The 442,319-nt window shown below is 64.7% G+C and carries 449 protein-coding genes, 10 tRNA genes and 8 pseudogenes (1 of these 467 only partly in view); 215 read left to right on the top strand and 252 right to left on the bottom strand.

Annotated elements, in window-relative coordinates; translation table 11 throughout:
- The 4 genes from npdG to LAQ58_RS13175 form a co-directional block, all read right to left on the bottom strand.
- Nucleotides 1-629: the 5' portion of an NADPH-dependent F420 reductase gene (npdG, locus tag LAQ58_RS13190; protein ID WP_224447912.1), read on the bottom strand. It extends 40 nt beyond the left edge of the window; 629 of the gene's 669 nt are visible here — the first part of the coding sequence; the start codon lies at nt 627-629; its stop codon lies beyond the left edge, outside the window.
- A 79-nt stretch (nt 630-708) separates the two neighbouring features.
- Complete coding sequence (locus tag LAQ58_RS13185) at nt 709-939, bottom strand: DUF7534 family protein (RefSeq protein ID WP_224447911.1); 231 nt, start codon at nt 937-939, stop codon at nt 709-711.
- Nucleotides 940-943: 4 nt separating this feature from the next.
- Complete coding sequence (locus tag LAQ58_RS13180) at nt 944-1,807, bottom strand: TIGR01548 family HAD-type hydrolase (RefSeq protein ID WP_224447910.1); 864 nt, start codon at nt 1,805-1,807, stop codon at nt 944-946.
- Nucleotides 1,808-1,925: 118 nt separating this feature from the next.
- Nucleotides 1,926-2,348: a UPF0146 family protein gene (locus LAQ58_RS13175; protein WP_224447909.1), complete on the bottom strand. Its 423-nt coding sequence runs from the start codon at nt 2,346-2,348 to the stop codon at nt 1,926-1,928.
- 39 nt (nt 2,349-2,387) lie between these two features.
- Here LAQ58_RS13175 and LAQ58_RS13170 point away from each other — a divergent pair, with 39 nt between their 5' ends.
- The gene (locus LAQ58_RS13170; RefSeq protein ID WP_224447908.1) at nt 2,388-2,909 is read left to right on the top strand and encodes an archaemetzincin family Zn-dependent metalloprotease; all 522 of its coding nucleotides are present in this window, start codon (nt 2,388-2,390) and stop codon (nt 2,907-2,909) included.
- Between the two features lie 41 nt (nt 2,910-2,950).
- Here LAQ58_RS13170 and LAQ58_RS13165 read toward each other — a convergent pair whose 3' ends face one another.
- The 4 genes from LAQ58_RS13165 to LAQ58_RS13150 form a co-directional block, all read right to left on the bottom strand.
- Nucleotides 2,951-3,412: a YbhB/YbcL family Raf kinase inhibitor-like protein gene (locus LAQ58_RS13165; RefSeq protein WP_224447907.1), complete on the bottom strand. Its 462-nt coding sequence runs from the start codon at nt 3,410-3,412 to the stop codon at nt 2,951-2,953.
- Nucleotides 3,413-3,527: 115 nt separating this feature from the next.
- Complete coding sequence (locus LAQ58_RS13160; RefSeq protein WP_224447906.1) at nt 3,528-4,523, bottom strand: DUF7972 family membrane protein; 996 nt, start codon at nt 4,521-4,523, stop codon at nt 3,528-3,530.
- 122 nt (nt 4,524-4,645) lie between these two features.
- Nucleotides 4,646-6,463: a ribosome biogenesis/translation initiation ATPase RLI gene (locus LAQ58_RS13155; protein ID WP_224447905.1), complete on the bottom strand. Its 1,818-nt coding sequence runs from the start codon at nt 6,461-6,463 to the stop codon at nt 4,646-4,648.
- Nucleotides 6,463-6,777 (bottom strand): EMC6-like membrane protein, encoded by a 315-nt coding sequence (locus tag LAQ58_RS13150; RefSeq protein ID WP_224447904.1) that lies wholly within the window; start codon nt 6,775-6,777, stop codon nt 6,463-6,465. Before LAQ58_RS13150 ends, LAQ58_RS13155 begins: the two co-directional genes overlap by 1 nt.
- A gap of 333 nt (nt 6,778-7,110) precedes the next feature.
- Here LAQ58_RS13150 and LAQ58_RS13145 point away from each other — a divergent pair, with 333 nt between their 5' ends.
- A complete protein-coding gene (locus tag LAQ58_RS13145; protein ID WP_058580594.1) occupies nt 7,111-7,392 on the top strand; it encodes a MarR family transcriptional regulator in 282 nt (93 codons plus the stop codon).
- A 144-nt stretch (nt 7,393-7,536) separates the two neighbouring features.
- On the opposite strand, the gene LAQ58_RS13140 is transcribed toward LAQ58_RS13145, so the two are convergent.
- Nucleotides 7,537-9,420 carry a PINc/VapC family ATPase gene (locus LAQ58_RS13140; RefSeq protein ID WP_224447903.1) on the bottom strand — a complete coding sequence of 628 codons (1,884 nt, stop codon included), beginning with the start codon at nt 9,418-9,420 and terminating at the stop codon, nt 7,537-7,539.
- 246 nt (nt 9,421-9,666) lie between these two features.
- On the opposite strand from LAQ58_RS13140, the gene LAQ58_RS13135 reads away from it, so the two are divergent.
- Nucleotides 9,667-10,488, top strand: coding sequence for a manganese catalase family protein (locus tag LAQ58_RS13135; RefSeq protein ID WP_224447902.1), 822 nt, complete (start codon nt 9,667-9,669; stop codon nt 10,486-10,488).
- A gap of 71 nt (nt 10,489-10,559) precedes the next feature.
- On the top strand, nt 10,560-10,766 hold the full coding sequence (locus LAQ58_RS13130; RefSeq protein WP_224447901.1) for a hypothetical protein: 207 nt from the start codon (nt 10,560-10,562) through the stop codon (nt 10,764-10,766).
- A gap of 8 nt (nt 10,767-10,774) precedes the next feature.
- Here the strand turns inward: LAQ58_RS13130 and LAQ58_RS13125 are convergent, their stop codons facing one another.
- The 3 genes from LAQ58_RS13125 to LAQ58_RS13115 all read right to left on the bottom strand — a co-directional run bounded on the left by LAQ58_RS13125 (nt 10,775) and on the right by LAQ58_RS13115 (nt 12,015).
- Entirely contained in the window at nt 10,775-11,344 is a 570-nt protein-coding gene (locus LAQ58_RS13125) for a DUF2243 domain-containing protein (protein ID WP_224447900.1), read from the bottom strand.
- 1 nt (nt 11,345) lies between these two features.
- Nucleotides 11,346-11,591, bottom strand: coding sequence for a hypothetical protein (locus tag LAQ58_RS13120; RefSeq protein WP_224447899.1), 246 nt, complete (start codon nt 11,589-11,591; stop codon nt 11,346-11,348).
- Nucleotides 11,592-11,685: 94 nt separating this feature from the next.
- Nucleotides 11,686-12,015 (bottom strand): hypothetical protein, encoded by a 330-nt coding sequence (locus LAQ58_RS13115; RefSeq protein WP_224447898.1) that lies wholly within the window; start codon nt 12,013-12,015, stop codon nt 11,686-11,688.
- Nucleotides 12,016-12,049: 34 nt separating this feature from the next.
- Between LAQ58_RS13115 and LAQ58_RS13110 the strand changes: the two genes are divergently transcribed.
- Nucleotides 12,050-13,159: a M20 family metallopeptidase gene (locus tag LAQ58_RS13110; protein ID WP_224447897.1), complete on the top strand. Its 1,110-nt coding sequence runs from the start codon at nt 12,050-12,052 to the stop codon at nt 13,157-13,159.
- A 24-nt stretch (nt 13,160-13,183) separates the two neighbouring features.
- On the opposite strand, the gene LAQ58_RS13105 is transcribed toward LAQ58_RS13110, so the two are convergent.
- Nucleotides 13,184-13,927, bottom strand: a complete 744-nt coding sequence (locus LAQ58_RS13105; RefSeq protein WP_224447896.1) for a DNA polymerase sliding clamp — start codon at nt 13,925-13,927, stop codon at nt 13,184-13,186.
- A 142-nt stretch (nt 13,928-14,069) separates the two neighbouring features.
- Between LAQ58_RS13105 and LAQ58_RS13100 the strand changes: the two genes are divergently transcribed.
- Nucleotides 14,070-15,596, top strand: coding sequence for a carboxypeptidase M32 (locus LAQ58_RS13100; RefSeq protein WP_224447895.1), 1,527 nt, complete (start codon nt 14,070-14,072; stop codon nt 15,594-15,596).
- A 445-nt stretch (nt 15,597-16,041) separates the two neighbouring features.
- On the top strand, nt 16,042-17,547 hold the full coding sequence (locus tag LAQ58_RS13095) for a carboxypeptidase M32 (protein ID WP_224447894.1): 1,506 nt from the start codon (nt 16,042-16,044) through the stop codon (nt 17,545-17,547).
- 139 nt (nt 17,548-17,686) lie between these two features.
- Here LAQ58_RS13095 and LAQ58_RS13090 read toward each other — a convergent pair whose 3' ends face one another.
- The gene (locus tag LAQ58_RS13090; RefSeq protein WP_224447893.1) at nt 17,687-17,983 is read right to left on the bottom strand and encodes a GYD domain-containing protein; all 297 of its coding nucleotides are present in this window, start codon (nt 17,981-17,983) and stop codon (nt 17,687-17,689) included.
- A 736-nt stretch (nt 17,984-18,719) separates the two neighbouring features.
- Nucleotides 18,720-19,328 carry a riboflavin synthase gene (locus LAQ58_RS13085; RefSeq protein WP_224447892.1) on the bottom strand — a complete coding sequence of 203 codons (609 nt, stop codon included), beginning with the start codon at nt 19,326-19,328 and terminating at the stop codon, nt 18,720-18,722.
- A gap of 125 nt (nt 19,329-19,453) precedes the next feature.
- Here LAQ58_RS13085 and LAQ58_RS13080 point away from each other — a divergent pair, with 125 nt between their 5' ends.
- Nucleotides 19,454-19,723 carry a DUF7533 family protein gene (locus LAQ58_RS13080; RefSeq protein WP_224447891.1) on the top strand — a complete coding sequence of 90 codons (270 nt, stop codon included), beginning with the start codon at nt 19,454-19,456 and terminating at the stop codon, nt 19,721-19,723.
- Here the strand turns inward: LAQ58_RS13080 and LAQ58_RS13075 are convergent.
- The 4 genes from LAQ58_RS13075 to LAQ58_RS13060 form a co-directional block, all read right to left on the bottom strand.
- Nucleotides 19,720-20,964: a M24 family metallopeptidase gene (locus tag LAQ58_RS13075; protein WP_224447890.1), complete on the bottom strand. Its 1,245-nt coding sequence runs from the start codon at nt 20,962-20,964 to the stop codon at nt 19,720-19,722. The two genes, LAQ58_RS13080 and LAQ58_RS13075, sit on opposite strands and share 4 nt — an antisense overlap.
- A 3-nt stretch (nt 20,965-20,967) precedes the next feature.
- The gene (locus LAQ58_RS13070; RefSeq protein WP_224447889.1) at nt 20,968-22,818 is read right to left on the bottom strand and encodes a UvrD-helicase domain-containing protein; all 1,851 of its coding nucleotides are present in this window, start codon (nt 22,816-22,818) and stop codon (nt 20,968-20,970) included.
- A gap of 266 nt (nt 22,819-23,084) precedes the next feature.
- A complete protein-coding gene (locus LAQ58_RS13065; protein WP_224447888.1) occupies nt 23,085-23,261 on the bottom strand; it encodes an HVO_0416 family zinc finger protein in 177 nt (58 codons plus the stop codon).
- A 103-nt stretch (nt 23,262-23,364) separates the two neighbouring features.
- On the bottom strand, nt 23,365-24,381 hold the full coding sequence (locus LAQ58_RS13060) for a PrsW family intramembrane metalloprotease (protein ID WP_224447887.1): 1,017 nt from the start codon (nt 24,379-24,381) through the stop codon (nt 23,365-23,367).
- A gap of 119 nt (nt 24,382-24,500) precedes the next feature.
- Between LAQ58_RS13060 and LAQ58_RS13055 the strand changes: the two genes are divergently transcribed.
- Complete coding sequence (locus tag LAQ58_RS13055; protein WP_224447886.1) at nt 24,501-24,872, top strand: DUF7532 family protein; 372 nt, start codon at nt 24,501-24,503, stop codon at nt 24,870-24,872.
- The gene (locus tag LAQ58_RS13050) at nt 24,869-26,263 is read left to right on the top strand and encodes a ribonuclease FAU-1 family protein (protein ID WP_224447885.1); all 1,395 of its coding nucleotides are present in this window, start codon (nt 24,869-24,871) and stop codon (nt 26,261-26,263) included. The genes LAQ58_RS13055 and LAQ58_RS13050 overlap by 4 nt, the downstream gene beginning before the upstream one ends.
- A 199-nt stretch (nt 26,264-26,462) precedes the next feature.
- On the opposite strand, the gene LAQ58_RS13045 is transcribed toward LAQ58_RS13050, so the two are convergent.
- Nucleotides 26,463-26,789, bottom strand: coding sequence for a NifU family protein (locus LAQ58_RS13045; protein WP_224447884.1), 327 nt, complete (start codon nt 26,787-26,789; stop codon nt 26,463-26,465).
- 131 nt (nt 26,790-26,920) lie between these two features.
- Between LAQ58_RS13045 and LAQ58_RS13040 the strand changes: the two genes are divergently transcribed.
- Nucleotides 26,921-28,000 (top strand): CNNM domain-containing protein, encoded by a 1,080-nt coding sequence (locus LAQ58_RS13040; protein WP_224447883.1) that lies wholly within the window; start codon nt 26,921-26,923, stop codon nt 27,998-28,000.
- 46 nt (nt 28,001-28,046) lie between these two features.
- On the opposite strand, the gene LAQ58_RS13035 is transcribed toward LAQ58_RS13040, so the two are convergent.
- The 4 genes from LAQ58_RS13035 to LAQ58_RS13020 form a co-directional block, all read right to left on the bottom strand.
- The gene (locus LAQ58_RS13035) at nt 28,047-29,543 is read right to left on the bottom strand and encodes an LVIVD repeat-containing protein (RefSeq protein ID WP_224447882.1); all 1,497 of its coding nucleotides are present in this window, start codon (nt 29,541-29,543) and stop codon (nt 28,047-28,049) included.
- Between the two features lie 170 nt (nt 29,544-29,713).
- Nucleotides 29,714-30,682: an ROK family protein gene (locus tag LAQ58_RS13030; RefSeq protein ID WP_224447881.1), complete on the bottom strand. Its 969-nt coding sequence runs from the start codon at nt 30,680-30,682 to the stop codon at nt 29,714-29,716.
- A gap of 136 nt (nt 30,683-30,818) precedes the next feature.
- A complete protein-coding gene (locus LAQ58_RS13025) occupies nt 30,819-31,511 on the bottom strand; it encodes a TIGR00266 family protein (protein WP_224447880.1) in 693 nt (230 codons plus the stop codon).
- Between the two features lie 87 nt (nt 31,512-31,598).
- Complete coding sequence (locus tag LAQ58_RS13020; protein WP_224447879.1) at nt 31,599-32,054, bottom strand: universal stress protein; 456 nt, start codon at nt 32,052-32,054, stop codon at nt 31,599-31,601.
- Between the two features lie 166 nt (nt 32,055-32,220).
- Here LAQ58_RS13020 and LAQ58_RS13015 point away from each other — a divergent pair, with 166 nt between their 5' ends.
- Nucleotides 32,221-32,958 carry an SDR family NAD(P)-dependent oxidoreductase gene (locus LAQ58_RS13015; RefSeq protein ID WP_224447878.1) on the top strand — a complete coding sequence of 246 codons (738 nt, stop codon included), beginning with the start codon at nt 32,221-32,223 and terminating at the stop codon, nt 32,956-32,958.
- A gap of 331 nt (nt 32,959-33,289) precedes the next feature.
- Here the strand turns inward: LAQ58_RS13015 and LAQ58_RS13010 are convergent, their stop codons facing one another.
- Both LAQ58_RS13010 and LAQ58_RS13005 read right to left on the bottom strand, forming a co-directional pair.
- Nucleotides 33,290-33,673, bottom strand: a complete 384-nt coding sequence (locus LAQ58_RS13010; RefSeq protein ID WP_224447877.1) for a DUF5611 family protein — start codon at nt 33,671-33,673, stop codon at nt 33,290-33,292.
- 127 nt (nt 33,674-33,800) lie between these two features.
- The gene (locus LAQ58_RS13005) at nt 33,801-34,670 is read right to left on the bottom strand and encodes a DUF7093 family protein (RefSeq protein ID WP_224447876.1); all 870 of its coding nucleotides are present in this window, start codon (nt 34,668-34,670) and stop codon (nt 33,801-33,803) included.
- Nucleotides 34,671-34,844: 174 nt separating this feature from the next.
- On the opposite strand from LAQ58_RS13005, the gene LAQ58_RS13000 reads away from it, so the two are divergent.
- Nucleotides 34,845-35,144: a DUF6432 family protein gene (locus LAQ58_RS13000; protein WP_224447875.1), complete on the top strand. Its 300-nt coding sequence runs from the start codon at nt 34,845-34,847 to the stop codon at nt 35,142-35,144.
- Nucleotides 35,145-35,308: 164 nt separating this feature from the next.
- Nucleotides 35,309-36,409: a CAF17-like 4Fe-4S cluster assembly/insertion protein YgfZ gene (gene ygfZ / locus LAQ58_RS12995; RefSeq protein ID WP_224447874.1), complete on the top strand. Its 1,101-nt coding sequence runs from the start codon at nt 35,309-35,311 to the stop codon at nt 36,407-36,409.
- A gap of 77 nt (nt 36,410-36,486) precedes the next feature.
- On the opposite strand, the gene LAQ58_RS12990 is transcribed toward ygfZ, so the two are convergent.
- The gene (locus tag LAQ58_RS12990) at nt 36,487-37,569 is read right to left on the bottom strand and encodes a geranylgeranyl reductase family protein (RefSeq protein ID WP_224447873.1); all 1,083 of its coding nucleotides are present in this window, start codon (nt 37,567-37,569) and stop codon (nt 36,487-36,489) included.
- 215 nt (nt 37,570-37,784) lie between these two features.
- Here LAQ58_RS12990 and LAQ58_RS12985 point away from each other — a divergent pair, with 215 nt between their 5' ends.
- A complete protein-coding gene (locus tag LAQ58_RS12985; RefSeq protein ID WP_224447872.1) occupies nt 37,785-39,518 on the top strand; it encodes a hypothetical protein in 1,734 nt (577 codons plus the stop codon).
- A 76-nt stretch (nt 39,519-39,594) separates the two neighbouring features.
- Here LAQ58_RS12985 and LAQ58_RS12980 read toward each other — a convergent pair whose 3' ends face one another.
- Both LAQ58_RS12980 and uvrA read right to left on the bottom strand, forming a co-directional pair.
- The gene (locus tag LAQ58_RS12980) at nt 39,595-40,587 is read right to left on the bottom strand and encodes a WD40/YVTN/BNR-like repeat-containing protein (RefSeq protein WP_224447871.1); all 993 of its coding nucleotides are present in this window, start codon (nt 40,585-40,587) and stop codon (nt 39,595-39,597) included.
- Nucleotides 40,588-40,813: 226 nt separating this feature from the next.
- Nucleotides 40,814-43,768: an excinuclease ABC subunit UvrA gene (gene uvrA, locus LAQ58_RS12975; protein ID WP_224447870.1), complete on the bottom strand. Its 2,955-nt coding sequence runs from the start codon at nt 43,766-43,768 to the stop codon at nt 40,814-40,816.
- 294 nt (nt 43,769-44,062) lie between these two features.
- Here uvrA and LAQ58_RS12970 point away from each other — a divergent pair, with 294 nt between their 5' ends.
- The gene (locus LAQ58_RS12970; RefSeq protein ID WP_224447869.1) at nt 44,063-45,067 is read left to right on the top strand and encodes a class I SAM-dependent methyltransferase; all 1,005 of its coding nucleotides are present in this window, start codon (nt 44,063-44,065) and stop codon (nt 45,065-45,067) included.
- Nucleotides 45,068-45,280: 213 nt separating this feature from the next.
- On the opposite strand, the gene LAQ58_RS12965 is transcribed toward LAQ58_RS12970, so the two are convergent.
- A complete protein-coding gene (locus LAQ58_RS12965; protein WP_224447868.1) occupies nt 45,281-45,631 on the bottom strand; it encodes a cell division protein SepF in 351 nt (116 codons plus the stop codon).
- A 217-nt stretch (nt 45,632-45,848) separates the two neighbouring features.
- On the opposite strand from LAQ58_RS12965, the gene LAQ58_RS12960 reads away from it, so the two are divergent.
- The 3 genes from LAQ58_RS12960 to LAQ58_RS12950 all read left to right on the top strand — a co-directional run bounded on the left by LAQ58_RS12960 (nt 45,849) and on the right by LAQ58_RS12950 (nt 48,498).
- Complete coding sequence (locus LAQ58_RS12960) at nt 45,849-46,334, top strand: hypothetical protein (protein WP_224447867.1); 486 nt, start codon at nt 45,849-45,851, stop codon at nt 46,332-46,334.
- Complete coding sequence (locus LAQ58_RS12955) at nt 46,334-47,665, top strand: glycosyltransferase family 2 protein (protein ID WP_224447866.1); 1,332 nt, start codon at nt 46,334-46,336, stop codon at nt 47,663-47,665. Before LAQ58_RS12960 ends, LAQ58_RS12955 begins: the two co-directional genes overlap by 1 nt.
- Before the next feature lie 113 nt (nt 47,666-47,778).
- Nucleotides 47,779-48,498 (top strand): DUF1028 domain-containing protein, encoded by a 720-nt coding sequence (locus tag LAQ58_RS12950; RefSeq protein WP_224447865.1) that lies wholly within the window; start codon nt 47,779-47,781, stop codon nt 48,496-48,498.
- A gap of 63 nt (nt 48,499-48,561) precedes the next feature.
- Here the strand turns inward: LAQ58_RS12950 and LAQ58_RS12945 are convergent, their stop codons facing one another.
- Nucleotides 48,562-49,041 carry a PUA domain-containing protein gene (locus tag LAQ58_RS12945; RefSeq protein ID WP_224447864.1) on the bottom strand — a complete coding sequence of 160 codons (480 nt, stop codon included), beginning with the start codon at nt 49,039-49,041 and terminating at the stop codon, nt 48,562-48,564.
- Nucleotides 49,042-49,234: 193 nt separating this feature from the next.
- Between LAQ58_RS12945 and LAQ58_RS12940 the strand changes: the two genes are divergently transcribed.
- The 5 genes from LAQ58_RS12940 to LAQ58_RS12920 all read left to right on the top strand — a co-directional run bounded on the left by LAQ58_RS12940 (nt 49,235) and on the right by LAQ58_RS12920 (nt 54,378).
- A complete protein-coding gene (locus LAQ58_RS12940; RefSeq protein ID WP_224447863.1) occupies nt 49,235-49,528 on the top strand; it encodes a DUF7562 family protein in 294 nt (97 codons plus the stop codon).
- Nucleotides 49,529-49,609: 81 nt separating this feature from the next.
- Nucleotides 49,610-50,932 (top strand): RNB domain-containing ribonuclease, encoded by a 1,323-nt coding sequence (locus LAQ58_RS12935; protein WP_224447862.1) that lies wholly within the window; start codon nt 49,610-49,612, stop codon nt 50,930-50,932.
- 127 nt (nt 50,933-51,059) lie between these two features.
- Entirely contained in the window at nt 51,060-52,394 is a 1,335-nt protein-coding gene (locus tag LAQ58_RS12930; RefSeq protein ID WP_224447861.1) for a COG1361 family protein, read from the top strand.
- A complete protein-coding gene (locus tag LAQ58_RS12925) occupies nt 52,391-53,245 on the top strand; it encodes an ABC transporter ATP-binding protein (RefSeq protein ID WP_224447860.1) in 855 nt (284 codons plus the stop codon). The genes LAQ58_RS12930 and LAQ58_RS12925 overlap by 4 nt, the downstream gene beginning before the upstream one ends.
- Entirely contained in the window at nt 53,242-54,378 is a 1,137-nt protein-coding gene (locus LAQ58_RS12920) for an ABC transporter permease (RefSeq protein WP_224447859.1), read from the top strand. The genes LAQ58_RS12925 and LAQ58_RS12920 overlap by 4 nt, the downstream gene beginning before the upstream one ends.
- A gap of 19 nt (nt 54,379-54,397) precedes the next feature.
- Here the strand turns inward: LAQ58_RS12920 and LAQ58_RS12915 are convergent, their stop codons facing one another.
- The gene (locus LAQ58_RS12915) at nt 54,398-54,586 is read right to left on the bottom strand and encodes a hypothetical protein (RefSeq protein ID WP_224447858.1); all 189 of its coding nucleotides are present in this window, start codon (nt 54,584-54,586) and stop codon (nt 54,398-54,400) included.
- 160 nt (nt 54,587-54,746) lie between these two features.
- On the opposite strand from LAQ58_RS12915, the gene LAQ58_RS12910 reads away from it, so the two are divergent.
- Both LAQ58_RS12910 and LAQ58_RS12905 read left to right on the top strand, forming a co-directional pair.
- Nucleotides 54,747-54,878 carry a transporter gene (locus tag LAQ58_RS12910; RefSeq protein WP_224447857.1) on the top strand — a complete coding sequence of 44 codons (132 nt, stop codon included), beginning with the start codon at nt 54,747-54,749 and terminating at the stop codon, nt 54,876-54,878.
- A 160-nt stretch (nt 54,879-55,038) separates the two neighbouring features.
- Nucleotides 55,039-55,455 (top strand): DUF7522 family protein, encoded by a 417-nt coding sequence (locus LAQ58_RS12905; RefSeq protein ID WP_224447856.1) that lies wholly within the window; start codon nt 55,039-55,041, stop codon nt 55,453-55,455.
- Between the two features lie 90 nt (nt 55,456-55,545).
- Here LAQ58_RS12905 and LAQ58_RS12900 read toward each other — a convergent pair whose 3' ends face one another.
- The gene (locus tag LAQ58_RS12900; RefSeq protein WP_224447855.1) at nt 55,546-55,875 is read right to left on the bottom strand and encodes a DUF5789 family protein; all 330 of its coding nucleotides are present in this window, start codon (nt 55,873-55,875) and stop codon (nt 55,546-55,548) included.
- A gap of 278 nt (nt 55,876-56,153) precedes the next feature.
- Here LAQ58_RS12900 and LAQ58_RS12895 point away from each other — a divergent pair, with 278 nt between their 5' ends.
- From LAQ58_RS12895 to LAQ58_RS12880, 4 genes are all read left to right on the top strand, one after another.
- Complete coding sequence (locus LAQ58_RS12895) at nt 56,154-56,348, top strand: cold-shock protein (protein WP_179169020.1); 195 nt, start codon at nt 56,154-56,156, stop codon at nt 56,346-56,348.
- 588 nt (nt 56,349-56,936) lie between these two features.
- Complete coding sequence (locus tag LAQ58_RS12890; RefSeq protein ID WP_224447854.1) at nt 56,937-57,284, top strand: DUF7344 domain-containing protein; 348 nt, start codon at nt 56,937-56,939, stop codon at nt 57,282-57,284.
- Complete coding sequence (locus tag LAQ58_RS12885; protein WP_224447853.1) at nt 57,281-57,652, top strand: HalOD1 output domain-containing protein; 372 nt, start codon at nt 57,281-57,283, stop codon at nt 57,650-57,652. Before LAQ58_RS12890 ends, LAQ58_RS12885 begins: the two co-directional genes overlap by 4 nt.
- 178 nt (nt 57,653-57,830) lie before the next feature.
- Nucleotides 57,831-60,227, top strand: coding sequence for a PAS domain-containing protein (locus tag LAQ58_RS12880; protein ID WP_224447852.1), 2,397 nt, complete (start codon nt 57,831-57,833; stop codon nt 60,225-60,227).
- Nucleotides 60,228-60,374: 147 nt separating this feature from the next.
- Here the strand turns inward: LAQ58_RS12880 and LAQ58_RS12875 are convergent.
- From LAQ58_RS12875 to LAQ58_RS12845, 7 genes are all read right to left on the bottom strand, one after another.
- Nucleotides 60,375-60,446, bottom strand: a tRNA-Ala gene (locus LAQ58_RS12875).
- A 69-nt stretch (nt 60,447-60,515) separates the two neighbouring features.
- Nucleotides 60,516-61,091 carry a rhomboid family intramembrane serine protease gene (locus tag LAQ58_RS12870; protein ID WP_224447851.1) on the bottom strand — a complete coding sequence of 192 codons (576 nt, stop codon included), beginning with the start codon at nt 61,089-61,091 and terminating at the stop codon, nt 60,516-60,518.
- A gap of 110 nt (nt 61,092-61,201) precedes the next feature.
- A complete protein-coding gene (rpsJ, locus tag LAQ58_RS12865; RefSeq protein WP_224332863.1) occupies nt 61,202-61,510 on the bottom strand; it encodes a 30S ribosomal protein S10 in 309 nt (102 codons plus the stop codon).
- A complete protein-coding gene (gene tuf / locus LAQ58_RS12860) occupies nt 61,511-62,779 on the bottom strand; it encodes a translation elongation factor EF-1 subunit alpha (protein ID WP_224447850.1) in 1,269 nt (422 codons plus the stop codon). It lies immediately after the preceding gene.
- Between the two features lie 140 nt (nt 62,780-62,919).
- On the bottom strand, nt 62,920-63,861 hold the full coding sequence (locus LAQ58_RS12855) for a homoserine dehydrogenase (protein WP_224447849.1): 942 nt from the start codon (nt 63,859-63,861) through the stop codon (nt 62,920-62,922).
- A complete protein-coding gene (locus tag LAQ58_RS12850; RefSeq protein WP_224447848.1) occupies nt 63,858-64,385 on the bottom strand; it encodes an amino acid-binding protein in 528 nt (175 codons plus the stop codon). Before LAQ58_RS12850 ends, LAQ58_RS12855 begins: the two co-directional genes overlap by 4 nt.
- A 322-nt stretch (nt 64,386-64,707) precedes the next feature.
- Nucleotides 64,708-66,888: an elongation factor EF-2 gene (locus LAQ58_RS12845; protein WP_224447847.1), complete on the bottom strand. Its 2,181-nt coding sequence runs from the start codon at nt 66,886-66,888 to the stop codon at nt 64,708-64,710.
- 223 nt (nt 66,889-67,111) lie between these two features.
- Here LAQ58_RS12845 and LAQ58_RS12840 point away from each other — a divergent pair, with 223 nt between their 5' ends.
- A complete protein-coding gene (locus LAQ58_RS12840; RefSeq protein ID WP_224447846.1) occupies nt 67,112-67,888 on the top strand; it encodes a DUF5781 family protein in 777 nt (258 codons plus the stop codon).
- A gap of 78 nt (nt 67,889-67,966) precedes the next feature.
- Here the strand turns inward: LAQ58_RS12840 and LAQ58_RS12835 are convergent, their stop codons facing one another.
- The 10 genes from LAQ58_RS12835 to LAQ58_RS12790 form a co-directional block, all read right to left on the bottom strand.
- Nucleotides 67,967-68,587 (bottom strand): 30S ribosomal protein S7, encoded by a 621-nt coding sequence (locus tag LAQ58_RS12835; protein WP_224447845.1) that lies wholly within the window; start codon nt 68,585-68,587, stop codon nt 67,967-67,969.
- Between the two features lies 1 nt (nt 68,588).
- Nucleotides 68,589-69,017: a 30S ribosomal protein S12 gene (locus LAQ58_RS12830; RefSeq protein WP_224332856.1), complete on the bottom strand. Its 429-nt coding sequence runs from the start codon at nt 69,015-69,017 to the stop codon at nt 68,589-68,591.
- Nucleotides 69,018-69,244: 227 nt separating this feature from the next.
- Entirely contained in the window at nt 69,245-70,114 is an 870-nt protein-coding gene (locus LAQ58_RS12825; protein ID WP_224447844.1) for a mechanosensitive ion channel family protein, read from the bottom strand.
- A 302-nt stretch (nt 70,115-70,416) separates the two neighbouring features.
- Complete coding sequence (locus tag LAQ58_RS12820) at nt 70,417-70,809, bottom strand: hypothetical protein (RefSeq protein ID WP_224447843.1); 393 nt, start codon at nt 70,807-70,809, stop codon at nt 70,417-70,419.
- Between the two features lie 136 nt (nt 70,810-70,945).
- Entirely contained in the window at nt 70,946-71,365 is a 420-nt protein-coding gene (locus tag LAQ58_RS12815; protein WP_224447842.1) for a NusA-like transcription termination signal-binding factor, read from the bottom strand.
- A gap of 6 nt (nt 71,366-71,371) precedes the next feature.
- Nucleotides 71,372-72,580 (bottom strand): DNA-directed RNA polymerase subunit A'', encoded by a 1,209-nt coding sequence (rpoA2, locus tag LAQ58_RS12810; RefSeq protein WP_224447841.1) that lies wholly within the window; start codon nt 72,578-72,580, stop codon nt 71,372-71,374.
- Nucleotides 72,573-75,503, bottom strand: a complete 2,931-nt coding sequence (locus tag LAQ58_RS12805; RefSeq protein ID WP_224447840.1) for a DNA-directed RNA polymerase subunit A' — start codon at nt 75,501-75,503, stop codon at nt 72,573-72,575. The genes rpoA2 and LAQ58_RS12805 overlap by 8 nt, the downstream gene beginning before the upstream one ends.
- Nucleotides 75,504-77,330 carry a DNA-directed RNA polymerase subunit B gene (gene rpoB, locus LAQ58_RS12800; protein WP_224447839.1) on the bottom strand — a complete coding sequence of 609 codons (1,827 nt, stop codon included), beginning with the start codon at nt 77,328-77,330 and terminating at the stop codon, nt 75,504-75,506. It abuts the gene before it with no gap.
- Between the two features lie 4 nt (nt 77,331-77,334).
- The gene (locus LAQ58_RS12795; RefSeq protein ID WP_224447838.1) at nt 77,335-78,900 is read right to left on the bottom strand and encodes a DNA-directed RNA polymerase subunit B''; all 1,566 of its coding nucleotides are present in this window, start codon (nt 78,898-78,900) and stop codon (nt 77,335-77,337) included.
- Nucleotides 78,897-79,124, bottom strand: a complete 228-nt coding sequence (locus LAQ58_RS12790) for a DNA-directed RNA polymerase subunit H (RefSeq protein ID WP_224447837.1) — start codon at nt 79,122-79,124, stop codon at nt 78,897-78,899. Before LAQ58_RS12790 ends, LAQ58_RS12795 begins: the two co-directional genes overlap by 4 nt.
- A gap of 254 nt (nt 79,125-79,378) precedes the next feature.
- On the opposite strand from LAQ58_RS12790, the gene LAQ58_RS12785 reads away from it, so the two are divergent.
- From LAQ58_RS12785 to LAQ58_RS12775, 3 genes and pseudogenes are all read left to right on the top strand, one after another.
- Nucleotides 79,379-79,451, top strand: a tRNA-Asp gene (locus LAQ58_RS12785).
- 173 nt (nt 79,452-79,624) lie between these two features.
- Nucleotides 79,625-79,993, top strand: a pseudogene (locus LAQ58_RS19120) (group I intron-associated PD-(D/E)XK endonuclease); the annotation flags it as partial.
- 81 nt (nt 79,994-80,074) lie between these two features.
- Nucleotides 80,075-80,147 (top strand) — tRNA-Asp (locus LAQ58_RS12775).
- Between the two features lie 203 nt (nt 80,148-80,350).
- Here the strand turns inward: LAQ58_RS12775 and LAQ58_RS12770 are convergent.
- From LAQ58_RS12770 to LAQ58_RS12755, 4 genes and pseudogenes are all read right to left on the bottom strand, one after another.
- On the bottom strand, nt 80,351-80,497 hold the full coding sequence (locus LAQ58_RS12770) for a hypothetical protein (protein WP_224447836.1): 147 nt from the start codon (nt 80,495-80,497) through the stop codon (nt 80,351-80,353).
- A 48-nt stretch (nt 80,498-80,545) separates the two neighbouring features.
- Nucleotides 80,546-80,911 (bottom strand): fluoride efflux transporter CrcB, encoded by a 366-nt coding sequence (gene crcB, locus LAQ58_RS12765; protein WP_224447835.1) that lies wholly within the window; start codon nt 80,909-80,911, stop codon nt 80,546-80,548.
- Entirely contained in the window at nt 80,908-81,297 is a 390-nt protein-coding gene (gene crcB / locus LAQ58_RS12760) for a fluoride efflux transporter CrcB (RefSeq protein WP_224447834.1), read from the bottom strand. Before crcB (LAQ58_RS12760) ends, crcB (LAQ58_RS12765) begins: the two co-directional genes overlap by 4 nt.
- Before the next feature lie 81 nt (nt 81,298-81,378).
- A pseudogene (locus tag LAQ58_RS12755) lies at nt 81,379-81,720 on the bottom strand (ATPase); the annotation flags it as partial.
- On the opposite strand from LAQ58_RS12755, the pseudogene LAQ58_RS12750 reads away from it, so the two are divergent.
- A pseudogene (locus LAQ58_RS12750) lies at nt 81,706-81,864 on the top strand (carboxypeptidase regulatory-like domain-containing protein); the annotation flags it as partial. The pseudogenes LAQ58_RS12755 and LAQ58_RS12750 sit on opposite strands and share 15 nt — an antisense overlap.
- Nucleotides 81,865-81,959: 95 nt before the next feature.
- Here the strand turns inward: LAQ58_RS12750 and LAQ58_RS12745 are convergent.
- The 4 genes from LAQ58_RS12745 to LAQ58_RS12730 all read right to left on the bottom strand — a co-directional run bounded on the left by LAQ58_RS12745 (nt 81,960) and on the right by LAQ58_RS12730 (nt 85,275).
- Nucleotides 81,960-82,712, bottom strand: coding sequence for a protein-L-isoaspartate O-methyltransferase family protein (locus LAQ58_RS12745; protein WP_224447833.1), 753 nt, complete (start codon nt 82,710-82,712; stop codon nt 81,960-81,962).
- A 21-nt stretch (nt 82,713-82,733) separates the two neighbouring features.
- A complete protein-coding gene (locus LAQ58_RS12740; protein WP_224447832.1) occupies nt 82,734-83,669 on the bottom strand; it encodes a class I SAM-dependent methyltransferase in 936 nt (311 codons plus the stop codon).
- An 83-nt stretch (nt 83,670-83,752) separates the two neighbouring features.
- On the bottom strand, nt 83,753-84,424 hold the full coding sequence (gene pcm, locus LAQ58_RS12735; protein ID WP_224447831.1) for a protein-L-isoaspartate O-methyltransferase: 672 nt from the start codon (nt 84,422-84,424) through the stop codon (nt 83,753-83,755).
- Nucleotides 84,425-84,627: 203 nt separating this feature from the next.
- Nucleotides 84,628-85,275 carry an HVO_0476 family zinc finger protein gene (locus LAQ58_RS12730; protein WP_224447830.1) on the bottom strand — a complete coding sequence of 216 codons (648 nt, stop codon included), beginning with the start codon at nt 85,273-85,275 and terminating at the stop codon, nt 84,628-84,630.
- A gap of 239 nt (nt 85,276-85,514) precedes the next feature.
- Here LAQ58_RS12730 and LAQ58_RS12725 point away from each other — a divergent pair, with 239 nt between their 5' ends.
- Nucleotides 85,515-85,949 carry a DUF7344 domain-containing protein gene (locus tag LAQ58_RS12725; protein ID WP_224447829.1) on the top strand — a complete coding sequence of 145 codons (435 nt, stop codon included), beginning with the start codon at nt 85,515-85,517 and terminating at the stop codon, nt 85,947-85,949.
- A gap of 110 nt (nt 85,950-86,059) precedes the next feature.
- Here LAQ58_RS12725 and LAQ58_RS12720 read toward each other — a convergent pair whose 3' ends face one another.
- Both LAQ58_RS12720 and LAQ58_RS12715 read right to left on the bottom strand, forming a co-directional pair.
- On the bottom strand, nt 86,060-86,398 hold the full coding sequence (locus LAQ58_RS12720) for a hypothetical protein (RefSeq protein ID WP_224447828.1): 339 nt from the start codon (nt 86,396-86,398) through the stop codon (nt 86,060-86,062).
- A gap of 247 nt (nt 86,399-86,645) precedes the next feature.
- Nucleotides 86,646-87,605, bottom strand: a complete 960-nt coding sequence (locus LAQ58_RS12715) for an aminopeptidase (RefSeq protein WP_224447827.1) — start codon at nt 87,603-87,605, stop codon at nt 86,646-86,648.
- A 213-nt stretch (nt 87,606-87,818) separates the two neighbouring features.
- Here LAQ58_RS12715 and LAQ58_RS12710 point away from each other — a divergent pair, with 213 nt between their 5' ends.
- Nucleotides 87,819-88,880: a type II glyceraldehyde-3-phosphate dehydrogenase gene (locus LAQ58_RS12710; RefSeq protein ID WP_224447826.1), complete on the top strand. Its 1,062-nt coding sequence runs from the start codon at nt 87,819-87,821 to the stop codon at nt 88,878-88,880.
- A gap of 35 nt (nt 88,881-88,915) precedes the next feature.
- Here LAQ58_RS12710 and LAQ58_RS12705 read toward each other — a convergent pair whose 3' ends face one another.
- Nucleotides 88,916-89,407, bottom strand: a complete 492-nt coding sequence (locus tag LAQ58_RS12705; RefSeq protein ID WP_224447825.1) for a metallophosphoesterase — start codon at nt 89,405-89,407, stop codon at nt 88,916-88,918.
- Nucleotides 89,408-89,504: 97 nt separating this feature from the next.
- On the opposite strand from LAQ58_RS12705, the gene LAQ58_RS12700 reads away from it, so the two are divergent.
- Nucleotides 89,505-89,738, top strand: coding sequence for a hypothetical protein (locus tag LAQ58_RS12700; RefSeq protein WP_224447824.1), 234 nt, complete (start codon nt 89,505-89,507; stop codon nt 89,736-89,738).
- 16 nt (nt 89,739-89,754) lie between these two features.
- On the opposite strand, the gene LAQ58_RS12695 is transcribed toward LAQ58_RS12700, so the two are convergent.
- Both LAQ58_RS12695 and gap read right to left on the bottom strand, forming a co-directional pair.
- Nucleotides 89,755-90,975: a phosphoglycerate kinase gene (locus tag LAQ58_RS12695; RefSeq protein WP_224447823.1), complete on the bottom strand. Its 1,221-nt coding sequence runs from the start codon at nt 90,973-90,975 to the stop codon at nt 89,755-89,757.
- Between the two features lie 144 nt (nt 90,976-91,119).
- Nucleotides 91,120-92,169: a type I glyceraldehyde-3-phosphate dehydrogenase gene (gap, locus tag LAQ58_RS12690; RefSeq protein ID WP_224447822.1), complete on the bottom strand. Its 1,050-nt coding sequence runs from the start codon at nt 92,167-92,169 to the stop codon at nt 91,120-91,122.
- Nucleotides 92,170-92,313: 144 nt separating this feature from the next.
- Here gap and LAQ58_RS12685 point away from each other — a divergent pair, with 144 nt between their 5' ends.
- Nucleotides 92,314-92,685: an Hsp20/alpha crystallin family protein gene (locus tag LAQ58_RS12685; protein WP_224447821.1), complete on the top strand. Its 372-nt coding sequence runs from the start codon at nt 92,314-92,316 to the stop codon at nt 92,683-92,685.
- An 88-nt stretch (nt 92,686-92,773) separates the two neighbouring features.
- Here the strand turns inward: LAQ58_RS12685 and LAQ58_RS12680 are convergent, their stop codons facing one another.
- Nucleotides 92,774-93,634, bottom strand: coding sequence for an ATP-grasp domain-containing protein (locus tag LAQ58_RS12680; RefSeq protein WP_224447820.1), 861 nt, complete (start codon nt 93,632-93,634; stop codon nt 92,774-92,776).
- Nucleotides 93,635-93,705: 71 nt separating this feature from the next.
- Complete coding sequence (locus LAQ58_RS12675) at nt 93,706-94,236, bottom strand: 50S ribosomal protein L16 (protein WP_224447819.1); 531 nt, start codon at nt 94,234-94,236, stop codon at nt 93,706-93,708.
- A gap of 255 nt (nt 94,237-94,491) precedes the next feature.
- On the opposite strand from LAQ58_RS12675, the gene LAQ58_RS12670 reads away from it, so the two are divergent.
- A complete protein-coding gene (locus tag LAQ58_RS12670; RefSeq protein WP_224447818.1) occupies nt 94,492-95,178 on the top strand; it encodes a type 1 glutamine amidotransferase in 687 nt (228 codons plus the stop codon).
- A 56-nt stretch (nt 95,179-95,234) separates the two neighbouring features.
- Here LAQ58_RS12670 and nucS read toward each other — a convergent pair whose 3' ends face one another.
- Both nucS and LAQ58_RS12660 read right to left on the bottom strand, forming a co-directional pair.
- Complete coding sequence (gene nucS, locus LAQ58_RS12665; RefSeq protein WP_224447817.1) at nt 95,235-96,053, bottom strand: endonuclease NucS; 819 nt, start codon at nt 96,051-96,053, stop codon at nt 95,235-95,237.
- A 142-nt stretch (nt 96,054-96,195) separates the two neighbouring features.
- Nucleotides 96,196-97,206, bottom strand: a complete 1,011-nt coding sequence (locus tag LAQ58_RS12660; protein WP_224447816.1) for a DUF7972 family membrane protein — start codon at nt 97,204-97,206, stop codon at nt 96,196-96,198.
- A 149-nt stretch (nt 97,207-97,355) separates the two neighbouring features.
- On the opposite strand from LAQ58_RS12660, the gene LAQ58_RS12655 reads away from it, so the two are divergent.
- Nucleotides 97,356-97,679, top strand: a complete 324-nt coding sequence (locus LAQ58_RS12655; RefSeq protein ID WP_224447815.1) for a hypothetical protein — start codon at nt 97,356-97,358, stop codon at nt 97,677-97,679.
- 147 nt (nt 97,680-97,826) lie between these two features.
- Here the strand turns inward: LAQ58_RS12655 and LAQ58_RS12650 are convergent, their stop codons facing one another.
- The 7 genes from LAQ58_RS12650 to LAQ58_RS12620 all read right to left on the bottom strand — a co-directional run bounded on the left by LAQ58_RS12650 (nt 97,827) and on the right by LAQ58_RS12620 (nt 102,766).
- The gene (locus tag LAQ58_RS12650) at nt 97,827-98,021 is read right to left on the bottom strand and encodes a cold-shock protein (RefSeq protein ID WP_117592850.1); all 195 of its coding nucleotides are present in this window, start codon (nt 98,019-98,021) and stop codon (nt 97,827-97,829) included.
- 170 nt (nt 98,022-98,191) lie between these two features.
- A complete protein-coding gene (locus tag LAQ58_RS12645; protein ID WP_224447814.1) occupies nt 98,192-98,689 on the bottom strand; it encodes an NUDIX hydrolase in 498 nt (165 codons plus the stop codon).
- Nucleotides 98,690-98,701: 12 nt separating this feature from the next.
- Complete coding sequence (locus LAQ58_RS12640) at nt 98,702-100,147, bottom strand: MATE family efflux transporter (protein ID WP_224447813.1); 1,446 nt, start codon at nt 100,145-100,147, stop codon at nt 98,702-98,704.
- 308 nt (nt 100,148-100,455) lie between these two features.
- Nucleotides 100,456-100,980: a GNAT family N-acetyltransferase gene (locus LAQ58_RS12635; protein WP_224447812.1), complete on the bottom strand. Its 525-nt coding sequence runs from the start codon at nt 100,978-100,980 to the stop codon at nt 100,456-100,458.
- 65 nt (nt 100,981-101,045) lie between these two features.
- Nucleotides 101,046-101,831 carry a hypothetical protein gene (locus LAQ58_RS12630; RefSeq protein WP_224447811.1) on the bottom strand — a complete coding sequence of 262 codons (786 nt, stop codon included), beginning with the start codon at nt 101,829-101,831 and terminating at the stop codon, nt 101,046-101,048.
- A 236-nt stretch (nt 101,832-102,067) separates the two neighbouring features.
- Nucleotides 102,068-102,141, bottom strand: a tRNA-Phe gene (locus LAQ58_RS12625).
- Nucleotides 102,142-102,208: 67 nt separating this feature from the next.
- Nucleotides 102,209-102,766 (bottom strand): hypothetical protein, encoded by a 558-nt coding sequence (locus tag LAQ58_RS12620; protein WP_224447810.1) that lies wholly within the window; start codon nt 102,764-102,766, stop codon nt 102,209-102,211.
- 567 nt (nt 102,767-103,333) lie between these two features.
- Between LAQ58_RS12620 and LAQ58_RS12615 the strand changes: the two genes are divergently transcribed.
- Nucleotides 103,334-104,341: a tyrosine-type recombinase/integrase gene (locus tag LAQ58_RS12615; protein WP_224447809.1), complete on the top strand. Its 1,008-nt coding sequence runs from the start codon at nt 103,334-103,336 to the stop codon at nt 104,339-104,341.
- Between the two features lie 111 nt (nt 104,342-104,452).
- Nucleotides 104,453-105,316, top strand: coding sequence for a hypothetical protein (locus tag LAQ58_RS12610; RefSeq protein WP_224447808.1), 864 nt, complete (start codon nt 104,453-104,455; stop codon nt 105,314-105,316).
- 45 nt (nt 105,317-105,361) lie between these two features.
- On the opposite strand, the gene LAQ58_RS12605 is transcribed toward LAQ58_RS12610, so the two are convergent.
- The gene (locus tag LAQ58_RS12605) at nt 105,362-106,300 is read right to left on the bottom strand and encodes a hypothetical protein (RefSeq protein WP_224447807.1); all 939 of its coding nucleotides are present in this window, start codon (nt 106,298-106,300) and stop codon (nt 105,362-105,364) included.
- A gap of 333 nt (nt 106,301-106,633) precedes the next feature.
- Here LAQ58_RS12605 and LAQ58_RS12600 point away from each other — a divergent pair, with 333 nt between their 5' ends.
- On the top strand, nt 106,634-107,428 hold the full coding sequence (locus LAQ58_RS12600; protein ID WP_224447806.1) for a hypothetical protein: 795 nt from the start codon (nt 106,634-106,636) through the stop codon (nt 107,426-107,428).
- A gap of 82 nt (nt 107,429-107,510) precedes the next feature.
- Here LAQ58_RS12600 and LAQ58_RS12595 read toward each other — a convergent pair whose 3' ends face one another.
- On the bottom strand, nt 107,511-108,203 hold the full coding sequence (locus LAQ58_RS12595; RefSeq protein WP_224447805.1) for a hypothetical protein: 693 nt from the start codon (nt 108,201-108,203) through the stop codon (nt 107,511-107,513).
- A 577-nt stretch (nt 108,204-108,780) separates the two neighbouring features.
- On the opposite strand from LAQ58_RS12595, the gene LAQ58_RS19115 reads away from it, so the two are divergent.
- The 3 genes from LAQ58_RS19115 (at nt 108,781) to LAQ58_RS12580 (ending at nt 111,448) form a co-directional block, all read left to right on the top strand.
- Nucleotides 108,781-109,245, top strand: a complete 465-nt coding sequence (locus LAQ58_RS19115) for a GIY-YIG nuclease family protein (protein ID WP_224447804.1) — start codon at nt 108,781-108,783, stop codon at nt 109,243-109,245.
- Between the two features lie 938 nt (nt 109,246-110,183).
- A complete protein-coding gene (locus LAQ58_RS12585; protein WP_224447803.1) occupies nt 110,184-110,636 on the top strand; it encodes a hypothetical protein in 453 nt (150 codons plus the stop codon).
- A 314-nt stretch (nt 110,637-110,950) separates the two neighbouring features.
- The gene (locus LAQ58_RS12580; RefSeq protein WP_224447802.1) at nt 110,951-111,448 is read left to right on the top strand and encodes an HNH endonuclease; all 498 of its coding nucleotides are present in this window, start codon (nt 110,951-110,953) and stop codon (nt 111,446-111,448) included.
- Between the two features lie 115 nt (nt 111,449-111,563).
- Here the strand turns inward: LAQ58_RS12580 and LAQ58_RS12575 are convergent, their stop codons facing one another.
- Together LAQ58_RS12575 and LAQ58_RS12570 are read right to left on the bottom strand one after the other, a co-directional pair.
- On the bottom strand, nt 111,564-112,367 hold the full coding sequence (locus LAQ58_RS12575) for an HNH endonuclease (protein WP_224447801.1): 804 nt from the start codon (nt 112,365-112,367) through the stop codon (nt 111,564-111,566).
- A gap of 382 nt (nt 112,368-112,749) precedes the next feature.
- A tRNA-Val gene (locus LAQ58_RS12570) sits at nt 112,750-112,823 on the bottom strand.
- Between the two features lie 92 nt (nt 112,824-112,915).
- On the opposite strand from LAQ58_RS12570, the pseudogene LAQ58_RS12565 reads away from it, so the two are divergent.
- A pseudogene (locus tag LAQ58_RS12565) lies at nt 112,916-113,407 on the top strand (DUF192 domain-containing protein); the annotation flags it as partial.
- Between the two features lie 133 nt (nt 113,408-113,540).
- Complete coding sequence (locus tag LAQ58_RS12560; RefSeq protein WP_224447800.1) at nt 113,541-115,481, top strand: ABC transporter ATP-binding protein; 1,941 nt, start codon at nt 113,541-113,543, stop codon at nt 115,479-115,481.
- 37 nt (nt 115,482-115,518) lie between these two features.
- On the opposite strand, the gene LAQ58_RS12555 is transcribed toward LAQ58_RS12560, so the two are convergent.
- The gene (locus tag LAQ58_RS12555; RefSeq protein WP_224447799.1) at nt 115,519-115,842 is read right to left on the bottom strand and encodes a DUF5789 family protein; all 324 of its coding nucleotides are present in this window, start codon (nt 115,840-115,842) and stop codon (nt 115,519-115,521) included.
- Between the two features lie 125 nt (nt 115,843-115,967).
- Here LAQ58_RS12555 and LAQ58_RS12550 point away from each other — a divergent pair, with 125 nt between their 5' ends.
- On the top strand, nt 115,968-116,708 hold the full coding sequence (locus LAQ58_RS12550) for a creatininase family protein (protein ID WP_224447798.1): 741 nt from the start codon (nt 115,968-115,970) through the stop codon (nt 116,706-116,708).
- Here LAQ58_RS12550 and LAQ58_RS12545 read toward each other — a convergent pair whose 3' ends face one another.
- Together LAQ58_RS12545 and LAQ58_RS12540 are read right to left on the bottom strand one after the other, a co-directional pair.
- A complete protein-coding gene (locus LAQ58_RS12545; protein WP_224447797.1) occupies nt 116,709-117,185 on the bottom strand; it encodes a DUF5790 family protein in 477 nt (158 codons plus the stop codon).
- Between the two features lie 144 nt (nt 117,186-117,329).
- Nucleotides 117,330-117,671, bottom strand: a complete 342-nt coding sequence (locus tag LAQ58_RS12540; RefSeq protein WP_224447796.1) for a dihydroneopterin aldolase family protein — start codon at nt 117,669-117,671, stop codon at nt 117,330-117,332.
- A 119-nt stretch (nt 117,672-117,790) separates the two neighbouring features.
- Here LAQ58_RS12540 and azf point away from each other — a divergent pair, with 119 nt between their 5' ends.
- Both azf and LAQ58_RS12530 read left to right on the top strand, forming a co-directional pair.
- Entirely contained in the window at nt 117,791-118,552 is a 762-nt protein-coding gene (gene azf / locus LAQ58_RS12535) for an NAD-dependent glucose-6-phosphate dehydrogenase Azf (RefSeq protein ID WP_224447795.1), read from the top strand.
- Nucleotides 118,553-118,693: 141 nt separating this feature from the next.
- The gene (locus LAQ58_RS12530) at nt 118,694-119,659 is read left to right on the top strand and encodes a TIGR03557 family F420-dependent LLM class oxidoreductase (RefSeq protein ID WP_224447794.1); all 966 of its coding nucleotides are present in this window, start codon (nt 118,694-118,696) and stop codon (nt 119,657-119,659) included.
- Between the two features lie 30 nt (nt 119,660-119,689).
- Here the strand turns inward: LAQ58_RS12530 and LAQ58_RS12525 are convergent, their stop codons facing one another.
- Nucleotides 119,690-119,995: a DUF7553 family protein gene (locus tag LAQ58_RS12525; RefSeq protein ID WP_224447793.1), complete on the bottom strand. Its 306-nt coding sequence runs from the start codon at nt 119,993-119,995 to the stop codon at nt 119,690-119,692.
- A gap of 67 nt (nt 119,996-120,062) precedes the next feature.
- On the opposite strand from LAQ58_RS12525, the gene LAQ58_RS12520 reads away from it, so the two are divergent.
- A complete protein-coding gene (locus tag LAQ58_RS12520; protein WP_224447792.1) occupies nt 120,063-120,968 on the top strand; it encodes a hypothetical protein in 906 nt (301 codons plus the stop codon).
- Nucleotides 120,969-121,038: 70 nt separating this feature from the next.
- Here the strand turns inward: LAQ58_RS12520 and LAQ58_RS12515 are convergent, their stop codons facing one another.
- Nucleotides 121,039-121,659: a DUF309 domain-containing protein gene (locus LAQ58_RS12515; protein ID WP_224447791.1), complete on the bottom strand. Its 621-nt coding sequence runs from the start codon at nt 121,657-121,659 to the stop codon at nt 121,039-121,041.
- A 414-nt stretch (nt 121,660-122,073) separates the two neighbouring features.
- On the opposite strand from LAQ58_RS12515, the gene LAQ58_RS12510 reads away from it, so the two are divergent.
- Nucleotides 122,074-123,030 carry a hypothetical protein gene (locus tag LAQ58_RS12510; protein WP_224447790.1) on the top strand — a complete coding sequence of 319 codons (957 nt, stop codon included), beginning with the start codon at nt 122,074-122,076 and terminating at the stop codon, nt 123,028-123,030.
- Nucleotides 123,031-123,268: 238 nt separating this feature from the next.
- Here LAQ58_RS12510 and LAQ58_RS12505 read toward each other — a convergent pair whose 3' ends face one another.
- Both LAQ58_RS12505 and LAQ58_RS12500 read right to left on the bottom strand, forming a co-directional pair.
- Nucleotides 123,269-124,282, bottom strand: coding sequence for a glycerophosphodiester phosphodiesterase family protein (locus LAQ58_RS12505; protein ID WP_224447789.1), 1,014 nt, complete (start codon nt 124,280-124,282; stop codon nt 123,269-123,271).
- A gap of 337 nt (nt 124,283-124,619) precedes the next feature.
- Nucleotides 124,620-124,692, bottom strand: a tRNA-Arg gene (locus LAQ58_RS12500).
- Nucleotides 124,693-125,060: 368 nt separating this feature from the next.
- Between LAQ58_RS12500 and LAQ58_RS12495 the strand changes: the two genes are divergently transcribed.
- The 4 genes from LAQ58_RS12495 (at nt 125,061) to LAQ58_RS12480 (ending at nt 128,916) form a co-directional block, all read left to right on the top strand.
- Nucleotides 125,061-125,576: a hypothetical protein gene (locus tag LAQ58_RS12495; protein ID WP_224447788.1), complete on the top strand. Its 516-nt coding sequence runs from the start codon at nt 125,061-125,063 to the stop codon at nt 125,574-125,576.
- Between the two features lie 272 nt (nt 125,577-125,848).
- Nucleotides 125,849-127,330 carry a single-stranded DNA binding protein gene (locus tag LAQ58_RS12490; protein ID WP_224447787.1) on the top strand — a complete coding sequence of 494 codons (1,482 nt, stop codon included), beginning with the start codon at nt 125,849-125,851 and terminating at the stop codon, nt 127,328-127,330.
- Nucleotides 127,331-127,468: 138 nt separating this feature from the next.
- The gene (locus LAQ58_RS12485; RefSeq protein ID WP_224447786.1) at nt 127,469-127,900 is read left to right on the top strand and encodes a histone; all 432 of its coding nucleotides are present in this window, start codon (nt 127,469-127,471) and stop codon (nt 127,898-127,900) included.
- Nucleotides 127,901-127,902: 2 nt separating this feature from the next.
- Complete coding sequence (locus LAQ58_RS12480) at nt 127,903-128,916, top strand: histone deacetylase family protein (RefSeq protein WP_224447785.1); 1,014 nt, start codon at nt 127,903-127,905, stop codon at nt 128,914-128,916.
- 44 nt (nt 128,917-128,960) lie between these two features.
- Here LAQ58_RS12480 and cca read toward each other — a convergent pair whose 3' ends face one another.
- Complete coding sequence (cca, locus tag LAQ58_RS12475) at nt 128,961-130,313, bottom strand: CCA tRNA nucleotidyltransferase (RefSeq protein WP_224447784.1); 1,353 nt, start codon at nt 130,311-130,313, stop codon at nt 128,961-128,963.
- Nucleotides 130,314-130,458: 145 nt separating this feature from the next.
- Between cca and LAQ58_RS12470 the strand changes: the two genes are divergently transcribed.
- The 3 genes from LAQ58_RS12470 (at nt 130,459) to LAQ58_RS12460 (ending at nt 132,193) form a co-directional block, all read left to right on the top strand.
- Nucleotides 130,459-130,531 (top strand) — tRNA-Asn (locus LAQ58_RS12470).
- Nucleotides 130,532-130,651: 120 nt separating this feature from the next.
- A tRNA-Ile gene (locus tag LAQ58_RS12465) sits at nt 130,652-130,726 on the top strand.
- 123 nt (nt 130,727-130,849) lie between these two features.
- Nucleotides 130,850-132,193 carry an FAD-dependent oxidoreductase gene (locus LAQ58_RS12460; protein WP_224447783.1) on the top strand — a complete coding sequence of 448 codons (1,344 nt, stop codon included), beginning with the start codon at nt 130,850-130,852 and terminating at the stop codon, nt 132,191-132,193.
- Nucleotides 132,194-132,275: 82 nt separating this feature from the next.
- Here LAQ58_RS12460 and LAQ58_RS12455 read toward each other — a convergent pair whose 3' ends face one another.
- Entirely contained in the window at nt 132,276-132,890 is a 615-nt protein-coding gene (locus LAQ58_RS12455) for a DUF6663 family protein (RefSeq protein WP_224447782.1), read from the bottom strand.
- A 140-nt stretch (nt 132,891-133,030) separates the two neighbouring features.
- Here LAQ58_RS12455 and LAQ58_RS12450 point away from each other — a divergent pair, with 140 nt between their 5' ends.
- Complete coding sequence (locus LAQ58_RS12450; protein WP_224447781.1) at nt 133,031-134,143, top strand: sensor histidine kinase; 1,113 nt, start codon at nt 133,031-133,033, stop codon at nt 134,141-134,143.
- Nucleotides 134,144-134,178: 35 nt separating this feature from the next.
- Here the strand turns inward: LAQ58_RS12450 and arcD are convergent, their stop codons facing one another.
- The 5 genes from arcD to mutL all read right to left on the bottom strand — a co-directional run bounded on the left by arcD (nt 134,179) and on the right by mutL (nt 142,173).
- Nucleotides 134,179-135,678 carry an arginine/ornithine antiporter ArcD gene (arcD, locus tag LAQ58_RS12445; protein ID WP_224447780.1) on the bottom strand — a complete coding sequence of 500 codons (1,500 nt, stop codon included), beginning with the start codon at nt 135,676-135,678 and terminating at the stop codon, nt 134,179-134,181.
- A gap of 146 nt (nt 135,679-135,824) precedes the next feature.
- Entirely contained in the window at nt 135,825-137,222 is a 1,398-nt protein-coding gene (locus tag LAQ58_RS12440; RefSeq protein ID WP_224447779.1) for a dihydrolipoyl dehydrogenase family protein, read from the bottom strand.
- Nucleotides 137,223-137,443: 221 nt separating this feature from the next.
- Nucleotides 137,444-138,628 carry a PGF-CTERM sorting domain-containing protein gene (locus LAQ58_RS12435; RefSeq protein ID WP_224447778.1) on the bottom strand — a complete coding sequence of 395 codons (1,185 nt, stop codon included), beginning with the start codon at nt 138,626-138,628 and terminating at the stop codon, nt 137,444-137,446.
- Nucleotides 138,629-138,766: 138 nt separating this feature from the next.
- Nucleotides 138,767-139,720 carry a bifunctional 2-dehydro-3-deoxygluconokinase/2-dehydro-3-deoxygalactonokinase gene (gene kdgK1, locus LAQ58_RS12430; RefSeq protein ID WP_224447777.1) on the bottom strand — a complete coding sequence of 318 codons (954 nt, stop codon included), beginning with the start codon at nt 139,718-139,720 and terminating at the stop codon, nt 138,767-138,769.
- A 119-nt stretch (nt 139,721-139,839) separates the two neighbouring features.
- Nucleotides 139,840-142,173 (bottom strand): DNA mismatch repair endonuclease MutL, encoded by a 2,334-nt coding sequence (mutL, locus tag LAQ58_RS12425; protein ID WP_425490658.1) that lies wholly within the window; start codon nt 142,171-142,173, stop codon nt 139,840-139,842.
- Nucleotides 142,174-142,429: 256 nt separating this feature from the next.
- On the opposite strand from mutL, the gene LAQ58_RS12420 reads away from it, so the two are divergent.
- The 6 genes from LAQ58_RS12420 (at nt 142,430) to LAQ58_RS12395 (ending at nt 147,321) form a co-directional block, all read left to right on the top strand.
- Nucleotides 142,430-142,954 (top strand): DUF6789 family protein, encoded by a 525-nt coding sequence (locus LAQ58_RS12420; protein WP_224447776.1) that lies wholly within the window; start codon nt 142,430-142,432, stop codon nt 142,952-142,954.
- A 182-nt stretch (nt 142,955-143,136) separates the two neighbouring features.
- Nucleotides 143,137-143,850: a cytochrome c oxidase subunit II gene (gene coxB / locus LAQ58_RS12415; RefSeq protein ID WP_224447775.1), complete on the top strand. Its 714-nt coding sequence runs from the start codon at nt 143,137-143,139 to the stop codon at nt 143,848-143,850.
- Nucleotides 143,851-143,873: 23 nt separating this feature from the next.
- A complete protein-coding gene (locus LAQ58_RS12410; protein WP_224447774.1) occupies nt 143,874-146,507 on the top strand; it encodes a cbb3-type cytochrome c oxidase subunit I in 2,634 nt (877 codons plus the stop codon).
- An 11-nt stretch (nt 146,508-146,518) separates the two neighbouring features.
- Entirely contained in the window at nt 146,519-146,779 is a 261-nt protein-coding gene (locus LAQ58_RS12405; protein WP_224447773.1) for a cytochrome C oxidase subunit IV family protein, read from the top strand.
- 19 nt (nt 146,780-146,798) lie between these two features.
- Nucleotides 146,799-147,044: a hypothetical protein gene (locus tag LAQ58_RS12400; RefSeq protein ID WP_224447772.1), complete on the top strand. Its 246-nt coding sequence runs from the start codon at nt 146,799-146,801 to the stop codon at nt 147,042-147,044.
- A gap of 37 nt (nt 147,045-147,081) precedes the next feature.
- On the top strand, nt 147,082-147,321 hold the full coding sequence (locus LAQ58_RS12395) for a hypothetical protein (RefSeq protein WP_224447771.1): 240 nt from the start codon (nt 147,082-147,084) through the stop codon (nt 147,319-147,321).
- A gap of 4 nt (nt 147,322-147,325) precedes the next feature.
- Here LAQ58_RS12395 and LAQ58_RS12390 read toward each other — a convergent pair whose 3' ends face one another.
- The 6 genes from LAQ58_RS12390 to mutS form a co-directional block, all read right to left on the bottom strand.
- Nucleotides 147,326-147,607 (bottom strand): DUF7410 domain-containing protein, encoded by a 282-nt coding sequence (locus tag LAQ58_RS12390; RefSeq protein ID WP_224447770.1) that lies wholly within the window; start codon nt 147,605-147,607, stop codon nt 147,326-147,328.
- 2 nt (nt 147,608-147,609) lie between these two features.
- Complete coding sequence (locus LAQ58_RS12385) at nt 147,610-148,992, bottom strand: hypothetical protein (protein ID WP_224447769.1); 1,383 nt, start codon at nt 148,990-148,992, stop codon at nt 147,610-147,612.
- A 52-nt stretch (nt 148,993-149,044) separates the two neighbouring features.
- On the bottom strand, nt 149,045-149,737 hold the full coding sequence (locus tag LAQ58_RS12380; RefSeq protein ID WP_224447768.1) for a DUF7546 family protein: 693 nt from the start codon (nt 149,735-149,737) through the stop codon (nt 149,045-149,047).
- A 10-nt stretch (nt 149,738-149,747) separates the two neighbouring features.
- Nucleotides 149,748-150,194 (bottom strand): hypothetical protein, encoded by a 447-nt coding sequence (locus tag LAQ58_RS12375; RefSeq protein ID WP_224447767.1) that lies wholly within the window; start codon nt 150,192-150,194, stop codon nt 149,748-149,750.
- Nucleotides 150,195-150,341: 147 nt separating this feature from the next.
- Complete coding sequence (locus LAQ58_RS12370) at nt 150,342-150,746, bottom strand: NUDIX hydrolase (RefSeq protein WP_224447766.1); 405 nt, start codon at nt 150,744-150,746, stop codon at nt 150,342-150,344.
- 135 nt (nt 150,747-150,881) lie between these two features.
- Nucleotides 150,882-153,584: a DNA mismatch repair protein MutS gene (gene mutS, locus LAQ58_RS12365; protein ID WP_224447765.1), complete on the bottom strand. Its 2,703-nt coding sequence runs from the start codon at nt 153,582-153,584 to the stop codon at nt 150,882-150,884.
- Between the two features lie 262 nt (nt 153,585-153,846).
- On the opposite strand from mutS, the gene LAQ58_RS12360 reads away from it, so the two are divergent.
- The 3 genes from LAQ58_RS12360 to LAQ58_RS12350 all read left to right on the top strand — a co-directional run bounded on the left by LAQ58_RS12360 (nt 153,847) and on the right by LAQ58_RS12350 (nt 156,981).
- Nucleotides 153,847-154,305, top strand: coding sequence for a DUF6789 family protein (locus LAQ58_RS12360; RefSeq protein WP_224447764.1), 459 nt, complete (start codon nt 153,847-153,849; stop codon nt 154,303-154,305).
- A gap of 155 nt (nt 154,306-154,460) precedes the next feature.
- Nucleotides 154,461-156,215, top strand: a complete 1,755-nt coding sequence (locus LAQ58_RS12355; protein ID WP_224447763.1) for a cbb3-type cytochrome c oxidase subunit I — start codon at nt 154,461-154,463, stop codon at nt 156,213-156,215.
- Nucleotides 156,216-156,324: 109 nt separating this feature from the next.
- Nucleotides 156,325-156,981 carry a DsbA family oxidoreductase gene (locus LAQ58_RS12350; RefSeq protein WP_224447762.1) on the top strand — a complete coding sequence of 219 codons (657 nt, stop codon included), beginning with the start codon at nt 156,325-156,327 and terminating at the stop codon, nt 156,979-156,981.
- A 9-nt stretch (nt 156,982-156,990) separates the two neighbouring features.
- Here the strand turns inward: LAQ58_RS12350 and LAQ58_RS12345 are convergent, their stop codons facing one another.
- Both LAQ58_RS12345 and LAQ58_RS12340 read right to left on the bottom strand, forming a co-directional pair.
- Complete coding sequence (locus tag LAQ58_RS12345) at nt 156,991-157,428, bottom strand: PaaI family thioesterase (protein ID WP_224447761.1); 438 nt, start codon at nt 157,426-157,428, stop codon at nt 156,991-156,993.
- 101 nt (nt 157,429-157,529) lie between these two features.
- Entirely contained in the window at nt 157,530-158,168 is a 639-nt protein-coding gene (locus tag LAQ58_RS12340; protein WP_224447760.1) for an MBL fold metallo-hydrolase, read from the bottom strand.
- Between the two features lie 179 nt (nt 158,169-158,347).
- On the opposite strand from LAQ58_RS12340, the gene LAQ58_RS12335 reads away from it, so the two are divergent.
- Both LAQ58_RS12335 and LAQ58_RS12330 read left to right on the top strand, forming a co-directional pair.
- The gene (locus LAQ58_RS12335) at nt 158,348-159,346 is read left to right on the top strand and encodes a calcium/sodium antiporter (protein ID WP_224447759.1); all 999 of its coding nucleotides are present in this window, start codon (nt 158,348-158,350) and stop codon (nt 159,344-159,346) included.
- A gap of 34 nt (nt 159,347-159,380) precedes the next feature.
- Nucleotides 159,381-160,310: a calcium/sodium antiporter gene (locus LAQ58_RS12330; protein WP_224447758.1), complete on the top strand. Its 930-nt coding sequence runs from the start codon at nt 159,381-159,383 to the stop codon at nt 160,308-160,310.
- Between the two features lie 18 nt (nt 160,311-160,328).
- Here LAQ58_RS12330 and ubaA read toward each other — a convergent pair whose 3' ends face one another.
- Entirely contained in the window at nt 160,329-161,144 is an 816-nt protein-coding gene (gene ubaA, locus LAQ58_RS12325) for an SAMP-activating enzyme E1 (protein WP_224447757.1), read from the bottom strand.
- 245 nt (nt 161,145-161,389) lie between these two features.
- On the opposite strand from ubaA, the gene LAQ58_RS12320 reads away from it, so the two are divergent.
- The 6 genes from LAQ58_RS12320 (at nt 161,390) to LAQ58_RS12295 (ending at nt 165,126) form a co-directional block, all read left to right on the top strand.
- Nucleotides 161,390-162,583, top strand: coding sequence for a YeeE/YedE family protein (locus tag LAQ58_RS12320; RefSeq protein WP_224447756.1), 1,194 nt, complete (start codon nt 161,390-161,392; stop codon nt 162,581-162,583).
- A 73-nt stretch (nt 162,584-162,656) separates the two neighbouring features.
- A complete protein-coding gene (locus LAQ58_RS12315) occupies nt 162,657-162,956 on the top strand; it encodes a sulfurtransferase TusA family protein (protein WP_224447755.1) in 300 nt (99 codons plus the stop codon).
- Nucleotides 162,953-163,258 (top strand): rhodanese-like domain-containing protein, encoded by a 306-nt coding sequence (locus LAQ58_RS12310; RefSeq protein WP_224447754.1) that lies wholly within the window; start codon nt 162,953-162,955, stop codon nt 163,256-163,258. Before LAQ58_RS12315 ends, LAQ58_RS12310 begins: the two co-directional genes overlap by 4 nt.
- A gap of 155 nt (nt 163,259-163,413) precedes the next feature.
- Nucleotides 163,414-163,875 (top strand): DoxX family protein, encoded by a 462-nt coding sequence (locus tag LAQ58_RS12305; RefSeq protein WP_224447753.1) that lies wholly within the window; start codon nt 163,414-163,416, stop codon nt 163,873-163,875.
- Nucleotides 163,876-164,009: 134 nt separating this feature from the next.
- Entirely contained in the window at nt 164,010-164,861 is an 852-nt protein-coding gene (locus LAQ58_RS12300) for a CPBP family intramembrane glutamic endopeptidase (protein ID WP_224447752.1), read from the top strand.
- 103 nt (nt 164,862-164,964) lie between these two features.
- A complete protein-coding gene (locus LAQ58_RS12295) occupies nt 164,965-165,126 on the top strand; it encodes a hypothetical protein (protein WP_224447751.1) in 162 nt (53 codons plus the stop codon).
- Between the two features lie 90 nt (nt 165,127-165,216).
- On the opposite strand, the gene LAQ58_RS12290 is transcribed toward LAQ58_RS12295, so the two are convergent.
- Nucleotides 165,217-165,807 (bottom strand): 50S ribosomal protein L15e, encoded by a 591-nt coding sequence (locus tag LAQ58_RS12290; RefSeq protein WP_224447750.1) that lies wholly within the window; start codon nt 165,805-165,807, stop codon nt 165,217-165,219.
- Between the two features lie 291 nt (nt 165,808-166,098).
- Between LAQ58_RS12290 and LAQ58_RS12285 the strand changes: the two genes are divergently transcribed.
- On the top strand, nt 166,099-166,920 hold the full coding sequence (locus LAQ58_RS12285) for an alpha/beta hydrolase (RefSeq protein WP_224447749.1): 822 nt from the start codon (nt 166,099-166,101) through the stop codon (nt 166,918-166,920).
- A 90-nt stretch (nt 166,921-167,010) separates the two neighbouring features.
- On the opposite strand, the gene LAQ58_RS12280 is transcribed toward LAQ58_RS12285, so the two are convergent.
- From LAQ58_RS12280 to LAQ58_RS12270, 3 genes are read right to left on the bottom strand one after another with little or no spacing between them, the layout of a single operon-like run.
- Nucleotides 167,011-168,036 (bottom strand): sugar ABC transporter permease, encoded by a 1,026-nt coding sequence (locus LAQ58_RS12280; RefSeq protein ID WP_425490713.1) that lies wholly within the window; start codon nt 168,034-168,036, stop codon nt 167,011-167,013.
- Nucleotides 168,037-168,089: 53 nt separating this feature from the next.
- Nucleotides 168,090-169,055, bottom strand: a complete 966-nt coding sequence (locus tag LAQ58_RS12275) for a carbohydrate ABC transporter permease (protein ID WP_224447747.1) — start codon at nt 169,053-169,055, stop codon at nt 168,090-168,092.
- Between the two features lie 8 nt (nt 169,056-169,063).
- A complete protein-coding gene (locus tag LAQ58_RS12270) occupies nt 169,064-170,356 on the bottom strand; it encodes an extracellular solute-binding protein (RefSeq protein ID WP_224447746.1) in 1,293 nt (430 codons plus the stop codon).
- A 245-nt stretch (nt 170,357-170,601) separates the two neighbouring features.
- Here LAQ58_RS12270 and LAQ58_RS12265 point away from each other — a divergent pair, with 245 nt between their 5' ends.
- A complete protein-coding gene (locus tag LAQ58_RS12265) occupies nt 170,602-171,729 on the top strand; it encodes an ABC transporter ATP-binding protein (protein ID WP_224447745.1) in 1,128 nt (375 codons plus the stop codon).
- Between the two features lie 81 nt (nt 171,730-171,810).
- On the opposite strand, the gene LAQ58_RS12260 is transcribed toward LAQ58_RS12265, so the two are convergent.
- A complete protein-coding gene (locus tag LAQ58_RS12260; protein ID WP_224447744.1) occupies nt 171,811-173,877 on the bottom strand; it encodes a DUF7997 domain-containing protein in 2,067 nt (688 codons plus the stop codon).
- Nucleotides 173,878-173,982: 105 nt separating this feature from the next.
- Here LAQ58_RS12260 and LAQ58_RS12255 point away from each other — a divergent pair, with 105 nt between their 5' ends.
- Together LAQ58_RS12255 and LAQ58_RS12250 are read left to right on the top strand one after the other, a co-directional pair.
- Nucleotides 173,983-176,130 (top strand): alpha-amylase family glycosyl hydrolase, encoded by a 2,148-nt coding sequence (locus LAQ58_RS12255; protein ID WP_224447743.1) that lies wholly within the window; start codon nt 173,983-173,985, stop codon nt 176,128-176,130.
- 125 nt (nt 176,131-176,255) lie between these two features.
- Nucleotides 176,256-177,332, top strand: a complete 1,077-nt coding sequence (locus LAQ58_RS12250; protein ID WP_224447742.1) for a TrmB family transcriptional regulator — start codon at nt 176,256-176,258, stop codon at nt 177,330-177,332.
- Nucleotides 177,333-177,433: 101 nt separating this feature from the next.
- On the opposite strand, the gene LAQ58_RS12245 is transcribed toward LAQ58_RS12250, so the two are convergent.
- The 7 genes from LAQ58_RS12245 to gvpA all read right to left on the bottom strand — a co-directional run bounded on the left by LAQ58_RS12245 (nt 177,434) and on the right by gvpA (nt 182,303).
- A complete protein-coding gene (locus tag LAQ58_RS12245) occupies nt 177,434-178,111 on the bottom strand; it encodes a LysE family translocator (protein ID WP_224447741.1) in 678 nt (225 codons plus the stop codon).
- Nucleotides 178,112-178,145: 34 nt separating this feature from the next.
- The gene (locus tag LAQ58_RS12240; RefSeq protein ID WP_224447740.1) at nt 178,146-178,721 is read right to left on the bottom strand and encodes an NAD(P)/FAD-dependent oxidoreductase; all 576 of its coding nucleotides are present in this window, start codon (nt 178,719-178,721) and stop codon (nt 178,146-178,148) included.
- A gap of 90 nt (nt 178,722-178,811) precedes the next feature.
- Nucleotides 178,812-179,483, bottom strand: coding sequence for a DedA family protein (locus tag LAQ58_RS12235; protein ID WP_224447739.1), 672 nt, complete (start codon nt 179,481-179,483; stop codon nt 178,812-178,814).
- Nucleotides 179,484-180,003: 520 nt separating this feature from the next.
- On the bottom strand, nt 180,004-180,918 hold the full coding sequence (locus LAQ58_RS12230) for a serine/threonine-protein kinase RIO2 (protein ID WP_224447738.1): 915 nt from the start codon (nt 180,916-180,918) through the stop codon (nt 180,004-180,006).
- Nucleotides 180,919-181,110: 192 nt separating this feature from the next.
- Nucleotides 181,111-181,380: a hypothetical protein gene (locus LAQ58_RS12225; protein ID WP_224447737.1), complete on the bottom strand. Its 270-nt coding sequence runs from the start codon at nt 181,378-181,380 to the stop codon at nt 181,111-181,113.
- Between the two features lie 4 nt (nt 181,381-181,384).
- A complete protein-coding gene (locus tag LAQ58_RS12220) occupies nt 181,385-181,975 on the bottom strand; it encodes a gas vesicle protein GvpO (protein ID WP_224447736.1) in 591 nt (196 codons plus the stop codon).
- A gap of 64 nt (nt 181,976-182,039) precedes the next feature.
- Nucleotides 182,040-182,303, bottom strand: a complete 264-nt coding sequence (gvpA, locus tag LAQ58_RS12215) for a gas vesicle protein GvpA (protein ID WP_224447735.1) — start codon at nt 182,301-182,303, stop codon at nt 182,040-182,042.
- A 193-nt stretch (nt 182,304-182,496) separates the two neighbouring features.
- On the opposite strand from gvpA, the gene LAQ58_RS12210 reads away from it, so the two are divergent.
- The 10 genes from LAQ58_RS12210 to LAQ58_RS12165 all read left to right on the top strand — a co-directional run bounded on the left by LAQ58_RS12210 (nt 182,497) and on the right by LAQ58_RS12165 (nt 188,409).
- Nucleotides 182,497-183,123 (top strand): GvpL/GvpF family gas vesicle protein, encoded by a 627-nt coding sequence (locus LAQ58_RS12210; RefSeq protein WP_224447734.1) that lies wholly within the window; start codon nt 182,497-182,499, stop codon nt 183,121-183,123.
- On the top strand, nt 183,123-183,380 hold the full coding sequence (gene gvpG / locus LAQ58_RS12205) for a gas vesicle protein GvpG (protein WP_224447733.1): 258 nt from the start codon (nt 183,123-183,125) through the stop codon (nt 183,378-183,380). The genes LAQ58_RS12210 and gvpG overlap by 1 nt, the downstream gene beginning before the upstream one ends.
- Nucleotides 183,377-183,913 (top strand): gas vesicle protein GvpH, encoded by a 537-nt coding sequence (gvpH, locus tag LAQ58_RS12200; protein WP_224447732.1) that lies wholly within the window; start codon nt 183,377-183,379, stop codon nt 183,911-183,913. The genes gvpG and gvpH overlap by 4 nt, the downstream gene beginning before the upstream one ends.
- Nucleotides 183,910-184,773 (top strand): hypothetical protein, encoded by an 864-nt coding sequence (locus tag LAQ58_RS12195; protein ID WP_224447731.1) that lies wholly within the window; start codon nt 183,910-183,912, stop codon nt 184,771-184,773. The genes gvpH and LAQ58_RS12195 overlap by 4 nt, the downstream gene beginning before the upstream one ends.
- The gene (gvpJ, locus tag LAQ58_RS12190) at nt 184,766-185,182 is read left to right on the top strand and encodes a gas vesicle protein GvpJ (protein WP_224447730.1); all 417 of its coding nucleotides are present in this window, start codon (nt 184,766-184,768) and stop codon (nt 185,180-185,182) included. The genes LAQ58_RS12195 and gvpJ overlap by 8 nt, the downstream gene beginning before the upstream one ends.
- A complete protein-coding gene (locus tag LAQ58_RS12185; RefSeq protein ID WP_224447729.1) occupies nt 185,169-185,480 on the top strand; it encodes a gas vesicle protein K in 312 nt (103 codons plus the stop codon). Before gvpJ ends, LAQ58_RS12185 begins: the two co-directional genes overlap by 14 nt.
- Nucleotides 185,477-186,418: a gas vesicle protein GvpL gene (gene gvpL, locus LAQ58_RS12180; protein WP_224447728.1), complete on the top strand. Its 942-nt coding sequence runs from the start codon at nt 185,477-185,479 to the stop codon at nt 186,416-186,418. The genes LAQ58_RS12185 and gvpL overlap by 4 nt, the downstream gene beginning before the upstream one ends.
- Nucleotides 186,415-186,723 carry a gas vesicle protein GvpM gene (gene gvpM, locus LAQ58_RS12175; RefSeq protein WP_224447727.1) on the top strand — a complete coding sequence of 103 codons (309 nt, stop codon included), beginning with the start codon at nt 186,415-186,417 and terminating at the stop codon, nt 186,721-186,723. Before gvpL ends, gvpM begins: the two co-directional genes overlap by 4 nt.
- A 103-nt stretch (nt 186,724-186,826) precedes the next feature.
- On the top strand, nt 186,827-187,492 hold the full coding sequence (locus tag LAQ58_RS12170; RefSeq protein WP_224447726.1) for a helix-turn-helix domain-containing protein: 666 nt from the start codon (nt 186,827-186,829) through the stop codon (nt 187,490-187,492).
- A gap of 98 nt (nt 187,493-187,590) precedes the next feature.
- On the top strand, nt 187,591-188,409 hold the full coding sequence (locus LAQ58_RS12165; RefSeq protein ID WP_224447725.1) for a lipoate--protein ligase family protein: 819 nt from the start codon (nt 187,591-187,593) through the stop codon (nt 188,407-188,409).
- A 13-nt stretch (nt 188,410-188,422) separates the two neighbouring features.
- Here LAQ58_RS12165 and LAQ58_RS12160 read toward each other — a convergent pair whose 3' ends face one another.
- A complete protein-coding gene (locus tag LAQ58_RS12160; RefSeq protein ID WP_224447724.1) occupies nt 188,423-188,929 on the bottom strand; it encodes a redoxin domain-containing protein in 507 nt (168 codons plus the stop codon).
- Between the two features lie 120 nt (nt 188,930-189,049).
- Here LAQ58_RS12160 and LAQ58_RS12155 point away from each other — a divergent pair, with 120 nt between their 5' ends.
- Both LAQ58_RS12155 and LAQ58_RS12150 read left to right on the top strand, forming a co-directional pair.
- Complete coding sequence (locus LAQ58_RS12155) at nt 189,050-189,880, top strand: deoxyribonuclease IV (protein WP_224447723.1); 831 nt, start codon at nt 189,050-189,052, stop codon at nt 189,878-189,880.
- Between the two features lie 71 nt (nt 189,881-189,951).
- Nucleotides 189,952-190,752, top strand: a complete 801-nt coding sequence (locus LAQ58_RS12150) for a class I SAM-dependent methyltransferase (protein ID WP_224447722.1) — start codon at nt 189,952-189,954, stop codon at nt 190,750-190,752.
- 20 nt (nt 190,753-190,772) lie between these two features.
- Here the strand turns inward: LAQ58_RS12150 and LAQ58_RS12145 are convergent, their stop codons facing one another.
- The 5 genes from LAQ58_RS12145 to LAQ58_RS12125 form a co-directional block, all read right to left on the bottom strand.
- A complete protein-coding gene (locus LAQ58_RS12145) occupies nt 190,773-190,985 on the bottom strand; it encodes a hypothetical protein (RefSeq protein WP_224447721.1) in 213 nt (70 codons plus the stop codon).
- Nucleotides 190,986-191,054: 69 nt separating this feature from the next.
- On the bottom strand, nt 191,055-191,705 hold the full coding sequence (locus LAQ58_RS12140; RefSeq protein WP_224447720.1) for a DUF7095 family protein: 651 nt from the start codon (nt 191,703-191,705) through the stop codon (nt 191,055-191,057).
- A gap of 52 nt (nt 191,706-191,757) precedes the next feature.
- Nucleotides 191,758-192,552, bottom strand: a complete 795-nt coding sequence (locus tag LAQ58_RS12135) for an NAD-dependent epimerase/dehydratase family protein (RefSeq protein WP_224447719.1) — start codon at nt 192,550-192,552, stop codon at nt 191,758-191,760.
- Nucleotides 192,553-192,621: 69 nt separating this feature from the next.
- Nucleotides 192,622-193,077 (bottom strand): DUF4442 domain-containing protein, encoded by a 456-nt coding sequence (locus LAQ58_RS12130; RefSeq protein ID WP_224447718.1) that lies wholly within the window; start codon nt 193,075-193,077, stop codon nt 192,622-192,624.
- Nucleotides 193,078-193,152: 75 nt separating this feature from the next.
- Nucleotides 193,153-194,946, bottom strand: a complete 1,794-nt coding sequence (locus tag LAQ58_RS12125; RefSeq protein ID WP_224447717.1) for a M3 family oligoendopeptidase — start codon at nt 194,944-194,946, stop codon at nt 193,153-193,155.
- A gap of 266 nt (nt 194,947-195,212) precedes the next feature.
- On the opposite strand from LAQ58_RS12125, the gene ncsA reads away from it, so the two are divergent.
- Entirely contained in the window at nt 195,213-196,184 is a 972-nt protein-coding gene (gene ncsA, locus LAQ58_RS12120; protein ID WP_224447716.1) for a tRNA 2-thiolation protein NcsA, read from the top strand.
- 117 nt (nt 196,185-196,301) lie between these two features.
- On the opposite strand, the gene ftsZ is transcribed toward ncsA, so the two are convergent.
- From ftsZ to LAQ58_RS12105, 3 genes are all read right to left on the bottom strand, one after another.
- Nucleotides 196,302-197,492, bottom strand: a complete 1,191-nt coding sequence (gene ftsZ / locus LAQ58_RS12115; RefSeq protein WP_224447715.1) for a cell division protein FtsZ — start codon at nt 197,490-197,492, stop codon at nt 196,302-196,304.
- A gap of 3 nt (nt 197,493-197,495) precedes the next feature.
- Nucleotides 197,496-197,684 carry a ribbon-helix-helix domain-containing protein gene (locus tag LAQ58_RS12110; RefSeq protein WP_224447714.1) on the bottom strand — a complete coding sequence of 63 codons (189 nt, stop codon included), beginning with the start codon at nt 197,682-197,684 and terminating at the stop codon, nt 197,496-197,498.
- Nucleotides 197,685-197,894: 210 nt separating this feature from the next.
- Nucleotides 197,895-198,410, bottom strand: coding sequence for a zinc-ribbon domain-containing protein (locus LAQ58_RS12105; protein WP_224447713.1), 516 nt, complete (start codon nt 198,408-198,410; stop codon nt 197,895-197,897).
- Between the two features lie 116 nt (nt 198,411-198,526).
- Here LAQ58_RS12105 and LAQ58_RS12100 point away from each other — a divergent pair.
- Nucleotides 198,527-198,600: transfer RNA gene (locus LAQ58_RS12100), tRNA-Tyr, on the top strand.
- Between the two features lie 64 nt (nt 198,601-198,664).
- On the opposite strand, the gene LAQ58_RS12095 is transcribed toward LAQ58_RS12100, so the two are convergent.
- Entirely contained in the window at nt 198,665-199,450 is a 786-nt protein-coding gene (locus tag LAQ58_RS12095; RefSeq protein ID WP_224447712.1) for a formate/nitrite transporter family protein, read from the bottom strand.
- Between the two features lie 171 nt (nt 199,451-199,621).
- Between LAQ58_RS12095 and LAQ58_RS12090 the strand changes: the two genes are divergently transcribed.
- The 4 genes from LAQ58_RS12090 (at nt 199,622) to LAQ58_RS12075 (ending at nt 203,563) form a co-directional block, all read left to right on the top strand.
- Nucleotides 199,622-200,611: an aldo/keto reductase gene (locus LAQ58_RS12090; protein WP_224447711.1), complete on the top strand. Its 990-nt coding sequence runs from the start codon at nt 199,622-199,624 to the stop codon at nt 200,609-200,611.
- Nucleotides 200,612-200,700: 89 nt separating this feature from the next.
- Nucleotides 200,701-201,723, top strand: coding sequence for a Gfo/Idh/MocA family protein (locus LAQ58_RS12085; protein ID WP_224447710.1), 1,023 nt, complete (start codon nt 200,701-200,703; stop codon nt 201,721-201,723).
- A gap of 133 nt (nt 201,724-201,856) precedes the next feature.
- Nucleotides 201,857-202,261, top strand: coding sequence for a DUF5789 family protein (locus tag LAQ58_RS12080; protein ID WP_224447709.1), 405 nt, complete (start codon nt 201,857-201,859; stop codon nt 202,259-202,261).
- Between the two features lie 120 nt (nt 202,262-202,381).
- Complete coding sequence (locus LAQ58_RS12075; protein WP_224447708.1) at nt 202,382-203,563, top strand: M24 family metallopeptidase; 1,182 nt, start codon at nt 202,382-202,384, stop codon at nt 203,561-203,563.
- 43 nt (nt 203,564-203,606) lie between these two features.
- Here LAQ58_RS12075 and LAQ58_RS12070 read toward each other — a convergent pair whose 3' ends face one another.
- On the bottom strand, nt 203,607-205,208 hold the full coding sequence (locus LAQ58_RS12070) for a right-handed parallel beta-helix repeat-containing protein (RefSeq protein ID WP_224447707.1): 1,602 nt from the start codon (nt 205,206-205,208) through the stop codon (nt 203,607-203,609).
- A gap of 179 nt (nt 205,209-205,387) precedes the next feature.
- On the opposite strand from LAQ58_RS12070, the gene LAQ58_RS12065 reads away from it, so the two are divergent.
- Genes LAQ58_RS12065 through LAQ58_RS12035 form a run of 7 tightly spaced genes read left to right on the top strand, consistent with a single transcriptional unit; the run spans nt 205,388 to nt 211,085 of the window.
- Entirely contained in the window at nt 205,388-206,023 is a 636-nt protein-coding gene (locus LAQ58_RS12065) for an HAD family hydrolase (protein ID WP_224447706.1), read from the top strand.
- Complete coding sequence (cbiB, locus tag LAQ58_RS12060; protein ID WP_224447705.1) at nt 206,023-206,976, top strand: adenosylcobinamide-phosphate synthase CbiB; 954 nt, start codon at nt 206,023-206,025, stop codon at nt 206,974-206,976. Before LAQ58_RS12065 ends, cbiB begins: the two co-directional genes overlap by 1 nt.
- Entirely contained in the window at nt 206,967-207,734 is a 768-nt protein-coding gene (cobS, locus tag LAQ58_RS12055) for an adenosylcobinamide-GDP ribazoletransferase (protein WP_224447704.1), read from the top strand. The genes cbiB and cobS overlap by 10 nt, the downstream gene beginning before the upstream one ends.
- Nucleotides 207,734-208,360, top strand: coding sequence for an NTP transferase domain-containing protein (locus LAQ58_RS12050; protein WP_224450169.1), 627 nt, complete (start codon nt 207,734-207,736; stop codon nt 208,358-208,360). The genes cobS and LAQ58_RS12050 overlap by 1 nt, the downstream gene beginning before the upstream one ends.
- Nucleotides 208,351-209,340 (top strand): nicotinate-nucleotide--dimethylbenzimidazole phosphoribosyltransferase, encoded by a 990-nt coding sequence (locus tag LAQ58_RS12045; protein WP_425490655.1) that lies wholly within the window; start codon nt 208,351-208,353, stop codon nt 209,338-209,340. Before LAQ58_RS12050 ends, LAQ58_RS12045 begins: the two co-directional genes overlap by 10 nt.
- The gene (locus tag LAQ58_RS12040) at nt 209,330-210,337 is read left to right on the top strand and encodes a threonine-phosphate decarboxylase (RefSeq protein WP_224450168.1); all 1,008 of its coding nucleotides are present in this window, start codon (nt 209,330-209,332) and stop codon (nt 210,335-210,337) included. Before LAQ58_RS12045 ends, LAQ58_RS12040 begins: the two co-directional genes overlap by 11 nt.
- A complete protein-coding gene (locus LAQ58_RS12035) occupies nt 210,330-211,085 on the top strand; it encodes an adenosylcobinamide amidohydrolase (RefSeq protein ID WP_224447703.1) in 756 nt (251 codons plus the stop codon). Before LAQ58_RS12040 ends, LAQ58_RS12035 begins: the two co-directional genes overlap by 8 nt.
- 106 nt (nt 211,086-211,191) lie before the next feature.
- Here LAQ58_RS12035 and LAQ58_RS12030 read toward each other — a convergent pair.
- Nucleotides 211,192-211,972 (bottom strand): annotated as a pseudogene (locus LAQ58_RS12030) (hypothetical protein).
- Nucleotides 211,973-212,076: 104 nt separating this feature from the next.
- Nucleotides 212,077-212,838, bottom strand: coding sequence for an SDR family NAD(P)-dependent oxidoreductase (locus LAQ58_RS12025; protein WP_224447702.1), 762 nt, complete (start codon nt 212,836-212,838; stop codon nt 212,077-212,079).
- Between the two features lie 234 nt (nt 212,839-213,072).
- Between LAQ58_RS12025 and LAQ58_RS12020 the strand changes: the two genes are divergently transcribed.
- From LAQ58_RS12020 to LAQ58_RS11995, 6 genes are all read left to right on the top strand, one after another.
- Entirely contained in the window at nt 213,073-214,152 is a 1,080-nt protein-coding gene (locus tag LAQ58_RS12020) for a metal ABC transporter substrate-binding protein (protein ID WP_224447701.1), read from the top strand.
- Nucleotides 214,134-214,928, top strand: a complete 795-nt coding sequence (locus LAQ58_RS12015; RefSeq protein ID WP_224447700.1) for a metal ABC transporter ATP-binding protein — start codon at nt 214,134-214,136, stop codon at nt 214,926-214,928. Before LAQ58_RS12020 ends, LAQ58_RS12015 begins: the two co-directional genes overlap by 19 nt.
- The gene (locus LAQ58_RS12010) at nt 214,925-215,935 is read left to right on the top strand and encodes a metal ABC transporter permease (RefSeq protein ID WP_224447699.1); all 1,011 of its coding nucleotides are present in this window, start codon (nt 214,925-214,927) and stop codon (nt 215,933-215,935) included. The genes LAQ58_RS12015 and LAQ58_RS12010 overlap by 4 nt, the downstream gene beginning before the upstream one ends.
- 100 nt (nt 215,936-216,035) lie before the next feature.
- A complete protein-coding gene (locus LAQ58_RS12005; protein WP_224447698.1) occupies nt 216,036-217,430 on the top strand; it encodes a cobyrinic acid a,c-diamide synthase in 1,395 nt (464 codons plus the stop codon).
- A 1-nt stretch (nt 217,431) separates the two neighbouring features.
- A complete protein-coding gene (locus tag LAQ58_RS12000) occupies nt 217,432-218,751 on the top strand; it encodes an amylo-alpha-1,6-glucosidase (protein WP_224447697.1) in 1,320 nt (439 codons plus the stop codon).
- Nucleotides 218,748-219,440, top strand: coding sequence for a cob(I)yrinic acid a,c-diamide adenosyltransferase (locus LAQ58_RS11995; RefSeq protein WP_224447696.1), 693 nt, complete (start codon nt 218,748-218,750; stop codon nt 219,438-219,440). Before LAQ58_RS12000 ends, LAQ58_RS11995 begins: the two co-directional genes overlap by 4 nt.
- A 36-nt stretch (nt 219,441-219,476) precedes the next feature.
- Here the strand turns inward: LAQ58_RS11995 and LAQ58_RS11990 are convergent, their stop codons facing one another.
- Entirely contained in the window at nt 219,477-220,181 is a 705-nt protein-coding gene (locus LAQ58_RS11990; protein WP_224447695.1) for a DUF7344 domain-containing protein, read from the bottom strand.
- Nucleotides 220,182-220,407: 226 nt separating this feature from the next.
- Between LAQ58_RS11990 and LAQ58_RS11985 the strand changes: the two genes are divergently transcribed.
- Nucleotides 220,408-221,997, top strand: a complete 1,590-nt coding sequence (locus tag LAQ58_RS11985) for a cobyric acid synthase (RefSeq protein ID WP_224447694.1) — start codon at nt 220,408-220,410, stop codon at nt 221,995-221,997.
- Between the two features lie 65 nt (nt 221,998-222,062).
- Here LAQ58_RS11985 and fdhF read toward each other — a convergent pair whose 3' ends face one another.
- From fdhF to LAQ58_RS11970, 3 genes are all read right to left on the bottom strand, one after another.
- Nucleotides 222,063-225,410 (bottom strand): formate dehydrogenase subunit alpha, encoded by a 3,348-nt coding sequence (gene fdhF / locus LAQ58_RS11980; protein WP_425490653.1) that lies wholly within the window; start codon nt 225,408-225,410, stop codon nt 222,063-222,065.
- A 1-nt stretch (nt 225,411) separates the two neighbouring features.
- The gene (locus LAQ58_RS11975; protein WP_224447693.1) at nt 225,412-226,953 is read right to left on the bottom strand and encodes an NADH-ubiquinone oxidoreductase-F iron-sulfur binding region domain-containing protein; all 1,542 of its coding nucleotides are present in this window, start codon (nt 226,951-226,953) and stop codon (nt 225,412-225,414) included.
- A gap of 71 nt (nt 226,954-227,024) precedes the next feature.
- On the bottom strand, nt 227,025-227,225 hold the full coding sequence (locus LAQ58_RS11970) for a hypothetical protein (protein WP_224450223.1): 201 nt from the start codon (nt 227,223-227,225) through the stop codon (nt 227,025-227,027).
- Between the two features lie 42 nt (nt 227,226-227,267).
- Between LAQ58_RS11970 and LAQ58_RS11965 the strand changes: the two are divergent.
- Together LAQ58_RS11965 and LAQ58_RS11960 are read left to right on the top strand one after the other, a co-directional pair.
- Nucleotides 227,268-227,754: pseudogene (locus LAQ58_RS11965) on the top strand (nucleotide-binding protein); the annotation flags it as partial.
- A pseudogene (locus tag LAQ58_RS11960) lies at nt 227,751-227,936 on the top strand (DUF8054 family protein); the annotation flags it as partial. The pseudogenes LAQ58_RS11965 and LAQ58_RS11960, both read left to right, overlap by 4 nt.
- 114 nt (nt 227,937-228,050) lie before the next feature.
- Here the strand turns inward: LAQ58_RS11960 and LAQ58_RS11955 are convergent.
- A complete protein-coding gene (locus LAQ58_RS11955) occupies nt 228,051-228,839 on the bottom strand; it encodes an HpcH/HpaI aldolase family protein (RefSeq protein ID WP_224447692.1) in 789 nt (262 codons plus the stop codon).
- A gap of 119 nt (nt 228,840-228,958) precedes the next feature.
- On the opposite strand from LAQ58_RS11955, the gene LAQ58_RS11950 reads away from it, so the two are divergent.
- The gene (locus tag LAQ58_RS11950) at nt 228,959-229,690 is read left to right on the top strand and encodes a DUF8116 family protein (protein WP_224447691.1); all 732 of its coding nucleotides are present in this window, start codon (nt 228,959-228,961) and stop codon (nt 229,688-229,690) included.
- 6 nt (nt 229,691-229,696) lie between these two features.
- On the opposite strand, the gene LAQ58_RS11945 is transcribed toward LAQ58_RS11950, so the two are convergent.
- Both LAQ58_RS11945 and LAQ58_RS11940 read right to left on the bottom strand, forming a co-directional pair.
- Nucleotides 229,697-230,698: a hypothetical protein gene (locus tag LAQ58_RS11945; RefSeq protein WP_224447690.1), complete on the bottom strand. Its 1,002-nt coding sequence runs from the start codon at nt 230,696-230,698 to the stop codon at nt 229,697-229,699.
- Nucleotides 230,699-230,961: 263 nt separating this feature from the next.
- Nucleotides 230,962-232,158 (bottom strand): hypothetical protein, encoded by a 1,197-nt coding sequence (locus tag LAQ58_RS11940; protein WP_224447689.1) that lies wholly within the window; start codon nt 232,156-232,158, stop codon nt 230,962-230,964.
- Between the two features lie 689 nt (nt 232,159-232,847).
- On the opposite strand from LAQ58_RS11940, the gene LAQ58_RS11935 reads away from it, so the two are divergent.
- On the top strand, nt 232,848-233,813 hold the full coding sequence (locus LAQ58_RS11935) for a hypothetical protein (protein ID WP_224447688.1): 966 nt from the start codon (nt 232,848-232,850) through the stop codon (nt 233,811-233,813).
- A 79-nt stretch (nt 233,814-233,892) separates the two neighbouring features.
- On the opposite strand, the gene aglM is transcribed toward LAQ58_RS11935, so the two are convergent.
- Entirely contained in the window at nt 233,893-235,185 is a 1,293-nt protein-coding gene (aglM, locus tag LAQ58_RS11930) for a UDP-glucose 6-dehydrogenase AglM (RefSeq protein ID WP_224447687.1), read from the bottom strand.
- A 161-nt stretch (nt 235,186-235,346) separates the two neighbouring features.
- Between aglM and aglF the strand changes: the two genes are divergently transcribed.
- A complete protein-coding gene (gene aglF, locus LAQ58_RS11925) occupies nt 235,347-236,120 on the top strand; it encodes a UTP--glucose-1-phosphate uridylyltransferase AglF (protein WP_224447686.1) in 774 nt (257 codons plus the stop codon).
- Nucleotides 236,121-238,277: 2,157 nt separating this feature from the next.
- Here the strand turns inward: aglF and LAQ58_RS11920 are convergent.
- The gene (locus LAQ58_RS11920; protein ID WP_224447685.1) at nt 238,278-239,312 is read right to left on the bottom strand and encodes a lipid II:glycine glycyltransferase FemX; all 1,035 of its coding nucleotides are present in this window, start codon (nt 239,310-239,312) and stop codon (nt 238,278-238,280) included.
- Nucleotides 239,313-239,577: 265 nt separating this feature from the next.
- On the opposite strand from LAQ58_RS11920, the gene LAQ58_RS11915 reads away from it, so the two are divergent.
- On the top strand, nt 239,578-240,651 hold the full coding sequence (locus tag LAQ58_RS11915; protein ID WP_224447684.1) for a glucosamine inositolphosphorylceramide transferase family protein: 1,074 nt from the start codon (nt 239,578-239,580) through the stop codon (nt 240,649-240,651).
- A 33-nt stretch (nt 240,652-240,684) separates the two neighbouring features.
- On the opposite strand, the gene LAQ58_RS11910 is transcribed toward LAQ58_RS11915, so the two are convergent.
- From LAQ58_RS11910 to LAQ58_RS11900, 3 genes are read right to left on the bottom strand one after another with little or no spacing between them, the layout of a single operon-like run.
- Nucleotides 240,685-241,692, bottom strand: a complete 1,008-nt coding sequence (locus LAQ58_RS11910; protein WP_224447683.1) for a GNAT family N-acetyltransferase — start codon at nt 241,690-241,692, stop codon at nt 240,685-240,687.
- A gap of 55 nt (nt 241,693-241,747) precedes the next feature.
- On the bottom strand, nt 241,748-241,966 hold the full coding sequence (locus LAQ58_RS11905; RefSeq protein WP_224447682.1) for a hypothetical protein: 219 nt from the start codon (nt 241,964-241,966) through the stop codon (nt 241,748-241,750).
- Between the two features lie 43 nt (nt 241,967-242,009).
- Nucleotides 242,010-243,545 carry a right-handed parallel beta-helix repeat-containing protein gene (locus LAQ58_RS11900; protein ID WP_224447681.1) on the bottom strand — a complete coding sequence of 512 codons (1,536 nt, stop codon included), beginning with the start codon at nt 243,543-243,545 and terminating at the stop codon, nt 242,010-242,012.
- Between the two features lie 247 nt (nt 243,546-243,792).
- Here LAQ58_RS11900 and LAQ58_RS11895 point away from each other — a divergent pair, with 247 nt between their 5' ends.
- Complete coding sequence (locus tag LAQ58_RS11895) at nt 243,793-244,833, top strand: class I SAM-dependent methyltransferase (RefSeq protein ID WP_224447680.1); 1,041 nt, start codon at nt 243,793-243,795, stop codon at nt 244,831-244,833.
- Nucleotides 244,830-245,774 carry an aminoglycoside phosphotransferase family protein gene (locus LAQ58_RS11890; RefSeq protein ID WP_224447679.1) on the top strand — a complete coding sequence of 315 codons (945 nt, stop codon included), beginning with the start codon at nt 244,830-244,832 and terminating at the stop codon, nt 245,772-245,774. Before LAQ58_RS11895 ends, LAQ58_RS11890 begins: the two co-directional genes overlap by 4 nt.
- 64 nt (nt 245,775-245,838) lie before the next feature.
- Here LAQ58_RS11890 and LAQ58_RS11885 read toward each other — a convergent pair whose 3' ends face one another.
- Complete coding sequence (locus LAQ58_RS11885; RefSeq protein ID WP_224447678.1) at nt 245,839-246,957, bottom strand: polysaccharide lyase; 1,119 nt, start codon at nt 246,955-246,957, stop codon at nt 245,839-245,841.
- A 432-nt stretch (nt 246,958-247,389) separates the two neighbouring features.
- Here LAQ58_RS11885 and LAQ58_RS11880 point away from each other — a divergent pair, with 432 nt between their 5' ends.
- Together LAQ58_RS11880 and LAQ58_RS11875 are read left to right on the top strand one after the other, a co-directional pair.
- Entirely contained in the window at nt 247,390-248,406 is a 1,017-nt protein-coding gene (locus tag LAQ58_RS11880; protein WP_224447677.1) for a DUF1616 domain-containing protein, read from the top strand.
- Nucleotides 248,403-248,672 carry a DUF8044 family membrane protein gene (locus LAQ58_RS11875; RefSeq protein WP_224447676.1) on the top strand — a complete coding sequence of 90 codons (270 nt, stop codon included), beginning with the start codon at nt 248,403-248,405 and terminating at the stop codon, nt 248,670-248,672. The genes LAQ58_RS11880 and LAQ58_RS11875 overlap by 4 nt, the downstream gene beginning before the upstream one ends.
- Nucleotides 248,673-248,685: 13 nt before the next feature.
- Here the strand turns inward: LAQ58_RS11875 and LAQ58_RS11870 are convergent, their stop codons facing one another.
- A complete protein-coding gene (locus LAQ58_RS11870) occupies nt 248,686-249,540 on the bottom strand; it encodes a DUF7982 domain-containing protein (RefSeq protein ID WP_224447675.1) in 855 nt (284 codons plus the stop codon).
- 434 nt (nt 249,541-249,974) lie between these two features.
- On the opposite strand from LAQ58_RS11870, the gene LAQ58_RS11865 reads away from it, so the two are divergent.
- Both LAQ58_RS11865 and LAQ58_RS11860 read left to right on the top strand, forming a co-directional pair.
- Nucleotides 249,975-251,081 (top strand): glycosyltransferase family 4 protein, encoded by a 1,107-nt coding sequence (locus LAQ58_RS11865; protein WP_224447674.1) that lies wholly within the window; start codon nt 249,975-249,977, stop codon nt 251,079-251,081.
- A gap of 67 nt (nt 251,082-251,148) precedes the next feature.
- The gene (locus tag LAQ58_RS11860) at nt 251,149-252,339 is read left to right on the top strand and encodes a glycosyltransferase family 4 protein (RefSeq protein WP_224447673.1); all 1,191 of its coding nucleotides are present in this window, start codon (nt 251,149-251,151) and stop codon (nt 252,337-252,339) included.
- Nucleotides 252,340-252,367: 28 nt separating this feature from the next.
- On the opposite strand, the gene LAQ58_RS11855 is transcribed toward LAQ58_RS11860, so the two are convergent.
- Nucleotides 252,368-253,534: a glycosyltransferase family 2 protein gene (locus tag LAQ58_RS11855; RefSeq protein ID WP_224447672.1), complete on the bottom strand. Its 1,167-nt coding sequence runs from the start codon at nt 253,532-253,534 to the stop codon at nt 252,368-252,370.
- Between the two features lie 123 nt (nt 253,535-253,657).
- On the opposite strand from LAQ58_RS11855, the gene LAQ58_RS11850 reads away from it, so the two are divergent.
- Entirely contained in the window at nt 253,658-254,605 is a 948-nt protein-coding gene (locus tag LAQ58_RS11850; protein WP_224447671.1) for a glycosyltransferase family 2 protein, read from the top strand.
- Nucleotides 254,606-254,909: 304 nt separating this feature from the next.
- Nucleotides 254,910-256,394, top strand: a complete 1,485-nt coding sequence (locus LAQ58_RS11845) for an oligosaccharide flippase family protein (RefSeq protein WP_224447670.1) — start codon at nt 254,910-254,912, stop codon at nt 256,392-256,394.
- Between the two features lie 187 nt (nt 256,395-256,581).
- Here the strand turns inward: LAQ58_RS11845 and LAQ58_RS11840 are convergent, their stop codons facing one another.
- The gene (locus tag LAQ58_RS11840) at nt 256,582-257,910 is read right to left on the bottom strand and encodes a glycosyltransferase family 2 protein (protein WP_224447669.1); all 1,329 of its coding nucleotides are present in this window, start codon (nt 257,908-257,910) and stop codon (nt 256,582-256,584) included.
- Nucleotides 257,911-258,378: 468 nt separating this feature from the next.
- Nucleotides 258,379-258,585 carry a DUF7261 family protein gene (locus LAQ58_RS11835; protein WP_224447668.1) on the bottom strand — a complete coding sequence of 69 codons (207 nt, stop codon included), beginning with the start codon at nt 258,583-258,585 and terminating at the stop codon, nt 258,379-258,381.
- Nucleotides 258,586-258,892: 307 nt separating this feature from the next.
- Between LAQ58_RS11835 and LAQ58_RS11830 the strand changes: the two genes are divergently transcribed.
- Together LAQ58_RS11830 and LAQ58_RS11825 are read left to right on the top strand one after the other, a co-directional pair.
- On the top strand, nt 258,893-260,113 hold the full coding sequence (locus LAQ58_RS11830) for a sulfatase-like hydrolase/transferase (RefSeq protein ID WP_224447667.1): 1,221 nt from the start codon (nt 258,893-258,895) through the stop codon (nt 260,111-260,113).
- A 297-nt stretch (nt 260,114-260,410) separates the two neighbouring features.
- Nucleotides 260,411-261,091: an acyltransferase gene (locus LAQ58_RS11825; RefSeq protein WP_224447666.1), complete on the top strand. Its 681-nt coding sequence runs from the start codon at nt 260,411-260,413 to the stop codon at nt 261,089-261,091.
- Between the two features lie 63 nt (nt 261,092-261,154).
- Here the strand turns inward: LAQ58_RS11825 and LAQ58_RS11820 are convergent, their stop codons facing one another.
- From LAQ58_RS11820 to LAQ58_RS11805, 4 genes are all read right to left on the bottom strand, one after another.
- Complete coding sequence (locus LAQ58_RS11820; protein ID WP_224447665.1) at nt 261,155-262,147, bottom strand: glycosyltransferase family 2 protein; 993 nt, start codon at nt 262,145-262,147, stop codon at nt 261,155-261,157.
- 120 nt (nt 262,148-262,267) lie between these two features.
- Complete coding sequence (locus LAQ58_RS11815) at nt 262,268-264,496, bottom strand: DUF2206 domain-containing protein (protein WP_224447664.1); 2,229 nt, start codon at nt 264,494-264,496, stop codon at nt 262,268-262,270.
- A gap of 202 nt (nt 264,497-264,698) precedes the next feature.
- On the bottom strand, nt 264,699-266,129 hold the full coding sequence (locus tag LAQ58_RS11810) for an oligosaccharide flippase family protein (RefSeq protein ID WP_224447663.1): 1,431 nt from the start codon (nt 266,127-266,129) through the stop codon (nt 264,699-264,701).
- A gap of 3 nt (nt 266,130-266,132) precedes the next feature.
- The gene (locus LAQ58_RS11805; protein ID WP_224447662.1) at nt 266,133-267,203 is read right to left on the bottom strand and encodes a carboxylate--amine ligase; all 1,071 of its coding nucleotides are present in this window, start codon (nt 267,201-267,203) and stop codon (nt 266,133-266,135) included.
- A 467-nt stretch (nt 267,204-267,670) separates the two neighbouring features.
- On the opposite strand from LAQ58_RS11805, the gene LAQ58_RS11800 reads away from it, so the two are divergent.
- Entirely contained in the window at nt 267,671-268,480 is an 810-nt protein-coding gene (locus LAQ58_RS11800) for an FkbM family methyltransferase (RefSeq protein ID WP_224447661.1), read from the top strand.
- Nucleotides 268,481-268,543: 63 nt separating this feature from the next.
- Here LAQ58_RS11800 and LAQ58_RS11795 read toward each other — a convergent pair whose 3' ends face one another.
- Complete coding sequence (locus LAQ58_RS11795) at nt 268,544-269,101, bottom strand: metal-dependent hydrolase (protein WP_224447660.1); 558 nt, start codon at nt 269,099-269,101, stop codon at nt 268,544-268,546.
- A gap of 533 nt (nt 269,102-269,634) precedes the next feature.
- Here LAQ58_RS11795 and LAQ58_RS11790 point away from each other — a divergent pair.
- Nucleotides 269,635-271,320: a glycoside hydrolase family 16 protein gene (locus LAQ58_RS11790; protein WP_224447659.1), complete on the top strand. Its 1,686-nt coding sequence runs from the start codon at nt 269,635-269,637 to the stop codon at nt 271,318-271,320.
- A gap of 70 nt (nt 271,321-271,390) precedes the next feature.
- On the opposite strand, the gene LAQ58_RS11785 is transcribed toward LAQ58_RS11790, so the two are convergent.
- The 7 genes from LAQ58_RS11785 to LAQ58_RS19110 form a co-directional block, all read right to left on the bottom strand.
- Entirely contained in the window at nt 271,391-272,203 is an 813-nt protein-coding gene (locus LAQ58_RS11785; protein WP_224447658.1) for a glycoside hydrolase family 16 protein, read from the bottom strand.
- A 31-nt stretch (nt 272,204-272,234) separates the two neighbouring features.
- The gene (locus tag LAQ58_RS11780; RefSeq protein ID WP_224447657.1) at nt 272,235-273,128 is read right to left on the bottom strand and encodes a glycosyltransferase family 2 protein; all 894 of its coding nucleotides are present in this window, start codon (nt 273,126-273,128) and stop codon (nt 272,235-272,237) included.
- Between the two features lie 44 nt (nt 273,129-273,172).
- The gene (locus LAQ58_RS11775; RefSeq protein ID WP_224447656.1) at nt 273,173-274,252 is read right to left on the bottom strand and encodes a GNAT family N-acetyltransferase; all 1,080 of its coding nucleotides are present in this window, start codon (nt 274,250-274,252) and stop codon (nt 273,173-273,175) included.
- Nucleotides 274,249-275,184, bottom strand: a complete 936-nt coding sequence (locus LAQ58_RS11770) for a polysaccharide deacetylase family protein (RefSeq protein ID WP_224447655.1) — start codon at nt 275,182-275,184, stop codon at nt 274,249-274,251. The genes LAQ58_RS11775 and LAQ58_RS11770 overlap by 4 nt, the downstream gene beginning before the upstream one ends.
- Before the next feature lie 185 nt (nt 275,185-275,369).
- On the bottom strand, nt 275,370-275,969 hold the full coding sequence (locus LAQ58_RS11765) for a DUF1616 domain-containing protein (protein WP_224447654.1): 600 nt from the start codon (nt 275,967-275,969) through the stop codon (nt 275,370-275,372).
- Nucleotides 275,966-277,243, bottom strand: coding sequence for a glycosyltransferase family 2 protein (locus LAQ58_RS11760; RefSeq protein WP_224447653.1), 1,278 nt, complete (start codon nt 277,241-277,243; stop codon nt 275,966-275,968). The genes LAQ58_RS11765 and LAQ58_RS11760 overlap by 4 nt, the downstream gene beginning before the upstream one ends.
- Before the next feature lie 441 nt (nt 277,244-277,684).
- On the bottom strand, nt 277,685-278,143 hold the full coding sequence (locus LAQ58_RS19110; protein WP_425490712.1) for a DUF7261 family protein: 459 nt from the start codon (nt 278,141-278,143) through the stop codon (nt 277,685-277,687).
- 229 nt (nt 278,144-278,372) lie between these two features.
- Between LAQ58_RS19110 and LAQ58_RS11750 the strand changes: the two genes are divergently transcribed.
- Nucleotides 278,373-278,639, top strand: coding sequence for a hypothetical protein (locus tag LAQ58_RS11750; RefSeq protein WP_224447651.1), 267 nt, complete (start codon nt 278,373-278,375; stop codon nt 278,637-278,639).
- A 69-nt stretch (nt 278,640-278,708) separates the two neighbouring features.
- Here LAQ58_RS11750 and LAQ58_RS11745 read toward each other — a convergent pair whose 3' ends face one another.
- Entirely contained in the window at nt 278,709-280,265 is a 1,557-nt protein-coding gene (locus LAQ58_RS11745) for a S1C family serine protease (RefSeq protein ID WP_224447650.1), read from the bottom strand.
- Nucleotides 280,266-280,471: 206 nt separating this feature from the next.
- Between LAQ58_RS11745 and LAQ58_RS11740 the strand changes: the two genes are divergently transcribed.
- Nucleotides 280,472-280,726 (top strand): hypothetical protein, encoded by a 255-nt coding sequence (locus LAQ58_RS11740; protein ID WP_224447649.1) that lies wholly within the window; start codon nt 280,472-280,474, stop codon nt 280,724-280,726.
- Nucleotides 280,727-280,752: 26 nt separating this feature from the next.
- Here LAQ58_RS11740 and LAQ58_RS11735 read toward each other — a convergent pair whose 3' ends face one another.
- A complete protein-coding gene (locus LAQ58_RS11735; protein ID WP_224447648.1) occupies nt 280,753-282,183 on the bottom strand; it encodes a S8 family peptidase in 1,431 nt (476 codons plus the stop codon).
- 317 nt (nt 282,184-282,500) lie between these two features.
- Here LAQ58_RS11735 and LAQ58_RS11730 point away from each other — a divergent pair, with 317 nt between their 5' ends.
- From LAQ58_RS11730 to LAQ58_RS11715, 4 genes are all read left to right on the top strand, one after another.
- Entirely contained in the window at nt 282,501-283,217 is a 717-nt protein-coding gene (locus LAQ58_RS11730; protein WP_224447647.1) for a YqjF family protein, read from the top strand.
- Nucleotides 283,218-283,421: 204 nt separating this feature from the next.
- A complete protein-coding gene (locus LAQ58_RS11725) occupies nt 283,422-284,861 on the top strand; it encodes a sulfatase (protein ID WP_224447646.1) in 1,440 nt (479 codons plus the stop codon).
- 2 nt (nt 284,862-284,863) lie between these two features.
- Nucleotides 284,864-285,289: a GtrA family protein gene (locus LAQ58_RS11720; protein ID WP_224447645.1), complete on the top strand. Its 426-nt coding sequence runs from the start codon at nt 284,864-284,866 to the stop codon at nt 285,287-285,289.
- 478 nt (nt 285,290-285,767) lie between these two features.
- On the top strand, nt 285,768-287,516 hold the full coding sequence (locus tag LAQ58_RS11715; RefSeq protein ID WP_224447644.1) for an ATP-dependent DNA ligase: 1,749 nt from the start codon (nt 285,768-285,770) through the stop codon (nt 287,514-287,516).
- Between the two features lie 12 nt (nt 287,517-287,528).
- On the opposite strand, the gene LAQ58_RS11710 is transcribed toward LAQ58_RS11715, so the two are convergent.
- Nucleotides 287,529-287,921 carry a zinc ribbon domain-containing protein gene (locus tag LAQ58_RS11710; RefSeq protein ID WP_224447643.1) on the bottom strand — a complete coding sequence of 131 codons (393 nt, stop codon included), beginning with the start codon at nt 287,919-287,921 and terminating at the stop codon, nt 287,529-287,531.
- Nucleotides 287,922-288,107: 186 nt separating this feature from the next.
- Here LAQ58_RS11710 and LAQ58_RS11705 point away from each other — a divergent pair, with 186 nt between their 5' ends.
- The 8 genes from LAQ58_RS11705 to LAQ58_RS11670 all read left to right on the top strand — a co-directional run bounded on the left by LAQ58_RS11705 (nt 288,108) and on the right by LAQ58_RS11670 (nt 294,521).
- Nucleotides 288,108-289,094, top strand: coding sequence for an MBL fold metallo-hydrolase RNA specificity domain-containing protein (locus LAQ58_RS11705; RefSeq protein ID WP_224447642.1), 987 nt, complete (start codon nt 288,108-288,110; stop codon nt 289,092-289,094).
- A 182-nt stretch (nt 289,095-289,276) separates the two neighbouring features.
- On the top strand, nt 289,277-289,465 hold the full coding sequence (locus tag LAQ58_RS11700; RefSeq protein ID WP_224447641.1) for a hypothetical protein: 189 nt from the start codon (nt 289,277-289,279) through the stop codon (nt 289,463-289,465).
- 78 nt (nt 289,466-289,543) lie between these two features.
- Nucleotides 289,544-290,005: an SHOCT domain-containing protein gene (locus LAQ58_RS11695; RefSeq protein ID WP_224447640.1), complete on the top strand. Its 462-nt coding sequence runs from the start codon at nt 289,544-289,546 to the stop codon at nt 290,003-290,005.
- Between the two features lie 138 nt (nt 290,006-290,143).
- Nucleotides 290,144-291,148: a metallophosphoesterase family protein gene (locus LAQ58_RS11690; RefSeq protein WP_224447639.1), complete on the top strand. Its 1,005-nt coding sequence runs from the start codon at nt 290,144-290,146 to the stop codon at nt 291,146-291,148.
- Between the two features lie 88 nt (nt 291,149-291,236).
- On the top strand, nt 291,237-292,208 hold the full coding sequence (locus LAQ58_RS11685; protein ID WP_224447638.1) for a DUF4129 domain-containing protein: 972 nt from the start codon (nt 291,237-291,239) through the stop codon (nt 292,206-292,208).
- Nucleotides 292,205-292,756: a DUF7269 family protein gene (locus LAQ58_RS11680; RefSeq protein ID WP_224447637.1), complete on the top strand. Its 552-nt coding sequence runs from the start codon at nt 292,205-292,207 to the stop codon at nt 292,754-292,756. The genes LAQ58_RS11685 and LAQ58_RS11680 overlap by 4 nt, the downstream gene beginning before the upstream one ends.
- Nucleotides 292,753-294,027: a DUF58 domain-containing protein gene (locus tag LAQ58_RS11675; protein ID WP_224447636.1), complete on the top strand. Its 1,275-nt coding sequence runs from the start codon at nt 292,753-292,755 to the stop codon at nt 294,025-294,027. The genes LAQ58_RS11680 and LAQ58_RS11675 overlap by 4 nt, the downstream gene beginning before the upstream one ends.
- On the top strand, nt 294,024-294,521 hold the full coding sequence (locus tag LAQ58_RS11670) for a DUF7519 family protein (protein ID WP_224447635.1): 498 nt from the start codon (nt 294,024-294,026) through the stop codon (nt 294,519-294,521). The genes LAQ58_RS11675 and LAQ58_RS11670 overlap by 4 nt, the downstream gene beginning before the upstream one ends.
- Nucleotides 294,522-294,554: 33 nt before the next feature.
- Here LAQ58_RS11670 and LAQ58_RS11665 read toward each other — a convergent pair whose 3' ends face one another.
- Complete coding sequence (locus LAQ58_RS11665; RefSeq protein ID WP_224447634.1) at nt 294,555-295,517, bottom strand: AAA family ATPase; 963 nt, start codon at nt 295,515-295,517, stop codon at nt 294,555-294,557.
- 126 nt (nt 295,518-295,643) lie between these two features.
- Between LAQ58_RS11665 and LAQ58_RS11660 the strand changes: the two genes are divergently transcribed.
- The 3 genes from LAQ58_RS11660 (at nt 295,644) to LAQ58_RS11650 (ending at nt 297,454) form a co-directional block, all read left to right on the top strand.
- Nucleotides 295,644-295,728, top strand: a tRNA-Ser gene (locus LAQ58_RS11660).
- A 121-nt stretch (nt 295,729-295,849) separates the two neighbouring features.
- Nucleotides 295,850-296,329, top strand: coding sequence for an SHOCT domain-containing protein (locus LAQ58_RS11655; protein WP_224447633.1), 480 nt, complete (start codon nt 295,850-295,852; stop codon nt 296,327-296,329).
- A 117-nt stretch (nt 296,330-296,446) separates the two neighbouring features.
- Entirely contained in the window at nt 296,447-297,454 is a 1,008-nt protein-coding gene (locus tag LAQ58_RS11650; protein ID WP_224447632.1) for an AI-2E family transporter, read from the top strand.
- Here LAQ58_RS11650 and LAQ58_RS11645 read toward each other — a convergent pair.
- The 5 genes from LAQ58_RS11645 to LAQ58_RS11625 all read right to left on the bottom strand — a co-directional run bounded on the left by LAQ58_RS11645 (nt 297,451) and on the right by LAQ58_RS11625 (nt 301,050).
- The gene (locus LAQ58_RS11645) at nt 297,451-297,765 is read right to left on the bottom strand and encodes a DUF8081 domain-containing protein (protein ID WP_224447631.1); all 315 of its coding nucleotides are present in this window, start codon (nt 297,763-297,765) and stop codon (nt 297,451-297,453) included. The two genes, LAQ58_RS11650 and LAQ58_RS11645, sit on opposite strands and share 4 nt — an antisense overlap.
- A 113-nt stretch (nt 297,766-297,878) precedes the next feature.
- On the bottom strand, nt 297,879-298,397 hold the full coding sequence (locus LAQ58_RS11640) for a hypothetical protein (protein WP_224447630.1): 519 nt from the start codon (nt 298,395-298,397) through the stop codon (nt 297,879-297,881).
- A 154-nt stretch (nt 298,398-298,551) separates the two neighbouring features.
- Nucleotides 298,552-300,036 (bottom strand): alpha-isopropylmalate synthase regulatory domain-containing protein, encoded by a 1,485-nt coding sequence (locus LAQ58_RS11635; protein WP_425490711.1) that lies wholly within the window; start codon nt 300,034-300,036, stop codon nt 298,552-298,554.
- A gap of 268 nt (nt 300,037-300,304) precedes the next feature.
- A complete protein-coding gene (locus LAQ58_RS11630) occupies nt 300,305-300,643 on the bottom strand; it encodes a DUF192 domain-containing protein (protein WP_224447628.1) in 339 nt (112 codons plus the stop codon).
- 53 nt (nt 300,644-300,696) lie between these two features.
- Nucleotides 300,697-301,050, bottom strand: a complete 354-nt coding sequence (locus tag LAQ58_RS11625) for a HalOD1 output domain-containing protein (protein WP_224447627.1) — start codon at nt 301,048-301,050, stop codon at nt 300,697-300,699.
- 237 nt (nt 301,051-301,287) lie between these two features.
- On the opposite strand from LAQ58_RS11625, the gene LAQ58_RS11620 reads away from it, so the two are divergent.
- The 4 genes from LAQ58_RS11620 to LAQ58_RS11605 all read left to right on the top strand — a co-directional run bounded on the left by LAQ58_RS11620 (nt 301,288) and on the right by LAQ58_RS11605 (nt 305,130).
- Complete coding sequence (locus LAQ58_RS11620) at nt 301,288-301,851, top strand: DUF7097 family protein (protein ID WP_224447626.1); 564 nt, start codon at nt 301,288-301,290, stop codon at nt 301,849-301,851.
- A 22-nt stretch (nt 301,852-301,873) separates the two neighbouring features.
- On the top strand, nt 301,874-302,314 hold the full coding sequence (locus tag LAQ58_RS11615) for a VOC family protein (RefSeq protein ID WP_224447625.1): 441 nt from the start codon (nt 301,874-301,876) through the stop codon (nt 302,312-302,314).
- 116 nt (nt 302,315-302,430) lie between these two features.
- A complete protein-coding gene (locus tag LAQ58_RS11610) occupies nt 302,431-302,982 on the top strand; it encodes a GMP synthase subunit A (RefSeq protein WP_224447624.1) in 552 nt (183 codons plus the stop codon).
- A gap of 138 nt (nt 302,983-303,120) precedes the next feature.
- On the top strand, nt 303,121-305,130 hold the full coding sequence (locus LAQ58_RS11605; RefSeq protein ID WP_224447623.1) for a DUF2070 family protein: 2,010 nt from the start codon (nt 303,121-303,123) through the stop codon (nt 305,128-305,130).
- A gap of 39 nt (nt 305,131-305,169) precedes the next feature.
- Here the strand turns inward: LAQ58_RS11605 and LAQ58_RS11600 are convergent, their stop codons facing one another.
- The 8 genes from LAQ58_RS11600 to LAQ58_RS11565 all read right to left on the bottom strand — a co-directional run bounded on the left by LAQ58_RS11600 (nt 305,170) and on the right by LAQ58_RS11565 (nt 308,796).
- Nucleotides 305,170-306,333 carry a carboxylate--amine ligase gene (locus LAQ58_RS11600; protein ID WP_224447622.1) on the bottom strand — a complete coding sequence of 388 codons (1,164 nt, stop codon included), beginning with the start codon at nt 306,331-306,333 and terminating at the stop codon, nt 305,170-305,172.
- Nucleotides 306,334-306,663: 330 nt separating this feature from the next.
- Nucleotides 306,664-306,873: an HVO_0649 family zinc finger protein gene (locus LAQ58_RS11595; protein WP_224447621.1), complete on the bottom strand. Its 210-nt coding sequence runs from the start codon at nt 306,871-306,873 to the stop codon at nt 306,664-306,666.
- A gap of 73 nt (nt 306,874-306,946) precedes the next feature.
- Complete coding sequence (locus LAQ58_RS11590; RefSeq protein ID WP_224447620.1) at nt 306,947-307,216, bottom strand: DUF3194 domain-containing protein; 270 nt, start codon at nt 307,214-307,216, stop codon at nt 306,947-306,949.
- The gene (locus LAQ58_RS11585; protein WP_224447619.1) at nt 307,217-307,612 is read right to left on the bottom strand and encodes a prefoldin subunit beta; all 396 of its coding nucleotides are present in this window, start codon (nt 307,610-307,612) and stop codon (nt 307,217-307,219) included.
- A 48-nt stretch (nt 307,613-307,660) separates the two neighbouring features.
- Nucleotides 307,661-308,041 carry a spore germination protein GerW family protein gene (locus LAQ58_RS11580; RefSeq protein WP_224447618.1) on the bottom strand — a complete coding sequence of 127 codons (381 nt, stop codon included), beginning with the start codon at nt 308,039-308,041 and terminating at the stop codon, nt 307,661-307,663.
- 91 nt (nt 308,042-308,132) lie between these two features.
- Nucleotides 308,133-308,372, bottom strand: coding sequence for a KEOPS complex subunit Pcc1 (locus tag LAQ58_RS11575; RefSeq protein WP_224447617.1), 240 nt, complete (start codon nt 308,370-308,372; stop codon nt 308,133-308,135).
- A gap of 10 nt (nt 308,373-308,382) precedes the next feature.
- Nucleotides 308,383-308,517 carry a DNA-directed RNA polymerase subunit P gene (locus tag LAQ58_RS11570; protein WP_224447616.1) on the bottom strand — a complete coding sequence of 45 codons (135 nt, stop codon included), beginning with the start codon at nt 308,515-308,517 and terminating at the stop codon, nt 308,383-308,385.
- A 12-nt stretch (nt 308,518-308,529) separates the two neighbouring features.
- Nucleotides 308,530-308,796: an eL43 family ribosomal protein gene (locus tag LAQ58_RS11565; protein WP_224447615.1), complete on the bottom strand. Its 267-nt coding sequence runs from the start codon at nt 308,794-308,796 to the stop codon at nt 308,530-308,532.
- Nucleotides 308,797-308,982: 186 nt separating this feature from the next.
- On the opposite strand from LAQ58_RS11565, the gene LAQ58_RS11560 reads away from it, so the two are divergent.
- Entirely contained in the window at nt 308,983-309,375 is a 393-nt protein-coding gene (locus LAQ58_RS11560; RefSeq protein ID WP_224447614.1) for a DUF7344 domain-containing protein, read from the top strand.
- A gap of 124 nt (nt 309,376-309,499) precedes the next feature.
- Complete coding sequence (locus LAQ58_RS11555; RefSeq protein ID WP_224447613.1) at nt 309,500-310,210, top strand: helix-turn-helix domain-containing protein; 711 nt, start codon at nt 309,500-309,502, stop codon at nt 310,208-310,210.
- Between the two features lie 59 nt (nt 310,211-310,269).
- Here LAQ58_RS11555 and LAQ58_RS11550 read toward each other — a convergent pair whose 3' ends face one another.
- From LAQ58_RS11550 to truD, 3 genes are all read right to left on the bottom strand, one after another.
- Entirely contained in the window at nt 310,270-310,998 is a 729-nt protein-coding gene (locus LAQ58_RS11550; RefSeq protein ID WP_224447612.1) for a DUF2103 domain-containing protein, read from the bottom strand.
- A 47-nt stretch (nt 310,999-311,045) separates the two neighbouring features.
- The gene (locus LAQ58_RS11545; RefSeq protein WP_224447611.1) at nt 311,046-311,744 is read right to left on the bottom strand and encodes a DUF4336 domain-containing protein; all 699 of its coding nucleotides are present in this window, start codon (nt 311,742-311,744) and stop codon (nt 311,046-311,048) included.
- Nucleotides 311,745-311,823: 79 nt separating this feature from the next.
- On the bottom strand, nt 311,824-313,185 hold the full coding sequence (gene truD / locus LAQ58_RS11540) for a tRNA pseudouridine(13) synthase TruD (protein WP_224447610.1): 1,362 nt from the start codon (nt 313,183-313,185) through the stop codon (nt 311,824-311,826).
- Between the two features lie 110 nt (nt 313,186-313,295).
- On the opposite strand from truD, the gene LAQ58_RS11535 reads away from it, so the two are divergent.
- Nucleotides 313,296-313,709 (top strand): DUF8048 family protein, encoded by a 414-nt coding sequence (locus LAQ58_RS11535; RefSeq protein WP_224447609.1) that lies wholly within the window; start codon nt 313,296-313,298, stop codon nt 313,707-313,709.
- Between the two features lies 1 nt (nt 313,710).
- On the opposite strand, the gene pth2 is transcribed toward LAQ58_RS11535, so the two are convergent.
- Both pth2 and LAQ58_RS11525 read right to left on the bottom strand, forming a co-directional pair.
- Entirely contained in the window at nt 313,711-314,049 is a 339-nt protein-coding gene (gene pth2 / locus LAQ58_RS11530; protein WP_224332597.1) for a peptidyl-tRNA hydrolase Pth2, read from the bottom strand.
- 67 nt (nt 314,050-314,116) lie between these two features.
- Nucleotides 314,117-315,316 carry an AI-2E family transporter gene (locus LAQ58_RS11525; RefSeq protein ID WP_224447608.1) on the bottom strand — a complete coding sequence of 400 codons (1,200 nt, stop codon included), beginning with the start codon at nt 315,314-315,316 and terminating at the stop codon, nt 314,117-314,119.
- Between the two features lie 194 nt (nt 315,317-315,510).
- On the opposite strand from LAQ58_RS11525, the gene LAQ58_RS11520 reads away from it, so the two are divergent.
- The 7 genes from LAQ58_RS11520 (at nt 315,511) to LAQ58_RS11490 (ending at nt 320,840) form a co-directional block, all read left to right on the top strand.
- Complete coding sequence (locus tag LAQ58_RS11520) at nt 315,511-316,218, top strand: Yip1 family protein (RefSeq protein WP_224447607.1); 708 nt, start codon at nt 315,511-315,513, stop codon at nt 316,216-316,218.
- Nucleotides 316,219-316,301: 83 nt separating this feature from the next.
- Nucleotides 316,302-316,883: a dCTP deaminase gene (gene dcd / locus LAQ58_RS11515; protein WP_224447606.1), complete on the top strand. Its 582-nt coding sequence runs from the start codon at nt 316,302-316,304 to the stop codon at nt 316,881-316,883.
- Nucleotides 316,880-317,779, top strand: coding sequence for a thiamine-phosphate synthase family protein (locus LAQ58_RS11510; protein ID WP_224447605.1), 900 nt, complete (start codon nt 316,880-316,882; stop codon nt 317,777-317,779). The genes dcd and LAQ58_RS11510 overlap by 4 nt, the downstream gene beginning before the upstream one ends.
- Nucleotides 317,779-318,471 (top strand): class I SAM-dependent methyltransferase, encoded by a 693-nt coding sequence (locus tag LAQ58_RS11505; protein ID WP_224447604.1) that lies wholly within the window; start codon nt 317,779-317,781, stop codon nt 318,469-318,471. Before LAQ58_RS11510 ends, LAQ58_RS11505 begins: the two co-directional genes overlap by 1 nt.
- Nucleotides 318,472-318,537: 66 nt before the next feature.
- Nucleotides 318,538-319,251 carry a phosphoribosyltransferase gene (locus LAQ58_RS11500; RefSeq protein WP_224447603.1) on the top strand — a complete coding sequence of 238 codons (714 nt, stop codon included), beginning with the start codon at nt 318,538-318,540 and terminating at the stop codon, nt 319,249-319,251.
- Nucleotides 319,252-319,323: 72 nt separating this feature from the next.
- On the top strand, nt 319,324-320,280 hold the full coding sequence (locus tag LAQ58_RS11495) for an AEC family transporter (protein WP_224447602.1): 957 nt from the start codon (nt 319,324-319,326) through the stop codon (nt 320,278-320,280).
- 86 nt (nt 320,281-320,366) lie between these two features.
- Complete coding sequence (locus LAQ58_RS11490) at nt 320,367-320,840, top strand: ester cyclase (RefSeq protein ID WP_224447601.1); 474 nt, start codon at nt 320,367-320,369, stop codon at nt 320,838-320,840.
- 29 nt (nt 320,841-320,869) lie between these two features.
- Here the strand turns inward: LAQ58_RS11490 and LAQ58_RS11485 are convergent, their stop codons facing one another.
- A complete protein-coding gene (locus LAQ58_RS11485; protein WP_224447600.1) occupies nt 320,870-321,688 on the bottom strand; it encodes a TrmB family transcriptional regulator in 819 nt (272 codons plus the stop codon).
- 575 nt (nt 321,689-322,263) lie between these two features.
- Here LAQ58_RS11485 and LAQ58_RS11480 point away from each other — a divergent pair.
- A complete protein-coding gene (locus LAQ58_RS11480; protein WP_425490650.1) occupies nt 322,264-322,593 on the top strand; it encodes a DUF7344 domain-containing protein in 330 nt (109 codons plus the stop codon).
- A gap of 56 nt (nt 322,594-322,649) precedes the next feature.
- Here the strand turns inward: LAQ58_RS11480 and LAQ58_RS11475 are convergent, their stop codons facing one another.
- Nucleotides 322,650-324,044 carry an MATE family efflux transporter gene (locus LAQ58_RS11475; RefSeq protein ID WP_224450166.1) on the bottom strand — a complete coding sequence of 465 codons (1,395 nt, stop codon included), beginning with the start codon at nt 324,042-324,044 and terminating at the stop codon, nt 322,650-322,652.
- 377 nt (nt 324,045-324,421) lie between these two features.
- Here LAQ58_RS11475 and LAQ58_RS11470 point away from each other — a divergent pair, with 377 nt between their 5' ends.
- The 4 genes from LAQ58_RS11470 to LAQ58_RS11455 all read left to right on the top strand — a co-directional run bounded on the left by LAQ58_RS11470 (nt 324,422) and on the right by LAQ58_RS11455 (nt 328,366).
- Nucleotides 324,422-325,552 carry a GNAT family N-acetyltransferase gene (locus tag LAQ58_RS11470; RefSeq protein ID WP_224447598.1) on the top strand — a complete coding sequence of 377 codons (1,131 nt, stop codon included), beginning with the start codon at nt 324,422-324,424 and terminating at the stop codon, nt 325,550-325,552.
- Nucleotides 325,553-325,761: 209 nt separating this feature from the next.
- On the top strand, nt 325,762-326,838 hold the full coding sequence (locus LAQ58_RS11465; RefSeq protein ID WP_224447597.1) for a GNAT family N-acetyltransferase: 1,077 nt from the start codon (nt 325,762-325,764) through the stop codon (nt 326,836-326,838).
- A gap of 91 nt (nt 326,839-326,929) precedes the next feature.
- The gene (gene mtnP, locus LAQ58_RS11460) at nt 326,930-327,790 is read left to right on the top strand and encodes an S-methyl-5'-thioadenosine phosphorylase (RefSeq protein ID WP_224447596.1); all 861 of its coding nucleotides are present in this window, start codon (nt 326,930-326,932) and stop codon (nt 327,788-327,790) included.
- Between the two features lie 165 nt (nt 327,791-327,955).
- Entirely contained in the window at nt 327,956-328,366 is a 411-nt protein-coding gene (locus LAQ58_RS11455; protein WP_224447595.1) for a DUF7344 domain-containing protein, read from the top strand.
- A gap of 66 nt (nt 328,367-328,432) precedes the next feature.
- Here the strand turns inward: LAQ58_RS11455 and LAQ58_RS11450 are convergent, their stop codons facing one another.
- Genes LAQ58_RS11450 through LAQ58_RS11435 form a run of 4 tightly spaced genes read right to left on the bottom strand, consistent with a single transcriptional unit; the run spans nt 328,433 to nt 333,453 of the window.
- Nucleotides 328,433-329,287 carry a segregation and condensation protein A gene (locus LAQ58_RS11450; protein WP_224447594.1) on the bottom strand — a complete coding sequence of 285 codons (855 nt, stop codon included), beginning with the start codon at nt 329,285-329,287 and terminating at the stop codon, nt 328,433-328,435.
- Nucleotides 329,280-332,957: a chromosome segregation protein SMC gene (gene smc, locus LAQ58_RS11445; RefSeq protein WP_224447593.1), complete on the bottom strand. Its 3,678-nt coding sequence runs from the start codon at nt 332,955-332,957 to the stop codon at nt 329,280-329,282. The genes LAQ58_RS11450 and smc overlap by 8 nt, the downstream gene beginning before the upstream one ends.
- 31 nt (nt 332,958-332,988) lie before the next feature.
- Nucleotides 332,989-333,261 (bottom strand): DUF7518 family protein, encoded by a 273-nt coding sequence (locus LAQ58_RS11440; protein ID WP_224447592.1) that lies wholly within the window; start codon nt 333,259-333,261, stop codon nt 332,989-332,991.
- Nucleotides 333,262-333,297: 36 nt separating this feature from the next.
- A complete protein-coding gene (locus tag LAQ58_RS11435; RefSeq protein ID WP_224447591.1) occupies nt 333,298-333,453 on the bottom strand; it encodes a hypothetical protein in 156 nt (51 codons plus the stop codon).
- A 115-nt stretch (nt 333,454-333,568) separates the two neighbouring features.
- On the opposite strand from LAQ58_RS11435, the gene gatB reads away from it, so the two are divergent.
- The 3 genes from gatB to LAQ58_RS11420 all read left to right on the top strand — a co-directional run bounded on the left by gatB (nt 333,569) and on the right by LAQ58_RS11420 (nt 336,861).
- Nucleotides 333,569-335,089 (top strand): Asp-tRNA(Asn)/Glu-tRNA(Gln) amidotransferase subunit GatB, encoded by a 1,521-nt coding sequence (gene gatB / locus LAQ58_RS11430; RefSeq protein WP_224447590.1) that lies wholly within the window; start codon nt 333,569-333,571, stop codon nt 335,087-335,089.
- Between the two features lie 310 nt (nt 335,090-335,399).
- A complete protein-coding gene (locus tag LAQ58_RS11425) occupies nt 335,400-336,482 on the top strand; it encodes a class I SAM-dependent methyltransferase (protein WP_224447589.1) in 1,083 nt (360 codons plus the stop codon).
- Between the two features lie 97 nt (nt 336,483-336,579).
- Nucleotides 336,580-336,861, top strand: a complete 282-nt coding sequence (locus LAQ58_RS11420) for a DUF1796 family putative cysteine peptidase (RefSeq protein WP_224447588.1) — start codon at nt 336,580-336,582, stop codon at nt 336,859-336,861.
- Nucleotides 336,862-336,866: 5 nt separating this feature from the next.
- Here LAQ58_RS11420 and LAQ58_RS11415 read toward each other — a convergent pair whose 3' ends face one another.
- Entirely contained in the window at nt 336,867-338,270 is a 1,404-nt protein-coding gene (locus tag LAQ58_RS11415) for an MATE family efflux transporter (RefSeq protein ID WP_224447587.1), read from the bottom strand.
- A 175-nt stretch (nt 338,271-338,445) separates the two neighbouring features.
- On the opposite strand from LAQ58_RS11415, the gene LAQ58_RS11410 reads away from it, so the two are divergent.
- Together LAQ58_RS11410 and LAQ58_RS11405 are read left to right on the top strand one after the other, a co-directional pair.
- Nucleotides 338,446-340,245, top strand: coding sequence for a S9 family peptidase (locus tag LAQ58_RS11410; RefSeq protein ID WP_224447586.1), 1,800 nt, complete (start codon nt 338,446-338,448; stop codon nt 340,243-340,245).
- Nucleotides 340,246-340,397: 152 nt separating this feature from the next.
- The gene (locus LAQ58_RS11405) at nt 340,398-342,914 is read left to right on the top strand and encodes a DNA topoisomerase I (protein WP_224447585.1); all 2,517 of its coding nucleotides are present in this window, start codon (nt 340,398-340,400) and stop codon (nt 342,912-342,914) included.
- A 141-nt stretch (nt 342,915-343,055) separates the two neighbouring features.
- Here the strand turns inward: LAQ58_RS11405 and LAQ58_RS19105 are convergent.
- Nucleotides 343,056-343,324, bottom strand: a pseudogene (locus LAQ58_RS19105) (restriction endonuclease); the annotation flags it as partial.
- Between the two features lie 139 nt (nt 343,325-343,463).
- On the opposite strand from LAQ58_RS19105, the gene LAQ58_RS11400 reads away from it, so the two are divergent.
- Nucleotides 343,464-344,174 carry a phosphoglycerol geranylgeranyltransferase gene (locus LAQ58_RS11400; RefSeq protein ID WP_224447584.1) on the top strand — a complete coding sequence of 237 codons (711 nt, stop codon included), beginning with the start codon at nt 343,464-343,466 and terminating at the stop codon, nt 344,172-344,174.
- A 60-nt stretch (nt 344,175-344,234) separates the two neighbouring features.
- On the opposite strand, the gene LAQ58_RS11395 is transcribed toward LAQ58_RS11400, so the two are convergent.
- From LAQ58_RS11395 to LAQ58_RS11385, 3 genes are all read right to left on the bottom strand, one after another.
- The gene (locus LAQ58_RS11395; protein WP_224447583.1) at nt 344,235-345,479 is read right to left on the bottom strand and encodes a cation:proton antiporter; all 1,245 of its coding nucleotides are present in this window, start codon (nt 345,477-345,479) and stop codon (nt 344,235-344,237) included.
- A complete protein-coding gene (locus LAQ58_RS11390; RefSeq protein WP_224447582.1) occupies nt 345,480-345,635 on the bottom strand; it encodes a hypothetical protein in 156 nt (51 codons plus the stop codon).
- A gap of 249 nt (nt 345,636-345,884) precedes the next feature.
- Nucleotides 345,885-346,355: an Lrp/AsnC family transcriptional regulator gene (locus LAQ58_RS11385; protein WP_224447581.1), complete on the bottom strand. Its 471-nt coding sequence runs from the start codon at nt 346,353-346,355 to the stop codon at nt 345,885-345,887.
- A 225-nt stretch (nt 346,356-346,580) separates the two neighbouring features.
- Here LAQ58_RS11385 and aspS point away from each other — a divergent pair, with 225 nt between their 5' ends.
- A complete protein-coding gene (aspS, locus tag LAQ58_RS11380) occupies nt 346,581-347,885 on the top strand; it encodes an aspartate--tRNA(Asn) ligase (RefSeq protein ID WP_224447580.1) in 1,305 nt (434 codons plus the stop codon).
- A gap of 170 nt (nt 347,886-348,055) precedes the next feature.
- Nucleotides 348,056-348,619 carry a hypothetical protein gene (locus tag LAQ58_RS11375; RefSeq protein WP_224447579.1) on the top strand — a complete coding sequence of 188 codons (564 nt, stop codon included), beginning with the start codon at nt 348,056-348,058 and terminating at the stop codon, nt 348,617-348,619.
- 271 nt (nt 348,620-348,890) lie between these two features.
- Here the strand turns inward: LAQ58_RS11375 and LAQ58_RS11370 are convergent, their stop codons facing one another.
- Nucleotides 348,891-349,133, bottom strand: coding sequence for a PRC-barrel domain containing protein (locus LAQ58_RS11370; RefSeq protein WP_224447578.1), 243 nt, complete (start codon nt 349,131-349,133; stop codon nt 348,891-348,893).
- Nucleotides 349,134-349,402: 269 nt separating this feature from the next.
- On the opposite strand from LAQ58_RS11370, the gene LAQ58_RS11365 reads away from it, so the two are divergent.
- From LAQ58_RS11365 to LAQ58_RS11355, 3 genes are all read left to right on the top strand, one after another.
- A complete protein-coding gene (locus LAQ58_RS11365; protein ID WP_224447577.1) occupies nt 349,403-350,293 on the top strand; it encodes a pantoate kinase in 891 nt (296 codons plus the stop codon).
- 34 nt (nt 350,294-350,327) lie between these two features.
- Nucleotides 350,328-351,065 (top strand): 4-phosphopantoate--beta-alanine ligase, encoded by a 738-nt coding sequence (locus tag LAQ58_RS11360; RefSeq protein WP_224447576.1) that lies wholly within the window; start codon nt 350,328-350,330, stop codon nt 351,063-351,065.
- Between the two features lie 121 nt (nt 351,066-351,186).
- On the top strand, nt 351,187-352,077 hold the full coding sequence (locus LAQ58_RS11355; RefSeq protein ID WP_224447575.1) for an NmrA family NAD(P)-binding protein: 891 nt from the start codon (nt 351,187-351,189) through the stop codon (nt 352,075-352,077).
- A gap of 10 nt (nt 352,078-352,087) precedes the next feature.
- Here the strand turns inward: LAQ58_RS11355 and LAQ58_RS11350 are convergent, their stop codons facing one another.
- From LAQ58_RS11350 to LAQ58_RS11335, 4 genes are all read right to left on the bottom strand, one after another.
- A complete protein-coding gene (locus tag LAQ58_RS11350) occupies nt 352,088-353,164 on the bottom strand; it encodes a molybdopterin-dependent oxidoreductase (protein WP_224447574.1) in 1,077 nt (358 codons plus the stop codon).
- Nucleotides 353,165-353,218: 54 nt separating this feature from the next.
- Nucleotides 353,219-354,151 (bottom strand): hypothetical protein, encoded by a 933-nt coding sequence (locus LAQ58_RS11345; protein ID WP_224447573.1) that lies wholly within the window; start codon nt 354,149-354,151, stop codon nt 353,219-353,221.
- A gap of 98 nt (nt 354,152-354,249) precedes the next feature.
- Nucleotides 354,250-355,230, bottom strand: coding sequence for a glutathione S-transferase family protein (locus tag LAQ58_RS11340; RefSeq protein ID WP_224447572.1), 981 nt, complete (start codon nt 355,228-355,230; stop codon nt 354,250-354,252).
- A gap of 299 nt (nt 355,231-355,529) precedes the next feature.
- Nucleotides 355,530-355,718: a hypothetical protein gene (locus tag LAQ58_RS11335; RefSeq protein WP_224447571.1), complete on the bottom strand. Its 189-nt coding sequence runs from the start codon at nt 355,716-355,718 to the stop codon at nt 355,530-355,532.
- Between the two features lie 526 nt (nt 355,719-356,244).
- Here LAQ58_RS11335 and LAQ58_RS11330 point away from each other — a divergent pair.
- On the top strand, nt 356,245-357,723 hold the full coding sequence (locus LAQ58_RS11330; RefSeq protein ID WP_224447570.1) for a hypothetical protein: 1,479 nt from the start codon (nt 356,245-356,247) through the stop codon (nt 357,721-357,723).
- Between the two features lie 47 nt (nt 357,724-357,770).
- Nucleotides 357,771-358,670 carry a PhzF family phenazine biosynthesis protein gene (locus tag LAQ58_RS11325; protein WP_224447569.1) on the top strand — a complete coding sequence of 300 codons (900 nt, stop codon included), beginning with the start codon at nt 357,771-357,773 and terminating at the stop codon, nt 358,668-358,670.
- A gap of 12 nt (nt 358,671-358,682) precedes the next feature.
- Here the strand turns inward: LAQ58_RS11325 and LAQ58_RS11320 are convergent, their stop codons facing one another.
- From LAQ58_RS11320 to LAQ58_RS11310, 3 genes are all read right to left on the bottom strand, one after another.
- On the bottom strand, nt 358,683-359,120 hold the full coding sequence (locus tag LAQ58_RS11320) for a DUF7575 domain-containing protein (protein ID WP_224447568.1): 438 nt from the start codon (nt 359,118-359,120) through the stop codon (nt 358,683-358,685).
- 171 nt (nt 359,121-359,291) lie between these two features.
- A complete protein-coding gene (locus LAQ58_RS11315) occupies nt 359,292-359,972 on the bottom strand; it encodes a type I 3-dehydroquinate dehydratase (RefSeq protein WP_224447567.1) in 681 nt (226 codons plus the stop codon).
- A gap of 46 nt (nt 359,973-360,018) precedes the next feature.
- Nucleotides 360,019-361,080, bottom strand: a complete 1,062-nt coding sequence (locus LAQ58_RS11310; RefSeq protein WP_224447566.1) for a DNA-methyltransferase — start codon at nt 361,078-361,080, stop codon at nt 360,019-360,021.
- Nucleotides 361,081-361,131: 51 nt separating this feature from the next.
- On the opposite strand from LAQ58_RS11310, the gene LAQ58_RS11305 reads away from it, so the two are divergent.
- On the top strand, nt 361,132-361,272 hold the full coding sequence (locus tag LAQ58_RS11305; protein ID WP_224447565.1) for a hypothetical protein: 141 nt from the start codon (nt 361,132-361,134) through the stop codon (nt 361,270-361,272).
- 30 nt (nt 361,273-361,302) lie between these two features.
- Here the strand turns inward: LAQ58_RS11305 and LAQ58_RS11300 are convergent, their stop codons facing one another.
- Nucleotides 361,303-362,268, bottom strand: coding sequence for a transcription initiation factor IIB (locus tag LAQ58_RS11300; protein ID WP_224447564.1), 966 nt, complete (start codon nt 362,266-362,268; stop codon nt 361,303-361,305).
- Nucleotides 362,269-362,496: 228 nt separating this feature from the next.
- Between LAQ58_RS11300 and LAQ58_RS11295 the strand changes: the two genes are divergently transcribed.
- Together LAQ58_RS11295 and LAQ58_RS11290 are read left to right on the top strand one after the other, a co-directional pair.
- Nucleotides 362,497-363,234: a cobalamin-binding protein gene (locus LAQ58_RS11295; RefSeq protein ID WP_224447563.1), complete on the top strand. Its 738-nt coding sequence runs from the start codon at nt 362,497-362,499 to the stop codon at nt 363,232-363,234.
- Nucleotides 363,235-363,311: 77 nt separating this feature from the next.
- Nucleotides 363,312-363,833 carry a DUF84 family protein gene (locus LAQ58_RS11290; RefSeq protein WP_224447562.1) on the top strand — a complete coding sequence of 174 codons (522 nt, stop codon included), beginning with the start codon at nt 363,312-363,314 and terminating at the stop codon, nt 363,831-363,833.
- A 58-nt stretch (nt 363,834-363,891) separates the two neighbouring features.
- On the opposite strand, the gene LAQ58_RS11285 is transcribed toward LAQ58_RS11290, so the two are convergent.
- Entirely contained in the window at nt 363,892-365,733 is a 1,842-nt protein-coding gene (locus tag LAQ58_RS11285) for a flippase-like domain-containing protein (protein ID WP_224447561.1), read from the bottom strand.
- Nucleotides 365,734-366,074: 341 nt separating this feature from the next.
- Between LAQ58_RS11285 and LAQ58_RS11280 the strand changes: the two genes are divergently transcribed.
- Nucleotides 366,075-366,308 carry a DUF7123 family protein gene (locus LAQ58_RS11280; RefSeq protein WP_224447560.1) on the top strand — a complete coding sequence of 78 codons (234 nt, stop codon included), beginning with the start codon at nt 366,075-366,077 and terminating at the stop codon, nt 366,306-366,308.
- A gap of 128 nt (nt 366,309-366,436) precedes the next feature.
- Here the strand turns inward: LAQ58_RS11280 and LAQ58_RS11275 are convergent, their stop codons facing one another.
- The 11 genes from LAQ58_RS11275 to ppsA form a co-directional block, all read right to left on the bottom strand.
- A complete protein-coding gene (locus tag LAQ58_RS11275; RefSeq protein ID WP_224447559.1) occupies nt 366,437-367,042 on the bottom strand; it encodes a winged helix-turn-helix transcriptional regulator in 606 nt (201 codons plus the stop codon).
- A 40-nt stretch (nt 367,043-367,082) separates the two neighbouring features.
- Complete coding sequence (locus LAQ58_RS11270; protein WP_224447558.1) at nt 367,083-368,336, bottom strand: SPFH domain-containing protein; 1,254 nt, start codon at nt 368,334-368,336, stop codon at nt 367,083-367,085.
- A gap of 102 nt (nt 368,337-368,438) precedes the next feature.
- Nucleotides 368,439-369,050 (bottom strand): NfeD family protein, encoded by a 612-nt coding sequence (locus tag LAQ58_RS11265; RefSeq protein WP_224447557.1) that lies wholly within the window; start codon nt 369,048-369,050, stop codon nt 368,439-368,441.
- 43 nt (nt 369,051-369,093) lie between these two features.
- Nucleotides 369,094-369,330 (bottom strand): DUF7312 domain-containing protein, encoded by a 237-nt coding sequence (locus tag LAQ58_RS11260; protein ID WP_224447556.1) that lies wholly within the window; start codon nt 369,328-369,330, stop codon nt 369,094-369,096.
- 75 nt (nt 369,331-369,405) lie between these two features.
- Nucleotides 369,406-371,160 (bottom strand): pyruvate kinase, encoded by a 1,755-nt coding sequence (pyk, locus tag LAQ58_RS11255; protein WP_224447555.1) that lies wholly within the window; start codon nt 371,158-371,160, stop codon nt 369,406-369,408.
- A 22-nt stretch (nt 371,161-371,182) separates the two neighbouring features.
- Nucleotides 371,183-371,452 (bottom strand): hypothetical protein, encoded by a 270-nt coding sequence (locus LAQ58_RS11250; protein WP_224447554.1) that lies wholly within the window; start codon nt 371,450-371,452, stop codon nt 371,183-371,185.
- Between the two features lie 217 nt (nt 371,453-371,669).
- Nucleotides 371,670-373,775: a methionine--tRNA ligase gene (gene metG, locus LAQ58_RS11245; RefSeq protein WP_224447553.1), complete on the bottom strand. Its 2,106-nt coding sequence runs from the start codon at nt 373,773-373,775 to the stop codon at nt 371,670-371,672.
- A gap of 343 nt (nt 373,776-374,118) precedes the next feature.
- Nucleotides 374,119-374,619: a YqaA family protein gene (locus LAQ58_RS11240; RefSeq protein ID WP_224450165.1), complete on the bottom strand. Its 501-nt coding sequence runs from the start codon at nt 374,617-374,619 to the stop codon at nt 374,119-374,121.
- 130 nt (nt 374,620-374,749) lie between these two features.
- Nucleotides 374,750-375,841 (bottom strand): tyrosine decarboxylase MfnA, encoded by a 1,092-nt coding sequence (gene mfnA / locus LAQ58_RS11235; RefSeq protein ID WP_224447552.1) that lies wholly within the window; start codon nt 375,839-375,841, stop codon nt 374,750-374,752.
- 157 nt (nt 375,842-375,998) lie between these two features.
- Complete coding sequence (locus tag LAQ58_RS11230; RefSeq protein ID WP_224447551.1) at nt 375,999-376,781, bottom strand: CPBP family intramembrane glutamic endopeptidase; 783 nt, start codon at nt 376,779-376,781, stop codon at nt 375,999-376,001.
- 89 nt (nt 376,782-376,870) lie between these two features.
- Nucleotides 376,871-379,189 (bottom strand): phosphoenolpyruvate synthase, encoded by a 2,319-nt coding sequence (gene ppsA / locus LAQ58_RS11225; RefSeq protein ID WP_224447550.1) that lies wholly within the window; start codon nt 379,187-379,189, stop codon nt 376,871-376,873.
- A gap of 204 nt (nt 379,190-379,393) precedes the next feature.
- Here ppsA and LAQ58_RS11220 point away from each other — a divergent pair, with 204 nt between their 5' ends.
- A complete protein-coding gene (locus LAQ58_RS11220) occupies nt 379,394-379,981 on the top strand; it encodes an arsinothricin resistance N-acetyltransferase ArsN1 family B (protein WP_224447549.1) in 588 nt (195 codons plus the stop codon).
- Between the two features lie 23 nt (nt 379,982-380,004).
- Here LAQ58_RS11220 and LAQ58_RS11215 read toward each other — a convergent pair whose 3' ends face one another.
- The 7 genes from LAQ58_RS11215 to trpC form a co-directional block, all read right to left on the bottom strand.
- A complete protein-coding gene (locus LAQ58_RS11215; protein ID WP_224447548.1) occupies nt 380,005-381,180 on the bottom strand; it encodes a 3-dehydroquinate synthase II in 1,176 nt (391 codons plus the stop codon).
- Between the two features lie 109 nt (nt 381,181-381,289).
- Complete coding sequence (locus LAQ58_RS11210; protein WP_224447547.1) at nt 381,290-381,985, bottom strand: DUF4013 domain-containing protein; 696 nt, start codon at nt 381,983-381,985, stop codon at nt 381,290-381,292.
- A gap of 84 nt (nt 381,986-382,069) precedes the next feature.
- Complete coding sequence (locus LAQ58_RS11205; protein WP_224447546.1) at nt 382,070-382,858, bottom strand: SDR family NAD(P)-dependent oxidoreductase; 789 nt, start codon at nt 382,856-382,858, stop codon at nt 382,070-382,072.
- 71 nt (nt 382,859-382,929) lie between these two features.
- Entirely contained in the window at nt 382,930-383,724 is a 795-nt protein-coding gene (locus LAQ58_RS11200; protein WP_224447545.1) for a 2-amino-3,7-dideoxy-D-threo-hept-6-ulosonate synthase, read from the bottom strand.
- 28 nt (nt 383,725-383,752) lie between these two features.
- A complete protein-coding gene (gene trpA / locus LAQ58_RS11195; RefSeq protein ID WP_224447544.1) occupies nt 383,753-384,595 on the bottom strand; it encodes a tryptophan synthase subunit alpha in 843 nt (280 codons plus the stop codon).
- The gene (gene trpB / locus LAQ58_RS11190; protein ID WP_224447543.1) at nt 384,592-385,836 is read right to left on the bottom strand and encodes a tryptophan synthase subunit beta; all 1,245 of its coding nucleotides are present in this window, start codon (nt 385,834-385,836) and stop codon (nt 384,592-384,594) included. The genes trpA and trpB overlap by 4 nt, the downstream gene beginning before the upstream one ends.
- A gap of 2 nt (nt 385,837-385,838) precedes the next feature.
- The gene (gene trpC, locus LAQ58_RS11185) at nt 385,839-386,603 is read right to left on the bottom strand and encodes an indole-3-glycerol phosphate synthase (protein ID WP_224450164.1); all 765 of its coding nucleotides are present in this window, start codon (nt 386,601-386,603) and stop codon (nt 385,839-385,841) included.
- Nucleotides 386,604-386,696: 93 nt separating this feature from the next.
- On the opposite strand from trpC, the gene LAQ58_RS11180 reads away from it, so the two are divergent.
- Nucleotides 386,697-387,149: an MGMT family protein gene (locus LAQ58_RS11180; protein ID WP_224447542.1), complete on the top strand. Its 453-nt coding sequence runs from the start codon at nt 386,697-386,699 to the stop codon at nt 387,147-387,149.
- Between the two features lie 2 nt (nt 387,150-387,151).
- Here LAQ58_RS11180 and LAQ58_RS11175 read toward each other — a convergent pair whose 3' ends face one another.
- The 4 genes from LAQ58_RS11175 to lonB all read right to left on the bottom strand — a co-directional run bounded on the left by LAQ58_RS11175 (nt 387,152) and on the right by lonB (nt 391,475).
- Nucleotides 387,152-387,913, bottom strand: a complete 762-nt coding sequence (locus LAQ58_RS11175; RefSeq protein ID WP_224447541.1) for a CPBP family intramembrane glutamic endopeptidase — start codon at nt 387,911-387,913, stop codon at nt 387,152-387,154.
- 149 nt (nt 387,914-388,062) lie between these two features.
- On the bottom strand, nt 388,063-388,437 hold the full coding sequence (locus LAQ58_RS11170) for a hypothetical protein (protein ID WP_224447540.1): 375 nt from the start codon (nt 388,435-388,437) through the stop codon (nt 388,063-388,065).
- Between the two features lie 27 nt (nt 388,438-388,464).
- Nucleotides 388,465-389,406: a CPBP family intramembrane glutamic endopeptidase gene (locus LAQ58_RS11165; RefSeq protein ID WP_224447539.1), complete on the bottom strand. Its 942-nt coding sequence runs from the start codon at nt 389,404-389,406 to the stop codon at nt 388,465-388,467.
- Between the two features lie 5 nt (nt 389,407-389,411).
- Nucleotides 389,412-391,475 (bottom strand): ATP-dependent protease LonB, encoded by a 2,064-nt coding sequence (lonB, locus tag LAQ58_RS11160; protein ID WP_224447538.1) that lies wholly within the window; start codon nt 391,473-391,475, stop codon nt 389,412-389,414.
- Nucleotides 391,476-391,642: 167 nt separating this feature from the next.
- On the opposite strand from lonB, the gene LAQ58_RS11155 reads away from it, so the two are divergent.
- The 3 genes from LAQ58_RS11155 to LAQ58_RS11145 are packed head-to-tail and all read left to right on the top strand — an operon-like array spanning nt 391,643 to nt 393,567.
- The gene (locus LAQ58_RS11155) at nt 391,643-392,176 is read left to right on the top strand and encodes a nicotinamide-nucleotide adenylyltransferase (RefSeq protein ID WP_224450163.1); all 534 of its coding nucleotides are present in this window, start codon (nt 391,643-391,645) and stop codon (nt 392,174-392,176) included.
- A gap of 1 nt (nt 392,177) precedes the next feature.
- The gene (locus LAQ58_RS11150) at nt 392,178-392,966 is read left to right on the top strand and encodes an SAM hydrolase/SAM-dependent halogenase family protein (protein ID WP_224447537.1); all 789 of its coding nucleotides are present in this window, start codon (nt 392,178-392,180) and stop codon (nt 392,964-392,966) included.
- Nucleotides 392,959-393,567: a trimeric intracellular cation channel family protein gene (locus LAQ58_RS11145; RefSeq protein WP_224447536.1), complete on the top strand. Its 609-nt coding sequence runs from the start codon at nt 392,959-392,961 to the stop codon at nt 393,565-393,567. Before LAQ58_RS11150 ends, LAQ58_RS11145 begins: the two co-directional genes overlap by 8 nt.
- Nucleotides 393,568-393,631: 64 nt before the next feature.
- Here LAQ58_RS11145 and LAQ58_RS11140 read toward each other — a convergent pair whose 3' ends face one another.
- The 3 genes from LAQ58_RS11140 to LAQ58_RS11130 form a co-directional block, all read right to left on the bottom strand.
- A complete protein-coding gene (locus LAQ58_RS11140) occupies nt 393,632-394,123 on the bottom strand; it encodes a cupin domain-containing protein (RefSeq protein ID WP_224447535.1) in 492 nt (163 codons plus the stop codon).
- 77 nt (nt 394,124-394,200) lie between these two features.
- On the bottom strand, nt 394,201-395,757 hold the full coding sequence (thsA, locus tag LAQ58_RS11135) for a thermosome subunit alpha (protein ID WP_224450162.1): 1,557 nt from the start codon (nt 395,755-395,757) through the stop codon (nt 394,201-394,203).
- 138 nt (nt 395,758-395,895) lie between these two features.
- On the bottom strand, nt 395,896-396,207 hold the full coding sequence (locus LAQ58_RS11130) for a HalOD1 output domain-containing protein (protein ID WP_224447534.1): 312 nt from the start codon (nt 396,205-396,207) through the stop codon (nt 395,896-395,898).
- Between the two features lie 193 nt (nt 396,208-396,400).
- On the opposite strand from LAQ58_RS11130, the gene LAQ58_RS11125 reads away from it, so the two are divergent.
- On the top strand, nt 396,401-397,228 hold the full coding sequence (locus tag LAQ58_RS11125; protein WP_224447533.1) for an amidohydrolase family protein: 828 nt from the start codon (nt 396,401-396,403) through the stop codon (nt 397,226-397,228).
- Between the two features lie 40 nt (nt 397,229-397,268).
- Here LAQ58_RS11125 and LAQ58_RS11120 read toward each other — a convergent pair whose 3' ends face one another.
- From LAQ58_RS11120 to LAQ58_RS11110, 3 genes are all read right to left on the bottom strand, one after another.
- Nucleotides 397,269-398,714 carry a sugar porter family MFS transporter gene (locus tag LAQ58_RS11120; RefSeq protein ID WP_224447532.1) on the bottom strand — a complete coding sequence of 482 codons (1,446 nt, stop codon included), beginning with the start codon at nt 398,712-398,714 and terminating at the stop codon, nt 397,269-397,271.
- A 240-nt stretch (nt 398,715-398,954) separates the two neighbouring features.
- Nucleotides 398,955-399,863, bottom strand: coding sequence for a glycosyltransferase family 2 protein (locus tag LAQ58_RS11115; RefSeq protein ID WP_224447531.1), 909 nt, complete (start codon nt 399,861-399,863; stop codon nt 398,955-398,957).
- Between the two features lie 292 nt (nt 399,864-400,155).
- Nucleotides 400,156-400,428: a MarR family transcriptional regulator gene (locus tag LAQ58_RS11110; protein ID WP_224447530.1), complete on the bottom strand. Its 273-nt coding sequence runs from the start codon at nt 400,426-400,428 to the stop codon at nt 400,156-400,158.
- 138 nt (nt 400,429-400,566) lie between these two features.
- Between LAQ58_RS11110 and LAQ58_RS11105 the strand changes: the two genes are divergently transcribed.
- Entirely contained in the window at nt 400,567-400,959 is a 393-nt protein-coding gene (locus tag LAQ58_RS11105) for a PPOX class F420-dependent oxidoreductase (protein ID WP_224447529.1), read from the top strand.
- Nucleotides 400,960-400,974: 15 nt separating this feature from the next.
- Here LAQ58_RS11105 and LAQ58_RS11100 read toward each other — a convergent pair whose 3' ends face one another.
- Nucleotides 400,975-401,136 carry a hypothetical protein gene (locus tag LAQ58_RS11100; protein WP_224447528.1) on the bottom strand — a complete coding sequence of 54 codons (162 nt, stop codon included), beginning with the start codon at nt 401,134-401,136 and terminating at the stop codon, nt 400,975-400,977.
- 98 nt (nt 401,137-401,234) lie between these two features.
- Here LAQ58_RS11100 and LAQ58_RS11095 point away from each other — a divergent pair, with 98 nt between their 5' ends.
- Nucleotides 401,235-401,942, top strand: a complete 708-nt coding sequence (locus LAQ58_RS11095) for a class I SAM-dependent methyltransferase (RefSeq protein WP_224447527.1) — start codon at nt 401,235-401,237, stop codon at nt 401,940-401,942.
- A 29-nt stretch (nt 401,943-401,971) separates the two neighbouring features.
- On the opposite strand, the gene LAQ58_RS11090 is transcribed toward LAQ58_RS11095, so the two are convergent.
- Together LAQ58_RS11090 and LAQ58_RS11085 are read right to left on the bottom strand one after the other, a co-directional pair.
- Complete coding sequence (locus LAQ58_RS11090; RefSeq protein WP_224447526.1) at nt 401,972-402,376, bottom strand: TRAM domain-containing protein; 405 nt, start codon at nt 402,374-402,376, stop codon at nt 401,972-401,974.
- Nucleotides 402,377-402,477: 101 nt separating this feature from the next.
- A complete protein-coding gene (locus LAQ58_RS11085; RefSeq protein ID WP_224447525.1) occupies nt 402,478-403,206 on the bottom strand; it encodes a YkgJ family cysteine cluster protein in 729 nt (242 codons plus the stop codon).
- A 103-nt stretch (nt 403,207-403,309) separates the two neighbouring features.
- Between LAQ58_RS11085 and LAQ58_RS11080 the strand changes: the two genes are divergently transcribed.
- Together LAQ58_RS11080 and LAQ58_RS11075 are read left to right on the top strand one after the other, a co-directional pair.
- Complete coding sequence (locus LAQ58_RS11080) at nt 403,310-404,806, top strand: sensor histidine kinase (protein WP_224447524.1); 1,497 nt, start codon at nt 403,310-403,312, stop codon at nt 404,804-404,806.
- Nucleotides 404,807-404,863: 57 nt separating this feature from the next.
- The gene (locus tag LAQ58_RS11075; protein WP_224447523.1) at nt 404,864-405,316 is read left to right on the top strand and encodes a response regulator; all 453 of its coding nucleotides are present in this window, start codon (nt 404,864-404,866) and stop codon (nt 405,314-405,316) included.
- A gap of 106 nt (nt 405,317-405,422) precedes the next feature.
- Here the strand turns inward: LAQ58_RS11075 and LAQ58_RS11070 are convergent, their stop codons facing one another.
- From LAQ58_RS11070 to LAQ58_RS11060, 3 genes are all read right to left on the bottom strand, one after another.
- Nucleotides 405,423-406,223 carry an MBL fold metallo-hydrolase gene (locus tag LAQ58_RS11070; protein ID WP_224447522.1) on the bottom strand — a complete coding sequence of 267 codons (801 nt, stop codon included), beginning with the start codon at nt 406,221-406,223 and terminating at the stop codon, nt 405,423-405,425.
- Nucleotides 406,223-407,944 (bottom strand): radical SAM protein, encoded by a 1,722-nt coding sequence (locus tag LAQ58_RS11065; RefSeq protein ID WP_224447521.1) that lies wholly within the window; start codon nt 407,942-407,944, stop codon nt 406,223-406,225. The genes LAQ58_RS11070 and LAQ58_RS11065 overlap by 1 nt, the downstream gene beginning before the upstream one ends.
- Before the next feature lie 107 nt (nt 407,945-408,051).
- Entirely contained in the window at nt 408,052-408,882 is an 831-nt protein-coding gene (locus LAQ58_RS11060) for a DUF429 domain-containing protein (RefSeq protein ID WP_224447520.1), read from the bottom strand.
- Nucleotides 408,883-409,044: 162 nt separating this feature from the next.
- On the opposite strand from LAQ58_RS11060, the gene LAQ58_RS11055 reads away from it, so the two are divergent.
- Together LAQ58_RS11055 and LAQ58_RS19100 are read left to right on the top strand one after the other, a co-directional pair.
- Nucleotides 409,045-409,203, top strand: coding sequence for a DUF7559 family protein (locus LAQ58_RS11055; RefSeq protein ID WP_224447519.1), 159 nt, complete (start codon nt 409,045-409,047; stop codon nt 409,201-409,203).
- Nucleotides 409,200-409,967: an Hsp20/alpha crystallin family protein gene (locus tag LAQ58_RS19100; RefSeq protein ID WP_425490649.1), complete on the top strand. Its 768-nt coding sequence runs from the start codon at nt 409,200-409,202 to the stop codon at nt 409,965-409,967. The genes LAQ58_RS11055 and LAQ58_RS19100 overlap by 4 nt, the downstream gene beginning before the upstream one ends.
- 24 nt (nt 409,968-409,991) lie before the next feature.
- Here the strand turns inward: LAQ58_RS19100 and LAQ58_RS11045 are convergent, their stop codons facing one another.
- Together LAQ58_RS11045 and LAQ58_RS11040 are read right to left on the bottom strand one after the other, a co-directional pair.
- A complete protein-coding gene (locus tag LAQ58_RS11045) occupies nt 409,992-411,158 on the bottom strand; it encodes an NAD(P)/FAD-dependent oxidoreductase (RefSeq protein ID WP_224447518.1) in 1,167 nt (388 codons plus the stop codon).
- 157 nt (nt 411,159-411,315) lie between these two features.
- Nucleotides 411,316-412,101, bottom strand: coding sequence for a DUF7388 family protein (locus LAQ58_RS11040; RefSeq protein ID WP_224447517.1), 786 nt, complete (start codon nt 412,099-412,101; stop codon nt 411,316-411,318).
- 230 nt (nt 412,102-412,331) lie between these two features.
- Between LAQ58_RS11040 and LAQ58_RS11035 the strand changes: the two genes are divergently transcribed.
- Complete coding sequence (locus LAQ58_RS11035) at nt 412,332-414,152, top strand: formate/nitrite transporter family protein (protein WP_224447516.1); 1,821 nt, start codon at nt 412,332-412,334, stop codon at nt 414,150-414,152.
- Nucleotides 414,153-414,267: 115 nt separating this feature from the next.
- Here LAQ58_RS11035 and LAQ58_RS11030 read toward each other — a convergent pair whose 3' ends face one another.
- The 3 genes from LAQ58_RS11030 to LAQ58_RS11020 are packed head-to-tail and all read right to left on the bottom strand — an operon-like array spanning nt 414,268 to nt 416,504.
- A complete protein-coding gene (locus LAQ58_RS11030; protein ID WP_224447515.1) occupies nt 414,268-414,867 on the bottom strand; it encodes an NUDIX hydrolase in 600 nt (199 codons plus the stop codon).
- A 24-nt stretch (nt 414,868-414,891) separates the two neighbouring features.
- Nucleotides 414,892-415,410: a DUF7109 family protein gene (locus tag LAQ58_RS11025; protein WP_224447514.1), complete on the bottom strand. Its 519-nt coding sequence runs from the start codon at nt 415,408-415,410 to the stop codon at nt 414,892-414,894.
- Nucleotides 415,407-416,504: a glycosyltransferase family protein gene (locus LAQ58_RS11020; protein ID WP_224447513.1), complete on the bottom strand. Its 1,098-nt coding sequence runs from the start codon at nt 416,502-416,504 to the stop codon at nt 415,407-415,409. Before LAQ58_RS11020 ends, LAQ58_RS11025 begins: the two co-directional genes overlap by 4 nt.
- Nucleotides 416,505-416,617: 113 nt before the next feature.
- Between LAQ58_RS11020 and LAQ58_RS11015 the strand changes: the two genes are divergently transcribed.
- On the top strand, nt 416,618-416,785 hold the full coding sequence (locus tag LAQ58_RS11015) for an HVO_0758 family zinc finger protein (RefSeq protein WP_224447512.1): 168 nt from the start codon (nt 416,618-416,620) through the stop codon (nt 416,783-416,785).
- Here LAQ58_RS11015 and LAQ58_RS11010 read toward each other — a convergent pair whose 3' ends face one another.
- The 6 genes from LAQ58_RS11010 to LAQ58_RS10990 form a co-directional block, all read right to left on the bottom strand.
- Nucleotides 416,786-417,874 carry an aldo/keto reductase gene (locus LAQ58_RS11010; protein WP_224447511.1) on the bottom strand — a complete coding sequence of 363 codons (1,089 nt, stop codon included), beginning with the start codon at nt 417,872-417,874 and terminating at the stop codon, nt 416,786-416,788.
- 31 nt (nt 417,875-417,905) lie between these two features.
- Nucleotides 417,906-419,078: a DHH family phosphoesterase gene (locus tag LAQ58_RS11005; protein WP_224447510.1), complete on the bottom strand. Its 1,173-nt coding sequence runs from the start codon at nt 419,076-419,078 to the stop codon at nt 417,906-417,908.
- Between the two features lie 87 nt (nt 419,079-419,165).
- Entirely contained in the window at nt 419,166-420,098 is a 933-nt protein-coding gene (locus LAQ58_RS11000; protein ID WP_224447509.1) for an SDR family oxidoreductase, read from the bottom strand.
- Nucleotides 420,098-420,529 carry a DUF5791 family protein gene (locus LAQ58_RS10995; protein ID WP_224447508.1) on the bottom strand — a complete coding sequence of 144 codons (432 nt, stop codon included), beginning with the start codon at nt 420,527-420,529 and terminating at the stop codon, nt 420,098-420,100. The genes LAQ58_RS11000 and LAQ58_RS10995 overlap by 1 nt, the downstream gene beginning before the upstream one ends.
- 138 nt (nt 420,530-420,667) lie before the next feature.
- Entirely contained in the window at nt 420,668-420,871 is a 204-nt protein-coding gene (locus tag LAQ58_RS19095; RefSeq protein WP_425490710.1) for a DUF7286 family protein, read from the bottom strand.
- Entirely contained in the window at nt 420,778-421,605 is an 828-nt protein-coding gene (locus LAQ58_RS10990; protein ID WP_224447507.1) for a DUF7286 family protein, read from the bottom strand. The genes LAQ58_RS19095 and LAQ58_RS10990 overlap by 94 nt, the downstream gene beginning before the upstream one ends.
- A gap of 171 nt (nt 421,606-421,776) precedes the next feature.
- On the opposite strand from LAQ58_RS10990, the gene LAQ58_RS10985 reads away from it, so the two are divergent.
- Nucleotides 421,777-422,856 (top strand): tubulin/FtsZ family protein, encoded by a 1,080-nt coding sequence (locus LAQ58_RS10985; protein WP_224447506.1) that lies wholly within the window; start codon nt 421,777-421,779, stop codon nt 422,854-422,856.
- A 325-nt stretch (nt 422,857-423,181) separates the two neighbouring features.
- Here LAQ58_RS10985 and LAQ58_RS10980 read toward each other — a convergent pair whose 3' ends face one another.
- Nucleotides 423,182-424,525: an alkaline phosphatase family protein gene (locus tag LAQ58_RS10980; protein ID WP_224447505.1), complete on the bottom strand. Its 1,344-nt coding sequence runs from the start codon at nt 424,523-424,525 to the stop codon at nt 423,182-423,184.
- 246 nt (nt 424,526-424,771) lie between these two features.
- Here LAQ58_RS10980 and LAQ58_RS10975 point away from each other — a divergent pair, with 246 nt between their 5' ends.
- The 3 genes from LAQ58_RS10975 to LAQ58_RS10965 are packed head-to-tail and all read left to right on the top strand — an operon-like array spanning nt 424,772 to nt 427,500.
- The gene (locus LAQ58_RS10975) at nt 424,772-425,209 is read left to right on the top strand and encodes a DUF5788 family protein (protein ID WP_224450161.1); all 438 of its coding nucleotides are present in this window, start codon (nt 424,772-424,774) and stop codon (nt 425,207-425,209) included.
- Between the two features lie 43 nt (nt 425,210-425,252).
- Nucleotides 425,253-427,001 (top strand): DNA polymerase/3'-5' exonuclease PolX, encoded by a 1,749-nt coding sequence (gene polX, locus LAQ58_RS10970; protein ID WP_224447504.1) that lies wholly within the window; start codon nt 425,253-425,255, stop codon nt 426,999-427,001.
- Nucleotide 427,002: 1 nt separating this feature from the next.
- Entirely contained in the window at nt 427,003-427,500 is a 498-nt protein-coding gene (locus LAQ58_RS10965; protein WP_224447503.1) for a Mut7-C RNAse domain-containing protein, read from the top strand.
- Nucleotides 427,501-427,513: 13 nt separating this feature from the next.
- On the opposite strand, the gene LAQ58_RS10960 is transcribed toward LAQ58_RS10965, so the two are convergent.
- The gene (locus tag LAQ58_RS10960) at nt 427,514-428,518 is read right to left on the bottom strand and encodes a cell division protein CdpA domain-containing protein (protein WP_224447502.1); all 1,005 of its coding nucleotides are present in this window, start codon (nt 428,516-428,518) and stop codon (nt 427,514-427,516) included.
- 230 nt (nt 428,519-428,748) lie between these two features.
- Between LAQ58_RS10960 and LAQ58_RS10955 the strand changes: the two genes are divergently transcribed.
- Together LAQ58_RS10955 and LAQ58_RS10950 are read left to right on the top strand one after the other, a co-directional pair.
- The gene (locus LAQ58_RS10955; protein WP_224447501.1) at nt 428,749-429,036 is read left to right on the top strand and encodes a DUF5789 family protein; all 288 of its coding nucleotides are present in this window, start codon (nt 428,749-428,751) and stop codon (nt 429,034-429,036) included.
- Nucleotides 429,037-429,081: 45 nt separating this feature from the next.
- Nucleotides 429,082-429,531, top strand: a complete 450-nt coding sequence (locus LAQ58_RS10950; protein ID WP_224447500.1) for a DUF302 domain-containing protein — start codon at nt 429,082-429,084, stop codon at nt 429,529-429,531.
- A gap of 5 nt (nt 429,532-429,536) precedes the next feature.
- Here the strand turns inward: LAQ58_RS10950 and LAQ58_RS10945 are convergent, their stop codons facing one another.
- From LAQ58_RS10945 to LAQ58_RS10935, 3 genes are all read right to left on the bottom strand, one after another.
- Nucleotides 429,537-429,743 carry a hypothetical protein gene (locus tag LAQ58_RS10945; RefSeq protein WP_317988536.1) on the bottom strand — a complete coding sequence of 69 codons (207 nt, stop codon included), beginning with the start codon at nt 429,741-429,743 and terminating at the stop codon, nt 429,537-429,539.
- 8 nt (nt 429,744-429,751) lie between these two features.
- Nucleotides 429,752-431,050: a DNA repair protein NreA gene (gene nreA, locus LAQ58_RS10940; RefSeq protein WP_224447499.1), complete on the bottom strand. Its 1,299-nt coding sequence runs from the start codon at nt 431,048-431,050 to the stop codon at nt 429,752-429,754.
- A 209-nt stretch (nt 431,051-431,259) separates the two neighbouring features.
- A complete protein-coding gene (locus LAQ58_RS10935) occupies nt 431,260-432,234 on the bottom strand; it encodes a transcription initiation factor IIB (protein ID WP_224447498.1) in 975 nt (324 codons plus the stop codon).
- Nucleotides 432,235-432,373: 139 nt separating this feature from the next.
- On the opposite strand from LAQ58_RS10935, the gene rnhA reads away from it, so the two are divergent.
- Nucleotides 432,374-432,967 carry a ribonuclease HI gene (gene rnhA, locus LAQ58_RS10930; RefSeq protein WP_224447497.1) on the top strand — a complete coding sequence of 198 codons (594 nt, stop codon included), beginning with the start codon at nt 432,374-432,376 and terminating at the stop codon, nt 432,965-432,967.
- Nucleotides 432,960-433,526 (top strand): DUF7108 family protein, encoded by a 567-nt coding sequence (locus LAQ58_RS10925; RefSeq protein WP_224447496.1) that lies wholly within the window; start codon nt 432,960-432,962, stop codon nt 433,524-433,526. Before rnhA ends, LAQ58_RS10925 begins: the two co-directional genes overlap by 8 nt.
- Here LAQ58_RS10925 and LAQ58_RS10920 read toward each other — a convergent pair.
- Nucleotides 433,507-433,863: a PadR family transcriptional regulator gene (locus LAQ58_RS10920; protein ID WP_224447495.1), complete on the bottom strand. Its 357-nt coding sequence runs from the start codon at nt 433,861-433,863 to the stop codon at nt 433,507-433,509. The two genes, LAQ58_RS10925 and LAQ58_RS10920, sit on opposite strands and share 20 nt — an antisense overlap.
- Nucleotides 433,864-434,181: 318 nt before the next feature.
- On the opposite strand from LAQ58_RS10920, the gene LAQ58_RS10915 reads away from it, so the two are divergent.
- From LAQ58_RS10915 to LAQ58_RS10900, 5 genes are all read left to right on the top strand, one after another.
- Nucleotides 434,182-434,715 (top strand): inorganic diphosphatase, encoded by a 534-nt coding sequence (locus LAQ58_RS10915; protein ID WP_224447494.1) that lies wholly within the window; start codon nt 434,182-434,184, stop codon nt 434,713-434,715.
- A 180-nt stretch (nt 434,716-434,895) separates the two neighbouring features.
- Nucleotides 434,896-435,027 (top strand): hypothetical protein, encoded by a 132-nt coding sequence (locus tag LAQ58_RS18940; RefSeq protein WP_255594779.1) that lies wholly within the window; start codon nt 434,896-434,898, stop codon nt 435,025-435,027.
- A gap of 130 nt (nt 435,028-435,157) precedes the next feature.
- Nucleotides 435,158-436,084, top strand: a complete 927-nt coding sequence (locus LAQ58_RS10910; RefSeq protein ID WP_224447493.1) for a rhomboid family intramembrane serine protease — start codon at nt 435,158-435,160, stop codon at nt 436,082-436,084.
- Between the two features lie 3 nt (nt 436,085-436,087).
- Nucleotides 436,088-436,858, top strand: coding sequence for an endonuclease V (locus tag LAQ58_RS10905; RefSeq protein WP_224447492.1), 771 nt, complete (start codon nt 436,088-436,090; stop codon nt 436,856-436,858).
- A 53-nt stretch (nt 436,859-436,911) separates the two neighbouring features.
- A complete protein-coding gene (locus LAQ58_RS10900) occupies nt 436,912-437,739 on the top strand; it encodes an SDR family oxidoreductase (protein ID WP_224447491.1) in 828 nt (275 codons plus the stop codon).
- Between the two features lie 25 nt (nt 437,740-437,764).
- On the opposite strand, the gene LAQ58_RS10895 is transcribed toward LAQ58_RS10900, so the two are convergent.
- The gene (locus LAQ58_RS10895; RefSeq protein ID WP_224447490.1) at nt 437,765-438,997 is read right to left on the bottom strand and encodes an ArsA family ATPase; all 1,233 of its coding nucleotides are present in this window, start codon (nt 438,995-438,997) and stop codon (nt 437,765-437,767) included.
- A gap of 82 nt (nt 438,998-439,079) precedes the next feature.
- The gene (locus LAQ58_RS10890) at nt 439,080-440,177 is read right to left on the bottom strand and encodes a pyridoxal phosphate-dependent aminotransferase (protein WP_224447489.1); all 1,098 of its coding nucleotides are present in this window, start codon (nt 440,175-440,177) and stop codon (nt 439,080-439,082) included.
- Nucleotides 440,178-440,296: 119 nt separating this feature from the next.
- Between LAQ58_RS10890 and LAQ58_RS10885 the strand changes: the two genes are divergently transcribed.
- Entirely contained in the window at nt 440,297-440,809 is a 513-nt protein-coding gene (locus LAQ58_RS10885) for a CinA family protein (RefSeq protein ID WP_224447488.1), read from the top strand.
- Between the two features lie 180 nt (nt 440,810-440,989).
- Nucleotides 440,990-441,478 (top strand): metal-dependent hydrolase, encoded by a 489-nt coding sequence (locus tag LAQ58_RS10880; protein WP_224447487.1) that lies wholly within the window; start codon nt 440,990-440,992, stop codon nt 441,476-441,478.
- A gap of 22 nt (nt 441,479-441,500) precedes the next feature.
- On the opposite strand, the gene LAQ58_RS10875 is transcribed toward LAQ58_RS10880, so the two are convergent.
- Nucleotides 441,501-442,235 carry a PHP-associated domain-containing protein gene (locus LAQ58_RS10875; protein WP_224450159.1) on the bottom strand — a complete coding sequence of 245 codons (735 nt, stop codon included), beginning with the start codon at nt 442,233-442,235 and terminating at the stop codon, nt 441,501-441,503.
- Between the last annotated feature and the right edge of the window lie 84 nt (nt 442,236-442,319).

The following is a 442,319-nucleotide window of genomic DNA, read 5'->3' as shown; positions in this document are numbered from 1 at the left end:
TTCATCGCGACGTTCACCAGAAGCGGCGTCACGCTCTCGACTTCCGCCGCGTTGGTGATGCTGCCCGCGTCGACGGCGCGCAGACCGTCGATCGCCTCGGTGAGCATCCGCACCGTCTCCTTCGCGTCCGGGTCGTCGCCGACGAGCAGCACGTCGACGCCGAGGTCGGCGTCCAAATCGGCAAGCCGTCCGGCCGCGAGGTTGTGGAACGCGCCGACGACCGGCACGCCGTTGGGCGCGCTGTCGGCGACCAACTGCGTCACGCTCCCGGCGCTCGGCGGGTGGTAGTGAAACCCGTCGTCGTCGCGTTTCATCCCCGTCGCCGGACTGACGAGCACGTCCCCGTCGTCGAGTTTGTCGGCGACCGCCTCGACGGTGTCTGCGACGTGGTACGGCGGCACCGCGAGGACGACGACATCGGCGCGGTCGGCGGCCATCTCGTTCGCGAACCCGTTTATCTTCACCTCGACGCCGCGGCTGTCGAGTTCCGTCTCGTACTCCTCGGCCTTCGTGCGCGCCCTTTCGGGGTCGCGAGAGCCGATGAGCACCTCGTGGGGTGTGTCGTACGCCCACCGAAGGGCCAGTCCTTCGCCGATGTCGCCGGTTCCGCCGAGTAACGCGATTCGCATGGTGGATGTGTGTCGGGCCGTTCCCTAAACGTTGCGCGAGCGGAGAGAACTGTCGAGAGTCGCCGAGCCCACCTCGAACTCACTCGTCGTCGGCCGACTTTTCGGTCTCCGGCGACCAGACGCCGAGGCGCTCCAACCCGCCGCGGTACGCCAACCAGAACGCGAGCGCCGGAATCGTCAGCAGCACCGCGGCGAACACCATCATCCGCGCCGTCGGGTCCGGTGGTATCACGAACGGGACGACGACGAGCGCCAGCGCATCCAGTGCCAGCATGGTGAGCAGAAACGCCCGGAAGCGCCGTCGGTTCATCGGTTCACTCCAGCAGTGCGGGCAGATCGTTCACGCTGTCGACGACGGCTGCCGCTCCGGTCGTCTCGTACTTCGCTCGTCCCTCCTCGCCGGTGAGACCGCCGGTCAACACGCCGACGCCACGGTACGTCCGCTCGGGGTCGCGTTCGGCGGCGTTCACCGCCGTCCGCACGTCGTCGAGTGTGTCACCGACGAACGTCACCGTTTCCGCCTCGAAGCGCTCGGCGAGCGTCATCAACGCCTTCGGATGCGGTTTCCCCTCCTCCCAGTCGTCCATCGTGAAGCGGTAGTTCTCGGGAACGTCGAGGCCGACTCTGTCGAGCGCGATCTCGGCCTCCGCTTCGGGTCTGCCGGTCAACACGCCGACGTCGAAACGTCCTGTGAGGGCTCTCACGGTCTCTTCGGCGAGGATGACCGGTTCGTCGTGGATGTAGCCCGTCGTCTCGAACGGCGGGTCGCCACCCTCGAACTCGCGGTAGAGGTCACTTCCGAGATACAGCGCCTGAAACACGTCTCGGAGGCGCTCTGGGTCCCACTTGTCGCGGACCCGCGCCTGCGAGATGCTCGGCATGTCGGCGACGACTGACTGCGCGGCGTCGAGACCGCCACCGCGTTCGGCGACGTGCGCCGCGAAATTGTCGGGCGCCATCTTCAGTCCCTCCCGCTGTGCGAGCACGTAGAGCGCGACGGCGTACGTCAACTCCCAGTCGTTGTTGAACCCGCCCGCGTCCTTGAACGCCTGGAGGTTCGCGACCGGAACCGTCCGCCCGTACACCCAGTCGACGGACTCGACGACGGCGCGGCGATAGGAGTCGGCGACGTCGACGAGCACTCCATCTACGTCGAGAACGACCGCGTCGGTCTGCATACGTTTCGTGCGAACCGGAGACCGCAAATGCGTTCCGGATAACCTCCCAACTCGCCGAGTTCTTCGAGTCGTCGGGAGTAGACTCGACGCGCCCTCTCTCGGCCGTTCTCGGGCGGTGCTACGACAGACCGCCCCTCACGTCGCTCTCGGCGACGTACAGCGTCTCGGCGTCAAGCGACTCCCGTCGAACCGGTACTGCGGGTTCGTCGAAGCCGAGCGTCGTGAACAGGCAGTCCGCGCCTACCGCACGCGCCACGTCGCGGAGCGGCCCGTGGAGGTCCGGCGGGGAGTTCAGCGCGTACAGCGCGTCGGCTTGGTAGTGTTCGCCCGGCGCCGCCGCCTCGCTGGCGGCGACGACGTCGTCTTGGACGAACTCAACGCTGTCCGGGACCGGAAACTCGTGGACGTCCGTCGCCGTGACGGCGCACCCCGCCGCCGCGAGACCCGCGGCCACGTCGGGGCGGCGGCCGACGCCGACTTCGACGAGCGAGTCGTACGCCGATAGTCGGGCGACGAGCGCCTCTTCTCTCCGGTCTTTCACGTCGGGAAGTTTATGGCAAGCCCCGTCTTAACCGCTTTCATGCTTGTCGACATCGTGCCCATCGGGGACGTGCCAGCGCAGGTCAAGCGCGAGGCCTCCGCCGCGTTGCGTTCGGTATACAGCTGCGACGTGACGGTCCACGACGAGCAGGGCATCCCCGAGGGCGCGTACGACCGCAGCCGAAATCAGTACCGGGCCGAGCAGTTCATCGAGCTGGCGAGTCGTGTCGGCAGCGGCGACAAGAACATCGGCGTAACGCCGATGGATCTCTACTACCGTCGGCGAAACTACGTCTTCGGTCTCGCGTACCTCAATGGCAACGGTTCGGTCATCTCGACGTACCGCCTGCAGACTTCCTCGGACGGCGGCATCTCGACGAAGCCGGCCTCCGAGGTGTTCGCCGACCGTGTTCGGAAAGAGGTCGTCCACGAAATTGGACACACGTTCGGTCTCGAACACTGCGACAACTCGAAGTGCGTGATGAGTTTCTCCCCGACCGTGCGGGAAGTCGACGTGAAAGAGGAGAACCTCTGCGGCACCTGTAGCCGGACGTTTGGTTGAACACGACGCGCCGCGGCCGCCCGACTATCTTCTCTCTCCACTCAGTTCGGTTCGTACGTTCCCAACAGCAACGCGCCTTCGAGCACGTGGCCATCCATCGCCGCGTCGAGTTCCCGCTGCGTCGCGCCCGCGACCAACGAGAGCTCCCGGTCGAGCGCCCACAGCCGGAACCGGTAGCGGTGCGGGCGGTCCGGCGGGTTCGGGCCGCCGTAGCCCAGTTCACCGTAGTCGTTCTTGCCCTCTATCGCGCCGTTGCGTGCGGGAGACCACGCCTCGGGAATCTCCGACACGTCCGGGTCGACGTTCCAGACTAGCCAGTGGTTCCACAGCTTTCCGGCGACTTGCTCGGCGTCGGGGTCGTCGACGACGAGCGTCAGTGACTTCGTCTCGTCGGGTACCCCTTCGACGCGCAACGGGGGGTTGACGTTTTCTCTCTCGTAGCCGTATTGTTCCGGTATCGCCCCGCCGTCGTCGAACGCCGGACTCGTGAGTTGAAGCGACATACCGGAGGTTGGCGGTGCTCGGACAACATCTTTGTCACTCGTTTTCACACATCGACAAATCGCGAGTACACCGCTGAATCGTGAATGCACGACGAATCGAGAGTGCACCGACGAGTCACGGGGTCTCGATTTGCTCCTCCGGGGGGACGAACGACCCGACGGAGACGGTGTACAGCGTGAGCGTCGCGACGCGGAGCAGATACGACACCAGGAGCGCCACCGGCGCGAACACGACAGCGGCGACGGCGCTCGACACCCACCGCAACGTCGGTGCGGTGAGCGTCGGCGACAGCGACGAGGGACTCTTGTACACCTGCGCGAAGCAGTAGACGACCAACAGCGCCGCGACGCCGAGGTAGATGAGTCGACGCGAGAGGCGTGCGAGGTCCTGCTGGATCGCGAGCGTCTTGAAGAACTGTCGCACGGTGGCGACCGCCTTCAGCAGTCCGAGGATATCGTCGAGTTGTTCGGCGGCGCCGTCGGAGAGACGTTCACCGTGGCGGTTCTCGAACTCCCGCGTCTGGTCGAGATACTGCGCGTACTCGCTGCCGAGACAGATGAGGAGCACGTCGACGGTGCTGTCGTCGGACCGCGCTTCCGTGAGGTGGTCGCCGTACTCGACGAGATTGGTGGTGTACTCCTCGAACTCGTCGGCCAGCTCCCCGTCCTCCCCGGCGAGTCGTTCCTGGAACGACCCCGCCTCTCGCTGCAGTGTCTCGCCGATGAATGCCAGAAACGGCCCCGGCTCGTTCGGACTGCCGGGTGAGTCGGCGATCTCCTCGACCGACCGGCGAAACTCGAGATTGCCGTCGAGTTGCTCGGAGAGACTCGACGGCGACCCAAACACCCGCGAGAGGATGAGCTGGTTGATGGAGAGCACCACCGTGATGAGCGTGAGCAGTCCCGAAAACGCGCCGCTGGCCATCAGCGTCGCGAGGTAACTCCCACTCGCGACGTGGAGCACGCCCGCCTCGGTGAGCAGGCGGACGACGGCGAACACCACGAGAACGACGACGAGCGTGATGACACGCCGACTTCCGGTGAGGTACAGCCACCTCTCGGCGACGTTCAACGAGCTTTCGTCTCCGCTGCCGCTTCCATCGTCACTCATCGCCATCTCATCCTGATTTCGAAGTGCAACGAGCAGTCGGATAAACCGTCCGGCGAAGAACTATGTCGGGTCGACGATGGCGTTTGTCGTCACTCGTGGCGTCGAAAGACCGGCCGCCTCCGTCAGGGCGCGTAGTAGTACTCGCCCTGTTTCTTCTGCTCGCGGTCCAACTGGCTGTCGGGTTTGTTGATGCGCGGACGTCCCGTTCGCTCGTCGCGGCGGAACGTGATTTCGAGGTCCGAGAGGAAGTCGTTCATCCCGGCGCGCATCTCCTGGGGCGTCGACGCGTGACCGTGCTGGGCGGGTTCGCCGTCGAACACCATCAGGCGGTCCGCCAGCAGGTCTATCATGTAGATGTCGTGGTCGATGACCAGCACCGTCGCGTCGTGGTTCTCGGCGTAGCGGCGGATGGCCGTCGTCGCCTGCACGCGCTGTTCGACGTCGAGGTGCGCCGACGGTTCGTCGAGCACGTAGAGGTCGGCGTCCTTCGACAGGCAGGCCGCGATGGCGACGCGCTGGCGCTCGCCGCCGGAGAGGTCGGTGAGGTTCTGCTCCATGATGCGGCCGAGTTGGAGCGGTTGCGCGACTTCGGTGTTCCAGTACGACGAGCCGAACTCGTCGGTAATAGAGGAGAGGAACACGTCGACGCGCATCGGCTGGTCGATCTCGATGTACTGCGGCTTGTAGGCGATGTCCAAGCGGTAGTCGAGCTCTCCCTCGTCGGGTTCGAGCTCTCCGGCGAACATCTTCGCCAGCGTCGACTTCCCGATACCGTTGGGACCGACGACGCCGAGCACCTCACCGTGGTGAATGGTGCCGCTGTCGACTTCGAGCGAGAACTCGCCCTCGCCGTACGACTTGGTCAGGTCGGGATACTCGACGAGCGGCGCGCTCTTGGCCGTTTCCCGCGGCGCGTGCTCCTCGAAGGTGATGTCGTTCGGCCGGATGCGCATGTTCTCGTTCGTGAGGTAGCCCTTCAGATACTCGTTGATGCCGTTCCGGACCGACTTCGGCGGCGTGACGACGCCGAACGCGCTCGGCTCACCGTAGGCGATGTGGAGCGTGTCCGTCAGCAAGTCGAGAATCGCCAGGTCGTGTTCGACGACGAGCATCGAGCGGTCGGCGTCGTCCTCGGCGAGTTCCTGAATCAGGCGGGCGGCTTTCACGCGCTGGCCGATGTCGAGGTACGGCGTGATCTCGTCGAGGAAGTAGAAGTCGGCGTCGCGCGCGAGCGTCGCCGCCAGCGCGACGCGCTGGAGTTCGCCCCCGGAGATGGAGTCGATGGACTGGTCCATCACTGGCGCGATGGAGAGTTCGTCAACGAGGTAGTCGAGTTGGCCGCGCTCGTCGGTGTGTTCGAGCAGGTCGCGGGTATTCCCGTCGAACTGCTTTGGAATCTGGTCAACGTACTGCGGCTTGCGGGCGACGGTGATGTCGCCCTCCATCAGGCGCTCGATGTAGTTCTGGAGCTCCGTTCCACGGTAGCGGTCGAGCACCGTCTCCCAGTCGGGTTCCGCGCCGTAGTCGCCGAGGTTCGGCGTTATCTCCTCGGCCAGAATCCGCACGGCGGTCGACTTCCCGATCCCGTTGGGGCCGAGGATACCCGTCACCTTGCCCGGGTCCGGGACCGGGAGGCCGTACAGCGCGAACGCGTTCTCGCCGTAGCGGTGAGTAGGGTCCTCGGTGAGTTCCTGCGGCAGGTTGATGATCTCGATCGCGTCGAACGGACATTTTTCGACGCAGATGCCGCAGGTCTCGCCGAGACAGATCTCCTCGGAGATGCGAATCTGGTCGGGGTCGCCCTCTTTGGTGTCCTCGCCGCGAACGGTGATGCACTCCTTGCCCGTCCGGTTCGGCGGGCAGTAGTTCGAGCACTCGTAGTTGCAGCGGTCGGGTTGACACCGGTCGAGGTCGACCACGGCGATGCTGTCGTCGGCCATTAGAACGTCACACCCGTACTCAGAAACACGGTGTAGCTGATGAACCAGAGCGCGAACGTCATGAACGCGACGTAGAGGTAATCTTTCGCACCGAACCCGTCCATGTCGACGCCGACGAGGCGCAACAGGGGGAACTGCACGAGAACGAACGCCCCGAACACGGCAAGCGAGAGCGTGCTCGCGGCGTCGTCGACGGTCGTCCCGACGACCATCGCGGAGACGAACGCCGCCCCGATGCCCGCGAGACACGAGAGCGTCGTGACAGTCACCCCCCGCATGTGGCCGGAGAGGCCGGTCGCTGTTTCGGTCGCCATACCCGAACGTGTGATATGAGGCGTCAAAAGCCGTTCGCTCTGGCTGGCGGCGCGGAATCCGTTCCCCCTCGTGATGAGTCCGCCCGTTCGCGTCGGATACGCCGCACCGCCTCGGCCGTCAGTCGGCGACCGTCCGCACTGACGCGACCGACGGTGAACGCGACGACCGACGGCTTCCGAACCCCGGTTTCACCGTCGAAACATCAGTTTCAGCCGCGACTACAGTTCGTAAACGTCGACCTTACCGACGCGATCTGGCGCCCCTCGTTGCACCGAGTTGACGCGTACCATTCCATGAACCTTTATGCTCGTGCACCGTTTCGATTCGTAACGATGGCTGGAACAGAACAGGAGAGTCTCGACGACCTCCCCCCAAGTGCGAAACTCGTTTTCAAAGTGCTCGAATACAACGGCCCTCTAACGCAGAAAGGCATCGTCCAGGAGTCGATGCTCTCCGCGCGGACCGTTCGCTACGCGCTCGAACGACTCGAAGGCATCGGCGTCGTCGACGAGGACGTCTACTTCGCCGACGCGCGCCAGAATCTCTACCAACTCACCGAGAAACCGAAGGCGGCTGTCGACGGCGGGTCGGAAGCCTGCACCGCAGAACAGTAATCGACGGACCGGGCTGAACGTCGATTTCTTCTCTCGTCCATTTTTCTCTGTCTCCCCAGCGACAGCGAGTGCGGAGTTGCGGTGTTTGCTACGCCGGTACGACGGTGGCTCGCGAGTGGTACGAGTGAGGCGTCGTAGTCTCCGTTATGCGGGGACTACAGTGATCTGCTCTTTGCGGTCGATGGCGTTCTCCAGTTCGTCGGCGATGGCGCTGCCGCGCGACACTTGGATGTCGCCGCCGCGGCCGACCGTCGCGGTGAACAGGTACTCGCCACCAGCGCGGACCTCGACCGTCTCGCCGACGTGGCCGTCCATCCGGACGACGATGTGTCGCGAGGTGATTTCGGGCGTCACCACCTCGCCCTCGGGTTCGCCGATCCGGCCGCCTGCGCCGCCGCTACCGTTTCCCGACGACCCTGCCGATCCTCCCGCCGACCCCATCTTCGGGTTCTCGTCGTGGGTTCGCACGTCGATGTCGATGCCGAGTCGCTCCTCGATGTCGGTGATACGGCCGCCGCCTTTCCCGATGACGTAGGAGATGTCGTCCTCCTCGACGTACACCGCCGCGCGGTTCTGGCCTTTGAGTTCGACGTCGACGTGACCACGGGCGATGGAGCGTATCTCGCGCTCTATCTCCTGTTTGGCGATTCGGCCGACGCTCGACTCGTTGCTGCCGCCGTCCTCGCCCAGCGGGACGGTGACGACCTGGCGGTTGAACGTGTATATCTCGAACTCGGGGCGACCGGTCTCGAAGTTTCGCACCTGAATGACGGGGCGCGCGAGGTCCTCGGCGGTGAGCCCCTCGGGCACTTTCACCTGCGTCGTCACGTCGTACACCGTGTGGACCTGCCCGGCTTCGATGTAGACGACGGTGTCGACGACCTGCGGAATCATGCCGAGTTCGACCCGGCCGATGAGGCGCTGGAGCGCGTCGATAGCGCGCGTCGCGTGGACGACGCCGACCATGCCGACGCCCGCCAGTCGCATGTCCGCGAACACCGAGAAGTCGTTCGTCTTCCGAACCTCGTCGTAGATGGTGTAGTCAGGGCGGACGAGCAGGAGCGAGTCGGCGGTCTTCTCCATCTGCCCGCCGAGGGCGGTGTACTGCGTAATCTCGGGACCGACCTGCAGGTCGCGCGGTTTCTCCATCGTCTTGACCGCGTAATCGTTGTTGTTGAGGAACTCCGCGACGGCCTGCGCGAACGTCGACTTCCCGGCACCCGGCGCTCCGGAGATGAGGACGCCGCGCTGGCGTTCGAGCAGGCGCTCTTTCAGTTCGTTGACGAACTCGTAATCTTCGAGGCTTGTCTTCGCGATGGGTCGCACCGCCGTGATCTCGATGCCGTCGGAGAAGGGCGGGCGGGCGACGGCGATGCGGTAGTTGCGGAACTGGACGATCTTCATCCCCGGTTCGGACAGTTCGATGAAGCCCTGGTTGCTGGAGCGGGCGCTCTGTTCGATGTCGTCGGCCCACTCTTTCATCTGCACCTCGTCGGAGACCTCGTCGGAGATGATCTCGTAGTGCATATCGCTGAGCGCGCCGCGCTTGGCCTTCGGCTTCGTCCCCGCCTTCAGGTGGACGCTCATCGTCTCGTCGTCGAAAAACTCCTCGATGGCGAGGCTCTCGCCGCCGCGGATGCGCGGTTCGACGTACTCGACTTCGATTCCTTTCGCGCGTCCGACCTCGGCTTGCACTACGTCGCTCGTTAGAAGCGTCGCGTCGTAGTCGTCGGCGAGGTCGCGGATGAGCGCGTCGACGTCGCCCTCGTGGGCGGCGTTCTGTTCGTCCCCCGAGGGGCGACGACCGACGAACTCGACCTCGATGACGCCCTCGTCGACGTACGTCGCGAGTTTCTGCAACTCTTCGAGACCCTCCCAGCCGCTGTCGTAGCCGGCGTTGGCCTGCGACTCCAGTTCGCCGACCACCGCCTCGGGGACAAGGACGGTCACGCCGTCGTACGCCCCGCTCTCTACTCGTTCGGACACGCGGCCGTCGATGACCGCGCTCGTGTCCGGGACGATGTTCATATCCACACTCCGTCCGGGAGCGTCATAAGAGTGTTTAAGCGGCAGGCGTCGCCGCATCGTCGCCTGCAGCGTTCGTTGTTTTTCGTCCAGTCGTCGCCCGCAGCGTTCGTCGCCCTCGTCGTTTTTCCGACGTGCAGCACGTCTTCGCCTCCGTACGGAGACCGCTCGCGTCCGGCGAATTTCAGGTCCAAACCGTGTTGAATGCACAAGCTACCGTTTGTTGTCACTGCTCGTGGCCCACACCGTGTGTTCTACCACGAGCCCGAACTCCAGTACGAAGTCGAAGTCGAAGAGCCGGACCCGTACTTCGCGAAGATGCTCCAGCAGGCAATCGGCGGCGCGGAGGGAGAGATGCGCGTCGCGCTGCAGTACATGTTTCAGGCGTTCGCCGTCCCCGCCGACAAACAGGAGTACCGAACGCTGCTGATGGAGACGGCCGCCGAAGAGTTGGGGCACATCGAGATGCTCGCGACGGCGGTGGCGAAGAACCTCGAAGGCGCGCCCGAGCACATGCGCGAGGAGGCGCGCGAGAACGACGCCGTCATCGACGCGATGATGAGCGGCGGTCAGCCCCGGCAGGCGCTCTCGGCGGGCCTGCACGCGATGCCGGTCGACAGTAACGGCGTTCCGTTCAATGGCGGCTACGTCGTCGCCTCCGGCAACCTTGCCGCCGACATGTACGCCAACGTGATGGCGGAGTCGACGGGCCGCCTGCTCGCGACGCGGCTGTACGAGATGACCGACGACCCGGGGATGAAGGACATGCTCGCGTACCTCATCGCCCGCGACACGATGCACCAGAACCAGTGGCACGCGGCGCTCGAGACGATGGAAGACCACATTCCGGTGCCGGCGAGCTTCCCGCAGGAGAAGGAGAACCAGGACGTGAACTACGACTTCATGTCCACGTTCCGTGAGCAGCGTGAGGACCCCGACCAGCGGTGGACGCAGGGGCAGTCGCCCGACGGGAAGGGCGAGTTCTCCTTCCGCTCGGAGCAACCCGGCGGCGGGATGCCCGACCTCGAGGAAGTCATCGACGAGATGTACAACAAGCCGAGCGGCGAATAGCGACGAGCGTTCGCCTGCGACGGACTCATTTTTCAGCAGTTTGATATCGTGTCGATTTGCAGACGTAGCCGATGGGTCCCCTCGAAGCAAACGGCTACAGATTTGGTATCGTCGTCATCGCATTCGGTATCTCTCGTCAACTGCTCGACTTAGGGGCGTATCGCGGAGAACTGATTGTGATTCTCGGCGCAACAATCGCCGTCTTCGCGATTCTCATCGACACGATAGCTGTCGTGAATTCGGGCGGTGGCAACCGACGACAGACGAACGCAGAGTAATCCGACGCTCACAATTGCCCGTCGCCCGGCGGCGTCCCATCCTCCTTGCGCTCCGCGCGAACAACGAGCAGGCCCGCGACCAGCAAGACGACGCTTCCGACGAGCCACAGGAGATCGAACACGTCCGGCTGAAGTCCCTGTGTCACGTGGTGCATCTCCAGAATATAGTGGTCGACGATGCCGTCGTAGAGGTTGAATATCGCCATCCCGACGACGACGGCCCCCGCGTACAGCCCGGCGGACCACGGCACCTCCGGCCGCTCGGCCGTCTTCCAGAGCATCCCGAAGCCGACGGCCATGATAGCCAGCATCAGAAGCGAGAACGCCCCATCCGCGAGGAGGTTCAACTGCAGCGCCTGCGGCGTCGTCGGCGGTACCCATCCCGAGATGAGGTGGTGCGTCCGCAGCACGAGATGAAAGATCAGCACGTCGACGAGACCCCCGAGACCGAAGCCGAGTACCGCCCCGGCGCGGAGCAGCGGTCGGTCGGTAGTCTCCTCGACGTTCGCCGCCGTTCGGGCGGGGCGTCCCGTCTCCTCGTGTCGCTCGAAGCGACCGGTGTCCTGCGACTCGGCCACGTCAGCCTTCCTCTGCGTCGTCCGGGTTCTCGTGTTCGGACTCCACCCACTCCTCGTCGGACGCCTCGTCGTCTTCGTTGTCTCCCTGCGCCTCCGACTCGTCCGAACTTTCGTCGCCATCGTCGTCGTCGCCGGCGTACTGGTTCTGGTCGTCTTCGCCGTACTGGGTGTCCTCCTCCCCGCCGTAGTCTCCCTGCGTCTCCTCCTCGTTGTCTCGGTTCTCGTCGGTATGGTCGTCGTCGCTCATGCCGTGGAAACGAACGACGAGGAGTCAGTTAGTGGCGATGCTGGTTCTTACAACGTGGGCGTCTCGACGACGGCACTCCCGTCAGTCGTCGGTCCTACTCACTCGTTCGACGCTCCGACTCGTTCCCCTCGCCTTCGCCGACTTCGTTCCCCTCGTTTTCGTCGTCCTCGCCGACGGACTCGCCGGGTTCGACCGCCGCGGCGTCGTGCGTCTCCGCGTCGGAGTCCATCATCGTCTGTTCGATGAGCGAGTCGCTGCGCTCCTCGCTCGGCGGGTCATCGATTTCGCCCGTCGTCTCCGCTCCTTCACAGTTCTCCCCCTCGTGTTCGTCCGGTTCGTTGTCGGGTTCGTTCTCGGTTCGGTGTCGTCTCCCATATCCGAACTCCCGTTTCGACGTGAATAGCCGCTTTGCCGTTACACACAACCCCTTATTACGTCGTCACCCGCTACCGCACGATATGGACGATACGGGCGGCACGGACGACGTAACGACGCTGACGCGGGAACTTGTCTCGATACCGAGCCACGAGGACGAAACCGCCGCGGGCGACGCCATCGAGGACTGGCTCCACGAACACACCGACGGAAACGTGACCCGCGACAGCGCGGGCAACGTAATCGCCCGCAAGGGACCGGGCGACGGAGACGGTCGCGACGACGCGCCCTCGCTGGCGCTCGTCGGCCACCACGACGTGGTCCCGCCCGCGCCGTCGCAACTCGACGGCGAAGAGTACGTCGTCAAGGAACGCGACGGCCGACTGTACGGCCGCGGGTCGGCCGACATGAAAGGTGCGGTGGCGGCGTCGATGCTCGCGTTCCGCGACGCCGATCCGAGTTGCGAACTCGTCTTCGCGAGTTTCGTCGGCGAGGAGATCGGCGGGACGGGTGCACGAGTGGCCATCGACGAGGGCTTCGCGCCCGACTACGCCATCGTCGCCGAGGGCTCAACGAACTACTCGAAACCGGGCGTCACTGACGTGGTGGTCGCACATAAGGGTCGCCGCGCGAGCACCCTCGTCGCCCGCGGGTCGGCGGCGCACGCCAGCGAGCCCGAGGCGGGCGAGAATGCCATCTACCGGGCGTCGGACGCCATCGATATCGTGCGGGAACTGGAGTTTCCCGAAGTCGAGGTGTTCGGCGAACAGCTACGAGGAACTGTCGCGGTCACCGGCATCGACGGCGGGACGGCGTGGAACGTCATCCCCGACGAGTGCGAGATTATCGTCGACGAGCGGACCGTGCCGGGCGTCCGCGCCGAACTGGAGCGCGTCGAGGAAATCGAGGGCATCACGTGGACCGTCGACCAGGACCTGCCGCCGATGGATTGCGACGACGAGACGTTCGCCGACTCCGTGTTGGAGGCGGCGAAAGACGCCCAAGACGGCGACCCCGAGTTGGTGACGAAACCGCACGCGACGGACGCCGGGTGGTTGGCGCAGGCCGGGACGACCTGCGTCGTCTGCGGCGCGTCCGAACCCGGCGAGGCGCACACGAAGACGGAGAGCGTCGGACTGGACGTGCTGGAGCGGTGTTATCGCATCTACCGGAACGCGGCGGAGTCGGTGTAGCGGTCGTACCGGGGTTAGAGACGGTCACCGACTCTGTATCCGTGGAGCCAAGAAGTACAGCGCTTTTCCCTCCCCGTCGGCGAACTCGTACCCGAGTCGCATCGGGAACTCCTCGCCGAGTTCGAGCGTCACCGCCGCGTCATCGGGAACGACGCGGTTCATCTCGGTGAGGTAGTCGAGCGAGAACAGCGAGTGGGCAGATGCAGGCTGGAAGTCGACGAGGTCGTCCGCGGGCAGTTCGTAGTGGACGCTGTCCACATCACCCTCCGCGTTCACGTACAGCTGTTCCTCGACTTCGTCGACGCCGACGGCGACGTGGTTCGAAACCATCTCCGCGGCATCTATCGCCCGCCCGAACTGCCGACCCTCGACGACGGCGCTGGCGGGCAACTCTATCGAGTCGAGGTCCGGTTCCTGCCGGATGGCGTCGGGGTCGACGAGCGCGAGGGTGTACTCCAGTCCGCCGATTCGAATCCGGAGTTGACGCGTCTCCGCGTCGAGTTCGAGGTGGACGAGTTGGCCCGTGTCGGCCATCTCGACCACGTCGTCGAGTCGGTCTACGTCGACGCCGACGACGCCGCCGTCGGCCTCGTAGGATTCGAATGCACCCGCTTCGAGCGAGAGTTCGACCACACCGACGGTCGCGGGGTCCATCGCCGAGATTCGGAGACCGTCCTCGTCGAGGCGAATCTTGCACTCGTCGACGAGCACGCCGACGGGGTCGAGCGTCTTCGAGAGCGCGTCGGCGCTCGCAACTGCCGTGAACATACGCGATCGTCTCAGACGAGAGTCATAAACGCGAGCCAGCCGGAGTGAAAGTGAAGGTGAACGGACAGTCGGACCCGGCGACGAACCGGTCCCGACGGCCGGAAACATCCGTTTAATTAGTATCGATTCGAAAGGGTAGACCATGGCAACCGAAGCCTCCACGGAGTCCGCGCCGGACGCGTACGGCGAACTCGTCCAGAAAGTCAAGCGAATTTCGAACGTCCAGAACGCGGCGGGCGTGCTCGGCTGGGACCAGCAGGTGATGATGCCCGACGAGGGGACGCCCGCGCGCTCCCAGCAGCTGTCGACGCTGTCGGCTATCAGCCACGAACTGCTCGTCGACGACGGCATCGGCGAACTGCTCGAGGAGTTGGAGGGCGAGGAGCTTTCGGACGAGCAGGCGGCCGTCGTCCGCGAAGTGCGCCGCGAGTACGAGCGTGCCGCGCGCGTGCCGACCGAACTCGTCCAGGAGATCTCGGAGACGTCCTCCGAGGCGCTGCCCGCGTGGAAGGAGGCGAAAGCCGAAAACGACTTTTCGAAGTTCGCGCCGCTGCTCGAACGCCACGTCGAACTCCAGCGCGAGTACGCCGAGCACGTCGACCCGGACAGAGACCCCTACGAGGTGCTGTTCGCGGAGTTCGAGCCGTACCTCCCGCTCGAACAGGCGGAGGAAATCCTCGACGAAGTTCGTGAAACGCTCGTCCCGATGATCGCGGAGATTCGCGAGTCCGAGACGGACCTCGCGACGGACGCCTTCGCCGGGACGTTCGACGAGGACGAGCAGATGGAGCTCTCGCGGAAGACGCTCGACACACTCGGCTACCCGTGGGAGCGCGGCCGCATCGACGTCGCGCCGCACCCGTTCTCCACCGGGACGACGTTCGACGCGCGCGTGACGACGCGCTTCGACGAGTCCGACCCGCTTGGTGCAGTGTTCTCGACTATCCACGAGTTCGGCCACGCGACGTACACCCACGGCCTGCCGGACGAGGCGTACGGCACGCCGCTGGGCGAGGCGCGCGACCTCTCGGTCCACGAGTCACAGTCGCGGCTGTGGGAGAACCACGTCGGCCGCTCGAAGGCGTTCTGGGAGCTGTTCCTGCCGACCTTCCAACAGCAGTTCCCGCAGTCCGACGACGTGACCGTCGAGGAGGCGTACGAGGCGGCGAACCAGGTGTACGAGGACAACCTGATCCGCGTCGAGGCGGACGAGCTCACCTACCACATGCACATCGTCATCCGCTTCGAGATCGAGCGGATGCTCATCTCGGGCGAACTCGACGTCGAGGACGTCCCTGAAGTGTGGAACGACAAGTACGAGGAGTACCTCGGCATCCGCCCCGAGACGGATTCGGAGGGCTGCCTGCAGGACATCCACTGGAGCCACGGCAACTTCGGCTACTTCCCGACGTACTCGCTCGGTAGCGTGATGGCCGCACAGCTGTTCGCGGCCGCTGAGGAGGAGATCGACGACCTAGAGGGGCAGATTCGCAGCGGCGAGTTCGACGACCTCCACGAGTGGCTCACCGAGAACGTCCACAGCCACGGACAGCGCTACGAGACGAACGACCTCGTCGTAGAGGCGACGGGCGAGGATTTCGTCGCCGACTACTTCCTCGACTACGTTACCGAGAAGTACGGCGAACTGTACGACCTCGATTCGGCGTAGGTCGTCTCAGTCGGCTGTTTTCTTTCGTCAGGTTCGGTTTTTCGTTGGTGAACTTGGATTCGGTGTAGCGACTACCGCACGGTTGCCGGGCGCACCGAGATACCTCATTCTCCCCAACCGACTCCTTCGCTCGCACTGTAGCGCTCGCTCAGTCACCCCTCGCACGTTTTTCGCGCCGATGAACCGGCGCTCCGACGCGCGCCAGAGGGCGGCTCTGTCCGCCTGACAAATGCGCGAGGGAGTCGGGCGCGTTTATGCGCCCGACGAGGCTGGGGAGGGCCGAGGCAGGCGGTGGCGGTGCGGTCATCTCATTTCGGCAGCAGTCGTCTGCCTCTCGACTAACCGAACGCGACAAAACGCCTCGCTACAGTCCTCATCCCTCTATTCGAAAAACGCGAACTGCCGGTGCCCGGACGTTCATACGCTCTCCGGACAACCACGGGATATGTCATCGACTCACGAGACGACGGCCGAGGCGTACGACGACCTCCTCGACCAGTACAGGCGCATCTCGAACGTCGACCACGCCTCTGGCTACCTCATGTGGGACCAGCACGTGATGATGCCGAAAGGCGGCGCGCCCGCCCGCGCCGAGCAGCAGTCCGCGCTCTCCGCGGTTCACCACGACCTCCTGACTAGCGACGACCTCACGGAAGCGCTCGGCGCGGTCGACGAATCAGAACTCGACGACGACGAACAGGCCGTCGTCTGCGAGGTGCGACGCCAACACGAGCGCGCCGCGAACGTGCCGAGCGACCTCGTCGAGGACCTCACAAAGGCGCAGGCGGAGGCGCACGAAGCGTGGCAAGAAGCGAAGGAGAACGACGACTTCGACGCGTTCGCGCCGCACCTCCAACGACTGCTGGACCTCCACCGCGAGCGCGCCGAGCACATCGACCCCGACCGCGACCCGTTCGAAGTGATGTTCGAGGACCGCGAACCGCACCTCCCGCTCTCCAAGGTGGAGGAGGTGTTCGACGACCTCCGCGAGACCCTGATTCCGCTCATCGAAAACGTCCGGAAGAACGGTGACGACCTCCCGACGCCCTTCACGAGCACGTACCCCGACGAAGCGCAGCAGGCACTCTCTGAGGCGGCGCTCGACGCCTTCGGCTACCCCGAGGAGCGCGGGCGACTCGACACCTCCGCGCACCCCTTCACCTTCGGCACGCAGTTCGACGCCCGCGTGACGACGCGCTACCACGACGACGACCCGCTCGACGCGCTGATGGCGACCATCCACGAGTTCGGCCACGCCTCCTACCAACTCGGCCTGCCCGACGAGCAGTACGCGACGCCGCTCGGCGAGTCGGTCAGCAGCGGCATCCACGAGTCCCAATCCCGGTACTGGGAGAATCACGTCGGCCGAACCCGTGCTTTCTGGAACTTTTTCCTGTCCGAGGTCAAATCCAACTTGCCCGACGCCGACGACGTAACTGCGGAAAGCGCCTACGCCGCCGCCAATCGCATCAAGCCGGACAATCTCATCCGGGTGGAGGCCGACGAAGCCACCTACCACCTGCATATCATACTCCGCTTCGAGATCGAGCGCCAGCTCGTCGCCGGAGAGATCGACGTGGAGGACGTGCCGCAGGTCTGGGGCGACACGTTCGAGGAGTACCTCGGCATCCGCCCCGACAGCGACGCGGAGGGCTGTCTGCAAGACATCCACTGGTCGAGTTGGTTTGCGTCGTTCCAGAACTATACGATTGGCAGTGTTTTCGCCGCGCAGTTGGACGCGACCATCCGCGAGGAGTTCGACGACGTCGACGGGATGATTCGCGAGGGCGAGTTCGAGCCGCTGTGGGACTGGCTCACCGAGAACGTTCACAGTCACGGGAAGCGCTACCCGACGGACGAACTGATTGTAGAGGCGACAGGCGAGCCGTTGACGGCGGAGTACTTCTCCGAGTACGTGACCGAGAAGTTCGAGGCGCTGTACGGGTTGTAGGTCGTTTACGTCGTTTTAGAGGCGTTGTTAAAATCCTCAGAATTTGATGGGTGTGGCGTGCTGAATAGAGAGGATGAATTCATCAATCCGAGAGAAATAGGAGTGTCTAATTGTGGACTACCCTGTGCAAGCGGCCGGTCTACTCAGGGAGATTGGCGATGACATCGCGATATTCGTCTTCTGTGAAGGCTTTGAGTGTCTCGGTTTCGCCAGCACCGCCCTTCCCGTATGTGAGTGCAAGGTGTGCGGCTGCTTGATCATCAGGTAGCTCAGCGATGTACACGAAGTCGTACTGTCCGAACGTCATGTAGAAGTCCTTGAATTCGCCGCCCAAGGATTCGGTTCTCTCTTTGAGTTTTTCGAGCCGATCGGGACTCTGATCGATGTTTTCTGTGCCTTTCTGAGTCAGGTTGAACAGCATGACAAAAGTTGGCATTGAAAGTCCTCCTATGTGGGCGTCTGAGCCGACATCACTCGTCTCCCGATGGTTCGACGGGCCAAGACGCACCTTGATACAGTAAGTCCGCCACTGCGATAGCAGTTTGCTACACTGTAGCAGACTATACGAAATTCGGTAGATACGCGCCCAGTATTCAGCACGGCCTCAACGGACTGTCAGAAAATGAGAATCTCGACAGAGCGGGTTTAGAGTTTGATTCGGTTTTCGTAGCCGTCTCTGGTCAGGTCGTGACGACACGGTAGCCAGACACACTGAGACAGCCACACCCTCCCCAGCCGACTCATTAGCTCGCGCTCCGCGCTTGCTCAGTCGTCCACCGGAGCGACTCTGTCGCTCCGAGCTACTGACAAACGCGGAGCGTTTGTCGTATCGCAGAAATCGTAGATATCTGCAGACTTCGGCCGCTTCGCTCCCGAAGACCTCGCGCATTCGTCGCGCTCACCGAGGAGCGCTCCGGCGCGCGCCACGGTGCGGCTCTGTCCGCGCCGTTCCCATGCGAGGTCTGCGCGAACGGTGTGAGCGCAGGCTCGGAAGGGGTTCCGCTCTTCCGGTGGAGTCGGGCGCGTTCATGCGCCCGACGAGGCTGGGAGGGCCGAGGTTGTTAGTGCGGTCATCTCGTTGTGACTCGGCAGTCGCCTTCGACTCGCTGGAACCAGTTGGTCGTACGAGAGGACTCCCCCCCATCCACATATCAACGCTACTCCGACCGATACTATTCCGGCTGATACCTCTCCAGCATGTTCTCGACGTACTTCGCCATCACGTCGACTTCGACGTGAACCGAGTTACCGACCGACTTCTCCGAGAGCGTCGTCAGTTCGTACGTCGTCGGGATAATCGCAACAGAAATCATCTCCGGCGTCCGCTCGGCCACGGTCAGGCTAATTCCGTCCAACGTAACCGACCCCTTCGAGACGACGTACTGGCCCATCCCCTCGGGCATCGCGAACTCGAAGCGCCAGTCGTCGCCTACCTGCTCTATCGCAGTCACCTCCGTCGTCGCGTCGACGTGACCCTGCACCACGTGGCCGTCGAAACGCCCATCCGCGGCGAGCGCGCGTTCGAGGTTCACAAGCTCGCCCGCCTCGACTTCTCCCAGATACGTCTTGTCGACCGTCTCCGCGGCGAGGAACACCGAGAACCACGCGTCCTCGCCCGCGTTCTCAAACTCCTCGACGGTGAGACAGACGCCGCTGACGCTGATGGACTGGCCGTGGTGTAAGTCGGAAAAGCCTGGCGCGCGGATGCGGAGGCGACGCCCGCCCTCGGCGTCTTCGACTGCCGTCACTTCGCCGGTTCGCTCGACGATTCCGGTGAACATAGCGCGGGATTGGCGGTAACGGCGTGAAAACGTTGTGTTCGCCCCCCGACCCTCGACCGAACGACGGGTGACGGGCGACGACCGACCCGGCGCGCTTTTGCCCGCGGACCGACACTCCGCGAGTAATGGCGCTCGGAATCTTGGACACGGTGGGACTGGCCGCGACGCTCGTTTTCGCCATCCCGGTGGCGGTGTACGGCGTCGAACAGCTCGCGAGCGGGGAGACGCTCTTCGGTGTCGCCCTCTTGGCCGTCGCCGCCGCGATGGTGCTCGTTCCGCGCTACGTCACGACGCCCGACGACATCCCCGGCAAAGCCGCCGAGAAGGCCGTCGGTACGGCGGTCAAGTCGCCCGAGAAGAGCGAGAAGAACGAGCAGCGCGAAAACCAGGATTAGCGTTTCCGAGGGACGATGTGTGTCGGATACTCGGCGAGAACGTCGTAGCCGTCCTCCGTCACCACGACCAGATCCTCGATTCGGACACCGCCCTGCGTCGAGTCGTAGACGCCCGGTTCCACCGTGACGACCATCCCCGCTTGCAACGCATCGTCCGCCCGCAGCGACGGCGCTTCGTGGAGGCTCATGCCGACGCCGTGGCCCGTCCCGTGGGTGAACCCGGGTTCGTTGCCGACCGAGAAGCCGTAGGCGGCGATTTCGGCGGCGGCCTCCTCGTGGACCGTACTCGCCGCGACTCCCGCGCCCGCGTTGAGTTCGTCGAACGCCGCCCGCTGCGCGGCTTCGACGGCGACGTACGCGCGGCGCTCCCACCCGCCGTCGCCGTCGACGACGAACGTCCGCGTCAGGTCGCCGTAGTAGCCGTGCGGCCCGCGCGGCGAGATGTCGAGAAGCACTGTCTCACCCGGCGCGATGTCGTCTATCCCGGTGAAGTGCAGGTCCGCGCACGACGGCCCCGCGCCGACGACGGTGTTGCCCGCGTCGCGGACGCCGTAACCAGCCAAGGTGGCGTTCACCTGTCGGCGCAGGCGTTCGGTCGACAGCGGCGCGCCCTCCCAGTACAGTTCGTCGCCCTCCGGCGTCGATTCCGCCAGAATCGTCTCCGCCCGCGCCATCCCGCGGGCCGTCGCCCGCTGGACGCGACGGAGGCAGTCTAACTCCTCGTCTGTCTTCACCGCTCGCCCGTCAGCGACGGCGCTCGTCGAACGCAGTTCGTAGCCCCCGCGTTCGAGGTAAACCGCGGCGTCGTGCGGAATCCCCTGTGGGACGAGCACGGTCCCGTCGCCGCCGAGCGCGTCGTCGAGCACGGTGCAGGCGCGCTCGCCCGCCGGGTCGCCGACGCCGGCCATCCGGACTTCGTCGCCGGGGAACTCGCGCTCCGCCTGTTCTTCGAAGAGGGCGGGCGCACAGAGCGTCGTGGTGGGCTCGTCGCCGTCTCCCGCGTCGCCGACGAAGACGAACGCGTAGTCACGGTCGGGTCCTGAGAATCGCGTGAGATAGCGCAAGTCGTCGTCGAAGCGGTCGCCGACGTGAACGAACGCCTCTGTACCGGTTTCGGCGAGCGCCGCTTCGAGAAACTCGTAGTCGGTACTCGGTTGGTCCGGCCACGATGCGGCGGGCGCGTCCTGTCCCGACGTTCGTGCGTCCGGTTCTCCCGACGCGGTTCTCGAATCGTCGGCCATCGCCTACGGTTCGGGTTCCGGCGCCGGCGGCTCCTGGGCCTTTTCCAGCAGCTCCTCGGCTGGTTCGTCGCGAATCTCGTTGTGTAGGAGGACGCTGATGGGGAGCGTCGGCGCACCGTCGACGAGGTTTTCGAGGAGCACGAGGCGCTCGCGCGCACGGCTCATCCCGACGTAGAACACGCGGCGCTCGTTGTTCGTCAGCACCGGGACGGGACTCGTCGTCTTCGTGAACTCCTCGACGCCCTCGACTTCGATGCTCTGCTGTTCGACGGTGGCGGCCATCTGCTCGACCACCTTCTCGGTGAGGTCGGTGGCGACGAACACGTGGTCGGCCTCGCGACCCTTCGCGGAGTGGATGGTGCCAATGCGGACGCGGTTGGGGTCCATCCCCTCGTACTTCCCGCCGAAGTACGCGTCGATGGACTTCCGCTGGAAACTCGTCACCTTCCGAACCATGTCGCTGGCGGAGGTCGAGTCGGGGAGGAACGGCGCGAAGTTCTTCACCTCGTCGAGCGGAATCTCGATTTCGGCGAGGTCGTCGACGTCGGCTTCCTCCTCGTAGTCGTCGATGAGGTCGTAGAGGTCGTCGCGGTCGTTCGACCCGAACGCCGACTCCTGGAGCATGTCGGCGAGGCGGCGCGCCTGCAGGCCGGTGATCGGCTCCTCGTTCTCGATTCGCTCGACGGCGCGGACGTACTGGGTGAGGCGGTCGGTCCACATCCGCTGGTCGGTGAGCACGCTGAACGGGATACCCTCCTTGATGAAGTCGTCGATGAACTGGAACATCTGGTAGCGCGCCCGGAACAGCAGCATGATGTCGCCGTCGTCCTGCTGGACAGTGTAGCGGACGTTGCGGACGAGGTTGAGCATCGACGGACTCTCGACGGCTTCGACGACGCCGCCCTCCTTTCTGGGTTTGAGGTCCTTCTCCTGGCGCTTGTCGATGTGGCGAATTTCCCGGTTGACGACGTTGAGGATGCGCGAGGGGAGGCGGTAGGAGTTCGGCAGCACCTCGTCCTCGTCGCGTTCGGCATCCAAGAGGAGATTGGGGTCCGCGCCCTGCCACGCATAGACGACCTGGTCGTCGTCGCCCGCGATGAGCACGCGCTTCATGTGCGGTTTCCACTCCTCGTACACCTCGTACTGCAGCGTCGTGATGTCCTGGAACTCGTCGATGACGAGGTAGTCGACGCTCGGCAGCAGCGAGCGCTGTTTGACCCGTTCGAGCATGTCGGCGAAGCCGACGAGTCCGTTCTGCCCCTTGTAGTTGCGCCACCCGCGGATCGCCTCGGGGATGTCGACGCGGTCGTCCGAGGACGGCCACGTCGGGGTGTACTTGTTCCCTTCCTGTGCGTTAGGGTCGATCTCGGGTGGGAGGCGGACTTTCTCGACGTTCCACTGGAACGGCACGTCGTACCAGTCGGCGACCTCGCGCTGAGTCCGCTGGAGCCACTGGCTCGTCGCGATGACCTTGTTGCCGATGGTCGTCGAGCGGGCTGTTCGACGCCCTTTGCCGCCGTACTCGTCCTCGTACTCGAGACCGAACTCCTCGCAGAACTCCTTTTTGTTCTTCTCGCCGACGACGTCGCCGCGCGAGAGGTTGAGCAGTTCGTACGCCTTCGCGTGCATCGTGCAGACGTTGCCTTGGAGCGCGCGGGGAGAGACGTCGAGCCGCTCCGCGAGACGCTCTCTGACCTCTTGTGCCGCCGCTCGCGTGTACGAGACGACGAGGATGTCCCTGAACTCCACGTCGTCCTCTTCGAGCAACTCCTCGACGCGATTGAGGAGGGCAGTCGTCTTTCCGCTACCCGGACCACCGAAAAGTCGAGTGACGGTGGGGTCTGTCTCAGCCATTATCCCGGTTCACGCCCTACGGTGTGATAAACCACGTGGCTTGTTTCGGCGGCGTGAACGCGCTCAGCGGAGAGAGAAGACGCGCACCTCGGACGCGACGCTCGGCGCGTCGAACTCGAACCGAACGGGGGTCCGATGCGCTCGCGAAGGTCTCCGTGTCGTCCGCCGCTCGGTTGGCGTTCGTCGCGGTGACGAAAACGCGACGACCGCTCCGCTCTGCACGCTGGCGGGAGTCGACATCCCACGAAAAACGAGAGGGAACGAACTTAGGCGTACGGGTCCCACCCGCAGACGGTACACGTTATCGCGTCGTCGTCGTGTAGCGCCCCGCAGTCGGGACACTGTTTCTTGTTATAGGATCGATCCCAGCGCTGCGGTTCCGTCTCGTGACCACGGTCAGCCAAAAACTGGTCGAACAGGTCGTCGCTGGGTGCGGATGCCATACGGGTCGTGCTATGTCATGACAGTACATATTCTTTTGGGCCACGTCCGACGGAACTGGCGACTTCGGGCGGAAGATGGGCTGTGTCACCCCGATAGCGCCGATTACGTCGACTCCTCGAGGACGCTCTCGTCGCGGACGGTTTTGTCGTCGTGAACCGCCCAGTAGGTGTTGCGGTAGCGTTTGATCTTCCGGTAAAGCAGGTAGCCGAAGAAGCCGTCGTAGAGGATGACGTAGCAGAGGTAGGCGACGAGCTGTGGAACGCTGAACGGCACCACCGTCTGTAGAGCGAGCCAGATGAGGCCCGACCCGAGACCGACGGTGGTGTTGTACGTCGCGTGGATGAACGCCGCGATGAGCAATCCTTTGATGACGATGGGACCGCTGTTCTCACGGTTAAACTTCGCGAGACCTAGATAGTAGCCCGCGAACGCCGAGTAGATGACGTGCCCGGGTCCGGCGAGCGCTCGAACCGCCGTTATCTCGCCGCCGACGCCGATGAGTTCGAGTCCGAAATCCAACCGGGTGAGTTCGACTCCCTGCGTGATGTACAGCGCGTTCTCGATGGTCGCGAAGCCGAGACCGGCCATCGCGCCGTACACCGCGCCGTCGATGACGGCGTCGAATCGGTCGCTTCGGTAGGCGTACAGGCGGACCGCGAGCAGTTTCACAGTCTCCTCGACCGGACCGACGATTATGTAGTAGAAGAACACCATCCCGAGAACAGGGATAATCTGGAAGTACTGCTGGAAGGCGCTGTTGAGGAGCGCCGCGAAGTTCGCCGTGAGGACGCCGAGCAGAAACGTCGCGATGAGCAGCGACAGCGGTTCGCTGCTGGTCACGTCCGAGTAGTACACGTAGCCCGCCAGTCCGAGCGCGGGAATCACCGACAGCACCGTGAGCATCCCCACTTCGGGGGTCGAGATCATCGTGAGTCCGCCGATGGCGATGAGCAACAACAACGCGACGAGGACGATGACGAAGCGGAACACCGCCGTCATCAGTTTCCAGAGGAAAACCGACAAGCCGTCGAGGGAGCTCCGTTCCTCCCACGTCGACACGTCGTACAGATCGAGCGACCCTGCCGACGCTTGTTCGATCGGGTCCCGTTCGTTCGTCATAGCGGTATATCTCTCGGAACCATCTAATCTCTTGGGCCTCTTCGCATCGGTCGTGACTTTTTCACTGGACTGGGCCGCCAACGAGATACGCTGAAAACCCCTCCCGCCAAACGTCCGGTATGCACTTCGACTCGCGCACGCAGGCGGCGCTCCGGGAGGTCGGTCTCGACGGCGAGCAGATTCGGGAGGCGTCGGACCTCGTTGCGGAGGCGGTCGCGGCGGACGCCGACGCGCTGGCGACGTTCTTCGACAGCGAGACAATCTACTCCGACATGGAACTGGCCCACAGCAGCGACGAGATTCAGCAGCACATCGTCGACCACGTGGATCTCTACACCCACGGCGCGAGCATGCGCGGCTACCTCCAGTTCGACTCGTGGGGCGTCCCCATCGAAGGCGGTCGCGTCCTCTCCGAGGAGGTCGTCGAACTGACGTTCGGTCCCACGGTCCACGACCGAGTGCGGTTCGCCCGCGACGCCGACGCGCTATGAACGTCCGCGTTCGCGGTATCTACACGACAGCGTTGACCCGCCTCTTTCTCGACGCGGGCGACGACGTAGTGCAGGCGTCGCCGCCCATCCAGCGGCGCTTCGACGCCGATTTCGAAGCCGAGACGCACGACGTGGCCGTCGCGACCACCGACGACCGTCAGGGCGTCGGCGTCTCCGGCGACGAGGCGGCCGTCGAACGCGCCTGCGCCCGACTCCGAGCGGTCGCCGTCGACGCTTTCGCGTGGACCGACCCTGCGCCCGAGGGGGCGGTGTTCGACGGACGGGTGACCGACACGCTCGGCGGCGGCGCCGTCGTCGACCTCGGCGAGACGGACGGCTACCTGCCGTATCGCAACGCCGACGACCGCGTCGAAAACGGCGACACGGTCCGCGTGCAAGTGACATCGTCGACGCCGCCGTGGGACGACGACCGACCGCGCTTGGACACCGAACTCCGCGCACACGACGGTCTCGTGACGCTCGTCCCCGGTCAGGAGGGGACGACGGTGGCGACGCACGACGACGCGGCCGGTCGGGAACTCGCCGGGATGACGGATCTGCTGGACCCTGACGTCCCCGAGGGGTGGGGCATCCGCTGGAGACACAGCGCGACGGAGGCGGACATGACCGCGCTGCACGAGGCGCTCGACGGCGCGAGCAAGCGCGCTCGGGCGCTGGACGCGACGCTCGACGACCCAATCGGCGACCCCGGCGTCGTCGCTCCCGTCGCCGGGGCGTGGGTGTGGTTCGGCCGCGAGTCGCGCTTCGCGCTTGACGACCTGCGCCGCAAGGTGTCGACGACGATGCCCGGCCACCACCGGACGAAAGCCGCCGCTAATGCGGCGAGCGCGGGCGTCGACCTTGCGGAAGCGCTCTGCGAGTTCCGGGAAGGAGAGTTCCCGTTCGGCGTCGTCGCCGACCAGTTCGGCCCCGTCGAAGGCGACTCCGTCAGCATCGGCCACGGCAAACCGGATGGTCGGCTCATCACCCTCGGCTCGGGCGAAGTCGTCGAGCGCGACGACGAAGGCACGGTCGCGGTCGAACGGACGATCTCCGGCGGCGGTCGGTACGACGCGCTCGGGACGCGTCGCGAGGCGGGCGACACGGCGCTCACGAAGTTCCGCGAGGGCCGCTGGTGGTATCCGACGGTCTACCGGGGTGCCGACGGCGAGCGGAAAGGGACGTACGTCAACGTCTGCACGCCGGTCGAGTGTTTCCCCGACGAGATTCGCTACGTCGACCTGCACGTCGACGTAGTGAAGCATCCGAACGGACGCGTCGAGCGCGTCGACGACGACGAACTTGACGCGGCGGTCGAAGCGGGCCACGTCTCCGAGGAACTGGCCGAGAAAACGCGCCAGGTCGCCTCCTCGTTGGAGCGGGCGCTCTGAAAAATGAAAACTGGCGAACAGACGGAGCGTCGAGGGATGAAGCGTCCTCGGGCGGAACGTTTCCGGATACGAAGCGGTGCTCCGTTTTCGCGTGGCGGTCAGCGCATACGGTCGGTTGGTCACGTTATTGTTCAAAAAGGCGGAGAGCGGACGGTCCGGCGACGGATGGGCGCTGTGAGCGGCGGGTGCTCCGGTCGTTTCAGAAGTGCTCGGCGGACTCGTTGGAGAACTGCAGTTCCCCGCCGCGACCGCCTTCGACTGTGCTGCTGCCCTGGTCGCCGGTGCTCGGGACCTTAACCGTCACGTCGCGGACGTCCTCGAAGTCGCGGATGAGGTCGGCTTTGATGTTGGTCGCGGTGACGTTGCTGATGCCGCACCCGGAACAGGTGCCGCCGAGTTCGACGACGACTTCGCCGGTCTCCGAGTTTGCCTCGCGCACGACGCTCGTCCCGCCGTGCATTTGGATGATGGGCATCTGGCCGACCATCCAGTTCTCGATTTGCTCCTTGAGAGTGTCGTCGCTCATTGACGACACTTGGGTCCCCAGCTATGCGTATGTTGTGGTTCGCGGCGAGCGTACGGTGCGATGCGAGCGTCGTTACCGCCCGCGTACCGTCCCCGCCTGTTTTGTCCCTGTACCACGAACAGTACGGGTACATGGAAGCTCCTGTTGTCGCACTCCGGTTACTTGCCGGACTCCTGCTCATTCTGGCGAACGGCTTCTTCGTCGCGATAGAGTTCGCGCTCACGCGAGTCCGGCAGTTCCCCGAGTCCGAGTTCCAAGGTTCGAAGGCGCTCGAACGAGCGTGGGAGATGACCGACCGCCTCGAAATCTATCTTACGAGCTGTCAGGTCGGTATCACGGCGTCGAGTATCGCCGTCGGTATCGTCGCCGAACCGGCGCTGGCGGCCATCTTCGAACCGGTGCTGGAAGGGACGTTCTTCGCGTCGATAGGGACGGGCGCGATTCTCGCGTTCCTTATCATCAACCTCGTCCACCTCACCCACGGCGAGCAGACGCCGACGTATCTCGGTGTCGAGCGGAGCAAGTGGGTCTGCAAGTACGGCGCGACGCCGCTGTACTACTTCGCGATGTCCATCTACCCGATCATCAAACTCGGCGACGGCGTCGCCAAGTGGACGCTCCGGCTGTTCGGCGTCGAACTCACCCGCTCGTGGACCGAAGCCGAGGAGGACAGCGTCGAGAACCGCGCCGACCTCCGCCGACAGATGGCGTCGATTCTCGAAGCGGGAGACCTCTCCGAGGAGCGCCGTGACGAAGTGATGAACGCGCTCGAAGTCGGCGAACAGTCGATTTCGGAGGTGATGGTTGACAGTGACGACGTGGCGGTGCTGTCGACGGAGCATTCCGTCGAGGAGAACCTGGCAGTCGTCGAGGCGAACCCGCACACGCGGTTCCCGCTCGTCGGCGACTCGCTGTCGGACTTCCGCGGTATCGTCTACGCGCCGACGGTGGTCAACGCCTACGACGATCTCTCCTCCGGGGAGATGACGTTCGAGGATATCGCTGCGCCGTCGTTGACGCTCGACGCGGAGACGACGGTGAGCGAGGCGATCGACCGATTTCAGGAGGAGGCACAGGAACTCGCGCTCGTCGAAGACGACGGCGAGGTCGTCGGGCTTCTCACCGCGACCGACGCCCTCGAAGAGGTGATGGGCGAGATGCGCGACCCGACCGACAAAAAAGCCGACACCGACGTGACGGCCGCCGACTGATCGCCCTCGCGTTCCCGCCGATTTCTCGTTTCTCGTAGTCGGTCGGTCAGTCGCTTCGTTCGCACCGCTCTCGTCGCCGTTTCGACCACCACGCGCCGACGCCGAGCGCCGTCACTGCGCTCCCGACGCCGAAACCGGGTACGACGATGGCTGACGAATCGTCGGCGTCGCCGCCGGTGCCGCTCGTCTCCGTCGCAGAGGCGGTACCGCCGTCTCCCGAATCGGGTGCCGCCGTCGGCGTCAGCACGTCCGCCTCGCTCTCGCCCTCGGACTCGAGCGACGGCGGGTTCGTCTGCTGGCCCGCGTGGTCGGGGAAGACGTACAGTCGCCCCGGGGCGTCGTCGGTTCCCATGCTACTGGCGACGAACGTCTCACCGGGCACGGCGAGGCGGGCGGTCCAGAAACTCGCCTTGGTGGGGTCGCGCCACCACGCGAGTTCCTGCGGGTTCGACGGGTCGGAGACGTCGTGGCGCTTGACGCCGCCCTGATACCACGAAGTGTACAGTCGCCCGTTCCGAAGCTCGAAGTTGTGTGAGGTGGTCCAGACGCCGCCGTACGTCGGGTCCGGGGTCGGCGGCGGTTCGATGGTCGACAGCTTTCGGGGGGCCGTTCGGTCGGAGACGTCCCACAGTTCGACGCCGCTCGGACCGCCGACCAGTTCGCCGTTGCTCGCGCGCACGGCCCACGACTCCTTGCCGACACCGAGCAGCGTCCCCTCCTCGTTCGTCGCCACGTAGTGGTCGTTGCCCGGCGGAAGGGCCGACTCTCGCCGGGGCGTCTGGCCGTCGGAGGCGACGAGTTCCGACGGCGAGGGACTGCCGAGGCGGCCGATCGTTTGCGGGTCCGTCGGGTCCGAAACGTCGAGCATCCACGTCCCGGCGTCCCAGTGGGCGAGGTAGGCGACGTCGTCCTGCACCCACACGTCGTGAACGGTTCGGCGGCCCGCCGCGAGGTCGCCCCACGCGGGGTCTTCGTCCAGTAGCGACCAGCGGGCGACCTCCTCGGGGTCGTCGCGTCGCAGGTCGACGACGACGAGCGGGTTTCGGTCGTACTCGTTACCCGACAGGTAGGCGTAGCTGCCGTCGAGATAGCAGTTGTGAATTGGGTAGTCGGTCTCGAAGAACGCCAGCGTCTCCGGATTCTGCGGGTCCGACACGTCCTCGACGAGCATTCCCGAGAGCGCACCCGGAACGCCGTTGGCGGGACCGACGACGAGCAGTCGCTCACCGGCGTCGTTGAGCTTCACGTCGTATATCTGGCGCAGCGGACCGTTCTCCTGTTCCGAGAGGAGTTGCCGCCGTTCGGCGACCACTTCGGGCCGGTCGGCGACCGACACGTCGACGACGGCGTAGCCGCTACTCGCAGCGACGAACACGGCCCGTTCGTCGTCGGCGACGACGGCTTCCTTCGCCCCCGCTACGTCGACGAACCCGTACGGTCGGTACGGTCCCGGGTGGGCGGCGACTCGGCTGGTCGTCAGGGGCACCGCTGTCGACAGTCCGAGCGCGGCGGCACTCCCGCGCAGTACGTCACGTCTGCGCATGGGTGGTTCTCGGCGCGCAGGTGAATAAACAGCGCGACTGATAGCTCGGGGGGGTTACAGCCGCACCCGGTCGCCCGTCCCCCCTACGCCGCGACGGACGAAGGGACTCGCCCTACATACGAGTCCGGTCGCCCGTCCCCCCTACGCCGCGACGGACGAAGGGACTCGCCCTACATACGAGTCCGGTCGCCCGTCCCGCCGGTCATCGCGCTGGCGAGCGCGCCACGGACGACGACGTCGTCGCCGAGCGTCGTCAGTTGGATGTCGGGGACGTTGATAAACACCATCTCGTCCATCTTCCGGCGGATGGGTTCGAGAATCGCGTCGGGGTTGTTCAGCGCCACCGCGCCGCCGATGAAGACGATAAGCGGCGCGAACGCGTGGATGGTGTTGGCGACGCCCATCGCGTTCCAGTGGCCGACCTGGTCGATGACGTAGTCGGCGAACTCGTCCTCGCCGGCGTGTTCGAACACGTCGATAGCGGAGAAGTCGGGATCTTCGACGGGAAGGACGGTGTCGACGGGGTCCTCCGCGTGGAGTTCCTCGGCGTAGCGCGGGATGTTGTTCCCCGAACAGTACGCCTCCCAGTGACCGTCGTGTCCGCAACCACAGGTGCGGAAACCGTGCGGGTCGATGGTCATGTGGCCGACTTCGCCCGCGTTGCCGTCCCACCCGCTGAGCACCTCGCCGTCGACGCAGACGCCCGCGCCGATACCCGAGGAGATGGTGAGATACACCATGTCGTCGGGGTTGCGGTCGGAGTAGAACCGCTCGCCGATGACGCCCGCGTTCGTGTCGTTGTGGAGGTGGATCTCGTCAGTCTCCAGTAGTTTCGACAGCGGACCGGTGAGCGGGATGCGGTCGATGGTGTTGGGGAGGTTCGCCGGTTGCTCTATCGCGCCCTCGGCGAGGTCCAGCGGCCCAATAGAACCGATACCCGCGGCGACGGCGTCCGTCGGATCGACGCCCGCCTCGCTGCAGGCCTCGCGAACGACGTTCAGCACCTCCTCGGTGACAGCGATACCGGTCGGGCCGCGCGGCGTCCCGTGTTTCGTGTTTCCGATGATGGTTCCGTCGTCGTCGGCGACGACCGCTCGGACGTTCGTCGCGCCGAGGTCGACGCCCACGTAGTAGGCCATTGTATCCACAACCACCTTCCCGCCACTTAACTGCACAGATTCGATACGTCAGATTCCGGTTATCATGTCGGCTAATCTGTCCGTAGGGGGCGCCTACCGTACGTATTGCGCTAGCGAATAACAATGTACTCGGAGTTTAGTTACTACTTCCTGTGTTCGTGTTGTTCGTCGGCAGTTTCGGAATTAGCCACGTGAGCAGCGCGTCCGGACTGCGTGTCTGCGTCCACACCCGACCGGGTCCTTCGAACTCGCAGACCAGCCCCTCGCCGCTGAACAGCGTGGAGCGGAGGCCGCCGATTGCGCGCACGTCGAACGTCGCCGACGACTCGAACGCGACCACGTGGCCCGTGTCGACTGTGTACGTCTCTCCGTCCGCCAGTTCCGTCTCCCGAATCGCGCCGTAACTGGAGAGAAACGCCGGTCCGGTGCCGTCGAGGCGGAGCAGGAACAGTCCCTCACCGCCGAAGAACGACCGCCCGCCGCCGAACTGCGTGTCGAGTTCGACGTCCCTCCCCGAGGCGAGATACGATCCCGACTGCACGAACAGCGTCTCGCCCTCCAGACGGTAGTCGACGATGTCGCCCGGAAGCGGCGGCGCGAGCGTCAGCTCTCCGGCCTCGCGGGCGGTGAACGTGTTCTGAAAGAAGCTCTCCCCGCCGAGCAGACTCCGCTTGAGCGACCCGAAGAGACCGCCGTCCGCGCCCGTCTCGACGTCGATTCCGTCGTCGTAGCTGACCATCGACCCCGCCTCGGTTCGAATCGTTTCGCCGCTCTCCAGCGAGAGCGTCAGCAACGAAAAGGACGGTCCGAACTCGATTTCGTGTTCCATGTGGGTGAGAGCCACACGAAGTGAAATGACTGTTCGCCCCGTCTCTCGCTCCACTCGGTTCGTCGACGTCTGAGCGTCCTCAGGCGGTCAGTCGTCCGACCGGACGAACGTTACCGGACACGGCGCCGACAGCATGACCTCCTGTGCCGTACTGCCGAAGACGGCTTTCCCCGTCGGCGAGCGCTGGCGACCGCCGACGATTATCTGGTCGGCGCCGACGCCCGTCGCCAGGTCGACGATACTCGTCCCGTGTTTTCCCACCGCGCCGCGAATCTTGTAGTCGACGCCGGCCTCGTCGAGCATCTTCGTGAGGTCGCGTATCGTCGCGTGCCGCCCTGCCACGTCGTCGGGCGAGACTTCTTCGGCGGTCCGGTCGAACTCGAGTTTGTCGAGCGTGTCGTCGTACTCGTCGCGCGTGAACACGTGCCCGAGGACGACCGTAGCACCCGCGGGCCCGGCGATGTCGACGGCGACCTCTCCAAGTCGGTCGATGCGTTCGGCGTCTCCAGCACCGACTGCCAACAGAATCGTGTCTACTGCCATAGCTACCCGTAATCGCGTTCGGCACTTAAACGTGGCGAAGAATTTACTCAATAACGAATTAACATTTGGTCAGCCCTGCTGTGGCTCCGCGATGGCAATCGTTCTCGTGGGACATGTAGGTTTCCCCGCCGTGTACATTTTTCCTCGCGGCAGTCGACGTTCGCACATGCTCTCTCCGGATCTCTCGGGTCGCACCGTCCTCATCACCGGTAGCGCGAAAGGAATCGGCCGCGAACTGCTGCTGTCGGCGGCCGACTGCGGCGCGGACGTCGCGGTCCACTACCACTCGAGCGTCGAGGAAGCCGAGGACGTGTCTGCAGCGGCCGAGAACCGCGGCGCGTCAGCGACGACGGTGCAGGGCGACGTGACCGACCCCAGCGCCGTCGACGACTTGTTCGCCGGCGTCGAATCGGCGCTCGGACGGGTCGACGTGCTCGTCAACAACGTCGGCGACTTCGCGCCGAGCCACTGGGAGGAGATCGAGTTCGATACCTGGCAGCGCGTCGTCGAGACGAACTTCTACGGAACGTATCTCTGCTCGAAGCGCGCGCTTCCGGCGATGCGCCACGAGGGATGGGGTCGAATCGTCAACGTCGGCTACGCGGGCAGCGAGAAGGCGCTCGTCTATCCGAAGAACTTCCCGTACTTCGTCGCCAAAACTGGGGTGCTGATGTTCACGCGGATGCTCGCCGCCGACACGCAGGACGACGGGGTCACCGTCAACGCCATCTCGCCGTACGTCGTCGAGAACTCCGACGAGTTCCCCGACGAGTTGCCGCGCGGCCGCCCGGCCTCCTTCGACGATATGCGGCAGGCGATGCTGTTCTTCCTCGACGAGGACAGCGGCTACATCAGCGGCGAGAACGTCGAAGTCGACGGCGGGTGGTTGCCCGAGAAGCTCTAGAACCCCCACCTGTTGCGCTGCGGGCTGCCTTCGGCAGCCCTCGGCAAAAGCTGGACCAAAAGCATTCGTCGCTCACTTTAGCCGCTTCGCGGCTTCCGTTCGCTCCTCAGCCCGCTCGTCCGCTTCGCTCGCTCGCGGCGCAACAGATAGCGACGACCGGTTGTAGAGGGTCGCCGCCAGCAGATTTCACCACGACCGAGGGCGATAGCCCGAGCGAGTGGGCCGAGGAACCCTCGAAGGCGCGTTAGCGCCTGAGGGGGTGACGCTGTGCTTTTGGCCGAGCTTTTACCGAGCGAAGCCGCGAAGCGGCCGAGCGCAGAGTATAAGGCCGTTATACGTCAGGTGTGTCGTCCTCGACGGCGCGCTTCATCGACTCGCGGCGCGACTTTGCGTCCCGACCCGTCACTTCCTGGAGGAAGTCGTTCTTGGCGCTGACGGCGTCCTGTGCGGCGTCGGCGTTGCCCTCGGCGATGACTTCGGCGGCATCGCGTTCTTCGAAGTGGACGGCGAGCTGGTCCTTCTTGCCGCTGAACGTCGCCGCACCCGCGACGATGCGCTCGAAGACGGGGTTGTCCGGTTCCTCGACGACGTACAGTTCGTGACCGTCGTGTTCTTCCGTCCCGGTGACTGGACCGAAGTAGCGTTCGATGGTCGCTTTGAGGTCCGGCGCGTTCTCCTCGAGCGTCTCGCCGCGTCGCATCTTGTACTGCTTCATGCGCCACCGTTTGCGAGGGTATGGTTTACTTGTTTCGTCCGCGCCTGCCCTATATACCCGTGTCAGACGCTGATGGGTGGGTTGTTGCGCTCCTCGCTCCCTCCACCCGCTGGAAAACAAGCTCCGACTACCGCTCGCGTTCGGCGATGTAGCCGCGACGACAGTCCGGACAGATGTCGCCCGCGCGGAGCGAACTGCCGTCCGACGGTCTGGCGAGGCCACACTCGGGACAGACGTACTCCGTCGGGACGCCCTGGCTCTCGGTCTCCAGTTCGACCGAGGCGGTCTCGGCGCGCGTGAACCCGTCGGCGGTGTCGCTCGCGCCGTTGAGTTGCTCGTCGCCGTTTGCGATGAACTCGGCGTCGTACCCCTCGTGGCTCTGGTAGTCGTTGTCGTTTCGTTCCGGCGCGAGACCGCCGAACGTCACGTCCGACGGCGACCCGTCGGACGGTTCGGCGTCGAACCCCTCGTCGTCGCCGTCGACCTCCGGCCACGGCGTCGGTTCGGCGTCGACCGACTCCGTCTCGTCGGTGTCGACGCCGTCGGCGTCGGCATCCGAGTCGACGCCTTCGACTTCTTCGACGGTCGGCATCAGGTCGTCTCTGCCGTCGCCGACGTTCGCCTCGGGCCACTCACCCGGTTGACGTTCGGCCTCCGGTTCGGAGTCGCCGCTTTCGTCGTCGAGGATGATGCCGTCGTCCTCCTCGGCGTTCTGCGGCGGTTCGAAGTCGTCGTCCTCGTCGAACTGCTCTTCGATGGTGTCGCCGCGTATCTCCGCTTCGGAAGCGAATTCCGACGACGCGGCGTCGACCTCGTCGGCGTTGGTTTCCGGTACGGCCGTGACTTCCTTGTTCTCGCTGACGACTCGCGTCTCGCCGCAGCGCTCGCAAGTCTTCACCTCGCGGACGGTGACGACCCTCTCTTCGCCGTTCTCCTCCCGCTCGCGCTCCAGTTCCGGCTCCCCGAAGTCGTGCCCGAGCAGACACCTGAGTCCCATTGGCGGGAGTTCCGACCTCCATAACTAAAAACTACCCCCTCGGCGTCTGACGCGCGGCCGACGTTGCGGCGCGTGCTCTCGGCGCCCGGAGAAGGTCGACCGATCACGAACCCGTGATGACAGTCACGACGATTCGCCGGTAAGAGTAAACCCGTTGGGGTGAATGCATAGGGTATGAGAGCCAAGCGGGAGTATCGCAACAGAGGCGACGTGGACGTCGCGATACTCGACGCGCTCGTCGACCGGGCCGACGAGGGGATGACGGTTCTGGAACTGCGAGCGGCTGTCGACGCGGATATCGACACGCTGGAGAGCGCGCTCGCGGACCTGAAGGAGGACAGCCTCATCACGGTCGACCGACAGGAAGAGCGTGTTCTCATCATGCCCGCCGACCGTGTCATTCCGGACCCGGAGGAAGCCGTCGAAAACGACCGAAGCCTCCTCGATGCGGTTCGGGACCGACTCGGACTCTGAATCGGCTGAACCGGAGAGTGAACTGATCAGACCGTGAATCGACCGGACGCAGAACGATTGGATACAGAACGATCGGACGCAGAACCGACTTGAACGCTAAAACCACCCGGATGCTGCGGTCGGGTGGACACCGTTTTTACGGCCCGCCGACCTACCTCTTGGCGATGACTCTCGTCGGAGACCTCCACGACGACCACGGCGCGACCTACGAGGCGCGCGACGACCGCCGGGTCGTCGCCCACTACGGTCGCCCCGAGCGCACGCACAAAGCGGTGAGAAACGGCGTCGGCGTCGTCGAGATGGGCTACGGCGTCGTCGTCGTCGAGGGCGACGACCGAATCGACTACGTCGACAACGTCGTCTCGAACCGCGTCCCCCGCGAGGACGGCGAGGGGACCTACGCGCTCCTGTTGGACCCGCAGGGCCGAATCGAGGCCGATATGTACGTTTACAACGCCGGCGAACGACTGCTACTCTTCGTCCCGCCGCAGGTTACGGAGTCGCTCGTCGCCGACTGGCGGGAGAAAGTGTTCATCCAGGACGTCGAGATTCGAGACGCCTCGGCCGACTTCGGCGTCTTCGGCGTCCACGGCGCGCAGTCCACCGAGAAAGTTGCCTCCGTGCTCAACGGCGCGGGCGCGCCGGAACCGCATCTCTCGTTCGTCCGGGGATCGATGGGCGACGCCGGAGTGACCGTCGTCGCCGCCGACGCGCCGACCGGCGAGGAGGGGTACGAGGTCGTCTGCGCCGCTGCCGACGCCCCGGACGTGTTCGCGACGCTGCTCGTCCACGGACTGAACGCCGTCCCGTTCGGCTACCGAACGTGGGAGACGCTGACTGCGGAGGCCGGAACGCCGCTGTTCGACACCGAACTCGACGGCCGCCTGCCGAACGTTCTCGGCGTCCGCAACGCGCTGGACTTCTCGAAGGGCTGCTTCGTGGGACAGGAGGTCGTCTCGAAGGTCGAGAACCGCGGCCGGCCGAGCCAGCGACTCGTCGGCCTCTTCCCGGACGCACTGCCCGACTCCGGGGCAGCGGTGTTCGACGGCGACGCTTCGGTCGGCGAAGTGACCCGCGCCGTCGATAGTCCAACGCTCGACCGTCCTGTCGCGCTGGCGCTCGTGGATTTCGACCTCGACGAGAACGCCGATCTCACGGTTCGCGTCGACGGCGAGTCGACCCCGGCGACGCGCGCGGACCTGCCGTTCGTCGACGGGAGCGACCGCTCGGGGCGGTTACCGACGTACGAGGCGCTGACGCAGTAACCGAGGCGGCCCGAGACGACCGTGTGCCGCCGCACGTCGCCGCGCGGCGACGCGCGATAGCCACGCAGCGCACCTGACTACGACGAGAAGAACGCCCGCAACTGCTCGGCCGAGAACAGCGACGACGGCCGGTCCATGTGGACGCCGATTTTCCCCGAGAGCGCCCGTAACCCCGCGCGCTGGACGGGTTCCGGCAGCGAGTACGCCCGCCGAACCCAGTGGCCGAGTCGAATCTCCGTCGAGAGGTCCGCCCGCCACGCGTTCTCGTACACGCCGAGCGTCCGCGGTCGGTCGGGATCGATTTCGCGGGCCGCGTGGTCTGCGGCGGTCATGCCGTAGAGGATACCGCCGCCGGTGAACGGTTTCGTCTGCGCGGCGGCGTCGCCGACGAGGAACACCCGCCGCGAGGTGACCGACTCGGGCGGGCCGATGGGTATTGCGCCCGAGCAGAAGTGGTCCGTCTCCACGTCGTACGTGTCGGTCAGCGCGTCGAACATCTCCCTGACTTCTTTGCCTGGCGGCGCGGCGAGTCCGTACTCGACGCCCGCCTCGCCGCGGGGGATGCGCCACGCGAAGAAGCGCGGGACGGTGAGGTGGACATCGACGAAGTCACCGTGGTCCGGTTCGTCGTCGAACGCGAGCACGCCGTGAAGCAACTCGCCCGGTTCCGGCAGGCCGACGTCGCGCCGGACCTTCGAGACGGGACCGTCGCATCCGGCGACCATCTTCGCCTCGAACTCCTTCTGCTCGCCGCCGACGCTGGCCGTGACGGTGACGCCGTTGGCGTGCTCTTTCACGTCGGTGACGGTGTGGCCCTCGCGCACGTCGGCCCCGGCGTCGCGGGCGGCCTCGGCGAGCGTCCGGTCGAGTTCCACGCGGTCGATGACGTTCGATATCTCCTCGTCCTTGTAGAAGGGGTTCGCGTCGCTGTCTGGACCGCCGACGCGGAAGTTCGCGCCGTAGATGCGGTTCTGGAACAGTTTCTCCTTCGCCGCGTCGGGGACGTACGCCCAGATGTCGGTGCTGACGTGTCCCGAACACGCGAGCGGGGTTCCGACCTCCCCTTTTTCGAGTGCGAGCACGTCGTACCCCGCCTCGGTGGCGCGTCGGGAGAAGCGCGCGCCGGCGGGACCGACGCCGACCACGACGAAATCGTACATCGGTCGTGAGTGACCGGTCGAACGCGTATATACCTTCTCGGTTCCGCCGACGTTCGGCCGACTCTCGAAGAGATCGATCGGATTCGGAGCGGCCGCGCGGGAGGCGGCCGAAGCGATCCCGTCGAAGAGCGCGTTCTCCCCACCGCAAGCGGTAGTGGCGCATTACGACTTTTATCACGGTCATTACAATACAGACGTACTGAAACGTACGGTCTATGGCTCCACCACTCTCGGACGGCCTCTCGCGCAGGTCCTACCTTCGTGCGACGGGCGCTGCGCTCGTCGGTACCGCCGCCTACTCCGGAACCGCCACCGCCTGGGAGACGGGTCCCGAAATCGACGTCTACTCGAACGCGGGCATCGCCGGCGGTTCCCCACCGGACGGCGCCGAAGCGAACACCGTCGACCCCGCTGCAACGGGACTACTCGAGGTCCAGTTGTTCGGGACCGAGGAGTTCGACCCAACGGAGCAGGTGATAACCGACATTTCCGAGACGTGTTCGGGAACGCCGCGCTTCGGCGTCGGTTACGACGTCGAGGGAAATCCGCTGAGCGACTACTCGGTTCGACTGGAGGGCGCCCAACCCGTCGGCCGACTCGACGAACTGCCGACCTCGGAGTTCATCTTCGCAGAACCGGTGTACGCGTCGACGCGCTGTGAGCGGCTGTTACTCGCGAACGCGTTTCTCGAGACCGAAGTCGACGTCACCGTCGAAGTCGTCGAAACCGGCGAGACCGAAACGTACGAGCTCCCAGATTTCGGAACGATGAACGAGTTCGACGACGGGGTTCTCGAAGTCGAGTTCGACGTTCCCGAGGACGAGACGCGGACGCTCCGCCTCTCTGCCGAAGCCTCGTTCGGGCAAGTGCCGGTGAACGGCCGACCGACGGATGAGCTGGTCGTCGGCGACTGTAACTACGAACGGGACGACCCGCGACTCGCCGTCTCGACGTACGGGTGCGACACCCTCGTCTTCACGAACGTCGGTGTCGACCCCGCAGTCGACGCGACGGTGACAGTCGAGGAGACGGGTGAGGAGTTCCGCATCACCGAGATCTCCGGCGGAAGCGTCGATGAGGTGAACGAGGCGTTCTCCGGGCAGACGCTCCGTATCCGCGCGGAGCGCGCGGACAACTCCCAGTCGGTCCACGTCGTCGACGACTCCTTCGACCCGTTTACCCTCGACGAGACGGTCGAAATCGACGTTCCCGCCTGCTCCGACCTAAAATCGGTCCGGGGGGTCGGGACGTGCGGCGGCTTCGTCCTCCACAACCCGAACTCGTTTTCCGTGCTCGTCAACGCCTACATCGTTGAGAGCGGGGCCGCCGACTCCGAGCAGTTCCGCCTCGACGCCGGTGAGACGCGATACATCGCGAACGTCGGCGTCGAGAGCGTCGATTTCGCCGCGAACGCGCTCGTCGGAGTTCGAACCGATCGCATCCCGAACGTCGGCGTCCCGTCCAACGGCGAGAACGTCGGGACGGTCGAAACGCGTTACCGAAACGTCGACGAGGCCTGCGACCCAAACGACCCCAACGGCGACGGCCACGACGACCTGGTCCTCTTCTTCGACATGCGGGAGTCGTTCATGGGTGACCGCTACTCGGACCTCGAATCGATTCTGGCCGAGGAGAATCTCGACCGGGTGTTCGGTAAGCTGCTCGTCGAGACGCGCGACGACTACCCGGGCGTCGATAAACCCGGGACGTACTCCTGCGGGACGCTCGACGACGAGAGTGACGACGTGCCGAACACGCGCCTCCTCGGGGCGACTCAACGACTCGAAATCGTCTTCCCCGACGACGAGGAGCGGCGACTCTCCTTCCCGTCCGCGCCGTCGAGTTCCGAAGACGTGCCCGCCTCCGAAGCCGACGCCGATGTGTCCTTCTCGTCGGAGAACGTTGCCGAGAGCATCCGCGCCGACCCGGCGTCCGGTGACGGTATCTGACGACCGTCGACGCAGACGACCGTCGACGCTGGCGGCTGCCGACGTTTATCGATACGGACCGACGGTACTGCCGACGCTACGACTCTGTGACAACCGCTAACCCGCGCGCCGTCTGTGACTCGTACGCCTCCGGCCACGGGATGTCGACGCGGTTCCACGACTTCCCGCTGTTCTGCGACCGATAGATTCCGCGGTTCGACAGCGCGTAGAACGACCCGTTTCCGTCCGACGAGAGCACGGGCCGCGTCACGCCCTCGCCGGTCGGCAGCCCGTCGAGGCGCTCCCAAGCCTCGCCGGGTCGACGCCGGTAGACGTACGAGTCGGCGGAGTCGGCGTTGTGCGCGGTCCGCGCGCCGCTGGCCGCCGACACGAGGACGTTCTTGGCCTCGCGGCCGACGGCGACGCTCCAGCAGTAGCGGTGGCCGAGGCCCTCCTGGGGGTGGTCCCACGTCTCGCCGCCGTCGTCGCTCTCGGCGTAGCCGTCGCCCGCCGCCGACCATACCCGATTCGGCGCGTCTGCATGCGTCGTGAGGCTATGGTTATCCCGCCGCGCCGAGGGCACGCGGTCCTCCCACGTCTCGCCGCCGTCGTGGGTTTGCACCAGCGCACCCGCCTCGATGCCGACGTAGAGGTGGTCGGACTCGGTGGGATCGACCTCTATCCAGCGGACGTGGTGGGTGTCGGGTCGCGGCGGAAACGACCACTCCTTCGCGGAGGGGAGGTCGGTCAGCCCGTCACACTGATCCCACGTGTCGCCGCTGTCGGTCGACCGATAGACCGCGCTGGGTTCGGTCCCCGCCCACACCACCTCGGAATCGGTCGGGTCGACGGCCACCGACATCACGGGGTCGGTGAGCGTCTCGTCGCCGACGCGGTGCCACGTCTGTCCTTCGTTGTCGCTCCGCCAGAGACCCGCGTCGAACGTCCCGCAGAACGCCGTTTTCCCGTCGGGTGCGACGCCGAGACACTCGATGTCGCGGTCGTTCAGGCGCTTGTCGACGAGCCACTCGCCCGGTCCGCCGCGAACGACGAGGAGGACGTTCCGCAGCGCTGCGTACTGTGTTGTCATACCACGCGGTTTGACCGCGGTGTAAATAAGCGCGCTGGCGACTATCCGAACCGTCAGTCGGACGAGAATTTATCACTGAGAAGGCGGTCAGTCCGCGTCGATGTAACGACGTACCGCGACGGGGTTAAGGGGGGTGTCCGGCGAACCCCTCGCGAAGAGCGCAGTTCCGCTGGCTGTTCGCCCCTCTCGAGCGTCGCCGATCCGGCGTTTCCGGCATCTCCGCCGCTCAGTCGTCGGTCGTCGGCTTCGCGGGTTCGCGCTGGTCGGCGCGCGGCCCCTCGATGTCGACGGCGGGGAGCATGTCGCGGAGGTAGCGCCCCGTGTACGACGTCTCCTTGCGAGCGACTTCCTCGGGCGTTCCAGCGGCGACGATTTCGCCGCCGTGCTCGCCGCCCTCGGGACCGAGGTCGAGGACGTGGTCGGCGTTCTTCACCAGGTCGAGTTCGTGCTCAATGACGGTGACGGTGCTGCCGTTGTCGACCAGACGGTGCAGCACGTCGATGAGCTTCCGCTCGTCTTCCTTGTGCAGGCCCGTCGTCGGTTCGTCGAGCAGGTACAGCGTGTCACCGGTGTCCTTCTTGCCCAACTCCTCGGCGAGTTTGATGCGCTGGGCCTCGCCGCCGGAGAGCGTTGTCGACGGCTGGCCGAGCGTCATGTAGCCGAGACCGACGTCCTTGAGCAACTGCAGGCGGCGGCGAATCTGGGAGTTCGCCTCGAAGAACTCGTACGCCTCGTCGACTTCCATCGCGAGCACGTCGGCGATCGTCTTGCCCTTGTACGTCACGTCGAGCGTCTCGTCGTTGTAGCGCGCGCCGCCGCACTCCTCGCAGGGGACGTACACGTCCGAGAGGAAGTTCATCTCGATTTTTACGTCGCCCTGTCCGCCGCACTCCTCGCAGCGGCCGCCCTTGACGTTGAACGAGAAGCGGCCCTTCTCGTAGCCGCGCTGCTTCGAGAGCTTCGTCTCCGCGAACAGTTCGCGGACGTAGTCGAAGACGCCGGTGTACGTCGCGGGGTTCGACCGCGGCGTCCGACCGATGGGCGACTGGTCGATGAGCCGCACCGTCTCGATCCGGTCGATTCCCTCGATGGCGTCGTGGTCGCCGGGGTCGACAGAGGTGTTGTTGTTCATCTCGCGGGCCAACCCCTTGTAGAGGATGTCGTGAATGAGCGTCGACTTGCCCGACCCTGAGACGCCGGTAATCGCCGTGAACGTGCCCAGCGGTAGCGACACGTCGAGGTCTTTCAAGTTGTGCTGTCGAGCGCCGCGAACCGTGAGTTCGCCGTCGCGCTCGCGCCGTGTCTCGGGCACCGGGATCTCCTTGCGTCCCGAGAGGTAGTCGGCGGTGATGGAACCGTCGGCGGCGCACACGTCATCGAAGTCGCCCTGGACGACGACTTCGCCGCCGCGTTTGCCCGGGCCGGGACCCATGTCGATGATGTTGTCCGCGCGGCGCATCGTCTCCTCGTCGTGTTCGACGACGATGAGCGTGTTGCCGAGGTCGCGGAGGCCGCAGAGCGTGTCGAGCAGCTTGTCGTTGTCGCGCTGGTGGAGGCCGATTGACGGTTCGTCGAGCACGTAGAGCACGCCGACGAGGCCCGACCCGACCTGCGTCGCCAGCCGGATACGCTGGCTCTCGCCGCCCGAGAGCGTCGACGCCTCGCGGTCGAGCGTCAGATATTCGAGGCCGACCTCGGTCATGAAGCCGAGGCGCGCGCGAATTTCCTTGAGAATCTCTTCGGCGATGGTTCGCTCGCGGTCGGTGAGGTCCGCCTCTAGGCTCTCGAAGTGCGAGAGCGCGTCGCCGATGCTCATCCGGTTCACCTCGGAGATGGCGGTGCCGTCGATATACACCGACCGCGACTGCGGTTTCAGGCGCGTGCCGTCGCAGGCCGGACAGGTCGTCACGGCCATGTACTCCTCGATGTGCTCGCGGGTTCCCTTCGACTCCGTCTCGACGTGGCGGCGTTCGAGGTTCGGGATGACGCCCTCGAAGCGCTTCGTCTTCCGGCGGACGCCGTTTCGGGTCTGGCGTTCGAAGACGACCTGTTCGTCAGTACCGTAGAGGAACTGTCGCTGCACGTCGTCATCGAGTTCCTCGAACGGGGTCGAGACGCTCACGCCGAAGTGGTCGGCGACGGAGTCGAGTCGCGTCCGGTAGTACGACCGCTTGTAGCTCCACGGCTCGAAGACGTTTTTGACGGGTTTCGAGGGGTCTTCGACGACGAGGTCCGGTTCGATCTCTTTGGTGTTGCCGATGCCCTCGCACTCGGGACACGCGCCGTGCGGCGAGTTGAAGGAGAACGACCGCGTCTCGATTTCGGAGAAGTCGATGCCGCAGTGCGTACAGGCGAGTTCTTCGGAGAACTCGACGACGAGTCGCTCGTCGCTACCGCCGGCGAGGTCACCCGTCGCGCGGGCTTCGGTTCCGAGGTGGAACTCGTCGGCCGCGGGCGGGTCGGGGACGATGATCTTCAGCACGCCGCCGGCCTCTTCGAGCGCCGTCTCGACGGAGTCGGTGATGCGCGAGCGCGCTTCCTCGGATATCTTCACCCGGTCGACGACCACGTCGACGGTGTGGTCGTAGTTCTCGTCCAACTCAGGTTTCTCCATCGCGAGGTCGAACTCCTCGCCGTCGACCTCGACGCGAGAGTAGCCCTCCGAGACGAGTTCGTCGAACAGGTCCTCGAACGCGCCTTTCTGGTCGCGGACCACCGGCGCAGCGACCTTCGCGCGCGTCCCTTCGGGCAGTTCGAGGATGCGACGTACCATCTGTTGGGCGCTCTGTTCGCCGACCTCGCGACCGCACTCTGGACAGTGCGGCGTGCCGACGCGGGCGTACAACAGCCGGAGGTAGTCGTGCAGTTCGGTGACGGTCCCGACCGTCGAGCGGGGATTGTTGGCGGCGTTCTTCTGGTCTATGGAGATGGCGGGGGAGAGCCCCTCGACGGCTTCGACCTGCGGTTTGTCCATCTGGCCGAGGAAGTTCCGCGCGTACGCCGACAGCGACTCGATGTACCGGCGCTGTCCTTCGGCGTAGATCGTCTCGAACGCGAGCGACGACTTCCCGGATCCCGACAGTCCCGTGACGACGGTGAACGTCTCGCGGGGGATGCGTACGTCGAGGTCTTTGAGGTTGTGTTCTTCGGCTCCCCGAACCTCGATGTAGTCCTTACTCATCTGGAAGCACGGTATGTAGGGAGCGCCTGAATACTCGTCGGTTCTGCGAGGCGTTCACACGCAGGGTACGCCGGCCATACTGCCGTTACGTCTTCCCTTCGGTTCGGATTGACGGCGTTCTCAGCGACTGTACACCCTCTCCCGCGAACTCTCGCATTTCATACAGTCCACCGTTTCGAAACAATCGTTCAACGGTACATACTCCGATTCCGGTCAAACCTATCGGAAGAACGATGGGATTATACGGATATTCATCGGCGCGTACTTTTGGTGTGGAAGCCCGTGGACAGTTCCATGTTGGTTCGGCACGTCAAACGCGCACGGCAGAAGTCGTTCGAGCTCGCACCCAACTGGGTGCGGCCCGCGGTGCGGAAAGCGTTCTACGTCCTCCACCCGGAGGCGTCGTGGGAGACGTTCAAGGAGAAAGAGCTCACCCGCCAAGAGTTCATCGACCGATTCTTCGACAGCGAGGCGGAACTCGAGGCGTACGAAAAGGAGTTCATGACCGGCGTCATCGCCGAGAACCTCAAACGAGCGTATGACGACCTCGGCAACGAGACGTTCTACGACATCCACAAAGACGACTGCGTTCGATACTACGCGTACATCCGGAAGTACGAGCCGCAGACCATCGTCGAGACGGGCGTTTTCCACGGCGTCTCGACGCTGGCGATACTCGCCGCACTTGACCGAAACGACTCGGGACGACTGTACTCCATCGACTACTCGTCGCTTCTCGACCCGACCGACGAGGCGGAGCTCAAACGGTACGAACGTCGACGCCCGTCCTGCTCGCAGCGCGACAGCCACCTACTTCCGGAGGGGAAGGAGCCGGGGTGGGTCGTCCCGGAGGAACTGCACGACCGGTGGGAGTTCGTCGCCGGACGCAGCCAGCGAAAACTGCCCAAACTGCTGTCGGAGCTGGGTGACGTCGATATGTTCGTCCACGACTCCGAGCACTCGAAGACGGGAATGCTGTTTGAGTTCGACCTCGCGTGGGAGCATCTCTCCCCCGGGGGAATGCTCTTTTCGCACCACGTCGCCTGGAACGACGCGTTCGACACGTTCGTCTCCGAGCGTGCGCCCGACGCAGACCACGGCAAGACCGCCGTTCACTACGTCCATTTCGACAAACACGCCGAGCCGGGGTGGGGCAAGTACGCGCGCAAGCCGGACGCCTCCTCGACAGTCGAATCTGCCCCCTCGACGGCCGAATCCGCCTCCTCGACAGCCGAATTCGCCTCCTCGACGGCGGAACCAGCCCCCGAAGAGGAGGCGTACGCTGTCTCTGACGACTAACCTCCGGCGTACTCTCCTCGTCGCAGTCTCGGACGACTAACCCGGACGACCGGCCCGAGCCTTTTTCGACAGTTTTCCACTCCTACCCGTGGTTAGTGCGTCGATACGCGCGCAAGCCGCTCGGCGCGTTGACTCGCGAAGGGACCAGCAGCCTCCGACCGGCACGAACGCCGTCGAAACCGGTCGACGACGACTGACTGGGGCGTTCGCGCCTCAGTCCAGTTTCTGCCGAGCGATTCGCACGCCCGTCGGCGCGAGGATGAGTTGGTCGTCGCCTTTCTGGACGATGTCGCCGTCGACCTCCTGGGCAACCTGCTGGAGTTCGTCGACGATGTGTTCGACCGTCCGGTCCTTCGTCCGGAGACGCGTGATGTCCGCGATGACGAAGTCGCCGTCGTAGACGGCGTCTTTGATGGCGATGACGTCCTGTTGACCGGCGATTTCGGCGATGTGAACCGTCATCCCCGCCTCGCCCTGTGCGGTGTCGAAGTCGTCGAGGTCCAGTTCGACGTAATCCTCGGTGGAGCGCTGCCCGTTGCCGAGGATCTTGCTCATGATACCCATGCCACCTACAGCGGCGGGTTCCCCAATAGTTCTTACGTCAGACGCGCCCGTACCCGTCGGCTCGCCGACTAGTCAGGAGACGTCCGCCCAGTTCGGTGACCGTCGCTCAGTCCGGTGACCGCCACCCAGTTCGGTGACCGCTGACCACTCCATGACCGCCGTTCCGTCGACCGCCGACGGACCAAACGTCTTTCTGTCGCCTCGTGGTCCTCACCGTGTGAGTTCCTCGTCTTCCGACTCCGTCGACCGCGCCGCGGACCGAACAGACCGTGTGTTTCGAAACCATCCGCTCGTCACCGGCGTGTGGGCCGGTGCCGTCGCAACCGCAGTGATGACGCTGTTTCGACTCCCCGTCGCACGTTCGCTCCCGCCGACGGGCGCGTTCTGGGAACAGTACGCCGGCGGCGACCCCGACGCGCTCGGGCCGGCGTTCCTGCTCCACTTCCTCTACGGCGTCGGCGGCGGCGTCGCCTTCGCGGTCGTCGTCGGTCGGACGCTGCGCGACCGAGGGCTGATTGCGACGCTCCTCGGGGGCGTCCTCTACGGCCTCTTGCTCTCGGTGTTCGGGACGCAAGTCGTTCTGGGACGCCTGCTGGACATGGATCTCGACGCCGACGAGGCCATCGTCTTCCACGCGGGTCACGTCGTCTACGGTCTCACCGTCGGCATCTGGTTCGGTACCCGCAAACCGTACGACCGCTGATGCGGGTTGCGACGCCCGGTGACGGCGACAGGCGGACGCTCGCGACGACGACGGCCGCGCTCGGTCTCGCCGCGGTACTCTGCTCGCCCGCGCTCCTAGTCGCGTGGTACGCGCCGTCGATCGCCGCGCTGTGCGCTCTCGCCGGAGTGGGGGCGACGGTGCGAGCGATTCTCGCGACGGGGGTCGCCTTCGCGCCGAACCCGACCCCGCCGCCGCTGCCCTCGGACCCGCCGACGGTGAGCGTCGTCGTCACTGCCTACAACGACGCCGACCGCCTCCGTGAAACGCTCGACGCCTGCGCCGCGCTCGACTACCCGTCCGACCGCGTGAGCGTCCTCGTCGGCTACGAGGCGGCGTCGACCGACGGAACCGAAACGGTCGCGCGGCGCGCGGCGGCCGGCGACTCGCACGTCCGCGCCGTCGAGCGCTCGGAGCCACCGGCGGGGAAGGCGGCAGCGGTGAATCACGCGCTCTCGCACGCCGACGGCGACGTCGTCGCGAGCCTCGACGCCGGGCAGCGGCTCGCCCCGGAGGCGCTCTCGCGGGCGGTCCGATGGCTCGTCGTCGACGAGGAGACGTGGTGCGTCAAGGGGCGAAGCTACGGCTGCAACTCCGGGGAGTCGCTCATCGCGCTCTGTGCGACCGTCGAGCGCCACCTCGCCGAACGGGTGGCGTTCGTCGCCCGCTCGCGCCTAGGCTGGTTCTCGCTCTTCACCGGCGGGCAGGCGTTCTTCCGTGCCGAGACGCTGGCGGCGCTCGGTCCGTTCGACGAGGAGGTACTGCTCGAAGACGTGGAGATGGCGACGCGAATCCACGCCCGCGGCGGCCGCATCCGCGTCGATCCGGCCATCGTCGCCACCGAGCGCAATCCGGCGACCGTGTCGGCGTGGGCGGGCCAACGCCGCCGGTGGGCGCGCGGCGGGATGCAGGTCGCGCGGCGGTCGCTCGCCGGACTCCTCCGCAGTCGCGATGCCTCCGTGCCGACGCGCCTCGACGCCGCGTACACCTTCGCCGCGTTGCTGTCGGTGCCTGTCGTCGTCCTCCTCTCGCCTGTCGTCGTCTCCGAGGCGGTCACGGCTGTCGAATCCGCGACGTCCGGTTCCCTACTCCGCTGGCTCTCGCTCTCGTCGCTGTTTTCGCTCGCGGTTCCGTACGCGCTCTTTCTTCGGGACGGCGTCGACGGTCAGCACCACGACGCTCGCGAGTACGCGGCGCCGCTGGTGTTCCCGGCGTACTTCGCGCTGCAGAGCGCTGTGGTGCTGGCGGCGTTTCTCGACGAGTTCGTCCTCCGTCGGCCGTCGGTGTACGTGACGAGTCGGCGCAACGACTGAGGTGGATCGATGCGGCCCGACACCCGCGACGACGGCGACGACAGCGAAGGCAAACAACCGGCCGAGATGCCGGTAAACGGAGCTTTTTGCGACGACGACGCGACCCGTCCACCGTGACGTTCAGCATCTGCGTTCGCGAGGAGTACGAGGACGACGACGGCGACGAGCAGTTGCGCTTCGGCGTCGCGGTGACGACTCGACTGCCCGGCGTCGGTACGCTCTGTCCGTTCGCCAGCGAGAACGGCGCAGTGGCGACGCAGAGCCTCGTCAACGTGGAGTTGGGCCGGAAGGGACTCGAGTACGTCGACGACGGACTCGCCGTCGACGACGCGCTTCGGGCGCTTCTGAACGCCGACGAGGGGCGCGACCAGCGCCAACTCCACGGCGTCGACGCCGACGGAACGTTCGCGTTCTCCGGCGAGGAGTGCAACGACTGGTACGGCCACATCGAGGGCGAGAACTACACCGTCGCGGGCAATCTGCTGGTCGGCGAGGAGGTAGTCGAAGCGACCGCGGAGGCGTACGAGTCGAACGCCGACGGCGACGCGCCGCTGGCCGAGCGACTTATCGACGCGCTCGAAGCAGGGCACGAAGTCGGCGGCGACAAACGCGAGGAACTCCCCGTTCAGAGCGCCGCGCTGCTCGTGAGACGCACGGAGGAAGACCCCGGCGGCTTCACCGACGACCTGCGCGTCGACGCCACGGAGACGCCCGTGACCGACCTCCGGACGACGTACGAGGAAGCGAAGCGGGGCTACGAGATTATCCTCGAACAGCACGAGGAGGATACTGAAGAAGTCGACGAGAGCGACGAGGCGTCTGGCGAGGAGTGAGACGCCCGAACGCTGGAACGCCGGCGCGACTCGCTCAGACGTTCGACCCGCGCTCAGGCCCGCTCAGACGTTGAACTGGTACAGGTCGTCGCCGACGTAGTGGACGGATTCGACGACTTTCCCCGAGTCGCCGACGAGGTCAGCGCCGTCTTCGAGCGCTCGCCCGACGGCGAGCACCTTTCCGTGGGTCTCCTCGGCTATGGCCACGAGGTCCCCCGCTTCGATGTCCACGTCGGCGTCGACGATACCCGGTCGCATCACGTCAGCCCCGCCGCTGACGAACGAGACGGCCCCGGCGTCCACGGTGACGACGTGTTTCTCGGGCGGATACTCGTTGGCTCCGTGGACTGTGAGAAACGGTTCGTCGTCCAGATAGAACACGGCCGGAGAGCCGTCGACCAACACGAGGTCGAACTCGGTGCCGGTGAGTTCGACGAACTCGTACGTGTCGCCGTCGAGGTCGACGCCGAGCGCCTCCGAGAGCGTCGTTTCCAGCGATTTGATGTCGTCGCTCCGGAGGTGGTGGCGCGATTTGACGTTCATACGCCCTCCGTGACGTTCCGAGAGAATAAATCGCCCGCTCCGCGTCACGTGGCGGTCGAACCGCTGACTGCGGCCGGCGCGGCCGTCGCGTAAACCTCCGGTTTACTCCGGTCGGCGATTCGGACTATCTCAGCCGTAGACGGGCGTCTGACGCCGCACAAACGCTAAGTAGACACCGACCAACCTCTCATCCATGTGGCGCTCCCGCACGGGTCGGGACCGGAAGACCGTCGTCTGTATCGCCTGCGGTTCGTCGGTGCTCCGGTCGGAGGCTCGCGAGTACGACAAGGAGGGTGACCGCTGGAACCGCCACGGCAAACAGTTCGAGTATCTCTGCAAAGGCTGTCACCGAGAACTCTGCTGGCAACCCCGGGGCGAACTCGAGTCGCTCATCCTCGACATTGAACAGGATGGACTCCCGCAGTCCGAGTTTCTCTCGCGCTATCTGCACGCGGTCGAAGACCGGTACGGACGGCCCGAGGAGTAACTCGCTTTCGGGGTTTCGGCGCGAGGAAACGCGTCGCCGGACCCCGACACGACTAACTACCTCTCGCTCTTTTCCTCGCGTATGTCGAACGACGCGCAAGCGCAGGCTGGCACCGCCGAGGGGCAGGGTCCCGTCGAGATCGACCCTGAACTCGCCCGCCACCTGCAGAACAAACGCGAGGAACTGTTCGAGGAGTTCGGTATCCGCGACGAGTTCCCGCCGGAGGTCCGCCGCGAAGCCAAGGAGCGAACCGAAAACGTCACCGAGGAGATTCGCGACGCCGTCGACGAGCGCCGCGACCTCCGCGAGATGACGACGTGGACAACCGACCCCGCCGACGCTCAGGACTTCGACGACGCCATCAGCATCGAGGAGGACGACGAGGCGTACACGCTGTGGGTCCACATCGCCGACGTGAGCCACTATGTCCACCCCGGTTCGGAGATGTGGGCCGAGGCGGTCAAACGCGGTAACACGGTGTATCTCCCCGCGTACACCGTCCACATGCTGCCGCCCATCCTCGCGGAGACGGTCTGCTCGCTGGTCCCCAACGAGGAGCGACTCGCCCACACCGTCGAGATGCGACTCGACAAGGAGAATCTCGGCTACGAGTCCATCGACATCTACAAATCGGTCATCGAGAGCGACGAGCGCCTCACCTACAGTCAGTGCGAGAAGCGCCTCGAAGACCCGGACGCGCCGCTGCACGACGAGATTACGCTCTCCTACGAACTCGCCGACCGGATGCACGAACAGCGCAAGGAGGACGGCTCGCTCGTGCTCAACCCGAGTCGCGACCACGCGCACACCATCATCGAGGAGTGCATGCTGAAGGCGAACAAAGCCGTCACGCACGAACTGATGTGGGGCCGCGGCGTCGAGGCTATGTACCGCGTCCACCCCCAACCGACGCCCGACCAGTGGGACAAGGCGCTGCGCGAGATCGCGGAACTCGACAACGTGAACATCCCCGGGGGGTCGTGGGACGACCCCCGGAAGGCGGTGAACGCGGCGCTCGAAGAAGCCCCGCCGCGGATGCTCAACAAGATTCAGCGCGCCGTGCTGAAGGTGATGCCCCGGGCGAAGTACATGAATGACCCCTTCGGCGGCCACCACGCGCTGAACTTCGACATCTACGGCCACTTCACCTCGCCCATCCGCCGCCTCTCGGACCTCATCAACCACTGGATCGTCCACGAGAACGACGTGCCCGAGGATCTCGTCGAACTCTGCGACCGCGCCTCCGACAAACAGAAAGACGGCGAGACGGCCGAGCGTCTCTACAAGCAGTTCATGCAGGAGGTCGGACTCGATCCCTACGCCGTGAACAACCGCGGTCTCGTCGTCGTCGACGACGAGGAAGACGAGAGCGACGAGCAGACCGCCGAGTCCGACGCCGAGTAGTCGTACCGCGACGACCTTCGGTACTTTTCTACTCCCGACACGTTCAGCGGCAACCCGTCGTCGACCCTCCACCCTCTCTATCACACGCTCGACAACCTATTTGCCGGTCGCACCCTTCACTGTCGTAATGAAGGCACTCGTCGCGTTTCTCACGTGTCTCCTCCTCGTAATATCCTCCGTGCCCGTCGATGCGGTCCCGTCGGGACCGGAAGCGTCCTCGATCGGCGCCGCATCCGGCCCGTCGCTGACGCCGTTCACGCAGGCCGAGGGGTCCTCGCTGCAGGTGGCGGGTCCGACGCTACAGGTCGCCGGACCGGCCCCCCAGATCGAACTCAACGCCACCGGTTTCGTCGCCGAAACGGAGAACCGCGCGACAGTGACGCTGTCGAACCCGACGACGACGCCGATGCGAAACGTCACCGTCACGGTCGGGATTCAGAGCGGCGACGCCGTCGTCGTCCGCCAAACCGTGCCCGTTCTCGCCGCCGGAGCGACCGAAGAACTCCCATTCGTCCTCTTGCCGCGCGAGACCGGCGACCGGCGCGTGACCGTTCGCGCATCCTACACCGTCGACGGCGAGGCGGAGACGACACGGTACCGCGAGCCGGTGTCGGTCGAACCGCTCGAAGACGACGTGGCCGTCCGCGTCGAGTCGGTGCAGCGCGGCGACGCCGAAGGCGGTGCCGAGGGACAGCTCGGCGACCTGCTCGGCGGTGGCGGCGGACAGGGCGCACTCGAGGGGAGCGGCGACGATGAGGCGAAACCCGGGCAGATAGACGTCGTCGTAACGAACTTCGGGAACGCCCCGATACGGGACGTCGTCGTCGTCCCGGTGAGCAACGGGACCGAACTCCCGCGCCAGTCGGTTCCCGGACCGCTCGCGCCCGGCGACTCCGCTCGGACCACCGTCGACCTGAGTTTCGTCGGCCAGCAGGACGACGTGACGTTCGAGACGCGGTACCGCGTCGGCGAGCGCGACGGCACCGCACGAACCGAGTTCCCCTACGACCCCGCCTCGGGGTCGGTCGTGCTGACGAACGTCGACCTCTCGATGGGCCCCGACGGCGTGGTGCGAATCACCGGCAACGCGGGCAACCCCGACGAGGGTTCGGTGTCGGGTCTCACCGTCGCCGTCGGCGACGCCGCCCACGTCTCGCCGACGTACCCCGTCCGAGACTACTTCGTCGGCACCGTCGACGGCAACGAGTTCGCGCCGTTCGACCTCACCGCGGAGGTCGATAGCGAGAACGTGACCGTCGTCCCCGTCGACGTGACCTACGTCACGAACGGCGTCCGGTACTCCGAGACGGTCGAACTCCCGTACGACCGGTCGCTCTCGCCGCCGGAGCGCGAGCGCGGTATCCTCGCGCCCCTCTGGGACAACGCGGGAGCGCTCGTCGCCGTCGCGGGGGTGAGTCTCGCGGCGGTGGCGGCGCTCGTCGTCGTGCGCCGTCGACGATGACGGAGCAGTCGCAGTCTCTCGGGACCGCTTTCGCCGAGGCGGCCGTCGCCGCCCACGACGGTCCCACGCTCGAACTGAGGGGCGTGAGAAAGGAGTACGAGACGGGCGGCGAGACGGTGGTCGCGCTCGGCGGGCGCAACTCGCGAGATTCGTCCTCGCCCGCCGGGATCGACTTCTCGGTCGAACCGGGCGAGTTCGTCGCCATCGTCGGCCCGAGCGGAAGCGGTAAGTCTACGCTCCTCAACATGCTCGGCCTCCTGGACGAACCGACGGCGGGCGAGCGCTATCTCCTCGGTCGGGACGTGACGACGCTGGACGACGAAGCGCAGACCGACGCCCGGAAGGAGGCAATCGGCTTCGTGTTTCAGGACTTCTACCTCATCCCGACGCTGACGGCGACCGAGAACGTCGAACTGCCGACGATCTTCGAGCATGACCCCGAGGCGACCGAGCGGGCGCGCGACCTGCTCCGACGCGTCGGACTCGGCGACCGTCTCGACCACACGCCGAACGAACTCTCCGGGGGACAGAAACAGCGCGTCGCCATCGCCCGCGCGCTCGTCAACGAACCCCGGGTGGTGCTAGCCGACGAACCGACGGGCAACCTCGACCAGGAGACGGGCGCGCAGATTCTCTCCGAGTTCCGCCGCGTCTGCGAGACGGGCGTGAGCGTCGTCGCGGTGACGCACGACCCGCAGGTGACCGAATTCGCCGACCGGACCGTCCGCCTCGTCGACGGTGTGATTCGTGACCACGATTCTGATGACGCCGACGTCGCAGAGGGTACCGTCGTCGACGCGCGCCCGACGGATGGAGACGACCCGGGAATCGAACCGGGCGACGACCGATGAAACTCGACCGGCGGTTCCCGTCGCTGCTCATGGCGTGGCGCAACCTCGACCGGAACCGCCTGCGGTCGGCACTGGCGGCGCTCGGCATCGTCATCGGCGTCCTCGCCATCGCGACGCTCGGTATCTTCGGCAACGTGCTGCAATTGTCGGCGACGAACGAACTCGGCGCTATCGGCACTCAGGTGGTCGTCGGCCCGAACCAGGACGCCGGAGTAACGTCGCTTTCCGCCCGCGACGTGGAGACGATACAGCAGCTCACCGCCGGGCGCGGGACGGCGGTGCCGCTCGTCAGCGACGGCGCAGTCGTCTCGAACGGTCGCGGCCAGTCGTTCGCGACGTTGTACGGTATCTCGACGCCGACGGCGCTCTTTACGGCCTCGGAGGGGACGCTCCCCGACCGGCACAGACAGGGCGCTATCGTCGGCGCGGAACTCGCCGACATACTCGACCTACAGGTGGGGAGCATGGTCGACATCGAGGGCAACGAGTACCGCGTTATCGCCGTGCTCGCGCCGACCGAGGACATCTCGCCGGTGTCGCCCGACGACGGCGTCGTCCTCCCGCCGGAGGAGTTCGTCAGCGACGAGTACAACCAGGTTGTCGTCCGCGCCGACTCCGGGGAGGCGGCGAGTCAGATCGCGGCGTCGGTCCGTGAGCAACTGAACGCCCGCGAAGAGCGTGTCACCGTGTTCGAGTTCTCGACTATCCTCGACCAGATCGACGAGTTCTTCGCGCTACTCAACTCGTTTCTGCTGGGCTTGGCGGGTATCTCGCTCGTCGTCGCGGGCGTGAGCATCTTCAACGTGATGTTGATGAGCACCTCCGAACGCCGGGGTGAGATAGGAGTGTTGCGGGCCGTCGGCGTCCAACGCCGCGACGTGCTGCGGATGCTCGTCGTAGAGGCAGCGCTACTCGGAACCGTCGGCGGCGCTATCGGCGCGGCGCTCAGCGCCGTGGTCACCGCGGGACTCTACTACTTTACGCCCGTGACGCTCGACGTCGCGCTCGACCCGAGCAACGGGCTGTATCTCGTCGGCGCGTTCGTCTTCGGCGTGGTCGTCAGCCTCGTCAGCGGGCTGTATCCGGCGTGGAAAGCCGCCAACGAACCGCCGGTCGAAGCGCTTCGCGGCTGAGTCCGGTCGTCGAGGGCGCTCAGCGCGCGCTGCCGCGACTGTCCTCGACGATGAGACGCGCGACGAGCGCGATGAGGATGAGCGGGATACCGATACCGGAGACGACGAGCAACAGGAGCACGACCGCCTTCATCAGCGTCCCCTGTCGGTCCCAGACCGTCTGCGTCACGTTGTCGATGCTCCGTGCGACGTTCTGTATCGTTCCCATGGCTGTTAGTACGGCGTTCGGCAGGATTACTCTTGGGGCCGCGCAGGTGGCTTGTGGCCCGCAGGTGTTTCGAGTTGAGCGTCGATGCGTCGAGCGTGGCGTCGGCGTTCGGAATGCGTCCGCCCCAGCAGTTACCTTACTCGGCGTTGGTCCAGTATGTATGCGAACGAGTACAATCGTGCTGATCGTTGGTATCGTGCTGCTGTTCATCCCTATTCCGCCGTTCGCGACCATCGCGGGGATTCTCACCATCCTCCTCGCGCTGGGGATGCGCTTCTTGGGCGACAGCTAAGCGACGACTGACCCGCCGGGGTGTCGACTTCCGTTCGACAGACGCTGCCGACTATCGAGTCGGTAACGAGACTGCGACTCCGGTCGCTGTGCGACCGAACGCCTCTGCAGTGATTGTCACTGTCTGAATCGCTAAGTAGCCGGTAGAGCCTTACCGAGATGTGCCGAAAGAATCTGCGAATAGGTTAGTCGCTTTTCTCGAAGAGCAGGCCGGTGAGTATCTGCGAAGTGCCGTTCACTACTCCGACGACAGGTGTCAAATATTATACATGAGGTCCGACGTGGATGCGCTCTACACGGAATCGAGGATGGAGGAGCTGTTCAAGTACTACAGACGAAAGAACCGAGAAGAAAGGAACGACACGCCGTTCGAGCTGGGCAACCTCCACTGCACGACTCACTTCTACGATGACGCGCTCATGTTCCACTTTACGCAAGGTGAGGCGGTGGGGACGGTGATTACGCTCGCTCCCGAAGCGGGCCGGAATATCATCCGCTTCATCACCGAGTGTCTGAGAATTCTTCACTCCGACTCTCCGCAGACGATCGGCGCTGCCCCAACTTGGATTCGGGACTGACCACCCGGCCCGAGCGCGCCGGTTGGCTGCGTGAGAGAGAGGAAGCCGTCGTTCTCGATGGCTCGGGCGTCGAACGGAGACCGTTCCTCTTTAGCGGTCCACCAGTCCCTGTATCCGACTCCGGACGTCGTCGGCTGACGTGTACGTCTCGTCGTCGACCGGGATGAGTAGTTCGTCGACGGAACGCCACCCCTCCTCCGTTTCGACCTCGCGGTCGCCGAACGCGTCTCTCAGGTCGTCCGTCGTCGTTGGATACTCGTGGTTTTCGAGCGCGTCGTCCAGGTCGTCGAGCCTCTCACCGGCTTCGTCGGCCGGTTCGGCTTCGTCGGCACGGCTGCGCGCCTCTTCCAGCTCCCGCTCTCGCTGGCGTCGTTCCTCGTCGTCGGCCTGCTTGTCTCGACTTTTCTTGGTATCTGCCATCCGCTGTTCTACGCGACTAACCCGTATAACGCTGTGGCCGCCCGCCAATTCGGTGTCTCGAACGCGCCGAACGACCGAGGGTGGCGCCACTCTCGGACCCGAGAACCGCGTAATCGCGGTTACCTGCCGCTTCGGAGCCACTGTCGCGTACGCGCGTCGCACTCACCGGTGCTGTCGCGGTTAATCGCGTGGTATCGAGTTGCGCCTTCTCCAGGTTCGACCGTGGTACCACGACCCTCGGAACACCTATACGGGCACCCCGTATACGTTTGTTTGTAATGGCGAACGGTAAGGTTGATTTCTTCAACGACACAGGCGGCTACGGTTTCATTTCCACCGAGGATGCTGACGACGACGTTTTCTTCCACATGGAGGACGTCGGCGGTGAAGACCTAACGGAAGGTACTGAGATCGAATTCGATATCGAACAGGCCCCCAAGGGCCCGCGCGCGACGAACGTCGTCCGCAACTAACACCTGATTCAGACGCCGCCTCCCGGCGGCACCTGACGACGGCTTCGTTTTTTGACACGCGTACTCACACTCCGAGCCGCGTCTCCGGGTTTAGCGGTCATTTCGGGTCTTCTACTCCTGCGTCGGTTGCGAACGGAGACACAGTTACTCTCACACCCGTCGTTGAGATCGTTGGAGAAGTGGCTGGGACCTTCATCGGTGCGCTCAACCGATTGGTCCTCGTGTCGCTCACACGCCTGTCACGGGTATTGCGCTCGAAGTTGAGGCGGGTAGTCGGCAACGGGGACGTATTCGCGTACACCTACAGCAGTTCGTCCACTGGTGATGCGAACACGACATTCGAGATGCAGTCAAGTGGTGGACGGCAATCAGCAGAAATCCCGATTATCACCATCACATCGACAGAATCCACCAAAGAATCGTGAAGAGGGTCGGCACGCGGTTTCTGACACCGATTGGATAGTTCATAAATATCAAGGACCGATTTTTTACCTGTTCCCCTTGAAACTCCTGTTAGTGGATGTGTCATCTAGGATGACGGATGGCCGTGATCGAGTGGATTCGGGTCTTCCACCAGCGATTCTAGAGATGGACCACGTCTTCGAGGTGTTGGCTCATCCCCGCCGACGATACCTCCTCTACACGCTCCTCGAAGAGACCGAGTGGGGACTCCGGGAATTGGCGGAGAAGATCGCCACCTGGGAGAACGACGTGCGCGAATCAACCGTCTCCGATGACGGGGTCGAGCGCGTGTACGTTTCTCTCTACCACAATCACGTCCCACTGCTCGTCGAGGAGGGGATCATCGAATTCGAAGAGACAACCGAGACGATCGGACTTGGTCCCCACGCCGATCAGGTCCTCGCCGTGTTGGAGAACGCCGGCGGGAGCAACGACAGCGATCAGGAAACCCACGCACGGAGTGATATCAGGTGACGAACGCCCCCGAAGACCAACCCGACGACCGCCGGACAGCCACTAACGAGTCCCGAACTTATGAGAACGTACCTGAGGATGCCGAGTGGGAGGTAGTCACCCAGGTCCCTTACGACCCATCTGAAGCCGATGGACTGACGACCACGATTGTCTACGCGGTTGCCGAAGCAGAAGATGTCTCACCCAGCGACATCAAACAGCCCCCGCTGTATGAGGTGGTCGATACCGCCGCCCTCGAGTCGGCGTTATTCGGCTCGGAGTCAAGTATTCGTGCCACGCAGTGCTCGACTGAGTTCATGTATCGTGGTCGTCGCATCGTCGTTGAGACCGATGGCTGGGTCATCGTCCACGAACAGGCCGAGCGGTAGCTGCTCGTTCACGCAAAACCCGTCCTATGAGTGGTCTCGCGGGGGTCACGCGAACGAGCGGAGCGAGTGAGTGTGACCCCCGCGAGTTAATCTCGTCTTCGGAAATCGACAAGGGTAAACCAATTCTAAGATATTGACTGACAGAATGAGCCATGGTGGGCAACACTCTATTCACGCAGTGATAGGAGAAGTCACTCGAGCATTAATCCCGACCACCAAAAACGAGATACGACAACGCATTTGTGAGCAGTTCGTAGCATCGGAGTTGTACTCCTTTGCGTGGATCGACCGCTATAGCCCAGAGAAGGAGGAGATGATTCCGACAGCCTCCGCCGGAATCGCGAAAAATACGCTCAATGGATTGACCATTAACGAGGAGTTTCCTCAAGCGGAACTGACAAACGAGGCAGTGCAGACACGGGAGGTCACGGTTGTACAGAATCTCGTTGACGACCCGCCTTGCGAGGAATGGCGCGATCACGCCCTCAAACACGATTACCGAACCTGCGCGGCCATTCCCCTCGTTTACGAGGAGGCTATGTACGGAGTCTTGCATCTGGCTACCAACCGGTCGCAAGGATTTGGCGCGCTTGAGCGAGAATCGCTCGCAGAGTTGGGAGTGACAATCGCATACGCCTTCGAAAATGCGGAGTCGCCTGCGAATACTGATAGCACCGAGCGCACGGAAGCTGAGACAGAGATGATGAAAGTAACCGCTGAGTCCGAGCAGGAGCGGCGGCTTTACGAGACCATCATTTCCAGTACTCCCGACCTTGTATACGCGTTCGACCTCGACTACCGCTTCATATACGCCAACGACGCACTGCTAGAGATGTGGGGTCAAACCTACGAAGAGTCCATCGGAAAAACCCTACTGGAAAATGGCTACGAGCCGTGGCACGCGGAGATGCACGAACGCGAAATTGACCAGATCGTGGAGACGACAGAACCCATCCGCGGCGAGGTAGCGTTTCAACACGCCGAGCTCGGTCGCCGAATCTACGACTACATCTTTGCACCAGTACTCAACGACGAGGGGGAAGTCGAAGCCGTCACCGGAACGACGCGCGATATCACCGAGCGCAAGGAAGCCGAAGAGGCGCTTCAGGAGAGCAAGGAGCGATTCCAGGCGTTGATCAACGCTAGCTCAGATGTAGTATATCGCGTGAGCCCCGATTGGGGCGAAATTCACCGCCTTAAAGGCAAGGAGTTCATCGCCGATATACATGAATCGACTAGCAATTGGCTTGATAAATACATCCATCCGGACGACCAGAAGCACGTAATGGAGGCCGTTGACGAAGCTATCCGGACCAAAAGCGCCTTCGAGCTGGAACATCAGGTCGAACAGGTCGATGGGAGTCTGGGCTGGACGTTCTCTCGTGCAGTGCCGATGCTGGATGAGGACGGTGACATCGTCGAGTGGATCGGTATGGCGAGCGACATCACCGAGCGCAAACAGTACGAGTGGGAACTCAAACGGGCGCTGGATTTGCTCGAAAAGACCGAGCAAATCGCTGACGTCGGCGGTTGGGAGATTGACGTGGATACAAAGGAAGTATTTTGGACGGATTATCTCTTCGACATCTTGGAAGTGCCCTACGATGAGGAACCGCCATTGGATGAGGCACTCGATGTCTATTACGAAGAGGACCGGCCGATCGTCGAGAGTGCAGTTGAGGAGGCACTGGACACCGCCGAACCATTCGATGTAGAGGCTCGAGTTCGAACCCCCAGTGGAGAGATACGCTGGCTCCGGGTCCAAGGCGATCCGGAAGTTGAGAAGGGGGAAGTCGTCTCGCTCCGCGGGGCAGTCCAAGACATCACCGAGCGCAAACACCGAGAGCAGCGGTTAGGAGAGTTAATCGAGGAACTTGGGGAATCGAACGAGCGTCTTGAGCAGTTCGCCTATGCCGCCTCTCATGACCTCCAGGAGCCGCTCCGGATGGTGTCGAGCTACCTCCAACTTATTGAGCGCCGCTACGACGACGAACTCGACGAGGATGGGCGTGAGTTCATCGAGTTCGCGGTGGATGGCGCTGATCGGATGCGTAATATGATCCAAGGGCTCCTAGAATATTCCCGAGTCGACAGGCGTGGTGAACCCTTTGAACCAGTTAGTCTGGATGACGTCCTCACGGACGTCCGTGCCGACCTTCAGGTGAAAATTGAGGAAATAAATGCTGAGATCACCACTGAATCCCTCCCTCACGTCGAGGGGGATCGAGGACAACTCCGCCAACTGTTTCAGAATCTCCTCGACAACGCATTCGAGTATAGCGGTGACATGCCGGCGCGAGTGCATGTCGCCGCGGAGAAACAGGGACCGAAGTGGGTCATCTCGGTGAGCGACGAGGGAATCGGCATCGCTCCTGACGACAGTGAGCGAATCTTTGAGGTGTTCCAAAGTCTCAATGGTTCCGACGAGCATCAGGGAACTGGCATTGGCCTCGCGCTCTGCGAGCGAATAGTAGAGCGCCACGACGGCGATATTTGGGTTGAGTCCGAGCCCGGAGAAGGGGCAACTTTTTCGTTTACGCTTCCCTCGGTGAGAACTTCTGAGCTTCAACCCTGACAGCATACTAAACAGTATTTCCGCTGCGACCCTGCTGTCGTATGTGTTGGGCGAGCGTGGTAGCGGTGACTTTATTCGATCGCTGTCTATCAGTTAGAACTGTAGCTCTCGGGAATTGTAGTCCTTCGCGAGAAAGTCGAAGTGGGATGGACTCGCGGGGATTTGAACCCCGGGCCTCTTCCTTGCGAAGGAAGCGATCTGCCACTGATCTACGAGCCCTCGTCTGCAACCCAACTAACCCGTGCGCCGTACTTGTAGCTTCTGTTTTCGCGAGCCTCCGCCACGGGTTCACACGCCGAGCAGTCGGAGTCGCCCGGCGAGGAGTCCGAGCACGAACCCGGTGCCGTGGGCGACGATGGCGACGTTCGGCCCCGCCCCGAGCGCGGCGACGAAAACCGCGGCACCGACGAGCAGCGCGATCTGCGTCCGCCCGTTCAGATTCAGGCGATCGAGAACCGAATCGGTCACCGGGTTCGCCGCGAGGAGGTAGCCCGCGAGCGCGAAGATCGCGCCGCTCGCGCCGATAACGCCGACGGTGCGACCGAACGCGGCGTCGAACCATATCTCTGCGAGTCCGGCGATGACGCCGGTCGAAAGGAAGAACGCGTGATACCGCCATCGGGTCGTCCCCTGTTCGACCAGGAAGCCGATGACGACGAGCGCGACGGTGTTGCTCAGCAGGTGGCCGACGCTCGCGTGGGCGTACACGCTCGTGACGAGCGTCCACGGACGGACATCGACCGGGGGAGCGAGTGCGAACAGCCCGACGGCGCTTCCGAACAGTCCCAGAACGCCCTGGGCGAGAAAGACGATACCGAAGAGGACGAGCGTATCGAGTGTCGGGCTGTTCGAGCCGCGGACCATACGGACGAGACGGGCTACTTCCGCAAAAGCGTACCTCCGGCTCTGGAGGCGGAAAAAACGAAAGAGAGGTGGTGCGGACACCGTCGGTTGGCGACGGGCCTTAGCGCCGGTCAGTCTTCGAGAACGATCTCGATGCTGACGTCGTTGGGCACTTGAATGCGCATGAGCTGGCGAAGCGCGCGTTCGTCCGCGTCGATATCGATGAGACGCTTGTGAACTCGCATCTCCCAGTGCTCCCACGTCGCGGTGCCTTCTCCATCGGGCGACTTCCGACACGGAATCTCGAGCGTCTTCGTCGGTAGCGGAATCGGACCGCTGAGGTTGACGCCCGTCTTGCTCGCGATTTCGCGGACGTCGTCACAGATGTCGTCGAGGTCCTCGGGGCTCGTGCCGGCGAGGCGAACGCGTGCTTGCTGCATTTATCGCTCGTTGACCTCGAGCACCTTGCCGGCCGCGATGGTCTGACCCATGTCGCGGATGGCGAAGGAACCGAGTTCCGGAATCTCGCCGGACGGCTCGATGCTGAGCGGCTTCTGCGGACGGATCGTCACGATGGCGGCGTCGCCGGACTTGATGAAGTCCGGGTTCTCCTCGGCGACCTCACCCGACGCGGGGTCGAGTTTCTGGTCGATGGACTCGACGGTACACGCGACCTGCGCCGTGTGGGCGTGGAAGACCGGCGTGTAACCCGCGGTGATGACCGACGGGTGCTGCATGACGACGACTTGCGCCGTGAACGTCTCGGCGACCTTCGGCGGGTCGTCGGCCGGGCCACAGACGTCGCCGCGGCGGATGTCGTCCTTGCCGACGCCACGCACGTTGAAGCCGACGTTGTCGCCAGGCTCTGCGCGCGGCACTTCTTCGTGGTGCATCTCGACCGTCTTGACCTCGCCGGAGATGTCCGACGGCTGGAACGAGACGTTCGCACCCGTCTCGAGGACACCGGTCTCGACGCGGCCGACCGGGACCGTACCGATGCCGGAGATGGTGTAGACGTCCTGAATCGGGAGTCGCAGCGGCGCGTCCGTCGGCGGCTCGACCTCGGGGAGGTCGTTGAGCGCCTCGAGGAGAGTCGGGCCGTCGTACCACGACGTGTTGTCGCTGCGGTCGGCGATGTTGTCGCCCTCGAACGCCGAAATCGGCACGAACGTTGCGTCGTCGGCGTTGAAGCGTACCTGGTTCAGCAGGTTCTGGACTTCCTTGCGGACCTCCTTGTAAGAGTCCTCTGCGTAGTCAACGACGTCCATCTTGTTGATGGCGATGATGAGCTCGTTGATGCCGAGCGTGCGGGCGAGGAACACGTGCTCGCGGGTCTGGGGTGCGACACCGTCGTCGGCGGCGACGACGAGAACCGCGTTGTCAGCCTGCGAGGCACCCGTGATCATGTTCTTGACGAAGTCACGGTGGCCCGGGCAGTCGACGATGGTGAAGTAGTACTTGTCCGTGTCGAACTCCTGGTGGGCGATGTCGATGGTGACGCCGCGCTCTCGCTCCTCGGCGAGGTTGTCCATCACGTAGGCGAACTCGAAGCCGCCTTTGCCCTTCTCTTCTGCTTCTTCGCGATGCTGCTCGATAACGTGCTCCGGGACCGATCCTGTCTCGAACAGGAGTCGGCCCACGAGCGTGCTTTTTCCGTGGTCGACGTGGCCGATGATGGCCAAGTTCTGGTGCGGTTTGTCTTCGCTCATTGTTTAGCTCACGCGCTAAGGCGCTATGTGGCGTTTCCTTTGGTTGAGGACCCTAAAACGATTTCGATACGGAGTACGGGACACCCCGACGCCGTCTTGCGGTTTGACACTGCCTACCGTGCGGTAGTCGGTGACACCGACTACTCGAGTCGTCGAACGTCCGACAGCACCGCGCTGGCCGTCTCGGGACCGCCCGCCCCCCGGCCGCTGATGTTCAGTCGCCCAGCGTGGGTCGTCTCCAGTTGGACAATGTTCTGCGTGCCGGTCACCGCGAGCGTTCCGTTCTCCGGGACAAGTCGCGGCCCGACGCGAACGCCGTTTGCGGTCGCTTCGCCGATGAGTCGGACCGTCTGACCGTCCTCGGCGGCGAGTTCGAGCGCGCTGCCGGGGATGTCGCGGATGCCGTCGACATCCGCGTCGGCCAGCGAGTAGCCGCCGTCGTAGAGCACGTTACCGAGGATGACGCATTTCAGCGCGGCGTCGGTCCCCTCCACGTCGAAGGAGGGGTCCGCCTCGGCGACGCCGAGGTCCTGGGCCTCCGCGAGCACGTGGTCGTAGTCCAGCCCTTCGGCGGTCATCCGCGAGAGGATGAAGTTCGCCGTCCCGTTCAGCACGCCTCGGGCGGCGGTGATGTGGTCCGGACCGAAGTCGTCAATGGCCGACAGTACCGGAATAGCCCCGCCGACCGTCGCCTCGAACAGTACGTCGCCGTCGCTGTCCCGTTCGAGCGCTCGGAGGTCCGCGTACCGCTCGGCGACCGGTCCCTTGTTCGCCAACACGACGTGACGATTCGATTCCAGCGCCGCCCGCACGTGCGAGAAGCCGGGTTCGGCGTCGCCGAGCGTCGTCGGCGTCGCTTCGACGAGCACGTCGTACTCCGCCGCGAGCGCGTCGCCGATTGCCGTGTCGCCTACGCTTCCGTTCTCTTCCTTCCGGTCGAGCGCCGCGGCGACGTCGATACCGTCGGTGTCGACGACCGCACCACGCGAGTCGGCGAGCACCGTCACCTCTTGACCGTAGTCGGCGGCCAACTCGGCGACGGAGCGACCGACCGCTCCCGCGCCGACGACGGCGACTCTCACGCCGACACCTCCGCGAGCGGCTCGACGACTCGAAGGTTCTTCCGGTCGGCTATCTCCCGGACAACAGCGAGCACGTCCGTGCGTTTGCCCGCCTGCGTCGCCAGTCTGACGCGGGCGCTCGACTCCTCGTTTCGACCTTCGGGCGCCGACACCGAGAGATCCGCCAGCGCCGCGTTCGCGCACTCCTCGATGCTCCGCAGCGTGTCCGAGAGGTCCGTGTCGACGAGGTGGCCGACCAAGAGGACGGTCAACTGCTCGCCGTACCGCTCCGCGCCCGCCTGAATCACGTTGACGCCGTTGTTCCGGAGCGCGTCGACGATGGTGCCGAAGCGGTCCGGCGGGCACTCCAGGTCAACTTCGACAGGGATGTGTCCGCGCGGCGTGAGATTGCCGCGTTCGTGGTAGATGGAGAGCAGGTTCCCGCCGTTGTCGGCGATAGGTCGCAGCGCCGCGAGCAACTGGCCGGGTTCGTCGACGAGTTCGAGGCGCACCGTGTGCGGTTGCGGCGTCTCGCTGTCGCTCATCGACTCACCTCCGCGACGCGCCAGCCACCTGTTGTCGACAGGGAGCGGTCGCTTTCTGGCTCCGTGTCGATACTCCGCGGCTGGTGTGCGCCAATCCGCATACTACGCCTCTGACGCTACGAGGGTTATAACTCTTCGTCACTCGCAATTCTGTCCGAGGGTCGCTCGCCGACGGGAAGCGAGAAACGACTCGCAAGCAGAAGCGTCACCGACGAACGAGAGACTGTGTTCTCCCGGCGAAGGACGGTCTCCAACTGAACCCAACCGAATGGCGGACGCTCGGGCCGCGAAAGAACAGAAAAACGAGCGTAGAGGCTCGCGGTTAGATGTAGTCGATAGCGGGCGAGAGTTCGAGCTTCATGCCCTTGCGCTCGCGGATCTCCATGATCTTGTCGCGTTGGAGGCTGTCGGAGAGCACGCGGAAGCCGGCGTTCTCCGTGTTCCAGGAGGCGCGACCCTCGGTCGCAGAGCGGATGTCTGAGGAGAACCCGATCATCTCTTCGACGGGCGCGATGCCCTCGATGACCATGAGGTCGCCTTCCTGGTACATGTCGTCGACGCGGCCGCGTCGACCCTGAATCTCGCCGGAGGCAGAGCCCATGTAGTCGGAGGCGACGTCGATGCGGACGTTCTGAATCGGCTCGAGCAGTCGAATCTTGCCGTCGATGAGCGAGCGGTGGACCGCCTCGCGGACCGCGGGGATGACCTGCGCGGGACCGCGGTGGATGGTGTCTTCGTGGAGGCGGGCGTCGTGCAGACGCAGCAGCGCGCCCTGGACGGGCTCTGCGGCTAGCGGACCGTCGTCGAGCGCCTCTTCGAGACCCTCGATGACGAGCTCCATTGTCTCGTTGAGGTGCTGGATACCTTTCGTATCGTCGATGAGGATGTTCGTCCCGAAGATGTGTTCGACGTTCTGGGAAGTGTCCTTGTCCATACCGGCTTCCTGCAGCGCCTCACGGCGCTCCAGTTCGGGCATGTCCATCGCCACTTCGCCGAGCTTGATGGCGTCGACGATGCTCTGGTCCATCGGCTCCGCGGTGATGTAGAATTTGTTGTGGCGGTTCGGCGAGACACCCTCGACCTCGCGGGAGGCCTCCTGCGGCTGCTCGCGGTAGACGACGATGGGCTCGCCGGTATGCACCGGGATGCCCTGGTTGTCGCGGATGCGCTGGGTGATGACCTCGAGGTGGAGTTCACCCTGACCGCTGATGAGGTGCTCGCCGGTGTCCTCGTTGATCTCGACGCGGATGGTCGGGTCTTCCTTCGCGACCTGCTGGAGCGTCTGGATGAGCTTTGGCAGGTCGTCCATGTTCATCGCCTCGACGGATTTGGTGATGACCGGCTCGGAGATGTGTTCGATGGACTCGAACGGCGTCATCTCGATGCTGGACACCGTGGAACCGGCGATGGCGTCGCGGAGGCCGGTGACGGCGGCGATGTTGCCGGCCGGAACCCGGCTCACTTCCTCGCGGGAATCACCCATGAAGATGCCGACGGACTGGACGCGGTTCTTGCCCGCGGTGCCGGAGACGTACAGCTCCTGACCCTTCTCCAGCGTGCCGGAGAACAGTCGTCCGGTCGCGATTTCGCCCGCGTGGGGGTCCATCGAGATGTCGGTCGACATGAAGACGACTTCGCCCTCGTCGTCGACGACGCGCATCTGCTCTGCGAGTTCGGACTCGGCGTCGCCGCGCCAGATCGTCGGAATACGACGGGGCTGGGCGTCGAGCGGGTCCGGGAAGTGCTCGGCGACCATGTCGAGGACGACGTCCGAAAGCGGCGTGCGCTCGTGGAGTTCCTCGCGGTTGCCCGACTGCTCCATCTCGATGATGTCGGCGAAGGAGATGCCCGTCTCCTGCATCGACGGGATGGAGACGCCCCACTTGTACAACGCGGAGCCGAACGCGACGGTCCCCTCTTCGACGGAGACGGTCCAGTCGTACTCTTTCTCCTCGGTCATCCCGCGGATGAGCTCGTTGACGTCGGTGATGACGTCGAGGAGCCGCTGCTGCATCTCCTCGGGACCTTCCTGCAGTTCGTTGATGAGGCGGTCGACCTTGTTGATGAACAGCGCCGGCTTGACGCCCTCGCGGAGCGCCTGCCGGAGCACCGTCTCCGTCTGGGGCATCGCGCCCTCGACGGCGTCGACGACCACGAGCGCGCCGTCGACGGCGCGCATCGCCCGCGTCACGTCGCCACCGAAGTCGACGTGGCCCGGCGTGTCGATGAGGTTGATGAGGTGGTTCTCGCCTTCCCACTCGTGAGTCATCGAGACGTTCGCGGCGTCGATAGTGATGCCGCGTTCCTGTTCGTCCTCTTTGGTGTCCATCGCGAGCTGCTGTCCGGCAGTCGCGTCAGAAATCATGCCCGCTCCGGCCAGCAGGTTGTCCGAAAGTGTCGTCTTCCCGTGGTCGACGTGAGCGGCGATGGCGATGTTCCGGATCTGCTCCGGTTGGTCCATCAGTTTCTCACATTCCTGTACGATTTTCTTTCGTCGGCCCATTATGAGTGCCCCTACCGGCAGGAGGGTCAAAAGGGTAGTGTTTTGCCGACGCCGAATCCGCCGAAAACGGCCGTTTGATACGGTCCCGTGTGGGTACGTACCACTTGGCAAACCCTCGCAACGTTGCATTGGCCAACCTGCCGAAACGCCGACGTAACCCCGTTCGCCCGTTGCGACGCGCGGCACAAGAGTCATACCGTCCCGAACCGTGTCACCAGTACGCATGGACCTTCGCGTGCAGGGGTCTGCCGCCCCGGACGCCTTTCTCAGCGCGGCAGACCTGTTAGAGACGGAGTTCGAGTTGTCGTGGCCGGTCCACGTCCGCGTCAGAGACGACCCCGACGAGCGGACGTGGGCGGGCCACTACAGCAACGCCGCCGGTGACTACCACGTGTTGAACATCTCGCGACAGGCCGCGACGAGCGCGATGGCGCGCGAACTCGCGCTCCACGAGTTCTCACACATGGCCCGCTACGAGCAGTCGCACCCCTCCCACGTCCAGTCGACGGAGGAGGCGCTCTACCTCGCGCTGACGGGACGGAGCGTTGAGCGCCGCAAACTTGCGCACTGCTACCAGATCGCCAACCACATGAAGGATATCTACGCCGACGACATCACCATCTCGGTCGCCCCGGCGGAGAAACTGGTGTACTTCCTCGAATCCCAGTTGGCGGCGGCGCTCGCCGACCAACCGACGGCGGTCCCTCGCGCCGACTGGACGCGGACCACCGCCGCCTCCGACCCCGAGATAACGGCCGTCAACGCGGCGTTCGCGCTCGCGCTCGTCGAGCGCCACGGTCTCGTCGACGACGACCACCGACTGTACGACCTCGCGCACGCCGCCGACGACGACGCCCCGAACGTCCGCGTCGACGAGTTCAGACGCCAGTTCCGGTCGCTCGCCGTCGAGACGACCGCCAGCGACTACCGTAAGGCGCTCGTCGACGTCACTCGGGCGTATGCGGTCGGCAGCGGCGGCGGGCCGCAGGCGGCCGACTGAAGCGGTTACGCGACCGCTTCGGCGAAACGCTGGTCGCACCGCTCACCGGGCGGAAAAACGAAAGAGAAAGGTCGCAGATTAGCGGGCCGCGGCGGCGACGCGCTCGCGCTCTTCCTTCTGGCTGATGGGGTACGACTGGACGTCGTACTCCGCCGCACCGAGAAGCTGCTGTGCGAGCGCCTCGGGGGCCGAGGTCGTCGACTTGTAGCTCGTGGAGGCGACGCCGTCGGCGATGAACTTCAGCGCCTGGTCGACGCGGCGCTGCGGCGCGACGTCGACGGCCTTCGGGACGGAGATGCCGCCGTACTTCAGGCGGACGGTCTCCTCACGCGGGGCCGCATTCTCGACGGCACGGACGAGAATCTGAACGGGGTTCTCGTCGCTGCGCTCGTCGATGATTTCGAAGGCCTCGCGGACGATACCGAGGGCCTTCTGCTTCTTGCCCGTGTTCTCCTCGGTCTGCATCAGGCGGTTGATGAGACGCTCGACGACCGAAATCTCGGACTTGCGGAACTGCTTCGAGGCGTGACGACCCATCGTGTGCGCGATGGGCGTCACGTTGAGGTAGCGCTGGGTGCTGGGGTCGCTGTACTCGATCTCGGAGACGTCCCAGACGCCGAACAGCAGCGCGTTCGTCTGCGCTTCCTCGCTGTCTGCGGGCGCTTCGGGTTCGGGGGTTTCGTTCTCTGTCTCGGACATCTTAGCGCACCGGTTTCTCTGCGTTACCGCGCACGAGTTCGAGCATCGCGACGCCGTTGACTTTGTCTACCTTGTAGTTGACTCCGGAGAGGTCACCCATGGCGCGACCCTTCGCGCCACCGATACCCGCGATGGTCACCTCGTCGTGCTCGTCGATGAACGAGATGGCGCCGTCGCCGGGGCAGAACGCCGTGACCTGTTTACCGTTCTTGATGAGCTGGACACGGACGCATTTCCGAATCGCCGAGTTCGGCTGCTTCGCTTCGATTCCGACCTTCTCGAGGACGATGCCCCGCGCCTGCGGCGCACCCTCGAGCGGGTCCGATTTTTTCCGGAGACCGCGTTCGCGCCGCGCGTACTCGGAGTCGGACCATCGTCGCTTCTGACGGTCCTTCTTGAGTTTGCGTGCGGCGTATTTGCCGTTCGCCATAGTGGACAACCCTACTTAGTCGAGCTACTTAAGCGTCCTCTTTTCTCCTCGACGAGACGGCCTCAGATTCCGTTTCGGACCCCGCTACTCGAATCTGCGTCCGTTTCACCGATTCGAACGACCGGCTCTCAACGCGCCGCAGGTCGAAAGCGGTGCGGAGAAGTCGTCGTTTCTCGCTCACCGCTTCCGAGAACGCGTCGGTCCCGGCGAGCGCTCGTCGTCGTCGTTCAGCCGTCGGCGCGGTCGACCGCGAGGTCGCCGCCCATATCCACCGCGGAGGTCGCCCCGAGCGTGATGTCGGCGCCGTCACATCGCGCCTGTACCCGTCGGGCGTAGTCCGAGAAGGTGTCGAGCACCGTCTTTCGTGACGGGTCGGGCACCCAGAACAGCACCTGCACCCTGATGTGGTCGCCCTCGAAGCTTCGCACACGAATCTTCGGTTGTGGGTCGTTCAGGATGGCCGGGTCGGTGACCGCTTCGTCGCGCAGGATCTCTATAGCCCCCTCCAAATCCTCCTCGTAGTAGACGCCGAGTTCCTCGTTGACTCGAAAGCGGTTCTGGCCGTACGGCTTCGTGATGACGTTGGTCGTTAGATGCGTGTTCGGGACGCTGATCACCTCGTTGTCAACGGTTCGCACGCGCGTGACACGGAAGCCAATGGACTCGACGATTCCCTCCGTGTCCCCCCAGGCGACGTAGTCGCCGACGTTGAAATTCTGGTCGGTGACGAGGAACAGTCCGCCGACGAGTGTTCCGAGCACCTCTCGACCCGCGACACCGACGGTGAGCGTGATGATGGCGACGGCGATGGTCGACCCCGTCAGTAGGCGAGTGTAGCCCGCGGCAGCGAGCGCGGCGGCGACGGCGAAGACCATCACCGCGATGTGCAGGTAGAGTTTGACCGCGCCGACCACGGTCGGGTTGTTCTCGTTTCGAACCCGCACCGCCCGCATGACCAGCGGCTCGACGATACCTCGGCCACCTCCGTAGACGACGAGGAACACGCCGACGAACTTCGCCACTCGGGCGAGGATCCCGTCGCCGTCGAACAGCTCCGCGAACGGTCCGAGGAGTTGGAGCGCTACGACGTCAGCCATGGCTCGACCTACGACGTCCGAAGTGAAAGGTGTCGAGGGCGTTTCCTGCGGTCGCCGTGGCGTAAGACGACTCTGTACTCGGCAGAATCTCGAGGACTCCTCGATCCGCTCGCTCTCTCTCGGTCGCTCGCGGTGAACACCAATCGACCCGCTAAGCGGATCAAATCGACGTTACGGTGTAGTGGTCCGAAACGATTCCCGGCGAGACGATGGTGAGGGTGAACCGGGTGTGGAAACTATCGATGAAGTTCACTCTGTTGGGCGAAGGTGTGGAGACTCTCCGTTCCCCCGAGTCATCGCGGTCACTCGGGGTAGAACAACAGTTCGAACGCCTCGCCGCAACTCCGACAGTGGACTGACTTGCCACAGAGTTCGTCTTCCGGGTTCGAGATTCCGCCGTCGGACGAGAGGAGCGAGTCCGACGAAGTCCCGCTCGTTCCACTCGCGAGACCGCCGTCTGTCAGTGCCAACGCCGCAGAGACGTCGTCGCCGCACGACGGACACGTCACCGAGACAGAGGGCGGGCTCTCGGTGGTTGGGAGGGAGTCTTCGGGTTCGGAGAGAGAGGTGCGGTCCTCGGGGGAGGAGGGTACGTTCTCGGTGGCAGAGGGTACGTTCTCGGTGGCGGAGGACTGCCGCTTCGACGCGGATGGCGATCCTTCGGAGATGGACCGCCGCTGCTCGGACTCGGACATGCACTGTGTGGTCGAGGTTCGGAGGGTTAGTTATAGGGCTTGTAATCTCGCGGGTTCGGTCCGCGGAAACCGGACGACTGTGGCGATGTTCCCCGAGTAGAGTCCCGTTACGGGTGTCACCGCGGTCGGCGACCGGCTACGTCAACTGGATGTCGTCGATGTCGTAGTGACGGCGGGCCAGCGTCCGCGCCGTCTCGATGTTCTGGCCGCGCTTACCGATGGCGACGCCGCGGTCGTCGTCGTCCACCTCGACATAGGCGACACGGTCGTTCTGGTCGCTGATGGTCACGTGGCGGACCGTCGCCGGCGCGAGCGCGCTAGCGACGAACGCCTCCGCGGTGTCGGCGTCCTCGACGAGTTCGACGTTCCGGCCGAGTTTGCGTTCGAGTCGCTTCACCGTCTTCCCGCCGGGACCGATGGCTTTGCCCATCTCTCCTGCGCCGACGAGCACGACGATTCGGTCGTCGTAGACGAGGCAGTCAGTGGCGCTCGCGCCGGTCTCCTCGTCGAACGCGCCGAGGTAGCGGCGGGCGTCGTCCGACAGCGTGACGCGCATCGGTCGTCAGTCGTCCGACGGCTGTTCGGTGTTCGCGCTGAACGAGCCCATCCGGAGGTCGACGTCGCCGGTGCCGATAGCGACCGGCTTGCCGACGATGACGTTCTCGATGACGCCGTTGAGGTCGTCCTCCTCGCCGTGGATGGCGGCGTCGAGCAGGTGGTTGACCGTCACCTCGAACGCCGCGCGCGCGAGGACGGACTCCTTCGACCCCGAGATGCCGTGGCGGCCGATGGACTCGATGGTGCCGCGGTTCGTCATGATGTCGGCGACGAGCATCAGGTGGCGAACGTTCACGTCGTCGAGACCCTGCTCTTCGAGCGTCTCCATCGTCTCGTTGATGATGGCCTCGCGGGCGGCCTCGACGCCGAGGTTACGGTGAATCTCGTGGATGTTGTTACACGTCGTCCGCGAGGCGTCGACGCCTTCGATAGCGAGTACGTCGCCGAACGCGGAGCCCTCGGTGTAGAGGACGAACTCCTCGCCCTCGTCGGTTTTCTCCTTGCGGATGACGACGCGGGTGACCTCCTCGATGCCTTTGAACACCACGTCGCGGAGTTCCTCGACCAGCTGCAGCAGTTTCCGGTAGCTCGGCTGGTCGGGACCGAACTCGACGACGGTGCCGACCTGCTGGGTCGTGACGCCCAGCGCGTCTTCGATGGTCTCGGCGATCTCGCCGGCGACCTCCTCGACGTCCGAGGCGCGTGGCCACCGCTCCATCAGCGTTTCGTCGTTGAGGTCGACCTGCACGATCATGTCGGCGACGTTCGTCGACACGTCGCCGAGCGCCAAGATTTTGGACGCCTCGATGCTCCAGACGACCTCGTGGGCCTTCTCGCGGTCCTCGGCGTACTCGTCTTCGAGGTGGACCGTCATCATCGGCGTGTCCGGCGTCTTCCGCGCGTCCACGAGCTCGATGAGTCGGGGCAGCCCCTGCGTCACGTCGATCTCGGCGACGCCCGCGTAGTGGAACGTGTTCATCGTCATCTGCGTCCCCGGCTCGCCGATGGACTGCGCGGAGACGGTGCCGACGGGGTCCAGCGGGTCGACGCGCGTGTCGAGGTAGCGGACCTCGACAGCGCGGGCGATGTAGTCCGCCTGTTCGACGCTCACGTCGTCGCGTTCTTCGATGGTGCGGTACACCCGGTTCTTGAGGCGTCGCGGGAGCTCGGTGTCCTCGACGACGGCCTCGATGTCGTCTGTGATCTCAGTCATCGGATTCTACCTCTCTCGTCTGCGCCTCGCTGAGCCGGGGCTCGGCGTGTTCCGACAGATTCGTCGCGGGTTCTTCGCGCGAGAGGAACTGCGCTCGGGTCGCCTCGTCGTCGAACTCGGCGTCCAACACGCGGTCGGCGATGCCATCGACGTCGATGTCGTTGTCCTTCGAGGAGGACACCTTCACCGGCGAGGTGCCGTCCTCGCCGAACTCGAACTGGACGATGGTGCCCGAGGTGTCTCGGACGGTACCGTCGTACTGCGTCTCCAGTTCGGAGAGCGCGTTGATGAGCCGACGCTGCAGGTAGCCGGACTTGGAGGTCCGGACCGCCGTGTCGACGAGCCCTTCGCGGCCGCCCATCGCGTGGAAGAAGAACTCCCGCGGCGTCAGGCCGCCGCGGTAGGAGTTTTCCACGAAGCCGTGCGCCTCCGCCGAGAGGTCGTTCGGCTTGTAGTGGCTGAGGGTGCGGTCCTCGTAGCCGCGGTTGATGCGCTCGCCCCGAACCGCCTGCTGGCCGACGCAGCCGGCCATCTGCGTGAGGTTCAGCATCGACCCGCGAGCGCCGGAGCGTGCCATGATGACCGCAGGGTTGTCGTCGCCGAAGTGGTCGTCGGCGATCTCACCGGCGGAGTCGCGCGCCTTGCCGAGCGTCTGCATGATCTTCATCTCCAGCGTCTCGTCGACGGTGCGGCCCGGCAGCGATTCGAGTTCGCCCGCGTCGTACGTCTCGATGAGTTCCTCGATGCGCTCATAGGCGTTCTCGATGGCTTCGTCGACCTGCTCTCCCGCCTCCTCCGGAATCGACTCGTCGTCGATGCCGATGGAGAAGCCGAAGTGCATGATGGCGCGCATCGCCAGCGCGGAAATCTCGTTGACGAACACGCGAGCACGCGTCTCCGAGTACACCTTCGTGATCGTGTCGACGATCTCGCCGCCGAACGCGCCGACGGCGTCCTCGTCGATGGTGCCGCTCACGAGTTGGCCGTCCTCGATGACCACGTCGTCGCCCGTCGAACTGCTGAACTCGAGCGAGAGGTCGTCCGGCAGCAGTTCCGAGAAGATCGAGTGGCCGGTCCAGTACGCCTCGCCCTCTTCCTCGCCGTCCGGTTCAGGCAGTTCGTCTACGCGGGTCGCACGCAGCAGGTCCAGCGCCTGCGTCTCCGTGAATCGGGGGTTCTCGTGGGTCAGCAGGTAGGTTCCGGAGATGTGGTCCTGAATCGCGCCGATAATGTTCTCGCCGAAGCGCGGGCTGAGCATCTGCTCTTGGACGCGCATGAGGACGCGCGCCTCCGCGCGGGCCTCCTCGTTCTGCAGCGCGTGCATGTTCATCTCGTCGCCGTCGAAGTCGGCGTTGTACGGCGGACAGACGACTGTGTTGAGCCGGAACGTCTTGTACGGCATCACGACCACCTCATGGGCCATGATGGACATCCGGTGCAGCGACGGCTGTCGGTTGAAGATGACGATGTCGCCGTCGACGAGGTGGCGGTTGACCTCCCAGCCGAGTTCGATCTTCTCTGCGAGTTCCTCGCAGTTCTTCTCGGTCACCTTCAGCCGGCGACCGTCGGGGCGCTTGACGTAGTTCGCACCCGGGTGGCTCTCGGGGCCGTTGCGCACGTACTGCCGGGCTTCCTCGATGTTGCGCTCGGTGACGTTCATCGTCTGTGTCATCTCCGAGGCGACCCGGTCGGGGACGCCGACTTCGTTCAGAGAGAGCGTCGGGTCCGGCGAGATGACGGTACGCGCCGAGAAGTTGACGCGCTTCCCGGAGAGCGACCCGCGGAAGCGACCCTCCTTCCCTTTCAGGCGCTGGCTGAGCGTCTTCAGCGGACGGCCCGAACGATGTCGCGCCGGGGGCGTCCCCGAGATTTCGTTGTCGACGAAGGTCGTGACGTGGTACTGCAGCAGTTCCCAGAGGTCCTCGATAATCAACTGCGGGGCGCCGGCCTCGCGGTTCTCCATGAACCGCTGGTTGATACGGATGATGTCGACCAGCTTGTGGGTGAGGTCGTCCTCCGAACGCTGACCATTGTCGAGCGTAATGGAGGGGCGCGCCGTCACCGGCGGCACCGGAAGCACCGTGAGAATCATCCACTCGGGGCGCGCGCGCTCGGCGTCGACGCCGAGTGTCTCCATGTCGTCGTCGGGGATGTCCTCGAACCAGTCGCGGATGTCCGAGGGCATCAGCTTGTTCATGTCCTCGACAGTGAGGTCGATGCTGAGCGCTTTCTCGATGGCCTTGCGGTCTTCCTTGCGCGGACGAAACTCGCCGGAGAGAATCTGGTTGATGCGCTGGAGGTCGATGTCGGTCTTCTCCGCCAGTTCCTGCGGGGCCATCCCCTCGCGCTCTTCCTCCTCGTCGGGCTGCATCGCCTCGGCGATTAGTTCGGAGTACTCCCCCGAGAGCACGTCCTGAACCTCGTAGTACGTCGTCGGCTTCTCGTGTTTGATGTCGTGCTGCGGTTCGCCGCAGTGCGGGCAGCGCTTGGCTTTCCGCGCCTGTCGAACCGCGGCCTTCATCACGTCGCTCCAGTCCTCGCTGAGTTCCTCGGCTCGCTGCATGCGGGTGCGGAACTCCGCTTGCTCCTCGTCGGTTAGCGCGAGTCGCCCGCAGTTTCGGCAGGTCGAGCGCAGGAGCCGTCGGATGAGTTTGGTGAACCCGACGTGGATGACGGGAGCGGCCAGTTCGATGTGGCCGAAGTGGCCGTTACACGACCCCGAGTGCTGCCCGCAGGTCCGACACTCCAGACCGGGGTCGATGACACCCAGTCGGGGGTCCATCAACCCCATGTCGATGGGGTAGCCGTCGTCGTCGTAGGTGTCCGCGGTGATGACCTTCGTCGCGGACATGTCGCGATACGTCTCCGGGTCCATCAGCCCGAAGCGGATGCCGCCGATCTCTTTCGGTGTTTGCAATGACATTTAAACTGCGTCCTCCAGTTCGAGTTTCGGTCGAATGCCGAGCGCCTTCATCTCGTCGAGCAGGAGTTTGAACGCGTAACTCACCTCGACGCGGTGGATGTCGTCCTCGTCGCCGGTGACGGGGTCGTAGATGCGGCGCTGTTCGCGGTCCTCGACCGCCACCATCCCGGTGTCCGCCGAGATGTACACTTCTTCGCGGTCAGAGGAGTCCAGTAGCCGTTCTTTGAGTGCCATCGCCGCACCGTGACCGATGAGCACCTCGCGCTCCATCTCGCCCACGCGGAGCCCGCCCTCGCGGGCGCGACCCTCGGTGGGCTGGCGGGTGAGCACCTGCACTGGCCCGCGCGAGCGGGCGTGCAGTTTGTTGCTCACCATGTGGTACAGCTTGTGGTAGAAGATGACCCCGACGAAGATCTGCGCCTCAATCTTCTCGCCGGTGACGCCCGAGTACATGACCTCCTTGCCGGAGGACATGAAGCCGTGTTCTTCGAGCGCGCCGCGGAGTTCCTCCTCGCTCTCGCCCTGGAACGCTGTCCCGTCGACGCGTCGACCTTCGAGCGCGCCGACTTTGCCGCCGAGCATCTCCAGCACGTGGCCGACCGTCATGCGTGACGGGAGCGCGTGCGGGTTGATGACCAGGTCGGGGACGACGCCGTCCGCGGTGAACGGCATGTCCTGCTGCGGCGCGAGGTGACCCACGACGCCTTTCTGGCCGTGTCGCGACGCGAACTTGTCGCCGAGTTCCGGAATCCGCTCGTCGCGGACCGAGACTTTCGAGAGCTTCGAGCCGTCCTCGCCCTCCATCAGCGTCACCGTGTCGACGACGCCGTCTTCGCCCGAGCGCATCGTGACACTCGTCTCGCGGCGCTTCTGCGGCGAGAGTCCGCCCATGTCGTCGGGCTCTTCGAGGAACCGCGGCGGCGACGTCTTGCCGAGAAGCACCGAGTTCTCGTCGACGACGGTCTCGGGGTTGACGAGGCCGTCCTCGTCGAGGTGCGTGTACGCGTCTTCCCCGCGCGCACCGCGCACGTCCTGCGACGGAATCTCGAAGCGGTCTTCCTGACCACCGGGGTACCGGCGTTCCTCGCCCTCGTAGGTGCGGAAGAAGTGCGACCGAGCGAGCGCGCGGTCGACCGACCCCTTGTTCATGACGAGCGCGTCCTCGATGTTGAACCCCTCGTAGCTCATCACCGCGACGACGAAGTTCTGCGCTGCTGGACGCTCGTCGAAGTTGATCTGCTCGGTCGTCTGCGTCTTCACCATCGCCAGCTGCGGGTAGTGCATCAGGTGCTGGCGCGTGTCCGGGCGGATGCGGTAGTTCGCCGACGGAATACCGAGCGACTGCTTCATCATCCCTGCGCCCATCGTGATGCGCGGCGAGGCGTTGTGTTCGGGGTACGGAATCATCCCCGCGCCGATGCCGAAGATGAGCTGCGGGTCGATTTCGAGGTGCGTGTGGTCCGCGGTGAGTTCGTCCTCGTCGACGCCGACGTAGATGTCCTCCTCCTCCTCGGCGTCGATGAACTCGATGTAGCCGCGGTCGACGAGGTCCTGAAACTCTAGCTCGCCGTTCTCGACAGCCTCGATCTCCTCGTCGCCCAAGAGCGGTTCGCCGTTCTCGACGACGATGAGCGGGCGGCGAGCGCGCCCCGCGTCAGCGTTGATGATGACTTCGCGGGTCCGTTCTTTCACCGAGACGTTGACCATCTCGCTGACGTCGCCGCGTCGTCGCGCTTCCCGAATCTGTGCTGCGAGCTGGTTCGGGTCCGGGTGGGTCCCGACCAAGCTCCCGTTGACGTATACTTTCGCCTCTCGTGCCTGAGCCATGGTGTTAGTCGTCCGCCGTCGTCGGTTCGACGCCTTCGAGTCCGGGCATCCCCTCGACACCCATCGACGCCAGTTCTCGTTTCAGTGCCTGTTCGTCCTCGACGTTCTGCGAGAGCTCCATCGCCTGCGCGAAGTTCTTCACCAGCCCGCAGTTCGGCCCCTCCGGCGTCTCGGAGGGACAGATGCGACCCCACTGGGTCGCGTGCAGGTCGCGCGCCTCGAAGTGCGGCTGCGAGCGCGACAGCGGCGATCGGAGGCGGCGCAGGTGAGAGAGCACGCCCATGTAGTCGGTCCGGTCGACCAACTGCGAGACGCCCGAGCGTCCGCCGACCCAGTTGCCCGTCGCGATGGGGTGTTCGAGCCGTTCGGTCAGCACGTCGGAGCGGACGACGGTGTTGACCGTCAGGTTCCGGTTCCGCATGTTCGCGCGTTCGAGCTGGTACTTCACGTCGCGCGCGAGCTTGTTCAGCGCCGTCCGGAACAGGTCCTTCATCAGGTCGCCGGAGACCTTGAGGCGCTTGTTGGCGTAGTGGTCTTTGTCGTCGGCCTCGCGGCGCTGCAGCGCGAGTTCGAAACACGCCTCGGCCATCCGACAGAGGTAGAACGCCTTGTTGATGCGGACTTCCTCCTCCTCGACGCCCTCCTCGTGGAGGTGCGGCAGGAGATAGCGGTCGATGACGTAGTTCGCGCGCTTCAGCTGGTAGTTCTTTCCTTGACCACTCGCGACGCGCTTGCCGAGGGTCTCGATGGCCTCCTCGGTCGTCTGGACGTCGGCTTCCTCCAGATTCTCCAGCATGAACTTAACGATCTCCGGGTCGTCGGAGACGCGGTGGACGATCTCCTCGTCGGATTCGAGGCCGAGCGCGCGCACGAGCGTCACGAAGTTCACGGAGCCGGAGACCGAGGGGAACGACACTTCGAGCAGGCCGTCGCGGCCGCGCTCGCAGAGCACGAGCGCGCGGTAGCCACGACGCTGCGAGAACGTCTTGGCGACCTGGATCTCGTCGCCGTACTTCGTGTCGTACTCGGCGAGAATCTTGTTCGGCGCGAGGTCCTCCGAGGTCATCAGCACGCGCTCGGAGCCGTTGACGATGAAGTAGCCGCCGGGGTCGACGGGGTCTTCGCCGATCTCGACGAGTTCGTCGTGGTCGAAGCCGGAGATGTTACAGCGCTCGGATCCGACCATGATGGGCATCCGGCCGACTTTCGTCTCCGTGGAGTCGACGACGACCTCCTCTTCGTCCTCGCCGCCGCGGACGATAGACATCTCCATGAACACGGGCGCGGAGTAGGTGATGTTGCGGAGGCGTGCCTCTTGCGGGTACAGCAGCTCCTCGCTGCCGTCGGCCTCTCGGACGCGCGGGGTGACGACACGGACGTCGCCGAGTTCGACGTAGACGGGTTCTTCGCCCTCTTTGTCGCCGATGTCGGTGTCGATGGTCTCTTTCTCGTCGACGACTTCCTGCATGCCGCGGGAGAGGAAGTTGTTGAACGAGCGGAAGTGGTGCTCTGCGAGTCGTTCGTCCGAGAAGTACTGTCGGGAGATGGTGCGTCGGTCTTCTCGATTCATTCGATCACTAGTCGGTATACGACTGCTTGGTCGGTGGTTCGCGAGTTGCGAACGATTCTGACGACGTCACCGGGTTCGGCTTCGTCCGGTAGCGCCGGATCTTTGCGTTTGATCTTGGGCAGGTTCGTCCGTTTGACGTTGTACTCCTGTAGCACTTCGTCGACGGCCTCCTCGTCGACGAGCGTGTGTTCCGGGACAAGTTTGTGTTGGCTTACGTCTACCATGGGTGGGGCTTGTGGGAAGAAGCTCTCACGAGATACTACAGCGGCATTAACGACCCACCCATATAACACTTTTCAACCGCGCGGCGCACCGCTAACCGGCCGTGGCCGCATCCACAGCGGGAACCTGCATTACACTCCACCTGAACGTAGCTGATTATATGCTTTCCGGCCACGCGGGTCGCGGTATCTCGGCACACGGCGCGATGGGATGGCAAGCGTTATTTACGACACCGAGAAATGAAGGAATGCAGGTTGCCCGGGTGGTGTAGTGGCCCATCATACAACCCTGTCACGGTTGTGACGCGGGTTCAAATCCCGCCTCGGGCGTACTTTTGCCGCGAACAACTCCAACGAGCACCAGTCAGTTCTCTCAAGAAGATATTACTCTCCTGAAGCAGAGTTTCCAGATTAGGTTCACTTATACCGGGTGTTCTCATAACAGATTATCAGACGTGAGCAACACGAAAGATGTCGGCGACGAGACCTAGGCAAAAGTCCTCGCACATTTCGTTGCCAACGGATACAGCGTCTCGGTACCTTTCGGAGACAACGAGAAGTACGATCTTATTATCGACGCTGGGATCCAGTTATACCGTGTGCAGTGCAAGACGGCGTGGCAGAATAAAGATCGGACGATTCGGTTTAACACGCATTCACAGACTACCAAAGAAGGCGAATATCACGAACAAACGTATCACAATCAGATTGACGCGTTCGTTGTAAGATACCCTCCAGACGAGACGTTGTACTGGATACCGGTTCACGAAGCAACGACGCAGAAGATGGAACTCCGATTCGATGCAAAAATCAACCATCCCTCTATCAACTGGGCTCACGAGTACGAACTCTCCGAAGAGATACCACAGTAAGTTGCGAATATAGGTCGCACATCAGGCGAGGCCAACTGAAAAGGTTTAAGCGTCTCTCACAAAAACGAAGGAGTACAGGTTGCCCGGGTGGTGTAGTGGCCCATCATACAACCCTGTCACGGTTGTGACGCGGGTTCAAATCCCGCCTCGGGCGTTTCTCTGAATTTCAACTCGTGAGCGAGTCGCTTGTGACGAGCGAGCGCTGAAAATCAGTGTGCGACGTTCGCGGATTTGAATCATGGAGTGAAGCGAGCGAAACGACTCCGGTTCAAATCCCGCCTCGGGCGTCTTCTGATTCCGACTGTCGAGCGAGGCTTCTCGTCGCCGAGCACACGTGTGCGCCGAGAATTCGGCGACTCACCCGAACACGTACAGCAGACCGCCGGCGAGGAAGAACACCGAGAGGAACACCAACAACACGACCATCAGCGCGAGAAACGGACTCCCCGCCGCACCGTCGACGAAGCGAGCGAACACCGACCGGTTCGTCGGGCCGTCGGTCATGCTTCGACGTTCGTCCCCCGGACGCCTGTAGCTGTCGATGTGACGGGCTCAGAACACACGGCCGGAGGCGACGAGCCACGCCACACCGAGAGCGAGGCCTGCCCCGACCAGGTTCACCGTCGCGTTCGCCACGGCGCGTCGTTTCTCGTCCATCTCCCAGAGACGGACCGTCTCGAACGAGAACGACGAGAACGTCGTGAACGACCCGCACGCGCCCGTGCCGACGAGGAGCAGGGCGCTATCGCCGACGCCCGCGAAGGTGACCACGCCGAGGACGAAGCTCCCGAGAACGTTCACGGTTAACGTCGATAGCGGAAACGACCCGTCGTCTACGAGTTGTCCGACGGCGTACCGCAGCAACGCACCGATAGCCCCGCCAGTCCCGACGAGATGCGCCGGTTCGAGCGCCATCATCGACTCCACCTCCGGGCAACGGCGTTCACGAGCGAGCGGCCCGTCAAGACGCCTGCGAACCCGAGCGCGTAGTTCGCGACGACGTTCGCGACGAGGAGTACCGGTCCGGCTTGCATCGACTGGAGCGCGAACGTGCTGTAGGTAGTAAACGAGGAGAGAAAGCCCGTCGCGACAGCAACGCGCGTTTCGGCGGCGACGACGCCCACATACATCGTCTCGTAGAGGACGACGCCGAGCGCGAAACTGCCGAGCGCGTTCGCAGCCAACGTTCCGCCGAGACCGGGGAGTGCGTCGGCGAAGAGAAATCGGAGGTTCGCTCCGGCAAATCCGCCGATAGCGACGAGGGCGAGCGTTTCGAGTCGAACGAGCGGGTGGTCTGCGGTCATTTCGTCGTTGCGTGGTCGGACGTGTGGGCGAAGTCGGTGAAGTCGACCCCGAGTCGGTCTGTCGACTCACAGGCGAGCGGGCTACAAACGCTCTCCGGTCTCTCTCGTCGGCCGTTTGTCCGCCGCGACGGCGACTCGACTCGCCCGCGGGTTTCCGCCGCCGTGTGGCGTCTCTCGCTCCCGGATTCGAACCGCGTGCGCCGATTCGGTCGCGTCGTCGACGACGAGTGCGTCGCACGTCCGCGTCGGCAGTCGCTCGCGTATCGTCCCGGCGAGGTACGTCGGCTGTGCGGCGGTCAGCGCGTCCACGTCCGCCTGCATCGTCAATCGGTGAGCGACGAGGAGGTCCGCCTGTGAGACGGCGACCGCGGGAAGTGCGCTCGGGCGTTGCGTCGCGGCGACGAGGCTGTCGCCGACGCGACGCTCGTCGTCAAAGGCGGGACGGCCGACGACGTCGAGACGGCGACGACCGACGCCGACGGAGAAGCGACGGTGACCGTCGACCCCTCGCTCGGGCCGAATCAGGAGGACGGCACGCTCGTCGTCGAAGTGAAACCGCCCGCGTGAAGCGAGTTCGTCGACCGGCGAGCGAACACGAAGATACTGGTGATTCGCGGCGGGTGAGCCCCGGCGTTCGGCCGGTGAGCTAACTGCGTCTCCGCTCAGAGGTGTTCGTCCCAGTCGACCCACTCCTGCTCCCACCCGGTGCGGGCGTGCCACCCGCTCTCGTGGTACTCGCGGTCCTCTCGAACCGTCCGGTTCCGCGCCACTCCGTCCGGTTGCTCGCCGTCGACGAGCATCGGCGCGAACTGCACCGGTCCGTAGCGCTCGACGACGCCGTCCGGTCCCGCAGCGTCGCAACCGGGTTCGACGGCGACGAGTCGCTGCTGCGGGCCGCCCATCGGAAAGACGAGTCTCCCCGAGGGAGCGAGCTGGTCGACGAGCGAACGCGGCGGCCGAATCGCCGCCGCTTCGAGGAGAATCCGGTCGAAGGGGGCGTACTCGGGGTAGCCGCTCACGCCGTCCCGACAGTCGACGAGCACTCCCTCGTAGCCGGTCTCGGCGAGGCGCTGGCGCGCGTAGAGCACCATCCGCCGCGAGATATCGATCGCCTGTACGTTCGCGTCCCCGACCAGTTCGGCGACGACGGCAGCGGTGTAGCCGACGCCCGCGCCGACGACGAGGACGTTGTCGCCGTCGGCCGGGCCGAGCACAGAGAGCAGTCGCGCGACCGTCGACGGAGCGAGCACGCGGCTGCCGTTCTCGGTCGTATCCTTGTTCGCGTACGGGTGGTCGTCGACGAACTCGTGGCGCGGAACCGTCCGCATCGCCACGTCGACGTCTTCGTCGAGGTGGTCGCCCAGCGCCCGTTCGAGGCCGTCGACCATGTCCTCGCGCAGTACCGCGGGGTCCATACGCTCTATCCGAGACGACTGCTAATCAACTCGGCGCTTGTACCCCCCGACGGCCTGCCGGTCGGTCCCCGGCACGTCGTCGACGCGGACGCGCTCAAGTTCGGCCTCGGCGAACCACTCGCGGTACTGCGTTTCGCGGTACGCGCCGCCGCTCCCGGTGGCGAGCGCTTCCGTCGCCGCCCGAACCGCCCCCGACGAACGCCCCCGGACGGGTTCGACGAAGACGGCCGCGCCGCGCGGCGACAGCGCGTCTTCGACCGTCGACAGCAGCGTCCGAATCTCCGCGACGCCGAGCGACCGACAGAGGTTCTCGCCGAAGACGAGGTCGTATGTTCCGTCGGCTATCGTCGTCAGCGACCGCTCGTCGAGCGTCACGTCCTCGTGTTCGAGCGCCGGGGCGACGAACTCGACGACTTCGGCACCGTCACACATCGTCACCTCAAAGCCGCGGGCGACGAACTCGCGGGCGTAGACGCCCGACCCGCCGGCGACGTTCAGTACGCGCTCGGCGCGCGGCGCGAGGCGAACCGCGGCGGTGACGCCCGCTCTGACGACCGCTTCGTCGGTCGCGGCGTGCGCGCCGAGTCGGTTGACCGTCGACTCCTCGGACAGTTCCGGAGGTCGCCCCGTCGCCATCGTCTCGGGGAGCGCAGTGTAGGCGTCGAGCACGTCGAGCGCGTGCGGAAGACGACCGATGGAGCGCACGTCGCGCTTCGCGAGGAAGCCGAGCGCTCGGTTCGTCACCTCGTACTCGTCGCCGACGCGTTCGAGAAAACCGAGGTCGGCGAGCGACTCGACGACGACGTGCGCGGCTTCAGGCGTCACCTCGGTCTCGGCGGCGACGGCGTCGGCGGTTCCGGCCCGACTCGTCAGCGCGTCGAGTACCCCTGTCTCGCGGGCCGTCCAGAGCAGAAACAGCGTCTCGGTGTCGAACCCCGAACGATGTACGGTCGGCATGGAGGGAACGTAGCGGACGGGCGAGAAAAATCGGTCGTTGCCGCCGGCGTCTCGGTTCTCGGGGGTCGGTCGTCGGACTCGGCTCAATCGTCGCCGCGACGCATCGGAACGAACCGAACGCCGCCGTGAGTCTCGCGGTCGAGAGCGCCATCTTCGCGTCGCCACGCCCGAACGAGCGTCTGTCGCCCCCGGCCGACTGGCCCGACCACGCAGCCGCCCGGTCGGACCTGTTCGACCACTCGATCCGGAAGCGACTCGGGCGCGCAGGTGAGGTACGCGCGGTCGTACGGCGCGTGGTCGTCCCACCCCTCGTAGCCGTCGCCGGTGCGGACGTCGATGTCGTAGCCGTGCTCGGACAGCGTCTCGCGGGCGCGATCGGCCAGTTCAGGGTCGTACTCGACGCTGTAGAGTTCTGCGTCGTCGCTCTCGTCGCTTCCGCCATCTCGTTCGATCTGTGCGAGCGTCTCGGCGGTGACGGCCGCGTGGTAGCCGCGACCGGTTCCGATTTCGAGAACCCGGTCGCCGGGGTCGAGCGCGAGCAGGTCGGTAACGATGGCGACCATGTGTGGCGCGCTGATCGTCTGTCCGCCGCCGATGGGCAGCGGTCGGTCCCAGTAGGCGGCCCCCTGTCGCTCCGGCGGAACGAACTCATGACGCGGGACAGTTCGGAGCGCGTCGGCCGTCGCCTCCCGTTCGATTCGGTCGCGTTCGACGAGTCGGTCGACCATCCGCTTACGGGCAGTTTCGAAGTCCATGGGGGTTCTCCTCCGTCGTGTTAGTCTCTCGTATCGAGTCGGCTTTGGGTCTGTTCCGCGACTATCTCACCGTCTCGACCGCGTCCGCAGCGCCGACTACAGCCTCACTCAGTACCTCGGCTGTGCTCTCACTTGTCTCCGTTCTCACTACGTCTCCCACTCCTTATTACGTCGCCCACGTCCTCACCACGTCGCCCGCGTCCTTACCACACCGACCACGCCGAACTCGTCTCGTCGCGACCGTAGATGCGCTTTACGTCCTTGGCGAACACCATGTCGCCGTCGCGGTCGAACTTGTCGAAGCGGTAGTTCGTCGCGTTCTGGCGGACGTGGATGCCTTCTATCTCGAACTCCTCGTCGTTCAACTCCTCCGTCTCGCCGACGACGAACTCGTAGTCTCCGGGGACGCTCAGCTTGAAACTTCGCGTCTCGTCGCGGCGGCCGTCGCCGGGGTGGAGCGTGACGGGGACACTCACGTTGTCGACGACGCGCGTCCAGACGGTCGAAACGTCTTCGGCGACAGCCTCGTCGACGCGCTGGTCGTCGCCAATATCAAGCGACGTGATGCGGACGAGCATGATGGCTTCGGGCGTGTCAGCGATGAACTCCTCGCCGACGGCCAGCGTCTCCTCGGCGGGGGCGTCGACGGTCGTGCTGAACGACTCGCCGTCCTGTGAGACGACGACGCTCAGTTCAATTTCGCGTTCCTCTTCGATTTTCGTCTTGTGGGTGTGTCCGCACTCCGTGCAGCGGACGGTCGTCTGTCCACCGGGTTTGAGTACCTCGTGGACAGTCTCCGTCTGCGGTGAACAGGAGGGACAGACCACCGCGACCCGTTCGCTTTGGCTCATACGACGCCGTAATCCATCTGGCCCTAAAAGTCCGCGCTTCTGCCGACGAACGCTCTCGACTGGGGGCCGCGTCGGCTTCGACGCCCACGCCACTCGGCGTCGTCCAACGACAACACTAAGGGTGTCCCCCACTCGAGATTCAAATATACACGAGTCGCCGTCAGGAACCACCCACACTGGTTCCGCGGCAGTTGACGAGTTCGGTTCCAGGGGGAGTCGCGCTCGATGGGGGACACAAAATGGAGGACGACGCACCCAACGATCCGCCGACCAGAGGCGAGGGGGACACCGACAAGTTCGACCAATTTCCAGACGGCGTCCGCGTCGACGACGCGGACGCGTTCCCGCTGGACGCCGTATTTCGCGTGCTCGAAAACCCGCGTCGTCGGTACGTGCTCTATCACCTCCAGACCTGCCGGTATCCTGCGACGCTGTCGGAAGTCGCAGAACAGGTCGCTCTATGGGAGACCAGAGAGACCCCGGAAACGCTCCCGGAGGAGACGCTCGAACAGATTCACGCCGACCTCCACCACTCGCACCTCCCGAAGCTGGCCGACGCCGGTATCGTCGACTACGACGCCGACGCGAACGTGGTGACGATGGCGGAGTGTACCCGGCCGCTCGACGAGTTCCTCGAATTCACCCGACAGTACGAACAGTACCAGCTGCGGTGACGACAGGTGGCCGCCTCGCAGCCTGTCACCGTTCCGGAGACACACAGAGCTCGTGTCGGTCAGTCACGGGCGGCGAGATGCCGGCCTCGAGATTGAGAGAGCCTCTTCGTTCAACGGACGATCTCGAACCGGACCGCGATCGCCGGGTCATCGATACCCCAGTAGACGAACCGGTATTTTCCAGTGGACACGTCGCCACACATCGTGTGATCGAGCGAGAACCCATCGGTAGTGACTGGGAACGTCCACGAGAATCCCTCGCTCGGTTCGTGCGTCGTCACGATGCTGGAATTGCCAGTCGAATCTGTGGAGAGGAGGTCACGATACCCGGAATCAGTCTGGTGCTGGAAGGTGTACGCGTATTGAGAACCCGCTTGCTGCTCTTCGGTCGTAACGTTGACGAGGCGGAACTCGATGACGCCGTCTCTCGGTACACTCTCGTCCTTCACTCGTAACTCAAAACCGTGGCTTGTGTCGTATGTAATCTTGGAAAATTGGTCCGAGAGGGGGATACGCTGCTTGCATCGACTGTCCGGTCATCCAACTCCGAGACAGCCAGCTAACAGGGCCGAACCCGGAAGCGCCATTTTCACGAGGGTGCGTCGAGTGATCATTTTGAACGACTAGTGGAAGCGGGAATTTTCGCTCGACCGTCGGGCGGTCTACGACCTCCCCTGCTCGCGACTTCGTCGCTCGCTACCGCGGAAGTTCCACTTCCTCTCCGTCCGCGTACACAGTCGGCTCCCGGATGATGCCGTCGAGGTGTAGCGGCGCGACGGTGTCGCCGCCGATTCCGGCGTCGTCGCCGATGGCGATGTGAACCGTCCCCGCCGCCTTCTCGTCGAGCAGCACCGAGCCGACGAGTTCGTCGACGCCGACGTTCGTGCCGATGCCGAGTTCGGCGAGGTTGTAGGCGTCCCGCCCAACCTCCTCGGCGCCCGCTTCGACCTGCTCTCGTACTTCGTCGTCGGAGATCTCGGTCACGTAGCCGTCTTCGACCTCGAAGCGGAGTTCTCGCCCTTCGTCAAGCAGTCCGTACGGCATCATCGTCCCGTCGACGACGTACGTGCCGTCGACGGTCTCGGGGCTGACGAACACTTCTCCCGCCGGGAGGTTCGAAAACTGCCCCGAGTCGTGGACCATCCCGGTATCCGAGAGCCACTCGCGGTCGCCGGGGACGAACGTGATGTCGGTGCCCTTCGGCGTCGTCACGCGAACCTCGTCGGCGTCGACGACCTGTTCGAGAACGGTGAGGCTGTGGCGCGCGATGGCCTCGTAGTCGGCGTCGAGACCCGCGAGCATCACCTCCTCGGTGATTCCCGGCATCGTCGCGCCGCGCGCGCCGGCGTCGCATGCCTCGCTCCGCGCGCGAGTGTGGCTCAGGCTCTTCGTCGTCGGCGCGATGAACACGTCGGCGTCGCGCATCGCAGCCGCCACAGGCGCCGGCGGCTCTGCGCCGTGTTGCGGTCCCGGTGGATACCGAACGAGTGCGGCGTCGTCAGAAATCTCGCTCGCGACGCCGTACAACGCTTCGCCGATAGGCACTCGCTTGTCGTCTGTGATCACTGCACAGGACTCGTCGGGCTGGAGACGCAGACACTGTTTGAGCGCCGTCTCCGCCGCCGCGCGGAGTTCGTCGGAGTTGCGGTCGGTCATATCCGAGATGCCGTCCGGCGTCGGGTTAGGCTTTGCCACATCGCGTGCTCGCGGTCGGTCGGCGGCCGAATTTCCTCGCCTTCTTTTCGCCTACAACACCGGATATTCCGACTTTCGGGGGGCTGAAACCGAAACATGGTTACTCGCCTTGGAGTTAATTTCTTGGTGTTAATCTTCGAAATAACTATGTCCTTGCCGGTAGCAGACGCGAGTATGCTCAAGGTGGGCGTCAATGGCTACGGAACAATCGGCAAACGCGTCGCAGACGCCGTCTGCGCCCAACCCGACATGGAACTCGTCGGGGTGGCGAAGACGCGGCCGAACTTCGAAGCCGAGACAGCAGTCAGAAACGGGTACTCCCTCTACGCCGCGCTACCCGAGCGCGTCGACCAGTTCGACGACGCGGGCGTTCCCCTCGCTGGCGTGGTCGACGACCTGGTTGCCGAGAGCGACGTCGTCGTCGACACCACTCCCTCCGGAATCGGCGCGCAGAACCGCGAACTGTACGAGCGCCACGACACGCCGGCAATCTTCCAGGGCGGCGAAGACGCCGACGTCGCGGACGTGAGCTTCAACGCGCGCGCCAACTACGACGAGGCGACCGGCGCGCAGTTCGTCCGGACCGTCTCCTGTAACACGACCGGTCTGTCTCGACTGCTCGCGCCGCTCGACGAGACCTACGGCGTGAAAAAGGCGCGCGTGACGCTTGTCCGCCGCGGCGGCGACCCCGGCCAGACCGGTCGCGGGCCGATTAACGACATCCTACCGGACCCCGTGAAGCTCCCCTCGCACCACGGTCCCGACGTGCAGACCATCTTCCCGGATCTCAAAATCGACACGCTCGGCCTGAAGGTTCCGGCGACGCTGATGCACACCCACAGCGTCAACGTGACGCTCGAATCGACGCCGACGGCCGAGGACGTGCGCGACCTGCTCGCCGGCGAGTCGCGCCTGTTTTTCGTGCCGAAGCACGCCGGTATCGACGGCACGGGCAAACTCAAGGAGTTCGCGATGGACGCCGGGCGGCCGCGCGGTGACCTCTGGGAGAACTGCATCTGGGAGGAGTCCATCGCCGTAGAGGACGACGATCTCTACCTCTTTCAGGCGATCCACCAGGAAAGCGACGTGATTCCCGAGAACATCGACGCCGCCCGCGCCATCGCCGGCAGCGCGAGCAAATCCGAGAGCATCGCGCTGACGAACGAGTCGCTCGGCGTCGGTCTCGAAAGCGTCTTCGGCGGACAGAACCAGCCGTTCGTCGCCGCCGACGACTGAGCGACGGCGAGCAGACGGACGGAAGACGCTCCCTTTTACGCGACTTCGTTCGACGACACCTCGCCGGTTTCGGTGTCGAGGACGGCGACGTGGAACGCGTCGTCGGCCCCCGGTATCGGCAGGCCGCCGGGGTTGACGCGCACCGTCCCGTCGCGTTCTTCGACGTCACGTTGGTGGGTGTGGCCGTGGAGGACGTAGTCGTAGTCGCCGCAGTCGACCAGCGCGTCCACGAGCGTCCCGCTCGTCCCGTGGTAGACGGCCACGTCGAGGCCGTCGAACGCGAGCTCGCCCGCTTCGCCGAGGTAGGTGCCGAACGATTCGACGGCTGACTGGAGGTTCCACTCGCCGTCGTTGTTGCCGCGGGTGGCGTAGAACTCGAAGGACGAGTCGAACGGCGTCGCCGAGAACGGCGCGACGATGTCGCCGCAGTGGACAACGGCGTCGACGGATTCGGACTCGAAGCGGTCGACGGCCGCCCGCACGCAGTTGAGGTTGTCGTGGGTGTCAGAGACGATTCCGACGAGCATACTCCGTGGTTCGTCCGAGTCGGGTAAGAACGTTCGTGAGGTTCGTCCCCGTCGCCGTTCTCCGAAGAGATTTGTGGGACGACTACGGATTCGGACCGTGAACATCGACGCCCTCCCGAAACTCGTCGTCGGCCTTCTCGTCCTCGCGTGGCCGCTCTACCGCGTGTTCAACTATCTCAGCTACGCGCGGTCGCCGACTCTCGTCAACGGCGTCGACAGCGCGCTCTGGTGGGGACCCGCCGACACAGCGGCGGTCGTGATTTTCCTCCCGCTCGGTCTCTACCTCGTCGGAACCGGGTTGCGAGGACTCAGTCGACGTCGCGCCGGCTGATCTGCCCGCGTCTCGCTCACCTCTCGGCCTGTTCTTCCAGCACCTCGACCGCCGGGAGCGACTCGCCCGTCAGCGCGCGGATGTACGCCCCGCCCGCGATGGAGACGTGCGAGAAGTCGTCCTCGTCGAGGCCGTACATCTCGATGGCGCGGGAGGTGTCGCCGCCGCCGACGACCGAGAAGCAGTCCGTCTCGGCGATGGCGCGGAGCACGCCGACAGTGCCGTCGGCGAAGCGCTCATCCTCGAACATGCCGAGCGCGCCCTTGACGAACACCGCGTCGGACTCGTGGACGGTCGGTGCGTAGGCCTCGACGGTCTCGGAGCCGACGTCGAGGTAGCCAGTCTCCTTCTCCTCGATATTCTCGACGGGGATTTCGGCGCGCTCGCCGCTGTCGTCCTCGTACGCCAAATCGACCGGGAGTCGAATCTGGCCCGTGCGGCGCTGGAGCACGTCCTCGATGACGTCCTGATTGTTCTCCCACTGGTCGTCGAAGAGCGCCATTTCACCGACGTCGCGGCCGACCGGATAACCCTCGGCGCGGAGGAACAGTTCTCCCGCGATGCCGCCGACGAGGAAGTTGTCCACCTTCTCGCCGATGGCGTCCATCACGCCGATGACGTCCGTCGCCTTCGTCCCGCCGACGACCATCGTCACGGGGCCGTCGAACTCTCGGGTGGCGATGCTGGAGTTCGCCTCGTACTCGGTCTGCATCACCCGCCCGGCGTAGGCGGGCAACACGAGCGGGAAACCGACCAGCGAGGCGTGTTTGCGGTGGGCCGCCGAGTACGCGTCGTTGACGTACGCGTCGAACGCCGGCGCGAGCGTCTGCACGAACTCGGTTTCGGCTTTCGTCTCGGGGTCTTCCTCGGGCAACTCGTCGTCGACCATCCGGACGTTTTCGAGCAGCAGCACCTCGCCCGCTTCGAGCGCGTCGATGGCGTCCAGCGCCTCCTCGCCGTACGTGTCGGCGACGAAGTTCACGTCCGTATCGACGTGCTCCGCGAGGATGTCTGCGTGCTGCTCCAGCGAGACGAAGTCGTCGTCGCCGGGGCGACCCTGGTGGGCCATCAGCACGACGCGGTGGTTGCAGTCGACGAGTTCCGACACCGTCTCGGCGTGTCGCTCGAAGCGGCGGTTGTCCTGCACGACGCCGTCTTCGACCGGCGAGTTGAGGTCGAGGCGGACGAGTACCCGTTGTTCGGCGTCGAGGTCGTCGAGCGTGTTGAACGAAGCCATCTCACGTTGGAAATCGGGGGACTGCTACTTAGTCGTGGGCGGATGCGGTCGAAGTTGCACGACGGTTCGGGCGCCTCCGCGAAGCGCTCCGCTAGCGTCCTCTGGCGCGACCAAAAAAATGCGGACTCAGCCGTGAGTGCGGCGTTACTCCTCGGTGATGTAGCGCGCGACGTCGAGCATTCGGCAGGAGAAGCCGTACTCGTTGTCGTACCACGTAAGGATCTTCGCGAGACCACCGTTTTCGAGCACGTTCGTCGAGTTCAGGTCGACCGTCGAGGAGAACGGCAGCTGGAGGATGTCCGAGGAGACGACCTCGTCGTCGGTGTAGCCGAGCACGCCCGCCAATTCGCCGTCGGCGGCGTTTCGGAACGCCTCGTTGATCTCGTCTGCACTGGGGTCGCCCTGCAGGTCGACGACGAGTTCCGTGATGGAGCCGTTCGGCACCGGTACGCGGATGGCCATCCCGTCGAGTTTGCCGTCGAGTTCGGGGAGAATCTCGGTCGTCGCCTTCGCCGCGCCCGTCGTCGTCGGGATGATGTTCTCGGCGGCGGCGCGCCCGCGGCGCGTCTTGCCTTTTGGCGCGTCGATGAGGCTCTGCGACCCGGTGTAGGCGTGCACGGTCGTCATCAGGCCGGAGTTGATGCCGAACTCCTCGTTGAGCACCTTCGCAACCGGCGTGATGCTGTTGGTCGTGCAGGAGGCGTTCGAGACGACGTCCTCGCCGTCGTACTCGTCGTGGTTGACGCCGTAGACGATTTGCTTGACCGGCTTGTCGCCTTTCGGCGGCGCGGAGATGATGACCCTGTCCGCGCCCGCCTCAACGTGGTCGTGGGCGTCGTCGTACGTGCGGAAGATGCCCGTGCACTCCAGTGCGACGTCGACGTCGAGGTCGTCCCACGGCAGTTCGGCGGGGCTCTGGACGTTGAGCACCTCCGCCGACGTGTCGCCGATGGAGAGGCGGTCGTCCTCCAGCGTCACGCCGTCGAGGCGGCCCATAACGGTGTCGTACTTGCTGAGATACCGCATGTCCTCGCCGTCCATCACGTCGTTGATGGCGACCAGTTCGATGCGCGGGTCGTCCATGACGGCGCGGAAGACGTTCCGCCCGATGCGCCCGAAGCCGTTAAGCGCGATGCGTACGACTTCCGATTCGTCGACTTCTTCCCCGCGACCTAGGTACGATTTTTCACTCATAGCTGAGTTAGTGCCTGTGTAGTATTTAAACCCCGCCTCGTATATTGGTTTTGGAACGTCTCTTTTAGCCGTACTGTTCGGGACGGATTCGGCGCACCCGACATCGACAGAAGGCTTTTGAGCGCATACGACATAGCCTGCCGCATGAAGCGAGACGACCGTGATGACCCGTTCGGCGACATTTTCGGCGAAATCGAGCGCATGATGAACGAGATGACCGGCGGGTTCGAGGACCAATCGGGCTTTACGACCGAGACGCACGTTGACGTCATCGACGAGGGCGACCATATTCGCGTCGTCGCCGACCTCCCCGGCGTCGACAAGGACGACATCGACCTGAAGTGCGACGGCGAACGCCTCACTATCAGCGCCGCGAGCGACCGCCGCGAGTACGACGAGCGCATCCAACTGCCCACCCGCGTCGACGAACACTCCGCGAGCGCGACGTTCAAAAACGGCGTCCTCCAGGTGACGCTTGACCGTATCGAGGACTCCGCCGAAATCGACGTGGAGTAGCGCAGACGCGCCGACGCCGTCGCCGCTTCTCTCCGAGTTTTTGACGCACCCGACGTCCAGCGACGCGACCGCCGTTTGCGGATAGTCCTCACTCGATCTGCCGTCTTACGAGCGCCGCCAACCGGTCGTAGAAACCCGAGTCGTACTTCGCGTCGTCGTCGATGGTCGGGCGGGCGTTCGTCTCGCCGACGAGGAGGCGGTCCTCCGTTTCGAGCAGGTCGACGCCGAGGTACGGAATATCGAGCACGCCGGCAACTTCTTCGGCAAGTCGACGGTGCCGCTCCGGCAGTTCAACGGCTGCGGCCTCCGCGCCCCGGTGGACGTTGTGCTTCCACCGACCGTCCTCGCACGCTTCAGCCGGCAACCGGCGCTCGACGCCGCCGACGCAGTCGCCGTCGACGACCATCGCCCGGTAATCGCGCGCGTCGGGCAGAAACTCTTGGAGCAAGTACGACTTGTCGCCCGTCGCGTGGTAGTCGTGGACGAGTCGGAGGTAGTCCGCCACGCCAGAGAGCGAATCGGCGTCGTCGACGCGGACGATGCCCGTGCCGCGGGTGGTCGAGTTCGGTTTGACGACCACGGGTCCGTCGAACACCTCGGCGGCGGCGAACAGTCGCTCGTCGTCGAGCGGATTCGAGACCATCGTCGTCTCCGGGACCGGAACGTCCGCCTGCGAGAGCGCGGCGATGACGCCCGCCTTGTTTCGCGAGGTGAGGACGGCGTCGCGGTCGTTCACCCACGGAATGTCGTGAAGGAAGTCGAGCGCGCCGCCTTCCATCAGTCGCGTCGGGTAGACGAAGCCCATGTCGAACGTCTCGGTCGGGGACGCTGTGAGTCGGATCGCCCGTTCTTTCGCGCGGAGGTGTCGAACGTCGACGCCGCGCGAGGAGAGCGGGTCGCGCATCCGCTCGAACGTCTCGGCGTCGGTCGTCACCGCCAGTCTGAGCATACGCTACGGATGTGGCGGGATGGGGGAAAAGCGTGTGTGTCCGTCGTCGACGGACGGAGCGTCGGACCGAATCAGGCGACGAGCAACTCTTCGCCTTCTTCGACGACGATGCGGCACGGCGGCGACATTTTGTTGTAGGCGCGGCGGAACGCGTCCTTCACCGTCTCGGCGTCCTCGGGGTTGCAGTAGGCGGTGAACACGGCGTCGTTGCGCTGGACGCGGGCGGCCGTGCCGACCGGTTTCCCGAACGCCTGTCGCATCCCGTCGGAGACGCGGTCCGCACCCGCACCGGTCGCCTGCTTGTTCTCGCGCAGGACGTGGTGGGGGAACTTGCGGAGCACCATCTTGTAGTTCGGCTGGCCGACGTGCTTCAACAGCAGGCGGTTCGCCGACAGGCGCGCCGATTCGAGCGATCCGTGACGAATCTGGCACTCCTCCTCGACGCGAAGGCTGATTTTGACCGGGTAGTCTTCGGGACCGGTCTGCAGGTTGCCCATGTTGTGCTGTGCGATCTTCGAGCCGGGAATCCCCGTGATGTACTCACGCCGGGTGTAGGGCGCTTTGGAGATCTCCCGGTACATTGAGGCCGGTTTGTCTGCCATAGTTACTTGCGCTGAACAAGGCCAACGCCGTGAATAAAGCCTTCGATGCCGTTCTCCGCGTGTTCTGCGACTCGTTGGCACGGGGGTGCCTCGTCCGGTTCGTTCTCCGTGCGGTGCTCTTTCCGGTCGGTTCACCCCACTCGGTACGTCGCCGAGGACGACGCGAAACCCCCCGCTCGCCGATGTCATCTCCAGTCCCCGCTCGTCGACGCCCTTGCCAGTACCGTTATCGCCCCGGCCGCGAAACTGCGACCGATGATTCTCGTTCTGGCGAACGAAGTGGACCCGGAAGCGGAGTACTTCGTTCACGAACTCGCCGGCTACCTGCCAGACGTCGTCGTCCACGACTACGCCCGCGACGGCGGGCCGCGAACCGTCGCGGGGTTCGACGAACTCGACGGCGTCGACGACGCGTCGGCCGTCGACGGCGTCGTCCTCTCGGGCAGCACCGCCGGCGTCTACGAGTCGGACGCCTACCCGTGGATGGACGACCAGCGCGCGCTGGTCCGCGAACTAGTAGACGAGAAAATCCCGACGCTCGGCGTCTGTTTCGGCCACCAACTCGTCAACGACGCGCTCGGCGGGACCGTCGAACACCGCGGACTCACCACGAAACTCGTCTCGCTGGAGCTCGCGGACGACCCGCTGTTCGCGGGCGTAAACGGAACCGTACCGATGGTCCACGGCGACGTCGTCGTCGACGCGGGGGCGGGGATGGACCCGATAGCCAGCGCCGACTACTATCCACTCGTCGCGACGCGGCACCGCGAGGCGCCGCTGTGGACGACGCAGTTCCACCCGGAGTTCACCGAGGCGCTCCGCGATCGTGTCCGCCGCGACTTCGGCTGGTCCGATTCGCCCGACTCCGAACGCACCTTCGACGACGTGACCGCGACGCGCGTGTTCGAGAACTTCCGCCGACTCGCGAGCGACTCGGCGTAACGTCTTGCCGTCTTCTGGCTCTGTCTTTCTCTCTCGCCCTCGCTCCGATGGCGCCCCTACTCCTCGTCCGCGTTCGCGTCCGGCGGGCGTCCCGTCGTCGGGTCGAGCGCGACGAACTCCAGTCCGTGCTCCTCCAGAAGCGCCGCTGCTCGGTCGGTGACCGACGGTGCGACCAGAATCCCACGAACCCTCGCCCCGTCCCCGAACTCCGCGCGCAGCGCGGCGACGTACCGCTGGAGTTGGCCGGCTGCCGAGGGGCCGACCCGCCGCCGCTTCAACTCCACGGCGACCGCCACCCCGTCGTCGTCCTCGCCGTAGATGTCGACCGGGCCGGCGCTCGTCTGTCGCTCCGTCGCCAGCGGAAGAAAGCCGGATTCGACAAGGTCCGGATCGTCGAGGATGTGTTGGCGAAGGTCCTCTTCGCTCCCCTGCAGATCGAGGTCCCGGCCGCCGGTGATAGAGAGCGACGAGAACTGGTGGACCTGTTCGAACCGCACGTCGAGCGTCTCCGCGGGCGTGGTCCGCTCGCTCCGGACCCGGAACCTCCCCTCCCGGACCGCCGTGTGGTGTTCGCACCCCGGCGGTTGCCAGTTGACCGGCGTTCGCTTCTCGTCGGTGTGGACGAGCGCCGCGCCGTCGGGTTTGAGAATCACGAGTCGGTTGCCGAGACCGAGCGTGCTGGCAGCACGGCCGTCGTACTCGACGGTGCAGCGGCCGAACAGCGTTATCACGTCGCCGCGCTCGAACGCTTCTTCGGTCTGCCAGAGCACCTCGCGGTGGGTGGGCTGGTGGAGCGTCACCGCGTGCGCTCTGCGGTCCGTTTCGGCGTCGGTGTCGGCGTTGCCGGTTTCGGCGACCCGCTCGTCGTCCGTCATTCGTCGTCCACGGACGTTCGGGCGGCGGCGACAAAAGCCAATCGCGTTCGGTTCCGGTGTCCGGCATCCGGTTCAACTGATGTGCCGGTATGCGATGCGCCAATAGAGCGGTGCGCCGGTGCGCCGCGCGGTTGCACAACGCTCAGAGGTCGTCTTTTACCGTCGCTCGCGGCACGAACGGGCCGAAGTCGGCCGTGCGGCTCGCCACCGTCGCGATTCGGAGCGTGTGGGTCAGGAGAACGACGAACGGGAGGAAGACGAGGGTGACACCGCCTGCGACGAGCCAGAACGGGAGGCCGCTGCCGGCGGTCGTCGACAGGAGCGACCGGTACGAGAGCATGAGCAGGCCGCCGCCGAACAGGGTCGGAAAGCCGACGTAGAGCAGGAGCCGCGAGAGCGTCGCGAGCTCGTGCTGGACGTAGATAGTCTTGAACGTCTGCCGGGCGACGGCGAGCTGTTCGAGCAGTTCGACGAGGTCGTCGAGCGTCTCGGCCTCGTCGCCGAACGCCTCGCCGTGGTCCGCTCGAAGCACGCGCGCCGTGTGCATGTGCCGCCCGTCGAAGTGACCGAGAACCGCCGAGAGCGCCCCGAACGTGCCGAACTCCGCCCCTTCGAGTGCTTCCGACACTGTCTCGCTCTCGTTTTCGACTGTCTCGACGTACTGATGGACCGTCTCCCGGAGGTCGTCGTCTGAACCTTCGACTGCAGATTCGAGCGTCGCCGCGCGCGAGCGACTCTGCTCGACGAGGTCGCGGAGAAAGTCCGCGGGCGCCGCGGGGCTGACGTTCCGTCCGGTGAGTGACTCGACCTCCCGACGGAACTCCTGCATCGCGGTCAGCCGCGTCCGCAGGTCGTCGGTCGACCCCAGTTCCTGAGAGAGGACGAGTTGGTTGATGGCGAGCACGATGGTGATGAAGGGGAGCGTCCCGCCGACCAGCGTGCCAACGAGCGACAACACGGCGTCGGCGTCTCCGACGGGAACGACGCCCACCCAGCAGAGCGCCGCCACGGACGCGCAGACGGCGACCGACAGCACCCCCGACAGCACCACGCGGTCGCCGTCTAGGAGCAGCCACCGCTTGACCGGCGAGGACTGATACGGTTCGTAGACGAGTCCGCTCTGGGCCAACTGATCGGCATCCCCGCCGTTCATACCGAACGAACGGGCCGGAGCCCAAAAAGTCCGGAGCCCGAACTCCCGGCGTCGGCTCGAACGTCCGCGGCAGCGACCCGGGTCCGCCGAGGCTTCAACTGACTCCGTTTCGCACCGACCGTATTACCGACGCTGACCGCGAACCGAACGTGAGCGACGAGGAGATTCTGGCCGTCTTCGCCCGCACCGACGCGTCGGAGCTGCTTCCGGAGGACGTCGCCGACGAGCTACCGATCACGGACGACCGAATCGGCGACCGGGTGGACGACCTCTACGAGCAGGGGTTGCTCAACCTCGGCGACGACCCGCGCGGGGAGGTGTACACGCTCACAGAGGCGGGCGCGTCGCGGGCGGCGGGCGCGGAATCGACCGTCGAAACCGACGTCGAGGCCTGCGCCTCGACGACGAGCAGCGACGGTGTCCCGACGGCGAGTGGCGAATCGTCGGCGACTCGGTCGGCGAGCGCGAGGTGAAGTGACCACCGCAGGACGAAGTGACGAGCGCGGGGCGGGGTGACGAACGCGAGAAACCGGGGCGACGGACGAGCGACGCTGCCGCTCGCCGGTGGAGTCCCAAATAAAAATGTGTGATCGTAGTCGGCGTTCTGAAAAGAACGACGCTTACAGTCGGGTGACGTTCGTCGCGCGCGGGCCCTTGGGGGCCTGCTCGATGTCGAACTCCACTTCCTGTCCCTCTTCGAGGTCCGGGCCGCCGACGTCTTCCATGTGGAAGAACACGTCGTCGTCCGCATCTTCTGTCTCGATGAATCCGTAGCCGCCTGTGTCGTTGAAAAAGTCAACCGTACCTTTCGCCATTACCTTTGAAGGAAGTCCGGCAGCACACATAACCCTTCCGAGTCCTCACTGTTAGTCGAATTCAACAACCGTCGCGAGGGACGCTCTCGACAGGGAACTCGGTCGAGCGTTTGCCCCGTTCCCTCGTCAAACCTCCCGTCGAGTTCCTACGCCCGACTCTCGTCGAGTCGTTACAGGTACGGATCGAGCAGGTCGCCGTCGTGGAGGCGCTCCGGTGTCGCCTCGAACCACCGCGCCGCCGTTATCTCGTCGGACTTCGCGCCCAACTGCTCCGGCTCCGGAATCTCGCCGTCGGCGGAGGCCGCGTACACGACGTACTGCGCGGTGAACGCCGTTTCGTCGCTCTCGGTGGTGTACCGCTGCTCGACGACGACGAGCTCGCCCTCGATGGTCGCGTCCAGCCCCGTCTCCTCGCGGACCTCGCGTCGGGCGGCTTCGACCGGCGACTCGCCGGATTCGACCGCACCACCGGGGAGAACCCATCCGCGGGACCATCGGTTCTTCACGAACGCGGTGCGACCGTCAGCGTCGCGCACCCGCGCCGCCGCGGTGAGCGCCGTTCCGTCTACCGCCCACTCGCGAAACGACGCCAGTCTCTCTTCGGTGAGCCGTATCGTCTGCCGCTCGCGAGGCGCGTCCGGGACGTTCGGGCCGATTCGGTCATCCATGGCGGTGCTCCGTCAGTCGTCTGCGACCGCCGTTCCCGGGCGGAACTTCCGGCTGACGACTTTCCACTTCCCGGTCGAGAAGCGGTAGTAGTTGAGCGCGGCCGGAACCGTCGTCTCCGCGACGAACGAGAGGTACAACCCCCAGTAGCCGAGCGAGGTGGTCGCGCCGAGGTACGCCACGGGAATCGAGAATGCGAACATCCCAAGCGCCTGACTCAGGAACGGCCACGCCGTGTCGCCGCTGGCGTCGAGCGGTCCGGCCGACGCGCCGCTGACGCCCTGCGCGATGACCGCGAAACAGGAGACGTAGACGAGCGTCACGGCCATGGAGAACGACGGGTCCGCGCGCGTACCGACGAACGCGAGGACGATAGGTTCGGCGAACACCGCGACGAGCGTCGCGGCGACGACGTAGGTGGCAACGGAGAATCGAACGATTTCGCGCCCGTAGGCCTCCGCCGTCCGCTCGTCTCCCGATCCCAACTCTTGACCGACGAGACTGCTCGACGCGAGACCGAAGCCCCATCCGGGAGTGTTCATGATGCCCCAGATGCGGCGGCTGATGACGTAGGCGGCGAGCACCGGCGCACCGAACATGCCGACGATGGCCAGCATCGGGAAGTTGGCGACAGTCCACACCATGCTGCGACCGACGACCGGGAGACCGATTTCGATTATCTGTCTCGTCGTCGGCCAGTCGACGTACGACCCCGTCAGGTCGACGGCAACGGGAATGTCGCCCGCACCGGGGAGACGCCCGTTGACGAGGCCGACGGTAAACGCGACGGTGACCAACACGTTCGCCAGCAGCGTGCCGAACGCCGCGCCTCCGACGCCCATATCGAAGCCGAAGATGAACAGCGCGCTGAAGACGATGTTCGATATCGCGCCGCCGGCGCGGACGAGCATCGGTGTCCACGCGTCGTCGAGACCGATGTAGATGCGACTGCCGATGAGGTTGACGCCCGCGAAAGGGACGGCGAAGCCGACGATCTGGAGGTAGACCGCACCGAACGCTATCGCGTCGGCGTCGCCGCTCAGGAGGTCGATGAGTTGGTACGGGAAGAAGACGAACGCGACCATCACGGGTATGGTCACCGCGACGACGACGAGGAGACTGGAGCGAACCGCCTGCCCAAGTTCCTCGAACGCGTCCGCGCCGTAGCGCTGCGAGACGAGCGCGATGGTCCCGGCGGCGAACCCGCCGCCGAGCGCGAACGCGATGCCCCAGTAGGCACTCGCGAGGCCGACGCCGGCGATTGCGGCGGGACCGATGGCGATGCCGACCATCGCCACGTCGACGGCGTTCTTCGACATGCGCGCGACTCCCGTGACGATGCGCGGCCACGAGAGGTCGGTCGTTCGGCGAACGCGCTCGGGCGCGACGAGGCCGAGTCGCGCGAGCACGAGACCGATGAGTAAGATTACCCCTCGAATTGGATTTGGAAATCGGGACACTCGTTGCTAGTCCTATTTCGAACCGAAACTATATGTCTTTCTTCGTTAGATGGCCGTGCGAATAGATGTCTCGCACGCGGGAATGCGGTCGTTCGGCGGCGACAAAGGCGTTCCGTCGGGAGGATTTAATCCACCCTGCACGTGCAGCCCCAACCACGATACTGTTCGGCGTCGAACACTGTAGTGATGCTCAGAGCTATCCGCTCGCTGCTCCGTACGATACTCGACTTCGTCATCGCAATCGTCACGTTCCCGCTTCGGTTGCTCCGTTCACTGCTGTAAACGGAGGCGTCGCGCGGCGGAGTCAGTCACTCGGTGAGCGCGAGTTTCATGAACCCCCAGTCGTCGTGAATCTCGGCCGGGGCCTGCGTCTCTTCGTACGCGGGAGTGAACTCGAATCCGAGCGCTCGGTACAGCGCCCGTGCGCTCTCGTGGTAGGGCGCGACGCCCAACCGAAGCGTCTCAAACCCATCGCTCTCCGCCGCCGCAATCAGCGTCTCGACGAGTGTCCGCCCGACTCCGGCATTCCGGTGAGGCGGCTTCACGTAGAGTCGCTTCACCTCGGAGGTCGTTTCGTCTAGCTGTTTCAACTGAATCGACCCGACCAGTTCGTCATCTCGCTGCGCCAGAAACAGCGGTTCGTCCACCGTCGCCGACGCGAGTCTGTCGAGGTCAGCGGCCGCTATCTTCTGTGGGTCCGCGCCGAATTCCTCGTCGCCGAACCACTCTTGGCCCAGTTCGTTCGCTTCGAGGAAGTACTCGTGGAGCAACTCCCGTAGTTCGGCTTCGTGTCCGGAGACATCCGTTCGGACGATGGAGATGTCCGCGTCCATATCCGACGAAAGTCCGCTCTCGGTGTAAATGGCACTGCCTCCCGCTTATAGTGCTCTCCCCGACTCTACGGTTTCCTCTCGGACTCGACTCCTCTCCACCGCCGACCGTAGATTCGCGGGAGCGCATCGATTTCCGAATACGGAACCGCCGCCGGAACCGTCGACACCCGCGTCGAGACGCCGTTCGGAAGCGGCCCCGACGGACGCAACGACACCGCCGTCGGATTTCGACTGGTCCGCTTTTTTGCGGGACTTCCGGAGTGCGTCGGGTTCGACGCGTAAACCCGTTCGAGAGCTGTGTGTTGCGCTATGACTGCTTTACGGGCGACTTTCAGCCTTTTTGCGGCCTCCTGGTGGACCAGCGCTCTTTTGGCTTCGGGGCGAAGCGAGTCGGTGAACTCCTTGGCATCCTCGACTGCCTCCGAGTCGCTATCAACTCCCTTCGAGGAGTCGATCTCGGGAACGTCTTCGAGTTCTCGGTCCAACCGTCGCTTGGCTTTCCCGAACTCGAGGAGGTCGATTGAGTTCCACAGCTCTCGTGTGTTGACGACCTTCTCCAAGTTACTCAAGTCGAAGGCCAAATCGGGGTCGCGTTCTCGGATAGCGTCTGCGAGGTGGTCGACATCGACGAGCGCCGGAAGCTGTCCTTTCTCGACGACCTCCGGCAGTCGCTCGAAATCGATACTATCGAGGAGCGCCCCGCCCGCGACGAGTACGTCGACCAGTTCCTTCGCTGTCCCCGTCAAGGAACTGTCGGACGCGTCGCCCGCCGCCGAGTTCGCGCGGTCGACTGCCGCCTCGATTCGCTCTGAGGGGCTGTCCGATTCTGAAGGAGTGGTGGAGAAGCTCATGGTGATAACCTACCGGAGTAGGGTAGCAGCGGGTAAAACCCTGCTGCCGACGCGCCCGAACGCCTGACTCTCTATGTGCGGGTTGACTGACTCCGAGCGGAAGGTTCGCCTCCCGGATTTACACTTCCAGGAGTTCGCTCGTTCCGTGATTCAAATCGCGATCGATGATATCGACGGATTCCGACGAAGTCGCTCGGCGACGAGACGCCTCGCTCGACAGTCGGAATCAGGAGGGATGCCGCCTCCCGGATTTGAACCGGGGACAGCTCGATCTTCAGTCGAGTGCTCTCCCAGTCTGAGCTAAGGCGGCGCACTCTGATGGATGCGGATGGAAGCAAAAAGGATTTCGGAACACGCCGACGGCGTGCCGACCGTTCTCACGCGACCTTCCGACGCTCCGTAAACTCGAAGCTCCCCTCCGCCGTCGTCACCGTCGTGCGAACGGTGATGTAGCCGTCGTTCTGCTTGATTTTGTAAGCGTCCATGTAGCCGAGTTCGACGCGGATCGTCTGCTCCTGCACCTCCCCGGCGTCCACAGCCCCGACTTCGACGTTCCCGTTCCACACCTCGTCGTCGTCGGCGAAGATGCGGACGGTCACGTCGATGTCATCGACGGACTCGTTGCCGGTGTTCTTCACTTGCGCGGTCACGTCCCGACAGGTCGTCCCGCACTCCTCGATTTCACCGACGGAGAACCGAAGCGGCTGGTCGTACGCGTCCTGTACGGCGTCGTCGCCTCCGCCGGACGACGCTCCGTCGTCGCCTCCGGTGGTACCGCCGTCGGTTCTCGCGTCCGTCGGTGCGTCGTCGCCGACGCCGCCCGCCGCACCGCCGACGATGTCGCCCGGCGTGAGACCGAGCGCCAACGCACCGCCGATGCCCGCGACGACGACCAAGGTGAGGACGCCGACGCCAGCGAATACGTTTCGAAGCATTAGAGTATCACTTGTATCGGATAGTCTGCACAGTTCACTTGTATATATTAGTTACTTTTGTATAGAGAAAATATACAAAATCTATCACGAACTGATTGGGGTTTGGATGCGATAATTACCGGACTGAAAGGCCATCTTCGATAGAACAGTAGAAATTTTGATATGGGTGTCTCGGGCGGGTTCGACAGCGGAGACTCAGTCTCTAGTCGAGAAACCGGCAGAACTCGACCCGCGCGGACTCGGTTCGCGAGGACGCTGCCCTCCCTTTGAATTCGAGCGCTTTCACAGAAACAAGTCTCGGATGGACTCGAACCACGCCGAGTTCGCTCGTCCTCTGGGCTCGCATCGCCCTCTCGACAGAAAATCACGCTCGCTGCGCTCGCGGATTTTCATGGGCTCGGGCGGATTCGAACCTCTCGGGCCGCAGGCGGCCCGCGATAGTGGCCGACTCCCTGCGGGACTCGACCACTCACCGACTTGGTGGTTCCAGGGCCGTGTCTCACCGCACTTCACCCAGATGAGGTGCACTTCACCCGCCTGCCCAACTGGTGCTCAGTGACAAGAGCCATGACGAAACTAGAGCCGATCTCTGCAGAAGAAGCAGTCGAACTGTACCTACAATCAGCAGAAGGCGAGAAAGCAGCCAGCACTGTCCAATCCCATGAATATCGTCTTCAGCATTTTATTCGGTGGTGCGACAAAGAGGGTCGTGATAATCTCAACGAGCTAAGCGGACGTGATCTGCAAGCGTACCGTGTTTGGCGGCGCAAGGACGGTAATCTCACTACGGTCTCACTCCGTGGTCAACTTGCTACTATCCGTGCCTTTCTCAAGTTCTGTGAACGCATTGACGGGGTTCCCCACCGACTCCACGAGAAAGTAGAACTCCCAGATGCTGGCGACGGTGAGCACCGTGACACTATCATGGAGGCAAAACGGGCTGAGAAGATTCTGGAACATCTTAGTCAATTCAAATACGCCAGCCGCGAACACGCACTCTTCCTCCTCCTCTGGCGTACTGGAATTCGTGTTGGTGCTGCTCGTGGAATTGACGTGAAGGATGTTCACCGTCAGCGAGATCGTGTTGAATTGATCCACCGACCTGAGACCGACACCCCGCTAAAGAATGCAAAGCACGGTGAGCGATACGTTACTCTCACGTCTCATACATCGAAGGTGCTTGCGGACTATATTGATAACAGTCGCCACAGCGTGACCGACGACTACGAACGGCAACCTCTGTTTACAACAGCACACGGACGACCCACCATCAGCACTCTACGCCGTACAGTGTACCGTGTCACACAACCATGCTTCCTTGGAGAATGTCCTCACGACCGAGAACCTGAGGAATGCGATGCAGAGGGCTACAAGGGGGGTGCAACGTGTCCAAGTAGTATTCGGCCTCATGATATCCGTCGTGGTGCAATCACGCACTTTCTTCTTAACGATGTTCCTGAACAGGTCGTGAGTGATCGCATGAACGTGAGTAAGGAAATTCTGGACAAGCACTACGACAAACGTACTGAGGAGCAAAAAGCAGAGCAACGACGTGGATTTCTTAACAATCTCTAATCAAAATCAACCTATCGATAGCTTTAGATATGGCCAGTCGCGCTTAACCTCTTTCTGACTATATTCTCTTCAACAAAAATCTTATATCTGTCACGTTCAAGTCGATTACCCATGAGTAGCAAGTCAGAGAAGACTAGGATCTCAAAAAATACAGAGGGAAGGGATTCGATACAATCTTTCATAGAAGAGAACATTCTAGATGAAAAGAGAGTAGACCGATACAAGGGATACAAAATATACGGAGAGTGGGCCGACTTATGGTTTCCACGTATTGGTGGCTTAACAGTAGGTGGTATCTTTGCTGTCGCCCTTTTTGAGCATCAATACTACGGACAAGACTCGAATGTCATCGTAGAACCATTTAGTTATTTTGCGGGATCTCTCTTTGCTGCAGTTATCCTCTTAGGGACAATCTCTTGGTTGGCTCGCCTGTTCTCTGAGATTTCAACAGAAATGGTTGCATATCATGAACTCGCATCTGCTTTCAAAACGTACCGAAGTGACCCAGATAGTCTGGAACCTGTTATTGAGAGAATTTCGACTTCTCTGTCATTCTTTGACTCACATCAGTTCAAGAGATTAGATAAGAAGAGGTTTGAAGATGCTGAGCACTATCTAAGTAAGGTCGTTGAGGCAGGGGACCCTACTTACATATCCGATGAGTTCCATCAGACATTTCCGCTCTTCATGGAGGAGTTTTCTAATTCAGTAGCAAGTACCTCAGAAACGACTTTTTCACAGCTCGCAAAGGACATGGACACCGCGTACACTGGGGAAAAGACGATGAGAGGTCGACTCATCTCGGACATCAAACGCGCTACTCGCTTCCTCTTTACTGGTCGCGAGATTGTAATTACCTCTTCAATCATGATTCTCGGTATGTCTTTCTTTGTGGACGGCTTAAGCCTTGGAACTGCTTTTGGTATATCTGGCAGTGCAATCGGTATTTATTCTCTCTACCAAAACCGCGATTAGTCCTATAAGGTATCCAATCACCCTCATCCATTAGCAGATATTGGATTATGAGCCGTATTTTTCCTCATATCTCTGGATTATAAACAGTATATATGCAGATACTTGCGCCAACAGTAGAGTAGCGTATTGACGATCCATATCACTAGAATGTCGGTTCTTACGATCGCCCCCTGCCTTTTGGAAGGTTTTCTCCATTGATTCGTGCAACAGTCGAAGTTCCTCTCGCATTATATTATTAGGTGAAAATAACTGTTTATCACTCATAACATTTAGATAAATTGAAAGATTCTGATCTCGGTTACCCTCCCAAGACTCAAGATCCACGCAAATAGTCTTCACAACCTCTTCAATTGCATTATAGAGACTCTCAGGAATCGCATAGCTGTAGGTTCGCTCACGGTAGAGGCGATACGCTTCATCGTATCCTTTCAACGGCTTTTCCCATTTTTCTCCTAGTGCGAGATCAGAAAGTTCCCCGTCGCTCTCTTCTAACCGCTCTGTTGCGATTTGTCGAAATCTAAACCTCCCTTCACTTTCTTTGAATTCATATAGAATACCTTCCGTTTCCATCACCGTATTCACGAGCTGCTGCGACCGTCGGAGAGCATTCTTCTTTACTAAACTTTGGTTCGAAAACGTGGATTGGGTGAAGCAAATGTCAAACACTTTTTCTATATATGTTAATACAATGTCTGTATCTGTATCTTCTATGAGCGAACTATGATATGACGCAGTATCGCCCATTGTCGCGTTCATTTGTTCGGTGACTCTAGAACGGCCCACATCTTCGTAGACTCCGTTTATTGCTCTATTGATGACTTCACCAGAGAGATTAACGTGCCCGATCCCTGCCTCCTTACCTTGTCGATATGGATGCGCTACGATACGAGATAGTCTCTCTCTAGCTGGTTGCGTCAGTGTAGAATGTACTCGTGGTTGATTCTGTTTTTGCCTATTTGAATAATAATCAGAATCTTCAACCATAGTTCGCTAAAGAGAAATCAATAAACATTGATAATAATTTCGGCAAGAGGGAGCAGTCGAATGCACCCCTACGTATGTCACACGCTAACTTCCCCCGAATCTAATCTTGATGGGGGCGGGTCTGCGTTCTCGTGCCTCGACTCGCGGAGATTCCATGCAAGAATGATGTAACATCTCTCTTGAAATCAATTATCCATGACCGTTTATGAAGCCATGCTAAATATACCAGAAGGGCTCAACATCTTACCAGCGCTCCTTAATCACCTGTAAATCCACCAATTATTCTGATTGGCAGCAGTTATTAGTGACCAATCCATATCATATTCAATTAACATGGAGAACATCCATAACCTGGTGAAGTTCGATCGAGTAACTGACAAGCCTCTTAGCGGTCGAATCAGAGGGTCCTTCAATACCACACAGAAGGATGCACACGGTCATGTTGTCTCTGACAAATTGTATCCAGAATACATTGAATCGATGAAACAGCACCCCGAACGCCGTATCGTATCGATTCATCACAATCGTGACGACCCAATGGGAGAAATTCTGTGGGCAGGAATCCAAGAAGAAGATGATGTAACTCATCTTGTTGGCGAAGTCGGATTATACGAAGATATTGAACATCGTGAGGACGAAATCGATAGACTTGGTGGGTTTAGCGTATCTCTTGTCGGCTACGAAAACACCAAGGAGGAAGCGTGGAACCCTAACCAGATAAATTTCAGATATTTAGGCTTGGGAGAGGATTACCACCAGTTGAAGGAAGCGATATCCGAAAAAGGAGTACCAGCAAGACTTGAAGTCCAGAAATCTGCTGAAGGCGCTTTTATCGTTGATGTAGTTGCCAACAACATCCCACTTCTCATCGAACTTGCATTAGTCGCATATACGATTAACCGTGAACGGAAAGAATCTAACAAAGAACATGATACTACTCCTGAGATTGTTGTGAACGAGATGCAGATTAATCTCAAAGACAAGGAGCTTCCTGATTTCCTGGAGCAACTTTCTGATGCTGTAGGCGAAAATATTGGGCTTGACCCTGAACAAGCAGAGGTGCTTATGGAAGCACTTGAAGATGATGATGCAAAAGTAGAATTCGAAGTCAAGTCGGAAGACGAATGAGGATTGTCTTATTTGGCTGTGTTGGAAACCCTCAGCGATTGTTTGGCGCAACCGTGCTGAATATATTAGGTGGATTCAGCCACTACTTGTCTTGCTTGAACAGGGCAGTCGGGAGAAGCCGTTCCATGCCGAGGTTTAGGACTATATCGTCGCCATTGTCGGATTCGATTTTGAACAGAAACGTGGGAAGTCCTCGGTCAAGACCGACCTTCTCGACCGTTACTTCTCCCTCTTTGACACTAGTAAGAAACCCGATAGGTGTAGGCAGTTTGCTCTCCGTCCGACTGGGAGTTGGTTGACCCTCGGACACGGCCCTTCGATAGGCTTTCATTTTGGAGTAGTACCAGCTGCTGTAGGAGAGTCCGAGCACAGTGATAGGGAAGGGCCACGTGAATATTGCGTGTGCTAGCAACTCTCTCGTTAGCAGGCGTTCTGCCCACCATATGAGACCAAAGGTTGCGATAAAGAGACTGAACACGCCTCGAACAGTGCTCTTCTCGTATTGAGTAACGGTGTCGCTGGCTAGCCGTGGAATATGCATGAGCCACTGAGCAGAGTAACGAATCATGAATCCCCACGCCAATAAAAGTGGGAAAAACTCGACTGCCTCAAGTACCTGAATAGCGGAAATAGACAATCCAGACGAGTAGTTTTCAAAGAAATTTGCTAACATCAGTCCAATGGCCAACGAGACCCCTATAGCCCAGAACGAAACAATCAACTTCAGTCCGTAGCCAGGGATCTTGGCCGAATCTCCGCTAGTCACCGTGGTCATCCAACTACTGTTGATATTCGATATTTAAAATATCTTATTCAGATGAGTGTCGAACGAACACCCCTTTTTGTGCGATATTACGGAGCATTTATCCTTTAGCCTGTATCTGCGTGTGTTGTGCGGCTGATCTGGTACATTAATAAGTTCAGTTCTTCCCCCTATCGTCGCTGATTTCGGACGTGCTGCAGTCGCGCTCTGTATTCAACACGCGGTTTCTATCCCGATTTGAAGATTTCGACAGAGCCTATGCCACTAAATGTCCCCTCTTCTTGGCTCTCCTTATATGCCCCCTTTCCCTGTCTTTGTAAGTAGAGGGTGATGGAGAGGGTTACTCAAGTAGAATCTCCAAATACCATATAATTGGTTTAGGTACGTAGATTAGGGTTGAAGTGATCTTGATTGCGGGGTTGGAATGCGATGGCTCTGTATTTTGGTTGAGTACCATGTTCCCAAGATTCGGTTCTAAGGGTATTCTTGCTTGATTTTCGATTAGTCATCGACCAATCCTCATAGATGGTAGTATCGAAGTAATCAACTGGGAAATAAATTGACGTACTTACAGAATCTCAAGTAGGATGTGCATGTCGAATATACACTCCCAGTTCGAGAAGCACCGAAAGATGAACACGAAGGTGAAGTAACGAGAATAGTCGATGAAATCCAGTCCGACTTTACTGATGAATGGACAGGCAACTGTGTCTACCGATTAGAATGCTTCAGTCCAGCAAACGTCGGACAAATCGAGGAGCCGCATGATGGAAGGAAAATCCGAGTCGCAGAAGCACTTACGAATAGTCGCCTGATTTATATTGGCTGTTCCCAATGGCTTGAGAATCGGTTGTGGAAACACGTCCGTGGGAAGTCTTACGGAGCAAAGTTCACTCAACAATATCGGCCAACTCACCTAACGGAAATTAGATGCTATGAATCGATAGAAGAGGCAAGAGATCAAGAAGCTAAGGTCGGTGAAGAATATCAGAACTTGGACGACACATACGTTTACTATCGTCACAACAGGCATGAGAGGTTTCACTGGGACTAATTCCTCGTAGCACCTGTTGCATGAGGCTAATTCACTCAATCAATGACGGGTGGGGCTATGTCTGAGAGGTATTCTTAGCCTCATAGAGGCGTTACTGCTGTTGTTTGGGCGTTCCTATTCGTCCCGAGATCGGAACGAATCTGAAGCAATCTCAGGCCATCTGAGCGCCTTCACGGTTGTGTCCACAAGTTCATCACGCATGTGCGCAAGACATGACCGTATCAAAGAGTCAGAGCATCTCCCAAGTGAACCTAAATAGGCATCTATCTGACTCACCATCGTCCACATCTCCGTTGGCAGTTCGTACTATTCACCTTTGACCGCCATTCAACCCTCATGAGCTGCTAAGGCCGTATCCCATCTATGCTCGTTCTACTTTCACACGTTCATCCGACCTCCCTCACGACCTTACCACTTCCAATGACACCGAAGGGGGTGTATAAGAATACAATCCATCAAATCAGCACACTTTTCAATTTCCAGGACGTAATTATGTATACGAGACGCCGTATATCCCACAGAAGAAGTCCGTCAGGAATAGGCTCTTTTGCCCCGCGGATTACCTGTGTTCGTGACTGAAGGCGTCCGTAGATCCGCACATGTCATCAGCAACTTGCTTCAGTACGAGCTATAGTAGTGAGCTACCCCAGGACAGCAAAATACACCATTCGCCATATCCATACCGCTGGTTCTACACTACGGATGATGAGGAAGAGATAACCCCCATTGAACAAACAAAGACGCCTCGCGGCCGATGTGATGAGTGCAATGGGAAGGTCTCATACAACGACTGGGAAACATACTGTGTAGAATGTGGACTCGTCCACGATGGTGTAGACCTTTGGACTGCCTCTATAGACTTGAGGGCTGAGCGTGAGTCTTTCAATGATAATAGCAAAAACGGAACTGGGACACTCCAATACAAGTATGCAGTTGCGATGGAAGATTCAGCAGCTGCTACGACCTTTGACGGAAGTCAGCTAACAACGTGGGTATATTCTGCCGATGCTTGGCATCGAGGGGTGGATGGACACCGTGGGCGAGAAGATGGCCGTCAAAAACTCAACAGAGAGCGACGATTCCTGAAAGCGCGTATACATGCATTAGCTTCTGCTGTAGGGCTAAATCAGACGCAGATTGATGAGGTCCAGGAAATCGTTCTGAACATTAACTCTGGAGCCTTCACATCATATGGACACGAGGGTGAAGGTGGCGGCCAAGACGCACATATTATCGCGGCAATAGCCTTCGTTGGTAACTGTTATATACAGAATTTGAAAAATCGAATGCAGAATCGGAGTGAATTTCAAGCAGTTGTCACGGAAGTCGGCATGAGTATTGGTGATATGCGTGAAGCGCTCTCTCAACTTCACAAGCAAATCCGCAAGTAACACCGATATCTGAGCACGCTATTAGCGTGAGAACAAACATTCACTCTATTCAGTAGTTGAGGAAAACTCCTCTATTTGCTTTAAATCAATCATTCGTCAGTACACTATAAGTAGAGGAAGTGGCCGTTGATGGCCACTCCTACTACAGTACTAATGAGAAAGAAGCGAATTAGACTGAGCGACAGCGAAAAAGAACAGTTACGAGCAACTCGTCAAGCAGTATTTGACGACAGTACCGTTCCGTATGGAGTAGTGGTAAAGCAGGCCTGTAGGGCACTTTTAGCGAGAAACAAGAACGAGGAGGCGCAGCGAAAATGAGTGCTGTAGCAGAGACTTCACCACCCGTAGAGAGAGAGACACTCCAGGAAAAGATAGAACGAAGCGAGAAGCCATACCAAAATCGTGAGATTTTGGAAATACTATACTTAGAGGAAGAGATGAGTCAACAAGAGATTGCTAACTATCTTGGTTGTTCTCAATCGAGTGTCTCAAATTGGCTGGCCCGCCACGATATCGATACACGAGATAGGTCAGAGGCCGCTAAGAAGAACCATGTTGGATTATCCACCCGTGGGGATACTGGATATGTACGGTGCTACTCAAACGATCCTGATGGGTCTCATGAAGTCTATCTTCACCAACTTCAGGTAATCCACGACGGTGAGGACCCCCACAAAGTATTCTCCAGCGGAGAATACCAGGTTCATCATAAGAACGGAATTCCTTTCGACAATCGTTCAGAGAATCTCGAACTGATGTCCGCATCTGACCACACAAAACACCATCACGAACAGCGAAAGAGCACACACTAACTGACCTAACTCTGTTGAATCCCTCAAGCGGTGAGGGGTTTCAGGAACCGTGCTGAATACTGGGTACGTATGCGGAATTGAAGGCTTTCCACCTACTACCCGCTGCTTGGTCTGGTTATTGCTTGCTGTTCATCGAAACTACTCTTTTGAGCTTTGAGCGAGAAATCATTCCACGGTCAGCCTTATCATGGCAATTCGGGCAAAGAATAATCAAATTGTTCGGCTCATTTGGTCCACCCTCGCTCCGAGGTCTGATGTGATGCGTTTCGTGTGAGTCAATGGATTCATTGCACCACTCGCATTTGCGCTCAGCTCGCTCGAAGTATAGCTCGTTCTTTAATGCTTGAGGAGCAGGTGGTGTTCGGTCAGGTGTCTCGTCCTCAGAGCGTGAGTTATCCTTGTTGCTCTCCTCCACGGTGAATAAGTATGTAATAGCAGCTTTTGGCCCGTTAGAAGCATATTCTCGGTAGGTGAATGCGAGAACGGCAAGAGGGAGTATGAAGAAGGCAACTCCAATTAGGAAGCTCATTGATTGGACAGCCAACCCACTCGAGTTGATGAGGATACCCCCCACTAATGTACCAAATAAGAGAGCACCTACGGGTGGAAGGTCGGAAAGGCTGTAATCCTCTCCACTCCCATCAAAAGTTTCTGACTCATTAGCTCCAATCGGCAGAGAATGCCCGCCGATTCTGGAGGAGCTTCCCTTAGCTACCTCTTCGAAAAGGGCCTCTGCTTCGGAGAAGGAATCGACTTCCCGTACTTCGATGGAGAAGTCAGTCCGTTCATCCATGAAACCGCGTGGACTGTAGTCAGAGGTCACTATCTTCAGTTCTGGTTGATTCTCAAAGGTGACTTCGTAGACACCTGCCTCCCGTTTGTCAAGCCTCCACTTTCCGTCTCTTCGTACAATACCCATGTCCGATATTTCAAATAATATGATATTACTCTTGCGCCAGAATTCTATCTCGAATCTCGTTCATTGTTAAATGTCTACGGAATACAACCTATTTATCTTGCATAATACCTCTGTCATCGGCTGAGGGTTTCAACAGAGCCTCTGACCACTCGGAGATTGGGAAAAGGCAACGTGTCGTCGGTCGCGGGGTCTCTACCGCTAGATATTCTCGTAATGTGCTTTACTGCGAAAGAACTAGGTGAGTAGCGCGCGGATATGGTCATGAGTGCCAGATAGCGAGGTGGTACGTGCACATCGTGGTTCGGATCTACGACGATACCCCCAGGGCAAGAGGGTCAAAATCGAACGCCGTACTGCGAATCAAAAACGTGAGGCGCGGTAGTGGGCTCGGGCGGATTCGAACCACCGACCTCGGCCTTGTAAGGGCCGCGTCATAACCAACTAGACCACGAGCCCGCGTTTCACCACGAGTCACTCCGCTCGAATAACTGTTACTCTCTGCGTTCGCCCCCGGAACGCTTACTCGCGTGGGCTTCGTTCTCACGACCGTGCGCTCGCGAGCTCTCTTCGCCGGTCTCCTCGTCGTTTCTCTGACCGCCGTGGGCGGCGTCTTCGCCCTCGACTACGTCCGCGACCCGCCCGAACCGAGCGCGTACGAGACGGCGACGGTCACCGTCGTCGACGAGACCAACGGTACCCAACTTGCCTCCGTCGACGTTCGAATCGCCGACACGTACAGTAAACGCTACACCGGGTTGAGCAACACCACGTCGCTCGACGACGGCGAGGGGATGCTGTTCATCCACGACCGCCAGAAGAACTACTCCTACGTCATGCGGAATATGGATTTCCCGCTCGACATCATCTTCGTCGACGCCAACGGGACCATCACGAAGATCCACCACGCGCCGCTGGAGCCGCCCGGCACGTCCGAAGGGGAACTGACGCGCTACACGGGATACGGAAAGTATGTCCTCGAAGTGCCGATAGGCTACACCAACCGAACGGGCGTCTCCGAGGGCGATAGACTCCTGATTCCGAACGAAACGACCGCTAACACGACGGCAGGCGACCTCGCGTCCAGCGAAGCGACGCCCGACGACGCGGCGACGAACCGGAGTATTTCGATTCGTAGGTAATGCTTTTTAACGGTGGTCTCCTGTTACGGAGATAATGGGAACGGCCGTAGACGACGACCCCTTCGAAGCGCAGCGACAGCAGACGGACAACCCGATGCGCCGACTGTTCTCCGAGTACGGTCGGCAGAACGCCTTCCAGTTCGCCGTCGGGCTGCTCGCCAGTGTCGTCGCCCGACTCCTCGACTTGCTCCCGCCGGTGGTGCTCGGTATCGCTATCGACGCGGTGTTCGGCGACAAGGAGTACGCGCAGGCCGTCGCCGACACGATTCCCGTGTCGGCCGCCGCCGTCTCGGGCGTGATTCCGGCCACGCAGACCGAACAGTTCTACTTCTCGGTCGGTCTCATCGCCTTCGGCTTCTTCGGCGGCGCGGTGTTCCACTGGACGCGCAACTGGGGGTGGAACTCCTTCGCGCAGAACATCCAGCACGCCATCCGGACCGACACGTACGACAAGATGCAGCGGTTGAACATGGACTTCTTCGCCGACAAGCAGACCGGCGAGATGATGTCAATCCTCTCGAACGACGTCAACCGCCTCGAACGGTTCCTCAACGACGGGATGAACTCCTTCTTCCGCCTGTCGGTGATGGTCGTCGCCATCGCGGCGATCCTCTTCTCGATGAACTGGCAACTGGCGCTCGTCGCGCTCCTCCCGGTGCCGCTCATCGCGCTGTTCACCTGGAAGTTCGTCGACATCATCCAACCCAAATACGCTGACGTTCGCTCCTCGGTGGGGACGCTCAACTCCCGACTGGAGAACAACCTCGGCGGCATTCAGGTCATCAAAACGTCGAACACGGAGGGTTACGAGTCCGACCGCGTCGACGACGTGTCGATGGACTACTTCGACGCCAACTGGGACGCGATTCGCACGCGCATCAAGTTCTTCCCCGGACTGCGCGTCCTCGCCGGCATCGGCTTCGTCATCACGTTCTTTGTCGGCGGTCTGTGGGTGTTCGCCGGCCCGCCGGGACCGTTCACGGAGGCGCTCTCCATCGGCCAGTTCGTCACCTTCATCGTCCTCACCCAGCGGTTCATCTGGCCGATGGCGCAGTTCGGACAGATTATCAACATGTACCAGCGCGCCCGCGCCTCCTCGGCCCGTATCTTCGGGCTGATGGACGAACCCTCGCGCATCGCCGAGGACCCCGACGCCGACGCACTCGTCGTCGACGAGGGACGCGTCGAGTACGATTCGGTCACCTTCGGCTACGACGAGGACGAGACCATCGTCGAAGACGTCGACTTCGAGGTCGACGGCGGTGAGACGCTCGCGCTCGTCGGTCCGACCGGCGCGGGCAAGTCGACGATTCTCAAACTCCTCCTGCGGATGTACGACGTCGACGAGGGGCGAATCGAAATCGACGGCCAGGACCTCCGCGACGTGACGATTCCGAGCCTCCGGCAGGCCATCGGCTACGTCAGTCAGGAGACGTTCATGTTCTACGGAACCGTCCGCGACAACATCGCGTACGGGACGTTCGACGCCAGCCACGAGGAGATAGTCCAGGCCGCGAAAGCCGCCGAGGCTCACGAGTTCATCGAGAACCTCTCCGAGGGCTACGACACCGAAATCGGCGAGCGCGGGGTAAAACTCTCGGGCGGGCAGCGCCAGCGTCTCTCCATCGCTCGCGCCATCCTGAAAGACCCCGAAATACTCGTCCTTGACGAGGCCACCTCCGACGTGGACACCGAGACGGAGATGCTCATCCAGCGGAGCCTCGACCGACTCACGGAGAACCGGACGACGTTCGCTATCGCGCACCGACTCTCGACTATCAAGGACGCCGACCGGATTCTCGTTCTCGAAGGCGGGAGAGTCAAGGAGCGCGGGACTCACGAGGAACTCCTCTCCAACGACGACCTCTACGCCCACCTCTGGGGCGTCCAGGCCGGCGAGATAGACGAACTCCCGGAGGAGTTCATCGAACGCGCGACGCGTCGTCAGGCGCGAACCGAAGCGCAAGACGACTAAGTCCTGGCGTCCGATCACTCCATCCGAAGAAAAACCGTCAGATCGACTCCTGTTCGTCCTGCGACTGCTCGTTGCCGCGGTCGCTGTATCGCTGACGGCCGACCGCTTCCGACCCGACCATATTGAGCACCGCCTGCTTGACCTCCTCGGCGTCTTCGAAGTCCTGGTCCATCTCCTCTTGATATGGCTCCATAACTTCGCTGAACGTCCGCGTCTCGTCCGAGAGTTCGAGTTCGTAATCGCCGTACTCGTCGACGAGTTCCTCGGTCGTCGTCGGGTAGTCGTGCGACTCAAGCTCCGGCTCCAACTCGCCGAACTCGACGCCCAACTCGCGACTGTCGTCGCCTTCGTCGTTACTCATGCGTATCTGTGGTCAACGCCGGGGCAAAAACCCGTTCGCATACGTCGGTTTTCGTGAACGAACTCCGGACGGCTCGACCACGTCGAAGCCGCGGATTACAAGCCCTCTGAGCGAGTGCGGCCGGTATGCATCTCACCGACGCCGCGTGGACCGACGTCCGCGACCTCGACGCCGACCTCGCGTTACTCCCGGTCGGCAGCACCGAACAGCACGGCCCGCACGCGCCCCTCGGAACCGACGCGCTCACCGCCGAAGCCGTCGCCGCCGCGGGTGCCGACGCTTCGGACCAAGACGTCGTCGTCGCGCCGACTGTCCCCGTCGGTATCGCCGAGGAACACCGACAGTTCCCGGGGACGCTCTGGGTGTCGGAGGAGACGTTTCGCGCGTACGTCCGCGAGACGGTCCAGAGTCTGGCCTACCACGGCTTCGACCGCGTCGTCGTCGTCAACGGACACGGCGGCAACGTCGGCGCGCTCCGCGAGGTGACGGCGAGGATTTCTCGCCATGACGACGCCTACGCCGTCTCGTTCACGTGGTTCGAGGCTGTCGGCGAACACGCGACGCGGATGGGACACGGCGGGCCGCTGGAGACGGCGCTGCTCAGACATATCGCGCCGGAGACGGTGCAAGAAGACCGGATGGAGGAAGCGAGAGCGGGGGCGGCCGACCGATGGGGCGAGTGGGTCGCGAGCGTCAACCTCGCGCACGACTCGGCGGAGTTCGCCGAGAACGGCGTCGTCGGCGACCCGAACGACGGCGACGCAGCGCTGGGCGAGGAACTGCTCGATACGGCGGCGGCGGCGCTTGCGCAGGTACTCGATGCGGTCACCGAGCGGGACGTGTCGCGACCGGAACGACGGTCGTAGTTACTCTTCGTCTTCTTCGTCTTCTTCTTCCTCGTCGGCTTCCGTTTCTTCCTCGTCTCCCTCTTCGTCCTCGTCGGCGTCGGTCTCCTCGTGCGCCTCGTCCAGCGCGCCGCGGAGCTGCGGGACGGTGCTCGCGAGTTCGCTCACGTTCTCGTGAGCCTCGGTGATCTGCTCGAGGAGTTCCTCGACTTCCTCGATGGCTTCTGCGAGGTCGTCGGCGTCCTCGAATGCGTCGGCGCGCTCGCCGATGGTGTACCACTTCTTCGCCTGTCGGAGGTGGTCTTCGGCGTCGCCGGTGTCGAGCGCCGAGCGCAGGCCGTTGAGCACGCCGAGGACGTTGTCGGCTTCCGTCTCCCAGATGTCGTCGCCTTCGGGGAGCGTCTCGCGCGCCGCGGCGAGGTGTTCTTCGACGTCCTCGCGCATCTCTGCGGCCGCCTCGCCGAATAGCTCGTCGTCGCCCAGTTTCGATTGACTCATACCCGACGTTTCGCTCCGACTCGTTTTAAATACATGCCCGAAAGTGAAAGTGAAATCCGGCGACTGTCGCGGTCTCCGTACCGAATTCAGTTTCGGCCACGAGATTATTACAGTGCGAGCGGCGTCGCCGACAACGACGATCGTCTATGCGTCGACACTGACCAGTTTCATCAACGGGTAGCCGTCCTCCATCTCCATGCACGTGCGGACGCGGACCGACTCGTAGCGCACCTCCATCTCGACTTCCATGAGCGATCCGGTGAGTTCGGTGTAGCCGTTCTCGTGGTCGATGGCGTCGTCGACTCGGTCGTCGAGAATCTCCACCGCGACCGTCTCGCAGTGCGGTTGGTTCTCGATGGCCTCCGCCATCGCGGCTTCGAGGCTCCGCGCGCTGTCGACGCTGACGGGCGTTCCGGCGAACTGGTGGTAGAGCGACCCGAACTTGATTCCCGCCTCGAAACACGCCTGCTCTGCGTCGGTGACCATGCGGAGTCGACTCGGTCGGCCGGTTAATCTCTGTCGGGCGACGGTGCATCGCTCGGGCGCGTCGCGCCGCGGACTCGAACCGTGCGTTACTTACCCTCCGTATTTCCATCTACTACCGAATGGACGACCCGGTTCTACTGACGGGCGCGGGCGGGCGCGTCGGCCAAGCCATCCTCGGTGGTATCGGCGCGGACCACGACTGGCGACTGCTCGACCGCGAACCACTCGCAGACGACAAACTCCCCCCGGGAACGAGCCGAGACGACGTGTACGTCACCGACGTCACGGATCGAGAGGCGATCAGGACGGCCCTCGAAGGCGTCGGTGCGGTTATTCACCTCGCGGGCGACCCGCGTCCGGAAGCGCCCTGGGACAGCGTGCTCCGGAACAACATCGACGGTACGCAGGCGCTGTTCGAGACGGCGGCCGAGGCGGGAGTCGACAAAGTCGCGTTTGCCTCCTCGAACCACGCCGTGAGCGCCTTCGAGACCGACCGCCGAACGCCGGACATCTACCGCCCCGAGAGCGAGTTCCTGCTCGACGGGAGCGAACTCCCGCGGCCCGGAAACCTCTATGGCGTGAGCAAAGCCGCCGGCGAGACGCTCGGTCGGTACTACCACGACCAGACCGGTCTCTCCGTCGTCTGCGTCCGCATTGGCAACCTGACGCGCGACCACCCGCCGATAGATTACGAGCGCGGACAGGCGATGTGGCTCTCGTACCGCGACTGCGCGCACCTGTTCGACTGCTGCATCCGCGCCGACTACGGCTACGAAATCGTCTACGGCATCAGCGACAACGACCGCAAGTACTACTCCATCGACCGCACCCGTGAGGTGCTCGGCTACGACCCGCAGGACAACTCCGCCGAGTTCGAGTGACGGCGTCCGTCGATTCCGACTCGCCCGCTCCGTTTCTCACCCGACCCCAACACTCATAGCGACGAACTACGCTTAAGCGTCCGCTCGTTGGCCTCCCCGCTGTATGAACTCGAAGAGCACTCGACACCGGCGGAGGACGCGATGACGAACTTTGGCTACACGCTGTCGAGCGAGGAGCACACCCCGAACGACCTCGTCGACTACGCCCAAGAGGCAGAACAGCGAGGATACGACTTCGTCTCCATCTCGGACCACTACCACCCGTGGGTGAGCGAACAGGGGCACGCGCCGTTCGTCTGGTCGACGCTCGGCGGCGTCGCGACGGCCACGGAGGAGATAGACGTCGTCGTCGGTGTCTCCTGTCCGATTATGCGGATGCATCCGGCGATATTCGCGCAGGCGACGGCGACGACGGCGCAGATGCTCGGCGACCGATTCGTCTGGGGCGTCGGCACCGGCGAGAACCTCAACGAACACATCCTCAGCGACCACTGGCCGCCCCACCGAGTCCGACTGGAGATGCTCGAAGAGGCCGTCGAGGTCGTCCGAAAACTCTGGGAGGGCGGGCAGACGAGTCACTATGGGAAACACTACACCGTCGAGAACGCCCGCCTGTTCACGCTCCCCGAGGAGACGCCGCCCATCGCCGTCTCCGCCTACGGCGAGCGCGCGGCGAAGGCGGCCGCCGACTTCGGCGACGGCTTCTGGTGCGTCGGCCCGCAGGAGAAACCCCTCCAGATATTCGAGGAGAACGGCGGCGAGGGGCCGAAGTTCGCCCAGATGACCGTCTGCTACGCCAAGGACGAGGACGAGGCCGTCGAGACGGCCTACGAGCAGTGGCCGAACTCGTTCGTGCCGGGCGAACTCGCCTCGATACTTCCGACGCCGACGCACTTCGAGCAGGCGTCGCAGGCCGTCACGAAGGAGGACGTCCGCGAGGCCGACAGCGTCATCACCGACCCCGACCCGGAGACCCACATCGAGAACGTCGAGAAGTTCGTCAACGCGGGCTACGATCACGTGTACGTCCACCAGGTCGGCGACGACCAGGAGTCGTTCTTCGAGTTCTACGACGAAGAGGTGTGGCCGTCGTTCGACTTCGACTGAGCGACTGTCTCTCCTCCGCAGATTCGCTCGCTACTCCCCGTCGGTCGGAATCCCCCGCTCCTGTCGGTACTGGTCGAGATAGTCGCGAGCCGTCTCGAGCCGATCCTGTGCTCGGTGGTCGTCGTCGAGTTCGTTCGCCAACCCGACGATCTTCTCCTCGACCTGCTTGACGCGGTTCTCTTTCGGCGGTCCGTCGTTCTCGACTTTGTCGCCGGCGAGTTCCGTCAGCCCCTCGTCGAGCGACAGCAACTGCTCGCGCGCCTCCCCGTCGGCGTCCTCGCTCGCTCGGCGAATCTCCGCTCGCGCGTCCGCGATGGGTTCGTTCGAGTGCTCCATACCGGTAGTCCAGTTCGCAGACCGATAGGTCTGGACCCTCAATAGCCAAGCCGTGGTACCCATCGGTATGGGGAACACCAAACTCACCGACTTCGACCGTTCCGTCCTGGCGCGGTTGCGCGGTAAACAGCTCACCGCCGCGGAGTTGGCCGACCGCCTGACCGCAGACGTCGACGCCGACGCGGTTTCCGAGCGGCTGTTGCGGATGGCGGATAACGATCTCGTGCGCGAACTCGGCGACGACGGTACTCACGGCGACGCTGACAGCGACGGTACCGGCCGATTCGCGCTCACCGAGAGCGGGCGACGCGTGCTCCAATCGCCCAACACGGCGGCCGCAGACGAGGCTATCGATCTCCCGCCGAACGTCCGGCAGATGCTCTCGAACGCGAACGTTGGCGTCGACTGCGTCGAGACGGTTCGGCACGCGTTCACTTTTCTCCGCGAGTGGGGGAAGGCGACGGTCCCGGAACTGAAGGCGGGCGTGTTTCCCGAGACGTCGACCGGCTACCGCGACGCCGACGAGTGGTGGGACGACTGCGCGCACAAGGTGCTCGCCGCGCTGCCTCGCGTCGAACCCGGCGACGGTCGCAAATCGGACCCGTTCTGGCGGTACGTCGGCGATTCGACCGCCGATGGGACAGTCGACGACGACGCCGACACGGACGGACGCGCGGTGCTCAGAGGCCGGGGTGGGGGCCCGCAGTACGCGAATCTCACCCACGTGCTGGTGAGTCAGAACGTGACGACCGAGCAGCGACTCGCCGCGGCGGCGGCGTTCGACATACTCCGTCGTCGGGGTGAGGCGACGACCGACGAACTCCGCGCCGCCGCGTCGGAGGCGGTGGCCGAGACGGGCGGCGAGCGACCCGACGACCGCTGGTTCCGTGGCGAACTCTCCGAGTTGCTCGCCGACGTTCCCTCCGTCGAACGTCGCGACGCCAACCGGTGGCGGTTTAGCGGCGAGTGGTGAGAACTGAGCAGCGGACGTCACAGTTGCAGTCGAGATCGGAGCAGAGGGAGAGTGGGTGAGCGAGAGGCGGTTACTCGAACAGTCCTTCTACGTCGCGTTCCTTCTGCTCGCGACGCTCGAGGTGGTCACAGAGCCGCCGGTAGATTATCGGTCGTTCGGCGTCGCTCCCGGTCGCAAAATCCATCACCAGCGCGATGTACCGCGTCTCGAAGCCACCCTCCCGCTCTTCGCGGGCGGCCTCGACGCCCGCCGCGATTCGTCCCTCGTCGAATCGGTCGTCGTTCTCCGCTCGGACGTGCGCGACGACGGCCGCCGCCTCGAAGTTCAGGTCGTCGAGTGAGAGCGCCTCGCCGTCGTACGTGAGTCGCATCGGTCGCCGTCGCTCGGCGCGTTCGGGGTCCGCTGCGAGACGTGCGAGTTCCGCTCGGACCGCCGCGAGGTCGACGCCGCGGTAATCGTCGGGGAGACCGGTCAGGTACTCGCGGGCGCTCCCGGCGAGTCGCTGCGCCCCGCTCCAGTTTCGACGGCGTGCGTGGTGGACGACGGCGGTGAACTGGATAAGACCGTGGAGCAGTCGCTCGTCGTCTTCGCCGTCGTCGGCGTCGAGCCACCACTTTTCCCACGCGTCGTGGGCGTCGTGGTACTCGCCGACGTTGTAGATGGCGACGCCGGCTCGGAGCGCGTTCTCCATACTGGACACGTTGCTAGTTACGTTCGCCGGCTCCGGGTAAAACGGTGGCGCGAAACGGCCGTACCTGTAGGCCCGTCCGACCACCTCCCGCATCGGTCACACTGGCGATACGCGCCGCGTAACTTCCTCCCGACGATACGTACGCTTTCCCACGAACTATCTTCGTGCCTCATGGTGCGCGTTCGGCAACTGTCTCTTACAAAGTCAAGTATCTGAAAGATACTGTATTTAGGCGGGGAGATTCCTCGGCCCATAGAGTTTATATTTCGATGAGATACCCTCATACCTACTACTATTCCCACAACGACAATTCCTCTCGACGACCACTATTCTTGTTGCGACACTTTTTGATACACGAACGGATGCTGACAACTATATGAGCGATGCAAATATGCGAGGACGGAGTTATACTCTGTGCAAAACACTGATACGCCTACTTCATCTGAAGAAGACGACGCTCGAACGCAGACCGCCGCCAACCGAACGCGCTCGGTCGGTCGCCGACCGTTCCTCCGCGGTGTCGGAGCGACGCTCGCTGCGGCAGGCGGACTCGGAACTGCTGGCGTTGCGGCCGCCGACGAGTACGAGACGGTCCACGTCGACGCGGGCGAAGAGTACGACGAGAACGTCGGAAGCGGTGAAACGCTCGAAAACGTCCTCTACGACATTTCTGCCGACGGTGCGTCGCTCAACATCGACGCGAGCGGCACCGACTGGGTCATCCGCAACATCGGCATCGAGGGAGAGTACGAGGAGCCATCCGCCGAGAACCTCTTCACGTTCGAGGTGACCGACGACGACGAAACCGGACTGGTCGAAAACGTCTACGCGGCCGACGGGAGTTACGATACCGACTTCGCCTTCGTACGTAAAGCACACGAAGGTGAACTGACGATTCGGAACGTCTATCTGGAGGGCTGGCAGGAGGGTATCTACGGCAGCGCCCCCGGTATCGACGACGGCGGCGGTGACGGCCCTGTTCAAATCGAGAACTGTTACGCGAAGAACAACGGCGTCGCCAACTACCGACTCGGAAGCGACGGGTCGTACGTCCGGAACTCCGTCGTGTACGTCGACGAGCAGACATCGTATTCGGGATACACGCGCGGTGTCTGGGTCCGCAACGGCGGCGACGTCGAGGTCTCCGGAATGGACATTCTCATGGAATACGACGAGGCCGCGTGGGGCGTCGTCGAGAACGACAACATCGAGACGGGCGGTTCCATCGACCTCGTCGACTCCGCGGTCGAATCGCGCGGCGGTCGCGGCGAAATCGATGGAACGGTCGAGACGAGCAACGTCGGCGACGACGCCGACGTGGACGTTCCCGACGGCGTTCCGGAAAGTGCTGAGGACGCCGCGAGCCGGTAAGTAACTCGTCCCGGTTTCGGTCGACACTCCGGTCGACCGCTCCCAACACTGCCTCGAACGCGATTTTTTGTCTCCTGTGTCGATCGTACTCAGTTGCGCCGCGCCACGCGATGCCCCGTGAGCCGTCGCTCTCGCAGTCTAAGTCGTCACTACTCCGCGTGAACCGTTGCTACCTCAGGCCGCGGGAAGCGCGGGGGCGCGAACGGAGTCCACTCCCTCGAGCGGAGTCGGGAGACGCTCAGTCGTCGTTCCCGCGACCCGGGTCGCTCGCTGTCAACAGCCCGGGGTAGTCGGCGATAAGTCCGTCGACGCCCGCGGCGGCGAGTTGCTCGGCTTCGTACCACGTCGTGACGGTGTACACGTTCACCTCCCGCCCCTCCTCGTGGGCGATTTCGAGAAGGTCGATGTCCGAGAAGTCGGAGTCCTCGATGTAGGCGCCGCTGTTGAAAAACGGCGTTCCCTGAATCATGTCGAACGGTGGATGCAGCGCCTCGCAGTCGTACTCCCGAGTGACTCTGAGACCCTCTTCGATGGAGTCCCAGAAGAGAAAGGCGACCGGAATCGTCTCGTCAATCTCCCGGGTCACGGCGAGCGCAGCCTCGTAGAACGACGAGACGAGAATCTCGTTCTCGTAGTTCGACGCGATGTCGAAGACGTTCTCGACGAAGGGGCGCCACAGCTCCTTTCGCCGCTCGAGTTCGTCGCCGGCGACGTCCTCGGCGAACGCGAGGTCCTCGGAGCCGGGGTTCTTCAGTTCGATGTTGACCGCGAGTTCCGTCGGAATCGCGTCCATCAGCTCCTCGAGCGTCGGCACGGTCTCACCGCTCTCTAACACCTCCGCCTGCAGTACCGTCTCGCAGTCGGTCTCCCAGACGAGGCCCTCCTCGTCGGTGAGACCGTCGTCGTCGCGTTCCGAGAGGCCATCGTCGTGAAAGACCACGACTTCTCCGTCCGCACACGGAACGACGTCGATCTCTATCGCGTCCGCGTTCGCGAGTCCCGACCCTACGGCCGCCGCGACCGTGTTCTCCGGGTATCGACCCGCGAACCCTCGGTGGGCGATCTCGATCGGGTCGTCGTCCTCGCCGAACTCGACGCCGTCGCCGTCGGTGGCGTCGCCCTCGTCGTGTTCGTCGTCCTTCGCCACACCGTCGGCCGTCGCGACGCCGCCGACCGCGGCGGTGCCGAGTGCTGCACCGGTTCCCTTCACGAACGTCCGTCTGTCTACCTCGATAGATCGGTTTCGATCCATAGTATCTGGGACAAGAGGTGCAAAAATAATTGTTCTTATATGAAATATGATGGGAAATTCAAAAGCACTAGAAGTACCGAAAGTCAACTGTACGCCCACCAAAATTCGAGACGGTATGCGAGATGAGGAGGAAATCCACAAAAATTCGTCAGTTCCGAGGCGATTAGTCTATCGATGCTCCGAGACGCTCGTCTCGAAGCCAAGATTCGCAATCGCTCACTCGAACGACTGGCATCGGCGTCGCTCGTTCGGTAGTTCTCGGAAAGTGTAGCGTCCTGACGGAGTCTCACGCGAGCGGAAGCGAGCGTGAGGCTCGTCAGGTTGTGAACGAAGTGAACGTCCTGACGGAGATTTGAACTCCGGTCCCTGGCTCCGCAAGCCAAGAGGATAGTCCACTACCCTATCAGGACTCAATTACGGATACACTCGACCTACATAAGTGGCTTCCGATTCGGGAGCGTCGGAAGGTACGGTATCGCGGCACATTCGACGGACGGCGGGTCGGTGAGCGAACACACTCTTCGTCGGCGTCGGGGGCACGCTCACACCGAAGTCGAAGCGTTCTGAGAAAACCGCACTCTCCTTTCGCCGACCAACCCACTCCGTTTCTCGGAGTCGAACACGGAGATAACGGCGTCTCTCCGAAACGACACGACCGTATTCACTCGCACAACCGGCCGAATCGACGAATTCCGACGACTCGTGGCCTCCAGAGATAGCACAAAGAGATTTTTGACCGTTCCGAAAGCATATGAAAAGAGGTCTCGTTGACTCCCCCATGGACCGACGAACGTTCCTCGCGCGGACGACTGTTCTCGCCGCGGTCGGACTGGCTGGCTGTACGAGTACCGGGACAGGCGACGAAAGCGACGGTGACGGCGGTGGTGACGACGGTGGTGAGTGGAGCACCGACTCCGGCAACGGGTCCGGCGGGAGCGGCCAGACAATTACCGACCGAACCTTCGAACGGACAGGCGAGTGCGACCAACCCAGTTCGGCGACGGTCACCCGCGACGGCGACACCGTCGTCGTTGAGGGTTGCATCCGGGGAAGGAACGGCTGTTCGGTCGCCGTCCTCGACAGCGTACAGTACGACGCTGCCGAAGACCGCCTCTCAGTTGTCGTCGCGACGAACGTCGAGCGGGAGGACGACGAGGTCTGTACGCAGGCGCTCGTCAGCCGCGGTTACGAGGTCCGCGTCGAGTTCGAGAACGGCCTCCCAGGTAACGTCGACGTGATCCACGACGGTGCGGACGGGCGAAGCACGGTCGCGTCGTCGAACGCGACGGAGTAGGTTTCGACGACCGCCATCGGCGGTTTGCTATCAACCGGACCGTCGACCACGGTTCGCTCCCACCACCGCGCCCCGTCACGAGCGTTTTTCTACGATGGCCGGCCTACGACCATCCATGAGTGCTCCCGCCGACTCGACGCAAAACGACAGACTGCGTCGCCCTACTCCGGCAAGGACAACGCTTAAGCGCGGCCCTTCCCTGCTTCGCTACACGATTATGGGTGTCGAAGATTCTACGGATTGGGAACGCCGACCGCAGGGGTGGCGCTGAGATGGGCGCGATAGAAGAGGTGTACGAGGACCTCGACACCGACGTGGAGTTCGAGGAATTCGAAGCCGCCGTCGAGGAGAAAGTCGAGCAGATGGGCGGTCTCGCCGACGAGGAGACGGCGGCGATGCTTATCGCCCACGAACTGCGCGACGAGGAGGTCAACGGCATCGCCGACGTCGAACCCGGAATGGACGAGGTGAAGTTCCTCGGCAAGGTCGTCAGCGTCGGGGAACTTCGGACGTTCGAGCGTGACGGCGAAGACGAGGACGGTCGGGTCATTAACGTCGAAGTCGCCGACGAGACTGGCCGAATCCGCGTCTCCTTCTGGGACGAGATCGCCGAATCCATCGCCGACGGCGAACTGGAGGTCGGACAGGTGCTCCGCATCAAAGGTCGTCCGAAGGACGGCTACAACGGCGTCGAGGTGAACGTCGACCAGGCCGAACCGGACCCCGACGCCGAGGTCGACGTGCAGATTCTCGACAGCTACCGCGTCGAGGACATCTCGCTCGGTCTCTCAGACGTGAACCTCAAGGGCCAAGTACTCGACAGCGGCACCGTCCGCACCTTCTCGCGCGACGATGGCTCGGAGGGTCGCGTCTCGAACCTCGCGCTCGGCGACCCGACCGGACGCATCCGCGTCACACTCTGGGACGACAAGGCCGACCTCGCCGAGGAGTTCGACGCGGGCGAGAGCGTCGAAGTCGTCGACGGCTACGTGCGCGAGCGCGACGGCAACCTCGAACTCCACGTCGGCTCCCGCGGCGCGGTCGAGCGCCTCGACGAGAACGTCCAGTACGTCCCCGAGACGACGGATATCGGCTCGCTCGAAATCGATCAGACCGTCGACATCGCCGGCGGCGTCATCGAGGCCGACCCCAAGCGGACGTTCGAGCGCAAAGACGGCTCGGAAGGGCAGGTCAGAAACATCCGCGTGAAGGACGACACCGGCGACGTGCGCGTCGCGCTCTGGGGCGAGAAAGCCGATACGGAGGTCGAACTCGCCGACCACGTCGTCCTCGCGGACGTCGAGATAAAAGACGGCTGGCAGGAGGACATCGAAGCCTCTGCGGGCTGGCGCTCGACCGTGACCGTCCAGAAGGACGCCCCCGCTTCCGGTGAGAGTGCGAGCGGTGGTGCGGGTTCGAACGCCGGCGGACTGTCCGCGTTCGGCGGCGATTCGAGCGGTAGTTCCGACGACGCCAGCAGTTCCGACAGCGCAGCCAGCTCCGGCAGTACCAGCGGCTCTGGCGACGCTCGATCCGGCGCCGCAGCGGCGACGGTCGAAGCCGATAGCGCGAGTGCCGACGGCGAGACGGTCGAGTTCACCGGCACCGTCGTCCAGGCGGGCGACCCCGTCATTCTCGACAATGGAACCGAGACGCGCAGCGTCGACACCGGCGCGAACCTCCGACTCGGCGAGACGGTCACCGTGCGCGGGACGCTCTCGGGCGACCGCATCGACGCCGACGAAGTGCTCTGAGAGCTCACGCCGACTCGCGTCTCACCTCCGGTACGTCGTTCACCACTCGAAAACACACCCCCTCTCCCCACGGCAGACGGTTCTCAGGCGCCGTCACCAACGCAAAGCATTATACACCGCACCGACTGGTATCAGGGTATGAGTGTCGAGTTACCGTTCGCCCCCGTCGATACGCTCATCCGACGGAACGCGGGCGAACTCCGAGTCAGCGCCGACGCGGCCGAAGAACTCGCACGTCGCATCCAGATCCACGGCGCTCGACTCGCCGAGGACGCCGCCGAGCGCGCGACCGCGGACGGTCGAAAGACACTGATGGCCGAGGATTTCGGCGTCGAACAGGTCGTCAGTCGTGACGCGCTCGAACTCCCCATCGCTCCCATCGACCGCATCGCGCGACTCGATATCGACGACCAGTACCGCGTCTCGATGGAGGCGCGCATCGCGCTCGCGGACATCCTCGAAGATTACGCCAACAACGTCGCGAGCGCGGCCACCAAACTCGCACACCACGCCGACCGGCGCACCGTTCAGGCCGAAGACATCGAGACGTACTTCTCCCTCTTCGAGTAGCGATGAAATTCGGCTACAACGAGACGTGCCTCGAACACGACACCGGCCCGCGCCACCCGGAGACGGCCGACCGCCTTCGAGCCATCCGCGAAGGGCTGAAGAAACGTCACAGCGTCGAGTACGTCGACGTCGACCCGGCGACGGAGCAGGAAGTCGCGCGTGTCCACGACGACCAGTACGTCCAAGATGTCAAGGAGTTCTGCGCCGCCGGCGGTGGCAACTGGGACCCCGACACCGTCGCCGGCGAGAAGACGTGGGACGCCGCGCTCGCTAGCGCCGGTCTCTCGCAGTGGGCCGCGAACGCGGCGCTCGACGGCAACGACGGGCGCGACACGCCGTTCGCGCTCGGCCGACCGCCAGGCCACCACGCCGTCGTTGACGACGCGATGGGGTTCTGTTTCTTCAACAACGCCGCCGTCGCCGCCCAGACGGTCATCGAGGAGGGCGCCGCCGAGCGTGTCGCCATCTTCGACTGGGACGTCCACCACGGCAACGGCACGCAGGACATCTTCTACGACCGCGGCGACGTGCTGTACGCGTCGATTCACGAGGACGGTCTCTACCCCGGGACGGGCGAACTCGACGAGACCGGCGAGGGCGACGGCGAACTCGCGACGTTCAACGTTCCGCTGTCGGCCGGGAGCGGCGACGCCGACTACCTGTACGTCGTCGAATCGGGACTCGGTCCCGTCTTCGAGTCGTTCGACGCCGACCTGCTCGTCGTCAGCGCGGGTTTCGACGCCCACCGCTACGACCCCATCTCCCGGATGCGCGTCTCCACCGAGGGCTACGCGCTGCTGACCGACGCCGTCCGGACGCTCGCCGAGGAGAACGACGCCGCGCTCTCGTTCGTCCTCGAGGGCGGCTACGGACTCGACACGCTCTCGGAGGGGGTCGCCACCGTCCACGAGACGTTCGACGGCCGTAGACCGATGGAACCCGAGGAAGACGCCGACGAGGAGACGAAAGAACTCGTCGCCGAACTCCTCGACCGTTACGGTCTCGACTCGACGTAATCACAACCGCAGTTCCGCGTCGCTACAGGGTCGGTTCGGCGTACCTACGGTTTCGGCTCGAAGTAAGCGCGGAGTTCGTCGCCGAACTCATCGGCCAGCGTTGCTACCTCGTCACCGACCAGCGCGTCGTACTCTTCTCGGAGCGCCGACTCCACCTGCGCACCCAACGCCACGTCGAACAGCGCATCGCTCGACAGCAGCGCTTCGGGCGTCGTGAACTCGCGCTCGCGCTCGACGACGTAACGGTCGCCGTCGATGAACGGGCCGTACACCTCGTCGTCGGCCCCGTACTTCCCGAAGAATCCGGACGCGTGCTGTTGCACCGCCACCGGCGGTCCCACGTGGCGCGAAATCGTCGAGCGCTCTGCGACCGAACACTCGACGAACAGCACCGCGCGGTCGTCGGCCATCGCCGTCGCCCGCAACGGGTCGAAGCCGCGGCGATCGAGTTCTGAAACGACGCCCGACAGCGACTTCTCCAACTGCGGGTAGAGTTGGTCATCGACGACTGCAGGCGCGTCGAAGACGACGGCGAGCGGGTAGGTCCCACGCCGGTCGAACTGTTCGCGCACGTCGGCCGCCGAGAACGACTCCTCGCCCGGCGGGAAGAACAGTTCCTCGCGAGGGTCCGCGAGCAGATCGCGGGCGTAGTGCTGAAGTCGCGCGACGTTCGCCGCCGAGAGTACCGCGGCGACGTTCCGCTCCGGGTCGGTCGGGTCGACGACGACGAGCGGGTCGTCGAACGTCGCCCGGCTGTGGTCCTCCGGGTCGAACTCGACGGGCGGGTGCCAGTCGGCGGCGGCGCGCAGCAGCGGTTCGAAGCCGCCGTGTTCCAGCACGAGGAGTTCGGAGAGATAGCCCGAGAAACCCTTCGTGCGGAGGTCGCTGCCGTACGCGCCGATTCCTTTGAGGAAGCGTTTGAACACGCGAACGTCGGCGCGGAGGCTGTCGTCCAACCGCTCGTCGAGGTAGGCGTTGTGGAACGGCGTCCGGTCGACCGCCGACTGGATGTCGGTCGCCTCGGGCACGTCATAGCAGGGGACGAGGTCCACCTCGAACCCCTCGAACTCCCCCTTCACGTACGGATGCTCGGCGTACTCCTCGTGGCCGCCCGGGAGCACCGCGCGGCCGACTTCCAACCCGTAGCGTTCGAGGTCCTCGCGCGGGAGGTCCGGCGGAAAGCGGACGAAGAGGTCGATGTCGCGGTCGCCAGAGAGCCACGTGCCGCGGGCGGTGCTGCCGACCTGGACAGCGTCGGCGTCGACCGGGAGTTCGGCGACGGCCGCCTTGACGCGCTCGCGGAGGGCGTCGACGGCTGCGGCGAGGGCGGCGCGTTCGTCGGCGTCGGGGTCGATTCGCTCGCGGACGGACGCGACGACGCGGTCGAGGTCGGACATGTGCCCGCGTTCGAACGGTCGCGGCGAAAGCGTGTCGGTGCGTAGACGGCGTACGAGCGATGTCTCAGGGTGTGCGACCGACAGACGCAGTCGGGGGAAAACGAAAGCCCTATCAAATCAACCCGAATACGAAAGGGTGCAGCAAGCCGTCGTAGCTCAGTTGGTAGAGCACCTCGCTGTTAACGAGGTGGTCCCAGGTTCGAGTCCTGGCGACGGCGTCGTTTTCTCTCGAACTCGCTTCGACGAGCGACAACGCTCTGGGCTCCGTACCTCGTTCGCTTTGGAACTACAGCGTCGATAGATAACGCTAAAGGGAAGCCCGATAGTACGACGAACGGGGGCCCTTAGCTCAGTCTGGTTAGAGCGCTCGGCTCATAACCGAGTGGTCGTTGGTTCAAATCCGGCAGGGCCCATCCGAGTTCTGCGCACGTCCGGTGTCCCCGGTTCTCCCCGCGGTGGCGAGATGTACTCGTATGAAAAGTGAATTAACTACCGGGAGACGAGTATCGACACGAGACTGAGTATCACAGCTAACTATGCCTGAGAAATACGATCTGATCATTGTTGGCGGCGGAATCAGCGGGGCATCGTTGCTCTACGCGGTGTCGAACTTCACCGACATCGAGAACGTCGCGCTGTTCGAGAAAGAAGACGAGATCGCAGCGGTCAACTCCCATCACACGAACAACTCCCAAACGCTGCACTTTGGGGACATCGAGACGAACTACACCCTCGAAAAGGCCGAAGAAGTCAAAGAGGGCGCGGAGTTGCTGGCGGGGTATCTGGAGAACCACGACCCCGACCGGGAGATGCACAGCAAGCGGAGCAAGATGGTCCTCGCGGTCGGCGACGAGGAGGTCCGGGAGCTGGAGACCCGCTACGAGGACGAAGGGTTCGGCGACCTCTTCCCGAAGCTTCGAGCCATCGGCCGCGACGAGATCGAGGAACTCGAACCGAAGGTGGTCGAAGGAAGAGACCCCGACGAACGACTGCTGGCGCTGCAGACGTCCGACGGCTACGTCGTCGACTACGGCGAAACGTCGGAGTCGTTCGTCCGGGAGGCGCAGGCCCGCGACGGCGCCGACGTGTACACCGGGACGAAGGTGACGAAACTCGTCGACCGCGGCACCGGTTTCAGCGTTGAGACCGCCGAGGGCCAGTTTCGCTCGGACGCCGTCGTCGTCGCGGCGGGGTCGCACAGCCTCCAGATCGCCAAGGAGATGGGCTACGGCGAGAATATGTCGCTGCTCCCCGTCGCAGGGAGTTTCTTCCTCGCGAACGACATGCTGAACGGGAAGGTGTACACGCTCCAGATGAAGAAGTTGCCGTTCGCGGCGGTCCACGGCGACGCCGACGTCCACGACGACTCAATCACGCGGTTCGGTCCGACGGCGAAAGTCGTCCCGGCGCTCGAACGCGGTCGCCTCTCGACGGTCGGCGACTTCTTCGACGTGTTCGAGTTGAACGCCGACTCGATTCTGAGTTACGCGAACATCCTCTCGGACCGGATTCTCCTCCCGTACGTGCTCAGGAACTTGGTGTACGACGTGCCCGAAGTCGGCAAGCAGGCCTTCCTGCCGAACGTCCAGAAGGTCGTCCCGACGGCCGAAATCGACGATATCGAGCGCGCGAAAGGTTACGGCGGTGTCCGACCGCAGATCGTCGACACCGACGCGAAGGCGCTCGACATGGGTGAGGCGACGATAGCCGGCGACAACATCATCTTCAACATCACGCCGTCGCCCGGTGCGTCGACCTGCCTGAAGAACGCGATGAACGACGCGCAGCGGGTCGTTGAATTCCTCGGCGACGACTACGAGTTCGACGAAGAGGGGTTCCGCTCGGAGACGATAGGCCACTTCCCCAGACTGGACGCGTAGCGCCGCCCTCGCTCGTCGAACCGGCGCGCGCTGTTCGATGTTTTTGCCCGTGGTACACGGCGGAAATCGACGCTTGACGCCGTCACCGTCGCGGACAGTCGTACGTCTCTCGAACCGTGTTCGCCAGCAGTCCCTCTTTCTCGAAGACGATGTATACGACAACGAACTCGCCGTCAACCGGACGCATCACGAACACCTCGCGGGGGTCGTCGTCGTCTCGTTCGTCGTTCACGCGTTGAAGGAGCGGTTCCAGTGGGAGGACGCCACTCTCGAACTCGTCGAACAGGTCGCGCGCGCCCGGTTGCTCGGCAAACACGTAGAGCGCGCCGTTCGGTCGACCGTCGGTGTCCCGCGTGACGCGGGAGTTCATGCCCTCGCCGGCGGCGACGGCCTCGTTCCACGTCTCGTTGGCCGCCTCGAACAGTCCCGTCACGGCGTCGACGAATTCGATGCGACTCCGTTGCTCGACGTCGACCGTCTCGAACGCGGGCGTCCCGTCGTCGTCCCACGCCAGCGTCGCCTCAACGACGTAGCCCGGACGGAGCGCCGACACCTCGTCGGCGAGACTGCCCTCGTAGCCGTCGATCCGGACGTACGTCGGGTCGAACGACTCGCCGTCGAGTTCGACCAACAGCAGCTCCTCGGGGTCGCGCGGGTGTCCGAAAACCCGGTACCGGCCGCGCGTCGTCAGTTCCATATTCGCCGCTTTCGGGGGTCGCGGACATAAGGCGGACGGTCGACGGCCCGGACGCGACCGACTCCGCTCCGACGTACTATCGTAATAACAAAAGTTATTACACTTTAACTGGCTCCGTTATGTATCATATCCGTCTCTCTATGAAATCTGTTGGGCGTACTCTGGGCTATCTCTCCATCTTCGGGTTCGCAGTCGTGACGGCGGCGGTGTACGCGCTCCACGGCCTTCGAAGCTCGAGTTCGGTTGCGACGTTCATCTTCGGGACGTTCATCCCCTTCTGCGTCGCGCTCATCCTCTTTCTGTGTGGGGTCTGGCTCACCCGACAGGAGTTCGACGACTCGAACGTGGCCAAAGTCGGATTCTGGTGCGCAGCGGGGGTGATAGTCACGTGCGCCATCGTCGCGTTGATGATGCTGTACCAACTGTCGGAGGGCGTCGTCCTGAGCAATCGGGACATCGTCTTCGTCGGCGGGATGACGAGCGGCGCGCTCGTCGGCTTTCTGGTCGGCGTGTACGACGTCCAGCGACGCACGACCGAAACCCGTCTCGCCACCGAACGCGAGCGGACGGCCAGACTCAACCAACAGCTTCGCGTTCTCAACCGCGTTCTCCGACACGACGTCCGGAACCGCTCGAACGTCATCCTCGGCTACGCCGACCTCCTGACCGAGGACGACGCCGACGTCGAAGAACACGCCAGGATAATCAAGCGCACGGCGCTCGATCTCGCGTCGCTCGGCGACAACGCGCGACGTATCGAACATCTGCTCTCGGACAGCGAGCAGACGATCGTCGACCTCCGGACGCTCGTCGAACAGGAGGTGACGACGGTCCGAAGCGAACATCCGGAGGCGCGCGTCGAAATCGACTACGGTGAGGCGGGGTCGGTCCAAGCTAACCAGTTGCTCGGCGTCGCGGTGAACAACCTTCTGGAGAACGCAATCGTCCACAACCCGACCGAGCGACCGCGTGTTCGTGTCACCCTCGATCTGCGTGGCGACCGGGTCTTCCTCCGCGTCGCCGACGACGGCCCGGGGATTCCACACGACGAACTGTCGGTGTTTCGGTCCGGTCGGGAGACGCAGCTCACCCACGCCAGCGGTATCGGTCTCTGGCTGGTCAACTGGATTATCGACGACTCCGACGGCACCGTCGACCTCGAAGAACGGACGCCGCGCGGAACGATGGTCCGCGTTTCGCTTCCGGTCGCCGAAGCAGACGGCGCCGACGCATCGAGACTCGTCCGGGGGTGACGTTGCCCGTCGACGACCGACGACGGTAAGAGGCGTCAGTCGTCGCCGAGTGATTCGACCGCACCGCGGATGCCGGCGGTCGTATCCTGGTCCTCGTAGGTGATGCGCCAGCCGGTGACGCCCATGACGACGAGGACGAGCGGCGAGAGGAAGCCGAGGAAGTAGTACGGCGCGTACCCGGCGAGACCCCACTGTCCGGCCCAGACGGGGACGCCGAGGACCCCCGCCATGTAGACGCCGCCCGCGTTCCACGGGATGAGCGCGCTCGTCGTCGTCCCGGCGGCCTCGACGGCCCGCGAGAGGTTCCGGCTGTCGAGACCCTTCTCCTCGTAGATGCCGCGGAGGCTCATGCCGGGGACGACGATGCTCATGTACTGCTCGGCCGCGAGGACGTTCATCCCGAACGCCGAGACGGCCGTCCCGGTCGTGATGCCCGCGACGCTGTGGAGCCTCTTGCTCAGGTGGTACGCGAGAACGGCCAAGACGCCGGTGCGCTCCAGCAGGCCGCCGAGCGCCAGCGCCGCGACGACGATGGTGATGGTCCACGACGAACCGATGAGTCCCCCGGTGGCGAGCAGGTCGTTCACCAGTGCGACGTTCGTCTCCGGCGCGGTTCCGTTCTGGGCGACGTCCCAGACGTGGATGAACCCCTTGACGCCCAGTCGGCCCTGCGCGACCATGCTGGTGAGCGCCCCGGCGAAGACACCCGCCGTCAACGAGGGGAGTGCTGGAAGGCCGTACAGCGCAAGACCGAACGTCACCACGAGCGGGAAAAAGACGACGGGGCTCACCGAGTATGCACCTGCAATCGCGCTCTGAATCTCGCCGACGCGTCCGGCGGGAATCGACCCCGTGGCCGCGAGGCCGAGATAGCTGTAGAGGACGAGCGAGATGAGAAGCGCGATGCCCGTCCCGACGCGCATCGTCCGGATGTGCGTGTAGAGGTCCGTGTTCGTCACCGCCGATGCGAGGTTCGTCGTGTCCGACAGCGGCGAGATCTTATCGCCGGTGTACGCGCCGGTCAGCACCGCACCCGCGGTCATCGGCGCCGGGACGCCGAGCCCCGACCCGATGCCGATGAACGCGACGCCGAGCGTTCCGGCCGTCGTCCACGACGACCCGACGGCGAAGGCGACGCCAGTCGCCAACAGCGCGGTCACGGGTAGGAAGATGGCCGGCGACAGCAGTTCCAATCCGTAGTAGATGAGTCCCGGAATCGTCCCGGCGTCGGTCCACGTGGCGATGAGCATGTAGATGACGAACAGGATGAGTATCGCCTGCATCCCCATACTGAGTCCGTCCACGATACCTTTGTACATCCGCTGCCAGGAGACGCCGTACCAGTACCGGCCGACGAGACCTGTCAGCGCGATGCCCCACAGAAGCGGCATGTGCGCGTCGAGTTCGAGCCAGATCGCGCCGACGCTCAAAAACAACAGCATACCGACGACCGGAACGAGCGCTTGCCCGAGCGAGGGCCGCTCGTCCTCCGGAATATCGTCGTACGCCAGCGGTTCGAACGACAGTGATACCATATACTCGCCAGGTATGCGGCTGGCGCATTTGTATTTGGTCATTCATGCGCATCATGTATTGTCATCTCGAAAACACGTGACACAGGCTCCCAAACGGTCGTTTACGAATCGCCGTCCGAGCCTCGGAAATCCGCAAAGCGCCGCGACTACCGAAGTTCCGACTTCGCCGCGCGGAGTAGTCCGTCGATTATCTCGGGCGTCGTCGGGTGGTACGCGCGGTCCGGTATCTCGTCAACGCGCAGCTCCCGCTCGACGACGACCTGCATCGTCTTCGCCATCACGTCGGCGTGGTAGTGTAGTCCCTGATAGCCCAGCACGGTGCCGTCGTCGGCGTCGACGACGAGCTTCGCCCGCCCGCGGGTGGCGTACTTCGTCTTGAACACGCCGTCGTCGCTCGCTTCCCGCGAGACGCTGACGTAGTTCACCCCGGCGTCGTCGGCCGACTGCTCGGAGTGACCGACACGGACGTACGGGTACACCGACGCCCCCGAGAAAATGACGTGGTGGTGGAGGTTTTCGTATGGTTCGAGTTCCTTGCCCGCCGCGTGCGCCAACACGTTGTCGGCTGCGAGAAAGCCCTGTTCTTTGGCGACGTGCAGAATCGGTTCGTGGCCGTTCGCGTCGCCGACGACGAACACCCGGTCGTCGTCTCGACTCTGCATCGTCGGTTCGACCCACCCTCTTTCGGCCTCTAGACCCGTCGCTTCGAGGTTCAGGCCGTCGACGTTCGGCCGCCGGCCGGTAAAGAGGAACAACTGGTCCGCTTCGACGACCTCCTCGCCGCTCTCTCCGGTGAGATACATCCTGACGCCGCCGTCGTCGGTTCGCTCGACGCGTTGCTCGCTCACGTTCGTCCGCACGTCGATGTCGAACTCTTCGCGGTAGAGCGCGAGCAGGTCGTCGCCGAACTCGGGGTCGGCCTCGTCCAGCGGTCTGTCGTCGTGTTCGACGACGGTGAGGTCCACGCCCACCTCCGCGAGATACGCGGCGAGTTCGACGCCGACGTAGCCGAACCCCATCACGATGCCCGAGTCGCCGAACTCGGTGGCGTCGAGCACGTCGGCGCTCGTCGAGTACGGAACCTCGTCGAGTCCGGGCGTGTCGGGGACGTTCACGGTCGACCCGGTCGCGACGACGACGTAGTCGGGGGTCAGTTCCCGGTCGCCAACCGCCAGCGTCCCCGCGCCGACGAAGCGGGTGTTCTCGCCGACGAACTCGACGCCGTCGTGGGTCGCCAGCGCGTGAACCGCGTTCCGGCGGTGCTCGGCGAAGCCGTGGATGTGTGCGTCCTTGCCGGCGACGACCCGTTCGAGGTCGATCTCCGGCGGCTCGCCGCGGAGGCGCTCGTCGTGGCGGGCGTGGTAGCGGTGCGCCGCCGCCGACAGCACCTCCTTCGAGGGCATACAGCCGCGGAGGATGCAGAGTCCCCCGCCCGGCTCGCCGCCGTCGAGGAGCGTCAGTCGGTCGACTTCGTCCGCGTCGGCGAGGCGCTCGGCGGTGGCGACGCCCGCGCTTCCGTAGGCACCGAGAATAGCGACGTGCATACTGAACGATTCCGCGCCACTGAATTAGCAATTGTGCCGGTCGTGCGTGACTGCTGCGCGAACGGTGGCCTCTTGTACCGTCTTCATCTTGCACTATCGTCTCGCGCCGTCGTCTCGTATCGTCTTTATCTCGTATCGTCGCTATCTCGCGCCGTCACCGTCCGTACCGTCACCATCTCGCACCGGCGTCAACCGAAGTGACTGAAAAATCGATACCGCGCTTAATTCCGGCCGACGAGCGCGAAGGCGCTCGACAGCACCGCGAGGAGCCCGGCGCCGACGCCGAAGCCGGGCATCTCCGTGGACGAGGTCCCCGACTCGTCGTCCCCGTTGCCGCCGTTCCCGGATTCGGTGTCGGCGGCGTCGTCGGTTCCGTCGTCCGTCTCCGTACCGTCGCTCGTTTCCGTCTCGTTCCCCTCTATCGCGACTTCGCGCTCCGAGAAGTGGTTCACTGCGACGAGCACGTCGGCGCTCCCCTCGGTGACCATGTAGGCGGAGCTGTCGCCTCCGTTCGCGGCACTTTCGAGTTCGCCGTACGAGGAGGCCTCCGCGGCCGCCTCGCCGTCGACGGTCACCGAGACGTCGCCCGCGGCCTCGGAGACGCTCGTGACGAGGACGGTCCCCTCGTCGCTGGTTCGGTCGACGGTCATCCGGACGGCGTTCTCGCTCTGTTCGGCCGTCTCGACGGTCGTGTCGTTGGCGTACGTGACGACGTCGGTCACCATCTCGCCGCCGCGCTGCATCACGTGTACCTCGGCGGCGGCCTTCCCGTCGGAGATGAGCCGTTCTTGCTCCCTGTCGTCCTGGGAGCGTTCGCCGACGTACGAGCGGAAGACGAGTTTGTCGTCGGCGCCGAGTTCGGCCGCGACGTCGCCTTCCTCGGTGACGGTCACGTTGCCGTCGCCGACGACGACGAACGCGCCGGTCGTGCCGTTGGCCGTCGTCACGACGACTCGGTCGCCCTCCGTTTCGGCTTCGGCGTCGCTGCTCACGTTCGCGCGGACGTACTGTCCCTCCTCGCCGCCGGCGTTGACGACGAGAATGCCGTGTTCGTTATCGTGGGCCTCGAGGGTCGCGCCGCTGTCGGCGCTGACACTCGCGTTAACCTTCGTCCGCGACTCCAGCGACAGCGCGCTCCCGTCGAACGACGAGACCGCCGACAGCGACGCGTCGGCGCCGATGCCCGCGTCGCTCTGCGTCTCAGACTTCGACTGCACCGCGACCGCTTCGAGCACCGTCTCGCCGCCGACGGCGTAGTCGGCGATGGCCGATCCGTTCGTCTCGAACGAGACGTTGGTTCCGGTGTACGCTTCGCCGTTCGCGGTGCCGTCGGACTGCCCGCTGACAGCCGGTGCTGCCCCCGCCAGTACGACCAGTACCGCCACTACTGCCGCTATGCGTTTCATTGCACTTGCCCGTAACCGACGGCTTTCAGATGTACTTTTTGGCCACTTGTAATTTCTTCTACCGAAGTTTGTCTGTTTCAGAGACAACTCTCGGTTTTCACTACCGTCCAACGACGCGCCGCCGAGCGCCGCTGAGCGTTACCGCGAGATTCCCGCGGCCTCCTCGTCGATAACGGCGTCGACCTCCTCGCGCGTAACGACGGCGATGTCGCCGTCGATGGTCCGCTTCAGCGCGGCGGTCGCCGCCGCGTACTCCAGCGCCGTCGTCACGCCCTCGCCGTCGAGTCGCGCCGCGAGGAAGCCGCCGACGAAGGCGTCGCCCGTTCCGACGGCGTCGACGGTCTCCGCCTCGTAGACGGGTTGGTCGTACGTCTCGCCGTCGTGCAGCGCGAGCGCGCCCGACTCGCCGCGGGTGAGGATGACAGTCTCGAAGCCGTAGTCGTCGGCGAGTCCGCGGACGAGGTCCTCGGGACTCCCGTCGCGGCCGAGAACCTCGCGAGTGTCGCGCTCGGCGGCGACGAGCACGTCGACGCTGTCGAACAGCGCGCGGTAGCCCTCGGCCGCCTCCTCGTGGCTCCAGAGCTTCGAGCGGTAGTTGAGGTCGAACGCCGTCGTCGTCCCGGCCTCTTGCGCCGACTCCAAGAGCGTCGCCGTCGCCTCCGCCGCCGCCTCCGACAGTGCCGGGGTGATGCCGCTGGTGTAGAACGCCTCGCTCTCGCGGACGCGGTCGAGCGGGAGTTCGTCCGCCGAGACGGTCGTGATGGCCGCGTCGGCGCGGTCGTAGATGACGTTCGTCCCGCGCGGCGCGCCGCCGTGTTCGATGTAGTAGGTGCCCATCCGAGCGTCGTCGCTCCACGCGACGGGCGTCTCGACGCCGTGGCTCTGCAGTTCGACGACGACGCGCCGACCCAGAGGCGAGTTCGGCAGTTTCGAGAGCCACGCCGACTCGTGACCGAAGCGGGAGACGGCCGCGGCGACGTTGCTCTCGGCGCCCCCGATTCGGAGGTCCAGTTCGTCGGTCGTCTCCAGTCGCTCCCCCTGCGGCGGCGAGAGGCGAAGCATCGTCTCGCCGAACGTAACGAAGTCCGTCATGCTCGTCCGTTCTTGCGAGGGTCACATAAGTGCGGGGAGTTCCGGCGGATATGCCCCGGACGTTCGAACCGAAGGACTCGCGTCATCTGGTGCGGAGGACCCCGCTCAAACGACGCCGACTACTCCTCCGCGCGCCGCCCCGCGTGGCCCGGATAGTCGCGTTCGAATCTGGCCTCGATGTCGTCACGGCCGAACTCGATAATCACGGGCCGACCGTGCGGGCAGGCGTAGGGGTTCTCGCAGGCGTCGAGCGCCTCCAGCAGTTCGACGACCGATCCCTCGGTGAGCGACGTGTTGCCTGTGATCGAGGGATAGCACGCCAGGTCCGCGAGGAGCGAGTCGGCGACGGCGTCGACGGTTCGCTCGCCGCCGTCTTCCTCCTCGGCGACGAACGCGCTCACCACGTCGCGGAGCAGTTCCGGTTCGAGCGTCGCGTCGAAGACGGCCGGAACGGTCCTGACCTCGACGGTTCGCTCGTCGCTCCGTCCGGCGTGGAACCCGACCTGCGCCAGCGCCTCGGCGTACTCCTCGAACAGCGCCGTCTCCCGTGCCGTCAACTCCAACTCGACGGGGTCGGCCAGCGCCTGCGTCGGCGTGTCGCCCGCGAGTTCGTCCTGCAAGCGCTCGTAGTTGACACGTTCGTCGGCGGCGTGCTGGTCGACGAGTACCAGGCCATTCGGCGTTTCAGCGACGACGTACGTCTCGTGGAGTTGGCCGAGGACGCGCATCCGCGGCAGGCTGTGGAACGGCGTCTCCGGCCTCGCGTCGTCGCCGTCGAGGGTTCGCTGCGTCGTCGGCGCGGCGACGCCCGAGAATCGGGAGTCGTCCGCCGCACCCGCCTCCGCGTCGCTGGTCTCCTCGCCGTTCGACACCAGCGACGACTGCTCGTTCTCCGCCCTTTGTTCGGAGTCTGCTCTCGCGTCGGATTCGGCAGGTTCGACGGGTTCGGCGGGTCGCGCCGCATCGGACGCCGTCTCCGGCGCTCCGGCGCTCGCCTCGAATGCTCCCGTTTCGGTTCCGTCCCGGTTCGACCGCGGCGGTCGGGCGTCCGTGGTCTCGGCGTTCCGAGCGTCAGCGACCGACTCCGATTCGGCAGAGTACGACGACGCGCCGCCGGACGAACTTGCCCTCTCGCTCGCGGTTCCCGTCGTGGATTCCATCTCGCTTCTCTGCCCGATCTCGCCGTCGACCCGCGTCGGCCGTCTGTCGACGCGGCTCGTCCGATCGGCCACGTCGCTCGCGGCTTCGTGGGCGGTGCCCGCCCCGCCGACGACCTCCGAGTCCGAGCCGTCCCCGCCGTCGCCGGGACGAACCGCCGTCTCGTCCGGTGCCGAGAGTCCGCGCGGGGCCGACGACCGAATCAGTCCGTGGTCCAGAAGCGCCGACTCGACGGCGTCGGCGACGGTCCGTTTGGCGCTCGACTCGTCGTCGAACCGAACCTCCATCTTTCGCGGGTGGACGTTCACGTCGACTGCGTCGGGTTCCACGTCGACGAACAGCACCGCGAACGGGTAGCGGTCGGGCGCGAGCTGCCCACCGTAGGCGTCCAGCACCGCCTCTCGAAGCGTCGCGGCGGTGACGTAGCGGTCGTTGACGAACGTCGAGAGGTACTCGCGCCCGGCCCGGGTCGTCTCGGGGTGGCTGACGACGCCCGACACTGACTGTACCGGTCCGGGTCCCGTCGACTCGTGGTCGACGCTGACCATCGATTCGGCCACCTCGCGGCCGTAGACGGCCAGCACCGCGGAGGGGTGGTCGCCGTTGCCCTCGGTGGCGAACACCTCCCTTCCGTTGTGTTCGAGCGACACCGCCACGTCAGGGTTCGCCAGCGCATACTGGGTGACGATGGTGTTGACGTGGTCGAATTCCGTGGGGTCGGTCTTGAGGAACTTCTTTCGGGCGGGCGTGTTGAAGAACAGATCCTCGACTTCGACGGTCGTTCCGGCCGGACAGCCGGCGGGCCGCGTCTCGCCGACGTCGCCGCCGTCGACGGTGAGTTCGACTCCAGCCGCGTTCGTCCCGCTCGGGTCGGTCGCTCCCGTGGCCCGCGGTTTCGACCGGACGGTGAGCCGGGACACCGCGCCAATAGTGTGCAACGCCTCGCCCCGGAACCCGAGCGTGCCGACGCCCGCGTCGAGGTCCGAGATGTCGTGTATCTTGCTCGTCGTGTGCTTCTCGACGGCGCGTTCGAGGTCTGTCTCGGTCATCCCGACGCCATCGTCGCGGACGCGGATGCCGTCTTTCCCGCCGTTCTCGACGCCGACGGAGACGCGCGAGGCGTCGGCGTCGAGGCTGTTCTCGACGAGTTCCTTGACGACTGAGGCGGGCCGCTCGACGACTTCTCCCGCCGCGATCTGACGGATCGTCGCGTCGTCGAGTGCGCGAATCTGGGCGTTCTCGTCCGACTCGGTGTCCCTGTCGACCCCTCCGTCGCCATCCGGAACGTCGCTCACGGACGAGTCACCTCGGGTCCGCGTTGGTTCGGGCTGGTCTGGTGGTTCATGGAGGGAGCTACCGAGAGCAATCTACTTGAACACGCGGGTCGCTGCGGCGGTGTCCTCACCCCTCAGCCTCTCGCGGGCGCGAGTACGTTCGGCGGTGCACGACTGGCGTACGTCACGTCCGCAGCAGGCGTACGTCACCGACCGAGAGACACGGGCTGACTGTCAAATGTTACCATTTAACAATATGCTTCGATTACTATCCAATATGGCGACGAACGGAGGGGTAAACGGGTCAGAAAGTGCGACTGTCGACGAGGCAATCGTCGGTGAGGCAGCGATTCCAATCACGATTCGCGTCGTCGCCGTCGCGATGGCCGGGGGGTTAGTCGGGACGGTGCTGATGTTGCCGGTACTCGTCGGTGTTCCGGCGTTGTTCGGCTTTTTCGAGACCGAACCGGTGATGCGGTTCGCTGGGTTCGCCGGCTACTTGGGCGTCGATCCGACGCTGGCGCTCGGTATCGTGCTGTTCGGCCTCGGGGGGACAGTCGTGTTGCCACTCGTGTTCCTCGTCGTCGGAGCATTCCTCCCACCGGTGCGACCGAGGGCACTCCGCGGTGCGTCCTTAGCGACGATATTCTGGTTTGGGTTCGTCCCGGCGTTTTGGCCCCCCGGGGGAGTGGTGACCGTCGGACTCTACCTCGTCTTCTCGCTTCTTGCGCACTGGGTGTACGGCGTGACGCTCGGTTCGGTGCTCGACCGAACTATCGGTATCCCTCAACACGACGTCTGAGGGGAAACTGCTCGCGTCTCTCGTCGCCTTACTCTCGGCGTGTTCGATACGTCCGCGTTCTTCCTGTAGTACCAGAGACTCCCATCGCCTCCGTACTCCTCACTCCGTCGTACTGTCTCGGTCACGTCACAAAATTGGTAAATAGGACAGCTAGTATCGTTATACTAGGTTAGGTGGTACCAATGTACACGGGATTGCGACCCGTCCTCACTGCGCTCCTTTTGCAGTCGGAGTTGATTCCACGCGGGACGCGAACGTTCGTGTTCCAACAAATCTTTGCCGTCTTCTTGGTTCTCGGCACGCTCGTCGGCATCGTCGTTATCTCGTACATGCTCTACACGGCGTACACGTACCGCGATGGCGAGAACCGCCCCGACGACGGGTTCGACCCGCCGAAACTCGGCGAACTGCCGGGGGGCGGAGGCGGTGGACGAAAACTCGTCACGTCGTTCACCCTGAGCGTCGTCATCGTCATCTCGCTCATCGCGTGGACGTACGGGACGCTGCTGTTCGTCGAGGAGGGTCCCTCGGCGGAGGAGTCGATGGAGGTACAGGTCGAAGGCTACCAGTTCGGCTGGGAGTTCACCTACGAGAACGGTCACACGACCGACGGCGTCCTCCGCGTCCCGGCAGGCGAAGCAGTTAGGTTGCGCGTCACGTCCGCGGACGTGTTCCACAACTTCGGAGTCCCCGAGTTAAAGGTGAAGACAGACGCGATACCCGGCCATCGGACGGATACGTGGTTCGTCGCGAACGAGACGGGGAACTACACGGCACAGTGCTACGAACTCTGCGGCGCGGGCCACTCCTACATGACGGCGGAAGTCGTCGTCATGGAACCCGACGAGTACCGAGCGTGGTACGCGAACACCAGTAACAGTTCAAGTTCATCATGAGCGACCGGCGAGCACCGAAACCGATGGAGACGGACGGGGGCACGACCGACGGGGGAGCCGCCGGTGAGAAACTCACCGATGGTGGCCGGGCCGACGGCAGTCGCGCCGACGGCGGCGCGGCGCACGGAGATCGTCCCCTCGTCAGCGGCGAGCACGGCCCCGAAGAACACGCGTTTCCGTCCACGAGCGAGATACGTCGCTGGCTGGTCACGACCAACCACAAAGACGTCGGCATCCTCTACGTCGTCACTTCTCTCTTTTTCCTCCTTCTTGGCGGAACGCTCGCACTGCTGATACGCGTGCAACTGTGGGCCCCGCGCGCCGTCGGTGAGACGATTCTCAGCCCCGTTGCGTACAATCAGGCGGTGTCGGCGCACGGACTGCTGATGGTCTTCTGGTTCCTCTCGCCGTTCGCGTTCGGTTTCGCGAACTACGTCGTCCCGCTGCAGCTCGGCGCGAAGGACCTTGCCTTCCCCCGACTCAACGCGCTCAGCTACTGGCTCTACCTCGCGTCGGGACTGCTTTTCGTCGTCTCGTTCTTCCAGGGAGGGACTTTCGCAGGCGGGTGGACAATGTACGCCCCGCTGAACGTCCCGACATTCATGCCGGACGTGGGCGCCAGTACGGCCGTCCTCGCGCTGGTGCTGTTCGTCACCTCGGTCACCGTCTCCTCCGTCAACTTCATCACTACGATACATCGGATGCGGGCGGAAGGGTTGACGCTTCGACGCCTCCCGCTTTTCACGTGGACGATCCTCCTGACGGTGTGGATGATGCTGTTCGCCTTCGCCGCCCTGCTCGCGGCGCTGCTCATCCTCTCGTCGGACCGCCTGCTCGGCACGACCTACTACGCACTGGAGTCGCCGGGCGGGTCGCTGCTGTGGACCCACCTGTTCTGGTTCTTCGGCCACCCCGAGGTGTACATCGTCTTCTTCCCCGCGCTGGGCGTGATGGCCGAGACGTTCCAGACGTTTACGGGTCGTCGCATCGTCGGACGCAAGTGGTTCATCGCGGCGATGATTCTCGTCGCGCTCCAGAGCTTCGTCGTCTGGATGCACCACATGTTTCTCACCTCCATCAACCTCCAGATCAAGACGCTGTTTATGGTCACCACTATCGGCATCTCGCTTCCGTTTGACCTGATGGTGTTCGCGCTCATCTATACGATGCTCAAGGGTCGAATCCGATTCACGACGCCTTTCCTCTTCAGCTTCGGGGCGCTCCTGCTCTTTATCATCGGCGGAATCACCGGCGTCTTCCTCGGAGCCGTCGTTCTCGACTACGAGTTCCGCGGTACCTACTGGGTCGTCGCGCACTTCCACTACGTGATGGTCGGCGGCGTTACCGCGCTCGTCGGCGGTCTCTACTACTGGTTCCCGAAGATGACGGGCCGGATGTACGACGAATTTTTGGGTAAACTGCACTTTGGATTGTACTTCGTCGGCTTCAACCTGCTCTACTTCCCGATGTTCGTCGCGTGGGAGACGCCGCGCCGCGTGTTCGACTACGCGCCCGGCCTCGCGCCGTGGCACAAACTCGCGACGATCGGCGGCTTCGTCCTCGGCGCGTCGTTCGTCGTCATGTTCTACAACCTGACGAAGAGCGCGTTCGCGGGCGACCCGGCCGACGACAACCCGTGGGCGTACTCGACGACGGCCGAGTGGACGATCCCGTCGCCGCCACCGCTGGAAAACTTCCCCGGTGTCCCGACCTACCGCGACGGGGTGCTCTCGTTCCGCCGCGACGCGCCGAAGCCGACTGCCGAGGCCGACGGCGGTGCGGCCTCCGCCGCATCTGCTAGGTCTGCGGTCGAAGACGGCGGCGTGACCGTGGAGTCGACGACGCAGCCGACGCAGTCGTACGGCGAGGCCGCCGGCGACGACCACGCCAGCCACGCGAGCATCTGGCCGCTGGCGCTGAGCGTCGGAATGTTCGTGCTCTTTCTCGGCCTCTCCGGACTCCGGGGTGGGTCGTTCGGTCCTGGTATGGTGTCTACGTTCTACCTCTCCGCTACGACGATCGGTGGCGCGGTGACCTTCGGTTCGCTGCTGTTCTGGGGGCTCGAACCGTTCGACGCGCCCGCTGGCGGGTTCGGCGAGGCGTGGCCGTTCGACGGCGTCGAGAACGGGAAGGTAGGTATGTGGGTGTTTCTCGCTTCCGACGTGGTGTTGTTCGGCGGCGTCATCGGGGCGTACGTGTTCACGCGCGTCGCCTTCGGCTGGACCGGGTGGGAGCCGATTCCGACGGACCCGATTCCCGGACTGCTGAACACTTACATCCTGCTGACAAGCAGTTTCACGGTCGTTCTCGCGCTCGTTGCCGCCGAGAAACGGAGTCGCGTGGGCGTCGTCGCGAGTCTCGTGACGACGTTCCTCCTCGGCGTCGGATTCCTCGTCAACAAGGGAATCGAGTGGCAGCACCTGCTTCACGAGGGGGTGTGGCTCTCGACGAACGTGCGGTCGTCGACGTTCTTCCTCACGACTGGTCTCCACGCGGCGCACGTCATCGTCGGACTGCTCGTCACGCTGTTTCTCGTCGCCCGCGCGTGGCGGGGGGCGTACCTCGACGACAGTCGGACGGTCGAGTACTTCGGCCTCTACTGGCACTTCGTCGACATCGTCTGGCTGTTCCTCTTCCCGCTGTTCTACATCCTCTGAGGTGACATCAAATGGTTTCGACAAAACTGTACACGGCGATTTACGTGGTGTTGTTCGTCTCGGCGACGATTCAGGTACTCGTGGAGTTCGCGGGGTTTGCGTACTGGGCCGCCTTCGGCCTCATTTTGGCGCTCTCGGCGATGAAAGCCGTTCTTGTCGCGGCGTACTTCCAGCACCTCCGATTCGAGCCGCGCTCGCTCACCTACCTCGTCGTCAGCGGACTGCTCGCGGCGCTCGCGCTGACGCTGGCGGCGTCGTACTCGATTCTCTGAGAAGGAAGTGAGAAAGCGAATGGACCAACCGAGGGAGTCGTCGTCCGAATCGTCCCTCACGGAGTCGGGCGACTCCACGCGAACGATAGTCGGCTACGCGCTCCTGTTTTCGATTCCGGTCGGCGTCGGCGTCGCTGCGGGCGTCTCGCGGGCGACGGGTGAGGGCTTACTCGCTCCGAGTGTCGCGCTTCCGGGCGTCGTCGCGGCCATTGGCGTCTGCCTGTTCGTCTTCGCCGTCAGCTACGGCGGCACGCCGGAGCACTGACCGACAGTTGAAGTAGTGATCTGTGGTACCAGCACACATGAATCTATCCGAGAGTCCGCTTCCGTACGCCGTCTCGATGCTCGGCGTCGTCGTCGGCTTGGCTATCCTCCTCGTCGGCGAAGCCCTCGGTGCAGTAGACGCTCTCGTCGTCGGGGGCGGTGTCGTCACCCTCGTCGCCGTCGGGATACTCACCGCGGCGGTGGCGATGCATCCCGCTCGGGACGTGGACGCGACCACAGAGCAAGAATACTCCATGAAGGACTCACCGTCGCAGTAACGGCCTATCCAGCGAGACTGAACGCAATGATGGCGAGGATGATGAACGCCGCGTAGACGGCACCGAGCGCGAAGAACACCTTCAGATGGAAGACGAAAAGCTCCTCGGCCTCTGCTTCTACCGCCGCTTCGTAGTCGCTTCGTCCGCTGTTGCTCTCCAGATGAACCTCGCCGACGTGGAGTGTACACTGCCGCTCGGCTCTGAACGGTCGCTTGCAGAACGGGCAGACGGCCACCGGGTTCTCTCCCGGCGGAACGGACGTTTCGGGGACGACTCGTTCCGACATGGTCACGTGAGCGGGGTGGCGAACGGTTGGGCGACTATCCAGAGGCTGCTCATCGTGTAGCAGATCGCGAGGACGACCAGCGGGTACTGGCTCCGAATCGGTTGTAGTCGCCCCGGGAAGAGTTCGAACGAGCGCGCGTGCGCCACCCAGACGGCGAGGAGGTGTCCGGCGACAACGAACGCGAGTTGGAGCGACCCGAACCACGCCGGAACCACCAGCGTCGGCAGCGCGTACGGCGGCGAGAGCGGGTCGAGTGTGACGACGGCGAGCGTCGGTGTGAGGCCGAGAAAGAACCCGGAAAAGTGCGCGAGGTGGTAACCCGCTGCGATAGGCAGCAGCGACGGAACGAACCACCCGGCGATGAACCGGGCGGTGACGTACGTCTCGGCGGTCCGACGGGCGAGCTGGGCGGCCAGACGGTACGCGCCGTAGAGGAGCGCGAAGCCGACGAACACGGTGACCAGGTGGGTGAGAAGCGGCGGGACGCCGACACGGCTGACGGCTCGAACGACGCCGTTCCACGGGGCCGTCGAGACGAGACCGTCGTAGGTCGTCACCCACAGCAACGCGACGACGAACGCCACCTCGTCTTCGTCCACGGCGGTCGGCCGTCGCACGAGCGCCGTCCCCGGAAATGAGAGCACGTACCCGCGGTCGGTCCGCTGAACTGGTGCAAGGTGCCCATAGAGGCGGAAGACGCGGGCGACGGGGTCGACAGATTCGAACCACGCGTCGCGATAGACACCCGCTCCGACGACGGTCACAACCGAGTAGCAGACGACGACGACTGCGAGCCACCGGGGGTCCTCCGAGACGGGACTGACGACTTCGAGCCAGACGAGTCCCAATAGACCGACGACGCTCACCCGGCCGTCGAGACGCGCCGGAAGCGGACGGGGTTCTGTCGGGAGCGCGTCCGCCACCGTCCGCCACGGGTTGACGACGGGCCACGTATCCGCGACGAGGTACGTCGAGATGGTGTATCCCGCCCACCACCCGACCCAGACGACGAGCACCGCGAGGTTTCGCACCGGTTCGGAGGGGCCGAGGAACGCGACGGCGACGACGACCACTAGCGCCGCCACCGCCAGCCAACGAACTGCCGGACGGACGACGGCACGAGCGGCCCTGACCGATGGAACGCCGACGCGGTGTCCGTTGACCGATCGAATCGTCTCGTGGTCGGTCACCAGACTCGTGAACAGAAAGGAGACGCCGACGACACTGCCGCCGGAGACAACCACCAACCAGAGCGGGACGGAGACTGGTCGAAGCGACCCGCTGAGCGACCCGGCGTGAGCGAGTACGGGTTGGGAGCACGTCGCTAACGCGACCGAAACGACCACGATAGCGACACCGAAGCGAGCGGTTGTTCGAGCGTTCATGAGGTCGTCTGTGGGCGACGGTTCGTTCGAAACGGTCGTCTGTCTCCGGCAGTCACGACCGAAACTCCGCGAGGCGCCGGAACCGCGGGCGAACCGAGAGAAGCCCCACGGCACCGACGAAGGCGAGCGTCGAGAAGTCGACCGAGAGCGTCGCGAGGGCGACGACGCCAGTCCCGCCGACGGCCCCCGCGGCGAGCGACCCGACGATCGGGAGACTGCAGCCGACGCAGGTCGCAACGCCGAGGATGCCTGAGAGCACCGCAGTAGCGGCGTCGAGGAGCGTCGCGTAGACGAGATACGATAGTGCGAGGTAGCCGATGACGCGGTAGGGAACGAAGTTGACGGTCACGAGCGACCCCGCGTAGCCGACGCGCGGACCCCATCCGGGTGAGGCCATCGTGAATTGGAGCCCGTGGACGTGCGTGTGGGTGTGTGCGCCGATTTCGAGACCCACTAACCCCGCGAGTGCCGTCAACGCGAAGAAGTACAACACCGAGAGCGTCCCCGAGACGAGCCGTGCCCGTCGACTCGCAGTCGGGAGATTCGTCCGGAGCACGGCGACAACGCCGACGTTTATCCAAACGAACGGGTAGAGCACGTAGCGGAGACTCGTCACTGTCGCGTCCGTGAGCGCGAAGTAGCCGACAAGCGCAAGCGCCTCGAACAGTACGAGCACGAGCACCCAGCGTTGTTCGACCGAGAGGCGACGATTAGGACCGACAAGCGCGGATGTCGGGTATCTCATCGATCAGCCCTCAGAGAAAACCTAACAGTTTGACGACCACGGCGGTGATGACCAGCAGGCCGAGCGCCCACGACCCGACTGCCGCCGCCTGTGCACGGTTCAACCCGCGTCCGCGCGCGCTGACGAAGCTCCCGTACAACAGGTACAGCGCGAGCCCGAAGACGGAGCCCGCCGCGAGGAACGCCCCTGCGGTCTGCACGGCCCACCTCGGCGCGGACGCGCCGCTGACGAAGACGACCGTCGCCGCGCCGACGGAGACCACCGCCAGCAGGAACGCGACGCTCCACGCGACGGGACTGTTGGCCGTCAACGACGCGACCGATCGCTCGCTCGCTCGGGAGGAGATTCCACCGCTGGCCACCGTGTATCGCTGCCACTCGTATCTGGAGATGTACGCAACCGTCGCGACGAGCAGTATCCCGAACAGTACGCTGAGGAGAACTGCTGATTGTGCCATGTGAACATTCCTCTATAATTAGTCGGTACTTCGCCGTCGGCTAAAAGTGTTCCTTCGGGAGGAGAACGACGAGCCGGTCCGGAGCACGCGTCGTACCGTCTTCGCTCTGCTGTCGTTATTCCGCCGGCCGAATACGTTCGGAGTCGTTCACTGCCCGTGAATCTCCCACGCGCAGACGACCGCCTCGGTCTGCGTGTCGCTCAGTCGTTCCGTGGCCGTCTCCACGGCGACCCAGTCGTAGTCGGTATGTTCGGCACTCAACGACACCGACTTCCCGTCGACGGTGCAGTAGTAGTAGACGGCGAAGCGGCCGCGGCCCTCGTCGTTCTGCCACGCGAACGTGTGGACGGGTTCCTCGACGTCGGGATCCAAACTGGTCTCCTCTTCGATCTCGCGTCGCAACCCCAGAACGACGGGTTCGCCCGAACCGAGGCGGCCCCCGGGCAGTTCCCAGCCGCCGTCGCTTGCACGGCGGACGACGAGCACCTCGCTCTCGGGACCGAACAACACGCCGCGCAGGCTCACTGTCGCCCGAAGTGGTTCCTCGGTCATCTCTTGGTAGAGAAGTGTGCTTACCGCTCTTGTACTTTCGCCATAGTTCGACCGACTGCCGGACCTATCGACTGCCACCGTTCGGCGCGGTTCTCCGGGCGAGACCCGCCGCTTCCGTCGACGGACCGAGCGCGTTCAGTCGCGGTTCGCAGAGTCGTCCAACTCCCGTTGCCACGCTTGGACTTTCGCCATTAACTCGATGGGCGACGTCTCCTCCACGTTCGTCCGACGGAGTTCGTCGAGCACCTCCTCGGAGTTCGGGTCGACGGTCGGCTTCGAACGCTCGTCGCTTCCCGCCGACGCCGAGGACCCCGTCGCCGACGCGCCGCCGAAGTCCCCCGAGCGTTCGGTCGTCTTCGAGCCCCCGTCGCCCGCCGCGAACTGCCCGCTCTGGAGGTCGAAGACGGCCTGCACCGGCTCGCTCGACCCGCCGCCTTTCGCCTCGATGGCTTTCTCGGTGCGGAGTTTGTCGAGCACGTCCGTCGCGCGCGTGACGACCGGTGCGGGAACGCCCGCCAACTCCGCGACGTGAATCCCGTACGACCGATTGGTCGGTCCCTCGCGAACGGTGCGCAGAAAGGTCACGTCGCCGTCCGTCTCGTCGGCCGCCACGTGGACGTTCTCGACTCTGTCGAGGTGGTCGGCCAGCCCCGTGAGTTCGTGGTAGTGCGTCGCGAACAGCGTCTTCGCACGCACCTCGTTGTGCAGATACTCCGTCGCCGCCCACGCGATGGAGATGCCGTCGTACGTCGCGGTGCCGCGGCCTACCTCGTCGAGGATGACGAGCGAGTCCTCGGTGGCCGAGTGGAGGATGTTGCTCAACTCCTGCATCTCGACCATGAACGTCGACCGGCCCTGCGCGAGTTCGTCGAGCGCACCGACGCGGGTGTAGATGCCGTCGACGAGACCGACCGTCGCCGAGCGCGCGGGGACGAAACTGCCGACCTGTGCCAGAAGCGTGATGAGCGCCGACTGGCGCATGTACGTCGACTTCCCGCTCATGTTCGGCCCGGTGACAATGAGGAAGGCGCGCTCGCGGTCGAGGGAGAGGTCGTTCGGTACGAAGTCCGTCGTCGTCTCGACGACGGGGTGCCGCCCCGCTTCGATTCGGAGCGGACCCGCCTCCGTCAGTTCGGGTCGGACCCAGTCGTTTCCGGCGGCGTGGGTCGCCAAGGAGGCGAGCGCGTCGACTTCGGCGATGGTGCGACCCACGTCCTGCAGTAGCCCCGCGCGGTCGGCGACCCGTCTTCGTAACTCTTTGAACAGTTCGTACTCCAACTCGCCGCGGACCTCTTCGAGGCGGAGGATGTCGCGCTCTCTCTCTTCCAGTTCGTCAGTGACGTACCGCTTGGAGTTCTTCAGCGTCTTTATCTCGCGGTACTCGTCGGGGACGCCGTCGGTCTGTGATTTGCCGACTTGGATGTAGTAGCCGTCCGTCTTGTTGCGTGACACCGAGAGGTGGTGGAGACCGTGCCGCGACTTCTCGCGCTCGGCGAGACCGTCTATCCAGCGTTTGGCCTCCTGGTGTCGCTCGACGAGTTCGTCGAGTTCGTCGTCGTAACCGCGGCGGATGAGACCGCCCTGCGTTAGCGTCTTCGGCGGGTCCTCCGCGAGTGCGCCCTCCAGTTCCTCGCGGAGGGCGGCGGCCGCCTCGTGGTCGGGCTGGGCGACGACGTCCGCGAGCGGCGAGTCGCCGAGTCGTCCCTCCACGGCCTCCGCCAGCGTTGGGAGCACCGCGAGCGTGTCCCGAATCGACAGCAAGTCGTGCGCGCCCGCGCTCTCCGAGGCGGTGCGACTCGTCAGCCGTTCGAGGTCGTACGCGCCGTCGAGCGTGTCGCGGACGCGCTCTCGGTCAAGCGCCGCCGCCGCGAGCGCTTCGACGCTATCGAGTCGGCGCTCGATGTCCGCCTGCGAACGCTGAGGGCGGGTGAGCCACTCCTTGAGGAGGCGGCCGCCAGGACTCGTCACCGTGTGGTCGATCGTGTCCAGAAGCGACCCCGAGCGGTCGCCGTGCATCGTTTCGGTGAGTTCCAGATTCCGCTGCGTCGTCGCGTCGAGTTCGAGGTGGTCGGCGACGCGGTACGCCTGTAGGCGCGTCATCGACTGGGCGACGCCGACGCCGGTCTCGTCGACGTACGACAGCACTGCGCCCGCAGCGCGAATCGCACGCTCGCCGTCGAGACCGACGCTGTCGAGCGCCTCGCGGCCGAACTGCTCGCGGAGGGCGTGTCTCGCCCGGCCGGGCGCGAAGCTGTCGGCGTCGTGTAGCGACAGCGACGCGTCGCTCGCTTCGCGGAGTCGGTTCAGAAAGCTGTCGTCGTTGCGAATCTCGGGGCCGGGTAGAACCTCGACCGGCGCGAAGCGGTACAGTTCGGCGTGCGCGTCCGCCTCGCTGTCGGTCTCGGTGACGAGGAATCGGCCGGTGGTGGCGTCGGCGAACGCGAGACCGAAGCCCCCTTCCGTCTCGTCGCGGACGACGGCGGCGATGTACTTCGCCTCGGCGTCGGTCGTCTCCAACAGCGTCCCCGGCGTGACGACGCGCGTGATGGAGCGCGCGTGGCCGTCTTCGGTCTCGTACTGGTCGGCGACGGCGACTCGGTAGCCGCGTTCGACGAGCGCTTTCAGGTACGGCGTGAGGTCGTTCAGCGGCACGCCGGCCATCGGATACGACGACCCGTGCGAGGACTTCTGCGAGACTTTCAGATCCAACTTCTCGCCGACGAACTCCGCGTCGTCGGCGAAGAACTCGTAGAAATCGCCGCACTGCATCGCCAACAGGTCGGCGTCCGTCTGCTCTTTGAGAGAGAGGAACTCCCCGACGATTCCCTGTGCGGTCATACGTTTTCTCGGGAATCGCGCGGCTAAAACACTGCGGGTTTTCCGGACTTCGACCGCGAAAGAGGTCGCGGTCTGCCGACCGAAAGCCCCTACCCTCGGTCCGGCACCGCGACACCGAACGTGCGTGCGGGAGCGGTTTTGCCTTTTTGCCTTCCTCCTCCCCCGTTCGGTGGCCGGCCGTTGCCCGTCACCGTTGGTTGTTGTCGTCGTCGTCCCGCGACGGGCGAGGCTTTTAACCGAGTGTCACGAACTACCGTCCAGCATGAACCGTCCACTCAGCGCAATCGCCGGAGGTGCCACGGGCATCGCCGTGATGTCTCTGTTGTTGCTGTTTCTGGAGGTAGAGACACGCTCGAATCTCGCTATCTTCGAGGCCGTCGCTCGCTTCGCCGGGATGCCCGGTAACGTCACGTTCGGTTTCGTTCTGTTCGTCCTCGCGGGGGTGTTCGCGTGGCCGCTCGCGTTCATGGCGCTGGAGGAGTACATCCCCGGCGGCCCCGACCCGGCGACGCGCGGGATGGTTCTCGCCGCCGTGCTCTGGGTCGTGTTCGTCCTCACCGGGCGCGGCGACCTCTCGGGCGGCTTACTCGCCATCTACGTCATCTTCACGCTCCTGGCGCACCTCTGCTACGGCTTCCTGCTCGGGGCGGTGTACGGTCGCCTGACCAGCGAAGGCCCCGTCGAGAGCGAGCGGTACGACCCGTCGGACGTCTCGCAGTGACGCGTCGAAAACCGCGCAGCGGAGACGACAACCGTCCCGCGGCTGGTGCGAATCCGCTCGGAAAACGGCGGTGAATCGGTCGGGGTTTCGCGAGCGCCACCCCATCTATATCACAGTACAATCCGAAGATGGGAGTGTGGTCCCCAACGCCGTAGATGGGTGTGATTAGCGTGCTCAAAGAGATACCTGGCCTGCTCGTCGTCACCTGGGCGTTGCTCGGGTTGGCGATATACGCTGGCTACAGACAGAACTGGCAGATGCGAAGCGTCGCCGCCGACGGCGGTTACCTCTCGGGACTAGGCTTCAAATCGGAGAAACCGGCCGGCATCTTCCGGTGGTTGACCACCGTCGACCACAAGGACATCGGCGTGCTCTACATCGTCTTCGCCGCCGGCGCCGCGCTGTGGGGCGGGACGGACGCGATGATGATTCGTACCGAACTGTTCACCGCCGGCACCGACGTCTGGAGCGCCGAGACGTACAACGCGCTCTTTACAACTCACGGGCTGACGATGCTGTTCTTCTTCGTGACGCCCGCGTTCACGGGTCTCGCGAACTACTTCGTCCCGATTCTCGTCGGCGCGGACGACATGTCGTTCCCGCGCATCAACGCCATCGCCTTCTGGCTGTTGCCGCCGGCGTTCTTTCTGGTCCGCGGTGGGCTTATCACGGAGGTCATGGGGAAGATGCTCGCGGCCGTCGGCGTCCGCTGGGAACTGCTGTTCTCGTTGCGGCCGCCGACGCTCGGATGGACGCTGTACGCCCCACGGTCGATCATCGTCTCGAACCCGCAGGTCGACCTCGTGCTTCTCGGCTTACACCTGAGCGGTCTGGCGACCATCATGGCCTCTGTCAACATCATCGTCACAATCTTCACCGAACGCGACGAGAACATCACCTGGGCTAACCTCGACATCTTCTCGTGGACGCTGCTCACGACGAGCGGCATCGTCCTCTTCGCGTTCCCCGTGCTCGGGAGCGCGCTCCTGATGCTCGTCGCCGACCGTAACTTCGGCACGACGTTCTTCGCCGTCGAAGGTGGCGGTCCCATCCTCTGGCAGCATCTCTTCTGGTTCTTCGGCCACCCCGAGGTGTACATCCTCGTCTTGCCGGCGTTCGGCCTCGTGAGCCTCATCCTCCCGAAGTTCGCCGGACGGAAACTGTTCGGCTTCAAGTTCATCGTCTACTCGACGTTGGCCATTGGTGTGCTCTCGTTCGGCGTCTGGGCGCACCACATGTTCGCCACCGGCATGGACCCGCGGCTCCGCGCGAGTTTCATGGCCGTCTCGCTCGCTATCGCCATCCCCAGTGCCGTCAAGACGTTCAACTGGATGGCGACGCTCTGGGGCGGTAACGTCCGTTGGGCCACGCCGCAGATTTTCTGCGTCGGCGGCATCATGACGTTCATTATCGGCGGCGTGACGGGCGTGTTCCTCGCCTCCATCCCTGTCGACCTCGTGCTCCACGACACGTACTACGTCGTCGGTCACTTCCACTTCATCGTGATGGGCGTTATCACGTTCGCCGCGTTCGCCGCCAGCTACTACTGGTTCCCGCTTCTCACGGGGCGAATGTTCAACCGCCGCCTGGGCCGCATCCATGGCTACCTCAGCATCGTCGGTGTGTTCGTCGCGTTCCTACCGATGATTCTCATCGGCTACGGCGGCCTCCCGCGCCGCTCGGCGTCGTATCCGGGCGCGTTCGAGGCGCTGCAACAGCTGTCGTCGTTCGGTGCAGTCATCATCGGCATCGGTGCCCTCATCTGGCTCACCAATCTAGTGCAGTCGTACCGCCTCGGTCCCATCGTCACCGACGCCGACGTGTGGAATCTCCGCGAGACCGGGCAGTTCTCCCGCGAGTGGCAGTGGTTCGAAGAACAGCTCGAAGACCGGACGAAGTTCCGCCGCTGAGCGAATCGCGCCCGCTTCCGCCGCCGAACGAATCGCGCTCCGACGCTGATGCGTTGACCGCTCACACCCGAGTCGACTTCTTCTGTCCCCCTCCCGAAAACGAGATACCATGAGCGACACTGCCGGCGGCGAGACTGACGCACCGACGGAGCGACTCACCGTCTACTCTGACTACGTCTGCCCGTTCTGCTACCTGGGCCGACGCTCTCTCGAACAGTACCAGGAGACGAGAGACGAGGAGCTACAGATCGACTGGCACCCGTTCGACCTCCGAAGTCAGAAGCGCGGTCCCGACGGCGAAATCGACCACGGCGTTGACGACGGGAAGGACGACGAGTACTTCGAGCAGGCCAAACAGAACGTCCAGCGTCTCAAGAAGCGGTACGACGCCGACGATATGTCGATCGACATCGCCCGCGAGGTGGACTCGCTGCCCGCGCAGGTCGCCTCCTACTACGTCAAACAGCACTACGACCACGAGACGTGGCTCGCGTTCGACGAGACCATCTTCGCAGCGCTGTGGCACGACACGCGCGATATCGGCGATCCGGACGTACTCGCCGACTTGGCTGCAGACGCCGACCTCGACCCCGACGAGATTCGGTCGGCGCTCGACGACGACGGTCTCCGCGAGGAACTCCGCGGGAAGTTCACCGAAGCGCACCAACAGGGCGTCACCGGTGTGCCGACGTTCGCCTACGACGGCTACGGCGCTCGCGGCGCGGTGCCGCCCGAGCAACTGAAGCGACTCGTCGAAGGCGTCTAATCTGGACGCTTACTCGTCAGTCAGTTCCGGCGACCCTGCCCCCCACGCCGTCTTGCCGTCGCCGCCGCCGGTTTTGAACACGCCCCGCGCGTCCGCGACGTGGGTCCCCTCGACGTCGCGAATCTCGACCTCCGTGACGGCGACGCTCTTTCCGTCTCGGACGACTTCCGCCTCGGCGACCAGATCGTCTTGTCCCGGCGCGAGATAGTCGATGCGCATATCGACGGTCGGTGTCGGCGCGTAGTGCAGCGACATGACGGACGCGCCGCCGACCGTGTCGGCCAGCGAGTAGGCGACGCCGCCGTGGGCTATCTTCCGCCCCGGAACCGACGACAGTTCGGGCGTCAGTTCGACGCACCCCTTCGCGTAGCCGTCCTCGGCGGCGTCGATCTCGATGCCGAGGTGTTCGACGAACGGCAGGCCGTTCAGCAGGGACTCCAGACTCATCGACGAACCCTCTCGGCGACGGAGTAAACGCGTGTCGGAACCCAAACCAACCGTCTCGTGATTTGCCGTCTCCCTCGCGTGCTTCCGTCCGCTGCGGCGTTCTACGGCCTGCCGGGGAAGTTGACGAACCGGTCCAGTTTCTCCTTCGCCCCCTCCAGTACCGACGACCCGTGGAAGACGAGCACAGCGTCGAACTCGTACTCCAGCAGGCGTTCGAGGCTCTCCTCGGCCTCGTTGAGGTCGTCGGAGAACACCGCCGGCGGGAGAATCAGATACCCCTCGGGGAGGCCGCGCTGGTCCGACCCCGAGACGGCGTCACCGGCGACGACGATCTCGCGGTCGGCGTCGACGAGCGCGTGGTTGTCGGGTTCGTGACCCGGCACGTGGACGGCCTCGAACGGACCAATTTCGTCGCCGTGGCCGTAGCGCGTCACGCCCCCGTCTTCGACGCCGTCGACACTCCCCAGTTCGGTTTGTTCGGGCACGAACACCTCCGGGTCGAAGCGGTCGACGACGGACGCCAGCCCGCCGACGTGGTCGCCGTCGCCGTGTGTGACGACGACGCGCTCGGGTTCGACGCCCAGGTCGTCGAGTTCCGCGAACAAGCGGTCGGTCGTCGATTCCAGTCCGGTATCGACGAGCGTCGGCGCCGGGTCGTCGAAGAGATACGCCCTGAGACGGCGGTCGGTTCCTTCCATCACGGTGATGTCGTATACGCCGGAGAGCAGCTCGGTCGGCATGGGTGACGGTCGGCCGCGACGGTTATAATTCACGTGACGGTCGGCTCTCGCGCGGCGCTCGGGTCTGCGTGGCACTCGGATTTGCGTAGCGCTCGGGTATAGCCGTCGCGCGACGGCTCGGCGGAACGTCGACGGTATCCGAGCCGAGACTTATTTCGGTGGATGTCGTAATCGGGCTCGTGCCGAGTCAAGTCGTCGACGCCGCAGTTATCGTCGTTAGCATACTCGCCCTCTGGGCCGGCGCGCGCCTGTTCGTCGATTCGGCGGTGAACGCCGCCCGCCGTCTCGGGTTGTCAGAGCTCACCATCGGTCTCACGGTCGTCGCCGTCGGCACCTCCTCGCCCGAAATCGCTGTCTCGCTGGAGGCGGCGCTGGAAGCACGCCCCGACATCGCCGTCGGCAACGTCATCGGCAGCAACATCTTCAACATCGCCGTCATCCTCGGCGTCGTCACCCTCGTCCAGTGGCTTCCTATCTCTCGGAAACTGGTCAAACGCGACGGCGCGGCGGTGCTGGCGACGGCTATCCTCGGCGTCGTGGTGCTGTTCGACGGCGTCGTCTCCCGAATCGAGGGACTCGCGCTTGTCGCGCTCTTCGGCGCGTACCTCTACGTGCTATTTCGTTTCTCGCCGGACCTCCCCGATCTCCCTGACCCGGTCGACCTTCCGCCCCCGATTGTCGGTGCGACAGACGGGGGCGGAGAAGAGGCCGACAGCGACGGAGAGAGACCCACTGAGTTCGGCCTCCGGGAGGCGGTACTGCTCGTCGTCGGTCTCGCGTTGGTCGTCGTCGGCGGACAACTGCTCATCGACTCGGCGACGTCGCTCGCGCGGGCGGCCGGAATCTCCGAGTGGGTCATCGGCGCGACCATCGTCGCAGCGGGCACCTCCTCGCCGGAGTTCGCGGTCTCGCTCGTCTCGCTGAAACGCGGGCAGGCGGGCGTCTCCGTCGGCAACGTGCTCGGCAGCAACATCTTCAACTTCCTTTTCATCCTCGGGCTGGCGGCGACCATTACGCCGCTGTCGGTCGCAGCGGCCGCCTTCGACGGTGCGCTGTGGCTCCTCGGATTGACGGCGCTGCTCGTCGCGGCGCTGTGGTCCGGCCGCCGCCTCTCGCGTCCGGAGGGAGGGCTCCTCGTCGGGTCCGAGGCCGTTCGGTGGCTGAGTTCGTTGCTGTAACAGATTTATGCCGCCGTCGGCGCATCGTTTCGACGTGAACGTCACGATTCTCGTTTCGCTCGCGCTGCTCGTCGTCGCTGTCGCCGTCCTCTGGGTCGGAGCCGAGCAGTTCGTCGAGGCGGCGGTTCGCCTCGCCCGCCAGTTCGGCGTCTCGGCGACCGTCGTCGGCCTGACCGTCGTCGCTATCGGCACATCGTTGCCGGAACTCGCGGTCACCGTCGAAGCGTCGCTCGCTGGACGGTCGGTGCTCGCCGTCGGCAACGTCGTCGGCAGCAACATATACAACATCGCCGTCGTGCTCGGACTGGTCGCGCTGGTTCGACTGATTCGCGTCTCCCAGCGGGTGCTCCACCGAGACGTGCTCGCCGTTCTGGGAGCGACCGGTCTCCTGTTGGTCGTCCTCTTCGACGGCAAGGTGTCTCGCATCGAAGGGTTGGGTTTGCTCGCGGTGTACGCGGCGTACGTCGCCGTTCTGCTGCGCTTCGCCGACGCCCCGCCGCAAGCGCCCACAGACGTTGATCCGCCGAAACGGTTCGACGCGCTCCGTCTCGTCGGCGGCCTCGTGCTCGTCGTCGGTGCCGGCCAGCTTCTCGTCGACTCCGCGGTGACGCTCGCGGAGTTCGCGGGCGTCTCCGACTACGTCATCGGCGCGACGGTGGTCGCCGTCGGCACCTCGACGCCGGAACTCGCCGTCTCGGTCGTCGCGCTCACCCGCGGGCGAAGCGGCGTCTCCGTCGGCAACGTGCTCGGGAGCAACCTCCTGAACGTGCTCGTCGTGCTAGGTCTCGCGGCGACGATTCGACCGCTCGCCGCCAGCGCCGCCGCGTTCGACGGTGCGCTGTGGCTCGCAGGGCTGACGGCGCTGCTCGCAGTCGCGCTGTGGTCGGGACGACGGCTCACTCGCCCCGAAGGGGGAGTGCTCGTCGGGTCGGAAGCCGTGCGTTGGCTCCTCGGGTTCGGGTGACAGTGAAGGTAGAAGAACTCAGTCCGCCTGTACCGCGCAGCCGCCGGTGTACTCCACGTCGGCGACGGAGTCGATGGGGTCGTCGCCACAGACCGGGCAGTCGGGGTTTTGGCGGTACGGAACCGTCTCGAAGCTCATCTCCATCGCGTCGTAGAACAGCAGTCGACCGGCCAGCGGTTCGCCAGCGTCGATGAGGAGTTTGACGGCCTCGGTCGCCTGGATGCAGCCGAGCGTCCCCGGGAGCACGCCGAGCACGCCCGTTGTCGCGCAGTCCGGAACCGTGCCTGGTTCGGGCGCTTCGGGGAACAGACACCGGTAGCAGGGGCCGCCGGGGACGAGCGTCGTCGCCTGCCCCTCGAACTTGTAGATAGCTCCGTGGGCGACCGGAATCTCCGCGAGGCGACAGGCGTCGTTGACGAGGTAGCGTGTCCGGAAGTTGTCGGAGGCGTCGACGACTACGTCGTAGTCGGCGACGAGTTCCTCGACGTTGTCCGGACCGACGCGCAGGTGGTGCTGTTCGACGGTCACGTCGGGGTTCAGCCGTTCGACGAAGTTCGCGGCGCTCTCGACTTTCGGAACCCCCACGTCGGCGTCGGTGTGGATGACCTGTCGCTGGAGGTTCGACCGTTCGACCACGTCGTCGTCGGCGACGCCGATGACGCCGACACCTGCCGCGGCGAGATACTGGATTACTGGCGCGCCGAGACCGCCCGCGCCGACGATGAGGACGCGCCCGTCGAGCAGTTTCTTCTGTCCCTCGGGTCCCACCTCGTCCATGATGATGTGCCGCGAGTAGCGGTCCAACTGCGTCGCGTCGAGAGAGAGGTCGCTCATAGCTGGGCGTTTGCGGTTGGCGGACATAAGGGTGCGGGAGCGTGTCGCACGCGATTCGGCAAGTGTCTCCGATTTCTGCGTCGCGGCCGCTGTCGACTCGTCGCCACCGTCTTCGACGCTCAGGGTTCGAGAAGGCTATTTTCGACCGTAGTTGTCAGAAACGGCATCGATAACGCGTGACGGGCCTCGGCAGGCGTTCGTCCGACGGTGCGGCTTATCCGTCGGAGTCGACTACCGGGGACTGAATGGTGTCGAACGTACTGACCGCACTCGTCGTTGGCGTCGGTCTCGGCGTGTTCCTGCAGAAGGGTCGCTTCTGCTTCGTACACGCCTTCCGCGACTTCTTCGCGTTCAAGGACTCGCGGGTGACGAAGGCCGTGCTGGTCGCGACGACGCTCACGATGGTGTTCTGGAGCATCGCCTACGCCCTCGGCTACTACCAGGGCTTCTGGACGCCCGACTGGGGGCTCACCGGCCTCCTCGGCGGCTTCGTCTTCGGCGTCGGGATGACGTACGCCGGCGGCTGTGCCTCCGGCACGCTCTACCGCGCCGGACAGGGCTACCTGCACTTCTGGCTCACGCTCGCGTTCATGGGCGTCGGCTACGCGGTGTTCACCGTCCTGTTCCCGACGCTCGAGTCGGCCTACTTCGAGCCGCTGACGTTCGGCACTGGCGTCACCCTCTTCGAGGTGTCACCGGTGCCCGCACCCCTGCTCGCGCTCGGCGTCGCCGGCCTCGTCCTGCTGGCGTACGCGACGATCGTCGGCCGCTCCGCCGCGGGCGGTGCAGGTGGAACCGACGACGCCGCGGCGGTCCGCGCCGACGGCGGTACACCGACCAGTCGTGGGTTGGGGGCGTCGGCGCCCGCCGTCGGCCTCCGCCAGTTCGTCGCCGGGACGCGCGAGTACTTCCGCGGCTTCGCCGAGATAGACGACTGGAAGGCCGCCTCGAAGCGCCCGTGGGACCCGCGGACCGCCGCGCTTGGTATCACGGCGCTGGCGGTGCTGTGGTTCACGCAGGTCTCCATCGTCGGTGTCACCGGCCCGGAGGCGCGCTGGACCGGCTACCTGCTCCAGCAGGTCGGCGTCGACGCCGGTTCGTACGAGTACTGGGGCTCAATCCTCTTTCAGGGGAAGGGCGTCGGCCTCACCGTCGACATGGTGATGATCGCGGCAGTCATCCTCGGGGCGTTCCTCGCCGCGTTCTGGAGCGGCGACTTCTCGATTCGCGTCCCGAAGCGCCGCCGCGTCCCGAACGCCGTCGTCGGCGGCTTCATGATGGGCGCGGGCTCCCGACTCGCACCCGGTTGCAACATCGGAAACATCTACTCCGGCCTCGCGGAGCTTTCGGTGCACTCCTTCATCGCCACCGCTGGCATAATCGCCGGCGTCTATGCGATGACGCACTGGATCTACCGCGATGTCGGCTGCGCCATCTGAGTTCCGAAGGCGACCGAGTTCCAAAGACACTCCACTCCACAGCGACACACGCGAAACACAGACCACACGAACCATGACCGGACCATCACTTGACGACTTCGTCGAGATGCCCGACGAAGTCGACGACGAGACGGCCGAACAGCTCGCAGACCAAGCCACCGAGACGCAGGACATGACCGGCGAGGTTTGTCCGTACCCGCAGGTCGAGGCGAAGAAGGCCATCCAGACGCTCGATTCGGGCGAGTTGCTCGTCCAGGAGACCGACCACGTCCCCTCGACGGAGAACGTCCCCCGCGCGGTCGGCGACGACGCCGACGCGCGCGTCTGGCGCAGCGGCAGCGGACTGTACCGCATCTTCCTCAGAAAACGATGAGCGGCGTCGACGAACTCACCCCCAATGAGGTGCGCGCCCGCCTCGCCGCCGACGCGGAGTTTGACCTCGTCGACATCCGCGATCGCGAGGACTTCGAGGACGCACCCATCGACGGCGCGGAGAACGTCCCGGTCGACGAACTGGAGGCGGTCGTCGAGGAGCGCGAGTGGGCCGACGAGGTGGTCGTCGCCTGCTACGTCGGCGAGACCTCCGTGCAGGCGGCGCGGCTCATCGACCACTACGCCGACGACGCCGAGGTGGCTAGCCTGACCGGCGGCTACGAGGCGTGGGACGACTCCTGAACGCCTCTCCTTCGCGGTCACCATCCCGTCTCTGACTCCGCTGACTCGTCCCTTTCTGTCTCTCGTCGGGCCTCTCTCGTTCGCCGCGGCCGTGGTTTGACGCGGTCCGCACACAACTGGACAACCGGTAACTCTCCGGTCGTGGCCCCCACCGTGTGAGCTTACTCGAACTCTACACGCACGACGAGGCGGCGACAGACACCGCCGCCGAACGGACGGGAGCGGCGTCTTCGTCGGAATCGTCGCCCGACAAGCCGTTCGTGCTCGGTCGACTCCTGTTCGGCGCGACTCTCGGATTCATGGCCGCGACGAACTTCAAGCAGATGGAGGGGATGATTCAGTACGCCGAGTCGAAAGGCGTCCCCGCCCCCGAAACGCTGGTCCCGTTCGCCAGCGGCATGGGCGCATTCGGCGGTCTCGGCGTCGCGCTCTGGCGTCTCCCGACGCTCGCTTCCGGTGCCGCCTTCGCGTTCCTCGCGGGCGTCACGCCGGCGATACACGACTTCTGGAACCTCGACGAGGACGAAGGCAGACAGGACGAACAGATTCAGTTCATGAAGAACCTCGCGCTCATGGGTGCGGCGCTCACCTACCTCGTCCGCGCCGCGAAGCAGTAGCGCTTCGGACGAAGTCCACTGCTTGGCGCTCCCGACGACGCCCCCTCACGTCCCGAACGACCACTTTTGGTATCGGGACTGTTTCACTTCGTCACTGACCGTAGCTTTATCCCCGAAGACGGCTACCGTCGACCATGTCCTCCGCCGAGACGGCTGCGAACCGCGGAGCCTCCGCCTCCTCGCGACGGTCGTTCGTCCGCCGGAGCGCCGCACTGTTCGCGCTCGGTCTCCTCGGCGTCGCGGCGCTCGGAACGACCGTCGCGACCCAGCTCCGAAGCATACCACTTCCGCCCGGCGCCGACCTCCCGCTGTCGGTTCTCGTCGCAGTCTCGCTGCTTCCGACCGCGCTGTTACTGCTCGTCGCCGTCGTCGTCGGGACGTACTGCGCGCCGCGCGCCGGTTTCCGCTCACACGTCGACGACCGCGTCGCGCGCGGCACCCCCGCGCTCGCGAATCTCCGACCGGAGCTCCCGACTGCCGTCGGCGTCGGTCTCGCCGCCGGCGTCGCCATCGTCGGTCTGGACGCGGTCGCCGCGCTCGTCATCCCCGAAGTCGCACAGCTCCAGCGAGCAGGCGGCACTCCGTCCGTCGCTGCCCTGCTGGCGACGGTACCGTTCCGATTTCTCTACGGCGGCATCGTCGAGGAACTGTTGCTGCGATGGGGGTTCGTCTCGCTTCTCGTCTACCTCGGTTGGCGACTGGTCGGAACCGGCGTCGGTCCGTCGCGGCGCGTCGTCTGGGCGGGCATCCTCGTCGCCGCCGTCGTCTTCGGCGTCGGCCACCTCCCGGCACTCGTCGGAACCGCCGGGTCGCTCGGCATCTCTGCGAGTCCAGGTCTCGTCGCGCGGACAGTTCTGCTCAACGCCGTCGGCGGCGTCGCGTTCGGGTGGCTGTTCTGGCGCAAGAGCCTGGAGGCGGCGATGGTCGGTCACGCCGCCTCACACGTCGTCCTCGTGGGGGCGTCGTTGCTCGGGATGCTGGTTTGAGCCCTGATTTTCGCGACCGGTTCGTGCTTCGAACCCTGACGGTCTGTATCGGGTGAGACGACGTATTTGCCCGGCGACGGAGTATAGTACTGCAGTGGTCCCGATGAAAGGAGAGACCTTCCCCATCCAGTGTCCGATCTGTCGCCACGACGTCGCTACCGACCTCACCCACCACCTCTCAGCGTTTCACTCGAAGGAGGAGTTGGCCGAGCGCGTCGCCACCACGTACAAAGAGAAACTGGGCGAAGAGGGCGTTCTGAACTGAGACCCGACGCTTGGCGTGTCGACTGCCCTGGTCCGAGAGCGCTCGCTCGCGGCGGCGATAAACGGGAGAATCGGGTTTCGGAGCGAGCGCTTACTTGCCGCGGCTCTTGCCGCTGTTGGCGCTCGGACGGTTGTGCTCGGTCCCTTTGCCGCGGTTGTTGAGACCGCGGTTTCGCTTGCCCTCGTTGGTGAGGCCGCGGAACGCGCGACCTTTGTGCTTGTCCGAGCAGATCCAGTTGAGGTCGTCGTCGTTTTGGATCGCCGGGTGGTTCGGGTCCACGAGGATCATCTCGAACCACTTCTGCGAGCCGTCCTCGCCGACCCAGTAGGAGTTGAGCAGGCGGAGGTTCACGTACTTGCGCGAGGCGCGCTCCTCGGCGATGCGCTGGATGCTCTTGCGGCGACCGATGCGGTTGACGCCCTGACGCTTCGAGCGGCGACCCGCCTTGTGGCGGCGCTTGCGGGCGTTACCTTTGCGCACCGCGACGCGCACCACAATGATGCCCTGCTTGGCCTTGTAGCCGAGTTCGCGGGCTTTGTCGAGGCGCGTCGGGCGCTCGATTCGCTCGATAGCGCCCTGTCGGCGCCATTCCTGTTTTCGCTGCCACTGGAGTTCGGCGAGTTTGCCGTCGCCGGGGGTCTGCCACGCGTCGCGGATGTGCGAGTAGAAGCTTTTTGCCATCGTGTATCACCACGGGCGCTTGCGATTCAGCCGTTCGAGGTACGAGACCCCGGTTAGCCACATTTCGTCCCGTCCGCCGTGCGGCGGGGTCGGGTGCCCGCTGGCGGCCCGTCGTCCAGCGAGTTGTCCCTACTTTCGGTCATCCCCGTTTAAGAACTTCGAATCCGAGTGATTCGCGTGCGTCCCCGTCGCAAACTGCGACATGGTCGGCCGCGCCCCGCCGACGTCGACGCCTCCGCGCGGGCGTGACGCTCTGACAACCGTTACGTCGTCTCCGCCGGACCGAAACGTATGGACGCCGACCCCGACTGGCGCGCGTACGACCCGACCGACGACCACACCGTCGTCGGCGACGTGCTCGTCTCCGACGAACTCGACCCCGAATCGTCGCTCCTTCCGCCGCGACGTATCTCCGTCTATCTCCCGCCGTCGTACCGCGAGAGCGACTGGAACTATCCCGTCCTCTACATGCACGACGGGCGTAACCTCTTCGACGAGCGCACGAGCAACGACGGCGAGTGGCGCGTCGACGAGACGATGCAGGCGCTGAGCGAGGAGGGAGTTGAAGCAATCGTCGTCGCGATTCCGCACGGCACCGACAACCGCCGAAACGAGTACACCCTGCACGAACACGCAGAGTTCGGCGGCGGCGACGCCGACGCCTACCTCGACTTTCTCGCCTCGGAACTCAAACCCGTCATCGACAGGGAGTTCCACACTCGAACCGACCGCGACGCGACGGGTCTGATGGGGTCGTCGCTGGGCGGCCTCGTCAGCCTCTACGGCTTCTTCGAGTACGCTCGAGTCTTTGGCTTTGCGGGCGTGATGAGTCCGGCGTTCTGGTGGAACCGCGAGATATTCGACTACGTCAACACGCGGTCGTACGCCTCGGGACGACTCTACGTCGACGTCGGCGGCAACGAGCGACCTGACGACCCCGAGCGGACGCGCGAGTACATCGAGGACGCCGAGCGGATGGTGAGGCTGCTCCGCGAGAAGGGATACGGCGAGGACGAACTCCGATTCGTCGTCGACGACGAGGCGATTCACCACGAGGACGCGTGGGCCGAGCGGCTGCCGGACGCGCTCCGGTTTCTGTTGGCCGGGTCGTAGTCGCCCGGTTTCGCCTACTCTCCGACGACACACGAGCGCCGCCGTTCGGCGTCTCGGTCGCTTCTCGCAAAAAACGGAGGCAGAAGGCGGCTACCCTTCCATGCCGCTGAACGACAGGCCGCCCTCGATGTAGCGCTGGGCGAACAGGTAGACGAGCATGATGGGTGCGGCGAACGTCAGCGCGAACGCCGAGAACCGCGCCCACGGGATGGAGTACTCGCTGATGAGCGAGAACAGTCCCACGGGGAGTGTGTAGTTGTCCGTGCCGAGGAGCGTCTGCGCGACGACGAACTCCGTCCACCCCGTCAGGAAGACGAAGATGAACACTGTCGCCAGCCCCGCCGCCGACAGTGGGATGATGACCTCCGTAACGACGCGCCACGGCGGCGCGCCGTCGACGACGGCCGCCTCCTCGTAGGAGACGGGGATGCCGTCCATGTACGTCTTCAGCAGCCACGTGTTGAACGGCACCGCCGTCGCCGCGTAGTAGACGGCGAGCGCGAGTTTGCTGTCGTTGAGTCCGATCTGGACGTACACCGCGTACAGGCCGATGAGCAGCGCGATTCCGAGTCCGCCGCCGACCTGCGTCAGGAGGACGTAGGTAAACAGAATCTTCCGCCGGAAGATGAACTCGCGGCGCGACAGCGCGTACGACGCCGGCACGATGAGACACATCGCGATGATGACCGTCGGAATCGAGACGGTGAGGCTGTTCCAGAAGAACTGTTTGAACTCCGACGGCCGGTCGACGCCGTGGTCAGAGGCGTCGAGGAACGTGATCTCGGGCGTGTTGAACACAACCGCGAGGTCTGTCAGCGGCACGTTGACGCTGATGGCGTAGCCGGGGACGATGAGGTCGCCGACGACCCAGATGAACGGCTGTAGCGAGGGATTCTCCGGGAGCAACCGGAGGCCGCCAGACGAGTAGATGGAACCGCCGGAGCCCGACAGCGCCGCCATCAGAATCCAGTAGATGGGGAACATCAGCCCCGCGACGAGGACGAGCGCACCGAGCGTCGCCACGACGGTCTTCAGCGGCTTCGACGGGGGAATCTCCCCCCGACGGACGCCGTCGACGGTGTACTTCGCGCCGCGGGCCGTCTCGACCGGCGTCATCGCGACGTTCCGGGCGTCCTCCTTCAGCTTCCGTGTGACACCGCGCAGGAAGCTCACGAGTCGCTCACCCCGTCGGCGAGTTTCCCACGCTTGACGTTCAACCACATGAACGCGCCGATGAAGGCGACGGCGATGATGGAGATGGCCGCCCCCTCGCCGTAGGCGGAGAAGGAGAACGCCTCACGGTAGCCGTAGACGACGACCAGTTCGTTCTGCCGCGCCGGTCCCCCTTCGTTGAACACGTAGGGGATGAGGAACTGCTGGAACGACGCCGCCGCCGTCAGAATCGACGCGAACAGCACCGGCCGCTTTATCGAGGGCAGCGTCACGTGGAAGAAGCGCGAGAGGTAGCCCGCGCCGTCGACCATTGCCGCCTCGTGCAGTTCGTCGGGGACGTCCTGCAGCGCGCTGACGGTGATGATGACCATGAACGGGTAGGCGAGCCACGCCTCGGTGATGTTGTACGCGACGAACGCCATCCAGCGCTCGCTCAGCCACGAGACGGTTCCCATCCCGAGCGAGCGGAGAACCTGATTCGCGAGACCGAACTCCGCGGAGCTGAAGATGCCGCGCCACACCGTGATGGTGAAGATGGCCGGCAGCCCCATCGGGAGGATGATGAGCGAACGCATGAAGCGCTTCCCTCGCACGCGCTTGCCGGTGACGACGAGCGCGATGCCGATGCTCAGAACGAGCTTCAGCGCGACGCTCGTCGCGACGAACAGCCACGTGATGCCGAAGGAGTTCCAGAACTGCGGGTCCGTAAGGACGCTCGCGTAGTTCTCGAGTCCGACGAACGTCGCCTCGCCGAACGTCAGCACCGCCACTGCCCCGTCACCCGCGAAGAGGTTCGCCGGTTCGGCGTTCGTAAAGGAGATACCGACGAGGTACAGCACCGGGAACAGCATGAACGCCGAGAAGACGAACAAGCCAGGGAGGACGAACAGTAGCGACGCGTCCCGCTTGTCGAGGAACGGAACGTCCTCGACGCGGCGAGCGACGCGTGACACGGTGCTCATCTGTTGGCTTACTCCCAGTTACTGCGGATCTCGTTCGCGGCCTGCTTCATCGCCGACTCGGGGTCGGCGTCGCCGTTGAACATCTTCGTGAGCGCGTTCTTCACGGGGTCCCACACCTGGTTCATCTTCGGGTCCGACGGCATCGGGACGCCCTGCTGGACGGCTTCGGAGAACCCTTGGACGGTGTCGGGAAGGTCGCCGCCCTCGACGAGGCTCTTCAGCACCGGAATCATGCCCTGTTGCTCGGCGTTCTCGAGGATGAGGTCCTCGTTCGTGGTGTACCACTCGATGAACTCCTGTGCAGCGACGGCGTCGTCGTCGCCCTCTTCCATCCCCGATGTGAAGTACCACATCGTGATACCCGTGTACGGGGTAGGGCTTCCGCCTTCGGGGGTGGGCAGCTTCGTGACCTCGTAGTTGACGCCCTTCTCGTTGAGCGTCGCGAGATACCACGGGCCGTTGATGGCGAAGGCGGCGTTGCCCTCCGCGAACGCCGACGCCTGCGGTTCGTACACCGGGTCGTTCGGCATGTAGGGGACGAAGTTGTCGACGGCGAACTGCGCACCTTCGATGGTTTCGGCCTTGTCGACGCCGAGTTCGTCGTCGCGTGTGGGGTCGAAGAGGTAGCCGTCGAACGCCTGCAGCCACGCGCTGAGGAAGTACGGGTCGGCGAACGGGTAGCCCAGCCCGTACTGGTTGTTGCTCGGGTCGTGATACTCCTCCATCACGGACTTCATGTCCGCGACCGTCTCCGGCGCTTCGTCGACGATGTCAGTGTTGTAGATGAGCGTCACCGTCTCCGCGTCGTGCGGAAGGCCGTACACGCCGTCTTCGAACTGGACGGCGTCGGCGGCGGCCTCGGTGAACTGGCCGAGGTCGACGTTCAACTGGTCGCTCCGGTCGACGATGAACCCGCGCTCGGAGTAGTCACCGACCCAGTCGTGAGCCCACTCGAACGTGTGCGGCCCCTGTCCGGCGGGGATGGCGCTCGTCGTCTTCTTCTCCATGTCGGAGATGTCCGAGTTCTCGATGCTGTGGTTCGTCTGGTCCTCGAACTGCTGTATCGACTCCTCACGCTCGTCTTTCTCCGATTCTGGCAACGAGTACCACACCGTCGCGGTTCCCGATGGACCGGAGTCGGTCGACCCCGACGATTCCGACGACTCGCCGTCGGAGCTGTTTCCGTCACCGCCGGAGGAGTCCGTCTCGCCCTGTTCCTGTACGCCGACACAACCCGCCAGCGCGCCGATACCGCCGGCGACGCCGAGGTTCTTCAGCACGGTTCTGCGGTCCATTGTCATGGATGAATATGAGATGAATAAGTAGTTCAAACCTTAAATCTTCGGGTATGGCATGATTGTTCACACAATCGTCACATACGGCTTACAGCGCCTGTGGCTCTCGAATAACCAATCATCCACAAACGATTCTGTGACACGAAACCCTCCCCGTCGGCCGACTCACCGGAATCTACTACGAAATTGTGCGTCACAAATTCTATTTCGAGGGTAAGAACTATACCACCTGCTCTCCACTCGTGGAGACAATGGGAACTGTAACGCTCGATGATCTCAGAAAGGAGTTCGACAACGGCCAGATCGTCGCCGTCGACGACGTCTCCCTCGACGTCGCGGACGGCGAGTTCATCACCGTCGTCGGTCCCTCGGGCTGCGGGAAGTCGACGACGCTGCGGATGCTCGCGGGGTTGGAGCAACCGACCTCGGGGCGCATCACCATCGACGGCGAGGACGTGACCAACGTCCACGCTCGGAAGCGCGACGTGGCGATGGTGTTCCAGAACTACGCGCTCTACCCGCACAAGACGGTCCGCGAGAACATGGCGTTCGGCCTCCGAATGAGCACCGACCTCTCGAAGGACGAGCGCCACGAGCGCGTCCGCGAGACGGCCGAGATGATGGGCATCGAGGACCTGCTCGACGACCGGCCGAACGAACTCTCAGGCGGGCAGAAACAGCGCGTCGCTCTCGGCCGCGCCATCGTCCGCGAACCCGACGTGTTCCTCTTCGACGAACCGCTGTCGAATCTGGACGCCAAACTCCGGACGTCGATGCGCACCGAGATTCAGCGCCTCCAGAACGACCTCGAAACGACGTCCATCTACGTCACCCACGATCAGGAGGAGGCGATGACGATGGGCGACCGCATCGTCATCCTCAAAGACGGCGAACTCCAGCAGGTCGGCGCGCCGAAGGAGGTGTACCGGAACCCCGCTAACGAGTTCGTCGGCGGGTTCGTCGGGTCGCCGTCAATGAACTTCATCGACGTTCGCGCCAGCGTCTCCGGCGACGCGGTCCGTCTCGAAGACAACTCCGGGCGCTTCGACTACGCCGTCAGCGCCGCCGACTACCCGAGCGTCTCCGACGGCGACCGCCTCTCGTTCGGCATCCGCCCGGAGGACGTGTACGTCGTCGACGCCGCCGACGGCATCCGGACGACAGTCGAAGTCGTCGAACCGATCGGCAGCGACAACTACCTCTACTTGGACCTCGCTCCCGATTTCATCGCTCGCGTCGACTCCGACGTCGAACCCGAACCCGAGGACACTATCGCCATCTCGTTCGACGAGATGGACATCCATCTCTTCGACGGAGAGACGGGCGAGTCGCTCGCGTTCGAAGAGCGCGCGGAGACGGTGACGACGCCCTCGGCGTAAGCGTCGGCTGACTCCAGTTTCAGTTCCAGCGGTTCCAGTTTCGGTGGCTCTCGCAGCTCCGGCGGCTCTTTCTCTCGGCGCTCAGTCCGCGAGCGTCGGCGTTCGAGCGCCCACGTCGAGACCGAGTTCGTCCGCGAGCGCGACCGTCGCCAGTCGAAGCGCGTGCGGCCATCCCAGCGGCGTCGCGCTGTCGGGCGTCCCGTCGTCGAACACCTGCTCGGGCAGGTAGCCCGTCTCCATGCAGAGCGGGCCGTCCGGGAGCACGAGCGACAGCAACTCGCCCGTCGTCGTTGCGAACGCCTCGGCCCGCGCGTCGCCGTATTCGCGAAGGAGGGCAGTCGTGCTCGCGGCGGCGTGTGCGCCCCATGCCGTCGAGACGGTCCAGATCTTCTCGTGGCCCTGCCAGCGCTGGCGCCACCCGTCGCCCTCGTAGCGGACGAGGCCGCGAACTTCGCTCTCGTCGGGGTCGTGCCAGAGACCCTCGACCGTGTTCTCGACGTGCGAGACGAGTCGGTCGAGTCGCTCGTCGTCGACCTCGCCCACACGGGCGTACAGTCGGTGCGCCGCCGCAAGCGCCAGCGACGCCGAGTCGTAGCGAGAGTCCAGTTCGCCCGCGTCGAATCCCGCCGCCTCGTCGGCGCTCTCGCACTCACGGAGCGCGTAGATTTCGCGCTCACCGACCCAGAGGTCGTCGAGTGCCTCGTAGATGCGGTCGGCCTGCTCCTTCGCGTGCGCCGTCGTCTCCGCGTCGAGGTCGGCGTCGGCGACCGCCGCGTACGCGCCGAGGAACGTCGCTGCCGTGTGGCTGAACCGGCCGTTCATGTTTTCCCACGCGTTCTGACAGGCGATGGGTCGCCCGTCGTCGGCGAGCGTGTCGTCGAGTCCGTCGAGGGCGGCATCGAGCGCCGTGACGACTTCGTCGCGGAGGGCACCGTCGAGTTCGCCCGCGACCGACGCCAGGAACGTGACGACGCTCCCGGTCTGGTCGGCCTGATAGTCGACGCCGTCGCCCGCCTCGAGACGGCCGTTCGCCCACCCCGGAGCGAGCGTCCCGTCGCGGGGCCAGACGCGGTGCGGCCACGTCCCGTCCGACTGTTGCGTGGCGAGGTACGCCCGCGCGCTCCGTTCGGCCCACGCGTCGAGACCGAGACCGACGTATTCGGACGCCTCGTCGACGAACAGCGATATCTCGGCGTCGTCGCGGAACCACGTATAGCCGTAGCCGCCCGAGTGCGCGTAGTAGGGGTCGAAGTCGGGTCCGGCGATGCGCAGGCCGGTCTCCGCCGAGAGCAGGCGAAGCACGCGAACGTCCGCCGCCACTGCGTCGGCGTGCGGCGCGTCGTCGGGGACGTCGACCGTCTCCGCTTTGGCGGCCCGGCGAAGCGCCGCGACGTCGGCGTACGCCGTCGCGAGTTCGTCGAGGCGGCCGAGCGCCGCCTCACGGGCGGTCGCGTTCTCGTCCGTCAGAAGCGTCACCAGGGTCGCGCGCCCGGATTCGATGGGGAGGAACGCGACGACGTCGCCGCTGAGGCGGTCCTCCTCGTAGCGGTCCTCGGAGACGGGTCGCGGGAGTTCGACCGCCGCGTCGCCCAGCACCTCGGCGAAGCGCGCCGGAACCTGCCCGTGGAGGTCCGAGAAACCGGTCGCGCTGCCGACGAAGTCGTGTTCGGTCGTGTGGTACACTTCGACGGAGTCCTCGTGGCAGAGTTGACCGATTCGCGTGTCCTGCGCGTTCGGGGCGAGGCCGACGTACGCGACGAGTTCGAGTTCGTCTCTCTCGCCGTCGAATTCGACGTGCGTCACGTGGGCGTCGTCGACGGTGAGGTCGTACTGCGTGAGGGCTCCGAAGGGCGTCTCGCGCTCGGTGACGACCAGCGCCGTCCCGTCGTGGTACGCCTGCGAGACGGTCTCGTCGGTGTCGAACCAGTGAACGTCGCCGTCGACGCGGAGTCCGAGACGGCTCCGGTCGACGCCATTGCGTCCGGTCAGCGGGTAGCCGAAGTCGCGGAGCGACCCGTCGCGTTCGACGTGGACGAGTCGGCCGCCGAGACCCGAGAAGAGACCGGTCGTCGAGCGGCGTTCGCCCGGAAATCGGGTGTCGTGGCCCTCGTGTCGTTTGTAGTCGTCGAGGGCGTCGCGAAGTTGCATTGGAAGTGTGACGCTGCGCCGGGGTAATAACTCTTGGTGAAATATTCGTTCACAGTTTTCAGCCGAAGCGCAACAGTGATACTCCCTCACTCGTCTCCCCTCTGTATGCACCACCCCGGCCCGCCGCGCTTCGTCTCGGTCGGCGAATCCGTCGAACTGGCCCCACGAAACCCCGACCCTGCCGCGGAGTATCGGTGGTCGGTCGCCGCCGCGCCCGCCGAAAGCGCGTTCGAGTCGAGCGAGACGCTCTCGGTCGGCACGCCCGCGGACTACCCGGCGTGCGAACGCCGCGAGAACGAACTGGGTCCGGTCGTCCACTTCCATCCGGACGTCCCCGGCACGTACGCCGTCGAACTCGACGCGCCCGACGGCACCCACGAGCTGACGGTTCGCGCCTTCCCCGACGAGCGGCGCGACGCGCAGTTCTCCGTCGCCGTCGACGACCTTCCGGTTCCGGAGTCGAAACTGGAGTCGACTCCCATCTCCGTCAGCGGCCCGTTCAACAACCACCTGATGGCGACCGAGCGTCCACGCCGCGTCGGCGACGACTACGTTCTTGACGTGCGGTTGCTACCGGGCGAACACTCCGCCGCCTTCGCCGTGAACGACGACCTCGCGGAGGGCGTCCGAACCAGCGTGGAGGTCGACGGGCCGGGACGTCCCCGGGTTCGACTCGACGCGACCGTCGAGGGCGACGAGGTCGTCGTCGCGGCGACGCCGAGAAGCGCTCCCGACAGCGAGTTTTCGGACGCCGACCTCCCCGTCGAGTTCTACCTCGACGGCCGCGACGAACTCGGCGACGATGACGTGAGTATCGACGGCCGCGAACTCCGCGTGCCGGTCGACGCGCTCCCGGAGCGCGCCCGCGTCCACGCCGTCACCGCGGGCGAACGACGTAGCATCGGCGACACCGTCGTTCTCGACGCAAACGCTGATTCCGAATCCGTCGCCGTCATCCGCCTGAACGACCCGCCGGAGTGGGCGGAGTCGCCGACGGTATACGAGATTTTCGTCCGCTCCTTCGCGGGCGAGACGCTGCCGACGACGTTCGGCGAGATCGAGCGCCGCGTCGAGTACCTCGAATCCTTGGCGGTCGACTGCCTCTGGCTGACGCCCGTGCTCGCCAGTCCGACCACCCACGGCTACCACGTCACTGACTACTTCGACACCGCCTCCGACCTCGGCTCTCGCGAGGCGTTCGAGTCGCTCGTCGACCGCTGCCACGAGGCCGACATCAGGGTCGTCTTCGACCTCGTCGTCAACCACACCTCGCGGGACCACCCCGCGTTCCAGCTGCACTCGGCGGGCGTCGAGTCATACGCCGACCACTACCGCCGCGTCGACGCCGACCGCAACGTCGTCGACGTGGAGTGGGCCGACGTTCGAGAGGAGGGCGACGACATTCCGGAGTACTACTTCAACTGGCAGCGAATCCCGAACCTGAACTACGACTCGCTCGCCGTCCGCCGGTGGATGCTCGACGTGGTCGACGAATGGGCGACCGTCGTCGACGGCTTCCGCTGCGACGTGGCGTGGGGCGTCTCACACGCGTTCTGGAAGGAGGTCCGCGACCGCGTCCCCGAGGACTTCCTGCTGCTCGACGAGACCATCCCGAGAGACGCCGACTATCACGAGGCCGAGTTCCACATGCACTACGACACGACGCTGTACGAGACGCTCCGCGACGTCGGCGCGGGCGAGAAAACCGCCGACGCCGTCCTCGACGCGCTCGACGACGCGGCGTGGGCGGGGTTCCCCGATTCAGCGGTCCACCTCCGCTACGTCGAGAACCACGACGAGGACCGCTACATCGACGAGTGCGACGAGGCGTCGCTGCGCGCGGCGGCGGCGGCGACGTTCACGACGCCGGGCGCGCCCATGATCTACTACGGACAGGAACGCGGGGTTCCCGAACAGCGCGGACCGATGCGCTGGCACGACGGCGACGCCGAACTCACCGCGTTCCACCGCGCGCTCGCGTCGCTCCGGGCTGAGACGCCGACGCTCCGCGACGGGAGTGTCGAAACCGCCGACTACACCGTCTCCGACGACGAGGTTGATGCCGACGCGGTGACCGCCTACGTGTGTGAGGACGAGAACGGCCGGTACGTCGTCGTCCTCAACTTCGCCGCCGCCCCCGCGTCGGTGTCGCTGGGCGAAGCGGTCGAACCGACCGACCTCGTGTCGGGTGAGACGGTCGTCGACGGCGACGAGCTCACCGTCGCCGACGCTGTTGTGCTCCGCGCGGCGTGACCCCCGCGTCCGGATTGGGATTTTCGACCGTACGCGCGTCGTTTCGGCGTCTCTTGCCGGAAAACTGTCCCTCCGCGGTGGTTCTACCACTGTGTCTTAAGTACCCCACCCCGATTTATACGGGTATGGACGACGCCGCACTCGGGGACGTGCTCCAACAGTTCGGCCTTTCGGACAAGGAGATAGACACGTACCTCACGCTCTTAGAACACGGTGAGGCGAAGGCGAGCACCGTCGCCGACGCCGCCGGCGTCTCGAAGCGCTACGTCTACAGCATCAGCGAGAAACTCGAAGACCGCGGCTTCGTCTCGGTGAACGACCACGTCGTGCCGACGACGATTCGCGCCAACCCCCCGGAGGAGGTAATCGAGTCGCTGACGGAGAACATCGAGACGATGCGTCCTGCGCTGGAGGCGCGCTACTCGAAGGCCGCCCCCCAGACCGAGCGATTCGAGGTCATCAAATCCCGCGTGACGGTGCTCAAACGCATTCGCTCTCTCATCGACGACGCCGACGAGGAGGTGACGCTGTCAATCCCGGCGGCGAACCTCGACGAGGTCACCGACTCGCTCCGCGCCGCCGTCGAACGGGGGGTGTTGGTGCTGCTGGTCGTCGCCGACGCCGACAGCACGCTACAGACCGAGTTGGATGGCGTCGCCAGCGTCGCCCGCGCGTGGACCGAACCGATGCCGACGATGCTCACCGCCGACCAGCGCGCCGGCCTGGTCGCGCCGACGGAGATGATAACTCGGTCGAACAGTGGCGCGCGCGCCATCTCCTTTACCGAACCTCGACTCGGCCCGGTCATCGTCGGGTCGTTTCTCGGCAACTACTGGCCGATGGCCCAGCAGGTGTACGCCGCCGACCCGGCGTCGCTCCCGAAGACGTACACGAACTTCCGCCACGCGGTGCTGCAGACGACGCTCCACCTCCGGGCGGAGACGCCGCTTCGCGCTCGAATCCGCGGCCGCCAGATCCGGGGCCACGACGGTCACGACGAGATCGTCGGCCGCGTCGTCGACGTGCGGCAAGGACTCGCCGCGCCGTCGAACAACTCCTTCCCCGTCGAGAACGCGCTCCTCGTCGAGACGGCCGACGGGTTGGTCACCGTCGGCGGCGGCGGCGCGTTCGTCGAGGATGTCGAAGCCGAGAGCGTGACGCTCGAACTCGCCGAGGGTGACGAGTCGACCGACGGCGAATAGGAGAGACGACGAACAGGAGAGGCAGCGAACAGGAGGGGCGGGACGGACGAGAGCTGCGGCCGGTAGAAGACGGCGGACGATGGTCGACACGGGCCGAGCCGTTACCCTTCGCCGCCGACCAGTAACGACCCGCCGAGCGCGACCAACACGCCGCCGCTGGCCCACCTGAACAGGCGTCCGTCTCCGCCGCCGCCGACTCTCTCTCCGACCCGCGTCGCGAACAGCGCGACGCCGCCGAGGTAGGCGAGCGTTAACACCGCGTAGATGCCGCCGAGCGTCGCCAACTGCGTCGGCGTCGCCGTCCCGGCGACGAACTGGGGGAGAAACGCCAGAAAGAACAGCGCGACTTTCGGGTTCGAGACGTTGACGACGACGCCTCGGAGGAACCCACTTCGGGAGGTGGCGGTCGCGACGCCCTCGTCGGCGACGCGTTCGGTCGGTTCGGCGGCCGCCAACTCGTCGACGGGCGACGACTCGACAGCCTCCGAAGCGTCGCCGCCGCGGAGGGTCTGGATACCGAGATACAGGAGGTACGCCGCGCCGAGATACTTCACGAGTCGGAACGCGAGCGCCGACTCGCGGAGCAGCACCGAGAGACCGACGGCGGCCGCGGCCGTGTGGACGAGGATGCCGACGCTGACGCCCGTCGCCGCCGCGACGCCGACCCGTCGAGGGCCGCCGACCGACTGACTGAGCACGTACAGCGTATCCGGTCCGGGCGCGAGAATCAGCGCGAGCGAGGCGGGGACGAACGCCGCCAGCGTCTCGGGACCGATCATCGTCGAGGCGTGCGCCGCCGACTTACTTAGTTCGCTACGCTTCCTCGTCGCGCAGCGACGGTACGTCGCCCGGTGTGTCGAAATCGTGGTAGTTCTCGCCTTTCTCCTTCGAGAGGATGTCGAGCGCCGCCGCGCCGCCGTCGCCCGCCGAGATGATCGCCTGCCACTCCTGGTCGCGAATCAGCGCGCCGGTCGCGTACACACCCTCGACGCTAGTCTCCATGCTCAAATCAACGTCGATGGTGTCGTTGTCGTTCTTCTCGCAGCCGAGCGCTTCGGCGAACGTTTTGTTAGTGCCCGTCGCGAGAACGACGTAGCGCACGTCGTGGTCGCCGTCTTCGGTACTGACAGTGAATCCACCGTCGGTCGCTTCGACGGCGGTCACTTTCTCTTCGCGCAGTTCCGCGCCGCGGTCTTCGGTCTGCCCGCGCGCGATGGCCATGAACTCGTCCCCGGCGAGGCTCCGGACGCCGAGGTAGTTGTACAGGTGTGCCTTGTGCATCCACGTCTTGTCGGTGTCGAAGACGACGGTGTCGAGACCGTTCTTCGCGGTGAAAAGCGTCGCGCTCAGTCCAGCTGGACCGCCGCCGACGACTGCTACGTCCGTCATATGCGTTCGCACGGACTCGTCACAAATAACGATTGACCAGGCGGTCAACTCGCCGGACGTCTACGACACTGGGTCCCCGATTCGCGTCCCTCACCGCGTCCGCGACCTGTCGACGCGACTCCGAACGACACGCCAGCCGGCGACGACCGCGGTTACGACGACGAGAGCGACGACGGTCGCCGCTCCCGGGTTCGCGCCAACGGCGGCGACGAGGCGGTCGAACTGCGTGCGGAGTATCTCGCCTGCGACGCGGTAGACCGACTGCTGCCGCCCGTAGTAGACGACTGCGGCCACCGCGGCGTTGAACAGCAGGCTACCGACGGTGGTGTAGACGAGGAACTTCCACATCCGCATCTTGGCGAACCCGGCAGGCAGCGAGATGACCGACCGGAGAACGGGGAGCAGTCGACCCCAGAGTACCGAACTCTCGCCCCACTTCTCGAACCACCGCTGGGCGAACTCTAGTCGTTTCTGGGAGACGTTGACCGCGCCGCCGCGGGCTTCGAGCGCCTCGTGTCCCTTCTCGCCGAAAACGCGATAGGCGACGACGCTGCCGACGGTCACGCCGGCCGTCGTCGCCACGACGAACAGTGCGAACGACGCCGGGTCAGAGACGAGCAGTCCGGCGGCCACGGGGAGGACGACCTCGCTCGGCAGGAGCGGAAACAGCATCGAGGATTCGAGGAACGTGAAGACGAAGATGGCGAGATAGCCGTACTGCGCGACGAGGTCCAGCGCCGTTTGGGTGAGTCCGGAGGGCACGGACGAGCGTACGTTCCCCGAAAGTATCGTTCTTGTCGCCGACGCCGAGGCGGTTCGGCCCAGGGAACTTTCTCGATTTTGGCAGTGCTCACTCGGCGTTACTCGGACCGAAAACTCATGTACGACCTGGTCAGCCAGAGAACGACCGCGAGCGAAGCTCCGAGCAGAAACGGCGATTCCGGAAGTGGGAGGAGTATCGCCGAGAGGACGAGCAGGAGTACCACTAGCAGCCACGCGCCAAATTCGCGCGCAGATACCCCCAGCAGGGATACAGTACCCACTCTCATGCCTCTTTCTACGCTATTGTCATATAAACTGATTCCGCCGCTTCCAAACGCTAAACGGTGATTTCGCTTTTCCAGTGCTTCGTCAGAGTCTCGAAGATTTTGACACGTGTTCACCGACGGGGTCGGTGTGGCGCGGTCTTCGAGGGAGAACCGGTGGGCGACCTGCCTCGTTCGATCAGACGCCGAAGTTGTGATTCGGTAATCAGGGCGGATTTAGTATCGCAGTTAATAGTTTATGTCTCGGCGTACTCCAGTACCGTCTCGAACGAACCGTCGGCGATAGCGTTGGCGACGGCGGCCGAATCGACCGAATCGGGCATCGACTGCGGGTACTTCCGCTGGAAGTAGTCCACGAGATTCGTTACGTCCCGTTCGAGAAACTCGGCGGCGTTGTCGTGGTCGGTGTCGACCGCCTGCGGCCAGTCGAAGATGGTGATGCCCTCCTCGCTGACCGAGACGTTGTACTCGCTCATGTCCGCGTGGATGTAACCGAGTCCGTACGCTACGACGAGTTCCCGGAGGACGAGATCGAGAACGCCGACAGCCTGTTCGTCGGGGAGCTTCGCGCGCGCGAGTTCCACTCCGGGGAGTTTCTCCATCACGACGGCGTGACGGTTCTGGTCGACGGGTCGCGGCACCGAGACACTCGGGTAGAGGTCGTGGAGCACCTCGTGCTCGCGCTCAGCGGCCTTCCGGGCGGTGTAGAGCCACGAGACGTGCTGGTTCTCGGAGGTGTAGTCGCGCTCGCGGTTCACTTCCCGGAAGTTCGTGTACCCCTCGCGGTGGTACTTCAGCGCCAGCGGCTTGTACGACTGCACCTCGTACACGTCGCTCTCCTTGCCGACGCCGAGCGGAGCGCCGATTCCCTCGACGGTGTCGCGCTGGGCAAACGCCCGAAGCGCCAGCGCGTCGTACCCCTCGAACGTGAGACGGTAGCCCTCGTACTGGATGGTCCGTTTCTCGACGAGGTCCCGTCGCATGCAGCGGTCGAGGCGGTAATCGACCTCCTCCTCAGTAAGACCCGAGTAGTCGGGGAGCTTCTCGCGGTTGACCCACTTCCCGAAGCGCATACCTTGCTCGACGCCCGAGAGGAGATAGAAGTCCTCGGGCTCGAGGTCGACCATCACGCCCGCGATGTTCTTCACCATACCCTTCGGTGGGGTGTCGTCGCCTAAAAGCGCCACGTGTCGTAGAACGCCGACGCATAAACTGCTTAGCGCGATATCAATGCTGGGGCTGCGTCTCGCAAATTCGGGGCCGAAGTGCCGAGGGCACCGCTCGACAGTTCGACTACGCGTTCGGATGTCGCTCTAAAAACGGGTACGGCTCGCCGTCGACGGTCACGCGGTCTGCGCGCGCCGCCCGCGGACGGCGTAGGCGACGCCTGTCGCGGACGCGACGAGTGTGCCCGTCACGACGCCGACGACGAGTAGTTCCGCGAGTACCGGGACCAACACCGCTTCGACACCCGCTGCTGACAGTGCGGCGAGCCACATCGCCGCCGCTCCGGCGAGAAATCCGAGTCGGTAGCGTCCGTGGGCCTCGTGTGCTGCATCGAGGCAGAGGACGCCGCAGCACAGAAACAGCGCGAGCGTCCCCGGGTCAGCCATCGGCCTATGCGTGTTCCTCTCGATTGGTGTCGGCGCGGCGGTAGCGGTCCACCCGACGGTAACCCGTCACGGTACCGTCTTTGTCGAGGCGAATCTCGTACGCGCCGAGGATGTCCTGGGTGTCCGGAACCGACGGTCGCTCGACGACTTCGACGACGGCCTCCCACCCGTCGTCGACTCGACGGATTTCGGTGACGCCGCTGAGTTCATAGCCGATGAGTTCGGTAGCCACGTCCTGGACCGACTCCTTGACCGCCATGACGTCCGTGTTCCGGCTCTCACCACCCGTCTCCGACGCTGAGTCGCTCTCGCCTTCGTCCTCCTCATCGGACGAGTCGGACGACGACTCCCCATCGCTGCCTTCGTCGCTCTTCTCTTCTACTTCTCCTGATCCGTCCGTTTGCGGCTCCGGTTCGCTTTCGGCGACCTCGTCGAGCCGCTTTCGGATCGCTTCCTTGGCGCTCGAACGGTCGTCATTCGATTCCTCGGTCTCGTAGGCGTCGCGAAGCTCGGCCGGGTCGTCTACGTCGGCCAATTGGTCTCTCAGCTCGTCAACGGTGTGTTCGGTTGGATTGAGTTCTGGCATCGGTGGCATGAATCGGGCTCCTCACCCGTTGCCGTGGTCCTGCCCGGACCGCCCGCGAACGCGAGTGAGTCGGTTAGCTCGCGTTCGGTCGGTTCGTCTCGACTTCAAGTTCGTTGATGTCGACTTCGCCCTCGCCGGACGTCGCCTGCTCTATCTTCGATATCTCGTGTGCGTAGTGCAGGAACGTGTCGACCGATGCGACGACGATACGAGCCTCGACAGTGAGGATCTCGATACCGACGACCGACACCCGCGCCCAGATGTCGATGACGATTCCTTTGTCGAGAATGCGGTCGAGGACTTCCGCGAGACTCGTGCTTTCTGGTGTTTTCTGCATCGTACCCGTAGGAACAGCGAGGACAGGGTTAGCCACTTGGCCTGCAAATGCAGGGTGTACATGTCTTCCGATAGCGCGCCTGTCGAGTGGATGTCACCTCGTCCGCCGGGTCACGTATAAACACCCTGCACTTGCCGGCACAAGGGTCCCCTGTGTTGACGACTATATTAACGGCAACGGCAGTCGATTTCCCATGACTGAGTATCTTTACACGTACGGGGTGACAGACGACGGGTCGTTCGAGTTGGACCTCCCGGCCGTCGAGGACGCGACGTCGGTGTACACCGTCGACTACCGACGCTACTCGGCCATCGTGAGCGACATCGACACGATGGAACCCGAGCAGACCGACGAGAACGCCCGACTCCACGACGACGTCCTCCAGGCGCTCATCGAAGACCGAACCGTCGTCCCGATGCGCTTCGGGATGACGTTCAAGAACGCCCGCGCGCTGAAAAGCGTCCTTCGCGGTGGACAGCGCGCCTTCCGTCGGGCGTTGATGAACGTCGACGGCAAAGTCGAACTCGGGGTCAAACTCGTCACCGAGGAGGGCGTCGACGTCGACCGCGAGGCGGTGCGCGACGACGTGAGAGAGCGCCTCGGCGAGGTGAGCAACGACCGCGCCGAGAACGACCTGTTCAGCGACCGTCTCGTCGTCAACGATTCCTATCTCGTCGCCCACGAGGACCGCGAGGCGTTCGACGAGGTGATGGGTGACGTGACGGAGGCGTACGAGGGGCAACTGAAAGTACAGTACACGGGGCCGTGGGCCCCGTACAACTTCGTCGACATCGAGATCGGTGCCCAGGGAGCCCAGTGATGTTTATACTCGATACACTCCTGGTGAAGCCGCTTATGACCATCGCGGACACGCTGCACACGATGGCGGTGAACGAGGTGTACGACGTGGGCGCGATTCAGGACCAACTGAAGGAGACGCGATTGCTGTACGAACTCGGCGAACTGGACAGAGAGACGTACGAAACGCGGAGCGAGGAGCTCCGAGACGACCTCGAACTGGCCGAAGAGATGCAACAAAAACTGCTCAGCGGTAACGTACAGGTGGCACAGACGTGACCGACGACCGACCGACCGACCGACGCGACGACGAGCCCGACGACGAACCGGTCGACTGGCCGCCCCGCGGACTTCTCGGGCGCGTCCAGTCGTTTCTGGAAGCGCTCGCTGAGACTGACGACCGCGGCGAGAACCGTAGCATCGGAACCGGCAGCACGCGCTTCGGGTCGGCCGACGCCGACTTCGACTACTCGATCAGAACGGGGCTGTCCGGCCGACCGAACGCGGAGCCGGAGCGGTCCGACCGCACACGTCGCGTGCAGGTAGACGACTCGTTTGACGCGTCGAACCTCCACCTCGACAGCCGCGTCGACGGCGACTCCTACTACGTGCTCGCCGACGTTCCCGGCGTCTCAGAGGAGCGCGTCGAGACGACGTTGAGCGACGACGGCGAGACGCTGGTCGTGAGCGTCGACGACCGACCGGTCGGCCGGGTGACGTTCGACCAGCCGATGACGCTCGTGGAGACGACGTTCCGGAACCACGTGCTCCACGCGCAACTCGAACTGGCGGAGATGGAGGAAAACACATGAGTACCGACGCGGAGACCGGATCCGATCCGATGGACGCACTGGACGGCGTCGACGACCTCTACGACACCGCCGTCGAGATTCTCGGCCGCCTCTCGGACGACGGCGACGGCGAAGCGACCGCGGGCGAGCAGCTCGCGACCGACCTCGACCTACTGGTCGATGTCGCCGTCGAAGCGGCCGAACTCCTCTCGACGGTCGACCTCTCGACGCTCCTCGATAACACCGACGTAGACCGACTGCCGGAGGCAATCTCGTTCGACGAACTCCCGGAGGCGCTCGCGGACGGAAACCCGAAGGCGGCGGTGAACGTCGCAAAACTCGTCCAACTGGTCAACCTGAGTTCGCTTCTGACCGAGACGGATCTCCAGCGCACCCGCGAGGAGTACGCCGAACTGGAGGAAGCCGTCGACGCGTTCACCGACGACGGGATGGTACAGACCGACGACGAAAGCGACGAAAACGACGGCGGTATCGGCGGTTTCGGGGGCGACGGCGACCTCTTCGGCGACTCGCTTCTCGGCTCCGACGAGGAGACGACGATGGCGCAGACGGAGGTGTCGCAGGCGGTCATCCAGTCGGAGCTGAGAGCGGCCATAGAGGAGTTCCGTCGCGGCATCATCGTCGCCCACCAGGAACTCGACCGGATGCGGGAGTACAACGAGAAACGGTTCCGGCAGCGGGCCAGTTCGACCTCGAACTCCCGGAACCCAACCGCTCGGTCGTTCATACCGAGCACCCGTCCCGACGCCGGTGCGACGCGGCACTCGACGGTTCCGAAGCAGGTGCGACACTCCGACGCCGAGGGTCTCGAACGAATCTACGGCCCGCGGTTCGAGAAGGGGGTGCCAGACGATGAGTAGCCCCGGTCCCACGCGGACGAGCGACAGTCTCGCCGACGTAGTCGAGATGTTGCTGGACAAAGGCATCGTCATCAACGCGGACATCGTCGTCTCCGTCGGCGAGACGGAGTTACTCGGAATTGAGCTCCGGGCGGCCATCGCGTCGTTCGAGACGGCCGCCCAGTACGGGCTACAGTTCCCCGAGGGGACCGACATGCGGCGCGTCGAGGCGGCGTCGGGTCGAGAAGCACTCCCGGAGGGCGAAGACGGTCCGCTCGCGCCCATCATCGACGCGTCGAGCACCGACGTGGAGGCAGAGACGACCAAGGAGCACGAAGAGGACGACGAGGATACCGAAACCGAAGCGGACGACTCGTCCGAGACGCCCGAAGCGACCGCCGAGTCGGGGGGTGGCGATGTCGACCGTTGAAATCGACGGCGACGACGCCTCCGACGGCCTGTTCGCGCTGGTCGTCGCCGTCGTCGAGATACTCATCGACGCGCTCGAACGCGAGGCGATACGGCGCATGGAGTCGGGGGCGCTCACCGACGAGGAGATAGAGCGACTCGGCGGCCACCTCGCGCAGCTCGAAGACGAGATCGAGCGCCTGAAAGATGAGGTCGGTGTCGGCGACGACGTGGACCGACTGCGCGGGGACCTCGACGCGCTGGTCAACGACGCGCTGATCGACCTCCGCGACGGCGAACTGGGGGTCGAGTCGCGGTGAGCGCGCCGACCGCCGAACCGGGTACGAACGTCGACGACGGCCGGTACGTCTACTGCGTCGTCGGCGTCAACGAAGACGACGACGAATCCGAGTGGAGAGAGTCGAACGGCGTCGACGGCGCGGAGGCGTACCTCGTCGCGGCCGACGGCGTCGGCGCAGTCGTCCACCGCTGCGAGGCGACGCCGAACCCGAGCGACCTCTCGGCGGTCAAACAGTCGCTGCTCCGCCACCAGCACGTCGTCGACGCGGCGGGCGAGGCGTTCGGAACGCCGCTGCCGCTCCGGTTCGGAACCGTCGTCGAAGGCGGCGACGCGTCGGTCGAACGCTGGCTGGCGGAGACGGTCGAGACGCAGCGACAGTATCTCAACGCGTTCTCGGGCAAGTGGGAGTACCGTATCGAGGTCGGATGGGACGAAGACGCATTGACCGAGACGGTCCAAGCGTCCGACGAGAAACTGGGCGAACTCGCCGAGACGCTGGAGTCCTCCTCGGAGGGAACGTCGTTTCTCGTCCAGAAACAGTACGACAAGCGGCTTTCGGAGCTCGTGTACGCCGAGCGGGAAGAGCGCGTGGCGGCACTCGCCGAGCGGCTCGACCCGCTAGTCGACGAGATGGAGGAGCTCGGCCGCCCGTCGGTGTCGCTCGACGACGCCGGCGACTCCGAGGGCGGTCCCTCGTTTCGGGTCGCCGTCCTCGCGCCCGAAGAGAACGAGATACCCATCGGCGACGTTCTCGACGACGTCGAGGCGGACCCGGCGACGACCGAGGTGCAGTACACCGGCCCGTGGCCGCCGTACACGTTCGCACCGTCGCTCGACGACGAAGAAGGCACCGACGACGGAGACGGGAGAACAACCGACGCTGGCGACGAAGCGAGAACTACCGATGGCGACGCGGAAGCACCCGACGCCGGCAACGCGGGAGGTCGCTCGCGGTGAGACCGACGCGTCGCTCGGACGACGCGGTCGTCGATCTCCTCGACGTGTTGCTCACCGAGGGGGTGATGATACAGGCGGACGTGGTCATCGTCGTCGCGGGCATTCCGCTCGTCGGACTCCAACTGCGCGCAGCGCTGGCCGGGATGGAGACGATGACCGACTACGGACTGTTCAGCGACTGGGACAGTACGGTGCGCGGGCGAGCGCTCCAGCGACCGAACGAATCGCGAGGGGTCCGGCCTAGTTCGGGACGGCGTCCCGAACCGATTACGCCCGGCGGAGACGACGAGACAGGCTCGGATTAAGTGCGTGTGCGCGACTGTTCGCGCGGCGAAACGAACCAGTAACGCGAACAGTTTCGGATATCCGTCCCATTACTAATCCCCTTCGAGCGCGTTCGAAGTCGGTATGAGCGTCGTCGCAACCCTCGAACATCCGACCGAGCAGTTCCCGCTTCAGAGCACGCTCGCCACTGTTCCAGGTCTCGAAATCGAAGCGGAGTCCGTCGCCGCCCACGGAACTGACCGCCTGCTCGCGTTCGTCTGGATGCGCTGTGAGGACTGGGGCGCGCTGGACCAGGCGCTGGCCGCAGACCACACGCTCACCGAAGCGGCGCTACTGAAAAATCAGGGTGAGAAACGGCTCTACCGTCTCGACTGGGCCGAAGGTTTCGAGCCGGTCGCCCGGTTGCTCGACGACGAGGGTGCGACAATTATGAACGCCTCCGCGCGCAACGACGCGTGGACGTTCCGCATCCTCTTTCCACACCGAGACTCGCTCTCGCGGACGCTCAGTATCACCGAAAAAGAAGCGGCTGGATTCTCCGTCCAGCGGATTCGTGAGTTCGAAACTGCCCGAGAAGGGTCGAACGTCGACGACATGTTCGGACTCACCGCCTCACAGCGCGAGGCGCTCCGAGCGGCGCTCGACGGCGGCTACTACCAGGTGCCGCGCGGGGCCGAACTCTCCGAACTCGCCGCCGAACTCGGAATCAGCCATCAGGCGCTCTCGGAACGACTCCGCCGCGCCCACGGTCACCTCGCCGCCTACGCGGCCGAACAGTTCGGCCCGTAACCGGCGGTATACGCCCCGTCCAAATACCCGTCTCGCTCTTCTCCGTGCTCTCGCCGCACGTCGTAATCGCTTTCCGCCGCTCGCGCCTACTGTCGCCTATGACCGACGACGCGCCGTCGGCCGACCAGCAGTGGCGACTCGTCCGCGAGGAGTCCCGGTCGGGACCGATGAACATGGCGCTGGACGAGATCGCCGCCGAAACCGCCGCCGACGGCGGCCCGCGAACGGTTCGCGTCTACCGATGGGAGCCGAGCACGCTCTCGCTCGGCTACCGACAGGAGCCCCAGACGGTCGACTGGGCGCTCTGCGAGCGCGAGGGAATCACCGTCACGCGCCGCCAGACCGGCGGCGGCGGCATCTACCACGACGCGTACGGCGACATCTCCTACTCCATCACCGCCCCCGCGGCGGAACTGCCGAGTCGCCTGCTCGACTGCTATCACCTGCTCTGCACGCCGGTCCTCGACGGCTTCGAGCGGATGGGAGTCGACGCCGACTTCGCCGACGAGCAACTGCCGGCCATCCACCAACCGGCGTGCTACCTGCGGGAACTCCACCCCGCCCACGACGTGGTCGCCGGCGGGCGGAAAATAAGCGGCAATGCGCAGTACCGCCGCCGCGACGCCGTCATCCAGCACGGGTCGCTGACGTACAGCGTCCTCGCCGACCGACATCTCGGCGTGTTCGCCGACCCCGGCATCGACGCGAAGGCGTTCCGAGAGCGCGTCACCGGCATCGACGAGCAAGCCGATATCTCACGGGAAGAGGCGGTTTCGGCGCTCGAAGACGCACTCGGCGAGTGGGTCGAAGCCGAGGAAGGTGAGTGGACCGACGAGGAACTGGACCGCGCACGGACGCGAGCGCGGGAGAAGTACGAGTCCGACGACTGGGTCCGGCGGCGCGCCGAGTCGCGGTAGCCGGGGCGGCGACTCAGAACCCGAACGTCTCCTCCTCGTCGCCGAGTTCCGCCCGAACCGCCTCGTGAATCTCGCCGACCGGCGGCGTGTCGCGCGTCGGGTCCAGCCAGTGTTCGCCGACCCACTTGTACCGAACCGTCATCGACTCGTCGAGGAGAAAACAGGAGCGTCGCGCCTGCCGCGAGATGCCGAACGCGCGGTAGTCGACGCCGAACGCCTCGGCGATGTCGAGGTCGGCGTCGGAGTACAGCGGAAAGCCGAGGTCGAGCCGTTTGATGAACTGCCGGTGGATTCGCACGCCGGATTTGCTCATGCCGACGACCTGCACCCGCTCGCCGGTCGCGAACCAGTCGAAGTCGCGGAACGCGCACCACTCCTCGATGCAGTCGGGGCTGAAATCTACGGTGTAAAACGACAGCAGCACCGGTTTGTCCGCCGCCAGCGCCGAAAGTGACTCCTCCGCGACGTTTCCGTCCGGTCGAACGAGCTGCCCGGTGACGTCCGGGGCGGTCGTACCCACCTCGACGCCTACGTGTTCGGATATACGACAGTCTTCGATCCCGATACGTTAGCTCTTCGCGTCTCGGAGCGCCGCCGCGACTCCGAAGTTCCTATGCCCGTTGGATTCTTCCGCGCTGATATGCGAGTCGGAGCACACGTCTCGATTGCGGGCGGCGTCGACAACGCCGTCGAACGGCAGACGAACGTCGGCGGCAACTGCGGGCAGATATTCACCCACTCCCCGCAGGTGTGGAAACACGGGGAGATAGCCGACGAAGACGCCGCGGCGTTCCGCGAGGGGACGGAAGCCGAGTTGAAGGGTCCGTGGGTCATCCACTCGTCGTATCTCGTCAACCTCTGCACCCCGAAGGACGGTCTCCGCGAGAAATCTATCGACTCGATGCAGAAGGAGGTCGACGCGGCGGCGCGACTCGGCGTCGAGTACGTCAACGTCCACCTCGGCGCGCACACCGGCGCGGGTGTCGAGCAGGGCCTCGAAAACGCCGCGTCGGCGCTCGACAAACTCGACGTTCCCGACGGCGTAACGGTGCTCGTCGAGAGCGACGCCGGCAGCGGCACCAAACTCGGCGGCGACTTCGCGCACCTCGCCGCCGTTATCGAAAAAGCCGACCTGGAAATCGACGTCTGTCTCGACACGGCCCACGCGTTCGCCGCGGGGTACGACCTCTCGACGGCCGAGGGCGTCGACGAGACGGTGGCCGCTTTCGACGACGAAATTGGTCTCGAACACCTGAAGTGCGTCCACCTGAACGACTCGAAACACGAGTGCGGGACGAACAAGGACGAACACGCCCACATCGGCGAGGGGTACATCGGCGAGGAGGGGATGGACGCGTTCGTCAACCACCCGGATCTCGCGGACGTGCCGCTGGTTCTGGAGACGCCGAACGGCGAGGAGAAAGGCTTCGAGTGGAACATCGCGCGCGTGAAGGAACTGCGCGAGAACTGAGCGCCGACTCTGCAACGCCTTTTCGACGCCGAATCCCCCCGTTTATCAGCGACGCTCTCGAACGCCGTGTCATGCGTCGGTTCTCCGCTGAGTATCTCAGTCGAACCCGAGAGGGCATGTGGGGCGGGTCGCGGGAAGCGCTGGCCGACCTCGACCTGCCCAATCGGCGTCGGATTCTCGACGTGGGGTGCGGCACGGGCGAACTCGCCCGCGTCCTCGCCGACGAAGCGCCCGACGCGCAGGTCGTCGGCGTCGACGCCGACCCGAACCTGCTCCGGGTCGCCCGCGAACAGACCGGTATCTCAGCCGTCGCCGGCGACGCGACGCGACTTCCCGTCGTCGACGACGCCGCTGACCTCGTCGTCTGTCAAGCCTTACTGAGTAACCTCCCCGACCCGCGCGCGGCCGTCTCCGAGTTCGCCCGTGCCTCCTCAGACCTCGTCGCGGCCGCCGAACCCGACAACGCCTCGGTCGGGGTCGACTCGACGGTCGACCGTGAAGTGACGCTCGAACGCAGCGTCCGCGAGGCGTATCTCGACGGCGTGGGGACGGACGTGGCGCTCGGCGACCGGGTCTCGGAACTGTTCGCCGACGCGGGCCTCTCCGATATTCGGACCCGCCGCCACCACCAGCGGAAAGTCGTCGAACCGCCGTACGATGATGGCGACGTGCAGAGCGCGCGACTGAAAGCGACCGGCGAGGGACTCGACGGCTACGAGACGGAACTCCGGCGGACGCTCTCGGCGGCGGAGTTCGACGCCCTCCGCGCCGAGTGGCGCGAGATGGGCCGGTCGGTGGTCGACCAGATGCAGGAAGGGACGTACCGACGCGCGGAAGTGGTCCCGTTCGACGTGACCGTCGGACGGGTGTAACCGAAGCGAGGGCGGTCAGGTCACTCGTCGGCAGCCGGTCCGGTGACCGAGTCGTCTTCTTCGCCGCCGTTTTCTCCTTCACCACCTTCTCCACCCTCGCCGCCCTCTCCGCCTTCTTCGTCATCTCCCTCGCCGCCCGGCGTCGAACACCCCGCCAGACCGACTGCGGTTGCGACGCTCGCGGCGCCGGCGATGCGGACGAACCGTCGTCTCGACGTGCGGTCTCGACTCATCGAGCGAACGGTCACCGTCGAGGAAAATAGAAGGTCGGACTGTCAGCGGTTCCGAACGGTTCGAACCACTCAGACCACGTCGCCGCGGACGGTCGTTCCCGTCTGCTCGGCGCGGTACTCGCGCATCCGCGTCGCCGCAGTCTGGGCCTCGTCGTCGTCCATGCCGAGCATCTCCAGTGCGCCCGAGAGCGTCGGGAACGGCAATTCGCCGCCGCGGAGTTTTTCGAGCGTCTCGTCGCCGCGCTGACCGTCCAGCCAGAGGCAGACGCCGCGGGGGTCGAGAATTTCCTCGTAGGCGTCGCGGGCGACCGCCCCGCGGAGGCGCTGGGTGACGTTGTCGTCGAAACTCGCGTTGCAGACTTCGAGGTGGATCGGTTCGCCGTCGTCCAGCAGGTGGGCCGCGAGACACTTCTCGGGGGCGGCGTAGCCGTTGTCATTGGCGCGGACGTGTTCGGGGAACTGCTCGGCCCAGTCGGTGGAGACGCTCTTGCCGATGCCCTTCACGCCGAATCGGGCCTCGAGTTCGGCCGCCCGGTCCGCGTCGGCGTCGCCGCGCATCATGATGTCCTTCGTGAGGTAGACGTCGAGGCGGTCGATGGGGTCAAGTCCGAGCGCCACGTCGCCGTACACCCAGATCTCGCGGACGGGGACGGGCATCGTCTCCGACTCCACCGTATCGACGAGCGCTTCGACGCGGTCGAGGGCTTCCTGTCGCTCCATCGCCGGAACGTCGGCGCGCCGCGGGGAAAACGGTTTCCGACTCCGCGGCCGACTACTCGTCGAGTTCGACCGTCGAGTTGTCGCGCGGTCGGTAGCCGATACGGTGCCGCGTCTCGGTCAGCGAGAGGTAGCGGTCGTCGTTCGCCGAGACCCCATGGACGGTCACCGCTTCGCCGCCGCTGTCGCCGAGACCGTCGTCTTCGAGCGCCGCCGTCGCTGCGGTGCGGACGACCTGCCGACAGTCGCGCGGGCTGAGCCACATCGCGCGGAGAAACCGAGAGTCGACGTCGGGGCCGGTGTCTTTTTCGCGGAGGTCCTCCGGCGGAAGTAGCCAGCCGATTCGGAGGTTGACGACGTCGACATCGTGGCGAGCGGCGTACAACTGCCCCAACGCCTCGCCGGAGACTTTCGAGACGCCGTAGAAGGAGTCCGGCAGCGTCGGGTCGTCGGGCCGGACGGTCCGCACGGGGTCTGCCAGCGACTCCGGATTGTCGGGGGCGTCGACGTTGTACTGGTGGACGGCGTGGTTCGAGGACGCGAAGACGACCCGGTCGAGGTCGTTCTCGACGGCCGCCTCGTAGGCGTTCTGTGTCCCCTCGATGTTCGTGTAGAAGACGCTCTCCCAGTCGGCGGTCGGCGAGGGGTTCGCCGCAAGGTGGACGAGTACGTCCTGTCCCGACAGCACCTCCGAAAACGCCTCGGCGTCGGTCACGTCGAGGACGACGCTGTCGATGTCGTCGTGTTCGCGGTGGGTGATGGGCGTCACCTCGTGGTCGGTGTCCTCGAACGCGCGCAGCGCCTCTCTGCCGACGTTTCCCGCCGCACCGGTGATCGCGATTTTCGTCATACGAGGTGTACAGGAATCAGCGCAAAATAGCTCGGGCCGTACTATCGAGGCTTTCTGCTCTCGGAGCGCTCACTCTTCACGACGGACGTAGAGCGTCTTCGACACCTCGACGTACACCTCACCGTCGGCGTCGAACAACTGCAGTCGGTACTCGCGGTCGGTCGACTCGCCGGGGTCGAGCGTCTCGTAAATCGCGTCGACTTCCTCGTCGGAAAGGCGGAAGTCGGCGTACAGCGTCCGGTCGCCCGGTTTCTTGAACTTGATTTCCGCGGCGCGGTCCCAGACGGTGAAGTCGTCGCCGAGGCGGCGGTTCAGCATGATGACGTACACCGGGTCGACGGCGGCGTACATGCTGCCGCCGAACAACGTCCCGTAAACGTTCTTCGTCCGCCACGTCAGCGGGAGCTCGACCTGCACGCGACTCCAGTCGGCGGCAATGTAGCGAACTCTGCCGCCGGTGCTTCGATACGTCGGGTGGAGGTTGAACCCGAGGCGCGCGAGACGGGTTCGGAGCGATTCGCTCATGCGCGTTCGTCGCAGAGTCGCGGGAAGTTAGTTCGGATGTGGGTTTGGTATCGTCGTCGGGTTAGATAACGACGCTCAACGCATCGCGTCGACATAGTCGTCGAACGCCGAGACGGCGCGCTCGAAGGTCGGCTTACTCGTTACGTCACATCCGAGCCGAACGAACGACTCGACCGCACTGTACCGTCCGGTCGACCGAAGGAACTCGCGATACTCCGTCGTGTCGAACTCGCCTTCGGTGAGCTTTCGGTGGACGACGAGCGCACCCGTTGCTCCAAGGACGTACTGGTAGTTGCTGTAGAGTTCACGGGTTCCTCGCCCGAGCCAGTCGCGGCCACTGCGGTCGCCGTACTCGACTACGGGTCGAAACTCCGACTGCAAGTCGGCCCACGTCTCTCGGGCACGATTGGCGGCCACGTCCTCGCCCGATTCGACTTTCGTCGAAAGGTGGTGGACGAACACGGAGGACATCGTTGCGCCGTAGAGATTACCGCCGAGACACTCCAGTAACCGGTTTCGTGCGGCCGCCGCGAGTGCGCCTCCCGCATCGATGAAGCGGTCAGCGAGGAGAAGTTCGTGTAGAAGCGACGGAACCTCCTCGACCGGGCGCGGGCACGTCGCGTAGCGCACCGGCCCGTCTCTGTGATGGTCGACGTGCATCGCGTGCCCAAGTTCGTGGCAGACGAAAAACGCCGTTCGAACGTCTTCTTGGAAATTTGCGAGTATGTACGCGCCGTCGCTTGCCGACGACGGACAGTACGCGGGGATGTCCGTCCGCTTGTTCTCGGTCGGGAACACGTCGATTCGGCGGTCGTCGAAGAACGCGCGCACTTGCTCGACGTAGTCAGGTCCGAGCGGTTCGAGCGCGGCGAGAACGTGACTTTGGAGTTCGTCGTATTCGACCGTGGGTGTCTCGCATTCTGCTACGGAGACCTGCAGATCCCACGGACAGAGCGTCTCGACGCCGAGTCGTCGCTTCCGGAGTTCTTGCACCCGGTGGTACGGTTCGAGATTGTCACGGACGCCGTCGAGCATCGCCTCGTGGACTTCACTGGAAAGCGCGGACTTCAGGCCGGATTCGGGATAACACCGCTGTCTGAAGTCGCGGTCTCTGATGGAGTCGTAGCCGCGGACCTCGACTACAGACGCCGCGGAACGGAGTTTCTCGACGTACGCGCGAGCCAACGTGTGCTCGAACCGGTCCAACTCCTCGTGGTATGCCTCGTACACCCGCTTTCGATACTCTCGGTCGTCGCGGGACAGTTCCGTCCGGACGTTACCCGGCCGCACGGACACGCATTCTTCGTCGAGTCGTTCGACGGTCGGCGGGTCGAAATCACCCGTCAGAATGGATCGAATGATGCGGGTCGGTGCGGTTCGAGGACTTTCGAACGCTTCGACCGCTCGCTCGATTTCGTCGGAGCGCGCGTACGACGCCTGTTCGCGGAGATTTTCGGCGTACCGGCGGTACTGGTCCTCTTCGAGGTCGACAACGAGCGCTTCGAAGTGCGCGTCATCGATTTGTCGAAGTCGTCGCCGGATCGCGGCGACCGCCGTATCGAACGCTGACGCTACCTGCCGATACCGAGTGAGACGGTCGTTCGCGGCCTCGCCGTCGGTATCCACGTTTCGTACGAGTGTCGCGTAGAGTTCGAGCCGCTGTTTTCGGCGGTAGCACTCCTCGGTTGCTTCGAGTAGTGTTTTGAGGTCTGTTGTCGTTCTAAGCGGTTTTTCGGCGTAACTCTGCAGCTCTCGAAGATCCGATTGGAGCGTCTCGTACGCTACTTCCCATTCGGTAGGGGTCTGGAAGATACTGGTGAGGTCGAATCGGTGTTGAGGGCTAATGTCGTCGCGTGCTGGCAAACTCATAATGTATTTGATTGCATCGGAATCCGAGTGCGGGCGCTACCGGGCGAAAGCGAGTAATGGGCTGACTGCGGAGCGTCCCTCGGTGGCGGAGTGGCGGCCGGTCAGACGTGGTGGAGAAAGGTCTCCATTCTCACTTCGAGCGTCACGGAGGCATCGAATGAGTATTTCGGTGGTCTGTGAGTCCGTCTCACGCTCGACCACGACGCCTTCGACAGTCCTCACAGAGACGAAACGGTCATACGCGCGAGACGGCAACACTCACGAAAATGGAGTGCGACAAGTGCGACCGCGACGCCGTCATGGTCGCGGACTACTCTGGGGCGCATCTCTGCGAGAACCACTTCTGCGCCTCGGTCGACAAACGCGTCCGGCGACGCGTCCGCGAGGATAGCCTCGTCCCCCGCGACGCCAGCCCCGACGACCCCGACACGTGGGTCATCGGGCTCTCGGGGGGCAAAGACAGTGTCGTGCTCACCCACATCTTAGAGGACACGTTCGGGCGGGACCCCCGAATCGAACTCGTCGCGCTCTCCATCCACGAGGGTATCGAAGGCTACCGCGACAAGAGCCTCGACGCCTGCGTCGAACTCTGCGAGGAGCTCTCGCTCCGCCACGAGGTCGTCTCCTACGAGGAGGAACTCGGCGTCCGGATGGACGACGTGGTGGAGAAAGACCCCGAGAACATGGCCCCCTGCGCGTACTGCGGCGTCTTCCGACGCGACCTGCTCGAACAGTACGCAGAGAAACTGGGCGCGGACAAACTGTTTACCGGCCACAACCTCGACGACGAGGCGCAGACGGCGCTGATGAACTTCCTCGAAGGCGACGTGACGCAGGTGGCGAAGCACTTCGACGCGAGCATCGGCGATTTCGAGAAGCGCGCTCTCTCGGAGAACTTCGTCCCTCGCGCGAAACCGCTGCGCGACGTACCGGAGAAGGAAGTCGCGCTGTACGCGCACCTCAAAGACCTCCCGGCGCACATCACCGAGTGCCCGCACGCGAGCGAAGCTTACCGGGGGGAAATCCAGCAGTTGCTGCTCAAACTCGAGGAGAACCACCCCGGCACGCGTCACTCCATTATGGCCGGCTACGAGGAACTCGCGCGGATGGCCGCCGAGCAGTACCGCGGCGACGGCGACGAGGACGTCGAACTCAACGAGTGCGAGCGCTGTGGGTCGAAGACGGGCGGCACCGTCTGCCGGAAATGTAAACTCGTCGAGGCTGTTCAGGCGGTCTGACACCGCTCGATACGGCGTCCATCGGTGCTCGAGTCGCGTCTTCGCCTTCGCGAAGCGTCGCTCGCGACGTGGATGCGAGTGTCTAAGAAACCGAGTACGGTCGAAGTCGCCAGGCCGTTAGCGGATAACGTCGAGGCCGTTGTTGCGTTCGACCTCGTCTCGTCCGCCGTCGGACTGCCACGAGCCGTTCGAGTTCGCGCTCGTCCGGCGCTGGCGGTTCTGGCTCGTCTCGAACTCCGAGCTCCCGTCGAGGCTGGCGCGTGAGCGGTCGGCCTGCTTCTGGGTCGTCGGGCCGAGCACCTGCGCGCTCTGGACGCCGGTCATGATGGCCATGACGCGGACTTTCCCCTTGTACTCCTCCTGGATGCGCGCGCCCCAGATGACGTTGGCGCTAGCTTCGAGGCGTTCGGTGATGTTGTCGGCGATGCCCTCGGCCTCCTTGAGCGTGAGGTCCGGGCCGCCGGTGATGTGGACGAGCCCGCCGGACGCCCCGCGGTAGTCCACGTCGAGAAGCGGGTGGTTCATCGCGTCGCGAACCACCTCTTCCGTCTTGTTTTTGTCCTGCGTCTCCCCGACGAGCATCACCGCGACTCCGCCCTGGTTCATGATTGTCGACATGTCAGCGTAGTCGAGGTTGATGAGCGACGGCTGGGTGATGGTCTCCGAGATACCCTTCACCGTCTCGGCGATGATCTGGTCCATCACCGAGAACGCCTTCCCAATCGGGAGGTTCGGGACGTAGTCGAGCAGGCGGTTGTTGTCGAGGACGATGATGGAGTCCGCCTCGTTGCGGAGTTTCTCCAGTCCCTCCTCGGCTTTCACCGTGCGGGCGCGCTCGACGTTGAACGGCGTCGAGACCATGCCAACGACGATGGCGCCCTGTTCTTTGGCGATCTTCGCGACGACGGGTGCCGCACCGGTACCGGTGCCGCCGCCCATCCCCGCGGTGACGAACACGAGGTCGGCGTTGCCGAGGACCTCTTTGATGGTTCCCTGCGCCATCTCAGTAGCTCGCTCGCCCATCGAGGGGTCGCCGCCGGCCCCCAATCCCTGCGTCAGCGACTTGCCGACGAGGATCTTCGTGTCGGCCTCGATCATCTTCAGGTGTTGTTTGTCAGTGTTGATAGCGACGGTGTCGGCGCCCTCGACTCCGATGTTGTAGAGGCGGTTGATGGTGTTGTTGCCAGCACCACCGCAGCCGACGATGACGATGCGGGGTTCTCCGAAATCGTCGTCGTCGGATTGCGCCTCCATGTCACGCTGCTCGGCCTCGGCGTTTTCGAGTGCGTCTTGTACGATATCTTGCATCGATTACACCTTCGCCCAGCTGCGCTTGGTTCGCTCGTGGCGTTTTGCGTCGCGTTCTTCTGCCTGCTCGTTGAGCATCTCGCGGACGGCCGAACGGATGGCTTCGCTGCGGTTCGGGAACTCTCCCGTCTCCACCATCTGTTCGACCTCCTCGATCTGCTGCTTCGGAATTCGTAGTGTCACACGCTCCATATTTGCATTCCCCCGGTAAGACGGTCGGGCACACGCCCGACTCCGTCTTACGCCCCGGAACCGCACGAAAGGGGCGACTTGCCCCTCGCTGACTCCGGGACGTAAGACGACCGTCTTACGCGAACGTAAGCACAGAGCGATAGGATATAAATGTAACGGCGACTGTAAGACACAGCTGTGAAACTGCGTTTGCGCGGGTATAGCGGCGCGCTACCGGCGTTCGAGCACGTCCGCCGCCGGCGTCCGTCGGCCGCAGCCCGGACAGAACGCCCAGTCGGAGCGCACTTCGTCGCCGCAGTCGCAGAACAGCCGACGGGACGCTTTCTCGCCGCAGTTGGGGCAGTACATCTGCTCGTCGGACAGCTCCTCGCCGCACTGGTTGCACGACTTTTCGTCGGTCGCCTCCGACTCGGCGACGGTTGTATTACGCGACTGCGAACCGTCGTCACTCGAGCCGTCGAGACTGATGTTTACGTTGACGTCCTGGGGGCGACGGCTCCCGATTTCGCGGAGCTGTTCGTCGACAAGTTCGTCCACGCGCTCGCGGACGAGTCGGTCGACCGTTTCCTTGCTTAAGTTGGGCGTCGCCTCCGACCACCCGTCGTCACGTTCCGACGCGTCGAGGTACGCACGAAGCGCCTCGCGCATGACCTCGCTCTTTGAGGCGTCTAACGCCTCCAGCCGCTCGACGAGGTCGTCGTCCGCGCGGAACGTCACTTTACTCATCTTCGTTGAGAGGATTTATGCCACACTATTTCAATCTTGCCCAATCTCCGTCATTCGTTCACGCACCACGTGCTGAACAGTAATCGTTATACGCGAGAGTGCGGTACGAGAGGGCACCGCTCTTAGCTCAGCCTGGCAGAGCAGCCGACTGTAGATCGGCTTGCCCCCCGTTCAAATCGGGGAGAGCGGACTTTTCCTGCGAACAAATTGAGCAGTGAAAGCTCTCATCCGATTCGAGCGTTCGGAACTCGGGTTCAACTGTCCGACTTGCGCGCACCCTTGAACTGAGTGACGTGCGTAAACGTCACCAACCCGAGTCCGCCGACGAAGTTTCCGAGCGTGACGGTGGCCGTCATGACGGCGAACGATGCGACTCCGATGTCGGCGCCGAAGAGAACGCCGAAGAAGACGTGTAACATGGTGACGACGACGTGGTCGAAGGGACCGAGCGCCAACAAGAACCCGACGATGTACGCGACGGTGATACGGCTTCTGACGCTGTTGACGGCGGCCAAGAGGAACGACAGCAGTGCGACGAGCGCACCGCCCGCGACGCCGTTTGCGAACTCCGTGAACACTCCACGGCGGACGAATTCCACGGCGAACGATCGCAGCGCCTCCGCGGCGTGTGCGGACAGCGCCCCCTCCACAGAGAAGACGAGCGCGAAGAGACCGCCGCCGAGCAGATTGAACATGAAGGTGACGACCCACAGACGAAAGAGCGACGAGAGCATCCACGAGTCCGACTTGACCGCTTTCGCCGTCGGGTCGAAGAAGTTCTCGGTGAAAAGCTCCGTCCGGCCGACGATGAGAAATACGACCGCGATGCCGAACGCGAGCGCGCCAGCGATCTCGGCGAACTCGCCGAGTAGCGGTTCGGCCGCCCCGTGAACGTATCCGAGCGTGACGATGCCGAACACGACCGTGAATCCCGCGATGAAACTCGTCGAAACCAGTTCGAGCAGCGACTGGTCGAGGCGTCGCTCGCCTTCCGCGACCGCTCTCTCGAAAATTTCGGCGGGGTCGGGAGCTACTGACACGTTGGTGTGGTCAGTCGAGAGGATGAAAAGCGTCGGGGCGGCCCCCGAAGGCCGACAGCGCCTGTAGTAGCGAACGAAACAGTTGCATCAGCGCGGACGTCTCGCGGCGTCGGTTCCGGGAATTCCTTCCGACGTGGGGACACTTACAGTCGGACGCGCGTACGATAGAATATGAGACATCGCGAACTCGGCACCACCGGCTACGACGTGACCGAAGTCGGCCTCGGCACGTGGAACATCGGCAGCGACTGGGGTAACGTGAGCGAGGAGGAGGGCCGCGAAGCCGTCCGCACCGCCCTCGATGCGGGCGTAGACTTCATCGACACCGCAGACGTCTACGGCGACAGTGCGAGCGAGAGACGCATCGCGGAGGTACTTGACGAGGAGGACGCCCGCGACGACGTGACCGTCGCGACCAAGGCGGGTCGTCGCCTCGACCCGCACGAAGCCGAGAGGTACACCCGTGAGAACCTCGAACGGTTCGTCGACCGGAGTCGCGAGAACCTCGGCGTCGACTCGCTCGACCTGCTCCAGCTGCACTGTCCGCCGACGGAGGTGTACTACCAACCCGAGGTGTTCGACGCGCTGGAGAACCTGAAGGCGGCCGGGAAGCTCGACCACTACGGCGTCAGCGTCGAGAAAGTTGAAGAGGGACTGAAAGCCATCGAGTACGACGGCGTTGAGACGGTGCAGATAATATTCAACCCGTTCCGCCAGCGCCCCGGCGAGCTGTTCTTCCGGGAAGCCATCCGCCGGGAGGTCGGCGTCATCGTCCGCGTGCCGCTGGCGTCGGGGCTGCTTACGGGGAAGCTCTCCGTCGACGACGAGTTCCCCGAGAACGACCACCGCAACTACAATCGCGACGGCGAGGCGTTCGACGTGGGCGAGACGTTCGCGGGCGTCCCGTTCGAGACGGGCGTCCGCGCCGCCGACGCGCTCGAACCGGCGGTGCCCGACGACGCGACACTCGCGCAGTTCACGCTCCGGTGGATTCTCTCGTTCGACGCCGTGAGCACCGTCATCCCGGGTTCGACCAGCCCCGAGCACATTCGCCAGAACGTCGCCGCCGCGGACCTCCCCGAACCGACGGCCCAGCAGCACGAACTCGTCCACGAAGTGTACGACGAGCACGTCCGCGACCACGTCCACCACCGCTGGTAGTCCGCAAACGGCTTTTCCGGGTTCCGCTCGCCGGCGTCGCGACCCACCCAATGACTATCACCGTCGTCGTTGTACCCAATCAGGTCACGATGTCGGAGAAAACACACAGCGACGCCCCGATTAGAGTTGGTATCGTCGGTCTCGGTTACATCGGAACGACCGTCGGCGGCGAGTTCGCCCACCACCCGCAGGCCCGCGTCACGGCCGTGTGCGACCTCGTCGAGTCCGCACGCGTCGACGCGGGCGAGCAGTTCTCGGTGCCGCCAGAGTCGCGCTACGAACAGTATGAGGAGATGCTCGACGGCGAGAACGTCGATGCGGTTCTCATCGGTACGCCGCACACACTCCACTACGACCAGGTCGTCGCCGCGCTGGAGCGGGGTCTGCACGTGCTCTGCGACAAACCGCTGACGACCGACCTCGAACGGGCGCGGGACCTGTACGAACGCGCGCGCGACGCCGACGAAGTACTGATGGTCGGCTACCAGCGCCACCTCAACCCTGCGTTCGTCGAAGCGCGGGAACTGTGGACCGAGACGGATCGAACGCCGCAGTGGATAACCGCCGAGATTAGCCAGGACTGGGTCGACCGCTTCCGCGGTACGTGGCGCGCGAATCCGGACCTCAGCGGCGGGGGCTACCTCTACGACACCGGCAGCCACATCCTCGACGCCATCCTCTGGACGACGGACCTCACGCCGACGGCCGTCCGCGCGGACATGACGTTCGTCGACGACGAACAGCGCGTCGACGAGCGCGCAGAGCTGTGGATAGAGTTCGAGGAGGGGGCTAACGCCAGCGTCTCGGTGTACGGAAAGACGCCGTGCACCCGCGAACACATCCACATCTGGGACGACGAGGGCGCAGTGTACCTCGACGGGCGCGAGTGGGAGGACCGCGAACTTTCCGAGATCGACGCCGAAAGTACGACGCACACCCCGTATCTCGGGGGCCGGTCGCACCCCAACAAGGCCGAGACGTTCATTCGCTCCATCCGCGAGGGGACCGAACCGCCCGCGACGCCGATGGACGGTCTCCGCGTCACGGCAGTCACCGAGGCGGCGTACGAGTCCGCGCGCAGCGACGGCGACTGGGTGAGCATCGACCTGTAACTGTCGCGGCCGCTCGAATCCGAATCTCTCACCGAAAACGGATCTCCGCCCGCACGACTCTTCCTCCCGCACCCGAGTCGCCACTACGCCTATCGCCACTACGCCTTTTTGACTCCGAGCCGTACGGTGAGCCATGGCCGACGAACCCGACGAGAACCACGAGACAGACTCGAGTCACGAGAGCGTCATCGAGAGTTCGCGGCAACGAAAGGACGAACGCGCTGACACCGTCGAGGAGATCATGGCCGATGTCGACCGCCACCTCGATGGCCAGAAGTTCCCCGTCCGCGGCGAGGAGATCGCCGAGGAGTACGGCGGCCAGCCCGGCGACATGCCGAACGAGACCGAGTCGCTCGGGAGCGTCTTCGACCGACTCGAACAGGACGAGGAGTACGAGTCGGCCGCGGAGGTCAGAGAGGCAGTGTACGGCGAGCTCACCGGCGAGGCGGGCGGCCAGGAGGAGTACAACACCGAGCGAGAGCTACAGGAGATCGCCGAAGAGGTCACCGACGACGAGTCGAACACGAGCAGGAACTGATTCCTCCGAACGCCAGCGGTCGCGCCGTCCGGCGCGGCGAGCGCGGCCTCGAACGATGGGATTCCGGAAGTCGGTGTCACCCATCCCCACGCTTTTGAGGGCCGCGAAGAAGGTGGCTTCATGGCAACCAGACTCCCGCCCTCCGAGTTCGAGGCGCGTCTCGACAGCATCCGCGGCGCGCTCGCCGATACCGACGCCGACGCCGGCGTCTGGTTCGGCGCGACGAGCATCGAGTATCTCACCGGCTTTCATCACATCCAGACGGAGCGACCCGTCGTCCTCACGGTGACGCCGAACCGCACCGAGATTACCGTACCCCGCCTCGAAGTCGAGCGCGTCGAACCGAACCCCCGAATCGACGCCGTCCACCACTACTTCGACTACCCCGGCGGCGAACCGCTGAAGACGGCCGTCTCGATGCTGCGCGGGATGGGCGTCGACGCCGTCGCCGCCGACAGCGACGGCGCGCCCGGCGTGATGGGCTACCAGGGGCCGAAGCTCTCCGAGTTCCTCGACGTCGAGAGCCAGCGCTGGGTCGACCGGATGCGCTGGGAGAAAACCGACACCGAAGTCGACCTGATTCGCGAGTCGGCGAAGTGGGCGAACCTCGGCCACCGCTACCTCGCCGACTACACCGAAGTCGGCGCGCACCCGGCGACGGTCAGCCAGCGGGCGTCGACGGACGCCTCCCGCGCGATGCTCGACACGCTCGGCGACAGGTACTCGGTTCGGGTCCGCGGCGACGGGCCGGTCCACGCGGGCTACATCAGCGGCACGGAGACGTCGCTTCCGCACGGGCACACGCCGAACGAACGCCTCTCGGAGGGCGACGTGCTCATCACCGGCGCGTCGGCGAACGTCGACGGCTACCACTCCGAACTGGAGCGGACGATGTTCGTCGGCGACCCGACCGACGAGCAGGAGCACTACTTCGAACTCATGCTCGAAGCCCAGACTATCGCCATCGAAGCGCTCGGGCCGGGCGTCTCCATCAGCCACGTCGACCAACTCGTCTGGGACTACTTCGAGGAGCAGGGCGTCACCGAGTACGCCCAGCACCACGTCGGCCACAACATCGGTCTCGGCGGCCACGAACCGCCGTACATCGACCGCGGATGGGACGAGGCGCAGGACGACCCCGCCGACGCCGAAATGGCGCCCGGCCAGGTGTACACCATCGAACCCGGCATCTACACCGAGGAGTTCGGCTACCGCCACTCCGACACTATCGCCGTCACAGAGCGGGGCACTGAGTGGCTGACGTTCTTCCCGCGCGACCTCGAATCGAACGTCATTCGGTAGGCGTACTCGACTCTCCGTCCCCTCTTGCCGTTCTTCCACGTTCTCATACCGACACGTTCAACCCGGTCACCCGGCGAATCAGTGCTTCGAGCGCCACCGGATTCGACAGCGGGTCAGAGCGGTCGACGGTCCAGACGTTGCGCGATTCGACGACCACCACGTCGTCCTCGCCGTTGCCGTCGCCGTCGGTGAGTGCGAGGACGACGCGGCGGACGTGGTCGAGTCTGACGCCGTTCGCGCCGTTCTCTCGGGTCGTACTTTCGAGAACCGCCGACGCCGTGACGCGCGTGAGTTCTACCCCGTTGTCGGCGTTCTCGTTGGCGACGTTGCGCGCCAGCACCGCGCGGTGAACGTCGGTCACGTTGATGCCGTCGGCGCCGTTGTTCCACACGGCGTTGTCGAGCAGCCGGGTCTGCGCCGAACGGTGGAATCGGATACCCTCCGCGCCGTTGTCGAACACGTCGTTGCGCTGGACGAAATTCCGGTCGCCGCCGTAATCGACTTCGATGCCGTCATCGGCGTTGTCGCGCACGACGCTCCCTCGCACGACGTTCCGCGTCGCGTTTCTGAGGACGATGCCGTCGCGTCCGCTGTCGCCGACGGTGTTTCTGACGATGTGGTTCTCGCGAGCGCCGAGTCGAACCAGGATTCCGTCGCGGGCGCTGTCGGTCACCGTGTTGCGGCGAACGAGGTTGTTCGCTGCCTCCCCGCGGAGCAAGATTCCGTCGCTCCCGCTGTCGCTGACGACGTTCTCCACGATTCGGTTATCGTCGGCGGCACCGACCGGGATGCCGTCGTTTCGGTTCCCTGTGACTGTGTTCCCGAACACGGTGTTGTCGTCCGAGCGCGCCACGTCGATGCCGTCGTCGAGGTTGTTGCGTACCGTGTTCCGCCTGACGACGTTGTCGTCCGAATCGCGCAGTTCGATGCCGTCAGCGTTCTCCAACCCTTCGTTCCCGCGGACGAGATTCGCCTCGAGCAGATTGCCGCTGGCGTAGTCGAGATCGATGCCGTCGTCGGCGTTCTCGTCGGCGACGCTGAGGCGGACGACGTTCCCGTCGGAGTCGTTTCGCAGCAGGATGCCGTCGCCGCCGTTCTCGCCGCCGTTACGTCGGAACGCGCCGTTCTCGATGCGGTTTTCGTCCGAATCGTCGAGGACGATACCGTCGTCGACGTTCCCGTCGGCGCGCGTCGAGACGACGGCGACGCCCGTCGTCGACGCGAGGCGAATTCCGTCGTCTGCGTTGTCGACGGCGGCGACGCCGCGGAGCGACCCGTCGTCGACGCCGCGGAACCGGACGCCGGTCTCGAAGCCGGTGATGGTGAGGTTCTCGACGGTGACGTTCGTCGCGCCGTCGGCCAGTATCCCCGTTCCCCGGCCATCAGCCGACAGCGTTCGGCCGTCGCCGACGAGTCGCACGTCGTCGGCGCGTACGGTCAGACACGGGGCGGAACCGTTCGCGTTCAGGTCGTCGCCGAGGACGTACGTTCCGGGGTCCGATATCGTCGTACACGAGGATATCTCAGCCCCGTCTACGGCGGGGCGCTCCGAGGTCTCTGCGGTCACCGCTCCTACACCAACCATCGAAAGAAGCACCGCGACGACGACTGCCCACGTCGTCACTCGGTACGTCCTGTCTCTCACAGACATCTATCTCGTAGACGTATCGGAGCATCCATTGATTAAGATTCACATGTATTAATACGGAATATATTGCCCCGCGCGTGTCTGTACGGCCACCCAGTCTGTCTTTTCGACGGGTCACACAGAGCGGAAACGTCCGCATCAGTATCTTCAAGTCCGTTTTCGCTAATCACAGTGCAGTGGCAGTCACGTTTGACCTCTTCGGCACGCTCGTCGACGCGGCGTATCCGGCCGACCCCGCGGCGGCCGTCGCCGTCGAACTCGAAGGCCTCGGCGTCGCCGTCCCCGACGACTGGGACGACGCGTACCGGGAGGTCCACATCGACGCCCCCGAGGGGGCTGAAGTCCCGCTCCCGGCGCACGTCAGCGCCGCGCTCGGCAGTCGCGGCGTCGACGCGCCGAACAACGCCGCACGCCGCGTCGTCGTCAACGCGTTCGACCCAGAGGTGCAGACGCGTCCAGGCGCGGTGGCCGCCGTCGCCGCCGCGGCCGAACGCGGTCCCGTCGGCCTGCTTTCGAACTGCAGCGTCCCCGAACTCGCGCGCCGGGCGCTCATCCGTTCGAACCTCTCGAACGACGCCTTCGACGCGACGGTGACGAGCGTCGCCTGCGGGTGGCGAAAACCCGACGCACGCGCGTTCGAAGCCGTCTCCGAGGCGCTCGGCGTCCCGCCCGAAACGCTCCTGCACGTCGGCGACGACGCCCGCACCGACAGCGGCGTCGAGCGCGTCGGCGGCGAGTTCGTCGACGTGACCGACACGTCGCTCTCGGCGTTCGCCGCGCGGATGGAATCGTTGGAACCGGAGGACGACTGATGACGGTCGCTGCGAGCGCGGCCGTCGCCCTCGCGGCCGCGCTCGACTGGATTGTCCTCGAACCGCCCGCTCGAATCCATCCGGTCGCCCTCTTCGGTCGCCTTGTCGCCCCGTTCGACCGGGAGTGGACCCGTCCGAAACTCGTCGGCGTCGCCGCCGCGCTCTCGTTGCCACTGGTCGCCGGCGGCGTCGCGGCGGGGACAGTCCGCGCCGCTTCGGCACTTCACCCGCCGTTCGCGCTCGTTGCCGTGGCTCTCGTCCTCTTCTCGACGACGAGTCTCCGGATGCTGTTGGACGCGGCCCGGCGCGTCGTCGCCGACAGCGACGCCGACCCCGATGCCGCTCGGCGAAACCTCTCTGCGCTCGCGGGACGCGACCCGACGGACCTCTCGTCGGGCGAACTCCGCAGCGCCGCCGTTGAGAGCGTCGCCGAGAACCTCTCGGACGGCCTCGTCGCCCCGTTGCTGGCGTTCTCGCTTCTCGCACCGGTCTCGCTCTCGCTCGCGGCGGCGGCGGCCACGTGGGTGAAGGCGGTCAACACGCTCGACTCGATGCTCGGCTACCGACACAAGCCGGTCGGCTGGGCACCCGCGCGACTCGACGACGCGGTGATGTGGCTCCCGGCACGCGTCAGCGCCGTCCTCGTCGCCGTCGCCGCGGGCGACCTCGGTGCCGTCGCACGCGCACGAGAGTGGGTGCGCGACCCGCCGTCGCCGAACTCGGGGTGGCCGATGGCGACGCTCGCGGCGGCGCTCGACGTTCGCCTCGTCAAATCGGGTGTCTACGTGCTGAACCCGAACGTCGCGCTGCCGACGCCCGCCGACGCCGAGCACGGCATCCGCGTCGTCGCCGTCGCGGGCGCGCTGGCGTGGGCGCTCGCGCTCGTAACTGCGCTTCTCGTCGGCCAGATCGAGACTCTCCCTGTCGTTCCGGAGGCGCTAGCATGGTTCTGACGGCGCTCCGCGGCGGCGTCGCGTTTCTCACCCGCCTCCCGGTCGGCGGCGGCGAGCGCGAGTGGGACGCGTTCCGAACGACGCCGGTGACGTTTCCGCTAGTCGGCTACCTCGTCGGCGCGCTGGCGGCGCTCCCCTTTTCGCTGCTGTCCGCCGTTCCGCAACCCGGCACCGTTGCCGCGCTCTACCTCGCCACGCTCTACCTCGTCACGGGGATCACCCACGCCGACGGACTCGCAGATATCGGCGACGCCGCGGTGGTTCACGGCGATGCCGAGCGCCGCTTCGACGTGCTGAAGGACTCGCAGACGGGCGTCGGCGGCGCGCTCGTCCTCGTGCTTTCGGTCGTCGCACTCGCGCTCGGCGCGTTCGGCGTCGCGACGGCTACCGCGAATCCGGTCGTCGCTTTTCGTATCATTGTCGCTGCCGAGGTCGGGGCGAAAGCCGGAATGGCGCTTCTGGTCTGTCTCGGGAACCCCCCACACGAGGGCCTCGGGTCGGCCGTCGTCGGTGAGAACGACGCCGCGGGGCTGTTGCCCGTTGCCGCCGCGGTTCTTCCGGCGCTCATCGCCGCACCGCCGTCAGCGACACCAGCGCTCGTCTGTGCGCTCCTCTCGGGACCGGCGGTTGCGCTGCTCGTCCGGCGGTGGGCGCGGGGTGCAGTCGGCGGCGTCTCCGGTGATACGCTCGGCGCGACGAACGAACTCGGGCGCGCCGTCGCCCTCCACGCGGGGGTGGTCGCGTGGACGCTCTTCTGATGTGCGGCGGGCGGGGGACGCGGCTCGGCGGCGACGCGGAGAAACCGCTCGTGGAGATCGGCGGCACGCCGATGGTCGACCGCGTTCTCGCGGCGCTCGCGGGAAGCAGAGTCGACGGGATTCACGCCGTCGTCTCGCCGCACGCGCCGGAGACGCGCGAGCATCTCGCGGCCGTCGCAGACGCTCGTTCGTCTGCGGTGACGGTTCTCGACGCGCCAGGCGACGGCTACGTCGAAGACCTCGGAGTCGCGCTCGACAGCGTCGAAAAGCCGGTCGTCACCGTCGCTGCCGACTTGCCGTTGCTCGGCGCCGAACTCGTGAACGAGGCCATGGCTGTCGCGGTGAACGGCGACGAACGCGCGTGCGGCGGCGACGGCGGATCTGCTCGCGACGCCCTCGACGGCGACGCCCGCTCGGTCACGGTCTGCGTTCCGGCGGTACTAAAACGGCGTCTCGGGGCGAGTTCGGACACGACGTTCGACTCAGGGGGTCGCCGCCTTGCTCCGACGGGGCTAAACGTCGTCGCCGCCGGAGATGAGACCGTACACGTGAGCTACGACGCCCGACTCGCCGTAAACGTGAACCGCCCGCCCGATGTCGCTCTCGCGGAGGCGCTGTGCGACTGATACTCGTCGCCGGCGCGACCGACACCGCGAAGATAGACGGTATCAGCGCCGCCGGAGCGAATTCGGACCTCCTGGCACACACGCCGAGTGCCGACCTCGAACTCGTCGAGTACGGCTCGCTCGTCCGCGCGCCCGAACTCCCCGTGAGTCCGACCGGGTGCCCGACGCCCGCGGCGGTGACGCGGGCGGTCCGGGAGTCGCTGGGGCTCGACTTCCTCGCCGTCGATGCCGGACTCTCAGTGCCGACGGGCGCGCCGACGGTGAACGTCGGCGCGAAACGCGGCCGCGACATTCGCGAGGTTGACCCTGTGCCGACCGCGCCGGGGGCGTTCCTCGCCGCCCGACAGCTGGGTCGCAGCCTACCGGACGACGAACTCGTCGTCGGCGAGACGATTCCCGGCGGAACGACGACGGCACTGGGGACGCTCCGCGCCCTCGGCGAGGGGTGGCCCGTCTCCTCGTCGTTTCCCGAGAACCCGACGGAACTCAAGGAGTCGGTCGTCGCCGAGGGACTCGACGCCAGCGGCATCGACGCCGGGGAGTTCGCCCACGAACCGCTGCTGGCGGTGCGGGCGATGGGCGACCCCGTGTTAGCCGTCGTCGCCGGGCTGACGGCGGGCGCGCTCAGCGCCGACAAATCGGTGATTCTCGGCGGCGGAACGCAACTGCTCACTGCCGCCGCGCTCGTCCGCCACGAGGGTATCGCCGACCCGCTGACGCTGGCGACGACGAGCTATCTCGCCGCCGACGTGCCCGCGCTGGACGAGGCGGCGCGGTCGCTCGACGTCGACCTCGTCGTCACCGACCCCGGATTCGGTGAGCGCGATGACGCGCTCGCCCGCTACGCGGCGGGCGAGGCCAAGGAGGGTGCGGGGATGGGCGGCGCGCTGTTGCTCGCCGAGCGCGCGGGCGTCCTCGACGACGTCGCCGCACAAACCGTTAAGGTAGTCGAAACTGCTGGTGTCGAACATGGACCCTGAGGCCGTCGAATCCGTCGAACGGGTGCCCCACGGCGGCGTCGACGACCCGACAGTGCTGGATTTCAGCGCCAACACGAACCCGGAGCGGCCGTCGGGTATCGTCGGCGTGTACGACGCCGCGCTCTCGGTCGCCCGCCGCTACCCTTCCGACTACTGCGAGTTCCGCACGGCCGCCGCCGAGACGGTCGACTGCGAACCGCGGTCGGTAATTCCGACGCCCGGCGGTCTCGCCGCGATCCGTCTCGCGCTCTCGGTGACCGTCCACCCGAACGACCGGGTGCTGGTTCCCGCGCCGAGCTTCGGCGAGTACGCCCGCGAGGTGCGACTGCAGGGCGGCGACCCGTGCTTTCTGCACCACGACGAACTGCTCGACGCCGACCCCGTCGACTACGCCGTCGCCGTCGTCTGTACGCCGAACAACCCGACCGGCGAGGCGGCCGACCCCGACCGACTCCGCGAGTTCGCCGCCCGCTGCCGGGATACCGACACGACGCTGCTGATCGACGAGGCGTTTCTCGACTTCACCTCGTTGCCGAGCATGGCCGGCGAATCCGGCATCGTCGTCGCCCGCTCGTTGACGAAGATGTACGGGTTGCCGGGCCTCCGCGTCGGGTTCGCCGCCGCGACCGGCGACCTCAGAGACCGACTCGACACCGCGCGGATGGCGTGGTCGCTCGGGACGCCCGCCGCGGAGGTCGGGACGTACTGTCTGAAACAGACCGAGTTCGTCGAGGAGACCAGACGACGGGTCGCCCGCGAGCGCGATCGGATGCGCGCGTCGCTCTCCGAGCAGTTCGACGTGTACCCCTCGGACGCGCCGTATCTCCTGCTCGATGTCGGTAGACGCGAGGTGTCGGACGTCGTCGACGCCGCGCGCGCTGAGGGTATCGCCATCCGCGACGCCACGACGTTCCGCGGTCTCGACTCGCACGTCCGCGTCGCAGTCAAACGCGAGCACGAGAACGACCGCCTGCTCGACGCGCTGGCGGATGTCTGAGGAGGCCGCGGAGGCGGCGGCGGTCTTCGAGGCGACGGTTCGCGACGGCGTCTGCCGGCTTCGACGGCCCGGCACGCGCTGGCTCTCGACGGGCTACGCCGGCGGGACCTCCGTCGGGCCGGTCGCGTACAACGTCACCGTTCCCGATGGCTGGTCCGAGACCGACCTCGACGTCTACGTCCGCGAGCGGCGCGAACGCGCGGGCTTCGACGAACCCGGACCGACGCTGTTGACCGGCGTCGAGCAGGGGCACGCCCGGCGGGCGCGGCTCGGTCCCGTCGAGGCGGTCGTCACCGCCGGCGTCTCGAACCCGGCGGCGCTCCCGACGGACGCGCTCTCGGAGAGCGGACGGACGGCTGACGAACGACACGACCGTGACGCGCCGCCGCACCCCGGCACGATCAACGTCTTCGTCGGCACCACGCGCGCGCTCGCGGCGGGGGCGCTCCCCAACCTGCTCGCGGTCGCCGCCGAGGCGAAGGCGGCAACCCTGCTCGCACGGACGGGATTCCCCGGGACGACGACTGACGCCGTCGTCGTCAGCTGCGACCCGAACGGGGAGGTGGAACGGTTCTCAGGGAGCGCGACCACCGTCGGCGCTGCGGCTCGCGCGTGCGTCCGAGACGCCGTCTGTGCGTCGCTGGCGTCGCGCTACGCGGATCCCGACGGACGCCCGATGCCGGACTCCGTCGGCGACGCGAAGTACGGCGTCGTGACCGACGAGCGGGCGAGGGTTTCGCGGCTCTGACCGGCCGGCCCCTCGCGCCCGCGGTCGGCTGCCACCGTGCCGTCACCTCCGTCGCCACCTCTTCGATACCACCTCAGAGCACGACTTCGCTGTCGAGCAGCAGTTCCTACTCCGTCCGCCGCGCCTCCTCGCTCGCCTCGACGAGAATCGGCTCGTCCGCCGGCTCCGAGAACCGGTTGGGATCGGGTTCGACGCGTTTCAGCATCAACGAGAAAGTCGAACCGCGCCGCCCGCCCGCGGAGACGATGCCCCCGTACGCACGCTCCTCGAACGGGGCGTCGGCGGGGTAGGGAACTCCTCGCGGATAATCTGCGCCGTTTCCCTGATGTACGCCGCCGTCCGCCGCTGTGAGTAGTTGCTCTCCTCGTAATACGTCTCGGGGTGTTCGTCGTCCAGTTGCTCCGTCGATGCTCCGGGGACTCGTAGAGGACGGACTCCCTCGCCCGGTAGCCGCTGGCGAACCTGATGTTCACCGTGAAGCTGTCGGGATACCGCAGGATGTGCGGGAAGAAGAGCGAGTCTACCACGGTGGTGCGCTGCTGTATCCGCCAGAGGCCCTCGAAGTAGTACGCCGCGAGCGCGCCGACCCGGTCGTCTCGCTCGCCGCGGCTGAACGCGAGCGCGACCTCCCTGTAGTCGTCGCCGGCGACGCGTCGGAGCCGCCGCTCGAAGCTCTTGGCGACGCGGTCGAACTCCGCCTCGTAGGCCGCAAGAAGCGGCACGTCAGGGTCTTCGAGCAGCTCCGCCCTCTGTTCCCGTGCTCTCGACACGTTCATCATGTTCTCGTGGAACACACGCTCCGCGTCCTCGTCCGGGAGCGGAGTTCTGACCGCCAGACCGCGGATGACCTCCGCGTCACCGTCGTACCGTTCCCGTTGTCCCCCCATACCAGGCGCTCGCACGGGCCGAAGCGATATTAATCGAATCGGTCGCTCGTTCCTTCGACCACCCGCGGGTGTACCCTACGCGACCGAGAGGTCGCGGCGGCGCCTCACGTGACCGAGAAGCCGCCGTCGACCATCAGCGACTCGCCGGTGATAAACGACGCCTCGTCGCTGGCGAGGAAGGCGATGGCGTCGGCGACTTCGTCGAGTTCGCCGAGGCGACCGAGCGCGTACCCCTGCCGCGCCCGCTCGCGCGCCGCTTCGGGGTCGTCGAAGGAGTCGAAATACTGCGTTCCGAGGCCGCCCTCCACGAATCCGGGGCAGACCGCGTTCGCGCGGACGCCGTAGCGACCCGCCTCGACGGCCACGGTGCGAGTGAAGTTGACGACCGCCCCCTTCGACAGCGAGTACGCGCCGAGGTTCGGCGACCCGATGACGCCCGCGAGCGAGGCGACGTTGACGATAGCGCCCGACTCCCGGGCTTTCATCACCGGCAGGGCCGCGGCGCAGCCGTTCCACACGCCCGAGATATTCACGTCGAAGACGAAATTGCGCTCGGCCTCCGGGAGGTCCTCGACAGGTTTCGGCGCGTGGCCGACGCCCGCGTTGTTGACGAGCACGTCGAGTCCCGACTCCTCGTCGACGGCTTCGACGACCGAGTTGAACGCCTCGCGGTCTCGCACGTCGAGTTCCGAGAAGGTCGCGTTCCCGCCCTCGCTCTCGATTCGGTCGACCGTCTCCTCGCCGCCGCCGGTGTCGACGTCGGTGACGACGACGCGCGCGCCCGCCTCCGCGAGTCGCGAGGCGGTGGCTCTGCCGATTCCCGATGCCGCGCCGGTGACGAGGACGGTCCGTCCGTCGAGTTGCATGTCCCCCAAATCGCGACGAAGCGACATAATCTTCCGGGCCGACGTCGGCCGAACCGGAATACGGCGGGCCGCCGCTGCCGACTCGGTGACCAGTCGCTCTCCGGTGTACGGCTTTTCCCCACCGCGAATCTTGCCGTTGTAGATGTCTACCGGGCGAATTTGCGGAGTATTAGACTTGTCTAATTATTATATTAGACCAGTACTATTATCTTCTTTTGGCTGTCTATTCCTACTATGGATACCGAGACACCACGGACAGCGCGACAGAAGATAACCCGCAGACGAGCCCTCGCCGGAGGGTCGAGTCTCCTCGCGGCCGGTCTCGCGGGCTGTATCGATAGCGGACGCGGCGAAGCGACTACTGGCGCTGCAGAGGATGAAGCCGATGGGGCTCCCGTCGTCGTCATTTCCTTCTTCAGCTTCTACGACTTCGCACGGAAAATTGCCGACGGAACTCCGATTCGGGTACGCAATCTCGTACCGACCGGACTTCACGGCCACGGGTGGGAGCCGAACGCCAGCATCACGAGAGCCATCGTCGACGCGGACGCGTTCGTCCACGTGGGCGAGAACTTTCAGCCGTGGGCCGACAGGGCCATCCAAACGGTCGAAGACGACGGTGCCGACACGCAGCTCGTAAACGCCCGCGAAGGCGTCGAACTGGTCGACCTCGCGGCGAGTCTCGACCCCGAAGAGGAGGGTGTCGGTGAGGACCGCGGCAAGGACCCGCACTTCTGGCTGGACCCACAGCGCGCTAAACAGTCGGTCGACAACATCGCCGAGGGACTGGTCGAACTCGCGCCCGCCCACGAGGAGACGCTCCGCGAGAACGCGTCGGCGTACAAGACGGACGTTCTCGACAGCATCGACCGCGAGTATCAGGCGATCTTCGACGCGGCCGACCGCGACGTGATCCAACTTGCCGCCCACAACGCGTTTCAGTACGTCGGCGTCCGCTACGGCGTCGAGATGCGGCCACTAGTCGTGAACCTCGCCGCCAGCGGCGACGTCAAGCCCTCTGACATCACCGACGCGAAGCGGGTCATCGACGAGAACGATATCGAGTACATCGGCGCGGCCGTCTTCGAGACGCGGCGACCGGCCCAGCAACTGCTCTCGGAGACGGCGGTCGAAGCGTACTTCCCCGTCACGCCGTACGCCGGCGTCCGCGAAGAGTGGGTCAAACAGGAGTGGGGATACGAGGAGATCGCCTACAACGTGAACATGCCCACCTTCGAGATCGTCCTCGGAAACGAGGCGCCCGAAGACGCAGGTCCCGACGGGTGGAGTGACCGATGGAGAAACTTCGCGTGAGCAGTACTCCCGAGACGAGCGTCGCGTCGGAGCGACCCGAGCGTCCGGTCGTCGAACTCTCTGGGGTCGAGTTCGGCTACGCGACCGCGCCCGTCGTCGAAGACGTCTCGCTCCGAATCGACCCCGGAGAGTACGTGGCCGTCGTCGGCCCCAACGGCTCCGGGAAGTCGACGCTCATGAAACTCGTGCTGGGGTTGCTCCGCCCGGACGAAGGTCTCGTTCGGTTGTTCGGAGAGCCGTCGCACCGGTTCGACGGCGGAGACCGTATCGGTTACGTGGCCCAGCACGCCAGTGCCGCAAAGGAGATGCCGATTACGGTCCGCGAAGTCGTGAAGATGGGACGATTTCCCCACGTCGGGTTCGGCCGCCTCTCCGCGGACGATTGGCGCATCGTCGACCGTGCGCTCGAGACGGTCGGTATGAAAGCGTTCTCGGACCGCCGAGTGACTCAGTTGTCCGGCGGTCAGAGACAACGGGCGTTCATCGCCCGTGCGCTGGCGAGCGAAGCTGAGCTGCTAGTCCTCGACGAACCGACAGTCGGCGTCGACGCCGACTCGGTCGAGGCGTTCTACGAGCTACTCGACGCGCTGCACGCGAGGGGCATCACGATTCTGCTCATCGAACACGACCTGGGTGCGGTCACCGAACACGCCGAACGGGTACTCTGTCTCAACCGCGAGATATACTTCGACGGGCCGACGGCGGAGTTCGTCGAGAGCGACGCACTCGCTCGCGCGTTCGGGACGACGGCGAGACTCGTCGGAGGTGACCAATGACCGGGACGGCGGCCGGAGCGCTCCAGCTGGCCGCGCGAGAGACGATTCTCGCACCGCTGTACTTCCTGCTCGAACTGTGGTCCGGACTCATGTACCGGGTCGGTGACCTGACCGGACTCGGTTTGCTGGAGTACCCGTTCATGCACCGGGCGGTGCTGGTCGGACTCTGTATCGGCGTGATGGCTCCGCTCATCGGGACGTTCCTCGTCCACCGTCAGTTAGCGCTTATCGGCGACGCGCTGGCTCACACCGCGTTCGCCGGCGTCGCGGTCGGGCTGTTCGCCAACGCCGTCTTCGAGTTGAGCGTGTCGCCGTATCTGACGGCCGTCGTCGTCGCAGTGCTCGCTGCGCTGCTCATCGAACTCATCTCCGAAGCGACGGACGCCTACAACGACGTGTCGATGGCTATCGTGCTCTCGACGGGGTTCGCGCTGGGGTCGACGCTCATCAGCGTCAACGCGGGCGGCCTCTCGGTCGGAGTCAACCAGTTTCTGTTCGGCAACCTCTCGACCGTCTCGAAGGAGAACGCGGCGATACTGCTCGTGCTGTTCGGCGTCATCGTCGCGACGGTGGCGCTCACGCGGAACCAGCTCCTCTACGTGACGTTCGACGAGACAGCCGCGGCGGTGTCGGGAATCCCCGTCGCGTGGTACAACCGCATCATGGTAATGCTGACGGCGCTCGTCGTCGTCGGCGCGATGCAGATTATGGGCGTCATCCTCGTCGCGGCGATGCTTGTCGTTCCCGTCGCGGGCGCGACACAGGTCTCGCGAAGTTTCACTGAGTCGCTGCTCGTCTCGGTCGTTCTGGCCGAGCTCGCCGTCATCTTGGGTATCGGCGTTTCCTACTACGGCGAGGCAACCGCGGGTGGCGTCATTGTGCTGGTCGCGGTCGCAATCTACGCCGTCGCCGTCGGAGTCGGGAAACTTCGGAACGCTACCGACGACGACTCCGCGCCGGAACTGGGAGCGATGAACGTCGGCGACCCCGACTCAGCGTCCGAGTAGGCTCTCTCCGCTCCTCTCCTCGTCGTGAACCGCATCGAGACGCGTTCGCCACCCACCGAACAACTCAAATACAGTTGCAGTAAAACCACTATAGTAGATTATGAACGGAGTCGTCATCGCCGGGGTCGCCTCCGGCGTCGGAAAGACCGTCGCGACGCTCGCCGTCTGTCGGGCGCTCCAGCGGACCGGACGGGTCGTCCAACCGGCGAAAGCCGGGCCGGATTTCATCGACCCGAGTCACCACGAGGCGGCGACGTGGCGTGCCTCGAGAACCCTCGACCCGTGGCTCGAAGGTGAGTCGGGGATGCGCCGCAACTACGCCCGCGGGTCGGGCGACGTCTGCGTCGTCGAGGGGATGATGGGGCTGTACGACGGCGAGACGAGCACCGCCCGCGTGGCAGAGGCGCTCTCGCTCCCAGTCGTCCTCGTCGTCGACGCCAGCGCCGGGATGGAGAGCGTCGCCGCGACGGCGCTCGGCTTCCGCGAGTACGCTGCTCGCTCGGGACTGGACCTCGACGTCGCGGGGGTGCTCGCCTCACGCGCGCACGGAGGACGACACGAGGACGGCATCCGCGAGGCGCTCCCCGACGAACTGACGTACTTCGGCCGGATTCCCCCGCGCGAGGACCTCGAAATCCCCGAGCGGCACCTCGGACTGGAGATGGGCGACGAATCGCCATTGTCGACCGAGACGCTCGACGCGGCGGCGGACGGCATCGACGTGGACGCGATAGTCGACGCGGCGCGAGAACCGGAGTGGTTCGCAGCGGTCGAAGACGAGGACGACGCTTCCGCCCGCACCACCGACGCCGCCGACGCCGCCGACGCCGACGACCGTCCCACCGTCGCCGTCGCCGCGGACGACGCGTTCCGGTTCGTCTACGCGGCGACGCGCGAGTTCCTCCGCAAGCGCGCCGAGGTGGTCACGTTCGCGCCGACGGCGGGCGACGACCTCCCCGACTGCGACGGCGTCTACCTCCCCGGCGGCTACCCCGAACTGCACGCCGCCGAACTCTCGGCGAGTCCGGCGCTGTCGACGCTCGCCGACCGCGCCGCAGACGGTCTGCCGATTTTCGGCGAGTGCGGCGGCCTGATGGCGCTGGCCGAATCGCTGACCACCGTCGACGGCGAGACGCATGAGATGGCGGGCATTCTGCCCGCCGACGTGACGATGCGCGACCGCTACCAGGCGCTCGACCACGTCGAACTCCGGGCGCGAACGGAGGCGCTCATCTGTCCCGAGGGACGGACGCTCCGCGGCCACGAGTTCCACTACTCGGAGGCCGACCCCGCGATCGACGCCCGCTTCGCGTTCGACGTGATTCGCGGGAAGGGCATTGACGGCGAGCACGACGGCCTGACCGAGCACCGGACGCTCGGAACCTACGCGCACGTCCACCCCGAGAGCGGGGCGTTCGACCGGTTCGTCGACGCCGTCGCGGAGTCCGGCGGCGGGAGCCGAAACGGTCACGACAGTTCGCGTGCCCAGCATTGACATGGACGACGGACGCGACGAGAACCTGACGGATGGCCGTGCCGCCACCGCCGAACGCCGCGCCGAGGCGCTCGACGTGCTTGAGTCGAACCGCGCCGAGGGCTACACCGTCCCGTCGGCGACGCTCTATCCGTTCCAGTGGAACTGGGACTCGGCGTTCATCGCGCTCGGCCTTGCCGGCGTCGAGCCTGAAGCAGCGAAAGCGGAACTGGAGACGCTCTGCGCGGCGACGTGGGAGAACGGCCTTCTTCCGCACATTGTCTTCCACACCGACGCCGAGGGCTACTTCCCCGGCCCCAAGGAGTGGGGCGTCGACGTCGAAGAGGTCGCCACCAGCGGCATCACCCAACCGCCGATGGTCGTTCCCGCGGCGCGGCGCGTCTACGAGACGACCGGCGACGACGAGTTTCTCGAACGCGTCTACCCCGCTCTCGAACGCCACTTAGAGTGGTGGATCCGCGAGCGGTCGTTCGACCGAAAGGTGGTCTACGTCCGCCACCCGTGGGAGACGGGGATGGACGACTCGCCCGCGTGGACCGACCCGCTCGAGGCGTTCGACCCCGGCGCGGTCGAGTACGAGCGCGAGGACCGCAAATCCGACGACCTGGCGGACCAGCGGCCGACCGACTGGGACTACGACCGCTACGTCGCGCTCGTCCGCGCGGCCCGCGCCGCCGACTGGGACGAGTTCGACCTCCGGGAGTCCTGTCCGTTCCTCGTCGAGGACGCGCTGACGAACGCCATCTTCGTCCGCGCCTGCGACGACTTCGCGGTGCTGTCCGCCGCCCGGGGCGACGACGCGGCGGCAGCGATGTGGCGCGAGCAGGCCGAACAGTCCCGAGAAGCGATTCGCGACCGACTCTGGGACGACGAACTGGGGACGTTCGTCTCCTACGACCGCGTCGGCGACCGCAAACTCCGAGCGAACTCGGTGGCGGGACTCGCGAGCCTGTTCGGCGAAATTCCGACGAACGAGCGGTTCGAACGGCACCGCCGGACGCTCCGCAAGGAGTTTCTCGCCTTCGAGTTCGCCGCCCCCTCCTACGTCGGCGACGCGTTCGACCCCGACCGCTACTGGCGCGGGCCGGTGTGGATAAACACGAACTGGCTCGTCGCCGACGGTCTGCGCCGCTACGGCGCGACCGACCTCGCCGACCGAATCGACCGAGACAGCCGCCGCCTCGTCGAGCGCGAGGGCTTTCGCGAGTACTTCAACCCGGAGACGGGCGAGGGTCGCGGGAGCGACCGTTTCTCGTGGAGCGCGGCGCTGTACCTCGAACTGACCGACCGTCAAGACGACTTCCGAGACGACGAACGATGACCGAAGATAACTCACAGACCGAGGAACTACGCAAGAACACCCCCGGCCGCGGCGTCACTCCCGAGGCCCACACCATCGAACCGAGTACCCCCGAGGAGTTCGGCCTCGTGCAGGTGTGGTGGGGCGACGGGAAGGGGAAAACTACCGCCGCGATGGGGATGGGCTTCCGCGCCGCGGGTCACGGCTTCCGCGTCCACATGCTTCAGTTCATGAAGGGCGGCGCGGACAGCGTTGACGCCGTCCGCGGCGAGTACAACGCCGTCACGGCGATGCCCGGGTACAGCTACGAGAACACCGGCCACTACGGCTGGCATGGTCTCAGAGACGGCAGCGACGACGACGACCATCGCGCGAAGGCGCGGGGCGGGCTCGAACGCGCGACGGAGCTCCTCGCCGCTGCGGACGAGGTGGACCTCGACTCTCCGCTCCCGCTCGACGGTCCGCCCGAGGACGGCGTTCACATGGTCATCCTCGACGAGGTGCTGTACGCCGTCGACCAGGGGTTGCTCGACGAGGCGGACGTGCTCGAACTCGTCGACGCGAAACCCGACAACCTCGAACTCGTGTTAACGGGGAGCCACACGAAACCCGAGTACGTCTACGATGTCGCGGATCTCGTGACGCGCGTCGGAAAAGAGAAACACCCCATCGACGCCGGGCAGCGAGCCCGTCGGGGCACGGAATACTGAGACGGCCGAACGCCTTCGTTCCCGGTCACTGGGCGGTCAGCGTCCGGCGACCGGGAGGGCGAGCGTACCGAGGCGGTCGGCGAAGCCGTTCTGACCTCGTTCGACCGTCTGCGTCTCCGAGTCGTAGCGGACGAAGTCGAACGCGTGCAGTTTCGGGAGGTGCGTGTGGTGGAGCATCGTGCGAACGTCGTCTCTAACGCGCTCCGTTCGTACCGCGTCGGTCTCTGTCGCCTCCGCTTCGAGTTCGCGCTCGACGACGCGCGCCGCGAGTTCGTCGAGCGAAAGGGCGGGCGAGCCGTCAAGCACCGAGAGCACGACCCGTCGTCGCCGGTTTGCAAGCGCTTCCAACTCCTCGTCGACCGTGTCGGACGACTGGGCGTCGACCGCCGATAACACCGTCGCGACTGCGTACTGGTGAGAGAGGAGTTCCGCGCTCACCTCGACGGTCTTCGACTCGGAGTCGTACGTCACGAACCCGGCGGTTTCGAGCGTCGGCAGGTGCTGGTGGACGAGCGAGACGTGAACTTGCTTCCGCTCGCTCGCGTCCGGCGTCTCGAACGCTCGTTCGGCCACCTGCGTGGCCAACTCGCGCACTGCGATCGACGTTCGATTGTCGAGGAGAATCGATACCGTCTCCCGTCGGATACCGTTCGCGAGCGTCGTGAACAGCGCCTCTCGGGACTGACTATCCGGTCTGCCGCCCCTCTTCCAACCCGACAGGTCGATCGAATCTGAACTCATTACATCCCCCTCTGTGACCAAACCCGTTAACGCTGCCACCTAAGTGTTTAGTGTCGAATCGTCTACTCCACATTTCGGTGGTCGGCTAAACGGCTGATTTCCCGCGCAAGAGGTTCTCAAAGTGGCTTTCACGACCGCATCTGGAAGGGCGACAGTCGTTCCCACCGACTCCCGACGAGGAAGATATCCTCTTGGGCTGTCGGAGCGTCGACCGAGACGTCCACCGATGGCCCGAACGCTACTCGTCGCCGGAACCGCCTCCCACGTCGGCAAGAGCACCGTCGCCGCCGGTCTCTGCCGCCACCTCGCCGACCGCGGCGTCGCCGTCGCGCCGTTCAAGGCGCAGAACATGAGCAACAACGCGCGTGCGGTCCCGCGGTCGCCCGCTCTCCTCGACGGGGGCGGCAGAGGCGACGCGGAGAACGAGTGCGACGCCTTCGGCGAAATCGGCGTCTCGCAGTTCGTCCAGGCGCGGGCCGCCCGCGTCGCGCCGACGACGGACCACAACCCCGTGCTCTTGAAACCCCGCGGCGACGGCGAGTCGCAACTCGTCGTCGACGGCGTCGCCGTCGGCCACTTCGCCGCCGGGAGTTACTACGACGACCACTGGCGCTGCGCCCGCGACGCCGCGAAAGCGGCCCACGCGCGACTCGCGTCCGACCGCGAGGTAGTCGTCGCCGAGGGCGCCGGCTCCATCGCTGAAATCAACCTCCACCACCGAGATCTGGCGAACGTCGAGACGGCCAGACTGACGGACGCCGATATCCTCCTCGTCGCCGACATCGAGCGCGGCGGCGTCTTCGCTAGCCTCGTCGGCACGCTCGAACTGCTCCCCGACGACCTCCGCGAGCGCGTCGTCGGCGCGGTCATCACGAAGTTCCGCGGCGACGTCTCGCTGCTCGACCCCGGCCTCGACGCCTTCGAGAAGCGCACGGGAGTGCCGGTGCTCGGCGTCCTCCCGTATGACGACCCCGGATTGCCCGAGGAAGACAGCGTCTCGCTTCCCCCTGCGGACGAGCGGACGGTCGTCGGCGACGGCGACGGCGTCACCGACGACGCCGCGGTCACGGTCGCCGTCCCGCGTCTGCCGCGCATCTCGAACTTCACCGACCTCGAACCGCTCGTGGCCGAACCCGGCGTGCGCGTCGCCTACGTCCCGCCGTCGGACGGCCTTGACGACGCCGACGCCGTCGTCCTTCCCGGCACGAAGAACACCGTCGACGACCTGCTGGCGCTCCGTGAGGCGGGTTTCGGCGACGCGCTGGCGGCGTTCCACGGCCCGATCGTCGGTCTCTGCGGCGGCTATCAACTACTCGGCGAGCGGATCACGAACGCTGGCGTCGAGAGCGCGGACGAGGCGACGGCCGACGAAATACCGGGGTTCGGCCTACTGCGGGTCGAAACCACCTTTTCGACGGAGAAGCGGGTCGAGCAGTCGACGCTCCGCCTCTCTGGGGTCGGACCGCTCTCGGGCGTCGACGGCGAGGTCTCCGGCTACGAGATTCACGCCGGGGAGACGCGCGCCGTCGAGACGGCCGACGTCCTCGACGGAACCGACGCGGTCGAGACGCCGTTCTCGCGTGACGGCGCGGCGTCGGTAGCGCTCGGCGCGGCGTCGGGGCGAGTGCTGGGGACGTACCTCCACGGGCTGTTCGAGAACGAGAGCGCGCGGGAGGCGTTCGTGGATTCGGTGTTCGAATCGGCCGAGAGAGAGCGTCCAGCGGCGATTTACGACGGGTCGCGGTCGCCGTACGACCGCGCGGCGGCTCTCGTCGCCGACCACGTCGACCTCGCGGCGCTCGGACTGCCGGAGTAGACGCCGGCGGCGGTTGACGGCGGACTGCCGTTGCCACCGCCGTCCGGCGGTCGGCGACGCGTCGCTCAGTCGTCGTCCGCGCCGGCGCGCTCGGGGTCCTCATCGGCGTCCGCGCCGAAGTCGGGCCGTTCGTGGGTCAGCGGCTCCTCGTCGGGGTCGGTACCCAGCGGCGCGATGCGGACGCTCGTCACCTTGTACTCGGGGATGAACGACGTCGAGTCGAGTTCGGCCTGCGTGAGTTCGTTGACCGCCCCCTGCGCGAAGTGCATCGGGACGAAAACGACGCCGGGGTCGGAGGTCTCCTCGACGTTCGCCTTCACGACGATGTCGCCGCGCCGGGAGGCGACGCGGACGTACTCGCCGTCGGAGACGCCGAGGTCTTCAGCCATCTTCGGGTGGATGGTGACGAAGCTCTCGGGGACGTGGTGCATCAGCGCCTCGACACGCCGGGTCATCGTCCCCGTGTGCCAGTGGTAGAGCACCCGTCCCGTGGTGAGCATCAGCGGGAACTCCTCGTCGGGCATCTCGACGGGGCCGGCGTAGTCCGCGGGGACGAACCGCGCCAGACCGTCGTCGAAGTTGAACTCCTCCTCGTAGAGATACGGCGTGCCGGCGTGGTCCTCGTCCCGGACGGGCCACTGGAGACCGTCGGGCTTCGATTCGAGGCGGTCGTAGCCGACGCCGCCGTAGATGGGGACGAGCGACGCGATCTCGTCCATCACGTCGGCGGGACCGTCGTACTCCCACTCGTAGCCGAAGCGTCCGGCGAGATCCGAGAGAATCTCCATGTCGGTGCGGGCCTCACCCGGCGGCGAGACGGCGGGTCGGACCATCTGGATGCGACGCTCAGTGTTCGTGAACGTGCCGTACTTCTCGGCGGCGGACGCCGCGGGCAGCACCACGTCGGCGTGCTCGGCGGTCTCGGTGAGGAAGATGTCCTGCACGACGAGGAAGTCGAGTTCTTCGACGGCCTCCTCGGCGTCGCGGATGTCCGGTTCCGACAGCACCGGGTTCTCGCCCATTACGTACATCCCGCGGATGTTGCCGTCGTGGATGGCCTCGTACTGTTCGGGCAGGTAGAGACCGATCTGTGATGGCGGGCGGACGCCCCACGCGTCCTCGAACTTGTCGAGCACGTCATCGTCGGTGAGGTCCTGGTAGCCGGGGAGGTTGTGCGGCGCGGGCCCCATGTCGCCGCCGCCGCCCTGCACGTTGTTCTGCCCGCGGAACGGCGAGACGCCTGACCGGGGTTTGCCGAGGTGGCCTGTAACGAGCGCGAGGTTGGTGATTGCGAGCACGTTCCGCGTCCCGTGAGCGTGCTGGGTCATCCCCATCGCCCAGCCGAAGATGCAAGAGTCGGCGTTCGCGATGGTCTCGGCGGCGCGCTCGAGGTCCTCGGGGGCGACGCCCGCCAGTTCCTCGACCTTCTCGGGGGTGAACGGTTCGACCTTCTCCTTCAGTTCCTCGAAGCCGGTCGTGCGCTCCTCGATGAACTCGCGGTCGTGGAGATCCTCTTCGATGATGTGACGGACCATCCCGTTGAGCCACGCGATGTCCTGTCCGGGTTGCGTCCGCGTGTACTGGGTGGCGTGCTCGGCGAGACCGATTTTGCGCGGGTCGAAGACGAACAGGTCCGCGCCGTCGCGGACGTTCTGCTTGATGCGCGTCGCCAGCACGGGGTGACTCTCGGTCGTGTTCGACCCCGTGATGAGATAGCAGTCGGTCTTGCCGATATCCTCGTTGATGCGGTTGGTCATCGCGCCGAAGCCGAGCGTCTGTTTCAACCCCGCGACGGTCGACGAGTGACAGAGGCGCGCGCAGTTGTCGACGTGCGGCGTCGCGAGCACCTGCCGGGCGAACTTCTGGTTGAGGAAGTTCTCCTCATTCGTCGCCTTCGACGACGACGTGACGGCGATCGAATCGTCGCCGTGCTCGTCCTGAACCTCCGAGAGCCGCTTGACGACCAGATCGAGCGCCTCGTCCCACGAGGCCTCGCGGAACTCGCCGTCCTCCTTGACGAGCGGCGTTCTCAGGCGGTTCGGACTGTTGACGAACTCGTAGCCGAACTTCCCCTTGACGCAGGTCGAGAAGTCGTTGGCCGGCGTCGCCTCCGAGTCGGCCGGGCGGACGCCGAGCACCTCGCCGTCCCTGCCGTAGAGTTCGAATCGACAGCCGACGGCGCAGTACTGGCAGGTCGTCTCGGCCTTCGTGACGCGTTGCATCCGCCCGGTGCTTATGACCTTGGCCACGTCGAACAGTTGGCCGACTCTCAGCGAGTTCGCCGCCGTCGCCTCCGCGGCGTGTTCGACCCGCTCCAGCGACTCGTCGGTGACACGGCTGACCGCGGACTGCGCGCCCCGCTTCGCCTTGGCCATGAACCGCGCGACGCCGGATCTCTCCGCTATCTCTTCGTCGCACTCGCCATCGAGATGCTCGAACTCGCCGGGGACGCGGCGGTTCGGCGACGGCGAGGTGTCGGTCGTCTCCGCGTCGTGGTGTTCGATGACCTTCCCGATGGAGTTCTTCTGAGTGAATCCGGGGAAGGGGATCGTCGTCGTGTCGGCGAGTCCCTTCTCCACGAGCGACCCCGTCGGACAGACCGTCGCGCAGTGCCCACAGGAGACGCACGTCGAGTCGGCCATCGTCTCCGCGTCGCTCTGAAAACCGATTCGGGTGTCCGGTCCCTGCCCCTCGATTCGGAGGACGCCCTCGACCTGCACGTCGTTGCAGGCCTCGACGCAGCGGTTACAGAGGATGCACTTGTTGCGGTCTATCTGGATAACCGACGAGGTGTCGTCGAGCGGTTCGTACTCGTCGCGGTCGTCGAAGACGCCGTACCGTGGTTCGTTGACGCCGTTGTCGATGGAGGCGTCCTGCAGTTCGCAGCGGCCGTTCTGTCCGCAGGTCGTACACCGGAGGTTATGGTTCGACAGCACCAGGTCGAGGTTCACGTCCCGCGCCTCCTCGGCCTCCGTCGCGTCGGTCCGGACCGTCAGGCCGTCCTCGGCGGGGAAGCTGCACGAGGGGACAAGACCGTGCTCGTCGGTGTCGACCATACAGGTCCGACACTCCGAGCGGGGACCGACGTTCTCGCCCTGCTCGGTGTCGCGGTCGTAGTGACAGAGCGCGGGGACGTCGCTCTCGGTCTCCAGCGCCTCGACGGCGTTGAGCAGCGTCGATCCCGGCGGCAGCGCGATGGGTTCGCCGTCGACGGTGACGGTGGTCATCTCCGAACCCGTCGACCCAACCTCGGGGTCGTTGGCGGTGCCGGTGACGAAATCCTCGGTCAGCGGCGTTTTCGGGCGGGGGTCGGCGACGTTCGGGACTCCCGGTAGCGATTCGCCGGGGGCGGAGTCGACCGGCCCCGGTCTACTCGGTTCGTTGCTCATATCTTCCGGATTTTCGATGCTCATCTCAGACCTCCTCGCACGCGCCGCTCGGACAGCGCCCGTCGACGTGGGCGCGGAACTCGGTCTCGAACTCGTCCATCGCCGTCGTGACGGTGCGCGCGGCCGACGACCCGAACGCGCAGGTGCTCGTCCCCCGCATCACCCGCGCCAGCTCTCTGAGTCCGTCGTCGTCGAACTCGCCGTCGTAGACGCCTCGAAGTTTGCTCAGCAGCTGTTTCGACCCCTCGCGGCACGGAACGCAGCGGCCGCAGTTCTCGTCGCGGGCGAACCGCGAGCGACTCCCCGCCATCGCCAGCGCGCAGTGAGAGTCGTCGAACAGTTCGACGACGCCCTCGGTGCCGAGTTCCGCGCCCGCGAGCGCCGGGGCGCTCGGCGTGTGGTCCAGCGTACGGGTGAAGCCGCCGAACTGCCCGCCGACGCAGGCCATCTTCAGCGGCCCCGCGAACCCGACGGCGTCGACGGCTGTCGAGAGCGACCCGCCAGTCGGGAGTTCGACCGTAACGGGCGCGTCCACGTCGCCGGTGACCGTGACGAGGCGGGTTCCGGGGTCGGCGTCGGCGGCGTCGAACCCCTCGGGACGGAGCAAGAGTTCGCGGACCTGCGCGAGCGTCCGCGGCGTGTGGACTAGCGTCGGTCGTCCGTACAGGCCGTGTCGCGCGGGCGAGGGCGGGCGGAGCCGCGCCTCCAGTCGGTCGTTCCCCTCCAGCGATTCGAGCGCCATCGTCGGTTCGCCCGCGATGTATTTGTCGGGTCCCGCGACGACCTGCGGTTCCGCGTCGAGACCTCTCGCGTCGACCAGCAAATCGACGGCCGCGTTCAGCCGGTCGCCCGCGAGCGCGTCGGCCTCGTTGAGGTAGACCACGATATCCGATATCTCGACGCCGACCAGTTCGGCGACGGCGAGCGCGCCGTCGAGCACCGACGCCGGGTCGCCCTCGACGAGCGTCCGGTCGGTGTCGTTGCGGCGGTCGCTCTCGTTGGCGTTGACGACGAGCACCGGGTCGCCCGCCGTCTCGCGGGCGACGGACCACTCCTCCGCGACGGGTTCGTCGGGCGTCGCCTCGCCGCGGCCGCGGCCCAGTAGGCCGACTTCCCGGACGCGTTCCATCGCGGCGTCGGCGTCGTCGCCGACCGCGTCGACCGCCCACTCGTCGGAGGCGCCGATGTCGGTCGGGTCGATCCAGCCGCAGCGTCCGAGAACGCGTCGCGCGCCGACCGACAGCGGTCCGGTCTCCGGGACCGGCAGCATCCGACGCTCGGCGTCGTGTTCGACCGTCACGTCACCCGCTTCGGTCTCGGATCCGGCTTCGAGCGCTTCGACGACGCGCGTCGCCCGCTCCGGTCCGCAGTCGCGGTAGAACGCCGTCTCACCTCCCTGCGTCACCAGTACGAGCGGTGCGTCGTCGCCGACCCCTGTTGGGCCGACTTCGACGACGCGTACGTCGCCCGCGGCCGCCTGTGCGGCGTCCGCTGTGGCTCTCGCCCCGTCTGTCGCGCTCCCGACGCAGACGCGGACGACGGTGCTCGGTTCCGTGTGGTCTGTCATCACGTGTACGTGCGTGGGCGCATCACGAAAGAGTTACTTCACCAAAGCGGACTATGCGGCGAGCGACCAGACTAGAACGGCGATACGAGCGTCGATTTCTGGGTCCTGCGCGAGGACGACGTCCGTTCTCTGCGTCGAACGTGACGTGACAGCGGCGCGTGTTCGCGCCACGTCCAGAGGAGGGTCGCGCCGACGAGCAGTACTGTCGTCGCGGCGGCCGCGGCGGCGATACGGCGACTCCGGGTCCGGTCGTCCGTTCTCTCGGTGGACATAGGCGGTCGTTCGGCGGACGCCGAGATAGGCGTTCGGGCGGCGGGAGGTTCCGTGGACGCGTCTCGAGCGTCGAACTCGCCAGCGGAACGGACGTACTGCTGTTGGACTCGCCGCGGCGCTGGGGTCGAGGAGCGTCGTCCTCCCCGTCGTCCTCGCGGACCGCGTCGTCGTCGTCCTTCAATCGACGGTTCCAGCGCTCTCGGACGGGTTGAAGGTTCAGGAGTACGCTCGCTCCTACGGCACCGAGACGGCAGGCGTGCTGTTCAACAAAGTCCACGACGACGCCGGAATCGACCGCGTCGTCGACCGGGCGAGCGAGTACTTCGGCGGGCAGACGCTCGCGACGGTGCCCAACAGCGACGTGATCCGCGCGGCCAGGCGCGCGGGCGAGCCGCTGCTGGCGCACGCGCCGGACTCCGTCCCGGCTGAAGCGTATCGAAGAGCGGCCGCCCGAATCGAAGTTCGCACGGCGACGAGGGCGACGTGGCGGACCGCTTCCGCAGCGCGGTCGTCCCCGACACGCCATGACCGAGCTGGGTGACTCCTCGGACGGCCGATTTTCGATCCCGCGCGGCGACCTCGTCCGGTCCCGCGTCGTCGCCGATGTCGGAACCGCGCTCTCGACGGCGTTGGAGCGCGAACTGACCGGCTACGCCGTCATCGAACCGCAGGACGCGCTGCTGCTCGGCGGCGAGACGCGCGGCGTGCTCAAAGCTCGACGCGATTCGCGAGCAGGCGCGCGCGGAGGCCGAACAGCGCGCCGAGCGGTGGGGACTGACCGATCAGTTGGCCGACGACACGTAGCGAGTCGGACCGGCCGGCGGCTACCGCTCGCCCTCGAACGCCTCGAGTCGCGAGGAGACCATCTCCGAGACGCCGGCCATGGTGCTGCCGACGTTCAGGATCTGGTAGCCCTGCTCGGCCTTGTCGTTCACGTCGTCCATCCCGAAACCCAGCCCCCCGAGTGCCACGTCGCTGTCGAGCGTCGCGTCGCGGATCGTCTCCACGCGCGATTGCACCTCCTCGTGGTCAACCTCGCCGGGGTGGCCGGTGCCGACCGAGAGGTCGTACGGGCCGACGAAGACGAAGCCGAGCTCCGGAACCGCGAGGATTTCGTCGATCTCGTCCACCGCCCGCTGGTTCTCAACGGTGACGCCGACGAAAATCTCCTCGTCCTCGGTCGCCGGGTAATCGTCGGCGAGGCCCCACCGACTCGCGCGCGGGGCGGCCAGTCCCCGTTGACCGGGTTCGCCGTCGTACTCGAAGCGCGCGGCGCGGACCGCCTCGCGGAGTTCCGCTGCCGACCGGACCCGCGAGAGGAACACGTTGCGGACGCCCGCGTCCAGCACCTTGCGCATCAGCGCCGGTTCCGTGACTGGGATGCGAACCAGCAGTTCGGTGTCCGTCGCGTCCGCGGCGCGCAGGAGGTTCGACAGCGTCGTCGCGTCCCACGGACTCGGTCCCGCGTGTTCGAGGTCGTGCCAGACGAAGTCGACGCCGAGGTCGCCGCAGAGTTCGACCACGTCGGGATTGTACAGTCCGTCGAGCACGCCGAGGGCGACGCCGCCGGAATCGACCGTCTCTTGGAGCGCGTTCGTTCGTGCGTTCGTCATCGGGGTGTGTGCCACGACCTCGGCTATAGTTTCGCGCAACCGTCATCTATGCGACTGTTCACGGAACTGCGACACTCAGCGAGAGCAGCGCTCTTGACGTTGCGGTTCCTCTCTCGACCGTGACCGTCCTCCGACTCCTCGCGCTCCGAACGGCCGACGATTTCGCCGACTGGTACCGGGTCGGCAGCGAGTACGTCGACTACGTGGCCGACGGGATGGGATTCGACCGCGGGTCGTTCAGCGAGGACGCCGAAATCGGCATCGAAGCGATGCGAGCGGGCCGAACCGACGTGGAACCGCGAATCGCCCGGTCGATCGCTGCCACGCTTCTGGCCGACGCCGCGTTCTCGGAACCGTTCTGCGAGTGGTTGCCGCTGTGGTACGAACTCGCCTTGGCGGGACCGGTCGCGCTCGCGGACTACCGACTCACCCGTCTCGCGCGGGCGTACGCCGGCGACCTGTCGCACGTCTCCGTTCCTCACTTCAGCGCGCCGGACGACGTGCTGGTCGAGGGTCGACCGGCACTCGCGCACGTTTCGGGGTTCGACGAGCGGTTCGTCCTCGCGGACGCGGTGCTCCACCTGGAGTGGTTCGTCCACGTCGCGCGCGAGTCGGGTATCGAGGTGCCGCAGGAGTTGGTGTCGCGTACGCGAGGGGAAACCGTCGCGTACTACACAGGTCGTCGAGCGTCGCTCTCGCCGGACGTGCACCGATTTCAGTCGCTGCTGTTCGCCGACGACGTGTGGGTTCGGGACATCGACGGGAGCTACGGACTCGACAGCGCGCTGTTCGGCGTCTGGGAGCGACTCCTCCGCCGCGCCCGGACGGAGCTAGAAAAGTCGAACGGCTGATCGAACTCAGTTGCAGGCGGATTCGAGCTGCGACTCCATTCGGTCGCGGCAGGCGTCGGCATCGGGGTTCGTCACCTCGACGCTCTCGTCTCCCTCCGCGATGGCCGACTCGACTATCTGGTACTCGGCGAAGTAGCCGTCGGGGAGGCTGACCGTCGTCGTCCCCTCGATGGTCTCGGAGTCGGCGAGTCCGTAGACGAACGTCTGTTCGTAGTAGCGGGTGCCCATCTCGCAGTCGGCGTCGGCGGCGAGTACTTCCAGCGACACCTCATCGAACTCCCCGGTCACTTCGACGGACGTGCAACCGGTGAACTCGATGTCGGCGTCCGAGCTTCCAGTTCCGCCGCGGCCGCCGTCGCCCGGCCCGGCGTACTCCTGCCCGTTGAGGTATGCCGTCCCGCCCGAGAGGTCGAACGAGGTGACGTCACCGGCGACGCGGAAGGCGTCGACGCCGCCGAACACCGTCCCGCTGACCGACCCGTCGTCGATGCTGTCGCCGCTCTGTATCGAGGCGTAGCGCTTCGGCGCCCCGCCTGTCACGTTCGTCTTCGCCACGTCGCCGTCGACCTCGAACTCGTAGGTCGTCTCGTCGCCGTCGCCGACGATAGCGAGGTAGTCGTGGCTCTCGCCGACGCTGTCGGGGTCGATCTGCGACCCATCGAGATAGACGTTCGCGTCGCCGTCGACGGTCAAAAGCGTCAGGTCGCCACTGTACCGATACGCGTCGACGCCGCCAACGACGACGCCGCTCGCGAAACTCCCGTCGAGGACGTCGTTCGCGTTTATCGACGCGCCGTCGACCGGTGCGCCGCCCGTCTCCGTCGTCTTTTCGAGCGCTTCGGTCGTCTCCAGTTCGTAGCGAACCGGTCCGGAACCCGGCGTCCCGGAGACGACGACGTGTTTCCACTCAGTTTCCTGTGCGCCTACGGTCATCGTTGTCGCGGTCGCGCCGAGGGCCGTGAGACTGCCAGCGAGGAACGTTCGGCGGCTTGTATGTGTTTCCTTCATTGATTTCTCCACTTCCGGCTAAGGCCACACTGAGTTGCATCTTAAGTTTTATTCAGGAAGGTGTACTTGTGTATTTATCCGACTGTTTTTCGTTCGTGAACGTTAATGGTCGTGCTGGGATGTCAATCGTCTATTAGGTTCGGGGCGGCGGCCGTAACGACGGCGTTACGTCGTGAACCCGTCGCCCCGCCGTCCTCGAGTGTCCGCTCCAACTCGGGGCTGTAACCGACAAACGACGCGTTACGCCTCGGTCTCGTTTTCTTTCACTCGCTCGGGAACGTCTCCGAGCGACACGTTTCCGCGTCGGGGTTGGTCGCGTCGACGGTCTCGCCGTCGGGGTAGATGACGGTCGCTCGCTCGGCGACCTGATACGTACCGAACTCGTCCTCCGGAACACTTACGGTGGTCTCCGCGGACCCGTCCTCGTTCTTGACGGTGTAGACTTGTTCCATCGGCGTAGTCGGGTAGTCGTCGCGGACGAGCACCTCGATGGAGAGCTCCTCGAACTCGCCGGTCACGCTGACGGACGTACAGTCGACGAACTCGACGTTCCGGTCGGCGGGGAACGTCTCCTCGCGGCACTCGTTCGCGTCGGGGTTGGTCTCCTCGACGGTCTCTCCGTCGCCGTAGGTGACCGAAACGTACTCGAGGACCTGATACGGGCCGAACTCGTCGTCAGGCACCGAGACGGTCACGTCGGTCTCGTCGCCGTCGTTCTCGTACTCGTACACCTGCTCCATCGGCGTCGTCTCGGGGTCGTCGTCTTCGACGAGCACCTCCAGCGACGCCGTCTCGAACGCGCCGGAAATCTCGACGCTAGTGCAGTCCGGGAACGCCAGTTCGGGGGCCGCCGTACTGTCGTCGTCGCCTTCAGTTTCGCCGCGAACGTTCGACGGACCCGCGTACTCCTCGCCGTCGAGGTAGCCGGTAAGTCCGTCTTCGAGGTCGAACTCGGTGAGGTCACCGTCGACGACGTAGGCGTCGGTTCCGCCGAACACCGATCCCAAGACGTCTGTCCCGTCGACGCTGTCGGCGGCGTTGATCGAGGCGGGCGGAACGTCGGCACCGCCGGTCAGCGTCGTCTTTTCGACGGTGTCGTCCGTGGAGAACGCGTATTCGCCGTCACCGGTTATCGCGAGGACGCTCGGCGCCGAGTAGTCGCCGGGGTCGACCGCTTCGCCGTCGACGTAGATGCCCGCGCCGCCTTCGACGACCAGACTCGTCACCGACCCGGAGATTCGGTACGCGTCCGCGCCGCCGTAGACGCGACCCTCGACGGTCGTGTCGGAAACGGCGTCGTCGTTGTTGCGAGAGGCGAACGCCTTCGGCGCACCGCCCGTCTCCGTCGTCTTCTCGACGTCGCCGTCAACGGTGAACCGGTACTTCGCCGGGCCGTTACCGGTCGCGTTGACGACGGCGAGTGTCCGCGTCGACGTCTGCGCACCCGCACCGTTCGCCACTAATGACAGTGAACTGAGTGTCGCTACGCTCCCTGCGAGAAACCGCCTTCGGGTCTGATTCTGTCGTGTCATGCACTTTCGCACCGGGCTAACCCACGGAACTGTCGGAGTTTAGTATTGTCTGGCTATCCGAGCGTAGGTGTCTCTCAGCCGACGCGTTTCGATTTCACCGATTCGTCTGACACACGAAAACCGGTCGTCCGCGGAGCGGCGTTCTGCGACGGCGATGGTGGCGCTCTCGATACCGGTAATCGCCTCATTCTCTGGACTAGGTCCTCCGATACGCGTACTACCGGCCCGCTACCGGACTGTTTCACGTTCGAGAGTACGTCCCCGCCATCGCCGCTTCCGTCCGTTTCTCCGCCTACTCTCAGTAATCGGGCGCTACGTTCTTCTCAGTTGGTGGGTTGCGCTGATTTCGAAGATTCGACTCCGAGTCGACACGCGTTCGAACATATTTTATAGTAGATATGTCTTGCTACGGCCACGGTTTAGAACGAACATATATCATTTTGCATATTGTCTCTGTTTTCTGACTGTTTGTACACAAACCCCGAATACAGGCCATTTCTAGGGGATTTCTAACGGTATTGTTGTCTACTGATTCTAGTAATTCATCTCACACATAATTAATTAGAAACATATATAACCGGTTACCTGACTGTACTACTGAACAGAGGGAAACCGAAATGCAGAAGCAATACAAGTCGACGAAATCCGCCCGCTCAGAAACCCGCTGTACGCGACGCGGGGTTCTCCAGGCCTCGCTCGTGCTGGGCGTCGTCGGGACGCAGGCCGCCTCCAAACGAGTAAGTGCTGCCTCCACCGGTCCCCTGGCCGAAGCGCACCGCCTCGCGGCGACGCACAAGTGGGAGACTCAATCGCTGGACGGCTCCTACTCGTCCCCCGTCGTCGTCGCGCTCCCCGTGTCGAAGAACGGCTACCAACCGGCGACGTCGCGGATACAGAACGTCGGCGGCGACTCGTTCGACTACCGCATCCAGGAGTGGGACTACCTCGACGGCAACCACATCGAGGAAGTGGTCGGCAGTCTCGTCATGGAGGCCGGCGCGTCCACCGCGGGCGAGCTGCGCATCGAGGCGGGCGAAGCCAAAGCCGGGACGACGTGGACGAACGTCTCGTTCGACGAGCGGTTTGCCGAACGGCCCGTCGTCATCACGCAACCGCAGTCGACGAACGGGCGGCATCCCGTCGTCTCGCGAAACCGCCGCGTCTCCAAGCGGGGCTTTTCGACGCGCCTCCAAGAGGAGGAAGGCGTCGACGGCTGGCACCACGACGAGTCCGTCGGCTACATCGCCGTCGAACCCGGAACGGGGACGCTCGGCGACGCCCCGTTCGAGGCCGGACGCGCTACGGGCGTCGACCACGAGTGGCAGACCATCGAGTTCGAGGGGACGTACGAGAGCCCCGTCGTCGTCGCGGACATCGAGACGTTCAAGGGGAACCAACCCTGCACGCTCCGTTACCGAAACCTCACCCGGACGAGCGTCGAGGTTCACGTCGAGGAAGAACGCAGTAGCGACGACGAAGTGTGGCACAAGCCAGAGACGGTCGGCTACGTCGTCGTCGAAGGCGACGACATCGACACGTTCTACGGCGAGGGTGGCTACGGCAGCGACGGGTACGGTGCGTAGTCGGTAACGCTCGCCGCTTCGCCTGCCATCGCCTCTTTTTACTCCGTCTTTCCGGTCGATTTCACCGAAATCGGTGTGTTCACCACGTGAGTCCCTCGTACTCGATGCCGTCGCGCGGTTCGACGATTCGGCGGCCATCGACGACGACCGGGCGCTTCATCGCGTCGAACTCGCCGTCGAGCGCCGCGAACTCGTCCCAGTCGGTGACGACGACGGCGGCTATCGCCCCGTCAAGCGCGTCGGCGGCGCTCTCGGCGTACTCGATGTCGGGAAACTGCGCACGCATGTTCTCGGCGGCGACCGGGTCGTAGCCGACGACGTCCGCCCCCCGGTTGAGCAGGCCCTCGATGGTCGGTATCGCCCGCGAACTCCGCACGTCGTCGGTGCCGGATTTGAACGCCAGGCCGAGAACGGCGACCCGTTCGCCCTCGACGTCGACGTGGTCGTCCAGAAGCGAGAGCAGTCGTTCGGGCTGGCGGTCGTTGACGCCGACGACCGCTTCGAGCAGTTCGGGTTCGTAGCCCGTCTCCCGGGCGGCGGCGATGAGCGCGGCCACGTCCTTCGGGAAGCACGACCCGCCCCACCCGACGCCGCTGCGGAGGAACTGCGAGCCGATTCGCTCGTCGAGACCGATGGCGTCGGCCACCTCGTAGGCGTCGACGCCGAACTCCTTGCAGATGTTCCCGAGTTCGTTGATGAGGCTGATCTTCGAGGCCAGAAACGCGTTGTTGGCGTACTTTATCATCTCCGCCTCCCGGACGCCGGTTCGGACGACCGTCGTGTCGGTCTGCGCCACCAGCGGGTCGTACAGTTCGTCGAGCGTCTCGAACGCGCGGTCGGCCGTCGCGCCGAAGACGACTTTGTCCGGGTGGAGGAAATCGCTCACCGCGCTCCCCTCGCGGAGGAACTCGGGGTTGACGGCCACGTCGAACTCCTCGCCGGCTGTCGCACCCGACGTCTCTTCGAGCGCCGGAATCAGCTCTCGCTCCGTCGTCCCCGGCGTCACGGTACTCTTGACGACGACCAGCGGCATCTCCTCGGCCTCACCGAGCACTTCGCCGAGTTGCTCGGTGCCCGCCGTGATGATCGACGTATCGATGCGTCCGCGCTCGTCCGTCGGCGTCGGGAGCGCGATAAAAACGATGTTGGCCTTCGAGGCGGTTGCGTAATCCGTCGTTGCCCGCAGTCGAGTACCGCCGTACTCGGCGACGAGTTCGTCCAACCCCCGCTCGTGGATTGGGGCGACGCCGTCTTCGATGGCCGCGACGGCGTCCTCGTCGATGTCGACGTTCGTGACCTCGTGTCCGAGGTCGGCGAGGCACGCCGCGAGCGTCGTCCCGACATATCCACTCCCGATGACGCTGACCTTCATTACGGCGAACTGTCGACAGACGCGGATATAAAAGGGGTTGTTCGTCCAGTCGACTCCCGTCTCGTCGTGAGCGATTGTCGGATATTGTATCGGATGTAGAGAACGTTTGCCGCGCAGTAGCGACTGTATAGTAATGTCACTGCGACACGCATCCCTTCGGGATGAAGGCAGTAGTGCTCGCAGCCGGTAAAGGAACGCGACTCCGCCCGCTGACGGACGACAAACCGAAGGGGATGGTCGAGGTAAACGACAAGCCGATTCTGACCCACTGTTTCGAACAGCTCGCCGAACTCGGCGTCGAGGAGTTCATCGTCGTCGTCGGCTACAAAAAGGAAGTCATCATCAGCCACTACGGCGACTCCTTCGACGGGATTCCCATAACGTACTCCCACCAGCGCGAGCAGAACGGGCTGGCGCACGCGCTTTTGACCGTCGAAGAGCACATCGACGACGACTTCATTCTGATGCTCGGCGACAACATCTTCCAGGCGAACCTCGGCGACGTGGTGAGACGCCAACGGGAGGAGCGCGCCGACGCCGCGTTTCTGGTCGAGGAGGTACCGTGGGAGGAGGCGAGTCGCTACGGCGTCTGCAACACCAATCCGTACGGTGAAATAACCGACGTCGTCGAGAAACCCGAAGACCCGCCGTCGAATCTCGTGATGACCGGCTTCTACACGTTCACGCCGGCGATCTTCCACGCCTGTCACCTCGTCCAGCCGTCGGACCGCGGCGAGTACGAGATAAGCGACGCGGTGAACCTCCTCATCCAGAGCGGCCGCACCATCGACGTGTTGCGTCTCAAGGGCTGGCGCGTCGACGTCGGCTACCCGGAAGACCGCGAGAAGGCCGAACGGTTGCTTCGCGACGAAGCCGACGTGGAGACGACCGAAGATGTCGAACAGATCTCGGTCGAACAGTCATCCGCCGAGTAGTCCCCGAAGCGACGCCGACCGGCCGAGACATTGACGCTCGCGCTCGCAATCGGCAATGCGCCCCGTCGCGAACGCGTCTCGTGTCCGTCGTATCACCAAGGGAGTCCGCTACGCACCGATAATCCTCAATTCTTGACATTCTAGTACTCTGTCCACATATACCGAGAGTTTCCCCGGTCGAAACTTCACACCTACCCGCGTACCGTCGATGAACGCTGCACAACATACAAGCGCCGCGCCGTGGCACGGTGTTTCAACAGATGAACACAGACCGCAGACGGCTTCGGACGAAGCTCCTCACTCTCGTCGGAACGGCGCTTCTCGCCGTCTGCTCGGTCTACATCGCGACGAGTCCGGAGGCGACTGGGTACGAGATAAACCTCTACGGGGCCTACCCCGTCTGGTTCTGGGTCGCCATCTCGGGGTCGCTCGTCGTCGGACAGCTGCTCGTCCTCCGGGCCGTCACCGCCGACGAAAAGCAGGCGAACACGACGGGGTTCGGGTGGCGCTACGGCGTGGGTCTGCTCCTCGGCGCGAACGCGCTCCTGTTGTTGCTGCCGTTCATCCGATACTCGCTGTTCGCCGTCGGGAAGGGGGACATGTTGACGTTCGTAGGCATGCTCGACCAACTCGCCCAGACGGGACGCCTCGACCCCGAGAACTACTACCCCGGGCTGAACGTCGAAACGATCATCTTCTCGCACGCGACCGGACTCGACGTCACCGAACTGGTCAACCTCCTGCCGCCGTTTTTCTCGCTGTTCTACCTCGGCGGGCTCTACTTCCTGCTCGACACCGTCGCCGAGCGGAAGCGCGACGTGCTGTTCGTGTTACCGGTCGCGTACCTCCCCCTGTTCGGCTTCGAGAACGTCATGTTCTCGCCCAGCGTCTTCGCGTTCTCCTTCGTCCCCTTCGTGCTCGCACTGCTGTTTCGGACGAGCGCGTGGGAGCGGCGGACGCAGTACGCGACGTTGCTGGTGCTCTCGGTCGTCGCGGTAGTGTTCTTCCACCCGCTCACTACGCTGTTTCTCCTCGCGCTGTTCGCAATGGCGAAAGCACCCGACCTCTACGGCCGCGCCGCGGCGCGGCGACAGTCTCGCTCCGTTCCGGTGCTGGAAGTCGGAACTATCGCCGGGACGCTGTTTTTCGCGTGGTACTACACGTACGAGTCCATCGCGGGAAGCACGTACCTCGTAGTCGCCCGACTGCTGGGCTTCGATGCCGTCCAGTCCTCCGAGTTCGGAAGCCTGAGCGGAACCGTCGCCCGCACCACGCCCCGACTCGTCGACCTGCTACAGACCGGCTTCTACGTCTACGGCGTCTTCGGTCTGCTGGTGAGTTTTGCCGTCGTCTTCGCGGGCTACTCGCTCGTACGCCTCCACCGCGGAGACGCCCGCCTCAGCGGCTTCGCCGCCTTCTTCCTCGCGGTCTTCACCGCGTTTCTCGGACTGTCGACGGTCGCGTTCTTCGTCGACCTCACCATCGGGTTCACCCGAATCTCCCGCTACGTCCGGTTTGCGGCCCCGATACTCATCGGCTTCGGCGCGTCGCTGCTGTGGGCCCGCGCCGACCGGCAGTGGCAGCGGTCGACGCTCGTGGGCGTGCTCTCCGTCGCGTTCGCCGCCATCGTCTTCATCTCGGTGTTCTCGGTATACGCGTCGCCGCTCTCGAACTCGTACAGCGGGCAGATAACCGAGAGCGAAGTCGACGGGATGCAGTGGACGCTCGACCACCGAAACGAGTCGCTGCTCATCGACGAGTACGGAACCTCGCAGGCGCGGTTCCAGTCCATGCTCGAATACGAGGTGGAGGACCCGCCGAACATCCGCTCGGAGAACACGACGCCGCCGATACACTTCGGCTACGGCGAACCGCCGCCGAGCGGACCGAGCGAACAGCGGTACCTGCTCGTCACGGAACTCGGCCGCCAGACGAATCCGACGTTCTACCCCGGCTATCAGGAGTTCTGGCGGTACACTCCGACCGATTTCCGGAGCTTAGAGAACCGGTCGACGGTCGGCAAAGTGTACGACAACGGGGAGTTCGAGTCGTATCTCGTCACGACGAATCAGACGGCTGACGAGGCGTCGGCGGCCGTCGGGTCGGGGATAGACGACTCGACACCTGACGCGTCCGCAGTCGACAGAAATCAACCGGTCAGGCCCGCTCCTCTCGCAGCCGATTCGCCGACTGAAACAGCCACCGACCGAGCCGAAAGGCGTTCCAGCGGACCGGCGCACAGCCGCGTTCCCACGACAGCGTCGGCACCGCCCGACCGCCGAAGCGCTCCTTGAATCTGAACAGCCCGTCGCGGAAATCCGGACTCGTCTCGCCGAAGTCGTAGTACCGATAGCCGCGCTCGATACCCCACTTCATCGCGTGCTCGTGCAGTAGCTCCGAGGCGTTGTGTTCGAAGTGGTCACGCTCGACCGCCGAGAAGAAGTAGTGCATCGTCGACTGCTCCTCGTCGACGAGGTAGAGCAGGCTCCCGGCCGGATCGTCGTCGACTTCCAGCGAGAACAGCCGAAGCCGGTCGTCCATCGACGCTAACTCCTCGAAGAACGACCGCGGGTAGGCGTCGCCGTCGACGCGGTCCATGACTCGTCTGTACCCCTGGTAGAACGACCCGAGTCGCTCCCGGTCTGGAACCTCGTCTCGAACCCGGAAGTCGGCTTTGTGACCCGTACGTATGGCCCGTTGGCGCGAACTGCTCATCCCGTCGCGGATCGACTCCCAGCCGTCGCCGAGGTCGACGACGAACCGACAGCTCGCGAGCGTCTGCCAGTAGCCTCGCTCCTCGAGTCGGCGCTGGTACCGAACCGTCTCCTCGTCGAGCGTGCGGAACGCGTGCGCGACGATGCCGTCCTCGCAGGCGCTCTTGACGGCGTCGAGGAGTGCGTCGAGCGCGTCACCCTCGTTGGTGGCGATGACCGGGCCGCCGAACCCCGGCACCGGCGACGAGAGGCGTTCGAACGGCGTCATCGGTATCGACTCGACGACGTTCGGGAAGACGGCGACGGGCGCGTCGTCGGACACGACGAGTACGTGTCGAACGGTCTCGTCTCGTCCCCGCTCGACGGCGGCCAGCCACCGATACCGGTGGAAAACGCTCCCGTGCGGCGACTGCTCGACGACGTGGTTCCACTGTCGCTTCGGGACGCTCTCGATGGAGTGGTGTATCTCGACGTCCATCGCTCACCCGTGCCGACTTCGCTTGCGCTCTCGATACGCTCGATGACTCGGCCCTCTCACTGTGACACACATAGGACAGGTAACAGGAGACTCCCCCATATACGTTGTCGAAAACGGGGCTATCTTTTTTGGTTACCACTGCTGTCGTCAACGTATGTCTCAACTCGGTATCAGGTTACCCTCCACCTCCCGACGCGAAACCACGTTGTCAACAGCATCTCACATCCGAACGACTGCTGGCTCGTTCGAACCGTAGATGACTCGGATGCGATCCAAACTCGGCGGCCTCAGGCCCCTCAGAAAGACTGCGTGGTCCGTAGGCGAGCGCCTCCACCGCTCGTCCGTCGCCGACGTCGGCGTCCCGGCGGCGTCGACGGCGATGACCGCCGTCGAGTCGAACTGGGACGGCTACGGCGAACCGAAGCCGACGCCGACACCGTCGCCCGGTCCGTTCTCGCTTGTCCCGGGACGCGGCGTCGTAAACCCCGTCGTCACCGCGGCGGACGTGACCGACTTCGGCGACGCGGAGTTCGTCGCCGACCCGTTCCTGTTCGTCACGCCCGACGACCGCTGGCACCTGTTCTTCGAGGTGTTCAACCGCGACCGGACGCCGACCGCCGCCATCGCGCACGCCGTCAGCGACGACGGCGGTACGCGCTGGTCGTACGACCGGGTCGTCCTCGAGCCCGACGACCACCTCGCGTTCCCATACCTATTCAGGTGGGGCGAGCGGTACTACATGATACCCGAACGCTGGAACCGCGAGACGCCGGCGAGCGCCCTCCTCTATCGGACCGACTCGCTCCCGGACGGGTGGGAACCGGTCGCCGAACTGGTCGCGCCGAGTCGGTTTCTGAGCGACTTCGTCGTCTTTCGACACGGGGGTCGGTGGTGGGCGCTCGCGGGCAGCGACGACCACAGCGCGGACCTCTTCGCGTTCTACAACGACGAACTCGAAGCCGACCACTGGACGCCGCACGAGAACAACCCCGTCGTCCGTGGGCGACCGTCTGCGGCCCGTCCAGGCGGTCGGCCGCTCGTCCGCAACGACGACGTCATTGTGTTCTTTCAGGACTGTGAGGCCCGCTACGGTAACCGCGTTCGAGCGTACGCAATCGACCGACTGACGCCGTCGACTTACGAGGACCGCGAACTCCGGACCTCGCCGATTCTCGAAGGCGCGGAGAAACTGCTCGGCTGGAACTCGGGACGGATGCACCATCTCGACCCGTGGCCCGTCGGCGACGGGTGGCGCTGCGCCGTCGACGGCAACATCGGACTCGGCGGGCGACTGTTCGGCCCGGACCACTGGGCGATCGGTATCTACGATTCGCTGTGAGTACGTCGCTGCGACTCGCCGCGAGTAGGCCGGTCAGACGAGCGCCCGGACACGGTCCGGCAGTCTGTTGTAGAGCATCGATGCCCCCTGCATCCACGGCTGCTGTCGCTGGACGAGGTACAGCGCCCGGGGTTTCGGCGAAAACTGCGATTTGTAGCGACAGAGGCTCGGAACCATCCCGCCGACGAAGTCGTACCGCGACAGTCCCCGCTCGGCGGCGTCGCGGATGGCGTACCACTCGATGAGTTCGTTCACCGGCGCGTCAGCTTCGATGTCCGCCGCGCTGATCCACGCGTAGATGGTGTCCCCCAGTTCGACGGTGAGCCTGCCGCCGACGGGTCGACCGTCGATCGATATCACGTACGGTCGGACGCAGCCGTCGGGCAACGCGTCGTACAGCGCCTTGCAGAGGTCAAGCGAGACGCCGGCGTTCTCGTATCGCTTGTGGTACTGCCGGACGGTGTACTCGATTCCCGAGTAGCCCCGCTCGCCGATGTCGTAGTCGTCGACGTCGCGGACGTACCGCCTCGTGCTTCGGCTGAACCGGCTCTTTATCTCCTCTGCGCCCGGTTCGAGGTCGAGGACGTACGTGTAGGCGGGGCTGACGTCGTACTCCGACCAGATGAACGGACGGACGTCCGGGTAGCGGTCGACCGTACGGATGTCGACGTGGTCGGGGTCGACGTGTTCGTCCATCCACCGGAAGCTCTCCTCGACGAACTGGTGGTTTCGCATCTCGGTCTTCCGCTGTGAGAGGTGCTCGAAGTTGAGCCACACCGGACCGAGATACGGCACGTCGTGTTCGGTCGGCGGACACCGAACCGACGAGAACGGCCCTACCGTGCCCTCGAACAGCGGGAAGATGCCGAACACCTCCTCCCCCTCCCGTCCGACGAGGAGGTGCAGTTTCGTGTCGCTCACGTCCCGCAGCGCCTCCAACGCTTCCAGTCGGTGAAACGGCGTCGCGTGAGGTGCGCGCTCGACGTAGTCGTTCCACGAGCGGCGGTCCTCGCCCGTGGCTCTGGAGACTTCTATCGTCATCGGTACTCTGTGCGAAAGCTGACGTTATCAAACATCGTTCTTGTCAATCCTTTACCTATTGAGACGACATCTCCCCGGCGACGAGCACCGCACCGACGACGGCTGCGAGAACGAAGACGACCCACGCGAAACGTACCTGCGCGAGCATCTCGCCGCCGCGACTCGTCGCGAGTGTAACGCTGTGGACGAGTAGAAACGCCGCGACGCCGGTCATGAACACGGCGAGCGTCGCGACCTCTATCGGCCGTCGACCGAGGCTGTTTTTCAGATTCATTAGGTACGTTCACGAAACGCGGCGAGATAAAACGAAGCCCCGCTCAGTACGCGCTCGCCTCCCACCACCAGCGGAGGTTTTCGTTGCCCTGTCCTGGCGGGTTCCGGTACGTGACGACGATGTTGTCGTTGTCGGCGGTCACGCTGAACGGACTCGCCGCCTCGCCCGTCGCGGGCGTGACGGTGACCGAGCGCGGTTGTTCTGCGAGGTAGTGCTGCCAGCGGAACGTCGTGGTCGACCCGTCGCCGCTTCTCGACAAGTCGCCTCGGTTCGAGGTCCGATAACCCGGCGTGTTCGAGACAGTGAGCGCCGACGGGTAGCTATTGACGACCGCGAGCGTCTGCTCGCCGGCGCCGCGCAGGTCGATATCGCGGAGGGTTATCGGGCCGACGTCGGAACTCGTCTCGATGCGGACGTTCCGACTGTTGTTCGTCGCCTCGCCGCCGTAGATGACGACGTGGCTTGGCGACGCCGACACTCCGTCGCGAATCGTGATTCCGGCGGATTCGGGGCCGCTATGGTCGTTGGTCCGCGGGTTGAGTATCGACGCGCGGACGCCACCTTCGAGCAGGAGACCCGAGTGACCGTTCGACTGCGTGACCACGTTGACGGCCGACGCGCGGCAGTTCGTGAACTGTATCCCGTGACTCTCGTTCTCGAAGGAACGACAGCCGATGACGTCGTACTGTGTCGTCACGCGGTCGCTCTCGACGCCGCCCGCGAGGATGAACCCGCTCCGACCGTTGTTGCGGCTGAGGCAGTTGTAGAAAGCGTTGTTGAGCGACTCCCCCGCCACCGTCGTCCCGCGGTCGTTGATGCCGTCGACGCCGTTGTTGTCGGTGATGCACTGGATGAGCCAGTTGAAGTACCCCCGGTTCTCGGTGTCCGATCCCGGGTGGATGCCGTGGCGGTAGTTGTCGCGCGCCCGGATGCCGCTGAGCAGGCAGTTGTTGCACTCGTAGAGGTTGACCCCGTAGTAGCCGCCGTTCCTCACCTCGCACCCGTCGACGACGACGTGGTCCGCGCCGTTGAGCGCGAGGACCCCGAGATACTGCTCGCCGTCGGTCTGGTTGCTCCCGTCGAGCACACCCCCGACAACCGCGGCGTTCGAGACGCCGTCCACCGAGATGACGGCGTGGTTACCGCCGGCGGTGAGGTGGGCGTCTCTGAGGTTCAATACGGTCTGCCGCTTGAGGTTGACCGGTTCCGAGAGCGCGTAGTTTCCGACCACCTCGATGCTCTGTATCCCCGGCCGCTGCGCGGAGATGTCGATTGCGGCTTGAATCACCGCCGCCGGCTGTCGGCCGGACTGTACCTGTCCGTCCCCCGCGTCCGCACGGACGACGCCGCCGTCGTCCTGCCAGACGACGATAGCCGGCACCGTGCCGTTGACGCCGCCCCCGCTCACCGTTCCGTTCTGCACCTGCGGCTGCGACTGGTCGGAATCGAACAGACCGAAACAGCCGGCGAGGCCGGCGAGACCGGAGACGCCGGCGACCGCCGTCAACAACTCCCGTCTCGCTACGCCCTCGACGCCGTCCGGGTCCGCGGGTTCGCTATCTTGTCCGTCCTCAACCATCCGTCGCTATCTCGCTCGCGACTGCCGCTCTGGGCTCGGTGCGACCCGCGTTTAGTAGCCACTCTCCGTCGAGGCGGAGGGTGGGATACACATTCATGACGTAATGATTACTAGATTGCCAGAAACCTAAGTGTAGTGTACGCTCCCGACACCGACTGTTCAAGAGAGTTGAAATACACGAATGAATGCCAATATATCAGTATTGTGAACAACGTATAATATGTAGTCCGAACTACAATGGCGTAGGATGTGGCCATCGGAGTTGGGGTTCGTCTGTGACCGCTGCGGGAGTCGCCTCCGTCGGCGCGAGGAGCTGCGGACCCACGAGTGCGACGTCGACTGGTGGGTCGACGACGACGGCATCGTTCGACTCCTCGGTCCGGCCGACGTCTCCGAGGAGATGGAGGCGCTCATCGCCGCGTTACACGCCGACGGGATGACGCCGTTCAAACGCGCCGACAAGTTCGAGTCGGAACTCTGCGACATCTATCCGGCGTTCGAGTACGAGTCGTGGCTCAACCCCGACCAAGCCGACTGGCTCCGTGTCGAGCCGCTCGCCGGGAAGACGGTGCTCGAACTCGGCGGGCGCTACGGCGGTCTCACGCGCTCGCTCGCGAAGCGAGCCGACCACGTCGTTTCCGTCGACGCCAACCTCGACAGGCTGACGTTCTCGGCGTCGATGCGCACCGCTACCGGGACGGAAAATCTCACGCTCGTCCACGCCGACGCGACGGAGCTACCGTTCGACGACGGCCAATTCGACGCGGTCACGCTGAACGGGCTTCTCAAACACGTCGGCACGGAGGGCTCCTCGACCGACGCTCGACGCGCACAGCTCACGTTCCTCCGACGAGTCCGTCGCTGGCTCCGCCCGGGCGGTCGCCTGCTGCTCAGCGAGTGGAACCGATACGACCCACTCCACCTGGTCGCTCCCGCCGTCCCCGGCGTGGCCCGCGACCGACTCCTCCGGATAGGGGGACGCCACCGTCTCGCCGACTCCGGCGTGCGACTTCACTCCGAACGAGGGTACCGAAAACTGCTCGACGAAGCCGGCTTTCGTAGTATCGACGTCTCCTACGCCATTCCCGACAGGCGCTCTCCGGCGTTCGTGTTCTCCGACGAGCGACTCCTCGCCGCGTTCCTGAAGCGGAAGATGGTGTCACTTGGTGCGTGCACGCTCGCTTCGATTTCGCCGGGGTTGCTGTCGCGCATCCCGTTTCCGCCGGGGGCTGACCGCCTCGCGGGACTGCTCGCACCAGCGTACAAGATCAGGGCCGACGCACAATGATAGGGCATCTGCTCGACGCCGTCGCCGAGCGATTCGACGCTGACCGGTCGGCGCTGTCGTACAGTTTGTACAGCGGAACGCGCGGGCCGACCGGCTACATCACCGTGTTCGTCCACGAGCGGGACGAACCGATCGCAGTCTGTCGCTTTGCGAGGTGGGACGACGACGAGGTCCGCGGGGAGTGGGAGCGACTCACCCGACTCCAAGCGGTCGTCGGCGAGACCGACTGGCTTCGGACGAGCGTCGAGACACCCGTCGCCGTCGAGACCATCGATGGGACGCCCGTCATCTTCAAGCAGTATCTGGGCGGGTGGCCCGCCCACTACACCTTCCGGCGGTTCGACCGGTGCGCGAAGCGGTTTCTCTCGAACGCGACGGAGTGGTTGATCGAGTTCGTCCAGGAGACCGCCGACTACCGTACGTACGACTCCGACGCGAAGCGACAGCGACTCCGAGAATCGGTACTTCCGGAGGCGAAGGCGTACGCCCGGCGGTACGTCGACGCGGACGACCTCTTTCTCGGACCGGTCCACGGCGACTACGACGGGACGAACATCCTCCTCGGGCCGAAGTTGGAGGTCACCTCGGTCATCGACTTCGAGTACTTCCGCGTCGACGGCGTTCCCCTCGTCGACCTGCTGAAACTCGTCGTCGAGACGGGGCTGTACGTGTTCGGAAGCTACACCGAGGCCACGAATCGGGCGTTCTTCCGCGACTGCGATTTCTCGCGCACGGTCGGTCGGTGCGTCTCGGCGTACTGTTCGAACCTCGGCATCGACGAGGAGCGGTTCGTCCGCGTCCTCCCGCTGTATCCGGCGCTCAGACTCGGCCCGACGCCGAAGCGGGACCACACGCCGTGGAACCTCCGCTTCTACCGGCACCTCTACGACGCGCTCTCGCTCACTGACGCAATCGTCTGGTCGGAGGCGAGCGGTCGGTAGACCGAGCGCGAAAAAGAACGGTCGGTAGCTGTCGCAGACGCGACGGCGTTCGGCGTGAACTGTTCTATTCGAGCGGACCGCTCGTCGACATCTCCAGGCTGTCGCAGTAGAGATAGTTGTCGCTGGGCGACGTGTCGCTCCCGCCGTGGTAGATGTTGAACCAGAGCGTCTCCACCTTCAGGTCGCTCGTGTCGCGGAACCGGATGTCCTCTTTCTCCATGGCGAGTTCGCCGTCGATCCACCCGCGGAGCACGCCGTCGTTCTCGCCCGGCGTGTTGAGTTTGACGTAGCTGTCGATCTGGTAGTACCGGTCGGGTTCGATGGTGCCGTCCCAGCTCCACCAGTCGCCCCACGAACCCATGTCGGCGTGGTAACAGTAGTAATACAGCCTGATGCCGTCGCTGGCCGGCATGAACGACATCCGCGCGGACCAGCCGTTGTCGCCGTTCGCGGGCTTTCCGCCCCACCCGCCGTCGTCGTACGTCCCCGCCGGACCGGGGAGCTTTCCGCCGTCGGAGGTGACTTCGAAGCCGGGGTCGATGCGGAGGTAGTATCGCGTCCAGAGTTCCTCCGGTTCGGACATCCCGTTGTCACTGAAGTAGTACTTCATGTCGGTGCCGTAGTGCTCACCCTCTTCGAGGTGCACTTTGAGCGCCGTGTCGGTGCGCGCTTTCTCGCCGTCGATAATCGAGTTCCAACTCGAGCGCCGAGCGTCGAAATGGTCGAGATACGAGCCGTCCGCGAAGTTGATGGTGACGTCTGCGTCGCCGCCGCTGCCACCGTCGTCGCCCGAGGCTTCCCCGCTAGCCAGCGTCTGCACGCCGTTGGCCATCTGGATCTTCAGCGAGTTCTCGTCGGTTCGAAGCCACAGGTCGCCGACCACCGCGTTCTCCGGGTCCTCCGTCCGCGTCGGAACGCGGAACCGGTTCTGCGCCGTGAGATTTCCGACCGTTCCACGCTCGGGCAACGGCGCGAGCGTCCACTCGTCGCCGTCGCCGAGGTACCGGTTGCCCGTGTCGGTCGCGAGGAACTTGGTTCCCGCCTCTGGCTCGTACTGGTCGAGGTTCGACTCCGTGTCCCGAATCTCGACGTCATTATCAATCTTTTTGAAATTCTCGTTTAGAGGTACGTTCCAGTCGGCACTGCCTTTTTTCGGTGTGTTGTAGCCGTGGTTTTTCGTCATAGTTAGTTCGATTTCACCGTCGTATCTTTTCAGACTATGCCGTCCACACCGACGTGCCCGTCGGTCGGTGAGGCGGCGCGATGGGGAAGTCTGCGACGCCAACTCGGCGCGAACCATCTCCCGGAACTATCAACTTTCATAGTTATATGTTTCCTCGTGTAGACTTCTGCTCCCCACGCATAACCGCAGTTCACACAGTCGTAAGTAAGTCTTCTGATTTTTCACACGCACACGTATTTTCAGCTAGATTTTCTCATAGGTGTCGCGTTCGATTCGGAAAAATACGCCCGTCGGTCGACGACAGTCGACGAGCGGTGGCGAGTACGGAGGTGGGCGAGGCGAGACGGGAGTGACTCGACGGGAACTCTCTCCCTAAGTCAACGCTCTTTCATGACTGTAGATTTATGGTTCGGCCCACAGTTAATCGAACTGATGTCTGTGCGCGACTCGTTGTTCACCCAGTTTCTCGACATCGCCGTCTGCGTCGCGTTCCTCGTCGTCTACGCGGTGTTGGCGTTGCTCTTCGGCATCCCATCGCCGGGAATCGCCTTTCTGGGGGGTCTCTACGTCGCGTTCGTCCCCGGGTATGCCATTGTCTCGGCGCTGTTCCCGCGGTCTGACGCCGTCGCCGAAGCGACGGGCGATTCACGACGACTCACTCTGACGCACCGAGTCGTCCTCTCGGTCGGAATGAGTCTCGTCGTCGTCGCGCTCGTAGGACTGGTCCTAACTGCGTCGCCGCTCGGTCTCTTCGCCAGGCCGAGCCTCGTCGCCGTCGGCGGCGTGAGCGCCGTCGGTCTGCTCGTCGCGACGATACGCCGCTTTTCGACGCCGCCCGACCGCCGGTTCAGCGTCACAGTCCCGCGCGGAACGGGGTTCTTCAGCGCGTCGAGCGGCGCTGAGGCGGTCGTCACCCTCCTCATCGTTCTCTGCGTGCTCGTCGCGTTCGGTGGCATCGGGTACGCGGTCGTCACCCCCGAGCAGGGGGAGACGTTCTCGGGACTCTCCGTGCTCACGCAGAACGACTCAGGACAGTTGACCGCGAGCGACTACCCGACGGAGTTCGTCCGCGGCGAAACCCAGCAGGTGTTCGTCCAAATTGCGAACGAAGAGAACCAGCAAACGGAGTACACGGTCGTCGTCTCGCTCCAGGAGGTCGACGCCGACTCCGGGGCGGTCACCGAGAGCTCGGAACTCGCCCGGTTCGAAGAGAGCGTGCCGTCCGGCGAAACCGTCGTGCAACCCGTCCAGTTAGAACCACAACGCGTCGGCGAGCAGTTACGGGTACAGTTCCTCCTGTACAAGGGGTCGCCGCCCGCGGACCCGAGCGCACAGAACGCCTACCGGAACGTCCACTTCTGGACCACGGTCCGAGAGAACGGCGACGCGGCGACGAACCGGAGTCTCGACGGCGCGCCGCCCGCTCCCGTCCGGGGAGGTTCGGCGTGACGTCGCGCGGTCCGCACCGAGTCGTCGTCGTCACCGCCTCGTGGACGCTGTTCGCCATCTGTTGGCTCGCGCTCGTGGACGCGCTCACGCCGGGGTTCGTCTTCGCGATGGGTATCTCGGGGTTCGCCGTCGCGCTCGAACTAGCGACGCCGTCGCACCTCCGTCCGGCGTGGTACCGCCGAGCGCGGCGCGTTCTGTACGTTCAACTGGCGTTGTTCGGGGTCTACGTTCCGCTCAGGCTGTACGACCTCTACTTCGGGTTCTGAACGGCCCCCAGAATCAGGCGGAGGAGTAGTCAGCGTCTCGGGCCGCCGTCTCCGCGTCGACGCGACAGTCGACGACGTAGCTGTCGTCGCTCCGTCTCCGCTCGACGACAACTCGGGCCGGTCGGTCGAGACCGGCGGCGAACGCCGACCCGAGAAACGAGACGGTCGGGTGGTCGAAGCGGGTCAGCGGGCCGAGGGCGCACCCCTTCAGACGGAATCTGACACTGTCGTCGGTCCGCCGTACGATGTCGACCGAGTCGACGAGACCGAAGCCGTCGACGAGGCCCGCCGCCATCTGGTCCGAGAGTTCGCTCGGCTCCGCGGCGAGCGGCTCGTCGATGTCGGCGACGAACGAGTCGAGTAGTCCCGCGCCGATGGGCCGGTGCCGTTCGCTCGACGGGTCGTGCCCCAACTCAGTCGCCAGGCGGGTTGTCGACCCGTCGTAACCGACCGCCGCGAGGCGGATACTCGGTACGCCGTCGCCGTTCGACGCCGTCGGTACGTAGAGGTGGCTCGTCGCTCTGTCGCTCGCGGAACGTCCGTCGGCGTACGCTCGGTATATCTGTTCGGGGACGACCTTCGAGACCGGTTCCTCCGGTGCGAGATAGTAGGTGAGGCCGGCGACGTACACCGCTGCTCCTCCCAGTGCAACCAGTAGCCATCGTTGCGTGAACAGTCCACCCCCGACCGAGAGAACGCCGACGACGGCACCGACCGCCGCTGCCGCGACCCACCGAGAGGAGCGTTCACGACCCGGTCGTCCGAGTCCCGTTCCCGTTCTCGAACTACTCTCGGTGCTCACCGAGGAGACGCTGGCCCGACTCTGTTCCGACTTATCTATCACGTCAGAAGACTGTTTTTCGGTCATAACTCTCTCGTTTCCGTAGACCCTCGTGATTCTCGTTCGGGTTATACACATGTTCGGCGAGCGACGCCATTATACTACTCATTTTTTCACTTGAATCAAATAGGCGATAACGAATGAACGTCAGACTGTACTTTCCCGTTCACCGTCGTGTCTCGGCGGGCGTTGGCGTGGAAGTCGTCTCTCCGGCCGCTCTGTTTCCGTTTGACAACCCGTCGCCGAGTTCCAGGGTTCCGGACGCGTCTCGTCGTCCGCTCGACGTCGGTCAGCAGTTCGCTCGGACTGCCACCGGTCCGTGACCGTCCAGCGAACAGTTATCTGTCCTGCTTCTGAGTGGTGACGTGGATGGTCGAAGTAACACTTACCGAACAACTCCGCGGATTCGGTGAGCCGTACCGCGGCGCGACGGCGCGTCTCCGACGCGAGGGAGACGACTGATGCGCGTCGTCGGTTTCACCGACCTCAGACCGTTCGAACTCGAAGCGCCGCTCTCGGCGATGGACGCCGACAGCGTCGTCGTCGCGCTGGACCCCGGCGCGAACGCGCTCGAACGGACCGTCTCGCAACTCAGGCGGGGGCGCGCGGCGCTGCGCGCGGACGACACCGACGCCATCGTCGTCTACAACGGGTCGGGGATGTTGGGTATCGTCGCCGTCTTCCTCAGCCTCGTCTACGGCGTTCCGCTCGTCGTGCGCGCCAACGGCGATCTGTTCCGACAGCACGACGAGAAACGGCGCGAGCACCGCCAAACCGGACGCTGGGGGGCGTGGCTCGGCTACTGCGGTCTCGCCGCGCTCACCCGCGTGACGTTCCACTACGCCGACGGCTTCGTCGCCGTCTCGGAGTCGCTCGCGGAGACGCTCGCCGGGCAGACCCGCTGTCCGCGCGAGCGGATTCACGTCGTCCCCGGGCCGGTGACGCCGTCGCAGTACCGCCCCAACCCGATCGCCGACGGCGCGTCCGACTCCGATACCGGGAGCATGACCGTCCTCACCGTGACCAATCTCCAGTACCGCGGGAAGTACCTCGGCGCCCGACGACTCGTCGACGCGATGGTTGAACTCGGCGAGCGCCGAGACGACGTGAGTTTCGTCATTGCCGGCGACGGCCTGTACTTCGACGCGTTGGAACGATACGTCGAATCGCGCGTCGAGGACGACCCGCTGGGGACGCGCGTCCACACGCTCGGGTTCGTCAGCGACGTGGCGGGGCTGTACGCCTCCGCCGACGTGTTCGCCTACGTCTCGCACATCGACGCCTACCCGAACGTCGTCATCGAGGCGCAGGGGGCGGGACTCCCCGTCGTCGCCAGCGGCGGGTACGGTATCGACGAGCAGGTAGAAGACGGAGAGACCGGTCTCTTGGTCGACCCGGAGGATACGACGGCGCTCGTGACGGTCCTCGACGGCCTGCTCTCCGACGCCGAGAGACGCCACCGCCTCGGCGCCGCCGCCGCCGAGCGAGTCGCCGAGCGCAACGCACCCGAGTCGCTCGGCCCGCGGATGCAGACGGTGCTCGAAGACATCGTCACCCAATGCGCCTGAGTCAATCGACCGCTACCCCGCCAAACGGACCAAAACACTATCTTCGAGAACGCTGACGTATCCCAAGATGGAGTTGGATATTCTACAGTTGCACCGCGGTCCGGTGTACCCGCCGTCGAACGGCGAGGAGGTCCGCATCTGGGAGACGACCAAAGCGCTCGCGGACACCGGCCGGGTGTGGCTCGCACATCCCGGAGCTGACGGGGCGGAATATCCCCCCGGCGTCTACGCGCTCGACCTCGACAACCCGTTTCTCGACTACAAGACGACCCGAATCTACCTCTGGAACGCGCTTCTCGGACTCGGTGCGAACACGGCCGTCGAGCGACTCCAGACGCGCCGAACCCTCCGAGCGGTTCGCCGCCGCCCCGTCGAGTTCGACGTCGTCTGCTGCGAGTCGCCGCAGATGCTCCGCGCGTCGCGACTGCTCGCCGAGGAGTACGACGCGGCGCTGTTGTTGAACAAGCACAACGCCATGTTCGACCTGCTCGACCAGCAGTTGCGCTCCCGGTCGGTTCCCGCGCCGATTCGGCGGCGAGCGGTGGCGAACCTCCGCGCGCACGAACAGACGGGCATCGACGACGCCGACGCCGTCGTCTTCCAGTCCGCCGCCGACCGCGCGGAGTTCGACGTTCCCGACGGCGTCAGGTGCGAGGTCATCACGAACGGGACGAACTACGACGACATCGCCGCCGGCGGCGACCCGGAGGCGGTTCGCCGACGACTCGGCGTCCGCGACGACCGGACGGTCTGTCTGTTCGTCGGCGCGTGCGACTACGAACCGAACGAGGAGGCCGCCCGCCGCATCGTCGACGAGCTCGCGCCGTCGCTCTCGGACGTCGAATTCGTCATCGTCGGCCGCGATCCTCCCAAGACATCGCGCGAGAACGTCTACACGCCCGGATTCGTCGACGACCTCCCCGGGGCGCTTGCGATGGCCGACGTCGCGCTCTGCCCGCTGACGATGGGATCGGGAACGAAGCTGAAGATGATGGACTACCTCGCCGCCGGACTCCCCATCGTGACGACGCCGGTGGGCGCACAGGGCATCGACATCGTCGACGGCGAGACGGCGCTCGTCCGCGACGTGACCGAGTTCGAAGAGGCGATTCGACAGCTCTCGTCGTCGCCCGAACTCGCCGAGCGACTGGCCTCGAACGCGCGAGAACTCGGCGAGCGGTACTCGTGGGACGAACTGCTCTCGGCGTACGACGAACTCGTCACCGACATCGCCGGGCGGCGCGTCGCCGCCAGATAACGACCGTTCTCCTCCGTCGCCGCAGCGGTCAGTCGTTGGCCGTCTCCCACGTCACGATGTTTCGGCTGTTGACGAAGTTCCACGCGCCGACGAGGAGGCTGTAGTTCCCGACGAGGAAGTAGTACGGCACGTGAAACACCGTCGGAACCTGTCGTCGGCCGTCGTCGAGCAGGAAGCCGACGGCCCCCAGGAGCAGGAAGCCGACGGCTGCGAGAAAGAGCGCGACGAACGCTGGCGAGAGCGTCAGTGCGGCGAGAGCGCCGAGCGCGACGAACGCCACGAGCGACAGCAGCGGCGTACTCCACCAGAGCACCGTATCACTGGCGAACTTCACCGAGAAGAAACCGTAGCGAAGCGGGTTCAGCAGGTGGAGGTACTGGACGACCGTGTGCCACGAGCGGGTCGTGATGCGGACTTTCCGGGAGAGTTCCGCGTCGACGCTCCTGGCGGTGCGTTCGCGCGCGACGGCGGCCGGTTCGTAGACGACGCGCCAGCCGTCACTGCGAATAGAGAGCGGTTCGGCGAAATCGCTGATGGCGTCGGCGGGCAGCGGCACGTATGCCTCCGACCGAACGGCGTAAATCGCGCCGTTTCCCTTCACGACCGACCCGAGTTTCGACTCGAAACGCTTGATGAAGCGGGTGTAGCGCCACCAGATGGACTCACCCTCCACGTCGTCTTCTTGCCGCGTGTGTCGGAGTTCGCCGACGACGCACCCGACGTCCGGCGCGAACGACGAGACGAGTTTGCGGACGGCGTCGGGTTCGTACATCGAGTTCGCGTCCGAGAATACGAGCAGGTCGGCGTCGACTCGCTCGGCGACCTCGTTCTGACACGCCGTTTTGCCGACGCGACCCTCTATACGGACGAGTTCGACCCCGCGGTCGGCGTAAGACCGGACGATGTCGTCGGTCGCATCGGAGGAGGCGTCGGAGAACACGACGACGTCGAACTTCGACGCCGGGTAGTCGAGTTTGAGGCAGTTCTCCAGCTTTTCGCCGATGACTGCTTCCTCGTTGTACGCGGCGACGATGAGCGCGACGTCCGGCAACTCTTCCTCCTCCCACCGGGGCGGCGTAGCCGGAACGACCTTCGCTAACGCCCACAGTGCGAGCGGATACAGCGCGTAGGCGTACACCACGAGAAACGAACAGACGAGCAAGACCACCAAGAGTGTCATCCCTGCGACAGTCATACACCATTCTAGACTTCACGAAATCATAAAAAGTTGCAGTCAACTGTTGAGACTTTCTTTTTATGAGGCCAATTTCTTCCCACAATGCAAATCTTCAACTGACTGCACGCTGCACTGACCGGTATGCCTGCGGCTTCTCGTCCGCTCGTGAGCGTCGTCATCCCTACCTACAATCGGCCGGCGTATCTCAGGTCTGCGGTCCGCTCGGTGCTCGACCAGACGTACGACGCGGTCGAACTCCTCGTCGTTGACGACTGTTCGCCAACGCCGGCCAAGCCGGTTGTCGACGAGATGGAGACCGAGAGTCTGGCTCACGTCCGCGTCATCCGTCACGAGGAGAACAGGGGCGGCTCCGCGGCCCGGACGACCGGAATCCGCGCCGCCGCCGGCGAGTATCTCGCGTTCCTCGACGACGACGACGAGTGGCTGCCCACGAAACTCGAAAAGCAGGTCGCGGTGCTCGAAGAGCGACCCGACGTGGGGTTCGTCTACACCGGCACGCAGATCGTCGGCGACGACGGCGAGCGACTGGAGACGGTGACGCCCGACGCGAACGGGAACCTGACGAAGACGCTCCTCTGTTACAACGTCGTCGGAACGTTCTCGCAAGTGATGGTACGGCGCGACCTCGTCGAGGAGGTGGGGACGCCCGACAACCGGTTTCCGTGCTGGCAGGATCTGGAGTGGTACGTCCGCCTGTCGAGACACTGCTCGGCCGCGGCGATTCGCGAACCGCTCATCCGGTATCAGGTCGAATCGCCGGGTCGCATCACCGACGATGTCGACGACGCAGTTGTCGCGCACCGCCTCTTCGTCGAGAAGTTCGATCCCCTCGCCCGCGAGTATGGCCGCCTGTTCGGTCGGAAGATGCGGGCGTGGGCCGCCTTCCGGGTCGGCCGCCTCCTCGTCATGCACGGCGAGTTCGACCGGGCGCGTCCGCTGCTCGCGTCGGCCGTTCGCCTCTATCCCTTCGAGCCCTCGTTCACGAAGTTCCTGCTCCCGACGCTGGGCGGACAGCGGGCGTACCACCTGATCAGAGCGGCGAAACGACGCGTCGGCGACGCGGCCTGAACGTGAGAGACGAGCGAATGTGAACTCGCGCGCTGGTTTCGCGTTTTCGTGTCGATTTTTCTCGCGGGTATTGCCGCTCCGTACCCTCCCCCGTCGCTGGCACCGCCGCTCTGTACTATTTCTTCTCGCCGGCACTGTCGCCTGCGCCATCTCCCATCGCTCTGTACTATTTCTCTCTCCTCGCTAACACCACCGCATCGAACCGTTCTTCCACGCCGTCGTCGAGTACGTTTCCGCGTGAAACGTATCGGTGAAAGTGTATTCTACACTATGCTTATACCCAGAGGTTCTGACAGTAGTCCTGATGGGACGGAACGTCCTCCGGGGATTTCTATCGGTGTTTAGCTCCGACGTTGGCGTGTTGATTCTCTCGCTGGGGATTACGCCGATTCTCGTCCGGGTGCTGACGAGCGCCGAGTACGGGAACTACGCGTTCGTGATGTCCGTGCTCAGCATCACGATGATCGTCATCAACGCCGGTATTTTCGACGGGATACGCAAGTACATCGCCGAGCAGCGCCCCGACGAGGACTGGTCTTCGAACGTCTTCGGGTTCTACATGCAGGTGGCGCTCGTCATGGCGTTCACCGCGGCGGTCATCGTCGTCGCGCTCGCGTATTTCGGCGTCGTCGGGCAGTACTTCGGCGCCGTCTTCGAGGTGTACTTCTACCTGCTCGCGGCGCTGATCCTCATCCGCCAACTGTGGGCTGTCGGCCGCGGGACGCTGATGGGACTCGGCTACGAGCACATCTCCGAACCGATTAAACTCACTCGGTGGATCATCTTCGCCCTGGTCGGCGTGCCGCTGGCGGCGATAGGCTGGGGCGTCGTCGGCGTCCTCGTCGGTCGCATCGTTGCCCGCGGAATCGTCGCCGTCGCCGTCTTCTGGTTCGTCTCGAAACACATCTCCTTCGATCCGGTCCGTCGCCGGATGCCGGCGGGGTTCCCTCGCCGGGAACTGCTCTCGTACAACTCCTTCAGCGTCATCCTCATCCTCCTCACGAGTTCGCTATACAACGTCGACCTGATTCTCTTGCGAACGATCTCCGGTGCCGAACAGACAGGGTACTACAACGCCGCGCTCATCGTCGCCGAGTTCCTCTGGTTCGTCCCGACGGCGCTGCAGACGGTGTTGCTGCAGTCGACCTCCGAGTGGTGGTCGCAGGACAAAGTCGACACCGTTACCGCCGTCACCAGTCGGGCGGTGCGTTACGTCGTCCTGATCACGACCATCATGTGTCTCGGCATCGGCGCGCTCGCAAACCAGTTCGTCTCGCTGTACTTCGGCACCGAGTATCTGGCGGCGGTGACGCCACTGCTGTTGTTGCTCCCGGGGACGCTCGGATTCGCCGTCGCTCGACCGATTTTCGCCGTCGGACAGGGGAAAGGCGACCTTCGACTGCTGATTATCGCAACCGGCGCGGCCGCCACGCTCAACCTCGTTCTCAACCTCCTGCTCATCCCTCGCTACGGAACCGTCGGCGCCGCCGTCTCGACGAGCGTCGGATACGGGTCGATGCTCCTCTTCCACATACTGACCGCGAGGCACATCGGCTTCGACCCGATTTCGGACCTTCGGCTCGGCCGTATCGTCGCGACAGCCGTGGTCGCCGCCGTGCCGGTGTACGGGCTTCCGCTCGTCCTGCAGGGCGACCTGATAGCGCTCTTCGTCGTTCCCCCGGTCGGCTTTCTCGTCTACGTGACGGCGGCCGTTCTCTTCGGTGCTATCGACTGGTCGGAGCTGACCGAATTCCGACAGCGGCTCTCGACGATGCTCCCGGTCGGGTGAGGCGAGTCCGCTCTGGCCTCCGAAACCGACGTCGAACACGACCGACCGAACTCGGCGGGGTGGTCAATCTCCGTTCGGTTCAAATCGTTCGTTCGACCCAAATCGATCGTTCTGCCCAAATTAGTCGTCCGACCCAAACTGGTCGTTCGGCCGAGCCCGTTCGTTCAGTTCGAACGAGCTGCTCGGCTCAGTCCGTCTCCACGTCCCGCAGCGACTGGTGGACGATAGCGACGACGCTGGCGACGAAGCCGACGAGAAGCAACAGCAGCGAGAGTCCGGCGATTCCGAGCGGGAACTCTCCGGTTTGGCCGTACTCGAACATCGTCCAGTAGCCGAAGCTCAACCCCGCGAGCGCGCTGACGAATCCGGGGACGCCGAGCGCGGTCAGCGGGCGGTCCCGTTCGATGAGTCGGAGGATGCCGTTGACGACGGAGTACCCGTGCAGTATGGGATTCTCGGTGTAGGTATCCTCGAGGTCGTAGCGCACTTCGATGCCCACTTCGTCGATGTGATACCCGCGTTCGCGGGCGTGGAACAGGATGTCCGTGCTCGCTCGCATGTTCGACCCGAGCGTCTCGTCGTCGGCGAGCGACTCGATGGCTCTCGGACCGTACGCGCGAAAGCCGCTCTGCGTGTCACCGATCCGGTTCTCCTTTCGGAGTGTTCCGAGTCCGACGTTGGTGAGGACGTTGATGACCCAGATGCCGAACCGGCGATACAACGGGATGTCGCTCGTGACGGTACCGGTGAAGCGACTCCCGATGACGATGTCGGCACCGCACTCCTCCTGTCGCCGGAGCAGTCGCTGAACGTCGCTGGCGCTGTGTTGGCCGTCCGCGTCAAGCACGACGAGACTCGACGCGTTCCGCCGTTTCCCCTCTTCGAACAGCGTCCGGAGCGCCGCGCCGTAGCCGCGGTTCTCCGAATGCTCGACGACGACGGCACCGGCCTCGGCGGCTCGTTCTGCGGTTTCGTCGACGCTTCCGTCGTCGACGACGACGACGATGTCGGCATACTCCCTCGCCTCGGCGACGATTGAACCGACGGCGTGTTCCTCGTTGTAGGCCGGGATACCGACGACGACCGGTGCTTCGAGCGGTTCGGCCTCCGCCCCCTGCGCCTGCGCCTCGACGGTGAAGTCGCTTCCGACCTCGAGCGCGTCGAAACTCGCGTCGAAGTCGATCTTCGTCGCCGGGTCCGTCTGGACGACGAGTCCGCGCAGGCCGTACGACCGCGCGAGTTCGACGAGTGTCTCTCGCGCCGTCTCCGCGTCGGCGACGAGTGACCCGGCGTGCAGTCGCACCTCTACCGGTTCGTCGCCGGACCCGATAGCGTGCAGTATCGACCCGTCCCCCCGGACCGCAAACAGTGGGCAACCGTGCTGTACCGCACGGGCGAGAATACGGAGAAGATGCCGCTCCTCGCTCTCACCCATCACCACCCCGAGCGCGTACGCCCCGCGCGTAGAGACCGCTATCGAGTCGGAGTGGTTGCTCTCGACGTATCTCCCATCCATCGCGTGTGACCCTCACGCTTCGAATAGCAGACGAGTATCTTGTTATGGAGTCCATAGCCACGACGCCCGCCGACGCCCGCCGACGGCCGCCGCCCGTAAGACGTGATTTTCAGTTGAAACTTTCACGAGGAGCGTTCTGTCTTCCCTGTTGTCCTCGGAGACGATGTATTAGCGGTGCGAACGTCCGAACAGCGACTTCGGATCGGTTCGATTTGCGGAGGAGTTGTCGATTTCCCTGCTCGGCGAACAGGTCTTCGACTTCGGGGAGGAGAGCGACCGACGAGCGCGTCATCGAATCCTCGTACGCGGCTAGTTGGTGAAAATGCGACATTATCGGCCCCTCTGAACGGTAGAGAATCGTTCAGACGGCGACTCATCGCATCTTCGGCGTTACTCGTCACCGACGTCGACGGGTCCGTCGTCGGACCGTTATCACACGCGTCATCTCGATTCGACTGCGATCCGTCGCTACCCGGCCCGGACATCCAGACTCACCGCGACGACGACAGCGTCTCCCGCTCGCTCTTGAACGACAACGCCGCCGAACGACTCGCAGGGGCCAAACTCGCGATTCGGCCCGCGCGGACAGTTCGTCTCCGCCCACTGCGTCCCCGCCGTCGTCGCCTGTCCGGCAGGGACGCCCGTCGGAATTCGGGCTCTGACCCTCTCTTCCACATCGGCTCTCATAGTCGAACGCGCTCATCCTCTCAATCGGAGCGTTCGCTCGGTCGGTTTCGAAACTACGTCAGAACACCCACGGAAACTCCTTTTTCTCCTACTCTCAGTCATCACATCGGATGGAAACTGGGAGCGTTCGAGCGACGGTTCGTCAAGAGCGATGGGGGTGGAGACCGGACGATTGGTCATTTTATCGACGCAACTCGGAATTTCCGCGAAATGTCTGAGGGTTGTCTCTGTATAACAATGCCCCCGAACGCGGTTTGTTCCGTGAGCTATGAAAGATGTATGCCCGCTCGCGGAGGTGGCAACTACTGAAGACGTGGAGAACGTCGTGGTTTTCGTCTCCGACGCGCTCCGTTTTGATTTTCTTCCGGCCTTCATCCGTGAACTCGGCGTGACTGCGAAGGCCGTCGCGCCGAGTACCCTCACGGCGTCGTCCGTTCCCTCGCTAACTACGGGAGAGTATCCGGCGACTCACCGGTCGTGGATGTTTAACGACCAACTCCAGAAACGACCCGAACTGCTGACCCCGAACGGGACCGACGTTGGCTTCGACGCTGAGACCGTCTGGCTCGAACTTCCGTCGTCCGACAAGCCGCCGCTTCAGATAAACCACGTGGACCACGAGAGGCAGCTCGACGAACTCGAACCGCCGTTCACCCATTACATCCACGACGTCGGTCCGCACGCTCCGTACGGCTTCGAGAACGGTGTGTTCGAGTCGACGAAGGCGTTCTTCCGTAACCACGAGAAGCGTCGTCCGCAACTTGTCTCGCTGTACCGCCAAGACTGCAGAAACTCGGCGAGACGATTCCTCGACGTATACGACCAACTCGTCGACCGAGACCTTCTGGAGGAGACGCTCGTGATATTCACGAGCGACCACGGACAGGCACTGGGTGAGTGGGGTAACGGTGGGCGGTTCGGTCACGGCCACCCCCTCTCTCCCGAGACCGTCTACGTACCCATCGTCTTCATGGGTGCGGGACTACCGGCAGGCGAGACCTATCCTCAACTGCTGAGCGGGACGGACATCGCCCCGACGGCGCTTTCGGCCCAGCGAAACGTCACTCCAACCGACGTAGATGGGACGGACCTCTGGCGCGGGACGCCCGACCCTGAGCGAAAGGTTCGTTGCGACGTTTGGCAGCACCTCGATGTCGAGGTGCGCGACAGAGAGGTCAAACTCACCGTCTACGCCGCAACCTCTGCGTGGAACGACGACGGAGGGTTCGTGTTCAGTCGGAAATCACCGCTCCACCGACTCGCCGGAATGACGTACGACAACCTGTTCAGGGGTTACTCACCAGCGTGGCGTCACAACTTCTCGATGGCGAATGCAGCCACCATGGTCACCCAGTCGCTCACGGACGAGATGGTGTTCGGAACGCCCGAATTCTCCGCTGAAGAAGCAAAAACTTGGTTACCCGATACGTTCGAGGAGCGCAGTGGGGACGCCGAGAGTCGGGACCTCTCGGAGGAACAGCGGTCACAGCTGCGCGATCTCGGCTATCTTTCGTAGCCGAGAGAGTCCACCCTCCGCAGTTGACCGAATCGCTGGACAGCCCTCCACGAGTATCCCACCGACGCTGGAGAACAGAATTCACAGTCAGTCAGATTCCTTCCACGGCTAAAGCCGGCGACTTCCTCCTTGCATCTCTGTGAATTGCTCGGCGAAAACGGAGACGCTCGTTTGATTAGATCGTGACCACCACGATAGTTAAACAATATCCTCGATATGGGCGCGGTTATTTATTATTGGAGGATATTTTGAGACATATGGGACAAAGTAAGTGGACACCGAGGAGGTCTTCCTAAAATGAGCACAATCGATTTCCTTTCTGTCATTCATCCTCGGGCACCGATGGTCGCCGACAAACTCGGCACTCACGGCCTTCTGAAATCGCTGTGGTACTCTCTTCGCTGGACCGACCGACTCGATTCGATACTCGTTCACCCGAACGTAATCGTGGACCTTTCTCCTGGCGCCGAACTCGATTTGGACGGCCGGCTGGTGTTGGGTTTTCTCGGCGAGTCCAGCGCGTCGCACCCCGACCTCATGAAATCGAAGTTCCATCTCGGAGAGAACGCGACGCTCACCGTCTCCGGAGGGAGCGCTCGTATCGGACCGTGTTCGGTCACGCACGTCGAAGGGGACCTCGAAATCGGAGACTCCTATCTCAACTCTCACGGGAAGATTCTCTGTAAGGACTCCATCACGATCGGTGACGATTGCATGATCGCCTGGAACGTCGAGCTATGCGATAGCGACATGCACCCCTACGCGATCGACGGGGAGAAAGTCCCTCATCGGTCACCGATCAATATCGGCGACGGAGTGTGGATCGGAAGCAACGTAGAGGTGAAGAAGGGTGTGACGGTCGGTGATGGAGCAGTCGTCGCCAGCGGCAGCGTCGTCACGGACGATGTCGCCTCGAAGACGCTGGTCGGCGGCGTTCCCGCCGAACGGATTCAAGCCGATATCAAGCGGCTCGACTGAGACGAACTCGGTGAGTGAATGCTCCGGGAGGGGTTCGACTCTGTTTCCTCTCGGCACAGTTCCCTATCGCTCCCACGTGAGACGTTCGAGTTCGCCGTTGGGTCCGAAGATCCGCATCGGATGCGGCCCGTACCACCACGCAAAGAGCATCGTGTTCCGTGATTTGATTCGAGCGATAGTCTGGGAACTGACGACGCGGCGATGGTCTCGTAAGTCGGTACGTCGTTCGTACAGTCGGCGGTAGATGTTCCACAGCGACGAAATCTGTCCCGTCAACCAGACGGCGTACACCGACCAGATGAGGAACGAACAGACGACGTACCGTCCGGGGAGATTTCGAATCGCGACCTTCATTCGGTTCTCGACCATCCGCTCTTGGGTTTCCGTATCCGATATCCTCGCTGCGGGCGATTTCTTGTGGTAGACGACGACGGATGGCGTGTAGAGGATGTCGTACCCGGTGTCGTGGATACGAAGCGAGAGATCCATCTCCTCGAACCCGTACACGAAGTCCTCGGGATACCCACCGACAGTCTCCAGCACCGAGCGTCGGATGGCGTTGCCGACGCCGACGAAGTTCGTCGCGCGGTACTGGCTCAACGGCGTGAGGTCGAAGCGGGGAGGATTCGGAGTCTCGTTCGACTTCACCGCCCGTGTGTGGTAGTTGCGGCACTGGAACGCGATTGCACCCACGTCGTCGTGCTCGTCGAACAACGAGACGGCGACATCTGTCGCGGCGGCGTCGGCGATAATCGCGTCGTCGTCGAGCGTGATCACGATGTCGCCGTCCGCATAGTCGAACCCCGCGTTTCTCGCTCCCGGGACGCCCATCCGCTCCGGAATGTGGTGATAGTGGATGTTCTGTTCGTCGAATCGCCCCCCGTCGCCGAACAGCTCCTGTTCGGGGACGACGTCGGTCGAGTTGCTGACGACGACGAGTTCGAGCGGCCGATACTTTTGGGCGAGCACCGACTCGACTGCGCTCTCGAGGTCGTCTGCCCGATTGTACGTGACGATAACGTAGGAGACGAGCGGCTTCTTATCTCTGCCGAACACATTCTGACACCGTCGAAGAGAACAGCACCGAGAACCATGAGTGTTCGCTGACTGACGATTTCTCGGACTCTGGAGACTGTCGATGTCCGACTTACGCGCCTCCGGAGCGGACCTCTCGGGTTACGACGAGGTGTCGCGGCGTTCCGATCGGACGACAGTTACTGCACCGTTGCTGTAGACGACGTTATCCGAGCTCGTGAGGAGACGCCGCTCTCTCGGAGTGAGTTCCGAAACCTGCACCTCGTTTGGGGGGCTTTCCGCATCAACACTCCGTTCTCGAATGAAGACGTAGCCGTCGTCGATCTGGTTCGGATCGAGAGTCGGTTGCTGATCGCTCTTCAGAAGTACGGTATCAGTGTTATAGTAGTTTGAGGGGAGTTCCGACCGAAACAGTTGGTTCGTCACGGAGTCCGTGTAGATGGGCGTTTGGCCCGGCGCGCCGTCCGGAGTGGGCAGGTACTCGGTTCCGCCGTCTACAGGGCCGTTACTCTCTATCCACTGAACTCCGGCTCGTTCCTGCTGGCTAAACGCCAGGTCGTGGGCGTTCGGATTGAACGTCGAGGTGTGTGACTCGCCGGCGAGTGAGAAGACCGCACCAGCGTTGAACGCGAGCAGCGAGACGAGGAGTACCGCCAATATCACCCACTGCGTTCCTCGTACAGAACTGTTCGCGGGGCGGAGAGACCACCGTTTCGCGAGTCGGAAGACCGTGCGAAATACGACGAAGAATCCGAACGCCGTGAACGGTGCGAGGACGACGAGCGCCAGTTGATACGCCCGATCTGCCCAGAGATTGATCGTCAAGAAGTACGAGGACGCGAGGAAGACGAAAACGGGCACCGCAATCGCCGTATACTCGATGTACTGCGGTTTGTTCCCCCGGAGCGCAGTTCGGAGGTGGATAATTACGCACCACCCGATACCGATCGTCAACAGAACGGTGAACAGGATGTACAAATAGAGCTGCAGACTCTCGAGGAGCGCCGATTGCTGGGAGACGTAACTGGTTCCCGACTGCGAGACCGTCCCCGACGTGAGCACTAGTGATACTTGCGACGCCAGAGACGCCGGAATAGACGCTAACGTGGCCGTGAGTTCGTCGGAAGCGTAGCTGTACCACGCCGTCGCTCCTCCGAGCAGAAAGAGCGGATACGTCACCGAGAGGCGGTGAGTCGCTCGCGGTTGGACACCCCGCAACACGGTGAGAGCGACCCACGCGACGAGCAGTGAGAGTCCCAAGACGTAGCTCATGCCGTAGTGGGAGAAGATGAGGCCGGTAGCGAGCAATGCCGCCACCGCTTTTCGTGAGAGCGTGTCGAACCCGTGGTGGACGAACAGCCACAGCAGGGTGACGACGAACAACTCCGAGATCAGTTGTTTTCCAGGCGTGAAGTAGAACGAACCGTGATAGAACACGAAAAACATCGCACCGAAGAATCCGATATCCTCGTCGAATATCTCTCTCGACAGATAGAACACGCCCACTGGGACGAGGGCGAACAAGAACGCGTAGACGACTTTGAACGTTGTCGTGAGCTCTAGTCCCGTGAGCAGAGAAATCGTCGACGGAACGGTCGTGACGACCGGAAGAGCCAGCGAAACGCCACCCATCTCGGGCGACCACTGGTGGGTCCTGCCGACGAGTTCAGCGGCGAAGTACACTCCTTGAATGTCTGCACCGACGACGTGGTTCGTGAGTAGATTGCGGTGCAAGAGCGTCGAGAAGGCGATTGCGAACACCAGTACCGGATAGATGTTGGACGGAATTACTCGCAGTGCTGTGGCGATGACCAGGAGCGAAACGACGCCGACGAAGACGAACATCCCGACGTTGGTATCGAACCGATTCATCGCCGTCGCGGAGACGGCCGCGAGTCCGGGGAGTGCGAAGATGGTAAACAGCACCGGTACGGGCGCTTGGAGGTCGATACGCCTCATCGAAAACACCGTGTCTGTGTGGTACACTAACCCCGTGAGTACACCGATTACGAGCGTGAGGAGGACGGCGAGCGGGAACGGAGACAACGGTGCGTCGATGCCCAAAAGCGGAAGGACGACGGCCGCCGCGGGCGTCAGAACCCCTAGAACTGCGAGACTCACCGCGACAGAGACGAGCGCGAACGTTCCGGACGTACTCGCTCGTCTCTGACAGAGGTGAGCGGTCAACGCCCCCGGGACGATCAGGAGGAGCGCGAGGCCCGTGACGATTCGCACGCTCGCGACGACGAAACCGCTTGTTGGCCACTGCAGTGCCACCCAGAACACGGCGAGAACTGCAACGACGACTGTACCAACTACGGTCGGTCCCCATCCGACCATCCTCTCAGTTTGCGTGACATTTAGCGTCATGAATCGTATCTGTTCTACCCTCAGCTCAGGATACTTCGCCTGACAGACGGGTACGGTAAATTACGCGATTGTGCCTACCAGAGAGAGTGAGATATATCTTGTTCAGTTGAGATGTTACTCCCTGTCAATTTGACTATCTTTTTGGAGATGTAGTTCGGCGTTCGTTCGACCGAGAGGCGGTCTCAAAGGGGCGAACGTGGACTCATCGTCCGACCGGGAGATCGAACATCCGGACGCTCGGGATAATTATCCGGTTTCTGACCTCCGGGATGACCGTCGAGAACCCGACGTACAGCGCGGCACCAAGCGCAATCTGTACGAGGAGAATCAGTATCCCGTCGACCGGAACTGCAGATTTCACGGCCGCCAGCGTGATGCCCATCAGTACGGACGAGAGCGCGTACCATCCGACGAGTCTGAACGGGATCTGGACCGTAACGTGTTGCTTCAGGTAACGCAGGTGAAGCAGCGTGTTGACCAACCACGAGAGCAGCGTCGCGAGTGCGGCACCGACCAATCCGATGCTCAGCAGAAGCACCGGGCTGAGTACGAGATTGATACCGATGGAGACAACCGTCGCTCGGGCGGCGAGGTCCGGCCGATCGATTGCACGGACCGAGATACCGATAATGTCGTTGAACGACTGGAACAGTTTCTCCACCATGAGGACGACGAGTACCGTCGCCGCGATGGTGTATTCGGGGCCGAACGTGTATCGGAGTATCTCGGTCGCATAGATGGCCGATCCGACGATTGCGGGAATCGAAATGAAGGTGGCGAACCCGATGGCCGTCGAGATGGTCGACTCGATCTGGTTCGTCGAGGCGCTCGCGTTCCACTGGCTGATCTGCGGAAAGAGCGTCAGCGAGATGGAGTTGCTCAACATCAACACGAGGAGCGTCACCTGCCACGCGATCTCGTACGCGCTGACGAAAGACGACGCGAGGAAGAATCCGATGATCGCCGTGTCCATCCACTGGTAGACGTGTCCACCGATAGAGTTCACCGTGTCGTATTTCGAGAACGCGAACAATGATTCAATGTGTCCACGGCTTGGTCGCCCGATACCGACGTTGCACTTAGTGTACGCCCACATGAGCGAGACAAGCGAGCTACAGATGAGCGCCATGACGATACCTTCGACACCGTATCCAGTGCTGACGAGGTACGCACCGATTCCCACCCACGTGAGTCGTCGCGTGAACTCGATCGGTGCAGTCTCGCCGACGCGCAGTTCACCGCGAACGGCGTGGATGTAGAACAGCGAGAGTTCCCGAAGGATCACTGTGATGATGAGAAACATCGCCAAATTTGCGCCGAAGTAGCGGTTGATTGGCCCCTGCGCGAGAAAAATCACCGTTCCGACGACCGCAAGTAACCCGAGTTTCAACGCAAGTGCAGACCCGAGTATCTCGTCAAGGTCTCCGCCCTCGCTCAATCGTTTTTCGAGTGCGCTCCTGAGACCGAGGTCCGCAGGGATGGACAACAGTCCCTGAACCGCGAAAAACAGGAAGAAGATCCCCATCTGTGTGGCGTCGAGCGTCCGAGCGAAGTAGAGGATCCCTCCGAACATGAGGATTCCCATCCCCGTCTTCGAGAGGAAGAGACTGAAACTCGAACGACCGAGGTCCACGGATTAGTTGCTCCTGTTCGACGTCATCCGTTGGTCCGTCGTCTCCACCGGGAGGCTGTCGTCAGTGAGTGACTGCGTCTCCGGGAGCTCCTCGTCGGCGTCGGCCCCCCGTAGCCGTCTCACGGTCTCCTCGATGCTGAGCGTGTTGAGTACGCCGTGCGCGAACGGTCGCGGGTCTCTGAGATTCAGATAATCGAAATTCGGCTGGTGGTACAACGAACTGCCCACCTCTCGGAGCGCCTCCGCAAACGTCGGGCGTTCGACGTTCGGGAAATCGTCTCGTAGGACGCTCGAAAGATATTTGAGTTCCCCGAACAGCAGGTGGCTCGCGACGCCGACCTCGTACGTCGGGTCGATACGGTCTCTCTGTCCGGTTGCGAGCAGCCAGTAGTTGTACGGGTAGTCCGCTCCCGCTCGAACGTCGAGGAGGATTGACCCCCAGATACGGGGGTTGATCTCGAGGAGTTTGAACTCGCCTGTCTCTCGGTCTTTCATGAACTGTACCGTGGCAAGACCGTGCCAGTCGAGATGTTCGAGCAACCGTCTCCCGTGCCCTTCGACCGTTTCGTCGTGTGTCATCTCCCGGTAGACGCTCGCACCTCCGGCGTACGTCTTGCCTCGAATCTGTTTTCGGAGACTCGTCGCAACCGGTTCGCCGTGGTCGAACAACGCTCTGTAAGAGTACTCGGTTCCCCACGTACACTCCTGAACGATCGGCGTCTCGCCGAGAAACGCCTCGGTGATCGCCACCTTGTCCGGTTCGACGCTCGTTTCGAGATAGATGGGCTCCTGTCCGCCACCTTCGCACTCGTGTTCGGCGAGCGAGTCGGTGTAGTCGGAGGTCAGTATCGCGTACCGCTGCTTGACGATGAGTTCTCGATTCCAGTCGTCGACATCGTCCAGCAATTCCGTCTTCGGAACCGGTATGTCGACCTCTTCGGCGGCCTTCGCCAAGCGGTAGCCGTCTTGGGCTATCGCCAGTGACTCGTACGGCGGCCACAGGCCAGTGACGTGCGGTTCGAACTCCGAGCGATACTTCGAGAGAACGTACGTGTCCTCTTCGCGAGTTGGCACGATCGTCGCCACGTCCGGCCGCTTTGCTAGTGTCAGCAGGGCCCGAGCGTATGCCAGGAGGTCATCGTGCGGGGACGGGACGGCGATTGCTTCGTCACAGTATCGTGAGTATGCTGCCGGAACCGTCCTGTCGTCGGAGACGACGATCGTACGGACGCCACGGGGGCCGAGCGAGCGAACGCAGCCCACAGCGTGCACTGACTGGTTAGCGGGGATGACTATCGATCGACTGTCTCTCCCCTCTTCGTTCCTGAATCTCGAAGACGTCATGAGCTACGGACACCACAACCTGACAAGATATCAAGGTATTGTGCCAGAGATCGTACTGTCTTCTCTCTCTGAACCCTAATGCCTCAAGATACGTTCTCAGAATCTCTCTCCGGACATCAAAAATGAATTTCTCGTATCCATTTGCCTTCGTTTTATTGTCAAACAAGTTATGGGTCTGTCCGAGGTAGTTCGAGCGTATGGCGCTCATCGGCACCCTCGGCGATCTCCTCTGGGGGACGCCCGCATACGAATACGGAAGCCGAGCGTACACGTCGGCAGTCGGTCTGTACCTCCGCACCGACCCGACGTACACCCTCCGAACCCGAGGCGCCTCGGCCGTCTTCCGACCATCCACGTTCGTCGAGTGGAACAGCCTTCAGAACCGCATCTGGGACGAAGAGGCGGTGTTAGAACGCGTCCTGAAAAACATCCGTGAAGACGACGTGTTCTACGACATCGGAGCGACCATCGGTATCTATAGCTGTCTCGTCGGCAATCAGCTACGAACCGGGACAGTCGTCCCGTTCGAGCCCTATCCGCCGAACGTCGAACGATTGCGCGTAAACCTCGCGGCGAACGATATCGTCGCCGAAGTCGAAACTCGACCACTCGCCGCGGAGAGCCGAGAGACGGAGTTCTACGTCTACGACACGGAGTCTCCCGGTGCGCAGCACGGCTCTCTCGACACCGTGTATCCGAGTGGCGAGCCACTCACTTCGTTTCCCGTCGAGACGGTCGCAGGCGACAGACTCGTTCGGGAGAACGAGATTCCTGCGCCGACCGTCGTGAAAATGGACGTTCAAGGGTCTGGCGTCAACGTACTCAAGGGGCTTCGAGAATCACTCTCGTCGGAGCGTTGCCGGCTTGTCTACGCGGAGGCGCACCATAACAGAGACGTGCTGCAGACGCTGCTCGAATCATTTGGATTTACGACCGAGACGCTGGCAGTGTCGAGAACCGACAAAGAGCCGACCATCGTCGCAGCCCGAACTCCGACAGGAGACTAATACGGCCGATACCGGTAACGTGAGTTCGCGGCTCGTATCCTCCTCGCTCCGAGTTACGTCTTCTCAGGTTCGGGTGAGACGACGGTACGTCCACCCAAGTAGCTGCACGAGCGCTCCGGGACCCGGTGTTCCGTCCCGAACCCAGATAGCGACGACGAGAAGGATGACGAGCGTCTCGGGGCCGAGAAACTGCGTCAACCGAAGTTCCGAGAGGTGATAGAGAAATCCCTGTTCGACGCCGTAGTCGGTGTAGGTGATCGGATAGAGCAGAAACGCGAGCATCTCGAACTCACCGCTGAGTAGATGTTTGAGCGAATCTCCGACGAGATGAGAGAAGTACCCGATACCGAACGCTACCGCGTACTCGTCCACGCCACGTCGTCGGAGGAGCACGAAGACACCGGCGATGACGATGACAGCAACGAGGAGCGAGTGAGTGAGCGACCGCCCGCTCGGTAGAACCCCGAACGTCCACGCCAGCGGCTTGTCGACGAGGTCCGGAAACTGTGTGCCGAACGCGAGTGCGAGCGCTTCGAGACCGGTCGGCGAGCGGCGGTGGACTAGGTGTATCCAGGTAGTGTATAACAGATAGCCGAAAGCGAGGTGTCCCCAAGGCCACATACCACTATAAATAGTCTGAATTGTGATATGTGTTTTTCTACTTTTCTGGTATTTCCTTTCCTGTCAGCGCTTACCCCGAACGTCGGTGTCGTGGCTAATTTAATATCAATAATCGGAATAGTGTGCGTGTATTCCTCCGAGTTCTCCCCCTCGGACTGGGGCCGATTTCTCCGAATCTATTTGGCCCTATTATGCCCGCTATGGCACAGATACGGCAATTGTCTAGGGGAACGATATATTAAGTATTTCGTCGTGAAGATCGTTTTCTGAACGCATATACGGTAGAAGACACATCAGAACAGGTGTATTTCTATTTTGAATTTGGGTTATTCAATTTTAGACTCCATTTCTGCTAGTTATTTCTGTTTACGGAGCTAGACGTACAATTTGTACAAAAGAACTACAGTGAAATCAACACTTACAAAATAGCAAGTATTATATGAGAAACTGATAGTCACCGAAGTGGACGCATGGCACGTGAACACTCAGAAAGTAGAGAAGAAAAGCATAGAAAAAAAGAGGTAAACTCAGGGATGGCCCGGCGTGACTACCTGAAGATGACCGGCGCAGGCGCGGTGGCGCTCGGCGGGTTCGGCCTCGGTTCGACGACGGCAGCGGCAGCAGTCGACGAGGGAGGCCCGCAGGACCCCGAGAACTGGTCTATCGTCTTCGAAGATTACTTCGACGCGGGGTCGCTCGACTCCTCGAAGTGGGACCTCGGCTTCGGATGGGGGACGACCGAGAACAACTCCCCCGCGACGGTGACCTCCTCGCACGTCAACGTTCAGAACAATCAGCTCAGTCTCTCTGCCAGTCACGACGACGGGAGCAACATCCAGACCGGTGCGGTGAACACCCGCGGCATCGCCGCGTACGGTTCCGGTCACTACTGGGAAGCGAAGATCAAGATGCCCAAGCGCGAAGGGTTCCTCCCGGCGTTCTGGTCGAAACCGGACACGGAAGCGTGGCCGCCCGAAATCGACTTCGTCGAAGTGATGCAGGACGGAAGCGGGTGGGACGACACCCACCTCTCGCGGCACACGCTCCACTGGTCAACGTCGACCGAACCCGGCGACTCCTCGACGCACACTCACTCGCAGGAACGGTACGAACCCGGCGACGACGTCACCGAGAACTACCACATCTACGGTTGCTGGTGGGGCGACGGCTTCATCCGTCACTACGTCGACGGCGTGCAAGTGTCGGACTTCACCGACGACAACGCGCTCACCGCCATGTCGAACGGCGGCCCACAGTACATGATGTTGAGTCTCCACATCGACCGCATCGGTGAGACCGACAAGTCCGTCTCGTGGGACGAAGAGATGCTCGTCGACTGGGTTCGCGTCTGGGAGCGCGGCTCCGGCGGTGACTCCGGTACCGGTGATGGCGATGACGATGATACTGACGACGGAACGACCGAAGGCGAACACTACCTCTGGCTGCGCTCGGCCGACGGCAGCGAGGCGAGTTTCGAGTTCGAGGCGAGCAACATTCGTCTCGACGACAGCGGAAACACGGCCGATTATCAGGTCGCGAGCGACGGAAGCAGCGCCAGCGGGACCGTCTCGAAGACGAGTTCCTTACCCGGTTTCTGGTACGACGGCGAAATCACCGCCTTCACCTACAGCGGCGCGCTCGAAGCATTCATCGACGATCAGCCCGTCGACCCCGACACGCTCGGCGGTTCGTCGGATTCAGACGACAGCTCTGGGAGTTCACTCCCGAACACGCTCGCCATCGACGGCAGTAGCTACAGCGGGTCAGCGTCCTACTCGCTGACAGTCTCTGGTGCTATCGAGAGCGCCAACGGACTCGACGAGGAAGACTCGATCTCGGGGACGACCGCAACTGGCGGCGTCGCCGGCGGCCGCGACGAGTACGCCTTCGAGGGAGAGCTCACGTCGCTCTCGCTCGACGGCCAGGCGGATGTCTTCGTCAACGGCCAGCGGGTGAATCTCCTCCGCATCGACCGCGCGGCGGACAGCGACGGAATGGTGAGATACATCGTCGAGACCACAGCCTCGGTGTTGAAGGCTGACGTCTCCGGTGCATCGATCAACGGAGACGACAGCCTCGACGGCAGTACGATATTCGGGAAAGTCGTGGGCGGAACCGACGCCTACTGGATTATCGACGGCGAAATCATCGACGTGTCGACGTTCGGCGGCGACGTGACGACCACGGTCAACGGCGACGTGGTCGACTACACCGACTGACCGACCTCAGATAACTGTCGGAGGGAGACACTGGTTCTCTTTCGTTTCCCCCTCTCTTTCTCTTTCCCACCTACCGCTCCCACGCCTGCACACGCTCGATTTCGTACGTCGCCGGGAACGTCTCTGGTCGTGGCTGCGCCAAGAAGTTCGCGCCAACGCCGAAGTTGAGGATGAGCCACATGTACTCGTCGCTCACGTACTCACCGGCGTAGCGGAACCGTTCGACCCCATCGACGTACCACACGATTCGCTCCCTTGACCAGTCGACGGCGAACGTGTGGTATTCGGCGCTAAAATCGGGACCGCTGAACGTCTTTCTCACTCTATCCGGCTCCTCGTCGTCGCCCATGAAGTGGTACGTCATGTAGAGTTTCGGGTCCCTACCGAACACCTCGAAGATGTCAATCTCCGGCGGCCAGTACGAAGCGGAGGTCAGCCAGAACGCGGGCCAGAACCCCGGTTCGACCGGGGGAAGTTTCATGACGCCCTCGAAATACCCCGGTTTGAACACCTTCTTCGCCGAGACGACGCCGGTGGTGTACGGCTTTCCCATCCGTGGTTGGTTCTCTGCTTTGAGCACCAACCTCCTGTCGGAAACGAATGCGTTGTCCTCCGCCGCGTAGGCGTCGTGGTTGTGAGTTCGCGCATCTCCATCCCACGGATACTTCGTTTGCCACTTCGAGCGGTCTATCGCGTTCTTCCGAAACCGATCTTCGAACACGAGTTCCATCTCGGAGATGTCGACAGGGCGCATCTGCTCGACCGAACCGGGTTCGGTGACAGAGTCGGTGCGCGTTCGGTCGAGACACCCCGCCCCCACTCCGCCGACGCTGACCGCACCGATTCGCAGAAACTCGCGTCGTGATCGATGCCGTTCGGTCACGGTCGTTCCCCGTGGTCGCGTGCTCTCATCGCTATCGTTGGCACTCCTCTTCGAGCCATATCTCGCGCCAGTTCTCCGGATGTTCCTCTTGGAGCCGGTAGATATCTCGAATTTTCGGATACGCGACGGCGAGTTGATAAAACTCCATGAACGCGATGAACACCCCCCGGTAACCGTCGAGTACTGCCTTGTCGACGACAAGTCTGCTCGCCGCGACCGCGAGCCCTCGGCCGAGCAGTGCGAGCGCCCCGTCGCGTTTATCCGATTCGACGATTTGAATCGCCTCTAAAGCGCTGTACTGCTGAATCTTTCGCTCCATCTCCGAAGTGCGCTCGAACCGATAGTGTTCGATGCTGTTCGAGAGGTCTCGCGTTCGCCCCTCGAACTCGTCTTTGACCGAGAGACGCTCCCAGATGAAGTCCTGCTGGTAGTAGAGGACATCTTTACGGGCGAGGTACGGCCGTCTGAAGTGGTACTGATGCGTTCTCGCTCCGAGCATGTGCTCGCGTTTCCGCATTCTGAACGCGACGATGCCAGGAGCACCGAACTCGCGGAAGATCTCTTCGCGCAGTGCATTCGGAATCTCCTCGTCGGCGTCCAAGACGAACACCCAGTCGTTCTCGGCGTGGTTTATCGCCGTGGTCTTTATCTGCGCGAATCCCTCGAACTCGTGCTGATACACCATGGCACCGTACGATTCGCATATTTCAACCGTCCCGTCGGTACTCTCGGTGTCCACGACGACGATCTCGTCGGTCCATTCGCTGACACTCTCGAGACATCGGCCGATGGTGTCGGCGTTGTTCTTCGTCGTGATGCACACTGAGACCGGGAGTTCGTCGCTCTCCTGTCGACGTACTGTCGGCGCTGAGTGGTTTCGTGTCGTTTCCCGTGCTGTCGAGATTCGCTCTTCTGGTGAATCCATCTGTTAGTGGTTCTCTATCGGTCGGTCGTCTGCGGTTCTACGGCTCACAGGCTTATCTTCCCCCGAATCCGCGGGCCGACGTACTGCGTCACCGGAATCGGCAGTCGCTGCCAGAGCTCCTTCGCCCGGTCGTACGTGTCGTCGTCGGGGTGCGGAAGTTCGCCAGTTCCGGTCGGGAAGTAGTGGTAGTCGTCGTACCACGTCTTCTGTCCCCCGAAGCTCTTCTTGAACAGGTAGACGCCCGACCCTTCGCGGGTTCGACCGAACTCGTACGTCTCGTGTCCCGCCTCGCTGGCCCATTCGAGCGACTTCCAGAGTGCGAGGCTCCCTCCGTTCAGATCGCGGTACTCGTAATCGTTGACGACGCCCCACTGATAGACGGTCGACCCGAGCGAGAAGTCCAGAATCGCGTTTATCAACTCGCCGTTCCGTTCGACCATCCCGAGGTGGACGTTGTCCTCACCGAGTTCCTCCCAGAGCGTCCGGTGAAACGCGAACGAGTGCGGCGGCGTTCCGTGCCCGCGCATCGACCGCAGCGACAACCGGTAGTACGCTTCGAGGTCCGAAAGCGAGTTACCTTCTCGGTAGGTGAGTTCGGCGTCTTCGGCCTGTGCAACCTGACGCTGTCGGCTGTCCTTGATTCCGTCCCAGATCGTCTCCGGAGACTCCAGCGGGAGTTGGAACGTGACAAACCGCCTCCTGTGCTCGAACCCCGAGAGGCCGCTGACGCGACTCCCTCGAAGGCTGACGAACTCGACGCCGAGCGCATTCGCGAGCGCCCGTGTCCGTTCGAGCAGACGGTCGACAGCGCGGTCCGTTGCGGCGTCGGAGTCGTCGCTGAGCAGCACCGACCCGCGCTCGCCGTACGGCGGCGAGACGAGTTTCGAGCCGAACAGCCTGCTCGACATGTGGACGAGTGGGAGGGCGGCGACGATATCACCGCCCTCGCGGGCGACGAGATACCACCGGTCGTGGCCGTACGCCTCGGCGGCGTCCCCCCACGCCCACAGCGCGAACGGCGGTCCGTCGACGCGTTCGACGAATCGATTCCACGCCGTCGAGTCGGCGCAACGTTCGATAGTCGGTTCTTCGTTCGCCGTGCGTGTCGTTCGTGAGTCGCTCATGCGTACTCTTCGGTCGCGGTCGTCTGCAGGTCGTTACCCTCTGAAGCGTCGAGTTCGTCGCGTATCGTTCCGAACTCGAACGTCCGAAGCAACCGCTCTAGTTTTGCGGCCGTGCCCTCGATGCCGTGGAAGCTGACGAACCGTTTCGGGAGCGACGGTTCCGGCGTCCTTACGGCGGGGTTGAACTCCCAGGGGTGGAAGTAGATCGTCGCCGGGATGCCGCGTCGATTGAGTCCGCGAATCCCCCATTCGATGAGACGAATCGGCAGTAGGCGCGCGTAGAAACCCCCGGCGACGGGAAGTCTGGCGGGTGTGTCCGTAACGGCGAGCGGGTACTCCACTAGGTCGGTCGCCGGCATAGCCGATAGCGGCGGACGAAACGGCGCGTTCCCCGGAACGTGATAGGATCGAAACGGGTCGTTCCCCGGAACGTGATACGGTCGAAGCGGCGCGTTGGAGACACCGTACATCGGCGTCCGCATCGGGAAGACGCTCGAATCGTAGCGGTAGTCGCTCGATTCGAGTACTTCGAACGCCCACTCGGTCTTCCGCGTAACCGAGAAGTTCGGCGCACGGAACCCGACCGGCCGGTGCCCGCAGGCTTCTTGTATCGCGTCCGACGACATCGTCAGTTCGCGCTCGAAGGTGTCGGGCGATAGGTCGAAAAGCGGCGTGTGTGTGTGTCCGTGCGAGGCGATTTCGTGACCCTCGTCGGCGATTCGGCTGACGAGCTCCGGATACTGTTCGGCGACTTTGCCGACGATGAAGAAGGTTGCACGGACGTCGTACCGTCTGAGTACGTCGAGGACGATTTGGGTCGAGGTCTCGATGCGGTCGACCGGGCTGTCGACGGTCCCGTCGAGGAGCGTCGCGGAGTGCCAGTGCTCGACATCGAAACTGAGGATGTTCGTCGGGTGAGCGTGTATGTTCATCAGTAAACCTATAATATAGTTCTGTAATTTTATCAGCGTACTATCATCTCGTGCGTTCGTATCGTTGAGATTGACACCTTTCACCGACTTTCCGGGTTTCGGGCGCGTTCGACCCCTCTCGCTGGTGACGTTGTCGCGGTGGGTTGGTTCGCCGTGGGGGCGGCAGGTCGTCGAGATGCCGGCCGTCAGTCATCGGAAACACTCACCCAGATGTGAGCCGCCCGGTATGCGTTCTCGACGGTCGGCTGTTGCGGCGCGTCACCGCGGTAGAGGAGGTACGTGAGCCTGACTCTCTCACCGCTGACGCGTTGGTCCGGAACGACGCGGTGCGAAATCTGCCACCGCTCGCCCGGATCGACGCTCCGGTCGAACTGGCCGACGAGCTGTGTCTCGCTCACGACGGGTTCCGACGCCGAATCGGACCCGGCGTCGACCCGCTGGAGCTGGACGACGAGTGTGTACGGTTGCGTCGTTCCTTCGTGGTTTTCGACCCCGGCGAGCAGCCGAGTCGGTTCGCCGACGACGAGTTCGTCCGGGTACGTCGAGGCCATCGATTGACCGTCCGCGCTGTCGTTGAGGACGTACAGTTCGGTGTACTGGTCGCCCTGCGCGTCCGTGCCGACGCTGTAAGCGACCGTCCCGACCGAGAACACGAGCGCCGCGGCGATGACGACGTTCGTCGCCGAAATCGACCTCACGGCGACGGCGAACCGCCTTCGGAGACGACCCGCCCTCGACCGCCAGTCGCTCCTTTTTTCGGCGTCTCCTGCGTTTTCGCGGCTCATCTAATCTCGGCCTCCCGCAGCGACTGGTGAACGATGGCGACGACGCCGCCGACGAAGCCGACGAGGAGCAACACTAGTGAGACGAAGACGACCTCTATCGGGAACTGACCCGACTGGCCGTACTCGAACACCGACCAGAAGCCGAGACTCAGTCCGACGAACGTGCTGACGAACCCGGGGACGCCGACGGTGGTCAGCGGTCGCTCCCGTTCGATGAGAGGAAGGACCCCGCGAACGACCGAGTAGCCGTGTGAGATTGGGTTCTCCGTGTACGTGTCTTCGAGGTCGTATCGGACGCGAACGCCCACCTCGTCGATTCGGTGGCCCTGCTCGCGGGCGTGAAACAGGATGTCCGTGCTCGCTCGCATGTTCGACCCGAGCGTCTCGTCGTCGGCGAGCGTCTGCAACGCCTTCGCGCCGTACGCTCGGAACCCGCTCTGCGTGTCGCTGATACGGTTTTCTTTACGAAACCCTCCGAGTCCGACGTTGGTGAGGACGTTGATGACCCAGATACCGAACCGTCGGTACAGCGGGATGTCGCTCTCGACGGTACCGGTGAAGCGACTCCCGATGACGATGTCGGCACCGCACTCCTCCTGCTGTCGGAGCAGTCGCTTGATGTCGCACGGACTGTGTTGGCCGTCCGCGTCAAGCACGACGAGACTCGACGCGTTCCGCCGCTTGCCCTCCTCGAACAGCGTCCGGAGCGCCGCGCCGTAGCCGCGGTTCTCCGGATGCTCGACGACGACGGCACCGGCCTCGGCGGCTCGTTCTGCGGTTTCGTCGACGCTTCCGTCGTCGACGACGACGACGATGTCGGCGTACTCCCTCGCTTCGGCGACGATCGAACCGACGGCGTGTTCCTCGTTGTAGGCCGGGATGCCGACGACGACCGGCGCTTCGAGGGTTTCGGCCTCCGCCGCCTGCGCTTCGACGACGAACTCGTCTCCTGCTTCGAGCGCGTCGAAACTTGCGTCGAAGTCGATTCGCATCGTCGGGTCCGTCTGAACGACGAGTCCGCGCAGTCCGTACGTCCGAGCGAGTTCGACGAGTGTCTCTCGTGCCGTCTCCGCGTCGGCAACGGGTGATCCCGTCTGCAGATGAACCTCTATCGGGTCGTCGTCGGACCCAATAGCGTGCAGTATCGATCCGTCACGTCGGACCGAGAACAGTGGACAACCCTGCTGTACCGCATGGGCGAGAATACGGAGAAGATGCCGCTCCTCGCTCTCTCCCATCACCACTCCGAGCGCGTACGCTCCGCGCGGAGACACTGTAACCGTCTCTGAGTGATTGTCTTCGATATAACTCCCATCCATCTGTGAAACCCCCAAGTGTTGGATAGAGGACAACTATCTTGTTATGGTGTCCATAGCTATTGAGCCATTTTACGGCAGTTCCCCGAAATACCTGATTTTTAGTTGAAACTTTCACGAGAGTCGGTCTGTTTTCCGTGTCATCTTCAAGAGAACAATATTAGCCTCGAAGATGGTCGAACGGTAACTTCCGTTGTGCGGAACGACCAGCAGTGTAGTCGAATCGTCCCCCCGTTAGCCGGTGTAACTGACGAATCGAGCTGTTCGTGGCTACCCCGTTGTCGAAGCCGTTATCCGGTCGCTTCGCGTGACAATTTGGTCGAAAATGAGACATTATCGGGGCGCTCAGCGGCCCTACAGCCCCCTTCACCTCCTCAGTCTATTTCGGTCGTCACCGTCTCAGACCGTCACCACGCGCGTCATCTCGATTCGGCCGCAGTCCGTCGTCACTCGGACATCCAGACTCACCGCGACGACGACAGCGTCTCCCGCTCGCTCCTGAACGACGATGTCGCCGACAGACTCGCAGGGGCCGAACTCGCGGTTCGGTCCGCGCGGACAGTTCGTCTCCGCCCACTGCGTCCCCGCCGTCGCGTTCGCGGTCACCCAGTAGACGACGCCGCGTTCGACCCGCGACGACTCGATTCCGTCGACGTAACCGTCGAACGTCTCGTTGAACGCGTCGACGGCCGCGGCACGTTCGTCCCACGCGTATTCGCCGTCGTACCGCGCCGCGGACGCGTGAACCGCTCTGTCGAGCGCGCGTTCGACGTTCCCGCCGTTCGCGACCGGTTCGCCTCGGCTGTCTCGACGGCGAACGCCCCCGTCGACGCTCCGGAGTCGCTCCCTGCGTCCGATTCGTTCGACATTTTTGAGAATTTAATCTTGTTTTCTGTTTTAAACTCTTCGTATCGCATATGATTGGAGTAATTATCTCGACTCACTCATCGACAGTTGGGCGAGGAACGATCGTGAACGGTTCGCGCGGCGAACTCACCGGACGATGACGACGTGTCGATCGAGGAAGTGGCCGGTCGACTGGCGTATCTGAGGAAACATCCTACCGAGGGCCGTACGGTTTCAGACGATGAGCGACGTAGACCGACTGAAACGACGAGTACATACGCTCGAACGCCACGTTCTGGGCGCGGAGGCGGAGGAGTTCGGCGGCGTTCCTTCGGAGCGAACGGAGTGGCCGCTCAGCGGGCTCGTCCATCGGGTGGACCGACTCGAAAAGACGGTCGTCGAAGACGAGGAGTCGTCGAGTTTAGAGCAGCGCGTCGAGGAACTCGAACGGCGTATCGAGGAACTGACCGCCGAGTCCGAACGGAGCGGAGACAGCCGCATCGACTGACGGCAGCGGTCGGTAGCACTCCCCGGTCGCCACTCGACGACCCCCGCAGAGCGAGTGACGAACCGGGACCTACGGTACTTTCGCCTCGTCTATCGCTCGGAACGACAATATAATCGTGTCGAGCGCCTCGAAATCGCGTTCTTCGACGATCTGTACCTGGACGCCGACGCCGTAGGAGTCGTCCGGCGAGGTGGCACCGATGTTCGCGAGCACCGTCTCTCCGCCGCCGCAACTCCTCTGGATCTGAGAGAGGCCGGTGTAGTAGCCGTCGTCGTACGATTGCGGTTGCTCCGAGGTACAGCCTTGAACGGCTAACTGCTGGAGAATCCCCGCTGGGTCGGTTCCGAGTCCGCTGGACGCGACGAAGAACACGCCGGGCACGTCGAACGTCTGATTGAATGACTGGACGTCCGTCGACGCTGTGATGCTCGGCCCGACTTCGAGCGGTCGGAGGTCCCTGTCCGCCCACTCCGTCGGCACGGTGACCGCGATAGCGCCCGTGGCGTCGACGATGTCCTCGTACCCGCTGTAGCCATCGCCCGAGGTGAGGTTCGCGGAGTCGTCGCCCGGACTCGATCCGGCGATGGGTTCGAGCGGCCGGCCGTTCAGCTCGCCCGCTAGCAGTTCGCCGGTCTCGTAGCGAAGCACCTGCACCGACATGACGTCGCCGGGCGTGTGACTTCGCAGCACCTGACAGTAACTGCTCATCGTCCCGTCGAGACCGAGACTCACACCTTGCAGTTGCGTGAGTATGTCGCCCGCCTGGACGCCGGCGTCGCTCGCCGGACCGCCGGGTTCGACGCCGACGGCCCACACCCCCGAGATGGAGCCCTCCTGATTGAGAACGGCCAGGCCATTCACGCCGATGGACTCGACATCTCGGCCGGTTCGGAGCTGTGCAGTTATTCCGCGCGCCGACGCCGAACTGATAGCGAGGTAGGTATCGAGTTCCGTCGACCCGGCGTAGTTCACGCCGACAACTCGCGCAGTCCGGCCGTGAAGCAGGGGACCGCCAGAGCTTCCGGGTCGGATGACCGCGCTGTGTTGAATCATCTCGTCGACCGACGCCCAGGTCGTCGAGAGCGGTCTCGCCTCCGAGGCGATACTCCCCTCCGAGAACTGGTACTGCTGCGTTCCGTCCGGACCGACCGGGTAGCCGACAGCACTTACAGGCAGGCCGGGCGAGACACGCCCGTCGAACCACTCGAAGTACGGATATCCACCGCCCGACACTTCGATGACGGCTAAATCACTACACTCCGACACCCCGAGTACGCGCGCGCTCTCCTGCCGGCTGTCGTCTCCTCCCACGAAGACGACGAGAGATCCGGCGCCCGTGACGACGTGGTTGTTCGTGACTGCGATGCCGGACGGGTCGACGAAGAAGCCGGTTCCACCCCCAACGGACTCCGCCGTCTGTGCGGAGAGGTTCTCGTCGGGGTAGGTGTACGTACCCTGCGCCTGAATTCGCACCGTCGCGGCCTGAGCCTCGGTGACGTTCGAGACGGGACTCGGTTGCTGCTGCGAGTTTGCCGTTCTGGTGTGGGTTCCGACGACTGCCGAGCCGCAGACGCCGGCCGCTGTGGTCTGAACGAACCGCCGCCGACTCGATTTCGGGTCGAACATAGTATCGGTACCCGAGAAAGCATCTTAGATTCCGTTACAGGCGATTTTGACACTCTCGAAGGGATTAGAGTGCGTCTCGATGTAGAGTACGTCTATACGTACAGTATCACCCGTAGGATCGACGGGTGCTGAGGATCGGAGACAGAATCACCGTTGTTCCGACGCACCTCAGAGTACATGTGGCGTGAAGCCGTACACGGGGTACGATGAGCGACGTAGACCGACTGGAGCGACGGGTGCAGACGCTCGAACGGCACGTGCTGGGCTCAGAGGCGGAGGACTTTGCCGGCGTTCCCTCGGAGCAGTCCGAGCGGCCGCCCAGCGGGCTGGTCAATCGGGTGAGGCGGCTCGAAAAGACGGTCATCGAAGACGAGGAGAGGCCGAGTCTGCAGCAGCGCGTCGAGGAACTCGAGAGACGCGTCGAGCAGCTCGAAACAGCTTCGGACGTTCGGATCGACTGAGAGCGACGAATCTACGCCGTTCCCGATTACTCCGCCGCTTTCACCAACCGCTTCAGGTCGAGGTGGCCCGCCCCGTGGTAGGTTTCGCCGCCCTCGGCGCTGCTCGCTGTCTCCATGATGAGCGACTCGACCTCCTCGGCGCTGGCGTCGGGGCGCAGCGAACGGACGAGCGCGACCGCGGCCGAAACCTGCGGTGCGGCCATCGACGTGCCGGCCTTCCAGCCGTAGCCGGAAACGACGGAGCCGTCCTCCTCGACGATATTGACCGTCGAGAAGACAAGGTCTCGCTCTGCGCCCTTGACGCCGCCGTTCAGCGCGTCGAGGTCGGCGTCGCCGCCGGCGGCGGAGACGTCGACGGCGCTGCCGTAGTTCGTGTAGAAGGCGGGGTCCGTCGTCTCCTCTTCGAGTCGATCGCCGGTGAGCCACTTCTCCTCGTTGTCGTCGTGTTTGTCGCCCCAGCCGTAGCCGATGGGACCGGTGGCGGAGACGCCGAAGATACCCTCCACCTCGGTCGGCAGGCTCAGGATGCCCTCGGCGTCCATGTCGAGTCCGTCGTTTCCGGCGGAGTTGACGATGACCATCTCCTGCGAGCGGGCGTACTCGGCGACGCGTCTGTAGGCCTCTCGGATGGCGAGAAGTACCGGGAACTCCTCGGGGTCGACGTATGGGTACGGGTAGCCGAGGCTGATGTTGGCGGCGTCGCAGCCCTGCTCGGCAGCGTAGACGAGCGCAGCGAGCGTGTCGCCGGTCGCGCCCTCGACGCCCGAGAAGACGCGCAGCGAGAGCAGTTCGGTCTCCGGCGCGGTGCCGAGGACGCCGCCGGCGGGACCGTCGTTGCTGTTCGTCGCCGCGACGATGCCGGCGACGTGCGTCCCGTGGCTGCCCGCGCCGTTCGGACGGAAGTCCAAGCCGTCGGTCGTGAAGTTCGCCGACAGCTCTTCGTTCACCACGTCCACGAGGTCGGGATGGACGTTGTAGACGCCGGAGTCAACGACGGCGACGCGCGTACCTGCACCCTTCGTCACGTCGTGGATGGGCGTGCCATCACCCGGCTTGTCGGTCAGGTCACTGACGTTCTGGACCCGCTTGTCCCACTGGAGTTCGGTGTTCGTCGCCGGTCCGTCGTGGTTGTGGCTCGCGCCGTCGCCGCTGGCTTTCGGTCCCGTTTTCTCGGCCGCGACGCCCCCGTTGGCCTGATACACGGTCACGTCCGGCGTCGTCGCCGCCGCACCGCCGACGGCGGCCGCGTCACCGCGGGCGACCAGCAGGTCGACCGCTGACAGGTCGTGGATGATTTCGACGTCGTCCGGGATCTCGGATGCGGAGACCTCGCGCAAGTCGACGAGGAACCGCTCGTCCGCCCCCGTCGCGCCCGCCGCGGTACCCGCGCCGAGCGCGAGGCCGCCGAGTGCTGTGCTGGTGAGCTTCAAAAATGTCCGTCTGTTATGTTGTATCACGACAGACAGTTCCACACGAGACGTAAATATTTTACTGCGGATTACTTTTGTTGAACTTAGTAAAACGAGGCGATAGTTGCCCGAATTTCGACGGTTCGTGCCGACGTCCGTCGGACGTAATTCTACTCTCGAAGTCGTGAGCGATAGGGGCGACGGTACGATCGTGAGCGATAGAGGCGACGGTGCAACGTCGTCGAAGGTGGCGGAAAGCAGTTGACGGCGGTGGAAACCGGCCGATTGTACCGGAAATCGGTCGACGCCGGCGGAAACCGGTCTACACCGGCGAAATTTACTGCAGTCGAGACCAACCCACGAGTATGGTACTCCTGCTAGCGATGGGGTGGCGGCATCTGCTGTTCGAAAACTGGCGCGTCGACCCCGCCCGCCTCGCCGATCATCTTCCCGAGTCGCTCGCCGTCGACGAACACGACGGCTCCGGGTGGCTCTCGGTGGTGCCGTTCACCAACGTGAACGTCCGGCCGAAGGGGCTGCCTCGATGGGCGGGTCTGCCGCTTCCCGAACTGAACCTTCGGACGTACGTCACCCGCGACGGCGAACCCGCGGTGTACTTCTTCAGCCTCGACGCGCAGGGGGTTCTGAGTGTTCTCGGCGCGCGCGCGTTCCACCACCTCCCGTACTACTACGCCCGGATCTCACTCGAACTGGACGACGACTGCGTCCGATTCCGGAGTCGGCGACTCCATCCCGGCGACAGACCCGCCCACTACCGCGCGACGTACCGACCGACCGGCGAACCGTTCTCGTCGGCCGACGACCCGTTAGCCGAGTTCCTCGTCGAGCGCTACCGGTTCTACACTGAAGCGCCCGACGGCACGGTTCGGTACACCGACGTCGACCACGACTCGTGGACGCTGTATCCGGCCGACGCGACGGTCGAAACCGAGACGCTCTTTCGCGCGAACGGCTTCGCTCGCCCGGAGGGTGAGCCGATTCGCTACTACAGTCCGGGACTGGACGTCGTCGCGTCGCCGAGCGCGCGTCTGCCCGATAGCGAGCGACTCCGAACCGATTAGATCGCCGTTTTCGCGCCCGAGCGTGCCCGTTTCACACCATTCGTCGAAACCGAAACTGTGACGGGGGTGACCTGCGTAGGAGGGACGTTACTGGCGTCCACGCCTTCGACACTGACTGGACCGCCTCGTCGATAGCGTCGGTGGAAACGGCGGTCGGGTGGGGGTCAGACGGGCGTCAGTCTGCGGCAATACGGCTCGAAACCCATGACGACAGACGCCGACATCTCCAACGTGGTACTCGTGACGGTCGACTCGCTTCGCGCGGATGCGGTCAGTCCGTACGATGGCGAGCGGCACACGCCCGTACTGCAGGAACTGGCCGACGAGGGGACGGTATTCGAGCACGCGTTCGCGACCGGCAACTGGACACCCTTCTCCTTTCCCGGACTACTCGCCTCCCGACCGACGTTCGCGGATACGGGTCACATCGGCGTGACCGAGTCGCCGACGCTCGCCGATACGCTCTCGTCGGCCGACGTCGCCACCGGTGGCTTCAACGCTGCCAACGGCTTTCTCACCGAGCACTGGGGCTACGACGAGGGCTTCGACGAGTTCGAACCGTTCGTCGCCGACATCGGGTCGAGCCTCTACGGCCAGTATCTCGCTGCCCACCCGACGGTCGAGGGGTGGCTCCAACTCGCCGCGTCGCCGTTTCGCCGACTGGCGGCGCGACTGAGACGGGACGAGGACGACCTCCCGTTTCTGGACGCTTCGCGCATGCTCGACGCTGAGCGGGCGGCGACTTCGTTCGTCGCCGACGCCGACGAACCGTTCTTCCTGTGGATTCACTACATGGATGCCCACACCCCGTACGTCCCCGCGCCGCGCTACATCCGCGAGGTCTCCTCGGCGATGTTCGGCACCCACCGGATGCTCTTGGCGCACACACGAACCGGTCTCGGGTGGGAGGTCGGCGACCGGACGCTTTCGGACCTCCGGACGCTGTATCAGGGCGCGGTCAGACAGGTCGACGCGAGTATCGGGCGCGTGCTCGACGCGCTCGACGCGGCGGGACACCGCGACGAGACGGCGGTCGTCGTCGCCGGCGACCACGGCGAGGAGTTTCAGGAACACGGTCACCTCGCCCACTACCCGAAGCTCTACGACGAACTCATCCACGTCCCGCTCGTCGTCGACGCGCCTGGAGCCGACGCCCGGCGCATCGACGGACAGGTCAGTCTCGACGACGTTCCCCCGACGGTTTGCGATCTCTTCGGCGTCGACGCCCCCGACGAGTGGACCGGCGAAAGCCTCCTGTCGAGCGTCGTCGACGGTGCCAACCCCGCCGACGAACCGGTCGTGTCGGTCGCCGTCCGCGGCGACGACGTGACCCAGCAGCCGATTCCGCGCAGCCTCGACGACGGCGACCTGCTCGTCAGCGCGCGGACCCGCGAGTGGACCTACATCGAGAACACTGAGACCGGCGAGCACGAACTGTACCACCGCCCGAGCGACCCTGACCAACAGACCGACCGCGCAGTCGACCCGACCGCCGAGGACGAAGCCGTCGTCGCCCGACTCCGCGAACCGGTCCGCGAGCACGCCGAGATGGTAACCGCGACGACCGAGGGAGCCGACCCCTCGGAGGAGAGCGCCGTCAACGACGCCGTCGAGACCCGTCTGTCAGCGCTCGGATATCGATAACGATGGTACGAGCGCTGCTTCGGAACCTCGTCGACGGCCCGCTGGCCGTCCGACTGCGTCGGTTCGTCATCGTCGGCGCCATCGCCGCGGGCGTCCAGATGGTGTTGCTGTGGCTGTTCGTCGAGCAGGCCGGCGCGAACTACCTGCTCGCGGCGACGGTCGCCATCGAGATAACCATCGTCTTCCAGTACGTGTTGAACAACACCTGGACCTTTCAGGCGTTCGAGAACACCGGTGTCAACGCCTTTCTCGTCGGCTTGGCGAAGACGAACCTCGTCCGCGGCAGCGCCATCCCGATACAGCTCGCCATCCTCTACGCGCTGGTGTCGTGGCGCGAAATGCCGTACCTCCTCGCCAACGGCGTCGCCATCGTCATCAGCGGCGTCTACCGGTACGTTCTCGATTCGCGGTGGACGTGGGCGGACTGACCTCGCCGGTGGGTCCGTCCCGAGACGCGTCCGTGTCGGCGCGTGGACCGGTTCGTCCGTTCCCTCTTTTTATCGAACAACAATCGCACAAAATCGCACGACTGAAGCCGATCGTTCACTTCCGCTGCGGATGGAAAACATTCTAATGTGTCCTGCGGATACTGACTTCCTGAAGAGTTCCGGAAGCGGTCCACCCACAATCTATGTTCGAATCTGTCAAAGCAGCCGTCCGACGCGGAACGTGCGACGCGACACTCTATGAATGCCGTCGCTGCGGGACCACACTCGACTCGGACGACGAGCGCTGTCAGTGCTGTGGCTCCAGCGACGTCGCCGAGTACGCCGCCGAGTCGTTGGAGTGACGCGTCGCGCTTCGCTCTGCGCGCGCAGGCACGCACCAACAGTCACTGGCGGGTTCTTCTCGGCGTAGTCCTCCTCCAGAGAGGTCTTATTCGCCCTCGGAACCTACGTCGAACCGATGGAGTACGCCGCCCTCGTCGACGTGTACCGGCGCCTCGAAGCGACCGCCTCCACCACCGAGAAGACGGCCGTTCTGGCCGACTGCTTCGCCGCCGCGAGCGAGACGCAGTTGCCGCTCGTCGCCACGCTGGTCCGCGGAAACGTGTTTTCGGCGTGGGATAGCCGCGAACTCGGCGTCTCCTCCAGTCTCACCCGCGAGGCGATATGGAAGGCGACCGGCGTCGACGACGACCAGGTCGAGACGTGGTGGCGCGAGCGCGGCGATCTGGGCGATGCAGCCGCGCTGGCGGTCGAAAACCGGGCCCAACGGACGCTGTTTTCGGAGACGCTCACGGTCGAACTCGTCCACGAGACGCTCACGGACGTGGCCGAGTACACCGGCGAGGGAAGCCAGTCGCGACGCGTCGACGATGTAGCGAAACTGCTGACGAGCGCCGACCCCGACGAGGCCCGATACGTCGTCCGAACCGTCGTCGGGGCGATGCGTCTCGGTATCGGCGAGGGAACCGTCCGCGACGCCATCGCAGCGGCGTTTCTCGACGGGAGCGACTCGGCCGTCTCGGCGGTCGAACGCGCGCACCAGTTGACGAACGATTTCCGCGTCGTCGCCGAGACGGCACGCGACGAGGGAATCGAGGGGCTTCGGGCGCTCGACGTGGAACTGTTCCGCCCGGTGAAGGTGATGCTCGCACAGAAAGCCGAGAGCGTCGAGAACGCACTGGTCGAGGTGCGCGGCGACGATGACGGAGGCGACGACGTCGATGACGAGGCGGAGGCCACGGACGCCGGACTCTCGAACCGCAGGCCGACAGTTCGCTGCGAGTACAAGTACGACGGCCTCCGAACGCAGATTCACAAGCGCGGCGACGAGGTACGCGTCTTCACGCGCCGTCTCGAAGACGTGACCGAGCAGTTCCCCGAAGTCGTCGCGGCGGTCCGAGAACGCGTCTCCGCGGACGACTGCATCCTCGAAGGCGAGACGGTCGGTTACGGCCCCGAGACGGGCCGTCCGATGCCGTTTCAGGAACTCTCTCGGCGCATCAAGCGCGAGAACCGCGTCGAGGAGTTGGTCGAGTCCGTCCCGGTCGTGACGCACCTGTTCGACGCGCTCTACGTCGACGGCGAGTCGTTGCTCGACGAATCGCTTCGCAAACGCGTCGAGCGACTCGGCGATTGCTTCGTCGGCGAATCGAACGTTCTCGAACCGGCGACCACAATCGCAGTCGAAGACGAACGGCAAGCCAGGGTGTTCTACGAGGAGGCCCTCGCGAGCGGTCACGAGGGAATCATGGTGAAGAACCTTGACGCGGCGTACCAACCCGGTTCGCGGGTCGGCTACATGATGAAAGTGAAACCGGTGATGGAACCGCTGGACCTCGTCGTCGTCGGCGCGAAATGGAGCGAGGGGCGAAAGAGCGAGTTCCTCGGCCGACTCCACCTCGCCTGCCGCGACGCCGCCACCGGCGAGTTCCGCGACGTGGGCTGGATGTTCTCGGGCCTCACCGACGAGCAACTCGCGGAGGTGACGAGACGACTCGACCCGTTAGTCATCGAGCGGACGGGTCGCGAGGTCCGCGTCCGACCGGAAGTCGTCGTCGAAGTCCAGTACGAGGAGATACAGCGATCGCCCGAGTCGGAGTCGGGGTACGCACTCCGGTTCCCTCGTTTCTCGGCGTTCAGAGACGACCTCTCGCTCGACGAAGTCGACTCCCTCTCGAAAGTCGAGCGACTGTACGACGAGCACTGACTTCTCCCACGACTAAAGTCGTGGGGTTCCCTCACTGAGGGTTAGGCCCACGGAATCTTGGGAGTTCTCAGGTTCAACGACGACATGAGTTTCGGGCCGAGTCAGTACAGCCCCCGTGTCGGATAACGGTTTCGAGAACTTACCCAACACTCGGTTTCCGATGTTCGTCGCGCCGTTCTTGTCCGCGTTGTCGTCCAAGCCACAGTGCGGACAACAGAACCGCCCCTGCGTGTTCCGCACGCCCTCCTCGGCACACCGATTGCACGTCTGAGACGTGTACGCTTCGTCCACCAACACTACCTCGATACCTTCGCGGTGGGCCTTGTACTCGATGTACGAGAGGAGTTTGGCGAACGGCATCTTGTGAAGTTTGTCGTTGAGGTCCGTCCCTTGCGTTACCTTCACGGATACCGCCGAGGTCGCCCACAGCGATAACCGCATTTCGGGCTACGGCGTCGTCAACGATTGTTCGAGAAATCTTGTGGAGACAGTCGTCTACCTTTCCTCGAATCTTTGTAAGGCGGCGAAATTGCCGTCGCGGGAGGCGAATTGGCAGAACCGACTTTGTCCGTGAAACCGTCTCCCAACTCAGTGACCGGCAGCGTCAGATACACCGACGGTATCCGAATCGACCTTGCGACCGGCGAGACGGTGGCGGCCGACAGTGAGTACGTCAACGGCGAAATCAACGTGCTAAGCCACGCCCACGGCGACCACCTCTACCGCTCGGCTCCCGGCGACATGGTCTGCTCGGAACTGACTGCCGCGCTGGCGAACGTCCGCCGCGACGACACGGAACCGCTGAACCCAACGTCGCACCCGGCAGTCGAACTCGTGAGCGCGGGACACGTCGCCGGATCGACGGCCGCCGTCGTCGACGACGCCGAGCGAACCTACTGCTACACGGGCGACATCTCGACGCGCGACCGTTTCTATCTCGACGGATTCAGACCACCGAACGCGGACGTGTTAATAATCGAGTCGACGTACGGGAAACCCGAGTACGTCTTCGCGCCGCAGGACGAAATCGAGCGCGAACTGGTCGATTGGCTCGACGATACCTACGAGACGCCCGCCATCCTGTTCGGCTACTCGCTGGGTCGTGCCCAGAAGCTCCAGTTGCTCGCCCAGCGCTCCGACCGGTCGCGACTGTTCGTCACGAAAGCCGTTGAGCGAATCAACGCCGTCATCGAAGACCATCTCGACGTTTCGTTCGACGCCTCGCGGTTCTCGCGCGAGGTCGAACTCGGCGCTGGCGACGTGCTCGTACTGCCGACGCAGACGAGTCGACTCGCGTTCGTCGACGATATCGTCGAGGAGACGGGTGCGCTGAAAGTCGGCGCCTCGGGATGGGCAGTCGACCGGAGTTTCCGGTTCCGCGGCGACTACGACGAGACGTTCGTCCTCTCTGACCACTGCGATTTCGATGAACTCGTCCGGGTCGTCGAACAGGCAGGCCCCGAGCAGGTGTACACGAACCACGGCTTCGCCGACGAGTTCGCCGACTACCTCGCCGCGGAACTCGACTACGACGCCCGGTCGCTGAAGCGCAATCAACTTTCGCTCGGCGATTTTTGAACTGCAATCCGCCTCTCCAGTGTAGTCGGTCGAACGAGACGGAATCGTTTACTGACAGTGTGAGAGTTCGTCGTTCCGGAGTCGCCGGAGTCGGCGCACGGAAATCACAGCGACTCAGTCCCTTACTTTCACTTTCACTCCACTAGGCTCGCTTACAAGTCAATTCAGACGAACGTACTGGCATGAGCGCGACGATAGAACGCCGACGAACGACGCAGTCGCGGAAGTGGAAGTGCATCGACGTCACCGACCTCCCGGCCGCGGAGATTACAGCGTACGTCGACGAGCAGTGCGAACCCGGCCTCGAACTGTACCTCGAACGCAGAGGGGTACGGACGTTCCTCGTGGCCGCTCCGGCGGAGAACCAGTAGTCCGTTGTCGGATTTCTCGCTCTCGGCGCATCGAACGACGGCGAACTGTTATGCCGCCCGCGCAACTGTCTTCACCCAATGAGCGACCGAGACTGGAACCGTCCGAACGAGGGAGACGACGGAGACGGCGACTCGCCGTTAGAGCAGATCGTCGCGGGCGTCGTCATCGCGCTCGTCTTCCTCGTCGCCTTCGGTCTCCTCGTGATGGACTACCGGTGGTTCTGGGTCGCGTTTCCGGTCGGGTTCGCCGGTCTCCTTCCGGCGGCCATCGGACTGGTTCGCTGGTACGAACGCCGTCACGACACCGCCGACCGATCGGCGACGGCGCGTCCGTCGACGGCCGGGACGAGCGAGACCGACCGTGCGCTGGCCACGCTCCGCGATCGGTACGCCAGCGGCGAACTCGACGAGGAGGAGTTCGAACGGCGGTTGGAGCGCCTCTTGAGCACCGAAACGGCGAACGACGCGCGCGCCGAACTCCACCGCCGCGAGTCCGCACCCGAAGTCGAACGCGAGACGGAGCGGACGGATAACCGATAGGTTGCGTCGGCCGGCGTCGACGATGTCGCTCGTTCTCCGCTCGCCGACCTCCGTAAAGCACGTGTGCGCTATATTGTCAAAGTTATAACGTGGCCGATATGTTTACCCGGCCCGACGAACTAGCCCCGCCGAACACCGATGCCAGGTCCCACCCGCGAAATCGAACTTGCCCACCTCGATCGACCGACCGCCCCCGAAACGACGTTCGCCGTCGTCTCCGACGCCCACGTCACCGCCGACGCCGAGGGGACGTGGAAAGTGTTCCACCGGACCGAGTCCCACCTAGAAGCGGCCGTCGACGACGTGAACCGCCGAGGCGTCGACGGCCTCGTCTTCGCGGGCGACCTGACGAAGGACGGCACGCCTGCGGAGTTCGACCGCGTCGCCGAGATCCTCTCCGGTCTCGACGCCCCGTATCTCGCCGTTCCGGGTAACCACGACGTGCCGAAGGCGTTCGATGCTCACGAGACGCCGCCGCTGTCGGCGTTCGTCGCCGCGCACTGCCCCGAGGAACTCCCGTATCGAACCCGTCTGGGCAGCATCGACATCGTCGCCCTCAACAGCGCCTCTGACATCGACGGGACGCTCCGCGGCGGCCACGCGGGGCGCATCTCCGAGGCCCAGCTCGACTGGCTGGCTGACGCCGTCGACCCCGAGACGCCGACCGTCGCCGTCTTCCATCACCCGACGACGCACGTCGGCGACCTCGTCGAGCGGTTCCCTCGGACGGACCACTACCAACTTCGAAACGCCGACGCCGTGACCGAGGCGCTCGACGCCGCCGGCGTCGAATTGGTGTTCTCGGGGCACATCCACTGGCCGACGATCGCCCGTGTCGCCGGCGTCTCCGCGGGCCGCGAGAACGACGGCGGTTCGGTGAACTCCTCCGACGGCGTGACGCAGGTGACGACGCCCGCCGCCTGTTCGTTCCCGCAGGGCTACCTCCTCGTCCGGGTGACGCCCGAGGGGACCACCGTCTCGATGGTTCCGCTGGGCGACGACGACGCCCGGACGGAGGCGTACCGCTACGCCGTCACCGACGGCGCGCGCGACGGTGCAGTCACCGAGAGCGTCGACGACGGTTACTTCGACTCGTTCCCCCTGCTCGACGAGCGCGCGCTGGAACCCACCACGTCCGACTGAGTCCGTCTCGTCGCCCCGATTTTAGTGATATATAGTTGATTAGTCGGCGTCGAAACCACTATACGGCGTTGCCACGCTATCACGTGACGTGCAGAGAGAGACAGCCCTCCGGATTGGTCTTGCCGCCCTCGCCGTCTGCGCGCTCGCCCTCGCCGCCGCGACGCTCGACTCCGCCGTCGTCACCGAGGACGGCGGCAGTCTCGGCCTCGGCCCGTCTGACAGCGGTGCCGTCGGAGGCGGACAGGAGGGCGAAACCGCCCCGCTGGGCGGCGAGGATGGGTCGGCGGCCCCCTTGCTGAGTTTCTGCGTTCCGTGGCTGACGCAGTGGTGGGTCGCCCCCGCCATCGTCGGTGCGTTCCTCATCATGAACGCTGTCGCCCGGTACCGGACGGGGTCGTACCTCCTCGGCCTCGCGTTCACGGTCTCCTTCGGGAGTCTCGTCTTGATATTCTACGTGTTGCTCACGTCCTGTGTCACAGCAGAGTCGTCGTTCGGTCTCGGCGGCGGAGAGATGACGAACAACAGTTCGATTTTCCCGGGGTCGGCCGGATCGTCGGGACTCACTGGCACCGGGCAGACCGTCACGACGCCGACGATAGTGCTGCTCGCGGTTCTCGGTGTCGTCCTCGTGGGGGCGCTGCTCCTGCTTTTCGTCTCCACTGGCGACGACGACGCCCTCGGCGGCGACACCGTCGAAGACGACGCCGACCCGATACCCGACGTGGCCGCCCTCGGGGAGGCCGCCGGGCGCGCCGCCGACAGAATCGAAGCTAACGCCGACACCGACAACGAGGTGTACCGAGCGTGGGTCGAGATGACCGGCCTGCTCGACGTCGACAACCCACGGACGAGCACGCCGTCGGAGTTCGCCGCCGCCGCCAAGGACGCCGGGATGGCCCGCGAGGACGTGCGCGAACTCACCGACATCTTCGAACACGTTCGGTACGGCGACGGTGAGGTGACCGCCGAGCGCGAGCAGCGTGCGGTGGCCGCGCTTCGGCGTATCGAGTCGGCCTACGGCGAAGGTAGCGAAGGCACCGACGGTGGTGAGCGACGGTGAGGACCGTCACCGCGTTCGTCGGTCTTCTCGCGACGGTGTTCGGGTTCGCCGTCGTCGCCGACCGGGGTCTCGCCGGACTGTTCGACCTCGACTACCTCGTCGTGACGCTCGTCGGCGCGCTCGCGCTCGTCCAGGGCGTCCGGTACGGTCTGAAGCGCCGCAAGACGCCGTTTCACGCGACGAAGACCGACGACCCGGAGCTCCGATACCACGTGCCGACGCCGGGCGACGACATCGACATCGACTCCGCGAGCGGGCGCTCGCTGGGACGCGCACAGAAACAAGAGCGAGTCCGAGAACGCCTCCGCGAGGCGGCGCTGGAGACGCTGACGGGTTACGGTGGACTGACGCTCGAGGAGGCGGAGGCGCGGCTCGACGCCGGGACGTGGACCGACGACCCGGTCGCGGCCGCCGCGCTGCAGGAGTCGCCGCCCCGTCCGTCGCTCGCCTCCCGACTCCGGGCGATGTTCCGCACCGAGTCGCCGTTCGCGCGGAGCGCCCGCCGCGTCGTCGACGAGCTCGTGGCGATTCAGGAGGGGAGACGGTGAGCGCCTTCGAGACGAACCGCTGGACGGGCGTCGAAGCGTTCGCGCTCCTGGCCGGTAGCCTGGCGATTCTCGTCTCACCCCGACAGCCGGCGCTGTTGCTCGCCGGCGTGGTGGGCATCGCCTACGCCGCCTACGCCTACGGCGGTGACGTCCCCGAGCCGTCGGTGGCGGTGGAGCGCGAACTCGACGACGCGACGCCCGACCCCGACGACGAGGTCCGCGTCAGCGTCACCGTCCGCAACACCGGCGAGTCGGCGCTGTTGGACCTCCGCGTCGTCGACGGCGTCCCGCCCGCCCTGGAGGTGACCGAGGGAACCGCCCGACTCGGAACCGCGCTCAGGCCGGGGAAGCGGGCACGCTTCTCCTACGCCGTTCGCGCGGTGCGCGGCGAACACGAGTGGGAGCCGATGCGGCTCATCGTCCGCAACGCGAGCGGGAGCAACGAGCGTTCGACGGAGACGAACGCGAAGACGGTGCTTCGCTGCGAGCCGACGCTATCGGCGACCGAAAACCTCCCGCTTCGCGGCCTGACGACGCAGTACGCCGGACGCGTCACGACGGACGTGGCGGGCGCGGGACTGGAGTTCACCTCGACGCGCGAGTACCGCCGCGGTGACCCGCTCAAGCGCGTCGACTGGAATCGACTCGCGCGGACCGGCGAACTCGCGACGACGGAGTTCCGCGAGGAGCGCGCGGCGACCGTCGTACTGCTCGTCGACGCCCGCGAGCAGGCGTATCTCGCGCCGGAGGAGGACGCGCCGAACGCCGTCGAGCGGTCGGCGGAGGCTGCCGGCGAGACGTTCGTCGCGCTGCTCGACGGGGGTGACCGCGTGGGGTTAGCGACGTTCGCCGCCGAGGAACTCTGGTTGCCGCCAGGGACGGGCGAAGACCATCGAGCGCGCGGGCGTCGACTGCTGGCGACGCACCCGTCGCTCGCGCCGACGCCGTCCGAGGACAGTGCATTCTTCCCCTCGATTCGCCTCCGTCGGCTCCAGCGTCGCCTCCCGTCGGACGCGCAGGTGATTCTGTTCTCGCCGCTCGTCGACGACTACGTCGTCACCGCAGCGCGGCGACTCGACGCCTACGGCCACCTCGTCACCGTCGTCAGCCCCGACCCGACGGCCGACCAGACGCCGGGTCGCCGCCTCGCGCGCGTCGAGCGCCGGAACCGGATGAGTCGGCTCCGGCGCGCCGGCATCCGCGTCATCGACTGGGGAGACGAGTCGCTGGCGACCGAACTCGCCCGCGCGCGGGAACGGTGGTCGTCGTGAGCGAAATCACGCGGAAGCCGGCGCTTCTGAGCGTCTCGCTGTCGATTGTCGGCGCCAGTGTCTGTCTCGTGGCGGCGGCGCTGAGTTCGACCACGGCGCTGACAGCCGCCGCCGCCGGTGTCGTCGTCCTCGCCGGAGGACTGCTGGTCGGCGCGCGGCGGGTGGTGACCGCCGGCGGCCTCGCGCTGTTCGCCGCCGTCGTCTTCGGCGGCATCGCGGGGTCGGGTCCCGAACTGCTGCTCGTCGGCCTGCTGGCGGCGGTGTTCGCGTGGGACGTCGGCGAGAACGGAATCGGAATCGGCGAGCAACTGGGTCGAGAGACGGACACGACCCGCGCCGAACTCGTCCACGCGGCGTCGACGCTCGTGGTCGGTACCGTCGCCACCGTCTTCGGCTACGGCGCGTACCGAGCCGCCGGCGGCGGGCAGCCGGTGACCGCGCTCGTGTTCCTGCTGTTGGGCGTCGTCGCGCTCGTGGCGGCGCTCCGCGAGTGAGAACGAAGAACCGAATCGGACCGACGGTGGGCGCTACCGCCTCTCGAAGTCGACGGTCGGTACGTCCACGGAGTTGAGCACGTCGTCGACCACGTCGCCTTTGTCCACGTCGGAGACTTTCGCGTCCGGCGTGAGCACGAGGCGGTGGGCGAGTACGGGGTGGCTGACGCGTTTCACGTCGTCGGGCGTGACGAACTCGCGGCCCGCGTAGACGGCGCGCGCGCGGGCGGCTTCGAACATCCGCTGGGTTCCGCGCGGGGAGACGCCGACGGCGACGCGGCGGTCGCTGCGCGTCGCTTGCGTCAGTTCGGCCATGTACTGCAGCAGGTCGTCGTGGACGCGGACACGCTCGGGCGTCGCGCGCATCGCCAGCACCTCGTCCTGCGAGAGCACTGTCTCGACGGACGGACTGCGCGTGTCGCGTCCGGCGCGGCGGCGCAGCAGTTCAACTTCGCCGTCGAGTTTGGGGTAGCCGATGGCCGTCTTCACCGAGAAGCGGTCGACCTGCGCCTCCGGCAGCGGGAACGTCCCCTCCTGTTCGACGGGGTTCTGCGTCGCGATGACGAAGAACGGTTTCGGCAACTGGTGGGTCTCGCCGTCGACGGTCACCTGTCCCTCTTCCATCGCTTCGAGGAGGGCGGCCTGCGTCTTCGGCGGCGCGCGGTTGATCTCGTCGGCGAGGACGATGTTCGCGAAGATGGGGCCTTCGGAGAACTCGAAACTGCGGTCCTGTTCGTTGAAGATGTTCGTGCCGGTAACGTCGGAGGGCAGTAGGTCGGGCGTGAACTGCACGCGGGAGAAACTGAGTCCGAGCGCCTGCGCGATGCTGCGGGCGGTGAGCGTCTTTCCGGTGCCGGGAACGTCTTCGAGGAGGACGTGACCGCGGGCGAGGACGCCGAGCATGATGCGCTCGAAGAACTCGTCGTCTGCGATGACCGCGCCCTTCACCGTGTCGAGGACCTGGTCACAGGCGGCGCTTGCTTCGGAGATATCCATGTATTCGGACAGGCGTTCTCGGTGAACTTAGACCCATTGGCCAATCCAGAGTGTCACCGACAGCGGTGAGTCGTCTCGGAGAAATCGAAACCGATTAAACGAGGGCGGGCGATAGTGGAGACGTAAGCCGAGGTAGCCTAGCCTGGCCAAGGCGGTAGATTCGAAATCTACTGTCCATTCGGACTCGAGAGTTCAAATCTCTCCCTCGGCGCTTTTCAGAAACCAAACTCAGAGCGGCGCGAGAGAGTTCCGTATCTCTCGTCGCCCGAAACACCCCTTCATTTCGGACGGGTACGAAAACATACATACCATCTTCCCTTGAAACGGAGCGTATGCGAAGGTCAGTCGGCAGGCGAAGGCTCCCGCAGTCGACGTCGCAGGTTATCGTCGCTCTCCTCGCGCTCACGCTGAGTGTCGAGTTAGTTCTCTCGGGTGTCTCGTACCTGCTCGGCGGACTGCTCCGCGAAGGATTTCTCGAACGGACGCTCGACTCGTTGGCGTTTCTCCTCGCCATCCCGGACGGAATCGTCTCGGCGTGGGGGTTTCTACTGTTCGGCGTCGTCGGACTCGCGGCGACGTACTCGCTGGCGTGCGAGACTGTCGGCCGCAAACCCGCTCTCGACCGCCGCCCCGACGGAGCGCCAGTCGACCGCTCTCGCGACCCGGACCCGGTAAGCGTGTTACAGATGCGGTACGCCGACGGCAAAGTGACCGACGAGGAGTTCGAACGGAAACTGCGCCGGCTGTTGCGAAGCGGCGAGGAGAGCGAGTCGTCGCCGGAGGATGCATGGACGGACGAACTCGCCGAGTAGCGTCACCGGTTTTCGAACGCGACGCGTCGCCGCCGTCCGCGCCGACTGCCCGCCTGACTCGCCGAACCGAGACGTTCAGCCCAGCCGATTTATCCACTTGTCACTCGTTGTACGAGTATGGATCGCGACCGCGCGTTTCTCCTGTTCGCAATAGGAGCAGTCGGCGTACTCTCCGTACTGATGTTGTTCCCGTTTCTCCAGTACGTCCTCGCCGCGGTGCTTCTCGCCTACGTGCTGAAGCCGCTTCACCGCCGACTCGAACCCCGAGTCGGAGCCCGCGCCGCCGCCGCTGCCCTCATCGTCGTCTCGACGTTGGCCGTCCTCCTCCCCATCGCCCTCGTCGTGCAAGTCGTCCTCCAGGAGGCGCGCTCGGTCGTCGACGCCGTTCGCGACCTGCTGACGGGGTCGACGCCGTTCGAGGAGTTCACCCGGATGAACGTCTCCGTCGAGGCGCTGTTCGGCTCTGCGCAGGGGAGCGGGTCGACGCTCGTCGGCAGCGTCGTCGACGTCTTCGGCGGACTCTCGAGCGCGGTCATCGGTGTCACTGTCCTCCTGTTTTTGCTCTACTACCTGCTGACCGACGGGACGGCTCTCATCGCGTGGATTCGAGAGGCGGTCCCGCTGCCGCCGCCGATACAGGATGAACTCCACGCCCGCATCGACCGACTCATGTGGGCTGTGCTGGTCGGCAACGTTCTCGTCGCCCTCGTCCAGGGTCTCCTCACCGGAATCGGATTCGTCGTCGTCGGTTTCCCGAGCCCCGTGTTCTGGACCGTCTTGACGATTCTGCTGTCGCTGTTGCCGCTCGTCGGTGCGTCCATCGTCTGGCTCCCGGCGTCGGTGTATCTGGCGTTCACCGGTCAGTACGTCTCAGCGGCGTTCCTGTTCGTCTACGGCGCCGTCGTCGTCAGTCTCTCGGACAACTATCTCCGCCCTGTCATCGGCGGGCGGGAGGCGCACCTCAACCCCGGACTGTTCGTCATCGGTATCTTCGGCGGCATCGCGGCGCTCGGCTTCATGGGAATCTTCTTCGGTCCGATCGTCCTCGGCGTGCTGAAGGCGCTGGTCGACGTGTACGTCCGCGAGTACGCCGATACCAACCCGTTTCCGGTCGGGAGCGATTAGAACCGGTCGAACCCGGACTGCTCGCCGCCGCTCCCGCCGCGAAGTCGCCAGCGTCGCTTGTCGTACGCTCCGTCGAGCGGTATCGTCCCGCGTCGCCCGACGAGGTAGCCGTCGGTGTCGGAGTCGTCGCGAGGGTCGGCGACCCGAATCCAGACGCGGCGCTCGCCGCGGTCGGAGAGCGACGCAGCCCACGATTCGGCGTCCGCGCGCGTCCCGAAGCGGCGGCGGGACCCGCGGCGGACGACGGCTGCACCGACCGCGCCGTTCGTCCGTCGGGCCGACGGTTTCACTTCGACGAGGAACTCGCTCACGGTGACGGGTCGGTGTTGGAGTTCGAGTTACTTCGATTCATCTACTTCCGTCTTCACCCCACTTCCAATCGCTTCGCGCCTCCGCCCGCTGCAGTTCGTTCTCCCCTCGTCCGCTAAAACGGACCGCAACCCATCGTCGTCGTCTGCGTCGAGGCCTCGAACGTCCCGTCGCTCCGCACCGCGACGGTCGTCGCCGAGTCGTTACAGTCGAAGTTCGACCGGTCGACGCCCACCGTCGCCGACGCTTCGGCGGCAGCGACGACGATAGCGTACGCCGCCGGACGGTGGAGCGTCAGCGAAACGTACGCGTCGGCGGCGAGGTCGAACGCCTGTTCGAACGCCTCGTGGGCCGGGAACGTGTTGCGGTGGACCGAGACGGTTATCTTGCGGGCCGGGCCGTCGTTCCACACCCGCAGGTCGTGCGGTCCGTTGGTCTCCGGGCGGAGCACCCCGAACCGGGAGCCGACGTCGACGCGTTCGGCCGGGCTGCTGTCGAGCGCCATGTCGGACTCGGCGTCGCGGGCGGCGGGCGGAAACTGGGCGTCTCTGCCGGACGTCGGAAGTCGCGTACAGCCGGCGGTTCCGCCGACACCGACCGTTCCGAGGAGAGCGCAGAAGCGGCGACGTTTCATGCGCCCACTATTTTCACCGTTCGTTATAAGTTTCCTGATAAGTAAAACGACTGACTTCGTTACGCGGTCCTTCGAGTTGTGACCGGGGACGACGACCGCGGTCGGTGGTCGGTCGCCGATCCGTCATCTCCAGTCGACAGTCGGCGGTCGCCGGTCAGTCGTCGGCGAGGGACGCATCAGCGACCGCTTTCGGGGCGCGTAGTCGGTCTAGCGCGTCGACCATCGCGACGACGCTCGCGCGGGTGATGTCGGCGTCCGACGCCGCGACGCTCACCGACCGGTCGCCGCGGGAGAGTTCGACTTCGACGGTGACGACGGCGTCGGTGCCGCCGGAGATGGCGTCGACGTGGTACGACTCCAACTGGAAGGCGGCGTCGGGACCGAGCGCCGTCCGAACCGCCTCAACGGCGGCGTCGACGGGGCCGTTGCCGGTTCCGGCGGCGACGCGTTCCTCGTTGTCGACGGCGAGGCGGACGCTCGCGGTCGGCACGCCGCCGCCGCTGGTCGCCTGCAGGTCGACCAGTCTCACGCGTCGCTCGCGGGAGCGACCCTGCACGTCCTCGGCGATGGTGAGGAGGTCGGCGTCGGTGACGCGCTTGCCCCGCTCGGCGAGGCCCTTGACGCGCTCGACGACTCTCGCGAGTTCGTCGTCGGACACCTCGACGCCGTGTTCGTCGAGCGCCGCGCGGACGCCTGCGCGCCCGGCGTGTTTGCCGAGCACGAGGCGTCGCTCGCGGCCGACCAGTTCGGGCGGGTACGGTTCGTACATCGCCTCGTCCTTCAGCGTGCCGTCGGTGTGGATGCCGCTCTCGTGGGCGAAGGCGTTCTCGCCGACGACGGCCTTGTTCGGCGGCAGCGGCGTCTCCGTCGCACGGGCGACGGTCTGTGCTAACGTGTAGAGTTCTTCGAGGTTCGCGCACTCGACGCCGTAACAGTGCGAGAGCGCGACGGCCACCTCTTCGAGCGCGACGTTGCCCGCGCGCTCGCCGACACCGTTGACCGTCGCGTGGACGAGGTCCGCACCCGCCCGGAGGCTGGCGTGGACGTTCGTCATCGCCAAGCCCAGGTCATCGTGGACGTGCGTGCTCGTCGGGCCGTGCCCGGCAAGTCGCGAGACGACGCGCTCGGTGTGCTCGGGACTCCCGTGGCCGACGGTGTCGCAGTAGCAGAAGCGGTCCGCTCCGGCGTCGTGTGCCGCCGCCGCGAGGCGGTCGAGGAAGTCGACGTCGGCTCGGGAGCCGTCCTCGCCGAGCACCTCGACCCACAGACCGTGGTCGCGGGCGTACTCGACGAGTTCCACCGTCGTCTCGACGACGGCATCGCGGTCGGTGCCGACCTTCCGCTCGACGTGGCGGTCGCTGGCGGGGACGACGAGGTTGACGCCGTCGACGCCGCAGTCGAGTGCGAGGTCCACGTCGGCGCGGACGCCGCGGGCGAAACTCGTTACCGTCGCGTCGAGACCGAGGTCGGCGACGCGACCGATCGCGTCGCGCTCGCCCGCGCCGGTGCAGGCGCTCCCGGCTTCGACGAACGGCACCGCCGCTCGGTCGAGCGCACGTGCGATTTCGACCTTCTCGGCCGTCGAGAGCGAGACACCCGGCGCTTGCTCGCCGTCTCTGAGCGTCGTATCCAAAAGCAGTACGTCGCGTCCGTCGAGCGACGCTGCGAACGGGTTGGCAGTCGCGTTCGCGTCGTCGGTCGAGAAGTTATCTTTGGCGCGGAATTTCTCGGCCAGTCGCCTCGCGGCGACTTACCCTATCCTCCGTGCCAGGACTGGAATGGTCCGACATTGTAGATGCCTCCTTGGACCGTCGCCATATCAACTTGTGGGGTATGACAGAACTTGCCAGTCGGATCCACCGCCGCGGTCGGTTCGATCGATGCCGGTTCAGTCGCCGGTAGTTCGCTCACTCGACAAGTTCCACCGCGTCGCCGATGTCGACGCCGTCAGCGGCCCCGGCGGGGAGTTCGACGATGGTGTCGGCGGTTCCCCACCCGAGACCGGTCCACCCCGAGAGTCGAGCGCGCTTCGTCACCTCTCCGTCGACCAGCCAGAGCGCGTCGATCGGAAACGGCACGAACAGCATGTGGAGGCTCCGTCGCTCCGCCTCGTTGAACCGGAAGACGAGTGCGTAGTCGTCGGGGACCGACCGTCGAAACATCAGTCCGCGGGCCTGTGCGAGAAACGTATCTGCGAACTCGACGCTAGTCGCGATAGGTCGCCGACCCTCGTGAACGAGTTGCACGACTCGGCGTCACGACGGAACCACAAAAGTATGTCAGATTCTCCGACGGTCGACTACCGCATCCCGGCCGCGAGCGCCCGCCGCCCGCCGCCGTCTTTCTGTTCGTAGACGGTGATTCGACCGTGACTCTCGACGACGACGGTGTAGCTGAGCGCCTCGAACGCGACCGAACCGCCGAGACCCGTCTCCTCGGTTCCGGCGAAGAGACTGTTCAGCGCGTCGGGGTTGATAGATTCGTGCATGAAGGGGTCGAGGTCGAGCGGATCGACTCCTTCGACGGCGGCGATAGCGTCGATGACGGCGAACGAGAGATCGGTCTCGCCGGGGTCGACGATGGCTTCGTGTCGTTGTCGGTAGCGGTCCGTGTCGTAGGAGTGCCCGGTGTGAGATGGTGAGTGGTCTTTCATGAGTATTTCGCGCCCGTACTGGCGTCTCCGACCAGCAAGTACTCTGGTTGTAATCCATCTTCCAACATCCGGGGGTTTCAAACTACCGTTTCATCCCCAGTATGTCTGCAGTTATTTTATATAGGATTTCGAACTCGAATAAGGCGGTTTCAGTGAGTGTCTTCGAATCTAGCCGATACTGTTGGACCGACATCGAACGTCGAGAGTACAAGTAACAGCGGGACGATACGCAGCGATATGGAGAAGACGCCGAAGGGGACGCCGGTCGGGGTGGACGACCCCTACGAGTTCGCCGGGCGATGCGACCACTTGACCGGCGACGGCCGCTGTCGCTACGCGCTTTCGCACGCGGGCAACGATCCCGAGTTCGCTCGCGAGCGCCGGGCCGACGACTACTGCTGTCTCGTCGGCGAGGCGGACTGCGAGTGGCGCGACTGCCCGCACTACCGCTCGACCATCGACGGCCGCGAGTGCGTCCGCTGCGGGTTGGCGGAGATTCGGATGGCTCACGAGTCGGACGCGCGTCCCCTGTTGGAGGAACACCACCTCTCGTACGGCGGCGGCGGTAGCAACGATGTTGACGGCGACGACGAAGGCGACTTGAGCCACGAGATTACGGTGTCGCTCTGTCGGTGGTGCCACGCCAAAGTTCACACTTCGTTCGCGCGCGTCGACGACGACGCGAATCCCGACACGGAGGCGCTGGCGGCGCGCGAGCAGCGCCGGAGCGAGGAACAGGCCGAGTTCGGCTTTCGGTCGGCGAGCGAGCGGTTCGACCGCACGACTGACGAACGTTCTTGACAGTCCGCGTTCTACACGAGTCATGCCGCACCTCGGCCACATCCACCTGAAGGTCAGAGAACTCGACCGCGCTATCGACTTCTATTCCTCGGTCTTGGGTCTCGACGTGACCGAACGCCACGCGAACTACGCGTTCCTCTCGTTCGGGTCACACCATCACGATTTGGCGCTACAAGCGCTGGGCGACGACGCCCCCGATCCCGGTCCGGGCGTCGGTCTCTACCACAGTGCGTGGGAGGTCGAGACGCCTGCGAAGTTGCGAGGGACGTACGAAGCGCTCGACGAGCGAGGCGTCTCGGTCGCACCGGTCGACCACGGCATCAGCAAGGCACTCTACTTCGACGACCCCGACGGCAACGGCGTCGAGGTGTATCTCGACACGCGCGAAGCGAACGACCAGTTGGAGTGGGACGGGAGAAACCGACGGTTCGATCCAACTGCGATCGGCGGTTCATCCCCGTGATTGGCCGTCCACCGCGTTCACCGTAACCGAGCGGCTCTCGGATTCGTCGATGCACGAACGTGCCCACTTCGACCCGACTCCGATTCGTTTTTAGGCTTGTCGGTCCAACCCCCGCCATGACCAGAGTCGTCGTCATCGACAACCACGGGCAGTTCACACATCTGGAGGGTCGCGCGTTGCGCGACGCGGGCGTCGACACGGAGATCGTCGACAACGACACCCCGCCGGAGGAGGTCGACGCCGACGGTGTCGTCCTCTCGGGCGGTCCGGACGCCGACCGCGTCGGGCGCTCGGCGGAGTATCTCGACCTCGATATCCCCGTTCTCGGCATCTGTCTCGGAATGCAGGTGATGGCGAGCGAACTCGGCGGCCGCGTCGACTCCGGTGACTACGGCGGGTACGCCGACGTAACCGTCGAGGTGCTCGACGACGACGACCCGCTCGTGGGGTCGCTCGCGCCCGAAACTCGGGTGTGGGCGAGCCACGCCGACGAGGTGAAGGAGCTCCCCGAGGGGTTCATTCACACCGCGACGAGCGACGTCTGCGGCATCGAGGCGATGAGCGACGCCGACCGCGACCTCTACGGCGTCCAGTGGCACCCGGAAGTCACCCACACCGAACGCGGGCAGGAAGTGTTCGAGAACTTCATCGCCCGCTGCGAGAACTGAACGGCCGGAACGACGGGAACGGCCGGGACGATGGGCCGTTCGGGACGTAATTCGCTGCCGGACTGACAGCGACGCGGACAGTCTGCGCGGAGAAACAAGTAGCGAGGTTTTAGGAGGCAGGCGCACAATCTCGTCGGCATGACAGCGACGCAGAGCAACCTCGCCGGGTTGTCGCGGTTCATCTTCCGTGCCCCGTCGTGGTACGCGAGCCTCGGGTTCGCTCTGCTCATCGCCGCCATCGCCGGCGTCGGGGCGTTCGACTCCGGCGTCAGGGACGGGACGTGGCGGGGCTTATTCTTCGTCGGCAAAGACGCCTGGGAGGGGATCTTCTTCGTCGGGATTCCGACCGTCGTCGCCAGCGTCGCGACCACCGGCGTCGACCGGTTTCTCGGCGGTCGACTGACGCCGAACCGGTCGTCGCTTCTGGCACTCGCCTGCGAGATAGTCCTCGTCGGACTCCTCACCGTCGGTGCCATCGTCGCCGTGTTCGCTTCACTCGACCAGCGGTTCGTCTACGACGTGCTCGTGGTCGCGCTCGCGTCCATCTTCGCGCTCCGACTGCTCGTCATCATGGCGGTGTCGCGCTCGTCGATTCTCGTCGCGTCGATTCCGGCGAGCATTCAGACGCTCGCCTCCGCCTTCCTGCTCTTCATCTACAGCGGGACGCTAAGCTATCTCGAAGTCGGCGGTCCGATCCTCGACGCGTACCTCATGCCGTACTTTTCGCGTTCGGCCCAAGCGCCAGACGTGGTGTCGGCGCTCGACCCGGACCACTTCGTCCTCCTCGGCGTCATGTGCGTCATCTACGCGATGAGCGTCTACGCGTTCCTCGAAGTCATCGACCGGCCGTGGCGCAACAGCCTCGGCGTCTCGGTACTCGATTTCATCCGAGGGTTCATCGGTCACATCGCCGAGGGCTCCCGCGAACTGGAGGATTTCTTCGAGCAACTCGGTCAGGAGGCCATCGTCCCCGTCACCGTCCTCGCGTTTCGCGACGCCGACGGCGACGAGAAAGCTCAGTTCGTCCTTCCGATGATTCACCCGGGACCGATGGGCGAGATTGGCGGCGGCAACTTCCCCGAGCGTGTCGCCCGCCGCGCGGAGGGACTCGCGTTCCCGCCGCACGCGACGGCCGGCCACGACTTCAACCTCGTTACCGAGCGGGAGGTCGACACCATCCTCGAAGCCGCCGAGAACGCTCACGAGCGAATCAACTACAGCGCCGAAGCTTCGAAGAGCGTCCGCGTAGACTCCGGCGAGGCGAAACTGATCGGGCAGCGCTTCGGCGATGACGCCCTCGTCGTCTCGACGTTCGCGCCGAACTTCGCCGACGACGTGGAGTACTCGGTCGGCCTCTCGGCGGCAACGGAGGCGCGCACCGCCGGACTCGACGACGTGCTGCTCGTCGACGCCCACAACAGCAACAACGGACTGGATGGACCGGACCTCGGCCACGTGACGCCCGGCAGTCGCCGATCGTTCGACATGATTCGGGGGGCCGGAGCGGTCGGACGAGCGCTCGCCGACACCGAGGGCGGACTGCTCCAACTCGGCATCGCGTCGGACCGAACCGACTGGACGCCCCGAGACGGTATCGGACCGCTCGGCATCCGCGTCGCCGTCTCGGAAGTCGACGACCAGAAGACGGCGTACGTCCTCGTCGACGGCAACAACATGGAACCGGGTCTGCGCGACGAAATCGTCTCGGACCTCTGCGAGGCGGTGGAGTCGGCGGTGGTCGAGGAACCGCCCGTCGTCGGCGCGACCCGCAGCGACGGCGGCCACGCATGCGACGCGGGCGCCGAGCGAGTCGCCGACGGCGGCGCGTTCGTCGACAACGCCGAGGTGATGACCACCGACACGCACATCGTCAACACGGTGAAGGCGGACAACCAGGTCGGCGCGGCCATCGACCACGACGAACTCCGGTCGTTGATTCGCCGCCTCGTCTCGGAGGCCGTCGCCGACTGCGAACCCGTCGAGTCGGGAATGGCCGTGGAACACGCCGAAGTGACCGTCTTCGGCAACGACCGCACGGAGACGCTCGCCAGCCACGCCAACGTTGCCGTCTCGATGGGCGGGGCGTTCGCCGCGGCCATCGCCTGCGCGACGATACTCGTGAGCGTCCTCATCTTCTTCCTCGCCTGAGACTGCGGTCGGCGTCGCGACGGTCGCCGCCGCGGGCGCTCACCGGACGATGGCGTAGCGCCACGTGTCGTAGTCGACGGAGTACCGAGCCATCGCCGCGAGACGTCCGGCGGTCGGCAACGGGTCCGACCGGTCGATGATGTCGTAGTGGGCACCGTCGTTCCACACGGGGAAGAACTCCCGAACCGCGGCCCCGTCGCGCCGACTGAGCAGATTCAACACGTCGCCCGGAAGCAGAAACCGACACTTGACGCCGTCGGGATACGTTGTCACGGGGTCGAGGTTCTCGCCGAGCGCACACTGTACGAGCAGCCACGGGAACTCGACGCCGCATCTGTACGGCAGATGCAGCGACCCCCAGAATCGGGGGTTCACCTCCAGCAGTTTCGGCGTGTCCGTTCGCGGGTCGTTCTTGAACTCCACCATCGCGACGCCCCGCCAGTTGACGTCGTCGAGCAGCGCCTCGCCCGCCTCGAACAGTCGCTCGTCGTGGATACTCTCGCGGAGTGTCGACGGACCGCCGCTCGGTGGAAACTCCCGAAGTCGTCGGTAGGCGAACCGCGCCTTTATCTCGCCGTCCCAGCGGAGAAACGCCGCGCCCACCCCGTTTCCGTCGCGCGGAATCTGCTCCTGGACGATGGGCACGTCGTACTTCCGGAAGGCGTCGCGGTAGGCGCTTGTAAACGCCTCCGGACGCTCGACGTACTGCAACCCCTTTGACCCGGCCTCCGCGCGGGGTTTGATGACGACCGGAAAAGCGAGTTCCTGCACCGACTCGCAGGCCTCGTTGACGTTCTCGGGGTATATCGTTCGCGGGTGCGCAACGCCCAGCCGTTCGGCCTGTCTCATCACGGAATCCTTGCGCACGAGTCGGTCGAACTTCTCCGCTCCGGGGACCGGGACGATCGCGTGCTCGGCCAGCTGCTCTCGCGACTGGCTCACCAGTCGCGTCGATTCGTAACCCACCGGCAGCAACACGTCGACATCGTTGTCGCGCAGGTAGTCGACGAGCGTCCCGACGAAAGCAGCCGGACGGTTCTGCGGGTCCGGATAAACGACGCGTTCGTCGACATGTTTCGAGGCAAAGCTGGTCGCGAACCGGGTCGACTCGCCGCAGACGACGCGGACGCCACGGCGACCGAGCGACCGAACGACGGCGAGCGAGCTACGACTCCCTGCGTCCGTGACGAACACAGTCGTCATCGTCGCTACCTCCTCTTGTGGCAGTGTTCTGAATCGAATACCAACGGTGACCGTCGACGGTATCGGTTTCGCGCGTCCGATTATTTTCGGTCTCGGGTACTAACCGCGCTTTCGTCTGCGGCCGACTCGTACATTCCATCGGTACGGCACTTTCCGCATGGAGACGTTTAACCGGTGTGCTGGTGTATGGATTCGGCGATTCCAGCCTGTACGGCCCGGTACTTCGTTCGGCGATCTTCCGAGCGCTGTGACTGCTTACCAGTCAGAAGAAGGAGAGATGTGGCAGACGCTCGACGACTGCCAGCGACGGTGCTACCCGTCGGCCCGCGCTCACTGGCCGAGTCGAAGCGTCCGCGTCCGAATCTCGCCGCAACTCGGACAGACGTGCCGGTAGAGCACCTGCGAACCGGTCGTCCGCGCGGTCCACCGTCCGTCGTCGTCCTCGTACCCGCACTGGGGGCATCGCAGGTCGATCCGTTCGTAGTGTGACCGCAGTCTGTCTAACGCCGTCGTTCCGCTCCGTCGACCACCGGTGGCCATATGCTAACTATTACCACTGTATCCGCTTAGCTGTTCGCCTTCGAAGAGGTACACGGAAAGAAACGAGAGTCGGTTACTCGCCGGACGACTCGGTCGCGGCAAACAGGTCGTCGACGGCGTCGCGCGCGGCCAGCGCCGCCTCGTCGGCGACGGCTTCCGGGTCCGCGTCGTCGTCGGGCGCGTTCAGGTACACGTCGACGTCCAACACGCCGTCCTCGAATGTGACCGTCACGTCCATGTCGCGCACCTCGGACTGCTTGTAGTGCGCGAAGATGACGCCTTCGGCGGCGTCTGCGGCGGTCTCGACGACTTCGTCGTCGCTCGGTTCGGCGTCGGCGTTCATCTACGCGCCGCCTGCGCCGGGACCGCCCATCCCGCCGGGACCGCCCGCGCCGCCGCCCTGCAGCATCTGCTGGAGTTCTGACTGCAGACTCTCGAACTCGTCCTGCACGCGCTCTTCCTGCTTCGAGAGCTGTTCGACGCGGATCTCGAGGCTCTCGACGCGGTCTTCGAGTTGCTCGCGGGCCTCGTCGTACTCGGTCTCGACGAGCAGTTCGCCGACTTCGCGGTACATCGTCGCGTCCTCGTTGATGTCGTCGAGCGCTTCGAGCGCCGTCTTCGACTCCGAGAGCGTGCTCTCGGACTGCTGTTTCTGCGCGCCGACGCGCTGTGCAGTCTCCTGCAGGTCCTGTAGTTCTTCGAGTTTCTCCTGCGCTTCCGGTGGCAGACTTCCTTGCATAGTCGGTCCGATGCGCGCCGGACTGAAAAAGCCCCGTATTTAGTCTCCCTAACCGGCGGTCCGCTTCCGAAGTCGTCGTCCGAGTACCAACCCCGCTACAGCACCGGTGACGAACCCTCGGACGAATCGCTGTCGTCCAGTGGTCGGGACGAACCGTACGTCCTCGGCCGTGATTTCGACGACGCCCAGGGGTGTCACCGTCGCACCCCCACCGAATCCACCGCCTTCGCCCGCACGTTCGCTCTCCGTGTCGTTGTCGATTTCGCCGCTTCCGAATCCGCCGCCGAAGCCGTATCTGAGGTGCGCCACTGGGACCGTCGTTCGCCCCTCCGCGACGATGGGGTCGCCGTACACCGCATCGACGGTCGCTTTCTCTCGGAGCTGTTCGACGAGCGACCGGATTGTCTGAACGCTGCTGATTGCTCCCATGCCACACGGTACGCCACCACCGTGAATAACGGTTCCAGTGATTTGGTGACAGAGCGGGGCGAAAACAGGATATCTCCGAGCGGCGGATTCGTTACAGCGACGACACGCGCTCGGCGACGGCGACCATTCGCGTCCACGAGTTGATGCCCGCGCGAAGCGCGACGAGGTCCGAGGCTTCGACTCGAACCTCCACGGTGTCTCCGTCTCTCGCAACGTTCGCCCGCGACCGCTCGTCGTCGATTTCGCCGACTTCGACGCGGACGCTCCGCTCGACGACGCGGGCGCGTCGCTCGTCGGAGTATGAAAAGCGGAGAGCGCTCAGATGCGACACTACCCGTCGGTCACTGCACGTCGATCTCTTTCACGACGCGGGCGCGTTCTTTCAGTAGCACGCGGTGACCGCAGTACGGACAGCGGACGCCCCCGTACTCGTCGAGTTCGACGTCGCGCTTACAGCGGGAGCATTTGTAACTCATAGTTGGGTGGGATTACTCGTCTTCGTCGAGCGCCGCGCGGATGGAGCGTCGGACCGAGCGTCCGCCGGGCGTCTCTGGGCGGTACGCGCCGCCGGTGAACTTCTCGCCCGTCTCCTCGTTGAGCCAGATGCCCGTGCCGAGGCGCTTGACGGAGTCTCCGTCGACGCTGGCGTTTCGCATCTCTGATTCGATGTCGGAGACCCGCTTGCGAGCGACGCGACCGTAGCGCGCGCCGAAGCGGCCCGAGCTACCGGTCTGTCGTGCCTTGTTGTCGGCCATAGTGCTGCCAACTATCCCGAGCGGACAGATAAAGCCTGCGAGTCTACGCTCCATTCGACCGAGATACCACGGAGTGATAACTCGCGACCCTCTATATAAAACCATGGCTGTGAAAGCGCCACAGTTTGGAGTATGTGGAGTCGGTTTCTACCCGCGCTGGGGCTTCCCCGGGTGCTCACCTCAACCATGTCAAATGACCGCACGTTCGGACGCCAGAGCGACCATCCGGCACACGCACCGTCTACGACCGTCGACCGCGCGCGCTTAGACGAAGCGTTCGACGCGCTGTCGAACCGACGCCGACGCGACGTGCTGTACTATCTCCACCAGGTGAACGGGCGGGAAATCGACGTGTACGACATCGCCGACACGATGACCGCGTGGGAGGTCGAGTGTCAGGAGAACGTCGAACCCGATCACTTCCGGAGCCTGTTGGTGTCGCTCCGACACGTCCACCTGCCGAAACTGGACGACATCGGCGCGCTCTCGTACGACGAGGACCGCGACACCGTAGAACAGACCGACAGCCCGATACTCCACGACTGGGTCGACCTCGCGGCCGTCGAAGAGCTGACGTAACGGTCGGCCACCCCTCGCGTTCGAGTCGAGCAGCCCGGATGACCGTCTGGCGCATCTCTCTCCGCCGGACGATACTTTTTAGCGAGTCGCAGAGAATTCGTCGACCGAACGGGACCGACGACAGATGCTCATCGCCGAACTCACCCTTTCGACGTCGATTCTCGAGACGGCGTTGGCGAACGCGCCGACGGTGACGGTCGAACTGGACCAACAGTACACGCGGCAGTCCGGAACGGTCCTGCTCCAGATTCGAGCCACCGGCGACGATCTCGACAGGTTCGACGCGGCGCTCGACGACGACCCGACCGTCGCGGACGCGACGGTGCTCGACGAAAGCGACGACTGGCGACAGTACCGCCTCACGCTCAGCCCCGAGGGGAGCGACGCCTCGACGTACTACATCCGTACGGAGCTCGACGCGGTGATGCTCGCCGCGGAAGCCGACGCCGACGGGTGGTTGCTCCGGATGCAGTTTCCCGACCGCGCGTCGGTTTCGGCGTACCGCCAGCGCTGCGTCGACACCGGTCTCTCGTTTCGACTCCACCGCCTCTACCACGAGTCGAACGCCGGCGGAACGCAGTACGGACTCACCGACGCTCAGTACGACGTCTTGACTCGGGCCGTCGACGCGGGGTACTTCGAGGTTCCACGCCGGTGCTCGCTGGCGGAGATCGGCGACGAGTTAGGTATCTCCGGACAGGCGGCGTCGGAGCGCCTCCGGCGCGGACTGCAGACGCTGTTGCGGCGCACGCTGTCGGAGCAGGAGATAGGGTGGCGCTCGCCGGCGGACCGGCAGCGGCTGGACCGAGAGAAGTCGGACGGGACCGCCGACTGATACACTCCCCTCCATCTCATTCCCGCCGATATCTCCCCCGCCTGTCGAACCGTTTCGATTCAGTCCATCGGTCGGAGCTCCGCGTCGACGAGCGCCTCGTTCAAATCGTCGCGGACGCGTTCGCCCGTCTCGCGGTCCATCGCCGTCGTCACCACGCGGTTCTCCTGAACGCTCGACCCGTCGCGCAGCAACAGGCGGACGTTGCCGTTGTCGTCGGAACGGGTCACTTTCGCCCGCAGACTCGTCCGCGACCCCTTCCCCCCGGCGTCGATGGGGCCAGGCACGATCTTCTTGACGTGCGGGTGGCCGGCGACGACGCCGATGGCTCTCCGCCCCTTGCGTCCGCCGATGACCGTCGTGTGCGACCCTCCGAGTTTCTCGCCCGGCGACGCCTCGACCACTTCGAGCGTTCGCTCGCCGCGGCTCTCCAACACGGCTTGCACGGGGTCGTCGTCGCGGACGCGGTAGAACTCGTAGTGGAGTTGGGCGCGCGTCTCGCGGATGACGTCGCGCTCGCCCGCCGCGTATACGGTTTCGGGCCGTTTGCGGCGGATCTCGTCGGCGAGTCGCCCGGCGAAGTTCCGGAGTTCGACGACGCCCGACTCCTCGCCCGTCTCGGGGACCGTCGTCACCGTCGTCTCGCCGATAACGGTTTCCTCGTCGAGAAACGTGAGCGTCGCCCGGTCGCGGGAACAGTCGAGGACGACGGCGTCGCAGGTTCCGGTGCGGCAGGTCAGACAGTAGTCTCCGGGTTTCTCCAACGGCGTGCCGCACCGGCCGCAGTGCATATCGCATCTGCTCGGCGACGACCTATAACTTCGTTCGTTTCGAGGCGTCAGAGAAGCCAGTCGAACGCCTCGCGTACTGCTTCACGTCCGCCGGACTCCAGCACCGACCCGTGTCCGACGACGACCCGGTCGAACTCCCATCCGAGCATCCGCCGAACCGATTGGCGCGCTGCCGCCTCGTTCACGACCGTTATCCGGAAGTCCGGCGGCACCGACAGGCGGTCGTACATCCCGGCGAGACGGGCGACCGCTCGCGTCGCGAACGGCGCTTCGGCGGTGACGTGATAGCAGATATCACCGATAATCAGCGTTCGACTCGGGCGGTGGTAGAATTCGATCTCCGAGAGCCACCGGTGGCCGAGAAACGCCGTCTGGTCGAGGTCGGCGCTCCACCGTGGGTCGGGCGCCCCGCCGAGCAAGCCGTCGAAATCGAGGTCCGTCCGCCGGTGGTCGAGTCCCGGCGCGGCCAACAACTCGGCGCGTGGGTACGCCTCGCGGTACTGTTCCATGTACAGGTGCCCGTGGAGTTTGCTCGCAGGGACGACGAAGCGCACGTCGCCGAGTTCGGCCAACGCTCGCCGGAGGTCAGGCGTCAGTTCTGCCGGAGAGTGGATCAGCAATCCACCGCCCGAGAGGCGGACGACGACCATCACCCGGCCGATTTCGACGCCGAAGAAGCGCAGCGGTTCGCGGTAGGTCCAGAGACCGGTGTCGAGGCGTTCGAGGAGTTCTTCGGAGGTGGCCATAGCGACGAGACGAGGGCGGAGAAGAAGCCAGTTCGCTGTCGATCGGATCCCGCGGCGTCGGTTCGCGCGACGCCGTTGACTACAGGTCCAGCGGTTCAGACTTCAGATACTCGCGCATCACCGCCGTCGCGTACGATCCCGACGGGAGCGAGAACTCGAACTCCAGCGGACTCTCCTCGACCTCCATCCGCGTCCGAACCAGAATTGCGCGACGGGTCCCCGTCGACTCGAAGTTTCCGGGGAGGTCGAAGTCGCCCGGTTCGAGGTTCAACTCCGACAGAATCTCGCGCTCTATCCCGCCGGGTTCGCCGTCGCCTAACTCAGTCTCTGTCCCAACGAGCGGCGCGGTGACGAACGCTCGACCGCGTTCGCAGTGTTTGCCCACGATGTCGACACGGCGACCCGTCACCGCCTGCAGGCGGTCGGTGTCGGGGCGGAACAGGTCCTCGGGCGCGTCGCGGTCGACGAAGCAGGCCACGTCGCCCTCGACGGGTCTGTCGAACGGCAGCCCGCGACGGAGACGTTCGGAGAGGATGCGATTGAAGACGTACGACTGCGCGGCGTTGACGAACAGGCGCTGGAGGTTCGACGGGACAGCTTCGAGTGCGTGTCGCCAGTCTTCTTCGGACTCCGCGCCGTCCTCGTCGAGTCGGTGGAGCATCGAGCGCTCGTAGCGGAGGTAGCCGGGCATCCAGTCAAGCGCGCGGTGCCAGTCGGGGTCGGCGCGCTCGGCCTCGGCGTCAACGACGGCGCGGGCCTCCCGCGTCTCCTCGGGTTCGTTCTCGTGGGGGTTGCCGACGTACGAGAGGACGGCCTCGCGCCACTCACCGCGGACGACGTGGAGGCCGACGACGTGTGTGACGGGGCGGCGACTGCCGAAGCGCTGCTGGCCGAAGTAGTTCGGAACGCCGACGACCGGCGCGTCCTCGGCGTCGTCGCTCTCGATACCGCCGAACTCGCGCAACTGCTCGGTGATCTCCTCGGCGCGCTCCGGACGCTCGACGTCGCGGACGCGGATGCCGAACGCGTTGCCCGCGAGGTCGCCGAAGGAGATGTCGCGGCCTGCGCGGCCGACGACCTCCACGTCGGCGTCGCGCACGTCCGGCAGGTCGGCGGGGTCGCCGCCGCGAACCGTGAACAGCTGGGTTGTGACGGCGTGTTTGTCCTTCGTCCCGGCCCATGAGATGCGCTCGCGACTGACGCCCAGCGCGTCCGAGAGACGCGCCGCGAAGTCGTTGGTGTCCCACCCGCGCAGCGTCGCGCGGACGACGAGGTTCGCGTACGCACCAGGGTCGGAATCGACGGGTGCGGCATCGAACGCCTCCAGTTCGCGGACCCGGAAATCCTCGGGGTCGACCCGGAGTTCGCCGCCGATGCCGTCGGCGTCGCTCACGTAGTACTCCATGCCGACCTCGCGCTCGATGGGGTGGGCCTCGCGCATCAGCGTTTTCCCCTCACTTCGGTCATGACACGCGGTTCCGGCGGCGCGGGTAAAAGCGCTGTAGTTCGTCGGCCGCAACGGGCAAACCGCTAGCGACCGTCCGTTTGCTCATGACCGACTCCTCGACTGCCTCCGACGCCGGCTCGGAGACCGACCAGACGCGGGAACTGCCGTTCGACTCGGCCGTCGTCGACCGTGTCGCCGGCGCGGAGGGCGTCGAAACGAGCGACCTGACCGACGCGCTCGCCGTCCTCGATGCCGAACTGCTCGGCAAGCACTCCGAGTTCGAAAGCGAGTACGACTACGTCACCGCCGACGGACGGCGCGCCTACCTCGTCGACGAGGCGGCTTGGGAGTCGTTCGCCGACTCGTTCGACTTCGAGAACGACCTCCGTTCGGCCGCCCGCCACGCTCACGACGAGCAGGCGCGACTGCTGTACGACTCGTTAGTCGAGAGCGCTGAACTGGTGGAAAACGCTGTCGGCGTGGTCGTCGGCGTCGACACCGCAGAGGAAATGCTGTAGGCTAGTACAGCGAGAGGTCGCCCGTCACCTTGTCGACGAGGTTGTCCTGCCCGGGACCGACCGCCAGCGCCGTCACCGTCCCCGGCTCTAGCTGGGTGTGCCCGGCGTCGCGGACGATGGCGTTCGGCAGTCCCTCGCGCTCGGCGAGGTCGGCGAGGCGGAACAGTTCCTTCTCGCCGCGGGCTTTCACGACGACTTTCTTCTGGCCCTCGCCTTTCCACTTCTTTCGGGTTCGCGAGTCGGCGTCCTCGTACGCCGACAGCGACGCGTGGGCGACCTGCGCGGCGAGTTTTCCGCGGCCCATCCCGATGTCGGTCCGGGCGACGATGACCTGCTTCATACCCACCTCTCTCCGTCGCCGCGGTAAATCTCTGTTCACTCAGCCGAATCGGCGTCTCGGCCGCCCGTTACTCGGTTTGCTCGCTCTCGTCCGGCTCGCTTTCGCTCCGGTCGCCCCCCGAGCGCGACCCGCCCTCGCGCGCGACGGCGGGGTCCGAACCCATCGACACCGGGGCCGACACCCACGGCGTCAGCGGCTCGCCGCGGACGAGTTCGGCCAACACGAGGCGGACGACCTGGACGACGAGGACGGTCACGAGCGGGAGGAGGAAGAAGCCGTACCAGCCGAACAGCATCGGCCCAAGCAGGTAGGCGAACAGCAACAGCCCCATGCCGAGTCGCTGCCCGGAGAGGTACGGCTGGAGGAACGCCTGTGGCAGGAGATCGAGGACGAGCACGCAGGCGACTAGAAGCACCGCCGGGAACCACAGCGAGACGGCGTTCGTCCGAACTGCCTGTACGGCGAGATACAGCACCAGCGGAACGTACACTATCTTCCCGACTACGACGGGGACGATGCTCGCAGCACCGGTCAGCACTGCGAGCACGAGCGGCATCGGAATCGACAGCGACGGCGGCGCGAGGAGGCTCGCCCCGTAGTAGACGACGGCGGCGACGACCGACATAACGACGACGAAGGCGAGGTTCCCGAAGTAGACGCTCTGGAGGTCGCGGTCCACGGCGGTCGCGTACGCGTGCGCCGTCGACCCCTCACCGCCGAGAACCGACTCGAAGATAGCCGCCAGTCGGTCGTCGAACCGGAGGAGGTAGTACGCCAGCGTCAGCGACAGCCCAACGAGCAACAACCCCTTGGTGAGCGCCGCTAACGCGTTCGCGCCGAGGCGAAACGCCGTCCGCAACACGTCGCGGTACTGCCGGAGCGCCTCGGTCGGGTTTCGCAACTGTCGGGCGAGTTGTTGCACCTGTACGTCCGGGAGCGGTCCGAAGCCGAGCCACTGGCCGAGAATCTGCCGATAGCGCTGCGCGCCGCCCGCGCCGACGAACAGGTCGATCGAGTGAACGAACTGAAACCCGGCGTAACCGACGAGCAGCAGCACGGGGAGGAAGATACCCAGTAGCGTCGTCGCGGCGGCGACCCAACTCGACCCGACCACCCGCTCTAGCCGCCGGTGGAGCGGTCGCGTCCCGTAGTACGCGGCGACGCCGAGGACGACCATGCCGACGAACGAGTAGAGCACGTACCCGACGACGCCGGCGAGAGCGAGGACGAACAGCCACCATCCGACTCGGTTTCGCTCGAGTGGCACATCGCGGCCGAACAAATCCATCACCGTGTGTCCCTTCGCCGGCCCCGAGTTGCTTCTGCATTACGTAGCAAGGTCGCTGCCGTGGTCGTTGTAGTCGCCGCGCTCGTTGCGCTCGCGACGGTAGTCCTGTTTCTCGCGTGGAGTGTAGACGTATCCGACAAGATTTATTCTACAGCGCCGAGTCGCCGTGACCGATGCCCCGCACGCCTCTCCTCCACCCGGACGAGTACTTCCGAGAGCGCACGCCCGGACTCGGGTTCGGCCGCGCGCTGGCGGTCGCGCTCGTCGTCGCACTGTTGACGACTGCCGCCATCGGCTTCGTCGGATGGCAGTTCAGCGAGGCGCTGGACACAACGGTAACCGTCGAGAACGAGAACCGGCCTCCCGATTGGGTCTGCGAACAGAACGGCGACGACTGGCCCGGTTGCGACGAACCGGCGACGCGAGAGATGAACCTCGGCGACGAACTCTGGGACCGGTTCGCCGGTCTCCTCCCCCTCGTGTTTCTGCTCTCGCTTCTCGGGTGGGTCGCCGTCGGCGTGCTCTTGCACCTCCTCTCCCGCGGCGGCGACAGAGGGACGTTCGGCGACACGCTGGCGGTCGCGGCGTGGGGCGGCGTGCCGATGCTCGTCCAGTCGGTCGTCGGCGTCGTCGGAGCGATGCGCGTCATCCGCGAGACGTCGTTCTCGCAAAATCCCCAGACGCTCGTTCAGCAGTTGCAGGGGTTGCAGTCGTTTCTCGACTGGCCCGTCGCGACGGCGCTCGGTCTGATCGTCACCGGATGGCAACTGTTCGTCTGGCGCGCCGGTCTCGAACACGCGCGCGGACTCGACTCCGACGTGGCGCTTCTCGTCGCGGGGTTCGTCGCGTTCGTCACGTTCGTACTGGGACTCGTGGGCTGACCGGCGACCCGGTCGAACCGGACCGGTCGAATCGCTCCGAGTCGACCGGGAGGTTTTACGTGTTGGCACGCGGCCACCCCAGTATGATACTCTCGGACGTAGACCTTCTCGAACGGTTGGAGGCCGGTGACCTCGTCGTCGACCCGCTCGACGACCTCGACATGCAGGTACAACCGGCGAGCATCGACCTCCGACTCGGCGAGGAGTTCCTGGAGTTCCAGCGGACGAACATCTCCTGTATCCACCCCAACAAAGCGGAAGAAATCGGCCAGTACGTCACCGAGACCCACGTCGACGAGGGCGACGAGTTCATTCTCCACCCCGGCGACTTCGTGCTCGGAACCACCAAAGAGCGAGTCGAGATTCCGCCGGATCTCATCGCCACCGTCGAAGGCAGGTCGTCGCTCGGCCGCCTCGCCATCGTCATCCACGCCACAGCGGGAATCGTCGACCCCGGCTACGAGGGCCAGATTACGCTCGAACTGTCGAACCTCGGCACCGCACCGGTCGCGCTCACGCCGGGGATGCGCGTCTCCCAACTCATCTTCACCGAACTGAAGACGCGAGCGAAGCGACCGTACGGCGTCGAGCGCGGGTCGAAGTACCAGAACCAGCGCGGTCCGCAGGCGTCGCGGTTGGGCGACGACCCCGAGTTCCACGGATGAAGTTCGTCGAGGAAGTTGTCGTCGAGGAGTTCCTCCCGACGTTTCGATCGATGCTCGCGGCGGAACTCCGCGACCGGGAGTTCACCCAGCAGGAGGTCGCCGAGGCGCTCGGCGTCAGCCAGAGTGCCGTCTCGAAGTACGCCCACGGTCGGGTCGCCCGCAACGAGGTCGTCGAGGCCGACGAACGCATCCGCGAACTCGTCGGGCGCGTCGCCGAGGGACTGGCGACGGGCGAGATGAGCCAGTTACAGGCGCTCGTCGAAGCCGAGGTGCTCATCCGCCACCTCGAAGACGGCGACCTGCTGGCGGAGCTCCACGAGGAGGCGATGCCCGAACTCGCTGAGTTCGAGGGCGGCTTCGACGTTCACGACCCCGATAGCGCACTCAGAGCCACCGAGCGCGTGCTCTCGTCGGTTCGACGCGGCCTGCGGACGCTGACGAACGCCAGCGGCTTCGCCGGACTCATCCCGCACGTCGGCTCGAACCTCGCCGAGTGCCTGCCCGACGCCGAGGAGATAGAGGACGTCGCCGCCGTCCCCGGTCGCATCTTCGACGTGAAGGGTCGCGCCACCGTCGCAGGCGACCCCGAGTTCGGCGCGAGCGGCCACGTCGCGTCCGTCCTCCTCTCGGCCCGGAAGGTGGGCGCGCCGGTCCGCGCCGCGGTCAACGTCCGCTACGACCCCGACATCGTCGCGTCGCTCGAAGAAGCTGGCTACCAGACCGTCGAGTTCGACCCCGACGCGCCGACCGACGCCGTCGCCGCCGCGCTCGACGGACTGGACCTCGACGAGACGTTCGTGCTCTACCAGTCGGGGAGCTACGGCATCGAACCCATCACGTACGTGCTCGGCCCGGACGCGCCCGCCGTCGCCGACGTCGTCCGCGAGTTACTGTGATGAGCGACCACGGAACGAACAGTAAATCGGGCGCCGCGAACGCTCAGGAGTTCTATACCCGCTGGGCGCGACTGTACGACGCGCTGGCGACGTACGGACCGGGCGTCGCGACGCTCCGCGAGCGCACCGCCGCGGCGCTCGACCCGCGGCCGGGCGACACCGTCGTCGAGATGGGCTGCGGGACGGGCGCGAACTTCGCGTTCCTCCGCGAACGAGTCGGCTCTTCGGGTACCGTCGTCGGCGTCGACTTCTCGCCGGGGATGCTCGCCGTCGCCCGCGACAGGGTCGCCCGCGAGGGATGGGAGAACGTCCACGTCGTTCGTGCGGACGCGGCTACCCCACCAATCAGAGATTCGGACGCAATCGTCGCCTCGTTCGTCTCCGGGATGCTCGCCGACCCCGCGGCCGTCGTCAACGAGTGGTCCGAGCTCGTCGGGCCGGGCGGCCGCCTCGCGCTACTAGATTTAGCACGGAGTACGCGCCCCGCGTGCCGCCCGCTGAACGCGCTGTTTCACGGCCTCGTCTTCGCGGGGATGCCGTCGAAGCGCCCTGCCGACCTCAGCGCGGCGACGGACGTGCTCGACCGGCGAGTCGTCGCCGCACAGCGGGCACTTCGCGAACGGTGTGCGGATGCGTCGTACTCGACGCACGCGCTCGGATTCGCCCGTCTCGGTGCGGGGACGGTCGACTGAGACGGAGACACCGACGAAACTGCCTGTAAACCCTTATGTGCGGCCGTGGCAGAGACACAGTCGGAAATGAGCGACCTCCCCGACGAGTTCAAGTGCACTATCACCAACTGGGAGTACATCTACGGTCTCTGCCGGGACGTGAGCGACGACGTCAAGGAGTCGGCGTTCGAACCGGACGTGGTCGTCGCGCTCGCCCGTGGCGGCTGGTTCGCGGGTCGGTGTCTCTGCGACTTCCTCGGGTTGGACGACCTGACGAGCCTGAAGATGGAACACTACGTCGGCACCGCCCAGAAGTCGGGCGAACCCGAGGTCCGCTACCCGATGCCGGAGGGCAGTGTCGAGGGCAAGAACGTGCTCATCATCGACGACATCGCCGACACCGGCGGCTCCATCAAGCGCGCCGACGAGTACGTCCGAGAACGCAACGCCGACGAAGTCCGAACCGCGACGCTACAACTGCTGCAGACGAGCGAGTTCGAACCCGACTACGTCGGCGAGCGCCTCGGAGAGTGGGCGTGGATCGTCTACCCGTGGAACTTCATCGAGGACATGGTCGACCTCATCTCGGGCGTGATGGTGAAAGCCGACGAGGAGACGTTCGAACTCGAAGACGTTCGCCACTACCTCGACGAGTTCCACGAGGTCGACCCCATCTGCATGGAGATCGCCCAACCGGACCGCCTCCATGAAGTGATGGCCGAGATGGAGCGCCGGGAGTTCGTCGAGACCACCGGGTCGGGCGCGTGGCGACTCATCGACAACGAAGGCGTCGGCGCGTAGCGGGAGCGTCCTGACCCCACGCAAGTCGCCGCATCCGAAACGCTTGGTATCGCCGCGCGGGTGGCTTCGAGCGTGTCACTGGTCTCTATCTTCGCCACCGCGATACTGCCGATTCTCGCGCTGGCGGGCATCGGCTTTCTACTCGGGCGGACCCAAGAGGTCGACCCCGGGCCGTTGAACACGATCACCCTCTACGTGCTCGCGCCGGCGCTCGTCTTCCACAGTCTCGCGACGACGACGCTCGGCGGCGGGACGCTCGTCCGGGTCGCGCTGGGCGTCGCCGCCTACACCGTCGCGATGATTCTCGTCTCCGAGGGAATCGGTCGACTGCTCGGCGAACCCGAACCGATTCTGAGCGCGCTCGTCCTCGTCAGCGCGTTCCCCAACTCCGGCAACTACGGCGTCCCGCTCTCGGAGTTCGCGTTCGGCGCGACTGGACGCAGTACGGCGGTGCTCTACCTCGCGGTGCAGGGCGTGCTCATCTACACCATCGGCGTCTACATCGCCTCCCGAAGCGGCGGGTCGGCGGGTCTCGACGGGTTCAAACGTGCGCTCCGCATCCCGCTCGTCTACGCCGTCGTCGCCGCCATCGCCGCGCGGTGGCTCGGCGTCGTCCCGCCTGCCGACGGCGCGGCGATGGAAACGCTGCAGCTCGTCGGCGACTCCTCGATTCCGGTGATGCTGCTCATCCTCGGTATCCAGCTGGCCAACACCGACTACGGCTCCGCGCTCTCGCGCGTCGGCGTCGCCAGCGCGCTCAAGATGGTCGTCGCCCCCGTCGTCGGTCTCGGCGTCGCGTTCGCGCTCGGCTTCACCGACCCCACCGTCGCCCGCGTGTTCGTCCTCGAATGTGCAATGCCCGCCGCCATCACGCCGCTCATCCTCGTCATCGAGTTCTCCGAAGGTGCGACAATCGGCGGTCTCTCGGCGGCGGAGTACGTCAGCGCCGTCGTCTTCGCGACGACGCTCGTCAGCATCCCCATGCTGACGCTGCTGATTGCGGTGTTAGAATCGGGGGTAGTCATCTGACGGACGCGGCGGTCCTTCGTACATTCGCGCCCCGCGCAGCGAATCTCTATCGCCTCAGAAGTCGTACACGAATATTGGTGACAAATATGGCAACCACCGAACCGATGACACAGATGGAGACGCAGTTCCGACGCGTGGCCGATGAGGCGTGGAGCGAGGGAGAGTACGACGTGCTGGACGAGATGCTCGCCGACGAGTTCGTCGCGACGCACTACCAACTCGAACGGTCGTTCCGCGGCGTCGACGAGTACCGAGCGCTCATCGAGACGTATCGCGAGGCGATGCCGGACATCACTATCCACATCGACGAACTCGTCGTCAGTGACGACTGCGTCACCTGCCGATACCGCGTCACGGGTACGCACGAGGGGACGCTTCGCGTCCGAGGTATGGAAATTCCGCCGACCGGAAAGTCGGTGGAGACGCCCGGCATCGTCATCTCCCGGTACGACGGCGACCGGTGCGTCGAGGAGTTCAACAGTCCGCACGCGCTCGGGATGATGGAACAACTCGGCGTGATTTCCGGCGGGTCGACCACGACGGACGAGGCGAGCGCGTAACATCGCGTGACGCTCGTCGGTGCACGGCCTCAGTTCTGGCCGGGGTCCCGCGAGGGCAGGAGCCCCGAGGCCATCAGCCGGCGCGTGAGAACCACGAGTCCGTTGTCGAACCCGCGTCCGAAGACGGCGTGTTCCTCGACCTTGTTCGGGTCGAGGGAGCTCATCAGAATCGTGTTTCGGTCCACGAGGAGGATGCGCTCGATGCTGACGTCGTCGTTGGTATCGGTGGCTTCGGACTCGTGGAGCCATTTGAGTTCGGAGACGAATACGTTGATCTCGGCCACCCGCTCCTGTAGCCGTTCCCGGATGTCCTCGGAGACGGTTCCGACGAGCACCGGAACTCCTCGGTCCGTCGCATCATTCAGACTCTCGACGAGCGCGTCGGTCAGCATCTCCTCGGACCCGACGATCAGCACGACCTCGCTGGTCGCGTTTTCGATAAGGTTGTTCGTTCGGGCTGCGATAGTGTTCGTCCCGGACAGTCCCCAGACCTCGTGGGAGGTCGAGTCGTCCTCGTCCAGTTCGACCGGCTCGATGTTCTCCAACATCGTCGAGAGCTGGTCGACGCGGTTCTCGTACTGTTGGCGCAGCGTCTCGGTCGCCTCTCCGAGCGAGACGGCCCGAAACTGCTGCGGGCTGGTGTGTTGAATCTCTACCAACCCTTTCGCCTCCAGCACTCGAATCGCGTCGTACACCCTCGTCCGGGGCGTGTCCGCGATGTCGCTTATCTGCTTGGCCGTCCCTTTCGGAAGTCGAGAGAGCGCCACGAAACATTTCGCCTCATATTCTTTCAAACCAAGCTGTTGGAGCAATCCGACCGCTTGCTGCTGTGTATTTTCTGAACTCATGGTCCCCACCATCGTCTCCGAGTGGATTCGAAGACGGTCGTTCTTCCTTTTTTCAGCCAGCCGCAAAGGCGTTTGTATTACGCGGGCCGCTTTTTGGGTGATTCGCGTGCAAGTTATCGCTAGAGATTCACTCAGTTAATCACACAAAGCACATATCGGTCGGTCCCATAATCGCAACCGGCACGCATTGAAACGTGGTCCCCACCACCGTCCGATGCGTGCCAATCTCATCCATTCTGTTGAGTCCGCGTGCGTATGACCGACGACGGTGAGCGAGCGCGAATGCCAAAATCTGTTGACTCCTTACTGTGAGACACTGTAACGTGATACTAAACCTTCTGGAAATGATTGCTTATTCATATGTGAGGATATGAGTGACGGGAACAACCGCAATACTGTTGCCTATTCCCCCACGTTACGAACCCCTAGTCGGGATTCTGAACGCATTTGTGTGGGACTGAGTGAACGTCCGGTCTTTTCCCGTCTGACGTTGTTTCTACGGATGCAATTCCTGACGGGAAAATATTATGTTGTGTCCCACGGTGTTTCAAATAAAGGTAAATAAAAGGAAATAAATGACGCAGAAATCTCATACGGAAATCGTAACGACGAGTAAACTGCTCAGCAGCCAACGCCGAGTACACGCTCTGTTGACGCTGCGCGAAGCAGGCTCACCGATGACGATTCCGGTGTTGGCGTACGAAACCGCGCTTCGAGAGGTCGATTCGCCGAGCGACGTCACCGACGAACATCTAGACCAGGTCGAACTCGCGCTCAGACACGTTCACCTGCCGAAGTTAGAGGAGTTCGAGGTGATCCGGTACGGCGCGGACGGCCGACGTATCTCGCTGGCCGACGACATCGAGGCGATCGAATCGGTCATAGAAGCGACCTTTTCGCGGTGACGTGTCGTTTCCAACTGCGACTACCCTCCGCCGAACTCGTTCCGTAACGCCGTCCGTCAGTCGTCGATCGGCGTCCGGTCGGCGGCGCACTCGCTCTTCGACGACTCTCCTTCGTCGGTGTCGACGACGGCGCTCTTCCACGTGCCGCGGGTGAACCACGCGACGGCGACGATAGCCCCGCCGATGTCGCCGAGGGCGACGGCGACCCAGATACCCGTCTCCGCCCAGCCTTCGACGAAGACGAGCACGTACGTCGCCGGCAGGCGGACGACCCACAGCGTGATCGCCGACATGACGAGCGCCGTCTTCGTGTTGCCCGCGCCGCGGAACGTCCCGAGCATCACCTGCAGCACGCCCATGAAGACGAACATCACCGACGCGATGCGGAGGTAGTCGCTCGCGTGGACGATGGTCTCCGCCGCCCGCGGACCGCCGGCGCCGAGGAAGACGGCGACGATGGGTTCGGGCGTGACTGCGGCGACGACGGCGAACGGGAGCAACACGACGGCGACGAGTTTCGTCGCGAGTTTCGCCGCACGCGCCGCCCGCTCCGGTTTGCCCGCACCGAGGTTCTGGCCGACGACGGCGTCGATGGCCTGGCCCATCCCCATCGCCGGGAGGAAGATGAGCGACGTGAGGCGGTTGCCGAGACCGTACGCGGCGACGACTGCCGGGGGGAACGTCGCGACCATCGCGGTCATCAGAATCATCGCGAGCGCGCTCGTCGACTGTTCGAGCGCTGTCGGCACGCCGAGCGAGACGATGTCGCGGACGCGGTCGAACTGGAGCGGGAGATGCTCGAAACGCACGTCTGGGCCGACGTCGGTGCCGAAGAGGACGTACATCCCGATGGCCGCGGCGACGGCTCTGGCGAGGATCGTCGCGATGGCCGCGCCCTCGATTTCGAGGCGTGGGAACGGCCCGACGCCGAAGATGAGAAGCGGGTCGAGGACGACATTGATGGCGACGCTGACGACCATTACCAGCATCGGGACCCGCGTGTTGCCGTAGCCGCGCATCAGCGACGAGAAGATGAAGAAGCCGAAGAGGAACGGCGATCCGAGGAAGAACAGGCGCATGTAGTCGCCCGCCAGCGGGACGATGTCGCTCCCCGTCTGGGCGTCCGTCGGCAGCAGCGATAGCATCGGGTCGGTGAGGAAGAAGCCGAGAATCCCGATAGCGATAGCCAGCAGCGTCACGAACGATATCGTCTGCCCGGCGATGAGATCCGCCGAGCCCTCGCTGTCGGCGCCGGTGTACTGCGCGACGAGAATCGTCCCCGCGGCGGTGAACCCGCCGCCGATGGAGATGAGAAAGAAGATCATCGGGAACGCGAGGCTCAGCGCGCCGACGGCGTTCGCCGAGAGGAGACCCAACCAGAACGTGTCGGCCACGTTGTACATCACTTGGAGGAGCTGGATGACGACCATCGGCACCGCTAACCGGAGCATCGGCCTGACGAGGTCGCCGTCCGTTAACTCGCTCTCGTAAGAGGGCGCTGTCACTGTCACGTGAAACGCGTCAAACTACTTCAAATCTCGTGATAGTAGATATCACGAATCAGTCGGGATTGCCGGAAGATAGCGGCAGTTTTGGGAGTTCCGGCGAGTTCGGCCGGAACGGAGGCGTCCGCGCCGCCACGTCGTCGTTTCGGCAGCACGCGACCCCGTCGTTTCGACCGTACGCAACTCCGTCGTTTCGACCGGTTCGCCGGACGAAGGGCATCCGTCGAGACCCGATTTGGTCGTCGACCCGACACATCACGGCGAACGTGACATACCGATCGTACGGAGAAATACTACAAATGGACATCAACTGATCATTTCATATGTCAATATCGGTCGCACGACTCTCCGAGACGTCGGATGCCGACGACTGGAACTCGTGGGTCGAGCGGTCCTCGATGGGGACGCCGTTTCACCAGTTCGAGATACTCCAGGTGATAGCGACCGAAGCGGACGCGACGCTCCACCCGCTCGTCGGATACAAAGGCGAAGAACCCGTCGGGCTTCTCCCCGTTTTCCAAACGGACAAGGGCCCGCTTCGCATCGTGAAATCCCCTCCCGAGGCGGTCAGCGTCCGAAAGCTCGGCCCGGTGCTGCTGAACCACGAGGAGTTGAAGACGCGGAAGCGAGAGAAGCGAAATTCCCGGTTCGTCGACGAGTGTTTAGCGTGGATCGAAGAACGCTGTTCGCCCCACCGTACGCTCGTTCAAACGAACGACCGGTACGACGACTTCCGACCGTGGGTGTGGAACGACTTCGACGTCGAGATGGACGCGACGTACGTCGTCGACCTCGAACGCGACCTCGACGATATCGAGCGCTCGTTCTCGGGGTCCGTCCGGCGGAGCGTCCGAAAGGCCGAGGAGGCCGGGTGCTCGGTCGAAGTCGGCGGCAGGTCGGAAGCCCGTCGCATCGCCGAGCACGTCGAACAGCGGTTCGCGCAGTCCGACATCGAGTACTTCGACTCCTCTCCGGAGTGGGTGATGAACTACGTGGACGCGTTCCCCGACGGGCAGGTACGCCCCTACGTCTGTCTGAAAGACGGCGAGTACGTCGGCGGGAAGATGCTGCTCCGATTCGGCGACACGACGTGGTGGTGGAAAGGAGGGGCGAGACCGCTGGCGGACGTCCCGGCGAACGAACTCCTCAACTGGCGGATCATCCAGGACGAAAAACGGGGGGGAACGTCGCGCTACAACCTCCACGGTGCGCTGGAAGCGCGAACCAGCGGCGCGAAAGCGAGGCTCTCGCCGGAACTCGTCCCGATGTACAAGTTGACGCGACAGCATCCGACTCTCGAACTCGGGACGTGGCTCCAAGAACAGGTCGAGAACGCGTCTTCGGCGTTGCGTACTGGTCTCGCCTCGGGCGAGCGGTCGCCGGCCGTTCTGCGACGACTGCAACGACGGTTTGACGCGGGAGAGAGACTAGTTCGGCTGAAGAGACGATTGTGAAAACGGTACTACGCGGAACCGACGCGTTCAGGAAACTGGGCGTCGGGTACCTCTTCGCCTCCGACGCCGCGGAGTCGGCGGCTACCTCGCCGGATGTCTCGACTAACTGTCGAAAATAAACTCACTCGCCGAGTCGTCACCTCACGGCGGTCCCGACATACTCCTTCTCCGTAGAAATGTTACATGGGCACGTCGATTGACCGTTCCGTATGTCGATATCAGTCGCGCGACTCTCCGAGACGTCAGATACCGAGGACAACTGGGACTCGTGGGTCGAACAGTCGTCGATGGGAACGCCGTTTCACCAGTTCGAGATACTCCGACTGACGGCTGCCGAAGCGGGTGCCACCCTTCATCCGCTCGTCGGGTACAAAGGCGAGGAACCGGTCGGACTTCTTCCCGTCTTCGAAACCGAAAAGGGTCCACTTCGACTCATCAAGTCGCCGCCAGAATCGACTTCCATCAGAAAACTCGGTCCGGTGCTCCTGAACTACGAGAAGCTGAAGACGCGAAAGCAGGAGAAACGACACCGGAGATTCGTCGAGGGCTGTCTGTCGTGGCTCGACGAGAGCGACCCGCCCGACCGCATCGTGATTCAGACGAGCGACCGGTATCCGGACTTCCGGCCGTGGGTGTGGAACGACTTCGACGTTGAGATGGACGCGACGTACGTCGTCGACCTCACGCGCGACCTCGAAGAGATCGAGAACTCGTTTTCGAACTCCATGCGGTCCGGTGTCCGGGAGGCCGAGGAAGCCGGATGTTCGGTCGAAGTCGGCGGGAGAGCGGAGGCCCGTCGGATCGTCGACCACCTCTGGCAACGGTTCGAGGAGTCCGACATCGACTACTTCGACTCGTCTCCGGAGCGAGTTATGGAGTACGTGGACGCGTTTCCCGAGGGACAGGTACGCCCGTACGTCTGCCGACTCGACGGCGACTACGTGGGCGGAATGATCTCCATTCAGTTCGGTGACATGGCCTACTCGTGGAAAGGAAGGGCGAAACCCCAGAAGGACGTTCCTGCCAACGAACTGCTCGACTGGCGAACCATCCAGGACGCCAAGCGAGACGGGGTGACCCGATACAATCTCCACGGCGCGTTAAACCCCCGAGTGAGCGGCGCGAAAGCGAGACTCTCGCCGGAACTCGTCCCGATGTACACACTGACGCGACAGCGACCGAGTATCCAGTTGGCGAGTTGGCTCCAGGAACAGTTCGGGACCCGTCTCGATGAACAGGTCAAACCGCGCGTCAGAAACCAGCTCAAACCTCGACTCAACCTCTGACGACGGAGTACCGCCTCGATAATTCGGCTCGGGGGCGAGCGAGACGCCGCAAATCAACGTTCTTTAGGTGGAGACTCACGCGAGTACGACCATGACCATCGGCTTCATCGGCGGAAGCGGAATCTACGAGGCGCTTCCCCTGTCGAACACCCGCGAAGAGGAGATCGAGACCCCCTACGGCGACCCGAGCGCCCCGGTCACCATCGGCGAGTTCGGGGATACGGGCCGCGAGGTAGCGTTTCTGCCGCGCCACGGCCCGAAACACGGCCGCTCGCCGACGAATCTGCCGTACCGCGCGAACATCTACGCGTTCAAGAAACTGGGCGTCGAGTACATCTTCGCCTCCAACGCCGTCGGCAGCCTGAAGGAGGAGCTTCCGCCGGGGACGCTCGTTGTTCCGGGCCAGATTTTCGACCGCACCAAACACCGTACCTCGACGTTCTTCGGCGACGGCATCGTCGTCCACCAGCCCATCACGGAGCCGTACAGCCCCGAACTCGTCTCGCACCTCGTCGACGCCGCGGAGTCGGCCACCGACGCCGACGTGCAGGAGGGCGGCACGTACGTCTGCATCGAGGGACCGCAGTACTCGACGCGCGCCGAGAGCGAGTTCTACCGCGCCCAGGGGTGGGACGTCGTCGGCATGACGGCGGTGCCAGAGGCGAAACTCGCCCGCGAGGCCGAGATCGCCTACGCCACCGTCGCGGGCGTCACCGACTACGACGTCTGGAAGCGGGACCACGAGGTGACGCTCGAGGAGGTGCTGGAGAACGCTGAGAAGAACCAGGAGGCCATCAAGCGCACCGTCGAAGAGGCCATCCGAACGCTTCCCGACGAGTTCGACTGCGGCGCACACACGGCGCTCGAAGGAACCATCAACACGCCCGCCGACGCCATCCCCGAGGAGACGCGCGAGCGCGTCGAGCTGCTCGTCGACGACTACCTCGACTGACCGCTCGAGTGTCGGCGTCCGTCGGTTTCCGAGGGCGGACGAGCCGCGTACTCGGCTCTAGCTCCTCCAACAGATTATTACTCAAATCCACAAATATAATTTTTAGATTTCATATTTCTGTAAAAGAGCCAACATTTACTACGAGGACGTTGTACGGTGAATGGGATGTCTGACGATGAGTTCGGGACGGATGGGGGTAATAACAACGGTGGGGGAAGCAAGTCACATCAGTTAGTGCGATACTCACGGGTCTCCGCCGACCTCGACGCGATCTTCGATCTTCTGAGCGTCGCCCGCCTCCGCTACGTGCTCTACCACCTCTACGGGATGAATAGCGACGTGACCGAAACCGAAGCCGTCGTCGACGCGGTGTGCGAGTACGAAGCGGCGGGCACGGAGAGAGCCGACCCCCCGTCTCGGAACCAGGTCAGAATCGACCTTCACCACTCGAAGTTACCGCGCCTCAACGCGGCGGGACTCGTCGACTACGACCCGCGACAGAACGAGATAAGATTCTACCACTCGCCGTCGCTCGAAGAGTGGCTCGAACACGCCCGACACATGGAGTTCGAGTGACCGATTCGGGCAGTCGGTTCACTACCACCGTCGGCGTACTGCCCGTCGAACCGCCCGTTGACGGCCTCAGTCGGCGACTGCCGGCGTTTTCTTCTCGTCTTTCTCCCGCACCCACAGGTCACCGAACAGGTCGTCCTGTTCGAGCGTGACGACGCTGCGGTGCGCCAAAAACAGGAGCGCGAGATACGTCTCGACGGGTCGACCGCCGACGCCATCGAGTTCCGCGAACAGCACCTCCTCTCGACCCTTCTCGTACTGCTCGCGGAGGTGGGCTTCGACCGTCTCGATAGTCGCCTCCATGTGTTCGTCGTGGGTCGTTCCGGTGACGTCCGCCTCGCCGGGTTCGCCGTCGCGGCGCACGTCGTCGGCGGCGTGGTAGTCGAGTGTCTGCGTCCCCCGGCGGAATCCGCGGGGCGAGGACGCCGTGTCGTACTCGCGCGACCGTTTCCACCACGACTCGCGCTCGGCCTCCCGGAGTTCGTGGACGAGTTCGTCCAGCGTCTCCGGCGATCCGCGGGCGCTCCGGCGTTCGAGGCGGCGGTCCATCTCGTCTTCGAGCGCGTCTATTGGGTCGAAGCCGGGGGCCGAATCCTCGCCGCCTTCCATCGCCATCTCCCACGGCTCCGGTTCGGGTTCCTCGGGTTCGTCGGGCGCGAGCAGTTCGTCGCTCTTCATCCGCAGCAGGACGCTCGCGTAGAACAGCGCACGTCCCGAGGTTCGGAGATCCGTCGCGTCGAGGCGTTCGAGGAACGCGTCGGTGACGGCGACGATGTCTATGTCCCACGGCTCTATCTCGCCGTCTTCGGCGAGTTGGACGAGCAGTTCCACCGGTTCGACTTTGTCGTCGGCCGTCTCTTCGACGACGGCCACGCCGTTTTCGAGTTCGTCGGTCGGCTCTTCGACGACGTCGAACTCAGTCATCGGTGCTCACCTCCGGGGCGAGCCCTTCGTCGGCGTCGCTCGCGTCACCACCATCGTCGCTACCGCCACCGTCGCCATCGTTGGTGTCGTCCCTGTCTCCGCCCGCTTCATCCCCGCCGTCGTTTCCGAACCGAATTCCGGTGACGGCGCTGACGTTGTCGCCCTGCATCGTCACGCCGATGGCGCGCTCGGAGCGTTCGAGCAGCGCCGACCGGTGCGAGACGACGACGAACTGCGCGTCGCCCGCCAGGTCGTCGACCATCTGGCCGACGCGTTCGGCGTTGGCGGCGTCGAGGAAGGCGTCCACCTCGTCGAGCGCGTAGAACGGCGCTGGGTTGTGTCGCTGGATGGCGAAGATAAACGCCAGCGCCGTCAGCGACTTCTCCCCGCCGGACATCGCGTCGAGGCGCTGGATCGGCTTGTCAGCGGGTTGGGCCTTCATCGTCAGACCCCCCTCGAAGGGGTCGTCGGGGTCTTCGAGGTGGAGTTCGCCCGAACCAGCCGAGAGGCGCTCGAAGATGCGCTGGAACTGCTCGTCGATGGCCTTGTACGCCTCCATAAACGTCCGCTTCTTCTGGGTCTCGAACTGCTCGATGCGCTCCTGGATACCGTCGCGCTCTTCGACGAGCACGTCGCGACGCTCCTGTAAGTCCGAGAGGTCGTCTCTCACCGAGTCGTACTCGTCGATGGCGAGCATGTTGACCGGTTCGAGTGCCTCCATCTCGGATTCGAGCCGTTCGACGTTCTCCTCGACCGTCTCGTGGTCGGGAATCTCGTCGGGGTCGTAGTCGCCGACCTCCGCTTCGAGTTCGTCTATCTCCCACGAGAGGCGCTCCTTCGCGCTCTCGAGCGATTCGAGTCGGGACTCGACCCGCGAGACGGCCTCCTTCTGCTCGTCGCGCTCCTCCTTCGCCTCTCGGAGCGTCTCGCGGAGCTCGTTCCGTTCCTCTTTGAGTTCGACGAGTTCCTCTTCGAGCTCCTCGACCGCCTCGTGTTTCTCCTCCAGCACCGCCTCCTTCTCCTCGATGGCGGCCTCCGCCTCCGCTATCTTCTCCTCGGCGGCGGCTTTGCGGTTCTGGGCGTTCTCGACCGTCTCTTCGAGGTCTTCGACCGCGTCCTCGGCGTACTCCTTCTCCAATCCGAGTTCGTTGAGTCGGTTGTCGAACTCGCCCATCCGATGTTCGAGTTCGTCGATGTCCGCGCGAACGTCGTCGGCGCGGCTCGTGAGCTCGGGAATCTGTGAGTCGGCGAGTTCGCTCTCCAACTCCTCGATGTCGGTCTCTACAGCCGCGATTTCGGCGTCTATCTCGGCAATGTCGTCGTCGAGCGCGCTCATCTCCTCGTCGACGGAGTCGCGTTCAGCCTCCAACTCGTCGAGCGTCGCTTCCAGTTCCTCGATATCCGACTCCGCGTCGTCGAGGTCGGCGTTCACCCGCTCGATGTCGCCTTCGATGGCGCGGACCTTGTCGGCGGCGTTCGACTGCCGCTCGCGGGCGTCGTCGAGTTTTCCCTCTATCGCACGGATGTCGCTGTTGAGCGACCGCCGCTCGTCTTCGAGTTTCGATATCTCCTTGGCGACGCGTTCGAGTCGACCTTCCCCGGACTTGGAGAACGAGTAGCGCGACCCGCCGCGACTGCCGCCGGTCATCGCACCGCTCTTCTCCACGAGGTCCCCGTCGAGCGTCACCATGCGGTAGTCGCCCATGAACTGGCGGGCGGTCTGCATGTCCTCGACGACGAGCGTCGACCCGAGCACGTACGAGAAGACGCTGTCGTACCGGCTGTCGAACTCCACGAGGTTGTACGCGAAGTCGACGACGCCCGGGTCGTTCGGTTTCCGCGGCAGACGGCGGTTCTGCATCTTCGTGATGGGCAGGAACGTCGCCCGACCGGCGTTGCGGGATTTGAGGTAGTCGATACAGGAGGAGCCGACGCCGTCGTCGTCGACGACGACGTTCGCGAGTCGCCCGCCTGCGGCCGTCTCGCAGGCGACGGCGTACTCGCCCGCGACGGAGCCGAGTTGACCGACCGCGCCGTGGACACCGTCGATCCCGGCGTTGAGGACGGTGGTGACCGAGCGTGGGAACGAGTTGTCGCCGTTCTGCCCGGCGCGCGCCTCCAGTTCGGCGTACTCGGACTGCTTCGAGCGGATGTCGTCTTCGACGTCGCTCAGGTCGTCCTGCAGCGCCTGCTTCTTCTCGCGGAACTCCGAGACGACTGACTCGGCCTTCGAGGCGTTCTTCTGGGCCTTGTCGAGTTCGCTGTGCAGTTCCGAGCGCTTCGCCTTCAGGTCGGGAATCGACTCGCGGGCCGCTTCAATGTCGTCACGCGCCTCGCTGACGCGGTTCGAGCGCCGCCGCGCCTCGTCTAGCAGACGGTCCTTCTCGCGCTGTTTCTCGTTCTTCTCGGTTTTCAGCTCCTCGACGCGCTCGCGGCGCTCGGCGAGGTCGGCTTTGAGTTCGTCGAACTCCGTGTCGACGCTCTCTATCTCCTCCTCTATCTCGGCGAGCGTCGTCCGTTTGTCGACGATGTCGCTTTTGACCGAGGCTTTCTCGACTTTTACCTGCCGCATCTGAGTCGAGACGTCGTCGACCTTCTCCTGTTTGTGGTCGATTTCGACGAACGCCTGCCTGCGCTCGTTCTCGGCCGTCTCCTTTCGCTCCTCGGCGTTCTCTATCTGGCCTTCGAGGCGACTGATGTCGCCTTTGACCGACTCTATCTCGCGCTTGATGCGGAGCTGTTCGTCCTCGCCTTTCCGTTCGACTTCGCGGTTGAGCTCCTCCAGTTCGTCTTCGAGCCGCGAGAGACGGCCCTGTCGGCTGTCGAGTTCCTCGCGGAGCTCGGCGAGTTTCTCCTCCTTCGACTCGATTTTCGTCGTCGTGCGCTGCAGGTCGGCGCGCTTGTTTTCGAGTTCGGCGGCTTTCAGGTACCCCTCGAACTCCTCTTTCTCCTCGCGCAGCGCTTTGTACTCGAGCGCCGTCTCGCGCTCGTCGGCGAGTTGGTCGAGGCGGTCTTCCTTCTCCTCGATGCGGAGATCGGCCTCGCCGATGCGCTCCTCGACCGTCTCCAGTTCCTCGAAGGCGGCGTCCTTCTTCGCGTCGAATTCGGCGACACCCGCGATCTCGTCGAGTATCTCGCGGCGCTGGAACGCGGTCATGTTGATTATCTCGGTGACGTCGCCCTGCATGACGACGTTGTAGCCCTCGGGGGCGACGCCCGCCTGCGAGAGCAGGTCCTGAATGTCCGAGAGGTTCACCGAGCGACCGTTCAGGTAGTAGTACGAGTAGTAGTTGTCCTCGGTCTGCTTCACCCGGCGGCGGATGGTGATCTCGTCGACGTCGCCGACGCTGTCGGTGCCGGCGGCGGTCGTCACCTGCGACCGGTCGAGGGTGCCGTCGCTGTTGTCGAGAACGACTTCGACGCTGGCTTCGCGGGGACCGCCCGAGAACTCGCCGTCGTCGTGACCGGGGTTGTAGATGAGGTCGGTCAGCTTCTCGGCGCGGATGCCGCGCGTTCGGGCGAGACCGAGCGCGAACAGTACGCCGTCGATGATGTTCGACTTGCCGGAGCCGTTCGGCCCCGTGACGACGGTGAAGTCCTCGTAGAACGGGATTCGGGTCTTACGCCCGAAACTCTTGAAGTTGTCAAGGACGAGCTCTTTGATGTGCATGTGTTGCTCGTGGGGGAGCCGACCCGACGGCTCAGGCGACGATGATGTCGCTTTCGTCGGATCCGGACTCGCTCTCTTGAGCCTTCTCCTCGGCGGATTTAGCTTCTTCGGCCTCGCTTTCGGACGGAGATGTCTCGTCGTCGGCCTCCGACTGGGCGTACGACTGGACCGACGGTTCGGCGTCGGTCGCCGCCTCCAACTGCCGCAGTCGCTCTTTGGTCTCGACGAGTTCTTCGGTGAGACCGTCGACCGCAGCTCTCAGTTCCGACACTTGGGATTCGAGTTCCTCCACCCGGTTACTCATGGACGTACACCGCTTCTCCGCCCCCATAAATGTACGTCAGACGGAGAGCGGACGGTTCGTCGAGAGCGCCCGAATCCGCCGAAATTCCCGGATTCGATTCGGCGGGGAGTCGAAGTGGACGGGTCGCTGCTCCGACGGGTCGAGCGTACCGCCCGCGGCAGCCGTTCGCTGGGCGTCCAGATCATCGGACATTGTGTCGATGCGCCGGGCAGTGCTGAATCTCGCTATCGACTCCCGACGACGTCTCTCGACGGGACGGGAGCGCCGAGGCGTTAGTATTTAGCCGCCCGCCATCATAGCCCGCCTAATGACCGCGCAAGCGCTCGAACAGCGCGACCTCGCCGTCGTCATCGGGTTGGAAGTCCACGTTCAACTCGAAACCGCGACGAAGATTTTCTGTGGCTGTTCGACCGACGCCGCCGAGGACGAGGAACCGAACACGCGGACCTGCCCGACCTGTCTCGGACTCCCCGGCGCGCTCCCCGTGCTCAACGAGGGGGCCGTCGAGGCCGCCGTGAAGGTGGGCAAGGCGCTCGACGCCGACATCCCCGAGCAGACGCGCTTCCACCGGAAGAACTACTACTACCCCGACCTCCCGAAGAACTTCCAGATCACGCAGTACGACGCGCCCATCTGTCAGGACGGGACGCTGGAGTTCAATGTCGAGGGCGAACGCCGGAGCGTTGCCGTCCGTCGTGCCCACCTCGAAGAAGACCCCGGCAGTATCAAACACGTCCGTGAGGGTACCCGAAGCCTCGACTCGCGGACGGTGTCCATCTCCCGTGCAGACTACACGCTCGTCGACTACAACCGCGCCGGGACGCCACTGATGGAGATCGTCACCGAACCCGACTTCCGCGACCCTTCGGAGGTCCGTGGGTTCCTCGCGAAACTGGAACAAGTCCTCGAATATCTCGGCGTGTTCGACTCTACCCGTGACGGGTCGCTCCGCATCGACGCGAACCTGAGTCTCGTCCCCGCTGACGAGATTCGTGACGACGGGTCGATTCCCGAGGACATACTCGACGAGGCGAACCGCACGGAAGTGAAGAACATCTCCAGCCACAAGGGTGCGGAGAAGGCGCTGGCCCAAGAGGCGAGTCGTCAGAAGACGCTGCTGAAGCGCGGAAAGACGGTCAAGCAGGAGACGCGGCACTTCGACGAGACGCGCGGCACGACCGTCTCGATGCGAACGAAGGAGGAGGAGAAGGATTACCGATACTTCCGCGAGGCCGACCTGCCGCCGCTGGAAGTCGCCGGGTGGAAGGAGACCATCGAAATTCCGGAACTTCGAGACGCACGACGTGACCGCTTCCGCGAGGAATACGGTCTCGACGCCGAATCCGCATCGAAACTCACCTCCACGAAAGAAGTTGCGGACTTCTACGAGCGCGTCGCCGAGGCGTTCGACCCGGACCTCGCGGCGACGTGGGTCGCCGACAACCTCCTCGGCGAACTCAACTACCGCGACATGACCGTCGAGGACGTCAAGGGTCGACTCGACGAGTTTGCCCGCCTCGTCGAACTCGTCGCCGAGGACGAGATCACGACGAAGAACGCCGAGGAGGTCGTCCTCCGGCGGATGCTCGACGACGGGATGGCGCCCGACGACATCATCGACGAGGAGGGCCTCAGCAAGGCCGACGACGACGCCGTCGTCACCGCCGTCGAGGAGGCCATCGTGGAGAACCCCGACGCCGTCGAGGACTACCACGAGGGCGAGGGCGGCGCTATCAACTTCCTCGTCGGCCAGGTGATGCAGAAGACAGGCGGCAGCGCCGACCCCGGGAGCGTCAACGGGATGCTCAGAGAGCGGTTGGACGAGTAGGTTCTCGACCGGGACTTTTTGGATCTCTCCAGGTCCGTTCCTCCGCCATTGTCGGCGAGTGACTGCCCCGTGGCTACTTTTAACGAAGGCTGTCGGATTCGAAACGAGTTCCGGACGATTCCGACTAGTTGCGTCGTCCAACCGGTCGTTCCCCAGTTTCAATCGGTGACAACTGCCCGTCGTCTGCACGAGAGTCAGCCGGTGCAGGAGCGTCACTAGGTGCCCTCACGTCGGCATTCGCTGATGTATCACGAGTTAGTTACCTAACACGTGAAACCGTAGCGACTCTCGCTGGAAGGCGGGTCGAACTATGACAACAGAGACGCGAACGGAAGCGGATCCGATCGACGAACAGAAACTGAACGAACTCGTGGGGACGTCGCTCGTCGACCTCGGCGCGGCAGTCCACGCGGCGCTGGCTGTCATCGGCGACGAACTCGGTCTGTACGCGGCGCTGGACGACGCGGGACCGGTTACGTCCGCCGAGTTGGCCGCGGAGACGGATACCGCGGAACGCTATGTCCGTGAGTGGCTGCGCTCGCAGGCCGCCGGCGGGTACGTGAGCTACGACCCCGAAACCGATCGCTATCGTCTCACTCCCGAGCAGGCGTACGTGTTAGCCGACGAGGAGAGCCCGGTGTTCATGCCGGGCGCGTTCCAGCTGGTGACGTCGGCGGCCAAGATCGAACCCGAACTCCGCGATGCGTTTCGAACGGGCGAGGGCATCGGCTGGCACGAGCACGAGGAAGACGTGTTTCACGGCACGGAACGCTTCTTCGGACCGTCTTACGGCGCCTTCCTCATCGACTGGGTCGGGGCGCTCAACGGGGTCGATGCCGCGCTGAAAGCGGGCGGTCGAATCGCCGACGTCGGCTGTGGACACGGCGCACCGACGATTCGCATGGCCGAAGCGTACCCCGACTCGACGGTCGTCGGCGTCGACTACCACGAGGCCTCGATAACGGTGGCCCGCGAGCGAGCGGAAAACGCGGGCGTGGCCGACCGCGTCGACTTCGAGGTGGCGACCGCGAAGGAGTACGACGGAACCGACTACGACCTCGTAACGATGTTCAACTGCTTTCACGACATGGGCGATCCCGTCGGTGTGGCGGCTCACGTCAGAGAGACGCTCGCCGACGACGGTGCGTGGATGATCGTCGAGCCGTACGCCGAGGACCGGGTCGAAGACAACCTCACTCCGTTCGGACGCCTCGCGTACTCGATTTCGACGGTCGCCTGTACGCCGAACTCGCTCAGTCAGGACGTCGGCTACGGTCTCGGCGCACAGGCGGGAGAGGAACGGACGCGGGAAGTCGTCACCGAGGGTGGGTTTACGCGCTTCCGCCGGGCCGCCGAGACGAAGACGAGCCTGGTCTTCGAAGCGAAGCCGTGATCATCCGCAAGGTCGGTTCTATCGCACCTGGTTTTTCGTTCGGACGACTCTCCGCGAGACGTTCATGTGGACGCGGCCGCTAGGATTTCCGCCCACCATGCCCGAGTGCGGCCTCTGTGAGCGAACGGTCGCGAAGACGACACGCCACCACCTGATTCCCAAAAACCGAAAGGAGAGCGACACGGTCGACCTCTGTGAACCGTGTCACCGGCAGGTCCACGCGACGTTCACCCACCACGAACTCCGCTACTACTACGACACGCTCGAACGACTGAAGAAGAGCGAAGAGATGCGGAAGTTCGTCCGCTGGCTCCGGAAGACGAACCACTCGAAAGTGAAAGTGCGCGATAGCAAGCGCGTCCGCGACTGGCGGGGCTAACGCACTCAGTCCGCCGCCGACGGCCGCGACTCCGACTCCTCTATCACGCTCTGCTGCCATCCGCCGCGCTGGAACCAGAGCACGGCGACGACGAACGCCGCCGTCGCGCCGACGGCGAACGCCCACCAGAGGCCGTCTACGCCCCAGTCGAACGCCCGCACGGTCATCCCGCCGGGCAGCGGAACCGTCCACGCGAACGCGAGGATGAGCGCCACCGGCACCCGGAATATCCACCGCGAGAGGAACGACAGCGCCATCGCCACTTTCGTCTGGCCCGCGCCGCGAAACGCGCCCTGAATCACCATCGTTCCGCCGAAAAAAGCCCAGAACGGCGCGATGATGCGGAGGAAACGGATGCCCTCGGCCACGACGGCTTCGTCGCCGACGAAGATTCGCATCGCCACGTTCGGAAAGGCAAAGACGAGCGCGGCGGCGGCGAACAGCACGCCCATCGTGCCGACGGTGGCTTTCCACGTCACCTCCGCCGCTCGTTCCGGCGTCTTCGCGCCGAGATTCTGGCCGACGCCCGTCGCCGTCGCCTGTCCGACGGCACCCGAAACGGTCCACGAGACGGACATGAGGCGGACGCCGATGCCGTAGGCGGCGATGGCGGCGACGGTGAACTGCGCGACGAGCGTCGCCATCGCGACGGCGGCGAAACTGCGTGCCCACCCGTCGAGCGTCGCCGGGTAGCCGACTTCGACGAGTTTCTTCAGCACCGATTTGTCGGGTCGGAGGTCGGGGATCCGGAGGCGGACGCCCCAGTCGCCGCGGAGGAGGATGTAGACGCCTGCAACGGTGACGAGCGCCCGCGAGATGAGGGTGGCGACCGCCGCGCCGCGCGTCCCCCACGCGGGGAACGGTCCGAAGCCGAGGATGAAAAGCGGGTCCAACACGACGTTGAGGCCCGCCGAACCGACCATGAGCCACATCGCGGTCTTCGTGTCGCCCGCGCCCTGCAGCGCCGCGCGGAAGGCAAAGAAACAGAATGTGAACGGGAGCGCGACGAAGATGACCTCGATGTACGCGAGCGCCTCCGTAAAGACCGGTCCGGAGAGACCCATCGCCGACAACAGCGGGCGCTGGATGGCGAGGCCAAACAGGGCGAGGGCGATGGAGACGCCGACGGTGAGCAGGATGGTCTGGCCGACGACGTGGTCGGCCTCCCGATCGTTGCCCGCGCCAACGTGTTGGGAGACGAGCGCGATGGTCGCCGCGGTGATGCCCATCGCCGTCGAGACGAACATCCACGAGAGGGGAAACATCAGCGAGACGGCGGCGACGGCCTCCGGACTCACGCGGCCGACCCAGAACATATCCGCGAGGTTGTAGAACGTCTGCAGTAGGTTCCCGGCGACCAGCGGCCACGCTAACGCGACCAGTTTCGGGGAGATCGCGCCGGTGGTCATATCGATGCGGCTCTCTCTCTGCTTCGACACGTTCTCTCGTGAGTCTCGGCGTTTCGACAGATAAGGGCACGGCTTCCGGCGAGGGAGACCAACGGAAGTCGACACCAGCGCGCCTCTCCCGGCAAGCGGCCGCCGGATGCTGAATCCTTATCCGGGCCGCGGCCGCTGTGCAACCATGCCACAGTACGCCGTCGCTCGCTATCTCGGCATCGACGCCGCCCGACAGCCCGCATTCTCGCCGAACGGCGACCAACTCACGTTCCTCCGCGACACGACCGGCACGCCCCAGATCTGGACGCTCGACGAGGCGGACGCGCCGCCGACGCGACTCACCGCCTTCGAGGAGCGCATCTCCTTCGTCGACTGGTCGCCGACGCGCGAGGAGTTCGTCTTCGGAATGGATCGGGGCAGCGACGAGCGCGACCAACTGTTCCGCTACGACGCCGCCGACGGGACGATTCACGGCCTCACCGAGCGCCCCGAGGCGATACACGGCTGGGGCGGGTGGTCGCCCTCCGGTGATCGGTTCGCGTTCACCTCGAACCGAAGGGACGCGCAGGCGTTCGACGTGTACGTCCAGTCGCGAAACGGCGGCCCCGACGACGCGGAACGCGTCTTCGACTCCGACGGTTGGCTCGAAGTCCTCGGTTGGGGACCCGACAGGGAGACGCTTGCGCTCCGCGAGGCGCACGCGAGTTTCGACCAAGAGTTGTCGATTCTCGACCTCAAAACCGGCGAGGTACGCGTTGTCACCCCCGAGGGCGAGGCCAGCTACGACTGCGTGGCGTTCGGTCCCGACGACGACGCGCTGTATCTGGTGACGAACTACGACGCGGATACGAGCTATCTCGGCCGACTCGACCTCGACTCGGCCGCTCTCGACGTCGTCGTTCCGGGCGGTGACTGGAACGTCGAGGAGTTCGTCTTCGACCGCGATTCTCGAACAATCGTCTACGGTCGCAACGTCGACGGGTACTCCGAACTCTACGCGGGCGAACTCACCGACGAGACGGCGGTCGAAGTCGAAGAAGTCGACCTGCCGGAGGGTGTCGCCGCCGACGTGACGCTCAGTCCCGACGGCGAGCGATTCGCGTTCACGCTCTCGGAGAATAGCGAACCGTTCGGCGTCTACGCCGGAGAGGTAGAATCGAACAGTGGACCGACGCGCTGGACGCCGATGGACACCGTCGGCGTCCCGCGGTCGACGTTCCGGAGCGCCGAGACGATTCGGTACGAGTCGTTCGACGGTCGCACGATACCGGCGTACTGGACGCTTCCCGAGGACGCCGAACCGGGCGTGACCCCGGTCATCGTCGACATCCACGGCGGCCCGGAGCACCAGCGGCGACCGTGGTTCTACCCGACGAAGCAGTTCTTCGTCAACGAGGGGTACGCCGTGCTCGAACCGAACGTCCGCGGGTCGTCGGGCTACGGGAAGGCCTACACCCACCTCGACGACCGCGAGAAGCGGATGGACTCGGTGAAAGACGTTAGAGCGGCCGTCGACTGGCTGTACGAGCAGGACGCCGTCGATCCCGATCGGATCGTCGCCTACGGCCGCTCCTACGGCGGGTTCATGGTACTCGCGGCCATCACTGAGTATACCGACGTCTGGGCTGCGGCGGTGGAGTTCGTCGGCATCGCCGACTTCGAGACCTTTCTAGAGAACACTGGCGAGTGGCGGCGCGACCACCGAAGCGCCGAGTACGGGTCGCTGGACGACCGGGAGTTGCTGCGAGAGATCAGTCCGATTCACAACATCGATAGAATCCGGTGTCCGTTGTTCGTCCAACACGGCGCGAACGACCCGCGCGTCCCCGTCGGCGAGACGGAGCAGATAGTCGAGCGGGTGCGCGAGCGCGGCGTGCCGGTAGAGAAACTCGTCTTCGAGGACGAAGGCCACCACACGACGACGCGGTCGAACCTCGTCGAGGAGTTCGAGCGGATTGGGGCGTTCTTGGACGAGCACGTCTGAGAGCACGGTCGGGAGGGGACAGACCACGCGTGTCCGCGAGCGAGCGCAACGTTGCACGGGCGCTCACACGCGGGCGAATCGACGCCCGCTTGCGGTTTTCGGAGAGCAGGACCGCGAAAGCTTTAGGCCGCCCCTTCGCATATCGCCTCTCAATGAGCAAGGGGCCGGAACTGATCATCACCGAGAAGGACAACGCCGCGAGACGCATCGCGGACATCCTCAGCGGCGACTCCGCAGAGGCCGAGCGGATGAACGGGGTGAACGTCTACAAGTGGGGCGGCAAGCGCTGCATCGGGCTGTCGGGCCACGTCGTCGGCGTCGACTTCCCGTCGGAGTACAACGACTGGCGCGACGTCGAACCCGTCGAACTCATCGACGCACCCATCGACAAACACCCGACGCAGGAGAATATCGTCGCCGCGCTGCGACGTCTCGCCCGCCACGCCTCCCGGGTCACTATCGCCACCGACTACGACCGTGAGGGTGAACTAATCGGGAAGGAAACGTACGAACTCGTCCGCGACGTGAACGAGGACGCGCCCATCGACCGCGTTCGCTTCTCCTCCATCACGAAAAACGAGGTGACGGAGGCGTTCGAGAACCCGGAAGACCTCGACTTCGACCTTGCCGCCGCGGGCGAGGCCCGTCAGATTATCGACCTCGTCTGGGGCGCAGCGCTGACGCGTTTTCTCTCGTTGTCGGCCCGACAGCTCGGCAACGACTTCATCTCCGTCGGCCGGGTGCAGGGACCGACGCTGAAGCTCATCGTCGACCGCGAGCGCGAGATCGACGCGTTCGACCCGGAGGCGTACTGGGAGCTGTTCGCCGACCTCGAAAAGTCGGAGACGGGCGAGAACTTCGAGGCGCAGTACTTCTATCCCGACGAGGACGGCAACGAGGCCGAACGAGTCTGGGACGAGGAGACCGCGAACGCGGTGTACGACACCCTGCAGACCGCCTCGTCGGCGACGGTCCGGGCGGTTCGACGCCGCACGCGGACGGACAAGCCGCCCGCGCCGTTCAACACCACGCAGTTCATCCGCGCGGCGGGCAGCATCGGCTACTCCGCCCAGCGCGCGATGAGCATCGCCGAGGACCTCTACACGGCCGGCTACATCACCTACCCGCGAACCGACAACACCGTCTACCCGGACGATCTGGACCCCGAAGAACTGGTCTCCGAGTTCGTCGGCACCCGGCGCTTTGGCGACGACGCCGAGTCGCTGCTCGAACTCGACGAACTCACGGCGACGGAGGGCGACGAAGAGACGACCGACCACCCGCCGATCCACCCGACGGGCGAACTCCCCTCCTCGGCGGACGTCTCCGAGGACGAGTACGAGGTGTACGAGCTCGTCGTCCGGCGCTTCTTCGCCACCGTCGCCGAGGCGGCGAAGTGGGAGCATCTCCGCGTCGTCGCCGACGTGGACGCCGACAGCGAACCGCTCTCGCTGAAGGCCAACGGCAAGCGCCTCGTCAAGGAGGGCTACCACGCCGTCTACCCGTACTTCAACAACACCGAGAGCTTCGTCCCCGACGTGGCGGAGGGCGAGGAACTCGCGGTCACCGACACCCGCTTCGAGGCCAAGGAGACCCAGCCGCCGCGGCGGTACGGCCAGTCGCGGCTCATCGAGACGATGGAGAAGATGGGCATCGGGACGAAGGCGACGCGCCACGACGTGATTCAGAAGCTCTACGACCGAAACTACATCGAGAGCGACCCGCCGCGGCCGACCCGCCTCGCCCGCGCCGTCGTCAGCGCGTCCGAGGAGTTCGCCGACCGCATCGTCTCCGACGAGATGACCGCGCAACTCGAATCCGATATGCTCGCCATCGCCGACGGCGAGAAGAACCTCGAAGACGTGACCGAGGAGTCCCGCGAGATGCTCGAAGCCGTCTTCGAGGGGCTGATGGAGTCCAGCGACGAGTTGGGCAGCCAACTGCAGAAATCCCTGAAGGCGGACAAGACGCTCGGGCCGTGTCCGGAGTGCGGCGCGGACCTGCTCGTCCGCAAGAGCCGGTACGGCTCGTACTTCGTCGGCTGCGACGGCTACCCCGACTGCGAGTACACCCTTCCGCTTCCCTCGACGGGCAAGCCGCTCATCCTCGAAGACGAGTGCGAGGACCACGGCCTCCACCACGTGAAGATGCTCGCCGGACGCAAGACGTTCGTCCACGGCTGTCCGCAGTGCAAGGCGGACGAGGCCGACGAGCAGGACGACCTGATAATCGGCGCGTGTCCCGACTGTGGTGAGGAACACGGGGGCGAGTTGGCTATCAAGCAACTCCGTTCCGGCTCTCGTCTCGTCGGCTGTACCCGCTATCCGGAGTGCGACTACTCGCTGCCGCTGCCGCGCCGCGGCGAGATAGAGGTCACCGACGAGGAGTGCGACGAGCACGGACTCCCCCACCTGGTCGTCCACAACGGCGACGAGCCGTGGGAACTCGGCTGTCCGATCTGCAACTACCGCGAGTACCAGGCCCAGCAGGTCGGCGGCGACGAACTCCAGAGTATCTCCGGCATCGGCGAGAAGACGGCGGAGAAACTGAAGGAGGCGGGCATCGACGACGTGCCCGGATTGAAGGACGCCGACCCCGACGACGTAGCGTCGAGCGTTGAGGGCGTCGGCGCGGACACGGTTCGGGACTGGCAGGCGAAAGCGGACTAACTTCCACCTTTTACGCTGCGCAGTTTCGCTCGGTAAAAGCTGGACCAAAAACACTACTCCTTCGTTTCGGTGCTTCGCACCTCCACTCAGTTGTCGGCCTGCTCGCTCACTTCGTTCGCTCGCAGTGAATCCACTAGCTACTCCGCCACCGGGGAGCGTCGTCTCCGACAGCGTCCCGAATCCAAGCGCTTCTATCACCTCGTCTATCCACGAGTCCAGCAGTTCGTCTTCCTTGTATGAACCGAGCAGCCCTTTCTCTACTTCGTACAGCGACTGGAGTTCCTCGAAGACCGCTTCAGCCTCATCGTCACAGTCCCACTCCCCGAGTCGGAAATTCGCTCGTTGAGGTAGTGGTTCAAAAACAGATTCGAGTTTAGATATGCTAACTCTGTAAGCGTCGCTTGAGCCATAGTAACTACTTCGATTGAGTTATTCTAGTTGACATGAACCCATGGTATCTCGCCAAGGTTCTCTTGTATAAGTCGGTTGCTGGCCCTCCGAACTAGCGTTCCGCACCCTTTTTAACGCCTCCCCGGAGTACACAGTCCAATGACTCTGTCGTGGGAATCGTGGGACCACATCCTCAAAATCGACCCGGACAAGGACCTCGTCGACGGCGAGACGTTCGCCGACGTCTGTGAGACCGGAACCGACGCCATCGAAATCGGCGGTACGCTCGACATCACCACAGAGAAGATGCAGCGCGTCGTCGACGCCTGCGCCGAGTACGACGTCCCGCTGTACCAGGAACCGTCGAACCCCGCCGTCGTCGTCGACGACGACGCGCTTGACGGCTACCTCATCCCGACCGTGTTCAACGCCGGCGACTCCTTCTGGGTCACCGGCGCGCACAAAGAGTGGGTCCGCATCGAGAACGGTCTCGACTGGGAGCGCACGCACACCGAGGCGTACATCGTCCTCAATCCGGAGGCCTCGGTCGCGCAGTTGACCGACGCTGACTGCGACCAGTCCGTCGACGACGTGTCGGCGTGGGCCGCCGTCGCCGAGAAGATGTTCGGCCAGGACATCGTCTACGTCGAGTACTCCGGCATGTACGGCGACACCGAGAAAGTACAGGCCGCCCACGACGCGCTCGACGACGCGACGCTGTTCTATGGCGGCGGCATCCGCAGCTACGACGCCGCCTACGAGATGGGTCAACACGCCGACGTAGTCGTCGTCGGCGACCTGCTCCACGACGAGGGCGTCGACGCGGTCCGCGAAACCGTCGAAGGCGTCAAAGACGCCCACGCCGAGTAACGTTCGGTCTCTCGTTTTTCGGTATCTTCGCTCTCGGTCGCTTCTCCGCCCGCTGCGGCGTCAGTCCGCCGTACCGACGGCTTCCTCCTCGTCGAGCCTGACGAGTTCGCCCGCGGACTCGAGCAGTTTGACGCCCCAGGTCATCGTCATCGGGACGAGCGCCGTCGTGAAGATGGCGATGAACACGAGGATGGAGAACATCTGCTGGTCGATGACGCCCGCCGACAACCCAATGGAGGCGATGATGATCTCGACGGTGCCGCGGCCGTTCATCCCGAACCCGATGACCAACCCCTCGCGGGAGGTGAGTTTTGTCGGCAGCGAGAAGAGCCACGAGCCGGCGATTTTGCCGACGAACGCGATAGCGACGAGCAGCGCGAGCAGGCCGAAGTTCTGCGTGAACACGTCGAACGTTAGCTCGAAGGCGACGGTCACGAAGAAGATGGGCGCGAAGAAACCGATTGCGAGGTCGTAGATGACGTTCTCCATGTGCTCGTACAGTCCCGGCGTGATGTCCGCCTGACGGAGGAACATCCCGGCCATGAAGCCGCCGATGATCATGTGCAGTCCCGCCAGCGCGGCGAGTTCGGCGAACAACAGCGCGACCAGGAGCGCGAACGTGAACGCCGTCGTTTTGTCGACGAAGCCGTACCGTTCGCGGAGGTCTTCGAGTTTCGACCACAGCGGCGGCAGGAAGCGGTCGCCGATGAACAGTGTTACGGCGAAGAACGCCAGCGCTTTCGCGAGTATAACGCCGATGTCGAGGGGGTTCACCGACCCGGCTTCGACGAAGCCGATGATGCCCGCGAACGCGACGAGAACGCCGACGTCGGAGACGAGCGCACCGCCGAGTAGCACCCCCGCGATACGCGTGTCGAGCAGGTCGAGGTCCGAGAGGATGCGCGACTTCGTCGCCAGCGACGTCGCCGCCATCGCGAGTCCGAGAAACAGCGCCGCACCCATCGACTCCCCGAGGACGATGCCGGCCCCGTAGCCGAGACCGAACGGGATGACGAACCCGCCGATAGCGATGAGAAGCGCCTGCGGGCCGAGTTCGAAGAGCTTGTGGAGGTCGACCTCGGTGCCGACGTACACCATCAACAGGAAGACGCCGAGTTCCGAGAGCACCATCAGCACCTCGGACGGTTGGATGATTCCCAGTATCGGCGGCCCGAAGACGAGTCCGGCGAACAGTTCGCCCATCATCGCCGGGTAGCCAAGGCGTTCGGCGAGCGCGCCGAACACCCACGCGACGGCGAGAACGAGCAAGAGACCTAGAATGTCGATCTCCGCCGCTTCGACCACTCAGTTCACCCCCGGAATCCCCGCTGTTCGTTCCGCGTCGACCCGATACCCCGCGCCGTACGCGGATTCGTCGTGACCCCTCGTCAGTCGAAGCGCCGACTGACGCCGGTTCAGTCCCGAACTCGTTCCGCTCGGCTGTCGGGCTGTTTCTCTCATACTCCCGCCTTGCTCCTGAAACAGCATAAACGGGACGATATTCTGTTGATTTCGCATATACAATTCGTTATACTGTTTATTCCGTATTCAAAGACGTTCAACGTACCTTGGGTCACCGTGAGTCGTCCAGTTGCAGTGCGCATCGCCGCACGTCGCCGCGTATCGCCGCACGTCGCCGCGTATCGCCGCACGCCGTCCGGTGGCGTCGCTGGGCGAACGAGGTTCAGAGAACGGTGAAGGGCGTTTCGGCTACTCCTTGGCGACCTCGCTGAACGGACTGTACGGACAGGTGTACTCGTTGCGGATGAGTTCCTCCTCGACGATTTCGAAACCGAGCGAACTCAGGTCGCGGCCGATCCGGCTCAGGTCGTCGCTGTCCTCGCCGACGACGGTGATGTGGACGTTCTCCTCGCCGGTCATTATCTCGCGAACCGAGACGACGCCGTCGACGTTGCACGCCTCGTGTGCGAGTTCTTCGCGCTTGGGAATCGGGGCCGTACAGAGGATGAGCGTGTACAGTTGGTAGCCGGCCGCCTCGAAGTCGATGTCGAGGTGGCTCCCTCGGACGACGTCGCTCTCTTCGAGTCGGTGAATCCGGTTGCGAACGGTACTGGGGGAGACGCCTTTCATCTCGGCGATCTCCCTGGCCGACGTTCCGCGAGCGTCGCCTTGGAGTGCGTAGATGATGTAGCGGTCGAGGTCGTCGAGTTCCCGCGACATACGCTGAATCGTGACCGACAAACGCAAATGTGTTTTGTTCCGTCTCATTCTCTGCTGACGACGGCTTCCGTCGACGAGAGTGCCGCTGACGAGAGTACCGCTGACGATAACAGACGCCGCCGACGATTCAGACGGACGACGACTCGGCCGACGCACAGGGGCGAGCGCCGGGGACCGCGACCGGGAATCGACCGTTTTTAACCTCCCGACGCGGAACGCGTAGGCATGCAAAACCGAACGTACGCAGCAGACGCCGAACCCGGCGACACGGTGACGCTCGCCGGCTGGGTCCACGAAGTTCGTGACCTCGGCGGCATCGCTTTCCTCATCCTTCGGGACACCACCGGCAAGATTCAGATCAAGTTCGAGAAAGACGAGATGGACGAGGAGCTCGTCGAGACGGGACTCAGCGTCCACCGCGAGAGCGTCATCTCGGTGACCGGCGACGTCGGCGAGGAGCCGCGCGCGCCGACGGGCGTCGAGGTCGTCCCCGAGAGCCTCGACGTCGTCGCTGAGGCGGACCCGCAACTGCCGCTGGACCCCTCCGGGAAGGTCGACGCCGAACTGCCGACGCGCCTCGACAACCGGACGCTCGATCTCCGCAAGGAGGAGGTGAAGGCCATCTTCGAGATTCGCGCCGAGGTCCAGCGCGCCGTCCGCGAGCGGTTCCGCGAACTGCACGCGACCGAGATCAACACGCCGAAAATCGTCGCTACGGGAACCGAGGGCGGCACCGAACTGTTCCCCATCACGTACTTCGGCCGCGAGGCGTTCATGAACCAGTCGCCGCAGCTGTTCAAGCAGCTGATGGTCGGCTCCGGGCTGGAGCGCGTCTTCGAGGTCGGTCCCATCTTCCGCGCCGAGGAACACAACACGCCGCGGCACCTCAACGAGGCGACCTCCATCGACTTCGAGTCGGCGTTCGCTGACCACACCGAGGCGATGGACGTCTGCGAAGCCGTCGTCAAGGCGGCGTATGAGGCGGTCGAAGAGAACTGCCAGCGTCAACTCGAAGCGCTCGGACTCGAAGACGAGTTCGAGGCACCGTCGGGCGAGTTCCCGCGTCTCACCTACGAGGAGGCCATCGAGCGCATCAATGCGTCGGGCGAACTCGACGAACATCTCGTCTGGGGCGACGACCTGCCGACCGAAGGCGAGAAGGCGCTCGGCGAGGACGTCGGCGAGCACTACTTCATCACCGACTGGCCCAGCGAGATCAAGCCGTTCTACATCAAGGACCACGACGACGACGAGACGCTCTCGACGGGGTTCGACATGATGCACCCGAACATGGAACTCGTCTCGGGCGGTCAGCGCGAACACCGCTACGACGAACTCGTCGCCGGCTTCGAGCAGCAGGGTCTCGACCCCGAGTCGTTCGACTACTACACGAAGATGTTCAAGTACGGGATGCCCCCGCACGCCGGCTTCGGTCTAGGCGGCGAGCGTCTCATCATGACGATGCTCGGCCTCGAGAACATCCGCGAAGCGGTCCTCTTCCCGCGTGACAGGCAGCGTCTGTCGCCCTAGACGACAACGCAACTGCCACGTGGGAGCTCGACAGACGAGCAGGGCGAGTCTGCTGGCGTTCCCGCGAGATCGCCAGCGGCTGACCCTGTAGACGGAACCGGCGGTCGGTGCGCCGTCGCCGTCTTGCACAGGCACGCGACTTATTTGCGTCCACTCCTAAGCTGGATTTGATGCCCGAACTGAACGAACACGTACTCGAAGAGGCGGGTGACCGCGGACGGACGCTGTTGGTCTCGGACCTCATCGGACTCGTCGAACTCTACGAGCAGAGCGACCGACCCGGCGCCGACCCGGAGCGCGTCGTCACCTACGCCGAAGCGCTGGCCGAAGAGGGCGCGCGAATCGACGCTGGGAGCGTCCCCTCTGCGATCGAAGAACGCCTGACGGACGCCACCTCGTGGGTCGGCGACGACGTCCTCTACACTGTCGGCGACGGTCGCGTGAGTACGTTCCCCCAGCGTTGGCACGAGCAACTCGAAGGTGAGAACGACATTCGGGGGTACCTCAAGGTGATCCTCGACGACGTCGGGGAGAGCGAGGAGGCGTTCGACGAGGGTGGCGCGGGGACGGGCGTCCCGCGGAGTCTCCTCTTCGGCGTGACGGCCGCCCTCGGCGAACTCAATCCGACCGAGGCGAAAGCGCAGATACAGGCGCTCCGAGACGAGGGAGTCCTCACGGAGGACGCGGACCAGCACCCGAACGCTCGGGTCGCGTTCGCTGGACAGCAGCGCTGAGGCGATTCGTTCCGGCGCGCCGGAACCCGTCGGGCGTGTTTCGAGTCGTCACACGACGAGCGGCACTCGTGTCTTCTACAGCAGTACCCCCGACGCTTCGAGCAGTACGTATCGCGTCGAGTCACAGCCGGTCAGACGGTCGGGGTCGACTTGAGTACAGAGAAAACGATGGATTGGACGCGAAACGGCGGTGCGTCCGGGAGTGATGCATGTCTGACGTGCCGACCGTTCGGCGATTAGGTTCCGAACGGCGTGGTGGGCGCGCCGCGCGTCACACGTCCCGACGAAGTCTGACTTCGTCGTCGGTGACCGATTCGACGGCTTTCTCCTGGAGCGGGTACGTGTCCTCGTCCCTCTCACCCCAACCGAGCTTCGACTTGAGTTTCTCGGTGAGTCCGGGGTTCGGTTCGACGTACGCCGTTCCGTGTTCGACGTCCGCAACGATGCCTACGGTGTCGCCGTCGCCGGCGACGACCTTCTTCCCTTCATCGTCGTCGGTGATCTGAGTTGCCATCGGTAGGTCCTCCATCAGTCGTCTGCGACCCGCTGGTCGCGTCAGCGACAATGACGCGGTTAGGTAAAAATCGGAACGACCGTTTCCGGCGTCCCAAACCCGTTGATTCCCGGCGAACCCCGCCGAGAGACGCCGAAATCCCTTGCTAGCGAGAGCAACGCGAAGCCACTCGCTACGGACAGAAATACAGCGTTTATCGGCGTGAACGGGCTGAACGACCGCCGTCCGGGATTGTAACTGTTAAACCCGCGGCGTAGAGATGACCGTGTATGGCTGGCGAGGCAGTAGCGTTCGTCCCGGGGCACGTGACCGGATTCTTCAGCGCCCATCCGAACGACGACCCGAGAGTCGCCGGCTCTCGGGGGGCGGGCGTGACGCTCTCGACCGGTGTGACCGTCCGGGTTCGCCCGGCGGAAACCACGACGGTGACGCTCGGCCGCGACCCCGTTCGGATCGATCCGGTCGAGCGCGTGCTGAACGCGCTCTCGGTGACGGCGGCCGTCGACGCCGAGACGTCGCTGCCGCTGGGTGCGGGGTTCGGCGTCTCGGGCGCGATGGCGCTCGGCACCGCGCTCGCGGCCAACGACGCGTTCGGTCGCGCGCTCTCGGAGAACGAACTCGTAACCCTCGCCCACGGCGCGGAGGTGCAGTCCGACACGGGTCTCGGCGACGTCGTCGCGCAGGCGCGCGGCGGCGTGCCGATTCGCCTCGAACCCGGCGCGCCCGGCGAGGGGTTACTGGACGGCGTCCCCGCTCAGACCCGCGTCGAGTACGTCACGTTCGGCGAACTCTCCACCGAGGACGTGCTCTCGGGTGACACGACCCGACTCTCGGAGGCCGGCGCGCGCGCGCTCTCGACTCTCGTCGAACGGCCGACGCTCGACCGGTTCATGTTCGCCTCGCGCCGGTTCGCCCGGGAGGCGGGACTGCTTACCGACCGCGCCGAGGCGGCGATACGCGAGGTGAACGCCGTCGACGGCGAGGCGTCGATGGCGATGCTCGGCGACTCCGTCTTCGCGCTCGGCACCGGGCTCTCCGACGCGGGGTACGACCCGTCTGTCTGCCACACTCACCCCGCGGGCGCGAGACTGCTCGGGGGCGACGAAGCCGACGCGCTCGCGGACCACGAGTCGTCTCCCGCTGCGTCGCGCCGCGAGTAGCACCGGTTTTTACCATCCCCCGTCAATCGCCGGTATGACCGAGATTCCCGAGGACCACCCTCGATACGAGTCGCTGCTGACACGACATCGCATCGAGGAGGGGGTCGAGAAGGGTATCACCAGCAGACAGGGACTCATCGCGCAGGGACGCGGCGAGGCGTTCGACTACCTCCTCGGCGAACGAACGACCGAGAGCGCTGACGCCGCCGAGCGCGCCGCGGCGGCGTATCTCCTTCTCGCGGAGCACCCCGTGCTGTCGATAAACGGTAACGTCGCCGCGCTCTGTCCGGGCGAACTCGTCGAACTCGCCAATGTCGTCGGCGCGGACCTCGAAGTGAACCTGTTCAACCGGACCGACGAGCGGATGCGGGCCATCGCCGACCACCTGCGCGAACACGGCGCGAGCGAGGTGAAGGGGTTGTCCGCCGACGGCCGCATCCCTGGTCTCTCGCACGAACGCGCCAAAGTTGACGCCGACGGCATCGGCGACGCCGACGTGGTGCTCGTTCCGCTGGAGGACGGCGACAGGGCGGAGGCGCTCGCGGCGATGGGGAAAGTCGAACTCGTCGTCGACCTGAACCCGATGTCGCGGTCCGCACAGACCGCCACCGTCCCGATAATCGACAACATCGTCCGCGCGGTGCCGAACGTCACCCGTCACGCCCGCGAGTTGCGGGGCAAGTCCCGGGAGGAACTGGAAGCTATCGTCGCCGTATTCGAGGCGAAGGCGGCGCTGGAAGCTGCCGAAGAGGCGATTCGGAGCGGCACGTAGCCGTCGCAACTCCTTCGACGCCGGTCCGTCTCCGCATCTCACCGGCGCGAGAGAGCGCCGCGACCGACAGGTGCGACTGCGGGTAGTGCCGCTTATCAACCCCCATCGCATACGGCGGCCCATGACTCGTCGGGTCCTCGTCGCGAACGCGAGTGGACGACTCGGGAAGACCGTCGTCGAACAGCTTTGCTCGGGAGAGTTCGGTTCGTTCGAAGTTCGAGCACTGACGGATACGCTGAACGACGACGCCGAGGACGCGCTCTCTCGAGGGGGTGCGACGCTCGTCGAGGCGGACTCCCTCGACGCGGACTCGCTCGCGACTGCCGTCGACGACGTTGACGCCGTCTTTCTTACGGCCGACGTGGGTGACAGCGACGCGGAGGCTCTCGAAACAGCGGGGGGCGCGCTCGTCGACGCCGCCGAACGAACCGACCTGTCGCAGTTCGTGTACGCGAGCGCCGCTGCCGCCGGTGACGGAACCGACGTCCCGAAGTTCGAGGCCGTCTCCGCCGTCGAACGGCGCGTCAGCGAGTTGGAACTGCCTTGGACGGTGGTCCGTCCGGCGTTTCTCATGCAGTGGTTCGAGGAGCACCGACGCGGCATCGAGTCCGGAACGCTCACGCTGCCGCTGGACGACGACGCACCCCTCTACCTGGTCCACGTCGACGACGTCGGAGCGATGGTCGCTCGCGTGCTCGCCGACCCCGACTCGTTCGTCGATGAAACCCTCGAACTCGCCGCCGACTCGTACACGCTCGACGACCTCGCGACGGCGTTCGCGGAGGCGCTCGGCCACGACGTGACGGGCGTCCAGACGCCGATGGACGTCGCCCGCGAGGAACTCCCCGAGGAGCACGTCGCCCTCTTCGCGTTCGTCAACGGCGGCGGTTACGAGGTCGACCTCGACGCCGTCCGCGACCGGTACGACGTCGAGTTCAGGTCGTTCGAGACGTACCTCGACACGCGCTGGTCCGGGGAGACGGCGGAGTCGTCGGAGTCGACCGCCGACTGAAGCGGGCGAGTTAGTCGAAGCCGCTTATCAGCGTGACGAGCCACTGCGCCGGGTCCCCGCGGCGGCGGACGGACACCTCGTCGACCCACTTCACCCACTGGAACCCGCGGCGGCCCGGCGCGACGAGTCGCATCGGTGCGCCGTGGCCGTGCGAGAGCGGCTCGTCGCAGATGTGCGTCGCCAACAGCGCATCGCGTGCCTCCTCGACGGGGAGACTCCAGCGGTAGCCGGTGACGGAGACGAACCGGACGTAGTGGGCGTCGTCAAGGACGCCCGCGGCGTCGAGTACGTCGCCGACGCGGACGCCGCGCCAGTTCTGGACGGTGTACCAGCCGCTCGTGCAGTCCAGCAACGCTTCGAGTTCGGCGTCGACCGTTACCTCGTCGTAGCCGAGTTCGAGCGCCTCCTCGACGCGGCCGCCGACCGACAGCGTCCACGCTTCGGCATCGACCGGGTCGGGGTCGTCGGCGACCCAACTCGTCACCGGAAACGACGACCCCTCGACGGGTTTCGACCCCGTGAAGCGGCGCTCGACGCCCGCCGTACCGAGTAGTCGGTTCGTCGTCTCCTGGGCGCGAAACAGCACCGCGCCGCCGACAAATAGGCCTGCGTACTGGAGCGCGGCGCGGCGCTCTGCGAAGTCGACCCTCTGCGGCGGACGAAAATGCGTCCGGAGGTGGAGCAAGACGACAGGGACGAGCAGTAAGCCGAAGAAGACGTGAACGTTCAGCAGGTTCCACAGCAGCACGTCCGCGTCCGCGCCCAGCACCCACGCGATACCTGTTCCGAGGGCTGCCAGCGCGAGAACCGTCAGGAGCAGCGACAGGCCGGTCGCGTGGTTCCACAGGCGCCGGTTCGTCACCCGGTAGCGGACGCGGTACAGTTTGGAGCCGACGAGCGCGACGAGCGTCAGTCCCGCGACAGCGTGCAGCCAGAACAGCCACGCGCCGTCGGGCGTCCCGACGGTGAAACTCAAAAGGCCGGACGCGACCTCGAAGAGAACGAGCGCGAAGATGGACCAGTCGACGAGACGTGGCCGCGGCTCGATTCGGGAGACGAGCCGCCTAGTCGCGCCGCTCGGAGACACGTCCGCTAGAAGGAACGGCGGCTACAAGAGCGCGTCGTCGGGCGTGACGCGGTGTTACTGGCCGGGCGACTCGTTCGTCGCTTCCTCGTTCTCGTCCTCGGCTTCGAGCGGCGACTCGCCCTCGCCTGACCCGTCGGCGTCATCCGTGGACGCGTCTGCGTCCGCACCGTCGTCAGCCACGGACTCCTCTTTCGTCTCCTCGTCGCCCGCGTCGCTACCTACTTCGCCCGTCTCAGTCATCTCCTCGCCACTCACTTCGCCCGCCTCGGTCGTCTCCACGTCGCCTACTTCGCTCGTCTCATCGTCGTCTGCCTCGTCCGCCTCCTCTGCGTCAGTGTCGACGTTTTCGTCCGGATCCTCCTCGGATTCGGTCACCGCGTCGACGATGTCGTCTTCGACGACGGTCTCGCCCGGTTCGGGCGGTACCTCGCCTTCCTCGTCCTCGACGGCTTCGACCATCTCGTCGACGTCTGACTCGTCCGCGGCGTCCGTCTTGTCCACAGCGTCCGTCCCCATGACGTCCTCCTCGGCGACCGACGTGTCGGTGATATCGCGTTCGGTCTCGTCGGGTTCGCGCTCCTCGCCGGAGCCGCGACGCTTGCGGACGGCGTACGCGACGCCGACGAGTACCGCGGTGGCTACCGTTAGCTGGAGGGCGCGTCCGAGGACCGACCGTCCCTTCGACGACGAAGACGCGGGTTCCGGTTCGGGTTCGTCCGCCATCGCCGCGCTTCGCAGCCGCTCTACCGGGTTATCTACGGACAGCCGTCGCAGCACGCCGATTGCGACGAGTCCGAGCGCGACCGTTCGTTTCACCGCTTGCCGCTCGCGGGGCGCTTCGGCGCCCTCGTCGGCGAGCACTCGAATCAGTCGCCAGACGTCGAACTGGTCAGTCTCGGCCGACGTCGATTCGGCGCTTCGTTCTTCGACCATCGTCAGAACGGCCTGCTGTACTTCCTTTCTCGTTCGCTGTAGTGTAGTCGTCACGTATGTTCGCCCCGTAAGGAGTCAGTACGGAGCGTCGAAAGGCTTCGGGGGACGTTCGTCCGAGGCTGTCTGTCTCCAAAACGAGAGAGTCGTCCGAACTATTCAAAGAGCGCCGCGGGCGGACCGCCGGGGAGTCGGTCGCGGTCGTGCGGTTCCGAGAAGTCGATGTCTGGGCCGGTGGGGACCAAGCGCTTCGGGTTCACGTCGCCGTGACTTCGGTAGTAGTGTTCGGTGATCTGTTCGAGGTTCACCGTGTCGGCGATTCCGGGCAACTGGTACAGTTCCTTCGTGTAGTTCCAGAGGTTCGGATACTCGTGAATCGCCCGGCGGTTACATTTGAAGTGGGTGTGGTAGACGTGGTCGAAACGGACGAGCGTCGCGAACATCGCGAGGTCGGCTTCGGTGAGCACGTCGCCCGCGAGGTAGCGCTGGTCGTTCAACACCGCCTCCCAGCGGTCGAGCGCGTCGAACAGGTCGCCGACCGCCTCGTCGTACGCGGCCTGCGTGTCGGCGAACCCCGCGCGGTAGACCCCGTTGTTGACGGATTCGTATATCTCCTCGATGAGTCGGTCGACCTCGTCGCGGTAGCCCTCGGGGCAGAGGTCTACGTCGCGCTCGGCGAGGCGGCCGAACTCCGTGTCGAGCATCCGCATTATCTCGGCGGACTCGTTGTTGACGATGGTCTCTTTCTCTTTGTCCCAGAGAACCGGCACCGTCACGCGTCCGGTGTAGTCGTTGTCCGCGCGAACGTAGATATCCCGGAGGTACGGTTCGTCGTACAGCGGGTCCGGAAACCGCTCTGAGAACTCCCAGCCGTCGTTGATGCGCACCGGCTCGGTCAGCGAGAACGTAATCGCGTGTTCGAGACCCAACAGTGCGCGCGTCATCGCCGCCCGGTGCGCCCACGGGCAAGCCCGACAGATGTAGAGGTGGTACCGACCCGCCTCGATCGGGAACTCGGCATCGTCCGAATCCTCGATGCGGTCGCGGAACGACGTCTCCTGTCGGTCGAACTTCCCCTCCTCGTTCGTCGATTCGTAGGCGTCGGTCCGCCATTCGCCGTCGACGAGCATGTTCATCGACTTTCCCCTCCAGGCGTCGCTAGTCGAATCATTCTATTCACATGTAGGAGTCGACGAAGCAAAAGCGTTCGGCGCCCCGACGATCTGTTACCTCTTTTCTCAGTACGATCCGCTTACCCTCCGACGGATCGCAGCCGAACGACGCAGCACGATTGGATGGCGGTGCATAACGAACTCCACCCCACCCGTGACGTCACCTTGATGGTCGATCGTGGCTCGGACCGACCGTACGTACCGCTCGCTCTGCTGGTAGTCCTCGGAGTCGGCGCGATCGTTATCGGCGCGGGTGTCGCCTCTCAGTTCGACGCCGGCACACTCTCGCCGGGCGGCGACCCGGAGACGCCGGTGAACGACTCGACGTCGACAGCGGCGACTCCTAACGCAACCGAGACGACTGTTTCGCCGACGCCGACTGCGACACCGACTGAGACGCCGACGGGAACGGCCACAGCAACCGTGACGGGTACGCCGACAGCGACTTCCACTCCGACGGCTACGCCGACTCCAACTCAAACAGCGACCCCTACATCGACGGCTACTCCCACACCAACTTCGACTCCGGCGCCGACTCCAACGTTGACACCGACTCCGACGGCAACCCCTACACTGACCGCGACTTCTACATCAACGTCGACTCCGACGGCCACGCCGGCTCCAACGTCTACGACGACCGAAACAGCGACGCAAACGCCGACGGAGACACAGACAGAGACGGAAACCGAAGCTACGGTCGGGACGGCACCGATCGTCGGCGCGAGCGTCCCCGTCGCGGCTGGTCTCGGTCCGATGCTCCTCTGTCTGTTCGCGTCCGGCGCACTCGCGATGCGTCGGCACGAGTGACCCCGACCGAACCGGAATCGCACGGCGGCACAGAACAGGTTCGGCAGCCGTGCAGAACCGGTCCTTCGTCGGGTGTACGCTCGGGCTAACAGCAGAGTATGCCGACCCATACCGCCGAAACGGTGTATCGGCTGCCCATAACAAAGCCGGTTCTTTTCCTTGGCGCACGCGATGTCCGACCCTGGTTCGAAACGACAGTACGTGCCCTTACTGGTGCTCCTCGTAGTCGCCTTCGGTGCGATAGCCCTCGGTTCCGGGTTCGCGTCGGAGTTCGACGCCGGATCGCTCTCTCCGGCCAACGACTCCACCAACGAGTCGAACAGCGACGCTGCCGGAACCGTAATCGAGACGAACGAAACGAACGAAACCACCCCCACCTCGACGGCCGAGTCGACGACGACACCGGCGACAACTACCGACGCACCGCCGAGCGACGGCGACGACAATACCACCGACGAGAGCGACGCCGGTAACTCGAACGACAACGCTGGTAGCTCCTCGAACTCGGATTCCAATTCGAACTCGAACGACGCCGACGACTCTAACAGCGGTAACGACGGTAGCGCGGGCGACGCGACCACCACGACGAGCACGCCGACGGAGACTAGCTCGCCCGTCGAGACGACTGAAACCCCGACGAGCGAACCGCCGTCGGTGCAACCGCTGACGGACGTCTCGAACCAGTGCGGTCAGCTCACTGTCTCGAATCCCAACGAGTTCGCGGTGACCTACAGCTACACCGTCCAAGAGACGAACGAGGGAGACCAGGTCCAACTCGGGCCTGGCGAATCGATGACCATCGACCTCGACCTGAGCGGGTCGGAGGGTGACCAGTACTACGTGGTCACCGAGGCAGTGCGCAGCGACACCGGTGAATTGGTGCCCGTCGAGGACGAGTCGACCTCGGCGATAACCGAGAGCGTTCAGGTGTGCGGTTCGTCCGAGACGACCACGTCGACGCCGACTGAAACGCCGACCGAGACGAGCACACCGACCTCGTCGGTCGAACCACTGACGGACGCCTCGAACCAGTGCGGTCAGCTCACGGTCTCGAACCCCAACGAATTCGCGGTGACGTACAGCTACACCGTGCAGGAAGCGTCGATGAGCGGGAACGTCGAACTCGGTCCCGGCGAGTCGACGACCATCGACCTTGACCTGAGCGGTCCGGAGGGCGAGCAGTACTATGTGGTCACCGAGGCGGCGCAGAGCGACACGGGCGAGTCGGTCCCGGTCGAGGACGAGGAGACCTCGGCGATCACCGAGAGCGTTGAGGCGTGTGGGTCGACGCAGACGACGACCGAGACGGCAACCTCATCGCCGACGACTGAGATGACAACCGAAACGACGACCGAAACGAGTACGACGACCGCACTCACCACAGAGACGGAGACGGCGACGGAAACGACCGAGACCCTGCAGACGCAGACGACGGAGTCGCAGTCGACGGAGAGTCAGACAGAAACACAGACTGCCGAAGCGACGGAGAGCCAGACCGAAACCGCGACGCCGACCGACTCCGACACAACGACCACCACCGAGACGGAGTCCGCGAGTTTCGCGACGCTGCTCCCCGGCACCCGATTCGGAGCGACGCTGAGTTGCCTGCTCGCCATCGCAGGGCTGTCGGTCCGGCGGCGCCACCGCTGAGCCTCGCCGATTGATACTTTCTTTGTCCCTCGGTCGGTGGTGAGTGCATGAACACTCGTCGCGCGCTGTTAGTCGACGCGTTCACCACCGAACCGCTCGCGGGCAACGCCGCCGGCGTCGTTCCCGACGCCGACGGTCTCTCGGTCGAGCAGATGCAGGCCGTCGCCCGCGAACTGTCGGTGAGCGAGACGGCGTTTCTCCATCCCTCGGCGAGCGCCGACCGCCGCATCCGGTACTTCACGCCGACACAGGAAGTCGACCTCTGCGGCCACGCCACTGTCGCAGCGCACGCGCACCTGTTCGAGGAAGGCGTCCTCGACGCGGGTGTCCACACGCTGGAGACGAACGTCGGCGACCTGGACGTCGAGGTGACCGAGGACGGCGTCGTCTGGATGACCCAGTCGCAACCGACCGTTCGACCCGTCGACGTCGACTACGACCGCGCGAGCGACGCGCTCGGCGTTCCAGTCGACTCGCTTCGAGCCGTCGCCGACGATCTCCCGGCGGCCGTCGCGTCGACCGGGCTCCCGTTTCTCGTCCTCGGCGTCGACTTCCTCGAAGCGATGGGCGGCGCGACACCCGATACGAGTGCCGTCGCCGCGCTGGCCGACGAGTACGACGCGACGGGCGTCTACCTGTTCACCTTCGACACGTTGGCAGCCGAGTCGACGGTGCACGCGCGGATGTTCGCGCCCGGCGCGGGCGTCCCCGAGGACCCCGTCACCGGGACCGCCAGCGGCGCATGCGGGGCGTACCTCCGGCACGTCGGCGCGTTCGACGCGCTCCCCGAGGAAATGCAGTTCGAGCAAGGGGCGTTCGTCGACAGACCCGGACGAGTTCGCGTCCGAGTGGGCGACGCCGTCCGCGTCGGCGGCCGAGCGGTGACGGCGTTCGACGGCTCGCTCGTCGTCCCCGACATCGAGGACGACGAGATTCTCGAAGCCTGAACGGGTCGAAAATCAGCGTTCGGCGTCGGGTTCCGACCACGTGATGGCCGACGTGCACCAGTGACAGAACTCCAGTTCCGTATCCAGCGGATAGCCGCAGACCGGGCAGGCGACGGCGTCGTCGTCAGCTTCGGCCGGTTTGATGGCGATGCGGCAGGCGTCGTAGATGCTCAGCCCGAGGAGGAACAGAAGCGGCGGGTAGATAGTCGACGCTTCTACGTCCACCGACGCGACCGTCTCCACCGGCGCGGCGACGAACGGCGAAATCGACGTCACCGACGGGTCGAGTGCGACGGCGAGCGCGACGCCGCTACCGAGAACGAACAGTAACCAGGCCACACCGCGTCGCCACCGGCGAAGGTAGAAGTGGCCGACGCCCGCGACGCCGACGGTGGCGAACAGCGTCCCGAGAACCGCGGCGACGAGCGCGCGTCGGGGTATGCCGATCATGTCCCCAACGTCCAGAGCCGTACCGTATAAAGTCGCAGGTTCTGCGGTGAATTTCAGACAGAGAAAAGATAATTGCCAATTGTTATTTGGTGTTTATGCGGCAACTACACGTTGAACGCCGAGCGGCGTTCGACGGTTCGACGCTCTGGTCCGTCGCTCGTCAGTCCGAAACTACAGGCGTTCGACGAGTCCGGCGAGCGTTTCGAGGTCGTACTGACCGGGCGCGGTAGCGTCCTCGGCGTTCGGCGGCGCGTAGCCGATTTTCGACCCGTAGACGGGGGCGACCGCGCGCGTGTGGCGTCCTGGTTCGCCCATCGCCATCGTCGCGACGCGCCGGCCGGTGAGCGTCGCCTCGTGCGTCGCCGAGAGCAGCGCGAGCGCGTCCGACCGGTCGGTCGCGGTCACCGCTAGCTTCCCCACGTCGCCCGCCTCGCACGCCGCCGAGAGCAGGCCTCTGAGGTCCGCCGCCACCGGCGTCTTCTCGAAGTCGTGAACCGACGCGACCACCGAGAGACCCCGCTCTTTTGCTTCCGAGCGCAGCGCGACCGCACTCGGCACGTCCGGTCCCTGCGGACCGAGCGCGGCGAGTTCGAGGTCGACGGCGACGACGGCGTGGTGGTCGAACGTCGCTTCTAGTGTCGTCAGCCGGTTCTCGTCGCTCGCCTCACCGCCCTCCCAGTCGGCGCGGTTCGTCACGAGAAGCGGCAGTTCGCCGTCGTAGTCGTCGAGCGCTTCCAGCGGGTTCGACGCGAGGTCCATCCGGAACTCGGCGACGTCGGCGTGTTCGCTCGCCGCCTCGACCGTCCCGAGGTCGGCCGTACTGACCGCCAACACGAACGAGTCGAACTCCATGCGCTCACTCCCTCGCGGAGACTGAAAAATGGTCCAGTTGCGGGCGTTAGTTGCCGTCGGTGAAGGGGCGGTGTTCGACGACGTACCGGCGGTTGGGTTTGGTTCCGTCGCAACCGCCGACGCGGGCGACGCCGTCCACGACGTACAGTTTGAGCCGGCGCTCCTGCTTCGTGACGACGGGGAACTCGTAGTTCGCGGCACTGTACGCCGTCTCCGTCTCGGCTTCTTCGACGAACGATTCGTGGCGGGTGACCCGCTCTCTGACCCGCTGTCGGGACTCCGACGGGAGTTCGTCGATTCGCCGCTCGAACGCGTCAAGCACCGTCGCGTCGAGTTCGTACCCGACCGAGTTGCGGACAGAGAGCATCGCCGCCACCGTCGTCGTCCCCGTTCCGGCGAAAGGGTCCAACACGGTGTCGCCGTACACCGAGTACATACGAACCAGTCGAAGCGGAAGCTCGAGCGGGAACGCCGCCGAGCGCTCGCGGCGGTCGCTCGGCGCGGCCAGCGTCTGATCGGTTCCGGTGAGTGTCCAGAGGTCGGAGAACCACTCGTTTCGCTCCTCCCAGAAGAACGCACTCTCGTAGCGGCGGTCGTCACCCGCCTCGAACTGGCGGAGACCGCCCTTCCTGAAGACGAGGACGTACTCATGTTCGAGCGTGACGTACGCGTTCGGCGGCAGTGTCCCCGACCCCATGAACTTCGTCAGGCGGTTCGTCGGTTTCCGCCAGAGGATGTCCGGAAGCGGCCGCAAACCGCGCTCTCGCAGCGCCGACAGCACCCGCGCGTGGTTCGGAAACTGCCGAAACTCTCCCCCTATCGACCGCGTCGCGTCGCCGACGTTGACGCAGACGACGCCGCCCGGTGCGAGCACGCGCACGACTTCGTCCCAGACCGCGTCCAGTTGCGCGTGCATCCGCTCGAAGGCGGCGTCGGCGTCGCCCTCGTCCAGCGCCTCGCCGACCGCCGGGTCGCGCGTCGAAAAAAGGTCGTCCCACAGCGAAATCATCGGATACGGCGGCGACGTGACGACCAGTTCGACCGACTCCGACTCGACGTCGTCCATCGCCGCGGCGTCGCCGAGTCGATGGACGTGTTCGGTCTGCACATCCTACCTGTGAGTGCATTGTTATGTAGTGTTTTGGGTCCGTTGCAGTCGGTGCGCCACCGACACTGCCGCGTCGGCTTCGCACTCACCGAACTGGAAGCGCTCGGGGCGAGCGCCGCGACGTTTCCCCACATCGGCTACATCGAGGTGACTCCCGCGCTTGTCCTGACGCGGACGTACTGGCGGGAGTAGTCGACAACGGTCGAAAATGGAGAAACCGAGTTACGCGACGCCGATGCCTTCCTCGGCTTCGAGCAGTTCGTGGTAGCGGTTTCGGATGGTGACTTCGCTGATGTCGGCCACGTCGGAGACGGCCGACTGCGTCGTCTTCTCGTTCGTCAACAGAGCCGCGGCGTAGACGGCGGCGGCGGCGAGGCCGACGGGCGATTTGCCGGAGTGGACGCCTTTCTCCTTGGCGTTTTTCAGCAGTTGGCGAGCGCGATGCTCGGCCTCCTCGGAGAGACCGAGCGACGACGCGAACCGCGGAACGTACTGCTCGGGGTCGGCGGGTTTCACTTCGAGTTTCAGTTCACGGACGACGTACCGGTACGTCCGGGCGACTTCGCTCTTCTCGATACGCGACACGTCGGCGATCTCGTCGAGGCTGCGGGGGACGCCCGCCATCCGCGCGGCGGCGTAGACGCAGGCGGTGGCGACGCCCTCGATGGAGCGGCCAGGAAGCAGGTCCTCGTTGAGCGCGCGGCGGTAGATGACCGAGGCGGTTTCGCGGACGTTCTTCGGCAGGCCGAGCGCCGAGGCCATGCGGTCGATCTCGCCGAGCGCCTGCTTCAGGTTGCGCTCCTTCGAATCGCGGGTGCGGAAGCGCTCGTTCCACTTGCGGAGGCGCTGCATCTTCTGGCGCTGGCGGGAGCCGAGCGAGTTGCCGTAGGCGTCCTTGTTCCGCCAGTCGATGTTCGTCGACAGTCCCTTGTCGTGCATCGTGTTCGTCGTCGGCGCGCCGACGCGGGACTTCTGGTCCTTCTCGCGGGCGTCGAACGCGCGCCACTCGGGGCCGCGGTCGACGGAGTCCTCACTGACGACGAGACCGCACTCCTCGCAGAGCGTCTCGCCGTGTTCGGTGTCGGTGACAACGTGTCCGCCGCACTCGGGGCACTGCACGGATTCGTCGCTCACGGGGTTTTCGCGTTCCTGTTCGTCCGGTCGTCTGGTGTACGTCCGTTCGCTCATGGTGTGAGACGGCAACTACTCCGGGGTCGAAACTGGCCAAAGAACGTGGGCCGAGCGCCCAGAGCGGTCCTTACCCGTTGCAGGATGGAGTATTATATAAATAGTTTGGTGTTGGGCGCGCATCGTACCGATTCGACGCCTGAAAATGGCTTTTGTGAGTGAATATCGAAGTGGTTAAATACTAAAAATTGCGCCAGATACTTCTTCGCACGATACTCAGTGCACGGCATGAGCGGCAGTTCGCCCCGGCGTCCGACCGTGGTTTCACTGGCCCCGAGCGCGACGGCGACGCTCGACGCGATGGGCGCGACCGACCGTCTCCTCGGCGCGACCGTCCACTGCGACGCAGACGTTCCCGCGGTCGGCGGGTGGCTTAACCCCGACTACGACCGCCTCGCGGAACTGAACCCTGAGTTGGTTTGTACGAGCGACGCGCTCCAGCGGGAGATCCGCGACGAACTCAGAAACCGAGGCTACCGCGTCCACCACGTCGAACCCGCGACACTCTCGGACGTGCTCGACTCGTTCGTCGAACTCGGTGAGGCGATCGGTCGCCGGGAGGCGGGCGAGGCACTCCGCGCCGACGCGGAAGCGCGCCTCGACGCCGTCGCCGAGCGCGTCGCCGACGAGCCTCGGCCCGTCGTCTACTGTGAGGAGTGGTCCGACCCACCGATGGCCGCCGGCAACTGGGTTCCCGACGCCGTCGCCGCCGCCGGGGGACGGTACCCGTTCGTCGCCGCCGGCGAGCGCTCCCGCGAGATCGACGAAGCGACCGTCATCGCGGCGGCCCCCGACCACGCGGTTCTCCACGTCTGCGGACGCGGCGACCGCGTCGACCCGGCAGTCGTCGCCGAACGCGACTGGGCAGTCGACCCGGAAGTCCACGTCGTCGACGACTCGCTTCTGAACCAGCCGAGTCCACGACTCGTCGAAGGTATCGAGACGCTCGCCGACCTGCTCCACTGAGGACGACGGTTCGTTCGCCCGTCACCTTCGTTCACCAGTTCCGATACATCGATAACGTTTCACGGGGAGTCGGTGGTATGCGAATTGCCGTCGGAAGCGAGAATCCGGTCAAGCGGCGCGCAGTCGAAGCGGTCACCGATGGTGCGACGGTCGAAGCGGTCGCCGTCCCGTCGGGCGTCTCCGAACAACCGCGGGGTCACGCAGAGACCATCGCCGGTGCGGAGACGCGGGCGTGGCACGCGTTCGACGCTGGCGAGTACGGGACGGACGAGTACGACTACGCCGTCGGCTTGGAGGGCGGCGTCGCGACGTTCGACGAGGTCGACGACCTGTATCTGGTGATGTGGGCCGCGGTCACCGACGGTGTCCGCGTCGGACGCGGGTCGGGGCCGAGCGTCCGCCTCCCGGCGACCATCGCCGTACGCATCCGCGACGGCGAGGAGCTCGGCCCGGTGATGGACGACGTGCTTGACACCACCGGTACCGCGAGGGGAGAAGGCGCGGCGGGTGCGTTGAGCGGTGGGAAAATCGACCGCGAGACGGCGCTTTCGACCGCCGTCGCGGGCGCGTTCGGCCCGTTCGTCTCGGAGTTGTACTGACCGAGGGCCATCGTCCTCGGCTGGGCTCGGTCAGCGGTCAGAATTGGTCGGTTCGTCGTCAGTCCGATTCGACCGGCTCCGCCTGCTCTCGGGCGCTGGAGCTCTCCTCGACCGCTTTGGTGAGCGAGACGTTGAGCGCCAGCATCGAGGCGACGCCGCCGATAACGGTGACGATGTTCTTCACCGCGTGGTCGAGGATCGCAGCGCCGACAGCGACGGTCACCGAGACGGGGCTGAGCGCGACCACCAGGATGGTGAACGCGCCCTCGTACAGTCCGATGCCGCCGGGCGACAGCGGGAGCACTTTCGCGAGGTTGCCGACGCTGACGGCGAAGAAACTCACCGCGACGAGCGTCACGAGCGACATCTCGGCGTTCGCCCCGAGCGCGACGAGCACGAGAATTGCGGTCACGACGTCGAGCGACCAGATGGCGAGACTGCTCACGCCGACGCGAGCGAACGCGTCGCGGCGACCCGCGGTCCGCTGCAGGTCGACGACGAATTGCTCGACGATGCCGGCGACGTAGTCGGCGTACGAGTCCGAGGAGAACCGACCGAGCGTCTTTCGGACGAGGTTGCGGTCCGACCGGGCGCTGGCGACGATACCCACCACGGCGAGTATCGCGGCGAGACCGACGCCGGTGGCGACGATGGCCGCGGTGCGGCCCGCCCGCCTGTTGTCGGCTCCGATCTGTCCGCTTCCGCCCCCGACCAACCCCTCGACGAGCGCCGCCGTGTTGCCGGTGGCGACGAGACCCAAGAGGATGCTTCCTGCCAACACTGTGATGGTGAGCAGGTCGAACACGCGCTCGGCGGCCAGCGACGCGAATCCCGAGGGGTACGGGATGCCTCGCCGGGCTTTCACGATGTAGGCCCGAACCGCGTCACCCGCGCGAGCGGGGAACACGAGGTTGCCCGTCTGGCTGATGAAGATCGCACCCGTCAGGAAGCTGGTCTTCTCGCGGAACCCGAGTTCGGCGAGGATGTCGCGGTAGCGAAGCCCGCGAATCGGCCACGAGACGAGGTAGATGACGGCGGCAAGCAGCACGAGCGCGGGGTCCGCCGCGCCCATGACTTCGAGTACCTCCTGCGGATTCAGGTAGACAGTCATGAGCGCCAGCGCGACGAGCGTGAGCGCGATGCCCGCCGCCATCGTCACGCGGCGGTCGATTCGCGGTTGAACCGACAGCTCCCACCACGTGCGACCGATCTGACTCCCCATCCCGAAGATGTCGCGAACGAGGTCGACTTTCGTGTCGCCTTTCGGCTCCCAGTCGACGGAAAACTCGGCGACTCGAAGTCCTTTGCGCTGGGCGCGGACGAGCAGTTCGGTGTCCCAGAACCAGTGGTCGTCCCGGATGTCGTCCTTGAGCTGGTAGAACGCGTCGCGGCTCATCGCTTTGAAACCGCACTGATGGTCGCGGAGGTCCGACCGAAGGAACAGTCGGACCAATCCGTTGTACGCGCGACTCGGGACACCGCGTTTCGCCGGCCGGTCGGCGACGTTGTCGGGCATCCACCGCGACCCGGTGGCGACGTCGTAGCCGTCGGAGCGGACGCGCTCGACCAGTTCCTCCAAATGCCGCATGTCCGTCGCGAGGTCGGTGTCGAAGTAGACGAGTGTCTCGCCGTTGGCGGCTGCGAACGCTCGCTCTAACGCCCCCCCTCGTCCGAGTCGCTTGTCGGAGTGAAAGTGGCGGACTCGGCTATCCTCGGCGGCTAACTGGTCGGCAATCTCTGGTGTGCGGTCGTCGCACCCGTCTTCCGCAACGATGACTTCGACTGCGTCTCGCGGAAGGAACGCTGCAAGCGTCTCAAGCGTGGTCTGCACCGTCTCCTCTATCGTATATTCCTCGTTGTACGCAGGAAGGACGACGCTGACCTCGACCGGGCGGTCCATTGTTCATCCATGCACCGACGATGGCTAAGAAGCTTCTGACTCTCAGGCTCCGCGGAATTGAAAGGTGAGTATCGTTTCCGTCGAGCGTCGACTTCGGAGGTCAGAAACGGACAGTTTCGGGGGCGTAATCCGACGTTACCTCGAATCGACGGACGTAAATACAGGCTTACGTGATGGTATTTACGAACGTATAGTCACGATATATTTACTATTAGACCATCGTACCAGGTGGCGCTCTGGGCCCCGGGTTACGCTCACCTTAGCGCCGAAAAACGCAAGACTGAGGGGAGTTAACCCCACGTACCAAATACCATATTAGTAGCAACCACCACGGCTGAGATATGAGCGTTACCACGGCCACCGAGCTCAGTGACAAACAGCAGCGAATCCTCCAGTACCTCCGGACGCACGCCGCGACGAAGACGTACTTCAAGTCACGCCTCATCGCCGAGGAACTCGGACTGAGCGCCAAGGAAGTCGGCGCGAACATGACGGCGATCCTGAACGGCGATTTCGACGTGAAGGTCGAGAAGTGGGGCTACTCCTCGGGCACGACGTGGAAAGTGAGTACGTAACCGCGTAGCGACTCTCGCTGACCGTGGCCCTCCTTCGGTCCACTCTGAGCATCGTCGTCTCCGGGCGGCGCTCTTTTCGTACGAGAATAATAGAAGACGACGAGTGACGGCGCGGAGGGGTGACCGAACTACGGGTCGAAACTGACGAGTTGATCAGCGTCTGCAGCGAACGCGATAGTCTCGGAACCGAACGAGTCGGCGTACCGGACGAGCAACATAATGAGCGTCTCGGGCCGCTCGACGACGAGGTCTCGCTCGCGCGCGAGCAGTCCGGCGTCCTCCAACTGCTTTCTGTACGAACTCACCGTCGCCGTCGAGACGCCCGCGGCCTCGGCGAGTTGGACGCCGGTCGCGTCGGGGTTCTGGAACAGTTCGAGCAGCATCTTCCGCGGCGTGTCGCGGCGGAGGTAGCCGAGCGCGGTCTGTTCGAACGTCGAGAACCGCTGGGCGGGGAAGAACCGGCGGTAGTCGCCGTCGCGGCGCGAGAGAACGGTGCCCTCCGACAGCAGTCTGTCGAGGTGGTGTTGCGTCTCGCCGGTTCCTAGACGGAGGTCGTCGCGAACCTTCGAGAAGTGAGCACCGGGAGTCGTCAAGAGGTACCCGACTATCGCGTCGCGAACGTCGCTGCGCGACTCGCCGTCGGAACCGTCGAGACGAGCGAACGGAACCGCCGCACCGAGCGCGGCGAACCGGCGGAGCGTCGCTCGTTTCTCTTCGTCTACCCGGTCGGACATCTACCTCACTTACGGGAGGTGGAGGACAAAAACGCTTCGTTTACTGGAGTTCTCGGTCGAACTCCATCTCCTCTTCGTCTTCGTCTTCGTCTTCGTCTTCGGCCGCGCCGTCGGCTCTGTCGTCGACTTCGTCATTCGACGGCGACTGTTCCGTCTCCTCGATAACTTCGTCGGCGTCTTTGATGGCGGCCTCGTCTTCGGAGTTTGCCTTCTGGATGACCTCGTCGGCGCTTTTGATGTCGGTGTCGCCGGATTTGACGGCCTGGGCCTCCTGTTCGAGCTGTTGGACATCCATTTCCGCGGCCTGGTCTATCTGGCCGAGTATCTCCTCGATGTCGTCGAGACCGAGCATCTCGCGGGTCTCCTCGTCGAAGTCGAGGCTGTCGAGACCCGCCTGCTCCTGTACGTCGCTGCCAGTCAGTTGCTTCCCGTAGCGGCCGACCAGCGAGGTGAGTTCCTGCGGGAGGATGAACGTCGTCGACTCGCTCGAGCCGATGTCGGCGAGCGTCTCCATTCCCTTGTCGATGACCGCGCGCTCGCCCATCGACTCGGCGGATTTCGCGCGGAGGACGGTCGAGATGGCGTCACCCTGCGCCTCCAGAATCTGACTCTGTTTTTCACCCTGCGCGCGGATGATGTTCGACTGCTTCTCACCCTCGGCGCTCTCGACGGCGCTGCGCCGCTCACCTTGGGCTTCGAGAATCATGGCGCGGCGACGGCGCTCGGCGGACGTCTGCTGCTCCATCGCCTGCTGAACGTCGGCGCTCGGGTTCACTTCGCGGACCTCGACGCTCTCGACGCGGATGCCCCACTCGTCGGTGGGCTCGTCGAGTTCCTTGCGGATGCGCGCGTTTATCTCCTGGCGTTTGTTGAGCGTGTCGTCGAGTTCCATGTCGCCGAGCACGGCGCGCAGCGTCGTCTGCGCGAGGTTCGAGACGGCGGTCTTGTAATCTTCGACCTCCAAGAAGGCTTTCTTCGCGTCCATCACCTTGATGTAGACGACGGCGTCGGCGGTCACGGGCGAGTTGTCGCGCGTGATGGCTTCCTGCCGAGGCACGTCGAGCGTCTGCGTCCGCATGTCGAAGGCGTACGTCCGCGAGACGAACGGCGGGATGAAGTTGATACCCGGTTCGAGCAGTTTGCGGTACTCACCAAACACCGACAGCGCACGCTTCTCGTACGCCTGCACGATCTCGACGGATTGGAACACTACGAGGACTGCCAGCAACAGGAACAACACACCCACGAAGAGGATTGGTATTCCCAGGCCGGTCTGTAACAGGACGGGGTCCATAACTGGACCTTTGTATGTTTGATTGATAAGGTTTTCCTCAACTTCGGCGGTCTGTCCGCCGAAGCGTCCGTCGTCTCGGCTCTCGTCCGAGAGCGAGACCGCTTAGGTCCGTTCGGTCTCCTCTTCGCGTTCGTGTTCGCGCTCGACGACCTCGTCGGCGGCCGCCTCGCGTTCTCGCCGCCCTTTCGCCAGTTCGCGGTCGATCTCGTCCTCGACGACGTCGAACGACTCGACCATCACGACGTTGCCGCCGCCGGGGTCGACGACCATCACCTCGGTTCCCTCGGGAATTTCGCCGTGGTACGACCGGGCGGCGTAGTAGGGGTTAAAACCGCCGCCGTCTATCTTTATCTGTCCCTCCGAGCGCGTGACGCGTTCGGTGACGCGGCCGGTCTTCCCCTTCAACGTATCCGAGCTCGAGGTCTGGGCGGTTCCCTTTCCGCCGTAGAAGTCGAACTCGCGGTAGACGTAAAAGGAGAGTGCGCCGAAGACGAGCACGAGAACGCCGAGGAGCAGCGGACTCGCCAGCGCGGGCAGGAACAGGCCGACCAGCCCGGCCGCCAACAGCGCGATACCGACGATGATGAAGTGGGCGCCGGGTGCCAGCGCCTCCGCGATTGAGAGACCGAGTCCGGCCGTGACGAGCAACAGCGGAAGAGCGTCGGGCCCGATGTCGAGCTGTAAGAGCATTTGCGCGAGACGCGGACGTGCCATAGCTGACCTAAGAACGTTAGATGATTAACGCTTCGGCTATCGGTTACAGTACGCTGAAGATGAACACGAGCGTGCCGACGATACCGAGGAGGACGAATAGGCTGTTCTCCAGTGACGGCGACTCAGGTTCTAACGGCGGCAGTTCGCGCTCCTCTCCGCGGCCGTCGGTCCCGTCGTCCGCCGTCTCGGCGTCTTCGCCGACCTCGTCGATGCCGAATCGCCACTCCGACTCGTCGTCGTCGCCGTTTTGCTCTCGCTCCGCGGTGTGAGAATCGCGCATACGTTCCGTAGGAAGCGCCCGCTAAAATGTCTGCCGCCGGAGCGGAGGAGCGGTAGACGTCCGGCGGGGGTCGGCCTATCGTTTCGCCTCGTGGCGGATGACGTTGCCGTCGTAGACGATGCCGCGCTCGGCGTCGAGCGTGACGAGCGTCCCGTCTGCGACTTCCTCCGGCAGCGACGCGCCGCTTATCATCGGGATGTCGACCTCGCGGGCGACGAGTGCCGGGTAGCCGGTCATCCCCTCGCGCGCGTCGACGATACCGCCGAGTCGGTTCACGTCGCCGGAGAACTCGCCGTCGAACTCGGCGTCGAGCGCCACCAACGCCCCCTCGGGCATCTCCGAGAGGTCGCCGTCGGTCGACCGAACGACCGATCCGGCCACGCGTCCGCCGACGACGCTGCGGCCGGTCGCGATCGCCTCGGCGGCGATGTGGACCTTCAGCATGTTCGTCGTGTTCGTCTCCTCGAGTTCGGTCATCATCCCCGAGAGGACGACGAGCGTGTCGCCGCTCTCGGCGACGCCCGCTTCCAGCGCCGCGTTGACCCCGCCCTGCATCACTTCCTCGGCGCTCTCGCGGTAGTCGGCATACTGCGCGTTGATGCCCCACGACAGCGACAGCTGGCGGCGGACGCGGTCGTTCGGCGTCGTCGCGATGACCGGTACCCCGGGGCGGAACTTCGCCGTCTTCCGGGCGGTGTAGCCCGATTCGGACGCCGCGACGATGGCCGTCGCGCCGATGTCGCGGGCGAGGTAGCGCGCCGAGCGGGCGAGCGCCTCGGTCCGTGACTCGCCGGTTGCCGTGGGAACGCGCTGCTCCTGGGTCTCGTCGTACTCGTCGCTGGCCTCTATCCGGCGAACGATGCGGTCCATCGTCTCGACGACGCGAACCGGGTGGTCACCGATAGCCGTCTCGCCGGAGAGCATCACGGCGTCGGTGCCGTCGAGGACGGCGTTGGCGACATCCGAGGCTTCCGCGCGGGTCGGTCGCCGCGCGTTGACCATCGAGTCGAGCATCTCCGTCGCGGTGATGACGGGGACGCCGTCGGCGTGACATTTGCTGATGATGCGCTTCTGTATCATCGGCACGTCTTCGAGCGGACACTCGACACCTAGGTCGCCGCGGGCGACCATCACGCCGTAGGCGGCGTCGATAATGCCGTCGAGGTTCTCGACCGCGCCTGCGCGTTCGATTTTCGCGATGACGGGGATGTCACCGCCGGCCTCCTCGATGGCGTCGCTGATGGCGTACACGTCGCCCGCGTCACGGACGAAACTCGCCGCCACGAAGTCGGCGCCCTTTTCGGCGGCGAGTTCTATCTCCCGTCGGTCTTTCTCGGTAATGAGGTCGATGTCGAGCTCGACGCCCGGCACGTTGACCCCTTTGCGACCGCCGAGTTCGCCGCCAGAGTCGATGCGGGCGACGACACCGTCGTCGACGACGCGTTCGACCGTCGCCTCGATGCGGCCGTCGTCCAACAGGATCGTGTGGCCGGGGTCGGCGGCGTCGATGGGCAGCGAGAGGCCGACTTGCTCGGGCGTCGCAGTGTCACCCTCGAAGAAGTGGACCTCGGAGCCGGTCTCGAGCGTGATCGGTTCGTCCAGCGGGGCGGTGCGGACTTCGGGGCCCTGCAGGTCGACCATCGACGCCAGCGGGTCTTCCGTCGCTTCGTCGACAGCCTGGATGCGGTCGACGACTGTTTCTCGGTGGTCCGTCGTACCATGACTCGCGTTCAACCGCGCGACCGACATTCCGGCATCCGCAAGCGCCCGAATCGTCCCTCGGTCGTCCGACGCCGGACCCAGCGTGCAGACGATTTTGGCGTTTCTCATACTGGGCGATACGCCTGTGCAGCTAAAAAACCCCGACGATGAAACTCGCCTCCGAGTGAACGATTATATAGGACGGCCATGGGGTGACCGCCCGCGACTCGGCCCCCAAGCTTTTCGTCACAAACCGAGCTATAAATCGCTCGCAGTCGTACGGTTTCGTGCTATGGAGCACGTCACTGAGAAAGCGGTCGGCAAGCCCGTCGTCACGCCGGACGGCGACGAAATCGGGCGCGTGAACGCCGTCGAAAACGACCGGGCGGGTCAAACCGTACACCGGCGTCGAAGCGGACATGGCCGACTCCGCCGCGCCCGACGAAGAGTCGCTGACGCTCGACGCGAACCAGATAGCGTTGGTGACCGACGACTACGTGCAATTGGTCGACGAGTTCCGCAGAGAAAGCTGACTCCGATCCGTGTACGCCGCCACCCTTTTTCTGAGACGATACCGCCGCCGGGTCGAGGTCGACGCGCTCGCTCGAACGCAGACGGCGAAGTCGAACCGCCCGCAGTTACCGAACTTTCGTCCCCGGAACCGAGTCGCCGTGCGTCGTCAGGATGTCGGCCTGCTCGCCCGCGGCCAGCAGCATCCCGTTCGACTCGACGCCGAACAGTTCGGCCTTTTCGAGGTTGGCGACGACGACGACGCGCTTGCCAGGCAGTTCGTCGAGGTCGTGTAGCTGTTTGATGCCGGCGACGATCTGGCGGACTTCGTGGCCGATGTCGACTTCGAGTTTCGCCAGTTTGTCCGCACCGTCGACGCCCTCGGCGGAGACGACTTCGCCGACGCGAAGGTCGAGCGCCTGGAACTCGTCGAAGCTGATTCTGTCTTCGGCGATGGGTTCGAGGTCGCCCGCATCGGCGTGGGCGTCCGTTTCGGGCTCCTCGATTTCGACTTCTTCGTCGCCCTCTTCCTCGGCGCCGCCTTCCTCGCCCGCCGTCGCTTCGGCGACGCGCTCGTCGAGTTTCTCGTTGAGTTCCTCGACGCGCTCGTCTTCGATCTTCTCGAACAGTTCGGTCGGTTCCTCGAACGACGCGGGCGGCGCGTCGAGCGCTGCGTGAACCTCGACGTCGTGGACCGAACCCTTCTCGCCGAGGGCGTCCCAGAGGCGCTCCGACTTGCCGGGCGCGACCGGTTCGAAGAGGACGGCGACGGCCTTCGCGATCTGGACGCAGTCGCGGATGACCTGCGCCGCTTTCTCCGGCTCTTCGTCCGTGAGCTTCCACGGCTCGTTCCGCTGGATGTACTCGTTGCCGAAGCGGGCGAGTTCGACCGTCGCCAACCCCGCCTTCCGGACCGAGTAGTCGTTGACGGCCTCGCCGAAGTCGCGGATGGCTCCTTCGATGCGACTCTTGACCTCCTCGGACACCGCCGCCTTGGGCGTCCCCTCGTAGTTCCGGTAGGCGAACAAAAGCGATCGGTAGAGGAAGTTGCCGACGGTGCCGACGAGTTCGCCGTTGACGCGCTCCTGGAACTTCGACCACGAGAAGTCGACGTCCTGCTGAAAGCCGCCGTTGGTGGCGAGGTAGTAGCGCAGCAGGTCGGGGTCGAACCCCTCGTCGAGATACTCGTCGGCCCAGACTGCTCTATTTCGGGAGGTAGAGAAGCCCTTGCCGCCGAGCGTGACGAAGCCGCTGGCCATCACGGCGCGCGGTTCCTCGTAATCGACGCCGCGGAGCATCGCGGGCCAGAAGACGGTGTGGTGCTGGATGATGTCGCGGCCGATGACGTGGACGATGTCACCGTCTTCCTGCCAGACCTCGGTCCAGTCGTACTCCTCGGCGCCGACGCGCTCGGTGTACTGCTTCGTCGAGGAGACGTACTCGATGGGGGCGTCGACCCAGACGTAGAGAACCAAGTCCTCTGCCTCCTCGCCGGGGTAGTCGATACCCCAGTCCATGTCGCGGGTGATACACCAGTCCTGCAGTTCGCCCTCGATCCACTCGCGGGGCTGGTTCTGGGCGTTCGAGGTGCCTTCGAGGCGGTCGATGAACTCCTGCAGATACTCCTGGAACACCGAGACGCGGAAGAACTTGTGCGTCCGCTCACGGTACTCGGCGGGGTTGCCTGTGATGGTGCTGACGGGGTCGACGATCTCGCCGGGTTCAAGGTGGCGCTGACAGCCCTCGTCGCACTCGTCGCCGCGGGCTTTCGCCCCGCAGTACGGGCACTCGCCCTCGACGTAGCGGTCGGGGAGGTACTGGTCCTCCTCGGGGTCGTAGGCGACCATGATGGTCTTCTCGTAGACGTGTCCGTTCTCGTCGAGGGTTCGGACGAACTCCTTGGTCAACTCCGTGTTCGTCCCGTCGTGGGTGTGGCCGTAGTTGTCGAACTCGACGTTGAACTCCGGGAACGTCTCCTCGTACGTCTCGTGCCAGTCGAGGGCGAACTCCTCGGGGGTGACGCCCTCCTTCTCGGCGTTGACGGCGACGGGCGTGCCGTGCATGTCCGACCCGCTGACGAACGCGGTTTTCTGGCCGAGTTTGCGCAGGGCACGCGAGTAGACGTCGCCGCCGACGTACGTTCGGAGGTGGCCGACGTGCAGGTCGCCGTTGGCGTACGGCAACCCACAGGTCACCACCGCTGGCTGGTCCGTGGGAAACTGCTCGTGACTCATCTGTTTTTTGTATCGTGAATGCGGGCCTAAAGCCCGCTGGTTCGTGGTTCGTGTGCTCGACTCGCGGTACGCCCCTCCGCGGCGACGAGGCGCGCCGCTGGACGGGAGGAATCGACAGTCCGAGTTTCACGGCGAACGTCCGTCGAGTCGCGTTACCGACCGACGGACGAACCGACAGGTCCACCCGGCGCTAGAAGAGTCGCATACGCATCCCGGAATCGTCGAAGCGAACGCCCGGTAGGCGGGTCTGTCGGGTCACACTGGCCGAGAGAGCCTCAAGCGATTTAACGCTCCCGGCACTGGGCGCACTGAGCGCAGTCGAGGAGACCGGAACGAGACCCGCTCACAGCACCGCGGCGACGCCGTGGATGAGCGCCAGCGTGAAGAGCAGTCGCCCGGCGCTGCCGACGAACGTCGCTGCCGCGAACTTCACGTAATCTTCCTCCAGTATCGAGAAGGCGTATATCGAGAGCGTGTCCGGGAAGAAGGGGACGCAGAGCGCGATGGCGAGACCGCCGTACCCCCACTTACGCGCGATCTTCAGCGTCTGCTTCTCGGACCACGCGATAACATCGACCGGCAACCGCTGGAGCCACCGCATGATGATACCGGAGTCTTTCGCCTCTTGGCCAATGTGGAACGCGAAGAGGCTCCCGAGAGCTTTGCCGGAGGCGCTGACGAGGATGATGACCGTCATCCGCCCGGCGTAGTCGAGACCCAGATTCAGCGGCGCGGCGAGGACGACTTCGCTCACGCCCGGCAGCGCGAAGGCGATGAGAAACGAGTAGACGAAGATGATGACGAGGCCGAACCACCCGGTGGCATGTTCGACGGCGCGCTCCATCCACGAGAAATCCGGAAGGATACCGAGTGCGAGGTCGAACGCGGGGAGCAGCGCGGTCACACCTGAGTCTGGACTGTGTGACGTTGTAAACCTTCAGGTTTGGCCGGACTGCGGTCCGGCGCGGCGACGTTCACGCCGACGAGAACGAGTCGACGTCGGCGACGAACCGCCGGAGCGTCTCGCGGGTCACGTGCGGCATGCAGACGACCCGGAGTTCGCCCGCCGACGTCCGCGAGATGCGCCACCCGGCGTCGCGGAGCGCGTCGAATAGCGGGTCCGGTATCGAGGCGGCGACGAGCGGGAGTTCGGGGTCGACGACGGCGAACCCGCGGTCGGCGAGGGCGTTCGCCAGCCACTCGGCGCTCGCCGTCGACACCTCGAACTGCTCGCGGTAGCCATCGGGCCAGAGCGCCTCCATCGCCGCGGCCGCGCTCGCGACGCCCGCGCCGCTCCGCGTGCCGGTGAGCGTCGCCTGCGACGTGGATTCCAAGTAGGGCGTGTCGACGGCGAGCGCGTCGAGCGTCGCGCGGTCGCGGGCGAGGAAGCCGCCCGCCGGAACCACCGCTTGCCCCATCTTGTGCGGGTCGATCGTCATCGTGTCCACGTCCGCGTGCGCGAAGTTCCACGCGTGGTCGGTGAACGGGAGCGCGAACCCGCCCCACGCGGCGTCGACGTGGAGGAACGCCCGATTGTCGACGCCGGCGTCGTGGGCAATGGTCGCGAGTTCGGGAATCGGGTCGACGCGGCCGTACTCCGTCGAACCGGCGACGCCAACGACGAGCACCGTCTCCGAATCGACGCTCGCGCGAACGGCGTCGAGGTCCGCACGGTAGTCGTCGTCGACCGGCACCGTGCGCAATTCGACGCCGAGGACGTCGGCCGCCTTCCGGAAACTGAAGTGAACGCTCTCGGGGGCGACGACGTTCGGCGTCTCCGGCGGCGTCGACCACTCGTCGCGGGCGCGGTTCCGGGCCGCCCGAACAGCTTGGACGTTCGCCTCCGTGCCGCCGCTGGCGACATAGCCGTGTGCGTCCGGGAGGCCGGTCATCTCTCCGAGCGCCGCGACCACTTCCCGCTCCACCTCGGCGACCGACTGGTAGGTGGCAGGGTCGCCGGGGTTCGTCGCGAGAAAGCGCACCGCCGCCTCCCGCGCCGCGGGATGCGGTTCCGTACACATCGACGAGAGCACGCGGGAGAAGTCCTGCGGGACGGCGCGCTGCATACGGCGACAGTAATTTTTGCCATCGTTTATCCGTTCCGCTCTCGCTCGGCGGTGGAGTCGCCCGGTGGCGGCGAGGTGACGGGGTGGCGACAAGACGACGGAGTGGCGGCGAACCAGTGTCGGGCGTCGAACGCGGTGAATCGGGGTCGCCGTCGACTCAGAGTCCGACGAGTTGAACGTACGATATGGTGAATAGCGTCGTGTTGTAGGCGGCGTGAATCAGTATCGGGACGGCGAGATTACCGGTTCGCTCATAAGCGATACCGAGTATCGACCCCGTGACGAAGATGACGCCCGTCGCGGCGACGACAGCGAGGGAATTCCCGACGAAGTTGAACACGTGGATCGACGCGAAGATCGCGCTGGCGAGCGCGATACCCGCGACCGGGCCGTAGGCGGTTCGGAGGCGGCCCTGAATCGCGCCGCGGAACAGCAGTTCCTCGGCGGGAGCGACGAGGAAGATAGAGAGGACGGCGAGTACGAGCAGCACCGACGGGTCCGCTTGGGCCACCTCACCGATGACGCTCTCGACCGGTTCGATTCCAATGAGCGTCAGCGCGTACGACAGCGCCGACGCCAGCACGACGGCGACGACCGTCGTTCCCACGACGAACCGCAGTTCTCGGCGGTTGGGTTTGCGAATCGGTAGCGAGTCAAGACGGAGATGCGCGTAGAGCGCGCCAATACCCGCGAACGTCAGTTGCTGTGGAATTGACCCGAGGACGAGGACGGCCGTCGAGGTGACGCCGAAGCCGAGAAACAGCAGCGGAACGATGACCGCGAGACTGGCGACCGTTCCGACTACGAAACTGGTGACGAGGAGACTGACGGCGACGAGCAGCGCGACGATGCGTCCGGCGACGGACGAACCGTCGTCGTTGTCGCCGTCACTCCCGTCGGCTACTGGCGGGTCGGTGGTGGCTGTCGGTGTGGAGGACATAAGCAACTCACCGTGATGTTAGCCGTCACCGACATAAAATGGTACTGAGGCCTGAGAGCAGTTGGCTCGGCGAGTGACGGAAGCGCCGCTCAGCGAACCGAGTCGAGCACCAGTTTCTGTTCGACGCGCTTGACCTCGTGTTGGACGTCGCGCACCGCGTCGATGTTGGCGCTGATGGAGGTGATTCCCTCGTTGACGAGGAACTGGACCATCTGCGGTTTCGACCCGGCCTGCCCGCAGATGCTCGTATCCACGCCGAGTTCGCGGCACGTCTCGATGGTCGAACCGATGAGTTCCAACACGGCGGGGTGGAGTTCGTCGAATCGGTCGGCGACGTTCTCGTTGTTGCGGTCGACCGCCAGCGTGTACTGGGTGAGGTCGTTCGTCCCGAAGGAGGCGAAGTCGATGCCCGCCTCCGCGAGTTCGCGGACCGACAGGGCGCTCGCGGGCGTCTCTATCATCACGCCCCACGTCCGCTTCTCGGGGTCGATGCCCGCTTCGCGCATGAGTTTCGTCGCGCGGTAGACGTCCTCGGCGTCGTTGACCAGCGGCAGCATCAGTTCGACGTTGTCGTAGCCCATCTCCCAGAGGTGGCGGAACGCCTCCAGTTCGTGGGCGAACGCCTCGGGCGTGTCGAGACTCCGACGGATGCCGCGGTAACCTAGCATCGGGTTGTGTTCCTTCGGTTCGCCGTCGCCGCCCTCCAACTGGCGGAACTCGTCGGTCGGCGCGTCGAGCGTTCGGACCCGGACCGAACGGGGGTAGAACTCGTCGGCGACGGTCCGGATTCCCTCGACGAGTTCGTCGACGTACGCCTTCTCGCCGTTGTCGGCGATGTACTTCTCGGGCGTTTTTCCGAGCGACAGCACCATGTGCTCGATCCGGAGCAAGCCGACGCCGTCCGCGCCGGTGGCCGCGGCGCGTTCCGCCGCTTCGGGGATAGAGACGTTCACTTTCACCTCCGTCGCGGTCATCGGTTTGACCGGCGTCTTCGGCCGAACCTCCTCGACGGGTTCGTGTTCCTCGTCCTTCTTCGTCTGCTTCCCCTCGCGAATCGTCCCTTTGTCGCCGTCGATGGTGATTACTTGCCCGTCCGAGAGTTCGCGAGTCGCGCTGCCGGTGCCGACGACGGCGGGGACGCCGAGTTCCCGCGAAACGATGGAGGCGTGGCTCGTCATCCCACCCTCGTCGGTGACGATGCCGGCGGCGCGCTTCATTGCCGGCACCATGTCGGGCATCGTCATCTCGGTGACGATGATGTCGCCGTCGGAGACTTTGTCGAGCTGGTCGAGTTTGGTGACGATGCGGGCCGCGCCCGAGACGATGCCGGGACTCGCGCCCAGTCCGCGGAGGAGCGTGTCCCCGCTCGACGACTCCGTCTCGTTTTTCCCGCTGTTGCCGTTCGACGATAGCGTCGTCGCGTCGACCCCGTCGCCGTCAGCGGCCATCTCGACGCCGCTGTCGTCGGATATCGTCGTTATCGGTCGCGACTGGAGCATGTACACCTCGCCCTCGTGGACAGCCCACTCCACGTCCTGCGGCGTCCCGTAATGGTCTTCGACCTCGCAGCCGAGTTCGACGAGGCGCTCGATTTCGCCGTCCGAGAGCACGCGTGCGGTGCGCTTCTCCTCGGGGACGTCCACGGTCGACGTCTCGCCCGTCTCTTGGTCTTTGACCATCATCAGCTTCTTGTCGGCGAGCGTCTCCTCCTCGACGCTCGCGGTCTCGCGGTCGACGACGTAGTTGTCGGGCGACACCGACCCGGAGACAACGGCTTCGCCGAGTCCCCACGCTGCCTCGATGATGATGCGCGGTTCGCCCGTCGAGGGGTGCGACGTGAACATCACGCCGCTCTTCTCGGCGTCGACCATCTGCTGGACGACGACGGCGATGTCGACTTTGTCGTGCGAGAAGCCCTGTCGCGTCCGGTAGTAGATGGCGCGCTGCGAGAACAGCGACGCCCAGCACTCCTTGACGCGCTCGACGAGTTTCTCCTCGCGGACGTTGAGGAACGTCTCCTGTTGACCGGCGAAGGAGGCGTCCGGCAGGTCCTCGGCGGTGGCCGACGACCGGACGGCGACGAACGCTTCCCCGTCCCCGACGGAGCGGTACGCCTCCAGAATCTCCTCGCGAACGTCCTCGGGGAGTTCCGTCTCCGTGATGAGTTCGTGAGCGCGCTCGTGGGCGGCGGCGAGCGCCTTCGAGTCCTCGGGATCGATCTCCATCGCCTCGAACAGTTCCTCGTCGATGCCTGCCTCCTCGATGAACGTCCGATAGGTGTCGGCGGTCACGACGAATCCCGGCGGGACGGGAAGCCTCGCGGCCGTGAGTTCGCCCAGCGAGGCACCCTTACCACCGACGGAGTCGATGTCGGCGGCGCGTACGTCATCCAGCCAAAGTACAGCCATTGCGTATTCGATTCGTCCACAGGATTCCTAAAGAAGCTTGCGTATGGGACATGGCTGAAAATTACTGACTCGGATACGAGTGAGATTTCGTGAACCTCTCGTCGAATTTGGCGTTCGTAACCTCTCTCGACCCTGTATCCGGCTCTTTCATCCCTCGGACGATTTCATACAACGTATTTAGCGCAGGAGGTGTTCTCGTCGCGCATGATCCGACTCGCTACGCAGAAGGACGCCGACGACGTTCGGCGGATATACGAACCGTTCGTCCGCGACACGGCCATCTCCTTCGAGACAACGCCGCCGACCGAAAACGAGTTCCGCGAGCGAATCGCGACGACGCTCGAAGCGCATCCGTGGGTTGTTTACGAGCGCGACGGGCGCGTCGTCGGCTACGCGTACGCCGGGGCACACCGCAAGCGCGACGCCTACCGGTGGTCGGTCGACTCCTCCGTCTACGTTGCCGACGACGCACGGCGGCGCGGCGTCGCCCGCGGACTCTATACGGCACTGTTCGGGATTCTCGAAGCGCAGGGCTACGTGAACGTCTACGCGGGGACGACGCTGCCGAACCCCGCGAGCGTCGGCTTTCACCGCACGATGGGTTTCGAACCGGTCGGCGTCTACAAAAAAGTCGGATACAAACGCGGCGAGTGGCACGACGTGCAGTGGCTCTCCCGAGCGCTGCGCCCGCGTCCCGATGACCCCAATCCGCCCGTGGCGCTGGCCGACGTCCGGGGCACGGCAGCGTTCACGGAGGCGCTCGCAGCCGGAGAATCGGAAATTGACCGCTGAGCGCTCGAAGACCGTGAGTCCGCCTACTTCTCGATGATACTCTCTTCGACCGCTTCGCCGAAGTGCCGCGCCACCTGCTCGTAGTAGAGCAGAAGTTCGTCGCCCGCCTGCAGGTCGGTGACGGCTTTGCGGCCCTCGCTCGTCGGCACTTTGATGGTCTCGGCGTTCTGCAGCAGCGTCTCGACGTGGTCTCCCTCCACGTCGACCTCCACGCGGAACATCGGGCGCTTCTCTATCTTGACGCGTCCGACGATGACTTCGCGGGTCCGACCCTCGGTGTCGACGACCTGTACCTCGTCGCCACTCTTCAGTTCCGAGAGGTACTTTGTCCCACCGTCGGGTGTACGGACGTAGGCGTGGACCGCCCCAGCGTTGACGCGGAACGGTCGGGAGGCGACGTACGGCGACTCGGCTGTCTCGGCGTGGACGAAGAACAGCCCCCGCGACATCGACCCGACGAGCATCCCCTCGTCGTGTTCGAGGAGGCTCCCGGTGTCGACGCAGACGCGGTCGGCCATCCCGACGCGTTCGACCGAGACGACTTCGGCCCACTGGAGGTCGAGCTGCTCGCGCTCGGTGGCGTCGCGCACTTTGACGGTCTCCCGAATCTCGTCGGGATTGTCCGAGTCGAGAAGTACGCCGTCGGCGCCGTGCTCAAGCGTCTCGAACGCCGCGCGGGCCTCCTCGGCGGAGGTGACGCCCGCGACGAGTTCGGTCTGGTCGCCGATGCGCGCGATGAGATTTTCGAGGGGGATTATCTGCCAGTCCTCGCCGACGACGAGCGTGTGGTCGGCGTCGCGGGCGGCCTGTTCGGCGAGAGTCTCGTACTCCTTCCCCCGAATGTGGATGTACGCGCCCTGCGCGCGGTCGTCGCTGTGGCGGAGCGTCGTGAGGTCCGCCGACCCCGAGAAATCCGAGGGGAGGTCGACGGTGCCGTCGCCCTCGCCGTCTTTGCCGACGACGTAGGCGTCGGCCTCGGCAGTCTCTTCCCCCTCGTCCTCGGCGTCGGCGACGTGGACGTCGGCGTCGTCGCGGAACGCCGCCACCTTCACGTCGCCGAGTTGGCGGACGCGGCCCACGTCGGACTCGTCGACCAGCACCCAGTCGACGCCCGCTTCGAGTCCCGTCGTGATGCGCTGCTTTCGAACCTCCCAGTCGCCGACCGTGTCGTCGGCCTTCAACCAGACGCTCCGTGTCATTATCGCTCACTCTCGGCGACGTGGCTTGAACGTGGCGGATGCGACAGGGAGCGTCGGTAAAAGTCGGGGTCGGATACGGTCGAGAGTCGCACAGCCTCCGTGAACGACCTCAGTCGTCCGCGACTGGCGCCGCCGCCGGGGTCGCCCCGTCGCGGGCGTTCGCGACTTCGGCGAAGGCGCGACCGAACATGAACTGACTGGCGAGGCCGAGCCAGAAGTAGTAGAACGGCGCGAGCACGATGCCGACGAGGATCGCGCTGAGGAAGCTCAAAATCATCCCGCCGACGATGGAGACGACGAACACGAGCACCGTCGCGACGATGTACTGCTGGCTGAGCAACACCGGCTTCAGCGTCGAGAAGTCGAACGCGGCGCCGAGCGAGTCCTCGCGCGCGAAGTTGATGAGCGCCGCGGGCAGCAGGTAGGTGACGACGAGTGCAGCCGGAAGCACAAGAAGCATTCCCAGCAACCCCACGCCGGCGAGAAGGCCCCCGGCGTTGCCGCCGGCGGAACCGCCGCCGAGGACGACGAGCAGCATTACGGCGACGATGGCGACGGGGACGAAACTGTACGCGACGGTGATGACTGTCGCTTTTAGACCGTCGACGAGGAGGCCGCCCCAATCTTCGAACGCCGGTGGGTCCTCGTCGCCGTACGACACCGACCCTGCGGTGCGGACGAGGTAGCCCGAGACGAGAAATACGGGGACGACGAGCCAACTGAAGAACAGCAGAACGCCGCCGATGAGTAGTCGCGCGATTCCACCGTCACCTTTCGTCGGGTACGAGAGTGAGTCTTCGAGCATCGACCCCGATTTAAATCACTGGATAATAAAGTTTGCTCAGATGATATCTTTTGGTCAGTACTGGCGTCGTCGGGGGCGGACGCCTCAACAGATCTGCCAGCCGCCGTCGACGTGCAACAGTTCGCCGGTGATGTAGCCCGCACCTTCCGTCGCCAGAAACACCGCCGCGTCGGCGACGTCGTCGGGTTTTCCGGCGCGACCTAGCGGAATCGGCTTCAGAAAGCCGCCGTGTTCGGCTTTCTCTTGCTGCTCTTCGGTAAGTCCCTCCACGAACTCCGTCGCTATCTGTCCGGGCGCGACGGCGTTGACGCGGATGCCGTGTTCGGCCAGTTCGAGCGCCGCGCCGCGGGTAATCATCCGCACCGCACCCTTCGTCGAGTCGTACTGCACCTGCCCGTGCTGGGCGAGGTTCGAGGAGATGGAGGCGGTGTTGACGATACAGCCCGGTTCCCCGCGGTCGAGCATGTCGCTGGCCGCCGCCTGCACGCCGAAAAAGACGCCGTCGACGTTGACGCGGTGAACCTGTCGGAACTCTTCGGGCGAGAGGTCTAGCATGTCGCCCTCAACGAACAGGCCCGCGTTGTTCACCATCACGTCGACGCCGCCGTACTCGCGGGCCGCCTCGACGACGGATTCGACTTCGTCGCGGTCACTCACGTCCGTCTCGACGTACTCGGCGTCGCTGCCCATCTCGCGAATCAGTTCGTGCGTCGGCGTCTCCTCGCCCACGTCCTTGGGGTCTTCGCGTACGTCGGCGACGACGACCGTCGCGCCCGCCTCACCGAAGCGCGTCGCCATCGACCGCCCGATGCCGGAGGAGCCGCCCGTCACGATGACCGTCTCGCCGTCGAAGTCGAAACTCGTCGTTGCCATACCTCCCGTTCGCGCGACGGCGACAAAAAGTTCCGTTCGCTGGAGGGCCGAACCCCCACCCGTCCGCCGGTTCAGGCTTCGATGCCGAGATCGGCGTGTTCGAGCGCTTCCTCAGTCGACTGGTCGTCGTGGAGCACGGCAGAGACGGCGCGCGTGATGGCCTCGGGGTCGTCGTGCTGGAAGATGGAGCGGCCCATCGAGACGCCCGCCGCGCCCGCGTCCATCGCCCCGCGGACCATCTCGACCGTCTCGTAGTCGGTTCCTCTGCTCCCGCCGGCGATGACCACCGGAAGGCGCGTCGACTCGACGACGTGCTCGAACGTCTCGGCGTTGCCGCTGTAGCCGGTCTTGACGACGTGCGCGCCCGCCTCCTCGGCGAGTCTGACCGCGTGGCCGAGCGCTTCCGGGTTACTGCCGTCGATGTCGGGGCCGCGGGCGTACGCCATCGCGAGTACGGGAATACCGAGTCGCTCGGCGTCGTCGGTGACACGCGCGAGGTCCTCCAGTTGTTTGGGTTCGTAGTTGCTGCCGACGTTGAGATGCAGAGAGACGGCGTCGGCGCCGACGCGAACCGCTTCTTCGACGGTACCGGTCATTCGTTTGTCGTTGCTGTCGGGGCCGATGACGGTGGAGGCGTTGAGGTGGACAATGTAACCGCGGCCGTTCTTGTGCGGGTGGACGCGCGGGGCGATTCCCTTCTGGGTGAGGACGGCGTCGGCCCCTCCGCGCGTCACCGCCGAGATAGTCGATTCGATGTTCTTGAGGCCTTTTACGGCCCCGAGCGTGATTCCGTGGTCCATCGGGACGACGAGAAATCGGCCCTCTGTGGAGATGCGGTCGAGTCGTGCGTGGATTCCTGTGTTCATGGGTATGTGAATCTGTGCCAGTGTACGGTTATGTGCGTTCCGGATGCGGTGGGCGTTGCGCGAACCCGCGGGACGCTCCCTCGCTCAGTTCGCGCGCCTTCGTTTCGAGGCGGTCAGCGACCGCTTCGGCCGAGTCGCCGTTCTCGTGGCCCTCGGCCACTATGTCGACCAGCGCGCTGCCGACGATGATGCCGTCGGCGCCGCCGGCGACAATGCGCTCAGCGTGGTCGCCGGTCTTGATGCCGAAGCCGACAGCTTTCGGCACGTCCCAGTCGTCGAGTCGAGCGAGACTCTCGTCGGTCTGCGCCGACACGTCGCTTCGCGCGCCCGTGACGCCGAGGCGTGCCTGGACGTAGACGTAGCCCGAGACCTGCTCCATGATTCGCTCCAGTCGCTCGCCCTCCGTCGTCGGCGCGACGATGAAGACGAGGTCGAGGTCGAACTCGTCGCACGCCTCCCGGAGTGGGTCGGCCTCCTCGGCGGGGAGATCGGGGACGACGAAGCCGTCGAGTCCGACCTCGGCGGCCCTCTCGACGAAGGCCCGTGGACGATTGGCGTCCTCGTCTCCGTATCGGTAGATGAGATTGTAGTACGTCATGCAGACGAGCGGCACGTCGACGTCGAGTTCCTCGACGAACTCGAAGAAGCGCGTCGGCGTCATCCCGCCTTCGAGCGCGCGGACGACGGCGTTCTGAATCGTCGGCCCCTCCGCGACCGGTTCCGAGAAGGGGAGGCCGAGTTCGATGATGTCCGCACCGCCGCGTTCGAGCGCCTCGACGTACGCCAGCGACGACTCGTAATCGGGGTCGCCGACGGCGAGATACGGGATGAACGCGGGTCCGTTCGCGAACGCCTCGGGAATCCGACTCATCGCAATCCTCCTGAGAACATCGACATGTCCGGCGCGTTCTCGATGCCCCGCTTCTCGGTCTCCTCAATGACTGACTCCAGATCCTTGTCGCCGCGGCCGGAGACGTTCACGAGAACTGTTTCGCCGAGGTCTTCGTGGTTTTCCTCGAGATACGCGAACGCGTGCGCCGTCTCCAGCGCCGGGATGACGCCCTCCATCCGCGAGAGCCGGTGGAATGCCTCCAGCGCCGCGTCGTCGTCGACGGTGACCGGCGTCACGCGCCCTCCGTCGACGAGATAGGCGAGTTCCGGACCGACGCCCGCGTAGTCCAATCCCGAGGAGACGCTGTGCGACTCCATGATCTGGCCGTCGCGGTCCTGCAACAGTTTGGTGCGCGCGCCGTGGAGCACGCCCTCGCCGCCGGTCGATAAGGAGGCGGAGTTGGGCGCGACGCCGTTCTCCTCGTCGACTGCGAGCGACGACCCGCCGGCCTCGACGGCGTAGAGACCCACGTCCTCGTCGTCGACGAACTCGGCGAACGCGCCCATCGTGTTCGACCCGCCGCCCGCGCACGCGAGCACGGAGTCGGGAAGCGTCCCCGCCCGCTCTCGCATCTGCTCGCGGGCCTCCTCCGAAATCACGGACTGGAAATCACGGACCATCGCCGGGAACGGGTGCGGGCCGACGACCGACCCGATGACGTAGTGGGTGTCCTCGACGTTCGTCGCCCAGTCGCGCATCGTCTCCGAGATGGCCTCCTTGAGCGTGCCGCGGCCGACGGTCACGGGCGTGACCTCCGCACCGTTTATCTTCATCCGGAAGACGTTCGAGCGTTGGCGGTTGATGTCGCGCTCGCCCATGTACACCTCGCAGTCGAAGTCGAGGTGCGCGCACGCCATCGCCGTCGCGGTGCCGTGCTGACCCGCGCCGGTCTCGGCGATGATGCGCTCTTTGCCCATGTACTTCGCCAGCAGCACCTGCCCGAGTGCGTTGTTGAGTTTGTGCGCGCCGCCGTGGACGAGGTCCTCACGCTTCATGTACACGTCGCGGCCGTAGCGCTCCGACAGTCGCTCGGCGTACTGCGTCGGCGTCGGTCGCCCGCCGAAGTCGCGAAGTCGCTGCCGGAACTCGTCCATGAACCCGTCCCCATTTTCGAGGACGTAGCGCTCGTAGGCCTCCTCCAGTTCCTCGATGGCGGGCATCAGCGCCTCGGGGACGTACTGTCCGCCGTACCGACCGAACTTCCCGTCGCTCGTGCTCATGGTTACTCGTGGGCCTCCGCCTTCACGAACCTCTCGGTGTTCGTCCGAACGTCTCCGTCCATGATGGCCGACCCGACGAGCAGACCGTCGGCGCCCGCTTCGCGCATCCGCCAGACGTCTTCGGGCGTGGTCACGCCGCTCTCGGCGACGAGCACTACGTCCTTGGGAACCGCGGGCGCGACGGACTCGAACGTGGAGAGGTCGACCTCAAGTTTCGCCAGGTCGCGGTTGTTGACGCCAACGATGGAGGCCCCCGCCTCGACGGCTTCGGCGAGTTCGTCGCCGTCGTGAACTTCGACGAGTGCCTGAAAACCGCGGGCCTCGGCCGCGTCGAGGAGGCCAGAGAGGTCGTCGACGAACCGCGCAATGAGCAACACGACGTCCGATTCGACGACGTCCAACTGGTCCTCGCGGACGACGAAATCCTTCCGCAGCACGGGCACGTCGACGGCCTCACGAATCTGCCGGAGATTCTCCGTCGATCCGCCGAAGTGGTCGGGTTCGGTCAGTACCGACAGCGCCGCCGCGCCGCCGTCGACCATCTCGCGGGCGAGTTCGACCGGGTCGTCGTCGCGCGTCCCATCGGTCGTCGGACTCGTCGGCTTTACCTCCGCGATAACCGGAATTCGGCCGTCGGCCTCGGCGGCGGCGAACGCCTCGGGCAACGACCGCGCGTCGACCGAGAGCCGCTCGCTCCCGCCGTCTCGGTCGCGCGCGGCGGCGAGTATCGACTGCACCGCCGGGGCGACCTCCTCTGTGTCGTTCATCACTGTACACTAATGCACTAATCTGTTCATAAGTATTGTGTCTGTGGAACCGCGAGCGGCCCTTTGAAGAGCGGCCCCGCCCTCGGTTCGACCATGGAAGACGCAGGAATCTACGCGCGTGAGTCGCCGACGCTCGGCGCCGTCGTTCAACTCGGCGTCGTCGGGGGTCGCGTCATCAACGTCTCCTTCCCCGACTCGATGCCCGACGACGCCGAGACCGACCACCCGCTTTTGAACCGCATCTTCGACTACCTCGACGGCGCGAAGGACCACTTCGACGACGCGCCCGTCGCGCTGACGGTGCCGACCGACCAGCGGAAAGTGCTCGAGGCAGCGCGGAACGTCCCGTACGGCGAGACGATTTCCGTCGAGCGACTGGCGCGGCTGGCGGGTCTGGACGACGACGAGGCGAAGGACGTTCGACTCGTCGAGGAGGCGCTCCGTTCGAACCCGGTGCCGCTTCTCATTCCCGACCACCGAATCGAGGCGACGGGCGCTACGCCGGAGGACGTGGCCGCCGCGCTTCGGCGGGTCGAGCAGGGGTAGCGTCACGTCGGTTGTATCTCCATCGATGGGTCGGTCTCTTCGTATGCGTAGACAGCGAACGCGAGGACGTTCATTGAGTAGTGGGCGATGACGACGGTCAAGAGACTCGCCGTCCAGAGGTAGACGGCCCCAAAGGCGATACCGGAGATACCCATAATGACGACGCCACCCCACTCTTGTTGCCGGTGTGCCAGACCAAACAAGACTGCGCTCACCGCGACAAGGGTCCACGTGTCGACCCCGAAGGCACTGTATCCGAGCGCGATGAGTCCGACCCTGAACACGAGTTCTTCGTACACCGCAACCACCGGCAAGAACAGTCCGAGATGCAACACCCACTCGTCACTCGTGTCCGGGGAGAGCAACTCGAAAGTCGTCATGTCGTGTTCGTACCCGAACCGGTAGGTGACGCCGAAGAACAGCTTCTGTGCGGCCATAAGCCCAACGCCGACGAGGACACCGATTCCCAGCGCGGCCAAAACGGCATCGAGCGTGGTCTCTAAGAGCAGAAACTCGACCGGTAGTCCGGTGAGATACACAACGCAACCGATACCGGCGATTCCGAGCGCACCTCGTACCAAAATCGGACGAACGGTATCCCAGTATTCTCTTGAGTCCGACGCTTCGCTCAACTCGTTACCGGAGGCGTCGAAGGACCGTACTGCGAACGCCTCGTACACGGTGAGAACGGCGATTAGAACTGATACCGAACTCAGAAAAACCAACGCGAGACGCGCACCGTCCGACAGCACGACTTTACTCATGAGCACACTGTTCAGTTAGTAGCTAAGTAATTTCCTGTCAGCTGATCGACCACACGTTCAGCACCGATATCACCGACCCCGTCATCACCGATGAAGCCCATCGTGGCGACGATGGGAAGCGAGGATGGCTGAGTCTCGAATATGGTGGTTCAGCCCTGTTCGTCGCCGAACGTCTCCAGTTTGAGGTACGCGCCGACGCCGAGGACGACGGCCAGAAGCGTGACCACGTCGACGACGGCACCTACGGCCCCGCTCCGGAACAGGCCGGCGAACTCCAGCGTCCAGACGAACGCTGCGACGAAGAGCGCACCCGCGCCGACGACGCGCAGTGCCGACCCGTCGCCGCGGCCCTCCCACAGCTGTACCGCCCAGACAAAAAACAGCGTCGCGTAGACGAGCGTCCACAGCGACGACAGCGCCGCGTCGCCCGTTGCAGTGCCGTACATCGCGGCGACGGCGACGACGACGACGACGACGGCGAGGAGGACGCGAACGCTTCGCGGCAGCGATTCGAGGGTAGCCATTCGCTCCGCGATTTCGACTCCGGGACCCTAACTCGTTCGTTCCCGGCCCGTCCACTCCCAACCGAGTCCCTCGTGGACGGCGAACTCCAGCGCGTTCACCAGATAGTGGGCGACGACGACGACGAGCAGACTCTCCGTGAGGACGAACGCCGCCGCGAGCGCGAACCCGAGCGCGCCGGTGACGACGACGCCGACCGGTCCCTGCGCGCCGTGGCCGAGACCGAAGGCGACCGAGGAGAGGAGGGCGAGGAGCCACGGGGAGACGCCGAACCCCTCGGCGAGGACGCCGACGAGCGCCCCGCGAAACAGCAGTTCCTCGAATCCGGCGACGACGGGGAGCACGACGAGAAGCAGCACGACCCACCCGCCCGCGGAGTCGGGTGCCAGCGCCTCCCGGAGCGCCTCGCCGCCGCCCAGACCGAACCGCTCGCCGACCGTCGCCGCCGCCTCGTTCGCGACGTAGAGGACGACGCCGACGGCGACGCCGACGCCGAGCACGCGGAGGGTTGTCGTCGACGCGGTGACGCCGAACGCCGATGCCGGAATCTGCGCATACCACGCGCCGGCGAGCAGCAGTCCGGCGAATAGCCCCTGCGAAAGGGCGACGTTCGCCAACAGCGCCCCCGTGGAGAGTTCGCCGAGCGCCGTCCTATCGTCGGACTCGTCGACGCCGCTCACCGCCCTCTCTCCGCCGTCGACCGTCTCGGCTCCACCGTCGACCGTCTCGCCTTCGCCGTCTTCGGCACCGGCGGGCCGACGGTCGGGAACGGGACCGTACTGGACCCGCCCGGGGAACTGCACGTCTTCGAGGTGTCTCGGACGCTCGGGAGCGTCGGATTCGGCCGTCCGGTCGGCAGCCTCGTCGGCGACGGGCGCGTCGCTCACGACTTCTTGCGACGCGCGCGCCAACAAAAGTAGAAGAACGAGGACGACGCCCGCGAACCCCGCGAACGTCGTCCAGTCCGCCATCTACGCTACTGCGGGCTGGGGTTCGAGGGGTTCGGAGTACCCTGCTTCTCGAACGCGGAGCCGGTGATGCTCTTGAGGCGGGCGACGAGCGAATCTTTCTCGGGTTCGCCTTCGAGCGCCACGTCGAGTACTTCGCTGATGTGGCTGACGGGGATGATCTCGATCATCTCCTTGTACTCGTCCTCTATCATCACGTCCTGCTCGTTCGCCGCGGGGATGATGACGCGGTCCATACCCGCCTTGGCTGCGGCCTCTATCTTGTGGGTGACTCCGCCGACCGGGAGCACGTCGCCGCGGACCGACAGCGACCCGGTCATCGCCAGCGACTGGTCGACGCCGACGTTCTCCAGCGCGCTGATGACGGCGGCCGCGACGGTGATCGAAGCGGAGTCGCCGTCGACGCCGCCCTGTCCGGCCTGGACGAACTGGATGTGGATGTCCTTCTCGGAGATGTTCTCGTCGGAGAACTTCTTGATGATGGCCGAGACGTTGTCGACCGCCTCCTGTGCCATCTCCTTGAGCTGCCCGGTCGCGATGACCGTGCCGGGGCCCTGCGAGGGCGTAACCTCGGCCATCACGGGGAGAACGATACCGGAGTCCTCGCCCATAACCGCGAGTCCGTTGACGCGACCGACAACGTACCCCTCGCTGACCGAGAGCTCGTAATCCTTGCGCCGCTGGATGAAGTCGTCCGCGAGCTGTTGTTCGATGCTGCGGGAGCGCCCTTTCGCTTGGAGCACGTGCTCGCGCGTGGTGAACTCGGCGTCCTCGGCGCGGGCCATGTCGCCCGCGACTCGGACCAACCCGCCGAGGTTGCGCAGTTCGAGCGTGAGGTGGCCTTTTCGACCCGCGCGGCGGCGCGCTTCGAGAATTATCTCCTCAATGGCCTCGTCGTCGAACGAGGGGAGGCGACCGTCTTTGGCGACCTCCTGGGCGACGAAGCGCGCGTACTTGCGGCGCATCTCGGGGGTGTCCTCGATGGTGTCGTCCATGTACACCTCGTAGCCGTACCCCTTGATGCGGGAGCGAAGCGCCGGGTGCATGTTCTCCATCGCGTCGAGGTTCCCCGCCGCGACCATCACGAAGTCCGTCGGGACCGGTTCCGTCTGGACCATTGCGCCCGAGGAGCGCTCGGACTGGCCGGTGATGGAGAACTCACGCTCCTGAATCGCCGTCATCAGGTGCTGCTGGCTGCGGATGTCGAGCGTGTTTATCTCGTCGATGAACAGCACGCCTTTGTTCGCCTTGTGAATCGCGCCCGCTTCGACGCGGTCGTGACTCGGCGTCTCCATCCCGCCAGACTGGAACGGGTCGTGGCGGACGTCGCCGAGCAGTGCACCGGCGTGCGCGCCGGTGGAGTCCTCGAAGGGGGCCGTCGACGTGTCTGCGTTGTTCACGAGGAGGTTCGGAATCATCGCGTCGCTGCCGCGGGAACCGTAGCGGAACGCGAGGAAGATGATACCGGCCGCGAGGATACCTAGAAGCACCTGCTGGGCGATGATAAGCGAGTAGCCCACGACCACCGCGATGATGATCCACATGAGGAACGAGCGCATCTGGTTGCGCTTCCTGGCTTCCTCTTTGTGGGCCTCGACGATCTGTTCGCCTTTCCCGGCGGGGACGGTCCGGACCTTCGGTTCGTTGCCGTCGTCGGGGTTGTGGTAGACGAGAACGTCCTGGAGTTCCTCCTTCGGCAAGAGTTCACTCATCGCCTTCGCCAACATCGACTTCCCAGTGCCCGGAGAGCCGATCATCATGACGTGACGGCGCTGCTTGGCCGCTTTCAGGATGACGTCACGAGCGTGTTCCTGTCCGATGACTTGGTCGACGAGGCGGTCGGGGACCTCGATATCCTCGGTCGACCCGATTTTGAGGCCGCCGAGGAGGTCGTCGTCGTCGACGTCGTCGGCCACCTCGGCTGACACTTCGACTTCACTGCCGAGGTCGTCGATGGTCCGCTCGTCGGTCCCGTCGCTGACGGGGTCGGAGACGTCCTCTTCGGACGCCGGCGCGGACTCGTCTGCCCCCTGTTCCGGGAGGCTGTCGTCTTTGTCCATGTCGTTGCTCATAGAACTGTGTCGCTACCTGTCCGGAGGGTCGCTCGCTTGATATACTTTCTCCCCGAGCGCCTGTTGCTGTTCGAACCAGTCTGCCACCTTATAGGCGTCTCGAGGCCGTTTTCGGCAGTTAGGGCGACTCGCCGTGTTTATAAATAATGCGACAGTACAGTTCGACTATGCGGGGGTTCTACATTGGGCGGTTCCAGCCATACCACAACGGTCACCACCACATGGTCGAAGAGATCGCAGCCGAGGTGGACGAACTCGTCCTCGGCATCGGGAGCGCGGGCGACTCGCACAGTCCGCGCAACCCGTTCACCGCGGGCGAGCGCGTGCTGATGCTGACGAAGTCGCTCGCCGACTTCGACATCACCACCTACGTCGTCCCCATCGAGGACCTCGAGCGCAACTCCGTCTGGGTGAGCCACGTCCAGAGCATGTCGCCGAGTTTCGACGTCGCGTACTCGAACAACCCGCTCGTCGTCCAACTGTTCGACGAGGCGGGCGTCGAGGTGCGCCAGTCGCCGATGTTCCGGCGCGAAGTGCTCGAAGGGACGGAACTCCGCCAGCGGATGATAGAGGACGACGACTGGCAACATCTCGTCCCGCCGGCGGTCGTCGACGTCGTCGACGAGATCAACGGTATCGAACGCATCCAGCGCGTCAGCGACTCCGACGCCAACGGCGACGACAACACCGACCCCGAGTGAGATGATCACGCTCGCCTCCGATTTCGGCACGCCCTACCCCGCCGCGATGAAAGGGGTCATCCTCGCGGAGAGCGACGCCCGTCTCGTCGACGTCGCACACGACTTTCCGAGACAGGACGTGCGGACGGCCGCCTTCTGGCTCCGCGAGGTGCTGCCGTACTTTCCGCCGTCGGTCCACCTCGCCGTCGTCGACCCCGGTGTCGGCACCGACCGCGCCGCCGTCGTCGTCCGCGCGGGCGATCACGCGCTCGTCGGCCCGGACAACGGTCTATTGCTCCCGGCGACGCGACGACTCGCCGAACGGCAGCGGAACCGGGCGGGGGCCGACGAAGTCGCCGTCGAGGTGTTCGACTACGCCTACGAGAACCCTGACTCCGCGACGTTCCACGGCCGGGACGTGTTCGCGCCCGCCGCCGCCGCCGTGCACGAAGTCGGCGTCGACGCCGTCGAGACGCTCGACACCGTCTCACCGACCGACGAGTACGTCGACCTCCGGTTCCCCGACCCCAACGTTCGAGACGGCGGCGCGACGGGTGAAATCCTCGTCGTCGACGACTTCGGTAACGCCGTCACCAACCTCCCCGGCGCCCTTCTCGACGGCCGAGACGCCGCGACCGTCGACGGCGAGCGCGTCCCCGTCGGCGCGTCGTTCGCCGCGGTCGATCCCGGCGAGCGTCTGCTGACGGTCGGAAGTCACGGAAACGCAGAACTGGCGGTCAACCGCGGTCGCGGCGACGACGCGTTCGGCGTCGCGGTCGGCGACGAGGTTCGACTCGGGTTCGATGATTGACGCGTTCACCGCGATGAATCTCGTCGGCCTCGTCGCCTTCGCCGTCGTCGGGTCGCTGAAAGCCGCCGACGCGGATCTCGACTTCTTCGGCGTCACAGTTCTCGGCGTGTTGACGGCGCTCGGCGGCGGGACGATGCGCGACGTGCTCGTGGGCCGGACGCCCGAGTCGCTCCAGTCGATCACCGAGATGAGCGTCGCGTTCGTGGGGGTCGGCCTCGCGGTCGCGCTCTCCTCTCTGGTGTCGGGACGACTCCGCGACCACGCGGCGGTACAGTTGCCCGACGCGGTCGGCCTGGCCGCGTTCGCGGCGACCGGCGCGCTCGTCGGATTCGAGGCAGGCCTGTCGCCGTACGGCGTCGTCGTACTCGCGACGCTGACCGCTGTCGGCGGCGGGAGTCTAGCCGACCTGCTGTTGACCAGAGTGCCGATAGTGCTCCGCGAGGATTTCTACGCGACGCCCGCGCTTCTCGGCGGTGTCGTGTTCTGGGCGCTCGTGACGGGCGGTGCGTCCGCTGATTTCGCGGCCGTCGCGTGCGCCGCGTTCGTCCTCGTTGTCCGACTCGTTGCGCTTCGGCGCGACTGGTCGCTGCCGAGGGTGTGAGTCGCCGTCGTCGCCCCGTCGCGCTGACAGCGGGTGTGAGCCGATGATGAGAGAGGCGAATTAGCTACACGTCTGAGCCGTCGCTCAACGAAAACGAACGTCTCAGGGTGAACTCCCCACGGGCTCGACCGGGTGCTGCACCCACGTTTACGCACAGCGTCCCCTCGTCGGGGTAGACGACCACGTCCGGGTCGACCATCGTCGAGACGACGAGGTATCTGAAGGGCACGTCCGACGCGTTCTCGACGGTGTGCGCGCCCTCCTCGCCGACGGGGAACGAGACGTAGTCACCTGCGCCGATATCGAACTTGCCCGCTGGCGTTCGAAGCGTTCCGCAGCCGTCGAGAACGTACATTGCCTCCTCGTTGGCAGTGTGGTAATGGTACGGGAGCGGGTCGTGGCCCGGGAGCAGTTCTTCGAGCGTGCAGCCGAGGCGGTCGCCATCCGCCAGTCGCCCGAGTCGCTTCCACCGACTCCCGTCGTCACTCTCTCCGGTCCAGTCGTCGGTCGCACGGACGACCTGCGGCTCGCGCGATTCACCCGGTTCTTCGGACATGAGCGAGAGACGCCCGTCTCCGAGAAATATGTTTGCGGATGTGCGAGCCGAATCCGAAAAAGTCGCGGTTGGTCGGCTTACTCGGCGGCGATGACGTCGTCGATGCGGACGATCATCGTCGCGGCCTCGGTGGCGGACTCGACGGCCTCGCGCTTGACCGCGGCGGGGTCGATGATGCCGTGTTCGACAGGGTCGCCGATTACGCCGGCGCGCCCCGAGGAGATGATTCCGGCGCGGCCCTCTTTCTCGTGGGCAGCGCGGAGGTCGACGAGCGCGTCGATGGAGTCCATCCCGGTGTTCTCCGCGAGCGTGCGCGGGAGGCTGTCGACGGCGTCGGCGAAGGCGGTGACGGCCAGTTGCTTGCGACCCTCGATGCCTGCCGACTCCGAGCGGATGTAGTCGGCGATGGCGATCTCGGTCGCGCCCGCGCCGGGGACGACGCCACCCTTGTCGAGCGCGGCGATGACCACGTCGACAGCGTCGTTCATCGCGCGTTCGAGTTCGTCGACGACGTGCTCGGTGCCGCCGCGGAGGAACAGCGTGACGGCCTTCGACGCCTCGCCGCCTTCGATGAAGGTGAGTTCGTCGTCGCTGTACTTCTTCACACTGACGCGCTCGGTGTGACCGAAGTCGCCCTCGTCGAGGTCCGACAGCGAGCCGAGACGCTTCGCGCCGGTCGCGCGGGCGAGCGCTTTGGCGTCGGACTTCTTCACGCTCTTGAACGCGAGGATGCCCGCGTCGGCGAGGTAGCCCGCGACGCGGTCGTCGATAGATTTCGTGCAGAACACGACGTCGACGCCGGCGTCCTTGAGGGTTTTCGCGTAGCCGCGGAGTTCGGAGTCCTCCGCTTCGATGGCCGCGTTGAGCTGGTCGACGTTCGTGATGTTGTACTCGGTGTCGGCCTCGGCTTTGCGTACGTCGAGTTTCATGTCGAGGACGACAGCGGTGGCGTCCTCGACCGTCCGGGGCATGTTCTCGCTGACGGGTTCCTTGTCGATGACGACACCCTCGACAAGTTCGGTCGCGCTGGAACTCGCGCCCGTCTTGGTGTGGACGTGGATGTCGTCGCGGTCGATGCGCTCGCCGTTCGCGACCTGTCGCACCGCCTTGACGACCTGCTTGGCCAGTACGTCGGCGGTCACGTCGCCGGTGCCCTTGCCGGTCATCGAAGACTCGGCGACCTGTTCGAGAATCTCGTCATCGAGGTCGATGTCGAGCAGTTCGGCGTCGATGGCCTCCTGAGCGAGACGGGCGGCCTCGTGGTAGCCCTCGACGATGACCGTCGGGTGGAGGTCGGCCTCGAGGAGATCCTCGGCCTGCGCGAGCAGCTCACCGGTCAGGACGGCGGCCGTCGTTGTGCCGTCGCCGACTTCGTCCTCCTGGGTCTGGGACACTTCGACGATCATCTGCGCGGCGGGATGTTCGATGTCCATCTCCTTGAGAATCGTCGCCCCATCGTTGGTGATGACGACGTCGCCCGAGGAGTCGACGAGCATCTTGTCCATGCCGCGCGGCCCGAGCGTCGTTCGGACGGCGTTGGCGACGGCTTTCCCCGCTCGAATGTTCGAGTCCTGGGCCGCCTGTCCGTGCGTTCGCTCGTTGCCCTCTGCCAGAATAAACATCGGTTGCTGCATGCGTGATGCCATGGTGGTGAACCTCAGCAGGTCCATGGTTTGCAGTTCTATATATAATTTTCGCAGATCTGGTCGAAAAACGGCTGCGGAGACGGCGCTCTGTCAGATAGTGTCACGCAGAAAGTCGTCCGGGGAGCGTCAGTTCGTCGGATCCTCGACGCAGACCGTTCCGTCGCCCTCTATGAGAACGGACCGACCGGCGTACGAGAAGGCAAACGACCAGGGGGTTTCGCCGTCGAACAGTTCCTCTAACGCGTCCGGGTCGACGCCGCTTTCGTACAACGGCGGAAGATCGTTCAAATCCGCGTACTTCGCCGCCGCTACCGCGTCCACGACGGCGACGGTCACCCACTCGTCGCTCGTCGGGTCGTACGAGAAGTACTGTACTCTGGCCCCGTCCCGCAGCACGGGTTTGCTCGTCGGTTTCGTATCTGTCGTTTCGTAAGACATTCTCTCGTCGTCGCTCGCGATTGATTCCTTGTTGATTCGCCTGTCGCGTCTCTCTCTCTCCGTCACTACCTCGTTCGCCACACACTTCGCGCGTCTTCACGCGCCGTAGACGGTATTATGCCGTCGACTACCATAGTGTTTCGCCGTCGGGTGCTCGCAACGCTAATAACGTCGGGAGAAAACCGGACGCACGATGCTGGAACTGGAGCACGGATTTCGCGTCGTCGACGTACACACGCGTCTCGACCCCGACGCGAGCGACGTCGCGACGCGCGGACGTGACGTCTCGCCCGAGCGCCTCGAACGGGAGATGCACCAGGCGGGCGTCGTCCACGCCGTCGTGGCCGCGGGACGCCGCCCCGGCGACGAGAGCTACCTCCGGGCGAACAACGCCGTCGCGCGACTGAGCGTCGACCGCCCGTTCTCGGCGTTCGCCCGCCTCAACGGGCCGCGCGACCCGACGCCGACGACGGGGGCGAAACTCCGCAACCTCGCGGCGTCGCGTCGGGACCACCACAGTTCGCCGGGCGACGTCGAACAGTACAGCTACGACGACCGATTCCACGGGTTCGTCCTCGACCCGTCGACGGACGGACTCCCCGACGAGGACGTGCTCGACGTGCTCGACGACGTGGGATTGCCGGTGCTCGTCCACGGTTCCGCGGCGTTCGCGCCGTCGACAGCCGCCGAGACGGTTCTCCGGCGGTCGTTTCCCGTCGTGCTGACGAGTTTCGGCGGCTTTCCGCTCGACTTCGCTCGGATGGAAGCGGCGCTCGAACTCCTGGACGACTACGACCAACTGTATCTCGACACCAGCGCCGTCCGATACCGCTCGCTGCTCGAACGCGGACTGCTCGAACACCCCGACCGGATTCTGTTCGGCAGCGGCGCGCCGACGGTCCACCCGAACGTCGCGGTCATGGAACTGCTGACGCTCGACGTCTCCGAGGACGCGATGATCCGCGCGTTCTCGAAGAATCCCGCCCGCGTCGTTCCGTCGCTCGCACCCGGCGGAGAGTGACGCTCAGAGTGCGGGGGCGGCGGCGTCTCGACCGACGCCGTCAGTCGTCCTCGGGCGTCCCGTCGCCGGTCGTGGTCACCGCGTTGCTGCCGACCGCGCTCTCGCGGAAGTCGGCCTCGATCTCCTCCAGCGAACGACCTTTCGTCTCCGGTACGAGGAAGTAACAGAACGCGAGTCCGGCGAGACTCAGCGCCGCGTAGAGCCAGAACGTTCCGCTCTGCCCCAGCAGCTCGACGACCTGCAGGAACGTGAGCGCGACGGCGAGGTTCGCTGCCCAGTTGACGACCGTCGCCACGCCCGCCGCCGACCCGCGGACCGACAGCGGGTAGATTTCGGAGATGAGCAGCCAGAACACCGGGCCGAGACCGATGGCGAAGAAGGCGACGTAGAGCATCAGGCTCCCCGTCGCCACCCACCCCAGAATTCCGGAAAGACCCGGGAGGTAGAACACCGCGCCCAATACGACGAGCGTCAGCGACATCCCGCCGAGACCGACGAGCAGGAGGGGTCGACGGCCGACCCGGTCGATGAGCGAGATAGCGACGACGGTCATCACGACGTTGACGACGCCGATGCCGACCGTCGCGAGGATGGACGCTGAGTCGCCGAACCCGGTCGACGAGAGGATGGTCGGCGCATAGTAGATGACCGTGTTGATGCCGGTCACCTGCTGGAACGCCGCGAGTCCGATACCGACGACGAGCATCGGGCGGACCCACGGTTCGAGCAGTTCGCGGAGGTTGTTGGACTCGACGGCGACGGTCTCCTTTATCTCGGCGATCTCCTCGGACACCGTCGTCTCGTCGCGCGTCTTCGACAGCACCTCTCGGGCGTCGTCTTCTCTACCCTGTTCGACGAGCCACCGGGGACTCTCGGGCATGAACAGCATCCCGACGCCGAGAACCACGGCGGGAACCATCCCGGCGCCGAGCATGACGCGCCACGCCCCGGAGTCGGCGAACGCGTAGTTGACGAAGTACGAGACGAGGATGCCGCTGGTCACCGCCAACTGGTTCAGCGAGACGAGCGACCCGCGAATCTTCGGCGGGGATATCTCGGAGATGTACAGCGGCCCGACCATCGAGGCGAAGCCGATGGCGAGGCCGTCGATGATACGCCCGATGACCAGTATCTCGACCGTCGGTGCGACGGCCATCAGGAGCGACCCGACGAAGAACACCACCGCTCCGACGAGGATGAGTCGACGGCGGCCGATTCGGTCCGCGAGGCGACCGCCGACGGCCGCGCCCGCGACGGCACCGACGAGCGCCCCGCTCACGACCAGTCCCTCGACCCACGCCGTCCCGAGCCGTACCCCGAACAGCGTCGTCATCTGGAACGAGCGCTCGATGTAGAGAAACGCCCCGGAGATGATGCCTGTATCGAAGCCGAACAGGAGTCCGTTCAACGCCGCCAGAGCTGCGGTCACGTAGACGAATCGGTCGTAGTCGCCGAATCCCGACCCGTCGCTAGCTCGTGCGCTCATGCTATCTATCAGTGTTACATATTACAAACACAGTATTACAAACGTATTGGCTTAATTACTTGAGAAAATAATTATAGATAGTAGACGACCGTGTATTATTTCAAACGGTACGTTCCGCTGCGATGATGTGAAGCCAGCGAGAGAGGCGAGGGCAGTGAGCGACGAAACTCGTCTCGCTTCGCTCGACTTACCGCCGACACTCGCTTCACCCGTGTCGAGATTCGTCTCGTTTTACTCGGCTCACCGCCAGTCGTATCGTGCGACGGCGCGGTCAGCGCGCTTGGAGACGCCGTGGGGGTTGCGGGTGATCGAGCGGTCGCGGGCGCGGGCGACCAACCCGTCGGACGCACCCATCGAGATGCCGACGACGACGTCTCGGCCGTTGCCGACCCATCCGGTCGGCGTCGCCTCGCCGCGGGCCACGTCGCGGGCGGCGGCGTACGCGTCGCTGCCCGCGTGCGATATCGTTCGTCGGACGGTGGTTGGGCGGAGACCGTAGTTCTTCGCGAGGCGGTACGCCAGCGCGCGGTACTTCCAGTAGAGGTCTCGACGGTCGGTCCCGCCGTCGGCTTCCGTCTCGTACTCGCGGCGGACGCACGCGTCGGCCTGCCACGAGACGGTGCCGCCGAGTCCGGCGAGGCGGTGGGCCGCGTCGCGCGCGCCGCCGGTTTCGAGGTATTCGTCGAAGCCGTCCAGTTTGGTCAGCGTCTCGCTCCGGAAGGCGACGTTGCCGCCGCTAAAGTACGTCACCTCGCGGTCACGGATTCGACGGTGTTCCGGCGTCTCGGTCGTCATTCCCGCGCGTAGCGTTCGGTGGGTCGGGCCGGTGACCGCGTCGGCCTCGGCCAGTCCCTCGACGACGGCGTCGCGCCACGTCTCCTCGACGAGCAGGTCTTGACCGACGAAGGCGACGGCGTCGCCGGAGGCGACTTCGATGCCCGCGTTGCGGGCGACGTTCAGCGTCCGCGCCGACACTTCGACGAGCACGTCCACGTCGTCTCGGTCGCGGACCATCCCGGTCGTCCCGTCCGCCGAGGGACCGTTGACGACGATCACCTCTGCGTCCGGCGCGGCCGCCGCCAGCGCGTCGAGGCTGGCGGCGAGTTGGTCCCGACTGTTGAGCGTCGGGACGACGACCGAGAGTTCCATACCCCTCAGTATGCGACGAAGTACTTAAATTTCGTTACCATCCAACTGCGAGAGATGTCAGTCACTGCCACGCAAGAAGTCGGACGAGCGCGTTCTCGTCTGAACGCGTGACGTGGCCGATAGATATCGGCGACAGCGTACGTCGATACGGCGCTCGTCAACGACGGTGTTCGAGGACGGTCGGAGCCGATATGGTCGGGAGCGGAGAACGTGTGACGCCCCTGGGCAGAGTTACGTCGGCGGAGTCACGTCGGCGGAGAACTGTTCGGGGTAGTCGGTCGCTGTCGGTCGCTTACGTGTTGAGGAAGTACACCTGCTTGCGAGCGTCCTTGAAGCTGTAGCGCGACCCCACGAGGTCGGACTCTTCGAGGCGGTTCAGCGCGTAGCGGACGGTCCGGTCGGGGAGCAGCGATTCCTCGGCGAGTTGCCCCTGCGACAGTGGCGCGTCACCCTCCAGAACCTTGGCGACGAGTTTAGCGCTCGGCGGAAGTTCACGAAGGCGGTCGCGAAATTCGGTGTTCGAGAGGCGGTCTTGCTGGTTGGTCTCTGCGGTCGTGGTGCTCATACCGACTTCTTCCCTCGGTCCGTGGTAAAGCTTGGCTACATATGCGGCATACGTATCCAGACAGTATTAGTTCCTAATATCAATATATATGTCACCCCTTTGAGAAGGGTTTTGACGCCACACGCCGATGGTTCGAGCGTGATTCCATCGTCGCACGTCGACATTCTGGAGAAGGAGTCGTTCGCCCACGTCGCCACGATACTGCCCGACGGAACGCCGCAGGTGACGCCGGTCTGGGTCGACCACGACGACAGAGAGGCGATCCTGATAAACACCGCCCGCGGTCGTCGTAAGGAGAAGAACATCAAACAGAACCCGAACGTGAGCGTCTCGGTGCTCGATCCCGAGGACCCGTACCGCTACATCTCGGTGCGCGGGGAGGCGACGCTCACCGAAGAAGGGGCCGTCGACCACATCAACAAACTCGCGAAGAAGTATATGGACGTCGACGAGTACCCCCACCTCGGCGACGAGTCCGGCCCGCGCGTCATCGTGCGCATCCCCGTCGACCACGTCGTCACCAGCGGCTGAGCCGGTCGTCGACGTTCAGCCGCGGAAGTGGTCGGTCCGCGGCGCATCGCCGTGTCGCCGGTAGCGACCCATGAACGCCTCGCAGTTCGGACAGTGCACCAGCGTCAGCCCCGGGAGCTCGTGACGAACCAACTCCTCGGGCGGATTGTCGGCGTGGCAGTGTCTACAGGTGGCCATACCGGATCTATGTCGCGTGCGAGCATAAGGCACAGTTCGCGGATTCCGACCTGTCATCCAGTACGGTTTTGGTGTTTCGGTGTGCAGTCGGAAGTAGCGTGAAAGGACAGGAGTGGTACCAGGCCGACGACGTAGCCCGCGAGTACGACTCGAAGCGGTTCTCGAAGGGCGGGAGACTCATCGACCGCCGCGAGAAGAAGGCGGTGCTGTCGGCGCTCGGACCGGTCGAAGAGAAGAACGTGCTCGAAATCGCGTGCGGAACCGGTCGTTTCACCGTCGCGCTCGCCGAACGCGGAGCCAACGTCGTCGGACTCGACATCTCGGCGGCGATGATGGCGCAGGGCCGACAGAAAGCGCGGAGCGCGGGCGTCGGCGACCGCATCGAGTTCATCCGCGGCGACGCCGCCCGACTGCCGTTTCCCGACGACCATTTCGACGCCGTAATGGCGATGCGATTTTTCCACCTCGCGGACACCCCCGCGAAGTTCCTCGCGGAAATGTGTCGCGTCTCCAAAGAACAGGTGTTTTTCGACACGTTCAACAGTTTCAGCACGCGCGTCGTCTACAACTGGCTGTTGCCGATGGGGTCGCACCTCTACTCGCGCGAGGACGTCGAGCGCCTACTCGAAGGCGCGGGTCTCCGCTTGGCCGACGAGTCGCACGACTTCATCCTCCCGTACGGTCTCTACCGGAAGATCCCCAACGGTATCGCCGGAGAACTCCGGGAGTTAGACGAGACAATTCGAAACAATGCGCTCGGCGAGAAGCTCGCGTCGGTGTCGTACTGGAACGCGGAAGTCGTGTAGCGACTCCCGTATCGGGAGCGCCCGACGGATCAGAACTCGTCTTCGATGACTTCGCCGACGGCGAAGTTCGATTTCACTTCAGTGATCTCTATCTTCACCCGTTCACCGACGTCCGCGTCCGGGACGATGATGACGTAGCCGCGCTCGACGCGGGCGATGCCGTCGCCCTGCTTGCCGATATCTTCGATTTCGACGTAACGCAGTTCGCCGATTTCGACCGGCGGTTGCGGTTCGTCGGCGTCGGTCGCCGACGCCGACTCTCCGGTCGACGCGCCGGAGTTCGCCTCGCGGGAGATGAGCGCGACGCGGTACGTCTCGCCCGCCTCGATAGATCCGGTTTCGACCTCCCGACGCGGGATTTCGACCGTGTAAGAGTCGCCGTCGCTGCGCACTTCCGCGCTGAACAGACACAGGAGTTTATCTGAGATTTCCAAGGGAGAGGCCTCCACCGTGTGGGTCGGTGTCCGTCGTTAAAGATGTACCGCCGCCAACACTGTTCCGACTCCTGATACGCGAGCGCCTCTGAGCGGCCGGTTCAGCGCGGCGTCCCGTCCGGTCGTTTCGCCCCTTCGGAGTCGTGGACGACGACCTCGCCAGACGCTCGCTCCGTCGGCGCATAGTTGTCTCGAACGCCTATCGCCTCCTCGAGTTCCCGGACGGCGCGCGCCTTGAGCGCCGCTGCGAGTTCCTCGGCGTCCTCGCGAGCGATGTCGCGGCCGAGCCCTTCGCACTCGTGGGCGCGGACCATCCCCTCGCCGTCGACGGCCTCGCCCATCGGCTGGGTCGTCCCGCCGAGGTCGACGGAGAACGGATACGTCCGACAGATGATCGGGCGGTTCTCGTGGACTGAACACGCGCCCGTGCCGTTCTCGTCTTCCTCGTAGAACGTGCAGTCGCCGCAGGCGTCGGTCTGTAGCGCCCACTCGAACGTTTCGCCCTCCGCGTCGCCGTCTTCGCTCTGGGCGAGTCCGTACGGCATCGGCCGGGCGACGTCGCGCCATTCCCGCGAGGGGACCGAGCGGGGGCTCGAAGTGACATCGTCGCTTCGGTGGTCGTACTCTTTCGGGGTCTTCGCGTTGAGCTCCCGAATTTCGTCGGGAAACACGGTCGCCGTGTGCGGTTCCTCGTCGCCGTCCTCGGCGGTGTACCCTTTACAACAGGCTCCGCAGCGCGTGCACTCGAAGCCGATCGACTCGATAGCGTCGGCTAACTCGTCGGTGTCGAGGTCGGTCGCGCGTTCGAGTTCTGCTTCGAGCGATTGCACGAGCACGGATCAGGGTTGGAGGGTGAAAACGACATCGGGGCTCGTCGGCGAACCGACGTACACTACCGGTGAATTAATAGGGGTGCTGCGATTGGATGAATCAATGAGTAACGAGGCGAACACCGGCGAGTGGTCGAGTTCGATTCCGGATGAGGACTCCCGCCCCGAGTCGTTCGGGTTGGTGAACGGACTCGACGCGCTGCGGTCAAGCCCCGAGTTCCGCGGCCCCGTCGAACCGCTCGACGGACAGGCGCTCAACGAACACATCGCGCTCTTCTACGAGAGTCTTGACGACCAGCTCTCCGTGACGGTGCCGTTCATCCGCCAGGGTCTCGAACAGGACGAACGGTGCATCTACGTCGTCGACGAGGTCTCGACGGAGACAGTCGTCGAGGCGATGCGCGACTACGATATCGACGTCGAGGCGGCCCTCGAATCCGGCGCTCTGGAGTTCTACACGATCGGCGAGACGTACCTCCGGACCGGGTCGTTCGACCCCGACGACATGATCGATTTCTACGCCTCCTTCATCGAGGAGACGACCGCGGAGTACACGGCCCTGCGCGTGACCGCCGAAACGTCGTGGATTCTCCACAACGACACGACGATCTCGAAGTTTATGGAGTACGAGAGCAAGGTGAACACTCTCTTCGACGAGGAGCCCGCCACCGCGCTCTGTCAGTACGATCTGAACGCAGTGCCGTCGGACGTCATCTGCGACATCATCCGCACGCACCCGCATCTCATCTACCAGAACACCGTCTGTCACAACTTCTACTACACGCCGCCGAGCGAGTTCTTCGAACCCGACCAGCCGAACCGGGAGGCCGACCGGATGCTCCGCACGCTCGTGGAGCGGACGAACGCGAAGGTGGAACTGAGCGAGAAAGTCGAGGAGCTCGAGGAGTCGAACGAGCGGCTGAAGCGGTTCGCCTACATCGCCAGCCACGACCTCCAGGAGCCGCTGCGGATGATCTCGAGCTACCTTCAACTCCTCGAACTGCAGTACGGTGACGAGCTCGACGAGGAGGCGAACGAGTACATCGGGTTCGCCGTCGAAGGCTCCGACCGCATGCGGGATATGGTTGAAGGACTGCTGGAGTACTCGCGGATCGACATGCAGGAGTCGTCGTTCCAACGGGTCGAGACCGACGTCATCCTCGAGAACGCCGCGAACGACCTCCAGTTGAAGATCGAGGAGAGCGGCGCCGAGATCATCGCCGACTCGCTTCCGGCGGTCGTCGGCGACCCGAACCAGCTCGAGCAGGTGTTCAGCAACCTCCTCTCGAACGCTATCAAGTACAGCGGCGACGATACGCCACGCGTGGAAGTCACGGCGGAACGCGTCGACGAGGGCTGGCGGTTCTCGGTCGCGGACAACGGCATCGGCATCGACCCGGCGTACGCCGACCAGATATTCGAGGTCTTCAACCGGCTCCACTCGAACGACGAGTACCAAGGGACGGGAATCGGCCTCTCGCTCTGTCAGAAGATCCTCGCCCACCACGGCGGCCGCATCTGGGTCGAGTCCGACCCCGGCGAGGGGTCGACGTTCTACTTCACGCTCCCCGGCGCCGACACGGAGGGCCAGTCGGAGTGACCGCTCGCCGCCGGCTCCCGCCGACGATAGACTGACGACGACTTCGCTTTCGCGCACATGACACACGACGCAGACGACCGAACGCTCGAGATACTGTTAGTGGAGGACAACCTCGGCGACGTCCGTCTACTCGAAATGGGGTTCGACCAGACCAACATCGACGAGACGTTCCACGTCGCCACGGACGGCGAGGAGGCGCTGGATTTTCTGTTCCGACGCGACGGCTACGAGTCGGCGTCGCACCCGGACGTCGTTCTATTGGACCTGAACCTGCCGAAGCTGAACGGTATCGAAGTCCTCGAGAGGATGCAGTCCCGCTCCAAACTCCGATCGGTTCCGGTGGTCGTACTGACTAGTTCACAGTCCGAAGACGACCGCGCCACGAGTCTCGAACGCGGCGCGAGCGCGTACCTTTCGAAGCCGGTCGACCCGTCTTCGTTCGTCTCGCTCGCGGAGGCGATCGCCGAGTTCGTCGACTCCGGGCGACTCCCCGAGCCGTTCGCCGAGTGACCGCTCCGAGCGGCCCTCACCGCCAACGTCGGTCGTACCGGATGCTGAGATCCGAACGCGATCTCCGTAGCGCCGACGATACGGCGATCCTCGCGTCGCGTCGGTCTCAGTCCGCCGGCCGAACCGTCCCGCCTTCGGGGTCCCACCCGACCCGCCCTGCGCGCGCCAGCTTCTCGACGTGGGCCGCCACCGTCGCCTTCGCGAGATCCTCGACCCCAGTGAGGTCCTTCTCGTAGGCCGCGTTGACCACGTCGTCGACAGTCGATGCGCCGCCCCGAATCGCCGTTTCTACCGCTCGCTCCCTGTCGAGTCGGTGCCGAATCAGTCGTTCGAGCGTCGCGCTCGGGTCGGCGATCTCCGGTCCGTGCCCCGGCAGGAGCCGCACCGGACGCTTCGCGCGCAATCGACGGAGCGCTGTCAGGTACGCGCGCACGTCGCCTTCGGGCGCGCCGACGACGACGCTCCCCTCGACGACGGCCAAATCACCGCAGAGAATCCGCTGGCGTCCCTCGCCGACACCGAACGCGACGTGGTCGACGGCGTGGCCCGGCGCGTCGAAGACGGTGACCGGCCCGGCGTCGGTCGCTATCTCGGTCCCCTCGGCGAACGTCCGGTCAGGTTCGACGCCGGTCGCTCGTTCGAATCGCTCTTCGCGCCAGCGACGCGCCCACACCGTCGCGCCGGTCTCCTCGGCGTAGTCGGCGACCGCGCCCACGTGATCCGGGTGGGTGTGTGTGACGGCGACGTGCTTGACGTTCGCCTGGGCGACGAAGGCGTCGAGCGCGCTGGTCCGCGCGGCGGGGTCGACCAGAACTGCGGGGTCGTCGCCGACGAGGTACGCGTTCGTCGCGCCGGTCGGCGCGCGGGTGGCGACGGAGACGGAGACCCGGCGAACGCTCGACTCCATCAGTCGGCGCTTCCCACGTCGCCGTCGCCGACGCTGACGAACTTCGCGAGGGCGTCGTCCACGTCGTCCGCCGACTCGTACGGTCGGTTGACGATGACGTCGCCCGCTTTCGACCTGCCGAGACCGGGAATCGCGGTGAGTTCGTCCATCGACGCAGTGTTGACGTCGAGCGGGTGCGGCACGCCCGTCACCGAGCGGTAGCCGTAGTCGACGATGGCCGCGTCGACGGTTCGGCCGAGTTCGCGCTCGCCGGGGATGCCGACGAGGAGGGGGTACGTCCCGAGTTGGCGGCCGAACGTCGTGCCGTCCTGATGGTATTCGAGGTGGACGTTCTCCAGCACCGTCCCGGGCGGCGCGACGCGCTTGAGCATCGGCCGGTCTATCTCCTCGCGGACCTCCCGTTTGTACTTCTTGAACAGTTTCTTGTGCTCCTTCGCGATCTGCGACCCGGTCGACGACATCTCGGTGCCGTCGAACGCCATCACTTGTCGGATGTTGATGCGGCGGACCATCAGCCCCTCGTCGTACACCCGATGGAGGAACCGCTTATTGTGCGCGAACGTTTCCTCGCGCTCGCCCATCAGTCCGTGCAGGAGGTTGATGCCGGGGAGCAGTTTGGGGAGGCGGCTCGCGGCTTCGTCGCCGAACGTCGGTGCGTCCGCGGGGTCTTCGCCGGGTCGCCACCCGCCCTCCTCGTTGACGATTTTCACCGCCTCGAAGCACTCGTCGGCGCTCACGTTGAGGTTGTTCTCCTCCTGGACGACGGGGTCGGCCGATTCGAGGCCGAATGCAGCAGTATCGCCCGGCGTGTTGTGCTCGGCGATAATGCGGATGCACTCTCTGGACTCCTCGGGCCACCGCGCGATGGTGATGGGGTTCATGTTGTCGAGGTGGAGTGTCCCCAGATCGGGAGCTACCTCGCGGATGCCGCCGTAGAGTCGGCGGAGCGCGTCCGGGTTCGGCGCTTCGCCGTCACCGCCGAACGCGAGGATGTCGGCCTGGCGGCCGAGGCGGAAATGTCGCGCCCCGCGGTTGTAGAGGTTCCCGACCTCCTTGACGACGGAGTCGGCGGTCCGGAAGGACGGATTCCCGTAGAGCGGCTCCGTGCAGAATGAACAGCGGTAGGCGCAGCCGCGGGAGGTCTCCATCTCGCAGATCAGATAGTGCGGATGGTTCGGATGCTGTTCGACGACGAACGCGCCCTTGGCGGCCCAGCGGTCGAGTTCCTCGTTGTCGCGCATCCGGTTTCCGAACCCCTCTAGGCCGCTGTCGACGAGGTCGTAGGCGGCCGCCTCGACGTCGCCCTTCGCGACGAAGTCGTAGTCGAGATCTTTCCGTTCCATGTCTTGGCCGCCCGCGTTCTCCTCGCCGACGCCGAAGCGGATGGGACCGCCCATGAGCGTTGTCCCGTCGGCGGTCCACGCGAGTTCTTTCACCTCGTCGGGTTCGGCGGGCGTCCCACCGACGTAGCTGCCGGGAACGGTCATCCCGCCGATGTAGACGAACAGGTCCGCGTCGGCGACGTCGGCCCACTTTCGCCTGTCGTCGCGGAGTTCGTCGATGGTGTGGTACGTGATCTGCTCCTCGGGCACCCCGGCGTCGACCATCGCACCGGCGGTGAAGCGCGGGTACGTCGAGATGTACGGCGGCACGCCGAAGTGCGCCGGTTCGTCGACGTATCCGTCGACGAGCGTCACCCTGAGGTCGGCGGGGTCGGTCATAGACCCGGGTTGTCGGGCGACGGGTAAAACGGTGCGGTTCCGGTGCTCTGCCGACTACCGGAGTCGGGAGTCGTTCCTGCGGTCGGGCGGGCGTTGCGCCTCGGTGCTCAAACGTAGATGTAGCCTTCGACCGACGGGAGCTCGTCGGTCATCCGGAGGTTCGCGGGGTCGACGGCGTTGCGGAACGTCGCGAACGCGGCGACGACCGCTTCGAGGGCGCCGTCGCCGCCGTCGCGGACGCGTTCTCGAACCGACGAGGACAACTCGACGGCTCGGTCGGCGAGGTTGTCCAACACGAACGCCGGCGTCGGAGCGTCGTCGGCTGATTCTTCTCGCTCGCGATACCGGAGCGTGTCGAGCGTTCCGGCCGGGTACGTCTCCAGGACCAGCGGGCGGCCTTCGCGCGGCAGTTGCATCGGGACGATTCGCGCGGTGTCGGTCAGCACGAGCGGTCGCAACAGGTCGCGGATGCCGTAGAACGTCTCCGCACAGAGTCGCTCGTCGTAGGCGGCAACGGCGCTCAGCGGTTCCTCGGTCGCGCGGAGCACGCTCGACTCCGCGCCGTCGGTGACGAGGCGAGCGTGCATTCGACAGCGCTTGGCCATGTCCTCGGGCCCGGAGAACCAGTCGGGGAGTTGGTCGACGAAGCGTCGCCACCGTCGCTCAGGGACCACCGCCTTCGGAAGTCCGAACGGGAAGTCGAGTCCGACGGCGCACCGGCCGTCGAGACCGGCGACGAACGAGACGAGCGCGGCGACGGTGTCGGGTCGGTATGGGGAGACGCCGAACCGCTCTGCTACCGGGGCGCAGTCGACGATGCGCAACGACTGCTCCGTCACGTTCGCTTCGACGAACCAACTCCGTTCCCCCGCCTCTCGGGCGTGCGCGTCGAACACGACGCCGTACACGCGCTCGGGAAGCTGATACCCGTCGTTCATACAGTGTTTAGTTAGCTGACCCAAACTAGCCCGCGACCTTATAACCGGCGCCCGTATCCCGCGCGACCGGCGTCGTATCGTAGACAACCTATGTCCGTATCGCGCCGCCGACGGTCTGTTCGACCCAGCGCGTTTATTTGGATGGGACTGTTATCTGTCACCATGCCCGCGACGCTCGAAGTAGCCTGCACCAGTCCCGACTGTGAGATGGACATGTTCGAACTCCACTACACGTACGACATGCCCAACGACGTCGGCGTCAGTGACTTTGTCTGTCCGTACTGCCAGCAGACCGACTGCCTCGATGCCATCGAACTATGAACGATCTGCGAGAAATCGGCGAGTCGGTGGCCAACGCCGTCGTCGAACGGGTCGGCCGCGGATTCGGCCACGTCCAGGAACGAAAACCGCTCTCGTACGACCTGCTCGAGAGCGACGACAGCTATCTCGTCGTCTTCGACGCAGCCGGTGCGAGCAAGAGCGACGTGCAGGTCCGCTTCGTTGACACCGAGGTCCAGGTCCGAATCGACCGGTTCCGCGAGTTCCACGACGGCTACGAGATGCGATTCCCCGGCCGCGGTCTTTCGCTTGACGGGAAGGCAAAACTCCCAAACGACGCCACCGTCGACGCCGAGTCAGCAACGGCGACGGTGACGAAACACGGCACGCTCCGCGTCTACATCCCGAAGGCCGAGGAGGGCAAGAACGTCGCCGTCGAGGAAGAAACGGCGGCCACGGGCGTCGACGCCCGCGCGACCGGTGGTGAGACGAACGTCGTCGAGGAGAAACCGACCGAGGAGGAGGCGAAGGAGGCGGCGACCGCGCAGTCGGCGGACGAGAGCGACGCCGCCGGCACCGATGATACCGACGACGAGGACGACGCCTCTGCCGCAGGGACCGACGCGACGGCCTCCACCGAGTCGATGCTCGACGAGGAGGCGGCGGCCGAAGACCCCGACGCGCGACTCGAACCCGCCGAGGCGGCGGGTCAACCGACCGACGAGTCGATGGACGAAATCGACGACGAGTTCGTCGAACAGGCCGAAGCCCGCGACGAGGACGAAGACGACGAGAACCGTAACTGAACCGACCGTCCTTCGACTCTCGCGTCAGTCGAGCGCCATCCCTTCTCGAACCTCGAACGTCTCGTCGCCCGAAAAGCGCCTCGGGTCGAACGACGCAATTCCACCGTCTTCGCCGAGTATCTGCTTCGCAATCGCCTCGCCGGTCGCCGGCGCGCGCATGAACCCGTGACCCTGCCACCCGGCGGCGACGAACACGCCCTCTCTCAGTTCGCCGAGCAGCGGGTCGCCGTCGGGCGTCGCCGCACAGAGTCCCGCCCACGCCTGCGCCACGTCGAGGTCGTAGTCGGCGCGTTCGGTCAGTGCGGCCCGGATGTCGTCGACGAACCAGTCGTCGGCGTCGCGGTTCCACTCGTCCAGGTTGGCTTCGACCGGGACGGTGCCGTCGCCCGCCAGCACTCCGATCGGGTGCGGGCGGAAGTAGACGCCCGCCGTCGCGTCGTACACCATCGGGCCGTCGTACGCCTCGCGCCCGGTGAGCGCCTGTACGCGATACGGCTTCATAGGAACGGCGACGCCAGCCTCCGCGAACAGCCGTTTCGTCTGTGCCCCGGTGGCGACGAGGACGGCGTCGAACTCCCTCGTCGCCCCGTCGTCGCGTCGTTCTGTCCGCCGACCGCCGCTGTCGACGACGCCCGGCGGGTCGACGCTGAGGCCGACGGAACGCCCCGTCTCGAACGCCACACCCGCGTGCCGGGCTTTCGCGGCCATCGCCGAGACGTAACTCGCCGGATCCGTCCACCCCGCGTTCTCGGCGACGGCGGCCGCAAGCATGTCGTCTGTCCGGAGCGGGAAGCGGTCGCCGAGTTCCTCCGGGTCGACGACCGACACCTCCCGGCCGTGGACGCGCATCCGCTCGACGCTTGTCGCCATCGCGTCGGCCGCCGCCTCATCACCCTCGCGGGCGACCATCACGTACGGGCACTGTCGGAACTCGAAGCCGTCGTCGCCGGAGAACTCGCGGAAGCGCTCCAGCGCCCGCCCGCCGATTTCGGCGTCGATATCCTCGGCGTAGGCGTCGTAGAGGACGCCCGCCGCGCGCGCCGAACTGCCGTCGGCGGGCGTCGCCGACGCGTCGGAACGCGCGGCGTCGTACTCGCCGCGCTCGAACAGCGTCACGTCGATATCGCGTGCCGCAAGGTCGTACGCGGCGGTGAGACCGACCGCGCCGCCGCCGACGACGGCGACGCGCATCAGCGGCGCCCCTCCGAGAATCGGTGCGATGTGTGGTACGAGAATCGGTGGACGACGCGCCGGCGGAACCCGGAGGTGAGCGGTTGCATGCCCCGAATTCACGGTCGTCGCACTTAGCAGTTCGTCCGGCGGGTGAACGGAGAAACGAGGGTGGCGACTACAGGAACTCGCCGATGCCGCGGGCGGGGTAGCCGACGACGGTGTCGACGCCGAGCGATTCGAGCGCGGCGACCCGCTCGCGAACAGTTTCGGGCGCGCCGACGAGCGCGTAGTCGCGACTGGCTTTCGAGAGGACCTCTCTAGCGCGCCCCGTCGCGCGCGAATCCGTCTCGCAGCCCTCGGGTAGCGCCCGCGCGACGGGACGGCGGCGGGCGACGTAGCCCCCGACGGCGTCGAGAATCTCGTCCTCGTCGTCGGCGAGGACGGTCGGCGCGTACAGCGCGATCTCGCCGTCGTAGCCCGCGGCGCGCAGCGCCCGCACGTCGCGGTCGGTCGTCCGCGAGAGCAGTTCGTACTGCGTTCCGCCGGCGGCGAGCGCGATGCGCTCGATGCCCTCGGTGCCGACCCACGCCTTGGGGGCCGTCTCGCGGGCCGCCTTCAGTCGGGGGGCGACCGCTCTGCGCCGCTCGTCCTCGGAGAGGTAGGCGGCGTGGCCGGCGACGAGGACGCGGCCGACGCTCTCTGGGAGGTCGGCGACGCGTGAGTCGTCGCCGAGGGGGTCGAAGCCGTCGGCGCGGACCGGCGTCGTGAGTCGAACGTCGGCCGTCTCGGCGAGCGTTTCGAGAATCTCGGTCTCGGGCAGGTGGTCGGCCCCTTCGTAGTCGATTGCGACCGTCGCCGCCGAGAGATCGGCGGCGCGGCGCACGTCGCACTCGGCGGGTTTCAGTGCGACGGCGTCGATGCCAGTGTGCGAGAGTACAGACTCGTCGGTGAGCGCTTTCATCGGTTCACTCCAGGGCGACCGCTGTTCAGAAACGTCGATTCATCGTCGCGGAACTCGATCCATCGTCTGTGCGACCATGTGCTCCGCAGTACCCCCGTGGCAGTGAAAAGGATTCCGTTCCGGTCAGTATTGACGCCGCGTCACTTCGTGACACGGGGTATCACGGAAGTTGCGGTCGACGGCGGTTTTAAGGGTTAAACGCTTTGTAGTTCTGGCAGTTCGATTCGACAATGAACGACTCCGACTCCGAGAGGTCCGACCGGACGGACTCGGTGCGAGAGGCGGTCGACCGTTCCAAGAGCGGCGCACCTGCTGCCGGCGCGGTCATGCGGGACCGCTTTTCTTCCGACGAAGTGTTCCAGCGAATCGTCGCCGCGGCCGACGAGGAGATAACCTCGGGGAAACGAGAACTGTTCTTCAGCGGTCTCGCGGCGGGGTTCGCCATCACGATCACGTTTCTGTTGTACGTCTCCGTGTCGACGGCGACGGGCGAGGATCCGATTCTGAGCGCGCTGCTCTACCCGCTCGGCTTCATCTACATCATCATCGGCGGCTACCAACTCTACACGGAGAACACCCTCCCGCCGGTCGCACTGACGCTCGAACGCCTCGCCAGCGTCCCGGCGCTGTTACGCCACTGGCTCATCGTCCTCACGGGCAACTTCGCCGGCGCCGCAATCGGCGCGGCGGTGCTCACCTGGAGCGGCGTCTTCTCGCCGGAGGCGGCGACGGTGGCGACGCACATCTCCGAGCACGGTCTCCAGACGCCGTGGTGGGACCTGTTCTTCAAAGCCATCTTCGCCGGACTCATCGTCGCCGGCGTCGTCTGGGTCGTCTACGCCTCCCGCGACACGATATCCCGACTCGTCGTCGTCTACATGGCGTTTCTCTCGGTCCCGCTCGGCGGCCTGTTCCACGTAGTCGTCTCCTTCACCGAGATGATGTATCTCGTCTTCGGCGGCGAACTCGCCGTCTTCACCGGCTTCACCCAGTTCGTCCTCCCGGTACTTCTCGGCAACACCATCGGCGGTATCGCGCTGGTGACCGTCGTCAACTACTTCCAGACGAGCGAGCATCGCCTCGAATCGGCCCGGTTCGAGGGGGCGAACCGCCAACTCTCGATTCGTGAGTGGATGTTCGGCGGACTGGTCGGGCGCTCCTACGTCCCGCTCATCAACACCGCCACGGCCCCGGCGCTCGGCGAGGGCGACGACTACCGGCTGATGGTACCCATCGCGAACCCGCGCACCGAGTTGCGACTCGTGGAGTTCGCCTGCAAACTCGCCAGCCGGAACGACTCCGCGACCGTCCACCTCGTCCACATCGTCCAGATGCCGGGACGGGCGGCCCGCGGCTACGGGCGCAACCAACGCGAGCGAATCGCCGCGGAGTCCGAAGCGCAACTCGCGGAGGCCCGCGAGACGGTCGAGCGGTACGACGTCGGCTGCGAGACGTCGACCGTCGTCTCGCACCGCTCCTTCGAGGAGATATTCTCCATCGCCGCCCGCACGCGCGCTGACCTCGTCCTGATGGGCTGGGGGGGCAACGAGCTCTGGAGCGCCGCTCGCGCAGAGCGCCCGCTCGACGAGCTGGCCAACAAACTCCCCTGCGACTTCCTCATCCTCTCTGACCGCGACCTCGACACCTCGCGCGTCCTCCTGCCGACCGCGGGCGGACCGGACTCCGACCTGAGCGCCGAAGTCGCGCGGAAGCTTCGCACGACCGACGGCTCCGAGGCGAGCTTGCTGCACGTCGTCGACGGCGAAGACGAACGCGAGAAGGGCCAGCAGTTCCTCGACCGGTGGGCCGCCGAACACGACCTCGGCGACGCCGAACTCATCGTCGACGACTCCGGCGACATCGAGGGCGCTATCGCTCGCGAGGCCGCTGACCACACGCTCGTTATCGTCGGCGCGACCGAGCGCGGCCTGCTCTCGCGGCTCGTCGCCGGGTCGCTCAATCTCGACGTGCTCAGCAACCTCGACTGCTCCGTGTTGCTTGCCGAACGGCCGAGCGAGCGCAGCATCCTCAAGCGACTGTTCGGTCGGTAGTTCCCACTCTTTCTTCCCTCGTGCCTGCGGCGACCGTCGAGTCGACGCAGACAGAATAGTCGGCCCGGTCGAGATATTGGCTTGGACGAGAAATCGGCCCGGAAGGGGAGGCGAGTTATACGGGGTAGTCGGCGTCGGGGTCGACGACCCGGTCGGGTTCGGCGGGCGCTCGCCAGTCGGTCGTCAGTTCCAGCAGTTGGACGACCATCCGACCGGTCGCCCCCCAGACCGTGTACCCCTCGACGCGGAAGAAGTGGACGCGAATCGGCCCGTACGTCGGATGTTCGCGGTGTTCGGACTCGTAGTTGCCGAGGTCCGTCAGGTCGGCGACCGACAGCACCGCGATTTCGGCGACTTCCCGCTCGTCGGGGACGTATTCGCGGTCCGGCACGCGCCCGACGAACGGCCGGACCGAGTAGTCCGTGCTCGTCTCGATGTCGTCCAGTCGGCCGACGAGTTCGACCTCCTCGGGGCGCAGTCCGATCTCCTCCCGGGCCTCGCGTAGCGCCGTCGCCGTGAGGTCGGCGTCGCTCGGTTCGCGGCCGCCGCCGGGAAAGCTCATCTGCCCGGGATGCTCGCCGAGGTGATCGGCCCGCTTCGTGAACAGTAGATGCGGGTCGCCGTTCCGGAACAGCACGGGGGCGACGACCGCCGCCTGCCGCGTCGCTCCCTCCACGGCGGTCGCCTCGTGCCGCGCCACCCCACTCAGATCCATGTATCTTGGTATCGTTCGACGGCCTTAGTCTTGAAGAAGCGTGACGAGTTGCTCACGTATCGCGTCGGTCTCGACCGACGCCCACGCGTCGAGGTCGTACGTCACGTCGTAGAGGCGTTCGAGGCGCTCCTCGTCGTCGTCCTCGGCTGCCGCCTCGACTTCGGCGGCGAGGCGTTCGCGGACCTGTTCGCCGAGCGCGGTCCGGTCGACTTCGCGCCGCGGAACGTCGAGAATGTGCGGGAGGTCCTCGGCGTTCGTCGGTATCGAGGGGAACGCCGCGGGACCGACCGTGACGAACGTCTCCTCCTCGCCGGCGCGCCGTCCCGGGTCGCTCGTCTCGACGCTCCGGTCGTCGGCGGTCGCGACGTACTCGACGAGGTAGTACTCCTCGATGGCAGCGTCGACAGCCTCCGAGAGCGCCTCTACGTCCGTTTCCGAGCCCTGTTTGTACGCGAGTTCGTCGAGCGCGGCCGCCAGTTCCGCGTGCGTCAGCGCGCCGAACAGGTCGACGACACCCGCGAGCTCGTCGTACGTTCGACTCATCCCGTCACCTCCCGCAGGTCGGCCTCGGCGAGGTCGGCGACCGTCCCGGGCGAAACCGGAGCGTCCGCCCACGCGGGCAGTCGGTCGTCGTCGCAGGGTGCGACGATGGCGTCCGCGTAGCATTCGACCTGTTCGCTCTCGGCACTCCGGTCGTAGCCGAGACCGTTGAACGCCGCGTCGGCCGCGTACTGTCGGACGAATCGGCGAGCGGTCTCCCGGTACCGCTCCGGGAGCGTCCCGTACACCGGTTCGACGCCGTGGTCCTCGACTGCCAGCAACAGCGCCGCGCCGACCGACTGACTCATCTCGGAGAGACCGGTCGGACCGCCGACCGCTCGGTGGTCGTGTTCGTACGACCCCAGGTCGACCTGGGCGCTGTTGTCGAACCCGGCGAGCGAGAACGCGTCGCCGAGCGTTCCGACTTCGAGCCCCCACGTTCGCTGGACGCGCAGACGGCGCGCCACGTCGGTCGTCGCCGCGAACTCCCCGGCGAGCGCGTAGCGGAATGCCGAGAGGTAGTCGAGAATCGGCGCGTCTCGGTGTTCCTCGGCGAGCGCGGCGACCAGCGGCGCGTAGAACAGCCGAAACAGCCGCCCGTAGAGACGGCCGTTCTCGACGCGGGCGTAGTAGCCTTTCGAGAACTCGTAGCCGTGCGCGAGCGGGAACAGCAACCGCGAGACGTACGTCCGCGAGTACGTCTTTGTGTCGGCGTCGTGGACGACGACGAACTCCTCTTCGAGCGCCTGGCCGAGCGCCAGCCAGACGTCGCGACCTTTCCCGCGCCTGCCGTTCAGTCCTTCGTCGGCTAAAAGCGACGAGAGCCTCGGGCCGTCGCACCACAACACCGACAGCGACAGATCGTACTCGGACAGCCACTCGGCGAACGGGCCGACCCGGTCGGCCGACGCGCGAAGCGCGACGACGACGCGGGCGGGGTCGACGCGTTCCAATTCCGTGAGGACGCGTTCGGCGGCGAGACCGGCGTACTCGCGCTCGGTCATCGGCAACACGACGGCCGCGCGGTCGGTTGGGGCCGAAGGCGCGGGGTCGGTCAGGTCGTGGAGCGTCGCGATTCGCTCCTGGACGTACTCCATCGCTTCCTTCTGAGAACTGATAGGTGAAAAACAAGCCGGTCGCTCCCGAACGTTCGCTATTTGCAACTACTTTCGCCGCACTATTTTTGTGGGGTGAGATACAATGGCGGACCATGAAATCCACCCGGAAGGGTCTGCGCGAGGGAGAACTCGGCAAAGACACGTACGGGCGTCTCGCGTGCGAGGAGTGCGAGGAGACGTTGAAGAAGCGTAACGACCCCGACGAGGTGTTTTCGGTCCGCACGTGCCCCGACTGCGGCCGCGAGTGGAAAGAGCTGTAACTACTCGAAGACGGCGTCGAACGCCTTCGCGCCCAGTGGGTCGAACGTTCCGGCGGCGACGTTCTCGGCGACGTGCTTTCGACTCCGTGTCCCGACGAGCGCCGCCGTCACCGCGGGCGCGCTCCGCGCGAAGTTGAGCGCGCGCTGCGTCGTCGAGTCTCCTTCTACCTCCGCGGCGACCGCCTCGGGAATCCCGGTGACGAGGTTGCCCTGCTTGAGACTGGCGCTGGCGAACACAGAGAGTCCGACGTCGTGGGCGAACTCCAGCGCGCTCACCCGCTCGCCTTCGCGTTTGTGGACCGCCGCGGTGAACGCGTCGGCCATCTCGACGTTGAACGGCAGTTGCACCGCGAGCAGTCCCGACTCCTCGTTGCCGGCGGCGTCGGCGGCGCAGTCGGCGCGCGCCGCGACCTCGGGCAGCGACAGGTGGTTCGGATGCTCCGGCGGCACGCGGAACGCCTCCCACGTCGCGACGCCGTAACCGCCGATATCGCCCGCTTTTCGCCGTTCTTCGAGTCCCTCGAATGCGGCTTCTAATTGGTCGTAGACGGCGTCGGCGTCGCGGACGGTCAGCTGCGTCTCGGGGTTGTGGACGTAGTAGCAGTCGACGCTGTCGACGCCGAGATTTTCGAGCGACCGGTCCAGCATCGTGTCGAGGAAATCGGGACTGATGCAGTGACTGCCGCGGGCGAGGTCGTCGACGTCGACGAGACCTGGCTCGACGAACTGCTCGCGGACGTACGCGCTCGGGTCGCTCGGACGCTCGCCGTCGAACGGGAGAAAGCCGCCTTTCGTGGCGACGACAACTTCGTCTCTCTCCACCGCGGCCTCGCCGAGCGCGCGGCCGACGACGCGCTCGCTCCGCTGACAGCGGTAGTTAATCGCCGTGTCGACGAGGTTGATGCCGCTTTCGAACGCTTCGACGAGCGCCTCGCGGTAGCGGTCGTCGACGGCGTCGGTCGGGTCGCCGAGGTACGTGCCGACGCCGATGCTCGACACCACGCCGGGACCGAACCGGCGGAAGTAGGTCCGACCGAAACTGTCGCCGAAGCGGTCCCGATATCCCCACGTGCCGCTCGCGGTAGCCATAGGTGCGATACGAGCGGCCGGTGAAAAAGCGTTACACGTCGCCGGTGAGCGTCTGGAACAATCGGTCGACCAGTCCGTTTCGGGGCACCGGGCTCGGCACGTCGCCGCCGGTGGGGTCGACCTGCGGAATCTGACCGCCGCCCATCCGGGCGTGGCCGCCCGCCGAGGCGCTCGGGATGTCCGAGACTGCCGCCTCCAGCGCTCGGCCCATGTGGACCCGGTCGTCGCGGGAGCGACCCGAGAGATACACCGTGCCGTCGCGCTCGCCGCAGACGACGACGGCCGTCACGCCTTCGAGGTGCATTAGTTCGTCCGCCGCCTGCGGGATGGCGTCGACGTTCGAGACCGGACCCACGTCGCTGACGGCGAACGAGCCTTTTATCTTCCGGCCCGCGATGGCGCGGGCTTTCACTTCCAACACCTCCGCGCCGACCTGCGGGTTGGCGATGCGGTCGAGGAGGTCCTCGTCGACGCCGGGGTAGAGGTAACCGCTGGCAGTGAAGTCGGCGGCGACGCACCCGGCGGTGAGCCGCTTCGTGTCGGAGAGGATACCGTAGAGCAGCCCGGTCGCTACCGTTGACGGCATCGTGTAACGGGCGTTTATCTCGCTGGCGTGCTGGTCCGGCGGGACGGGTTTCGCGCCGATGTCGCGGAAGTACTCGGCGACGATGCTGGCGCTCGCGCCGTAGTTCGTCCGCACGTCGGTGAACTCCTCGCCCGCGCCGTCACCGGGGTGGTGGTCGACGACGGCGAAGGGGAGCACGCTCTCGGCGCCCGCGAACCCGCGGGGCGTGTTGTGGTCGACGAGGACGACGTTCTCGGCGGCGATTTCGGAGACGTGGTCTATCTGTTCGAGATCCAGATCGAGGACGGTCCGAAAGGCGCGGTTCTCCTGATGGCGTATCTGCCCGGTGAACTGGATGCGCGCCACCGTGTCGACCTGGTCGGCGAGGCAGGCGACGCCGATGGCCGCCGCCATCGCGTCGGGGTCCGGGTTCGGATGCATCAACACCGCGATTTCGTCTAAATCCGACAGCGCTCGCTTGAACTGCACCCCCATCGGACGGCGAAACCAGCGGAGCGCGTAGCTGACGCCGAACAGCGCGACGAGACCGACGGCCAGCACCGTCGCTATCTCGGGGTTATCGCGGACGAACACCTCCGCGTCGGAGAGCGCCTCCGTCGCGGCGACCCTACTCGGCATACTCCGTCTGTCAAACGCGACCAGTAAGAAGGTTCCCCAAATATATTCGTGCGGATTTCGACGGACACAAACGAGATTTCAGCGGCCTTACCGCTCTTCGCTCCGGTACCGTTCGACCGCGGCCGCGTACCCTTCGCGGTAGTCGGAATACCGAAACTCGTAACCGAGTTCGCGCAGTCGGGCGTTCGAGCAGCGCTTGCTCGTCAGAATCCGTCGCCGCGCCGCCTCCGAGAGGTCGCCCGCCTCGAGTCGCTCCTGCTTCGTTCGTTTCGGCGGTCGCTCGACACCGCACTCGTCGGCGAGCCAATCGGCGAACGTCCACTTCTCGGCCGGTTCGTCGTCGACGACCAACACCACCTCGTCGCGCCCCCGGTCGGTCTCCAGCAGGTACGCGATGGTCCCGGCGGCGTCGTCGCGGTGGACCATGTTGAGGTAGCCCTCGGTGACCGGGCCTTCGAGATACCGCTCCAACCGGTAGCGGTTCGGGCCGTACAGCCCCGCGAACCGTGTGACGGTGCCGTCGAAACCGTGCTCGCACGGCGTCTCGCGGGCGACGCGCTCGGCTTCGGCCAACACGCGCGTTTTCTCCGTCGTCGGGCGTATCTCCGTCTCTTCGTCCACCCAGTCGCCGTCGTGGTCGCCGTAGACGCCGGTACTCGACGTGTAGACGTACCGCTCCGGCGGGTCGTCACGCTCGAAGAACGCGGCGAGCGCCGTCTGCTGTCCCTCCACGAACACCTCGCGAGCGGCGTCCGCGGCGCGTCCGCCGGAACTCGCGGCGAAGACGAGCCAGTCGGCGTCCGGCACCGAAGCGAGCGACGCCGCGTCGGTCACGTCCGCGCGCACGGCCTCGAACCCCGCCGACTCGATGGCGTCCAGCCCGTCGTCGGAGCGCCGGACGCCGACCGCGTCGTGACCCGCAGCCGTCAGCTGACGGCCGAGTTCGAGACCGACGTAGCCGCAGCCGAGGATGACCACTCGCTCACCCTCACCGCCGGCGTCCGGTGCGACCGACGCCATCAGCGATCGTTCCGCCCGGCGATGAAGCTGTGGACCGCCGCGAGGTCGTCGAGCGGGAACCGGATGCGGCCTTCGAGCGCCTGCTGGACCTCCTGGCCAGTGAGGTCAGCGTCGATGTTCGCGGCGATGGTGTCCACGTCGAGGACGCCCGTCGTCATCCCCATCAGCAGGTGGTCGCGCAGTTCGAGGACGATGGCCTCCCGGTCGGGGTAGCCGTCGCCGACGGCGAGGATGCCGGCGGCCTCTTCGAGCGTGAGGTCCGGCGACTCGCCGCCGGCGAGCGCCGAAATACGATCGCGGTCGACGCCCGACTCGGCGGCGACCGTTTCGACGCCGGCGGCGTCGACGACGGCGGCCAGCTGCGAGTCGTAGGCGGCGCGCAACTCGTCTGGCGTCAGCGACCCGGGGTTCTCCGCAGCGTCGTAGAGCATACAGGAAGTCGCCCGGCGGCGGGCAAAACGGTTGCCACTCCGAACGCAGGGGTGGCGAGCGGCGACAGGTTCAACAGCGTCGCTCCGGTTCGCATCCCGGCTCCGGCCACCTGCCGGACCGTTCGTCGGCATTTCCGTTCACGTCGTCGACGCCGGCGGCGTCGGGGGGACGGCCACGACGACGGTCGTCTGCGCCTCGAACGAGATGCGATCGCTCCGACCCAACCGCTCGGCGTCGTCGTCGAGCGTCACCGCGTCGCCGTCACGGACGTACCGGAGGTCGGCCGATCCAGCCGGGCCGCGCCGCGCGGTGACAACGAACTGCGCGTATACCCCGCGAATCTCGACGGTCCAGACGTCCAGTCGCGGCGCTTTCCGACTTCCTCGGCAATCGCCGTCGCCGCAGAGCCGTTGACGGCGGCGAGCGCGCGCTGCCCGTGGCCGTCCCAGCGGTCGAATCCGCGCTCGACGGCTGCGCGGTGTTCCGTCGCCGAGAGCGCCGTCTCCCGTTCGAGCGTCGTCCGAGCTACGTCCTTCGTCACGTCGACACCGTCGGCGACCTCGCTGCCAAGTCGCTGCCGTCTCTCGTCGAGGGTCTCGTTGCCGGTCGCGGCGGCGGTTCGGTTCGCCACGACGAGGACCTGCCCGCCGGTCCGGAGGCTCACCCGCTTCGATCCCTTCAGCGCGTGGTCGACGACGTCGCCGTACGGAACCGTCACGAGGTTCGTGTTCCGCGCAGCCAGCGGTCGATAGCTCGCGTTCGGCAGAATCATCGGCGCGTGGGTCCGCTCGACGCTCCCGAGCGTGAGGTACGCGGGCGAGCCGTCTGGGTGAAGGGCAACGTCGCTGGCGGGTGCGTCGTCGCCGAACGTCCGCGGTTCGGGAACGACCGCTCCCTCGGCAGTTTCGACGAGTCGACCGAGTTCCGACGGCGACGACGCCGTCGCTCCGCGGTCGGCCAGCGTCTCCCCCAGTCGGTCGTACCGCTCCGCCGTCCAAACAGCCCGCGAATCGGGACGTGCGAGGACGCGCTCGAAATACGCTGCTCGCGCCGCGAGACGCGCCCGGTCGGCCACCGCGTTCGACCAACGAGAGGTCGAGTCGCTCGTCGTTCTCGCCGTGTTCGTCGTGTTCGTCGGCACCCCGTCGGCGTGCGGTTTCGTCGCCCATCGTGTAATATCGCAGACTCGTTTTCTCTCATAAACCTCTGGGGGAAGTTTGAAGACGTGACCCTGATAGAATGAGATATGAAAACCGTCCTGATAGGTGTCGGACAGGCTGGCGGGAAACTCGCCACGGCGTTGGCCGAGTTCGACTCACGGATGGGCTTCGGTGCGGTCCGAGGCGCACTTGCAGTCAACAGCGCGAAAGCAGACCTCCAGCCCCTCCCGCTCGATACGGTCCTCGTCGGTCAGGACCGCGTCAAGGGCCACGGCGTCGGCGGCGACAACGAACTCGGCGCGGAAGTGATGCAGTCGGACGCCCGCGAGGTGATGGGCGAACTCGACGGCCGAATCACCGCCGAGGCAGAAGCCATCTTCGTCGTCGCGGGTCTCGGCGGCGGCACTGGCAGCGGCGGAATGCCCGTCCTCGTGAAGGAACTGAAGCGCGTCTACGACGTCCCCGTCTACGGTCTCGGCATCCTCCCCGGCCGCGACGAAGGATCGATGTACCAGGTGAACGCGGGTCGCTCGCTGAAAACCGTCGCTCGCGAAGCCGATTCGGTGCTGCTCGTCGACAACGACGCATGGCGCTCCTCCGGCGAGAGCATGGAGGAGGGGTTCGACGCCATCAACCAGGCAATCGCCCAACGCATCGGTCTCCTTCTGGCCTCCGGCGAGGCGACCGAGGACGTCGGCGAAAGCGTGGTCGACTCCTCCGAGATCATCAACACCCTCCGCTCGGGTGGCGTCGCGGCGCTCGGCTACGCCAGTTCCGAGGCCAGCGAGGAGGCGGAGGAGAACATCAACACCGTCATGAGCACCGTCCGTCGGGCGCTTCTCACCGGGACGAGTCTCCCGGAGGCGACGGAGGCTGACTCGGCGCTCGTCGTCGTCGCCGGCAAGGCCGAGACGATTTCGCGGAAAGGCGTCGAGCGGGCGCGGCGCTGGGTTGAGGAGGAAACCGGCAGCCTGCAGGTCCGCGGCGGCGACTTCCCGCTGGAGAGCGGCCGCCTCGCGGCGCTCGTCCTGCTCGGCGGCGTCGAGCGCTCCGACCGACTCCAGCAGTTCATGGAGCGCGCGAAGCAGGCCCAACAGGAGACCGGAGAGGAGAAACCCGACCCGGTCGGGATGTGGGACAACGACCAGATCGATTCGCTGTTGTAGGCGACGTTACAAGGCGTTTCGTTCGCCGTCGTCTTCTGAGTCGGTCGACTCAGCCGATTCGGCCGTCGACTCCGCTCCACACACTGCACGTGACGACTTCGCTCCACGCATCTGCGTTTACAGTCTCGCGCCGATTCCACCCGAGAGGAACGCGGCAAGACTCCACGGAACCGGATTCGTCTCGACGCGCGTCCGCGCGTCCCGGTACACCCACACCGCCGCGGCGACTGGTATCGCCCCAGCTATCAGCAGAAACAAAACGAGAACCGTCAGCACCGACCCGTCGGGCGGACTGCCGAACAGCGGGACGGGCGGAATCGTTCCCCTAAACGAGGCTCGCGCCGTCGAGTTCTGCGCGGGAGTACTCTATCTCCATCAGATCGAGGATGGTCGGCGCGATGTCGAAGAGGTCGGCTTCGCCGATGTTCGCCTCGGCGTCGTCGATGAACAGCGTCGCGTTGTCGAAGCTGTGCATCCCGTTCCGCGGGCCGGTACCGAACACGTCGTCGTGACCTTTGAACCCGGCTTTCAGGTCGAACCCGTGCGCGGGGATGGCGACGAGGTCTGGCGCGATGTCCTCGTGGTCGCCGCGGAACGCCTCCTCGCACTCGACGACGCGGTCGCACACCTTCCGGCCGTCGGGACCTTCGAGGCTCTCCAACTGCTCTTTCAGTTCGGCGCGGACGTCTTCGTACTCGTCTTCGGGGACGCTGCCACGCGGTTCGCGGCCTTCGAGGTTGAGGTAGAACCGGCCCGGGATGAGCGAGTACGCCGTTGTCTCGTCGGCGATGTCGCCGAGTTCGGAGTGGTCGTCGCTCTCGTAGCTGAGCCACCCCTCCTGTTCGAGCCACGTGTTGAAGTGGACCTCGTAGTCCAGCGAGGTGAAGCCGTGGTCGGAGGCGACGATGAGCGTCACGTCGTCGGGGAGCATCTCGCGAATCTGCCCGATGTAGTCGTCGACTTTCCTGTAGAAGTCGAAGAACGCCTGCTTGTTCGGGCCGTCGCGCTCGTAGTCCTTGAACAGGAAGTGGTTGAGGCGGTCGGTCGTCATGAACACGCCGAAGAAGAGGTCCCAGTCGTCCTTCTGGATGTAGTGTGAGAACGCCTCGAACCGCTTTTCGATGGTGTCGTGGGCGTCCTCGACGAACTCGGTCTTGTCCTCCTGGTGGCCGAGTTTCGCGTCCACGTCGATGCGGTAGCCCATCGAGTTGAGCGTGTCGCGGAGTTCGTCCGGTTGCGCCGCCTTGTCGACGCCTGGCGAGAGGAACCCCGAGACCATCCGCTGGACGTTCCGCTGCGGCGGGAACGTGACGGGGACGTTCATCACCGTCGCGTCCATCCCGGCCTCGCTGACGCGGTCCCAGAGGCGCGTCGCCTGCACGTCGCGACCCATCGGAACGTAGGTGTCGTAGGAGCCGACCTCGCGGTCCTGGAAGCCGTAGACGCCCGTTTCGCCGGGGTTGACGCCCGTCGTCAACGCGGGCCAGCAGGCGCTCGACTCCGGCGGGACGATGCTGTCTATCGCTCCGGCGGTCCCCTCGTCGGCCAGACGCGCGAAGTTTGGGAACTCGTCGCGGTGTTCGTCGAGAAGACTGAAAGGAACGCCGTCGATACCGATGAAAGCGACACGCGGATTGTCGTTACCGCGCAGTCGGTCGAACAAACCCATACCCCCGGATACTGTCGAAGAGCGTAAAGAGTCTTCCCTTAGTCGCAACGCTCGAAATCGACGCGGTCGGTGTATCGACGGATTACCGCCGTCGTCGTCACCACCATCGCCATCGTCGCCGTCACCATCACCGTCGTCGTCATCACCATCGCCATCGTCGCCGTCACCATCACCGTCGTCGCTATCGCCGTCGTTGCACCCGTTCCGGGGCGAAGGAGCGAAGTGCCGAGCGAAGCAAGGAACGGTATGAAGCAGTTCGAGCGAAAGCGGTTGTTGGAGCGGGTCAACCGCGAGGGCGCGACGATCGGCGCGGACATCCCCGACCGCATCGACGTGCAGGGAGAGGAGATAGACCTCCGCCAGTTCGTCTTTGAGATCAAGCGGCGCGATACCATCCCGCCCGGCGAGAGAAAGCGCGTCGACCAGGCGAAGAAGAATCTCCGCCGCGAGCGACTCCAGCGATTCCAGCGAATCGAGAACAACGAGGTGAGCTACGAGGAGGGCGAGCGACTCGTCGAGAGCATCGTCGGCATCGACCGGGCGCTGAACGCCCTCGAATCGCTCCAACCGACCGACCTGAATCAGGAGGCGGAGCTACAGGAGGCCGCCGACAAGAAGCGGTGGATGAAGTTCCTCCGACAGGCGCTCGGCCGCGACGACTCCGCGGGGCGGATGGGCCGATGAGCGTCCGACACACTGCCGCTCTCGTTTCCGTGAGGTGGTCCGCGTGACGACGAACGCCGAACTCGCCCACCGCTTCGAGGAGTTCGCGGAGTTCCTCGAAGCCCAGGGCGTCGACTACAAACCGCAGAGCTACCGCCGCGCCGCCGAGAACATCAGAAGCCACCCGCGGTCGGTCGCCGACCTCGCCAGAGAGGGGCAGGACGCCGTCGAGGAGATAGACGGCGTCGGCGACGCCATCTCCAGCAAAATCGTCGAGTACGTCGAAACCGGCGAAATCGAGGAGCTCGAAGAACTCCGCGCCGAACTCCCGGTCGACATGTTCGCGCTGACAAGCGTCGAGGGCGTCGGTCCCAAGACGGTCGGTGACCTCTACGAGGCGCTGGGAATAACGACGCTCGACGAGTTGGAAGCCGCGGCGGAGGCGGGCGAGATACAGGACGTGAAGGGATTCGGCGCGAAGACCGAGCGGAACATCCTCGACAACATCCCGTTCGCCCGCCAGTCGCAGGCGCGCGAACTGCTCGGCGACGCTCGCCCGGTGGCCGACGAACTGCTCGCCTACCTCCGCGACGTTGACGACGTCGAATCCGCGGAGGTCGCCGGATCGATTCGCCGCTGGCGCGACACCATCGGCGACGTGGACGTGCTCGTCGGCAGCGCCGACAGCGAGGCCGTCGTCTCGACGTTCACCGGCTGGCCGAGCGCCGACGGCGTCATCGAGGCGGGCGAGAGCAAGGCGAGTCTCCGCGCGAACGGCATCCGAGTCGACCTCCGCATCGTCGTCCCCGACGAGTTCGGCTCCGCGCTGCAGTACTTCACCGGGAGTCGCGACCACAACATCCAATTGCGGAACGTCGCCATTGACCGCGACCTGAAGATAAACGAGTACGGTATCTTCGATATTTCGGCGGTCGAAGACCCCGACGCGGGCCAGCGCGTCGGCGACCGAATTGGCGGGCGCACGGAGGCCGAGATCTACGAGGTGCTCGACCTCCCCGTCATCCCGCCCGAACTCCGCGAAGACAACGGCGAGATTCAGGCGGCGCAGAACGGCACGCTTCCGGACCTCGTCGGGGAGGACAAGATTCGCGGCGACCTCCACACGCACACCGACTGGTCCGACGGAAAGCACAGCGTCGAGGAGATGGTCGCCGCTGCCGCCGAGCGAGGCTACGACTACCACTGCGTCACCGACCACGCGACCGGTCCGGGGATGGTCGGCGGCGTCGGGCTCGACGACGACGACCTCAGAGAACAGATGGACGAAATCGAAGTAGTCCGCGAGAGCGCCGACATCGAGGTGTTCCACGGCGTCGAGGCGAACGTCAACGCCGACGGCGACATCTCCGTCGACGACGACCTGCTCGCCGAACTTGATGTCGTCGTCGCCTCGCCGCACAGCGCCCTCGACCAGGGGCGTGAAGACGCAACCGACCGCCTCGTCGCTGCTATCGAGCATCCGTCGGTCGATATCATCGGTCATCCCACGGGTCGTCTCATCAACCAACGCGCGGGCCTCGACCCAGATTTCGACCGACTTGCGGCGGCCGCCGCCGAGCACGACACCGCGCTCGAAATCAACGCGAACCCGGCGCGGCTTGACCTCTGGGGCGAGGTCGTCAAAGTCGCCGTCGACGCCGGCGCGACCATCGCTATCAACACCGACGCGCACAGCCCCGGCGAGTTCGAGAACGTGCGCTACGGCGTCCACACCGCCCGTCGCGGATGGGCCGAGACCGCGGACGTACTCAACGCGCGCGACGCGGCGGGCGTCCGCGAGTTCGTCGACTGAGATGGGCAAAGACGAGAACGCTGAAACGCCGAAGCACTCCACAGACCCCGAGAACGCGGCGTTGTTGCTCGACGTGATGCTCGGCAAACTCGCGGTGTACCTCCGGATGTGCGGCTACGACGCCGTTTACGCGCTCGACCGGGGAATAGAAGCCGACGACCGACTGCTGGTACTCGCCGATGAGGGAGGTCGTCGGCTCCTCACCCGCGACGTGCAACTCGCACAGCGCACGAGCGACGGCGTCCTCCTCGAATCGCGCGATGTCACCGACCAGTTACGGGAGCTCGAAGAAGCGGGCTTCGAGCTCTCCCTTAACGATCAGCCCGTTCGCTGCGGGCGGTGCAACGGTCCTGTCGAACGGGTCGGCGGCGACGAAAAAGTCCCCGAGTACGCCCCCAACCCGAGCGAGCGGGCGGTGTTTCGGTGCACTCGCTGCGGGCAGCACTTCTGGAAGGGGAGTCACTGGGACGCAGTCGAAGAGGCGCTCGCGTCGCTCTGATTCCGACGGCCGCTCAGTGGCGGTTCTCGCTCCGACTGCTCCACTCGTCGCAGGCGGCCATGTTGTCCATCAGTTCGCTGTGGTAGTGGCAGTACGGCTGCATGCCGTGTTCGGTCCGAACGTACTCGAAGTGCGCACAGCTTCCGCAGTAGCTGTCGCCTTTCGGTTGCCGGGGCTGACTCGGCGTCTCCGACGACAGTACCTCCGCGTCGCCGGGGACAGGGTCGTCCAGCGGCGAGTAGATGTCCGAGTCCGCCGCGCCGCCGTCGCTGACGGTCGAGTTGGAGGTGCTGCTCCAACTGGGGGAACCGTCCGAGGCGGAGGAGTGGTTCGAGCGAGAGCTGCCGAAACTGCCTCGCGACGGGTTCTCCGAGGTACCCCCGACCGAGTCGACCGAACTCACGTTCGTCGGTTGATTGGTCTGCGTCTCCACCTCGCCGTCAGGCGTCGCGCCGAGCAGTCCGACGCCGCCGAGACCCTTCACGGCCGAGCGTTCGACCTCGACGATCTTCGTCTCGCCCTGGCGGGTGACCTCCATGCGGACGGTGCCGCCGGGGTCGTTTCGCGTCTTGAAGTTCGCGACGCCGACGAACAGACACCAGAAGGTGGTGGCGCTGCCGAGGAAGTAGAGGCCCAGCGTGGGAAGAGTGAGTTCCATCTGTCCGCCGCCGCAGGACGCACCGGACCACTGACACGGGTACGCCTCCCAGAACAGCGCGACTCCGGCGAGCGTGATGAGCGCGCCGAGGACGGCGGCGAGGCGGGTTCGCCGCCCGGCGGGGAGGATGGCGAAGATGCCGAGGAACACCGCCGGGACGCCGAGGCCACCGAGCGTTATCCCGAGCTCCCGCGCCTGCCAGAGCGGCGCCTCCGGACCGACGAGGAGATTCGTCGTCGCGGCAACGATACCGAGAACGACGAGCAGTGCGCCGGTCAGAAACAGCCCGACGCCGGCGTACAGTCGACGGTCGCTCGCGTGTCTCGTTCCCGCCCTGTACGCCTCCGAGAGACTCGTCATGGCCGCGGCTACGTAACCACCCCACAAAACGATACGTCAGACGTGCGTCTGACGACGCGCGCTCGACGGGCCGAACGCGGAGCGAGACGGCCGAAATCGGCGTCGACTCCGCTAGCCTTCTCGTCGTTTCTGCCCCGGTCGACTCGGCAATCCACCTCGTCGTCTTCGTCCTCGACGACGACCCGGGACGGGTCGAAGAGATTAATGTCGGCGGTGGCAAACCGCCGGGTATGGCTGACGACGATGCGGAAGACGAGGGTCCAGTCGTCGAACTCGGTGACGGCGAACCGGTCGACGGCGCACCGGTGGCGCGCGTCGCGTCGCGACTGACCTGGCCGCAGCAGGCGAGTAGCATCCGACAGAAGGAAGGCGACGCCGTCGTTCGGACGCCGAACGGCGCGCAGACGCTCTCGGACGTGTTGGACCGCGTCGACGAGACGTACTTCGACACGCGGCAAACGTTCGTGCGCGAGATCCACGCCGTCGTCGGCGACGGTCCGGTCGAGACCTCGAACTGAGCGACGACCGCCTCGCTTTTTGCGTCGACGCCCGGAGTGTGAGCTATGGCTCTGCCAATCGACCCGTCGGCGCTCGACGCCGGCGACATCGGCGAGAAGCGCGCGACGCTCCACATGGACCACGAGGAAGCCATCGAACACATCCGAGAGACGTTTCTCGACGCCGGATTCGGTATCCCGGCGGAGTTTTCGCCCTCAGAGTTGCTCAACGAGAAGGTCGACGCCGATCGCGACCCGTACTATGTGCTCGGCGCGTGCAATCCGGCCATCGCCGACAGGGTGCTCGACGCCTCCGACAACAAGATGGGCGCGCTGTTCCCCTGCAACGTCGTCCTCTGGGAGGAGGAACCGGGCGTCCAGACGGTGTACCACTTGAGCATCATGCGCGTCGCCCGCCTCACGGGCATCGTGCCCGACGACGAGGAGATGGCCGATATCGTCGCCGAAACGGGCGAGTTGGTCGACGAGGCGTACGCAAACCTCGACACCGCGTAGTCGGACTACGGCCGATTTTCCACGGCGATTCGCTCCAGCGACTCGGCCATCGACGCGGTGTCTTTGCGGATTTTGTACAGCAGGTACAGCGCGATGAGCGGGACGAGCGCCATCAGTAAGTAGAAGACGCCGAAGAACGCGAGAATCAACAGTTCCGGTCCACCGGGGAACATCTGTAGCGGAAACATCGCCCTCAACCACTCAGTGGTCATACAAGTAATTAGTCGTCGTTCAGGCTACCCGCGCCGAAATCCGCGAGGTTCGTCTGCAACCCGGCGACCATTGCCGACTTCCGCCGGAGGTCGGCCATCGACACCGGAAGCAGGTTCGTGACTTCCCGAACCGCGTCGGCGAACGTCTCGCTCTCGCCGTGCTCGCCCTCGAAGGCGTGGCGCACCGACTCGCGCACTTGCCAGACACCGACGGGTCCCCAGTAGTCGTCGGAAACGTGCCGGAGGACGAGCACTTTCGCCTGTCGCCCGATGTTCGAGAGATGTTCGAGGACGCCGAGTCGAGCGGCGTAGTACGCGCCCGCCGTTTCGTCGACGTACCGCGTCCGGCCCTCGAACCCCTCACGGTCGCTCGACACCCACATGCCCGACTTGGGGTCGGGGTTCCAGATGCTGCCAGGCGCTTTCATCTCGACTAGTTCGTACTCCCACTGCCCGGGTGCGAGAATCACCCAGAACGCGTTACCGAGGTACTCGTTGCGCCACACCTGCACCGTATCGACGCTGGGCGCGTCGCGAATCGTCCCCCGAAGATACTGGCTCACAGTGTCGTCGACGGCGGTGATAGACCACCGCGTCGGGACGAGGCGACGGCTCGCGGACTCGCCGAGCGCGCCCGCCGAGAGCACGGTGTTGATGTCGTACACGTCGAGACCTCGGCGGTAGAGGTAGGTCATCGCACCCTGCGCCTGCCAGTCGTCGTCTTCGAGCGTCTTCTTCACCGGGCGCGGAACGTGCGGATTCTCGGCTAAATTTGCCGACTGCGCTCTGGCTCGCGGTCCCGTCGGCGTCGCCACGTCGTTTCGGCCCACGTCGAAGTCGAGGTCGGGACGGCCGTCGAGACCGATCTCGACCGACACCGGGCGGTCGGCGATGGCGACCTCCCGCTGGACGCCGAGAAAGCCGTCCCACGCGTCGTTGACGTTGGCGTCCGCGCCAACCTTCACCCCGGCGGACTGATTCGAGTTGAGCAGGCTCGTCCGGCGCTGGAACACGTCCTCGATGCCGACGCCCTCGTCGTACCACGCGCCGCTAGTCTCGAACGTTGCGGCGTCGTCCTCGAACCCGACCGGCGAGAGGATGCCAGTCGAGACGTTCGGGTAGTTCGCGCGACCGACGAAGATAGACGGTGAGACGCTCCCGAACAGCGAGTCGCCCTGCACCCGCTCGTCGAACCGGTGTTGGAAGGATTCGAGGTGGTCGACGATGGCGTAGGACTTCTCCATCGCCAGGCGCCGTCGTTCGGCGCGTTCGTTCTCCTCGAACTCGATGTAGTCGTCGAGCCGCATCGACTGCGATAGCCGCGCAGCGGGTAAGAAGCTTCGGCATGTCCCCACTGCGGGCGGTCGCGAACGGGCGATTCGGAACGGCGACACGAGGGCGGCGACGAGGAACACCGCTCCGCCGACGACCGTCGAATCGCGCAACAGCCTTCGGCCCTTGAGCGCGGGTCAGCGCGCGCGGTGATGTCGCTTCCGCCTACGCGTTTAACGCCTCACTAGCTCGGAATTCCCATCGCTTCAATCTGCTCTTGGTAGCGGTTTCGGATGGTGACCTCGGTCACCTGCGCGACGTCGGCGACTTCGCGCTGGGTCTTCTTCTCGTTGCACAGCAGCGACGCCGCGTAGATGGCGGCGGCGGCGAATCCAGTTGGTGACTTCCCGGAGAGAAGCCCCTGTTCGGCCGTCTCGTCGATTATCTCGTTGGCCTTCCCCTGCACCTCCTCGGAGAGGTCGAGCGCGGAGGCGAATCGAGGGACGTACTGCTTGGGATCGACCGGTTCGAGTTCGAGGCTCAACTCCTGTGAGACGTAGCGGTACGTTCGTCCGATCTCCTTTCGGTCGACGCGGGAGACCTCCGAGACCTCTTCGAGGCTCCGCGGAATCCCCTCCTGTCGGCAGGCGGCGTACAGCGCGCTCGTGGCGACGCCCTCGATGGAGCGGCCGCGGATGAGGTCCTCGTTGAGCGCGCGGCGGTAGATGACCGACGCGACTTCGCGAACCGAGCGCGGGACGCCGAGTGCCGACGACATGCGGTCGATTTCGGAGAGTGCGAACTGGAGGTTGCGCTCGCCCGCGTCCTTGGTACGGATGCGCTCCTGCCACTTGCGCAATCGGTGCATCTGACTACGTTTTTCGGACGAGAGCGAACGCCCGTAAGCGTCCTTGTCCTTCCAGTCGATCGTCGTCGTCAGTCCCTTGTCGTGCATCGTCTCGGTGATGGGCGCGCCGACGCGGGACTTCGACTGGCGCTCGGAGTGGTTGAACGCTCGCCACTCCGGTCCCCGGTCGATGTTCTGCTCCTCGACGACGAGACCCGTCTCCTCGTGGATGAGTTCCCCGTCCGCCGTCCGCACGAGGTCCTCGGGGTCGACGTCGTCCAACTCGTCCGCGTCGCTGCTCTCTTCGTCGGCCGACTGTTCGCCTCGCGCACGTCGCCGCTCGCGCCGCCGCTCACGAGTTGGTCCTGCCATCCTATTTATGTGGTAGTACGCTGGAGGTTGTTAAAATCTGGGACGGTGAGGACGACTGACGGGTTGCGTCGCGTCCGCCGCGACGGACGCCGAAACCGAAGACGAATCGACTTTCAGTCGCGCGCTCGCATCTCCGCCGATGCCGACTATCGAGTGTGACGTCGACGCGGCGCGAGAGCGGCTGGAGGCGGCCGGTGTCGACGTCTCTCCGGGGAACACCGACCACGAGCGGTGGCGCGCGACGCGCGGGGACGCCGTCGCCGTCGCCTACGACTCGAAGGTCGTCGTACAGGGAGCGAGTCCGACCGACCTCACGCTGTTGCTGCGCGAGGGAGGCGAACGCGGCCACGTCTACTTCGACGGCGCGAGTCGCGGCAACCCCGGTCCGGCGGCCATCGGATGGGCCATCGTGACGAGCGACGGCATCGTCGCCGAAGGCTCTGAGCGGATCGGCGAGACGACGAACAACCGCGCGGAGTACGAGGCGCTGATAACGGCGCTGGAAGCGGCGCGAGATTACGGACTCGCCGAGGCCGACGTGCGCGGCGACTCGCAGCTCATCGTCAAGCAGGTCCGCGGCGAGTGGAAGACGAACGACCCTGGACTGCGCGAGCGGCGCGTCCGGGCGAACGAACTGTTGATGGGATTCGACCGCTGGACGCTCGAACACGTGCCGCGGGAGATAAACGAACGCGCCGACAAGCTTGCGAACGAGGCACTCGACGATGGCTGAACTTCCCGAGGGGGTGCGGACGACGGCGGAGCGACTCACCAGACTGGCGCGCGACGCGGTGGATCCCAACGAGGCGGAGGCGTACCTCGAGCGCCGCGACGCCGCCCTCGACGAGCACGGGTACGCCGCTCGCTACCGCGATGCCGACGACACGCTCGTCCTCTACCCCACGGAGTGGCTTGACGACGACGGCACCGTCGTCCTCGACCGGATCGACAACACGTCGCGGGCGGTGGAGCGCTCCCTCTCGGAGACCGGCGAGGAAGACGAGTGGACCGCCGTTGAGGAACACAACTCGCGTCTGGTCGCCGCCGTAGAGGAGTCCGCAGGCTCGGCCCACGCCGCGAACGCGCGGGCGTTCGCCGACTTCATGGGGAATCACTATGTGCGGCGCGTCGAGACGGCGGGGACGCCGGAGCTACGCGAGTTTCTCACGGAGTACTATCCGCGCAACTCGTGGCCGACTGAGGCGCAAAAAATGGTGGTTCGTGAGTCGCTCGAACTGCTGTTCGAGCAGGCCGGGGAGGAACTCCCGGACGTTACTCGTACGTCTCGATGACGTCGCGAACTTCGTCTGCCCGGTCCGTGCCCGTGACGAACTTCGAGAGCATCCAGTCGAGACGGTCCAGCACTGCCGAGTGCCCGGCGTCGGTCAGTTCGTACTGGTTCGTCCGCTTGTCAAGTTCGCTCTTCTCGACGAGGTCCATCTCCACCAGATCGTCGAGGTTGGGGTAGAGACGCCCGTGGTTGACTTCGGTCCCGTAGTACGACTCGAGTTCGCGCTTGATGGCGAGTCCGTACATGGGTTCCTCGGCGAGAATGACGAGGATGTTCTGTTGGAACGCGGTCAGGTCCCGTGCGGTGCCGGAGTCGTTGATTGTTTGTGCCTCTGACATACGTACTAAAATGTCATCTTACTATTTAACGCTTCTCAACTCACCGTTTGTTTCTGTTAGTGATACCCGAACGAGCGCGCTACGGAACCTCTTCGACAGCGCCCGCATCTGTCGGAAATCGTTTGTTTGCTTCCGATAAGCGGACGTTTCCGGCGCGTCTCGTCGAGTACCGCCTCTGACAGTGGTCCTCCCTCAAGACACTCATTCGAGGACAGAGGAAAGAAGGTTGTGGCCGATTCGTCGAGCCCCCGCCAACTGCCTCCGCGTCCCGCGGTCGTCCCGAAAATCATTTCCCTCAGATAGGGGAACTACGCACGCATGACGAATCTCTGGGAAGACCTCGAAACGGGACCTGACGCGCCGGAAACGATCTACGCTGTCGTCGAGTGTCTGAAAGGCGAACGCAACAAGTACGAGTACGACAAGGATATCCCCGGCGTCGTTCTCGACCGCGTCCTCCACTCGAACGTTCACTACCCGAGCGACTACGGCTTCATCCCGCAGTCGTACTACGACGACGAGGACCCCTTCGACGTAATGGTTCTCGTCGAGGACGCGACGTTCCCCGGCTGCGTCGTCGAGGCGCGCCCCGTCGCCCTGATGAAGATGGACGACGACGGCGAAAAGGACGACAAGGTCATCGCCGTCCCGACGGAGGACCCGCGCTTCGACCACATCGAGGACCTCGAGGACATCCCCCAGCAGCGACTCGACGAGATTGACGAGTTCTTCAAGACGTACAAGAACCTCGAGAAGGGCAAAGAAGTCGAGACGCTCGGCTGGGAGGACAAGCAGGCGGCCATGGACGCCATCGAACACGCCCAGAACCTCTACAACGAGCACTTCGGCTGAGCGGACGACCCTTCCAACTGGAGGGCGATCCGGCGGGCGGGCTCTCTCGAACGACGCTTCGACCGAACGAACGACGCCTCGCTCAGTGCGAATATTCGTCGGGCGCATCGGACGCCCGCCGGCCGATAAATTATGCGCATGGGTAATCTTTAGTGGTCGCGGCGGCTACGTTCGGGCGAGATGGCAGCGAAACAACCGCGACTCGGCGTTGACCACGTGACCGTCGTTCCGACGAACTTCGAGGTTCCCGAGAAGTTCGACTCCGCCGACGAGGACGACGCAGACGACCCGGACGGCGAATCGACCGAGTAGCCGCCGTAGCCACTTCCCCCGAGCGGCCGCCTCGTCCACCGCACGACACCCGAGCACGTAGACCGGCGTCTGGCCTGTCGCGCCGCCCGAGAGGAAACCCCTTTTACGACCCCACGACTACGGAGTCACAATGGCAGAATGTCACGAGTGCGGCGAGTACGAAAGCTTGCCGTACCAGTGTCGGCGCTGCGGAAACGCCTTCTGCGCCGAACATCGCCTCCCCGAGAACCACGACTGTCCGGGGCTAGACGCGTGGGACGACCCGAGCGGCGTCTTCGAGAGCGACTTCGACGACAGTGTCCGCTCCGGCGGCCGCTCCGAGGGCGTTCTCGACCGCCTGACCGGCACCGGCGGTCCGCTCGGCTACTTCCGCGGAAACCTGACGTACATCTTCCTCGGCCTGATGTGGCTCACGTTCATCTCCGAGTACATCGTCGGGTATCTGCTGACCGGCACGCTCTTTCCACAGGTTACCGCGTACGGTGCCGTTAGCGGGACGTGGCGCAGCATCTTCCTGCTCACCTCCGAGAACCCCGAGTACGTCTGGACGTGGTTCACGTCCATCTTCTCGCACGGTGGGTTCTTCCACATCGCGGCCAACAGCATCGCGCTGTACTTCTTCGGCCCGCTGGTCGAGCGCTACCTCGGCGCGAAGCGGTTCACCGCGCTGTTTCTCGTCAGCGGCGCGGTCGCCGGACTCGCGCAGATCGGCACCGCCATCGCCACCGGCGAGCCGTCGGCGGTGCTCGGCGCGAGCGGCGCGGTGATGGCGATTCTCGGCCTGTTGACCATCGTCAACCCCGAACTTCGGGTGATGCTCCTGATTCCGCCGATCCCGCTTCCCATCTGGGCGCTGACAGGGTTCTACGTCGTCTTCGACCTGACGGGAGCCATCACGCCGATTCTCGGCGGCGGTATCGCCCACTACGCCCACCTGACCGGCCTCCTCGTCGGACTGCTGGTCGGCCAGTACGTGAAGGGACAGCGGAACGTCCCCAACCGCCTCAACTTCGGCGGGGGCGGCGGGATGGGTGGAGGCGGCCGCCGCCGCTTCTGAGCGATGTCGCCCGCCCGCCCCGAGTTCATCCCTGACCCGACGCTCTCGCGCGAGGAGATGGAGGCGCTCCAACGCGACATCGCCGACGCCGCCCGCTTCGAAGACGAGTTCGCGTTCGACCCGGCGGCCGTCTCGACGGCCGAGTCGACGCTCGTGCCGCAGTCCGACCGACCGCTCGTCGCCGGCGTCGATCAGGCGTTTCTCGACGAGAAGGTCGTGAGCGCCGTCGTCGTAGCCCGCGGCACCGAAATCGTCGAACAAGCCTACGCCGTCTCGAAGCTCTCGATTCCGTACGTTCCCGGTCTCCTCTCGTTCCGCGAAGGCGGACCGATTCTCGACGCGTTCGAGAATCTGGAGACCGACCCGGACCTCGTCGTCTTCGACGGTAGCGGCCGCATCCACTTCCGGCAGGCCGGACTCGCGACGCACATGGGCGTCGTCCTCGACGTACCGAGCGTCGGCGTCGCCAAGGGGTTGCTCTGCGGGACGCCCCGCGATTCCGTCGACGAGCGACCCGAGGGCTGGCGGACGCCCGTCGAGGCGAACCGCCGCGTCGACGCCCCCGACGGAACGGTCATCGGCTACGCGTTCCAGTCGCGGCAGTACGCGTCGAGTCGGAATATCAATCCGCTGTACGTCAGTCCGGGCCACCGCGTCTCGGCGGAGACCACGGTCGATCTGATCGAACGACTCTGCGGCGGCTACAAGCTCCCCGAACCGACTCGGTTGGCCGACGCTTACGCCGACGAAGTAAAGCGGGAGTACCGCGACTGAGTTCCGCCCGTCGAACGCCGTACAGTTAACTATCCAGCCGACGACGTTTCGGTGTGAAACCAGAGACTGTCCTCATCACTGGCTGTTCGTCCGGCATCGGCCGCGCCACTGCCCGTGCCTTCCTCGCGGAGGACTGGGTGGTGTACGCGACGGCGCGCAACCCCGCTGACATCCAGCAACTCGGCGAGGAGGGGTGCGAACTCGCGACCCTCGACGTAACCGACCAGAGCGACGTCGACCGGGTCGTCGACCGCATCGTCGACGAACAGGGCGCGATTCACTGCCTCGTCAACAACGCGGGTTACGGCCAGTTCGGCCCTATCGAAGACGTACCCGTCGAATCGGTCGAAAAGCAGTTCGCGGTCAACGTGTTCGGCCCGCACCGCCTCACCCGGGCCGTGTTGCCGCACATGCGGGCGGAGGGCGACGGCACTATCATCAACGTCTCCAGCGTCGCCGGACGCCTCTCGTTCCCCGGCAGCGGCGTCTACTCGGGGTCGAAGTTTGCCCTCGAAGCGATGACCGACGCGCTCCGCGCCGAAGTCGACGAGTACGGGATTGACGCCGTCCTCGTCGAACCTGGGCCGGTCGAGACGCAGTTCTCCGAACGCGCCGAGGAGGAAGTCGACGACGGGATGGAGCGCTCGGGCGCATACGGATCGTTCTACAAACTGTTCGAGGACACGCGGGCGCTCGGCGGTGACGGCCCCGGTGCCGTGCCGCCGCGACGCGTCGCCGACGAAATCGTCAACGCCGCCAGTTCGACGAAACCCGCCTCACGCTACCCGGTCGGTATTATCGCCGAAATCGGGTCGTTCGCCCGCTTCCTCCCCGACGGCATCCGGGACAGTCTCTACGGTCTCGCGCGGAAACTCGGGTGAGGGAAGAACGGTCGATTCGTTCGTCTCAGGCCAGACACGCCGCGACTACCCGCAACGCATCTTCTCCGCGAACTTCGTCGGCGAGCAGCGGTACCCGCTTCACGTCGCGGCCGCGGAACAGTTCCGTCGCCCGGCGGAGCGAGCGCTGCTGGACCTGCCAGCGTCGCTGACAGAACTCGCAGTGTTCCGTGTCGGGAGCGACGACCCAGTCGGGGTCGATTCCTGCCACGTCGCTTGGGTCCTCCATCACGCGGTTGACGACGAGCGTCCGCACCGGGATGCCGAACTCGTCGAGGCGGGCGACGAGGCGCTCGGACTCGACGACGCTCATCTCTTCGGGTATCATCACGACGCGGAAATCCGTCCGCTCGGGGTCCCGAAGCACGGCGCGAAGCCGCTCGATTCGCTCCTTCGCCTCCTCCAGTTGCTCCATCCCGTCCGGACCGGGGTCGCCGGCGCCGAACATCCCCTTCAGGTTCTCCATCATCCCGCGCATCCGCTCGCGGAAGCTGACGAGGCGGCCGACCATCGAGTCGAGCATCTCCGGCAGTTGGAGCAGCCGAAGCGTGTGGCCCGTCGGCGCGGTGTCGACGACGACCCGATCGAACCGCGGGTCGTCCATGTACTCCAACAGCTGTCGCATCGCCGCCATCTCGTCTGCGCCGGGCATCGTCCCGTCCAGTAGCGGGTGGCCGCCCTCGGAGTCGTCTCCCGCAAAGGGATTCTCGTCGCCGCCGAAGGGGTCGCCCGCGCCGGGACCTGTGCCAGCGCCGCCGGGACCCCCAGCGCCGCCCATCCCGCCCATTCCGCCGAACATATCGCCCATGCCACCCATCCCGCCGAACGGGTCGCCGCCCTCGCCGAACAGCCCGTCGTCTATCGCGGCGTCGGGGTCGATCTCGGCGGCGAAGAGCGGGATGTCCTCGCGGATGCGCGTCGGTTCAGCTGGAATCTCGCCGCCGAGCGTGTCCGACAGCGAGTGCGCGGGGTCGGTGGAGACGACGAGCGTCGTCGCGCCGTCGGCGGCGCTTCGCAGCGCCGTCGCCGCCGCCATCGTCGTCTTCCCGACGCCGCCCTTCCCGCCGTAGAGGACGAACTCCGCGGCGTCGACGTCGCCCGGGAGGTCCGAAAGGTCGTCCGTCGTCTCGACTTCCACGTCTATCGACGCCGCCGACCCGTCGTCGACCGCCGAATCGTCTTCTCCCCCTGCCTCGGAGTCGCCGACGGCGTCGACGGGTTCCACGTCGAGATCTGTCATACCCCTACTCGCGTCCGAGCGCTTGTGTACCCGTCGGTCCAATCCTCGAACGGGCGACGGACCGTCGAGAAGGGGAGAAGACTCAGAAGTAGTCGGCCAACCGCTTCGCCGCCTCTTGGGCCCGCGGCGTGACGAGCGCGAACCGAATCCACTCCTCGCGCGAGGGACCGAACGCCTCACCGGGCATCCCGGCGACGCCCGCCTCGTCGATGAGTCGCTCGACGTTCGCCATCGTCCCCGGGAACCCGTCGAACCGCGCGAGCACGTAGAACGCTCCCTCCGGGCGGGTGTACTCCGCCCCGGCGGCGTCGAGCGCGTCGGTGAACGCGGCGATGCGGTCGCGGAGCATCGCGCGCGTCTCCTCGTAGTACGTCGGATCGGTCTCGCGGAGCGCCCGCAACACGGCGTACTGCGCGGGGTTGCTCCCGGCGACGTTGACGAGCATGTGGCGCGTCTTCGCGGCGTCGACGAGCGACTCGGGGAAGATGGCGTAGCCCACGCGGAACCCCGTAATCGCCATCGACTTCGAGAACGCGGTGGTGACGATTCGGCGGTCGGAGTCGATGGTGAGCGCGCTCTCGAACTCGCCGGTGTGGTCGAAGTGGTCGTACACTTCATCGGCGACGAGCAAGGCGTCCACCTCCTCCGCGAGCGAGACCAGCTCCTCCATCGTCTCGCGGTCGTAGACGACGCCCGTTGGGTTGTTCGGCGTGTTCGCGACGATGAGCGCCGTCTCCTCCGTTGCCGCCTCCCGCATCGCCGCCACGTCGGCGCCGCCGTCCTCGACGACGGGGACGAGTGTCACGTCGCCGCCGAGCATCTGCGCCTTACCGGGGTAGTACGGGTACACTGGGTCGGTGAGCAGCACTCCGTCCCCGGCGTCTCGTTCCAGCGCGCGCGCCATCGCGAGGTAGTTCGCCTCGCCCGCACCGTTCGTGATGACGATTTGGGAGGCGTTGACGTTGCGACGCTCGGCTATCTCCTCGCGCAGTTCGGTGAGACCGGCGCTCGGGCCGTACTGGAACGCGTCGGCGTCGGCGTCAGCGAACTCCCGCAGACCGTCCCGCAGCGCCGAGGGCGGTTCCCAGTCGGGGTTGCCGCTCACCATGTCGATGACGTCGTGGTCGGCGGCCTCGGCGTAGCGCATCACTCGGAAGAACAGCGGTTCGTCGTACTCCATAGTTCGGCGTCGGACGGGGGGTAGTTGCCTCTTTCGTCCGCGGTAGACGAGGCAGCGCCGCGGCGAACCCGGACCGTAGTCGAGGGAGGTTTTTGCGAACCGGGGCCGTAGCCCCGCTCATGCGAAACTATGTGGACGATCCACCGGTCGAAGAACGCCTCGGCGACGCGCTTCGCGAACGCGGCGACACCGTCGCCGTCGCCGAATCCTGCACGGGCGGCCTCGTCGGGTCGCTCTTGACCGACGTACCGGGGTCGAGCGACTACTTCGACCGCTCGGTCGTCACCTACTCGTATGACGCGAAACGGGACCTGCTCGCCGTCTCCCGGGAGTCACTCGACGAACACGGGGCTGTGAGCGCCGCCGTCGCCCGCGAGATGGCCCAGGGCGTCAGAGACACCGCCGATACGACGTGGGGTCTCGCGACGACGGGCATCGCCGGGCCGGACGGCAGCAGCGACAAGAAACCAGTCGGGACGGTGTACGTCGGTCTCGCTTACGCCGCCGAGTGGGGAACCGGTGAGTCGTACGCGACGGCGACGCGCCGCGAGTTCGATGGCGCGCGACTCGACGTGAAAGAGCAGTTCGCCCGAGCGGCGATGCGGACGCTGGAGGACGCGCTCGCGGACTGAGCGCGGCCGAATGAGGCGGCCGACCTAACGCGCACGCCCGAACACAACCGATTGAACGCGCCCGACCGAACGCGGCCGACTGGGTGTGAGTGCGCACGCCCGACCCGACGGCCCGACGGCGAACCGCCCGCCGACAGGTGGAAACGTTTGTATCGGTTCAGTTCGACGGACCGTCGTCGGATGAATAAAAAAGGTCACGTGTTGAACGCCGCCCTCCTCAGCATCGGTCTCGGCTACGTGCTCGAACCGTCGGGTGACGTGCCGACGTTCGTCGCCATCGCCGAGATATCCGTCCCCGTCGTCCTCGGTGCACTGTTTCCCGACGTGGACACGGCGTTCGGCAAACACCGCAAGACGCTGCACAACTTCTTAGTCCTCGGTATCTTCCTCGCCTTCCCGCTTCTCTTCGACAACCTCCGCTTCGTCTGGGTCGGGGTGCTCACGCACTACGTGCTTGACCTGTTCGGCAGCAGGCGAGGGTTGGCGTTCTTCTACCCCTACGAGAAGGAGTACAGCTTCCCCATCGGCGTCACCACGACGAGCAAGTGGGCGGACTTGGTGACGGTGCTCATCACGTTCGCCGAAGTCGCGCTGTTCGCGGCGGTTCACTACTACGTGGTGCCGCTGGACGGCGGACTCGAAACGGTCACGGCGCTTGTCGGTTTCTGAGGGTACTCGGCACGCTCGACGTTCAGTACACCGTCACGTCGTCGAACCGACCCTCGTAGACGAGCTGTCGCGGGTGGGTCGGCTCGGTGCCTGACAGCAACAGGCGGTCTATCTTCCCCCACGTGTTCTCGTAGCCGAGGTGGGCGAACTCGGCGAGTGTTCGGAGTCGGTGCCGGAGACCGGGTCGGTGGCGTACCTGTCGCGCGACGCCCTCCCGAAGCGCCGCTACGAGGCCCGCTTCCGAGTCGATCCGACGGTCGAACTCCGTCCACACTTCGCCGACGTTGCCGCGAAGGTGCGCGTACGACGACCCAAACTCCGGCTTGTCGAACTCGTCGGCGATGCGGGCGGCGCGGCGGTTGTGGTACGGGAAACACTTCCCGTTGTACGTCTCGACGCCGTGGAGTTCGTCGCGAAACGCCGCTATCTCGGCGCGGCCGAGGCTCACGTTCAGCAGCGACGGGTGGGGAACGAGCACCGCCGCCTCCTGTCGTCGGCACTCGGCGAGCGCGCCTTCGATGGTGATGAAATCCGGAACCGGTTCGGAGAGACCGACGGCGAGGAGGTGTTTGCGGTCGCTCCACGGGCCGGTGAACAGTTCGCGCGCGGGGACGACGAGCAGCTCGTCGTCGGAGAATCGGTCGGCGCGGGCGCGAATCGTCGGCAGGCGCGTGAAGTGCGGTGCGTAGACGAGTACGTCGATACCGCGACGTTTCGCTCGGGCGACGACGCGCTCGTCGAGGCACTTGACGTGCATGTCGATCCGCGTCCGTTCGCTTCCACTCACAGTCTCCCTCTCGAGAGTACTTAATTAGGGATTGCTATTCCGCGCCGACGCCGC

Origin of the sequence: Haloprofundus salilacus, from assembly GCF_020150815.1 — an archaeon.
In the GTDB taxonomy this organism is placed as follows: Archaea; Halobacteriota; Halobacteria; order Halobacteriales; family Haloferacaceae; genus Haloprofundus; species Haloprofundus salilacus.
The sequence above is the reverse complement of the archived record's forward strand: the minus strand, read 5'-3'. Positions and strand labels throughout refer to the sequence as shown.

Excerpts from the sequence above, each read along its gene's own strand:
- cca (WP_224447784.1), bottom strand. The coding sequence starts at position 130,313 with ATGTCCGACCTCGACCGCGTCGTCGCGTCCGTCCGCGAGCGAATCGAC.
- LAQ58_RS12405 (WP_224447773.1), top strand. The coding sequence starts at position 146,519 with ATGGTTTCGACAAAACTGTACACGGCGATTTACGTGGTGTTGTTCGTC.
- LAQ58_RS11935 (WP_224447688.1), top strand. The coding sequence starts at position 232,848 with ATGCAGAAGCAATACAAGTCGACGAAATCCGCCCGCTCAGAAACCCGC.
- LAQ58_RS12635 (WP_224447812.1), bottom strand. The coding sequence starts at position 100,980 with ATGGACGCGGACATCTCCATCGTCCGAACGGATGTCTCCGGACACGAA.
- gatB (WP_224447590.1), top strand. The coding sequence starts at position 333,569 with ATGACCGCGCAAGCGCTCGAACAGCGCGACCTCGCCGTCGTCATCGGG.
- LAQ58_RS12715 (WP_224447827.1), bottom strand. The coding sequence starts at position 87,605 with ATGACCGACCGCAACTCCGACGAACTCCGCGCGGCGGCGGAGACGGCG.
- LAQ58_RS12555 (WP_224447799.1), bottom strand. The coding sequence starts at position 115,842 with ATGAGTAACGACGAAGGCGACGACAGTCGCGAGTTGGGCGTCGAGTTC.
- LAQ58_RS13120 (WP_224447899.1), bottom strand. The coding sequence starts at position 11,591 with ATGAGCGACGACGACCATACCGACGAGAACCGAGACAACGAGGAGGAG.
- LAQ58_RS10945 (WP_317988536.1), bottom strand. The coding sequence starts at position 429,743 with ATGACCACTGAGTGGTTGAGGGCGATGTTTCCGCTACAGATGTTCCCC.
- LAQ58_RS11325 (WP_224447569.1), top strand. The coding sequence starts at position 357,771 with ATGAACACTCGTCGCGCGCTGTTAGTCGACGCGTTCACCACCGAACCG.
- rpsJ (WP_224332863.1), bottom strand. The coding sequence starts at position 61,510 with ATGCAGCAAGCACGCGTTCGCCTCGCCGGCACGAGCCCCGAGGACCTC.
- LAQ58_RS11795 (WP_224447660.1), bottom strand. The coding sequence starts at position 269,101 with ATGTGGCCTTGGGGACACCTCGCTTTCGGCTATCTGTTATACACTACC.
- crcB (WP_224447834.1), bottom strand. The coding sequence starts at position 81,297 with ATGACCGCAGACCACCCGCTCGTTCGACTCGAAACGCTCGCCCTCGTC.
- cobS (WP_224447704.1), top strand. The coding sequence starts at position 206,967 with ATGGTTCTGACGGCGCTCCGCGGCGGCGTCGCGTTTCTCACCCGCCTC.
- LAQ58_RS13055 (WP_224447886.1), top strand. The coding sequence starts at position 24,501 with ATGCACTTCGACTCGCGCACGCAGGCGGCGCTCCGGGAGGTCGGTCTC.
- LAQ58_RS11360 (WP_224447576.1), top strand. The coding sequence starts at position 350,328 with ATGACCGAGATTCCCGAGGACCACCCTCGATACGAGTCGCTGCTGACA.
- LAQ58_RS12575 (WP_224447801.1), bottom strand. The coding sequence starts at position 112,367 with ATGGGTATTGTACGAAGAGACGGAAAGTGGAGGCTTGACAAACGGGAG.
- LAQ58_RS13040 (WP_224447883.1), top strand. The coding sequence starts at position 26,921 with ATGGAAGCTCCTGTTGTCGCACTCCGGTTACTTGCCGGACTCCTGCTC.
- LAQ58_RS13145 (WP_058580594.1), top strand. The coding sequence starts at position 7,111 with ATGGCTGGAACAGAACAGGAGAGTCTCGACGACCTCCCCCCAAGTGCG.
- LAQ58_RS11005 (WP_224447510.1), bottom strand. The coding sequence starts at position 419,078 with ATGCCGAGTAGGGTCGCCGCGACGGAGGCGCTCTCCGACGCGGAGGTG.
- LAQ58_RS13100 (WP_224447895.1), top strand. The coding sequence starts at position 14,070 with ATGGCAACCGAAGCCTCCACGGAGTCCGCGCCGGACGCGTACGGCGAA.
- LAQ58_RS11500 (WP_224447603.1), top strand. The coding sequence starts at position 318,538 with ATGAGCGACCTCCCCGACGAGTTCAAGTGCACTATCACCAACTGGGAG.
- LAQ58_RS11845 (WP_224447670.1), top strand. The coding sequence starts at position 254,910 with ATGGGACGGAACGTCCTCCGGGGATTTCTATCGGTGTTTAGCTCCGAC.
- LAQ58_RS12195 (WP_224447731.1), top strand. The coding sequence starts at position 183,910 with ATGAGTACCGACGCGGAGACCGGATCCGATCCGATGGACGCACTGGAC.
- LAQ58_RS12815 (WP_224447842.1), bottom strand. The coding sequence starts at position 71,365 with ATGCGCGTCACGCTGTCGGACGACGCCCGCCGCTACCTCGGCGCGTTC.
- LAQ58_RS10955 (WP_224447501.1), top strand. The coding sequence starts at position 428,749 with ATGGCTGACGACGATGCGGAAGACGAGGGTCCAGTCGTCGAACTCGGT.
- LAQ58_RS12545 (WP_224447797.1), bottom strand. The coding sequence starts at position 117,185 with ATGAGTCAATCGAAACTGGGCGACGACGAGCTATTCGGCGAGGCGGCC.
- LAQ58_RS11895 (WP_224447680.1), top strand. The coding sequence starts at position 243,793 with ATGTGGCCATCGGAGTTGGGGTTCGTCTGTGACCGCTGCGGGAGTCGC.
- LAQ58_RS12015 (WP_224447700.1), top strand. The coding sequence starts at position 214,134 with ATGGAGAAACTTCGCGTGAGCAGTACTCCCGAGACGAGCGTCGCGTCG.
- LAQ58_RS12040 (WP_224450168.1), top strand. The coding sequence starts at position 209,330 with ATGGACCCTGAGGCCGTCGAATCCGTCGAACGGGTGCCCCACGGCGGC.
- LAQ58_RS11170 (WP_224447540.1), bottom strand. The coding sequence starts at position 388,437 with ATGGCTACCCTCGAATCGCTGCCGCGAAGCGTTCGCGTCCTCCTCGCC.
- LAQ58_RS12380 (WP_224447768.1), bottom strand. The coding sequence starts at position 149,737 with ATGAGATACCCGACATCCGCGCTTGTCGGTCCTAATCGTCGCCTCTCG.
- LAQ58_RS11970 (WP_224450223.1), bottom strand. The coding sequence starts at position 227,225 with ATGTCCACCGAGAGAACGGACGACCGGACCCGGAGTCGCCGTATCGCC.
- LAQ58_RS11900 (WP_224447681.1), bottom strand. The coding sequence starts at position 243,545 with ATGGTTGAGGACGGACAAGATAGCGAACCCGCGGACCCGGACGGCGTC.
- LAQ58_RS12725 (WP_224447829.1), top strand. The coding sequence starts at position 85,515 with ATGGAGGACGACGCACCCAACGATCCGCCGACCAGAGGCGAGGGGGAC.
- LAQ58_RS11510 (WP_224447605.1), top strand. The coding sequence starts at position 316,880 with ATGAAGTTCGTCGAGGAAGTTGTCGTCGAGGAGTTCCTCCCGACGTTT.
- LAQ58_RS12170 (WP_224447726.1), top strand. The coding sequence starts at position 186,827 with ATGAGCGTCGTCGCAACCCTCGAACATCCGACCGAGCAGTTCCCGCTT.
- LAQ58_RS11640 (WP_224447630.1), bottom strand. The coding sequence starts at position 298,397 with ATGAAACGTCGCCGCTTCTGCGCTCTCCTCGGAACGGTCGGTGTCGGC.
- LAQ58_RS11405 (WP_224447585.1), top strand. The coding sequence starts at position 340,398 with ATGAGCAAGGGGCCGGAACTGATCATCACCGAGAAGGACAACGCCGCG.
- LAQ58_RS13170 (WP_224447908.1), top strand. The coding sequence starts at position 2,388 with ATGCTTGTCGACATCGTGCCCATCGGGGACGTGCCAGCGCAGGTCAAG.
- LAQ58_RS11110 (WP_224447530.1), bottom strand. The coding sequence starts at position 400,428 with ATGAGCACCACGACCGCAGAGACCAACCAGCAAGACCGCCTCTCGAAC.
- fdhF (WP_425490653.1), bottom strand. The coding sequence starts at position 225,410 with ATGAGCATCGAAAATCCGGAAGATATGAGCAACGAACCGAGTAGACCG.
- LAQ58_RS12135 (WP_224447719.1), bottom strand. The coding sequence starts at position 192,552 with ATGACGAAAATCGCGATCACCGGTGCGGCGGGAAACGTCGGCAGAGAG.
- LAQ58_RS11285 (WP_224447561.1), bottom strand. The coding sequence starts at position 365,733 with ATGGACCGCCCGGTCGAGGTCAGCGTCGTCCTTCCTGCGTACAACGAG.
- LAQ58_RS12830 (WP_224332856.1), bottom strand. The coding sequence starts at position 69,017 with ATGGCGAACGGCAAATACGCCGCACGCAAACTCAAGAAGGACCGTCAG.
- LAQ58_RS12620 (WP_224447810.1), bottom strand. The coding sequence starts at position 102,766 with ATGCTTCGAAACGTATTCGCTGGCGTCGGCGTCCTCACCTTGGTCGTC.
- LAQ58_RS11605 (WP_224447623.1), top strand. The coding sequence starts at position 303,121 with ATGACAGCGACGCAGAGCAACCTCGCCGGGTTGTCGCGGTTCATCTTC.
- LAQ58_RS12240 (WP_224447740.1), bottom strand. The coding sequence starts at position 178,721 with ATGACGGACGTAGCAGTCGTCGGCGGCGGTCCAGCTGGACTGAGCGCG.
- thsA (WP_224450162.1), bottom strand. The coding sequence starts at position 395,757 with ATGCAGCAACCGATGTTTATTCTGGCAGAGGGCAACGAGCGAACGCAC.
- LAQ58_RS12660 (WP_224447816.1), bottom strand. The coding sequence starts at position 97,206 with ATGAACGGCGGGGATGCCGATCAGTTGGCCCAGAGCGGACTCGTCTAC.
- LAQ58_RS13015 (WP_224447878.1), top strand. The coding sequence starts at position 32,221 with ATGCTCTCTCCGGATCTCTCGGGTCGCACCGTCCTCATCACCGGTAGC.
- LAQ58_RS12530 (WP_224447794.1), top strand. The coding sequence starts at position 118,694 with ATGACGAACTTTGGCTACACGCTGTCGAGCGAGGAGCACACCCCGAAC.
- truD (WP_224447610.1), bottom strand. The coding sequence starts at position 313,185 with ATGCGCGAGGCCCACCCCATCGAGCGCGAGGTCGGCATGGAGTACTAC.
- LAQ58_RS11375 (WP_224447579.1), top strand. The coding sequence starts at position 348,056 with ATGCCCGAACTGAACGAACACGTACTCGAAGAGGCGGGTGACCGCGGA.
- LAQ58_RS12560 (WP_224447800.1), top strand. The coding sequence starts at position 113,541 with ATGGGAACGGCCGTAGACGACGACCCCTTCGAAGCGCAGCGACAGCAG.
- LAQ58_RS12385 (WP_224447769.1), bottom strand. The coding sequence starts at position 148,992 with ATGAACGCTCGAACAACCGCTCGCTTCGGTGTCGCTATCGTGGTCGTT.
- LAQ58_RS11800 (WP_224447661.1), top strand. The coding sequence starts at position 267,671 with ATGGCGCTCATCGGCACCCTCGGCGATCTCCTCTGGGGGACGCCCGCA.
- LAQ58_RS12105 (WP_224447713.1), bottom strand. The coding sequence starts at position 198,410 with ATGAGTAAAGTGACGTTCCGCGCGGACGACGACCTCGTCGAGCGGCTG.
- LAQ58_RS12680 (WP_224447820.1), bottom strand. The coding sequence starts at position 93,634 with ATGCTCAGACTGGCGGTGACGACCGACGCCGAGACGTTCGAGCGGATG.
- LAQ58_RS11000 (WP_224447509.1), bottom strand. The coding sequence starts at position 420,098 with ATGGCGTCGGTCGCACCGGACGCCGGCGGTGAGGGTGAGCGAGTGGTC.
- LAQ58_RS11280 (WP_224447560.1), top strand. The coding sequence starts at position 366,075 with ATGAGCGTTACCACGGCCACCGAGCTCAGTGACAAACAGCAGCGAATC.
- LAQ58_RS12355 (WP_224447763.1), top strand. The coding sequence starts at position 154,461 with ATGGGTGTGATTAGCGTGCTCAAAGAGATACCTGGCCTGCTCGTCGTC.
- LAQ58_RS12275 (WP_224447747.1), bottom strand. The coding sequence starts at position 169,055 with ATGAGCACCGTGTCACGCGTCGCTCGCCGCGTCGAGGACGTTCCGTTC.
- LAQ58_RS11220 (WP_224447549.1), top strand. The coding sequence starts at position 379,394 with ATGATCCGACTCGCTACGCAGAAGGACGCCGACGACGTTCGGCGGATA.
- LAQ58_RS13130 (WP_224447901.1), top strand. The coding sequence starts at position 10,560 with ATGGGTCCCCTCGAAGCAAACGGCTACAGATTTGGTATCGTCGTCATC.
- LAQ58_RS12310 (WP_224447754.1), top strand. The coding sequence starts at position 162,953 with ATGAGCGGCGTCGACGAACTCACCCCCAATGAGGTGCGCGCCCGCCTC.
- LAQ58_RS13070 (WP_224447889.1), bottom strand. The coding sequence starts at position 22,818 with ATGGCTGAGACAGACCCCACCGTCACTCGACTTTTCGGTGGTCCGGGT.
- LAQ58_RS11155 (WP_224450163.1), top strand. The coding sequence starts at position 391,643 with ATGCGGGGGTTCTACATTGGGCGGTTCCAGCCATACCACAACGGTCAC.
- LAQ58_RS11015 (WP_224447512.1), top strand. The coding sequence starts at position 416,618 with ATGAAATCCACCCGGAAGGGTCTGCGCGAGGGAGAACTCGGCAAAGAC.
- LAQ58_RS12280 (WP_425490713.1), bottom strand. The coding sequence starts at position 168,036 with ATGACGCCGGTCGAGACGGCCCGCGGCGCGAAGTACACCGTCGACGGC.
- aglF (WP_224447686.1), top strand. The coding sequence starts at position 235,347 with ATGAAGGCAGTAGTGCTCGCAGCCGGTAAAGGAACGCGACTCCGCCCG.
- LAQ58_RS11340 (WP_224447572.1), bottom strand. The coding sequence starts at position 355,230 with ATGAACATGCTCGTCGACGGCGAATGGCGGACCGACGCCTACGAATCG.
- LAQ58_RS10960 (WP_224447502.1), bottom strand. The coding sequence starts at position 428,518 with ATGACGAGTCTCTCGGAGGCGTACAGGGCGGGAACGAGACACGCGAGC.
- uvrA (WP_224447870.1), bottom strand. The coding sequence starts at position 43,768 with ATGAGTAAGGACTACATCGAGGTTCGGGGAGCCGAAGAACACAACCTC.
- LAQ58_RS11240 (WP_224450165.1), bottom strand. The coding sequence starts at position 374,619 with ATGGAGCGCGCCGTCGAACATGCCACCGGGTGGTTCGGCCTCGTCATC.
- LAQ58_RS12490 (WP_224447787.1), top strand. The coding sequence starts at position 125,849 with ATGGGCGCGATAGAAGAGGTGTACGAGGACCTCGACACCGACGTGGAG.
- LAQ58_RS12580 (WP_224447802.1), top strand. The coding sequence starts at position 110,951 with ATGAGTGCTGTAGCAGAGACTTCACCACCCGTAGAGAGAGAGACACTC.
- LAQ58_RS11840 (WP_224447669.1), bottom strand. The coding sequence starts at position 257,910 with ATGGATGGGAGATACGTCGAGAGCAACCACTCCGACTCGATAGCGGTC.
- gap (WP_224447822.1), bottom strand. The coding sequence starts at position 92,169 with ATGAGTGAAAAATCGTACCTAGGTCGCGGGGAAGAAGTCGACGAATCG.
- LAQ58_RS12075 (WP_224447708.1), top strand. The coding sequence starts at position 202,382 with ATGGCAACCAGACTCCCGCCCTCCGAGTTCGAGGCGCGTCTCGACAGC.
- LAQ58_RS11385 (WP_224447581.1), bottom strand. The coding sequence starts at position 346,355 with ATGTCGCGGGAACTCGACGACCTCGACCGCTACATCATCTACGCACTC.
- LAQ58_RS11625 (WP_224447627.1), bottom strand. The coding sequence starts at position 301,050 with ATGAAAGACCACTCACCATCTCACACCGGGCACTCCTACGACACGGAC.
- LAQ58_RS12925 (WP_224447860.1), top strand. The coding sequence starts at position 52,391 with ATGACGGAGCAGTCGCAGTCTCTCGGGACCGCTTTCGCCGAGGCGGCC.
- LAQ58_RS12965 (WP_224447868.1), bottom strand. The coding sequence starts at position 45,631 with ATGGGTATCATGAGCAAGATCCTCGGCAACGGGCAGCGCTCCACCGAG.
- LAQ58_RS11455 (WP_224447595.1), top strand. The coding sequence starts at position 327,956 with ATGTCTGACGATGAGTTCGGGACGGATGGGGGTAATAACAACGGTGGG.
- LAQ58_RS11520 (WP_224447607.1), top strand. The coding sequence starts at position 315,511 with ATGCCCCGCACGCCTCTCCTCCACCCGGACGAGTACTTCCGAGAGCGC.
- pcm (WP_224447831.1), bottom strand. The coding sequence starts at position 84,424 with ATGGACTTCGAAACTGCCCGTAAGCGGATGGTCGACCGACTCGTCGAA.
- LAQ58_RS11125 (WP_224447533.1), top strand. The coding sequence starts at position 396,401 with ATGCTGGAACTGGAGCACGGATTTCGCGTCGTCGACGTACACACGCGT.
- LAQ58_RS11865 (WP_224447674.1), top strand. The coding sequence starts at position 249,975 with ATGCGCGTCGTCGGTTTCACCGACCTCAGACCGTTCGAACTCGAAGCG.
- LAQ58_RS10965 (WP_224447503.1), top strand. The coding sequence starts at position 427,003 with ATGGGCAAAGACGAGAACGCTGAAACGCCGAAGCACTCCACAGACCCC.
- LAQ58_RS12295 (WP_224447751.1), top strand. The coding sequence starts at position 164,965 with ATGAAAGGAGAGACCTTCCCCATCCAGTGTCCGATCTGTCGCCACGAC.
- LAQ58_RS11815 (WP_224447664.1), bottom strand. The coding sequence starts at position 264,496 with ATGACGCTAAATGTCACGCAAACTGAGAGGATGGTCGGATGGGGACCG.
- LAQ58_RS10920 (WP_224447495.1), bottom strand. The coding sequence starts at position 433,863 with ATGTCAGAGGCACAAACAATCAACGACTCCGGCACCGCACGGGACCTG.
- crcB (WP_224447835.1), bottom strand. The coding sequence starts at position 80,911 with ATGATGGCGCTCGAACCGGCGCATCTCGTCGGGACTGGCGGGGCTATC.
- LAQ58_RS11045 (WP_224447518.1), bottom strand. The coding sequence starts at position 411,158 with ATGCGCGTCGCCGTCGTCGGCGGCGGCGCGGTCGGTCTCACCGCCGCG.
- LAQ58_RS11440 (WP_224447592.1), bottom strand. The coding sequence starts at position 333,261 with ATGAGTAACCGGGTGGAGGAACTCGAATCCCAAGTGTCGGAACTGAGA.
- LAQ58_RS11855 (WP_224447672.1), bottom strand. The coding sequence starts at position 253,534 with ATGACTGTCGCAGGGATGACACTCTTGGTGGTCTTGCTCGTCTGTTCG.
- LAQ58_RS12745 (WP_224447833.1), bottom strand. The coding sequence starts at position 82,712 with ATGGACCCCGCGGTACTGCGCGAGGACATGGTCGACGGCCTCGAACGG.
- LAQ58_RS12515 (WP_224447791.1), bottom strand. The coding sequence starts at position 121,659 with ATGGAGAACGCGCTCCGAGCCGGCGTCGCCATCTACAACGTCGGCGAG.
- LAQ58_RS12520 (WP_224447792.1), top strand. The coding sequence starts at position 120,063 with ATGGGGAACACCAAACTCACCGACTTCGACCGTTCCGTCCTGGCGCGG.
- LAQ58_RS12125 (WP_224447717.1), bottom strand. The coding sequence starts at position 194,946 with ATGAGTTTGCCAGCACGCGACGACATTAGCCCTCAACACCGATTCGAC.
- smc (WP_224447593.1), bottom strand. The coding sequence starts at position 332,957 with ATGCACATCAAAGAGCTCGTCCTTGACAACTTCAAGAGTTTCGGGCGT.
- LAQ58_RS13065 (WP_224447888.1), bottom strand. The coding sequence starts at position 23,261 with ATGGCATCCGCACCCAGCGACGACCTGTTCGACCAGTTTTTGGCTGAC.
- LAQ58_RS12145 (WP_224447721.1), bottom strand. The coding sequence starts at position 190,985 with ATGAGTCGAGACCGCACGTCGAGACGACGGTTCGTCCGCATCGCCGGC.
- LAQ58_RS12970 (WP_224447869.1), top strand. The coding sequence starts at position 44,063 with ATGTTGGTTCGGCACGTCAAACGCGCACGGCAGAAGTCGTTCGAGCTC.
- LAQ58_RS12230 (WP_224447738.1), bottom strand. The coding sequence starts at position 180,918 with ATGGTGAAGAACATCGCGGGCGTGATGGTCGACCTCGAGCCCGAGGAC.
- LAQ58_RS10890 (WP_224447489.1), bottom strand. The coding sequence starts at position 440,177 with ATGGAGTACGACGAACCGCTGTTCTTCCGAGTGATGCGCTACGCCGAG.
- LAQ58_RS11535 (WP_224447609.1), top strand. The coding sequence starts at position 313,296 with ATGACCGACTCCTCGACTGCCTCCGACGCCGGCTCGGAGACCGACCAG.
- LAQ58_RS11055 (WP_224447519.1), top strand. The coding sequence starts at position 409,045 with ATGCCCGCGACGCTCGAAGTAGCCTGCACCAGTCCCGACTGTGAGATG.
- LAQ58_RS12835 (WP_224447845.1), bottom strand. The coding sequence starts at position 68,587 with ATGTCCGAGACAGAGAACGAAACCCCCGAACCCGAAGCGCCCGCAGAC.
- LAQ58_RS12340 (WP_224447760.1), bottom strand. The coding sequence starts at position 158,168 with ATGCCGACCGAGCTGCTCTCCGGCGTATACGACATCACCGTGATGGAA.
- LAQ58_RS12010 (WP_224447699.1), top strand. The coding sequence starts at position 214,925 with ATGACCGGGACGGCGGCCGGAGCGCTCCAGCTGGCCGCGCGAGAGACG.
- LAQ58_RS11700 (WP_224447641.1), top strand. The coding sequence starts at position 289,277 with ATGAGCGCGACGATAGAACGCCGACGAACGACGCAGTCGCGGAAGTGG.
- LAQ58_RS12930 (WP_224447861.1), top strand. The coding sequence starts at position 51,060 with ATGAAGGCACTCGTCGCGTTTCTCACGTGTCTCCTCCTCGTAATATCC.
- LAQ58_RS11200 (WP_224447545.1), bottom strand. The coding sequence starts at position 383,724 with ATGAACACAGGAATCCACGCACGACTCGACCGCATCTCCACAGAGGGC.
- LAQ58_RS12945 (WP_224447864.1), bottom strand. The coding sequence starts at position 49,041 with ATGAACGTCAAATCGCGCCACCACCTCCGGAGCGACGACATCAAATCG.
- LAQ58_RS11480 (WP_425490650.1), top strand. The coding sequence starts at position 322,264 with ATGACGCAGAAATCTCATACGGAAATCGTAACGACGAGTAAACTGCTC.
- LAQ58_RS12605 (WP_224447807.1), bottom strand. The coding sequence starts at position 106,300 with ATGGTTGAAGATTCTGATTATTATTCAAATAGGCAAAAACAGAATCAA.
- LAQ58_RS12845 (WP_224447847.1), bottom strand. The coding sequence starts at position 66,888 with ATGGGCCGACGAAAGAAAATCGTACAGGAATGTGAGAAACTGATGGAC.
- tuf (WP_224447850.1), bottom strand. The coding sequence starts at position 62,779 with ATGAGCGAAGACAAACCGCACCAGAACTTGGCCATCATCGGCCACGTC.
- LAQ58_RS12840 (WP_224447846.1), top strand. The coding sequence starts at position 67,112 with ATGGACCTTCGCGTGCAGGGGTCTGCCGCCCCGGACGCCTTTCTCAGC.
- LAQ58_RS11270 (WP_224447558.1), bottom strand. The coding sequence starts at position 368,336 with ATGGACCCCGTCCTGTTACAGACCGGCCTGGGAATACCAATCCTCTTC.
- LAQ58_RS11485 (WP_224447600.1), bottom strand. The coding sequence starts at position 321,688 with ATGAGTTCAGAAAATACACAGCAGCAAGCGGTCGGATTGCTCCAACAG.
- LAQ58_RS10995 (WP_224447508.1), bottom strand. The coding sequence starts at position 420,529 with ATGCTCTACGACGCTGCGGAGAACCCCGGGTCGCTGACGCCAGACGAG.
- dcd (WP_224447606.1), top strand. The coding sequence starts at position 316,302 with ATGATACTCTCGGACGTAGACCTTCTCGAACGGTTGGAGGCCGGTGAC.
- mfnA (WP_224447552.1), bottom strand. The coding sequence starts at position 375,841 with ATGCAGCGCGCCGTCCCGCAGGACTTCTCCCGCGTGCTCTCGTCGATG.
- LAQ58_RS11145 (WP_224447536.1), top strand. The coding sequence starts at position 392,959 with ATGATTGACGCGTTCACCGCGATGAATCTCGTCGGCCTCGTCGCCTTC.
- LAQ58_RS11775 (WP_224447656.1), bottom strand. The coding sequence starts at position 274,252 with ATGAGCGACTCACGAACGACACGCACGGCGAACGAAGAACCGACTATC.
- LAQ58_RS11230 (WP_224447551.1), bottom strand. The coding sequence starts at position 376,781 with ATGTCCTCCACACCGACAGCCACCACCGACCCGCCAGTAGCCGACGGG.
- LAQ58_RS12935 (WP_224447862.1), top strand. The coding sequence starts at position 49,610 with ATGTCGAACGACGCGCAAGCGCAGGCTGGCACCGCCGAGGGGCAGGGT.
- LAQ58_RS12435 (WP_224447778.1), bottom strand. The coding sequence starts at position 138,628 with ATGAAACGCATAGCGGCAGTAGTGGCGGTACTGGTCGTACTGGCGGGG.
- LAQ58_RS11955 (WP_224447692.1), bottom strand. The coding sequence starts at position 228,839 with ATGACGAACGCACGAACGAACGCGCTCCAAGAGACGGTCGATTCCGGC.
- LAQ58_RS11600 (WP_224447622.1), bottom strand. The coding sequence starts at position 306,333 with ATGACGACTGTGTTCGTCACGGACGCAGGGAGTCGTAGCTCGCTCGCC.
- LAQ58_RS12155 (WP_224447723.1), top strand. The coding sequence starts at position 189,050 with ATGCGAGTCGGAGCACACGTCTCGATTGCGGGCGGCGTCGACAACGCC.
- LAQ58_RS19100 (WP_425490649.1), top strand. The coding sequence starts at position 409,200 with ATGAACGATCTGCGAGAAATCGGCGAGTCGGTGGCCAACGCCGTCGTC.
- LAQ58_RS12035 (WP_224447703.1), top strand. The coding sequence starts at position 210,330 with ATGTCTGAGGAGGCCGCGGAGGCGGCGGCGGTCTTCGAGGCGACGGTT.
- LAQ58_RS11490 (WP_224447601.1), top strand. The coding sequence starts at position 320,367 with ATGGCAACCACCGAACCGATGACACAGATGGAGACGCAGTTCCGACGC.
- LAQ58_RS12285 (WP_224447749.1), top strand. The coding sequence starts at position 166,099 with ATGGACGCCGACCCCGACTGGCGCGCGTACGACCCGACCGACGACCAC.
- LAQ58_RS13140 (WP_224447903.1), bottom strand. The coding sequence starts at position 9,420 with ATGAACATCGTCCCGGACACGAGCGCGGTCATCGACGGCCGCGTGTCC.
- LAQ58_RS10915 (WP_224447494.1), top strand. The coding sequence starts at position 434,182 with ATGACGAATCTCTGGGAAGACCTCGAAACGGGACCTGACGCGCCGGAA.
- LAQ58_RS11370 (WP_224447578.1), bottom strand. The coding sequence starts at position 349,133 with ATGGCAACTCAGATCACCGACGACGATGAAGGGAAGAAGGTCGTCGCC.
- LAQ58_RS11215 (WP_224447548.1), bottom strand. The coding sequence starts at position 381,180 with ATGACACGGAGCGTCTGGTTGAAGGCCGACGACACGGTCGGCGACTGG.
- LAQ58_RS13090 (WP_224447893.1), bottom strand. The coding sequence starts at position 17,983 with ATGCCAACTTTTGTCATGCTGTTCAACCTGACTCAGAAAGGCACAGAA.
- LAQ58_RS12410 (WP_224447774.1), top strand. The coding sequence starts at position 143,874 with ATGGAGACGGACGGGGGCACGACCGACGGGGGAGCCGCCGGTGAGAAA.
- LAQ58_RS11390 (WP_224447582.1), bottom strand. The coding sequence starts at position 345,635 with ATGAGAGAAACAGCCCGACAGCCGAGCGGAACGAGTTCGGGACTGAAC.
- LAQ58_RS12000 (WP_224447697.1), top strand. The coding sequence starts at position 217,432 with ATGGACGACGGACGCGACGAGAACCTGACGGATGGCCGTGCCGCCACC.
- LAQ58_RS12345 (WP_224447761.1), bottom strand. The coding sequence starts at position 157,428 with ATGAGTCTGGAGTCCCTGCTGAACGGCCTGCCGTTCGTCGAACACCTC.
- LAQ58_RS12645 (WP_224447814.1), bottom strand. The coding sequence starts at position 98,689 with ATGGATGACCGAATCGGCCCGAACGTCCCGGACGCGCCTCGCGAGCGG.
- LAQ58_RS11415 (WP_224447587.1), bottom strand. The coding sequence starts at position 338,270 with ATGACCACCGGCGCGATCTCCCCGAAACTGGTCGCGTTAGCGTGGCCG.
- LAQ58_RS11885 (WP_224447678.1), bottom strand. The coding sequence starts at position 246,957 with ATGACGAAAAACCACGGCTACAACACACCGAAAAAAGGCAGTGCCGAC.
- LAQ58_RS11365 (WP_224447577.1), top strand. The coding sequence starts at position 349,403 with ATGGCTGGCGAGGCAGTAGCGTTCGTCCCGGGGCACGTGACCGGATTC.
- kdgK1 (WP_224447777.1), bottom strand. The coding sequence starts at position 139,720 with ATGACGGACTTCGTTACGTTCGGCGAGACGATGCTTCGCCTCTCGCCG.
- LAQ58_RS11295 (WP_224447563.1), top strand. The coding sequence starts at position 362,497 with ATGAGCGGCAGTTCGCCCCGGCGTCCGACCGTGGTTTCACTGGCCCCG.
- LAQ58_RS11300 (WP_224447564.1), bottom strand. The coding sequence starts at position 362,268 with ATGAGCGAACGGACGTACACCAGACGACCGGACGAACAGGAACGCGAA.
- LAQ58_RS12360 (WP_224447764.1), top strand. The coding sequence starts at position 153,847 with ATGAACCGTCCACTCAGCGCAATCGCCGGAGGTGCCACGGGCATCGCC.
- LAQ58_RS13010 (WP_224447877.1), bottom strand. The coding sequence starts at position 33,673 with ATGAAGCAGTACAAGATGCGACGCGGCGAGACGCTCGAGGAGAACGCG.
- LAQ58_RS12940 (WP_224447863.1), top strand. The coding sequence starts at position 49,235 with ATGTGGCGCTCCCGCACGGGTCGGGACCGGAAGACCGTCGTCTGTATC.
- LAQ58_RS11175 (WP_224447541.1), bottom strand. The coding sequence starts at position 387,913 with ATGAGTAAAGTCGTGCTGTCGGACGGTGCGCGTCTCGCGTTGGTTTTT.
- LAQ58_RS11590 (WP_224447620.1), bottom strand. The coding sequence starts at position 307,216 with ATGAACGCCGACGCCGAACCGAGCGACGACGAAGTCGTCGAGACCGCC.
- LAQ58_RS11470 (WP_224447598.1), top strand. The coding sequence starts at position 324,422 with ATGTCAATATCGGTCGCACGACTCTCCGAGACGTCGGATGCCGACGAC.
- LAQ58_RS13180 (WP_224447910.1), bottom strand. The coding sequence starts at position 1,807 with ATGCAGACCGACGCGGTCGTTCTCGACGTAGATGGAGTGCTCGTCGAC.
- LAQ58_RS12980 (WP_224447871.1), bottom strand. The coding sequence starts at position 40,587 with ATGACAACACAGTACGCAGCGCTGCGGAACGTCCTCCTCGTCGTTCGC.
- LAQ58_RS12025 (WP_224447702.1), bottom strand. The coding sequence starts at position 212,838 with ATGCAACTCGACGGACGGACCGTCCTCGTCACCGGCGCGGCATCGGGA.
- LAQ58_RS11070 (WP_224447522.1), bottom strand. The coding sequence starts at position 406,223 with ATGGAGTCGAGCGTTCGCCGGGTCTCCGTCTCCGTCGCCACCCGCGCG.
- LAQ58_RS13030 (WP_224447881.1), bottom strand. The coding sequence starts at position 30,682 with ATGGCCTACTACGTGGGCGTCGACCTCGGCGCGACGAACGTCCGAGCG.
- LAQ58_RS11150 (WP_224447537.1), top strand. The coding sequence starts at position 392,178 with ATGATCACGCTCGCCTCCGATTTCGGCACGCCCTACCCCGCCGCGATG.
- LAQ58_RS11100 (WP_224447528.1), bottom strand. The coding sequence starts at position 401,136 with ATGGCCACCTGTAGACACTGCCACGCCGACAATCCGCCCGAGGAGTTG.
- LAQ58_RS11165 (WP_224447539.1), bottom strand. The coding sequence starts at position 389,406 with ATGGCGGACTGGACGACGTTCGCGGGGTTCGCGGGCGTCGTCCTCGTT.
- LAQ58_RS11075 (WP_224447523.1), top strand. The coding sequence starts at position 404,864 with ATGACACACGACGCAGACGACCGAACGCTCGAGATACTGTTAGTGGAG.
- LAQ58_RS11420 (WP_224447588.1), top strand. The coding sequence starts at position 336,580 with ATGCCCGAGTGCGGCCTCTGTGAGCGAACGGTCGCGAAGACGACACGC.
- LAQ58_RS12270 (WP_224447746.1), bottom strand. The coding sequence starts at position 170,356 with ATGACAATGGACCGCAGAACCGTGCTGAAGAACCTCGGCGTCGCCGGC.
- azf (WP_224447795.1), top strand. The coding sequence starts at position 117,791 with ATGGACGACCCGGTTCTACTGACGGGCGCGGGCGGGCGCGTCGGCCAA.
- LAQ58_RS12820 (WP_224447843.1), bottom strand. The coding sequence starts at position 70,809 with ATGTCCGAGTCCGAGCAGCGGCGGTCCATCTCCGAAGGATCGCCATCC.
- LAQ58_RS11080 (WP_224447524.1), top strand. The coding sequence starts at position 403,310 with ATGAGTAACGAGGCGAACACCGGCGAGTGGTCGAGTTCGATTCCGGAT.
- LAQ58_RS11040 (WP_224447517.1), bottom strand. The coding sequence starts at position 412,101 with ATGAAAGCGCTCACCGACGAGTCTGTACTCTCGCACACTGGCATCGAC.
- nucS (WP_224447817.1), bottom strand. The coding sequence starts at position 96,053 with ATGACGGACGACGAGCGGGTCGCCGAAACCGGCAACGCCGACACCGAC.
- LAQ58_RS13060 (WP_224447887.1), bottom strand. The coding sequence starts at position 24,381 with ATGACGAACGAACGGGACCCGATCGAACAAGCGTCGGCAGGGTCGCTC.
- LAQ58_RS10885 (WP_224447488.1), top strand. The coding sequence starts at position 440,297 with ATGCGAAACTATGTGGACGATCCACCGGTCGAAGAACGCCTCGGCGAC.
- LAQ58_RS11355 (WP_224447575.1), top strand. The coding sequence starts at position 351,187 with ATGACTCGTCGGGTCCTCGTCGCGAACGCGAGTGGACGACTCGGGAAG.
- LAQ58_RS12685 (WP_224447821.1), top strand. The coding sequence starts at position 92,314 with ATGAAGCGAGACGACCGTGATGACCCGTTCGGCGACATTTTCGGCGAA.
- LAQ58_RS11860 (WP_224447673.1), top strand. The coding sequence starts at position 251,149 with ATGGAGTTGGATATTCTACAGTTGCACCGCGGTCCGGTGTACCCGCCG.
- LAQ58_RS11290 (WP_224447562.1), top strand. The coding sequence starts at position 363,312 with ATGCGAATTGCCGTCGGAAGCGAGAATCCGGTCAAGCGGCGCGCAGTC.
- gvpJ (WP_224447730.1), top strand. The coding sequence starts at position 184,766 with ATGAGTAGCCCCGGTCCCACGCGGACGAGCGACAGTCTCGCCGACGTA.
- LAQ58_RS12985 (WP_224447872.1), top strand. The coding sequence starts at position 37,785 with ATGGCTCCACCACTCTCGGACGGCCTCTCGCGCAGGTCCTACCTTCGT.
- LAQ58_RS11465 (WP_224447597.1), top strand. The coding sequence starts at position 325,762 with ATGTCGATATCAGTCGCGCGACTCTCCGAGACGTCAGATACCGAGGAC.
- LAQ58_RS11315 (WP_224447567.1), bottom strand. The coding sequence starts at position 359,972 with ATGGAGTTCGACTCGTTCGTGTTGGCGGTCAGTACGGCCGACCTCGGG.
- LAQ58_RS12705 (WP_224447825.1), bottom strand. The coding sequence starts at position 89,407 with ATGCTCGTCGGAATCGTCTCTGACACCCACGACAACCTCAACTGCGTG.
- LAQ58_RS11920 (WP_224447685.1), bottom strand. The coding sequence starts at position 239,312 with ATGGACGTCGAGATACACCACTCCATCGAGAGCGTCCCGAAGCGACAG.
- LAQ58_RS11975 (WP_224447693.1), bottom strand. The coding sequence starts at position 226,953 with ATGACAGACCACACGGAACCGAGCACCGTCGTCCGCGTCTGCGTCGGG.
- LAQ58_RS13110 (WP_224447897.1), top strand. The coding sequence starts at position 12,050 with ATGGACGATACGGGCGGCACGGACGACGTAACGACGCTGACGCGGGAA.
- LAQ58_RS11780 (WP_224447657.1), bottom strand. The coding sequence starts at position 273,128 with ATGGATTCACCAGAAGAGCGAATCTCGACAGCACGGGAAACGACACGA.
- LAQ58_RS11330 (WP_224447570.1), top strand. The coding sequence starts at position 356,245 with ATGTCCGACCCTGGTTCGAAACGACAGTACGTGCCCTTACTGGTGCTC.
- LAQ58_RS12900 (WP_224447855.1), bottom strand. The coding sequence starts at position 55,875 with ATGGCAGATACCAAGAAAAGTCGAGACAAGCAGGCCGACGACGAGGAA.
- LAQ58_RS10950 (WP_224447500.1), top strand. The coding sequence starts at position 429,082 with ATGGCTCTGCCAATCGACCCGTCGGCGCTCGACGCCGGCGACATCGGC.
- LAQ58_RS12595 (WP_224447805.1), bottom strand. The coding sequence starts at position 108,203 with ATGACCACGGTGACTAGCGGAGATTCGGCCAAGATCCCTGGCTACGGA.
- LAQ58_RS11650 (WP_224447632.1), top strand. The coding sequence starts at position 296,447 with ATGGATCGCGACCGCGCGTTTCTCCTGTTCGCAATAGGAGCAGTCGGC.
- LAQ58_RS11890 (WP_224447679.1), top strand. The coding sequence starts at position 244,830 with ATGATAGGGCATCTGCTCGACGCCGTCGCCGAGCGATTCGACGCTGAC.
- LAQ58_RS11140 (WP_224447535.1), bottom strand. The coding sequence starts at position 394,123 with ATGTCCGAAGAACCGGGTGAATCGCGCGAGCCGCAGGTCGTCCGTGCG.
- trpB (WP_224447543.1), bottom strand. The coding sequence starts at position 385,836 with ATGAGCACGAGCGACGGGAAGTTCGGTCGGTACGGCGGACAGTACGTC.
- LAQ58_RS11450 (WP_224447594.1), bottom strand. The coding sequence starts at position 329,287 with ATGACTGAGTTCGACGTCGTCGAAGAGCCGACCGACGAACTCGAAAAC.
- LAQ58_RS12220 (WP_224447736.1), bottom strand. The coding sequence starts at position 181,975 with ATGCCACCGATGCCAGAACTCAATCCAACCGAACACACCGTTGACGAG.
- LAQ58_RS12315 (WP_224447755.1), top strand. The coding sequence starts at position 162,657 with ATGACCGGACCATCACTTGACGACTTCGTCGAGATGCCCGACGAAGTC.
- LAQ58_RS13000 (WP_224447875.1), top strand. The coding sequence starts at position 34,845 with ATGAGAGCCAAGCGGGAGTATCGCAACAGAGGCGACGTGGACGTCGCG.
- LAQ58_RS11060 (WP_224447520.1), bottom strand. The coding sequence starts at position 408,882 with ATGAACGACGGGTATCAGCTTCCCGAGCGCGTGTACGGCGTCGTGTTC.
- LAQ58_RS11560 (WP_224447614.1), top strand. The coding sequence starts at position 308,983 with ATGTCAAATGACCGCACGTTCGGACGCCAGAGCGACCATCCGGCACAC.
- LAQ58_RS13165 (WP_224447907.1), bottom strand. The coding sequence starts at position 3,412 with ATGTCGCTTCAACTCACGAGTCCGGCGTTCGACGACGGCGGGGCGATA.
- LAQ58_RS12260 (WP_224447744.1), bottom strand. The coding sequence starts at position 173,877 with ATGCAACTTCGCGACGCCCTCGACGACTACAAACGACACGAGGGCCAC.
- mtnP (WP_224447596.1), top strand. The coding sequence starts at position 326,930 with ATGACCATCGGCTTCATCGGCGGAAGCGGAATCTACGAGGCGCTTCCC.
- LAQ58_RS11035 (WP_224447516.1), top strand. The coding sequence starts at position 412,332 with ATGAACGACTCCGACTCCGAGAGGTCCGACCGGACGGACTCGGTGCGA.
- LAQ58_RS12375 (WP_224447767.1), bottom strand. The coding sequence starts at position 150,194 with ATGGCACAATCAGCAGTTCTCCTCAGCGTACTGTTCGGGATACTGCTC.
- LAQ58_RS12265 (WP_224447745.1), top strand. The coding sequence starts at position 170,602 with ATGGGAACTGTAACGCTCGATGATCTCAGAAAGGAGTTCGACAACGGC.
- LAQ58_RS12185 (WP_224447729.1), top strand. The coding sequence starts at position 185,169 with ATGTCGACCGTTGAAATCGACGGCGACGACGCCTCCGACGGCCTGTTC.
- LAQ58_RS11915 (WP_224447684.1), top strand. The coding sequence starts at position 239,578 with ATGCGATCCAAACTCGGCGGCCTCAGGCCCCTCAGAAAGACTGCGTGG.
- pth2 (WP_224332597.1), bottom strand. The coding sequence starts at position 314,049 with ATGAAGCAGGTCATCGTCGCCCGGACCGACATCGGGATGGGCCGCGGA.
- LAQ58_RS12955 (WP_224447866.1), top strand. The coding sequence starts at position 46,334 with ATGCGGGTTGCGACGCCCGGTGACGGCGACAGGCGGACGCTCGCGACG.
- LAQ58_RS12400 (WP_224447772.1), top strand. The coding sequence starts at position 146,799 with ATGGACCAACCGAGGGAGTCGTCGTCCGAATCGTCCCTCACGGAGTCG.
- LAQ58_RS12440 (WP_224447779.1), bottom strand. The coding sequence starts at position 137,222 with ATGCACGTCGCTATTCTCGGTGCCTACGGAAGCGCGGGCGTCGCCACC.
- LAQ58_RS12895 (WP_179169020.1), top strand. The coding sequence starts at position 56,154 with ATGGCGAACGGTAAGGTTGATTTCTTCAACGACACAGGCGGCTACGGT.
- LAQ58_RS11725 (WP_224447646.1), top strand. The coding sequence starts at position 283,422 with ATGACGACAGACGCCGACATCTCCAACGTGGTACTCGTGACGGTCGAC.
- LAQ58_RS12080 (WP_224447709.1), top strand. The coding sequence starts at position 201,857 with ATGGCCGACGAACCCGACGAGAACCACGAGACAGACTCGAGTCACGAG.
- LAQ58_RS12150 (WP_224447722.1), top strand. The coding sequence starts at position 189,952 with ATGCGTCGGTTCTCCGCTGAGTATCTCAGTCGAACCCGAGAGGGCATG.
- LAQ58_RS11745 (WP_224447650.1), bottom strand. The coding sequence starts at position 280,265 with ATGTTCGACCCGAAATCGAGTCGGCGGCGGTTCGTTCAGACCACAGCG.
- LAQ58_RS11400 (WP_224447584.1), top strand. The coding sequence starts at position 343,464 with ATGACTCTGTCGTGGGAATCGTGGGACCACATCCTCAAAATCGACCCG.
- LAQ58_RS11985 (WP_224447694.1), top strand. The coding sequence starts at position 220,408 with ATGGCCCGAACGCTACTCGTCGCCGGAACCGCCTCCCACGTCGGCAAG.
- LAQ58_RS12770 (WP_224447836.1), bottom strand. The coding sequence starts at position 80,497 with ATGACCGACGGCCCGACGAACCGGTCGGTGTTCGCTCGCTTCGTCGAC.
- LAQ58_RS12710 (WP_224447826.1), top strand. The coding sequence starts at position 87,819 with ATGCTCAAGGTGGGCGTCAATGGCTACGGAACAATCGGCAAACGCGTC.
- coxB (WP_224447775.1), top strand. The coding sequence starts at position 143,137 with ATGTACACGGGATTGCGACCCGTCCTCACTGCGCTCCTTTTGCAGTCG.
- LAQ58_RS12450 (WP_224447781.1), top strand. The coding sequence starts at position 133,031 with ATGAAATCTGTTGGGCGTACTCTGGGCTATCTCTCCATCTTCGGGTTC.
- ubaA (WP_224447757.1), bottom strand. The coding sequence starts at position 161,144 with ATGAGCGACCTCTCTCTCGACGCGACGCAGTTGGACCGCTACTCGCGG.
- LAQ58_RS11610 (WP_224447624.1), top strand. The coding sequence starts at position 302,431 with ATGACCAGAGTCGTCGTCATCGACAACCACGGGCAGTTCACACATCTG.
- LAQ58_RS11410 (WP_224447586.1), top strand. The coding sequence starts at position 338,446 with ATGCCACAGTACGCCGTCGCTCGCTATCTCGGCATCGACGCCGCCCGA.
- LAQ58_RS11025 (WP_224447514.1), bottom strand. The coding sequence starts at position 415,410 with ATGAGTCGAACGTACGACGAGCTCGCGGGTGTCGTCGACCTGTTCGGC.
- LAQ58_RS13045 (WP_224447884.1), bottom strand. The coding sequence starts at position 26,789 with ATGAGCGACGACACTCTCAAGGAGCAAATCGAGAACTGGATGGTCGGC.
- LAQ58_RS12650 (WP_117592850.1), bottom strand. The coding sequence starts at position 98,021 with ATGGCGAAAGGTACGGTTGACTTTTTCAACGACACAGGCGGCTACGGA.
- LAQ58_RS12395 (WP_224447771.1), top strand. The coding sequence starts at position 147,082 with ATGAATCTATCCGAGAGTCCGCTTCCGTACGCCGTCTCGATGCTCGGC.
- LAQ58_RS13160 (WP_224447906.1), bottom strand. The coding sequence starts at position 4,523 with ATGAGTGACGATGGAAGCGGCAGCGGAGACGAAAGCTCGTTGAACGTC.
- gvpG (WP_224447733.1), top strand. The coding sequence starts at position 183,123 with ATGTTTATACTCGATACACTCCTGGTGAAGCCGCTTATGACCATCGCG.
- LAQ58_RS11715 (WP_224447644.1), top strand. The coding sequence starts at position 285,768 with ATGGAGTACGCCGCCCTCGTCGACGTGTACCGGCGCCTCGAAGCGACC.
- LAQ58_RS11115 (WP_224447531.1), bottom strand. The coding sequence starts at position 399,863 with ATGGAACTCTCGGTCGTCGTCCCGACGCTCAACAGTCGGGACCAACTC.
- LAQ58_RS11615 (WP_224447625.1), top strand. The coding sequence starts at position 301,874 with ATGCCGCACCTCGGCCACATCCACCTGAAGGTCAGAGAACTCGACCGC.
- LAQ58_RS12790 (WP_224447837.1), bottom strand. The coding sequence starts at position 79,124 with ATGGTAGACGTAAGCCAACACAAACTTGTCCCGGAACACACGCTCGTC.
- LAQ58_RS12320 (WP_224447756.1), top strand. The coding sequence starts at position 161,390 with ATGGTGTCGAACGTACTGACCGCACTCGTCGTTGGCGTCGGTCTCGGC.
- LAQ58_RS11505 (WP_224447604.1), top strand. The coding sequence starts at position 317,779 with ATGAGCGACCACGGAACGAACAGTAAATCGGGCGCCGCGAACGCTCAG.
- LAQ58_RS12730 (WP_224447830.1), bottom strand. The coding sequence starts at position 85,275 with ATGAGCCAAAGCGAACGGGTCGCGGTGGTCTGTCCCTCCTGTTCACCG.
- LAQ58_RS12485 (WP_224447786.1), top strand. The coding sequence starts at position 127,469 with ATGAGTGTCGAGTTACCGTTCGCCCCCGTCGATACGCTCATCCGACGG.
- LAQ58_RS13050 (WP_224447885.1), top strand. The coding sequence starts at position 24,869 with ATGAACGTCCGCGTTCGCGGTATCTACACGACAGCGTTGACCCGCCTC.
- LAQ58_RS11265 (WP_224447557.1), bottom strand. The coding sequence starts at position 369,050 with ATGGCACGTCCGCGTCTCGCGCAAATGCTCTTACAGCTCGACATCGGG.
- LAQ58_RS13105 (WP_224447896.1), bottom strand. The coding sequence starts at position 13,927 with ATGTTCACGGCAGTTGCGAGCGCCGACGCGCTCTCGAAGACGCTCGAC.
- gvpA (WP_224447735.1), bottom strand. The coding sequence starts at position 182,303 with ATGCAGAAAACACCAGAAAGCACGAGTCTCGCGGAAGTCCTCGACCGC.
- LAQ58_RS12550 (WP_224447798.1), top strand. The coding sequence starts at position 115,968 with ATGCATCTCACCGACGCCGCGTGGACCGACGTCCGCGACCTCGACGCC.
- LAQ58_RS10925 (WP_224447496.1), top strand. The coding sequence starts at position 432,960 with ATGGCTGAACTTCCCGAGGGGGTGCGGACGACGGCGGAGCGACTCACC.
- LAQ58_RS12870 (WP_224447851.1), bottom strand. The coding sequence starts at position 61,091 with ATGGTCCGCGGCTCGAACAGCCCGACACTCGATACGCTCGTCCTCTTC.
- LAQ58_RS11850 (WP_224447671.1), top strand. The coding sequence starts at position 253,658 with ATGCCTGCGGCTTCTCGTCCGCTCGTGAGCGTCGTCATCCCTACCTAC.
- LAQ58_RS11990 (WP_224447695.1), bottom strand. The coding sequence starts at position 220,181 with ATGAGTTCAGATTCGATCGACCTGTCGGGTTGGAAGAGGGGCGGCAGA.
- LAQ58_RS12290 (WP_224447750.1), bottom strand. The coding sequence starts at position 165,807 with ATGGCAAAAAGCTTCTACTCGCACATCCGCGACGCGTGGCAGACCCCC.
- LAQ58_RS11945 (WP_224447690.1), bottom strand. The coding sequence starts at position 230,698 with ATGAAGGAAACACATACAAGCCGCCGAACGTTCCTCGCTGGCAGTCTC.
- LAQ58_RS12915 (WP_224447858.1), bottom strand. The coding sequence starts at position 54,586 with ATGGGAACGATACAGAACGTCGCACGGAGCATCGACAACGTGACGCAG.
- LAQ58_RS12505 (WP_224447789.1), bottom strand. The coding sequence starts at position 124,282 with ATGGATCGAAACCGATCTATCGAGGTAGACAGACGGACGTTCGTGAAG.
- ppsA (WP_224447550.1), bottom strand. The coding sequence starts at position 379,189 with ATGGCTGTACTTTGGCTGGATGACGTACGCGCCGCCGACATCGACTCC.
- ftsZ (WP_224447715.1), bottom strand. The coding sequence starts at position 197,492 with ATGCAAGATATCGTACAAGACGCACTCGAAAACGCCGAGGCCGAGCAG.
- LAQ58_RS12250 (WP_224447742.1), top strand. The coding sequence starts at position 176,256 with ATGGACGACGCCGCACTCGGGGACGTGCTCCAACAGTTCGGCCTTTCG.
- LAQ58_RS12540 (WP_224447796.1), bottom strand. The coding sequence starts at position 117,671 with ATGGTCACCGACGCAGAGCAGGCGTGTTTCGAGGCGGGAATCAAGTTC.
- LAQ58_RS12630 (WP_224447811.1), bottom strand. The coding sequence starts at position 101,831 with ATGAGCTTCTCCACCACTCCTTCAGAATCGGACAGCCCCTCAGAGCGA.
- LAQ58_RS11595 (WP_224447621.1), bottom strand. The coding sequence starts at position 306,873 with ATGGCCACCGGTGGTCGACGGAGCGGAACGACGGCGTTAGACAGACTG.
- LAQ58_RS11750 (WP_224447651.1), top strand. The coding sequence starts at position 278,373 with ATGAGCGACGTAGACCGACTGAAACGACGAGTACATACGCTCGAACGC.
- LAQ58_RS11690 (WP_224447639.1), top strand. The coding sequence starts at position 290,144 with ATGCCAGGTCCCACCCGCGAAATCGAACTTGCCCACCTCGATCGACCG.
- LAQ58_RS11730 (WP_224447647.1), top strand. The coding sequence starts at position 282,501 with ATGGTACTCCTGCTAGCGATGGGGTGGCGGCATCTGCTGTTCGAAAAC.
- LAQ58_RS10875 (WP_224450159.1), bottom strand. The coding sequence starts at position 442,235 with ATGCACGTCAAGTGCCTCGACGAGCGCGTCGTCGCCCGAGCGAAACGT.
- LAQ58_RS12585 (WP_224447803.1), top strand. The coding sequence starts at position 110,184 with ATGGAAGATTCAGCAGCTGCTACGACCTTTGACGGAAGTCAGCTAACA.
- LAQ58_RS12890 (WP_224447854.1), top strand. The coding sequence starts at position 56,937 with ATGGACCACGTCTTCGAGGTGTTGGCTCATCCCCGCCGACGATACCTC.
- LAQ58_RS11580 (WP_224447618.1), bottom strand. The coding sequence starts at position 308,041 with ATGGGAGCAATCAGCAGCGTTCAGACAATCCGGTCGCTCGTCGAACAG.
- LAQ58_RS11065 (WP_224447521.1), bottom strand. The coding sequence starts at position 407,944 with ATGACCGACCCCGCCGACCTCAGGGTGACGCTCGTCGACGGATACGTC.
- LAQ58_RS10880 (WP_224447487.1), top strand. The coding sequence starts at position 440,990 with ATGAATAAAAAAGGTCACGTGTTGAACGCCGCCCTCCTCAGCATCGGT.
- LAQ58_RS13075 (WP_224447890.1), bottom strand. The coding sequence starts at position 20,964 with ATGGCCGACGATTCGAGAACCGCGTCGGGAGAACCGGACGCACGAACG.
- LAQ58_RS11260 (WP_224447556.1), bottom strand. The coding sequence starts at position 369,330 with ATGCGCGATTCTCACACCGCGGAGCGAGAGCAAAACGGCGACGACGAC.
- LAQ58_RS11665 (WP_224447634.1), bottom strand. The coding sequence starts at position 295,517 with ATGGATATCTCCGAAGCAAGCGCCGCCTGTGACCAGGTCCTCGACACG.
- LAQ58_RS11550 (WP_224447612.1), bottom strand. The coding sequence starts at position 310,998 with ATGCACTGCGGCCGGTGCGGCACGCCGTTGGAGAAACCCGGAGACTAC.
- LAQ58_RS12615 (WP_224447809.1), top strand. The coding sequence starts at position 103,334 with ATGACGAAACTAGAGCCGATCTCTGCAGAAGAAGCAGTCGAACTGTAC.
- LAQ58_RS11995 (WP_224447696.1), top strand. The coding sequence starts at position 218,748 with ATGACCGAAGATAACTCACAGACCGAGGAACTACGCAAGAACACCCCC.
- aspS (WP_224447580.1), top strand. The coding sequence starts at position 346,581 with ATGCAAAACCGAACGTACGCAGCAGACGCCGAACCCGGCGACACGGTG.
- LAQ58_RS12910 (WP_224447857.1), top strand. The coding sequence starts at position 54,747 with ATGCGAACGAGTACAATCGTGCTGATCGTTGGTATCGTGCTGCTGTTC.
- LAQ58_RS11790 (WP_224447659.1), top strand. The coding sequence starts at position 269,635 with ATGGCCCGGCGTGACTACCTGAAGATGACCGGCGCAGGCGCGGTGGCG.
- LAQ58_RS12495 (WP_224447788.1), top strand. The coding sequence starts at position 125,061 with ATGGACCGACGAACGTTCCTCGCGCGGACGACTGTTCTCGCCGCGGTC.
- LAQ58_RS10895 (WP_224447490.1), bottom strand. The coding sequence starts at position 438,997 with ATGACAGATCTCGACGTGGAACCCGTCGACGCCGTCGGCGACTCCGAG.
- LAQ58_RS12920 (WP_224447859.1), top strand. The coding sequence starts at position 53,242 with ATGAAACTCGACCGGCGGTTCCCGTCGCTGCTCATGGCGTGGCGCAAC.
- LAQ58_RS11020 (WP_224447513.1), bottom strand. The coding sequence starts at position 416,504 with ATGGAGTACGTCCAGGAGCGAATCGCGACGCTCCACGACCTGACCGAC.
- metG (WP_224447553.1), bottom strand. The coding sequence starts at position 373,775 with ATGAGTCACGAGCAGTTTCCCACGGACCAGCCAGCGGTGGTGACCTGT.
- LAQ58_RS11655 (WP_224447633.1), top strand. The coding sequence starts at position 295,850 with ATGCGAAGGTCAGTCGGCAGGCGAAGGCTCCCGCAGTCGACGTCGCAG.
- LAQ58_RS12210 (WP_224447734.1), top strand. The coding sequence starts at position 182,497 with ATGACTGAGTATCTTTACACGTACGGGGTGACAGACGACGGGTCGTTC.
- LAQ58_RS12165 (WP_224447725.1), top strand. The coding sequence starts at position 187,591 with ATGACCGACGACGCGCCGTCGGCCGACCAGCAGTGGCGACTCGTCCGC.
- LAQ58_RS13155 (WP_224447905.1), bottom strand. The coding sequence starts at position 6,463 with ATGGCCGACGACAGCATCGCCGTGGTCGACCTCGACCGGTGTCAACCC.
- LAQ58_RS13020 (WP_224447879.1), bottom strand. The coding sequence starts at position 32,054 with ATGGCAGTAGACACGATTCTGTTGGCAGTCGGTGCTGGAGACGCCGAA.
- LAQ58_RS11570 (WP_224447616.1), bottom strand. The coding sequence starts at position 308,517 with ATGAGTTACAAATGCTCCCGCTGTAAGCGCGACGTCGAACTCGACGAG.
- LAQ58_RS11555 (WP_224447613.1), top strand. The coding sequence starts at position 309,500 with ATGCTCATCGCCGAACTCACCCTTTCGACGTCGATTCTCGAGACGGCG.
- LAQ58_RS12455 (WP_224447782.1), bottom strand. The coding sequence starts at position 132,890 with ATGGAACTGACGACGCGCGGCCGGTACCGGGTTTTCGGACACCCGCGC.
- lonB (WP_224447538.1), bottom strand. The coding sequence starts at position 391,475 with ATGAGCAACGACATGGACAAAGACGACAGCCTCCCGGAACAGGGGGCA.
- LAQ58_RS18940 (WP_255594779.1), top strand. The coding sequence starts at position 434,896 with ATGGCAGCGAAACAACCGCGACTCGGCGTTGACCACGTGACCGTCGTT.
- LAQ58_RS12110 (WP_224447714.1), bottom strand. The coding sequence starts at position 197,684 with ATGGAGCGTGTGACACTACGAATTCCGAAGCAGCAGATCGAGGAGGTC.
- LAQ58_RS12825 (WP_224447844.1), bottom strand. The coding sequence starts at position 70,114 with ATGGCTGACGTCGTAGCGCTCCAACTCCTCGGACCGTTCGCGGAGCTG.
- LAQ58_RS12090 (WP_224447711.1), top strand. The coding sequence starts at position 199,622 with ATGAGACATCGCGAACTCGGCACCACCGGCTACGACGTGACCGAAGTC.
- LAQ58_RS12085 (WP_224447710.1), top strand. The coding sequence starts at position 200,701 with ATGTCGGAGAAAACACACAGCGACGCCCCGATTAGAGTTGGTATCGTC.
- LAQ58_RS11425 (WP_224447589.1), top strand. The coding sequence starts at position 335,400 with ATGACAACAGAGACGCGAACGGAAGCGGATCCGATCGACGAACAGAAA.
- LAQ58_RS10980 (WP_224447505.1), bottom strand. The coding sequence starts at position 424,525 with ATGGGTTTGTTCGACCGACTGCGCGGTAACGACAATCCGCGTGTCGCT.
- LAQ58_RS13185 (WP_224447911.1), bottom strand. The coding sequence starts at position 939 with ATGAACCGACGGCGCTTCCGGGCGTTTCTGCTCACCATGCTGGCACTG.
- LAQ58_RS11475 (WP_224450166.1), bottom strand. The coding sequence starts at position 324,044 with ATGCTCCGGTTAGCGGTGCCGATGGTCGTCATCCAGCTCCTCCAAGTG.
- LAQ58_RS11910 (WP_224447683.1), bottom strand. The coding sequence starts at position 241,692 with ATGACGATAGAAGTCTCCAGAGCCACGGGCGAGGACCGCCGCTCGTGG.
- LAQ58_RS13005 (WP_224447876.1), bottom strand. The coding sequence starts at position 34,670 with ATGGGACTCAGGTGTCTGCTCGGGCACGACTTCGGGGAGCCGGAACTG.
- LAQ58_RS12480 (WP_224447785.1), top strand. The coding sequence starts at position 127,903 with ATGAAATTCGGCTACAACGAGACGTGCCTCGAACACGACACCGGCCCG.
- LAQ58_RS10905 (WP_224447492.1), top strand. The coding sequence starts at position 436,088 with ATGTCGCCCGCCCGCCCCGAGTTCATCCCTGACCCGACGCTCTCGCGC.
- ncsA (WP_224447716.1), top strand. The coding sequence starts at position 195,213 with ATGGAGTGCGACAAGTGCGACCGCGACGCCGTCATGGTCGCGGACTAC.
- LAQ58_RS12245 (WP_224447741.1), bottom strand. The coding sequence starts at position 178,111 with ATGATCGGTCCCGAGACGCTGGCGGCGTTCGTCCCCGCCTCGCTCGCG.
- LAQ58_RS11870 (WP_224447675.1), bottom strand. The coding sequence starts at position 249,540 with ATGACCGAAAAACAGTCTTCTGACGTGATAGATAAGTCGGAACAGAGT.
- LAQ58_RS12420 (WP_224447776.1), top strand. The coding sequence starts at position 142,430 with ATGGCGACGAACGGAGGGGTAAACGGGTCAGAAAGTGCGACTGTCGAC.
- LAQ58_RS11770 (WP_224447655.1), bottom strand. The coding sequence starts at position 275,184 with ATGAACATACACGCTCACCCGACGAACATCCTCAGTTTCGATGTCGAG.
- LAQ58_RS12600 (WP_224447806.1), top strand. The coding sequence starts at position 106,634 with ATGGAGAACATCCATAACCTGGTGAAGTTCGATCGAGTAACTGACAAG.
- LAQ58_RS12350 (WP_224447762.1), top strand. The coding sequence starts at position 156,325 with ATGAGCGACACTGCCGGCGGCGAGACTGACGCACCGACGGAGCGACTC.
- LAQ58_RS12795 (WP_224447838.1), bottom strand. The coding sequence starts at position 78,900 with ATGAATCGAGAAGACCGACGCACCATCTCCCGACAGTACTTCTCGGAC.
- mutS (WP_224447765.1), bottom strand. The coding sequence starts at position 153,584 with ATGACCGCACAGGGAATCGTCGGGGAGTTCCTCTCTCTCAAAGAGCAG.
- LAQ58_RS11275 (WP_224447559.1), bottom strand. The coding sequence starts at position 367,042 with ATGTCCGACCGGGTAGACGAAGAGAAACGAGCGACGCTCCGCCGGTTC.
- LAQ58_RS11825 (WP_224447666.1), top strand. The coding sequence starts at position 260,411 with ATGAGCACAATCGATTTCCTTTCTGTCATTCATCCTCGGGCACCGATG.
- LAQ58_RS10975 (WP_224450161.1), top strand. The coding sequence starts at position 424,772 with ATGAAGCAGTTCGAGCGAAAGCGGTTGTTGGAGCGGGTCAACCGCGAG.
- LAQ58_RS11210 (WP_224447547.1), bottom strand. The coding sequence starts at position 381,985 with ATGCTCGAAGACTCACTCTCGTACCCGACGAAAGGTGACGGTGGAATC.
- LAQ58_RS11740 (WP_224447649.1), top strand. The coding sequence starts at position 280,472 with ATGAGCGACGTAGACCGACTGGAGCGACGGGTGCAGACGCTCGAACGG.
- LAQ58_RS11435 (WP_224447591.1), bottom strand. The coding sequence starts at position 333,453 with ATGTCCGATGATCTGGACGCCCAGCGAACGGCTGCCGCGGGCGGTACG.
- LAQ58_RS12005 (WP_224447698.1), top strand. The coding sequence starts at position 216,036 with ATGAACGGAGTCGTCATCGCCGGGGTCGCCTCCGGCGTCGGAAAGACC.
- LAQ58_RS11695 (WP_224447640.1), top strand. The coding sequence starts at position 289,544 with ATGAGCGACCGAGACTGGAACCGTCCGAACGAGGGAGACGACGGAGAC.
- LAQ58_RS12130 (WP_224447718.1), bottom strand. The coding sequence starts at position 193,077 with ATGAGCGAATCGCTCCGAACCCGTCTCGCGCGCCTCGGGTTCAACCTC.
- LAQ58_RS11120 (WP_224447532.1), bottom strand. The coding sequence starts at position 398,714 with ATGAGCGCACGAGCTAGCGACGGGTCGGGATTCGGCGACTACGACCGA.
- LAQ58_RS11720 (WP_224447645.1), top strand. The coding sequence starts at position 284,864 with ATGGTACGAGCGCTGCTTCGGAACCTCGTCGACGGCCCGCTGGCCGTC.
- LAQ58_RS10935 (WP_224447498.1), bottom strand. The coding sequence starts at position 432,234 with ATGGCAGGACCAACTCGTGAGCGGCGGCGCGAGCGGCGACGTGCGCGA.
- nreA (WP_224447499.1), bottom strand. The coding sequence starts at position 431,050 with ATGCGGCTCGACGACTACATCGAGTTCGAGGAGAACGAACGCGCCGAA.
- LAQ58_RS13080 (WP_224447891.1), top strand. The coding sequence starts at position 19,454 with ATGGCGCTCGGAATCTTGGACACGGTGGGACTGGCCGCGACGCTCGTT.
- LAQ58_RS12850 (WP_224447848.1), bottom strand. The coding sequence starts at position 64,385 with ATGAGCGACAGCGAGACGCCGCAACCGCACACGGTGCGCCTCGAACTC.
- rnhA (WP_224447497.1), top strand. The coding sequence starts at position 432,374 with ATGCCGACTATCGAGTGTGACGTCGACGCGGCGCGAGAGCGGCTGGAG.
- LAQ58_RS11250 (WP_224447554.1), bottom strand. The coding sequence starts at position 371,452 with ATGTCCGCTTCGACGCCGGTGTACGGTTTGACCCGCCCGGTCGTTTTC.
- LAQ58_RS11205 (WP_224447546.1), bottom strand. The coding sequence starts at position 382,858 with ATGGCAACGACGAGTTTCGACTTCGACGGCGAGACGGTCATCGTGACG.
- LAQ58_RS12255 (WP_224447743.1), top strand. The coding sequence starts at position 173,983 with ATGCACCACCCCGGCCCGCCGCGCTTCGTCTCGGTCGGCGAATCCGTC.
- LAQ58_RS12805 (WP_224447840.1), bottom strand. The coding sequence starts at position 75,503 with ATGTCATTGCAAACACCGAAAGAGATCGGCGGCATCCGCTTCGGGCTG.
- ygfZ (WP_224447874.1), top strand. The coding sequence starts at position 35,309 with ATGACTCTCGTCGGAGACCTCCACGACGACCACGGCGCGACCTACGAG.
- cbiB (WP_224447705.1), top strand. The coding sequence starts at position 206,023 with ATGACGGTCGCTGCGAGCGCGGCCGTCGCCCTCGCGGCCGCGCTCGAC.
- LAQ58_RS12610 (WP_224447808.1), top strand. The coding sequence starts at position 104,453 with ATGAGTAGCAAGTCAGAGAAGACTAGGATCTCAAAAAATACAGAGGGA.
- LAQ58_RS13150 (WP_224447904.1), bottom strand. The coding sequence starts at position 6,777 with ATGGCGACCGAAACAGCGACCGGCCTCTCCGGCCACATGCGGGGGGTG.
- LAQ58_RS12670 (WP_224447818.1), top strand. The coding sequence starts at position 94,492 with ATGATTCTCGTTCTGGCGAACGAAGTGGACCCGGAAGCGGAGTACTTC.
- LAQ58_RS11585 (WP_224447619.1), bottom strand. The coding sequence starts at position 307,612 with ATGCAAGGAAGTCTGCCACCGGAAGCGCAGGAGAAACTCGAAGAACTA.
- rpoB (WP_224447839.1), bottom strand. The coding sequence starts at position 77,330 with ATGGCTCAGGCACGAGAGGCGAAAGTATACGTCAACGGGAGCTTGGTC.
- LAQ58_RS12225 (WP_224447737.1), bottom strand. The coding sequence starts at position 181,380 with ATGGCTGACCCGGGGACGCTCGCGCTGTTTCTGTGCTGCGGCGTCCTC.
- LAQ58_RS11010 (WP_224447511.1), bottom strand. The coding sequence starts at position 417,874 with ATGGCTACCGCGAGCGGCACGTGGGGATATCGGGACCGCTTCGGCGAC.
- arcD (WP_224447780.1), bottom strand. The coding sequence starts at position 135,678 with ATGGTATCACTGTCGTTCGAACCGCTGGCGTACGACGATATTCCGGAG.
- LAQ58_RS13025 (WP_224447880.1), bottom strand. The coding sequence starts at position 31,511 with ATGGAACACGAAATCGAGTTCGGACCGTCCTTTTCGTTGCTGACGCTC.
- LAQ58_RS12460 (WP_224447783.1), top strand. The coding sequence starts at position 130,850 with ATGCCTGAGAAATACGATCTGATCATTGTTGGCGGCGGAATCAGCGGG.
- LAQ58_RS11565 (WP_224447615.1), bottom strand. The coding sequence starts at position 308,796 with ATGGCCGACAACAAGGCACGACAGACCGGTAGCTCGGGCCGCTTCGGC.
- LAQ58_RS11620 (WP_224447626.1), top strand. The coding sequence starts at position 301,288 with ATGGAGAAGACGCCGAAGGGGACGCCGGTCGGGGTGGACGACCCCTAC.
- pyk (WP_224447555.1), bottom strand. The coding sequence starts at position 371,160 with ATGAGAAACGCCAAAATCGTCTGCACGCTGGGTCCGGCGTCGGACGAC.
- LAQ58_RS11545 (WP_224447611.1), bottom strand. The coding sequence starts at position 311,744 with ATGGCCACCTCCGAAGAACTCCTCGAACGCCTCGACACCGGTCTCTGG.
- trpA (WP_224447544.1), bottom strand. The coding sequence starts at position 384,595 with ATGAGTCGGATTCCCGAGGCGTTCGCGAACGGACCCGCGTTCATCCCG.
- LAQ58_RS10910 (WP_224447493.1), top strand. The coding sequence starts at position 435,158 with ATGGCAGAATGTCACGAGTGCGGCGAGTACGAAAGCTTGCCGTACCAG.
- LAQ58_RS10985 (WP_224447506.1), top strand. The coding sequence starts at position 421,777 with ATGAAAACCGTCCTGATAGGTGTCGGACAGGCTGGCGGGAAACTCGCC.
- LAQ58_RS11030 (WP_224447515.1), bottom strand. The coding sequence starts at position 414,867 with ATGGATCTGAGTGGGGTGGCGCGGCACGAGGCGACCGCCGTGGAGGGA.
- trpC (WP_224450164.1), bottom strand. The coding sequence starts at position 386,603 with ATGAACGACACAGAGGAGGTCGCCCCGGCGGTGCAGTCGATACTCGCC.
- LAQ58_RS12300 (WP_224447752.1), top strand. The coding sequence starts at position 164,010 with ATGTCCTCCGCCGAGACGGCTGCGAACCGCGGAGCCTCCGCCTCCTCG.
- LAQ58_RS11180 (WP_224447542.1), top strand. The coding sequence starts at position 386,697 with ATGGAAGACGCAGGAATCTACGCGCGTGAGTCGCCGACGCTCGGCGCC.
- LAQ58_RS12370 (WP_224447766.1), bottom strand. The coding sequence starts at position 150,746 with ATGACCGAGGAACCACTTCGGGCGACAGTGAGCCTGCGCGGCGTGTTG.
- LAQ58_RS12990 (WP_224447873.1), bottom strand. The coding sequence starts at position 37,569 with ATGTACGATTTCGTCGTGGTCGGCGTCGGTCCCGCCGGCGCGCGCTTC.
- LAQ58_RS12525 (WP_224447793.1), bottom strand. The coding sequence starts at position 119,995 with ATGGAGCACTCGAACGAACCCATCGCGGACGCGCGAGCGGAGATTCGC.
- aglM (WP_224447687.1), bottom strand. The coding sequence starts at position 235,185 with ATGAAGGTCAGCGTCATCGGGAGTGGATATGTCGGGACGACGCTCGCG.
- LAQ58_RS11905 (WP_224447682.1), bottom strand. The coding sequence starts at position 241,966 with ATGAATCTGAAAAACAGCCTCGGTCGACGGCCGATAGAGGTCGCGACG.
- LAQ58_RS11130 (WP_224447534.1), bottom strand. The coding sequence starts at position 396,207 with ATGTCTTACGAAACGACAGATACGAAACCGACGAGCAAACCCGTGCTG.
- LAQ58_RS12020 (WP_224447701.1), top strand. The coding sequence starts at position 213,073 with ATGGATACCGAGACACCACGGACAGCGCGACAGAAGATAACCCGCAGA.
- LAQ58_RS12050 (WP_224450169.1), top strand. The coding sequence starts at position 207,734 with ATGTGCGGCGGGCGGGGGACGCGGCTCGGCGGCGACGCGGAGAAACCG.
- LAQ58_RS13095 (WP_224447894.1), top strand. The coding sequence starts at position 16,042 with ATGTCATCGACTCACGAGACGACGGCCGAGGCGTACGACGACCTCCTC.
- LAQ58_RS12140 (WP_224447720.1), bottom strand. The coding sequence starts at position 191,705 with ATGGAGCGACAGGAAGCCCTCGACCGCGTCGAAGCGCTCGTCGATACG.
- LAQ58_RS12675 (WP_224447819.1), bottom strand. The coding sequence starts at position 94,236 with ATGGCAGACAAACCGGCCTCAATGTACCGGGAGATCTCCAAAGCGCCC.
- LAQ58_RS13085 (WP_224447892.1), bottom strand. The coding sequence starts at position 19,328 with ATGTTCACCGGAATCGTCGAGCGAACCGGCGAAGTGACGGCAGTCGAA.
- LAQ58_RS12740 (WP_224447832.1), bottom strand. The coding sequence starts at position 83,669 with ATGCCGACCGTACATCGTTCGGGGTTCGACACCGAGACGCTGTTTCTG.
- LAQ58_RS11765 (WP_224447654.1), bottom strand. The coding sequence starts at position 275,969 with ATGAGCCGCGAAAACGCAGGAGACGCCGAAAAAAGGAGCGACTGGCGG.
- LAQ58_RS13035 (WP_224447882.1), bottom strand. The coding sequence starts at position 29,543 with ATGCGCAGACGTGACGTACTGCGCGGGAGTGCCGCCGCGCTCGGACTG.
- rpoA2 (WP_224447841.1), bottom strand. The coding sequence starts at position 72,580 with ATGACTGAGATCACAGACGACATCGAGGCCGTCGTCGAGGACACCGAG.
- LAQ58_RS12390 (WP_224447770.1), bottom strand. The coding sequence starts at position 147,607 with ATGTCGGAACGAGTCGTCCCCGAAACGTCCGTTCCGCCGGGAGAGAAC.
- LAQ58_RS12695 (WP_224447823.1), bottom strand. The coding sequence starts at position 90,975 with ATGGCTTCGTTCAACACGCTCGACGACCTCGACGCCGAACAACGGGTA.
- LAQ58_RS11320 (WP_224447568.1), bottom strand. The coding sequence starts at position 359,120 with ATGATCGGCATACCCCGACGCGCGCTCGTCGCCGCGGTTCTCGGGACG.
- LAQ58_RS11880 (WP_224447677.1), top strand. The coding sequence starts at position 247,390 with ATGTCTGTGCGCGACTCGTTGTTCACCCAGTTTCTCGACATCGCCGTC.